Genomic DNA, 461,373 nt, shown 5'->3' with positions numbered 1-461,373 from the left:
TCTCGATAATATTACTGATGCGACCGGTGACGTCTTCATGGGAATGAGTATGGGGTGTGCACGTTGCCATGATCATAAATTTGATCCGATTCCGCATCAGGATTATTACCGATTACAGGCATTTTTTGCACCTCTGATGCCTCGCGATGATGTGCCTTTTGTCACACCGCAAGAGCTGGCAGAGTACAACCGTAAGCTCAATATCTGGGAAGAAAAGACAGCCGAGATTCGTGCCAAGATTGAGAAACTGACGCAAGCGTCAGTGGAAAAAGCGGCAAAAAATCAAATTAAAATGTTTCCTGCTGACATTCAGGAAATCATGCAAAAACCGGAATTCGAACGCACTGCTCTGGAACACCAATTAGCGGATCTTGTTCTCAGACAAGTCAAAGGCAAGCAGGAAGCTGCACTTGCTGCGCTCAAGAAAAGTAAAAAAGACAATGGTGAAACATACCGTACACTGCTCAAAGAATTGGCGGCATTTGAGGATTTAAAACCAAAACCATTACCCATGGGAATGAGTGTGACCGATTCACGGGGAGCAGTACCGGTTACAACAATCCCTGACGATCCGCAACATACACCGATTGTTCCCGGATTTCTCTCTCTCCTGAAGCCTGGCAAAGCAGAAATTATACCGGTTTCGACGGCTCCTCAGTCATCGGGGCGTCGTACCGCTTTGGCAAACTGGATGGTCAATCCCCAAAATCGATTGACAACGCGTGTCATTACCAATCGTGTATGGCAGTATCATTTTGGTACGGGACTTGTTTCTACCTCAAATGACTTTGGTCATATGGGAGAGTCTCCCAGCCATCCGGAATTACTGGATTGGCTGACCACTTATTTTGTGGAACATGGTTGGAGTATCAAAAATCTGCATCGGTTAATTATGAATTCGTCGACATACCGTCTTTCTGCTTTTCATCCTGCTGCTGAAAAAGCAAAACTCAAAGATCCTCAAAATCGGCTGTATTGGCGTGGCAACATTCGTAGATTGAATGCGGAAGATATCCGGGACTCTGCACTGTTCATTTCTGGTGAGCTCGATCCCAAATTGGGAGGACCCAGCGTAAAAGGGACCCAGCCTCGTCGCAGTATCTACACCATCATGAAGCGAAATGTGCAAGACCCTGTCCTGGGAGCGTTCGATCTTCCTGGGGGAATCAAAAGTGTTGCACAACGAGATGTCACGACAACAGCTAATCAGGCTTTGATGATGATCAATGGTGATTGGTTTCTCAAGCGATCCAATGCACTCGCGCGGATATTGAAGACGAAGTCATTTAGCAATGATCGCGAAATGATCGCTTATCTACATCAAATGGTTTATGGCAAAAAACCTGAAAAGGCAGACGTTGACTTATTGTCAGATTTCCTGAAAACACAAGAAAAACGAATTCAGGCAGAAGCTCAACAGCAACAACAGACCTTTATTGGCCAAATCGCACAAACTTCTAACGAGTCGGTCAAACTCGGTAAAGGGTCTACGTTGATGACTCTGAATGTTCCCTTTTCGAAATCATTTCCCGATCAAGACTTCACGATTGAAGCCTCGATCCAATTAGAGTCGATCTATGAAAACGTGGCCGTGAATACGATTGCCTCTCAATGGACGGGGAATACAAAGCATCAAGGTTGGTCGTTAGGCGTCACCAGCCAGAAGTCAGCCTACAAACCACGGAATCTCATCTTACAGTTGGTTGGCAAAAACCCTGAGGGCAAACTGACATATGAGGCCATTCCTTCGAATGTTCATTTGGAACTTAATCAGCCTTATTATGTGGCTGTGTCAGTGAAGATTTCTGAAACGGGTGAATCGGGAATTCAGTTTTATGTAAAGGAGCTTTTCTCCGAAAAACCATTAGAGCGCGTCTCTGTGAAACACAATGTCGTTAGTGACTACCGTCCTACAAATAATCTTGTCTTTGGAGGTCGTGATAAGTCTTCTGGAAGTAGATGGAACGGCCTTTTAGATAATATCAGGCTATCCCGTTCTGCTTTGAGTCAGGACGAGTTGCTGATCCATCAACCTGCCAAAAAGCTTGCGTCGGTGGTTGGTTTCTGGCAATTCAATCATCAAACGGGACTTTTGAAAAACAGTATAGCGAATAGGCTGCATATCGCTCCCCCTGCTCAAACATCTCTGGGACCTAGTGATGCACGTCAACAGGCTTTAGCAGATTTATGTCATGTGCTATTTAATTCCAATCAATTTCTCTATCTGGATTAATAAATCATGACCAATGAAATCCATTGCGGAAAGATAATCGTATGAGTATTGAACACTCGCAAGCACTTCCTGAATCGGTGGTCAATCGACGGGAGCTCTTGTTTCAAGCTGGTGCAGGTTTTGGTGGCATTGCTTTAAACGCGCTGTTAGCTCAGCAAGCGAATGCAGCTGTAAAATCTAGCGCCAAACCGTTCTCGCCTTTAACATCTAAGCAAACGCACTTTCCGGCTACCGCCAAGAGTGTTATCTTCCTCTTCATGGAAGGCGGCCCCAGTCATATTGACCTGTTCGATCCCAAGCCGGAATTACAAAAAATGGCGGGGAAGAAATTACCTGATAGTTTCAAACGTCCTATAACGGCAATGGGTGAAGTAAACTCACCTCTGCTTGCTTCCCAACGAAAATGGAAGCAACATGGCGAAGCAGGAACCTGGGTTTCCGATTGGTTGCCACATACTGCAACGTGCGTTGATGATATTGCTGTGTTACGAGGGTGTTGGACGAACGGCATCAATCATGCTGGCGGTGTCTGCCAAATGAATACATGCATTCCTCTCGCCGGGCGTCCCTCTTTAGGGAGTTGGGTTACCTATGGTCTGGGAACAGAAAATGAAAGTCTGCCAGCCTTCGTTGTGATTCAGGACAATAACGGCACTGTCGTGAATGGGCCACGAAATTGGGGAACGGCCTTCATTCCTGCTGTCTATCAGGGGACTCGTTTAAATACGGGGAAAGAACCAATTTCGAATTTATACCGACCCTCTGAAATCTTTCCTTCTCAAGAGGCAGGTAAGTTAGATTTACTGGCGACTCTCAATCAACAGCATGCAAAAACTCGAAAACAGCAGTCTGAACTTGATGCCAGAATCGAGTCTTATGAACTCGCATTTCGTATGCAGGCGTCTGCTCCTGAAGCCGTCGATTTGACCCAGGAAACCAAAGCAACTTACGAATTGTATGGCATGGATCAAAAAGAAACGAAAGTTTACGGCACCAATTGTTTATTAGCACGTCGACTGGTGGAGCGTGGCGTGCGTTTCGTTCAGCTTTACAATGGTGCTGGCAGCAAATGGGATTCACATTCTGGCATTGAAAAACGCCATGCGGCGCTCTGCCAGGGTATGGATAAATGTGTTGCCGGCCTCTTGAAAGATCTCAAACAGCGCGGCTTGTTGGATTCGACCCTGGTGGTTTGGGGGGGAGAGTTTGGAAGAACGCCCATGAGCGAAAAGGGGGATGGTCGAGATCATAACCCAACCGGATTCACGATGTGGATGGCCGGAGGTGGTGTCAAAGGCGGTCAAACGATTGGCGGAACCGATGAGATGGGACTGTACGCCGTCGAAGATCGAATGCACGTTCGCGACATTCATACCAGCATTTATCATTTGCTGGGGCTCAGTAACATGAAACTGGAATACCGTCACAAAGGGAGCCCGGAGCGACCCACTTTGAACGAGGGCGAATTCATGGAAAAACTGGTGACGGGCTAAGCGTTTTGTGTGTAACTCATTTTAGATAAAGAGTTTATGGCAATAGGTCGAAAGCGGGTTCATTCGAGTTCATTGAATCGCTATTTTTTACCTGACAAGTAATTTTGTATTCTTTTCCGTGAAAAATGCTTGTTTGAAATTCCTCTCTTGCACTTCAGCTTAAAAGCGGTACGATAATAATATATAAGTAACTCTTAGTATTACTTAAACTATTGAGTGCTTTGACCCTCCGTAAATGCAATCCAGAAGACTGGATCGCCCTCGCCAAACCTATTTCCAAGAGAGTCTTCTTCTATGAACGAGCGACTTTTCCTGGTGTGTCTATTATTTGTTTCCTGTTGTCTGAGTGTTGCTCAAGCCGAAGACTCTGCGAGCAAAAAAACTCCACTCTCTTTCGAAAACGATGTGCGCAAAATTCTGAAGGTTCACTGCCTGCACTGCCATGGTGAGAATGGTGAAAAAGAGGGAAATCTTGATCTGCGTCTCAAGCGTTTTATGGTGAAAGGCGGTGATAGTGGGGCTGCCATCGTTCCCGGCAAAAGTGATCAAAGTGAGTTAATCGCCCGTGTTGTTGCGCAGGAAATGCCACCTGAAGGCAAACACATGCCTGAAGCAGAGATCGAGATTCTAAAGCACTGGATTGATCAAGGGGCTCATACTCTCCGACCAGAACCGGAAAAAATTGACGCTGATTATATTGCTCCCGATGATCTGGCCTTCTGGTCTTTTCAACCCGTCAAGAATTCTCCTGTTCCACAGGTAAAACAGCCTAAGCTGGTGCGTCAGCCGGTCGATGCGTTTCTATTGGCAAAGCTGGAAGAAAAGAAACTTTCTTTTTCTTCACAGGCTTCGAAAACCTCATTAGCACGTCGTGCATTTTACGATTTGATTGGCCTGCCTCCTCAACCTGAAGAGTTGAAGCAATTCCTCGAAGATAAAAGCCCCGATGCTTATGAAAGACTGATCGACCGACTTTTAGCTTCAAAGCATTATGGAGAACGTTGGGGACGTCACTGGCTGGATGTGGCCGGCTATGCCGACTCGGAAGGCTACAACAACAAAGACCGGGAACGTCTTTGGGCTTTTCGTTATCGTGATTATGTCATCCGTGCGTTCAATGAAGACAAGCCCTACGATCAATTCCTCCGCGAACAATTAGCGGGAGATGAAATGATCAAGCCGCCTTACAAAAACTTGAGTCCTGAAGATCTGGAAAAACTGGTTGCTACCGGATTTTTACGCATGGCCCCCGATGGAACCGGGAGTAACCCGGCAGAAAAAGAAGTAGCAAAGAACCAGGTAGTCACTGATACGATCGATATCGTTTCTTCTTCAGTCCTGGGAATGACGGTCGCCTGTGCACAGTGCCATGATCACAAATACGACCCGATTCCACAAAACGATTATTATCGTTTCCGTGCTATTTTCGAACCTGCGTTGGACTGGAAAAGCTGGCGAACTCCGGCTTCCCGGCGTATTTCTATCATGTCAGATGCGGATCGCAAAATTGCCAATGAACTGGAAGCCGAAGCGAAGAAAGTCCTGGAAGAACGAACGGCCCTCGTCAATCAATTCATTGATCGTACATTGGAACGGGAACTCCTCGACGTGCCGGAAGACAAGCGTGACTTGACTCGAACTGCCTATAAAACAACTGGTAAAAAACGAACCAAGGAACAGGTGGCACTCCTCAAAAATTACCCGCGTATCAATCGTTTATCAGCAGGTTCTCTGTACCTTTATGATCGAACCCTGCATGAACAATCTGGTAAAGCCGCTACGAAAGCAAAGCAACTTGCGAAAGAGCTGGTCGAAAAAATCAGTAAAGAAACGTGGAGTCAGATTCCTGAAGCACAAAAGAAAATCGCGTTAGCAGCCAAGAAAACGGCTGAGAAAAAGAGAACGCCAGAACAGAAAAAACTGATTGCAGAATTTCCTGGATTGTTAGTTTCTGTTTCGAATCTCGAGAAATTTGATCCCAAAGGGGCCGCTCAAGTACAGCATTTTAAAGACGAAGCCAAGCGGTTGACTGAACTCAAGACTCAGGGCATTTTGAATAAGTTGAACGATAAAGTAGCTAAGATCAGAGAGAAAAAACCGAAAGAAGAGTTTGTACGTGTACTAACGGAAGTTCCCGGTAAAGTGCCGAAGACTTTTTTCTTTAATCGCGGAGACTTCGAGCAACCCAAACATGAACTCCTTCCCGCTGGGTTGTCTGTAGTGAAGAGCAATCTGAAAAAACCGGTTGAAATTCCAGCTCAAAACAAAGATTTGCAAACATCCGGGCGGCGTTTAGCTTATGCCAAATATATCACTAATGGAGAGCATCCTCTAACGGCGCGTGTCTTTGTGAACCGCGTCTGGCTACATCACTTTGGTAAAGGGATCGTGGCATCTCCCACTGATTTTGGCAAGTTGGGAATTCCACCGACTCATATAGAATTGCTGGACTGGTTGGCACATGATTTCGTCTCAAATGGTTGGAAAATCAAGCGTCTGCATAAAATGCTGATGACTTCAACGGCTTACATGCAAAGTTCTCAACGATCAGCCGACTATGATGTGGTCGATCCAGACAATCTGCTCTATGGTCGCATGCCAGTCCGTCGACTGGAAGCAGAGACTATCCGTGATTCGGTGATCGCCGTCACTGGAAAACTGAAAACAGACCTGTATGGCGAACCGGTCCCAGTGAAAGAAGACGAAGTAGGGCAAATTGTGGTGGGCATTGCGAATGTTGATTCAGCCGGTCGCCAGAAAAAAGCAATCAGAATGGATGATCGCAAGTTCCGCCGAAGTGTTTATATCACTGTCAGCCGAAGTAAACCGCTGGCGGTTCTCGATATGTTTGATGCTCCTAAAATGGAGCCAAATTGCGAAAAACGTTCTTCTTCGACTGTAGCGCCTCAATCACTGTTGATGATGAATAGCGGTTTTATGGTAGAACATTCCACATATTTTGCGGAACGGTTACAAAAAACTCACGCTGGAAATAAGCCGGAGCAGGTCAAGCTCGCCTGGATGCTTGCTTTTGGCAAAGTTCCTACAGCAGACGAAGTCAAACAATCCGTGGAATTTATCGACTCTCAAATTCCTCAATTTAATACAACAAAAGCGAGCTCCGGGAAAACTCCTGAGCAACTGGCTTTAGCAACGTTTTGTCAGGCCCTTTTGAGTAGTAACGAATTTCTTTACGTTGATTAAAACGGTATCAAATTATGAATTATAAAGCACCCGATTCAACGGATCATTCCAGACGCCATTTTCTGGCCGCAAGTTCCATGGGAATTGGCTCTCTTGCGCTGTCTTGGATGTTGAATCAGGATCAAGCCCTGGCCAAGAATCCAGCGATTCGACCTGAATTGCTGAAAAAACATTTTGACCTGAAGTTAAAGCCGACACATCACCCTCCCCGTGCGAAAGCCATGATCTCAATGTTCATGCAGGGAGGTCCCAGTCATCTGGATATGTTCGACCCCAAACCAATGCTTCAGAAGTACGATGGTAAGAAATTTCCCGGAGATATTAAATACGACAATGCGGCACAGGCGAGTTCAAAAGTGCTGGGTTCACCCTGGAAATTCAGTAAGCATGGTGAATGCGGTACTGAGTTATCAGAATTACTGCCGGGTTTGAGCGAAGTGGTTGACGATATCACTCTGATCCGTTCCATGCACACCGGTGTGAATAACCATGGACAGTCGATTTATGCCATGCACAGTGGTCGTATTCTTCCCGGACGGCCAACACTGGGAAGCTGGTTAACTTATGGTTTAGGTAGTGAATCAGAAAATTTGCCTGCCTACATCGCGATGGTCGATCCAGGCGGTGCACCCGTATTGGGCGTTGATAACTGGACCAATGGCTGGCTCCCATCCTTATATCAGGGGACTGTGATCCGACCTAAAGAACCGAGAATCCTTAATTTGAATGCCCCTCCTCACCTCAGCGGGAAAGCGCAGGAAAAGTATCTCGATTTCCTGGGAAAACTGAATCAGAGACACCTCAACCAGCACCCGGGAGAAGACGATCTTTCTGCTCGAATCGCCAGCTATGAACTGGCTGCTAAAATGCAGACCGCGGCGACAGAAGCATTGGACTTGAGTAAGGAGACCAAAGCGACTCAAGCCATGTATGGCATTGATCGTTCCGAATCAGCCGAGTTTGGCAAGCGTTGTCTCATTGCACGTCGACTTATTGAACGAGGTGTGCGTTTTGTACAAATCATGACGGGGAATCAGCATTGGGATCATCATACCAGCATGCGGACTTCTTTGCCGCGCACCTGTAAACGAGTGGATGTGCCTTCAGCAGGTCTTGTGAAAGACCTCAAAATGAGAGGACTGTTAGATGAGACGCTCGTGCACTGGGGAGGCGAAATGGGACGCCTGCCCGTAATTCAGAATGATGCCGGCGTGGCAAAGCAGGGACGAGATCATAATACGTATGGCTTTAGCATGTGGTTGGCCGGTGGTGGACTCAAAGGTGGTATGGCCTATGGTGAAACAGATGATTTTGGTCATCATGCTGTTGAAAACAAAGTCAGTCATAGTGACTATCATCAAACACTACTCTATTTGTTCGGACTCGATCCAGAACGACTGACATTCACTCGCAATGGTGCAGAACAGACATTAATCGACAAGCAGCCTTCTCGTATCGTGCATGATATTATTGCATAGGTTGTATTCGAGTTTGCAACTTCACCTCAGAATCAAAAAACGCCCTGTAAGTACAGGGCGTTTTTGTTTCCAACAGTGGGTGAAGACAACAAACTCACTTTGAGGGTATCGCAATCATATCAATCACCAGGGTGCGGTTCGGAAACCCTACGCTTTTGACAGTCGCTTTGGATGCGGCAGGGGGGCGTTTAGGGTTATAATATTCTGTGCGAATTTTTCCGAAAGGACCGCTGACTGCGTTATCTGAAACATAATATGTGGCTTTTGCCAGATGATTTAAGTCACTGCCTGCCTTTTCGACAATAGTTCTTAATTGATTGAACACACTTCGGATTTGCTGGTCATTATTTTTGTTCTCTTTAGCGAGAATTCCCGAAACATAAATCCGGTCACTGACTTCAGCAATCGCAACCCGACTATAAACAGGAGACGCTTTCATGCCGGTCGGAGTTTGATAGATCACTGTTTCAGCAGGTCGAACAGTCGCTTTATTTTCAGGCATGGCAACAATCATCTCGATTTCAATGGGTAACGATGAAAACCATTCCACAAGAGAGACAGGTGGTTGCCTCTCCTCAGGGAAAAAGCTGTCAATCACCAACTCGACATCATTGGCTTCTTTCATTGGTGTCATAAACGCTTTAACGTGTATCACATTTGAAGGGGATGTACCAATGTATTTCAGGGTTTGATGGAGCTCTTCCATGGTTTTGCGTGTTGCTTCCGTTAACGTATCTGCTTTCACCGCTTGTCCCGAAATATATGCAGTTCGTCCTGCCGGTAAGAGTGAAGCACTAAATCCTGAAACTTCATCATTATAAATTTGAACCTTCGCTAATTGCTTTGAGGAATTGGTTGCAGCGACCGCATCCATGGCGACCAGAGCATTCGGACCAGGAAGTTTTGTGACCACATACGTGCAGGCTGGTTGTGCGATGACTTCCAGTTCTTCTTTTATTCGTTGTTGTACTTGCTGTACCAGATCTTCACGGGCGACATAGATATTCAGTTTGACCAGTCGATTCAGATTACTGTCTACTTTTTTCAGCAAGTAATTCAGGTTCTTAAGCACGAGTGCAGTCTGATCACTGGCGTTGGCAGAAGGAATCTGGCCTCCTTTGAGGTTGAGGGGCAAAATCTGAGAAGTGTGGACTAACACCGTATCTTTCACAACCACGCAGAGAGACGACTCTGATTGGGGAGTACTTTTTAAGTAAGAGACTTCCGCAGTAACAGCATCTGTAACTACCAGCAATAAAACAGCGATCAGTAAATTCATTAAGTATTTCATAGGAGGATCAACAATTCTTAGAGGATCAATTTTTGATTCTTCCCAAAGTATCAGGGACTTTGGAACCATACGACTTTATTTTAACTGCCATTGCTCGCCAAAGAAATCAGCATCGACTACTTTTCCGGGATATTGACTGCCTGCCGGTGTGCGTAAATCGATGATGGCCCAGTCGGGCAGCATGGGAACCTGCCTGGCATTATTTAAATACGCATATTCACGGTAGGTAAAGCCGCTGTTTAAAACAACGTATTTCGAGGGATTCAACGGGTTTGGAAAAATCAGAATCGGTGCATGATGCGCGGCTGGAAAGTGTTTTTGACCGACAACGATTTCTTCGCGATTCCATTGAATGGGTAATTTGTTGATAATCTTTTTGATGAGTTGATTACTCTCAGGATCTCCCCACAACACAAGATTACTGGAAGCAATTTCCTGATCGGTAATCTGAGTATCTTTCATCACTCTGGCATCACCACGGAATTGTTGCCGCCAATGAACAATCGCATGTTTCATCTCTGACTGAACCCATTTTTCGACTGTTGCCGAAGCGCTTTTTCCGGTTGGGGAAACGAAAATGAAGGAATCCATAAAGGCATCATCAATAGGGCCCTGCAGGTTATGTCGTTTGACCAATTGCCCAGGTTTCAGAATCGCTGCTCCTACATGCCATGAACCATTTGTTTTATGAAAGGAGACTTCCCAGGAACGGTCGGAGAGCGGACCGGGAACCTGGTAGTCAGTTCCATCCAGCTGAATCATAACCGGGCGGGTCATATCAAATGGTGATTCACCCGCATGCATCTTCAATGTGAAACCCGTGACATTTTGGGTTTTGATTTTGACACGATTGTTCGGCACTAAACGGGCATCGATTTGGCCCTGTTTCCATTCTTCTCCCATCGAATCCAGCGTCATCCAGTTCATGCGGTTGTACTTTAAAGTGTATGCTACCAGATGTACGGTATGTGGTACGGTCTGACGTCCCACTTTGGCGAGCGAATCCATTTTGGCTTCAATAATGCGTTTGGAATCGGCGTGAATGCGATGCCCCATCTTAGGCCCAATAATGTGCACCATGTCAATGCCGACTCTCTTGAGAGCCTCTTCCATCACATCGGCAGCCTGTTTTTGACTGTCGAGTTCGCCGCTATAAGCGATGGTCGGGCACTGATACAGATTCAATGCGTAACCGGGACAGTCATAAAGTTGCCATAATTTTTTCTCATACCAGGTCGGTTTGAGCGTTTCTTTCTGGAAGACTTTCAGAAACAAAGGGGTTTCGGAAAAGCCGGCTCCCGGATTGGCGGCAAACCAGCGGTCGGCATAATGCACTGCAAATTGCCAGCACGCAGCACCTCCCATCGAAAACCCGCGTACGGAAATACGATTATCGTCGATACGATAGCGTTGTTTCGTCGATTCCAGTGCTTCCAGTACGTCCACTTCGCCGGCAAACTTGAAGGCATTGGAATAGCGGCCATAGGGGTGTAGCACAATCGTGTCAGCAGGAGTATATTGCCCGCGAGATCGCTGTTGTTGACTGATAAAATTGACTTCACTCAGACGTTCTCCTCTTCCATGAAACCAGAGGTCACAACGATAACGGCTTTTACCCGAAAACGTATAACTATCGGGAATGACCAGACCGTATGGTTGTACTGTATTGTCGATCTTTGAGACATACCCGCGTACGACTAATCCTGTCTGGCGTGTCCAGGGGGCCTCTCCTTTCAACAACTGATCAGCCCGTCGTTGCCCCTGTTTTAATAATTCCAGTCCTTTACCAATTTCGCGTTCGTGAAAAAATTCCTGATATTCGAGTGCACAGCGCACGGCACGATGATAGATTTCCACGTCTGGAATCAATGCTTGTACCCGCGAGTCTTTACTCTTTTTTAATTGATCAAGAGAAGTTTGAAGTTTTGCCAGTCCTTGCTTGAGATGTTGTTTCTGCTCATCAGGGACTTCGACTCCCAACATGGGGATCCGGCGAACCTGATCGGGCAGGTTATCAGCAGGCCCATCTGCTGGCAGCAGAGCAAGGAAGAAGACCGTATTCAGAAGCAGCAGAATAGAAAGTTTGATAAAAAGTTTTTGTTGTAAAAGCATAAGAGCATTCTCGCAGGAAGGTGTAGATCAGATGTCGTAACTTCATTATCAATAACAGCTAACATTTCACTTACTATCATGCCGCAATTTGAGCGAATTGAAAACAGTCTCGACAAAGTTATTCTTGGATCAATCAAAGTGATTGATTCTTCGGCAATTGGTATGGACTACTAAAGAACTGATTGTTAGAACACTTCTACCTGCCAAAACACAAACGGATTTCTTTTCGATGAAATATGGAGAAAATCGATGTTCTTTAAAACAAGTTCAATCTGCCTGATTTCACTCGCTTCTTTTTGTCTTGCAGTGACTGTTTATGCGGACGATGAAAAAACGGTTGCCGCAACAAAAGCCCCTGCAGAGGTCCATACTCTCACATTGGGAAACTTAGAACTCCAAGCTGAAGAAATCGACTTTCAAATTCAGCGTGATGGCAAACATGTGATCAAGTTGGCAGGTCAGGCTGGAATTGATTGTGCTGGCATACGTGTATCTGCTGATAGTATAGAGGCTGACTATATTAAGCAGAAAGAGTTGATCATGAAATTAGCAGGGAATGTCAAAATAGTCAGCGAACACGACCGACTTATTGCAGCCGCTCTCGAAGTAAAGTTTGACTTTGAATCAAAATTTCTCACCCTCAAGGCGGGCAATGGAAATAAGATGACAATTACCAGGGACAATAGTTCGAGCTTAACCAAAATCGAATCCGGTCAAATTCAGATTCAATATCAAGATCAGGCCAGGGCATTGCTTAAAGTTCTGGATGTAGTTTCGTTAAAAAAAAATAAAGTGCAATCTAATAATAGATTTTCAAACCGATCAGGCTTAAATTTCAACTCACCTACTCCTTTTGGTCCCTCTTCTTTCGAAGTGAACCCTCAATCAAAAAAGAAGCGGCAATCTCATGGCTTTGATCCTCTTTTTCGCCCTACTCCCAGTAAGTCAACTACACCAACGTTCAATTAGACTACACGGCGAATTTGGGTCCTCGTTGAGATCCACTGTATTTCAGCTTAAAGATGCTCAGATGAGAAAAAAGTTGACATCTGAGGTTAGGGTCTTTACGATTAAACTATCATCATCTTATTCATTTATGCTCAATAATTCACAATTTTAGTTATTTTCCTCTCTCATTTCATTCGGAAAATTGCGTCTTTCATTTTTTTGATAAAGCTGTTGTGGGCAGCGATTTGTCTTTTCTGAAGCACAAATCTATCTTACTTGAGCGCATTCATTTCTTTGTAGTTCTTCTATCAATGACTGACAGAAAAATATTTTTACTGCTAGTCTTTCTATAGAGAGAAAATTCAATTCGATTTCAACTAAAGTGACAAAACTCACACACTGAATAGATCAGAGCTGAATCTTAATTCGGAGATAATCATGAAAAACAAGATGACAAACATGAATCCAATCTTAAGTTCAAAATTGATGATAGTAGCAATTTGTTCTCTGGCTGCAGGCTGGTTTGTCATGGCTGCCAACGCAGAAGTCAAGCAGAGTACCAAACAAGCTCAAGCGAACAAACTGATTAGTAAAACTTCATTTCAGGCTGAACCAGCAGTAACTGCATTGCAGCCTAAAGAGATCATGCAACCATTTTATCCGGCACTGACAAAACGTACCCAGGAAATGCAAAAGGCACTTAGTGCGGACACGAAATGTGATTTTCCGAATGTTCCGCTCTCTGAGGTACTTCAATTTTTTCAGGCGCAGCATGGCATCAATATTTTCCTTGATGCACAGGCCCTTGAACAAGAAGGCTTAACAGCTGACGAGCCAATCAATGTTTCTCTGAATGGCGTTTCTCTCAAATCTGCATTGAATATCATATTGAATCCATTGGGTTTAGATTATGTGATTGATCACGAAGTGCTCAAGATTACCTCTCAAGAAGAGGCAAACCAAACATTGATAGTACGTATTTATCCTGTCGCAGACCTTTGCGATACACCAGATGATTATCAGGCATTAGAAAATGTAATTCGAAATACATGCCTGGACCTCAGAAAGAAAAACTGGTCTGCAGCTGGCTTGGTGATCGGAAGTCCAAACACGCAACCGATTCCCCAAAGAAATTCAACGATTTCTATCGTTCCCAAATGTAAGGCGATTGTGGTGAATGAAACAGATCGCGTACACAATAAAATTACAGATTTATTAAGCCAGCTAAGACAGGTCCGTAAAGATCAGGAGGACCTGTCAACTGAAAAGAAGTAATAGTAATACCAGTCGGACGGAGGTTCGCCCGCTGTAGATGTTAAGATTTCACAGAAAATAGGAGTCGATCATGAGTGGGTTTTTGAAGCGAAGATTCGTTGTTTTAACGATATTTTGTCTGGCTGCTGGCTGGATCACGATCGTGGCGAGCGGGCAAGAGAAGCGGAATTCCAAAGCTTCGCAAGCACACAAGCCAACGGTCAAAGATGCGGCACCACTAGCAGCTCTGGCGGGTGACGCTCAGAAGAACGGAGAATTACAGCAAACATTTTTTCCGGTTTTGACAAAACAGGAACAGAAGATTCAGGCAGCACTCAATGCAGAGACTGAATGTGATTTTATTGACAATCCACTCTCTGAGGTGATAAATACTTTTGCGGATCAGCATGGTCTTACAATTCTGATTTTGAGTAACGATTTGGGTGAAGAAGGATTAACATCTGATGAACCCGTTAATATCAGCCTGCATGGCATTTCACTGAAGAACGCACTCGAACTCATTTTGCAACCGATAGGATTAACCTATGTCGTTGATCGAGATGTGGTTCAGATTACCACGAAATACAAGGCAGAAGAGATGCTGAAAACGCGTGTCTATCCTGTGGGTGATTTATGTAAGAATCCTGATGACTATCAGGCACTGGAGTCAGCAATCATCAATGCCAGCCTGGGAGAATGGCGAGTTAGAGTCTCTTCTTCTAAACCGAGTCAACCCGTTCAAGCAGGTGGTTTTGGTGGAGCAGGAGGTGGACTGGGGGGCGGCTTAGGCGGAGGTAGTGGTGGCAGTGGTTTCTTTCAAGTCACAAATGACTCAGGATTCGGATCACAGGTTTACGAAGAAGGAACTGGTGGCACAATTTCTGTTGTACCGCAAAGTAGATCGTTGGTGATCAGTCAAACCTACCATGCGCACAACGCGATTGTTGATTTGTTGACTCAACTCAGACAAGCACGAGTCGGAAACTGATATACTATCTGCATTCAGTGCCAGAGCAAATGCGGATTATTAAAGATATCGAAACTCAAAATCGAATCAGGAGTGAACCATGAAATATAAAGTACAAAGTGGAAATCGCAGGTATCTGATGATTGTCCTTTGTCTATTCGTTATGAACTGTCTTATAATTCAATCTTATGCAGATGAGAAGCAAGTTACTAAAAATGACCAATCGAGTAAATCGGTTAAAACCAAAAAGGTCCGGCAGTTATTTTATCCTGCATTAACTGAACGCGAGGAGACATTGCAGAACGCTTTAGATTCAGAAGCCGAAGCGAATTTTCCTGATGTACCGCTGGAAGAAGTTGCGAACTATTTTTCCGAAATGCATAAAGTACCAATTAAAATTCAGTCAAAAGCTCTGGAAAATTTAGGTATCTCAGCTGAGGAGCCTGTTGATGTCGAACTCTCCAAAATCAGTTTAAAAAATGCTTTGTTACAAATTTTAGATCCCTTAGAGCTGACTTTTGTTGTGGACCGGGAAATGATTCTAATCACTTCAAAAGAGTATGCATCTGAGATGATGAAAACACGAGTTTATCCCGTAGGCGATTTTTGCAGTACTCCGGATGACTACAATGCTCTGGAGGCCGTTATTCGAAATGCTCGTTTGGCAGAGGCTGAATGGAAACCGAGTGGAATCTCTGGACTCAGCCCTGCGATTACGACCTATGGGAGTGCTGTGAAAGTGGATGCCTACAAATATGATGGGGGCACAATTTCGATTCTTCCGCAAAGTAAATCACTGGTGATCAGCCAAACCTACCATGCCCAAAACGCGATTGTGGATTTATTAACGCAGCTCAGACAAGCGCGGGCTGACCAGCAGAAAACTTCAGGGCAAGACCTATAGACTTACGATTAAGTAAAAAACGCAGGCTGGTGAGGGTTCCAGCCTGCCATCTATTTCCCACGATTGGGCGTACGACTCATTAAGTAAGCGAACAGGTCTTGAACCTCTTTGTCACTGAGGTTTTTGGTTAACCCATCGGGCATTAATGAGAGATCCAATGCTTTGAGGAGTTCGATCTCATCTTTATTGATGAGGACAGACTGACCTTTCACATCTTTCAACGTGAGGGTTTTCGTGGTCTGTTCATCAATCAGCCCTGTCACTGTACGACCATCGTCAGTCACCACCAGAAAGTTAGTGAACTCTTCACGAATGGCAGCACTCGGGTCAACGACTGCGAGAAGCATGAAGTCCACATTATCGCGTTCATAACCGGTTAGCTTAGGTCCTGCCTTACCACCTTCACCAAAGAGTGTGTGGCAGACGGCACAGGTTTTTTTAAACAGCAGCTTACCAGATGCTAAATCGCCTTCTTTTGATTTGATCAATTTCGCGACGCGCGACATCTCTTGCTTTTTCTCAGCAGGTGTGGATCCACGCACTTTACCCCAGTGTTTTTTGATACTGGCTTTGATCTCCGGGTCATCGTGTAATGCCATCTGTTGGACAACATCAAGAGGAATAGTATTGGCTTTGATTCGCCAGGAATTCACTTCATTCAGAAATTGCTTACTCCAGGCTTTGCGGCTCGCCAGCACACGCTGGGCAGTGCTGCGAACATCGTGCTCATCGAGCAACGTACTGTGATAACGTGCCAGGATATTTTTGCCGATGGAGGGGTTATCAAAATTCATCAATGCTTGTAACGCGACCCGTTTTAAAGAATGAGTATCAGCCCCATTTGATGAGAGAATCGCCGTCAAAGGGCCAATCGCCTGTTTTGTTTTTAGCTGTCCAAAAATTTCCATATAAGTTAAACGTGTAGGGCGGTCTGCATTTTTGTCAGCGATGATTTTCAAAGCGCGAGTTGTGGCCGCTTTGTCTCCCAGACGTAATGCCAGTGCAAGATCCGATTCGCCCAATGTCTTTTGATACTCGGCCAGACCCTTGCTAAGTTCTTTTGGGAGATTATCAATTTTCTGCCCCCGGAATGCTTCTAGCATGCCTACCATCAATTTTTGTTTATGCCCGGCTGATGGGGCCAGCTTGAGCAGCTTAGCACACATGTCATAATTTTCCGGACCGCCGGCCATGGCATAGCGTTGCATGATCCGTTCCAGAATGTAATCTTGTACCATTTTCACCTGCCAGAAATCTGGTTTAGAAAATAGGGTAAGAACGGCACTTCGGTCGGAAGTGGCTTTACTCTCGATTGCCCACCACAGAAGCAGCGGAATATGCAAGTCGGCCTGGTCTTCTTCTCGTCTTAATAGTTGATAGGTAATCTCTAGGCCCGCTTCCGCAGGAAAACGCTTAGCGGAAGAAGCCAGTTGAGAGCGTACTTCGGCATATGGTTCGATCTTGGCCTGTTCAACTAATGCTTTCGTAAGTCTTTGAGAGATCTGATGCGAATCACCAAGCAGACGGATGGTCCAGCGTCGGACATGCTGATCACGGTGTCCCAATAATTCCAGAGCGAGATGTTCATTGAAGGCGCCAAGTAAATTCAATGCCCAGAGCGCTTCCAGCGCGCGTTCATCCTGTTCACTTTTCGCAATTTTTGTCAGTGTGGGAATCATCGACTGATCTCCGCGTTCGCCAATCACTTGAACCGCTTTTTGACGGAACCATTTATTCGGATGCCCCATTGTTTTGATGAGTTCCGCGTTTGTTTGTTTCGCAAGATCAAATGGTTTGATTGGTTGGAAATTCGTTGGTTTGAGTCGATAAATACGGCCACTGGTTTTGTGCCAATTATCACGTGGGTCGACGTGAGTCAGACGACTGTCATACCAGTCAGCCAGATACACACAACCATCAGGCCCCACTTTGATGTCGACAGGACGGAACCAGCGATCTTGTGTTAACACGATAGGCGGCATGTCTTCCGTGCGGTAAGTAGAGGTATCAGGAATCAACTGGCTGGCCATCACGCGATTATGTAGTGAGTTGGCAGCAAAGACGGCGCCGTTGTATTTAGCGGGAAATATGCCCCCTTCGTAAATCGAAAAGGTCTGGCTGAATCTCTCCTGATATCCTTTATGACGCATATGCTCATAAAAACCGAAGGCATAGGGATTTGTCAGTGGCCCATGTTTCCCCCAGTTCTTTTTGGCATAGCCACCTTGAGCGTAATGCATACCACGAGTGCCACCATTGTTGGTTCCAGAAAAGACACGCCCTTTGGAATCGATCTCGACGCTAAATGTGTTGCCGCCCCCTTCCGCAAAAATTTCGAAGATTTTACTTTCAGGGTGGTAGCGCCAGATCATCTGCCCTTTGAAGTGCACACGTTTGGTCACTTCAGAACTGACTGTTCCTGTAGTCGTACTTCCGTTGGCCCCATAGAGCCATCCATCCGGTCCCCATTTCAGGCTGTTAGCCACAGAGTGAGTATCTTCCAACCCAAAACCTGAAAGATGAACTTCCGGGTCGCCATCGGGAATATCATCACCGTTTGCATCGGGATAAAACAAAAGGTAAGGAGGGTTCAATACCCAGATACCACCCCGGCCCACTGTGACAGCAGAGACAATATTCAAGCTGGTAATCACGTCCTTAATTTTGTCAAATGTACCATCCCCATTGGTGTCTTCCAGTACCGAAATTTTGTCAGCCCCTTTGAAATGATTTGGGGGCGGTGGAGGAACTTTGTCGAAGACAGCGCGTAAATACTGGTCATACTTGACCACTTTCAATCCAGCAGGAAACGGATACTGTAGATATTGCACGACCCACATCCGCCCCCGATGGTCGAAGCTCATATAGAGTGGCTGCATCACTTCCGGTTCTGCCGCGATACTTTCCATCACAAAGTCTTTGTGAACCTGAAACAGTTTCACCGCTTCTTCGGGTGGGGTCGGATCAGATTCATCACCAACTTCGCCGCGGCCTTTAAATGATTTCATGACTTTGTCTACTTGCTCATTGCCAGCCAGATCTTTTTTGAATCGATCTCGACTGATTTTTCCGGCAACATCGACTTGTGGAGGCTCTTTTTTCAAACACCAGTAGACGGCATTGATGAGTGTATGCGTAAAGGTATTGATTTTGAAATCACCCGGATGGCCCAGTGATGTGTAAAAAATACGTGATTTCTTATACATGTTCGTCCAGGCAACCGGCATCTGTACGGGTTGTCCTTCGACGCGAGAGAGCCCACGCAGTAACACTTTCGTTGAACTCTTGAGGTTAATGCTTTTATACATCGAGCCTTTGCTGCGAAAGTACTTATTGCGAACTGTGGCCATGATGGGGTTCTGTTCTGCTCGTAATTGCGTCGTCACATCAGTCGGAGTTTTGTTATTGAAGTCACCTGCATATTCACCACCCAGGACCTCCTTATCAAATTCTTTCCATTCCACATATCCTTTTGCTGGTTCATCTTTACTAAGCGCAAATCCATGGCTCGACGTTCGTAACGCCATCAGGGGCTTTCCTGCAGCAAGATAATCTCGAATTAATTTCATCTGAGCTGTAGGTAGTGTTTTCCGGCGGACACTCAGAAACAGTAAATCAGCTTCTTTAATGACATCCAGCCCCGGGAAGGAATTCGAATCTTTTTTATCTGCAAAGACAAACTCGGTACGAAATCCCAGAGGCTGTAAGTGCGCTTTCGCAAAGGCGGGTAAACTTTCAGATGTCTTGTACCCTTTCTCTCCAATCATAAATACAATCAAAGGTTGATCCGCGGGGGTTTGAGCTTTCGAAGGAGGCTGTTTTTCTTCGCCCGTCACCGATAGAAATGAAAGTCCACAGACACAGGTGAATGCGAACAGGGAGAGCGTGTGCTTCAGAAAAGTTCTGTTGAGCATTGTGATAAACTTCTTGGTAGATAAAACTAAAGGAAATTAACAAAAGGTTGGTTCTTCATCATAACAACCCACTTAAGGCCCTGTCATCCGACAAAAGTGACTTTTATGCAGTCTATATAAACGGATTCGATATCTTGCGATTTTTTTGTTTTTAAGTGTTTGTTATATAATAGTTTATGTGCTTCGTTTGCAGGGTGACTTTTAGTGAGAACTCTAACAATGAATCGATTTTACCAGATCCTGTTTTGCCTTTCTTTAGCGTTGATTTCCTGGCTGGCGATGATGGGCATTCATGAATTGGGACACGTGATCGGTGCCATTTTAACCGGCGGCTCAGTTTCTCAAGTGGTTTTGCATCCATTAGCAATTTCTCGCACTGATCTGACTGAAAATCCTTGTCCGGCAATTGTAGTCTGGGCGGGGCCACTTCTAGGGGTTTTGATTCCTTTAACATTGCATTTCGTTGTGCGCGGACTTGGTTGGTCTCAATTCGGGATCTTTCAATTTTTTGCAGGCTTCTGCTTGATTGCCAATGGTGCATATATTGCCGGCGGTTCATGGGAAGGAATTGGCGATTGTGGGGTGATGCTCCATTCTGGCACACCGCTCTGGGTGATGTGGTTGTTTGGTTTATTGACCATCTCTGCCGGTTTTTTCTTGTGGCATCAATTAGGCTCTTTTCAAGAATGGATTCAAAAACCGGAACGTATTTCTGCCCAGTCGGCCTGGACGATTTTTGTATTGTTGATCTCTCTCATCGTACTAATGGAACTCTTTTCCGCGCGATAATACAATAATATTTGCTTCTAAGAGGTCTTCTCTGATATTGTTTAATCAGACTTAGATCTTTTCATCAGGAGAATGCGAAACATGCTGTCAAATATGAACCGCCGAGAGATGTTGGGAGTCTGTGCCGCTGGTGCGTCAGCTTTCTGTTTGCCTTCAATGCTTACTGCCAGGCAGCCTAAAACAAAAGTCAAAACATTTACTTATAAGATGGTAGGCGATTTGGAAATCAAGGCGGACGTACATCGGGCCGATGATAATAAAACCCGACCTGTGATGGTCTGGTTTCATGGCGGTGCCCTCATCGTTGGACATCGAGGTGGTGTGAGTGGTCGTGTCTTAAAAGATATGTTGAACGCCGGATATGCAGTTGTTTCGTTTGATTATCGCCTGGCCCCTGAAACTAAGCTGCCGGAAATTATCGCTGATCTGGAAGATGGGTTCACCTGGCTGCATCGAAAGGGCCCTGAGTTGTTCAATGTTGATACGAGCAAAGTCGCAGTTTCTGGCGGGTCGGCAGGTGGCTGCCTGACCATGATTGCCGGCTATCGTGCGAAGCCGCGACCAACCGTACTCGTTCCTTTCTGGGGCTATGGCGATCTGATCGGCGACTGGATTGGAAAGCCGAGTCCCCATGGTCGTCATCAAACCAAATTTACAAAAACAGAAGCCTATCAACAGGTCAGCGGTCCACCGATTGCAGATTCCCGGGACAGCAAAAAAAATCGTGGTGCTTTTTATCAATACTGTAGGCAACACGGCATCTGGCCGAAAGAAGTCGCCGGTTGGGATCACCACCGCGAGCCCGAAAAATTCTATCCATATATGACGTTGAAGAATGTAACCAAAGATTATCCTCCAACGCTCATGATACACGGCACCAAAGACACTGATGTTCCTTATAAACAATCCACGTTAATGGCAGAACAATTAAAGCAGCACGGTGTCGAACACGAACTGGTCACAATTCCGAACGGCGAACATGGTCTGGCAGGCGGAGATCCAAAACTGATTGTCGCTGCCTATCAACAGGCGTTTGAATTCATGCATGATCGTATGCGGTGATTTGCTTTTCTTGCGAGCGTCTTACATCGATTTTGGAAATTATGAGTCACCGACTTGCTGAGAAATTTCGAAACTTTGCCGAGCGGGAGTGCAAAGAAACCTCCCCACTCTACTACAGCTTGTCGCGTTCGATTGCACAGGACAACGATGTTCTGGAGATTGCCGGGCAAGCTCAGGAGGGACAGCCAGTTCCGAATTTGTTTTTTGCAGCCGTGCATTATCTTTTGGTTTCCGGTATTTCGCATCCGCTGGCTGTGTTTTATGCATCTTGCACAACTGAAGTAGAAACTTCTTCGGATGCCTGGTCGGAATTCAAAGACTTTGTACACGCTCATCGTCAGAAAATTGTTTCCCTGTTGCAATCACGGTTCGTGCAAACCAATGAAGTGAGACGATGTGCTTTTCTTTTTCCGGCGTTTTTATTTGCGGCCAGCCAATTCGAGCCTCAACCTCTGGCTTTGGTCGAAATCGGGACCAGCGCGGGATTGAACCTTTTCTGGGATCAATACCAGTATTCCTATGATGGTTCCAGCACATATGGGGACACCTCGTCTCCCGTTTTCATCCGTTCTGCATTTCGCGGAAACAAGCCTTCCGTTCTCTCTGAGCCACTGCCAGAGATTTCCCACCGCATTGGCGTAGATTTAAACTTCATTGATTTATCACATCCCGACGAAGTCGCCTGGCTGCGTGCACTTGTGTGGCCCGAACATCATGAGAGAAGAGATCTCATGGATGCTGCTTTGAAAAAACGTGGCGAGATGCAGCCTGATCTCGATCTAAGGACGGGAGACGGATTTGCCATGCTCGACGAGATTGCAGAAGAAATTCCCACCGAATCTCTATTATGCGTCTATCACACTCATGTCGCAAATCAAATTTCAAAAACGGAGCAGGAGGCCTTTTTGAATTCCATCGAACGACTTGGTAAACAGCGCGATATAGTCCACCTGTTTAATAATATTGCACGACCTCACCTGCATCTGACAGCGTATCGCGATAGTCAGTTGCTTGATCTGCCCCTTGCGAAAACGGATGGCCATGCCCGCTGGATTGAGTGGTTGTAGAATCATACAATCCAATTTCATCGTGGTGATGATTCGTTAATTTCAGCTAAAGGAGTTTTTTATATGAATGAAATGACATCATTCATTGCCAAAATGATGGCATTGTATCTGCTTGTGACAGGGATTGGTTTTTTCTTGTCGAAAGAATTCTATTTACGGATGTTGAATGACGCTGAATCAGAACATCCGATATCCATTAACTTGTCAGGCATGGTTCATTTTTTTATCGGTATGGCCGTTATTTTGAATCACTTCCTTTGGAAGACTCACTTGGAGATCGCCGTTTCATTGATCGGCATGGCGTTTTTGCTCAAAGGATGTCTGTTAATTATGGTTCCAGGTACAATTCTGAAGTCCAACCAATTCAGTATGAAGATTTTGCCTCTCAGTGGAATCGGTTTTATTGCCGTCGGTTTATATCTGATTTGGGCACTCTATGTTTGATAAGTTGTATTGCGATAGGAAAAGCTTGTACTAATTGCTCACAGCAAAAGCCGAATAAAAATAAGTTCAAAATACACAAGATTAACTCAGAACGAAGAAAACCAGGATAGAACATCATGAACCGTATCGTGATCACTGGGGTAACGGGCTTTCTTGGATTGAACCTCGCATGCGTTGTCGTGTCATATTCTGTAACATGAAATTCCAGATACTTTTACGCTCGAGACGAGGTTGACTACCTCTGATCTAATATGTTTCCTAGAAGGTTTCGCTTGGCTCAATGATTGGCACTGTCACCATTCAAAACAGGTTGAATTGACATGCAAACAGAAACATTTCCAGCCCGAGTTCATATTCTGATTGCCAGAAACAGTTCTGATGCGGTTGTGATTCGACGAGGACCGGCCAAAAAGACTTGTATCATTGGTTGGGACCGAAAGCAGAATACGTTCCATGTGGGTCAGTGGCTGAAAGGTCGCATATATGAAAGGCGTTCAGATATTGCGCCTTCAGGAAAACACTGGATCTATTTTGCCATGAACGGAAAATGGAATTCCGAAACGAAAGGCTCCTGGACTGCCATTGCTAAGACACCCTGGCTCAAGGCCGTTGATTTGATGGGAAAAGGCAATACTTATCACGGTGGCGGGTTATTTATCGATGACCATACCTACTGGCTGAATGGGGGACATCAAACTCTGCATACGTCGGGTGAATTCAAGCAGGGAACTCCCGATGTTAATTTACGCTATTATGGTAGTGAATGTCTTTCTGTGTATTATCCCCGTCTGGAACGTGATGGTTGGACCATGCGGAGTACCACAGTGGCAGAAACGAAGTATGAGGGTACGCTGTTTGAAAAGGAACTTTCTGAGGATTGGAAGCTGATCAAAGTATGCCATTCGGGAACGAACACACCTGTAGGCAAAGGCTGCTACTGGGACGAACATATTCTGACGAGTGCGGACGGAGCGATCATCGCGAAACCGGATTGGGAGTGGGCGGAATGGGTCGATAATACAATTGCTTATGTAGAACAGGGGTGTTTGTATCAGATTAAAATTGTGAATTCGAACAAGCTCAGTGAAGCGAAAATGCTGCATGATTTTAATGACTACCAGTTTGAGACTAAGATGGCACCTTATTGACATTTACTGAGCTCATCTAAGGCTACTTTTTTATCAAAAAACAGTGAGAGAACATCATGAGCCCTATTGTGATCGCCGGGGGAACGGGGTTTCTCGGTTTGAACCTCGCACACCAGTTGAGTGAGTCAGGCAGTGAAGTCGTCTTGTTGTCACGTCGGCGTCCTGCTGCAGATTCTCGGTGGTGGTGCCTTACAGCGACTGGCAAAACTGGCCCGCTGGGGATTGGGTGGAACAGTGGGAAGTGGACGGCAGGGAATGAGTTGGATTCACGTGCAGGATATGAATCGGCTATTTACCCGAGCGATCACCGATGATACTATGCAGGGATCCTATCTGGTAACCGCTCCCGAACCGGTTTCAAATGCCGAATTCATGCGCGAACTAAGACGCGCAGTTCGCATGCCCATCGGCTTGCCGGCTGCCAATTGGATGGTGCGGGTCGGCGCGCCATTAGTTTTGCGCACGGATCCGGAACTCGCGCTTTACGGTCGCTATTGCATCTCGCGTCGTTTAAAAGTCGTTTAAAAGAAGAAGGTTTTGAATTTTCGTTTTCGAATCTGGCATCGGCGTTTCAAGAAATTTACCAATGAAAAGGATACGTTCAATGCAATACCAAGTACTGACATTCATTTTACTAATTTTTGTTTTTGGTTGTGAAACTTCGACCAAGCCCAAACCAACAAACAAGACAGCGAAAACGGCGTCCCAAACGGAAAAAACGAATTCTGATCCCGTCAGCTTACCACCGAAGTATAAACCAGTCATTGTATCAATGAATAATCACAAAAGTGGAAGCGGAAGCACTAGCACATTTACACCTCAGCAAAATTCGCCTAATGTTAATGTGAAATATGGTATGACATCCGGGCAAGATGGTGCCGTTTCTAAATTGAATTGGGAATATCTAAGTACGGACGAAAAGGGTGACCATTACCGTTTTGAAAGAAGCTTTCCACACGACCAGCCCAATCAAGTGGTGACGACGAAAGAAGTGATTTATCAAGGCAAGGAAATAATAATTTTTGAAGACGATACGCAGCGAATTAGTATGTTTCCTCTACAAGTTGATAAAGAACCAAACAGTAAATGACCGGTCGTTTTTATTCAAATTGAATCATTTCAGAAATTTTCCTGGAACGCGTCACATTCGAAAGCACTCAATCGTCATATCCTCGAACACCTCATTAACATGAAAGGATAAGACACTTGAGTGAACGTGATTATTTAAATGAACTTGCCGAATTTGAAGCACATTATCAGTACGACACAACCTATATGCGGGAACTTTTAGAACACTCCCCTCTGGCGTATGCGAAATTTGCCGATTTTATGCCTCTGGCAAGTCATCGAGAGAACTTGAACCCTGAAACGTACTGGATTGCCAAATTGGCTGCCATGCAGGTTGAAGATTGTGGCGCATGTTTACAACTCTGTGTGCGTATGGCTCTGGAAAATGAGGTCTCCCGGCAGCTAATCGAGTCTGTGCTGGAAGGTGGTAGTGGGTTGCCAGATGACGCGCGCGATTTGTATGATTTCTCTGTAAACGTTGCCAGCGCAACCTCCGTTGAGCAAGCGTTAGAAGATCGCATTCAAGCTCGTTTTGATAAAGCAGCACTGTTGGAATTGGGGCTGTGTATTGCATCAGCGAAAGTGTTTCCCACCATTAAACGTGCCTTGGGTTATGCCAAAAGTTGCAATCTGATTGAGATCAAAGTCTGAGAGGGAATTATACGAACAGGCAGCATTCTAAGCTGTCATCCCACAATGATATTTGAAGAGAATGGTTGTCAGTGAAATCAGCATCAGGCTTGGATATATTTGAATTCCATCGTTCAGAATTGGTCGGTCTGGCGTACCGGATTACCGGTTCTCGTACCGAGGCGGAAGATATTGTACAGGAAACGTTCTTGAAGTGGATGCACGCCGATCAGAGTTCCATCGTTTCAGTTCGAGCATGGCTCATGAAAGTCGCAACGCGGTTGTCACTCGATTATCTCAAAAGTGCCAAAGTCAAACGCATGTCTTATATTGGCCCCTGGCTGCCCGAGCCATTTATTACCGACGAGCAAACACCCGCGAGTGAACTGGAAATGGATGAATCGATCTCGATGGCGCTGTTGGTCCTTTTGGAGCAACTTTCTCCCGCGGAGAGAGCCAGCTTCATTCTACACGATCTGTTTCAATACCGTTTTGATGAAATCGGAGACATCCTCGAACGGACGGAAAGTTCCTGTCGCAAGCTGGCCAGTCGCGCCCGCGCGAAAATTGGCCGAGACACTTTAGAGCCAACACAAGACAAAGCACAGTACGTTCAGATGCTGACCACATTTTCTGACGCTGTCAAGAAGGGCGACATGACTGAGCTTGTCGCTCTATTAAAGGATGATGCGACATTCCATTCAGACGGAGGAGGTAAAGCCGCTGCATCCCGTAAAGTGTTGCATGGATCAGAAGTGATTGCCAAATTCTTCTTGAAAGTTGTCAGACCCGACTGGCTTTCAAAGAAAGCAAGCGAGATGACGATCAGCACAACCTGGTTCAACGGTGCGCCCGGCATGATCGTACGGCAGGCAGGCCGGCCAATCACCGCGTTCAATTTTGAACTGGATAAGGGCGTAATCAAAAGCATCCACGCCCTGCGCAATCCGGACAAGCTGCGTTTGTTTGGACCTTATTAAGACGAGTTCAATGACTGAGCAGCTTTAAAAAAGTTTCAACACTGTGTTGTCCTGCAGTGATGAATGAGTCCTCATATCCTCGATTCCACTGGCTTTATGTAGTTTTGCAAAATATCAAACTGAGTGTTATTCTGCAGAATAAGTAAGGCCAAAAATGGGTAAGCAATAAAAGAGGATATTCAATGCAAAAAATTAAACAAATCGTTGAAGATTCTGACACAAAATCAGGTAAGACCTTTGCCCTCTTCATACAAGCCCTGATTATTTTGTCACTCGTTTGTTTTTCCATAGAAACACTTCCAGATTTATCACCGGAATCTAAAGAATTGTTACGAGGCATGGAGATCTTCATCGTAATCATCTTTACGTTTGAATATATTGCCAGAGTTATGGTTGCTACAAATAAACCAGCTTTCATTTTCTCATTTTTTGGTGTAGTTGATTTATTAGCTATCCTACCCTTTTATCTCACTACAGGTCTTGATTTACGGTCACTTAGGTCGTTTCGACTTCTTCGTCTGATTCGAATTTTTAAATTAGCGCGATACAGTGCCGCTGCTAGAAGGTTTCATCGTGCTTTCATTATCGCAAAAGAAGAGCTTGCGCTATTTCTCTTTTCAGCAATGATTATTCTCTATTTGGCAGGCGTTGGAATTTATCATTTTGAATATCCTGCACAACCCGACGCCTTCAGCTCAGTTTTCCATAGCTTATGGTGGGCCGTTGCCACATTAACGACTGTCGGTTATGGCGATATCTATCCTATTACCACTGGTGGTAAGATATTTACTTTTTTCATTCTCATTGTTGGCTTAGGAATCGTTTCAATTCCCGCTGGTTTAGTTGCGTCAGCACTTTCAAAGGCCAGAGAAATGGAAGAATAATCCTAGTGGGGAAGCGAATCAAACGAGAGACACTGGGGATCGATTAAACTGAGCATTTTACCAGATACCGCTTCAACATCGATTCATCAATGTCAACGCCCAGGCCTGGTTTTGTAGGCACTTTGATCCGTCCCGCGTTGATCTCAAAACGCTGTGTGATGATATCGTTTTCAAGGCTGTAATAGGTGCAGTCGTTGGCCAGGGGGAAATTGGGTGATGAAGCCGCCATGTGCAGCATGGTGGCGGTGCGCAAGCCCAGATCGTGGGAGCAGTGGAAGATACAAGGTACTTTGGCCGAGGCGGCCACTTCACCAACAAGTTTTACGGCCCAGATGCCGCCACACTGATAGGTGTCGGGCAACAGGTAATCGGCTGCGTTCAATTCCAGAATCTTGCGCACATGTTCCATTGTGGTGACCGATTCGTTGAGCGCGAGTGGGGTTTTAGTCTGTTGTCTGATGTCGGCCGATTCTTGCAACAGATCTTTATGCATCGGCTGTTCGAAGTATTGCAATTCGTACGGTTCCAGAACACGTGCCAGTTGCAGGGCAACTTCTGGTGTGTAGCCCATGTTGGGATCGATGCGGAGATTCAGTTTGTCTCCCACGGATTCCCGAATAGCGCGGACCATTGCCAGATCTTCTTCCGGAGAGCGACCCGCTTTGGTTTTGAGCGTCGAGAATCCCAGGTCCACATAGTGTTTGGAAATGGTAGCTGCCTCTTCTGGACCGCGGATACCCATGCAGCAGGTCACTTCGACTTCCTCTCGATACAGGCCTCCCAGTAGACGATGCAAAGGTTGCCCACTCTGTTTACCAAGAATATCCCAGCAGGCCATCTCAACCAGACTCTGCAGATATGGTTCTTCCATTTCCCAGTCTGCGTAAAGTGCAGAGATGTCAGTCGGGTCTTTACCAAGGAGAATGGGTCTGAAATAGTTGGCTTCCTCTCCTGTAAAGGAAGTTGCATTTTGAAACGAGAGCCGTTGTGGTGTTTCTCCCCAGCCTGTGATACCTGCGTCGGTTTCAATCCGAATCAACAGGGCGCCAGTAGTCGAAGATGAAATATAGCGTGATTGATAGGGAGAGACTGGTTTGAGCAGTGGTACATCAACCAGGAAGGTATCAACGGCTGTGATTTTCATAGAACTCTCCGTTCAAAGGTGGGATCAGTCGCAGAGACTATTTATGCTACCAGTTGTTAACTTGAGCGGCAAGCAGGTGCATAATTCCGGAGATTGAGGACAGGCTTGTTGTTATGAGAATGCTAACGTAAAGTAGAAGTTGCCCGATACTAGACAGGAGAAGTAACGATGGTTCCTGAGATTATCAATCTGTTTGCTCCACTTAAGACACCACCCACAACGGAAGTGTTTGAGGAACTGTTTCGTGGTTCCTCATTTCGTGTCGAAAAGATCGTGTCGACAGGACAGGCGACTCCTGCAGGGGAGTGGTATGATCAGGAACAGGCAGAATGGGTGGTTTTACTGTCGGGCTCTGCGGTATTACGATTTGAAGGAGAATCTGAATCAGGCCGGACGCTGGTTCCCGGTGATGCAGTGAACATTCCCGCGCATTGTCGGCACCGAGTCGAAGCAACGGCTGCAGATCAGGAAACCGTTTGGCTTGCAATCCACTATGAGCCTGCCGAGAATAGATAAATCGTAAAGCGATTTCAGCAATTTACCATTTTAAAATAGATTTCAGGAAAGAAGTTCAGACTGATGAAAAAGAATCCGGTCAAGGCGTCGTTAAGTGAAGGAAAACCTCAGGTGGGAACATGGCTCTCATCAGGGGATGTGATGATGACCCGTTTGATGGCACGCGTAGGATTTCCCTGGCTCACGGTTGATATGGAACATTCTCCCATTGACTGGTCACAGGCAGGATTATTATTCGGTGCCATTGCGGATGCAGGCTGTGTGCCTTTAGCACGAGTTCCCTTAGGAAAATATGAATTGATTAAACGGGCTCTGGACGCTGGTGCTCACGGAATCATTGCACCCATGATTAACACTGTTGAACAAGCAAAGACTGTCATCGATGCAGTGAAGTATCCGCCTGAAGGGAATCGCTCTGTCGGTGGCGTATTACACGCGATGAATTTCAACGCGACTGCCGGCGATTATTATAAACACGCCAACGATGAAATTCTGGTGATTCTACAAACGGAATCGCCAGAAGGAGTGGAAAACGCCGAAGCGATTTACAGTTTGCCTGGCGTTGACGCAATTTTTGTTGGTCCCAATGATCTGACTTTTCAGATGAGCAAAAAGACGGGCGTGAATCCTTCACCGGATGAACTGGAAGAGCAATTACAGAAAATCCTGGCTACAGGTAAGAAAACGGGTACACCGGTTGGCTTACATGTGCAGACCATCGAAGCGGTCGAACAGCGGATTGAAGAAGGTTGGCGCTTTATCGCCTGCGGTAGTGAAGTCAAATTCATGGTGAATGAGGCTCAACGGATTGTCAGCGGCTTGAACTTAAAAGCAGAAACCGCCGATCTGGCTCGGTATTAAGCATCATAGAGACTGTATTAATGAATGAGGACATTCAGAATTGAGTGGCCTTTTTTCATGTCGACTACTCATCGCCGATTTGAATGATCGTTCGTTCCTGGTGGCTACCTTCAAGCAGACTGGCAACGGTTTCTTGAATTTGATCGAGTGTAATCATTTTGGCGCGCGATTCGAGGTCAGGCAGTTTCCAGTCGGTTGCGAGTTTCTGCCAGAGTGCGGTTCGTTTTGCGATGGGGTACCAGGAAGAGTCAATGCCGTCGAGTGTCACACCCCGCAGGATGAACGGGAACACGGTTAGGTCAAGTTCCGTGCCACCAGCATTTCCGCAAGTGGCGACACAACCTTGATGTTCTATCGAACGGATGAGATGGCTCAAGAGGGAACCACCGACTGTATCAATGGCAGCCGGCCATTGGGTTTTGAGTAGTGGTTTACTGGAACCTATGTCGATGGCACCGCGATCAATGACCTGTTTCGCACCAAGCTCAATCAGACGATCATGCATCGATGCTTTGCCTGAGACGGCTGTTACCTGATAGCCGAGTCGATTCAGTAAGGAAATCGCGAAGGAACCGACGCCTCCCGATGCTCCAGTGACGAGGACGTTACCCGAATCAACGCTGATTTCATGCTGCAGGATGCTGCTGACGCACATGGCTGCGGTCAGACCAGCCGTACCTAGAATCATCGATTCTTTGAGCATGAGTTCTTCAGGCAGAGGGACAATCCATTCGGGTTGAACGCATATGAATTCAGACCAGCCTCCCCAGCGGTCTACGCCGAGTTCATAGCTAGTCACAACAACAGGCTGACCGACTGCAAACTGATCAGAGTCCGATTGCTCCACGATGCCAGCTGCATCAATTCCGGGGACATGAGGAAATTTTCTGACGACTCCCGGATGTCCGGTAGCCGCCAGTGCGTCTTTATAATTGATTGAGGAATAGACGACGCGAATCGTTACGCTACCGGAGGGTAGGCTGTCACTGGAGACTGATTCGACACAGGATGTGATGTCCTGTTGATCGTTTTTTTTAACTTGATAGCAGCGAAAGGATTTTTGCATGGTACGTTCGATCGTGAATGCAATGGTTTATGATTAAATGTGATGTTACCAGGGACCGTCGGGAGTTTCCATTTCCAGACAGCGCCAACAGTACCAACTGGCGACCGTACGGTAAGGTTGCCAGCGTTCGGCAATTTCAATACAGGTTTGCTTGTCGGGACGTGCCTTGAGGTCATAAATCATCTGAATGCCATTTTGGATTCCCAGATCATCGTGCGGGAAGATATCAGGGCGACAGAGACCAAACATCAAAAACATCTGTGCGGTCCAGTTACCGATTCCTTTGACTTGAATCAATTCCTCAGTGACTTCCGCATCAGACATGAGATGCATTTTGTGCAGACGCACATTGTTTTCCAATACCATTTCTGCGAGATGATGCACGTAGGTGGCTTTCTGGTTGGACAAACCGACTGATCGTAATTCCTCATGAGAAAGGCGAATGATTTTTTCTGCCGTCGGTTGCCCTTTTCCTGAGAGTGCCTGCAGACGTTTATAGATGGTGCGGGCTGCCGATGTCGAAATTTGTTGCGAGACAATCGAGCGCAGCAGTAATGCAAAACGATAGCGATACGGTTTGAGCGAGCAGGGGCCGATCGACTCAATCACCGTCTTCAGACGCGGGTCTGCTTTTTTCAAGTGCGTTGAGGCTTTTTTGAAAGTCGCTACGTGATCGTTCATTCTAAATTACCAGCGGGAGTGTGTGTGGCTAAATCCGAAATCATATCATGAGTGGCTGCTTCAACTGCCTGCTCCCATTCTGTTGGTGAGAATTTTTCTGAGTAGGGAGATTTACGGATCGCGAAGTTAATACCACGGGAACTGTTAATAATCGCTCCAAGCCCTCCCTCGTCAAAGGCCCCCGCCACATCACCGGCTCCTGCGCCCTGACTTCCATAACCGGGAACCAAAAGAGGTGTGTGTGGCATGAGAGCGCGGAGCTGGCTTAATTCTTCAGGATAAGTCGCACCGACGACGGCACCGATGGCACCATAATTACCTGCTCCCTTTGTCTTCAAGGCGAGTTCTTCGACGACCCCCGCGACACATTCATAAAGGTTTGTTCCATCCGTTTTTCGATCCTGAAACGTTCCTGCACCAGGATTACTGGTACGGACCAGCACATAGATTCCGGCCCCGCGTTCGGTGGCGACATTCACAAACGGTTCTAATGTGTCACTGCCGAGATAAGGATTGACGGTCAGACAGTCGGCAGCCCAGATGGCGCTCTCTGGGTTCTCTCCAGCGAGATAACCTCGGGCATACGCTTCCGCGGTTGAGCCGATGTCGCCTCGTTTGGCGTCACAAATGACGACTAATCCTGCACTGCGCGCTTTCTTGATAATTCGTTGCAGGGCCGCACAACCCGCGGGGCCCCATTCCTCGAAGAATGCCGCCTGTGGTTTCACTGCGGGAACCACAGGCGCGACAACATCGATGATGCGGAAACAGAATTCTTCAAACGCGCCAGCCACGATTTCTGCTTTCGTAGTATGTCGGGATTCTGCAGAACGGACAATTTCGGCGGGAAGCCAGTCAAAGCGGGGGTCAAGACCGACGAGTGCCGGTGTTTTTTTATTCTGGATGGCTGCATTTAATCGATCGGAAAAGTGGTGCATTTGCTAACTGCTTTCAGGATTTCGATTTAAGTGTCGGAGTAGCTTGAACGTGATTTCTGCGTTCAATCATACACGAATCAGCTCACAATGGAATGAAACCGGTTTTTGAATTGGGTTCGATGAGAGGGTTTTCCATTTTCCGTATAAAATCGAAAAGTTTTTTTCATATGTGGGAGTGAGAATCATCGGGACAAAAATGGTATTGACCAGATCTTTACCATGAACTAAGCTCCCGCTCCACAATTATCTCTCTCAACTCATATCTCAATTTCTCTTCAGGTTTTCTGCTTTGTCAGTTCTGGCAATGTTTGATCACTCAATTTATTTTCAGTCGTTCAACTGAAAAGGGCAGGTTTTACATTAATTCCTGGCCGTTTGATGATCGAATGCTGTCCGAAGAAGATTTCAGTAGAAAAGCTGCCATTCGAAAATGACTATTTCTCTCACTAACGGGGTAGTGCTGTGAAAAGCTCTGTCAACTTGTTCGTAATCGTACTCGTGGTAGCAGCCGGGATTTCCGGTTGTCAAAAACTCAATTTGAGTCCATCAGACTGGCTGCATCCTGCCAGCCTGCGCTCGCAGAGCCCTGATGAGGAAACCTCTGAGATAGAAGACTTTGTTGAGACCAAAGTGGAGACTCCCTTCATCGGAGATTACACACAAATTACCGGTAAAAACCTGATTGCCCTGGAAGGGGTTGGTCTGGTCACTGGATTGAAAGGGACAGGCGGTAATCCTCCTCCTTCGGTTCATCGTGAAGCATTACTTAGAGAAATGCGTCGTCGGAATGTGAAAAATCCAAACCACATCTTGCGAAGTCCTTCGACGGCACTCGTTATCGTGAAAGCATATTTACCTCCTTTGATTCGAAAAGGAGAAAAGTTTGATGTCGAAGTTTATCTGCCTGGAAATAGTGAAGCAACCAGTCTGGAAGGGGGCTGGTTAATGGAATCCTATCTGGCAGAACAGGCGATGATTCAAGGCCGTGGTCTTTTGAAAGGTCACATTCTTGCCAAGGCGCGGGGTTCTATTTTAATTCCTCCGATCTCAAATGAAGACCGTAAAAAAGCGGTCGCTGGGATCTTGCGCCGTGGTCGCATCCTCGCAGGGGGAGTATCGGTCACAGAAGACCGAAATCTGGCTTTATACCTGCGTAATGACTTCAAGAGTATTCGAAATGCCATGCGTATTGCCGATCGAATTGGAGGACGTTTTCACCACTTTGATCGATACGGAATTGAGGAACCTCTGGCCGAAGCGAAGACTGATAAAAAAGTGGTGCTGAAACTGAAACCTCGTTACAAGCACAATGATTCACGATATTTGCAAGTCGTACGAAAAATTGCATTTCGGGAAACGGACGTAGCACAACGGGTGCGGATGCAAAGGCTCACAGAAGAAATCAAAATTCCGGAGCTGTCGGAAAGAGCCGCGATTCAATTGGAAGCGATTGGTAAAAAATCGATTCCCATTCTCAAAGCTGCGTTAAAAAGCCCCTTGTTAGAAGTTCGTTTTCATGCGGCTGTCGCCTTGGCCTACCTGGATGATGGATCAGGCCTTAAAGATCTGGCAGAGGCTGCCAGAGAGGAACCTGCGTTTCGTGTGTATGCGTTAGCAGCAATGTCTGCTATTGATGAACCAGAGGCACACATTTATTTACGTGAATTGATGAGTATGACCAGCGCAGAAACCCGTTATGGCGCATTTCGCGCGCTCTGGACACTGGATAAAAATGATCCATTCATTCGCGGAGAAGACATGAATGGGCAATTCATGTTGCATGTTTTACAAACGGAATTAGAGACGCCGTCTCAAGACGATCCAAATCAAAAAGAGGGGGCTCCGAAGAATGGTGGTCCCATGGTTCATATCACTCATCGAAAACATCCCGAAGTCGTACTCTTTGGTTCTCAACAGGAGTTTCGAGTTCCTATCGCTGTACGAGCGGGTGACGTGTTAATTACAGGTGCTCCTGGTGTCGATCAATTGATTGTTAGTAAGTACGCTGTTGGTGAGAAAGACCAACGGAAGAAAGTATCTAAAAACATTGCCGTTGTGATTCGTACAGCAGTAGAAATGGGAGCTAGTTATCCCGATATTGCTCAAATGATCTTACAGGCGCATCAACAGGGGAATATCGAAGGGCAAGTCGAAATTGATGCTTTACCGGAAGGTGGTCGCCTCTATTATCGTCCCGTTGAAGAAAATGCTCTCATGGCTTTGAAGTCAGGTGAAATGAAATCTTCAAAATCTAAAAAGAAAAAGAGCGCCCGCGTAGGTAACGAGAATATGGTTCCCAACATATTTCATTCTGGAGCCCCTCGGAAAAAGACAAGCTCGAAATCATCTTCTGACTCTTCAGAAATAGGAGAAGTGACTTTGTCTGATTCACGAAAGTCCAAGTCTTCAGACGATGACGGAAAATTCATCAAACAGAGTGCATTTAAAGACTGGTTTCGGTATTTCAACAAATAATCTCTTTGAGAACTCAATTCAAGATCTGTTACTTTTGATTCCTGTTTGTCGATTCGAAGTCAGGCACCCATCGTCTGTTTTTACGTGTAAGGTTAAGTGATGCTGAAGTCATTGGAACTGTTCGGCTTTAAGAGTTTTGCCGACCGGACCATATTTGAATTTTCGGATGGCATCACTTGCGTTGTTGGTCCTAACGGGAGTGGTAAGAGCAATGTTGTAGATGGTATTAAGTGGGTTCTGGGAGACCAGAGTCCCAAAAGCCTGCGCGGCAAGGACATGACCGATGTCATCTTTAATGGTTCAAAAGGTCGTAAGGCGAATGCCTATGCGGAAGCCACTTTGACCTTTCACAACCAAGATGGTTTTCTGGATATTGATGCGCAGGAAGTGCATATCGGCCGCAGGTTATGGAAAAACGGCGATTCAGAATATCTGCTTAATCGAAATCCGGTACGACTCAAAGATATCCGTGATTTATTCATGGGGACCGGTGCGGCGACGTCTGCTTACAGTATTATTGAACAGGGGCGTGTTGATCAGATTTTACAAGCAAACGCGGCAACGCGCCGTGTTGTATTTGAAGAAGCTGCCGGCATCAGTCGCTATAAATCGAGAAAGATTGACGCTGAACGAAAGTTGGAACGAGTTGGCCAGAATATACTCAGGCTCACAGATATTGTCGATGAGGTAGAAGCACAGCTGAACTCAACTCGAAGCCAGGCTTCAAAAGCAGCGAAATACCGCGAAGCTTCCACCGAGCTTCGCAAGTTATGGATGGGGATGGCAGCAGATGACTGGCGACACCTGACTACAAAGCAATCTTCCATTCAGGAAAGAATCGATGAGAATCAAAAACGTCTCGATGAACTGAACGTCGAATATCAAACGTACGAAGACAAACTGTCTGCGATAGATTTAGAGATTGCAGAAATTGAAGATCAAGTAAGAACGGTTGAGAAAAAACTTGCTTCACATCGAGAAGGGATTGCAGGAAATCAAACATCGATAGAACACCAACTCGAACGTAAACAGGAATTTGAAGCCGAAATAATTCGGTTACGTAAACAGAGAATCCTGATGGCGAAAAGAACATCGGAGATTCAAAATGATCTGGAAGCCGTTACGAATGAAAAAAACAAGTCTGAATCTGAGTTTCAGCTTCAACGTCAGAATCTGGAAGAAATTCATGCAAAAATCATAGCTGTGACCGAAGAATTGGATGCGGCCAATGAACAAGTTCAACAAAAACAACAGCTTGTTCATGAGCTGACCAAGCAGTCTCTGGCTTTGGATAACAAACTCTTTTCTGTAAAGACACAACTGGAGACATTCAATACTTCAAGCCTGAAGTCAAATGAGAAACGCTTGCAACTGGAAGCCAAAATTCAGGAAGCACAATCTGAGGTTGAGCAATGCGAGGTTCAATTTCGAATTGCTGGAGAAAAAGTCGCTGAGTTTGCACAATGCCTGTCAGAAGTAGATGAAAAACAACAGTCTTTCTTAAGCGAGCAAGATCAAAAAACACAACAACTCTCAGATCTTCGTGAAAAGCGTAGTGCGTATCAGGCACGCAGGAGTGTCTTAGAAGACCTTGAACGTCGGCAAGAGGGAATCAGTATCGGTGTCAAGGAAATTTTGAATCGTGCACAGACTTCAAACCATTCGCCGTGGAACACGATTCTTGGCAGCGTTGCTGATCTTTTGGATGTAGATTTGGAACAAGCGGCTCTCTTGGAAGTTGCCTTGGGAATTCGGTCTCAATTATTAGTGATCAAAGAGTTTGAGCCACTCTACCAGTTTTTGAAAGAAGGGAAATATTCTATTTCTGGCCGGGTTGGGTTTATTACCCAGCCTTCTCTAAAAAATGAGAATGATCAGCCAATGTCAGCTGTGAATGGGTTTTCTATAGAAGGAAATGCCACAAATACCGAGTCTTTTCATACGGAACCAAATCAGTTCATTTCAGATTTATCATCACATCGTGGTGTGATTTATCGTGCCGATCAGTTAGTTAATCTCACAGAAGAAAACAAATTACTTGCCCAGATACTGTTGGCTGATACGTGGATTGTTGACTCATTAGAAACAGCGGTAAATCTGTCACGAACTGAAGGGCACAATTGCCGGTTTGTCACACTTCAAGGTGAATTGATCGAAGAAAATCAATCTGTTTTTGTTGGCGCAGTACGTAGCGAGTCGGCGCTATTCACTCGTAGGAGCGAATTGCGAAAACTGAAAAACGATTTGATTCGAATTGATCGGACGCTAAGCGATAATGAGTCTGCTCTCAAAAAATTAGATGAGTTACTGTCGACCGTTGATTCAGAACGAAGTTCCTGGCAAGAAAAAATGCAAGAAGCGTCAGAAACGCTCTCTACGGAAAAGGCGGCGAAAGCAGCAGCCACACATAATCTGGCGCAGTTAAACGAGGAGTTAATGACTGTTCGAAATGATCTGGAAGACCTGAAAAGCCACACTCTGAAGTTACATTCCGAATCAGAAGCAGTGTTATTTGAGAAGCAAACGACAGAAGAAAAACTGGAAAATTTGAACTCATTGATTCAGCAGGATGAATCCCTTTTACTAAATAAGCAGTGCGAAGTTCAGGAGCTCAAAGAACAGCAAAATTCAAGACAGTTGGAATTAGCAACGCATGAAGAACGGTTAACCGGGTTGGAGCAACGTTTTGGTCGTTTAAGGTTGGAGTTTGAACAACGACAACAACAACAGGAAGAATCCAATCGTCGTTATGAATTATCACTGGAAAAAAACTCACAAATTAAACTGCATATTTTAAATACTCGTGCTAATTTGGATGAACAGTTTTTATTACAGGATGTATTACAAGAGCAGGCGAGTAATCTCATCTCACTACGTGAGCAAAAACGACAACTCAAAAAGCAGTTAAGTTCTGAAGAAGCAACAGTTCGCAAAGAGCGGCGTGAACTGAGTGAAAAGAAACACGAAGAAGAAATCAAGACCCGAGATATCGAACATCAAATCAGTTCTCTAAGTGACCGAATCGAAGAAGAATATCAACTCTCATTAGAAGAGATCGTTACTTCGGGAGAGTCAGTTCTAAAGCAATACCTGGAAGAGGAAACCGAGAAAAATACAAAGCAGAGTGATTCTATACCCGAACTTGACAATCAGTCTGAACCTCTTGCTTTGCAAAGTGAGGTCGAGCAACAGTCGAGTGCTGATGAAATCAATGAACAGGTCGAGATTGAACTCGTTGAACAGGAGAGAGAATCTATTCAACTCGGTTTTAATATCGATCTCTATCTCGAAATTCGACCGGAAATCGAAACGCAGGTTAATCGTCTCCGACGCAAAATAAAAATGATGGGTAGTATTAACTCAGATAGCCTTAAAGATCTGGATGAACTGGAATGCCGTTTTGACTACATGAAGTCACAGCTGGATGATTTGGACGAAGCAAAGTCTTCTTTAGAAGAAATTATTCGTCGAATCAATGCGGAAAGCAGGCGTTTATTCGTAGATACTTTTGAAGTAATTCGTGTCCATTTTCAAGAAATCTTTCGCAAGCTGTTTGGAGGAGGCGAAGCCGATATCATTCTGGAAGATCCGGAAGATATTCTGGAGTGTGGAATTGAAATCGTAGCTCGCCCTCCGGGAAAAGAGTTACGAGGGTTGACATTGCTGAGTGGTGGTGAAAAAACATTAACGGCAGTCGCGCTTTTAATGTCGATTTTCCGTAGTCGTCCCAGTCCATTCTGTATTTTGGACGAAGTGGACGCTGCTTTGGATGAAGCGAATGTCGAGCGTTATGCCGGGCTGATTGACGACTTCAAAGAAACAACGCAGTTCATTATGATCACGCATAATAAGCGGTCTATGACTGTTGGAAATGTTCTCTATGGAGTTACAATGGAGCAATCGGGAGTTTCCAAGCGGATGTCAGTACGATTTGACGACATCACTGAAGATGGAAACTTCAAGCAGTCAAATTCGTCTGATAGTGATTCAGAGGCGGCTTGAGGAACGTAAATCTGAAAGCCTGCCTGTCGTTGGAAGACCGAATTTTCACCAGAGATTCAGTTGAGGTTTCGATGTCTGATTTTACCCATTTCGATGAAGATGGTGCCAGCCGGATGGTAGACGTCGGTGCCAAAGCAATCACCGCTCGTATGGCTGTTGCAGAATCCTTTGTCACAATGAAACCTGAAACACAAAAGCGTATTTTGGACCGACGGGTTTCTAAAGGAGATGTGCTGGAAATTGCCCGGATTGCAGGAATTATGGCAACTAAAAAAACGGCAGACCTGATTCCTTTGTGTCACCCCCTGAGTATTAACAGTGTGTGTCTTGATTTTGAAGCTCTGAATGAAACAACAATTCGTATTGAATCCACTGTGAAAATTGATGGTAAAACCGGTGTGGAAATGGAAGCATTGACCGCAGTCAGCGTGGCGGCATTAACAGTTTACGATATGTGCAAAGCCATCGATCGTGCCATGAGCTTGGGCCCCACTCAACTTGTTGAAAAATCAGGTGGAAAAAGCGGTCACTATATCAGGAAAAAAGGCTGATTTTCTGGGGCCATACAGGTCTGGTTTCCTCTATTTAATATGGATACCAGCTGATTTGTTCCCAGAATTCAAGAAAGATTGATTTCGACTTATGAAATCATACAGGTGGCGCCCTGTTTGCATTCCTATCTGCCGGTAGAATGCTTACAATGACTCGGCTTAGTGATCTGATCTTACAGTTCATATGTTCCGTGTTTTTTAAAAATAACCGAGTTCCAGTTTAAAGCTGGGATATCGATTCGAGATTGTGGTGAGGCTGTAATGGGGGACCATCTTACGACGCATGACCTGTTGGCACGTGTCGAAGAATTAATAGGCGATGAGCTGGAACAGGCAGAACGCGTTTTTTTAAACGAAGTCAATTCGAAGCACCCCTATGTCCATGATGTTTTACAGCACATTACTCGTTTTCAGGGAAAGCGACTACGCCCGATTTTGTTGCTGCTTTCTGCTGCCGCTTCAGGGGGAATCAAAGAGAGCCACTTTGTACTTGCCTCTGTAGTAGAAATGATTCATTTGGCAACTCTGGTGCATGATGATGTACTGGACGACGCATTGATCCGCCGTCATGTCGCAACTGTCAATGCGCGTTGGAACAATGAGACGAGCGTACTGGTCGGTGATTTTCTCTTCACACACGCGTTTCACCTTACTGCCAGCCTGGGAGATGCTCGTGCGTGTCGTTTGATTGGTCGAGCTACCAATCTGGTTTGTGAAGGCGAATTAGCGCAGATTTACGAACGTGGCAACCTGGATCTTTCAGAATCGCAATATTTGGAAATCATCAATGGGAAAACGGCCGAGCTTTGTGCGATTAGTACTCAACTAGGAGCCATGTATTCTGACGCCGATGAAAAAATGATTCAGGCAATGGATGACTACGGTCGTGCGTTAGGAGTTGCTTTCCAGATCACCGATGATTTACTGGATTTACTCGGTACGGAAGAACAAATGGGCAAGTCTCTCGGGTCGGATTTACAAAAGGAAAAACTCACGCTTCCCTTAATTCGGCTCCTGAGTCAAAGTCGTCAAGAGGATCAAATTGCAATTCAGGAAATTCTCTCTCAACCAGATCAACAAACTAAATCAAAGCTCGATCAATTTATTAAAAATAGTGATGCCATCGAGTATGCAGCAAATCGTGCCCGCGATTTCGCAATCAAGGCCAGGGAATCTCTCAAAGGGTGTCCCCCTTCACAAGCCAAACAGATTCTTGAAGAACTAACAGAATTTGCTATCCAGAGATCGATTTAATATCATCGAAGTAACTACACTTCAGGATCGACTTGATCGCTGGTGAACAGCAGGGTGTTATTAAGAGAACAGCTTTATTATGAATCGGATTAAGAGGCTAGAGAACATTGTTTAGCAATCCAATATTTATTCGGGAAGCATTGACTTCTCCTCGCCAGCTTCGTCATTACCTGATTCGTTCTGGATATGTCGCAGCCGTGTTCATCTTGATTTTCACAGCGGGTCAAACGATCTTGGGAACTCAGCAAATTCAAACCGTTACTATTGGAGAATTTGCGCGCCTGGGAAATTTGATTTTCCAAATAATCGCATTTCTCCAATTACTACTCGTTCTGTTTTTTACGCTATTATTTTCGGCAGGAAGTATTGCGCAGGAAAAAGACCGCGGCACACTCATTCTATTGTTAATGACTGAGCTCAAAGACCGTGAGCTTGTGAGTGGAAAAATCCAGTCCAGTCTGCTCATTGTTTATGTGTTGCTTGCTGCCTCTATACCGGTCTGTATTTTCTTGTATTTGATGGGAGGGGTTGAGTTATCACAGATCATCTGGATGGAACTGTTATGTTTGATGACTGTTTTTGCGACCGGTAGTTGGGCTGGATTGGTAGCATTTTGGAGAGAAAAAACATTCCAGACCTTGGCAATCAGTGTGTTAGGCATGGTCGTTTTTTTGGGAGTCGTGGAACTGGTCGTCAGTTTGATTGGTCCGCAATTTGGAGGACGCGCCTGGATTGCCGGATTGAACCCATTTCGTTCTCTCTATGAAATCTTGAACCCTCTTTCTCTCAATTCTGGATTGCAAGTGATCACAGTCAGTGCCTGGCCATCATTCGTCAGTTTATTTGTGTTGGGTATTGCTCTGAAGGCTTATACAATTCTTCGTTTGCGTGTTTGGAACCCTTCACGTTCGGTGTATAAGTCAACGGCTAAGGAGGAGACGGAAGAAGCAGTCATCATAAAAGAAAAGTCGCGTTCCATCTGGTCAAATCCAGTGATTTGGCGGGAAATCATGACGAAAGCTTATGGTAGAAAAGTTTTCGTGATTAAATTGGCATATGTTCTTCTCGCTGGATTCACTCTCTGGTCTGCCTCAACTTCGAATGCTGCTGCGGAGGGAGTTCTCTATTTGGGCGTGATTCCTCCACAGGGACTTGCTTTTGCTGGGATTGCCTGGTTGAGCCTGATGCTCATGAATACTCAGGCGGTCACCTCGATTACTTCAGAAAAAGACAGTAAGACATTAGAACTGTTATTGGTTACGGATATCTCTGCCAAAGAGTTTGTGTTAGGGAAGTTAGGTGGGATTTTCTATAACAGTAAAGAAATTATCTTCATTCCAACACTCATTTTATTATATCTGGTCTTTCAAGGCGTTTTTTCGTTGGAAGGATTTCTATGCACGCTCCTGGGCTTTTTCGCGTTGATGGTTTTTGCGATTGTACTTGGTTTACATATGGGGCTTACTTATGATAATAGCCGTTCTGCTATCGGCGGTAGTTTGGGGACTCTGTTTTTCCTATTTGTTGGAATCGCTATTTTTATGATTCTCCTGGTTCAAGCGCGTTCTTCATTTGCTCTACAGCTTCAGAGTTTTTTGGTCTTTATCGTGGTTGGAAGTGCGGCGTTGCATTCCGTTATGACTCATAGAAACCCATCCCACGCATTAGCGATTTCAGCCTGGCTGCTTCCCTTCCTGACTTTTTATGCGATTACTTCATTTTTACTGGGGGGGACTCTGGGAGTTCTGATCACGATTCTATTTGCGTACGGGCTTCCCGTTCTTTCCATGTATATTCCGGCAGTTTCTGAATTTGATGTTGCCTTGGGAAAAACCACTTTTGATAAGGGTTAGAGTGGTCACTCCTGAATCATGATGATCGCATTTATTGATACCGTCGCAATCTGGTTTCCAGGATCATTAGCGTTATTCGCTTTGATATGTGCTTCCGGTTTTTTTTCTGGGAGTGAGACGGCGATCTTTTATCTTTCGCGAGATGAACTCAGACAGTTCAGCAGAGGTAAGCCTAGTGAGCAGATTGTCGCGACATTGGCCTCTGATGCAGACCGGTTATTGACAGCTGTCCTGTTTTGGAATCTATTGATCAATCTGTCATATTTTGCGGTCGCAGGTGTGATTGCCAAAAGGCTGGCCGATGCTGGAATGACGGCAGCCGCAGGTTTTTTCAGCGTGGGCAGTCTACTGGCAATTATTCTGTTTGGTGAAGTGCTTCCCAAAAGCCTTTCGATTGTCTTTCGTAAAAGAATTGCAGTCAGCGTAAGCTGGCCTTTAGCCATTTCAGTTCGACTACTCGACCCAGTAATTCCCTTATTACAAAATATTAGCAAATTAGTGCGGCGAACCTTTTGGCCAAAAATCGAGAAAGAGCCCTATTTACATTCTGACGATTTGGAACGTGCCGTGGATGCTTCAGGAGCCAGCGAAGAAGTGATCCGCCATGAACGACAAATTCTGCACAACATTTTAGATCTTTCAGAAATGTTAGTAGAAGAAGCGATGCGTCCCAGAGGAACCTATTTCACGTTTAATGCCCCTCTGAAACTGGATGACTTGAGGAAAATTACACCCAATACAGATTACATTATTTTACGAAAAAGCGAGAACGATTCGGATGAAATTGATCGCATTATTTCTCTTTCCGACTTATCTTCGTTTACAGAAAAGACGCTGAATCAGAATTCACAAAAGATCATACATGTGCCCTGGTGTGCAAATCTTTCTGATGTCTTTTCAAGATTTCAGACGGAAAACTGTCGCTTTGCTTCAGTCGTTGATGAATACGGAGAGACGATTGGCATCGTGACTTTCGAAGATATTATTGACACGATTGTCTCACCAGAACCAAGCCGGGCAAAACGAATTTTGCAACGTGAGCCAGTTCGTGAAGTGCAACCGGGGGTTTTTCATATCGAGGGAATCACAACGCTGCGCTACCTTTGTCGTAAATTACAACAGGATTACGAAATCGCTGACGATGGATTATTAACGGTTGCTGGAATGTTTCATGAGAAACTGGAACGCATTCCGGAGGTTGGAGATCTTTGTGATTGGCAGGGGTTCCAGTTGGAAGTGATTGAAGTTCGTAAACTGGGGCATTTGATTGCCGAACTCAAAGAGGCAGAGCCAGTCAATGAAAATATAGTAGAAGAGTAGTGTTGTTTTATTTTCGGTGTTGAGTGAGCAGGGGATTCAATAGACTCTCCGCAGTCTCAAACACTTTCATGTTGGCCACGGCCTCATGTTTGGGCTGTGGTAGATCGATAATTCCACTCTTGAGCAATTGGTTGCTTTCTCCCGCTTCGCTTTCAATACCAGCGGCAACATTGCCTGCAATTTGTTCCATGCGCTGACCGATACGATCAATGCCTGATAAAGCAGTATGCATCGCAGATGTGACAGAAGAAATTGCCATCAAGGCACTCCGGGTTTTTGACAGCTTCAGATAGAATCGAATTAAGCTGATCTATAGAGAAGATTCCAACTATTACCAGCCTTCTTCCTTATATATAGCTTTTCATCGGAAGCTTGACGGCAGGCAAACAGGTAAGAGCGAATCAAAAGGAAGAAGGCCTCAAATTCGGTAAGTTGAGAGAGGTTATCCCGTATATTCTGGAAATAACAATAAAACCGATTTTACTTTTTCCACATGCCGGACCATAAATAAAAGGCGATGAAGGGCACACTGATTGTCGCTAACATAAAATTCCAAGGCCATGTTTGCGGGAAAACATTATTTTTCAAAACAAATTGGTCGATTAAGATCGCACCACAAAAGGCCCAGCCACAAAAAATGAACGCTAGCTGTTTCTTCTCTTTTAGTTCTTCCGGAGATAATTCAGGCTTGCCTCGAGAGGGCTTAGACGGTTTCGTTTTTTTCTCTGGCTTTGGTTTTGAAGAAGATTTCTTCACTGGTTCATCGACAGAGTCCGCTTTGGTTTCCTGATTTCTGTCATCTACTTGCGCTGCCGCTGCATAATATTCAGCAATTCCCTGGCTGATTGATCGAGGAGTCGCCAAAACCCAGCGAGATGGAACCTGGTACCGTAAACGCAGTTCGTCTTCTAAGTCATGCGTAGGCTGATCAGCACAGGCTACCAGTAAGACATCGTCGTCAATGAATAATGGCAGAATGGTATTTCGTTTTGCGACCTGTTGTGGTAACTGATCCAGAATTGTTTCGTCAGGAATGGTTTCTTCTAAATCAATATAAGGTACGCCTTGTGAACGTGCGAGTGCCTGTGTTGCCACTTCTGCATTGACAAAGCGCATTTGGACAGCCGCATCACGAACTGACAAACCACGTTTCTCTGCAAATTCGACTAACTCATTCGCTTGCGCTTTATCGATGTGGCCTTGTTCTACGAGGATCTTTTCAACCAGTAGAGGGCCCGTTGATTCCTCCTCATCAAATTCACGTCCCAGACTTTCGTCATACTCTCTTTTGCGTTCCGGGTCTGTCAGACAGAGCATGGCCTTGGCTAGCTCATTCAGCAATTCTTGAGATTCGTTTGAATATTTTCCTGAAGCATATTTTCGTACGTGCGAATTTAACTTTTTATAGTGTGCACGAATTTTTTCTTCATCATCTTCAAATTTGACTAATCGCAGTAAATCATAATGATGTGGAGGTCGGTCCCCTTCTGGTATGCCCAGCCAATCCTTATAAACATCAATTGCCACCTGAGAGAACTCCTTGCTCTTGGATCAAGAACTATTTTATAGAACAACCAACAAATCCTGATGTCTTTTTTTAGATGCGATCAATCGCCAATCAATGTGGTATTATTCGACCATGTAGTCTTTGGCCAGAATTTCGAATCGGTCAACGCCTTCTTTATCCAGTCCGGAATCTCGAACAATTTCGGTGGCAGCTTCGTTATTCCCCGTCAGTTCCCTAGCTGAGGCATGAATTCGTCCATTGGCATCATATCGATACGTCACTTCCACAGGAGATCCCTTGGGAAGATTAGCGGGCAGATTTAAGATACGGAAATCGCCAATAGTAGAACAGGCATCAGGATCACTGGCATCTCCTTCGAGAATGACGACATGAATCCGTTGCTGATTTTCTGATGTCGTTACGAATTTCTGGCTGACACTTGTGGGAATCTCGGTATTGCGTTTAATCATTATATGATTGATTTTACGAGTCCGATCGTTGGGATCTGTAATTTTTACGCCCAGTGAATGTGAGTTAACATCAGCCGTGCTGACATTGCGCAATCGTTTAATAACCGTTTGTGCCATGCGGCTCTCACCACCGGTTGCCCGCGCTTCAAGAATTGCAGCGTGTATCGCTGCACCCTGAGCAACGGCTTCTTCCGGGTTCATACTGCGTGAAGGCTCTCTACCACACACATTTTTCAACATTTCTTCCACAACAGGCATCAGTGTAGAACCACCCACAAGCACAACATCGTCCAGTTGTCCTTTTTCAACTCCCGCCTGTTGCATCACCAGCTCCGTAGTGTCACGGGTTCTCTGTAGCAAATCTGCTGTCATCCGTTCAAAGTCACCACGCGTTAATGCAACCGTTAAAGTGTTGCCTTTGTGATAAATCGATACAGGAGTTTGCGCTTTTTGGCTTAATTCACGTTTTGCGTCTTCACATTCCTGGACACAGGTCCGCATCGTAACCGGATCTTCTCGAGGGTCACTGTCAAATTTCTTTTTGAACTGCTCAGCGACATGATCAACAATGCGCTGGCTCCAATCGAGCCCCCCGAGCATCACATCACCATCAGTTGCCAGAACACGGAATTGAGTTGGTGAGTAACGCACAATTGTCACATCAAACGTACCACCACCCAAGTCATACACCAGAATAGTTCGCTCACCCGATGGCATCGCATCGGGATTTCCTAATTCATCTCGTTTCCACGCATAAGCCAGTGTTGCCGCAGTAGGCTCATTGATAATATCAATCACGTTCAAGCCAGCAATTCGTCCAGCGTCCTGAGTTGCTTTACGTCGAACATCGTTAAAGTAATAGGGAACTGTGATGACAGCATTAGCGATCGGGCCGATTTCTTTCTCTGCATCCTGCTTCATCTTCTTCAGAATCAAGGCAGAAAGAAACTCAGCTGTCAGCTTCTTTTCCTGGTAGACGACATAAAAGTTATCATCTCCCATATGCCTTTTAACAGCTTCGATAATGCGGGATGGGTCATCTTCAATAGCGGTTCGTTCAAATGAAGGACCAACCACAACACGGCCTTCCTCGCCCAGCAAAACCACAGAAGGCGTAATCGATCGTCCATCGGTGTTTTTTAAGGAGATGGGCTGCCCTTCACTGTCAAGTTGGGCAATGGCTGAATACGTCGTTCCCAAATCAACGCCAACAGTAAGACCTTCAACAAACTTCATAGTATTACCTTAATTTCATTGACCTAGCAGGTTCATCATGGATCAGGACACGAGAGCGGAACAGAGGAAATCAGTAAAAAAGACAGGAGAATTCCTTTCCATTTCACGTGACTCCAAAATTAAACTTCGGATTACCGACTCATTGGTAACCGGCTTAATTCACCTATTCTGCCACTGATGTGATGGGGAATCAAGGACTTGGTTGGTGGGAAACTGAAAACTGACAAAGTCTTAATGATTTCAGCCTTCTTGAAGTGGTTCTATTCTGGGCATAAATTCAGTGTCGCATGGGGGCATTATATTCAGAACAATTGCTACATTCTTACTAAACTTAGTAAGAGATAAGAGGCCATAATGGTTTAAAACGTGCTTAGCCAAATAAAATAGCTTGGCGTTCTGATCCCTGCTTTTGAGGGCTTCATTGCTTCAGTAGCCAGAAATCGTGTGAGGGTTGGCTCTCAGACTATTTCACTCTACAATCTTATGCCATTATGAGAGTTTTGTTTCTCAGCAAAACCTAGTTCTGTTTTATGCCAACTCAACTGAGCTGGGGTAAATGACAGGTAAATACATGCTTATTGCGTTTTATCTGTTTTGAATGGAAGAGTTGACGAATTTCAGTCTATAAACACAAACCAAAACAAGTTCAGCAAATTTTAAACCGGAAATAACCCTCGGATGAATCAACCATCTCCAACAATAGATGTCCAAGAGGCAATCAAAACGACTCATGCTGCTGTTGCCGAAAAACAGCTTTCTGAGTCTGCTTTTACAAACTTACAACGCTGGCTTACTGAACCTCAGTATGCTTCTTATTTGCCATCCCTTCTCAGGCTGATTGAAGCAGAAGACTTTGGTACTTTGGATACTTACTTTTGGGAAGTGATTCCGTTTGGGACCGGAGGCCGACGTGGATTGATGAGCGATCTGGGCTCAGCCACGATAAACGAAAGAACCATCGCTGAATCGGCTCACGGGTTGGCGGCTTACTTCAAGAATTATTCGGGTTCCGATACGGGTAACGCAGCCATTGCTCATGATTCTCGTATCAACTCAGAACGATTTGCTCGAATCGCTGCGAGTGTGATCGCAGCCCATGGTTTGACAGTTCACTTTTTCAAAACACCTCGTTCTACACCAGAGCTTTCGTTTGCGGTCAGACACCTCAGCTGTGATGTCGGGGCGATGATTACCGCATCGCATAATCCCCCTTCTGATAATGGATTTAAAGCTTACTGGTCAACAGGAGCACAAGTTCTACCCCCACACGATCAAGGTATTATTGATGAAGTGTATCAAGCGACCAAAATCCCGATCATTGACTTCGATCAAGCCGTGGAGCAAGGTTTAATCAAGATTATTGATGAAGATGTTGCCAGCGAATATCGAAACGCCGTGATTTCACACAGTCACTCGACTTCGAGAGACCTTCAAGGGCTATTTACTCCGCTGCATGGAGTGGGGGAAACGTCTGTATTTCAGGTGTTACAACAGGCAGGCTTTGAAAAAATTACGCGCTTTGAGTCCCAGTGCGAGCAAAACGGCAATTTTCCCAATGTTCCCGACCAATTGCCTAACCCGGAACGGACTGAGGTCTATCAACCGGCGATCGAACTAGCCGGACAAATCGATTCAGAAATCATTCTAGCCAGTGACCCCGATGCCGATCGGTTGGGAGTATGTGCTAAAAATAATGCTGGGGAATTCATTCATCTGACGGGAAATCAAATCGGTGCTTTACTGGCCGATTATATTCTCCGAAAGCGTCAGGAAAAACAAACACTCACACCTGAGCATTTTGTCGTAGAAACAATCGTCACGACCCCCTTAATTGCGGCCATTACACGAAAAGCAAATGTTCGTATCATCAATAACCTGCTGGTTGGATTTAAGTACATTGCCCAAACGATGGATGAAGAAGGTCCAGAGGGATTCGTCTTTGGTACGGAAGAGTCTCTGGGATATCTGGCTGGGGAGTATTGCAGGGACAAAGATGCAGCGATCGCGGCACTTTGGGTTTGCGAGCTGCTGGCAGAATTGAAAAGCAAGTCAAAGACTTTATTTGACCGCCTGGATGAGCTGTATATTGAACATGGATACCATCTGGAAGGACAGGTTTCGAAGACATGTAAAGGATCAGAGGGAAATCAACAAATCAAAGAATTGATGAAAGCATTTCGGCAGACTCCTCCGCAAAAACTGGGAAATCTTACATTTACTCGTGTAAGAGACTATCAAAACCTTGAAATTCGCTCATTGCCGGAAAATACCCCCTCTGAGACCTTTTCTAAACCAGAGGGAAATGTTCTGATGTTTGAAGCGAAAGGCGAAGGATTGCCTCTAACTGTACAACTGGGTGTGCGCCCTTCGGGTACGGAGCCTAAGATTAAATTCTATTATTTTGCACAGGTAGAGGTGTCGGATCCTGATCAGCTCGCAAAAACAAAAAGCGAGGCTTTATCAACCATTGAATCTTTTAAAGAGGCTTTGATGGGCTGGATCGACAAGACTCTGGAAACTAGTTAGTAAATTTACCAGATACTATCGAAGGAATTTTTTCGGCCGAATCACTATTCTTAGATTGTGACGAGTCGAGATGAAACTAAAATGATAAATATGGTTGATTTCGTTGTATGAGAACGAGATTAGTCAGTTTTCCTCACAGAAATAATCATCAAGTGAAAGCAGCAATGCACTCTGACCAACTCAAAGTTGAGCAGTTTTATATCTGTCTGCTCCCACCTACCTCTATATCATCAGTGATAACAATTGAATCTAGTATTATCAGTTTTCAGGCAACATCATGACGAAACAGCGTATCGGGATTTGGATCATTGGAGCATGGGGTGGTGTCTCAACAACCGCCGCCGTTGGTTTATCAGCACTTCAGAAAGGTACAACAGGTGCGAGTGGGCTCGTCTCAGAAAACCCTTTTTTTGAGAAGTTGAATTTGGCAAAATGGGATCAGTTTGTCATTGGCGGTCATGAAATTCGTGACACATCTTTTGTTGACGCTGCCAAACATTTCAGCGAAACATCCGGTGTATTTCATCCTGCTTTATTGCAGTCAGTCGAATCAGAATTGAAGGCATTCGATCAAAATGTAAAACCAGGAACACTCATCCATGTCGGGGATACGATTAGATCCCTGGCCGGTAATTCGGTGAAACAGTACGATCAGGAAACTTTGCAAGACACGATTTCACGTTTGTCAGCTGATATTTCTGAATTCCAGCAAAAGCACGATCTGGCACATGTCATTGTTGTCAATCTGGCTTCGACAGAACCTCCCGTCGAGGAGTCTGCAAAGACACTCAGTCTGGATGAATTAAAACAAGCACTGGCGTCGGCAGAAACGTCTCCGGTTCCCGCCAGCACGCTTTATGCCATCGCTGCGATGCATGCTGGCTGTTCACATATCAACTTCACACCTTCAGCAGGCACCGACTTGCCAGCTTTGGTTGAATTGGCTGAAGAGAAGAATGTGTTGCATGCGGGACGCGATGGAAAGACGGGAGAAACATTGATGAAAAGTGTTCTCGCGCCGATGTTTGCACACCGTAATTTGAACGTGATGAGTTGGGTGGGGCACAATATTTTCGGAAATCTGGATGGCAAAGTCCTTGATGATCCAGTCAATAAATCAAACAAAGTTCACTCCAAAGATCATCTATTGACAGAAATTCTTGGTTATAAACCACAGACACTGGTGTCGATTGAATATATCGAATCCATGGGAGACTGGAAAACTGCCTGGGATCATATTCACTTTCAAGGATTCCTGGATACTAAAATGTCGCTGCAATTTACCTGGCAAGGAACAGATTCAATTCTCGCAGCGCCTTTAGTGCTCGATTTAGTACGGTTTACTGAGCGTGAATGGCGTCGCGGAGATCGATCTGGGGTCATGTCACATTTAAGTTCGTTCTTTAAAAGCCCCATGCAGGCAACCACACCAGAATTCGAACGTCAATACCAGCAACTTGAGGAATGGGCTAACAAAGTTTCCGAAGAATCTCAATCATCATGAAAAAGTGGCTTACGTATTTTCAACTGATGCGGCTACCCGCTGTATTTACAGCGATGTCCGATATTCTTCTTGGCTACCTACTGACACATAACTCATTTGAGCTTCCCATTCAATTTGCCTTGTTGGTTGTCGCTTCAGCCAGCTTGTATCTGTCAGGTATGGTCTTCAACGATGTGTTCGATCGCAAAGTCGATACAGAAGAAAGACCTTCACGCCCTATTCCTTCTGGACGGATTTCGACACAGCATGCGGCAGTTCTGGGAGGGTTGCTGATGTTGGCGGGGGTCGGAGCTGCACAGACGGTAGGGAAACAGAGCCTGATTGTTGCCAGCCTGTTGGTTGTCGCCATTCTGGGCTACGATAGCATATTGAAACGAACAATCCTCGGTCCACTCGTGATGGGACTTTGTCGATTTCTAAATGTCATGTTAGGCGCCAGTGCTGTTGCGCGAGAGATTAATCTCTGGGTCAAACCTCAATTGCGAATCGCCGCCATTTTAGGATTATACGTTGTCGGCCTTACCTGGTTTGCAAGAATGGAAGCAAAAAACAGTCATCGCGGGCACTTGCTCGGTGGTACACTGGTTATTAATTCGGGGCTGGCAGCACTGGTGTGGATGATTGCAACTTATCCCTGGCCACGTGAACTTAATTTGACAATGCTACTGACAGCGGTGGGAGTGGTTGTGTTGACAATCAATCGTCGTCTGATACAAGCAATATTGAGTCCAGTTCCTCAAAATGTTCAAATCGCTGTCAAGACGATGCTCTATTCTTACGTGATGTTGAACGCAATCATTGTTTTTGTCTGGACTGCCAATCCACAGTACGCAATTCTCACGGCTGCATTGCTGATTCCTACGATCGTACTTTCTCGATGGATGTCAGTCACTTAGCCCGACTGCCAGTGAATTACATGGCAGGTTGAAAGCCCATAACCTGATAGCGTGCTAGTTCCAATGTGTCCGCGAGCTTGATAGCGCTGATCGCTTCGTATGAAAGCATGACTTTTCGTGCGCCGAGAGAGTCTGGCTTATCGCGTTCAAATAACACAATTCCACTTGAAAGTAAAAAATTCTGAAAAGGAATCGATTCTTGGAACGTAGTCACAACGATTCCCTGTTTGGGGATACTTTCCGGCCAATTCTCCAATATGGAACGCCAACCTTCTGCACTTTGCATTTGATCTCTCTTTAATTTGTGGTTGATGATAGAACAGCTTCTCAACGCGAAAGATAAGGTTTCGTCATTAATTGAGCAAGAGGAACCTTTAAAGAACTTGAGTGTCTTTAGTTTTTAGAGAGAGCCTGTATGATTCAACAGCATGCGCCGTGCATGTGTTTTGACATGGATGAGACTTTTTCAGAAAATCATTTTCCTTGAACGACAAACTTAAAACAGCGGCATTACCATTTGGCGAATTTGTGGCAATGATGGCACTGATGCAGTCGTTGGTGGCTTTGTCAATTGATGCGATGCTGCCTGCATTAACCGAAATTGGTCAGGACCTGGGTGCAAAAGAAGTCAATGATAGTCAGTTGATTGTCACAATTTTGTTTTTGGGATTGGCTTTTGGGCAGGGAATTTATGGGCCTTCGTCGGATACAACGGGTCGAAAGCCAGCAATTTATTTGGGCTTCAGTCTGTTTCTGACAGGATGTTTGTGCTCTCTATTTTCAACAGACCTCATAGTCATGCTCAGTGGACGGTTTCTACAGGGGCTGGGGCTGGCAGCACCAAGATGTGTGATTGTGGCAATTGTCCGCGACCAATATGAAGGCCCGGCAATGGCCCGGGTGCTCTCGTTTGTGATGACGATTTTTATTTTTGTGCCTGCGATTGCACCGGCTTTGGGACAAGGGATTTTATTCGTGGCACACTGGCGGGCTATCTTTGCTGCATTGTTATCTTGTGGAATTCTGACATTGATCTGGTTCGCATCAAGGTTGCCAGAGACCCTGGCAGTCGATCGTCAGATCCCATTTACCTTTGCGCGAATCAAACAAGGAATTTTTGAAGTCTGTTCTCATCGAGTTTCTTTGGGATATACGATCTCGCTGGGTTTGATTTCCAGTGCGTTTCTGGGGTATTTGAGTTCGGCTCAACTGATTTTTCAAAAGCAATATCAATTAGGGACGATGTTTCCACTTTATTTTGCGATTCTAGCTCTCTGCATCGGCAGTGCCTCCTTTCTAAATGGAAGACTTGTCATGCGTTTTGGGATGCAGAACCTGTCGCGTTGGTCTAAGCGTTTTTCCACGACAATCTCTCTGGTCTTTTTTCTATATGTCATTTCTATGGCAGGGCATCCTCCGCTATGGTCACTTATGCTCTACATGATGATAATTCTGTTTTGCTTTGGTATTATGTATGGAAATTTAAATGCAATGGCTATGGAACCTCTTGGGCATATTGCCGGAATGGGAGCCGCTGTGACAGGAGCAATCTCAACTTTAATTTCCGTACCCTGCGGTATACTCATCGGACACAGTTATAATGGTACCGTGATCCCTGTCATTAGTGGGTTTGCCATCTCGGGCGTACTCATTGTGTGCGTGATGCACTGGGTAGAATCAACAACGCATTCATGAGATTTTTTCTATTGATTCTGTCCTAATAATTTTAAAATGCGGATTTTGTAATGGGATACCAATTCAAGCAAGAGGAATCTCTGGCGAGTGGAGTTCAACGGATTGCACAAGAGCAACTAAGCCAGGCCATTTGTGAGTTACAGAACCCCAAACGGGACCGACATCAAGCCATTCATGAGGTTCGAAAACAGTTTAAGAAACTGCGTGGGTTGATTCGCCTTGTTTGTTCAGGATTAGGTGATGACTTTTCCCGCCTCAATATCTGGTATAGTGCTGCTGGCCGCAGACTGTCTCGTGTGAGAGATGCGGAATCAATGTTAGAATCGCTTAAAAAACTAAGTAAGCGTTTTAGTGATTCTGGACATGAAGCGTTGTTCTCTGAGTTCGAAAGGAAGTTGCTAATCCGCAGGCAAAATATTGTTGAAGAATGGATTGATCTGGATCGAGAGTTAGAAAAACTGTCGGAGCAACTTGAAGAAGCTCGAGACTCAGTTGGAAACTGGAAGATCGAAGGAGCGGTGGAGAAAATCATCTCACATGGTTTGAAACAAACATACCAACAAGGCGCGAAAGCTTTAAAAAAAATCCATCGCCATCCGAATGATGAACTGTTACACGATTGTCGCAAGGCAAGCAAAAATCATCTTTATCATATGAGGCTCATAGTCGATTTCTGGCAACCGGTGATTTCAGCTCGTATCGTTGAGTTGGATCGATTAAACGATCTGTTGGGAGACGACCATGATTTAGCAGTCATGACTCAACTTGTACAAAATGAAGAAAGAGTACTTGAAACTTCTACTGATATCGATCTGCTTCTAAAAATGATCAAACAGCAGCGAGAAGAACTGCAATCCGCGGCTTTCGAAATCGCAGACCGTGTCTATGCAGAAAAGCCAAAGGCATTTGCCCGTCGTATGCGAACTTACTGGAATCTTTGGCAAAATCAACGCTCCCGTTAGTTTGCGCTAGATGTACTCAAGCTTTATTTTCCTATTCTTGTATTCAGACAGATTTCTGAGTAGAGTAAATTGAGTCGTTTTATTTATGTTTGATAACAATGTTATTCTTTAACTGCTGTATTCTGTGATTAAGTTTTTGAGGGTCATGATGAATTCGAAGGAACATGAAGAAATAGAAGAAACTCCTCCTCAATCAGATCCAGTAACAAATTCAAGTCGAACGCCGTTAACGGTCAGAGCACTGGTAATTGTGTTACTGATTGTTGTATGCATAGGAGTTTATTTAGAGCAAACTCGTCAGCCAGATCAGAACGAAAGTGCTCTCAAAGGCGAGTTACAAATATTGGGTCTGGCTTATCATGAATTTCACCGAGTGCGTGAACAATCTCCACCAAACCTCGATGCATTAATCGATTTCATGAACAATCCACCGCCACCACCCAAGCAAACAAGCATTGTTCCTCCTGATTCCGTTTCTGTTGTTGAGATTCCGCCATCAATACAGGAAATGGTTCGAAAGGGGCAGCTCGTTGTGATCTGGGATGCATATTTAACAAACTCCGGTCAGGAAAATGATAAATATCTGCTTGCCTATGAGAAGGATTCCGCAACGAATGGTGGTTTCGTGCTTACTGCAGCAGGCCGCGCCTTCGAACTTGCAGCAGACGCATTTAAAGCGTACCCACTGGTCACAACCAAAGCAAAAAGTGAAGACCAAATAGAAATCAAGCCAGGTGATTCCAATAAAGAGGAGAGCGAGTAAATTCCCACTTTTATTCCACTTGTGGAATTCGCAGAAGTGAAATCAATAGCCCGCGTTTCTGTCCGTGGACTTCAGCGATTTCGGGCAGGTGGCCACAAACTTCAAAACCGAACTTTTTGTTTAAGTGCTTGGTACCTTCGTTATGGTCGAAATGCATGCCAACCAGTGTTGTGATTCCCAGGTCAGGGCAGGCATCAATCATCTTTTGTAACAGAAACGAACCAAGTCCCTGTTTCTGGTGTGAGTTGGCGAGATAAAGACTGACTTCTGCTGTTTTGTCATACGCGGGACGACCGGCATAAAAAGAAGTCAGATAAATACAGCCCACGATTTGGCTTGCTTCATTCTCAGCGACCCAGATCGGACGTTTTTGGGGTGAGAATTGCTCAAACCATTGTACGCGGTCAGCGACCTCGATGGGTTTTGTATCCGCCGTTGCTGTACCGGCGGGAATCGATTGATTATAAATATCGACGATCGCTGGAAGATCTGCTGTACTCGCATCGCGTGTCTTAATCATGATTCATTCCGATTTACTTTAATTGTCCCAGCATTTTTCGCGCTGCCTGTCCTAACATGACTGTATCAACGCCGACTGTGATCAGTGTGAACCCTTTTTCAATATAGGGCTTTATGGCATCTACGGTGACTCCAAAAATCCCCAGTGGCATGTTTTGTTTTTGGCAAACTTCGGTCACATGCTGAATGGCATTCACCACATCCGGGTGATCGATCTCGCCGATTTTTTTGAGGCTGGCAGAGAGATCGTAAGGACCGATCAAAACGGCGTCGACTCCAGAAACATTTACAATCTGTTCGATGTTATTCACTGCGTCAATATGTTCGGCCTGCACAACCACAGTTGTATTGTCATTAGCAGAACTGAGATAGTCATCGAAAGCAAAGCCATAACCGTGTGCACGACCCAGTCCGACACCCCTAGTTCCCTGAGGAGAGTACTTTGCGTATGAAACTATTTTTTCCGCTAATTCAGGAGTATTCACTTGAGGGGCAATGATCCCGGCTGCACCGAGATCCAGGGCTTTTTTGATGAGCACTTCATCTGGTGCAGCGAGCCTGACGAGACAGGGTAAGGTATGTGCCACACGTCCTATGATTGTCTGCAAATCAGATGCGGCATACGTACTATGTTCAGCATCGAAAAATAACCAGTCATAGCCTGCTTCAGACAGGATCTCTGCAGTTTCTGGACAAGATAGCGTGACCATTGGTGATATCAGTAGTTCACCTTGTTTTAGTTTCGAGCGAAAATTGTGCGACACGATAAGATCCTCAATTAAGATGAAGCAGACTTTTATTGATTAATATTCCGTTGACACGATTCTTGATAGAACCGGTTTGAAAAGAATTTTGCAGCCGAGATTGTTACGACTGGACACTCGCGGTATTCTGAAATGAAGAGTAATTAATCGTCTTGTTAATGATAAAGATTGAATTCAGGAAACACTTCATGTCCACACAAATTCAGCATTTGCGGTTATATCTTTTGTTTTGCATATGCACTAGCTGCATCGTAACTCCAATTTGGGGTAATGACAAGAAATCAGAACCGACAAATGCCAGGGAAGCGGCTACGAAAAAAGCAAAACAAACTGCCGAATTGAACAAAAAATTTGCGTCTTGGAAAATCACTTTATCACCTGAGCAGCAAGCCTGGGAAACGGTACTGGAAGAGAATCTGGGTTCCTTTTATCTGCCAATTTATAAAAAACAAAAACTAGCGGGAAGAGTGACCGCTTGGGATTATGTTGCCGATGATCCCCAGCTCCCTTGTATCTTATTGATTGGCGATTCTGTTTCACGAGGTTACACGTTGGCCGCACGAAAAGCACTTGCAGGCAAAGCAAACGTGCATCGCGCACCGGCCAATTGTGGACCGACGGCAACAGGCTTGAAAAAACTCGATGTCTGGCTTGGCAAGGGGAATTGGGATGTGATTCACTTCAACTTCGGTATTCACGATCGACGCACACCACCGGCTGATTATGAATCACGTCTGGAAACAATTGTAGAACGTTTACAGAAAACAGGAGCCAAATTGATCTGGGCCAGCAGTACACCGATTCCCGCTGATTGGAAAGAGGGGCCAGCGATGAAAATTGCACTCGAAGAAAAGAACGCGATCGCAGCGCGTGTGATGAAAAAACAGGGTGTTGAGATTGACGATTTGTTTACCTTTATCACTCCTCATTTATCTGAGACGCAGAATCCCAAGGACGTCCATTTTAACAGCAAAGGATACGATATGTTAGGTAAGCAGGTGGCAAAACAGATAGCGGCTAGTTTAACATCGAAATAAATTTCTCGGCATCGATTCAATACTTTCCAGGGAAATTACTTCGACAGCAGCCAATAGCCGATCCCACCAATCAGGCAAACACCTGCCAGGACAGAAGCAGCGATGAGCATGTTTTTGTGTTTGCCATTGGAGGGACTTTGATTGGGATCCGCGAATTCGAAGTAGTATGTAGCAGCAATCGTGAGCGTATCACCGGGAAATAGGATTTGTTCCTGAACCCGAGAGCCTCCGACTTCAATCCCGTTTTTGCTGTTTAAGTCCGTCACAACCCAATTACTGTTCTCAAAGCGGAATTCACAATGTTCCCCCGAAACGCCGGGACGATCCAGGTGAATGTCACAGTTCGCATTCCGTCCTAGCACGAGCCGTTTCTGGGCAAGGGTGAAGCGCTGTTGGTCATCGAGGGAAACGAGTTCTGCTGTATCAATCTGATCATTCATAGCTGCAGTGGTTTGTTGCGCCATCAAGTCTGTGGATGTGATCGGCATCGCTTGACGTAGCAGTCCACTCTTCGAGAATTCTGAATCGCCACCCCTCATGCGTTCGAGCCCCACCGTTTTTTCGTGTGCCTGTTCAGCAACACGACTGGCTGTTGCAATTTGCGAGGAAAGTTGGGGACTGGCAATACTCGACTGAGCGATTGCATTTCGCGCTTTCGCTTCACGCACGCGCTGTGAGACAACTTTGTTAAACCGAAACTCGACTGGTTTTCGTTTGGCAAATGGTTTTAATGCGGCAGCTAATTCAGCCATCGATTGAAAACGGTCATCTGGCTTTTTCGCCATCATTTTTTCTACAATCGCGACAACTTCCTTTGGAACTTTCGGTGCGATTTCAGCAATTGACCTCGGTGATTGCTCACGATGTCCTTGAATCTTCTGAGAAGCGGTTCCTTTAGGGAACGGAAGTTTTCCAGTCAGCAGAAAATACATCGTACTGCCAAGACCGTAGACATCAGCGCGGGCATCTACAGACTGCCCGTCTCTGGATTGTTCGGGCGCGATATAATCGGGTGTGCCTACGCAGCCATGTCCAAAGATCATCGCCAGCGAGAACTCTGCCTCGGGGTTATCCTTCAGAAGAGCCAGACCAAAATCCAGAACTTTTACGAATCCTTCCGCGTCGATAATCAAATTTTCCGGTTTCAGATCGCGATGCACAATCCCTGCCTGATGAGCGTTTTCAAGGCCCAATGCCGCTTGATAGATGACATCACAAACCTGCGGAGTTGGCAGCGATCTCTGTTTGAGTAAAACCAACTCAAGCAAGCTGATTCCTTTGATAAACTCCATCGCGATGTAACAGATGGCGCCCGTATCATCAAAATCAATTGTATGTACCACATGCGGATGTTGTAAACGTTTACCGGCAGTGGCTTCGAGTTTCAGCCGAGTGAGCATTCCCGTATCGTTGCGACATTTTTCATTCAGCACTTTCAATGCGACTGGCACTGACGTTTCCACATCTTCAGCTAAATACAGGCTACCCATTCCCCCGAATCCGAGGATTTCCAAGACTTTATAGTTATGAATAAAAAAGCCACGGGTCCGTCCTGAAAGCAGACGCTCACCTTGATAGCGGGTCAATACGTTCTCGGTCACCAGTTTTTGAGCTGCTTCTTTGGGAGTAGCAAAGCTTTCCAGCCTCAATTCGTCAATGGCAGCGCGAACTTCATCCTCTGAGAGAAGCTTACTCTTCCTTAATAACTCGAGAAAAGAATTGATATCGTGAGGTTTAGACATAACACATAAGCGCGAGAAATGGTTTTTATATTACAGCTATTATATACATAAACATAGAGCGATGGTAGCTATTTCAAAATCGAGAATGAACGAGAGCAGATTAGGAACTGTTTGTTATTAAAAGACAATTTCTGTAGTAGATGCGGTTTACATGGTCGAGAAACGTTATCATTTACTTTCCGATTTGAATCTTTCTCCACTCAACTTGAAACGGCCTCACAGGTTTTTCTTGACAAAGGACTTTTATAATCTCTATATTGGATAAAAATATCCAAAATTGTCTGAAAGATCAACAGGAGAGTAGGCATCCATGAAGTTAAATTTCAGTCCATTGCGATTTCTACTACTGGTAGGGGTGATTGCAGGGGGCTTTTCGATAGTTGGATTTGCTGCTGAAAAAGCGACAAAAGAAAAAATCTGTGTTGAGAAAACTGCTTCACCTCACAAGCAAAACGGTGAGCAGAAACTGACGACCTTAAAAGAGGCGCGAGAGCAGGCGCGGCTCTTGCACGAAGCCCTGCATTCGACACTTTTGATTGTACATCGCAAATATTACCGTGAAGATGAAAAGCTACCGATTCCTTCCAGCGTATTGGATGACGTGTTTGAGGAAATGCAACGTAAGCGGAAGATCCAGTTTCGCTGGATTTCAGTCAATGCCGAAGCAATGAATATTGATCACGAACCCAAAACCGAGTTTGAAAAACGGGCAGCTGATGTACTTTCCTCTGGTAAAAAAGAATTCGAACAAGTTGAAAAAGGAACCTATCACCATGCAGGAGTGATCTGCCTGCCTTCCCAGTGCCTCAAATGCCACATGCCCAACCGCCGCAGTTCTGCTACCCGTTTTGCGGGTCTGATTATCTCACTTCCGGTTCAGAAATAACAATAATGTAGTCGAGGAGTTGACTTGACCTTAGTTCGACGTCATTGAATATTCCAATGTAAATTGGTGTCGATCACGGTTCGGAACAATTTTGGTTTTCTCGCATAACTTTTGAGTGACGGGATTCCAGGTACGGACTTCAATCCGGTTTTGATCGGGAATAAATCTCATCAGCCGAAAGCCATGGACTCCGTAATCTGAAAGAAGTTCATGGACCGGGTTATCCTGTGCACCTTTCACAGTCTGATGTAGAGCTTGAGTGCGACTTTGGTCGCCACAGCAGATGAGGAAGAGATTTTTGTGTTTCCGAAAACACTTCTCCCACATTTGTTGAGATGTATTGCCCTGGGCACCATGACATTTTTTCCATTTCATGCGTCCTTTGGGAGCATCAAAATAATCGCGTGAATTTTGAGGGCGATTGAGTGGTCCCAGGTCCATATGGGTGGTGATCATGGCTCTTCGGTTGGAGTTTTGTTCCAAAATCTGGTCTACCCAGGCCAGTACGGGATCGGGTGCGTTACATTCCAGATGGACTATAATGAAATCCATGCCGGAAACAGAAAACAATTGAAAGCTGTTGGCATTATTACCCGAAATTTTGGTTTCCCCCATGAGGGGTTCATAACAACCACCGTACCAGTCGAACTGAGTGAAACGCGATTTGGGAAAGTATTTTTGAAACAGAGAAGAATCGCCGTTTTTTGTGATCATGTCATGATTGCCCACACTGATTCCATAGGGAACCTTGCCATGTAACTTATTCATACATTTCCAGGCAACCGCCCATTGTTCGTCATTGTTGATATCGACAATGTCACCGACATGACTGACAAAAACGATGCGTTGTCGATCTTTTTCTTTGATAATGCAGTCTGTGATTGATTCAAAAAACGGATTGGCTGTGGGAGACTGAGTTTGAGTTTTACGCCCAGTTCCTTTGCCTGTGTAATGTTGTGTATCTGGGATGATGGCAATGCTGAACGTTCCTTCTTTTGCAGGGGGGAGTTGCTCTGCGTAAACGGGAAGGACAAATGCTGTAATGGCGAGGATCGTAGCGAATCTCTTTAAGAATTTCATCTCTGTTTATTTCCAGGTGAAGGCGGTCATAGTGACTAGTAGACTTGGGATAGGCAAGCGTGTATCACGCTTTTGCTAATCGTACAGTTTGATTCTCAGTCTTTAATTAATGGCGGATCAGCAAGTGCTGTCTGTTTGAGTTTACTCAAACTTTCTAAGGATGCAATCAATTCAGAGAGCGTTTCATCTGATAATTTTATAGCATATCGTTTTCAATGGTCATTCAATCTGACTATGAAAAGATAAGGTGGTTTTAGATAGAATTGATGAAAATTTTGATATCATTCTTATTCCATAACTGTATCATGAATTCGAATAAAGTCTCTGGATGTGGTCCGTTTTTTCCAGTTTGGTATTAGAAATGATTTTATGAGTGGAATTATTGGCCATACAATGTATGCGATCCTGGCAGGCAAAGCGGCAACTCAAAAGAAGTTGCCGATTGTACCTGTCATTTACAGGAACTATGCCAGTTACCTTGCTGGTTCATATTTGGGTTGTGATATTCAAATTATGCCGGAAGCGGTTTGTATTGATACCGGACAGGAGGTCGGCTTTGGAACCGCGCCTTTGAACCAAAGTCCGTTGACAGGTGGTGAGGTCAAACCGTGGTCGTTAAAATTTGAAGCCCGGGAGTATCGTCCCCGTGCGATTCATCGTCTGTTTTATGGCCGTGTACATCTAGTGTTTGGTTGGACGCCAGCAGAGCGAAAAAACACGGTTCCCTGGGATCATTTGCCTGACTATGCAGCAATGGTCTTTCAGGATGCCAAAGACCTGTATGGTCCTGGCGAACGTAAATTGGCTTATTTGTTTGGCTGGCTGGCCCATATTGTAGGAGACAGTCTGATCAAATCAGTCCGGTCTGGTATTACGCTTGATATGTTGGGAGGAAAGTACACACCAGCCAATCGCCCGATTCAGGATCTGGTGACATTTCATGAAGTCGGACGTAAAGAACTACGCCTTGACTGGTCCAATCTCCTGACCGATCTAGCGGAGACACCGATTGAACCGGTACAGTTACATTACATGCGTGTGGGGCAGCCGCGGGGCATGTTGGCAGCAGACTTTCCTGATGCCTGGGCACCTCAATATGAACCACTTTTATTGCGTGTCCTGGAAGAGAATCGCCGTTATCAAAAAATACGTAATCTGCGACTCATTAAAAAATATGCGCTGGTACAGTCGGGAACAAGCTGGAAGTGTGATGAGGAACTCAGTCGCAAGACAGGAGGGCTCACCTATAAAGAAATGGTTGAAGCGGCAGAAAGAGCACAATTTCGTCATGCCTTGTGGGAAATGGGAGAAGCAATTGTTGTATTATTTGAGCAAGTCATAGAACGAGTACCGTACTTGCAAACCCTTCCCAATGCAACAAAACCTACCTGGGATGAAATCACCGCACGCTGGAAAAAGAGTAAATCTTCGAAATAGTACAGACGTGTTTGAAGATGATGACAAATATCGATCAATTAACTTATTGTGTCTTGGTTTCTTTTTTGTTGGCTTCATATTTGGCAATCCATTTTTCAGGGTCGGCGTCGAAGGCTTTGCGGCAGCCACTACAGCAAACCCAATAGGATTTACCTTGATATGTGACTTGCGATGTTCCAAGGCCACCAGAAATCACGCAGGTTTTGTCACCATAATCAGAGTCGCTTTTTGCGAAAGACGTTCCTTTGCGTCGTGTATTGATCGTATCAAAGCGAGTGTAACTCTCCCCTCGTAAATCGTATAGTTCAAACATGTAGCGGTCGTTATTCTGCTGATTGAAAATGATTTGTGCATATTTCTTTTCATCAGCGGGCTCGACCAGTGAGAGACTCAACTTAAACGTCGAGTGCATAACATTAGGATTGTCGTCTCCGGGTACTTTTTTAAGTGGGACGGAGAAGTCGCCTTCATAAACTCGTTTCTGCCCTGCTTTATTTGTGAGTATCAACTGGTACTTTTGTTTGCCTGTCAGATAGGTCAAGCGCGCGTTTTTGTAGTAGCGGCTTTTGTCTGCCTTCATTACCAGCGCTGGTTGAGCCGGGTCTGTTTGTAAATCCCAAACCCAATCCAATGTTTCCACCGAACTGAATCCACCAATTTTTTTAAAAGTAGTGCCACCCCAGTCACCTAGCATAATTTGAAGTGGTTTGAGTGCTTCGAGTACATTATCAAATTTCTGTTCGTCGGGAACTTCAGTTTTTGTAACAGTAGATTTCGAATTATTACCTAAGGTAATCGGCTGAAAACGTCTTGTCGGTTTTTCTTCGTTTGCCAGATCGCCTTCCATTTCAAGAGAACTCGCAGAACCCAAATCAACTCCACTCCCTCCCAGGTCGACGGTGACTTCCTCTGGTACATTTTGCGGTGCTTCCGAAGAGCTACAACTGACACAGAAGACTAAAGCCAATGCCCAAACAAGTGCAGGAAAAGTGTGACGCCGCGACATTTCAGATTGCTCCCAAAGATGGACCAGGTTTGCGATTCAAATCGCATTTGGTTTTACTGGTAAAACAGGAATGTTTTATTGATGAAATAGTATAACAGTCTGTTCACGTTTTTGTCACTGGGAATTCAGTTCTAATAAAATTTCTGCATTCCTGCAGAGGTCCTTTGTGTATCATCTGGTTCGAGAGTACAATCGTTCGCTTAACAGTTATCGATGACTATTTCGTTTAGAAGTGAGGGCCGTATCATGAGTACCACACCATCGGACGACACAGAGTCAATGGAAGTTGATCCTGTCTTTTTAAACGCGAAGCGTGAAGCCTGGATTATCCTGGGTTTATGGGTGGTCGCGTTACTCTGGTCTGTTCCTTATTGTTATCTGAATGGGTTTCAATCAGGTCTGAATCCCGAGACAGTCGAAACCACGCTGGGAATTCCCAGTTGGGTTTTCTGGGGAATTGCCTTTCCCTGGGTCGTCGCTGACGTGTTTACAATCTGGTTTTGTCTCTTTTACATGAAAGAAGACGACCTTGGAGTCGCTCATGAAGGTGAAGATCTCGCCGAAGAGATTGCAGAAATGCATGCAGCAAAAAATGACGCCACTGCCGGGGAGAATCAGTCTTGAGCTTTCTATTCAATACCAATACCAGTTTTCCGGTCGTGTTCGCCGAATCTGGTTCTGATGCGGCACTCGTTGCTTTTTTGATTTATACCGCTGCCGTGTTTGTATTGGCTGCGTTATCAAATCGTTTACTGAAGAGTAAAAGCTTTATCAGTGAATACTTTCTGGGAAGTCGTGGGCTAGGCGTCTGGGCATTTGCGTTGACGTTTGCTGCAACCAGTAGTTCTGGTGGAAGCTTTACTGGATTTCCGTCGAAAATCTACTCACATGGTTGGATCCTCGCGCTCTGGATTGGGAGTTATATGGTAGTGCCAATCTGTACGATGGGTTTCATCGGCAAGCGGCTCAATCAGGTAGCACGCCGTTCCGGGTCCATCACAGTGCCTGATGTCATTCGTGACCGATTTCAAAGTCCGGCCTTTGGACTGATGGCGGTCTCATTAATTGTCTTTTTTATGTCGTTTAATCTGGTCGCGCAATTTAAAGCCGGTAGCTTAATCTTACAAACGCTGCTGGATGGTGTGTCACTGTTTGAAAGCACTGCAGATGGATTAGCGAATGCCGTTGCAGGTCTGCCGCTTCTTTCTTCTGCAGAGAGTCCTGAGTATCTTTTGTGTTTGTTAGTCTTTGGAATCGCAGTCGTCCTCTATACCACCTATGGTGGTTTTCATGCTGTGGTATGGACCGATGTCATGCAGGGGATTGTGATGGTTATTGGCGTGATCATCATGCTGCCATTGGCAATTTCACAGGCAGGGGGTTTAGAAAATACCACCAGACTGATGGCTAAAATGACACCACCGCGTGTCTCAGATCCAGATAAAGGGGGAATTACTCTCACACTGAATCAACCCAGCCAGGAGATTGTCAATATTGATGCCGGTGCCTGGATTACTGATAAGCCAATTCCTGGTTCAAAGGTGCCACTTTTATTTCGTGTCATTCGCGCGACAGAAATCCCGGCAGGCGAGACTACCGTGAATGAAGTTAAGGTACTTCAACTGACCACACTTGATGATATTGAACGCATACTGAGCCGTAGAGACAAAGAAAATTTTCTGGATGATGTGAGTGTTTCAAATATTGACTTGAAAGCCTACGCTTATGGTGAAGAGGGTAGTCAACAGGGGGCGTATGTGGTAGGTCCTGGACCAAGCCAAAATCGTTCCAGTGGTTTTTTGCCTTTGAGTCTGGCGATTTCCTTTTTCTTCATGTGGGCGATCTCCGGTACGGGACAACCGGCGAACATGGTCCGGTTGATGGCCTTTAATAATACAAAAACGCTACAGCGATCGATTTGTACGGTCGCCATTTATTACACACTGATTTATTTTCCGCTCGTGATCATCTTCTGTTGTGCTCGTGTTCTGTTGCCGGGTATGGAAGGCCAGTCAGACCGCATTATGCCGGCAATGGCAGTTTTCTTGACAGAGAATATCGGTATGGGCTGGTTGGCAGGTCTGTTGGTGGCTGCCCCCTTCGCAGCTGTGATGTCAACGGTCGACAGTTTTCTGCTTCTGATCTCTTCGGCCTGGGTTCGCGATGTGTATCAGCGGAATATCAATCCTGAAGCCAGTGAGAAGACTATTAAGCTTTTGAGTTATCTTGCCACATTTGTGATCGGAACAGCAGCGATGGTCGTGGCGATTAATCCGCCGAAATTTTTGCAGGATATTATTGTTTATGTAGGCAGCGGTTTAGCAGCCAGTTTTCTGGCACCAATTGTCTATGGCTTATACTGGCGACGAGTCAATGCGGCGGGGGCGATGGGGGCGATGATCGGTGGGTTTTCCGTGCATCTTGCCATGTATGTCACCGGATATTTTGTGAATGGGAGTTTCTTCCGTCCTTATCAATTGTTTAACTTCGATCCCATTATCATTGGACTATTTGTGTCTTTCGTTTCTGGATTTATCGTAACGAAACTGACCGCACCACCTCCGGATCAATTAGTACAAAAATATTTTTACACAACCAAGACCAGTTCCTGATTTGAGTTGTTCGATTCGATTTACATCAGAGGATCATACTATGGAATATATTGACGCACATTCGCACGTTTGGACTCCTGACGTTAAAAAATATCCTTTGGCGCCAGGGCGAAAAGTTTCTGAAATGCGGCCCCCCAGCTTCACAGCAGAGCAACTGCAGGCAGAGATGATGGCGGTTGGGGTGAATCGGGTTGTTCTGATTCAGATGTCGTTCTATGGATTCGATAACAGTTATATGTTGGATTCGATGGCCAAATATCCGGGGATGTTTTCAGGTGTCGCTGTCATCAATCAGAACGGCGAAAATCCGACACCAGATATGCTGGCACTAAAAAAGAAAGGTGTGCGTGGATTCCGAATTGCTCCTAAAACCAAAAAGGTTGATGAGTGGCTGGATGGGGAATGTATGGAGCAAATGTGGAAAACGGGTGCCAAAGAAGGTCTGGCGATGTGCTGTCTGATGGATGCCGTGGGTTTGCCCGCTTTGGATAAAATGTGTCAGAAACACCGCGATACAACAGTGGTCATCGATCATCTTTCTCGAATCGGAGTTACAGGTGAAATTGATCCTCAAGAGGTCGATATGTTATGTAAGATGGCGAAGCATCCCAATGTCTATGTGAAAACTTCGGCGTTTTACGCACTGGGAAAAAAGAAGACGCCATATCACGACTTGGCTCCCATGATTAAGAAAGTGTATCAGGCATTTGGTGCGAATCGCTTAATGTGGGCGACTGACTGTCCTTACCAGGTTCAAGGCGATCATACTTATAAAGCATCCATTGATTTGATTCAGAATGGTTTGCCGTTTCTTTCTCAAAATGATAAAAAATGGATTTTGGAACAGACAGCGGAAAACGTTTTCTTTCAGGGTATTTAATTTTTAGAAATGAGATCCGATTCTCTCATGGATGCATGCTATCAGATTGACGACACAAGTCAGATTATTTCTCCGGGCTTGATTATCTTTAAGGATTTAGTCGAAGATAATTTGCAGAAGATGGTTGAAATTGTAGGAGATCCCACCCGCTTACGTCCGCATTGTAAAACACATAAAATGCGAGAAATTATTGCGCTGGAACTTTCGATGGGGATTGAAAAGCATAAGGCGGCGACGTTTCCCGAAGCGGAAATGCTGGCGGATACGGGAGTCAAAAATATCAGTCTGGCGTATAATCTGGTGGGACCTAATATCACTCGAGCAGTTGAATTTCGTAAGCGCTGGCCCGATGTTTCACTTCAAGTGACAGCAGATCATCCTAGACCGATTGTGCAATTGGGCGAAGCAATGACGGCCGCAGGTACTGAGATTGAAGTACTTCTCGATTTGAATACCGGGCAGAATCGAACAGGGCTCGAACCGGGAGAAACGGCCGTTGAATTGTATCAAATGATTGCAAATACACCGGGATTAATTGCCGCTGGATTGCACGTGTATGACGGGCAGAACCATCAGATCGATTTTCAGGAACGCGAAGCAGCCGTCAAAGCAGTCTGGAATAATGTGAGTCGATTACGAGATCAATTGATCACGGAAGGCTTAGCAGTACCTCGCATCGTGGCAGGTGCCACAGGATCATTTCCGATTTTCGCGAGTATAGATGATCCGGATATCGAAGTCTGTCCAGGAACCTGTGTGTTACATGATGTGGGTTATGGGGAATTATTTCCCGACCTGAAATTTACTCCTGCAGGTTTGGTTTTAACACGTGTGATCAGTCGTCCTGGTTCGGATCGGATTACGTTGGATTTAGGATATAAGGCGGTTGCCTCTGACCCGGCTATGGAAAATCGTTGCCAGTTTCCTGACCTTCCAGACGCGAAAGCTGTGCTGCAAAATGAAGAACATCTGGTGGTTATGAGCGCGCGTGCCAATGAATTTCAGCCGGGTGATGAACTACTGGCAATACCTCGGCACATTTGTCCGACTTCGGCGTTACATAAATCAGTAACGGTTGTCAGTGAAGGCCAGGTGGTAGATCATTGGAATGTAGCGGCCCGAGATCGTTTTCTTTCTGTTTGATTTCTGATCAATGATCACCTATTGAGATAGCAAATATAAGGCGTGGATTGTCTGTCCGCGAGATTACTAAATATGCCAAAGCCGCGACAACAAACGGGAATTCCGCAACTGGATGACATGCTGGCGGGGGGCCTTCTACCTGGTAAATTAACCGTCGTGTTGGGAGCGACGGGTATCGGCAAAACCCAGTTGGGCCTTCAATATGCGCGGACAGGACTCTCGCAGGAAGGGCAAATTGGAATTTTATTCGATATGGCAACCCGAGGTGATTCTCAAAGCCATAGTGAATATGCAGAGCGGCTTTTTCAATGGAATCTTACTGAGCAGAGCGTCGATACGCCTTTCAATATAGAAACGATCTGGGATGAGAAGCAGGCGCGGAAAGATTACCAACATCTGTTTCGTCAAAGTGGTCGTAGGGTCACAAGACGTGATATGGAATTGGATGAGTGGAAAGAGTGGAAGCTGGAATTTGTCAAAAAGCTGGATGCCGCGATCGCTTACTTTTATTCCAATTTCGTGCATGGTGTGAGGAGAACGGTAATCGATGGAATCGAGCCTACAGAGCGTCCCAGTGAATCCTTTCAATTCCATGCATTTGAATATGTGTACCATCAGATTTTAAGAAAAGAATACGACTGGGTTGCCCGCGACCTGTTTCGAGCCCAGTTCCGCCACAATCAAGAGCAGGTCGAACATCACCGCTATGATTTTCAGGATATCGGTTGCCTCTTGTTGTTAACCACGCATGAGGTCATGCTGGATGATTTGATCCAGCGTCCCATCGAAAGTGGCGACGTGTTATCAAACGCGAATACCATCATCCTGATGGGAAAAATTCGCGAAGGAAATCAGATGAGTCGTGCATTACATATCGCAAAGCACCGTGGCAGTGCTGTTGATGAATCGCTTGTGCCGTATGAGATTCAGGAATCAGGTATTCAGCTTCTCAGATAAAGTAGAAAGAGAAGGGGAGGTATATCCTTCGTCTCGATTTTACTTTTTTATCGCTATAACTGCCCTGACCGTTACTTCTGGAACTGATGAATCAGAGAATCGAGAATTCCGTTTTCGAACTTCAATTTAAGTCTCTTCCCTCTTTTTCTTAAAGATAGATTCTCAATATATCACCGCCTCACTTGGGTTCAGTGATATTTAATCGGGCTTTCTAGCTGGCAAAATAGTAATAATGAAAAGAGGATGGTCATGTTAGTCGAAAACGATACTGATTCTGTTGATCTTGCTGATAAATTCGTACAACGTTTGGATCGATTACACTCGGCTCCTAAGGTAGCCCAACAAATCTTAAAGTTGACACGCGATCCAGGAAGTGTGATTGATGATATTGTAAAATGTATTGAGCATGATCCGGGTCTCGCCGCGAAGATTCTGCAGGTCGTGAATTCAGCCAAATATGGAGTTGCGAGGCAAATTACAAGTATCAAACATGCCGTTTCCTACCTTGGAAAAGATACGATTCGCATGCTGACAATCAGCTTTTCAATGGTTGAGTCACTGACTAAAGGAAGTAAGGGACGTATCTTCGCTGACTATTGGCAGCGTGCCTTAACAACGGCTTCCATTGCTTCGTTTCTAGCCGATCATCACAAGTGTTTGAAAAAAGATGAAGCTTACACGGCTGGCTTATTAGCAGATGTAGGAATCCTGGTTTTGTCACAAGTGGAGCGTGAACAGTACAGCCTGATCTATGAGAGCTATCCTCATGGAGATGCTCTCATAAAAGGCGAACAGCAATATTTTGGTTTTGATCATGCTTTGTTGGGAGCCCGTTTGCTTCATCATTGGGATATTCCACAAGAGGTTGTGACAGCCGTTGAAAATCATCATGGGACGGCACAGCATGGATGTCCGCTAGGAATTGCCTTGCGGACAGGTAGTCTGCTTGCTGGTTCATTATGGAACTTCTCTTCAGTCGAGTATCTGGAAGCGGAAGAGATTCTGGATTCGTTTTTCAAACTCGATCCAGAGCAAATCGAAACAATGATCGAAGCGTGCAAACAGGATGTGGCCGAAAGTGCGGAGCTATTTGGTGTGAACCTGGAAGGGTAATCAGAATTTAGTTCTTCCGTTTGTTCTGTTGAGTCGCTTTGACATAAGCTTTTTGGAGCACCTGGACCAATTGGGCTTCGGTGTAGATACGACGTGTGGGGGCATTAAATCCTTTACCAGTTTTTGTTTGAGACAGGTACTTACCAAGGTTTTTGCCTCCCTTTGTCGTTGTCATATATTCAATCATCAAATTACCGCCGGGAGAATTGATGAATTCCTTGATGCGCCGTTTCCCATAGGGCATTACCAGGATATGGTCCAACCGATCATAACCTCCTGGCAGTCTTGAAATCTTTCTCATAAATTTGATTCCCTTGGGCGTCCTCAATTGTGTGGCCAGAAAATCATTGTCTGCATGTACGCGGTTCAGGATTTCTTTCTGTTCTTTCACGTCCCAACCCGCTTTCTGAAGTTGCTTGAATATCGGTCTGACCTGATTACGGGTAATCAAATCGCCTGCCTGGTAATATTTTAAGCCAGCGAACTGACCCTGTATGATTTTCGTGACTTCACCGAGAGGGGGAAGTTTTTTAGGACTTTGAGTCCCGGGAATGATTTCAGGTAGCTGATTCGTAGCTTTGGGATCGGCAGAATACATGGATCCTGTCAAAATGAGACTGCCTAAAAGTATCCCGCTGAAAAATAGCTTGTGAAATAATCGCATCAGTGGGTGAACTCCTTATCAATGGCGATGAAGCTTGAGTGTTTGTATTTTATCTATCTTGCGTACTATGATTCTTTATCGGTTGGATGGTTCAGTGATCACAAGCCAATACTGCTTAATGGTTTGGTCTATTGTTCCAGTATAATTCTAACCCACTGTTGCAAAATGCGCCGTTTTTTTCGAACAAAAGTGTATGATGCTGCGTTATCTGGAGTTCTAATGTGAAAATAGGTGGTTTTGTTGTTATGTGTGAGAGAAATGGAAATTTCATGAAGCTTTATGGGTTATGATAAATTTTCTAAAAAATCTGATTTTTCTATCAAACGGAACCCTGTTTGCTGCGTATACTGTGTATGACAATTGGACTTGTCAGAGTGAAGGTTGAAAACAGATAGATATTTCAAAGGAATGTACCTCAGAAGAAAGGAGTCCAGCTATGTTAGTGCTCACTAGACGTAAGGATGAAGAGATTGTTATCAATGGTAACATCTCCATCAAAGTGCTATCTGTAAAGGGAAACCGAGTACGGTTGGGAGTAGAGGCACCTGATGATGTGCAGGTGAATCGAGCCGAAATTTCTAAGCTTGTTAAGCAGTTTGAAGTAGAATGTCCCGCAGTCCCAAGTTGTGGCTTTTGATCCCTTTGTTGGGAACTCTGTAGATCAGTCGACAGTCTTACATCTTTACAGAGTCAGTGAAGTAGCCTGCTAATTTTTCATTTCAAACCAGCAGGTTATGAGTTTTAACCCAATTACTTCTATGACTCTAAGCAGCAAAACACATCTCTATTCATTGTTTTTGGTGTTGCCACGTCGTTTAACTGTTCCCTTATGATATAAGTATTTCGGTTCTATCTTTAAATTTGTGAATTTAGAGGAAGTACATTATATTTACCGATTAAATTAAAGATATCTGTTGTAGCGATCCGATAGAACGAGTGGGGGAATGTCTATCGGAACTCATTGTTCTCGTTGTGCAAAGATTATGAAATCTGGTTGCAGCAGTTCAAGACAGGTATCAAGATGATTTACGGCATGTACCTCTCAGCACAGGGAGCTGATTCCAATTCGGTTCGGCTTGATGTGTTATCAAACAATATGGCGAATGCCAATTCGACCTCGTTTAAGCGTGATATTCCTATCTTTCGTATGAACCCTCCACATGATGCGAAAGAGGGACCCTTAAACGGCTTGCCCGGTGATTTGGAGAATCATACGGGAGGTATTACTCTCGAAGGGATTCGCACCAACTTCGAGAACGGCTCATTCATTGCCACAGAAGCTGAGTTGGATCTTGCACTCAAAGGTCCGGGTTTCTTCGAGGTGGAACGCGATAATGAGACCTTACTAACGCGCAATGGCTCACTTTCGTTGAATGCTGATCGCCAACTCGTCACAGCTGACCATGGTTTACCGATTTTGGATGAGCGGGGAACCGAAATCGAGATTCCAGTAGAGGCGGTTCGCATCGAAATTTCCTCTGATGGTGTCGTGACTCCCTACGATCAGCTCGGTCAGTCATTAGGTTCTGTAGGGCAGTTGGCTGTTGTAATGCCAACTTCGCTCGAAGAATTAGTCAAAATCGGTCAAGGCTTGTATGCGACGGAAGGTCGCGTGAATCCGATGGAGGGGCCAGTGAATATTCAGCAGGGTTTTCTAGAAGCTTCGGGCACAAACTCCATTGAAGAGATGATGGAATTGGTGTCTGCCTCAAGATTGTTTGAATCAAACATTAATATGATCAAGTTACAAGATGACTCTTTAGGGCGCTTATTGCAAAGTATGCCTCGTCGTTAGGAAATGATTTTACAACAAGTGATTTTGCTGTAAGCAATTACAGATACTATGAGTGTAAGGAGACTAGTTATGGCAATCAGAGCTCTGTATACAGGTGCCACGGGCATGGGAGCCAATGCTTTCAATCTCGATATCATTGCTAATAATTTGGCGAATGCTGGTACGACTGCTTACAAACAAAGTCGAGCCAATTTCGAAGATATCTTCTATGAACATTTCAAGTTACCCGGCGTTCAAGACAATGCCGGAAATATTACACCGACTGGTATTAGTCTTGGTTTGGGAACCCGCGTTCAAAGTACAGAAGGCGACTTTAACCAAGGTTCGATTATACCTACGACCGGTGATTTTGATATGGCAATCGTGGGTGAAGGTTTTTTTCAGGTCAATGATGGAGTTCAAACTTTATATACTCGTGCAGGAAATTTCACGCTCAATGCCAATGGCGACGTTGTTATGGCATCTGCAGACAAAGGTTATCTGCTTGAACCCACGATCTCGATTCCTCAGGATGCCATTAACATTTCCATTTCTGGGGATGGGGTTGTGAGCTATCAACAACAGGGTTCCAATCAAATTCAGACTGCTGGCAATATTCAAATAGCCAGATTCATCAATAATCAGGGATTACTACGCCAGGGTGACAACCTATTTACCGAAACCACCGGTTCCGGTAGTCCACAAGTGGGAGATCCTGGCACAGAAGGCCGAGGCCAAATACGTCAAGGTTTTCTTGAACAATCCAATGTGGAACCGGTAAGAGAATTAGTGGCCTTGATTCAAACACAGAGAAACTTTGAATTGAATAGTCAGGTTGTTCAAGCGGCCGATCAGACTTTGCAGACCGTTGCCAACATGCGTCGTTTCTAATCTAAAAAAACAGTTCTTCATTTAATAAAGTTGTCTTTGATGTCTCGTTTTTGGATCAGTTCGATTTTGGGAGTATTGCTGGTCTTCTCCTGTTTGAGCAGAGGAGGCGAGGTACATGCGGAAATACTCCGGCTGAAGGCAACTGCTGTTGTTGACACGCCGGTTGTTCATTTAGGAGATATCGCGGACGTGTTAAATGCTGATATGGAGCAGATTGCACGCATGAAAGCGATGGCATTACAACCTGCGCCTCCACAAGGGCGAACGCAGGTGATTACGATTTCTCAGATTCGAAGTCGCTTACAAGCATTAGGAGTGGATCTTAGCCAACTTGAACTCACAGGCAAAAGTCAAGTCCGTGTTAGCTTGAAACAAGTAGATCGACCTGCACACCGAGTGCCTCTCGCAACCCAGCAGGAGATGAAAAAAGCAGAAGAAAAAGTTCAAAGAGTATTAGCAGATTGGTTAAAGAAAATTTTTAGAGATGCGAATCGCTTTTCTGTTACGATTCGGATCCCGCACGATGACGTGCAGATGATTCGTACAAGTAACCCCGCTTCTTATCGTTTTTCCAAGATCGACAGAATATTAGGCATCGAGCAGGAATTGACTTTGGACTTAATTGATTCCAAAGGAGCGGTCCGTCAGACACGCGTGTTTTGTCAACTCCAAAATATTCCTGAAATCTTGGCCGCAAAATATACCTTGAATAAAGGGACGGTAATCCGTGCCGATGATCTCATCTGGGTAAAACCTGAAAAAAATCAAACGGGAATCACTGATCCTCAACTTGTCATTAGCAGAGAATTAACACGCACAGTACATCAATCGCATGCAATACGCAGCCAGGATTTGATAGAAGTGCCTTTAATTCGCGATGGTGCCATCGTGACTGTATCCGCACGTCGTGGAGGGATTACGGTTAAAAGAGAAATGAGAGCCCGCGGCAATGGTGGTTTGGGAGATCCGATTACACTGATCGCATTGGAAGGCCGCGATCGATTGACGGCGACGGTATCTGGTTATAACCAGGCTGAAGTCAATTATCGGCCTGCAAATGAAATCCAACGCGATTCTAGAGTTCAATTTATTTCTGGTGCAACAGGATCAAGGGGTTCTATCAATCGCGGTGGAGTGCGTCGAAACCCTGCTCAATCAGTGATTCGAAGAGTAGGGGGGACTCGATGAAAAAAACGAATATGAGAAACTGGCCAAATCTGAGGGGGAACCAGAGAAATAGTGAGCAAATCTGCCAACGCGATTGGATGTTGGCAATATTACGGGAGGCGATTTCTCTGGGATGTATCGTATTGTTATGTACTTCGGTTGTGCAGGCACAGTCTCCAGCAGTGCAGGCAAACTCGGCCACAACAATACGATCGTCCCAGGGTACTTCCACATCTGGTACTGAGAAAGAAAAGCAGCCATCTCAACGCAGACGATTAAGAAAAACGGAAAGGATTGCCGCTCAAATAGATGATTTCGGTGCTGTGTCTGAATCAGTTCAAGTGACAGAGTCGCTGGCGAATACATTTGGCCAAGGAGATTTATATACGTATTCCCCCAAACCTCCACTGATTAAGGATTATTCGTTGATTTATGTTCCACCCTTGGAACCTATCGTAGTGAAGGTCCACGATATCATCACTATCTTGGTTGATGAAAAGTCGAGTGTGACTGTTGATTCCCGTTTTAATCGAAATCGAACTGAAATATTGAAAGCTGAGTTGAAAGAATTTTTACGAATTGATCAGAAAGGAAATTTGGCCCCTGCTGCCTTGAATAGTCCCAAGATCGATGCTCAGCTGCAAGGACGTTTGCAAAGTACAGGGCAGTTGGCGGATCGTGAAGGAATTCAATATCGAATTGCGGCGATTGTGGTTGATATTCGTCCGAATGGAAATCTGATTCTGGAAGCGCGAAAAAGTATTCGAACAAATCGTGATGTCTGGGAATATCGTTTAACAGGTGAAATTCGCAGTAAAGATGTGAATCGTGACAACACGGCATTAAGCGAGAATATTGCCAATTTGGATATTGTCAAACATCAGAGAGGTAAAGTCTATCAGAGCACGAAAAGACCATGGGGGGTTGTTTTGTACGATTGGTTCTTTCCTTTTTAATCCCAGTACCTTTTGTTGATCAATCACGAGAAGATATTATGCGAGCCCGGTTATTCAAATCAGTTGCTTTCTTGATTGTTTCCATGGTCACCCTGCAGTGTTCTATTGCAGATTTGTGGGCACGTACACGCGTCGAAAATATTTGTAGCGTTTATGGAATGAAGGAAATCAAACTCACAGGCATGGGTCTGATTGTTGGTTTGGACGGAACGGGTGATGGAGGAAAAAATCTTCCTGCGATACGAAGTTTGGCGGCAGCTTTGAAACATTTAAATAACCCTGTCGTTGATTTAAAAGACCTATATGCAGCCAACAATGTGGCACTCGTTATGATTGAAGCCACGATTCCAGCCAGTGGCATCCGTAAAGGCCAAAAACTGGACTGCTTTGTCAGTTCGATGTTGGGGGCCAAAAGCTTGCGAGGCGGACGTTTATTAGTTGCACCAGTTGCTACTCCTGAAATCGGTAACGGAGTGGGAGCTGGGCTTTGTTCGGGAGCTGTCATTTTGGAGGATGAAACCTCGCTCGCGACGGGGAAGATTATTAATGGTCTGGTTATGGAACGGGATTTCGAACTTCCCTTTATTGACCGTAAAACGCGTTCTATTACTTTACTCATCGATAAGCGACACGCAGGTTTTCATACCGCCAGTGAAGTCTCACGTGTGATTAACTCTGAGTTTAGTTTCGAAGCCGGAAATCGACAGTTGGCGATTGCACAAGGGCCAGGTAGGGTCTTTATTAGAATTCCAAAACAATACACAGAATCTCCAGTCGAATTTATTGCGGCAGTAATGGAAGTGGGGATTGACCGCCCTCATCAACAGGCCCGTGTGGTCGTCAATCCAAAATCACAAACCGTGGTCGTTACCGGTGAAGTTGAAATCAGTCCGGTAGTGATTTCGCATAAGAATCTTACTGTGGGTGTTGGTAATGCGGCGGAGGGGGGGATACCAGGAGGCTTTGTACCCATTGTTGGTCAGCAAGGTCAACAGAGTACACAACGTTTGCAGCAATTAGTTGAGGCGTTAAATCAATTGCGAGTTCCCACAGAGGATGTGATTAGTATTATTCGTGAGTTGCATCGATCAGGAAAACTACACGCTGAGTACGATGAGCATTAATCTTAACGACGGAATTTTGTGCTATTTGTTTTTTATTTTTAAAAGGGAAAACCAGTCATGTCCCCCGTGTCTGCAATTCAACCAGCAATCAAGCAAACATCGCTTACTAAAAACGAGGCAAATGCGCCCACGCAGTTAACTCAGACAAAGAAAAATTCTTCTGAGTTGAAAGATGCATTTCAGGATTTTGTAGCGGGGACTTTTTACAAGCAAATGTTCAAAGCTTTAAGGTCTGGACAAAATAAGCCCGCATATTTTCATGGTGGACAAGCTGAAGAGCTGTTTCAGTCTCACATGGATCAACAAATCTCCGAAGATCTGGCCAAGCAACACGGCAGTGCCTTGTCGGATACCCTCTTCACCTCATTTGCGCGGCAAATGAATGCAATCTCTGTCGAATCGTTGAATCTTTCTTCTAGCACAACGTCATAAAAAATAAGAGTTTGCGCATCTTTGAAAAATTCTGACTAAATCAGACGCGAGAGATGGTCCGATTATGTCGATTATAACGATAGGCGATTTTCACCGCTCGCGAGGGCGAATTATGTAATCAGGGAGAAAGGGGGCTCCCATGCATGCAGAACAGACTGCGTCTACGCAGACCACTCAGCGGCAGTTATTAGGACAAACAGTTGGGATTCTAAATGATTTAGAACCGATTCAAAAACAACTGCTTAATCTCTATCAGGAAAAATCGAAAGCACTCAAGCAGGTCGATGTGGCATTGATCGAACAGTTGGGAGTTCTTGAAGAACAGCTGACTCGTGACCTTCAATTTGTGTTACTCAGACGGCAGCAACTGCTACAGGCAGCAGAACAGCAGGGGCTCCCTGCCGATTCGATGCAGAATTTACTCTCCGGGTTAGGTGTAGAAGAATCGAATCCTATTTTTCAACGCATTTATGATGCGCAAGAGCGCTCACAGGCTTTAAGGCATGAAAGCTGGGTGCAGTGGATCGTCTCGCAGCGATCCTACCACCATTATTCTCAGATTTTGGAACTGATTGCCCACGCGGGGAAAAAAGTACCTACTTACTCTCGCGGTCAAAATGAAAACAATACAGGGGGAGCGATTTTTGACGCATCAGCTTAACTCAGTTTTATAAAGAGCTGAATTTGATGTGTTAAATTCGCGTAATTTTTTACGGGATTGTTGACATGGGACTTAATGCAACGCTAGCAATGGCCAAGCAGTCGCTTGAGATGTTTGGAACTGGTATTCAAGTTGCCGGTCAGAATATCTCAAATGCGGGGACTCCCGGTTATATCCGCGAAGAAATGGTGGTTAACGCCGCTGATCCGTTTCGACAGGGTGCGCTTGTTCTGGGGACCGGAGCAGAAATCTCTGGAATTCAGCAACAGATCGATTTGTTCCTGGAAACGCGTATTCATTCAGCCAATACGGAATATTCCTCAATTCAAGAACGGAATCTGATTTATAAACAACTGGAGAGCGAATTACGAGAATTATCAGAGGGAGATCTTTCAACTGGACTGAATGATTTTTTGGCGACAATCAATAATGTTGTGAATCAACCTGGTTCGATTCCCGATCGTGAGTTTGTGATCAACGAAGCTGAAAAGTTCGCTGCGGAAATTAATTCACTCCGTTTAAGAGTGAATGAACTGAGAGAAGTACAATCGGTTAACGTTGAAAATCTGGTGAAAGAAGCCAACGAACTGATCGATACAATCATTGATCTGAACCCAAAGATCTCCAGGTTGGAAGCTTCCGGTTTATTACAAAGTGATGCGGGTGGTTTGAGAACGCAACGTTATACAGCGTTGAATCGTTTATCAGAGTTGGTTCCCGTTCGCTACCGAGAACGAAATGACGGTGCAATTGATGTTTTTACCGGCTCCGATTTTCTGATATTAGCAGGAACTTCTCAACAACTGACATTGCAAACTGACACAGATCGAGGTGTCGTTGTACACGAAGTGTCACTCTCACAGACCAAAAGTACGATCTCACGTACAGGTGGAGAACTAAAGGGGATTATCGAAGGGCGGGATGATATTCTCGGTGGGTTTGTGGATGATCTCGATACGTATGCATCCAACTTGATTTTTGAGTTCAATAAAATTCATGCCTCAGGTCAGGGTACCGCTGGTTTCGAGCAATTAACTTCTGCATCCCGCGCGCTTGATCCTACTGCGACGCTCAATTCCTCTCAGTCAGGCCTGCCTTTTCAGCCTACGCATGGCAGTTTTCAAATTAAAGTCACTAATAAAACAACCGGGCTTACTAATACTTCAACGATCAATGTTGACTTGGACGGAATTGGCGCGGATACCACATTAAACAGTTTGTCAGCAGCCATTGGAGGTGTTGCCAATTTGAGTTCCTCAGTGACAACTGATGGACATCTCACAATTACTGCCAGTTCTGACTTTGAGTTTCAATTTGCCAATGATACGAGTGGTGCTTTGGCTACGATCGGGATCAATACTTTATTTACAGGTAGTAATTCCAACGACATCCAAATTAATTCTGTAATCAAACAGAACCAACAATTTTTAGCAACAGGTCAGGGGGGAGGCCCTTCTGACGGTAGCAATGCGGTTTTATTGGCTGCGTTTGCTGAGAATCCCATCGATGCTTTGGGAGGCATTAATCTGGATGGCTACTACGAAAAAGTCGTAGCAAATGTCGCACAGTCTTCTGCTTCGGAAGCAGCACTCTCTGAAGGAGCACAAGCCTTTAGAGAGTCTTTGTTTGGACAACGTGAGCAGTTTTCCGGAGTCAGTATCGACGAAGAAACCATTAAGGTCTTAACATTTCAGCGGGCGTTTCAATCTGCTGCCCGACTGGTTAGTACAGTCGATGAACTATTTACGATTCTACTTAATATCTGATTAGAGCAACGTTTTTCAAATTTGTTTCAAGTTCCTTTTGGTGTAATGAACAATGAGTATTGGTCCTATACTGCCAGGCCGTCTGCCTTCTACAATGCTCTCTGAAAGGTTGAAGGTTTCGCTGAATGACAATGCATTAGAATTAGCGAAACTTCAGCAACAGGTCTCGACAGGGCAGAAATATACTTTAGCCAGTGAATCGCCTGGAGCGGCGTTACGTACAATTATCTTACAGAGCACGTTTGAACGCCAGCAACAATATCAGACGAATATCAACACTAGTGCCAGTTTATTGACGGCGAGTGAGGCGGCTTTGCTTGGTGTGGGGGATGCATTGAATCAGGCAAAATCTCTCTCGCTGACAGGCATCGGTAATACAGTGACGGATGCTGAGCGACTTGCTTTAGCCGACGAGATTGTCTCTTTACGAACTCAGGTTCTTAACATCGGTAATACAGAGTTTCGTGGTCAATATCTTTTTTCAGGTAGTCAAACAGGAGTGGCTCCGTTTGAAGAACTGGCGAACGGCCAGATTGTTTATCGTGGTGACACTCACGAAATTGAATCATATATTGGTTCACAAGTATTACTGCCAAATAACTTTGACGGGATTACGGCGTTTTCAGCAAGCACACCTGAAGTGGGTGACGATATTAATCCTGCGTTGACTCTCCAAACCAAAATTTCTGATTTACACAGTGGGAGAGGTTTGAGTCAGGGTTCGCTCACAGTGACGTTGGATAATGGAACTCCTCAGACACAAACGGTGGATCTTTCCGGCGCGGAAACAGTCCAGGATCTCAAGACACTTTTAGAAGATGCATTTGCAGCAGGGCCATTGACTTTAACTGTCGATATTGACCCCGCGAGTCAAAATGGACTCCGTTTGACCCCTTCGGCTGGTACAGTCGCTGTATCGAATTTGGCAGGTTCCACTTTGGCGACCGATTTGGGAATTGCCAGTGCCGCGGTGGCGCAAGTAAACGGGACTGATCTTGATCCGGGTATCACATTGCAAACGACATTGGCTTCGCTCAATGGTGGCACAGGAATTGGCACGACTCTCGGTAAAGGACTGGTGATCAATAACGGTGGCAAAACGGAAACGATTGATCTTTCTACCGCGAACACGATTGAAGATGTGTTCAACCTGATCCGCACACTCGATCCAAATTTGAACCTTGGGATAAATAAAAGTCAGAATGGTTTAGCGATTTCCAGTCGCATCAGTGGCGCCGACTTCTCAATTGGCGAGAATGACAGTGGAACCAATGCTGCCGGTTTGGGAATTGCAACTTTTTCAGCAAGTACTCCACTTTCCGAATTGAATTATGGGAGGGGCGTTGATGTTGATTCTTCCAATCAACTCCAAATCATTCGCCGTGATGGATCGACGATCGATATTGATCTTAGTGGTTCAGTCACGGTTCAAGATGTGATAGACAAGATAAATGATTTCGAGACGTTTGATGGGACTACGTTGCTGGCGGACTTGAATCTGGGACAGGGGGTTCCCGTTGGTGCAACAACTTTGGACATTACTCGTAGAGATGCTTCGGTTGTAAATGTCAACTTGGCTGGTGATACTACCGTTCAAGACGTATTGGATTCGATTAACGCCGTTGATCCAGGCAATCTGGTTGCCAGTATTGATCCAACAACAAATGCCATCCAGATCACTGACAATTCTGGTGCGGGACCATTAAGCATTGCCAGTAATGTGGTTTCGGAGGCCTTGGGACTGGCTGTCACTGAACCGGGAACAAACAATGCGATTCCATTACAAGGGAATTTTATTCCTATTCAGCTCCAGGCAACACTGAATACAACAGGCAATGGCCTTACCATTTTTGATGGATCAGGAACGGGACAATTGGAAATTCCTCCGATTGAAATTGCTTTCGCACTAGGTATTGCGGGTGTGGAAGCTGGCAATGACCCATTGGTCGGGCTGGTAGGTAAAGAGCCCAACCCATTGGAATCCAAAGGAGTTTTGAGCCTGCTTTCTCGATTGGAAACCGGTTTGAGAAATGGCAATGATCAGGAAATTGAGCGGATCGGCGTTTTGATTGAGAACGAAATTGGTCGAATGACTCGCCTCCGAGGTGATATTGGTTCGCGCCTCAAGGTCCTGCAAGAGGCTGATAACCGACTCAAAGATCAAGAAGTGGAACTCAAGGATTCAATTTCGAAGGAATTTGAAGCAGACCTGACTGAAGTGATTGTTGAAATTACACAACGGCAAACGGCTTTCGAGGCGAATCTACAGGTTACCTCTCAGGCTTTACAATTGACATTACTGTCGTTTCTCTGATCTCGTTCGTTGAAGTATTCCTGAGACGCAACTAAACCTGAGCGAAAAAGTGGCTTTTCTGAGCTTTTTTGCAGTCCAGCTCAAATTTTCCGTCTCACATAAGTTGAAGATGTGCGTTAAAAAGGTTACTGTTATCCGCTCCCCTGCGGTTGGTATGCGCTCATTTTGCAGGCGTTTTCTAGTCAATTGGCAGGAGTTTGACTACAATCTAACATGCCTTTTAGAAGTGCATTTTGATATAAGTCTTTAACATTGAATCGTTTACGTTTGAGGAAATACTGGTGTCTACGACTAAAACCTATATGGCGAATGCAAAAACAATCGATCCTCAATGGTTCGTTGTGGATGCAGATAACATGATTGTGGGGCGGCTCGCTACGAAGCTTGCTACTGTTTTAATGGGTAAGCATAAGCCAAGTTATACCCCTCACGTTGATACCGGGGACTACGTAATCGTTGTAAACTGTGACAAGGTAAGGTTTTCTGGCAAATCACTTGCTCATGAAACTCATCCCTATTTCTCGAAGAAGATGTTACAGAAGACCTACTCCTCATATAGTGGTTATCCCAGTGGTTTGAAACTCGTATCCGCAGAAAAGAAGCTGGAGCGTGGTCAATCGACTCAGGTCCTTTCTGAGGCCGTTCGGCGGATGCTCCCCAAAAATAAGCTGGGCCGCCAAATGTTGAAAAAACTGAAATTATACGCAGGACCTACTCACGAACATCAATCACAAAAGCCTCAAGACATGCCAGACTACCTGCTGCCGTAGTGCTTTATGTTACGTGAATGAAACTAAAAACTTCTCTACTTATCCTTTTTTCAGAATTAAAAAGTAGTTAACTGTTATGGAAAATGAGACTCCGGAAGAAGACACAACACAAGAAACGCCAGAAGTAGGAGCTGCTGAGCAAGCAGCGGATCTAACAACAGAGGAAACTGTTGATTCAGGTGTTCCGGAATTGACCCTGGGTTCTACTCTGGCTTCAGATGTTGAAGAAGAAGACGACGTTGTAAAACCAGAACCGATTATTCGAGGAAAACTGGATAAGCACGGCGTCGCGATGGGAACAGGTCGTCGTAAAACCGCAGTGGCACGAGTTCGTATTAAGGCAGGTTCCGGAAGCCTGACGATCAATGGGGTTTCTCTGGATGACTACCTCAAAGTTGAGCGCGACCGGCAAATGGTGGAAGCTCCTCTCAAAGCAACTGAGACATTTGGTAAAGTCGATGTCTGGGTACGTGTAAATGGGGGAGGAACAACAGGGCAGACGGGGGCCATCGTTTTGGGGATTGCTCGTGCTCTCGAAGCCTACAATAGTCAGTTCCACGAAACTTTGAGTGCCGGACGATTCCTGACACGTGATAGTCGTATGGTGGAACGTAAGAAATTTGGTTACAAGAAAGCACGTAAGAGTTTTCAGTTCTCCAAGCGATGATCTACATGTCGTTATTTTCAGACGACGCTCAAGTTTGTTGTCTGTATGAAGTCATCGACACCCTGACTGGTGACCTATTCCAGTGAGGGTGTTTTTTTATCGCAATTTTCTGCTGATTTGTATCTGGTGATCATATTCGTTGAATTTTCAACATCTTGAAAGAAAGGGGCATGAATAATGTATGGGCGATTATTGCTTCCGGAACTTCAAGTACTATTGGACGAAAATGATACTGCAGGAATCAAGGAATTTTGCGATGCCCTTTATCCTGCAGTGACGTCAGAGATTCTGGAAGAACTTGAGAGTCAGGATGTCTGGCGTGTGCTCTCTTGTTGTGAGCCTGAGAAGCAGGCTGAGATATTTCAGTTCCTGGCCTTACCACAACAGATTGAAATTGTGGACGTGATTGAGCGTGGCCCGCTTTCGAAACTGATTGAAGAGATGGCTCCCGATGACCGCGTCGATTTATTATCACGGATGGATGATGAGCGTGTCGAGGAACTCTTGCCTTTGATAGCACAAGCGGAGCGGAGCGATATTCGTAAACTGCTTTCTTACCCGGAAGATAGTGCCGGCGCCATCATGACGACGGAGTATGCTTCACTACCAGAAAATATTTCTGTGGCACAGGCACTGGAAAAACTGAGATTGCAGGCACCGGACAGCGAAATTATTTCCTATATTTATATCGTTGATGAAGGGCGTCGCCTACAGGGAATTGTGTCTTTGCGCGAATTAATTTTTGCCCGTCCGACTCGCCCTTTGTCAGAATTGACCAATCGGGATGTGATCTCTGTGCGTGTAGATGATGACCAGGAATTTGTAGCCCAGCAAATGGCAAAGTATGACTTTGTCGCAATTCCTGTCGTTGATCACCAGAACCAACTAGTGGGAATTGTGACGCACGATGATGCCATCGACATTATGCAGGAAGAAGCGACCGAGGATACTTATCGATTGGCGGCTGTCGAACCGTTGGAAGACAGTTATCTCTCCACATCGTTACGGACTGTCGTTCAGAAACGAATTGGCTGGTTAATTTTTCTCCTGGTTCCTTCATTTTTGGCTGCGAAGGTGTTGCAACATTATGAAGGGTTATCGGACAAGTATGAATGGCTGGTTTTATTTATCCCACTCATTCTCGCCAGTGGTGGTAATGCCGGTTCTCAGTCAGCAACTTTGATCATTCGGGCCATGGCACTGGAGTCGAATATCCCGCAAGGTGATTTGACTGCGCTATTGCGTAAAGAAATCCAACTGGGGCTGATGTTGGGAGGGGTTCTTGCTTCAATCAGTTTTATCATTGCCTGGGCTTTTACCGCGTACCTCATTCAGGCAACTGTAGTGGGATTGGCTGTTTTTTTAGTCGTATTGATGGGGATCTCAGCGGGTGGCATGTTGCCAATGGGATTCCGTCGGTTGGGTATGGATCCGGCGCTGATGTCGAATCCCTTTATCACGGCACTGGTCGATATCTTGGGATTGGTGATCTACTTCCAGGTAGCCATTTATCTGGTAAGTTAAGATTCTTATTGTTTTAGTGCCGAACTGAAGTGGTTTCAGACTTTTTTTTGATCGGATTCAGTACTCAGCGCCTTCAGTTCAATCCCCATCATTTTCATCAATTCCAGAGCATTGCTGTGTTCGACGATTCCAGGCCGCATGCGATAATCAAAAGTCATTTCGCCATCAATGAGCTGGTCTTCAAAATGAACGTTCTTTGCCTGATTTCCGAATTGGGTCGTAATTTCTGTCAGTGCCAGATCGTGAGTTGTGACGATTCCAATTCCCCCTCGTTCAATCAGAGTTTCAATCACACTTTGCGCACCTATGCGGCGATCATGGGAATTGGTGCCTTGCAAGATTTCATCGAGTAAAAATAGAACAGGCATCGGATCGTCCGCCAAATGGACGACAGCCGAAAGTCGTGCAACCGATTGATAGAACAGCGAGGCTCCCTGTTGTAGCGAATCTTGAACTCGCATCGCAGTTCCTGCCTGCATTGGCGAAACAGTGAACTTAGCAGCGCGTACTGGCGCCCCGATCATTGCAAGCACGAAGTTTGTACCTACTGTTCGCATCAGTGTGCTTTTGCCTGACATATTCGAGCCACTAATCATGAGCAATCGATTGTCTGCATTCAATGTCACATCGTTGCGAACGACCTCTTTGAGTGGGATTAAGGGGTGTCCCAGCTCAGTTGCTTCCAGACATGGTCCGACTTCTGATTCAATAATTTCAGGAAAAGGATCTTCGGGATGTTCGTAAGCGTACCCGGCGAGTGAACACAAGGCTTCGAATTCTCCAACGGCTGACAACCAATCGGGGCAATGTGGTCCTATGTGAATGATCCAACGCTGGATGGCGTAAACGTAGTGAAAAGGAATCCCCAATAAGATGGCTAATGGAGCAGAAAACTGATTACGAAAACAGTTATTCAATCCCTGAATCTGTCGGCGTAGTTGAGCAATACTTTGTGATGGAGGAATCCCGTCTGTTTCTAATGCTGAAACGATGGCTTTTAAATGAGGGGCTTCAAATTGTCTTTGTTCTATCAGTGACAATACATCCGAGAGTACCGCTAAGCCGTTACGGACTTCATCAGTCTGGTTCAGTAATTCGCGGATTCGAGGTCCGATAAAAAATAATAAGCAGACCTGAATGATAATTGCGACACAAATGGGGGCGATGCCGGTATAGGAAAGCATCCAACTGATGACAGTACAGGCAGCAAAGATGCCCATAATTACCGATGCCCATTGTAACGGAGCGGGAATTGTTGTCAGCGGTTGTTGCACCCACTCTGATAAATGTGTTTGCTCGATATCGTTGTGGACTTCCGCTTCCAGCAATTCAAGTTCTTCGCGAAAATCTAACTCGTTTCGAAGTTCTTCAACGGCTTGTTGGCGTTCTTTGATTTCCTTTGTTGAAGCAGGAGAAAGTAACCAGCGTGCCAGTGTCTCTTCACCCAGTTTGGTTCGCGCGCTGCACATGAGCTGAAAGAGTGATCCTCGCCCGAGGAGATCGAGGTCACCGGCATACATATGCTGTGGATCAAAAAATTCCTCACCCGTCGGACGGACATCGACCCATTGATCGTTCAGACGATCAAGTGAAGTTCGGTAATACGCTTCTGCAAGTCGAGCTTGTCTCAAACGACGAACACAGCGTGCGTGTAAAATAATGAGCAAAATAAACGTCAAAATGGGAAGCCAGATCAACTGTAAGCTGAAAAGTCCCCAGATTGTAGATGCCATTAAGATTGCCACCGCGGCTAGAAATACGAAACCTCGCAGATTTGAATAGAGGTCGCTTTGTTTTGTGAGTGCTCGTACCTTGCTCGCACGACTCTCGAGCCGTTGTTCGTATTCTAATTGGGGGGATTGCTTAATTGGGGAAGGTTGCATGGAGTTAATATTTTATCGAGAACGCCCATCTGGAAAAGCTCACTTCTAACCTATTGGAGGTTTCATTGCCAGCGTAAACAAAGAGGAATTCTTGTTTGCAAAGACTCTCCGTACAGTGTAAAAAAAGTGGATACTTACTTTTTTATAGGAAGAATGCTCAGCATGGAACAGATATCAGTCATAGATACCCACCAGCATCTCTGGGATTTGGACTTGTTTCAGCTTCCCTGGCTTGAACTCCCGGGCATCTCGTCTTTACGACGTAGTTTTCTAATGTCTGATTATCTCGAAGCAACACAGAATTGCGGCATCGCACAAACTGTGTATATGGAAGTGAATGTTCATCCGGATCTTCAGCGGCAGGAGGCAAGGCACGTATTGGAATTATGCAGTCAGGCAGAAAATCCCATGTCGGGGGCTGTGATTGGTGGGATGCCGGGAGAATCAGGCTTTGGTCAATATCTCGAAGAATTTGCTGAGAATCCATTTCTGAAAGGAGTCAGGACGGTTTTACATGATCCAGACCGACCACAAGGTATGTGCCTCAAACTACAATTCAAGGAAAATATCAAACTGCTTGGAGAAATGGGCTTGAGTTTTGACTTGTGTATGCGACCAGGAGAAATTAAGGATGCAGTTGAATTGGTTGATGCCTGTCCGTCAACCCGTTTTATTGTCGATCATTGCGGCAATATGAGTGTGCAGCCTCATGAGCAGGACAGTCGTCCTGAGTGGGAACAGGGAATGCGATTACTGGCTGAACGTGAGCAGGTCATGTGCAAGATTTCGGGAATCGTGGTGACGGCCACACCTGGAGTATGGCAACCCATTGATTTAAAAGAGAATATTGATTTCTGCCTGGACACATTTGGAGAAGACCGTGTATTTTTTGGAGGCGATTGGCCCGTCTGTACGCTGAGTGCAACATATGATTCCTGGTTCAACGCATTGAAGTGGATTGTTCGGGAACGTTCTTCCACATTTCAGCAGAAGTTATTTCACGATAATGCACAGGCCTTTTATGGCCTCAATTCTCTATAATTTTTCTTGTGAAAAATCTTCCAGGAATTCATCACTTTCGATCATATCCAGGCTGGGACCGGTCTCTTCCTTGAGGTCTTTGGATCGATAGTAAAGTTTAACGGGGATCTCTTTGAAAGGAAGTTGCTCACGTAAAACACCGCTCAGGTAACGTTTCCAGGATTCGGTGAAGAGTTTAGAGTCGTTGCACTTCAGTACGATTGTCGGTGGTTCGGTAGCCACTTGTGTGGCATAAAATATTTTGGGGCGTCGATTTTTTGAGTAGGGTGGTTGATTATTATGGATTGCTGCGCGAACGATTTTATTCAAGCGTCCCGTCGAAATTCGGAGGCGTGATTGTTTATAAATAGTTTGTGCCAGATTAATAACTTGTTTGATGTTTCGCGAATCACGGGCGGTCACAAAAGCTACAGGAGCATGTCGCATTGTACGAAACTCCGAGGTTAAATACTCATCCCACTTTTCCGACGTCATTTGACTTTCGCGTCCCAGATCCCATTTATTAATCACAAAAATACAAGGCTTGTAGTTTTCGTCGATTTCGGCGACCAGTTGTTTGTCGACTTTGGAAATCGTTTCCTGGGAATCAAAAAACATCAACACTACGTTGGCACGCCGGATACTGCGTTTGGCACGTGCCAAGCCATAGTATTCGATATCGTTGGCCAGGCTTTTTCGTTTGCGGACTCCAGGGGTATCTATGGCGAGGAAGGATTTATCGTCAAATTCAAAACGAATATCGACACTATCCCGGGTTGTGCCGGCAACTTCACTGACAATCATTCTTTCTGATTCTGCCAGTGCATTAATAAAGGTACTCTTGCCTACATTGCGTCGCCCTACTATGGCAATTTTCAGTTCCGGCTCGGCTGAAAGCGCTTCTCCCTCTGTTTCTTCGAATTCTTCAGCAGGTGGCAGGTGATCGAGGAGGGCTTTAACAAGTTCTTTGCGGTTCCGATTTCCTTTGACGCTGGTTAAGACGACCGGTGCATTGGTCAGGCGAAAGAATTGTGCCGCTTCATCATCTGTTTTTGTTGAATCACATTTATTGATACAGAGGATTTTTGGTTTTTCTATTGACCGTAATCGTTGAGCGACCTCTTCATCCAAATGGGCTACTCCCATTGTGCCGTCGACCACAAACAGAATCAGGTCTGCTTCGTCAATTCCCACTTGAATCTGGCGTTCGATATCTTCTGATAAATCATCACTGTCAGTAATGCCAATTCCACCTGTATCAACCAGCTCGAAGTAACGATCTTGTTCGTTCACCAGATACGTCACACGATCCCGGGTGACACCTGCCGTGGGGTCGACGATGGCAACACGATGGCCGGCAAGCCAGTTGAAAATTGAACTTTTGCCAACATTGGGACGTCCCACAATGGCAATTTTGGGTACAGCCATGATTTACACGTTTTCTAAAGAATGCGTTCTTGCGTTTGAAATCAGACAGGATCGGTTTTGCTCTCTTGATTTCCCAACACAAGGCTTGTATTCCAGAGTGTGTTGGTATCAGAATTAGATAGAGCGTCCGTCGATTCAGTTTTTTGGTATTATATGCTAATTCACTCGTCAGTGCTCATGTTGGGCCGCAGTTTATAGAACCCTGCTGGCCATTTTGACGGTCGTAGCAATTTCATCGACAAAGTCAGATTTCTATAGGTTATCCAGTTGGCAGCGGTTTGTTAATCTACTGGAGTGATACGTTTGGGAACTTCCAGTGAAATGACAGCATTTGAACAAGAATTGGCTATTTGGGGGCCTAAATCCAGCTATTTTCAGGGAACGGATGCTCTTGTCGGTTTGCAGCAGGCTCAGGCCTACTGTCGGAAAATCGCTTTGGGACATTACGAAAATTTTCCCGTTGTTTCCTGTGCCTTACCACGTTATTTGCGGCAGCACTTTTTTAACGTGTATGCGTTTTGTCGTTGGGCTGACGACTTGGGTGACGAAGTTCAGGAAGCAGAGGCTTCCCTGGCTCTGCTCGCCTGGTGGCGGTCACAATTAACCAGCTGCTATCAGGTGCTTTCTGGTTCTTCTGAGGATGGTCAACACTCTGTACCCCGCCTGCATCCTGTGTTCGTTGCTTTGGCTCCTACAATTCAGGAATTTGAACTGCCTCAACAAGCGTTTGATGATCTGATTCAGGCATTTGAGCAAGATCAGCATGTTGTAGAATATCAGTCGTTTGAGCAACTGCTGGCCTATTGTCAAAAGAGTGCCAATCCTGTGGGGCGACTTGTGCTCCATCTTTGTCGCACTGTCTCACCAACTCATTTGGAGTGGTCTGATTCCATCTGCACCGGGTTGCAACTCGCAAACTTCTGGCAAGATGTTGCTCGCGATTTTGCTATCGGACGAATTTACCTACCTGTAGAAGACCGTGAGCGATTTGGCTATACCAGAGCACAATTAGAACAAAACGAGTACAATCAGCAATTCCAGCAACTCATGGATTTCGAAGTCCAGCGCGCGCGGCAGTTTCTTTTAGATGGCCTGCCGTTGATATCACATCTGCCCGGACGATTACAAATTGATATTGATCTGTTTGCGCGAGGTGGTCTGAAAATTCTGGATCGTATCGAACGTTTGCAGTTTAATGTTTGGCAACAGAGGCCCGTTCTAACACGCTTCGATTTTGTAGTGTTGTTACTAAAAAGTTCGTTCAGGCAGTTTGGGGGTATGCGGCGTTAAACAACAAGGCTTCACACATTTTTAATCCTTTTCTGTTCTGGGATTTGCAAAGTATATTTTGTTTCAAACCATCTTTGCTCGCTCTCAATATAGCGTCTTCTTGCAAGCTGAACGGGCTTTTTAAACTTTGACGATTAGCAAGTTGAGAAAAAAATCTTTTGCATTTTTTCATCACCTGTCGATTGGATTTGCATGAAAATTGTGTGTAGTTTCTACAAATAAAGGGTTTTCTTGAGTCTCGTTAATGATTCTTGACATCTTTGGACGATGTCCAATATTTAGTATTGACTACTGGAATATACACACTATATTGGGTATTGTGAGTGAGTGACTCAGACAAAACAATGTACAAAAAGTGATGTCTGAGTCGAAATGAACGTTGGTTTTATCGAACCTCGTGATAGTGGTTTTTTGAATAGATTCGGCCTGCTTTGAGTCTCTGATAAGAGCGCCCGCAGTGCCTATTTTTTAATTGAAAAACGAATCTTTCACAGTTCGATGGACTAGTGGCTCTCACATTTTCAGATGGTATTCAGAAATCGAATTTCAGATCAGTGAGGGTTCGTAAGAGCAAAGGGAGTTGCCAGTTCATGTATGAATCTGTCTACGCGCCCCTTTCTCTTCATGTTTCCCATCTTGTCTGTGACACCATTTCTGATTATCTGATCTGAGAGCACCATTTGTGGGAGCACTGATTGATGACAGTGTTCCTGTATGAATGTAATTAAAGCTGCTGTCGGCATGGACGCAGCCAGATTTTTAGTATTCCATTTTAAGGAGGCAATCGAATGATTCGAGCGCAAACAGAATGGATCGTCACGAAGCGTGGAGGTAGAAAAGCCTCATTTGATGCTTCACTGATCGGTCGGGCAATTTCCAACGCGTTCCGCGCGGAACTGAATCTTGCAGAAAATCAGCCACTTGATGATGAGATCCGGATGGAGATTCCGGAAATGGTTGAGTCGGTTGCCAATGAAATAGCATCAGCAGCCAGTAGTGAATCTGGTATTGAAGTCGAAAAAATTCAAGATGTTGTCGAGATGACACTGATGCGACAGGGGCACTATCGAATTGCCCGTCGTTACATCGTTTACCGTGCAGAACGCGCCAAGTTGCGTGCATTACGGGCTACAGATGATCTGGTAGAAGAGTCGGAAACAATCAAGTCGGCGACTCCCCGATTTCATGTTGTTCTCATGGATGGCTCAAAGGTCGCCTTTGATGAATCACGTATTTTGGCTCGTCTTTCAGAAGCTTGTCGCGGTTTGGGAGATATCTGCTCGGCTGAGGAATTGCTGGAAGAGGTGATGCGTTCTATTTTCGATGGGATTTCTGTCGGAGAATTGTATCGCGCCATGATTTTGGCTGCCCGGACGCGCATCGAGTGTGACCCTGCTTACGATACCGTAGCCTCGCGATTGATGTTGAAGATTATCTATAACGACGCTTTGGGAAATGCGCCCGCTGACGTCGATGAATTAAATCAACTGTACGTGGATCGTTTCGAACAGTTTCTGAGTGATGGAATTGAAGCAAAGCGACTGACTCCCGATCTGAATAAATTCGATTTAAAACGGATCAGCGACGCTCTGAAACCAGAACGGGATCACCTGTTTCAATACTTGGGGCTACAGGCGATTTTTGATCGTTATTTATTGCACATTGATGGGCGACGTATTGAAACCCCTCAATATTTCTGGATGCGTGTTTCGATGGGACTTGCTATTCAGGAGTCAGAAGATGCGACTGGACGCGCGATTGAGTTTTATAATATTCTCTCCACGTTCCGATTCACATCGGCAACGCCGACACTGTTTAACTCTGCTACGTTGCACCCCCAGTTGAGTTCCTGTTATCTCTCCACAGTCAATGATGATCTGGATCACATTTTCAAATGTGTCGCCGACAATGCCAAGCTGTCTAAGTGGGCCGGCGGTCTGGGTAATGACTGGACTCAAATCCGGGCAACAAATTCGCACATTAATGGTACGAATGGGCAAAGTCAGGGAGTGATTCCATTCCTGAAGGTCGTCAACGATACAGCTGTTGCCGTTAACCAGGGAGGCAAGCGCAAAGGCGCTGTTTGTTCCTATCTGGAAACATGGCACATGGATGTCGAAGAGTTTCTCGACCTGCGTAAGAATACAGGTGATGATCGACGACGTACCCATGACATGCATACTGCTAACTGGATTCCCGACCTGTTTATGCGTCGTGTACGTGAAGATGGCGATTGGACTTTATTTAGCCCTGACAGTGTGCCTGATCTGCATGATCTTTATGGTCATGCGTTCGAAGAGCGTTATGTCGAATATGAAAAAATGACAGAGACCGGTGAAATCGATTTCTTCCGTCGCGTTTCGGCTGTGGAACTGTGGCGTAAGATGCTGACCCGTCTGTTCGAAACAGGTCATCCCTGGATTACCTGGAAAGATCCTTCTAACCTGCGTTCGCCTCAGGATCATGTGGGGGTTGTTCACAGCAGTAACCTGTGTACTGAGATTCTGTTGAATACATCACGGGATGAAACCGCGGTTTGTAACCTGGGTTCGGTAAACCTGAAGTTGCATATTGTGGATGGTCAGCTTGATCTGGGAATGTTGGAAGAGACCGTTCGTACTGCGATGCGGATGCTCGATAATGTGATTGATATCAATTACTATCCGACTCCGGAAGCACGGAATTCTAATACCAGCCATCGTCCAGTTGGGCTGGGAGTGATGGGCTTCCAGGATGCTCTTCTCGCGCAGGGAATTAGTTATGCCAGCATGCAGGCTGTTGAGTTTGCCGATGCCAGTATGGAAGCGATTTCTTACTTTGCAATTCTGGCTTCTTCCGAATTGGCGGGAGAACGTGGTAGCTATGGGTCTTATACCGGTTCTAAATGGGATCGTGGCCTGCTGCCGATTGATACGCTTGATCTACATGAAAAAGAACGAGGATATCCAATTGAAGTGGATCGACAGACCCGCCTGGACTGGCAGGTTGTCCGGGATGCCATTGCTCAAAAGGGGATGCGTAACAGTAACGTGATGGCAATTGCTCCCACAGCCACCATCTCAACGATCATTGGTGTTTCTCAATCGATCGAACCTTCCTACAAACATTTGTATGTGAAGAGTAACTTGTCTGGAGAGTTTACTCAGGTTAATCGTCAACTGGTTGATGATTTGAAAGAGCGTGGACTCTGGGACCCAGACATGTTGGAAGCACTCAAGTATTATGATGGCTCAGTTTCAGAAATTGATCGTATTCCCGATGATCTGAAAGCCCGTTATCTGACGGCATTTGAAGTCGATCCTAAGTGGGTTATTGAGTGTGCCGCCCATCGCCAGAAATGGATTGATATGGGACAGTCACTGAATTTGTATTTAGCAGAACCCTCCGGCAAAAAGCTAAATGAAATGTATATGCTGGCTTGGGAACGTGGGTTGAAGACGACCTACTATCTGCGAACGCTGGCAGCCACTCAAGTTGAGAAATCAACTGTGGATGTTAATAAGTTTGGAATTCAGCCTCGCTGGATGAAAAGCACAAGTGCATCAGGCGATATTCAGGTTGATCGAGAGGCGGCAGCAACGCTGGTGACTCCTGGTGAATCCTGTAATCTTGATGGCGATTGCGAAGCGTGTCAGTAATCGTAAATTTTGATCCTCAATTCAATTGTGCTCACTTTAAATTTAATAATGGATTTTAAAGAGGTGTTATGATGACAATTCTCAATGCAAATACAGCTTCTTCAACATCGGTTCCTCCTGTAGGCGATACTCCGCAGGGCCGTTTCAAAGCAGATAATAAACGACTGATTAATTGCTCTCAGGTCGACGTCAATCAATTGATGCCTTTAAAGTATCATTGGGCCTGGGAACATTATCTCAATGGTTGTGCCAATCACTGGATGCCCACCGAGGTCGGAATGACCAAAGACATTGAGATGTGGCGTTCCAATAAACTCAGTGAGGGCGAGCGGTTCGTCATCATGCGAAACTTAGGTTTCTTTGCGACAGCTGAGAGCCTGGTAGCAAACAATATCGTGCTGGCTATCTTTAAGCATGTCACTAATGCCGAATGTCGCCAATACTTACTACGTCAGGCTTTTGAAGAAGCCGTGCACTCTCATACGTTTCTGTATGTTGTAGAGAGCCTTGGACTCAATGAGTCTGAAGTCTTCAACATGTATCATGAAGTTCCCGCGATCGCCAAAAAAGATCAGTTGGAAATGGAATTGACTTCTGAAATTCTCGATCCCGAATTTACGACTGATTCTTTTGAAGGGACACAGGCCTTTTTGAAGAATCTGATCGGTTATTATCTGGTCATGGAAGGACTTTTCTTCTATACCGGTTTTGTGATGGTCCTTTCATTCCATCGCCGTAACATGATGACCGGCATTGGCGAACAGTTTCAATATATCCTTCGGGATGAAACGATTCACTTGAACTTCGGCATCGATCTGATCAACGGAATTAAACAGGAAAACCCTGAAGTCTGGACTCCTGAATTCCAGCAAACCATTATTGACCGCATCAAGTATGCTGCTGAGTTGGAAATTGAATACGCCAAGGATTGCCTCCCAACCGGAATTCTCGGGTTGAACGGCGATCTGTTCCGTGAATACGTGCAGCACATTGCTGACCGTCGACTGGAGCGTATTGGCCTCCCTCCCCAGTACGGTTCTTCGAATCCTTTCCCCTGGATGAGCGAAACAATGGACCTTTCTAAAGAGAAGAACTTCTTTGAAACCAGAGTAACGGAATATCAAAGTTCTGGTTCTTTAAGCTGGGACTGATTCAGCAGTTATAAGCATCATGGGCTCACTGGGATGGTGAGCCCATGATGACGAGAGAAGGGGCTACTCCGGGTGGTCCCTTTTTTGTTTGTAGAAAGATCAAATAAATTATTGAATGCTCAGGTTGACGTAATACAGCGTCCTTGTTAACCTCATCCCACTTGAAGCTGCTGGGGTGCCTTGCCGGTAAGCCCGCTTCTACTCGCCTTTTCGTTTTCACAGGAAAACAGGTATGATTCTTTACATGCAGCGCATTCATTGGTGCGATCGACTGTATGTCTCACCCGAATATAGACGGGTTGGAGACGCAGACGAGTCAGAATCTGACCATTGCTCGGTCTAAAACGACACCTCCTTTGCGCGCATAGTGCTCTTGAGATAATCTGTCTCAAATCTCTTTGATTGTAGTGCCAATCGAGCCTGGTTTTGAGAAGTATGTCTTATAAGAGTTGCTAAACCATGTCTGTTCCTGCGCGTTACGGATAAGAACCTGGTAACCAATTTGAACCGGGTATTGTCTAAAAGGTGGTGCAATACTCTGCCATAGTTTATCTGCTTTGGTCAGAGTCTCTTTATATTTTTTATCACGGTCTGTGAAAACAGCGATCGTCTCTGCGCGTCGTGCGCTAAGCTCGTTGCAAAAAAATCACAGACTCGTTCACGCTACCGGTGCGCGAATTCCAAAGTGAACTGTATCGGTAACTTCGTTTCAAGAAATCATCAATCAAAAATAAAGGAGCCAACGCATGGCTATTGCAACAAATCTTGGATTTCCCCGTATTGGAGCCCATCGCGAGTTAAAGCGGGCTATTGAAAAATTCTGGTCCGGTAAAATTGAAGGCGCAGAGTTACTAGAAGTTTGTCGCGAACTGCGGGCTGCAAACTGGAAACTACAGCAGGCCGCAGGCATTGAACATATTCCATCGAATGATTTTTCGATGTACGATCAGGTGCTTGATACGTCGGCGATGGTGGGAGCTGTTCCGAAACGCTATCAATGGTCAGGTGAAACTGTCGATTCTTCGACTTACTTTGCGATGGCCCGTGGTGGAAAAGGAGGAAAATCGGTTGCGGCATCAACTGAAGGTGTTTCCGCGTTAGAAATGACCAAGTGGTTTGATACAAACTACCATTACCTCGTTCCCGAATTTGAGGCACATCAGGAATTCAAGCTATCATCCACCAAGCCCGTGGACGAATACCTGGAAGCCAAAGCATTGGGTATTGAAACAAGACCCGTATTACTGGGACCTGTTTCATTTCTGTTACTCGGCAAGACCTGGGAAGAACAGATTGATCCCTTGAGTCTGTTGGATCGTCTGTTACCCGTCTATGAAGAGGTGCTTTCGCAACTGAAAGAAGCTGGTGCAGAGTGGGTACAGATTGATGAACCTTGTCTGGTGCTCGATCTAACAGAAGCCCAGCGTAAAGCTTTTCAGCAGACGTATGATCGTCTGTGCAAAATAGCTGGTGGCTTAAAAATTGCTCTGGCCACTTATTTTGGTCATTTGCGAGATAACCTGAAGACAGCAGTCTCACTTCCGGTTGCTGCACTCCACATTGATCTGGTACGTGCGCCAGAACAATTAGATGAAGTTTTAGACCAGTTGCCTGCAGAAACATTACTTTCAATTGGCGTGATTGACGGTCGCAACATTTGGAAAAATGATTTCGAAAAGTCATTATTCCTTATTGAAAAAACGATCAACCGGATTGGCTCCGAACGAACTTTGATTGGTCCCTCGTGTTCTTTATTACACAGTCCCGTTGATCTCGACAATGAAACGGATCTGGATGTAGAGATCAAACAATGGTTGGCGTACGCCAAGCAAAAGCTGCAGGAAATTGGAGTACTGACTCAATGTGTCAATCAAGGCAATGAGAGTGTTGCCAATGCTTTGGCTGAGAACCATGCTGCGATGGAAGCCCGCCGTACTTCTCCCAAAGTTCATCGGCAGGATGTGAAGGAGCGTTGTGCTTCGGTGACGGAATCAATCCTGAAACGCCAAAGTCCTTATGTTGATCGATATAAAAAACAGGTGAAAACATTGGGACTTCCACTCTTTCCTACCACCACAATCGGATCGTTTCCTCAGACAAATGAAATTCGTAAGGCACGTGCCGCTCACAAAAAAGGGGAACTTTCGGATGCAGATTATGAAGAGTTTCTGAAAACGTGTATTGCCAGAGACATCAAATACCAGGAAGAGGCAGGGCTTGATGTGCTCGTGCATGGTGAAGCCGAACGAAATGACATGGTTGAATATTTCGGGGAGCAACTGGAAGGATTTCTGGCCACACAGAATGGCTGGGTGCAAAGTTATGGTTCCCGTTGTGTGAAGCCACCGATCATCTTTGGTGACATATGCCGCAAAGGGCCAATGACCATTAAGTGGTCGCAATATGCTCAATCTTGTACAAATAAGTTGATGAAAGGAATGCTGACTGGTCCTGTAACAATTCTACAATGGTCATTTGTACGAGATGATCAGCCTCGAAGCGAAACCTGTCAACAAATCGGACTTGCCATTCGAGATGAGGTGCAGGGATTGGAAGCAAGCGGGATTCGGATCATTCAAATCGATGAGCCAGCTGTACGTGAGGGGTTGCCTTTGCGTCGCACCGATTGGGATGCCTATTTGAAATGGGCCGTCGATTGTTTTCGTCTGGCTTCAGCGGGAGTAAGGGACGAGACACAGATTCATACGCATATGTGTTACTCTGAATTCAATGATATTATTGAAGCCATTGCTGCCCTGGATGCAGACGTGATTTCCATAGAAACATCACGTAGTAATATGGAATTACTGGATGCATTTGTGCAATACAAATATCCCAATGAAATTGGACCTGGAGTATACGATATTCATTCACCACGTGTTCCGACGGTCAAATGGATGGAAGATCTGCTTGAAAAAGCGTTAGATGTTCTGGAGCCTCAGCAGATTTGGGTCAACCCAGACTGCGGTCTAAAGACTCGCAAGTGGGAGGAAGTAGAACCATCATTGAAAAACATGGTGGAAGCTGCCAAATCTCTACGCGAAAAAGTGGCTACGGCTCACTGATATCATTTTTAGGAATTTAAAGCCTGTCGCGGTCATCAGACCCGGAATGCTCATTGTGAGGCATTCCGGGCTGATGTTACAATGAATGGCTGATTTCACCTTTTTCTCGTTGAGATAATACCGATAGATTCATGAAAAAAATCAATTCCAAACTGATCTTGATTCTGCTGGCACTCTTAGGGAGTGCAAGTTGCGATTACCGGACGGCACAACAAAACTCAGCCGTTGATGAAACCGCACCTGCATCAACAGAACTGCAGATTGTCTCAAAGTTTCCTGTGACAGTGAAGGATTCCGAAGGGATAGAAACGAGCATCGCTCAAGAACCGGTACGGATTATCTCTCTGCTTCCTTCACATACTGAAATACTATTTGCCATCGGTGCGGGTGAGCAAATGGCAGGTTGCACTACAAACTGTGACTATCCTGAGGAAACTCAGAATTTAAAAAAGGTAAGCCTTTCGAATCCGGGAAGTATAAATCTGGAAACTCTGGTTGCGTTAAAGCCGGATCTGGTCTTATTGGGGGGAGACTACCATCAGCGCATCCGCGAACAACTATCAAAACTGAAGATTCCTGTGTTATCATTTGAATCACAATCGATGGCTGAGATTGAACGTTCGATTCGTGGTCTGTCCCGTTCTACTGGGCACGTCGATGCAGGAGAGAAATTAATTCAGAAGCTTCAGCAGGAAGTCGCATCTATACAGCAGAAAGTAAAACCCTATCAGAAAGAAGGTCGGCCGCGTGTGTTCTATCAAGTCTGGGATCAGCCCCTCATGACAGCCGGACCAACGTCATTCATTGGTGAGATTATTAAACTGGCCGGAGGAGACAATATTTTTGATGATGTCGATCTTCCTTACCCTCAAGTGAGTGAAGAAATTCTGATTCAGCGGAATCCGGATGTGATTCTTTTACCACGCTCGAAAAAAGACCACTCCGATGCCACGGAGATCGTAAAAAAATTGAGCCAGCAACCGGGATGGAAGCAAATGAATGCAGTCAAAAATCAACGGATTTATCTTATTGAGGAAGATTTTATTTCGAGACCTGGTCCACGTGTGGTACAAGGATTACAGAAAGTGGCTCAGGCGTTGTACCCTGAAGCATTTCAGAAATAGTTAAATTGAGTGGATGTTTCAGGTCATGAAATCGCGGCAACCTTTTCTAGTCTGGAGGATGATACCGCTCATCGGTCTTTTGTTTGCCGCATTGTTGCTGGGTATGCATTGGGGGGCAGTGTCATTTTCCCTACGTGAAATTTGGGACGCATTATGGAATCCGACAGACGATTCCTATGTCAACACGATCCTCTGGCAAATTCGTATGCCGCGTGTAATTCTGGCTGCCTGTGTCGGGGGAGGTTTGGCGGTGGCAGGTGCAGCATTTCAGGGAGTGTTTCGTAATCCTCTCGCAGATCCCTTTATCATTGGTGCTTCGAGTGGTGCTGCTTTAGGGGCCACCCTGGCGCTGACTTTCATTGCGGGTAGCACGATCACCGTGACTGCGACCTGGCAAATTCCCTGGTTGATTCTCTCTGCTTTTGCTGGAGCGGTTGTTATCGTAGGGGCCGTATTTATTATCGCTGCTTTGAGCAAAGCGGGGCGAAATTCTTACTTACTCACTCTGATATTAGCAGGGATGGCATTAAGCAGTTTTACTGGTGCTTTGGTTTCCCTAATAATGTTTTTAAATCACGAAATGTTGTCTACCATTTTTAATTGGCTTCTGGGCAGTTTTTCCGGTCGGCACTGGAATGAAATCATGATCGCGGGCCCCGTCATTTTTTTCAGTGGGGGAGTACTCTGGTTATTATCGCGGCCTTTGGATTTGCTCTCTTTTGGTGATGAGACGGCATTGACGCTGGGGCTGCCTATTGGAAAATTTCGCTTCATGATTTTGTTAGCGGCTACATTGTGTACGGCTGCTTGTGTGGCAGTTTCCGGAGTCATCGGGTTCTTAGGATTAATGGCCCCACATATGATGCGAATCCTTATCGGACCCCGGCATCGATTGTTGATTCCAGGGAGTTGTTTGCTGGGAGCCGCCTTAATGGTCTTGGCAGATACGTTGGCGAGAACAGTCATTGCACCAGCGGAAATGCCGGTCGGAATTGTGACGGCTATGATGGGGTGTCCGTTTTTTCTGTTTCTGTTAGTCAGTCGTGGGCAGCAATCAAAGCTCTAAAAGGCAACTGTCATGAATCAAATCGAAATGGAACATGTTTCCTGTGGTTACGCAGAACGCGAAGTATTAAAACAGGTTTCCCTTGGCATTCAGGCAGGAACGGTGCTTGTATTACTGGGGCCAAATGGTTCGGGAAAAACGACCTTGTTACGTTCGTTGTTCAATTTGATTGCGTTGAAAGAAGGGAAAATTCTGGTTGAAGGCCTGGCCGTTGATCAACTCTCACGCAAACAGGTTGCACAAAGACTGGCGCTTTCGCCACAGATGGAAGAACCGCATTGGCCCATGACCATTGAAGAAACGGTTCAGTTAGGACGCAGTTCCCATCGTGGTTGGGTTCAACCCTTTCAGGCAGATGATGCGGACTACGTTGATACAGCACTTCGACAAACAGGGTTGGTGGAACTTCGTCAGAGGAAAATAACCGAGATTTCAGGAGGCGAGTGGCGTCGCACTTTAATTGCCCGTGCATTGGCTCAACAGACAAAAGTCCTCTGTCTGGATGAACCAACGACGGGATTGGATCTGAAATACCAGGTCGAAATTCTTACTTTAATTCGAGACCTGGCGCACGAGCGAGACCTGACTGTGATTCTGACACTACATGATTTGAATTTGGCCAGTAGCTTTGCCGACCAAATCGTATTATTGAATCAAGGACGAATTGAGGCTGCGGGAACCGGACAGGAAGTCTTAACTGAAGATCGTATTTCTGCCGTTTATCAAACGACCGTTAAGGTGCTACCGCATCCGGAGTATCAGACACCTTTTGTGATTCCCGTTCTCTGATTTAAAACATTCGTTCTTTGTTAGCTACGTACATAGCTGTCAAAGACACGGACCTGAGCCCACTTTGCTTTATTTTCCTCAATAAATTCAAGATGGTCTGCCGCAACCTGATATTTATCGTGGGAATCTTTGTTATCAAAGACCACGTTTAAAGCCACATGATATTGTTGGTCGTTGACATCACGCTCAAATTCAGCACCGCGGACACCTGCGGAAAAATAAAGTACGCCCGGGTGATCTTTTAGGTATTTATGGCAGGCTTCCACCATCGCTTCTGAAGCTTCAGGAGATGTGTCTTTGAGGGTGAAGTAAACCATATGAGCTAATTGCGAGTCTGCCATTTCTATTTTCCCTTAGTTTATTCTGGATCGAATTAAGTTGTTACGAATTATTATGTTAGAGGGATTCTCTGATATAACCATATTTAAGCATAGAGTTCCTATTTTCTCAGAAGAAGCGTTAAAAGTCACTCGAATGAGGGGGGAAGGAATTCCATAAATTACAAAATTTAAGATGAAGAGACTTTAACGATTATGCCGATAAATGAAGAAAGTGGGTTATTCGTTTCAGCCGGGATTTTGAGGCGTAGCTTTCAACTCTGAAAGACAGAAACGAAACAAGATCGTGCCAGGAAGCACATAAAATAAAAAGGAGTTTTTCGATGTCCCTCTGGGTTCGAAATGGTATTGTTATAGCATCATTGTTCTTGATTTTTTCCAGCGAGGCTGACGCACATTTATTTCGAAGACTCTTCGATCAATGTGGTACCAGATGCTACTATCCGCAGCATAAGCGATGTGGACATCGCTGTCGAAAGTTAGCCCGGCGTTTTTTCCGACGATGTGCACCGGTCACTTCATGTTGCCCGGGAGTTTGTATGCCGCCTCCTCCCAAGATTTGTTATCAGGACATTATTTGTACTGAATATAGAATGGTTCCTCAAACTCGAACCGTTCCTGTGACCACCTATCAACAGGTGACTGTTGACGAAGGTTGCTGGCAGCGAGTCTGGGTTCCACGTATGGTGACAAAACAAATCCCACGCACTGAGTACCGTCAGGAGACGAGCTATGTACGAACACCTTACCAGGTTAGGCGTCGTGTGCCAGTGATGTCTCCGCAACCGAGTTGCCCAGGCTGTCTGGGAACACAACCTTCTATCATGAATTCAACTCCGACGTTGCAGCCTCAGATCGTGCCGTCGACTCCTTCCACAACTCCTGCTCCTTTAACGGTTCCCAATCCCACGCCGATGTCTTCAACTTCGTTGAATTTAGGAACGACTCCGACGCTCGCTCCCACGTTGGCTGCACGACAGACAGCAGTCTGGGGAGGAAATCCCAATTCTGTTTCTGTGAGTGCCGGTCCTGCCTTACCACCAAATCCCGCCGTGCTTCAGATACCACAGGCTGCTCAGACAAATTCAGAATGGCAGGTGATCCAGTCACAAAATGCGTATTTGAAAACACAATCGACTGTGACACCACAGACGGCCGCGTATGATGAGTATTCACCAAAACCTTCAGCGAGTGCGAAAGGAGCCTTTGTTCCAGCTCCCTCAGCTGCAACAGTCTGGAATACACCGCGCCGGAGAAAACTGCATTAGATCATGATTGTCATTACATAATGATCAGTCATTCAAGCCAGGATCTACATTGGGCACGTGTGGGTTCTGGCTGTTTTCATTTTCAAGCAGTGCTTCCTGTTCACGTCGATTCATTTTATAGAATACGATTCCGAAACCGGAGAAGAGAATCGCAGGCATCGCCAGCATAAATGTGATGCTGTACATGTAGGCCTGTGGTTTGTTGTCGTCCGTTTCATTCAACTGTTTACACATGGGGCATGCAGATGCCTGATTGATGACTGGGGGAAAAGAAAACAAACCCAGCATCAAGACAACAAGTAAACAGGTTCGAATAGAGGAAAAACGTTTCAACATGATTAAAACTCTGGTAAGGAACTGTGATAGTTAAACTAAACGATATCAAATTTCAGAGAAAATTCAAGATGACTCAGGCCGCTCCCGGTAAATGGTAAAGCATGAAATAGATAATAACGCCCGTAATTGAGACATATAGCCAGATCGGAAATGTGATTTTGGCAATACGGCGATGTGCTTCCCACTGTTTTTTTAGTCCACGTCGAATGGTGATCCAGGCCAGTAGCGGTACAGATGCTGCCAGAATGACATGCGTAATCAAAATAAAGTAATAAACGGGTCTGATCGGGCCTTCCCCTTCAAATTTGCGTGAAGCATTTCCCGTGTAGCTTTGTAACGCAAAGTGGTACAGTAGATAGAAAACCAGAAACAAAATCGAAGTTCCAAACGCGGTGAGCATCGTTTTTTTGTGTTTTTCTTTTTCACCTTTGCGAATGAAAGTGTAACCGACGATCAACAAAATTGTTGCCAACCCGTTGAGTACGGCATTCACAGTGGGGAGCTGCAGAACCCAGTCAGGGGCCTGTTTTGCTTCGACTTGATTTTCCTCCACCGCTGCTGCTGACTCTTCAGCCTCTGGTTCTGTTTGACTCAGGAATAGCGCAGACAATCGGTCCGAGATCTGATGAGTCAACAAAGGAGTGAGCGAAATCATACCAGCTTTAGGAGGAGTGGCTTGTTTTGGCTTAGCTTCCTGCATTTCTTTTTTTTTAGCATCCGAATCAACTTGTTCACGAACGGCTTTTCTCAATGCAGCCATCTCGGCGTCGTTCACTGCGTTATATTTTCCTAAGACGCGACCGTCTTTATCAACCAGCATCACGTTTGTGGTGTGGATCACTTCAAAGCCGGGTTTTCTGGCAGGCCCCGTGTTTTCCTGAACGGGCATTAGAAAACTTTTCTCGATCAGATGAAAAATGTCTTTTTGATCTCCCGTCAGAAAGAGCCACTTTTCCGGATCAGCGCCCACTGATTCCGCATAACGGGATAATACTTCAGGTGTATCGTTTTTGGGATCAACAGTAATTGTTACCAGTTTGAAGTCTGTATCTTTTAAGTCCTTTTGTAGCTGATAAAACTGGCCGGAGACACGCGGGCAGGGGCCAGCACAACGCGTAAACACAAAACAGGCTACCCATGGCTTTCCCAAAAGGTCTTTCTTTGTCACCTTGCGGCCGCTTCGCTCCGTCAGTGAAAAATCTTCGATTCCCTCTTCAGGCCAGATGTGACCTTTCGAAACTTTTTCCGTATTATTATCTATACCGTTCGGGGCTTTGTCTGGATCTGACTTTGAAGCCGCCGCTTTTTCTGATTCGATTTTTTTCAATGCCAGATCACTTTGGGATTTCAGCTTCCAGGTAGCAATCGCACTGATGGCGACCAGTACCCATAGCATCAAAATTAAAATTCGAGGTATGCGCCGAATTGATTGATTTTCATTCATACTGAATATCTTTAATTTCTAAGAGTGTAACTTTGCCAGGTTAACGGGCATTTCTGGTTGATCGTTTTTGTGTCATCCAGATGGCAAGAGCTATATAAATTATACACACCACGCTTGTGACGGTCAGGCAGATTATCATCGAAGGATTTCCCGGTGTACTGGACAGACCTGGTTCGGGAGTTAATATACGTCGCAATCCGGTCACTCCATAGGTTAACGGGTTGGCTCGGATGATCCACGAGAGCCATCCCGAATTTCCCGCCGGGAAAAAAGAGCCGGACAGCAACCACATCGGCATCAGAAAGACTGACATGATCGCATGAAAGCCTTGTGTGGATTCCATGGGCCAGGCAATGACAAAGCCGAGAGCTGTCAGGCTGAAGCCAAGCAGAAACAGAAACAGGATCAGTGGTATGAAACTGGCTAGCGTAACACCCGTTTGAAAATCAGGGGCGAGTCCTACAATTTTTAATAGCGGCCCTAGCAAAATAAACAGGACAGCTTGTAAAACCGCCAGGATTGTGCCGCCGAGCAGCTTTCCCAGAACAATGGAAGTACGAGGTACAGGAGAGACTAATACTCCTTGCAGGAATCCCTCTTTCCGATCCTCGATGATCGAGATTGTAGAGAAAATGGCAGTGAACATCAAAATCATGACGGTCACACCTGGGAAGAAGTATTCCTGGTAGGTCATGCCTGATGCCGCCCACTCAGGAGGCTTGAATGAACCTCGCAGGCCGGCACCAAATAGAATCCAGAACAAAATCGGTTGGATCAATGCACCGATCACGCGAGTTCGTTGACGTAGGAATCGAACAACTTCTCGTTGGGCAAGTGTCAGGACTGGTAACAAAAACTGTTTTGCAGGTCCGGCCGTCGGTATATAGAAGATCTGGTTCATACAGTCTCCTTCGCCTGCCAGAATTGATGTCCGGTCTCGTGGATGAAGACGTCTTCCAGTGTCGGCTTTCCGAGTGATACGGACGTCACGAGTTGCGGGAAGGCATCAATCAGTTCTTTGAGGAATTCGTGTCCTCTTGGGTGTTCTAATCTCAAACTGTGGTTCACGATTTGCGGGACAACACTGAATTTTTCAGTGATTTTTGTTTGCAGTTCGTCGAGATATTCTGAATGGATGGTCAAGCAGTCGCCGCCGACCGAGGCACGTAATTTATCAGGAGTTCCCAATGCGACTAATTCTCCCTGATGGAGGATTCCCAGTCGGTCACATTGTTCTGCTTCTTCCATTAAATGCGTGGTAATGAGTATGGTCACGCCATCCTCGCGCTGTAACTGTTTCAGATATTTCCAAAGATCGTGCCGCGCACCCGGGTCGAGACCTGTGCTTGGTTCATCGAGTAGTAAGACTTGTGGTGCGTGTAATAAGCCTTTGGCGATTTCAACACGTCGTTTCAATCCACCAGATAACGAGTCGGCAAGGCCGTGCTTGCGATCGGTGAGCCCTAAATGTTTAAGTGCATTTTCAATACGCTCGCGCATCAATGCACCGGAAATGCCGTAAAGGTGCGCCTGGTGTTTCAGATTTTCCTGAACAGTCAATTTGCCATCCAGACTGGGAGATTGAAAAGTCACGCCTATGAGATTGCGGATTCGTTGTGACTCTGTTGCCAGGTCGAGACCGGCGATGTTTGCTGTACCAGATTGGAGCGGCAGTAAAGTGGAGAGCAAGCGAAAGAGTGTTGTCTTGCCACCACCGTTTGGCCCCAGCAATCCAAAGATTTCAGAAGGATGCACTTCAAAGCTGAGCTGATTGAGGGCAAGCCGATCACCGTAGCGGTGTGATATTTCAAAAACACCGATACTTGATGCGGATGTTGTTTCCTGAATTAGTGTATTACTCAACATGACTGTTTTCGGCATGATCGGCAGATCCACTTTCCAAAGCGGCCCGCTCTGCCTGTTTGAGATAGTCTACTTGAGGAGATTCATTTGTGTAATAATGAATGCCAATGTCGGGAGTCATTGCAATGGTAAGGCCCATCGCCAATATGATTGTGGGGCTTAGCAGAACATACTTCCATTTTCCTTCAAATTTTAAGTGCATGAAATAAATCATGACAAACAGCGCCTTGGCACAGGCAATTGCCAGCACGATGAGCGTCAGTAAGATTACCCCATTCAAGCCCAGCAGATTTTTTTCCCGCAAATCGATGATATCAAATATGATTGACAGCACGGTGCAAATACAAAGTGCGATGAAGATTGAGGAATATTTGACATAAGAGTGAGATTGTTGATCGGACATGATATGAATTACTCTCAGGCGGTACGCTTGGCTAAATAATATAGATCAAAGGAAACAGGAAGATCCAAACCAGATCAACAAAATGCCAATACAGGCCAATGTTTTCGACATAGTCACTCCACTTCTCACAGAGACGTTTGCCCTGGATCAAAACAATAATAAATAGCAGCATACCGATGACAACATGCAGGGCATGAAAGCCTGTGAGCAGAAAATAAACTGAGGCAAACAAGTTTCCGTAAATAATGGGCTGCAGGTGGTGGACTGGTGCGAGGAACGCCCCGTATTGTGGGTCTTTCTTGAGGGTCGCCAGCTCCTCATTCATTTCTGGTAATGTGATCGATTCATCGAGTGCTCTTTGATTTAATTCCCGGTACTTGGAATCGAGGGCGAATAAAGCGGTCAGTTCTTTTTTTCGTTTTTCAGAAGTATCAGGTGAGTCTAATTCTGTTTGTAGCAGTTGTCGCAATTCCTCAATGGGAGTCTCGAGTTCTTTGGTCTCTGCTCCTCCAGTCTCTGGTAAGACAACAGTTTCTTCCGGCTTGGCAAGATCCAGCTTTTCAGGAGGTTTTACGTCAGATAAAGCGATTACGCGACCATCAACAACTTGCTTCATTTCTGTCATGGCTTTTGTGATTGCCATGCGCGGTGTTTCGGGAATGTGTCCCGGCAAAATATCATGAGAGAATTTACCGGAATACTCGTAAGCTTTGATTCCGAGAAACACGCAGGCCAGCAGTAACGTCAGTCCGAGGTAGCGACGCGCTTTGGCGAAGTTTTCCGCTTTCATGCCTTCCAGTGCAAGTACCACAAAATAACTGGATAAAATCAAAACAAATGTATTTAGTCCGCCTGCCCAAACGCGAATATGTGTGACCTCGGCATCGGTAGGCCAACCGGGAGAGCCAGCACGCAGGACGATGTAGGCTCCAATAAAGGCAGAAAAAAACATAATTTCTGTCGCCAGGAACAGCCACATCCCTAACTTGGAGTGTGGTATGGGAAGTCCCATTCGATATTGTGGCGAATGACTCTCGTGACTCATTGTACTCTTTCACTTCACATCACAAGCAAACAACGAACCATTGATTCCTGATTCCGATCTCTTGTTGAATCATCAATTGAATAGTTGCAGGCGATCCCAGGTGAGGGTTAATAACAGTACGGGAAGATAAATTAATGAAAACCAAATTAATTCACGGGCTGTTTTGGGGGTCTCATTGCGTAAAAATCGAATCGAAAACAGTAAGTAGCCAATACCGATTATGAAAGCGACCACTGAATAAAAGGTTCCTGCGAGCGAAACAAATTGGGGTAGTAAGCTCACTGGAATCAAAAGAATTGCATAAATGACACACATCCAGCCTACAATTCCGCGAGCAGGATCTGCCGTTGGAAGCATCTTCAGTCCGGCCTGATAGTATTGATGTCGGTATAACCAGGCGATGGCCAGAAAGTGAGGAAATTGCCAGAGGAACATGATGGCAAAGATTGTAAAGGATGACGTATTTAAATTTCCTCCTGCAGCCGTCCAGCCCAGGATGGGAGGCATGGCACCGGGAATTGCACCGATTGTTGTACAAAATGAGGTGTAGCGTTTCAGAGGTGTGTAAACGACCACATATAAAACCAGAGTCAGCATTGATAAAAAGGCGGTCAATAAATTCACCATGATCGCTAGATAGAAGATGCCCGACAGTGCAGCCACGACACCAAAAATTAAGACTTCCGAAACCGAAATTCTCCCGGAAGGCAGTGGTCGACTGGCTGTGCGAGACATGAGAGCATCGCTCTTGACTTCCAGCAGTTGGTTCAGAGAGTTACACCCAACGGCAACAAAACCAATTCCTAACAAGGCATGGATCAGAGGGATCACCGACCAGGAATGTGCGCTAGCCAGTGTGTAGCCTAACGCAACGGAAATCAAAGCCATCGTCGAAATACGGGGTTTGATTAATTCGAGATAATCACCGAATCGTGCCAAACTGACCGGTTTGGCAGCAGGTTTTGATTCTTCGACAGCGATATAAGATTGTTGTGTTGTAGACATTTCAAGCGTTACCTTCAGCATTCGGTAAAGTATCAGTCGGTGACAGATTTTGCCCCGCGTCTATGACATTGTTTTTATTCAATTGGTGAAGTCGAAACACCCTGGCGGAGTATAAAATAGTCGTCATCAGGAACAGGATTCCGGTAATCAGATGCGCGGTGCGCGAAAGAGATTGTTCCCATGAACCGGCAGTCGCGACAAATCCTGCTGCGGGAAGACCAAATTTGGTAATCCAGGCTGCGAAACCCAGGAGAATCTGGAAGATGCCAATATGCAGCATGCCCATCGCGGGACGCTTCAGCCATTTAATCCCAGATTTACGTGCGCTGCGAAATTCGATAATCACAAAAATTAACGCCACAAAAGCAAAGCTCATGTGAGGATGTAGTCCGACGTTAAAGTGTCTGAGACAGCCCCCCAGGAAGTATTGGAAGAGGACCACTAAGGGAACGGTAATCGCCAAACGACGTCCATAGCCGGGTGTCAATTGGGGGGGATCGTTACTGATTTCGATCCAGCGTTTTCCGGTGACCATTGTTAGAAATGCCATCAGAGTAAACACACAGGCACCAAAGATCCCATGCGCCATAGCTAATGCTTTGCTGTTTTCAGTGACCCGCGTACCTCCCAGAACACCCTGGACGATAACACATGCCAGGACCAGGAGGCAGGTATTTCGGATCCATTTTTTCTCTTCGACTTTGAAGGCGATGATGACCAGGGCAATTGATAAGAATCCGACGAGCATCCCCAGTAAACGGTGTCCGTGTTCATAAAACTTGTCTGAGGCTTCGTGCAACCAGGAGTAGGTCAGCATGTTTTCCCCATCGGATGTTGGCCAATCGGGAAATGCCATGCCGTAGCCTTCTGTGGTAACATGACCACCAACAATCATCAGTGGCAGCGTGGCGATGGTGGTTGCCAGTGCGATCTTGAAAAGCCAGGGATGATATTGTTGCTTGTTCATAACGATTGCTTTCAATATGCCTCGAACAGTTGCTTAGGTTTCGTCTAAAGTATTTGTAGCGACAGTTTCGTTGGAGGGAAGACATTCTTTTTCTGTTTGCATCAGAAAATCTTTGTCTCCATTCACGACGGCATATTCATTAGGTCCATGGTAGACCATGGGGATAAAATCGAAGTTTCCATGTCCAGGGGGGGAAGGTGTTGTCCACTCCAGAGTGGTGGCATTCCAGGGGTTCCGTCCCGCTTTGGGACCGAAAAACATACTGTAGAAAATATTGATGAATAACAGAATTTGTGCAAATCCCATTACAATCGCAGAGATTGTCATAAACTGGTTCATGGGCAGCAGGTGCTCCAGATATCCATGCAGGTAGGGGTCTGCATAACGTCGGGGCATGCCCTGCATCCCCAGAAAGTGCATCGGGAAGAAGGTCCCATTGGCACCGATAAAGGTCAGCACGAAGTGTGTTTTGCCCAGCTTTTCATTCATCATGCGACCAAACATTTTGGGAAACCAGAAATGAATGGCGGCAAAAACACCAAACAGAGTTGCACCAAACAACACGTAATGGAAGTGGGCAACAATGAAATAAGTATCGTGAAAATAAACGTCGACAGGAACAGCGGCCATGAAAATCCCACTGAGTCCCCCCACGATGAACATCGATAAAAAGGCGATACAATTTAAAGTAACGGTATTAAATTCTACTTTTCCACCCCAGATCGTGGCGGTCCAGTTGAACGTTTTCACCGCGGAAGGGAGCGCGATCATCATGGTGGCCACCATGAATGCCATACCGACAGCGGGATTCATTCCACTTGTATACATGTGGTGGCCCCAGACGATGAATCCCAGACTGGCAATTGCCGACATGGAGATGACCATCGGTTTATAACCAAACAACGGTTTGCGGCACATGCAGCTCAACATGTCAGAGACCATGCCCATCACAGGCAGCAGCATGATATATACGGCGGGATGGGAATAGAACCAGAATAAGTGTTGCCACAACAGTGCCTGACCACCGCCAACTGTGGGAGCCGCGTTATTGATCACGAGGCCGGATGGATAAAAAAAGCAGGTTCCCAGCAAACGATCGGTAACTTGCATGAAGCCTCCGGCGGTCAGCACGGGTAGCGCAAATGCCTGTAGGATTGCGGTGATGAACAGTCCCCAAATGGTCATGGGGAGGCGAAAAAATGTCATGCCTGGCGCACGCATATTGATGATGGTTGTCATGTAATTGATCGAACCCATCATTGATGAGAAACCAATGAAAGTTACGCCCAGAAGCCAGAGAGTTTGAGCGGTTCCAGAACCGGGAGCCGCTTGCGCCAGGTCTGCCAGTATCGGATAGGAAGTCCAGCCTGCAGCAGGGCCGCCAGCGTATGCGAAGCTCATTCCAAAGCAGGCAATAGCGGGCCACATAAACCAGTAGCTCAACATATTGAGCCTGGGAAATGCCATATCATCCGCACCGATCATTAGTGGAATCAGTAAGTTGCCGAATGTTCCTGCCAAAATGGGGATGATGACAAGGAAGATCATCACCGTGGCGTGCATTGTAAACAGCATCGTATAGAATTCGGGAGAAATCTGCCCCCCCTCAGCTGCGAATAACCAGGGTCCGACAATGGGCATCGATTCCCAGGGGAACGCCAACTGCCAGCGTACCGCGAGTGCGAGCACACCACCGACAATCATCATCAGTAACGTTGTGAACATAAACTGGATCGCGATGATTTTATGATCGGTGGAGAAGATGTATTTTGTAATAAAGTTTCCAGGGGCGTGGTGCGCCTGTGGATTCAGAATCGGTTGCAGCCCGGTTGGTGAGGGATTCAATGTGGTCATTACTCTACGGCCTCACTCTCTGTGCCGGTCTCCTTGGCGGCGATTTTTCCTAAGCCATCATAAAACTGTTTTTGAGTCAGGTTTTTCAGATAGGCCTGATATTCGTCTTCCGATTGCACAATCACATGGGCTTTCATTTTATAGTGACCCCAGCCACAAAGTTCGGCACAGACCAGATCATAAGTTCCCGGTTTATTTGCTTCAAACCAGACCGGAATCTGTAGGCCGGGCAGGGCATCCTGTTTAATTCTTAAAGCCGGTAGAAAGAATGAATGTTGTACATCGTCGCTACGCAACTGAATCATGACCGGTTTTCCGAACGGGACATGCAGCTCATTCACAGAATAAAGATCATCTGGCTGTGGTTTTTGTTGCAGTTTTTTACCAATGGCAGGATAGCGAAAACGCCATTCAAACTGGCGGGCCGTCACTTCAGCGAGCGGGTCTTTGACTGCCGCTTCGGGATAGTATTTCTTGATTCTGAAATCGGCCCAGATATTCATTTGGTAGATTGCCAGAAAGAGCAAAATGGCACCAGGGATGATTGACCAGATCAATTCCAGTTTGTGGTTTCCATGGACATTGGTAGCGCGTTCTTCACGATTATTGGCACCTCGCCATAGAGCGTAAACCAGGACAGCCTGTGTGCCGACAAATACGATGGCGGTGACGATCAGGATGATATAGAACAAGTCATCAATGCGAATGCCAAGGTTACTGGCAGCTTGCGCATTGTCGTAGGGAAATGACCAACCCACGAAGGGAGCCATCGCGCAGGATACGACTGCAGCTACAGGCCAGAACAGAAAAAATAAACACCACCCTTTACCCACTACAGGTCTCCTGTTTGCTTTTCATGTTGAGGATGCAATTCGTTTTCATTGATTTAATCGTCTTAAAATCAGCGATTCCCATCATAAGGCAAGCTCATGACATAATTGACCATGTCCCATAATTCTTCATCCGTCAGAGAACCGCCAAACGCAGGCATCGGGGTCCCTTTAATTCCAGAGTAGAGACGCCGGTAGGTATCGATGGGTCTGCGACCACCTCGATAAATTCCACGGTGTAAATTTCTTGGTGGGAGTAGATTTCCCCAGATATCGTGTAAGCCCCGCTCCGAGTATTTTTCATTCGTTGCAGGATTCGTCCAGAAATCCTGAGTTGCTGTTCCATTGCCGCGGCCTTGCGGACCATGGCAGGAAGCACATTTGGTTTTTTGACTCAAATAGAGTTTGCGTCCTCGCTCGCGCGATTCAGGGGTATCGGCGACACGTGGGGTTTGTGGTGTGACTATTGCGTCTTCCAGATTGGCTTCTTCCCAAGCTTCTGCCACACTCGATGTGGCAAATTCGAGTGTATCGGGAAAGTCCAGTTCCATATACTCTTTTAATTCTTCAAGCACCTCTTCACGTGTTTCGCCGCCATCTTCACTCGTTCTTTCCGCCAACGCAGTCTCGGAATAATCGAGGAAAAGTTCGTCAACCAGTTTCTTTTCCGTTTCTCCGCGAATTGAAAGCCAGATCACATAGTTCACGATGGCGGAGACTTCGTCATCTGTCAGCAACTTGAAGGACGGCATGTAGGTACCTGCAATACCCTCTTTGACAGTACGTGCGAGGTCAGCCTCTTGTGCTTTACTGGTTGGCTTGGTCGACGTGTATTTATAAATTCCCAGGCGGAAGTCGCGGGGAGGCGGATTCAGATAGCGTGAAGTCGGGCCGGTTCCTTCCCCACTCATGCCGTGGCAGTGCATGCAGTGACGATTGTAAAGATCGCGACCAAACTGCAGGCGAACACATTCTACCAGAAATGTATCACCCGACTGAGGATCTATTTCTGGAGATTTTTCAACGGCGATGGTACCTGTCTCAAAATCATATTCTTTGATCCGTGAAATGTGTCCTTGTCCTTTGCCGGACGTCCATTCCAGAGGGAGACCTAATAATTTATCGTAAGCATTTTCGAGCCCTGTTGCCTGAAATCGGATCAAGGGCTGGTCTTTTCCGGAAGACTCGACCGATTTTACCGTTCCCTGGACATCGCCAAAGTCAGTAGGAAGACCCTCAAATTGGGTGAGTTCAAAAGGGTTGCCAAACTGTCTGACCAGTGCCTCTTTGACGGGCTTGGCAGCTTCAGGGATGAGTTCATTGGTCTTTTGTGAGAACACAAACTTGACTTGCGGCTGTTCGCAACCCGTGAAACTGATCAGCGGGATGAGCGACAACAAAATAAGACGACGAAACCCAAATCTCACAGAAGTGAATCCTCAATTTTATAAATACGGTAGATGAACAAATCTGAATGAGATGGAAACGGCTCCATCTGGGGATCCTGGGTCACCACGGGCTTAATTCTAATCCCGTCTACCCACATGCGCTACGGCAACGCCAACTATTTCATTACTAAAAGAAAAATACCGTGGCTGATCTGCTCAAATCCGCAATAGTTTTCTGAAAGGTTTGCTGTGCGGGGCGGGAGGCTCTCCAGCCTAAAATACCCAGGTAATTTTGGCAATGCTCAGGCGTTATGACAACCAGCGTTTCCCTTAAGAGTACCTTTTCTCACAAGCAGGAAGGTTCAAATGTTGATTGGTCCCAATAGCGGGAATCAAACATAATAATATCGTATTTTCTTTGTCATGCTTTTTCAATCGGCATAGCCTGTTGTTTCGCTCAGAACCTGACTAAACTGATCAAAAATAGAGTTCTTTTTGCATTTTCAGATTCCATTCTTGTTTGGCTTTGACAAATCGGAGGTGCAAGGTTCTCACTATATCCTGATAATTCACATGTTCGTCGAAGTGAATGGTCCTGAATGGACAGCACACAAATAGACACAATCCGAGAGTTTGACCGTCTCATTCGCAGAGATCCGGGAAAGCGAGGACTAATTAGCTCGGAATCTGAGTTTGGACCTCTCTGTCGCGACCATTTACTCAATTCTGCGAATCACCTGTTTCAGAACGCTTCACAAGTCGTCATTACTACAGGTTTTTATGTTCCCTCTGCAGTGATTCCCTCAGCAGAAACTGATGGTCCGCCAGGCGCCATTTTGCTGGCTTCGCTGTTGGAAGAATGTGGAATCAATACATCAGTCGTGACTGATGAGTTGTGTGCTCCCGTGGTTGCAGCAACCATGGAGGCTTTTTCGTACCCCGCTTCGAAAATGAACGTTTTGTCAACTGAGAACGAAGAATGGATAGAATCATTTTTCCATCAACAGACTATCAGCCATTTAATCTCCGTCGAGCGTGTGGGACCCAGCCATACAATAGACTCTTTCACACAACAATCGGGTCAAGCAGAGACCGCATATGCTGATTTTCAAAGTAAGGTGACTCCAGCTCATTTCGATCGCTGTCACAATATGCGGGGCGAAATAATCGATCAGTATACCGCTCCGCTACATCTCTTGTTTGAACGACTTTCTGAATTTTTCCCGGAAGCGAAAACGATTGGCATTGGTGATGGTGGAAATGAAATTGGAATGGGGATCATCCTCTGGGAAGAGTTGGATCGCAGAATTGCTTCAGATTGTTCCGGTTTGATTCCCTGCCGCATTGCCACCGATTGGAATATTGTAGCGGGAACCAGTAATTGGGGAGCCTCTGCTCTGGCTGCTGCTGTGGCATTATTTAAGGGACAATCTGACGTTCTTTTTCAGTGGCAACGAGCCGAACAACAACAGGTTCTGGAATCAATCGTTCATGAGGCAAACGCCGTCGATGGTGTGACAAAACAACGTGAACCCACCGTTGATGGACTTCCATTCTTGACATATATGCAGCCCTGGGAAGGAATCCTGAAATTTCTTGCCCGCTAAAACAGGCCTTTCTACGTAAGACATCAAAGGGGAAAGTCTGACTGTTAATAGAAATCACTTGCAATTTCCCGTGTAAATCTGGTTAGAATAGGCCTTTAGTTCCTTTTTATTTCTGAAATCATTTTTCAAACGTATACCGCAAACGAGCAAACAGTGACGAACTTCATGAAAAAAAAACCTATTCAACGTGATCGATTCTTGTCCATTGTCGCATCTGTTTCTATTGCGTTGTTCTCCTTCACCGGCTCTGTTGTTTTTGGTCAGGTTGTCAATAACAACAAGTTCAAACAGCAGGATAAATTCCGGCAGTTAGAAGAAGTCTTGCCGACTCCCAACGAATACCGAACCGCTTCGGGAGCGCCCGGCAAAGAATACTGGCAGCAGCAAGCCGATTATGAAATCGACGTAGAACTTGATGATGAACTGCAAAAAATTATCGGCTCGGAAAAGATCACGTATACGAATCGCTCTCCTGATTCGTTGAGTTATCTCTGGTTACAGCTTGATACCAATATTCTTTCTTTTGATTCAGACGCGCATCGTTCGGGGACAAGTTCTCCTTTGGGTAAAGTAGGCTTTAAATCGATGAAGCAATTACTGGCAAAAGAGACGTTCGATGGCAGTATGAAAATTCAAGCGGTTCGCGATGCGAAAGGAGAGCCACTTCCCTACACAGTCATCAAGACGATGTTGCGCATTGATTTACCTCAACCGCTGAAGACAGATGAAAGTACACAGTTTTCAGTGGACTGGAGCTATTTGATCAACGATTCCAAAAGCAGGCCTGCGCGAACCGGTTTTGAATATTTCGAAGACGACAAGAATTTTCTCTACGAAATTGCACACTGGTATCCTCGCATGGCAGCTTACACAGACAATACCGGCTGGCAGCACAAGCAATTTTTAGGACGTGGCGAGTTCACGCTTGAGTTTGGTAATTTTTTAACACGGATTACTGTACCCGATGATCACATCGTTGCGGCTTCGGGACTTTTACAAAACCCTAAAGAGGTGCTCACTGCCGAACAGCAGAAACGTCTCAAGCAGGCGGAAACGGCGAAAAAGCCGATGTTTGTGGTGACGCCCGAAGAAGCCAAACAGAACGAATCTTCAAAGCCGAAAGGTAAGAAGACCTGGATTTTTAAGGCTGATAACGTTCGTGATTTTGCGTTCGCCAGTTCCCGAAAATTCATTTGGGATGCTCAAGGGCATCAGGTGGAAGGCAAACCGGACCAGCCGGTCATGGCTATGTCCTTTTATCCGAACGAAGGGGAACCATTATGGAGTAAATATTCAACCCACGCCATCATTCATACGCTGAATGTGTTTTCAAAGTATACGTTTCCTTATCCCTATCCCGTTGCAATTTCTGTAAACGGTCCTGTGTATGGTATGGAATATCCTATGATTTGTTTCAACGGGCCAAGACCGGAAAAAGATGGGACGTATTCGAAGCGAACCAAATACGGTTTAATTTCCGTGATCATTCACGAAGTGGGTCACAACTATTTTCCCATGATCGTGAATAGTGACGAGCGGCAATGGACCTGGATGGATGAAGGTATTACGACGTTTTTGCAATTTTTGACAGAACAGGAGTGGGAACCCGATTATCCCTCGCGACGTGGAGAGCCGCGTGCGATTGTGGGCTATATGAAAAGTAATTATCAGGTTCCCATCATGACCAATTCGGAATCGATTTTACAGTTTGGGAATAATGCCTATGGTAAACCTGCAACGGCCCTGAATGTTTTGCGTGAAACCGTATTGGGGAGGGAATTGTTCGATTATGCATTCAAAGAATATTCCCGGCGATGGATGTTCAAGCGACCGACACCAGCAGACTTTTTCCGCACGATGGAAGATGCATCCGGAGTTGATTTAGACTGGTTCTGGCGGGGTTGGTTTTACACCACCGATCATACTGATATTGCTATTGAAAATGTTAAGCAGTATTCGCTGGAAACAGGCGACCCTTATGTAGACAAAGTCCGACGCAAAAAAGAAAGAGATGCAGAACCCGAATCACTCTCCAAGATACGTAATAAAAAACTTCCCAAGCGAACCGATCAATATCCGGAATTGAAGGATTTTTATAACGAATTTGATGATTTAGATGTGACTGACGCCGATCGGAAAAAGTTTGAAGCTCTTATAAAGCAATTGAATGCGGAAGAAAAGAAGCTCCTGGAAACAGAGAAATACTTTTATCTGATCGACCTCAAAAACAACGGTGGTCTTGTGATGCCGGTGATTTTAAAACTGACGTTAGAAGATGATTCGGCTCAGATGATCCGGATTCCCGCAGAAATCTGGCGTTTGAATAATGAAAGTGTGTCCAAATTGATTTTGACTGACAAACCTCTGAAAAGTCTGACTTTGGACCCACATCGGGAGACTGCCGATACTCAGCTTTCGAACAACGAATTTCCCAGAACAATTGGAAAATCCTATTTCCAACTACAAAAATCGAAAAAATCAAAAAACCAAATGCAGAAACAAAAGCAGCAGACGAAACAAACCAAGGAAAAACCGACGAAGAAAAAGTAATCGGTTTGAGTGGCAGAACGTCGTCCCTCTCTATTCCGAAGGAGGGCAATCGGTCTGAAGGTCGTAAGCGGTTTCGATTTTAGCAATCTCGATAGTATAGTCCTGATACCATTGCTGTTTTCCAAGTTGTTGTGCAGTCAGATGTTCTGGATTTTCTTTCCAGGCACGAATGGCGTTCAAATCTTTCCAGTACGAAATCGTGACGCCCTTTTTATCTAGTGAACGAAAAGACTCTATGCCAAGAAATCCGGTTTGATTGCTGGCAAGTTTTTCCATATGGGCAGACATTTCCGCATATCCATCCAAATCATCAGTTTGGGTGGATGTGAATATGACAGCGTAATACGGAGGTCGTCGTTTCGGGGCCATTTGAAAGCTCACTTTTTTAAAACCTGGATTCAGTGTACCAAAATCGGGACATCTGCTGTTTAAGACCCGTTTTTTAGGCTTGCCACAATTTCTGGTTTCATAAATAATTTACCTAAGTCGCTCATCTGATTTTGATTGTATTTTTGATAAGGGAGGAGATTCAAGTGACGGGGTATACGGTCCACACAGGTTCGACCGAAGATTTCTCAAATGGCTGGGACCGAATTTTTAGTGATAAGTCCGTCAATAAAGAGAAAAAAAAGAAGAAATCCAAGAAAAAAACAACTGCAAAAAAAGATTCGAAAAAGAAAAAGAAGTCGTGAGTGCTTTTACTTCTTTTCTGATTAGAGTGAGTTGAAAATTTGATCTGGTAGGCGAACTGCGGATAATTATAATTTGTTGATTCGTCTGGTAATTTTTGCACAGGGCAGTGCTAATGCTTTAAGCTTGGAAAACCGATAATAAAATTCGTGCTTTTCGTGCTTATGGTTATCAAACACAGGACAGGGAGGTAACAATGTCAGAACAAAACGAAGAACAGTTCGAAGAAATCACCAGTGAAGAAGTGGACCGTGTGGTCGCACAACTGGAAAATTTGATTGAGACTACCAATAGTGAAAATATTCGCTCTTACCTCGAAGAAGCGATGAATGAGATTTATTATCTCGTTTATGAAGAAGAGGCTGAAGAAGCGATGGGTGAAGAAGAATGGGATACAGAAATTGAAGCTTGTGCTGAAGATGACGAAGACGTCTCAGAAGCTGCTTAATTTTCCCAGAAAAGTTTGAATGCTTGCTGCGCAAACCAGCAAAAATGTAAGGCCACTTCCCGTGAACTAGGGAAGTGGCCTTTTTGAATTTATTGAATTAAATTCGTAATTTATTCGTTGACCTGTACGTCAATGGTATTTGTTTCTAGATCAACCTTGGTAACCTTGCCAAATTTGATTTTTTGCTTTAACTCTTTCACGAACTTTTCTATGTCCTCCATTGGTGAAATTCGTATAATCGTGATATTATTTTGACTACTGGGAAGGACTCTTTTCCCTCCAGCATTTTTGGCAATGGGACCTATTTCTTCAATAATTGGGTCTTGTTCTTCAAATGTTAATTTCCTGGAAAAAACGATAGTTGCCATATTAATCTTGGATGGAGAGGCAGTTGTTTTAGGAGCAGGGGTGGTTTTCCCAAGACCTTGAGGTCCTCCCAGGGTCATTGGTCCTCCCTGGGGAGTTCCCATCATGGATTGTCCCATTTGCATCATGAGCATCGGTGCAAACATGGCCACGGGAGCAACAATCGGAGTCAGAGTTTGGTTGAATTCTTCCTCTGTTTTCGCGTTTTCCAACTGAGCCAAAACCTCGTTCATTTTTTTGAGTCCAGCCAGCGTTTGTTCCTTCTGAGCGGTCACTTTTTCTGGTGTGAGTTCGGCCAGTTTCTGATGCGCTTCTTCCATTTTGGATTTCCAATTGTCTGCCAAATTTTTGGGAATCCACTTGCCTTCGACTTTGACCATTGTTTCTTCTTTTGGCTCTTCACCCGGGGCTTCAATTTTAATTGTGGCCGTATCACCCTCGGTGGAGACAACAGTGACTTTGGTCTGCTTCATTTTCTCAGAAAAGCTGGGCTCATTTTCTTTGGTAGGGATTAGATCAGAAATCGAAATGACAGACTTCGCCAATTGATTGCCGGTCGTGGATAAGAATTTTCCACCGTCGAAGTCTTTCAGTTTATCCAGATTGGAAATGTCACTTTGAACAATGGTATTCAACAAGTTAATCGTTGGATCCCAGAATTGATCGACTTTATCTGGTGGTACAGGCAGTCCCTTAATGGTCTGATTTTCGAGGATATATGCTTTTTTGTCCTTGAGCAGCTTAGTCAGGCGTTGGGCTGTCTGGAACGTGCCATTATACATTTCCGGATCCATCTTGGTGGCAAACTCTTTTACCAGGCCATTGACGTCTGTCTGATAACTGGCGGGAAGGAACTCCCAGACGGCTTCCATTTTTTGGTTACTGACACCATCTATCATAACCGTCATCGACTCGGCAGGTCCTAATGGCTTCGCTGACGATTGACCTGATTGTTCTTTTGATTTTCCACAGCCGGAGAGAAGGGGAAGCGTTCCGACTAAGAAAAGTAGAGTCAAAAAAGTGCTTAATTTCTTCATCAGAGTTCCTTTTCAGATTGAAAGATAAAGTGAAGATGGGTGTATTCTTAAGTGCATTCCCTTACAGCAGGAAATGCTGATCTTATCTTTGATTGGGGGACTTGAGTAGGTTTGCAGACATGATTGTGCTTTAGTATTCAAAAATTCCAATCCCAGTAAATCTGTTACCTTGATGTTCGCTTTCCTGGCTAGACATCGGGCGAAAGTCAGTCATCGGGAGACCCCATTTTCCATCAATAACATAATACAACCAACGCGAATCAGAGATGTCTGGATTAAGAAAAGTGATTGTGAGTAACGAAAATCGATAAATTTGAACGATAAAAGGTGCTTCGTTCGTTTTGCAGAAGCAACACGACCAACGCTTCTATAAATTTGAATACAGGCCGGATTGTATTAATATTCTGTGTACTTCGGCCATAAGGGGAAGAAGTTTAAGACAGATCGATGATTGCTGATCTTTTTAAGTGCTTTCTTTATAAGTGTTTTGAAAGAAAAGTTTTGGGGAAATCACGTTTTTCCTAAGGTTAAGAAGGACTTTCGAAAGGAAATGCGTGCGCTTGACTTCTCGAAGGTTTGAAGCCTACACTGTCTCGTATTCGAAATTGAAATACTTAGGGCCGGTTATTATTAGTATTCCTTATAAATGGGGTTGGTTTAACTTCCATGCACCTGCGTAATGCTGAACTTTTTTGCGACGTTGTGATTCACGGTAGCTTTTCCAAAGCTGCCGAGGTTCGACGTGTGTCTCAGTCAGCCGCCAGTCAGGCAGTACATACATTAGAAAAGCGATTAGGTACTCAGTTGATTGATCGCTCCAAACGGCCTTTTGAGCTCACTCCTGCTGGCGAGATTTATTTCGATGGTTGTCAGCAGTTGTTGCAGTCGTTTGAAGATGTCGAAGAACAAGTGCGAAGTGCCGTGGGCAAAACCAAAAACAGAGTTAGAATTGCCGCCATCTACTCGGTAGGGCTGGCTCAGATGCATGAATACGTGGAACAGTTCCAGGAACTCTATCCAGATGTGTCAGTAAGTCTGGACTATTTACATCCCGACGAAGTTTATCAGAGGATCTGTGAAAACCAGGCAGATTTGGGACTGGTTTCGTTTCCGAAGGAAGACAAAGAACTCACAAGTATTTTATGGCAGGAACAGCCTCTTGTACTCGTAGTGCCTCCTGATCATCGTTTGTCTGATCGGGTAAGTTGCTCGGTCAGTGAAATTGAAGACGAACCTTTTGTGGCATTTACCGCTGAATTAGTCGTTCGACAAAAGATTGATCGCTGGTTGAAAAAAGCCGGCGTCCATCCGCAAGTGGTTCACGAATTTGACAACATTGAGAATATCAAACGCGCTGTCGAGGCAGAAGCAGGTATTGCAATTCTGCCTTTACCTACTGTTGATAAGGAAGTTCAGGATCAGTCATTGAATGTGGTGCACCTGGAGCAAATCGAGTGGTCTCGTCCAATTGGAATCATTCAAAGAAAGCAGAAGTCGACACCCGATGCGGTTTCGAAATTTATAGAACTCTTACACGAAGACCCCGCTAATTTCTCTATCGCTCGCAGAGAATCGACCGAGGTATCAGCCTCAAAAAGCGAAAACTCTCCCGATAATGATGCATTTTCGTTCGGTCCTCTGATAGCGCGTGAGTAATCTGGTTGTTTCTCGATAAGTGTTTTTCTGCGTTGGTGGGATCCAGCGATTGAAAGTAGTGGGAGAAATCCCGACCAGGGAGCCATCATTCTGATGGAGGCAAAGTGCCGATCCCGAAAGAGTGCGAAGTTCATTCGCAAAAACCAAAATGCCATTCGGCATTGATTTTGTTAAACATTAGTTTAAATGGTGAAGTAAGATGACAAGTCGAACTGTTCGGCGTGGAACTGATTCCGAAAACAATAATCGAAACTCCATTTTTCAAGTGGGGCGTCTGCCGGAAGCACACGGACTTTATGATCCGGAATTCGAGCACGATAGCTGTGGTGTCGGATTTGTCGCTCATATCAAAGGCAAACGTTCGCATCAAATTGTGCTCGATGCCGACGAGATGCTGCGTCATATGACACATCGAGGCGCGTGTGGTTGCGAAGAAAACACCGGTGATGGTGCCGGAATTTTAGTTTCGATTCCTCACGATTTTCTGACCAGAGTTGTCAAGCAGGACCTGGATCTAGACTTACCTCAGCAGAACAACTACGGGATGGGAGTGGTATTTTTACCGACCGATGTTGCGCAGCGTGAGCATTGCAAAAAAGTCGTTGAAGAAATCACCCAGGATCAGGGACTCGTTGTTTTGGGATGGCGTGAACTACCGGTTAATCCGGATAAAGCCGACATCGGTCCCTCCGCGCGACGAGCGATGCCTCAGATGGAGCAGGTTTTTATCTCGACTCCCAACGGAAAAATTGCGGATCAGGATGATCTGGAACGACAACTCTATATTATATTGAAGTCATCCAGCCGACAGTTACGTGAAGGGAGCCTACCTCAGGGCTTGATGTTCTACTTCTGTTCGCTGTCCAGCAAAGTTGTGGTCTACAAAGGGATGTTAACTCCCGATCAGGTCATGCCGTTCTACCCGGATTTGCAGGCTGAGGATTTTACCAGTCACCTGGCGATGGTCCACTCGCGTTTCTCTACCAACACCTTTCCCAGTTGGGATCGTGCTCAGCCGTGTCGATTTATGGCACACAACGGAGAAATCAACACCCTGCGTGGTAATGCAAACTGGATGTATGCCCGACAAGGGATGATGTCCAGTGACCTGTTTGGTGCCGACCTCAAGAAGTTGTTCCCGATCATTGAGCCTCACTGTTCCGATTCTGGTAACTTTGACAATGCACTGGAATTATTGTTGATGTCCGGTCGTCCGTTACCAGAAGTCATGATGATGATGATTCCGGAAGCCTGGCAGAATCACCATTCTATTTCTGTCGCGAAGCGTGCGTTTTATGAATATCATTCTGCGCTTCAGGAACCATGGGACGGACCAGCTTCGGTTTCCTTTACTGACGGTCAGTGTATTGGGGCCGTATTGGACCGGAATGGTTTACGCCCCAGTCGTTACTATGTCACCCACGATGATCGTGTCATCATGGCCAGTGAAGTCGGTGTGCTGGAAGTCGATCCCAAAATCGTCAAAGAAAAGGGGCGTTTGCAGCCAGGAAAAATGTTCCTGGTTGACTTTGAAGAAGGTCGTCTGATTCCTGATGAAGAACTCAAAGAAAAATATTCCACTGAGCGACCTTATCATGAATGGTTGCAAAATCAGCGTATTCATTTGCACGATATTCCCCCCGCTGATGAAGTAGAGGATGTTCCTACAACTGAATTGCTGTCGCGAATGCAGGCTTTCGGATTTACATTTGAAACTTTGAAGTTCATGTTGATTCCGCTGATCAAAGCCAAGAAAGATCCCATTGGCTCGATGGGTAATGATGCGGCTCTGGCCTGCCTCAGCGATCAGTCTCGGTTACTGTATGATTACTTCCACCAGCTCTTTGCCCAGGTGACGAACCCGGCCATCGATTCGATTCGTGAAGAAGTGATCATGACACTCGAATGTTATATCGGTCCGGAAGGTAACTTATTAGATTCAACTGAAGAGCAGTGTCATCGTTTATTGATCCCTGAGCCAATCATTACGAATGAAGAGATGGCTGCGATTAAAGTGATGGACTATCGTGGCTGGAAAAATAAAACGATTGATGTCACTTATCCTAAATCGGAGGGCGAAGCGGGATTCCGAGTTGCTTTAGATCGGATTCGAGAAGAAGCGTCACAGGCGATTGCCGATGGTTTTAGTTTGATTACCTTATCTGACCGGGCTGTGAATGCGGAACGAGTTGGTTTGCCGACACTCATTTCTTGTGGTGCCATTCATCATCACTTAGTACGAAATGAGCAACGCACTCAAATCGGGATTGTCCTGGAAACGGGTGAAGCCCGCGAAGTTCATCACCACTGTCTGCTATTTGGTTATGGTGCCGACGCGATCAATCCTTACATGGCGTTTGAATCGTTATGGCATTCTCTCGAAGCTGGCGAACTGGACGCGACAGAATGGACTCGGGATTCCATCGTTGCCGCTTACCGTAAAGGGGTTGGTAAGGGGATGTTAAAAGTGATGGCCAAAATGGGCATCTCGACGCTACAAAGTTACAAAGGCGCACAGATTTTTGAAGCCGTCGGCCTGAATCAGGAAATCATCGATACCTGTTTTGCGGGCACCGCCAGCCGAATTAAGGGAATCGGCTTTGATGTCGTAGCCCAAGAAAGCGAAATGCGGCACGACATCGGCTATCCTCACAGGGATCAGGTTCGGGTATCCAGTCTGACCAATCCCGGAGTCTATCATTGGCGCGCGAATGGAGAAAAGCATTCGTGGTCACCAGAAAACATTGCCAACCTGCAGGCTGCCGCGACTTCCAGAGATAAAAATGCCTACAAGCAGTTTGCGAAAGCCGTTAACGAACAGACAACTCGCGAATGTCATTTGCGGGGTCTATTGAAATTCAAAAAAAGAGAATCGATTTCTCTGGATGAAGTCGAACCCGTTACGGAAATCGTCAAACGCTTCTGTACCGGTGCGATGAGTTATGGTTCGATTTCTGCTGAATCTCATGAAGCGCTGGCTGTTGCCATGAACCGTTTGGGCGGGAAAAGTAATACGGGAGAAGGAGGAGAAGACTATTCGCGGTTCAAACCTCTGGAAAGTGGAGATTCCAAGCGATCCGCAATCAAGCAAATTGCCTCAGGTCGGTTTGGTGTGACCAGCTGGTATTTAACCAATGCGGATGAGTTACAGATCAAGATTTCTCAAGGTGCGAAACCAGGAGAGGGTGGTGAATTACCCGGGCACAAGGTCAATAAGATTATTGCTTCGGTGCGTCATTCGACTCCCGGTGTTGGATTGATCAGTCCACCCCCGCATCATGACATTTATTCGATTGAAGACTTGTCACAGTTGATCTACGACTTGAAAAATACGAATCCTTCCGCCCGGATCAGCGTCAAGCTGGTTTCTGAAGTGGGTGTGGGAACGATTGCCTCAGGTGTCGCGAAAGGGCACGCAGATAATATTCTGATCTCGGGCGCCTCAGGCGGTACCGGTGCTTCTCCGCTGACCAGCGTGAAGCATGCTGGTCTGCCCTGGGAGTTGGGGATTTCTGAAACCCATCAGACACTTGTCATGAATGACCTGCGCAGCCGCGTGCGATTACAAACGGATGGCCAATTAAAAACTGGTCGAGATATCGTGGTTGCCAGTTTGCTGGGCGCCGAAGAATTTGGGTTCTCAACCGCGCCGCTGATTACCATGGGTTGTATTATGATGCGTAAGTGCCATCTCAATACGTGTCCTGTGGGTATCGCAACACAGAATCCGGAACTTCGTAAGAAATTCGCCGGTCAGCCCGAACACGTGGTGAATTACTTCTTCCTCCTGGCAGAAGAAGCGCGTGAGCTCATGGCTGAACTCGGTTTCCGCACGATGGATGAAATGGTCGGTCGTAGTGATGTTCTGGAATTGGATGAAGGAATTGCTCACTGGAAGGCAAAGCATCTGGATCTGACACCCATTCTGAAGCTTGCTGAGAAGCCACATCCCAACGTGGGGACCTATTGTACTCGAGATCAGGAGCATGGCCTGGAAGTGGTCATCGATAACATTCTCATCGATCAATGTCAGCCCGCGATTCAAAATGGCGAGCCGGTGGTGGTCGATGTGAAAGTCAAAAACACTGATCGAACTTTCGGCACAATGTTGAGTCATGAAGTTTCCAAACATCATGGTGCTGATGGATTGCCCGATGAAACGATTCACATCAACAGCAAAGGATCTGCCGGACAAAGTCTGGGAGCCTGGCTGGCATATGGGATTACGATTGAGCATGAAGGCGATGCGAACGACTATGTCGGTAAAGGTCTAAGTGGTGGAAGAATTGTGATCTATCCACCAGAGGATTCCACATTTTCTCCTGAGGAAAACATTATTGTTGGTAACGTAAATCTTTACGGAGCCACTGAAGGAGAAGTGTATATTCGCGGTCAGGCCGCCGAACGCTTCTGTGTCAGAAATTCAGGTGCCAGGGCGGTGGTCGAAGGCATCGGCGATCATGGTTGTGAATACATGACCGGCGGTCGTGCTGTGATTCTCGGTGAGACCGGTCGAAATTTTGCTGCCGGCATGTCGGGTGGAGTCGCGTATGTCTACGATCCTCATGGGCTGTTGTTGCAAAACTGCAATCTGGAAACAATTGAACTGGAACAAGTAGAAGATGCTGATGATATCGCAGAATTGAAAACACTGATTGATAATCATCGGAAATTTACTGGTTCGACTGTTGCCAGGTCGATCATCGATAACTGGGAGGCGGAACTTGAGCTATTCAAGAAGGTCATGCCCATTGATTACAAACGAGCTTTGCTGGAGATGGCGGCGGAAGAGGCTGAGGCAGCAGCCAGCGTCTAAAACGCCTTGGGCCGACGCTCCTGTTGAATTGAAGCACAAACAGGAGCGTCTCCAGAAACATTTCCTTCTCTATAAGAAGAGCGAACACATTTTTTAGAGTGAGATAGAATTATGGGTAAGCCAACAGGCTTCATGGAGTTTCCACGAGAACTGGGTGCAGACAGAAAACCTGAATTGCGTATTCTGGACTGGAACGAGTTTCACGAGCATCTGACTGAAGAAGAACTCGCAAACCAGGGCGCGCGTTGTATGGATTGCGGTATCCCTTTTTGTCATACCGGGACAACACTGGCAGGAATGGCGTCCGGCTGCCCGATCAATAACTTGATTCCGGAGTGGAACGATCATGTCTATCACGGTCGTTGGCAGGATGCGATTGAGAGTCTACATAAGACGAATAACTTCCCTGAGTTTACCGGTCGCGTTTGCCCGGCTCCCTGTGAGGGCTCGTGTGTGCTGGGAATACACGAACCGGCTGTGACAATTAAGAACATTGAAAACTCGATTATCGATCACGCTTTCGATCAGGGCTGGGTTGTTGCGAATCCTCCCAAAGTGCGTACCGGCAAGAAAGTGGCTGTGATTGGTTCCGGTCCCGCAGGATTGTCGGCGGCCGCTCAACTCAATAGCGCGGGCCACAGCGTCACCGTTTATGAGAGAGCCGATCGCATCGGCGGGCTCTTGATGTATGGTATACCTAACATGAAGCTGGAAAAGTGGATTGTACAGCGACGTGTCGATTTACTGGCCGACGAGGGAGTCGAATTTGTCACCAATACTTCAATTGGTGTCGACATTAAGGCCGATCAATTGATGAAGGACTTCGATGCCGTCGTCATTTGTACTGGCGCAACAAAGCCTCGCGATCTGCCCATTCCCGGACGCGATCTCAAGGGAGTCCATTTTGCAATGGAATACCTGACTGCGAATACGCAGAGCCTGCTGGAATCGGGTCTGGAAAATACACACTATCAGAATTCGCCTGTGGAAAACTTCATCAATGCCGAAGGCAAGAAAGTTGTAGTGATCGGCGGTGGTGATACCGGTACCGATTGTCTGGGAACCGCAATGCGACAGAAATGCGAAAGCCTGATTAACCTCGAAATTGTTCCGCAGCCACCCGCTGAGCGGGCTGCGAATAACCCCTGGCCTCAATGGCCTAAAATTTTCCGCGTGGATTATGGTCATGAAGAAGCGGCTGCCGTCTTTGGTAAAGATCCGCGTCTGTTCCAGATGTCGACGGTCGAGTTTACCGGTGATGAGCAGGGTAATCTAACCGGACTTACGATCTGCGAAGTCGACTGGTCCAAACCGGTCGAGAACGGTCCTCCCTTCAGTGTTGTTCCTGGTTCGGAAAAAGTCCTGGAATGCGATCTGGTCTTCCTGGCACTGGGCTTTTTAGGCCCCGAGCATCTCATCAGTGAGCAGCTCAATCTGGAAACCGATGCCCGTTCGAACTTCAAAGCCGAGCATGAGCAGTACACGACCAACATCGAAGGTGTGTTCGCTGCCGGCGACTGTCGACGCGGCCAGAGCCTGATTGTCTGGGCCATTAACGAAGGCCGCGGCGCGGCCCGAGAATGCGATCGCTACCTGATGGGCGCAACTGAGCTGCCGTAAGTCTTCGGTTATACAACAGTTTAACCTGTTAATGAGGATGAGCTTGCGCGCCGGAAAAGCGTCTTTTCTGATTGGCCGAACTTCGAACGTTAATCTGGTGTCATCTCTGAACTATAAGTCTTAGATTTAAGTTCATTGCTGCATCAACTGGATGGAACGTTTCCATGTCAACAGGTATCTCTCACAAAAAAAACGCCTGCAGATTAAACTAGCTGCGACTGATCAGGCACTCGTTCAGGCATGGCAGCGCTGGTGTGGTGATCTACCCTTCGTAAGTGTTCACGAGGGATCAATTTTCGATCAAGCGAGTGATGCCATCGTCAGTCCTGCTAATAGCTTTGGGTTTATGGATGGTGGTATTGATCGGCTTTACTTGGAACGATTCGGCCACTCACTGCAAGATCGCGTACAGACACAGATTAGGCAGGATCATGCCGGCGAACTACTTGTTGGGGCTGCTACACTCGTTGAAACACAGGACGAAACGTTTCCGTTTCTGATCGCCGCACCGACAATGCGAGTTCCTGTGACCTTGGATTCAACAATCAATCCTTTTCTCGCGGCTCGAGCGATCTTTCTACTCATTCGTGATGGAATAATTCCATCAGGCATATATACTGGCGAACCCGTTCGTAATCATGTGAAGTCAGTATCGTTACCGGGGCTTGGTACAGGAGTCGGCCGAGTCCATCCAGAACAATGTTCCAAGCAGGTACGTGCCGCGATCGAAGACGTGATTATGGGCAAATTTATCTTTCCACAAACCACATCACAAATACGAAAACGACACGATCGGTTAATCGGAAAATGAATGTCATAGTCAGCTGATAGAATTTGTATTGAACTTACCCTTCGCATTAACTTAGGATACAACAATACTTGAACGAACCAACTCCCGAAATGATCGTGTTTTATGAACGCCGGACTAATGAGCACACCTGTCGGATTTAAAATATATGTGAGATAAGTAAAATCCATTGTCCTTCATTTTTTTCTTTTCAGTCATATCAAAATAACTGTGAGCAAAGAAAATGAACCAGAGTGCTACCGTTGCCGCTTGTCAGTTGCTTGATGTCCAGGATGATATCGAACAGTCCTTGAACAAGATGATTGACTACGCTGATCGTGCGTCAGAGCAGGGGGCACAGTTAGTCTGCTTTCCGGAGAGTTATCTGCAAGGATATGTGGCTGAAGAACAGCAAGCCCAGCAGCGCGCGGTCGATGTGTCTTCCGATTCGTTTGCCGACATTCTCAAAAGGCTTGCAAAGGTTCAACCGATACTCGTTATCGGCATGATCGAGAAAGAGGGAGACAAACTCTATATTTCGGCGATTGTCGTAAAACAGGGCGAGTTACTGGGCTGTTATCGCAAGACAAAACTGGCCCCAGGTGAATCAATTTTTGAGCTGGGAGAAAAGGTTCCCATCTTTGAAGTCGAAGGACTGAGGTTTGGAATCAATATTTGTTATGATACTAACTTTTCAGAATGTGCCGCGGCAATCGCGAATCAGAACGCACACTTGATGGTCTGTCCCTGTTATAACATGCTGAGCTACAATAATGCGGAAAATTGGAAATTCAAACACAATACAATCCGGGCAGAAAGGACTATCGAAACGGGGCTGTGGTTAATCTCTGCTGACGTTACAGGTGAGAGGGACGGACAGATTTCCTATGGTCCCACCGCTTTGATTGATCCACATGGTTCAGTCGTAACTCAAGTCCCCTTGCTGGAAGAAGGCATGATCGTGCAGGAGATTACTTTTTGATATTGTAATCTTTAAGGAATATAGAATTAATCGTGGGTATTGCTGGCGGCATCTTCTATCAATGTGGTTATGCAGAAAAACAGCAAATGATGTATCTCAAGCGAATCTGGTGATCTATGCAGCCGAAGTACAGTGAGTTAGAAATAGAACGTTGCTGGTTGGTGGATGAAACATTGTTGCCAGAACTCGACTCATTACCAATGCAGCTCATCACTGATAAGTATCTCGACAACTCACGACTAAGACTGAGAAAAGTAGAATATCGGGGGGAATTGCAGTACAAGCTCTGTAAAAAATACGGAAAGACGAGCAAAATCTCAGAGCCGATTACCAATCTTTACCTCAGCAGAGAAGAATATCATGCCCTTGCTCACATCCCCGGACAGGAGCTTATCAGGGAGCGGTATTCTTATTCCTGTCAGGGAGTCGATTTCAGCATCAATGTTGTCGTTGGGAAAAAGGCGCCGGTCATCGTTGAGGCCGAGTTTGAAAGCGAAGCCGATGCTTACGAGTGCGAGCCGCCTCCATTTTGCATTCAGGAAGTCAGTTCCGACAGTAGTTATGAAGCGGTCAGATTTGTTGCCTACAGAACCGAAAACTAATCGAAATCCTCTGTTATGAGCTAGTGGAATTATTCTAAATGCATTTACGCAAAGCCGGTCTTTCAGATTTAGCACTCTTGCAGCACTGGGATCAACAACCGCATGTGATTGCCTGCGATCCTGATAGTGATTGGAATTGGGAACAGGAACTTGATCGAGACCCCGTATGGAGAAAACAGCTGATCGCCGTAGTTGACGAACGGCCGATCGGAGTTCTGCAAATTATTGATCCTGCCATAGAGGAGACCCACTATTGGGGCGATATTCAGAAAGGTTTTCGAGCGATTGACATTTGGATTGGAGAGTCAAGTGATCTGGGAAAGGGATATGGAACAACGATGATGCGGTTGGCCCTTGACCAGTGTTTTTCAAATTCCGAAGTCAAAGCCGTACTCGTAGATCCACTGGCTCGGAATACCCGCGCACATCGATTTTACGAACGGCTCGGTTTTCAGTTTTCAGAACGACGCCGTTTCGGTGACGAAGATTGTTTTGTCTATTGTCTGAGGCGTGATGAATACGAGAAAACTGTCTGCTAACGTGTTATATTCAGATAGACTATTTTTTTGATTATAAGACAGATGCATGGATGATCGAGCTTAGCCAGTCTCATTTCTGTGATGTGATGATCTACTATGAAAGCAATTTGAAGTCAAAGTCACGCTCCTCATGAAATATGGATTATTTTTTCTTATCGTCGCCGTTCTGCTGACAGCCGTTGCTGTAATTTACCGTGGATGGTGGTACCTGTTGCTTTGGCCGGCTCTTAGCTTTGGCGTTGTTGCGCTGGGATATCTCTTACTGGGGGCACGCGTATTTGGTAAGTCGGAACGTGGTTTACTTTCTCCCATCAATCAACTCGTATTGCTGCCGTATTTAGTTTATCTCTGGTCGATATGGTGTTTACTCCGTCTTGTAAGACGCGAACCTCCTGTCAATCAACTGACTGAGAAGCTTTTCATTGGTCGTAGATTGTTCTCTACCGAACGACCGAACAATGTTGATTATGTGATTGATCTGACCTGCGAATTCAATGAACCTAAAGGATTGCGATCAGGAGGATATTTCTCATATCCAATTCTTGATGGCTTGGTCCCTCCACTGGAACAGCTCAACCAATGGATCGAACAAACTGCTGCCCTTGATGGTACGATATTGATTCACTGCGCTGAAGGTCACGGCCGGACTGGTCTGTTTGCAGCTATGCTACTCGTTTACTTAGATCATTCGCAAACAACGGATGCTGCACTGCAGTTGATTCAAACAAAACGACCGTTAGTTAGGCTCAATTCACAGCAACTGCGAATGCTACAGGAAATCAATTCGAGCAGGTAATTTGAGAATCTGCTTGTGATTGTGAAGAGCGAATTGCCATAATAGGCTTTTGGCAGCTGCATGTTTAGGAAAAATTGTGTGGTGATTAAATGAGTGAACTGTGGCAGTTCTGTTAACCGAGAGACACAACTTAATCTTTGAGGAAAGGAATGGGCCATGAGTAATGAAGAGAATATCGTGATGTATCAAGGTGATGACCCGGAGATGGTCGCTACCAGTAAACGGGCACGAAAATCATTCCGTTATTTCTGGCGGGAGCTGTCGTGGGAATACCGTCGCATCGTTCCGGGACTGGATTTGGCTGCAGTGAAATTTGCCTTTCACGATCCTGATGTCGCTCCCGGCGATACAGATACCGAGCATATGTGGGTCAGCGATATTCAATGTGACGGCAAGGAATTCACGGGCACACTGCTCAATTCGCCTGCATGGTTGACGAATATGAGTGCCGGAGATCCCGTCTGTGAGCCCCTGTCTGAAATCACCGACTGGATGTTTGCGATTCAGGGAAAAGTTTATGGTGCTTATACTGTGAACCTGCTTCGCTCGCGGATGTCGCCTCGAGAGAGAAAAGAACATGATCAGGCCTGGGGCCTGGATTTTGGCGATCCGGAGGAGATCGAAGTGGTTTATGTACAGCCAGAGCAGAAATCAGGTTTCCTGGGTCTGTTTGGCAAAAAGTCCGTCGTTGACCCGGAAAAGCAACGGCGGGCCATGATCGAACATCCGATGAGTATTAACATGGGGGAATCACTGAAGGAATCCCTGCGCGAATCGAAGGAGCCGTTACACGCGACCGACGAAGATGGCTGGACGATGCTACACCGCGATGCTCTGGCAGGGAATGCCACGATTGTCAAAATTCTACTGAAGCATGGCGCTGATAAAAACTTAAAAACACCGGACGGTGATACCGCCCTGGATTTGGCCCGCATCTTTGGCTGGAAACATGTGATTTCGCTGTTGTCGAAATGATTTGATCATAGGTTTCGGCAAAGAGATTTTATTATCAATTTTCAAGTCACTCAAAGCGAATGGTTATGTCGTTATCTATGTTGCCGTTGTGATATCAGAGCTATATTATAAAACGAACTTTCCCTTTTTTGTCTGGATACAACATGTATCAATAACAGTGTGTGATGTTGCTATCAGTCAGACAACACAACACGAGGAAATGATATGGGAGTAGCATATTTCATAGTCTTAGAACGCGAAATTGAGGGGGTCGATTCTTTCATGGATGGGAAATGTCTGGCCCGTGCTACTGATTCACTTGATCAAGTGGCACGCGATCTTGGAGTGTGTCCCCTTTCCGATTTTTTCAGTATTGATCCCGAACACGCCGCAGATTTTTTAGCAGATGAAGGAGTGGACTCAGATAATATTGAGTTACCAGCACTTCAACAGTTTTCAGCTGAAGAAGGCCTAACTACAGTTCGAGCATTACTAGGGCATTCTGCAGGGCAAACAGAGGGGATCACAGACGACTTACAAGAGTGTGAAAGACTCCTAAATTTAGCGGCAAAGCATGGTATTAAATGGCACTTTGAGGTTGATTATTGAGCATGGCTCGACTGCGCAACCAGGTACTGAATTAAAGTAATTGCCTTATGCTTTTGGTTCAGAATCATCTGATGAAATTCAATATAATGTATGTCTGCGAAGACAAAAAAATGAATCAGTGTGTCGGTATCTTTGCTCAAGTATCCTTATTAAAAGAAGGCATGATCGTTTAGGAGAAAACGCTCTGAGGTTGTGTTCTCTACAAACTGAAAAAAAACTTCCTCAGCTCAAGGATTTCGAATGAGTGACATCAGTGTTGATTTGAATGGCTATCGAATTAATTTGCGGGTGGCGGCGATTGTGACGCACGGGGCAGATGTGCTGTTATGCCGTTTCCGGGGGCAGGACTGGTGGTTTCTTCCGGGGGGACGGATTAAAACGAATGAAGACTCTCACTCAGCGTTGTGGCGGGAATTGACCGAGGAAATTGGTGTGGGGTTCGAGGTGATTCGGCCTGCAGTCATCGTCGAGAATTTTTTTGATCTGGATGGCATACACTTTCATGAGATATGCACCATTTATGAGGTCGAGTGGATTTCAGATGAGATTCATAGTAAAGAGAAAAGTAGCAGTGAAATATTTGAGTGGATACCGCGAGCTAAGCTCTGTGATGTTGTACTCAAACCGGACTTGATCAAAGATTCGATACTCAATCCCAAACCGGGCTTTGAGTTAGTAGTACATAGAGAAAACGAATAATTGTACACACGATATGCGGAGGCTCGACGAATTACCCGAGTTCCTAAATAAGTCTTTAAGTAGCCATGTAGAGAACTAGAGTGGAAAAATGGTATATCCTTTAATATTTTCGGGGCGAACTGTATCATATGCGGGTGTGTCAAGCTGGTAAATGTGTTATATGGATTTGGTTCCGGCTTGGGTTTTCAATAATTAGAGCACAAAACAATGTCTTCACCATCACGATCCCTCACAAATGATCTATTAACGTCAGAAGAAGTTGAAAAATTCGAGAATGACGGATACCTGATTCTGCGGAATCTTTGCCCCGAGTCACTCAGGCAAGAAATGCTGGCGGCGACGAAAGAGGGGCTGGCCAATGTGGTCGAACCGGTAGAGTATGAGGCCGATGTGGAATACCCGGGCTCACCTCCTTCTCGGAATGTGATGGGCGGGGAAACAGTGCGTCGATTGAAGCAGGCACACAGCCGGGGCATGTGTTTTACGGAACTGGTGAACCATCCTGTATTGGTAGGACGGCTGGCTCAGTTATTGGGGCCAGACTATGTAATGCCGTTGGCTCATCATAATTGTATTATGACCAAGCAGCCCGAATTCAGCAGCGATACGATGTGGCATCAGGATATCCGCTTCTGGTCTTTTGAACGGAAAGAATTGATCAGCGTCTGGGTTGCTCTGGGAGAGGAAACTCTGGACAACGGATGTTTGAAGGTCATTCCCGGAACCCACCGGATGGAATTTGAACAACATCGCCTGGATGATCGTATTTTCCTGAGACCTGATGCTCCAGAGAATCAGGAATTGATAAAGACGGGTATTTCTGCGGAATTACATCCGGGGGATGTCTTGTTCTTCCACTGTCGCACATTTCATGCAGCCACCCGCAATTATACCGATCAACCTAAATTCTCTGCCGTCTTCACGTTTCGTCCTGCCGATAATCCACCAGTCAGTGGTTCTCGATCAGCTGCGTTGCCCGAGTTGATTATTCATACACCTCGCTGAGTGGAATGATCCTGTTCCGGTTCGTTATTTGACATGTGTCGAATCGAGTTCGGGTTGAGGCTTTGCTTCCAGAAACTGGGCAGCGCCTAGATATTTCCCCCAGGAACCGAAGTAGCCGCGATAGAGCATGATGAGGTACGCGGGCACAATGATTGGCCGGATGATAAACGTATCGAGCAACACTCCAAACGCGAGTGCAAAACCGAGTTGCTGCATTCCAACCAGGGTACCTGCCATGAGCGATGAGAAGGTACCCGCCATAATGATTCCGCAACTGGAGATGATGCCGCCCGTCTTCTTGAGAGCAGAGATCACACCTTCAACAGGACCTTTGGTTTTTTGCTCTTCATCAATACGCGTAATGAGATAGATATTATAGTCTTCACCGACAGCGATCAGAATCGTGAAGAGAAACATGGGGACTTTCCAGTCCAGCCCGGCAAAGTTTTCCGGGTCAAGCGCCCAAAAGACAGTAAATGTCACTCCCAGAGTGACCAGATAACTGAAAAAGACACTCACGATCAGATAGGCAGAAATCGCAGGGCGTCTTAACAAGATCACCAGAATGAGAAATACACTACCCAGTACGAGTATATCGATGCGGGCCTGGTCTTCGTCTGTTACTTCTTTCAGGTCGCTGATGCTCGCGGTGGCACCGATATAAAAGAGCTTCGTGTCATTGCGCAGATCTTTGGGAAGGGATTTACTGACGGCAGCCTTCACACGTTCGAGTTGCATCATACTGTCGTGTGAAAAGGGATCCTTCTCGAGCACAAGGTCCATGCGTGTCACATGATTTTCGAGATCAGGTTCTAAGCTGACATAATAGTTTTTAATGACCTTAATACGGCTGATGGCCTTTATTTTTGCTAGTCCTCGCAAATCTTTGGCCTTTTCCATTTCATCTTCCGCATCAATGCCAAACGGCTTGATCATATTGCGAATGTCTGCGATGCCCAGAGCTTCTTTTTGGCTCAGTAATGCCTCAGTGAGCGTTTCGATTGCTTCGCGACCCTGGGAATTTGAAAAATCAATATTCGGGTTTTGGAATAATAAAGTCAGAGGTCCGGTTGCGCCAGCGGGGTAATGTCCTTGTACTGCCTTGGTTCCCACAACACTGGGGTCTTCACTGGGAAGTTCTGAAAGCAGGCCATAACTCAAATTCCCATAACAGGCGATACTGATCAGTGCAAACGGAAACAGGACCAGAAATGTTGACAGCCAGATTTTACCCGGACTTTTAAGTAAAGCGTTCGAGACTGATTCCCAAAGAGAACCGGCCCAATTGCGTTGCATGAGTCGCGCCATGACGCTGGAGGGAGTCAGCCAGCCTGCGGAGATCGCAACTCGTTCATTGAACGATTGTGGCCAGTAAGCAAATCGTCCAGCCAGACAGAGTAGCGCAGGGCTCAGTGTCAACGAAGCCATCAATACAAAAAACAGACTCAACGACATCGCAATGCCAGCCTGTTGGAATTTACCAAACTGTGCGAAAACCATCATCCCGATTCCACACATGGTGGTCCCTGCACTGGCGGCCAGCGCGGCTCCCACCGTGGCGATGGAGTTGGAAATCGCCTCCTTGAAAGTACATTCCTTATCGAGTTCTTCACGGTGACGGGCAATCAGGAACAGGCAATAATCCACTCCCGCTCCGTAGAGTATGACTGTCACGTAGACCTCAATCCCGGAAAAGAGTCCGACATACCCCCAGTCTCCCAGGATCGCCAGAACCGAAAGGGCAATCTTCACAGAAACAAAAACCGTGAATAATGGTATTAACGCCAGGATCGGAGCACGGTAAATGATGATCAGTAACAGTACGACCAGTAAAACAGTCCAGAGTTCGGTTGCTTCCGCACTTTGATTTGCAGCGCGCATCATATCGCGACCGACCGTAGCAATGCCGCTGAGTGTGATGTCTAAACCTGGCTCGATTTCTTTTTTGAATTCATCGTCGTGTTGAATTAAGTGCTCAATATTCGCGACCGTTTTTGCATTGCTTTGGTCAAGAAATTCTGTCGAGAGCTCAACAATCACCAGCGAAGCTTTGTTATCTTCGCTTTGTAATAAATCTCCTATCGATTTGTCTGTGAACGTCCGAATGCGTGAGATATTAGACGTTTTTTCGGGAGGCCCCGTACCATCATTTTCGGTTGCGTAGCCTCCCTCACGTTCTGCAATCTCTTCAAGTCGTGGTTTGAGATCTTCCTCGATAAACTTGAGGTCTTTTTCAGTTAGACCCTGATCACCATGTTCACGGCGAACAACGATCACAATACTACTGGCGAGTAGATCATCTGGGAAAGCGCGCTTAAACAATTTTTCTCCCAAGAGACTGGGAGAGTCCCCCGGCAGAAACGCGAACTCACCATTTTGTACTACTGTTGACCATTCGGGGGCAGCATACGAAATTCCTACTAATGCCAAAATCCAGCCAGTAAGAAAAATTTGCCAATACCGGACAACAGTGTTGCCTAAGACTCGGAACATAAAGACTACTAACAAAGATCGAATGAAAAGACGTAAAATCCACGTGTGAAGATACTAACGATTCCCGCAGCATTTCCTGAAACCGGAGAGAAACACATGAGGTATTTACAGTTACTGCGGGTCTTCAAGCCGTAATCTTCACACATTCAGGTGGACTATTTCAAGTCTATGAGCATCTGATTTATGATGCGAGTCTGAAATGTGTTTTTATGTTCATTTTTTGTTGACAACAGGAAGAATTGATTTTGTAACTTTCTGCTGATTTGTCATAATAAGGGTCTTGTCTGAAATCAACTCATTTTCCATTTTCAATGATGGTTCTGAAAAGTGAAAAGGATCTTCGTATGTTTCGTACCCCGCGCCAATTCTCAGGTTTATGCTCATTAGTACTACTGGCTGTGGTCTTGTTTTCGTCTGTCACGGCTTCTGCTGAGAGTAAGACGATTGCACGCTGTGGTGAGGGATGGTTGGAGAAGGTTGATGGCTATCTGGTGCTCCATCTTAAAGGAACTCATTATGAAATGGGGTATCAACAGGGAGTCCTTCTTAAAGAGAGTATTCGCAAGAATATGTATACTCTCTTAAATGATAAGGGAGACACGACACTCGTAGATTTGGGGCTTGTAAAATTAAAACCACGGCAGGCGATTGAAACGATTGTTCAAATTCAAAAGCCTTACACTCCTCAAAAGTATGTTGAGGAAATGAAAGGTTTGGCAGCAGGTGCAGAGATTGCTTTCGAAGATGTGCGGGCCACGAATTTTATTCCGGAGATGTTTCATTGTAGTGGGTTTTCGATTGCGAATTCTGCTACGAAAGATGGAACTCTCTATCACGGACGTGTTCTGGACTATGCCTGTGACTGGGGTTTACAGGATCATGCGGTATTAGTCGTCGCAGAACCAAAGGGCGGCATCCCGTTTGTGAACGTTTCGTATGCCGGATTCATCGGATCTGTGACCGGGATGAACATGAAATCCGTTTCCATTGGAGAAATGGGAGGAAGAGGTTTAGGGCATTGGTCTGGTGTGCCGATGGCGTTTCTCGTGCGTGAAGTTTTAGAAACTGCCAAAGATCTGGATGAGGCGATTGCCGTGTTTCGCGATAACTATCGTACTTGTGAGTATTATTATGTGATTGCCGACGGCAAAACCAATCGAGCGGTTGGTATGGCGACTTCCTGGGAGAAGATGGAACTGATTCAGCCCGGGGAAGCTCATCCCCTGTTACCGAACGCAGTGAAGGATGCCGCTTTACTCTCAGCCGGAGATCGCTATCAAGAGCTTTCCAAGCGAGTCAAACAAGGGCATGGCTCGTTCACCGCCGAATCTGCGATCAAGCTGATGAGCCGTCCTGTCGCGATGAAATCGAATTTACATAATGTGTTATTCGAGCCAAAATCAACGAAATTATGGGTAGCCAATGCGAGCAGTGATGGCAGCCCTGCTGCGAATCAGAAATATTATGGGTTTCAACTCTCCGAACTATTGAAACGAACGCCGGATGCGAATGCACCTGTATATCCCATGCCAGCCAATCAGTCCGTAACGCAAAAAACAAAGTAAGCGGATCAAGACGATTTACAGGCGGTAACACTGTAGATGCTTCGTCAATTTTGACTTTGAAGTAATTCTAACCAGGCTTCAGGCAGGTAGTCGGGAAGATCAGAGGCGATCAGGGCAGGCTGCGATAGTTGTTGTGCGGCGAGATCTCCTGCTCGTCCATGCAAGTGTGCGGCCAGTTGCGCGGCTTCAAAAGCTTCCAGTCCTTGACCGGCCAGTGAAGTGATTAATCCGGTAAGTACATCACCGCTACCACCAGTAGCCAAACCACTGTTGCCCGTTGTATTGACGGCGATCCGAGTGCCGTCTGTAATGAGTGAGTGTGACCCTTTCAGTAACAACACAACTTGATGTTGTTTTGCAAACGCAATGGAAAGCTCCTCTCGTTGTTGGGCAATTTCAGTGGTTGACAGATTGATCAAACGTGAAAACTCACCCGGGTGCGGAGTCAGAATCCGGGGGCCTGTTGCTTTTGGTAACGGTCTACCTGAAGTGGCGATCGCATTCAGACCATCTGCATCAACAATCAATGTCTGCTTGAGTTCTGTGTAAAGCTTGAGCGTCACTTCCTGGACCCATGTGTGTTGCCCACAACCGGGACCGATAGCAACGGCGTCAAAATCATGAAGTTGGTTGAATAAATGTGTTTTGGATGACTCAGATAGATTGCCTTGTTGATCGTTCTGTAACGGAATGGTCAAATAACAGGCATTCACAGTAGCGACAATCGATTGGATCGATTCAGGAATGGCCAGAAAAACCAGCCCCGATCCGCCACGTAATGCACCCATGCCAGAGAGGCAGGCAGCGCCACTCATACCGGAACTGCCAGCGATAATCAGTACTTTACCGAACGTTCCCTTATGAGAGTTTTCCGGACGGACAGGTGGTGAAGGTAGATCGGAAACTCGCTGAATATTCATCGCAAAAACTTCTTTCAAATTCAAACAACGTCACTAAAATGAGGTATCATTTTGGACGCTGAACAGGAGATATCAACAGATTATTATTTTAGTATAACCTGTTTTTCTGTTGTACTTGGGAAGTCTATGGAATTTTTAGAGCTAGCATAGGATGGATGGGATAACTGGGATGGAGGGAATAATGGGAAGTTCGATTTAACATACTGAATCGGTGACCAATAAGACTCCCCGTTTTTGGGTGGTTAAGTATACTTTGAGTCCCTTTTTTGAATGAAACGTTTTTTCTATGATACGCTCAGTACTCACTTCTGCTGGTTCAACAAAGTTGTGAGAATGGAATGATCATTAACCACTGAAAGAATCTGTGGAAAAGCAGAACTGCATAAATCGTAATGGATTGGATGGATTTTTAATGTCTATAAAAAAAACAGTTTATGAGAAACTATGTGACTTGGCCGGGAATCTCTGGTGGAGTTGGCAGCCTGATGTGACGCAGATTTTTCATCTGATTGATCCGGAGAAATGGTCTGAACTCGATCATAATCCAGTTTTATTACTGAAAGAGTATTCTCCAGAACAACTGGAAGACAAACTTAGTAATCTCAGTTTGCATTCCCGTGTGAATGTTGCCTATCGCCGTTGGCAGGAATACATGGAGCGATCGGATACGTGGGGTTCAACGAATGCCACAATTCTGGGACACCGCTGTGCCGCCTATTTCTCGGCTGAGTTTGGGATTCACGAATCATTACACATTTATTCCGGCGGTTTAGGAGTGCTGGCGGGTGACCATCTGAAAAGTGCCTCTGACCTTGGTCTGCCTCTCGTGGCTGTCGGATTGTTTTATGGAGAAGGGTACTTCTCTCAGCATATCGATAAAGAGGGTTGGCAGCAGGAGTCTTATACCGAAGCAAAAACGAGTCACTTGCCAATTTCACCAGCCTTCACGCCAGAGGGGAAACCGGTTGTGATTTCAGTCGTCACACGCACCGGTGAAATCTTTGCCAAGGTGTGGCGGATTGATGTCGGACGCGTTGCCCTCTATTTACTCGATACTGACATTTCTGAAAATAGTGAAGAAGATCGACATTTGACCGCACGGTTGTATGGTGGCGATCAGCGAACGCGTATTCGCCAAGAGATCATGCTGGGAATCGGTGGTGTGAAGGCTCTGGAGGCCATCGGAATTGAGCCAAGCGTCATTCACATGAATGAAGGGCACTCGGCATTTGCTCCCTTGGAGCGTGTACGCAACCGAATGCATGAAGATGGATTCTCTTTTGATGATGCGTTACGCGATGTTGCTGCTGCCTGTGTCTTCACAACACACACTCCCGTTCCGGCAGGTCATGACCGGTTTGACCCGGGTCTGGTCGAAGAACATGTAGGACCGTTGGGGGATCAACTGGGCTTGGATCACCATGCGTTGATGAGCTTAGGCCGAGTCGATCCTCAGAATGAAGGAGAAACTTTTTGTATGACCGTGCTCGCCTTCAAATTGAGTCGTCTGGCGAACGCGGTATCAAACCTGCATGGAGTCGTGAGCCGTCGTATGTGGGCCTCTTTGTGGCCCTGGCGAAGTGAGGAAGAAATTCCGGTCGGTCACATTACAAATGGCGTTCATATGCCAACCTGGTTGGCTGCGCCGATGCGTGTGATCTACGACCGTGTATTGCCGACTCAATGGTATTACCATACAGGGGAGTCAAATGTCTGGTCTGGAATTGAAGAGATTTCCCCCGGAGATCTTTGGGAAACGCATCAGTCATTAAAAAATCGTCTGATTATTTATGCTCGTGAATCATTGGTCAAGCAGGCACATCGACGAGGTAATTCTGAGAGCGAAATCAGCCACTTGAAAACCGCTTTGAATCCAGATGCGTTGCTGATTGGTTTTGCGAGGCGTTTTGCCCCTTATAAACGTGCCGACCTTGTGATGAAGGATATGGATACATTTCTCAAGATTATTGAGGATTCAGATCGGCCGGTACAATTTATCTTTGCGGGTAAGGCACATCCTGCCGACGAACGAGGTAAGCAGATTGTGCAAAGAATATTCAAATTAACACAAGAGCCACCGTTCCGTGGAAAAATTGTGTTGCTTGAAAATTATGACATCAATCTGGGACGACATCTCGTTCAAGGGGTTGATGTCTGGCTGAACAACCCGCGTCGTCCACTTGAAGCATCCGGAACCAGTGGGCAGAAAGTGGTATTAAACGGTGGGCTCAACTGTTCTATTCTGGATGGATGGTGGGCAGAAGCCTTCGATGGTCAAAATGGTTTTGCCATTGGTAAAGGACGAACACACGTCAATCAGGAAATCCAGGATGATCGAGATGGTCTTAATCTGATGAAAGTGTTGAACGAAGAAGTCATTCCACTTTATTATGACCGAAATGAGGATGACCTTCCCCTTGGTTGGATTTCCCGAATGAAGCGAGCCATTCGAACTTTAGGCTGGCGGTTCAATGCAGACCGGATGGTGATGGATTATGCAGAAAAAATGTACCTGCCTGCAGCCGGCGGACTTTCAAGCCAAATCAAGGGAGACGCTTCGCTCTAAGATCGACGCGTAAAGAGTAGTTACGCGTTACAATCGTCATAACGGTTACAGGAGATGGATTTGTCATCTTTCCTGTGGCCGTTTTTTTTGTGTCATTTGCTCCAGAATGGAGTTGAGCAAGGGTTACTTGATGAATTCTAGAAACATCGGGATTCACTGCTCAAACTACGAGCTAACTTTTAAGCGTAATGACTTTAAAAGTAAACTCTGGTGAGTTTTAGACTTGTACTCTCGGCCCCGCAACAAAAGTTACCAGCAGTTTCAATCAATGGCTGATCAAAGCATTCTGTGTATGATATTTGCCTGTAGTGAATTCCACAAAACGCAGGTGGACAGATTGAGTTGATGTGAAGGGGCTTTTGATCACAGTTTGTTCGTTTCAGATGAAAGCGTTTTCCCAATGAGTTCAGCGACAGCAGGCCAATCGAGTATGCCCTTTAAAAGTGCGATCCCTCAGGGAGAGTTGTCGGATTTGGTCAAAGGGTACATGGATGTCGAAATATGGCGCTCAACAGGTTGGCTGACTCGGCTTGATCTGGATGAACCACGAGTCGACGTGCGTTGTTTATCTGAACGAACTCGACTTTGCAAACGAATACTCGATATCATAGTCTCTTCAATCATGCTGATAGTTCTTTCTCCCTTACTGTTGATTCTGGTGATTGTCGTCAAGCTCAGCTCTCCGGGACCTGCGATTTTCAAGCAGACCCGAGTCGGCTTAAATCTGAGAAATCAAACGAAAACTGATCGTCGCAAGGAACAACTTGATCTGTCTGAAGTCGGAATTGCCACTGATCGTCGAACGCATGCTGATCGTCGTGATGAAACAGGCTATGGGATGCCCTTTACTCTGTATAAATTTCGCACGATGACGGTAGATGCCGAAAAGAATGGTGCTCAGTTTGCTGTCCAGGGCGATCCACGAGTGACGCGGCTGGGACGCTTCATGCGAAAAACGCGATTGGATGAGCTTCCTCAACTTTGGAACGTACTCAAAGGGGAAATGACCTTAGTTGGTCCGCGTCCCGAACGTCCGGAATTCATCGAAGGTTTGAGCAAGGAAATTCCCAATTATCTCAATCGTCTTGGTTTGAAGCCGGGACTGACAGGAGTGGCTCAAATTGTGAACGGGTACGATAACAATGTGGAAGGCTTTCGCAGAAAAGTCTCGCTGGACTTGATGTACTTACAAAACTGCTGTTTTTGGAATGACTTGAAGATCCTGTTTCGAACGATCCGTGTCATCCTGACTGGTAGTGGTGCGTTATAAGAATTCGACGTTGAGTTACTGTCCTTCCTTTTGGATTGTCTAATTCATTTCTATTGCGATCTTGCAGTCAATTTTCGCTCCGATGATTTCTTTATTGCTTAGTGTATTTGAAGTCATTTCCAGGCGTTTCCTTGCTTTGCAGAGAGGTTCCTGATAGTCTTGAATCTGTGGAGAGCGAGTCAACAAAGGGTTTTTGCAGCGTCGAAGTCAGTCGGCGCGAGGTCCATTCATGTTTGTTTGGCTCGGATTAAAAAGGAACGTCAGCGTACGCAGGTTGGTTAGCCTGCTGGTACTGTTTGCTTTGTGCGCCTCATTCGTTCCCCTGCCAACCAGCTCGAAATCACCTCTTAAAAAAGACCAATCGACGCCTTATCCCTGCCAGAACCGACCTTGTGGCTGTCGCTCTGCGGAGCAGTGCTGGAAGAGTTGCTGCTGTTTCAGTAACAAGGAAAAAGTTGCTTGGTCTAAGGCAAATCGTGTCACACCTCCAACTTATGTGATTGCTGCAGCAGAGAAAGAGGCTACTGAATCTGTGTGTCAGACCGAGGGATGTTGCACGAAACAAAAAAAATCTTCCCAGCAGGAAATTGTCGTAGCGAGTTCAGAGAATTGCTGTACCTCTTCAGATGAACCAGAGAAAACAACTTCTTTTGAAGTTTCAGCTGAAGAGAATGAAACTTTTTTTGTCATTGGAGTATTCGCTCAGAAGTGTCAGGGACAGGGGCTTTTCTGGAACAGCCTGCCTTGGGCAATTTTGCCTGAAGTTCAAGCAATGGTCTCCTACTCTGATCTTGTGGTGTGGACGCGTCCCACTTCTACCACAGCTCCACGATCCGCGGCAGAACCACCTGAACCACCGCCTCGCCTGATGGTGAATTCCACCACTGTTGCCTGAATCCGCCCGGGCTCTAAATTCCAGTGCGCTGCTGCGCGCTGAGAACCAAGCTTTCGGATTGGCGTGCGGCTTGTGCTAGTACGCTTACGGTGGGACGCGGCTCGCTCTCCACAAAGATGGGTTAAGACCTGCTGTGAGCGTGCTACCACCGGCCGCATCGACCTCGCGGAGACAGACTGCTGACTACTTTTTAAAAGCTCTCGTTCACTTCTGCGCGAAAATGGCGCGCGGCTAGTTGGAACATACGAACTTTACTATTTGATATTTGCGAGGAACACAATGTTATTTCCTATGAGAGGTTTTCGGCGTGGGAGCCGAGGTTTCACTTTAATAGAACTGTTGGTGGTGATAGCCATCATTGCGATTTTGATTGCGTTATTGCTGCCTGCTGTGCAACAGGCGCGGGAAGCTGCCCGACGTGCTCAATGTAAGAATAATATGAAACAGATTGGGCTGGCGATTCATAATTATGAGAGTGCCTACACTGTGTTTCCCGGGCTGTCCTCAGCAAGCACGTATGGCTATTCGGTTCAAGCGCGGATTCTCCCTTTTGTTGATCAGGCAAACTTACAGAATTTGATCGATTTTGAAGTTCCACTGATGTTGGGATCGGGGGGCAGCCAGTCCCTGAACCCGGTGCATACTGTCGTCGCGGGCCAGGTATTACCATTATTTCTTTGTCCGAGTGAGCCGGAATCGCCCATTTTCCAAAATGCCAATACAGGAAATGCTCAGTTTGCCGGGACGAATTATGTGGTCTGTACTGGTGATGGAACAGACACAAATTACGACACACGCGCACAAACGAATGGAATGTTTTTTATGGGATCGGCCAGCCGATTTCGGGATCTGACTGACGGCTCAACGAATACATTGATCCTTTCAGAGTCACTGATGGGGAACAAGTTGGACGGCAGTGGTCTAGTCTCTGACCCTCAACGCCAGATGGCCCGATATCGAGGTGGCGGATTGGGAGCTCCCGGTGAAGGCTTCACGAGTGCGCCGGGACATAATCCGGATATTGCCGCAGCTGCCGCAGCCGCCGGGAACTTTGACGGTCGTGGACGCGGTTCCTGGATCTGGGGTCGCGAGCACATGACGACATTCAATACATATATGACGCCAAATCCTCAAACTCCCGATGTGCATCGTAATGGATACGGATGGTTTGCTGCACGCAGCATGCATGTGGGTGGTGTGCATATCGGCCTGGGTGATGCCTCGGTGCGATTTGTCAGTAACAATATCGATCTTAATCTCTGGCGTGCACTCGGCACCAAAAATGGTGGGGAAGTGATTGGTGAGTTTTAGCAGGTAAGATTAAACCTGTTATTCAAAAACCTAAGCAAGGTAATCTTAAATTCCATGTTTCCAGGAGAAACTGAAATGAATAGAAATTGTTTCAAACCGGGACTGACAAGTTGGCTAGTTACCATTCTGTCTGCCGGTATCGTATGTTTTGCTTGTGTACTCTGCATAGCAGAAGAGACACCATCTGAAGATTCAAAAATACAACGTTGGCCCGCCTTTCAGGGGGCAGGAGCGACCGCGATTGCCGCTGAATCCATACCGCTTATCTGGTCTCCCCAGGAAAATATTGCGTGGCAGACTGAGTTTCCCGGTAAAGGACAGTCGAGTCCGGTGATCTGGGGAGATCGTGTCTTTGTGACTTCGATTGAAGGGGCAATGAAAAACGACTGTCACGTTGTTGCCTTGGATCTTGCAACAGGGAAGTTGGTCTGGGACTTCAAAACAGCATCTTCACAACCGGTGCGTGCCAATTATTTTCAAAGCCGTTCTGCTCCGACTCCCGTAGTTGATGCGAGGCACATTTATGCTTTTTTTGAAACCGGAAACCTGGTGGCGCTGGATCATGCGGGCAAGAAAATCTGGTCTCGCTCGCTGACCGATGATTATGGTGAATTTGAAGTGCGGATCGGCTTGGCCGCTTCTTTGACACAGACTGCAGACACAGTTGTTGTATTGATTGATCACGAAGGCCCCTCCTATTTACTGGCTGTTGATAAACAGACTGGCAAAACGAAATGGAAAACCGAACGTTTCAGCCGACAGAGTTATGCATCGCCCACAGTATTAAAGGTCAATCAGGCAGATCAGATTGTCTGTAGTTCAAGTGGCAGCATTGATGGTTACGACCCGACAACTGGTAAGCAGTTGTGGACGTTTGAAGAAGTCGGCGGCAACAGGGCCTGCACGCCGACTTCTTTTGGTGATGGCAAGTTTCTCATCAGTGCCTCACCTGGCATGCATGATGAGCGGCTGGCTGATGCCAAGAAATCGAACTTCGCCATGCAGGTGAAACGGGTGGGAGAGGAGTATCAACAGAAGATACTCTGGAAAACGAATAAAGCGATGCCTTCATTCGGTTCGCCAATGGTACATCAGGGATTGGCATACTGGGTGAATAAAGTCGGTGTTGTTTATTGTTTTGATGTCGCCACAGGCAAGCAGGTTTACATTAAACGTTTACGTCAGCCTTGCTGGGCAACACCATTCGGACTTGGTGACCGTATCTATTTTCCTGGCAAGGATGGTTTAACAACGGTGATCGCTGCAGGACGTGAGTTTCAGGAACTTGCTCAAAATGAACTGTTTGATGGCGCTACTGCAGCCGGAGACGCTGATCTTAAACGGCGTGAGGAAGCAGCTCGCAAGCCGCGCTCAACACAGCGATCTGAACGAAACTCTGGAGGACGGCCGCGGACACGTAACGGATTGATTTTTGCTGACCCGGTCCAATACGGGTATGCTGCAGTGAATGGATCGCTTGTCATGCGGACAGGCAGCAAATTGTATTGCATTCGGAAACTGGTTTCCGTTGACCGTCAAGAAAAAACGGTGAAGGTCAGTTCCAGGGAAGGAGACTCTCAATGAGCGATCACCTGAGAATCATTGTGATGATGACTTTTATTATTGGTGTCAGGAGCAGCCTGTTGTGGGCTGCTCCTCCCCTCGATTTTGAAGCGGCACCGATCAACTACAGCGATGCGACTCCTCAGAATGTCATTACCGAATTACAGAAAGAATTGAATGCAAACCGAAAGACATGGAAGTTTGCTGACAATTTTGGGTATCTGCTTCCGTTACTCAAGGAGTTGAAAATTTCTGTCTCTTCACAGATGTTGACGTTTGGGAAAACCAGCATGCAACGTCCCTTAATTGGAAGGGAACGGCCACGGTCTATTTACTTTAATGATGAAGCCTATGTTGGCTATGTTCAGGATGGGCTGATTGAGATGATAGTTTCCGATGAAAAGCTGGGACTGGTGTTTTACACACTTGAACAAACTCCAGCAAAACCTCACTTTCAGCGACAGGTGGCGCGCTGTATGACCTGCCATTCTTCAACACGCACAAAGAATGTTCCGGGACTTTTAGTGCGATCGATGTTTGTTGATCCTGAAGGTTTGCCGGTTCTCTCAGCGGGAAGCTTTCGCACAGACCACTCCAGCCCCTTATCCAAACGCTGGGGAGGCTGGTATGTGACGGGAACACATGGCGAAACACCGCATATGGGAAATTTCCATCTGCCATCATCAAAGCGGCCCAAAAAACCTGTCGTCAACAGGACCGGTGTGAATGTTAAAGATCTGACAAAACTGACCAATGTGGCTGCTTATCCTGCTCCTCATAGTGATCTCATAGCATTGATGGTCTTTGAACATCAAATTGATTCCCAGAATTTTATGATTCGAACGAACTATGCATGGCAGATTGATAAGCACCGTGGTGAAGAGCTGAAAGAGGATGCGGTTTGGAAATCAGAGGCCGAGCAGCTTGTTAAGCACCTGTTGTTCGTGGGTGAAGCACAGCTCAAATTTCCGATTCAAGGCACATCGGCTTTTGCAAATGAGTTCACCGGACGCGGCCCTTTTGATTCACAAGGTCGGTCTCTGAGGCAGTTTGACTTACAGCAGCGACTGTTCGCGTTTCCGTGTAGCTATATGATTTATTCTGCGGCGTTTCAATCTTTACCATTACCGGTTCGTTCCCACGTGTATGAGCGACTGCACCAGGTTTTAAAGGGAACTGATCGGTCGAATGAGTACGCGGGTCTATCGCCTTTTGATCGTCAGAATTTGTTATCGATTCTTCCCGAAACAGTACCAGAATTAAAACAGGTGTGGGAACGTTTGCCTTTATTAGAACCAGAGAAGTAAGTTGCGATTCATGCTCGTTTACTAATGATAGATTTTCATCTCTATCGATCGCTTCAAGATCGAGTAAAATGGGACTTGAATCGTGTATGAGCCATTTGAAGTATCAGAGTTGTTTTACTGTTGAGTGATTTCAATGTGTGATCATCTTCAATGGCGTGAATGAGTCAAGCGTTGATCGGCACGCGATACGAGATGAAACACCGATGATGCTAACCTGAAATGTCGCGAAATGTCTGTGATGCGGTTCGATAGCAGCAAAAAAACGACTGATGATTTTGAACGTCTTTAATTTGTTCATTGTACAAAATGAAAAAACAACTGGTTTTTGATAGTGCTGAGATCAACAGGGGCAACCATTTTCACTGTCTGGAAAACATTCCCACGCGCGCGACGCAAATCGCGCAGTTTAAGGAGGTGCAGGAGTAAGTCAAGAAATAAAAAAACGACCTGAATACAGGTCGTTTTCGTGAATTTCAATATTCCTGAATTTGTCAATCACAATTTAGGATGGGAATCATCGCGAGACTGACACGTGTTTGATCAGGAATCGTTCTCGGGATAGTGGCTGAGGTTCAGTGTGTTAGCGGGAACCATTTTTTCTTGTTTGGTATCCCAGCCCATCATGTGACCGGATCTCCAGGACTCATTTGCCATGTTGACAGCGACAACACCTGCTAACCCTAATTCACTGGGGCAATTCAATTTTTCACCGTTGCGTAAGTGATTTTGCAGATTCGTATGATGCAGCTTCGTATCTTCTGCACCAGACTTTTTATGCTCTGCCAGAACCTTACCATCTTTATCTTTGGCGACCCAGCCAGATGAAGTGAAGTAGAGTGTGCCACGATAGCCTCGAATGAGGTGGTCGATGCCGACACGGTTACTCATCGTCCCGAGAACATAGACCGTCATGCCGCGTGGGTACTCACAAATCATTTCAAAGTTGTCTGGCAGGTTGCGATCATCGCGCCATTGCCAGATACCTCCCATACCCACAACACGACGTGGATAAAGCAAATTACAGGCTTTCATAATACGCGTGATGCGGTGGATGAAGAGGTCAGTACAAATCCCACCCGAATATTGAGAGTAGTTTCGCCACTCATAATAATGATGTGGATTCCAGTCTGTTTTCGGAGCCTTTCCGAGCCAGGCATTCCAGTTCAAATCGGCAGGCTTCGGTTCATCATCCTTCAGACCGGGACGACGCCACGGGCCCTGTGATCCATAACGCCGAACGTACTCTATTTGCGCTTGAACGACCTGGCCAATAACACCTTGTTCGATTGCTTTCGCGGCAGAGCTGTAGGAATCATCAGACATGCCTTGTACGCCGACCTGAATCGGGAGCTTGGTCGCTTTCTGTTTTTTGATGACCGCCTGTGCTTCTGGAATACTGTGCGTCATTGGTTTTTCACAATAGACGGCTTTACCAGAATCCAAAGCATCGATTGTCATCTGCGCGTGCCAATGTTCCGGAGTCGCAATCGTGACATAGTCGATGTCTTTGATTTCCAAAACTTTTTGATAATCAGAAAAAGCATGTTTGGCTCCCGTTTTTTCTTTGCCTTCGTCAGCGCGCTTTTTCCAGCAGTCAGCGACTGCGATAGCTTCCAGATTATTCTTTTCGCGAATCGCATTGAACGTATTCATGTGGGCATTTGCCATTCCTCCAGCGCCAAGGAAACCGATGCGAATCCGGTCATTGGCGCCGAGAATACTTCCATAGCTTTGTGCTGTCCAAGCCAGGCCGGCAGCAGCGGTACTACCAGCTTGGAGAAAAGTTCGACGAGTCACTTCAGAGGAAGTCTTTTTCTTTTCAGAACTCATAAGTACCAATCCTGTTTCTATATCTAATTAGAATAATGGGAGCAAATTAGGGAAGCTCTTTGATGCGCATGTTTTTAAACTCAATTTTGGCACCATGACCACACAGACAAATATGTCCTTTGTCTCGTTTCAAACCGGGGTGCTCCTTGCCATCAATCGTACCGTTTTTCTTAGCATCGGCCATATCGAAATCGACAATGGTCGTTCCGTTCAAAACCACTTTCAGCTTATTTCCATCAACCATAATTTCCTGGGAATTCCATTCACCCACTGGTTTGAGGTGCCCTCGCTTCGCTGGTGCGGTTCCATATAATGAGCCATGATACTGATAATTTTGTAACTTGGCATATTTTTTCGCGGTATCGTCGAGGATTTGAATTTCTTTACCTGCATAGGCGGGGCTGGTTTTAGGTTTGAGAGGAACATGAAATCCAATACCATTATTGGCTCCGGGTTCCAGTTTGAAATCAAATCGCAGAATAAAGTTTTTGTATTCTTTGTTGGTAAATAAATTACCACCACTTTCCTTTTTACTGATGAGCATACCGTCTTTGGCGTAATAACCATTAGTGGCACCTTGCCAGCCATCTAATGATTTTCCATTGAAGATACTTACAAAATCGCTATCACAATGCTCTTCAGCAATCAGATCAGCGGGTTGAGTGACACAGAAACAGGCACTCATAAATAAACAGAGTGTAGTGAAACTTTTAACAGAAAGTTGAAACATGGCATTGATTCCTTGATATACAGCAATTGAAAGTGACTCAGGTAGGAAACCCTGTGATATTTAGGGATCTTAAATAAGGTGTGTCAGCTTGAGCATACCAAAGGGAGATTACCAGAATCAATGGAAAACAGAGTGAAAGCAGTGGGTTTTTTGTTTGAGCTGATTTTGATTAAAATCAGCATCATACATCAAATTTGATTTTAGGATTTGTATTACAGGGAAGATGAACGGTTATGAAAATTGAAAATGAAACAGGGGCTGATGTTGCAACACTGCGCTGGATCGGTGGAACAGATGGATATCTTCAGATGATCGACCAGACCTTACTTCCAACTGAGTTTCGAGAGATTGAATGCCGCACCGTTGAGACCGTTTGGGAAGCAATTAAAAAGCTTCGAGTTCGCGGAGCGCCCGCAATTGGAATCGCCGCTGCTTACGGAGTGATATTGGGACTGCAGACCGTTGCTGGTTCAGACCGTGGCCGCTTTGATCAGAGATTGAAAGAGGTTTCGGAATACTTAGCGGGAAGTCGACCCACGGCTGTCAACCTGTTCTGGGCACTCGAACGATTGCAAAAACTGGCCGATCTTTCTCCAGAACTTTCCGGCGGTGAAATGCATCAGCGTTTGTTGGATGACGCACTGAAGATTGAGCAGGAAGATTTACAGATGTGCCATAAAATTGGTGAAGTGGGAGCCAGATTGCTGGCAAAAGGGGATGGTGTTCTCACACACTGCAATGCAGGGGGGCTGGCAACTTCAGGAGGTGGTACTGCGCTCTCTGTTTTCTTTGAAGCGGCGCGACAGGGAAAAGAAATTCACGTGTATGCAGATGAAACCAGACCGTTGCTACAAGGAGCACGCCTGACAACCTGGGAGCTCATGCAACGCGAGATACCGGTTACTTTAATTAGTGATTCCATGGCTGGTTGGGTGATGCAGGAAAAGAAAATCCAGGCAGTAGTTACCGGTGCAGATCGTATCGCCGCCAATGGAGACGCTGCGAATAAAATTGGAACTTACTCGGTAGCCTTATTGGCGCATGCGCATGGAATTCCTTTTTATATCGCTGCACCTTCCAGCACATTTGACCTGAGTTTAGAGAGTGGCAATCAAATTCCGATCGAAGAACGTCTTGCTGAAGAGATTACGAATGGATTTGGCAAACAGACAGCCCCCGAAGGTGTCGATGTTTACAATCCTGCCTTTGATGTGACCCCTGCGAAGTATATCAAGGGAATCATCACAGAACAGGGTTTGATTCAGCCGGTTACGAAAGAGGAAGTTTCTCGCGTGCTTTCTACTGCTGACGCTTGATTCTGCCAACGCTGAGTATCACCGATGATTAATATCTCGGAGCTTGACTGAGTTCTGGGCTTTGGATCTGGATCGGCTGTTGCTGAAACTGTTGTTGTGGTTGAAACTGCTGCTGGTATTGAACGGGGACCATCACAGGTTGTTGTTGATAGTAGGAAGTCTGCCGCTTGAGGGCTTCCTTTCGTTGCTGAATTCGTTCCAGATCCTTCTCTCGCCGAGGAAGTGCATAGTTCTTCCAGGCAGCTTGTTCCTGGTATCGATTCCAGAAATGTTGTGAATAAGTAAGTTGTGGGGTGATTCCCCATCCCGCAGCCACCTGACTTTGTGAGAGAACGTGTCGGTAATTATAGGGCCTGAAAAAATGATAGCCGCTATAAGGTGAAATTTCCTGAAAATATCCATGCTGCCAGGGGTGTTGTGAATCGAAGGGATATAACTCGTCTCCAAAGATTCCACCAGTGACTCCGCCGCTCGTAACGGGGCCATCTGTCGTTGGATAATAAGCTCCGCCAGGAATCTCGGTGGCACCATAATAGGCCCCATTAGAAATCGCAGGATCTCCACCGAGGGCAGCTGTAATGGCAATCGCAAAAAAAGTCGTAGACATATCCGAAATTCCTCTACGTCACTCAACAGTGACTATTTCTGTTTTGTGAATCGTAACAATGATTAATTTTCGTGGGCTGAGTCATTTCTCGCATAACTTATTTATCGGATAATCAAATACCCGTTCCTTCAGGTTCATCATAAAAATCGTAAGATGTAAATCACATAAGCGCGCTATAACCTGAATATTTTTAAATCGGGTTAGATCATCCAGTCAAAATGGAACGGCAATATCTGCCGAATCCGGTAGAGGAGCGAATCCTTTTTTACGGATTTCATCTCGACTTACCTAAAAATGGTGTAGGTTTAATAGTAGACGCGAGAAGTGACTGGTAGTTCTGTGAGCGGATTGATCGCTCATGTGGTTCAGATAATTCAAAAGTCGACCCGGTTCAGATATCCAGACAGTAATCGCGATCATTGATAGATTCAGCATGGATTCACAATAAAAGCTATTCAAAATTGTGATTGATGCGTTTTTTGGTCATCGTTTGATGATATTCTGAAATTCTTACACGAGATGTAAGGGACTAACCATGCCACAAATTAAAATTATAATAACGATATTATTGATCGGTGTTGCTCCTCTATACGCTGATGATCCCGTGATACCAGGGGCTGATTTAGGGAAATCATCGACATTACCTCCTCCACCAAGCTCAGTTTCACCCAGTCCAGATCCCGCTGCGAACGTCGCACCTCAAAATGCTCCGCAGAATCAAAATCCTGATGCGATTACACGTCCTGTCCCTGGTTATCAGGGGGGGCCTTATGTGCGGGGTGGAAATCAATATTGGTTACCCAACAATATTGCACCCCAAGTGGGAACACCTTATTACTATAGCGCTACTCAAGGCCCAGGAAGTACTTATGGAATGACTGGACCTAGCGTGGGTATGCATGCGGGACAGACTTGGTATGGTGGTTATCATAGTGCGAATACAGGAATGCAAGACCAGGCTCTGTCATCTGATCCTTATACAAGGCACTTTGGACCCGGGTTTTATCGGTCGCACGAGTATGGGCATTTCCGTTTCCCCTCATACAGTTACAGGCGGCCTTGGTATAATCCAGGGGCTCCTACTTATAATCGTGACACAAACTATCGCTGGTGATTCACTAATAAAATGAACAGTTTTTAAGGCTGATTTGACTGAATCCCATCGCCCAGGCTTTAAGCCTGGGTTTTTTTATTGCTACTAAAATAGCGGCGTAAAAGGTGTGACGTTCCGTAGAAGAGGAAAAATAAGTCGATCCATTCTAATCCTCTTTTCATGATTAGCCGATACAAACAATACAATGTGGTATGTATTTACCCAAATTGCGTTCATTGGATTTGAGGTTCGGAACAACTTCGTCGAGATCCAAGTCGATTGGGGCATTTTGAATCATACACTGAAATGATTGATATACAGCAAGTTAAGGAAAATTTGCTGACATTTGATAAACGTTATTTTTGATTCTAAGTCATGTTCTATGAGCCCTCTGGTTGTTCTCTAACATGAAACAAGGACTCAATGATAACGCAAATTGCCATTTTCCTCTGAGTAGGTAATTGGGGAGCGACTGCGGATGTTCAAACAGAACTGCCACGGACGGGCACTTCGAAATTTTGAAAAGAATCGATTTCAAGATCTCACAAAGCTGATTGCTATTGTACTGGCAAATGTCGTTTGTGCGCAGTTGGTACTCGCTCAGGGCCCATCGATGATCCAATTGCCTCAGCCTGTTCCAAGGGGAGATCAGTATGTACCAGCACAAGTTCAAGTTCCCTCAAATAACTCTGGACAATTTCAGCAAAGTCCCTATGTTCAGCAACCTCAGGGAGTAATGCCAGTACAGAACGGAATTGTACCGATTCCGAATGGGCAAGTACCTGCGCATGGTCCAAGCATTCGTATGGTTCAGGATACAGGACGTATTACCAGAAAACCACTACCTTCACAGATCCGTTCAACTCCCGGAATCTTTGATGAAATGGAAATCATTATTCGCCGTAGTCAGTTGGTGATTACGAATTCCCGAATTCGGCGATATGCGATTGCGGATCCTTCGATCATTGAATTTGTTACTTACTCGCCTACGGAAGTGGCCATTGTTGGTTTGGAACTGGGAACAACCACTCTTACGCTCTGGTTTGAAGGCGATGAAACTCCCATTACCTATCTTGTCCATACCATACAGGACCCTGACTACGGTGATCAGAGACGAATCGACTACGGCAAACTGGAACGAAAATTAGCAGTCTTATTTCCTAACAGCAAAGTATACTTGATCCCGCTTTCACGGAAAATCATTGTCAAAGGGGAAGCTGCTGATGCAACAGAGGCCGCCCATATTCTTTCTGTCATTCGGGGAGAAGTGATCAGTCTGGATGGAAATCTTGGTGGGCCACAGCCTTATTCAACTGGTTTTGGATATGGGGGGGCTGGCATTGACTCTACATATGGTGGCGTTGATCTTGATTATGCGTCCTCATTAATTGTTAATATGCTTGAGATTCCTGGAGAATTTCAAGTGATGATTCATGTGACAATTGCGCAACTGAACCGAACGATGTTGAGACAACTGGGTGTGGATTTAAGTGTTCTGTTTGACAATGGTCGACATTTTATTGGTTCAACGATGGGTGGCGTTCCTTCGACTTTGACCGGTATTTTTGAAGCAGGTGAAGTGAATGTACTCATTAATGCATTGGCTCAGAATGGTACAACAAAAATTATGGCTCGGCCGACTTTAACCGTATTAAGTGGGCACTCAGCGAGTTTTCTGGCCGGTGGTGAATTTGCGGTACCTACGATTGTGGGGGTAGGGGGAGCCCAGGGAACATCAACCACGTTCCGAGGTTTTGGTACCTCAATCGTAGTGACACCAATTGTGATTGACAAAGATTTGATTCGTATGCGAATCGTTCCGGAATATAGCCAAATCAACGACAATAACGCAGTCTCCGGTATTCCGGGTTTGGATTCCAGAAGAGCCCAGACAACTGTCGAGTTACGCGAAGGCCAGACAATCGTGCTAGCAGGTTTGTTCGGGCATGATACAACGACTGGAGTGACACGTATTCCCTGGTTAGGAGAACTTCCTCTCGTTGGCGGTTATTTATTCAGCTCGAAACAATCGAGTCAGGGGGAATCGGAATTACTGATTACAGTGACTCCTCAACTAGTCAGGCCTATGGAAGAAGATGAAGTGCCACCTTATCCAGGTTTCGAGGTGACAGTGCCTCATGATAAAGAATTATACAAGTACAATATGACTGAAGGGGCACCGGATACCGGGGTTTACCAACTGCAACCGTATGGACGAGGAGCGGGCCGCGGTGTGGAAGTCGGTTATCAGCCATTTAATCCAGCACCCGCTTCACCTTACTATCCTCCAGTGAGTACGGGAACTTATCAGAACGGTGCAGCAGCACAGCCTATTCCTCCCAGTCGTCCGTTTCCGAGTCAAACGAGGCCGGTAAGACCACCGAGGCCGGTTCATTCAAATCAGCCGCCATCACTTCCACCACCCGCACCGGCAGCAAGTGGACCTCAGGCTCAGAATTTGAATCGAGGAAATCTATCACAACAAAATCAGCCGCGCTTTACCCAGATGATCAAAGATAGATTCCAGAACACGAAGACTGGTAGAAACAACAATAATTGGGTCCAACCAGCAGGTTATGTGGATCCTAAAAAACGAATTGATTCTTCTGAATCACCAAAGAGTCAATCAAAATTTCCCTGGATCGGTCGAGGGAAGTAACTCTCGAAGTACGAGAACTAAATATTTATTGTTCAATGGGTTTTCAGCTCATGGAACGTGAATCATAGAATTGATACTGAAATACGATTTGTCTGAATCTTATAACTGAATTTCGTGTTTTGAAAATCAATATAAGATAAAACATCGTATAAAATAACAATTGAGGGACATGATGGCCCGATTACCAATAATACAAAAACTGGTTCTTGCTTCGTTCTGCATACTGCTGGTAGCAGGTTGCTGTGGTTGGGGCGGTGGTGGCCAGTGGGGATTACACAAACGCTCATTAGCAATTCCTGAAGTCTATCCACTGGGTAGTGTGAATCGAGCGCATTATCACACAATGGAGTCCAATGCCGAGGCGGTCGATTTTATTATCAACCGAAATGAATTTGTCGAGAATAGTGCCGAACTTACCACAAACGGAAAAGATCACATTCTCGAAATCGGAGCACGGATGAGAAGTGCTCCTTATCCGGTAATTGTTGAACGCAGTGATAATAATTATGCCCCGGAACTTGATGCATTTCGACGTCAACTGGTTGCTCGGATTTTAACAGATCTGGGAAACCAGGATGCTGACCAGCGCACCTTTGTTGCAACCCCTTATGGGCGGTCATTGAATTCCCGAGAAGCGGAAATCGACTACTACCGATTCCTCTTTACTCGTGGTGGATTTGGTGGCGGCTTTGGTGGTGGTTTCGGCGGTGGCGGTTTCGGCGGTGGTGGCTTTGGTGGTGGTGGATTTGGCGGTGGTGGATTTTAAATTCGCCTGAATTAGCTATCTTCACAAGATCTGTCACAGGCTTTCCAAGTAGGACAATCAAAACGTCACAAGAGAATCATTTCTCCTGTGGCGTTTTTTAAATTCATATTTGACAGGAATTTAAGAAGAATTGTTCTTGTAGATTTTGTTCAAACAGCGGTCAGATCTCGGGATGTCGATCGAATATTGTCTTTCAATTTATTTTCAAAACTCGTATCGACACGATTTGGGAATCAGCTTAAAATCCTCGCCTCACATTAAATCAATTCTCTCTCAAAGTCCCTCAATCCACAAATATACTTTTCTTGCTGACAATCCAGTAAAAGAAGCAAAATCAATATTCAATCTAATGCAGGCCGAGACTGGAATCCGTCTAAAAATATGTGATTTCATTAGTGCACTTGGAATTGAGTCGATTGTGCTTCATCCAGATTGCTGGCTTTAAACAAATCATAAATTTAAATGAAGCAGCACGATCTGTATTCGCTGAGTTAAGGTTGATACCCGATGAAAACTCGTATGTTTCAACATGTTGTATTCCTGTCATTGCTTTCCATCTTAATATATGGATGCCAGTCTGGTCCTTTCGCCAGAAATTCTCAATTATCGGATTCATTTGCCCAAGATTCATCTGAAATGAAGAATGAGTCTGAAATACAGAAAAGTTTAAGAGAAGCGATGGCTGTTGAGAGACAGAAAGGACAATCTGAGAGAAATCGGCGGAATTCCCAACCAGATCCGTCGGCCAGCCTGGCAGAACTTTCGACACCCAACCAAAATCAGAACCATCTTACTCGTCCAACGGAATCCAAAATTTTACCTATCAGTTCCACAGAACCAGCTCCCTTGGAGTCAAACGATACCACAGTGATTCGTGAATTAAATCTGGCTTATGATGCCGACCGCAGTGGAAATATTGAGAAAGCGCAAGGGTACTATCAGCGTGTTCTCACACTTGACCCTGACAATTTTGGGGCCTTGCATCGACTCGCAATTATTGAAGATAAAAAGAACAACTTTCCTACGGCTGAAGCTTATTATCTGAAAGCATTAAAACTAGATCCCTCGAATGCTGATCTTCTCAGTGATATTGGCTATTCCTATATGTTACAGGGACGTGATGATTATGGTGAGAAATACTTGCATGAAGCACTCAAATATCAACCAGGTCACAGACGCTCTCTCGATCATCTCGGTTGGTACTATGGACGAATGGGACAATATGATCAGGCGTTGTCTCTGTTTCGTATGACGGGGGGAGAGGCTCAAGCGCAGTTGAAATTTGCCCAACTCTTCCCGGGCGTTGAACCGAATCCTACTTTGGCCCAAGGAGGCGCAAAGCCGCATAACGTACAAATGGTAGGACCGGAAAATACAATGGGGGGAATTCAAACTGCGGGTCAATTTCAGACAGACTATGATCAGAATATCCAACATGTGGGTGGCGGAGGCAGTGGACAATCCTCATCCCTTCAAATGGTGAATCCATCAGGAAACAATCCTACATTGCAGATCGCAGAAATGATGAAGCGGGAAAGAGACCGTGCTATTCAGGCGCGAGGTGATCAGCAGTTGCCTTCAATCAGTCCGAATCAACTGATGACAAAGCAAGTCACTGGTTACCCCAATCAAGCGACCGGGAATGTTCAGGATACTCCGCCTTTAATGGTGAATCCCTCAGAAACCGCTCCTACATCTGGAGCCAAAGCACCTCAAATTCAAGCTTGGCCACCGGCAGGTGATCCAGGCATCACCCAGGCAGTTGAAGCTTCGAATTATTGGGCATCGAAAGCACAGCAACAACAAAAACAACAGCAGCAGATTCAAAACCGAACAGCGCGTCCACTTTCTCCATCACAGATCCAACAGCAGCAATACAGGAACCCTGTGGTTCAAGGGAGGCAGTCCATGCAGCAGAGACAACCTCGAAACATGACTCCGCGACAACAACAGCAGATGCGAAGGCAGCAAATGGCACCTGCGAATGTTCCGCGTGCAGGCCAACCGATGTACGGCAGACAGTATCAGTCTCCCGGGCAATTTCCTAACTATCAAATCAATTCAACCCAGTCTCCACCACAGCAGCAGAGATCGCATTCTGAAAACATTCAGCAGAATCATGAGCAGCAGTTGGTCAAGGAAGCTGTCCGTACTGGTATGAACATGGGACCCGGCCAAATGTTTCCGGTTGCCGAAGGTAAGTCGAATCATCCAAATAGTTCACCCCTAATGTCTTCACAAATTCCGACAAGCAATCCAATACCTGCATCGGCACAAGTTCCTCAACAGAATGTTTATCAAACAGGTGGTCAAAGCATTCGCCAGGTCGGCACAGGGCAGCCAACCTATCAGCAGCAGATATCTCGTGGAATTAGTCAGGCTGGTTACGAGTTTTCAAATCAACAAACTTTGCAGATGAATGGTTTCAATTCAGCTACGCAGAATCGGAATCTTGGAAGAATTCATGAAATTCCTTCATCAGTACCTCAGTCTGCAATGTATTCTAATAACCCTGCGTTTGCTCCAGCGAATGTCCGTTCTCATAACCCGGAACCAAACCAGCAAATATCCTCTCCCGTTCAATGGGGAGCACAACAACAAGCATCACCTTACCACTTTCCAGCGCAGCAAGGTCAGTATTGATCAGAGCTCACGACCAGGTTGAGGAATTTAGCTGGCTAAGAGCTGTTGTTCGAGAGATTCGATGATTTCTTCCATAGGCCATTCTTGTAAGGCAACTTGAATCGAAGATCGATTTTCAAGCCATTTTCTGACCTGTTTTTCTGCGAACATCACAGTGCTGTGATTACGACCTCCAAAGAACTCTCCAATTTCACTATATGCCGCTTGCGTTAATTTTCTTCCAAGAAACATAGCCAGCATTCGAGGTTGGCTGATATTCCTGGCTCTGCGCGATGATTTCAAATCTGCTTCAGAGATGCCGAAGGTAGAACATACGATTTGTTTAATATCGTCGAGTTTAACAATTCGGATACAATCACGTTCCAGATCAGCCAGAATCTGACGTGCCATTGAAGTCGTGATTTTCTGCTTCGTCATGACGTGATACGTTTGCAGACAGTTCATGGCGCCTTCCAGTTCCCGGACATTATTGGTAAATCGTCTGGAAACATATTCCAAAGCACCCATTGTGATGGGAGTCTTTAATTTCAAAGCGCGTTGTCGTGCAATCTCGAGTCTCAACTCGATTTCAGGTGATTCCACACGACAGACTAGTCCTGAGAGAAACCGAGTCGTAAGTTCCTCACTCATTTTCGTTAGCAGGCGTGGGTGTCTGTCTGACGAAAAAACGAGTTGTCGGCCATGGCTTTCCAAATGTTTGATCGTGTGTAAGAGCTCTTCCTGAAAGATCCGTTTGGATTCAAAAAAATCAACATCATCGATGATGAGCACATCAACATTTCGGAATCGCTGACGAAAACTGGGAACAGACCTTTCTTGTAATGCTTTCGAGAAGTAGTTTCCGAATGATTCTGATGTAAGAAAAACGACTTGCAATGAAGGATAGAGTTGACGGACTTTGCGATAGAATCCTTCTAAAAGGTGAGTTTTACCTACACCGACTCCACCGTGAATAAAGAGTGGGTTGTAAAGCACTCCCGGCTGATCACTGGCTTGAAGCGTTGCCGTATACGCCAGTTGGTTTGACTTGCCAGTTACAAATGTTGAAAGGTTCGAAAAGAGCCTGCCTTTGTAACGCGATACTTCTTTTTTTAAATTCTTTTGATCACTTCGCTTGTGCTCACCTGATGTGTTTTTTGAACTCAAAGAAGAGGGATTTGTTTCTAAAGTTACAGTAGTCGAGTGAGTTGGCTCTCTATTTGAGGTTTTGTTATTTGAAACTTGAACCAGATCAGGATTCACTTCGAACCGATATTCCGCTGAGGAACCAATACAGGCAAGAGCCGTCGCGTAGATTTGGGAAGAAAACTTTTTTTGCATCCAGCTCAGCAAAAATGGACTGGCAACGCCTATGGTGAGAAGATTGCCTTCTATTTTGAAGCTGACTTTTCCTGCAAACCAGTTCTGGAAGCTGCGTTCACCGACCTGCTGCGCGAGCAATTGCGTAATCGATTGCTCACTTGTTTCGGTATTTACAGGCCCCAGCTTGGCTTCCGTTGGTTGCTTTTGTGTTGACCCACAAAGCGTACCCTCCACTGCCAAAGACTTGGGTTGCATCTTGCACCCTCCCCTTGCGCGCACAATCCCTCTACTATAACATAAGAAAAGCGAAATCCTGCTCTTCTGTAAAAATCATAGTCGTGAAATTTATAGGGAAATGATGCGCTAAAAAGCTCCATTGTGAACAGCATCAGGAAGATCTCAGGCAATTGTCTTCCAGCCCGCTGCGTTAACTCATTCAGTGCTTCTGATACTAGCTTGATTTAACAAAGAGTCAAACAGAAACGGAGAGGATTTTCTTCAGATTTTTGAGACCGAAATCAAAAGCTGTTTTACCAGTAGAAAATGACAAATTTCGCAGAAAAAAATTCACAGAAAGAGAACGCTTGTTTGTTCAAAACCTGTTTATTGATTTGTTGTTTTTTTTTCGGGAAAACGAGAACAGATCCGCGCATGAACACTCAAAGTGTATTGACTCACAAATCCCAATTCTTCATAAATCTTTATCGCATAGGAATTTTTGTAATCAACGGCGAGTATGACAGCCGTCTGGCTGTGGGTCTGGGCTTCCAGTAATCCATGTTGAATCAAAGTAGCACCGTACCCGTTTCCCCGATATTCTGGAGCCACTCCCATGTAGACGACTTCCCAGACATTATCTTTTTTGTGTTCAGTCATCAGTAGTACGCCTAGATCGACTCCATTTCGATGACACAGATACCAGTGATTCTGGTCAGAATCTCCTGAACTCCGGTGAGATTCTAATGATTCTTCAGCAGTTCGAGATTGATTCAGTGCGGGGCAATCATGAGAAGACTGATGTGTTAGCTCCAGCAAATCCAGGAATCGTTTGCGGTTTTTGTGTTCATCAAATTTGATCCACTGCAAATGCTCATCATTTAAAGTGGCTTGACTCAGTTTGGTCAGAGGATGTCTCATGAACATCAGGTTGGTTAAATGAGGAAATCCATTACGGCTCAGCAACCGTCGATGATTCATCTGTCCTGGTTCCAGCAAGGATTGACCGATACTGGCTTTGGATTGGTCGATACGTATAGCCATTTCCTGTAGAATTGCTTCTGCACAGTCGTCACGTTTCGTAAACGGAGGCCATAAGAATGCCGTTGTTAAATCTGTGAATATCAGAACTCCTACTCCAATCAGCGCACCTGAATCTCTCGCGATCAGAATTTGAGTTTTATCGATTTCTCCTGAAGAAATCGATTTCATGAAATCCTGAGTCTGTGACTCTCGCTCAGCTTCTGCTGCGTCCGCAAAGATAAAAGCCGAAGCCTCTGATTTTTCGGCTTTGGTTGCTAAAGAGATGGTAATCGACATGAGTAGTTATACATTCCCGTGTCACATGATTTACATCAGGTTGGTGGTGAAAGGCGCTCTACTGCTCACCATCATAAAAAAAAGGCTGGTCGATTGACCAGCCTTAGTTTGGAAAGATGCAGGTATCTTAAAATTTAACGGAATGTAAGTCGTTCAAATTTGTTGAATCGTGCCTTAAACGAGGCAGATTATATCCGTAAGGATTCGTGTCGATTGCGGGTGATGTTTCAGGTAATCCCCACTGTCTTTCCGGAAATTTACGAATCACATTATCAACGGGACTCAGATTCTGATCACCGATGAAAACGGGATGATAAGATTTCGTTGGAGTAGGGAAAGTTTGTTGTACAGGGTTAGGCGAATTTGTCACCAGAAGCAAAGCCAGACAGCAGGCAACCGTCGTCAAGGTAGGCAACAAGAAGTTGAACCTGGTAGGACGATTTTTTCGGCGTTGTGCAGCAATCTTAGCTGAGACTTTAGGCCAGACACTGTCTTGTAAGGAAGGCACAGGTGCACTGTCCAACTGTTTCTGAAGTGCGTCATAGCTTTTTTGCAACTCTTCGTATTGAGAGCGGCATTGATCACAGTTCTTGAGTTGTTTTTCTAAAAGTTCAAGTTCTGAACCAGATAAGTCGTTACCAACTGCGAGGGCGACCCGTGATTTCAAACCATTGCATTGTGCGCAGTGCATGTCTCTTTATTCCTTGCTCGACATGGAGGTTTCAACATTTTGTCGGCTAGACCATAGTTTTTGGAAACGATTTCTTGCTTCAGCCAGTCGCCATCGAATTGTAGCTTCTTTTCGATCCAGAATGGCGGCTATTTCAGAAGTAGAAAAGTTTTCCAGATCTCGAAGCACAAGCACAGTTCGGTACTTTTCAGGAATCTCTTCCAGAATGGCTTGCACTTCTTGATTAATATCAATTTTGGCCCTCGGATCCGGAACAGCCGGGTCAAAGGGAGAATCGGAGGGGCTATCACTAAATAATAACCACCAACCTCTTCTTTTTTGTTTACGAAGATAATCTAACGCATGATTGACCCCAATTCGAAATAACCAGGGACCGAACCGTCTGGATGTATCGAATTGATCGAGCCGCTCATAACTTTTCAGGAAAGTGTCCTGCGCCAGATCTTCAGCTAACTCCGGGCTTTTGACAAACTGAATGATCACACGAATAAGTCGTCTCTCATAGCGAAGGACTAACTCACCGAATGCACTGTCATCACCCTTGCGAGCTGCCTCTACCAAACGTGCGTCACTGGTTACGCCGCCAGATGATAGAGATTCTTTTTCTTCTATTTTTTTATCGACCATTTTTAACTGCATGTCTACCTCCCCTCTCCGCGTTAATGACACGCTATATTTCCATTACGCAAAAGAGAGGAGAAATGATGGAAAATTGCTGAAGTTTTTGATGTCTCAACTAAAATTTCTGCTTCTTTGATTCACCTACTCTCAATTATAGCTAGTAAAACATTGGTTTTGATGTAGTTTTGGGTGTCATTTTTATATTCGCTTAAGTGATTAGCATATAGTTGTTTAAGTCAATTATTAGTCCATAATCTTCAAATTTTAAAGAATGGATAGTGTCCATATGAATGCATGAGATAGATGTGGTCAATAAGGTTATGACAATTTGACGTTAGAAGTCAAAATTGTGAAATCAGTTATGAAAGTAAAGTCAACTGCCACAAATGGGGGCGAATGCGTTCGGTTTCCATGCCGAGTAAACCCAGTGATGTGTACTTTGCTGAACTGACTTGGATTCATCAGAATGAGAGATTGCTGTTCGCATTTGAAAAAAACGTACCGTATTGAAAAAGTAATGTTCTCGACCATAGATGGCTTATTAATACAAATTTTGTTTCTGGATTACATTTGTTGTTGGATTTGTTATTCTGGTTTGATGCAGGTCGAGGATTGAGTCTATCAATGGCACTGGCTTTCAAGAAGAGGATACTTTGATGAATCGCTGGAAACGATGTACTTGTTTGTTAGGTCTATTAATCGTGCTCGCTGGTTGTTCACAGGAACAACCGCAAACTACAGAGTCTATCGAGCCTGCTCCAGAGAAGGATACTGAGATGAATACAGAAAGTGAATTTCAATTGGCAGTTCAAAGCGAACCGTATGGAACAACCGCTGATGGCCAGGAGATTACTCAGTTTCTACTTTCAAATGAGAAAGGGGTGAGCGTTAATATCATCAACTACGGCGCCATTGTTACCGCCGTTTACGTACCAGATCGTGAGGGAAAGACTGAAAACGTGACCCTTGGATTTAATACTTTAGCAGAGTATGAAAAAAAGGGGCCTTATTTCGGTGCGATTTGTGGTCGATATGCGAATCGAATCGCTGAGGGAAAATTTACTCTGGATGGAAAAGAATATCAGCTCGCCCAGAATAATCCTCCCAGTCATTTGCATGGAGGCGAACAGGGCTTTGATAAGAAAGTGTGGGCTGCTGAGAGTTTTTCCGATCCTGATGAAGTTGGAGTTCGTTTAAGTTATGTGAGTCCAGATGGTGAGGAAGGGTATCCGGGAAAACTGACATTAAAAGTGGTTTACTCCCTCAATAATGAGAATGAATTCAAAATCGATTATACGGCGACCAGTGATCAGGCAACGCCGATAAATGTTACAAACCATTGTTATTGGAATCTGGCCGGGAAAGAGAATATTCTGGATCATGAGTTGATTTTGAATTGCAATCGCTATCTCCCCGTTTCAGAGGTTGCTATTCCTACAGGAGAGCTGGCAATTGTGAAAGACACCCCGATGGACTTTACCACAGCACATAAAATTGGCGAACGTATCGAGCAGGTGGAAGGGGGATATGATCATTGCTGGGTGATCAATCCATTAGAAAAACAGCCTGCCTTCTGTGCGCGGGTCAAAGATCCACAATCTGGCAGAGTCATGGAAATTTTTACTACCGAACCCGGCGTTCAATTTTATACAGGAAATTTCCTGGATGGAACCGAAGCCAGTGGTGGGTATCAGAAACATGGTGGGTTCTGCCTGGAGACACAGCATTTTCCTGACTCGCCAAATCAACCGGAATTTCCGAACACGATTCTTAAACCCGGAAAAGTCTACGAGCAGACGACAGTTCATAAATTCTCAGTCGAATAGTTATCTGAAACTAAATAGCAGTTCCGAATGGTTGCTCGAAAACTGAACCAAAGGTGTAGCGAATGGCTTCTATTTGTCGAATTTCATTCTGCCTGATATTAACTCTGGTCCCCTGTCATATAGTCTGGGCGGCTCAACAACAGGCTGTTTTTGAAGAAGTGGAAGGGCAGCCACTCGGAGCCAATGTGAAACGGCTCATCAATGCATTGAATTATTTGGGTTCACCACTTTCAAAACCGTTGACTCAAAAACTGAGATCCGCCTGTGAGCAACGCGATTCCAAGACAATTCAGCAATTACTTGATTCAGAGGTTCTCTGTATTGTTTCTTTGAATCCCGAAGTACGCACTAAAGTAGCCCGAGGACCCGCGCAGGCAAATCTACAGCAGGGAGGGTTCACACCTTTTATAATCAAGATCATTAACCACAGCACTGTCACACGACAGTTACAGATTTCCAGTCCTCAAGCAGGCCCCGTTTATTCGGGAGCCGCATTAAACAGTTTGAAGCGGCAGGCACAAACCGAATTAAATCGGAACCAGAATATTAACAGCAAAAAGGATCGTTTTCTGGAAGTGGAAATGTTTCAGGCGAGCCCTATGACAGTCAAGTTAAGTGGTCTCGAGGTGGAATATGCGATTGCTTTAATTTATGGCCATGAATCTGGTAAACGGGAAGCGACTTTAGGGTTCGATGTGGGTGCGGGAACTCAGGATATTGGCTTTCGCGGAGAAGTACCTGTTTTGTTTCATGTTCAACCAGCTGTGCCCGTGAAACTTTCGATCAAAGATTATGACGGTCAACCCTCGGCAGCACGGCTGGAGTTTCGCGATCCACAAGGACGAGTTTATCCTTTACAGGCAAAGCGGCTGGCTCCCGATTTCTTTTTTCAACCACAAATCTATCGACAAGACGGCGACACCGTTTTACTCCCTTCAGGAGTTTTAGATCTGGAATTTAGCCGAGGGCCGGAATATCAGAGATTGACCAAAAAAGTGACTGTATCAAAAGATGCTCCTAAGACAATTGAGATTCAATTGAAACGTTGGGTTAATCCTCGCAAATTCGGATTTTACTCTGGAGATCACCATATCCACGCAGCCGGTTGTGCGCACTATGATAATCCGACGAAAGGAGTCACTCCTCGCGATATGTTCAACCAGGTTAAGGGTGAGGGTTTGAATGTAGGATGCGTGTTAACCTGGGGACCTTGTTTTGAGGCACAGCGACAGTTCTTTGGTTCTACCGCCGATCGTGTGAGCGAGCCGCTGACTTTGTTGAAATATGATTTGGAAATCAGTGGTTTTGGTTCAGCTGCATTGGGACATGTTTGTTTACTCAACTTACAGAATCAAACCTATCCCGGCACGTTGGGGACAACCAGGGGGTGGCCAAGCTGGACTGTACCTGTCATGCGCTGGTGTCAGGAACAAGGGGGCGTAACCGGCTTTCCGCATTCCGCTCTGCGAGTCAATCCGCCGCAGGCAGCACAGAGACTGATACAGAATCTTGACCAAAACCAGTCACAAACGTTGAATTCTGCTGAAGCAGCTAAGGGGCTACTGCCTAAGCCATTCACTGATATTGATAACGATAAGAACGCCGAATTGAATGTGCAAGAATTAACGATTGCTTTGGAACAGGCGGCTGATGAATTACCGAATCTGGCAGTACCGGAGATGAATGGAGGTGGTGCCATGGAAATTTGTGTGAGCACTGCGGAAGGCGTTTGTGACTTCGTCAGCGCGATGGATACGGAACGTATTCCAGAGTGGAACACATGGTACCATATATTAAACTGTGGCTATCCGCTCAAAGTCAGTGGTGAAACGGATTTTCCTTGTATGAGTAGTCGTCGCGTGGGGCAGGGGAGAGTTTACGTACAATTGGGAGAGATAGACGAAATTGATTTCAGCCAATGGTGCCTGGGAATCAAACAGGGACGTTCATATGTGTCCGATGGTTTTGCTCATGCTTTGAATTTTCAGGTGAATGGTCAGTCCCCGGGTTTTGAAGATGTTGCACTTCAAGTGCCGACAACAGTAGAAATCAATGCAACAGTTTCTTTTGCTCCAGAGACTCCTAAAGCAGTTGCCTACGGATTATTAAATCCCCCCGAGGGTCGCCGCGCACAGGGAGATACGCGTATTTTGCATGCACCACGAAATTCCGATTATGTAACGGGGGGACAAAGATTGGTAGAGATTGTTTGCAATGGCGAAGTCGTGGCCAAAAAATCTGTTCCCGCTGATGGACAAATTCATCAACTCAAATTCACTGTTCCTGTAACACAAAGCAGTTGGATTGCATTACGGCAATTTCCACAACTGCATACTAACCCGGTGAATGTTATCGTGAAAGAACGTCCCATTCGTGCCTCGCGCGAGAGCGCGCTATGGTGTGCAGAATCCATCAAGCTGTTATGGAAAAATCGTCATCAAAAAATTGCCGCGCATGAACGAGGCGAAGCAGAGCAAACATATCAACGGGCGATTCGCACTTATCTTCAACGTGCTGAGGAAGCTGCCGAAATCAATTGAATCAATTACTTCTCTTTTTCGATTTCGCGGGAAATGATCACTGCCTGTTGACGATTGCGAGAACGTTGCATAAATTTTCTCCCTGTCACGAACAGGAGAACAACCACTCCTATTGCGGCAACCGGCATGAAGTGAACCGGTTCGGTCAGATAATGCAGAAGCCCATGGGGATTATTGGCGACTTCATTTCCATGTCCGGGATGGGCAAAGAGCTGTGAAGAACTGACCAGGGTAATGAGAGAAACTAAAGCGAGATTGAATCGGATCATTTCGAAAGAACTTTCTGAAGTCAAATATGGCAGGCTTTAATGTCGTTCCTGCTCGATTGCTCTATTTTAGGCAATAAGTCTCTGAGACTCAAGACACCGATTTAACGGTATTTACGGTGATTCGATTTGACCAGTAAGTTTCTCAATTCCATCTGAGTAAACATCTAAAACATGGGCGCGTTCCAGGTCATCAGCAAACCGGAATTGTTTCGTAATTTTCTCTCGATTTTGTTTCATCTCTTCCAGAAACATTTGAGCCTGATTCTGATCAAATATCGAACGACCTTCCCATTCGAGATAAATCGGGCTTGTATGCGAAAATAATTCACGACCATACTCATTGAGTGGTGTCATCTGCTTTCGTTTGGGATCCTTAGGAACGGAGGGAGATGGTGTTCTTAAAGCAATCCAGCCGGGTTGGTCGATTTCTAACTTCAGGTCGATTTGTGCTTCAAAATGGTTCTTTAGCGGTGAGGTTTTCTGCGTGGCTATGACCTTGCCGTTATGTATTAGCTCCAGTTTTTCAAAATCAATCCGTCCTGTCCCGGTAGCGCGAATTGTGATTTGATTCTTTTCCGTTGAAAGTTTTAACTGGTCTCCGATTGTTTTGTGATTGATTCGCAGATCCAGTAATGGGCCGTTTGTGATGAAGGTTCGTCCTGCTTTTAAGCTTTCCAGCCAGGTTGAAGTTGATAAAGGAGATTTTACAGCTGCATAGACCCGGGAAAAGTCGTACTGAAACCAATCGGTTCCGGTTGAAAACGGAGTTTTATAACCTGCGTTCAGATATTTGTAAAAACTGTCTTCATAGGAGCTGCGGGTTCCGCCATCGAAGATATTCAAGGCGTGAACTTTACCTTGAACGATGTTAGGAGTCGATTCCATTCCCCAGGCATTATGGCACCAGATGACAGTGGCCTGATCTTGAAGCGCGGTTTTAATTCCCCGTGATAAGGGAATACCATCGGTTCCCTGTTTCATGATACCAGGACCAATACTCACCGGTTGAATCAGTTTTTTAATATCCAGCAGCATAACATGACCATAACCTTCATCATATCCTGAACTATTATGTCGATGTTCTTCACCCCAGCCAAATAGAACGCCTGATGCCTTCGATAATGCGTTCAGATCTGCCATCGAGTACCGATTGGTAATGTAAGTTTTATCTGCGACAGCGCGTTCCAGATATGAGATGAATACAAGATCAAGTCGATCCGCGAAAGGAATTTGTGCTAAGTATTCATTACATTCCGGTTTGGTAAGCCGCATCAAATGGAGATGTGTATTTGCCGTTTTATAGTCTGGACTCAGGTTAGAAAAGCGGTTGAGATTGAGTGTAACGTCTTCCGATATTTTATCAGTGAGGTCGATGGTTTTCTGAGTGAGCTCTGTTTCCAGACCGGAAAACGCCTGTAAGATCAATTTGGCTTTTAGCAGTTTCAGTTGTACTTCCTCAGGAACGACATACCAACTGTGTATACCTCCTTGTTTTGAAGTCGACTTTTTACTGATTCCCGTCCCACGTTTAAGTAATTCGGGTAAGGTGAGAGGCTTTCCGTTTGTGTCCAAGATACGGAGCATCCCCGGAATATTTTGTTTACTACCATTCTGATTTTGTTCCACCAGACGTAGCGTCAGAGTACACTGTGGAACGGAGGTTGTTTGATTTTTTACGGGAGCCTGTAACAAAGCCAGATCTGCAGCAACTCTGCCAGACGGGAAAACAAAACTACATGTGACAAGCAAAACAAAAAACAATTGAAGCGTGTGTTTTGGGTTCCATATCATGTTGATCACGAGATCCCCTTGGAAATAGAAAAGACAACGGTCACAGTCTACTTCTAGGTTATCCGGCTATTAAGTGCCTGCAAAGCCTGTTTGTGATCTTCTGGAAATAAAAAACGACCAGACATTACAAAATGTCTGGTCGCCTCGCACAGCACCTTCAATTACACGTGGTTGTTCATATCATGTTCTGATCTTAGTCGAAATCCGTGACTTCTCCGCCTCTGATACTTGAGAGAGCCCGATAGACTCCCAAATCAATGTTCTCAGAAATGAATCGGACGCGTCCATCTCCGAAGACAAACTGGGCACCACCTGTGTGGTTACTGCTGAAGTCATCGAAGTGAGAAGCGGGATCGTTAGGAGTATGGTCTGTTGCCCCCAGGACGCGAGCAAACGTTTCTTCGCCTTCAGGGACGGCTCCCACCCAGGTAGTATACCAGCCGAAATTCGGATCTGTTTTTCGTTCACCTACAAACAGTGTTTGTGAGAGGCCGTCAGTAATATCACGAAAGCGTGTGTTACTGTTATGAAAGAAAAGCCCGGTACTTTGACAGGCTGAGCCTGCGGGAACAATCTCACAGTCATCTAATTCATCGCTTCCAAAGACTCCAATGTAATTAGCGAGCGCCAGTACCGCTAAAACATTTCCTGGATTTCCCTCTTCTTCTAGTTCAAACGTGTTAGGGGCAGGATCAGAAGGGCAACGGAACGCTGGTAAAATTTGATCGATTAAACCAGCAGTCTGAGCAGGATCATTTATATCGAGATTAAAGTCGATTTGATTGTAGAGAGGTGCTTGATCAAGATAAGGGAGAGCCATGGTTCCCCAACCCCAGCCGCTACCAAACTCAACATTGGATCCTACCCCGGGTTCAACGCCAATCCAACCTGAAGGTAAGATATTGTGGGTCTCATTATAATTATGAAGTGCCAGCCCTATTTGTTTTAAATTATTCTTGCAGGTGCTGCGGCGAGCTGCTTCACGTGCCTGTTGTACGGCTGGTAACAGCAACGCAATCAGAATCGCGATGATTGCAATCACCACCAGAAGCTCAATCAAAGTAAAGCCACGCTGAGTTTTCTTGAGTCTCTTCATCTCTAAACTCCGGGACGTTAGTCGGTATAAAGATATAAAATTCTGTAACAATGCAATCATTATTGCAAATGGTTTGCGGAAGTCAATCTCTAATGCAAATTAATTGCAACAGTTTCTGGGGGCGTGGTTATGCCGTGCCTGAACGGTCGTATTTTTCAAGATTTTCGAGTGGTTTTTACATCCTGCTACATCAAGAGAGTGAGTCGGCAAAAACGCTTTTTTGTCTATGTTTTAGGGCGAATGATGTAAAATCAACGTAGAAATTCTGTTTTCACCCCTGTTATTCCTTCGGATGGAGCGTCGATAAAATCTACGAGCAAAAATTCTGTTTCAGGGGTTGAATTCTTTTTTATTTTTAATGAATCAAGAGACGCTACTTGAAAACAAACGGATTTTCATTTGAGAGTTCTCTGGTTATCATGGTTGACGTCTGTTAGATATCCTGCACCTTATTCGACGACCCGATAGATTCGATGACCGCGCTCTCTCTTTCTCATTCTTATGCGTACTGCCAGCATCTGGCAAAACAGACAGCAGGGAATTTCTACTATTCATTTCTTGCTTTGCGTAAAGAACAGTTCCGGGCGATGTGCGTCCTGTATGCCTATATGAGAAACGTTGATGATTTGGGTGATGATCCACAACGTTCGTTTGAGGAACGTCTTGCATCATTAAGGGAGTGGCGATCAGAACTCCAGCAGGCGTTAGCAAGTGGAAAGCAATTCTCAGATGAATTTTATCATCCCTGCTTTCCCGCGCTACTCGATATCATTCAACGTTATGAAATTCCGGAACACTATTTTTTTGATGTGATTTCGGGGGTCGAGTCCGATTTGCAACCTGTTTCTTATCAGACATTTGATGAATTAGCAGAATATTGTTATCACGTTGCAGGCGTTGTGGGGTTGTGTTGTATCCACATTTGGGGGTTTCATGATGACCGTGCATTCGATGCGGGAATCGAATGTGGACTGGCGTTCCAAATGACAAACATCCTCCGCGATCTGACAGAGGATGTCGATCAGGGACGAGTGTATTTGCCTGTGGAGGATTTAGAGCAGTTCCATTACTCACGTTCCGATATCCAGGCACAGATTTATGATGAACGCTTTAAAAATTTAATGCAGTTTGAGGTGCAAAGGACGCGAGCATTTTACCAGAAGTCGGAACGTCTGATTGATTATATCTCACCCGCCGGACAAGGAATCTTAAGAGCCATGTACCGAATTTATGGTGGTATTCTTAATCAAATTGAACGTGTGGATTACGATGTTTACTCATCCCGGGCAGGATTACCTCGCTGGCGGAAATTATTGATCGCAGGCGAAGCAATCGTTTCTTCGCGTTGGTTTTCTGTTCGCTCTGCCAGGTGAAACAAAATGAGCTTTGGGGTTCAAAAAGAAAGCTCCCGATAATTGCATTAATTATCGGGAGCCATCTAGGAGCAGCAGGAACAAAGCTCACAAATTATTCGACACCAACATAGAGAGCCGGCGTTTTCATAAATAGATCCATATTAGTTTTGGTACTGAACAAGTAGAGTCTGCCTTTGTACCAGGATGCAAAATCCAAAGTCCCTTCTTTGTCATCCTGATGATCAACTAACAGGACAATGTCACTGCCTCCGGCAGCGGGAGCATATTTTGCAGGTTCACGGTCGAACTTCACTTTGTTCTCCAGTGAAGCAAACTGATAGTTCATGGATTTAAAGGAAGAGCTGAATTCAGGTCGTGCGTCGACCAAAAGTCGATTCTCTCGTAAGGCAACGGGGCAGAATCCCTTTAAACCTTTAATATTGCCGCGACTGGCAATGAGTGCTAATTTCTTTTCAATCGGATCACGATAGTCGCTGGTCGCAATCTTACTGGCGGGAATTGGTGCCGGTTGAGTCTTCTTTTTTTGTTCTGGTTGTGGTTTGAATGGATTCTCTTTAGGTAGTTCCAGCTCTTTTTTGACTACTTTTTTACCAGAATCCGTTTCCTTTTTAGGTTCAACTACTGGATCGGTTTGAGGTTCAAAGGGATTAAATTCTTTTTTGGACTCTTCCTTAGCAATCTGAGGAGTCGCTTCCTTCTCAGGAGTTGTCGTTTTTGTTTTTTGTTTTTCATCAGACTTCTTCAAGCCTTCTTCTTCAAGCACCAAACCACTGAAGGGAGTTTTGACTGCTTCCTTCTCTTTCTTTTCGGCCTTGGGTTTGACTAAATTATCGGCAGCTTCTTCAGACATATCTGGAAACAGATTCTTAAATTCATCTTCGAGAACTACGTTTTCAGGACTGGTTTCTGTTATTTTTTCTTCGGTAAACTGAGTTTCATCGGTTTCCTTCGTTTCAGCTATTTTTTGTTCTTCAAGTCCTTTGGCTGCTTCTTCCTGTTCTTCATCACTCAGTTTCTCAGTCGATGGAGCTACAGTATTCGCAACGGACGCTTCATTTTCGACTGGTTTTTGCGGAGTCGTTACAACTGTTTGAGTTTCAGGAGCTGGTGCAGTTGGTAATTGAGGCTGAGCCGACGAAACTGGTTTTTTGGTTGCAGGCGAGCTGAGTGGTGCTTTTTTGACATATTGATTTGATTGTTGAAGTCGTTTGGGAGTTTGGTTTGCTTTTCTTGGTAAGAACTTTTCATACCATTTTCTTTTTACATTTGGTTGTTGCAAACCATTTTGAGAGGGCGTTCTCACAATATTTTGAGGAGCTGGCTGGGCGTTTGAAGGTTGAGGCCGATTGACTACACCCCGTCCGCTGGCAGAATTTGCTCCGGCTGTTTGTGGCAAAGCGTTGAGCTGCATGGGAGGCATTGCCCGGCCATCGCGACGGTATAATGCCTCCAACTGGCGTTGAATCTCACTTTGGCCTGACCTTGCATTAGGTCGTGGAACGGCAGTCTGATATTGCGGAGTTGCAGCAGTTGATTTTTGACCACCACGAACGATGACTGGGCGTTTCTGTTCTGGTTTCTTTTGTGCAGAACCAGTACTTCTTTTTTGAAATAATGATTTTGGATTCAAAGTCAAACCGACTTGTTGTATCTGTGTATTTTTCTTTTCCTGTTTTGGAAAAATGGCACGTGGTTTTGTGCCACTGCGTGCTGAATGCATTTCACGTTGAATGGCATCTAATAACGTACTTTGTGGGTTCCGCGCTGGTTTTTTGCTTTGTATTTTCTTTGAACTCACTTTAACGGAAGATGGATCCGCCGACAGTAAGTTCAAATTCGTGAGCATTAAGCCAGAAATCGCGCTGAAAATTAAAACGCGAGCGGAGAAGCTTGTTCCTGCCTTCATCTCCTGAAATCTCCTGCTTCCTAAGTCTTGAGCCTTAACCAAATGGAATCCATGAGGAAGCACTCAATAAAGTTGCATTCTGAATGTTTTCTCGAATTGACGAGTCTTCATTTATTCGGAATATTGCTTTCAAATGATTAGTTCCGCATAATCGACATAACCATGCAGAACAGCCCTGCTGCGTTTTCTATCGTCGTGAATCTGGTCACATTTTGATGCCTATGTCGATTGTAGGAGTAGATTCCGCCGGGATCTTTGAAATAACCCGAACGACCGTTTTTATTGATAATCTTGCTGTAGGATTGCTATCGTTTGTAATCTTCCTATTTTAAACTCGGTGGAGTCTGTACTATTTCAGGTTGGATTCAGTGAATATAGCCGTTTCCTCAATAGGAAGTACCTTAAGATTAGAGAGTTACTTATATGGATGATTCTCAGCAGAAACCCGTTTCAAAGAGCATGACCACCACTCATCAGAGTGAGAAACAAGGTCCTCCCAGACGTCGTTGGCTGGTACGTGGATTGGTTTTACTCTTATTGATCTCGTTAATTGTCAATTTGAGTTTTTATGCCTTATATCAAGAATATTTTATGTCTAGTGGTGGCCCCACTGAGCAATTTGAGGCAGGTGATCGATATGCGACAGAAAAGATTGCCATAATTTCTGTCACAGGGACAATTATGCCTCCCTTCACTGAGCGAATTTTGAAATCGATCAAAAAAGCAAAGGAAGATGATCAGGTCAGAGGTATCTTGCTGGAAATTGACAGTCCAGGAGGTTTTGTGGCTGATAGTCAACAAATCTATCACCGTCTGTCTGAACTGAGTAAGAAGAAACCGATTTTCGTTTATATGAAGCGGATGGCAGCTTCGGGAGGATATTACATAGCGATGGGTTCTGGTGAGGACGGAGTCATCTTTGCAGAACCGACAACATGGACCGGTTCCTTAGGAGTGATTATTCCCCGTTTTGATATGAGTGGGCTGGCTGAAAAAGTAGGTGTGGTATCAGATCCATTAAAGACGGGAGAATTCAAAGATGCGTTGAATCCGTTTCGAAATCTCACCAAACGGGAACGCGCCATCTGGGATCATATTCTGGATGAGTCTTATCAACGCTTTTTAAATGTCATCACAGACAATCGAAAGAATCTTGATTATGAACAGGTAAAAAAATTAGCAACAGGGCAGATCTATCCTGCTATCGATGCAAAAGAGAACGGTTTGATAGACGAGATCGGTTATCAAGAAGATGCCATAGCTGGTTTACAAGAAAAGATCGGACTCAAAAAAGTTCGCGTGATCAAGTATAATCATCCTGCATCCCTGGCTGATATATTGCTGGGATCTGCAGAAGCAAGTCAGGTGGAGAACCGCAAGCAGGCACTTTTAGAATCCACAGTTCCAAGGGCGATGTATCTCGCTTCATGGATGGGAGATTTGCCTGGCTGGCAATAAGTTGAATTAGGCCCGTATGTCTACCAGATGTAAAGCGAGCATATGTTTGCGCAAGAAGAACCTTCAGTTCCTCCTTCAAATCCTTATCTGAATGATTCCTATTCTTATGGTGCGCCGTCGCCTGTGATGGGATTTGTTTGGGACGCCTTCTGGTTTCTTTATTTTATATTTATGATCTGGATGCTGGTCGATTGTGTCCGCAAAGATCCGGATCGTTTTTTATGGTTTTGGGTGATTCTGGTATTCCAGCCTTTTGGAGCGTTCATTTATTTCTTTATTCGCTGGTTGCCTACCAATCAATTTCAGCTTCCAGAATTTGCTAGACCCTTATTTCATCAGCGTCGCATCAATGAACTGGAGACAGCGGCGTTACAAATTGGTAATGCCTACCAGTTTGTGCGTTGGGGAGATGCCTTGAAAGAGGCTGGTATTCAGCAGAAAAGTTTAGATGCCTATCTTCAAGCATTGAATAAAGAACCGGATAACCTGCAAGCGTTGTGGGGGGCCGCACAAATTGAAATGCAGCTTAAGAAATATGAGAGCGCAAAAACCCGTTGTCACCTCATTCTGGAAGCCGATCCCGAATACAAGTTTGGCGACGTTTCGCTGTTGTATTGTAAAACGATCTGTCAATTAGATACATCAGAAAAAGCCAGAGAGCATCTGACAAAACATACAAAACGTTGGCGACAACCTGAGGCCATGTTTATGCTGGCAACATTGGAAGCAGAAGCAGGTGACCACCAGGCCGCGCGTAAAACTTTGCAAGGCATGTTGCTTGATATTAACGGAAGTCCGCGGGGAATCGCGCGCAAGTTCATTCGTTGGAAAAGTAAAGCGCGGCGATTACTTAAGCATCTACCAAAGTCCTAGATAATCCCATGTAAGGGACCACCCGGCGCACCAAGTTGATCGACTCGTTTGGTAATTTCAGGATCTTCAATTAAAGGAGGCGCATGGTGTGGCTTGATGCGTGCATCAATCACCAGCGAACCCTGGCAGCCCCAATGTTTGTTTTCTATAAATGCTTTTATGCCATCAATATCACTGGCGGGATTGGAGCGGGTGAAAACCGTCCACAGAAAATTATTCAGAGTGGCGGCGGTGAAGGGGCTGTCATCGACGAGTACAGTCAGCGGGAATTCATTGATGGGATGAGCTAACGGCAGTTCGTTACAAAAACGAGGGAGGTCTTGATTGTTTTCCTCAAATGCTGGTGCCCTGATAGCCAGAATACCAGGGTGGCAGAGTTTCGGATCAGAAAATCCAGCTGGTAGTGAGAAATTATCAGGAATGGATGTCGGTAGGGCACGTTTTTTCGGACCAGCGGCCGCCATCACGACTTTAGAGCCAGAATTAAAGCCTGTTCCCGAATAATCAAGCGTATCCATTGTTGTGCAGGTTTGAAAATGCAAGTCTCGTTTCCAATCGATACGCTCCAGTAAATGTGTCAAAAATGCTCCGATATCTTCTGCATCCAATTCAGGGGCATCTTCATGGGCCACAATCATCAGATATTTAGCCAGGCTTAATTGGCCCTGTCCCAGAATGGCATTTGCGTTGGTTAAAATTTCCTGTGGTTTACGCTCTTTATCGTAAGGAGTGTAACGTTCGCTCCCCACTGCCAGTAGTAAGGGATGGACGCCCGCAGCATCGACGGCATGTACCTGATGCACGCCTGGAATGACCGAGGGAATCGCAGGTCCTGTGATCTCATGGATGATGGCTCCAAAAGCGGTATCTTCCTGAGGAGGTCTGCCGACGACAGTGAATGGCCAGATGGCATCATTGCGGTGGTAGACGGATTCCACATTCATCACAGGAAAGGGGTGAGCCAGACTGTAGTAACCCAGATGATCGCCAAAAGGTCCTTCGGGAAGTAATTGTTCCGGATCGACCCAGCCTGTAATACAAAAGTCGGCATCAGCGTAAATCGGCAGGCCGTTTTTATTCCGAATCATACGAATGGCGCGTTTGCTCAAAGCACCGGCAAAAGTGAGTTCCGAAAGTCCTTCCGGCAATGGCATCACAGCAGAGAGCGTCATCGCAGGAGCGCCACCAACAAAAATATTGACTTTCAGAGGCTCTCCTTTTTCAATTGCTTCGGCATGATGAACACCAATGCTACGGTGAATCTGGTAATGCAGTCCGATCTGTTGATTCGGTTGATACTCATTTCCAGCCAGTTGAATTCGGTACATCCCCAGATTAGAGTTCATTAAGCCGCCACGTTTGGGCGATTCTGTATAGACTTGAGGCAGAGTGACAAAAGGGCCACCGTCATCAGGCCAACTTCGGAGTTGGGGCAGGTCCTGAAGCTGAATTTGATTTTCAATAACGGCACCACGGGAGCGAGAACGCGGCAGCATGTGTAACAAAGAGAAAGGAACATCGAGATAGCGCAGGGGGTGCTTCCAGAATTGGGAAGGATCTACTTTTAATTCCACGAGATGATTCACAGCCGCTAAGGCATCGCGAAAAATATATTGCGTGCGTTCGAGTGTACCAAACAGATTACTGACCATCGGGAATCTGCAATTTCGCACATTAGCAAAATAAATGGCAGGGCCGCCTGCCTGATAGACACGGCGTTGGATTTCCGCCGCCTCTAAATTGGCATCGATCTCTTGTTCAATTCGGATTAACTGGTTCGTCCGTTCCAGGTCGTTGACACACTCACGCAGTCCTCGGTATCCCATCGGGGCCCTGTTCCATTCATGCAAAATTAATTATTCGTTGTCGCCATGAGCAGATTAACGGTTGCTGAAGAATTATACCACGCAGAAGTCCAGTGAACACTGGATTGCTGTTCCGTTTATGTTTGCATTCCAGCATCGATCTTCTATGATTCGCCTGCAGTCGTATTTTTTTCTTATCTTAAGATCTATTTTCAGCGAATTATGTAAAGATCATTATGGAAGCAATAGCCAATGGATTGATATTGCTGGTGCTATCAGTCGGCCATGCTGAGCTCTGGATCGTGGTCATCAATCGCACACACGCTCTGCCGATACACGATGTCCGCCTTAAGAGACTGAGGCATGTGCTGGAGCTATTAATGGTTCTATTTCCCATAGTGCTTTTTCTCTCTGTGGGCCTGTATACTCCAGGGGTTCTGGTAGGTGGGGACTGGAATCAACTCCCTTTTTGGTGGAAGCCTGTCCTATTCGTGTGTGCCTTGGGATTTCTGGGCTTCTTGTATTCCGGGTTTCGCCATCTGCTTTACAAACCACCACGACAACAGACCGAACACCAGTCTGAGCTGATCCACATCCGCCAGCGACTCAATCAGGATCTGATCGGAGAGGGGCCCTATCATTATCTGGCCGGTCTTCCCTTTAACCAGATTTTTAGTGTGGAATTCACGGAGAAAAAATTCGAACTTCCCCGACTACCGGCGAACTGGGAAGGTCTGAGAATCTTGCATTTGAGCGACTTACATTTTTCTGGTACTTTGAAACGTGAGTATTTTATCGAGCTATGTCGGATTGCTCAGGAAACAGAGCCTGATCTGATTATCTTCGCTGGTGACCTCATAGACGAAATGAAATGTCTCGACTGGCTGGACGACACACTGAGCCCGATGCAAGCACCTTTGGGGTGTTTTTTTATACTAGGTAATCATGACTGGCATCAGGATAGTCTTCAGATTCGAGAGACTTTGATGAAAGCAGGTTGGATCGATCTGACTACTGAGCCATTTCTTTTGGAGTATGAAGGACACACGCTGCTACTGGCGGGAACCGAAGTCCCCTGGATGGGAGCGCATCCGGAACTCAAGCAACCAGCTATAGAGGAAGGTAGTGGAGCAGAGTCTGACTTCCTCTTGCTCGTCAGTCACACCCCCGATAATTTTCATTGGGCTGTTCGACAGGGGTATGACCTGGTACTTGCCGGTCACACTCATGGCGGGCAGGTCCGCTTCCCTTTGATTGGCCCGGTCTTTACGCCGAGTTTACACGGGACGCGTTATGCAAGTGGGACGTTTGCCCGTGGTTCGACTGTGTTGCACGTCAGCCGTGGTGTGTCAGGGATTCATCCGTTACGCTTGTTCTGCCGTCCGGAAATCAGTCTATTGACATTACATACAACCGATTCAGAAGATCGATGAATTCAGGTTGTTTTCAGCGTGTTTCAGATTGCCTTGCCGAGGCTTGACGCGCAAATCCATTTTCCGAAACATGAAATTCTGCCCAGACCGGTAAATGATCGGAAACGACCAGGGCTTCTTTTTCAGTTAACCCAAAGCGTGTTTTGAAATCATAAATGCCAGACTTTCCGGTGAATTCCTGCGAACGGTGACGGCTGAACAAGATATTGTCATATTGTTTTGATTTTCGGGTATTCGTGGGGGTTTTGGAGACGGTCCACATGAGATCGGGGACCATTCCCAGCTCTCCCAGATTCCGATCATTAACATTCAAATCGCCAAGCAAGATGACATCGTCTTCCTGGCTGCCATCGTTGGAAACGACTCGGTAAACATCGTCCAGAACATTCAGTTCTTGTTTCGTTTCATCCGGGTCGGTGTGAATATTGATTAAAGAAAACGTAAACGGCTGCTTGCTGGAAGAGCTCAATGTCTGAAAATGAGCAATGTAAGGGGGGCGATGCAACTTGTCGTATTTGTCGATCACCGTATAAGTCCATTTGTCGTTTACAGCAATTCGTTCGGTATTATAGAAGTAGGCGTACTGTTCCTTGCTGGCAGTTCTTCCCAATCTGGGACCAATCAGGTAGGCATAACGGTGGTTTCCAGAGTTAACAATGCTCAAGAATTCGTCCATAAATGATTGATCCTGCGAACGAATTTCCTGTACAGCGACTACATCAAACTGCTGGATAATACGTGCCAGAATTTGAGGTACTTGTGGTTTTTTCATTTTGCTTTGACCAAACACCTGAATATTAAATGTAGCGATCCGAATAGTATTTTCAGATTGCGGCAGGTCAATTTCGGTGGAATCCCAGTCTGATGGCGTCGAACTGGAAATCGTAGAAGAGACGAAATCAGTAATCCAGTTTGTGACCTGCTTCGGTTTGATTCCAAAATGAAACATTCCTCCACCAAGCAGACTGACCAGTAATAAAGTCAGCCCACGTGATTTCCATGATCTGAGGAACGGAAGTTTGAATTTGGGTATCAGGGCCATAGTACCATCCGTGGTAATGTGTATGACGGAAAAGAAGTAGGAATCTGTGGAAAACTATGCCAGTCCATCTGGAGATGAGAGACCGAAGAATGGAGCCGAAATGTAACAGATTTTCGAATGATCGTGTAGAGCAAATTTTAAAGAGGAAGTTTCACTGGAACGTTTCCCCCTTGCCGATCTACCTCAGATCCGATACGCTTAATTCCGTGGACCGTGTACATATTTCGCTGTTGTATCTCTTATTCTGACAACAGCTTACATGAAGGGCATCGAATACTTTGTCTCGAAGACTGACGATTACGGTTCCTTCTCTCAGCTTCGGCGGTGCAGAAGGTGTTGCCACCATGATGGCAAACCACTGGGCGCACGTCGGGGATTCGGTCACTCTCATTACCTTGGATTCTGCGAAAACTGATACGTTTACGCTTTCAGAATCAGTCCAGCGGTATGCTTTAGGTGTGATGCAGGACTCGAAGCATCTGATTCAAGCAGTGTTTAATAACAGGCTGCGTGTCAGACGATTGCGGGAAATGGTTACGGAGTCTCGACCCGATGTTGTCATCAGTCTTACTGATCGCATGAACGTTTTGACGTTGCTGGCAGCGCGAAAAGCGAACTGGCCTGTTCTGATCTCAGAACGTTCTGACCCGCGGCATCATCCGATCGGGCGACTGTGGTCTTTTTTGCGAAAACGAACCTATCCACGAGCGATCAAATTGATTGTTCAAACTCAAGGAGTTGCTGAATTTTTCAAATCCTGGATGCGACCCTTACAAATCGAAGTCATTCCGAATGCCGTTCCCATTCCTCGTTCAGCACAAGTTCCGATTGTCACAGAACAATCGCTTAACTCACGGCCGGAGTCGAATGTGATTTTTGGTATGGGTCGGCTTTCTTATGAAAAGGGTTTTGATTTATTAATCGATGCGTTTACTTTACTGGCGGCTGAATTTCCCGAATGGAAGTTATGCATTTTAGGAGAGGGGCCGTTACGTGAATCATTACAAGCGACTATTGATGAACGTGGATTACAAAACCAGATCGAATTGAAGGGTTGGGTGGAAGATCCTGAACTCATTCTGGACCAGGGAAAGCTGTTTGTACTTCCATCGAGATATGAAGGGTTTCCTAATGCACTGTTACAGGCGATGTCACGTGGTTTGGCCTGTATCAGTCTTGATTGTGATAGTGGACCGGCAGAGATCATTCGCTCCGGAATCGATGGGTTATTGATACCACCGGGAAATGTTACTGAAATGGCTAATACTCTCAAGCATTTAATGAGTGATAAAACACTACGAAAGAAATTTGCCGTCAATGCGTTAGAAGTGACGCAACGGTTTTCCGTGACACAATATTTTCAGCACTGGGATCAACTCATCAATCAATCGATTTCCTGAAGAGTTATTTTATGAGACAATTTGTCATACTTCGCCATGACCATCCTCAATTGCATTGGGACCTGATGTTGGAAGAAGAAAGCGTGCTTAAAACCTGGCGTCTCAATGAGCCACCAGCCATTGATCCGACATCGGATGAATCGTCAATCGATCTGGTTGCCGAAGTGCTGCCCGATCATCGGCTGGTTTATCTGGATTACGAGGGACCAGTCTCTGGAGATCGTGGTGAGGTTCAGCAGTGGGACCGCGGTACGTTTTCACTTCTGGAACGGAGCGATGATTCAATTGTGGCATTGTTAACAGGAGAAGAACTGGCGGGACGGGTCACACTCAAAAAAACGGACCAGGAAAACCAGTGGTCGTTCAATTACACCGCGTTTTTTTAATGTGGTTTATTGGTTTTCAGCAACTGCTTTTCCGGCAATGCGAAACAGACCAGGTTGAACTTCCAAGGCCGTCAAGTCGGGCAATTCATTTTTGCCATGATCCAGGTTCACGATTAACGCGTCGTTGCCATTATTTTGCCCCCATTCAATATGCCAGCCATCCTTACGTGCTTCCTGGATCAAATCTGCGATTGCTTCTTCAATTGGAATAGGGAGTAACCCAGCCCGCGCGTTTTCCAGCTCAAGAACAAGGCGATTTTTTTTCAGTAACCAGGGCTTGAATTTCAGACTGATGATGCCCGACCATTTTTTCAATGACAAACGGAATCCCAATTCGACCTGATCGTTTCCAAACTTGATTCTTGGATCAGAAATTCCTTTTGGTACCCACTCGTTGTATTTTTGATGCAATTCTTCTGCCAGCCATGCATTAATCTGTTGTTCGCTAAATTCCTGTGACCATTGTGGTTCATGATTGTGTACATCATTCACCAGTTGCATCGAACGTTGAACGAACTGTTTGGCTTTTTGCTGCCGGACTTCCGGTTTCGATTCGGCCTGAAGTGCTGCCTGATAAAATTCAGGAACCTGAGCAGAAGACCAATAAAGGCCTCCTGTGACTCCTCCCAGCAGGAGCAGTAGTACAAAGAGAAGTAGTAAAAAACGTTTCATAAGGAAATGCTAGGTCGCATCAAGAGGAGCGTCAAGACCGGTACGTTGAGAGAGAATTTGCGGAAAACGCAGTATTGCGCTAAGTTGAATCCTTAAAGATACTTGTCGAACGCTCGAAGGTCTTTTATGATCGGTCGTCCCGATCCTGATTACCGTGCGAAACTTTCTAGTATCGTACGTTTGAGATTTCAGGAATCCTCTCGTTTTTGGCAGCCAAGAGAAATAATAAGAGCATTTTTATGAGTACCGTTCGAACCCGTTTTGCCCCTAGTCCAACAGGCTACATGCATATTGGAGGTATGCGGACTGCTTTATTTAACTGGCTCTGGGCACGGCACAACGGTGGGCAATTTATTCTTCGCATCGACGACACTGATCAGGAACGCAATCTGTCGGAAGCGCTCGATCCCATTCTACAAGCATTTAAATGGTTGGGACTGAATTGGGATGAAGGACCCGAAGTGGGAGGCGACAACGGTCCTTACTTTCAGTCCGAGCGAAATGACCTTTATCGGTCCGCCGTCGATCAACTATTGACGGAAGGCAAAGCCTATCGGTGTTATGTTCCGACTGGAGAGATCCCATTAGATCGGGATGAAAAACTCGGATTCATGCGACAAAGACCCTCATTGAAGTTGTCACAGAATGAACTAGATCAATATGTTGCAGAAGAACGACCCTTTGTCGTGAGACTGATGGTTCCCCACGATCAAAAAGTACAAATCGAAGATGCCGTTCGTGGGTATGTGGAATTTGATACTAATCTGATGATCGATCCCGTCATTATGCGGGCCAATGGGACGCCTCTTTATAATCTGGCGAGTGTGATTGACGACGCGCAAATGAAGATCACACATGTGATTCGTGCGGAAGAACATCTTTCAAACACACCAGTGCAGGTTTTGATTTTCCAGGCATTGGGTTATGAATTGCCACAGTTTGCTCATATTCCGTTTGTGGCAGCACCCGGTGGAAAAGAAAAACTGAGTAAACGAAAGCTCGATAAATATCGTAAGAGTCCCCAGTTCAAAAAGATGTTTGATAAAGCAGAAGCTGTCTTTCCACGGATTGGTCTGGAAAATGCCGGAGGCCTTGATCCTGTGATGGTCGAATATTATGAGAAGATTGGCTATCTTCCCGAAGCAATCTTAAATGCGCTCTCCCGATTGGGCTGGTCTTTAGACGATAAGACCGAAATTATGTCGATGGACACGATTATCGAGAACTTTACCCTCGATCGCATTGTCAAATCTGCTGCAGGCCTTGATCCGGACAAACTGCTCAGTTTTCAATCACATTGGATGAATCAATTATCCATGGATGAAAAAGTAGAGCGCTGCAGTCCTTTTCTGGAAAAAGCAGGTTTGGTTCAAGACGCGAGTGCTCCCGAAACCAAACAAAGGATCAGCCAGGTGATTATCGGGATGGAAGATCGTTTGAAAATCGCCAGTGACATTCTGGACTTCGATGAATTTTTTGTTGCCGACGATCAACTGGTGTATGATGCAAAAGCGTTCAAAAAACGAATTAAAAAATCAGCAGAAGCAGTTACTCTGTTAGAAAAACTGAAAGAAAAGTTAGCCCAGGCCAGCGACTTTAATGCGGAGGCATTAGACCAACTGTTGCACGACTTCGTGGAACAGGAAGGGGTTGGTATGGGGCAGATTATTCATGCGTTACGTGTGGCCGTCAGTGGAAAAGGGACGGGAATCGGCATGTTTGATTGTCTGGCAATTCTAGGGAAAGAGAGTTGCATTCAGCGAATTGATCGTGCGATTTCTCTCAGTCAGAGTGAGTAATTAAGCAGTAGAATCGAGACAGGCTGGTCCTGTGATTGATGAAATCATTTAAGGAGTAGGGGATGTCGACTCCCGAAGAAAAAACACCAACCGATTTTATTCGGACAATTATCGAGGAAGATAATCAATCAGGCAAACATGAGGGGCGTGTGCATACACGTTTTCCGCCTGAGCCGAATGGTTATCTGCATATCGGGCATGCCAAATCAATCTGTATCAATTTTGGTATTGCCGGTGAGAATCCAGGTGGCCTTTGCAATCTGCGATTCGATGATACCAATCCTGAAAAAGAGGACGTGGAATACGTCGATTCGATCAAAGAAGATGTTCGCTGGCTGGGGTTTGACTGGGCGGATCGTGAGTATTTTGCTTCTGACTATTTCGATCAGCTTTATGAATTCGCGATTGCACTGATCAAAAAAGGAAAAGCGTACGCCTGCGATTTGCCAGCAGATAAAATGCGCGAATATCGAGGAACTGCAACCGAACCAGGTAAACCAAGTCCGGGTCGTTCCCGGTCGGTCGAAGAAAACCTGGAACTCTTTGAACGCATGAAAAATGGTGACTTTAAGGAAGGCGAATTTGTCTTACGTGCCAAAATCGATCTGGCTTCACCAAACTTCCATATGCGCGATCCTGTGATCTATCGTGTGCGACACGTACATCATCATCGCACGGGAGACAAATGGTGTATCTATCCAATGTATGACTACACGCACTGTATTTCAGACTCGATCGAAAAGATCACTCATTCCATTTGCACACTCGAATTTGAAGACCATCGGCCACTTTATGACTGGATTCTGGATGAGCTGGAAATTTTTCATCCTCAGCAAATTGAGTTTGCACGCTTAAACATGACTTACACTGTCATGAGTAAACGGAAACTATTGGAACTGGTCCAGGGTAACTACGTTTCTGGCTGGGATGATCCACGCATGCCGACGATCTGTGGAATGCGACGCCGGGGCGTGACACCAGAATCAATACGTGAATTTTGTAAGACCATTGGGGTGACGAAATTTAATTCCATGACGGATAAGGTCGTACTGGAAAATGCCATACGCGAACACTTGAATCAGGTTGCTCCGCGGGTGATGGGGGTATTAAATCCTTTACGTGTGGTGATCGATAATTATCCCGAGGATACGACCGAAGAACTAGATGCGATAAACAATCCCAACGACGAATCTGCGGGCACCCGTAAAGTACCTTTCTCAAAAGTCATTTACATCGAGAAAGAAGATTTTATGGAAGATCCACCAAAGAAGTTCTTCCGACTTTCTCCCGGCAAAGAGGTTCGATTACGTTATGCGTATTTTGTGACCTGTGTCGATGTGATCAAGGATGATTCAGGTGAAGTGGTCGAATTGCGTTGTACTTACGATCCTGAGACGAAGGGGGGAAATGCCCCCGATGGTCGAAAAGTCAAGGCAACAATTCACTGGGTTTCGGAATCACATGCCGTCGATGCGGAAGTCCGACTCTACGATCACCTTTTCAAGACTCCCGATCCTGAAGATTTGCCCGAAGGAGTTGATTATAAAACGAATCTCAACCCAGATTCGTTGCAGGTTTTAACGGGTTGCAAGCTGGAGCCGAGCCTGAGAGAGGCCGAGCCGGGCAGCCGCTTTCAGTTCGAACGTCTGGGATACTTTTGTGTGGATTGTCACGATTCCTCACCTGAGAAGCCTGTATTCAATCGAACTGTGACATTGCGGGATGCCTGGGCCAAGGTCGAAAAGCAGCTTCAGAACCAACCCAAAAAGAAGTGAGAAAAACATAGGGATTCTGAGCTATTAATAGTCAATCCTGAAGAGCGCATAAAAAAACACTCGTCGGATTGAGATCCGACGAGTGAGCCCATGCACTTCAAAGTGCTCATGTTTTCAAACTTTGAATTATGGTGTTCGCTGAGCTACCGAAAAATCACTGTTGGATCTAGCGGGAGCTGATTGCTCAGAGCGTGGAACACGACGAGTCCAGCCACTGGCACGAACGATTGAAGGTAGTGAGTTTCCTGAAGACTTCGGCTTATAACCGGCTCGGCGTGTGGGGGGGAATGCCGACTCGGTTGATTCCTGATAAGACGAACGTCGGAATGCAGGATCATCATCTAAGCTGGATCTCCGTGGATCAGAAGCAGGATCTCGTTTGTATTGGTCGCCGTTTGCATCAAACGTGTCATCTTTCTTTTTGTTTAATGCAGATCGTTGACGAATTGGCTCCGGGGCTCCCGCTGAAGTATAAGGTTCAGGCGTGGGAAGTAAGGCTGTGGCTGTTCCACCAAATCCACCATTAGATGGATAGACATAAGCAGTACGGGTGGTGGGAATCGTCCGCATTACAGTGACCGGCTTCATGGCAGTGACTGTTGTCTTCACATATCGTGTGGAGTTAACCGCAACTTTGCGAGTCGTTGTATAAGGAACCATTTTAGCGACGTTGTATGTCACCTTCCGAGTTTGATGTACGGCAACCTGACGTGTGACAGGCACGTTTTGTGTCACAACGTTGGGAACGTAGTGTCTGGTAGTGCGATATTGTGGCGTGAATGCCATTCTCATCGAGTAACCGGTTCGATTCATCCATCCCAGCAGAGTGGGACGGTTATCGTAGTCACAAGGAGACACACGTGGGATGCAATGACGTTGTGCTACCCAGCGACCCATGTCTCTTTGAACCTGCCGACACTCCGTCACATTCTGATATGACGTGTATGGCACATCAACGGTTCTGGGCTCAAGTACCTGCCGGTACTCAGTCACCTGCTGATCAACATATTTGGTTTCCGTAACCGGCCTCATCACTGTCTGATTGACAGGTCGGTATTCCGTTACCGGTACCTGTCGATAAGTTGTTTGAGTTACCGGAATCGGACACTGTACCACTGGCTGTGGACAGCAGTTTTGAATTACGGGTGGTGGTGCACAGGTATTACAGTTGTCAAAGGGCCGCCACTGAGCCTGGGCAGTACCAGCAGCCAACGAGAACAAAGTAATCCCCACTACGGGAATTGAACGAATGACGCATTTTAACATGAGCATGTCCTACAAAGAGAGTCTTTGAGAGGGGTATTTGAAAGAGTAATGTGAAGTGTGCAAGGTTTAGAAGCTAAGGCTCGCTGCAAAACCATTGCGATGGGGCACGGTTTTTATGAAAATTTGAAAAAGGGGTCAAGTCGTATTCGGCAAAATGCCGATAAGGTGCTGCCTGAGTTTTGCAAAAATGGATTTAATTATTGATTTTCAATAGAGTTAGCGGAATTGAATCTTTTTGAGAGTTTGCTGAACGAGGAAAAAATAAAGACAGGTTTGTGTGGATTACGAGAGAAAGCTGATCTCTGGAATGCGAAATTGCCGATGAAATCCCTGTTATCGGGCAAAGTAATTCCTTCTTTTTCGGAGATTCCTCCTCGATAACACCGTATTCACGAAATGACATCATCTGGATTTATCTGACGTGTATTAAAGATTTAGTTTTAATAGACTTACATCTTCAATACAGATAAGATTCCTGTTGCTGGCAATATGGATATTGCTATAAGATCTGTCGTTTCATAATACAGTAATCATCTCATTTGCTCGATCCCTTCACTCCTGCCCGGTTGTTAAGATCGAATGAGAGACCAATTAAGTAGCAACATGGAAGTTGTTCTGTGGACAATCTCTCTCCAGACAATCAGGAACGCTCATTCCTCGGCGAGACGTTATGCGCGATGACCCAGTTTGTGGTCACTCACTCTAAGTTTAGTCTGGCATTTGCGCTCATCATTTCCATTGGTTGTGTGTTACTAACGGTCTTCCGTTTGGAATTCAAAACAGATCGTGCTGATCTAATTGATCCTACAGCCGCCTTTCATAAAAAATGGATCAATTATACAGAGAGTTTTGGTAGTTCTTCTGATCTTGTGTGCGTCGTAGAGTCGGATACTCCCGAAGCGATTAAGTATGTATTACGCGTTCTGGGAAAGCGGATTGAACAACATCCAGAGTTGTTTGAAAATCCGTTGTATCAAATTGATCCTGGGGATCTTCCGTCGAAGGGATTGCAATATTTGACACCCCAGCAGTTACAGACGGGATTAGATCGGTTAGATGAATACGGTCCGATCTACCGTGGTGGACGTTGGGATCTAACACAGGTTGATTTGCTTTATGATCGGCTACGATATCAGATTCAGTCGCGATCCACGAGCTATCGTGGGGTAGAACGCGAGCAACATCTGGAGCCTCTCTTCAACCACGCTGCGATTCTATCGAACAGCATGTCGCGTTATCTGGCGAATCAGAGTGATTTTCAGTCTCCCTGGCCTTCAATTGTTCCCGTGAATGAACGAATGCGAGAGCGATCACGAGAAGTGATCTATCTATTGAACCAAAGTGGGACGATGGGATTTCTCAAAGTATTCCCCGTTCATCAGGAAAACGGGTTTGATGGTGCGACCAATGCGATTGAAAAAATGCGCAGTATCATAGGAGAAGTCGCTGCCGAAAACCCGGAGGCAAAGATAAGCCTGACTGGAATTCCGGTACTTGAGAACGATGAGATGCGCAAATCACAGTCGGATATGATTAATGCATCAATCATCTCCTGTCTCGGCGTGGGTCTCTTGCTATTTATCGGGTTTCGAGGTTTTAGACATCCCATCCTAGCGTTGATCATGCTGTCGGCAGGCATGGCGTGGGCGTTTGGATATACGACGTTAACCATTGGTCACTTAAATATTCTTTCGGTTTCTTTCGCTGTGATTCTGATCGGGCTCGGAATCGATTTTGGAATACATTACCTGGCTCGGTACATTGAACTGCGTCATCATGGCGAAAGTCTGGAACCGGCACTCATTAAGACATCGGGTACCGTAGGAACCGGCATTGTCACAGCGGCATTGACGACAGCGTTGGCCTTTTACTGTGCTGGGTTGACACCTTTTCTGGGAATTGCCGAGTTAGGATTCATCGCCGGTGGTGGAATTCTACTCTGTGCAGTTGCGACATTCATCGTTTTGCCTGCACTGTTATCACGGGCTGATCGGAATATCGAAGTCAAGCAGATGCCAACTCCATTTCAGGGGAAATGGTTACAGAAAATTATCATCCGATTTCCACGGAGTGTGGCTTTGTGCTCTTTGGGTGTGGTTGCTTTCTGTGCGGTTCAGATGCTGCAAAAAACAGACGACGGTTGGAAGTCTCGTGTGGTTTATGATTATAACCTGCTAAACTTGCAAGCTTCCGGTCTGGAATCGGTGGAAGTTCAAAAACGCATTTTTAATGATGCTCAAAATTCTCTTTTGTTCGCGGTTTCGGTGGCAGATAGCGTCGACGAAGCCCATGCGCTCCGCAGGAAGTTTGAAGCATTGCCTACCGTACATCATGTTGAAGAGCTGGCTTCGCGCGTTCCCGCTCATTCGCCACGTGAGACAAATCTGCTCGTTCAATCGTTTCGGGCTCAGTTAGAGCAATTGCCCGATACTGTTCCCTATGTTAACAGATTGAATCCTCTCATTATTGGACGAAAACTGGAACAGTTCTATGTGCTCTTATCTCGCTATAACCACCCGAAAGCTCAGGCGACGGCACGTGTGCTCGATCAATTTCTGAATCGATTTGAGTCGATGACACTGTCTCAGCAATCACGGTTTCTTGATGAATTTCAATATCGCACAACGGCTTCTCTGTTAGGTCAATTTAAAGCATTACGTGGAGCTTCCGACCCGGCTCCTGTTCGTTTTTCAGATCTTCCTCGGTCTTTGACTTCTCGCTTTGTGAGTGCAGAGGGGAAATGGTTGATTCAAGTCTATCCCCGCGATCATATCTGGGAGATTGGTCCTCTGGAAGAATTTGTAAAAGAGGTTCGCTCCGTTGACCCCGATGTCACTGGAACGCCATTACAAAATTATGAGGCTTCGCAACAGATCAAAGTCAGTTACAAAACAGCTTCCGTTTATGCTCTGGCTATTATTTGCATCGTTTTATTGTTCGACTATTTAAGCCGTCGACACGCTGCCATGTCGATGATTCCTGCGTTGGTTCTTGCAACTTGCACCTGGTTTATTCTCTTCAATCGAGGAACGCCCATCAGTATTGAAGCTGCGATAGGCATGTTTCTGGTGATGTGCATCGGAGTCGCGTTTGTTTTAGATCGACAAAGTCTTTATGACGTTTTTTTGACAATGCTGCCTCCCGTCATTGGTGGTATTGTCATGTTTGGAATTCTGGCAATGATGTCGATCAATCTTAATCCAGCAAATTTAATTGTGTTGCCCTTGATTTTAGGAATTGGCGTCGATGACGGCGTGCATGTCGTTCATGATTATCGGATGAAAAAAGGCGCCTATAAAACATCTCCGAGTACCATTAATGCCATCGTTTTGACCTCGCTTACTTCCATGATCGGTTTTGGAAGTATGATGATCGCAACGCATCGGGGGCTCTATAGTGTTGGTCTGGTGCTGGTGATTGGTGTTGCTTGTTGCCTGTTCGTTTCCCTTGTCACCTTACCAGCTCTCTTGACCTGGATTTCTAATCGCGAACAAGAGACAGATTCGGTAAGTGTCAATAGTGGAGATGACAGGCAAAACAAGCATGGTAAGAAGCGGCGAAACCGCAACGAAATGGAAGCCGCCGCCTGATTAGGTGCTTACATGATCCAGCCGCCGCCAAGCACTCGGTCCTGATCATAAAGTACCACCGCTTGACCTGGTGCAACACCATATTCCGGATTATCAAACGAAACACGGAAGCGATCTTCGTCTAGAATTTCAACGGTGCAGTCTGCTTCCTTGTGCTGATACCTGATTTGAGCCTGACAGCGTATTTCAGAACCGGGACTGTCAATTAGCCAGTTGCTACGATTGGCTTCTAACGTTTTTCGAGCCAGATCCTCGCGCGTTCCGATTACCACGCGCTTTGATTCTGGTTCAATTTTGATGACAAACCGAGGTGTTCCAAAGGCAACACCCAGCCGTTTGCGCTGGCCGATGGTATAATTTTCGAAACCATTGTGGTGGCCGACGACGTTACCCTGAGTATCAACCATTTCACCAGCGGTTTCCTGCTCACCACGATAGCGATTGAGAAAGCCAAAATAATCATTGTCGGGTATAAAACAGATCTCCTGGCTATCTGGTTTGTTAGCTGTTCGCAAGCCGGCTTCTCCCGCCAGTTCGCGAATTTCCGGTTTGACGAATCCTCCCACTGGGAACATGATTTTATCGAGCAAACCGCGATTGATACCAAAGAGAACGTAGGACTGATCCTTTGATCGATCAAGACCGCGTACCAGTGCCGGCTGACTTTCTCCGGGAACAGAATTCAATTGTGCATAGTGACCGGTTGAGATATAGGAAGCGCCGACTTGTTCTGCGAACTCCCAGAGCTTGCCGAACTTCAGCCAGTTGTTACACATGACACAAGGGTTGGGTGTGCGACCGGCAAGATATTCATCGGCGAAGTAGTCTTTGATACGTCCGAAGGCGTCTTTAAAGTTGAGTGCATGAAAGGGGATGTCCAGCATATCAGCGACACGGCGGGCATCAGCGGCATCACTGGCCGAGCAGCAACCTTGCTTGTGAGATTTGGAATTGAGTATGGGCAATGTATTTTTATCGTCCGTTGCGCAGACTGTTTCTTCTGTCGCACCCGACCGCATGAACAGCCCGATCACTTCGTAACCCTGCTCCAGTAATAAATGGGCGGCTGCGGAACTATCGACCCCGCCACTCATCGCCAATACAACACGCGTAGACATATCTAAGAAAACTCAACTCGATTTGCTGAAGAATCAAAACTGCCAGAGACAATATTTTATTATAGACGGCTCTGAAGCTGATCACAGGGATTAAGGATTGAGAAACTTCTGATTTCAAATGAAATCAGGGACATCAGTTGGCTTCCAGGTCAAGATGCTGTGCTTTGGGAATTTGCCTTTGAATCTCTTCCTCGATTTTATCGATCTCTTCCGTCAGAGTATCAAGTAGATCCTTTGTATAATTCTGACAAAATTCCTCGAATTCTTGTTCATTTTTTATATCTGGATAAGCGGCAAGCGCTTTTTTCTTAAGTCGTTTCGACAGTTCTGCAGGATTAAAACTGAGGTCTGCTTTAATTCGATAATTATCGATGGAAAGCACGCGAGATCTGAGATCGATGACATCGTCAATCAGGGGATTATTTTTCAAAATCTGAACGACTTGTTGTTTTTCTTCACGTGGAATACTGGGGCCAACCAGCAATTCCTGATTACGAATGATGAGCCAGACCGCAATCCCACCCAGCAAAACTCCAATACCGATCGAACCGATAGCGTCCCAATAGTGATGTCCTGTTATTTGAGTGAGCAAAATTGCAGCGAGTGCAATAATCACACCCAGACAGGCAGCACCATCTTCAAGAATGACGGCAACCGCAGCCGGATCAGCTTCATATCGAAGATAATTATGAAAGGGTTTATTGTAACGAACCGCGTTTTTCCATTCCCCTTTGATCGCCAGGTAAAAAACGATTGCATCAATAACGAGCGCAAACAACAGTGCCCCGATGGCCCAGTTCATTTCTCCCATCGCTAATTCCGGAGGATGAAAGAGTGATTGCACGCCGTGATAGATGGTCACGCCACAGCCCAGAAAGAAGATTCCAACAGCGGAGATTAAAGCCCATACATAGCGTTCCCCCGCATAACCATATTCAAATCGTTGATCAGGCTCCTGATCGGCACGTACTAATCCGATGAGCAATAGAATTTGATTGAAGAGATCTGCAATCGAATGAATTGTTTCCGAAAGCATAGCTCCTGAACCAGTGATGAGAAATGTGGCTCCTTTGGCGATCGTAATCATCGCATTACCTACTAAAGCAGCAACGACTGCGAATCGGGAATTGCTTTGAGCCATATCTGATTTACCTCTGGATGACTGATTTTCTCCGTATTGAACCGAGGAATAAAATAGCAAAATGCCAATGTAAGTGCTATTCAAAGTAGGGAGAGCTGGCTGAAACGGGGGGCATCCTGCCAGGCAACATTAGACTTATTAAACCCGTCAAGATTTGAAGGAATCGATAAAAGCGGTATTGATACAAGCTTTAATCTATTATTAACTACAAAAAAAGTCCCTCAAACAGCTAGCTGATTGCTTGAGGGACTTGGTCGTGAGTATGGGGGTTCACTTATTTTGAAGCACTCGCTTGGGTTTCATTGAATTTCTTGGCGAATTCAATTTCAGCCTGCCAGCGTTTGACTTGATTTTGAGACGCGGTGAAAGCACTTGCAGCTGCATTGGCCGCGTTTTGTGAAGCGGTTGCTTTATCGGTTGCGGGCTTCAGAGCTTTCTGTAATCCGGCCAGTTTAGCTTTTGCGGCATTCAGAGCAGCAGTCATCTGTTTGATTTGTGGTGTGTATTGTGCAATTTTTTGTTGATTGGCTTTGACTGTAGCCTGATGGGTAGCCAGATTTTTCTGCTCGGCTGTATTTGCTGCCACTCTTTTATCCAGTGCCGCTTTCAGCTTTGCTGCTGCTTCGGCCAGATCTTTATCTCCGGCTACTTTTTTACTGATGGTATTCGCTTTGGCATGTGCCTCTTTGATGGCTGCTAAAGGTGCATTGATTGCAGCGATCTTTTTGGTTGAATTTGCAGCATTGCCTTGAGCACCTGTTAATGCTTTTTGACTGGCCGCTAAATTTGCATTCAACGCGTTCAACTTGTTTTGCAGATCGGTTTGTTGTTTCTGTGCAGCGACAATGTCAGCATTTACTTTTGCGACCGCCGCTTTATCAGCCTGAGCGACAGCTAAGAGCTTTTGATGATTCGCCTGAGTGGATTTCAGTGCGGCTGTTGCTGCCGTGAGACGCTGCGACAACTGTGGTGGGTTTGCCGTTAATTCGCCTGCTTCTTTTCCATCGGCTGCGTTCCAGACTTTAATTTTTCCCGTCCAGTCGCCGGCGATCACACGGTTGGTTTCATCACAAATGGTGACGCTGACAGCAAGATCTGCGAAAGCAGGCAAAGCGCGGAGTTGTTTTCCAGCCTGATCCCAGATCTTTGTCACGCGATCTCGACCACAGGTCACGATCCGACCATCACGGGCAAATTCAATACTTGAGGTTCCGGGGTTATGTGCATTCCAGGATTTGACGTTCCCGCCGTTTTCCAATTCCCAGAGTTTGACTGACTGGTCTTCACTACTTGTGGCAACGATATTGGAATCAGAACGCCAGGAAATTCCTGTGATTCCGCCTTTATGTCCTTTCAGAGTCAGGTATTCGCTACCTGTGGCCGCTTCCCAGACAAAGGCGCCGCCATTACGGTCACCAGAACAAAGCAAAACGGAATCCGGGCTGAAGGCCAGTGAGGTCATCCAGTCTGTATGCTTTCGAATTTCATAAGCGAGTTCTCCCGTGCTCGTGGAATAGACGCGAATGACTCGACTGGGACTACCCAGGGCGATAAATCTTTGGTCCGAACTGATATCAGCACACAGAACCGAATCGAGTTCATCGCCGACTGTAAAGAGGCGTTTTCCTGTTTTCACATCCCAGACGACCACTCGTCCACTTGCACCAGCGCGACCTCCACCAGCCAGCAATAAACTGCCATTACGGCTGAATTTCAAGACCTGTGGAAAACCTTCCGGGAAGGGAAGTACGCCTAACAGTTCCAGTGTTTTAGTATTGTAAAGCAAAATCTGTTTTTGACCTGCTACAGCGGCTAAAGGAGACCAGGGATTGGTAGCTAAGGCAGTCACAGCCGTCCCCAGACTGGTATGGACAACAGGTTCCAGACTCATACGGGGAGGCATGGGAGGCGGTCCCTGTGGCTTACCTGAAGACGCACCTTTGAGTGCAAAATCGAACTTTGGTTTCTTGATGACGACTTTACTGCCTGCGTTTTCAGGGGCACCACCATCGATCCATGCTTTAATTAAGGCGAGATCTTTGTCGGGGAGTTTATCTGATTTAGGAGGCATGAATGGTTCAGATTCATGCGTGACCAGCATGTATAAATAGCTGCCGTCAGCATCACCAGGTTCAAGTGACTCTCCAGCCGCTCCCCCTTGCATCAATCCGGTGTAGTTAGTCAGATCCAGGCCAGACGCTTTTTTGTCCGTGTTATGACAGGCAAAACATTTCGCACGAAAAATGGGCTTGATGTGTTCGTCAAAAGTGATTTTTACTTTTTTCTTGGGCGCGGGCTTTTTATCCTCAGCATGCAGTCCTGTAGATAGCAGGGAGACAAACAAACCGGCGACAATGAACCGTTTGCCAAGTTGACGGCACCAATGATCAGAGAGTGAGTTTTTCATAGTCATACCATATTAAAAGCGAGCTTCCAGTTGAAACTCTTAAGTTGCTTAGCCGAGTTCTCATTTAATGATTGAATAGAAACTCTCGAGAGTTCAATAATGACCAGAATACATCGTTTAAGGTATTCGCTTGATCTTTTTTGTTTGCATCAAGTACTTGAACCAGTGAAGAATATTCTTTATCAGTTGGTTTACGTGAGATACAGGAAATATACATTTCATCAACGATTTCCAGAGGCTTCTTGCCAGCTTTGAGTCTGGAGTCAACAAATTTGCCCTGGACGATTTTGTTGTTGACGGTATCACCATTCAGCAGGTGCAATGCTTGTGAAAGGCTGGGTTCCATACGTACTTCACAGGAACAGACGGTATCACGTTTGGCACGACCAAATGTAGTCAGGAAGTAAGTTGAAGTATTTCCGTCGGCAATCTGAACTGCACGAGCCCCCAGAGGCAAGCCACGAAACTTATTAGGTGCATTGGTAACTTGACTGATGCAATCGAGTAACACCTCAGCACGCATGCGTCTGGGTAATGCATGTGAGAAATTTGTCAAATCCTTCTCATTGGAGGTATTTGTCTGGGTCGAAAGCTGATAGGTTCGCGAAGTGCAAATATCGCGTACCAGTTTCTTAAAGTCATAGTTGTAGTCGGTGAAACGTTTTGCAAGCTCATTGAGCAATTCAGGATTCACTGGTGGATTACTGACACGGACATCATCGACTTCATTGATGATTCCTTTACCAAAAAAGTGAGCCCAGACAATATTACTCAGGTTAGTGGCAAAGTAAGGATTCTCTTTCGAAGCTAACCATTGTGAAACAACGACACGACGATCTTTACCGCGGGTATCAGGTTCAATACCGCCTAGAAACTTTGGTTTCATGACGCGTTTATCAACGAGGTGCCGAACTTCTCCGCTACCGCGATTATAAATAATAGACTCACGAGGATCTTCACTTCTTTTACGGCCAATTTGGGAGAAGAAAGAAGCAAAGCTGTAGTAATCATCCATCGTCCAGCGATCGAAAGGATGATTATGACATTGAGCACATTGAATTCGCATACCCATGAAAACCTGTGCTACATTCTCGGAAACTTTTAATGTGTCGCGTTCATTTTCATAGTAGTTGGTTGCTGCATTGGCGAATGTACCACCGGTAGAACCAAGAAGTTCCTGAATCATCACGTTAATAGGAACATTGGAAGCGATCCGTTCCTGTAACCAATTGTAATAGAGCAAGGCTGATTTATAGCTGATACGGTTATTTACCGTTCGAATTTGCAGTAATTCCGACCATTTCATGACCCACATTTCTACAAACTCTTTGCGGTTCAGTAATTTATCAACAAGTTTGTCCCGTTTTTTCGGGTCTTTATCAGCGACAAACTGATTGAACTCTTCGATTGTGGGAAGGATCCCACAGATATCGAGACTGGCACGACGCAGAAATTCAGCATCAGAGCAGAGCTCGGAAGGAATGACTCGTAACTTCTTTAATTTGTTGTGAATGAGTGTGTCGACATAATTCGATTCGGGGACATTGGGCCATTCAAAACTAAGTCCCTTAGGCAGGACGACAAAGTGCGATCCCACAGTGTGTGTATCGAAGCGGGCCATAATAAATGCTTCACCACGATTGTTGGCGGTAATCAGTCCTTTTTTCGTAATCGTCGCTGAATTGTCATTATTAGAGGAGAATGATGCCAGGGAAGTTACGTCACGTGTCGTTCCATCGGAATAGGTAGCCACAGCAGAAACCTGTTGTTTGGTTCCTTTTCCATCCATGACTCCACCTTTAGGGTAAATTTCCACTTTGGTGACAGTCGGAATGACGCCCGCATCGTAGGGGGCACCAGCTTGTAACCAGCGAAGCACGGCTGTGTAATGTTCTGAACCTTTTTCATAAAGCTTCCCACCTGTATGTGGTACAGCACCGATGGCTTTTTCGATCAGGAGACTTTCCTGTGGCAGGCTGAGGTTAATACGCCGTCCACTGAGTTCGCGTGTTAAACGGTGATGATCACCTTTAGGGTCGAATCCGAATAGTGACAAACGGAATCCATCTTTTCCTCGGGCGGCACCGTGGCAGCTTCCTGTATTACAACCCGCCCGCATGAACGTGGGCATAACGTCCAGGTTAAAGCTGATGGGGCGATCTTCTTTCGCTTTCACAACTTTTGCGTGCAGTTTTACATTCGTACCACCAAAGCTGGCAATTAAATCTGTTTCACCATCAGCGGCTGGGTAAAGTACGGTTTTGTCGAGACGCACAATGCCAGGTTTTACAGGTTTCAATTGTAATTGTGCTGTGACATCCTGAGTGAGGCCATTGTCATACACGACCTGGGCGATGATTGATTGACGATCACGACTGGTAGTCAGTTGAATATTTTGTGGATAGACATTTAATTTGACCAACTTAGGTGCTGGCTTAGGAGCAACGGGCTTTGCCGGTGCAGGTTTGGCCGGTGCAGGTTTGGCCGGTGCAGGTTTGGCCGGAGCAGGTTTGGCCGGTGCAGGTTTGGCCGGAGCAGGTTTGGCCGGTGCAGGTTTGGCCGGAGCAGGTTTGGCCGGAGCAGGTTTGGCCGGAGCAGGTTTGGCCGGAGCAGGTTTGGCCGGAGCAGGTTTGGCCGGTGCAGGTTTGGCTGGAGCAGGTTTAGCTGGAGTAGGTTTAGCCGGAGTAGGTTTAGCCGGAGTAGGTTTCGCTTTATCATCAGCCGTGGAGAGAGAGAGTCCACTACCGATAAATACCAGAGACAAAAAGCTGCGAAATACTAATTGGTGACGCCACATAATCAAAAACCTTTTTTCGTCAACAGAATTTCGTTGAGGAAAGTGATATTAAGTTTGAGTTTTACTCATTCGGAATTGAGCGAACTATTTTAAATCTACGTTATTTTGAACCAGATTCCAGACGTTTCTGGGCTTCTAATCGGAGTTTTTCCAGTCGAGTCAGCCGCTTCGGAGGCGCTTCTTTTTTGGGTTGCGCTTTTTTCGCGACTGGTTTCGGTTTGGGCGGTTCATTCTTTTTGGGTGGGGCAGGTTTGTCGATTCGAAGTTCAGTACGGCCCGTTGTATGCACAACGGTTTCGCCATTCATAGGAATTTCCACCTGGCAGAAAAGGCTCTTATGCCGTCCCTGTGGTGATGCGGGATCCGTTTTCACTTTGAATACAACCTCTTTACTCTCTTTATTAAACGAAATATCTGTCGTGGTGACTTTGGGGGGTAGTCCTACCAGTTTGATTTTTGCATCACCCTCAAATGGGTTTTTCATGCTGACAGTGCAGAGAATTTCTGTTTCTTTTCCCTGTTCCACAGCGGAACGTGCCAGTTTGAGATCCACAAACGAGTCGGCAACTTCCAATGAAGCCAACTGAGATGAAACCCAGGCGGCGCCACCAACATCAGCAGAACCAATCACAAAAACCTTCCATTTTTTAATTTGTGCATTTCCATTAGCATTGAGAGGATAGAACGCTTCATTCTTTCCTTTCGGGATGGTGACGCGACTGGAAGCGCCCACTCCCGGTGGTCGGAAGGGAAATTGTAAAGTGATCGGTTTATCGAAACCTTCTTTTCGAGTGACAACTACTTTGAGTTGCATCGAACCGCTACGTGTGAGTGGAACCTTAGGTTCTACAATATCTAACTTAAAGGGAAGCTCTTCTACAACAGCTACAGGTATTTGAGCCACATCTTTCAACCAGAGCAATTGGTTATTACGAACTCGAACCAGGTCAGCCCGGTTTTTAAAGACACCTTCAATTTTTTGTTTTGGATCGGCATGTCGACCTTTGAGCGCAATCAGCTCGCCTTCTACAGGAGCATCGGCGGCAGCTTCAAACACAACCGGCATGGTGGTTAAATTCGCGGCCATGGGCTCTGCAATCATTTTGATTCCTTTGGGAATGTTACTGGGATCAAGAACAATTTCACCCCCAAAATTTTTCCGAGCGACACTAATGACAGCGGCGAAGCGATTTCCTCGGGCAACAACAATTCGTTGACGTTCCTGAGAGTAGCGTGCATTTCTGGGAATACCCAGATCTAATGAGGCAGTCACAGGCAGCATCTCAACTCGATAGATAAAATCTTCACCTCCACGGGCGAGGTGGTCAGTAATTGATAGATAATATTCACCATCCGCAGGAAACTTATAACGGAAGTAGCTGTCAGGACCGCGTGAATCGTCGTTGGCGGCCAGTCTTTGAAATTTGGCATTATAAAGGGCCATCACGGGATCAAGGGGGGATCGGATCCGACGTGAGTAACACTCAATTTCTAATGTCTGGTTTTTCTTTCCCTGGAATTTAAAGTAGTCAATGTCACCAGCTTTCTCGATAATGCCATTAAAAGCATTTGGGAGAGTCGCTACTGATGCTTGTTTAAATTCGTTGTTGGGTTCCTTCTCGAATGAGTTACCATGCGGGAACAAGCGGAAGACATTACCAGAGGGAGCACTGCCTCCTGCATCAGAAGCAAAGAGACGGAAATCATCATCTGGTTTATTGGGAAGCTGAAATTCCTGAACCAGATTATTGACTGTATTGCCTTTGAAAGTGACTTTCTGCTTTGTTCCTAACTGACCACCGGCCGGATAAACGGCTGTAGGGCGAGGATAGGTTCCCACATGCAGGCGATAGAAGGCGGCGCCATTTCCACGATATGAACTATCGCGAACAAGAATCGTGTATTTTCCATCTGCGGGAGCAACGACGGAAACAGCTGTATCATTTCTCAACAGAGGCAGATCATCTTCTGCTTTCAGTTCAAATCGTTTTTCATCAAGAATTGCGACATAAGGGTCGAGTAGAGTGGTTGCCAGACGAACGCCTTCAATTTCGGCTGATATACGCTGGCCTTTTTTCGCGTTTACTACAAAATAGTCAACATCTTCATTTTGAATGACACCGGTTACTGTATGGTTTAACTCGATGGCCTGGGGGGTTTCGAATTTACTGTTGGGCTCTTTTTCGGCGACTTCGGGAAACTGTCCAACCCAGAATGTTTTGTAGTCGGAAACACCACTTTTTGTGCGGACCTGGAAAGTATGCTCACCCAAAGCACAGTCTGGTGCAATTTTTACGATTGCGGTACAGACATTCGCGTTCTTGGGGTTACCTTTGATTTCTTTAAATTCGAACCCTTTTTTATAGGAAAGAATTTCAACGGCATCAGATAATCGAGCCCCAATGAACGTCAGGCTGACTTCCGTGCCACGTTGTCCACCCCGAGGACGAACATAATTTAAGCCAGGGCTTGCTGCCTCGGATAGATCCACGAGTAACAAGCTAAATGCGATTGCCAAAACTCCGGTGCAGACAGAGCTGGTATACTTCTGCAGCATCACAGTTCCCCCCCTTGGAAAAGTAGATGTTCGAATATCTGTTTTTTATTTCGCCTGAATTGAAATGTTAGCACGAGAGAAGCTCTCACGTGCTAACATTTCGGTTTCAAATTATATAATGCTTGCTTAAGCAAGAAGGTCCTTAATGACTTTACCACCATTGACAATTTCAATGGGTCGGTCACCAGGTGCCATGAGTTCTTTATCAGAAACGATTCCCATACAATGGTAGATCGTTGTTGCCCAATCCATAACAGAAAGTGGGTTGTCTTCTGGTTCACTGGCAATGGCGTCAGATGCACCATAGATGTTTCCACCCTTAATGCCTCCGCCAGCCATTACGACACTGAAAACTTTAGGCCAGTGGTCTCGTCCGGATGTCGCGTTAATTTTTGGAGTTCGACCGAATTCACTACAGACACACACTAAAGTGCTCTTGAGCAGTCCACGTGTGCTAAGATCTGAGATCAAAGTAGCGAAAGCTTGATCAAATGAAGGCACGTTTCTGTTGATTCCATCTTGAATACGATCATGCATATCCCAGCCGCCGTATGTCATGGTTACGAAGCGGGCACCCGCTTCAACAAGACGTCGTGAAAGCAGCATACGAGCTCCTGCGGAATTACGACCATAAGCGTCACGAGTTTTGGCATCTTCTTTGTTGAGATCAAATGCTTCCTGCGAAGCTTTGGAAGAAACCATGTCGTAGGCTTGCTTATAGAAGGTGTCAACGGCATCTAGTGCATCCGATTTTTCTTTAGACACAAAGTGATCGTTAACGGCTCCCAATATCGAGCGACGACGTGTGAATCGGTTGGTATCAACACCGCCGGGTAGATTCAGGTCACGTACTTTGAAACCGTTGGATGCAGGGTCTGAACCAACACTGAATGGTGCAAAGGAAGAGCTAAGGTATCCTGTACCTGCAAATGTGTTGGGCTGATTAGGAATGCACACATATTGTGGCATGTTGTTCTTAGGACCGAATTCGTGTGTGACTACACTTCCCATACTGGGGAATTGCAGAGCAGGGCTGGGACGATATCCGGTGAACATATTGTGTGTGCCCCGTTCATGAGCCGCTTCACCGTGTGACATGGAGCGGCAGATCGTCAACTTGTCCATAACCTGTGCCGTTTTTACCATCTTCTCATTCAATCGAACTCCCGAAACATTTGTGTCGATCGAATTCATGGGCCCGCGGTATTCAACAGGTGCATAAGGCTTGGGATCCCATGTTTCCTGATGAGCGGCTCCCCCTGGAAGGTAAATGAAGATGACCGATTTCGCGACACCTTCTTTACTTTCGTAATGTTTCAGTTCCGCTTGCGCACTTTTCATTCGCAGGAACTGTGGCAAAGTCAGTCCGATACCACCTGCAAAGCCAACATGCAAAAAGTCACGACGTGATTGTTTCAAGCTCATAGTGAAATCTCCATTTTCGTTCGTGGGGATAAGCGGTGTTTTGTTAAGGGCTCTTGTTTGTCAGAGTATTAACTTATTGTCTGGTTTGAGCACAAATCTTTTCAGGTTGGATAAAAGCTGAGTAACTCAGCGGATGGCTCTAAAATTCGTATAAAATAGTAGAGTTTAATTGCAGGTGATTCTGGTAGTGCTTTTTAACTGTAACACATAAATCCAGTTGGGGTAGGAATCGTTGAAAAACCACCTGTTACGTATTATGCCAAATCTGCTCTTCGTTTTTCAAGACAAATTTAAAACTATCTACTCAGAGCTTTCTTTAACAACGCATATATCAAACATGGTTGATGCGATTTTGTCAAGGATTTCTTTCCTATTTCCAGGATCTCACTGGAAATATTAACATTGGTAAAACGTCTGGTTTTATTTCTCAACAAGTCCTTTTTGCTCTGAAATCTGATACAACCGGTCCGATTCGAGGTTATCCCATGTCGAGATGTTTCCAGATGGCCACATAACCGAGACAGAGATGATTTCGCTGTCATTACCTAACCCAAAGGTAATCGGTGACTCAGTTTGGGATAAGTAACTACGGGTGGGTATCACGGTGCGGCTTTGTAACCCTGATTTGGTTTTGATTTGAATTCGGGCGCCCACCGCATCTCGGCTGGAAACCAGAGCATTCTCCGTGCTTCCATTATTCGGATCTCCCGTGAGCCGGAAACGTGCCCAATGATGACCCGTTTGTTGATCATTACGTAAGAGTCTGGGTCTGTCTCCGGTTGTCATTATTAGTATATCCAAATCTCCGTCTGCATCGATATCACCAAATGTGGCGCCACGGCCCACCAGAGGTCGCACGAAGTCAGAGCCAACAAGAGATTCATCTAAGGGCAGAAACTCTGTGGCATGTTCGGGGCCGCAATTCCAGAATAATTGCGGCGCTTGTTTGTAGTGCTGCCGTTGCTGCACAATGTTGATGTCTTCTTCAAGATGACCATTCGCAGAGAACAAATCGAGGCGACCATCAAGATCGGCATCAAAAAAGAAGACGCCGAATGTCAAAGCCAACCGTGTTTGCGGACCCAGTCCGTTTGAGACCGCTTCATCAATGAACTGCATTTCTTTTCCGGGAGAGGTATAGAGGGCTGTCATCTCATTGGCAAAGTTTCCAATGGCGATACCGATGGTGTCATCGTTACGAAATGAAGCGATGTCAATGCCCATTGCACCGCGCGCGTTGCCATCCATGTCAAACGCAACGCCAGAGATTGCCGCCATTTCTGAAAAAGTACCATTTTGTTGATTATGAAACAGAAAATTTTGAACGGTATCATTGGTGATGAAGATATCAAGATAGCCATCTTGATCAAAATCATAAAAATTCAAACCCAGTGATTTTCCTAATGGGACTCCTGTGCCTGCACTGAAAATTTTCAAACCGGCTTGCTCAGACACTTCAATGAATTTTCCATTTCCCTGATTCTGATAGAGCAGGGGATGTACGCCATTAAAATTTTGTGGTCGACCGTAAGCGCGAATGCCACCTTTCAGAGTAAAATTCTGCGCGCGATCAAAATTGCGGGACCATTCCACATAGTTGCAGACTAAGAGATCCAGATCGCCATCACGGTCATAATCAAACCAGCCGCAACTAGTGCTCCAAAGCTCTGATGGGCCGCCGATACCTGCTTGACTCGTGACTTCATTGAAACGATTCCCTTCATTTTTGAAGAGACGATTGGTTCCCAAGGCGGAAATAAACAGATCGACGCGTCCATCGTTGTCATAATCTCCACAGGCGACTCCCATTCCATAGAGCGAAACATTCAAGCCCATTTCGGCAGTCACATCTTTAAAATGGCCTGTGCCATCATTCTGATACAAGGTCAATGAAGATCCCGAACTTGGAATTTCCTGTTTTTGATCCCACGGCCAATTTTGCGCGCCGACCAGCAGTAAGTCCTGATCACCATCATTATCATAATCAAAAAATGCAGCGCCACCTCCCATCGTTTCAGGAAGCAGTTTTTCTCCCGCAGCGCCATTGTTGTGAACGAAATCGATGCCTGCCTCTTTTGTAATGTCAGTAAAGGGAATCCTGGGGAGAATGATTTCTTCAACATCACGTTCTTTGGGTAAGGTTAATGGGGTTTCCTTTACTATTTCTTGAGGCTGACGTTGTTGTGTAATGAAAAAAATTGCCCCTCCAACAAGCGCGACGACAGCCATCACGATCAGGGAATACCAAAAGGCACGACCAATGGATTCGTCGTTTTGTTGTGTTTCTTCTTCCAGATTGGCGTCGTTTGGTTTTGCCATCGAATGACCTTTGTTAATTCTCGTTCAAAGACTCTGCTGTATTAGAGAAGTGAAAACTGTTGCGTTATGGTTTTATCGTTCGATTGAGTGAATAAATCACTGGGTGTTCGGCCGCGTGGTTGGCTGCCGGGTACTTCTCACGGGCCTTTCGTTCGGAAAGCCCTCTTGCCGTATCATCGATTTTGTATTTCTGATGTAGTTTTCGATGTTTGGTTGCTAGTTCTGCTTCTTCCCGTTGCTCATAGATTAATGAGAGGTTGTAATGCGCGGTCACATTTTCCGGATCCAGTTCCAGTGTCTTTAAGAACTGCGCCTTTGCCTGATCCAGAAGTTGATCGCGCTGGTCTTGCTGGGCTTTGGTACGGAATCGCTTGGCCTGATCGAACAAGTTTTGCCCCAGGTCATTGATGACGACATAATCTTTACTGAAGTCAAATCCGCGGCGGATTCGCTCTTCGGTCTGATCTTCCAGCACACTGCGAAAATTTCGTTCTGCTTCTTCCAGATGTCCCAACTGCTGGTTTACCTTGCCGCTTAGCCAGGCGAGCGTCCAGGCAGGGGCGGGGGGATCAGTAAATGTGGTGGCTTTTTTCAGAATATCTACAGCGTCCAATAATCGTCCTTCACGAAAGTAAACACGCGCGAGATTCAAGGAGCCATCATAGCGGCCTAGTTGATCGACTCGTTCGAATGCTTCAGTCGCCTGTCTTAATTCTGCTTTGCCTTTGAGAAAGAGTCCGATGCCATAATCGTTCCAACGTTCCCACTCTGGAATCTCAACTGGCTTGTTTGTGACCTTGGTTGTAACTCCTTCTACGGGAAACGTAATCGTATCAGAGGCAATTGTGGTAATTGGCAATGTATTCACATAAGGAACGCCCGGCTGCTTTCCAGGGAGTTTCTGCCCTTTGGATTCGAGCGACGATGCGATGAACTGCATATAGTGTGTATCAAATTTTCGATACTGCAATTTCGCTTCAACAGTGACCGGCGCTGCTAGATCATTGGGAAGCTTGAGCTCATAATGAATAGTTTGCCCGGCGCCGGGGGGAATCTGATTGTTATACAGGGCGACAAAAATGTCCTCTGCGTTACGACGCGCGATACGATTGCCTTCGCGGTCGATCACAAACGCATTCACAAAATGCGACCAGGGGTCAACGGTCCCATCTTCTTCCCGAGAACCGCTGCGGCCGATGATGCGGTCACCGCTTTTGACAACGATGTCTAGCCAGACCTCATTCGAGTCGGCAGTGCCTTGGGTGAAATGGTGTCCCACTTTCAGGGTACGGAGTACTGTCTCTAACAGATATGTTTTACCCGGTTTTAAGACAGGGACCGCGGGACGTAAGGGGGCAATCAATTTTCCGTCGATGGTTCCCTCTTCCCGGACGCCGAATAAATCGACACGCAGATTGTCTTTGAGAAAATCCTGATGTGCCTTTACTGTGCTCGAATCATTGCGCAGGGCGGCAATCGCTGTATTGGCGGAGGGAAACAAATGGTTGTGGACACTGAGTTCTTTAGAATCGTAAAAGTGTCTGGCTGCAAAATCGTCAGAGGCTTTTGCAGGCATGTGGCATTTGTTGCAATTTTCTTCTGCTTGCGGCGGATAATAAAAACTCCGCGCGCCATGACCAGACACACCACTCAGTAAAAAAGAGTCATAATGGTTTTGCCCGCGTAGAAATTTATATTGATTCAGTTCTTCGGGTAAATGCACCTTGTGACAAGAGCCACAGAACTTAGTTGATTTGTGTAAATCTTTTAAAAATGTTTTTTTATGAAATGCAGGCTTTGCTTTTACCAACTGGTTATTGACCCATTGTAAAAACGGGTTGTCACTAAAAGCGAAGGGGTAGTGGATTGGTTCTTCTATTGTGAAGTCACTATTACCTCGCACACTGTTGACGTGAGTGATGGCATGGCAAGAAGTGCAGGTAATGCCTGCCTGAGCTGTGGGATGATTGATATCGTCAAAGTTGGGATCATCAAAGGCGCCACTGAAGAAAGGGACCGGATCATGGCAACCTGCGCAGAAGCGGGCTGCTTGTAAGTTGCCATCACGTTCAAAAGCCACTTTGCGTGTTTCACGAACTGATGCCAGATAAGCGGGATTATTAAATGAGCTGAGGTGATGCACACTGTTTTTCCAGTCGGCATGGGTATCAGGGTGACACTTTTGACAATAGTCATCCATCATCAATGCTTTTGCCGGAATGAAGTCACCGGTTGCCGTACGAGCCAGTGAAGGAAAGAAGTATTTCTCACCTTCCTGGGGACCTGCGACATTCCATTTTCGAGGATCAGCCGAATGGAACATTAACATGCCAACCACCATGACGGAAATGAAACCCATGTATGTGATGCCAACTTTCCAGCGGATTTTGGGGCCTACCAGCCGATGCAGCCAATACAGCCAGATGGCAAATAGTGGAGAGATTACGTGGCACCAATAAGTGATCGACCGTGCGGTCGGGTTTTTTAAGTCAAATGAGCCAATCCGTAATAAGAGGATTCCGGAGATCAATAACAGGCAGGAAGTGATGAACAGCGCATAGCCCACACGCACCGCGCGGCGATTGAGACGGTTCTTCGTATTAAAGATATGCACAACGCCAAACAGAACAAAGGGAGCCAGTAGTAATAGTCCCAGGATCAAATGTCCTAGAAACATATATTGATAAAACCAGTTCTCCAGAGTTTCACCACTCAACCAGTCGTAAACAGTGATACTGACCAGGTAAATGGAATTGGCGCCCAGTAACGCGACCAGAAACAAAACCAGATATAATACCTTGCGCAATTTCGGACCGATGGCGCGGCGAACAACGCGGCGTGGCTGTGATTCAACCACTGATGAATCGGAGGATGTCATAGTGACGATAGATCCTGCAAAAAATGGCTGCAATCGAAACTCGTCTCATCAATGACTCAATGATCGGCGTTAGACCATCTCTGAAATGAGAATGGCTGCGCACTGACAAGTTTCATGAAACGACAGAAACAATGTTTCTGTGACAAATGCGTTTCAAGAGGCCAAAGCCTGTGGAGGACGATCAACACGTCTTCCATGGCTCTCAGGTAGAATCAATGTTTCATAATACATTGATTCACTCCGAAGTGTGTGGGCAGGAACTGTCTCTGAAAAGAGAGAGCAAGCGGGCTTTAAGATAGTAATCGTAATCGCAGGCGTTTGCGGTTGCGGATCAGATTGTTGATTGCCACATTCCGGACCCGAACAGGGAGGGGATTGTGGTCTTTGATCTGGTGCATGCAACAGGATCATTGGATTCTCATTTTGCTGACCAGCGTGGGAAAGATAATCACCACACGTGGCATTCGCCGATTCACTCGTTAGCAAAGTGAATGCGCACACCGTGACTGCAGTCAGTAGAACTTGCATTGCAGATTGTTGATGTGATCGGTGCAACATACTCATTACTACGAAATGAAGCTGAGAAAACGTGATAGAATCAGTCAGAAATAGATCTCTTGCTATAAGTATATACATAAATATATACAAAAACGGTTTTAAATCCGAGAAAAAAAGTAATCGCTCAGGCGAATTTGGTCGTTTTATTGTCTGACACTGTGATCACTAATGTGTCTCAAAAGCCAAAAATTGAGTCAAATCATATGTTGAGATGGAAGGAGTATCACAATGAGCCAGTCTGATAATCGTGAATTGTTAAGTGATGTAGGAAGAATTTGCTTCAAGTGCTTCTTAATGACCATGGGAGTGCTCCTGGTCTGGTTTGCCGCTTTTACTCAAGCTGGAGATTGGGCCTGGGAATTTCAATCGCAATGGTTTAACGAGTTAAGTAAGCCAGAGTTTATCCAAATCAATTTTTACGGGATGACCTTCTTGAAGCTTTGTGCCTTCCTGTTTTTTCTCTTCCCTTGTCTGGCCATCAAATGGCAGTTGAAGAGAAATCAGCCGGTGAATTCAGCATAATGGAATTGGGGGTTGACGAAAATTCGGATTCCGAAGACACTTTCACGACTTTAGTCTGCATCGTCGGACAAAGTCGTGAAAGTAAAGCAGGGAAGCTTGAGGAATCGGTAGTATGATCAATTGGCGAATGGCAAGGTACCGTTTGGAATATCTGATCTTCCGCACGTTAGTTTGCATCGTGCGGTGTCTACCCGTTCGAGAATCAGTTGCACTCGCGAAATGCCTTGCATTCTTTATCCACTATTGTCTGCCTCGCAAGCTGACGCGTTATCAGGTCGCCTCCGAAAATTTGCGAACCGCCTTTGGTGAGGAACTATCTGAAAAAGAAATTGAACAGACCATCTTTCAAATGTGGGTGCATCTGTTTCGAATGGTCGTTGAAATTATTCAGTTACCACGTAAGTTACATCGTGGGAATATCTATGAAGTGATGAAGTTTGATTATCCACCAGAATTAATTACCGCTTTGTGTTCTGGTAGACCCGTGATCTTGTTAAGTGGTCATTATGGTAACTGGGAGATGGCGGTTTCCGTATTTGGCTTGTTTGGATTTCCGATGGGCGTCGTCGCCCGAGAGTTAGATAATCCCTTTTTGAACAACTGGTTTGAAAAATTTCGGCAATCTACCGGACATCGCGCCATGGCAAAAAGTGGAGGCTATGATGACATGATTGCCACCATCGAGCGCCGAGGGCATCTGGCGTTACTTGGTGATCAGGATGCGGGAAAACGGGGATTATTCGTCGACTTTTTTGGCAAGCCGGCATCCACGTTTAAGTCAATCGCTTTATTAGCCCTTGAGTATCGGGCCTATATATGTGTTGGTTACTCTCGTCGGCTTCCCGATCACTTCGAGAATCGTCAATGGGTGCATTTCGAATTGGGTTGTGAACAACTGATCGATTCCACTCAATGTGTCTCGAATGATCCCGTGGGTGAGATCACTCAACAGTTTACGACCGCCTTGGAAAGAGCGATCCGAAAATCACCAGAACAGTATTTCTGGGTTCATCGCCGCTGGAAAAGTCAGCCGCGTGTCTGTGCAAAAAAGAAGCGTCTGTCCGAGTCTCTTCCGGAAAAAAAGGCTGCTTGAATTGATTCAGGCGCATAAGTCTACTACAACCTCTCTCAGAGCCTGATTTCTAAAGATGCGCGTCGAGTCGTTACTGTCTTATTTCATTGGCCGTCTTTTCGAACGACTATTGAATGGATCGCTTTGACAACAAGATCCTGCTTACCTTGGTCATTGGCTCGTGTCTGGACTTTTGAGGAAGTGGATCGGAGGGGCAAATGGGTAAAAAGGTACGGATTGCAGCTGAAGATGAAGTTCCCACAGGATCAGCGGGAGAGTTTGTTGTCGAAGATCAAGTCATCGCGTTATTTCATGTGGATCAGCAGTATTATGCGATGGATGGAGTCTGTCCGCATGCGGGGGGGCCGTTGGGTGAGGGAACGTTAAATGGAACGATTGTCACCTGTCCCTGGCATGGATGGCAGTTTGATGTGACTTCCGGACAGCATTGCCTGAATCAGCGTTTGTGTCATCCCACGTTTCCCGTCTTTGTGGAAGATGATGGTATTTATATTGAATTACCCGAGTAACTAGCCAGCAAAGAGGCGAATTGAGCGAAATGAACTGTAAAGCTGTGATTTTTGATTGCGATGGAGTGCTGGTTGACAGTGAAACCCTGGGAAATCGTGTCTTGGCGGAGATGATTACTCAAATGGGTTATCCACTCTCACCCGAGCAGGCAGTTCAGCAATTTAAAGGTGGCAAACTGGCAGACTGCATTGCAGTCGTCGAAGAGCAAATGGGGAAAAAATTACCGGATGATTTTGCTACTCAAGTGCGCGCGCAGATGGCAGAAGTATTTCAAGCGGAACTAGAGGCAATTCAAGGAGTTCGCGAAGCCCTGGAGTCGATTCCCGTTACAAAGTGTGTCGCCTCGAACGGTCCGGAAGAAAAGATGGCGCTCACATTGGGAATCACGGATTTGCTTCATTTCTTTGAAGGACGAGTTTATTCTGCCTACACTCTGGGAGTCTGGAAACCAGAACCGGATCTTTATCTCTATGCGGCCTCACAAATGGGAGTCCATCCGGAAGAATGTGTGGTTGTGGAAGATAGTCATCTGGGAGTCAAGGCAGCGGTCGCTGCGGGGATTCCGGTACTTGGTTATGCCGACCATAGTTCACCAACAGAACTGGAAGCATTCGGCGCGAAATCCTTTCGTTCCATGCGCGAACTTCCGGCCTTGCTCGGTTTTGAATGAGGTCATTCCTGAATCTTTTCAAAGCGAGTGGCATCTCTACCCGGCAAAGATTGCTGTTTGAAAAATCCACGATCAATTTCAATGCGCGAAATTCGCCGATCGACTGGTAAATTTTACAGACTCAATTTCATACTGAGTAAAATGAGTAGATCTTACAGCCGATAAAATCAAAAAAAACCGAACTTTTCGGTCAAGATGCCAAATTGGTTAAGCCGATACTTAATATTACGCCAGGTCGGATTCTGGCTTTTAGTATGTTCAGTGCTTATTGGATGATTTTTGTGTGCAGGGAAATACCTCTGCTTGGCTATAGAATTAACCTCGCAAAAATTGACTAGTTCAATATAGGGAAGGATCCTCAAATGCAACATCGACTTCGAATTTTCACCGGTGAGGAAGAAACACCAGAACAGGCAGACTCTTTGGTCAATGTCCGTTTTGGGGAAATTGCAGACGCTTTAGCAGAAGCGGTTTACTATCGTCGTACCTGGGTCTCTGACTTTTCCGATGACGAAGTGAAAATTCCCTCTGATTTATATGCCATTCTTTCAGCCTACAGTCATCTTCGCCCGGGCGCCTAATGGTCAAACGGCCGCTGTCTCAAAAGTTTCTGATTATCGCGCTCATCGCCATGGGCCTCTTTTTGGTCGTTTGGGGTGCACAGCGGTTTTATGATCGTTATAAGGTGAAGCAGGTTGCGCTAGAGTTTGTGAAGGCTTTAGAAACAGGAAATGAAAATCGAATTCGCGCCCTGCTGACACCCGAGAAAGCAGAACTGGCTGCAAAATTAAAACAAGATTCACAGGAGAGTCTTGAAAACCTCGATTATCGTTTTCTTCAAGTTCGATTGACGGGAAAGACCGCTGAGGCTCGAATTCAAATTCAGAAGACCGGATATGCCATTAAGCCGGAAATCCATCTTATTAAAAGCTCGACAGGTGTCTGGAAAGTGAGCTCCATTTCCCAGGCCAAGGTTGATCCTCTGTGGTATGATCAAGAAGATCGACATTATCGGGAAGAATTAATCAAAGAAGGTATTCCTCCGGCTGAGGCAGAAGACCGTGTCCTTGCAAAAAAGCTCGCGCGTGCTTTAAATACAACCGTTACAGAATCTTCTTCGGGGCAAGTAGATCCATAACGGTTTTATATTCTTCGAGTGCATGCTTTTTTCTTCCGAGGTCTCTATGTCTGAAACTCCTTCAATTACTGAACGTGCATTACAGATCTGGCATGCAGGAGTCAAGGCAGTCGATTCAGAAGCACTTGTCCGCAATGCCATCCAGGTTACAGACAACGAACTTACCATTTGTGGTCACTCCATACCGATACATGACCAGAAAAAGTTACTTGTTGTTGGAGCCGGTAAAGCAGGTAGCGGTATGGCCGCTGGTGTGGAAGCGGCTGTCAAAGGTTCTCTTCTCGAAAAGCAGCTTTTGGGCTGGGTGAACGTACCCGCTGATTGTGTGCGTCCTCTGGAACGAATCCATCTGCACGCAGCGCGACCTGCCAGTTTAAATGAACCGACGGCCAAAGGGGTGTTTGGTTCAAAGCAAATTCTTCAGCAGATTTCCAGCTTATCACCTGATGACATTTGTCTGGTACTTATCTCGGGGGGAGGCAGTGCGTTATTACCGGCTCCTCTCCCTCCCGTGACGCTGGAAGACAAACAGGCTGTAACCCGGTTGCTGATGTCGTCGGGCGCCAGTATTCAGGAGCTGAATTGTGTTCGTAAACAAATTTCCGAAGTCAAGGGAGGCCGTTTAGCTGAGGCCGCCACTTGCGGGACTTTAATTGCACTGGTGATTTCAGACGTTGTTGGCGATCCATTGGAGTTCATTGCTTCCGGGCCAACTGTTGCTGACACTTCAACACCGGATGAAGCAGCAGAAATATTAAAACGGCTTGTAAAAGATCCACAACAAGTGCCTGCCACTGTTTGGGAAGTGCTGGAGAATAATCGGAAACCATCTTCTGAACTGAAAAAATCTTATCAGACAAGAGTCATCAATCAGATTATTGGCAGCAACGCGACTGCATTAGCAGCAGCAAAACAAACAGCGCTGGAGTTAGGCTACGAAATCTACTCGATGGGTTCTGAGAACGAAGGTATTGCTGCTGAAATTGGGGTCGAACTGGCAGAAGTTTGCCTCGAGTTTTATGCGGGCAGAGGACCTATTATGAGACCAGCTTGTGTCTTGAGTGGAGGCGAACCTATAGTCGATTTGTCTTCCACGCAGAATCCGGGTAAAGGTGGGCGGAATCAGGAAGTCGTGTTGGCTGCAATGCAGCGTCTTTGGAATGAGGAAATTTCTAATGTCTGCATACTATCTGGAGGAACTGATGGAGAAGATGGCCCCACCGATGCAGCAGGTGGCATCCTTGATACTACCATTCTCCAACAGGCGTATACACTTCAGTTAGATCCTGATGCTTTTTTGAAAGAACACAATTCTTATCCCTGTCTTGCAGCCTGTAATGGTTTATTGAAGACAGGTGCCACGCAGACCAATGTCATGGATTTAAGAGTGGCTCTAGTGCAATAATCAGTTCAAGGGCTTACTTGTATCGTGAGTTAACTGGGAACTCAAGCCATTTGTAGTTCTTGTTCAGATACAGCACGAACGACATGCACGTCGTCATAATCCAGGAGATTCGTCAATTGATGGAGACCATCTTGTTCTAGGATTTCAACAATCGGATTATCGTAATAGGTTCGGTTTGTCCGGATCACAATAGCCTGTTTTCCGTTGTTAAGTTCAACGAGAGAGCCGACCGGGTACAGAGAAATGGATTGCAATAAGGCGCGAACGGAGTTGCAGTCATATTTTCCCAACGAAGCTTCATAGACGAGTTTTTCAGCAGCTTGATAAGGTAGTAGCCCGAGTTTGTTGGGACGCGATGACACAAGGTCAATAAATTCGTCTGCCACACTGGCAATTTTTGCAAGAGGATGAATTTGGTGCCCTTTTTGGCCTCTGGGATAGCCTGATCCATCACAGCGTTCGTGGATTTGATATGCGATGAGCTTCGAGATCGTGGGAACTTCAGTGACTTGATTTAATAAATCATAAGTGATCGTGGGATGTTTTTTTAGCTCGAGAATCTCAATCGGATTGAGTGGTTTCGTTTTCCAGAGTGCCTGTGAATTCACGCGATCCATCCCTGTATCATGCAATAGACAACCAATGGAAAGCTTTATCAAATTCTCACGACTTAATCCGAGTTGCGTGCCAATTGCCATAGCGAGACTCGACATTTGCAGCCCATGTCTACAGAAATTGCCGACATCAATTGGCGTCATTCCTTCCAAGACAAAAAGATCCATGTCCTCTGCCATTTGCACGAATGAAATATTAGTGATGTCATAGATCTGTCGCATGCTGATTTGCTTTGTTGAAAGCAGTTGCTTGTAAACGTTATTCGTAATTTTAGTTAAGGCAGTAAACTGTTCCCGATACTGATTTTTCATTTCAGTAGAATAACTACTGTTTTGAACCGGTTTGATTTCATGCAAGAAAGAACTGGTTTGAATGTGCCAGGGAGAATCTGTGCGTTGAGTATTCATCTCCTGTTTTTGCGAAGCGGCCTGCACAGATTGGAGCCGAATTTTCTGCCGTCGCTTGTTCTGATTCGATTTCGGTTCGGAATTTTGACTCTCGCCAGGAGCCAGCATCAAATTCTGCAGGTCGCGTTCGTGGACTCGCACGCTACGAATGCCGCGCTTTTTCAGGTTCTCAATCGTACCTTTTGTGATTGTTTTACCGCTGGCCAGCAGCAAGATATTTTTTTCACTGTCGGCGTCAAAAATCGGAGCCTGTAATTTGACTCCCATCCGAAGTCGGTCAATATCCAAAGAAGTGTATTGACTGGCTTTATTTTTGACCGATTGAGCAACCATAAAATTAACGCCGTAGTTCTTTGTTTTTGTTCAGTTTATGCAACATCAATTTATTTTAAAACGACATGCGCTGAGCCGGTTCAATCCAATTCTTGTGAACCGCGCAGGAAGAGAGCAGGATTGTTAAAATTTAGTTTAGATATGGCACCAGAACAGACGGTAAACCTTTTTAGACGCTTTACAAAGAACTTCTGAGTGAAGACATAACCGATCTATCGGTTATAGTGATTGTAGCAGAAATGAATTTACACCTGTTTCCGGCTATTATCCGCGTTCCTGTTGATAGAGTGCCGTCAAGAAGTCTTCGATGTTTTTGAATTTTTTCCCTTCGGAAGCGATGGTTTCCACTTTTGTGCGGGCTTCTGTTGCCGAATATCCTAAGCTCAGTAGTGCTTCATATGCTTCTCCAAACACATCCGGGCTCTGTTCATCGGCGGGAAACTCTTTTGCTATAATCAGTGCGAATTTCGTCATTTTACGCCTGAGCTTCGCAACAATTCGCTCGGCAACCGCGGGACCAATGCCAGGCAGGGTTGTGAGTTGCTTGAGATCATTTTCTTCGATGGCCGTCGCGACTTCTTTTACAGGTCGTACCATCGCACGCAAGGTTTTCTTAACACCCACTCCATCGACCGAGCAGACGAGTTCAAAGAACTCTTTCTCTGCATGGTTCATAAAGCCGATCAAGCGAGGTGTGAGCCTGCCTTTTTGTGGATTGCCTTCAATGTACTGGATCGTTTTAAGACTGACTTCCTGACCAATGAGCGATTGTAACTGGCGGCGAACAAATTCAGGAATAAAAACCTGATAATCAAACGCGCCAACTGAGATAATTGCTTCAGTAAGATTGAGTTCAACAAGTTCGCCGCGAATATTGGTAATCATAGTTGCTCGATTGAGTGATGATTTGTGAATTCACCTGTCAGATGCAGGCGATGCGTATCGTATGGTAATGGCACAAAGCTGCCGCAAATGCATCAGCGACATCATTGGGTTCCAGAATTGTTTTCAGACCGAGTTCTGTTTTGATGGCATGTTGCATTTGTTCTTTAGATGCCCGACCACTGCCAGTAATGAGTCTTTTAATTTGAGTTGGTGTATAATGCACGACAGGAACAGTTGCTTCGTGGGCTACATAGATGATTGCGCCGCGGGCATGGGCCATGATGATCGAACTTTTGGGAAATTTGGGCGTCGTAAAAACCTGTTCAATGACCATTACATCTGGTCGATATTCGTCAATGACTTCCCGAATTCCTGATGCGATTTCATGCACGCGGTTTGCCAGATTCGATTCCTGAGTAGAACGAATGATTCCTCCTTCACAGAGCACCGGGCCTTTTAACGAATGTTCCAGTAATGCGTAGCCTGTCCGGTTGAGACCGGGGTCGATTCCCAGGAACCGCGTGGGATTTCTTAACTCTTCATCATCCGTTGTCGAGTTTAAATTCATGTTTGACTCGATCGATCAGTGCATTGATCTAACAATTACAATTCTAGCCACGACGCCAGAGACTACCCTCAGGACGATCTTCGACAGTAATTTGACAAGCAGCCAGTCCATCACGAATTTTGTCAGCGATGTCCCAGTTTTTACTGGCACGCGCCTCCTCTCGGATTTCCAATACCAATTCCATCAACTGATTGGCGAGTCCATCATCGGCCTCTGCTTCTTTTTCAGGTGCTTTGCGGAATACACCCAATAGATTCGACAATTCTTTCAGCAGGCAGGCTCCCGATTTCAATGCCTCAATCATAGGCTGGTTCTGTTTTCCTTCACCATCCAGTTTTTCTTCATGGATTAATGCGTTCAATGTAGAACGTAACTCGAATAGTACACCGATCGCTCCCCCGGTATTAAAGTCGTCATCCATTGCTTCCAGAAATCGTTGACGCAATTCTGATAGCTGCTGGAAGTATTCCGCAGGCGTTCCTTCCAGAGAAACCGAATGTTCTCGTTTTTCTGACGCAGGAAGATTGTAAAAGCTTTCTCCTGTGATCCGCTCATACGTCTCAAAGAAGCGGTAGAATCCTTCGACACCTTTCCCGGTTTCTTGAATATTTTCGTCGCTGAAGGCGATGGGGCTACGGTAATGAGTCGACAGTAAAAACAAACGGACAAGCTCAGGGGGATGAATGGCGAACAGCTCTTTCACCGAAGCTGCACCTTTGGAGCCCGAGAGCTTATCGGCTTCCTGCGCCTCCTGGTCCACAACCACATCTCCGTGACGGTCGTGTTGTCCTCCCACTTTCCCGGGAGCATCACTGGCCTGCATTAATCCATTGTGGACCCAGTAACGCACGTAATTTTTTCCCGTACAGCATTCTGACTGTGCGCGTTCATTTTCATGATGTGGGAACATTAAATCGAGGCCACCACCATGGATGTCAAACGAATCCCCAAGTAATTTGCGGCTCATAGCCGAACATTCAATGTGCCAACCAGGACGACCTGGTCCCCAGGGACTGTCCCAGGCAGGTTCTCCCTCGCGCGATCGTTTCCAAAGTGCGAAGTCAGCAGGGTTCTTCTTTTTATCATTGGCTTCCACACGAGTGCCCGCAATCATTTCTTCAATTTTGCGGCCGCTGAGAGAACCATAATTAGGATCTGACTCCGCCGAAAAATAGACGTCCCCATCGAGAGGATACGCATTGCCTTTCTCGATCAACGATTGAATGATCTCCAGCATTTCCGGGATGTAATCGGTTGCTTTGGGGAAATCAGTAATCGTATCGACGCCCATTGTTTCCAGGTTTTCAAAGTAATCCTGGGTCATCTCAGTCGCCAACTTGTCCACCGTGGTACTCAGTTCGGCGGCTCTGTTGATCAGCTTGTCGTCGATGTCTGTGATATTGTTGACGAATTTGACTTCATAGTTGTTGTACTTTAAATAGCGTGCGATGGTATCGATAATCACCGGTCCCACCATGTGGCCGATGTGAGCATGTTTATAAACTGTGGGGCCACAGAGATAGATACCCACTTTCCCTGGTTTGAGAGTTTGAAAGTCTTCTTTTTTTCGACTCAGAGTATTGTAAATTCTTAGTGTCATTGTCCCAAATACCTGAATTACTTTCTGTTATCAATTAAGGGTTCGCTTGCTGAAGCAAGCACAGGTTGTCATTCATTTATTTTTCACGTGTTAAAAGCACGATAGCATCTGCCGTCATCGCTTCTTGTCTTCCCACCGGACCCACACGTTCTCCTGTTTTGGCTTTGATGTTAATTTGCTGCTCGTGAATGTTGAGTGTCGTGGCGATTGATTTTCGAATTAATGGTTTGTAAGCAGCTAGTTTAGGTCGTTCAGCCGAAATTGTGCAATCCAGGTTTACTATTTGCCAATCTGCCTTCTGAACCTTCTGGTAGGCTGCGATCAGTAAATCTCGTGAGTCGGCATCTTTCCAGCGCTCTTCCGTGTTAGGAAACATCTCGCCGATATCACCCAGACCGGCTGCTCCCAGGAGAGCATCCGTTATCGCATGCAGCAGGACGTCCGCATCACTATGTCCAACAAGTCCCATTTCAAACTCAATGGGGACTCCTCCTATAATGAGCTGGTAGCCGGATGCGAGCCGGTGGCAGTCCTGGCCAGAACCAATGCGTATTTCAGGTAAATTGTCAGATAATGGTTGTGATGCCATGAGTTTTGATCATCGTAATTGTGAAATCTTGATCCAACGACAAGAATAAAACTATTCATGTGAATATATAATTGCGTGGGGTAGACCAAAGCACGGAGATCATAGCCGGACTGGGATAACTTGGCAATATGAGCCAATGTTCGGAAGTCCTGCCTGATTCTGGAGTAGCGGAAAATTGACAGATGAACCCTCTGGATCTCAGAAGAAACCATGGTCACAATTCGAAATTGACATAAATTCTGATGTCCGTTAGACTGCCCACCCCTTCCGATTTACAAAGCGATGTCACATCGTCATAGTTCCTCTCCGAATGTTTCTCTCACCCAATTCACACATGAAGTTACTTCACCACAAATCATGGTTTCTGGTTGTGGCTCTGGTTTTTCTAGTAGTCAAGGTGACGGGGTGCGCACTGATCGAAGAAGGGGCTGTGTTGGGTCTGCACAAGCACGCCACGAAAAAAACAGTTAATAAATTACCGGCGATTCCCATATCTCAAGATGCGATGCAGGTAGAGATTGTTTTTATTGAGCGTCCTGTCACAGATCCGCTGCTCGGGTCAACGCTTTGGAATGAAGTTGATGAAATCGGTGCCGTCGAATTGATGGACCAGAAGAATCTGAAGCTGAACGGGTTTCGAGTCGGACATGTTAGCTCTGTTCCTCCAATGGCACTACAGACTTTACTCGGTTTGAAGTCTCATCTGGGGGGAGTGGAAAATGAAGATGAATCTTTATTGCTTTCTGGACGACGATTGATGTTGCGATCCGGAGTACCCACTGACATTCAAACCAGTGGATTCTATGAGCAATGCAGTCTTGATTTATTTGAAGATGAAGCACAAGTAGAAACAAAAGAATTTGAGCAGGCACGCTGTGTAATGCGGGTAAAGGCTCACAAAGTCCAAGATGGCTGGGCACGCCTCGAATTTACTCCCGAAGTTCATTACGGTGCGCAACAATTAAGACGCACACCCACGAATATCGGTTGGCAACTTGAAAACCGGCAGAACACAACACCGTTTTATAAGCAGAAGTTTGAAGTGACCCTCAATGTAGGAGAGATGACAATCATCACTGCTACAGATGATCCGGAACCCAATTCAGCCGGTCATCATTTCTTCCGTGGAACCGGTCAAAAATCCGACGTTCAAAAAATTCTGGTTGTGCGTTTGGCTAACATGTCAAAAATGGATGTCGTTCGTTCTAAATAAAAAAGAAGGCAACTCCCGGCGGAAGTGCCTTCTTATCTTTTCATCACGAATCGTGGCAGGTCTAAACCTTGCCGAAGATTGTCTTTCCTGTGGAATAGAGGTCATCACAAGCTTCGCCCATACGGGTTGCGACACCTTGTTCTGCCGCTTTCAGATAGCTTCGGGGGTCGTAAACTTTTTTGTTGCCAACTTCTCCTTCAATTTTTAAAACGCCATCGTAGTTCTTCATCATATGATCTACTACAGGACGAGTGAAGGCATACTGTGTGTCAGTATCAATATTCATCTTCACGACACCATATTCCAGTGTCTCACGCAGTTGATCTTCAGGGGTACCAGAGCCACCATGAAAGACGAGATCGAACGCTGCCTCTTTACCATATTTGGCAACTACTGCTTCCTGGCCGAGCTTGAGAATTTCTGGTCGCAGCTTGACCGAACCCGGTTTGTAACTGCCATGTACATTTCCGAAAGTTGCCGCGAACATATAACGGCCCAGACCATTCAGTGCTTCATAGACGGCAACCATATCTTCGGGGGAAGTATAAAGTTTGTCGGCAGGCTGATCCGAGTTGTCAACTCCATCCTCTTCACCACCTACAACACCGGCTTCTACTTCCAGAATGATTTCATTTGCTGCACATAGCCTTAAAAGTTCGACAGACAATTCCAGATTTTCTTTTAAAGGCAATTCCGATGCATCCAACATATGTGACTGGAATAAGTTCGGAAGTCCGGCCTCACGACGTCGGGTTGTTTCGGCAATTAATGGTTTCAGGAATGAATCGACTTTTCCGGGTTGGCAATGATCGGTATGCAGGGCAATCAGCACATCATAGCGTTCTGCTAATCGGTGAGTTGCTTCTGCTAAAATGATTGACCCCAAGACGGCGTCTTTCTGTTCCAGGCCGGAGGCAAATTGGCCACCGCCAGTGGAAACCTGAATGATTCCATCTGATTTTTTTTCTGCAAATGCTTTTAAAGCACCATTGATTGTGACCAGAGAAGTCACGTTCATTGCGGGATAGGCATAATTACCTTCTTGAGCGGCATCCAGCATCGCTGCGTATTGAGCTGGGGTTGCAATCGGCATTGGTTTTTCCTGTTCAGTTTAAAAGTAGTTGAAAATATTATCGTTCTGAATACTTAAAGTCAGAATGACAGCGTACATCTTACTCATTCAGGGCTGTTACTCAGAGGTCTGAAGTGTCGTTTCTTTCATCACTGAAAGCGAGCAGCAGGGAACCGGATATGGTTATTTCAGAGAGCACAATTGTAAGGCTCCCGCCTTTTCGAACTCATGGCTGAGAGCATTCGAACTTTGAGTCCACCTTTTTACGCTGCTTTTATACAGTTTATTAGCAAGTTCCGGCCCGTCATTCAAGTGTGAAGCGATCCCGGAAATATGGATGCAGGGTAGCTCAACTGCTAAAATGCCTATTTTTTCAAAGGAAATGGAGGCAGTTTCGGCAATTTTTTCAACAGATTGAATCGGTATGGCTCTGAGGGAGTCTTTTCTGGATCAGGGGAGAGGGTGGCATTGGTGTGTTCGTAGAGTTTCGGCTCAGGTGTATAGGCGATAACGCGTAAATCATCAAGCAGGATGGAACCCAGTCCATTGAGTGACATTGTGAGGACCAAATTCCCAGTTTGCGAAATTTCGCGTATGAGGTCAAATTTTTGCCAATCACTCTTTTCGCTCCAGTGAAGTGCACCACCTGGCCCCATAATACTGTCCTGCAGAGTAGCACCCTGCTGGTTACCGGTAATGGAAGTCGTCACTTTAATCCAACCGGTAATATGTACAATTTGACCACTGCGAACCGCAAGGGGAGGCGTCGTAACTTTGACTAGCGGCCCCTTGATATTTGAAGGAATTTCATTGCGTTTCAAAGGGGCCGCCAATAATCGTAGACTGAAGTTACCAGACTTTTTATCTCGCGGATACAACTCGGCAATCGCTTCGGTTCCCTCAATCGAGTTCTGTTCGTGTTTCCAACGTTCAACGACCATTGTATCAATATCTTCAAAGTCACCAGAACGTAACATGTTGGGTTCGATGTTCTTTGAACTGCGTCCAATTCGTTCGATCATCTTCCAATGGTCAGGCAGCGTGCTATAAGAAATCGTAAACGGGCTTGTCAGAGCAGAGGAAAATGTGCGCGTCGCTTCATGCCATTGGGTTCTTTGCAAAATACGGAGCATTTGCATGGAATCACGAGCACGCATATGCGCGGTACGATAGTCCCGACTGGCTAATGCAGTTTCCGCCTCACTTGCCAACTGTTGTGAACGTTTGAGAATCGCCGGTCCATCCATGCGTGCAATCTGGCTCACGCCTAAATGAACGAGTTCCGCATTTGTTTTTTGACAGCGTTCCAGTTTAGCCTGACATAATTGCACACTGGTTTCAGCAGAAAGTTGGCTAAGTGAAGCGACTTTTTTTCTCAGCTTTTCAATGAGACCCTGATCCGAGGTCATAATGATAATTGAGGTCATATCAAATTTGGGAATCGTAATCTGTACGCCCCCATTCACACGCTTCCGCTCTAAATTTCGGATTTTTGTCGTACTTAATTCCCAGACTGAGGCAGAGACATTTCCACCCGGTACAATAATTGTGGCTTCATTACCGGCCATCTGATCGGGAACATACTGAGCATTATTACGATACCAGACTGGTAGAATGAGAATGCCATATTCAGAATGAATGATGGCTGCCTGCAACTCCTGTTCGATTTGTTCTTCTTGTTGAATTTGTATTTCCCGCTCTGCCAGAAGTTCATCACGCAGAAGTCGTTTCGAACCAGAATTTTTGAAGGCAGCGCCTAATTGCCTGATGTGTGGAGTCGCGCGTTGTCTCAAGCTAAAGGGAATGTGGGAGGTGACCGTTCCCCTTGCCAGCCAGGGTTCGATCAGCTCAATTTCCATGTTTAACTGTCGAATGGCCAGTTTTCGTTCTAAGGCACCCGGAGTGGTGGTATCATCAAGTCGATTTGTTGTCCAATAGCCGGTAGCACGGCAACCTGCGGAGAGCGCCGCATAAGTTTGTAAGCGAATCTGCTCGGGCTCGATCACAATGGGTGTTTTGTTGGATCCACTTCTCCAGCGTTTGTTTGCAGATGTAGGTTCCGTTTGAATCCAGGTCCAGAGAAAGCGACCCGGCGCAATCCGACTTTTGTCGATCAGGGTATTTCGATACTGCAGCAAACTGACATCGCTATTCAGTATATGAGGGCTAGAGCCGATCATTGAAACTTCACGTGCGATTTGTCGTTCATTCCCCAGAACGTCTGCCATAATCGGCCGCTTGAATTGCCGGTCAGCACTTTGAATTTGTCCGACCCGACTGAGTAGTTCGACCCCCTGTTTGCCTGGAATGCGTGTTCCCAGATTCCAGAAAATGATGGGGGCTGTCTGATCCTCGAAGGGAATCAGTGTCGCATCTCGTGACGGGAGGAATGAGCCATGTTCATCTTGAGGACGAGGAGGCGTTGCCATGGCCCATAGACCCTGGTTTTGTAATTGCGCGAGAAACTCATAATCATCGAATTGAGGTGCCCAGACTACGTTCAGGCCGGTCTGTTTGAGTTCGACCAGATTCTCTCCATGAAAGCGGGTCATCCGGGGAAACATTGGTTTTCCCTGTACCTGGATTCGATCAAGCAGAAATTCCACAATCGGCTTCGATCTTTTTTTATGCATCGCAGCCGCTGAAGCCATTACTGATTGGCTGGGTTTTACAATCGGTGACAGTTTTAAGTCGTCCAGAAGAAATTCCACTTGATCTGATGAGGATCGCGTCACAATCAGAACTCGTTCCACATACATATCTCGTGTATCGACTTGACGGAGTTTGCTCCGTCCTCGTAATAATCCAATGGATTGATTTACGAGTCCTTCGGAGGTAGTACAACGAAGCTGCTGCCACTTTTCTTCGTCGGTATAAGTATCACCAATCAAATAGATTCTGGCCATCGTCCCCGTTTCCGGATCGATTTGATGTGGCAGTACCGCCTCGAGACCAATTCGAGTACCGCGTCTGTTGGACTTTAACCAGAGTGAAACCGTCAACTCATTAATAATACGACTGGAAGGTAACTGGTGTGACAGTTCAATGATGGAACCGACATTGCCAGTGACGATTTGCAAATGTTCGGCGGCCGTTCCTTCATGGGGTGTCGTCGTATTTCGGACATGCCACTTTTTTTGTGCTTGAGAAGGATCAATGCGAACCTGCCAACTGACTTTTGACGTATCATCAAAATTAGCATGATAGGTTTCGGCGCGCAAGAGCGACGCGATGCACAGTTCCAGAATCAGAACCGCCAGCAGACCAATTCGTCCTTGAATTAACTCACAAATTTTGTGTGGCATCAATGCCCAAACTCTGGCCCATCCTGGGGTAGAAAACGCTGTGGAAATGTCACAATCTAGACTAATTTACATACTAAAGTCTGGAGGGTTTTTAAAAGTGATCAACTACTGCTGGGCTTATATGTTTCCCAGTTTCTTTAAACCGAACATCGTTCAGCATTCTTTACAAATTGTTGATTACAAACGGTTTTCGTTTCACTTGATCAACGTCAGCGTTGCTTTTTCTCAACCAAGCGTTGAAGTAGCTAAAAACAGCTTGAATCGCTGGAGATTTTAGAAGAATCTTCAAATTGAGCCAAGACGAAGCCTTCCATTTTTGCGAAACTGGTTAAAGGGACGTCTGTGTGAAAATGTTTTATAAGTTGTTTATTAGATAAGACTTACATTTAATTCTTTTTTAAAGTTTTATAATCGGCACAAAATCTGTTCTATTAGTTACGAAGTTTTCCATGTGGATTCATGGATATGGAGAAGGCACAGGCGCAAACTGAGAAATGATACATTATGAATACGCGACTTTCCGACGAATCAGATAGTGCAAGTTTACCCCGTGAAGTAATCGATCTGGGTAAGAAAATCGCAGAGCTTCCACCAGAGCTTCAGTCGCAGTTGGAAGTTTCCTATTCACGAGTTGTGGAATCTGTGAAACGCCGCCGTCGTATTCTGGGTCTGATTCAAGAAGCATTGGCTCAGCTACGTCTGGATGTCAAATATCTGATGTTCGATTTGGATGCTACCAAAAAAGAACGTGACGAATTGAAAGCGCGCCTCGAAGAAACCTAATCAATTACGTTGAGAACATTCTCTCGCTTTGATCTTCTGCTGTTTCTTTTCGCTCTTGTTTCCGTGACCAGACTTGCGCCAGGATGGTTCCCGTCAACATACAACCAAACATATAAAGGGCGGGCGGAAGTGCAATCAATTCTTTGCCCGGAAACAAATCACTCGCCAGGACTGCTCCCAAACCAGCATTCTGCATGCCCACTTCGAGTGTTAGTGCTCTTCGTTTTGCTTCATCGAGTCTGACGACCGTACCGGCGAGATACCCAAACAGATATCCCAAAATGTTAATCACCAGTAAAGTCGCTGCAAGAGACAAAAACACCTGCTGCAGACGATTCTGATTCAAACTGATAATGGTCGCAATGATCCATAAGATCGAAAGATTAGCGAACGTCGGTCCAATTAACTGCATGAATCGACTGAATCGTTGATTTTTGCGAGCGAGCAGATGCCCGGCAATCACGGGAATGACAACTTGCAGCAGTAATTTCACAAATGTGTCGATCGCGAGTTGTACTGCGTTAATATCAGTACCCGCAACTGCGAGATATAAGAATAGCGGGACGATCAAGGGTGAGAGCAGGGTCGCTGTTGTGGTCAGACAGACCGAATAACTGACGTTCCCTCGTGCAGCCAGGGTTAATACATTCGAGGCCATGGCACCGGGAACACAGCCTACCAGAATAATACCAATGCGCAGCTCTGGATTGTTTAAAAAGAACAGGCTCATCAGATAAGCCAATCCAGGCATGACAGTATATTGCACAAATGTGCCACTTAATACGGTATGCCAACGGCGGAAGACCTCCTGTACTTCATCGGCGGGAAGCAATGCGCCGATAACGAACATCGTCAAAGCAAATAAATACGAAAGATAAGGCTTCGAAGCATGAAAGGGGTGGAAATCGAAGGGAATGAGTTGATCCCAGAAGACAGCGACAGCAGATAATAGAACCAGCCAGAATAGCAGAAAGCGTTGCAGCATGATTGATAAGTCCGGAAGATTCAAAGGTCTGTGTTGTTTTGGGATCCCAATATTCTGAGAGGATCACTGCTGCGATCATTTGTGGGATGTTCTAAATCGGTTATGATTCCTGAATGTAATCGAATTGTTCCCGAATTTCTATGAATAACACCATAATGATGAATGCGGACCATCTGGCCGATTTTGTAACAGACTTCGAAGAATCGGGGCAGGTAAAACGCATCTCTGCTCCCGTGGAATCGGAGTTGGAACTCGCCGCGATTACAGAATATGTCATCAAGTCGAACCAGAACGATACTGCACCAGCCCTGTTGTTCGATAACGTGATCGGGCATAAAATCCCTGTGCTCACAAACTTGTATGGTAGTCTGCCGCGGATGCTGCAGATTTTGCGTACTGGTTCTCTCGATACAATTGCCGATCGAGTAACGGGGTTGTTACAGCCTGACCTTCCGGAAGGCTGGCTCGATTCTTTGCAGATGATTCCACAGTTTTCGCAGTTGCTCAATATCAAACCGCGAGTTGTCAAAACAGCCAGTTGCCAACAGGTAGTCAAATTAGGTCGGGATGTCAACCTCAGAGAATTTCCTCTCCTAAAGTGTTGGCCGGATGAAGAATATTCGACAATCACGGCGGCACAAATTGTGACCTTTGATCCCGATACCAATACCCGATTTGTCAATACACGTCCGATTCAAGTCATTTCAGATCAGCAATTGGCCATTCGCTGGAGCCAGCATGACGCGGGTCACCAGCTCTTGCAGAAATATCAGTCTCGCGCGCAGCAAATGCCGGTGGCGGTAGTATTAGGAGGTGACCCGGTTTGCCTCTATACAGCTCACGCACCACTTCCAACGCCAACGGATCCTTATGCCTTCAGCGGTTTTCTCCGCAATCGCGCTTTGGAACTGGTCAAAGGTCGCACCATCGATCTTGATGTTCCCGCACAGGCAGAAATTGTAATGGAAGGCTTCATTGATACCACAACAGAACCACAGGAAGTGAGTGTGGTCGCCAACCCTACAGGTTATTACAGTGCAGCGGAAATGGTGTTGCCATTACATTTGTCTGCCGTCACGCATCGCGCGAATCCGATTTGGCCGGCTTTGATTCCTGCCGCACCGCCCGCGGAAGAGGGTATCTTTTCTCAGGCAAACGAACGAATCTTTCTGCCCTTGTTGAAATTAATGGTACCGGAAATCGTAGATGTTCATTTTCCCTCAGCAGGAGTGGGACGCTATTTGATGTTCGTGAGTATCCAGAAATCTTATCCGCAGCAGGCACGCCGCGTCGTGAATGCATTGTGGAGTCTGGAACGCTTACTCTCATTAAAGATGATTGTTGTCGTGGATCAGGATGTGAACGTGCATGATGAGCAGGAAATCTGGTATCATGTCAGTACTAATGTGGATCCCGGACGTGATTTGATTGACTCGGAAGGTCCCGGCGATGTGTATGATCACAGTTCAAATGTGATGGGTATCGGCCATAAGCTGGGATTCGATGCGACCCGGAAATCAATGGCAGAAGGCCATTCCCGCGAATGGCCCGCTGCGCTCAAAATGACATCAGACATAGAACAGCGCGTACGTAGCCGATTAGATGAACTAGGCCTTTCCTGAAAAAATAAAGCAGATATTCCAGCTATGAATGTAGACAAAACCGGCTCACGTGTGCAGCAGATGTTTGGCGAGATCGCGCCCCGCTATGACTTTATGAATCATTTTCTTTCGGGAGGTGTAGATTATTATTGGCGATGGCGAACGGTGCGGAAAGTGGCACCGGCGGGAGAAGCACCGATTTTGGATGTCTGCACAGGAACCGGTGATCTTGCTATTTCGTATCTCAAAAGGACCGGCGGCAAAACACAAGTCATTGGTGCCGACTTCACGCATGATATGCTGAAGCTGGCTCTGAAGAAAAACAACAGTGAGGCCCTGAATTTTCTTGAAGCAGATACGCAGCAGTTACCGTTTGCCGATAATCAGTTTCAGATCGTCTCTGTTTCATTTGGATTGAGAAATGTATCCGATACCAGACAGGGGCTCAAAGAAATGATTCGCGTTTGTCAGCCTGGGGGTCAGGTTGCCGTACTGGAATTTTCGATGCCCACCAATCCATTACTGCGTGCCGGCTATCAATTTTATTTTCGACATATTTTGCCAAAAATGGGACAATTATTGGCCCGTAACAGACAGTCAGCCTATAACTATCTGCCGGAGTCGGTCTCTGAGTTTCCGTATGGGAAGGAGTTGGCCGATTTGATGGATGAGTGTGGATTACAGAGAACGCGCTGGTATCCGCTCACATTCGGAATTGCCACGCTGTATGTCGGTACGAAACCGGAACTCTCAAATGAGGGGGAGAATTCGGTTTCAGAATGAATTCAGAAGTAGAAGATAAGGTGCATCCGCATGTCTAACGTTGTCGTTGCAATCACAGGGGCCAGTGGTTCCATTTATGCTGTCCGATTGGTCGAAGTTCTGATGGCAGCCGGACGTACCGTCCACCTTACAATGAGCCCGGCTGCGACTTATGTGTTAAAGCAGGAACTCGGACTCAAGATCGACTTAGAAGAATTCGACCCCAAGCAACTTCTTCCCGATCCTTCGAACCTTCCGGAAGATAGCGCGATCAGCAAAATGAAGAACGCGTCCAACGAAGATTTTGCGCTGAGTTCTGTGCTGGGGGAATCCGATGTGAAACAGGGAGAACTGATTTATCATCATTACCAGGATTTTATGTCGGGTATTGCCAGCGGGTCTTTTTTGACTGCGGGCATGGTGATCTGTCCCTGTTCGATGGGAACCCTGGGAAGTATCGCCTCAGGGGCTTGTAACAACCTGATTCATCGGGCTGCCGATGTGCATTTGAAAGAGCGACGCAAGCTGATTTTGGTAGCCCGCGAAACGCCACTCGGTTTGATTCCGCTGGAGAATATGGTTCGTTTGACGCAAGCCGGTGCGACGATCATGCCGGCTGCGCCTGGCTTTTACCATAATCCGGTTACGATTCATGACTTGGTCGATTTCATTTCAGGGCGGATTTGCGATCATCTGGGAATCAAGCACGACATTCATCAACGCTGGGGCAGCTAGGAATCAGCGCGTTTTGATTTGATCACCAGATGTGTTCCGTCTACTGACTTCTGAGAGCAGGTTTCATTGCGATTCTCTCGTCAAGCGGTTAAAAAGAACGGTAGAGACAAACAAACCCAACTCATCAGTCGGACTGATCTATAAATGGAACGGAAGGCCTCCGTGGAATCGATTTCCCGCATTCATCAACTCGATACCAGTGTGATTAACAAGATCGCCGCGGGGGAAGTCATCGAGCGTCCAGCCAGTGCTGTGAAAGAGTTGCTCGATAACAGTGTCGATGCACTGGCTACCCGCATCGAAGTCGACATCATGAATGGGGGGGCCGACCTGATTCGCGTCGTCGATAACGGCGAAGGCATTCACCCTGACGATTTATTGCTCGCCGTTTCCAGCCATGCTACCAGTAAAATTACTTCAGCCGATGATCTCTTCAGCGTGCAGACCATGGGCTTTCGCGGCGAGGCACTGGCTTCGATTTCCGAAGTCAGCCAGTTTCGCATTCGCACACGCACCGCCGATCAATCTCAGGGCCTCGAATTTGAAGTCAACACCGGAGCCGCCGGTAAACCACAGCCTTGTGGCTGCCCTTTAGGAACGTCGATTGAAATCAGGCAGCTCTTTGCCAATACACCAGTGCGACGTAAATTCCTGAAAACGACCAAAACCGAGTTTGGTCATATCAGCGAGCAGTTTACCCGCGCGGCACTCGCACATCCTCGACTCTACATGGTGTTACGCCACAATAGTAAAGTCATCTTTGATCTGCCCCCTTCAGATAATCTGATCGATCGCCTGCGTCTGTTTTATGGAAAGAAACTGGCCGATCACTTGATCTGGGTTGAGTCGGAAGTGGATGACATTCGCATTTGGGGATATGTGTCTCATCCCAGTCAAAATAAATCGACTCGCAAAGGACAGTACCTGTTTTTGAATGGTCGCTGGATTCAAGATCGCACGCTGCAGCATGCGTTGACCGAAGCCTATCGAGGACTACTCATGGTGGGGCGACAACCGATCTCGTTCCTCTATCTTGATATGCCGGCTTCGATGGTTGATGTAAATGTGCATCCGACGAAATCGGAAGTGCGGTTTCGGGATGGCCAGAATCTGTATCGTCAGTTACTTTCTACGTTGCGCAGTCAGTTTCTAAGTATGGACTTGCAAACGCAGATGTCACTGACGAAAAAAGGTGACATTGATCCTGGTTCAATTGCATCACCTGAAATACCCCAGCAAAAACAAACACAAATGGACCTGACCAGTTGGGCGAAGGAACAATTGGGACAGGCGATCGAAGAGCGTCCTTCGATACAAGTGAGCTCTACACCGCGTTCAATTTCCAGCAGACCCGAACCGGCCAGACCACTTAGCAGTCAGAGTACGACGGACCGTGAGAGCACAACGCTTGCCAAGTTTCAGGAAGCCGCCGAACGTTCGTTGTCACAATCTGAAGAGGTCAGTACAGAGCCTGTTCTGATTCCGGAAAGTGATCGGCAGGAAGATCAATTTGCGGAAGTCGCGACCGCAGATTTGAGACCGATTCAAGTGTTGAACTGCTACATCGTCGTTGAGATCAAAGGGGCGCTCACAATCATCGATCAGCATGCACTCCATGAACGAATTATGTATGAATATTTCCGGAAGCGTGTGTTGGCCCAGTCTGTCGAGTCGCAAAAGTTACTCGTCCCTTTGACGATTGAGATGAGTCCCAAGGAGACGGCTCTCATTCTGGACCATGCGGAGATGCTCAACAGCTTTGGTCTAGGCATTGAAGAATTCGGCGGCAACACTCTATTGGTAAACAGCTATCCTGTGATGTTACAGCGGGTGAATCTGGAACAGTTAGTGCGTGATATTGCGGATAACCTCGATCAATCCAAACAACCTTCCCGGCGTGACCTGCTGGATGATTTAATCACGATGATGTCGTGTAAAGCCGCCATCAAAGCAGGCCAACGTTTGACGCAGGAAGAAATCTTCAGTCTGCTTGAGCAACGTCATCTCATCGACGACGCCCATCATTGTCCGCATGGAAGACCCTCGGCATTAGTACTCAGCCATGCCGAACTCGATCGACAATTCGGTCGTATGGGGTAGGTTCAAAGTTTTCAGTTCCGCATTTTCATTGTGAGGTGAAAATCTGGAACAGGAAACGATCTTGACTCTTTCACAACGCTTGAAACGTCATTTTCTCCTTCATTTCATGTGAACTATTTTAACTTGACACAGCCTTGCCTTTCTCGAAACTCCGTGATCTGCATCGCGCGCGCGAGGCAAGAATTTTTTGTTAGTAAATACTTCCGCACCTGCCGAAGAGAGCATTATAAAACCTCCTATGTTTGGCGAGAGTTCGCAATCTTTATCAACAGTAGTTCCGTTTGAGCACCATGATTCAGGTCCCTTCAACCCTCTTTGGGTTGCATAATGATACACATTACTGCGTCGATTGTCACAAACCGAGACAATAAGGCGCATAAGTCTTTGCTTGACCTCTTCACGCCGTTGGCGATGATGGTTCGAAGTCACAAGACAATCCTTGAGAGAAGTCAGACAATACATATACCAGAACATCATGGTCGATAGATTCCAATGAAGAACAAACAAAACAAGACTTAACAGGTCGATAGAAAAAACTGATTTTTCACTAGCTCAATTTAGTCCGTGAGCTCGCATTCTACTTGATCGCAGTGATCTACTCAGAGATGAAAATTCGGCAGTGTCATTCGATCCTAGTATCTTGCTACGAGCACCATTGAACTGGGCTTACAGGATTGATGTGGCTGGCACCTTTTTCTACGCGAAGGAGGGTTTCGTTATTTCGTCGTTTGAGTTGCGGAGGTGAAACTATGCAAGGTTTCCAAATGTTTATTTTGTTAACAATTGCTATAGGAATTCTTTTGTCTAGTGGTATGATTTCGGACCCTACCCTCCAAAAGTGCTGAATGAATACCTCGGAGGTATTGGTGTTAAACACTGACATTGTATATGGATATGATTCTTCAAATCATTGGATACATAAAAAAGAGCGACTCGAAACAGACTTGCCAATATGCTGCGTAGATACTGCATACCTCTTCTTATCTAATGTACGAAGATTTCTTAACGGAATCATAATTGACGCTGTTAACTTAGATCAGCGTTTAGAGCACCTTCTACTTTTTGCTCGTGCTCCCCCCAAATACTGTCAGATGATGGAATCTTTATGCGTCTTTATCCGATGTTAACAAAAAACCCGACAGGAAGTGTGAGTTCCTGTCGGGCATTGTCAGCATCGAAATTTAGCCACCTTTTTTAGGAAAAGGTTTTCCAATGACTGACACCAATACAAGCCATGATACTGAAATCGGATCAATTGATAAGGGTATTTCTTACCAAAATAGTGACCAGGAGAATTTTAAGCCAAGATGGCAATTGCCAGAATCAGGGATTTATGCAGTGTCTTACTGGGCTAAAATGTATGATGTTACTGAAAAAACGATTTGCGAATGGATCGTAAAACATAAGATTCCATTCATTGGGTCAGCGGCAAAAAATTCATTCATTGATGCACATGATTTTTTGACATATATGCGAAGGGAATATAAAGAAAACGATGAGTAACTGTGAAACTCAGTCACATTCGCTGACCCCTTTAAGCTTCACTCGCAAGAAAAAATTGTGTCCCTGCATTCTACTGGATATGATCAAATAGCCCGAAAGTGATCTTCACGAGGTTAAATAGTACATATCTGGGTGGTACGATAGTTGTCACCGTATTTGAAATACACACTCATTCAAACAGTGCGAGTGACCATGTCTAATAACAATTTATTTTTCAAATCTGGATATGGCTTGCTAGTCATAATCGTATTACTCGTTTTATTGTTGAATATGAATGAACTCAGATCAAATGCTTTCAGTTTCGCTGACTTTCCACCTGAGGAAATGCTAGGTTCAAGCTATCTACCTGAAGATGATTCCGAATGGATTACCAGCCTGCCAAAAGAACAAAGGCGTGCCTATACTGAAAAACCTTATTTTTTGCCTCAGGGTCTCAGTAACTGGGAGCGATTAGGGCATTTAGAAGAACACAAAATCGAGTCAATTCGTATCTTCATACCGAGTGGTAGGATACCTGGTAAGATTGGTGATGATGATGTTTATGCTGATGTGACGATCAAAGATCCGAAAGTATGTAGAATGTTTTCTATTGCACTACAACCCAGGTATATTTTACGAAAACTCGCCTCTGACTGTGGTAGAAGCCAAGGAGGTTATGGTGCAGGAGCCTCGTTAGGTGTGATGAAGGTGCGGTATAAAGGTGTTAAGAAACCGCTCATTATTGGTATTGCAAAAATTGGTTTTTATCTGGATGTCTAGTATGGAAATGATAGGCAGGTTTTTTATTCTAAAGCCCTTTCTGTTGCCGTTGATCATGCGTTAAGAAAGTACGCAAAATACCAAATTCCTGCTAAATATCTTGCAGAACAATCCGGGAGTGTTTTTTTAACTCTCCCCGATGAGTTGAAGGATTTGGACAAAAAGTAACAGCTCATCTTTTAACTAGCGTCTGAAAAATGAGCCAAAAAATGAAATCGTGTAATTAAGACGTAAAACTGAATTTTTCAGCTATGGAACGACAGAGAAAGGGCCTGGCCCCTTACGAGTTTCTTTTTTATAGAGGCATGTAACTGATGAAACCACATTATTTTAGCGTTCTTACTTGTTTGAGTATATTCCTCTCACTACCTCAGACTGCTGATTCCCAGACACCCGGAAACTGGCAATCAATCAGTGTTGATGGTCTTGATGAATGGAGCGATCCAGGCAAATGGTGGTCATCAGAAAAGGGAGTCATCGTCGCTGAGTCGGTTGGCGGGAAATCGCTACCGAAAATTCACCATTTGATTTGGGACGGCAAGCTAAAAGATAATTTCGAATTCCGACTGGAATATCGAATCATAAGTAGTGCGCCACAGGATGCTGGAGTCTATTTTCTTGTGGATCGAAGTCGAAAGGTTAATAAGAAGGGGAATCTAGCCGGATATCAGGCCGAATTAGATACCGCCAATCTTTATAGCACCAATCGATGGCAACGCGAGGGCAAGTTATTCGGTCACATTTTTGATGGAAAGCGACACCGAATGTTTAAACGTGGCAACCGAGTCAGAATCGAGGCAAATGGAACGGAAAAGATAAAGCCTCTTCCACAGTCATTTCAAGCGACTAAGGTTTTTCGGAAGCCACCTGAGTGGAATAATTGTCTGGTCCGAGTCAAAGGCGATATGGTTCAACTTTATTTGAATGGAAATCTGGCCAACGAAATCGTCGATCGTGTTGTCGCGAAACGGCCATCTGGCGATGCAATTGCACTACAATTTCGACCCAACGGTGCCTATCGATTTGAAGTCAGAAGACTGAAGTTCAGAACGCTTGACTAGTCACACCGTCTTACCTTTTTGTCTGCATATCAAAAAGGCCCATCATAAAAGGGCCAGAGACAGAAAAAATCAGGTTCTCACTATCTCCTGACCTATGAATTCTTTATTAGGCTCGAAACAGCCTTTTCTACTGTTGTCGGCTCGTCTTACGCGCTGCAGGCGAACTTTTTAGAAGGGAATGTGTCTGTCTGAGAGAAAGCAATTTTTCTCAGGATACTCTGGTTCTTGGTACGAAATAGAAAGCAAATTCATGAGAATCTATCTGGACGATGTACGACCGGCGCCGCCGGGCTGGCGGCAGGTACGCTGGCCTGAGCAAGCGATAACACTTTTAGAGACAGGCAACGTCAGAGAAATCAGTCTGGACGATGATCTGGGCGATGATACACGCGGGACGGGTTACGATGTGCTGCTGTGGATTGAAGAAGCCGTCGCCACGCGCGACTTCGATCCTCCGGTGATTCACGTGCACACCGCCAATCCCCCGGCCCGCAACCGGATGCTTTCAGCCCTTGTTTCAATCCAGCGACTGACCGAGTGTTACTGCGGTGCGGATTGATTAACTTCAGACATACGCCTTGGATGACCTGATTTTGAAACTACTACTTCGCCAACTTGGGATGAATGCGACGAGATAGTTCGATCAGCTTCTTGATCAGTTTTGGTGAGGCACCGACCTCGGCGTGTGAGACGGTGAGCCATGTTTCATATCCGCCCAGTTCATGCTGGCGGGGCGATGGTAAATAGCCGAGATCTCCATTGGCCAGGCCAAATACGAATGTCTCTTTGAAGGGGCTTTGCATTTGTATGTCGAAACCGATTTCGACAAACACTTCAAAGGGGAGTGCGGCCAGGCACAGATCACCAATGCGTAAAACCTGGACGAAAGCGTCTTCCGTTTCCGGCCATTCTGAGGCTTCAATGGCCCGGCGGGCAAAGGTAACGCGTCGTGAGAACTGACGATCCTGTTGGGCTTCAAGAGTGGCGTTCTTGAGCAATTCCTTTGCGCGCCGCACCTGCGTCTCTGTGGGACGGCGACGCTTCAGAGTCACCCTCTCTGCGGCCGCATCTAAGGGAACCCAGTTCTGATATGTAATGGATTTTTCGACGCGAAGCACTTCCCGGGCGACGTCGTCCGCAACCTCGCGCATTTTTTCATAACGCGCGTAACGTTTCTTGCCAGGCTTGTTGTAATTTGCATAGTCATTATTATTCACGTCTCCGCTGGCACCATTGCTGAGCATGCCAACAAATGGAGGATCTTGTCCTGGCTCGGCATGCAGCCGCGTGAGCTGTCGGGCAAACATGCCAAAGTAATCGGCTGAAATATGACCTTTGCCGACGCCACCGACATAGTGCAGCCAGTAGTTGGCCAGCAGGGCAATCGGACGGCCCGAAGTCGATTCAACAGACAGCACATAGACTGTGGGATTAACGGGGCCCGCTGGCTTGTCGAGGACTTTCAGGTAGCCGCCAGGATTCATGACAGCAAGCTCTACCTCACCAAACGGACTGGAACCCGTCTGCCGATCTTTCAGAAGCCAGCGGCGGTTAAACACATGCTGAGGCACTTTCCCTTTGCCCCAGCCGATGCGGGCCGGTTCCAGATTATGAAACGCCCGCTGCACACCATCCGCAATCCGGCGAATGACAAATTTCTGGTAGTCATCCAGTGGTTCGTTGAGCTTAAGATAACTAGTCCCCCGCAGGCTCGGTGCCGAGTGCGTATGCGTGGCCGCGATCAGCACATTTTCGGGAGCAAGGCCCGTTGTTTGCTGGATGAGTTTCTTCGTCGGATCGTGGAGCTCGGTGGGAAATTTGACATTATCGATGATGACAATCACCAGTTGCGTCTTCCCATCATCAAGGACAAGGCACCGCGCATGCAGTTCATCATGGATATGAACTGAGCCACGAGGATGAAAGCCACCAATCAGATCGGTTCCCAGAAAGGGGGTGATATTACTGGTCGCTGCGCCAGCACGAAAGACTTTTGGTGGATTCGGTTGTGCCATGGCAACCACAGGCAGAAATAACGCCACGATCAGAATTCGATAAATCATGTTTTTACCGTTTAATAAAAGGGAGTAGTGATTTCTGTTTCTTCAGGACGCAGGTGTTGTCAGTATTCGCAAGATCATAGGGGGGCAAGTCCATCTTTATCGATACAAGATCTTTTAGCAATGTCCTACACCTTACCGATCTCGGCCCCTTCAATTTGAAAGTCTCTTATTTAGGATTTAACTAACGATGTTATCTAAAACGAGATAAACTTTGCGATCTAAGTACTTATTTAAATCTGGAATAATTGAATTTTAAAAGATTCAAAGTGGTTTCCATTTTTATATTATTCATTATGGCTTGCCGAAATGAATAATATGATGATACTATTCAGTCCGTTCAGCGCTATTCAAAGGTCTTGCATTTCTGGGCGATATTCTATTTTAAATTGCCGTTTAGTATAGAAGACATATTGATTCACATTTTTGTTTATTGTTTGAGGCCTGCTGCAAGTGAGGATTGAAAAAGAGTTGATTTGTGTAGATGTGGAGAAATGTTCCGAGCTCTCTCAGTACTTATTATCTGTCAAAGTCCCAGCTGATAGAGAAGAATCAGTGCTCCCCAGACTCAATCCTAAGCTGATCGGTAATTTCTACCTATTCCTAGTTGCTATCTGCCACCAAACATCACCACTAAATAAGCTTCCACTCAAGGGTTTAGTAAATGGAACTGAGCATAAAGGGTGGGATTTCCTCTTCAAAAAACTAGAACATCAAGCGTCTTGTAATCCTAAGATCCTGCATGTAGATTCATGGGCTTCCTTATCCCAAAATATGTTAGAAACTCTTTATTATGACAAAAAGTTTGGCAGTAGGCTTTCAGATCTTCCAGGTAGAACGTTGCTAATTAATGACCTAGGGCAAGTGATGAAGACGAATGGATGGAAATGGCTTGAAGATATTTATTTCAAATGTAATGGAAAGGTTGCAACAGGCACTCCAAATCTACTTGGCCAACTTGCATATTTTGAGGCATTTCGTGACCCTGTCAAAAAAAAGTCTTTTTTCCTTCTTTCCCTTATGCGTAATAGCGGACTATGGAATTATACCGATGAATTTAATCTCGGTCCCCCTGTTGACTATCATGAAGTTAGAGGTCACCTTCGAATTGGAACTGTGAAAATCCTCGATCAAGACTTACATCAAAAACTTATATGCCAAGTTCCCGTTACTGAAGATGAAGATATACTCATTCGTAAGGCAGTTGTAGATGCAATCATGCAAGTATCGAACCAAACTGATATGAGTCCCAGCCAACTACATTATTTATTTTGGAATATCTTTCGTTCCTGTTGCACACGCGAAGATCCGCATTGCAGAAAATGTCCGCCTAAAGCTCATCTCCCATTAAGATATCAACATCTAACAGAACATATCGATCGTACGTATTGCCCTTTCGCAAATTTATGTGAAAGTGCATTCAAGCCCCAAAAGTACATTGAACACATATTTGAGACTGACTTCTATTAGGACTCCAGAGAATGAATGATGGAACCCAATCTGAGCATCCGCTTGATTCTAAAGTTGGAACCTCACTTCACTCTGAGTTCGTTGGGATGCTTTTCGCCCTTGCCACCGCACAAGTTGCAGTTGAATCAGCTGATTTAGTCAACCATAAGTTTTTTGTATCAAAATCTACGCTAGAAATCCTACCAGCATACTCACATTTGTTTTTAGCAATGACCATCATTGGATCGAGTTGGGTTGGATGGAAATCATCCACATCAAGCATGAGCAAAATAGAAAATATCTTCAGCATTGATTGCCTTGAATTACTAATTGATTTCTTTCTCGTAGTTTGCTACTTCATAATCGTAAGGTCTGTCGAATCGATCTCTCTCTTTGGAAACTTTGAACCATCGGCCAAGCCTGAGGTATTTTGGACTACAGTTATACTGATCACTTACTTTTTTTGGGATCTATTAACCAAGCTAATAAAAAATGTAGAACATGATACTAATCGGGATGATTCACTCAATCATCAGAATAATCTTACAGCAAATAAGATCAAAGCTACTAATCCCCTTAATAAGATCTGGTTCTGGATTACAACTAGAGATTTGGCAACTTTCTTAAGTCGTGGCTGGGCCTCTTTTACCTGTGCAATTTTGTCTTTAATCGCATATAGTCTATTACCGACTTCAACGACAGAACCAATGACTATTGTTATAATTGATCTCACTCTATTCGTTTTGATACTCACTTTCAGAGCAATGAAACTTGAGGACTTTAAACAGCTTTCCAATAAGCAACACGCCTTGTGGATTATTCTTTTGGGGTCCTTTTTATGTCTAATGCTTATCCTGGTTATAATGAATACTTCGCCACACTCAAATTCATTTTTCGATTAACTGATAAGGTATAATCTTTAAATCTAACATACTTGTAAACGTTTTTTTCACATTCTCTTAATTGAAGAAGTTGTCAACCGCACAATAATTTTTACCGTGTAGGATAGTTCATGGGACGCAGATTAACTATTTATATTTCCGACAGTTCTGCTATTGGTCCCAAAACAACCAAAGATGAAATCAAAAATTCTCTCTTCTTGGCAGTATTTAAGACAGTCGTTGCCCCCATTATCACCCTCTCTCCACTTTGGAGAGAGGGGCAAAATAAAACGAAAACAAAACCGTCTTTCATCACTCCTCATCAACTGGAGATCCCTCTAGTGAGTGTGGAGGGGAATCTTCTTCCGGCTGAGTTCCTTTCCTAGTGGATAACCAGGCATACTCCGGGAGCCAGCGGGCTTTGTGAGCGCTGATGAGAAACGCGATCAATAAGGCACCCGCCGACCAGACAAATGCGGTGACCGCCTCGCGACTGAGCGATTGCGTTGCCAGTCGAAATCCAAAAGTGGCACACGCATAAAATAAAATGCTCAGCGTACCTGCAAAGGAATACAAAAACCAGCGCTGGGACCAGAAGCGGGCGATCAATAAACAGGCAATGGCCCACACGCTCACATAAGCAAGCCGCCAGATCAGCGGGATCTCGGCCGCGCGTTCATTGACGATCAAGATAATCGATACCAAAGGGACCAGCAGAGCACTGATACAAAGTAGTACCCGGCTGAAATCATCATTCAAAGTCAGTCCCAATACCAGCGCGGAAATCCACAACATGTGAAAACAGGTCGTAAAGCGATACTGGAACAGGATCGTCTCCGGTACCACAATCCAGATCCCCAGTGTCGCCGCCAAAATCCCTGCCGTACAGATTCCTGAAGAACGCTTGTGAATTCCCAATCCTAAAAGTACGATTCCATCAACGAGCAACGGCCAGGGGGTGGGCTCGATGAGCGTCCGCGAGCCAAGCGTTTCAGTCCCGACGATTGAAAAGAGCGCGCATGCTCCCAGCGCGCCCCAGACTGCGCCTGGCACTCGACGAACCATCGCCCAGAGATAAAAGCCCAGCAGCAACCAGAGTGTGATCCAAATGGGAGAGCCCATCACATCCGTCACTTTGAAAAGAAAACCATTGTGAACGGGACCGGTTCCCGCAGGCATTGCCAGTAAGAGTAACAACGGAGAAAAGCGGATCACGCCTGCCTGAAAGACTTTGTTTTTCGTAACCAGCCCTCCCTCCAGCAGTAACAGCAGTAAGACGAACCCGAGCGGAATTAAAAAATAGAATCCCCACAAGGTATCAAAGGAAATCAACGGGGGCCCACTCACGCTTTTGATCCACATCGGCCCCGCAGGCCCGAATGTGAGGCAGAGTGCGAACGATCTTAAACTGACGCAAGCGGCAATCACGCCGAACGCAATCCAGGGAAACCAGGGCCAACCCCAGGGAGTTCCGTTCCTTTTGACATAAGCAACGCCGCCACGAACTGCAGGCAGCAGGCACAAAAACAGGAGGGAGGCGGCGACTGGGAATAGAAATAGCATCCATTCCAGCGAAGCAGACGAACGCGGATGCATCTCTGGAGAACACCACCAGGGAGCCACATAAAACAGTGCCAGAAACAGATGATAAGGAACGCGATAACGTAACCCCAGACGAATGCCGGTCCCCCACAAGACGGCTTCGGAAACAATCACCGAAAAGAGAAAGCCGGCGATCATCAGAGTCATTCCCTGATCAGGAGTAATGCGGGAAAACAGATCATCCATACTGACCGAGACCCCGAGAAACAGCAGCAGCAAGAGCAGCAGAATCGATCGCGCATCTTCCCAGACCTTGCCCCAACGTACAATCAGTACGCCGATCCCTGCTAAGAGCAGGGTGTACCCGGCCAACACTCCCATCATGATCCAACAGTTGATGGTCCCAATCTCAATGGTTCCGTAAGCAGACCGCACGGCAAACAACATCAACACCGCACTAATGACATAGAACGGATTGTGGTTGTAGAGATAGCTCAAGACCGAGCGGTGAGAAGTAGAAGCAGTCATATCAGCCTCCTCTCAGAAATGAAATAAAATATAAGACCCCAAGAACAGGGGAAAAAAGACGGGTTCACTTCTATTGAAATGTCATTATACCAAAATTGTTTAAGCAGTTTGATAAAATTTTGATTGACAATCAGAATTTGAAAAAAAGTATGAAAGCCGTTTATGCATGGGGTTGTTCGTCTCTGATATCTTTTTTTGCTTTAAGAAACATGAAAACGATAAGCTGCAGTCTGAGGCCTTCAGTCTTGTTTAGAAATTACTTTTCTCAAAATACTTCAAGCATCTGTTGAGCTAGTTGTTTTTCCTGGGGGGTGAAAGTTTTTTTCATACGAAACACTGTTCTGTCATCGGAATCGTCTGTCATTTTTTTAGGAAAAGGCTCTGTAGCTAGCATCATTATATTGGCTCTTAAAACAGATTTGTTCTTTGGATCGTTAGGGGCTTTTGCGGCATCCTGAAGAATGGCTAAAGCCTGTTCCCTTTCTCCTGACTCGAATAGGTTTTTGACCATCATTTTTAGATAAAATACGTTATGTTCCTGGGGCTGAATACTTTGAACCAATTCCAGAGCATGCTCGTATTTACCTGCTTTGCTAGCAGCCGAAGCAAATTCATTGATAGCAGATGCATGCGCATCCACGTCCACTATCTGTCGAACTACATCCAGAGCTTGTTTCTCTTTTCCCATCTTCACCAGCGCGGAAACCACTTTTGTGAGTGCGGCACCTTGAATATTCCGTTGTGTCATTTTCTGAGTGACTTCCAGTGCTTGCTGGATCTCACCTTCTTCAGCCAGCGTTTTCGTGATTTCGCTGAGATAAAATTCCTTTGGGTTCAAATCCTTAAATTTATTTGCTACTAATAAAGCGCTTTTGAGATCTCCCACCTTAACAAATGCTTTGGCGAGATTTCTTGGAAATGAAGTGCGTTCATTAAACATATCAATCTGCACTAGAATTTCGAGTGCTTGTTTACTCTTTCCCGCCTTCACCAGCCCAAGAATAATACTTTCAAGCGCCGTCGTTTTTTTACTGGGGCTCGAGATCTCTTGTGCTATAGCCAGCGCTTGATCAAATTGACCTGCTTTCACCAGTGCCTCAGCAATGCTTGAAAGATGATCTCCATTGAACTGCAGATTTTCAATTTTCTCAGCCAACTTTATCGCTTGTTCTGTGTCACCTGTCTGAGCCAGAGTTGACACGACTTCACTTAGCAGCATTTGTTGCAGATTTTCATGCTCAACTGTTTGAATGAGATCTAGGGCTTGCTTTACTTCTCCCAGCTTTACTTGAAATTTTATTATTACATCATAAAGCATTATTTTTTTACGTGGATCCTGAATCGCAGGCAGGATCTCGATTGATTCTTTTAGAAGGGGTAAAGCTGCTGACTTGTCTCCTTTCTCAGCCAGTGCTGAACCGATGGTGGCACGGAACAACGCTTTATTGTCCTTTTCTAAAACTGTCTCAGTGATTTCAAGAGCCTGTTTTGATTGCCCTTTTTTTGCCAGTTGCTCGGCGACATATTTCAGTGCATCGACTTTGTCTCTTTGGTCTTTCATTTCCTGAATCACTGCCAGGGCCTGCTTGCCGTCTTCTGCATTTACCAAAGAAAACGCTATGCGTTTCAATGTATAGTCCACATTGGAATCACTCTTTGGCTTCTTAAGAAGTTCCAGAGCTCTTTTCACCTCGCCCATTTTTGTCAGTGAATCTACAAGATCTCTGAGAGTCTTGCTTTTCTGGCTTGCATTCTCAATTGTTTGAACCAGCTCGATTCCTTGATTCAAAGTAGATAAAGCCTCTTTCTTGCTACCTGCTTCAATCTGAGCTAAAGCGATCATGTTCAAAGTCTGGGCGCGACGGTATGGGGCTTTAATTTTTTGCGCCATCAACAAAACCCATTGACCAGGTGTATCCGACTCGTCAGGTACAGCAAGGTCCTTTGGCGCAATCTGTTTATTCTCAGGCGGAGTCGCCGGTTTACTGATGACAGATTCGCTACCAGAGTCAACTTTGGTCGAATCTGATTTTTTGTTGCATCCATTGAATATGGCAACGGTAACTACTAGAGCGAAGAAAATCATTAAGTTAAGAACAGTACGTTTTGTTTTCGATGGGATATCGCCAATATGACTTTTCATTATAGAACCCAGTTATATCATCCTTACTGAAAAATTTAAGTAAAGTGCTTTGCTGAATGTGTCTCTTACGCTTAAATGTAGCCACAATTCTGCTGAATCATCCTCAGGATATATAGTGGTCGATTGGATCAGTTCAAAGCAAGCTCAAACCTGAAACTGATCCGCGTTTATGACTAGAAATACGGGGTAGAAAAAGGTGTCAACGGCGAATGGCATTTACGCAGGAAGAATTGTAACCGAAGAAAAATCCTAAGCAAAGAAATTGGCGTTATTAATCCGATCTGCTCGTCTTGCTCATCATTTACTTGTAGAAGGAGTAATGCAGTCGCTGACACCTGTTTCAGTGGTCACTCCTGTTTGAAGAGTGCGTGCACATTCATGCGTTGTAGCTTGTCAGCCAACTCACAAGCGTGATTACGAAACAGGATCATGCCGATGTCAGGACGGGTGTGAACGAGTTGCTGGAGTGAGTCTCTGGAAAAGAGCATCGCTTGACCGTGGCTCTTTACGCGCGCCAAGACGCGATGAGAGGGTTCCGAGACCGAGGCCAGATCGCCCAGCGATTCATCAGGCCCGATGGTACCGACGGTCTTTGCGTGACAATTCTGAATCTCAATTTCTCCGGAAATGATCACGCGGATTTTGTCAGCAGGATCCTCCGGGCGAAACAAGACACGCCCTTCTGGCAGCGTTTCCAGTTCTGCTGAAGCGGCGACATACTGTTGTTGTTCTTCCGACAACCCTGCAAACAAAGGGGCTGTTTTCACGGCCTGAATCAGTTTGGGAAGTGCCGTTCTCAACCTGAGTGATTGATCCACCAGGTCTGCAATGGGTTTCCCCGGTTCAAACACTTGTAATGCATCCCCATTCCAGGTCGTCAGGAGGCAGACCATACGCACGATATCCAAACGCTCGACATCGTGAAATACCATTGCCGGAATATAGGCGGCAGGCAGAAATCCGTTCTCCAACAGTGTCTGTTGCATTTGAGTTGAGAATGCGCTGACGTCTACTTCCAGATAGTCAATACCGTATTCTTCCCGGCAGCGCCTGACAAGTTCGGAGACCAGATAGTAAATGGGTGAATCATCGAGAGAAACCAGTTCAAAGATTTTTCCGGTTCGTTCATGTTCATCAATCATGAATCCAATGGCACCCACCATCACACCATCACGATACGCGAGCAGGTATTGTCCCTGACTGACACGTAATTGAAACAGACCATAGTGCAGTCGCATCCGTCCGAAGATTTCCCGATGTTTGATCCGGCCCCGTTCAAAGCGGAGTAGTACCGGATATAGTTCCGACTCCATCTCCTGGATCTGAAACTGTTTGACATGCGGATAAGCCCGTGGCTCTGCCTCGATAATGGCATCACAATTCAGCTGGCAGTTCTCCAGCGCGAGTTTGGCCAGCGGATAGATTTCTGGAATGAGATGTGGATGGTTACGTCGAAGTTCGAGTGCATGTCCGAAGTGACAGACATATAAGGCCGCTGATTCCCGATCGCCGAGTTGAAATTTGTTGGGCAGCAAGCCGACTGGATGAAAACCATGTTGGTGTGAGATGCGTTGGGAAAACTCATGGGCGCTCCGATTCTCGACAATCCCCACATGCAATCGGTCTTGAACGAATTCCACACGTGCCTTCATCAATTTTCCGCCAATCCCCTGACCGCGGCCTTGAGGATGGACAACCAGACGACCGAATTCGGCAAGGAGATCGGCATGTGCGCCGACCTCCAACAGGACAGATGCTGTTCCAAGAACCGCACCCGTATCAGACTCCTCTGCGACCAGAAACAGCGTGTCGTCACTCAAGATCATTCGTTTGAGCGATTGGATGTCATAATACTGGGGGTAGAAATAATCGTCGCCATAGGCAATCTGAAACATTTCGCTGATTGCTTCGACATCGGACTCACAGGCTCTTCGAATCACGATCATGGTTTCATTCTCCCTCTTCAAGGAGTCGGCGGCCAGCGGCGAGCGCGATAGCGTGAAAATACGTTGCGCCCACATTCAGAGCCTGCTCGTCAAAGTCAAAGCGGCTGGAATGGGCCGGATATCCTTCTTTCCCTGCCAGCACGCTTCCGAATCTCACATAGCAGCCAGGTACTTCCTCCATGTAATACGCGAAATCTTCTCCCCCCATATTGGCGATTTCGAGTTTACGCAGGGTCGCTTCTCCCAGTGATTCCCGTACTGCTTCCCGGGCCAGTTCAGCAATGTCCGGTGGATTGGAGAGAGGTGGTGTCCCCAGGTCAATCGTGACTTCGATGTTCGCATTATGTAAATCTCCAATCGATCGCGCGATGCGTTCAATCGAGCGTTGAAGATCTTCGCGAACAGACTGCTCCTGTGCACGAATTGAGCCATCGAGCTGGGCACTCGAGGCGATAACATTGGAAGCCGAGCCTGCTTGAAAATGACCGACTGTCACCACCGACGGATGCGCCGGGTTGACTTCCCGGGAAACAATCGTTTGTAACGCCATCACCAACAGCGAACCGACGACCACCGAATCAATGGCTTCGTGAGGACGGGCGGCATGTCCACCCGCACCTTGGATTTTGATGTGAAATTGATCGCTGGATGCATTCACGGGACCATCGGTGACTGCCACGGTCCCCGCCGGAAAATGTCGATCTAAATGGCCACCGAAAATCAGGGCGACATTTTCGAGGACGCCGGCTTCGATCATCGCTTTTGCCCCTTTTCCGGTTTCTTCGGCGGGTTGGAAAAGGAATCGAATCGGCGCCGGTCGGTGTTTTTCTTGTACTAATAACGCGGCCGCTCCGAGCAACATACTTGTGTGGCCATCGTGTCCGCAGGCATGCATCACTCCTGGAACCTGAGAGGCAAAAGGTAATCCGGTTTCTTCCTGAATCGGCAGCGCATCCATATCGGCACGCAACGCGACAAAGGGAAGATCATGCTCTCCGGGGAGTTCTGCCACAATCCCGGTACCAGCGACGCCGCGTTTGTAAGGAATTTCCAACTCATCTAGAAACGCTGCGATACGATCAGAAGTTTTATACTCATGCCAGCTCAACTCGGGCTCAGCATGTATCGCGCGTCGAAATGACACAATTTGCTCAAACAGTTTCGAATCGAGTCCCGTCATGGTTACACCTCTGCTGACTTGTGTCATTGCCCGGAACCATCGCCCATGATGTTTGGGTCCGGTACTCATTAAATTCATCTCTTCACATTCTTGATTGTACCAAATCGGAGCACAAAATTCACGTTTTGAATCGAGCGATTTCATTGCTTATTGAGATGTGTTATCCCGCAAACAATTAAAGAGGGAGTAGGACTCACTGATGCGTCCTGTTCCCCTTTTTATTTTCTCAATCGATGATTGCCAGTCGAATCTATGGTGAAACAGAAGACGTTTTTTGGGCCACCTGATCTTCCCGTTCGAGATCCATGTGACGTTTGGCTGTCTCAGTCAAGGCTCGCGTCGCGATGGCAATTGTGAGCCCCACCACGACCATCCCGATCAGACCGATGCAGACGCTAATCAGTTTACCCAGAGGCGTCTCTGGCGTAATATCGCCATAGCCAATCGTAAGCCCGGTGACCAACGTAAAATAGATTGCGTCTCCAAAGTCGATATCCTCAAATCTCCAGATCAGAAAAGCGCCCAGTAATAGAGTTAACAAAAGTGCCACGAAGACCTCGCTCACATAAGAGGCATAACGTACGAAGGCACTGAAGAATTCAACAAAAAGAGGAAGGCGTTTGCGAAGTAAGTGCTTTAACATGAGATCTCTCTCTGATGAAGGAATGAGAAATGAAGTCAGGCTTGAGAGATAGGATGCAGATACGTTAACCGGAGTCAGCTCTCGTCTTATTCGATGTGATGAATGTTACCGTTTTCTAAGTGCGATGAACAGATTAATCTTCATGCGTTACGTGCCCTCCGGTAGAAAGAAAGCAGGCGCAGATACTTTTCACTGTCACCTTTCCCGTTTGAATTCAAACCATAGTAAAGCTGCTTGATTCGTCCTGTTCCACATGTTACTTTTGAATGAGACAGAATCTGTGTCGTTTCGAAACACGTCGTTCAATTCCTCGGTTGACCTGAACGGTGTCTGATACAGCCTGTCGTCCCTGTGCGACGAATATACTTCTCCTTCCGTCCAATGATACCCCGCCAAGCCAAGGAGCCATAAATGACCTCTGCTTTCAAGAAAACGTTCATCACCGCGATGATTCTACCCGCATTCGTCTCGGTCTCTGTTTATGCTCAGAAGCAACCGGTTCGACTCAACCCCGATAATCTGCTCCTGTACCGGGATCAAGCTGGTAAGGTCAATCAGGTCCAGACAAAAGCCGACTGGGAACAGCGGCGGAAAGAAATCATTCGCGGGATGGAAACAGTCATGGGACCGTTCCCCGGAGAGGACCAGCGGGTTGCTCTGGATGTAAAAATCCTCGAAGAGGTCAAGCTCGATAAATACACGCGCCAACTGATAACCTATCAGTCGTCGCCCGGTTCCAGAACGCCGGCCTACCTTTGTATTCCCCATACTGCTAAAGCGGGAACGAAAGTTCCCGCGGTCCTTTGTCTGCATCCCACTGATAACAGGGTAGGCCATAAAGTCGTTGTGGGACTGGGGGGACGTGCAGGCAGGCAGTACGCCGCCGAACTGGCGGAGCGGGGCTATGTGACCATTGCACCTGCCTACCCCCATCTGGCAAATTACTGGCCTAATCTCGGAAAGCTGGGATTTGTGAGCGGAACGATGAAAGCGATCTGGGACAACTCTCGAGCCATTGACCTGCTCGCATCACTGGACTATGTGGATTTGAAGCAGGGAGTCGGCGCCATCGGCCATTCTCTGGGCGGTCATAATTCGATCTACACGGCTGTCTTTGATCCCCGCGTTTCCGCCATCGTCAGCAGTTGCGGCTTTGATTCCTATCGGGATTATTACGACGGAGCCGAACGTGTCTGGTACTTCGGCAAAGGCTGGTGCCAGATCCGTTATATGCCCCGCATGTCAAACTACCGCGGAAAACTGGACGAAATCCCTTTTGATTTTCCCGAACTGCTCGGTGTCCTGGCACCACGTCCTCTCTATGTCAACGCACCGCTGCACGATTCCAATTTTCGTTGGAACAGTGTCGACAAGTGTGCTGAGATCGCCAAGCCGGTGTATGAGATGCTGGGAGCGAAAGAAAAGCTGGTCATCGATCATCCCGACAGCGATCACAACTTTCCGCAGGAACAACGCGATCGTGCCTACCAGCTGTTCGACTCCGTGTTGAAAAACTAAATCAAAGGGCGCCAGTTTTGTTCCAGCGACCTGTATTCCTCGTGAGCAATGCTTATTTAAGATAGTCTTTCAGTTTGAAGTGCACGAAGGGGCGTTGATAGGCTTCCTTCTGCTTTTTGGCGTAAGAGACCCAGAGTTCCAGCGCAGTCGCATCATAAACCACGTCGAGAACGTTTCCGCCTTTAATGGGAATCTGGCAGGCGATGTCAATCATTTCCGGGGCGCCGATTTTGCCATACACTTTTTGCAGTGGCTGAAACGCGCCGCGGCCTTCGTCCTGGTAGACCAGGTTTTTCATGACTTGAGGCGCCAGCTCGTCTTTGGGATCATTATCACTCCAGATTACGAGATTGGGAGCGTGGGCCAGCATCTTCACGGCACGTAGATTGGCGCCGTCGCCCACGACATAGTGATACTTTTTCATCCGTTTCGCACTTTTAAAAATGTCGATCGCCTGTTCCAGGCTATGGGCGTCGTACATAACGTGTCGAAAGAGAGTCGTGAAATGCACGCCATTCATATCGAACGGATAATCTTTACCAGGAGAGTCTCCCATCTCCGAAAGGACAATTCCCTTCGCGTTCATACCGGTGTTCGCGCCGATGAATCCTGCGAAGGTGACATTCACGTGTGGAACGCCCTCCTTGGGAATGTAAACGCAAATGCAGGGATAGTCTTGCACGCCTAGACTCATTGTCCAGTCCAGGTTTCTCGTTTGATAGAGATGTCCATCCTTAGTGGCGGCACCCCAGGCTGCAATACTGCTGCAGGAATAGTCCATCACCACTGGCATCGCATGCGCCCGTTGCAGCATTTTCAACGACATGCCTGTTCCTTCGGCAAAGCCGCGGAGTTCCTCTTTAAAACGGGGATCTGTATGTGGTGCGATCGATTTCCAGGCTGCGTCCAGATGCGCATTCGAGCAACGTTCCGGAGCAGCAGTTTGCACCTTTTTCATTAGAGAGTGAATCATTTGAGAGGCGTCTTGTTTGATCAGCTCTCCCTGTTTCTTGCCCATTTCATAAGGTGTGCCTTTCACCACAACAACAGGAATCTGATTGGCACCTTTGCCGATCGAAGTCAGATAGCCTTCTGCCTGTACATGTCCAGAAAAACTGAAACAGGCAATGGTAAAGGCGATGATAACCTGGCAGTATCTGATCATTGTGGAGTTTCCCAACAGAGATTATGTTTAAAGAACAGTTCACAAAAAAGTCGCGTCTTTAGAAATTATTTGATCTCGATCAGATAGGAGCCTTCGATGATTTGCACTCCCGCGGTTGTAATGATGGCTGCCTGGGGTGGTTTGTCTTTCCGGGCACGGATTGCCGCACAGCCGGCTTCTCCTGATTTATTGATGGCAACAATTTTATCATTGAAGTCAACCTTGTTCGCGCCCCCGTTGATCTTCACGATCCGTTGGCACAATGCCTCGCAAGCTTCGCGGGGACTCTTTCCCGCACGCATCTGTTCCACTACAAAAAAACTGCCACAGGTGCGCAAGATTTCCTCACCCCGTCCTGTCGCACCCGCTGCACCGACTTCGTTGTCGACATAGAGCCCCGCGCCGATGATGGGAGAATCGCCGATTCGACCGGGCAGTTTACCGAACAATCCCGAGGTAGTCGTGCATCCTGCGAGATCGCCCTTTGTATCCAGGGCCAGAATATTGATAGTACCCGTCGGTCGCTTGTCCAGTTTGTAATCTCCGTCTTTGGGGGGGAACCGGTCGTCTTTGTCACTCAGGTTTTCCTTCCAGCGGAGCCACATCTTTCTCGATTTGTCTGTGAGCAGGTTCTCCTCCTTAAATCCGTGTGCTCTGGCAAACTCTCGGGCGCCTTCTCCGACAAGATGAATATGATCGGTACGTTCCATGACGAGTCGGGCCACGGAGGAGGGCGTTTTAATGTTCTCCAGCGCACCCACTGATCCGCAATTGTGCGTCCTGCCATCCATGAAGGAAGCGTCGAGCTGCACGACTCCGTTTTCATTTGGCAACCCTCCGTATCCCACGGACTGGTCTTCCGGGTCCAGCTCGGTCACCTGCGCGGATTTCTCCACCGCGTCGAGAATATCGCCGCCCGCTTCCAATACGTTCCAGCCGGGGCGGAGCACTTTTTCAGCCCACTCTTCTCCGCGGCTGCAGAGAATCAGCGGTCGGCGAGGTGCGCGTTTCTCTTTCGCACGTCCCGGTAGAGTTGTGAACAGTGACAGCGAAGCTCCCAGCCCCGCTACGTTTTTCATGAAAGTTCTTCGATTTGACATAAACCGATTATAGAGAGATTTGATTTAGGATTTCAAACATTTTCCAAGTTCTTAAATTTTTTGGTTCATCCTAGTCGGTCAATAGAATCTAGATGGAGCAGGTCACCTGCTTTACCCTGTCTCGACACAGATATTCCGCTGTTCGCACCAGGCTTTTATATCGTCCAGCTTCTGTTTCGTAGAATCATTTCTGATAATGTGTAGCGAATCATCTATGACATCACCTTCAGGCAACCTCGAAGCGATGTTAACAATCTGCGACGATTTTGACTCTGAGATCTGAATGTTTACGATGTCTTCAACTCTGACGGAGCGTTCACCAATCACAACCTTGCATTTTTCGAAAGAGACCCGTGGGGGGATCAACATTCCGAAATAAATGAACAGAGACCATAAAATTGAAAGACACACGATCGAAAGGAGCACTGTTTCCCATGGAATGTCTTGTATTAAAATGCCACCCGTTAAGATCGCAATGAGGACTCCAAGAATGCCAACACATAACACAAAATTAAGGGGAAAATCATACACGCATTGAATAAAAAATATATGGAACCCCCAGTAGATCGCTTTCGGCAGTCCTTCGAACGCAATCCTCAGGCTCATTTGATCTTTCCAGCAGAAGTTCACTGCCACATGATCCGAGTCAGTCATTTTTATCCCTGTTGAAATTTCAGAAAAGTTATCCGGAACCGATTACGATCCTAATATATTTTCGTGTATTTCGTGCCTTTTGTGGTAAATCAAAAAAGCAACAGGCTTCACTCCTTCGTTTTCCGCTTCTTATTTTTCACTTTGCGCTTTCCTGAAGTGCCTGGCTTCTTGTCCCATTTTTGTGGTGGGTTTTTGTCGTAAATGGGAGCTCCGTCTTTTTCAGGAAAACTAGCCGCGATCGCGCTCAGTTGTTTCAGTGCCGCCTTAGAAGCAGGGTTTTTCGAGTTAATCAGATTCCGCTCTTCCCAACGATCTGAGCTGATTCGAAACAGCTTAATCGGTTTTCGCTCCGAGTCGATCCACAGCTTGTAATTCTTATCACGGATCACACGGTCGTCGTAAACCAGTTTGGGCACCACGCGACCTTCACGCAATGCCGCAGGTCCGCCCCCCATGGACAGAATCCACTCGCGCGGCCCGTCTTTGGCCTTGCCGAGAATCAGCGGCGCAAACGACTTTCCATCTACGACGCGACCGGCTGGCAAAGTGCCGCCACCCAGTTCTGCGAACGTCGGGAGAATGTCCGTGAAGTCGACAAGCGCGTTGGTTTCGGTACCGGAAGGTACTGTGCCAGGGCAGTTGACAATGAATGGCATGGCGGTCCCGTTCTGTTCGGACATTTTCGCCTTTCCACCCCGCACGATATGGCCCATGCGTTTATTGCTCTGGCCACCGGTGCCGTTGTCTGTGGTAAAGATGATGATTGTGTTCTCGCGGATGCCGGCCTCATCCAGTGCCGCAACCAGTTTTCCAACAAGCTTGTCGGTGTAACGCACCATAGGATCAAACAGACGCCGCTTGTCTGTTTCGTCCTTGTTTTCAGGGGTCGTGGTCAGAGGGCCGTGTGTCAGCACCATCGGGTAGTACAACAACATCGGCTTGTTTTTGTGTTTACCGATGAAGTTGATGAGGTAATCGCAAAAGATATCGGGACCGAACTGACTGATGTAGGCTTTGCTGCCTTTCCCTTTGATGTTGATGTAAGCGTTCCAGTAGCGATTGGCACTGGGTGGGTTGTGTGCTTCGTATCCGGTCCACATGCACCACTCATCAAAGCCGGCTTCCTGCATTGCGTGGGGCTCAACGCGGAAATCGTCAATTTGCCACTTGCCCGCGGCGCAAGTGGCGTAGCCTGCTTCACGTAGCACGTTAGCATAAGTCGTGTTCTTGGTAGGGTCGAAATGGGCACCGGCGCCCCAGCGGGGCACATCCCAGTGATTCGTCCAGCCATGTCGAAACGGGTATTGCCCGGTCAGTAGTGTCACGCGGGTTGGCGTGCATTGAGGCATGCACCACGCATTGTTGAATTTCATCCCGGTTGCCGCGAGCTTGTCGATGGCGGGAGTCTGAACCCACTCAGCGGCGTAGCAACCCATCCATTCCTTACCCAGATCATCGACCAGGATGAATAAGATGTTCGGCTGTTTGAGCTCTGCGGAAACAGCAGGCTGTACCAGTAACAAGGTGGCGGTCAGTGACAGAAGAGCGCGAAGCATGGCAGAATCCTCTTTGCATTATTGAAGCCATTTGTTGAGATGTGTAGTCTGATTCTAGCTCGGATCGTGGACCATCGCAACGAACTTTTAGCTGACGCCTGAACTACACAATCAATGTCATTGCACTCTGAATCAGGTGTTCCACCTCTTTTTTATTTTATGGGAATAAGCAGTGCAACACCGCCAGTTACAAGCCCCATTATCGGAGTGACAAAAACGATCAGAACAAAGGGGAGGAGTAAGGGGGTACCACAAATCGCGGAGTCGGGGGGCAGGGTTGCAGTGTAAGCTGAGAACTGCGAAATAAAATAACCAGCCAGCAATAGCGGAAGAGAGCCGCCAATCGTCATGCCTATGAAAAACCGTAGAAGTTTGGAATTGAGAGGAGTAGGTGACTCTGATGAGTGATCATCGATTGGAGAATGTGGTGAGGTATCATTCATCGCATTTCTACTCGATTTAAAAGGAGAACCGAACCTTTAATGCCCAACGCCTCTCTCCTGATTCTAACTCGTCTGCCGAGGTATCACAACAACCCATAAACCACACGTTGCAATCTGTCGCCTTGAATGATAATGTGAAGAAAATGCCCGATCTGCACAAACATTACATCGGACACTGACTCGGATGACTCATCTCAAAGTGATTGATACCAATGGAACGAGACAAATGAAAAACATACAGGCATACTTCATATTCAGCATACTACTCACTCTCGTAGTAACGTCTACCGTCACAGCAGATGACTGGGTGATCGATTCTCAAGGTGATTGGAAGGCTGCCACGGCGAAGCAATCCAAACTGGATGTCAAAGAGGGCACAGCGATCCCGATTGACAAGGTTGCTACCTTCACCAGCAAAGTAAAACGCTTTGACAAGAAACGACAGGCTCAGTCAATCGTCATTGATCAGTCACCCCTCTGGCAGAACTGGGAACCAGTTGCCAATCTCGGGCCGGCGAATCTGCAGGACGCGCCGGTCTTTCTGACGATCGGGCCGAAGAACTATTGGGTGTTTGGACGCTATGGCGGCAGCAAACGAAAGAAGAAATTCCAACCGAAGCCTGCGACACTCGACGGTTTTGACATCAAGTTGCAAACGACACCCTGGCCGAATCAATATAATGCGCCGGGCGGATTGAAAAAAGGACTCGGCGGATATCATGCGTGGCAAAGTCGCGATATGGTTAACTGGGTTCATCATGGACCGGTTACCGAAGGTTTTTCTCGCTGGGTGACCAGTGCCGAATACAAAGACGGCAAAGTCTATATCTATTACGACTACCCCAACGACCAGGACCCGCATGTCTATATCGACGAAGATCTGACCGATGGCAAGCCCGGCAAGAATATGGGGCTGGCGGTCAAAGACCCCTCGCACGGCTCCGACGCCGGATTCATCCGTGACAAAGAAGGGCGGTTCCATGTGATCCTTGAGGACTGGAGTCCGATCAATGCCAGCAAACGATCCTGGGATTCACCGCTCGCCGCACACGCGGTCAGCGAAGATGGTGTCAAAGATTGGAAGTTCCTTGCGCCTCCTGTCGACAACCGCACCAAAGATACCGGCAAGGTTGCTGAATACAAACACCCGCATTGGTTACAACATCCGGACTGGAAGACGAATATCGGCAAATACAATGTCCATGAACCGGAGCAGGAAGCATACGGTGACTGGGCGGCGATCTGTGTCGGCTCACAATACTACCTGTTCGGCGACTACGATCCTGCGGGCGGTGGTCACATGAGCGTCGGCTGGTTTACCAGTCCCCATATCGATGGGCCTTTCACCTGGTGCGACAAGATCGGGAACGGACACCCCGACCCCGACATCGGATTCGCGGAAGGTCGTTTCTATCTGTTCACACAACAAAAGACCGATTACGTCAGCACGGGGCCGTGGGTCGAAAAGGTCGAAGTGCGTGTAGGCGTCGATACAAATAACGACGGCAAGCTCGATAAGTGGACCGACTGGACGGAGGTAAAAGAGACCTACGATTACACTCCCGGTTTATCGAAACATGTAAAAAAAACGCCCGCCAAGCTCAGCCTGAAAGACTTGCCTGCCGGTACCGGTTTTGGATTCGAACTGCGAATGACCGACACGACTGCGAATAAGTCGAAGCCGATGTTGGATCGCGTGAGTTTGACGTTTGATTAATAAATAAGTGTCGCCTTTCATATCATGATTGCAATCCTGTTGTGGAAATGAGGATTTAATTGTTCGGCTACAAAGTAGAAAAGAGTAGATTATGTTGAATCGACATGGATTTTTAGCAGCAATGGGAGCAATATTTTGCTTGTCCGCTACCGGAATATCCTTTGCGGCAAATCCGGAAAACTCTGGTAAGCCCAACATCATTCTTGTGATGGCTGATGACCAGGGCTGGGGAGATACCGGTTATAATGGTCACCCGTTTGTGCAGACGCCCACACTCGATGCCATGGCAAAAGAGGGGTTCGTATTTGATCGGTTCTATGCCGGTGCGCCGGTCTGTTCTCCGACCCGCGCCAGCGTGATGACCGGCCGCAACCCGATACGGACAAAAGTCACCAACCATGGCCGCTACATGCGCCCGCATGAGCAGACCATCGCCGAAACGCTAAAAGCCAACGGATACGTCACCGGAATCTTCGGCAAAGTACACCTGGGTTCGGGACAACCCGACTCGCCCTGCAATCCCACTGGCATGGGATTCGATGAATGGGTGATCGGCCTCAACTTTTTTGACAACAATCCCTACTTGAGCCGAAAAGGAAAAATCGAGCATCGCAAAGGTAAGGGGTCGGTCATCCTGATGGATGATGCGCTCGCCTTCCTCAAGAAGCATAAGGACAGTGATCGTCCGATATTCACGGTCGTCTGGTTCCCTTCTCCGCACGACCCACACGCGGAAGTGCCGGAAGGTCCGAGCCTTTACGAGGGCAAACCACATGCAGGGTACTACCGCGAGATTACACTGCTTGATCAGCAAGTCGGACGTTTGCGAGGTGCGATCAGGGAAATGGGCATCGCGGATAATACCATCGTCTGGTACTGCAGTGATAACGGCGGGCTGGTCAGGGAGACTTCCGGTGGCCGCGAGAGGAAGGGCAGCATCTATGAAGGTGGCCTGCGCGTTCCGGGAGTCATCGAATGGCCCGCACGTAAGCTCAAAGGCAGAACTTCAGTACCGGTGACGACCTGTGATATTTATCCGACCCTCCTGGCGATGGCTGGCATAGAATTGCATGCGCCGCATCCGCTCGATGGAATGGATGTAAGCGGCATCATTGCGGGAACAGTTGCAGAACGGAGTAAGCCGATGGGATTCTGGCACAAAATCCAGGGCGGGCAAGGAACCTGGAGCGACCGGATTCAGAAAGCGATCATGGAAAAGCAGCATGCCGGCGCACCGTTACCGCATGATCCACCAAGAATGCGCAAAGACGTCGACGAATTCCCGCAGTTTCCGGAACACACTTCAACCGGGCATGCCGCCTGGACCGATTGGCCGTGGAAGCTGCATCGTATCGGCGGCACCAGATTCGAACTATACAAGCTGACCGACGACCCTATGGAAAAAACCGATCTTTCCAAAGACCCCCAACACACCCAACGACGCGAACAGATGCAGCAAGAGCTGGATACATGGATGCGATCTGTTATCCGAAGCCTCAACGGAAAAGATTATCAACAGAAATAGACGAACAGCAGTAAAAGCGAGACCTGACCCTTAAACGTTCTTTTAGAAAACAGATCGTTCTATAAAATGTGATAAGAGGAGTGCTTTCATTAATAGAAAAACTGGATTATTGAGCAGCGTTGTTTTAGTTCTTTGTCTATTTATCTTCCTGTGTGGTATATGGGCGACATTCTATTACATAAAAATTTCTGAGCCATTAATTTACAGTGGTCATGTTTACTCAGTCTACTGGGAAGGACGTGAACATGCTGTTGAAGGGTATTCGTCAGTCAAAAAAAATGTACCAGCAACGAAAGAAGGTATGTCAGTAACTACTCCCCAGCCCAAGCCAATAGCATGGGTAAAAGTTTATAATGATTGGGTAGAAATAAAACTTCTCAATAGCTTACGATCACCAATATTGATACCACGAGACAAAATAATAAGTATGAATTTGGCAACAGATTTCGAAACATCACAATTAAGTCGAAGTTTGTGAGGATTAAATTGTGTCGTAATGTGAGGCGATTTCTTGAAAGTATCTTGACCTCAAAGATATGAGGTCTCAACGCCGGTCTTATCTTGGCATTAATCAGCGTCCGACGATTATGTTTTGCATCACCACTAAATAACATCTCAAAGCATGAAATCTGGAGAAGAAAGTACATTGAAGAGTGTACTAAAACCATCGACAAAGAAATCGATCTATGTCAGCGGGGCGTGGTGGATGTTGCTGCTTGTCTGCCTTGTGCTCGCTTTCACAGCATTTGCACCACTACTGCCGGTTGACTGGTGGTGGGTCCGCATTGGAGATTTTCCGAGAGTTCAATTACTTGTCAGTTACATGATTGTGCTACTGGGAATGATCCCATTCCGACGTAGAGTCACAGCCAAAGTAATGGCATCCGTTTTATTGATAAGTATTGGTATTCAATTATTCTGGATTTTTCCCTACTTGCCAATTGCTCCATACGAAGTGGAATGGTCTCAGTCACAGGACAAACAGTGGCGGCTACGAATCCTGACAGCAAATGTGCTTCAGGAAAATAATAACGCATCGGCTTTATTGAATTTAATCAAGCAGGAAGATCCAGATGTTGTCGTTTTGTGTGAGGTTAACGATCGTTGGATCGCAGATTTGGCACCACTCGAAGAATGGTTCGCATTTCATCTTACTTATCCACTCGACAATACATACGGAATCGCACTATACACGAAACTTGAAGTACATACGGCTGAAGTGCGGGGAGTCATTAAAAAGGAGATCCCTTCAATCGATGCGCGCCTCAGCATTCCTTCTGGCCAGGAGGTCCGTCTGTTTGCAATCCATCCCAATCCTCCCCGACCAGGAGAAGACACGACCAAGCGTGATGGAGAACTTGTGCTCGTGGGCCGGGAAGTCCAGAATGATCAAAGCACAATCGTGCTGGGTGATTTAAACGATGTTGGGTGGTCGCGCACGACGAACTTGTTTCAGGAGGTGAGTGGATTACTCGACCCCCGTAAGGGCCGCGGGTTGTTTCCCACCTACAATGCAAAGTCACTGATTTGGCGATACCCATTGGATTACCTGTTTCATTCCGAAGATTTCCGTGTTGTCAAACTACGTACGCTGCCAAACATTGGCTCAGACCACTTTCCACTTTTGGTGGAACTCAGCTATGAACCATCAGCGGTTGCCACTCAGGAAGCTCCGGATTTGGATGCCGGAGACCGTGAAGACGCTGATGATGCCGTCGAAGCTGCCAAAAAAACGAACAAGGCTCAATGAGAACTCATTTACAAAATATAGAATGGGTCATATACTCAAGAAACTAGATGTGATGTGAATTCAAGATAAGTTCTCATAACTGTGTCACTAAATATTCTATGTCTGATTCAGAATACTGATCGTAAACCGCGCAGGCTGACCGGTCAGAGACCAGTTCTTTTTGCAACCATAAACTACGATAGTCAAAGAGACTCATTTGTTGAAGACGATTAGAGTAGAGACGACTTTGTTTGATCTTAGTTTCTTTGGTATACCGTTTGCGTATTATTCAGATACCAATAAATTGAGTCACATGGAACTAATTGACTCGCGAGATTACTGGAGAGTGTGATGGTCTTAGAACTAGAAAAGGGTCTGAAATTCGAATGACGGAAAACTATCAGAAGCGTTCCGCCATTACGATCGCACAGGCGATGATCGCTTTAGTTGTAGTTGTCATTATGGCATCCATACTTGTTGTCGCCTCGGAAATCGTCATTACATTATTTTTTGCGATCTTGTTTAGTGTGTTTCTGACTTTTACCGGTAACAATCTGAGCAAATACTTGTCTATATCCTACCAGTGGACCTTAGCAATACTGGTGCTGACTCTGGTTTCTACTTCAATTGGGACGATCACTTTTTTCTTTGTGCAGATTGATCAGCAGATTGAGAAGGCAAATCAAAGCATTGACGAAGGGGCGAAAAAAATCCAAGCATTCGCAGAGAAATATACTTCGGTGAGTTCAGCAATCAAATCAACACCCTTCCTTTCTCAGATTCTTAAGCAACCACAGAAACAACAACCTGAAAACCAATCTTCAAAAGACGTACAGACTAAAGAGACGCCAAAAACTGATGAAAAAAATAGTGAGAAGCAATCCAATGCACAAGTATCGAAATCCGAACCGAATTTAAATTCTTTACCGCAACCAGCCAAACAGGCTGTTTCGTTTATCGGGCAGGCATTTAAAACGACCTTTGGGCTTGTGATTAACAGTATCATGATTTTCTTTGTTGGACTATTCCTGGCAGTGGCTCCCCAGACCTATCGAGATGGAACGACAAAACTGGTCCCGCCTGATAAAAGAAACCGTGCAACGGAATTGATGAATCAACTTGGTGAAACTCTTTGGCGTTGGCTGCTTGGTCGATTTGCCTCCATGTTGGTCACTGGCGTGGGAGCATGGATCATCCTTTCACTCATCGGCGTTCCTCTGGCGGGAAGTCTGGGAATCATGACAGGCTTACTGACATTTATCCCGAATATTGGTGCCGTGATTGCATTCTTGCTAGCGATCTTGGTTGCTTTACCTCAAGGATCAACCACTGCAGCGATGGTTGTGCCTGCATACATCATTTTACAGTTGATTGAAAGCTATGTGGTCACTCCATTGATTCAACAACGGCAGGTTTCGTTGCCGCCTGCTATGCTGATTTCGTTTCAGGCGATTATGGGCGTACTATTTGGTTTTCTGGGAGCGGCTGTCGCTTCTCCCTTGTTGGCAGTTAGTAAAGTGGTCATACAGGAATTGTATGTGAAAGATTTTCTGGAATGTCACCCGTCCTCAGAAGATGATAGCAGTAATGAGCCTATTGAATAAAAAAGACCAGGTTCAAAAGAGTGCGGTACGTAGATTGAGGTGCGGACGAAAAAGGGTGGTGACTCTCTTTTCTTGGCGTCCGTCGATTCAGTGAAATAAATTCTTTCTCACTCATTTTAAGCACTCTGAGAGATGACGCTTGGAGATTTTTCTCGATGTCCTCTGGCACTAGCAGAGCAACAGCTTGGTTGGTTTGACCGGCTATTTGTAGTGCCATTGCCGCATCAAGGGGAACAGGGGCGCTTGCCTGTTGACAACCAAACGGAAGTAAAGTAAAGCCAGAAAGATCAGAGGAGTGCTTTGGGAACATAAACGGTGGTACTTTAACATCATTGTTTCCTAAAAAAGAGATGCAGCGAACCGGCGAATTTGTGTTGAATGGCACGTGGTCGAACAGTGAGAACACTGCCGAATATTCAGAAGTATACCACGTATATCGAACTCGATAGGATCATGGCCATCAGTGGTGCCACGGTATGAGAACCGAACATGACAACGGATTATAACAAGATTGCTAAACAGTATCGCGAAGTCAAAGGGCGACCGTGGCGATCACTGGTTGAAGAATATTCAATGCTGAAACTGATCGGCGCTCTTGAGGGCAAAAAGGTAATTGATCTCGCCTGTGGGGAAGGTTTTTTCACGCGCAAGCTCAAGCTGAATGGTGCTGCGACCGTTGTGGGGACCGATCTCTCCCAGGAGATGATTGCGCTGGCAATCGACAGGGAACAAGCGGAGTCTCTTGGAATCAACTACTTTGTCGAGGACGTGCGGGCGAAGGGCCCTCAGTTGGATTATGATCTTGCCATCGCAGCATGGCTTTTGGTCTATGCACACGACCGAGAGGAGTTGGCTGCCATTTGTCGGGGGCTGTCTCGGCAACTCAGACCAGGAGGGCGGTTAGTGACTCTTACGACCAATCCTCAGCTCTATTTCTTCGATCATTTTGATTACCAGAAATATGGATTCCATATTCAGCTTGAAGATCATGTTCGAGAAGGGGCTTTGATCCGATGGAGTGGTCGTTTAAAAGATTCCTCCCTTCTCGAAGTCGACAACTACTACTTGCCGGAAGAAGCATACGCCTCGGCTTTGGAAGACGCAGGTTTTCGTGATGTTGTGTTTCATCCCTTAAGTCTTTCTCCTGAAGCAGCCGACGAAGCGGATTACTGGGCGGATATGATCAACAAGCCACCGGCGATCATGATTGAAGCGATCAAAACATAGAAATCGAAATTTGGTCTTGAAGACGCCATCTGACTTGATACTGACGTAACAGAGAGAAGTCACTAGAATACGTTCCCATAGAGTTTAACGATCGAAGTTCCATTCACTCTTGGGAAACTCTGATATGTTGACAACCATTGCCACTGTCTCATTAGTTCTGGCTGTTTTCTGTGCACTCTGGCTACTGATTGATGTCATTAGACATCCCCAGCATATGGCGATCATGAATGTAGTCTGGCCTTTGACGGCCCTTTACGCGGGACCGCTGGCGTTGCTGATTTATTACTGGTTCGGACGGATGAGCGTGCACGATTCGATGCACGAGGGTCATGGCATGCACGACCAACAAAGTATGCACCAGGACCACAGTATGCATGGTGAGCACGACATGCATGGCGCGCAGCACGCAGATGAGATGCCGTCCATGGGAGGTCATACGATGTCTTCGATGCCGGAAAAACCGTTCTGGCAAAGCGTGGTTGTCGGGTCGACCCACTGCGGCAGTGGTTGCACGGTGGGCGACATTATCGCGGAAGGGGGCATGCATTTTCTGGTGCCGACCGTGATCAGTCTGACGGGAGTCTCGCTTGTATTCACCGCCTGGGGCATCGACTATGTACTGGCGCTGCTGTTTGGTGTCGCCTTCCAGTATTTCAGTATCGTTCCCATGCGGCAGCTTGCATTCAAAGAAGGACTTGTGACGGCATTCAAGGTCGATTTTCTCTCGTTGACTTTCTGGCAGATCGGCATGTATGGCTGGATGGGGATCTGTCTGTTTGTGATATTCGGCATCGAGAGTATTGAGATGGCAAAAACCAGTCCGGTCTTTTGGTTCATGATGCAGATCGCCATGCTGTGCGGCTTTTTGACTACTTTTCCAATGAACTGGTGGTTGATTCGCGCGGGCATCAAAGAAAAGATGTAGTGGGTTTCGATCTCATAGATTAGCTGACCGAAGTTGCAAGGGAATTGGCGGATGAAGCCATCACGACTGCCGTCGACCTCGGAGGAGACCCCGACGAAATCGACGAAGCGCTCGAACTCCTGGACGAAGGTGACGCACTACGTTTACTCGGCGAATTTAAGGATGCCGTTAGTGCTTACAAGGATGTCTTGGCGAAAGCTGAAGGTGTGTTGTAAAAACGTATCGGGAATTAATAATTCGATTAAAAAGAGAAAAATGGGGCAGGTCGATTTGCGATTCGACCTGCTCTTTTATGTTTACATCTCGGTAAGAGGGCGATCTACATTCAGAGCATTTTCGATCCAGTCAGTTGCCTTTTTGATAATGGATTCCAAAGGGAAATCCTCTGGACGATCACAGGGAGGGAGTTCAATTCCAACATCGATCAATAATCCACACACATGATGTATTAAAATTGTTCGATCTTGTTTTGATAATGTTTGATGCGATTCGATCAAATGATGAAGAGCATTAAGACCAGTTGGATTCTTCAAAATACACAGAGCACGCACAGCACCGATTTTTACTAAAAAACTTTTGTTCTCAAAAGAATCAAGTAAAAGTGGCAGTCCCGCATCTGAATGTAAATATGCGAGTCTTTCTGCAGCTTCGCTTCGCAGTTTGGGGTTTGGGTCTTGTTGTAGGACTTTCAAGAGCAGTTCGATCGCATCCTCATCTGGTAAGAAATAGAGAATTTGCATCGCTGCACCGCGAATATTAATATCAGTCTCTTCAAAATAATGTGCATAGTCCTCCCGGGACTGAAATCCTCCCAGCCCGCCGATTGCACAAAAAATGGCAGCTAAAGTTGTTGGGAACGTTTCAGTTTTCAACCGCTCGAAAAGAGGGCTTAACCAACTGGGATCATCGCTCTTTCTGATTTCATGAAAAGCGGTTACCTGTATCAGATTGTTTTCACTATCACAACCTGACCAAAGAAACTCGTTCCATTTCTCACTCCCTTTTTCAAACGATGATAGTTCCGCATGAAATGCCTGAGTTTTTTGATTGGCATTATCACAAAACGAAAGTAAGTCATATGCATTGGAGCCAGAGTGATTCATTTCCGTCTCTTTCTGTCAGATTTTATTGTAGAGCAGACCTGGCTTCTTACGTCTTTCCAGTTTTGTGTTGTTCGTTTTTGTTTTTCCCATTTCTTCCTTGGCGTTGTAATCCGTGAAGCACCCATTGGAACACGGGAGTTAGAAAGGCGCCAATGACTGCGGCAAACAGAATCACGCCCAGAATCGCGTAGAGTGTCACGAACAGTTTACCTTCTGCGGACTCAGGGTGATGCAGGGGCCCATTACCGGTCATCACTAAGGAAGCATTGAGACTGGCATCTAACCAGTCAAGTCCTTCAAAATAGTGAAAACCAAATGCCCCCATCCCTAATGCAATGGCATCGACAATCATGGCAACGACTGTGAAGACGATTAACCGCACAAGAAATCGCCTACGAGGCGATCGCCGTTTATGAGGCTCACTCATCATTTTTTAATACTTCCTTGAATTCGTTCAGTTTCGTCATGTTGAAACTGGATCAGAATATTCTGCCGACAGAGGGGCAACAGTCCGATCGAGCACGCAGTACTTGCGTAGTTTAACGCGGTCGGTCAACAGGAACCAGACCAGAGCGTAAACTCAGGCGAACCATTCCTAACCAAAGGGGAGTAGATCAAATAAACCTGTCTGGTTACAGATGTGCGGCTGCGTTGACCAGAGGCGGTCACTTCATCGAGCAACCTGCATAGCTCCTACTTGTTGATAAAGTGAGAGTATTTTATGATGCAGTATGAGCGGCTGAATAATAATGGTGCTGGTACCAAATCAAAAGCTACTGCCTGGCATTAACTCAAGACGGTAAAATTTATGAATTTTGTATTAGTTCATGGCGCTTGTCACGGTGGTTGGTGCTGGGAGCCTGTTGAAAAATTATTGCGGTCTCGAGGTCATGAAGTCTATAGTCCAACATTGACCGGCATGGGTGATCGCGCTCATTTGTTAATCCCTGATATTACTGCGCAAACCCATATCGATGATATTTCCAATCTCATTCAAATCGAAGGTTTAAACGAGGTTGTTTTGGTAGGGCATAGTTATGCCGGTTTAGTGATTGCAGGCGCTACTGAGTCTGTCGCGCAACAGATAAAGCAATTAGTGTTTTTAGATGCGTATATCCCCCAAAACGGTAAAACTGGTTTCGAAATTATTGGCGAACCTTTTGTGACTGACTGGACACAAGCAGCTGATCAATATGGTGATGGTTGGCTAAACCATGCAGATGAACGTTCTTTAGATTCATGGGGTGTTAAAGATCGACATTTACGAAAAATGATGTTACCCAAGCTGACCGACTTTTCGATTAATTTCTTAAAGGCGCCAATAAAATTGTCGGAAGCTTTTGATCATGCTGAGAAAACATTTATTCATTGTAGCGAAAAGACCTATTGTTATGATTTAATGTTCCCTTTCTACCAATACGCGAAAGACAATCATTGGCCAACGTTTGTGATTGAGACTGGCCATGATCCAATGCTGACTAAGCCTCAAGAACTGGTAGAGATATTACTATCTTCTTCGTGAAATATTGCAGGGAACTCCGTAGTCAAAGCCAGACGGGCCGTCGGATGTTACGTTAGGGGCATTGTTTACATCATATCCTTAAACTCTACTAAGGTCGACTTGCAGTTTGTGGCCATTAAGCCAGAGCTGCTCAATCCACGCCAGGCTTTCTGTTACGGTTGGATGCGGGTCGCCCAGCACGATCTGCCAATGTTCCACAGCCGGCACCATGACGATGTAGTTGAGAATGGTGTGCAGCAAAATCATGTCTCCCACCGTATCTAACTGTTCGCCATCGAGTGTGTATTCGTCACGGTAGCCCTGTACTACCATCGCCAGAACATGTCCGGCCAACTCGCTGGCATGCGGCACTCGGAGACTGGGGTAATAGTAGCTCGAGAAGAGCAGCACGGCCAGGTCCATCGTTCGCCAGCCGTAACAGCCAAGGTCGAAATCGATAATCTCTACCTTACCATCCTCAACAAGAAAATTCCCCTCATGAAGATCTCGATGAACCAGTCCATAGTGACGAGACGGTGTGGGTCGCCTGCGCAATTCGTCTATAAAGACGCGCATTGTGTCCACGACTTGCGGGTTGAAGGTTTCAGGAAGCGGATCTGGAAACTGTGTAAGCTTACTTTCATACCAGGGCCTACGGTCATGGTCGGCAGGTAATTGCAGCTTGTCCGAAGCGCGGTGGATGCGGCCGATCTCGCGACCCAGTTTCAGAAAGAGTTCGTCATTCCAATCTGCATCGGTTGCCGGGTCGAGTTGCCGACCTCCGAATCGTTCGAAGCAGGAAACGTGCATTGTGTCCGCGTCCAGTTCGATGGTCTCGAGCAGGTCTCCACCGCGTGAAGGAACTGGAGTCGTGACCGTGCAACCATGGCGGATCAGGTGATCCAGCCAGAGCAATTCTCCTAAGATCTCATCTCGTCCGCGCAGCGCACCATCACTGATACGGATAATGACCGGAGCACCGTTCTCGAACTCTGTGGCAAATACATGATTGACGCCATCGCGGACTAACTCCGTCTTCTCGGGAACGAGTCCCCAGTGATCAATACATTGTGCGAGTGCATCGTGATAGGGCAAAGAGTCATCTACCGGTAAGAGATTCGGATTCACATCTGGTTCCCCAAGTTTCCTGTTTAAGTGTTTCTTGTTCTGATGACGATTATAGATTAATGCAGCCGATTCTTGAAGACCGTGTCGATGTACTTTGGCTTTTCAGCATACTGCAATTCACTTAACTGGTTTCATTCTCAAATCATTGAGTCATCGAATCATCAGCGGGGTAACTCATAACATTTTGAACACGCCAAGAATGGGATGATTCGCGTCGGACTCAAAGCTCCACTCGTAGGTCTCTACTTCAAAGCGAACAATCTTCTCGTTTGATGCGTCATGGTTCGCGAGCTTTAGGGGTACGCCGCAATGTTGATAACCCTACCGAAATGAGAATCGTTTGGATCGGTGAGGAAGTTCCATTGATAGATCTCGACATCGAAACGAATAATTTTTCCCTGTTGAGAATCGCGATTAGCGATTGTTAATATTTCATCGAAAAATGCTCGTTGGGCTTTTGGGTCTTTTCCTAAAACGAACCTGTATCGTGAGTCGGCAACGGCGCCGATCCACTTTTCGAGGCGCGCTTCTTCTTTGTGCCCATCTTCATAAACTGCCCAAACTTTTTTATAGATAATCGAGCCATCTGTCTGCGTGTTGCTATACATTTGCATTGCTGTTGCGGGGTAGAACTCGATTCGTGCTAGCCAACAGATACTAAGCCCCAACATCATGAACAGAAACACGCTGAAGTATTTTTGGTGCAGGCTGCGTTGTTGAGTGTCGCTCAGTGGACCTTGATTTACGATAGCTTTCCGGCGCCATGTTTGCGGGACCCACTCACTGAGGTTGTAAAATACAGCCTGCATTAGAATGAGGTCGAAGAACAAAATGCCTTGAAAAAACAATATTCCCAGATGCATTCCAGCTGTGAGCAGCGGTATGATGAATCGAGCGCGTTTTGAGAAAAGAACCAGTCCGTAAAGTGACTCTGCCAAGACAGCAGAAATGCCCAGGGCTGAAAAGACGAAGATCGGCAAGCTGGCAATTTCGTGTTCGAGCCCCCACTCGAAGTGCATTGGGTTGAGCGTATCTGTCATAACGATTCTTTTCAAGTTGGCGCCGTGCCACCACCAAAATCCACCGTTGCGGATTTTACTGATGCCTGCCATGACATACGCACTGGCGATGACGACCCAGCATAAGTATCGGGACCAACCATAAACGGCCAAAGGTAATATCGCGTCCGTCGTTTTTTTTCTGAAAAGGTATTGATCAGCCGATAGCCCATGTCCGCAGGGCATGAATGACAATGCGATGCCAACCAGTATCGGTACCAGGCCTGTGTGATAATAATTAAAATGTTCTCGCAAAATTCCTGCGTGGATTAAGACAAGAATCGTGGCACACGGGACGCTTAACCGTGTCTTGAAACCGAGCATTGCAAAAACGAGGAAGGTGAGGGTGGCAATTTTCAGAACGAGAAGTTTAGTGTAGCTGGTGTAGACAGAGCCCCACTCCGGTATCATGTGAAGCAAAGACATGATCCCCATTTTAGTCCGCAGTTGCGCAGGAAGATGGGACACGCTCGGCAAGTCTTCCCAAGCGACGTTCATAGCGAGTATCATAAATACCCAAAATCGGATTGCGCCAAGGGCTTCAGGGCTTGCCTCACCCACAAAGTGATCAAAATAAGAAACGCCCAAACGTTTCGCCATCACTATGATTGCATAGGCCACAATCAGTTGAATTGACACGAGAATGAGGATGCTAATTGAGGGCAATCTTTGTTTCCTCAAAGAGAGAGCTGATTGATGAGGTCTGTGGTCTATTATTGATGCAGAGTGTTCCTAGTTTGGAAAACTCTCACTTCGAATCTCAAGCCTCAGCCCACCTATTTATCCGCAGCCAGCAACAAGATCTTTTTAGCCGGGATTTCCCATTTGGGTTAAGCTTGGAGCCATTCCAGGTTCTAATCACGGTCCATGCTAACTGCACACCTTTGCAGAGTCAAACTTCCAAAGATTTTCTCGACCTTTCGGGAACGGCATTCAGCTTTGCGCCTCGGATGTTGTGTATCAGACGGTTTTTTTCAATCGGTTTTTGGGTACGTAGGTTCCCCTTGAAGCCTTGTCAGCGACCAGTGCCGCACTGGTTTCGGCATAGCCAGCCCGTCGCAGAAAGTTGCCTATGTTGTATGTTAACACGAACGATTACAAACGGATCTGATTGTCTTTGCAGATCCATCGGAGGAGCAGGTAAAAAGAAAACGGCTATCCAAACAATTCCATGATCGGTTTGCCCGTTGTCAGTTCGCGTAAAATGCCGGTGGGGTCTTGGGGATCGTTGATCGGAATGTCGAGCGCGTGGTAGATGGTCGCAGCTAACTCCTCGGGGCGGACGGGGTTTTTGGTGGGATACTGGCCGTACTTGTTGGACTTGCCGTATACGTTTCCGCCTGCGATGCCCGCGCCAGCGATGATCGAGGAGAAACACCGTGGCCAGTGCTGTCGTCCTGGCGGATCCTGTTTCAGAACGTGGGGAGTGCGGCCAAACTCGCCGGTCACAACAACCAGTGTGTTCTCCAGCATGCCGCTCTTTTTGAGATCAGAAAGCAGTGCTGAAAGCGCCTGATCCAGACGAGGCAAACAGAATCCCATGCCATAAGAACCGTTGCCGAAGGCGTTGCCCATGCCCATATTTCCGCCATGCATGTCCCAACTGCTGCTCGGGGGGCCTTTCTTGTCATGTTCTGCCTGTCCGGTCCAGCCGTTGACTGTCACAAAGCGAACACCCGATTGCACCATGCGCCGGGCGAGCAGCAGATTCTGCCCGAGGGGATGCATACCATATCGTTCGCGGACTTTGACGGGCTCAGAATCCATCTCAAACGCCTTGCGACCTTCGGCGCGCGTCAGGGCTTCGTAGGTCTTCTCGCGGAGGTCAGACCAGTCCTTTACACTCTGGTCCTTATCCAGGCTGCTGGATTCCAGGCCACGGAGCAGAGATTTGCGTTCTTCAAATCGTTGCTCATCATAGGGATTGTAGATTTCTGGCGGCTTGAAGCCTTTCATCGCCGGATGATTGTTGGCCGAGCCGACAAACACGGGAGCATAAGCCGAACCGAGATAGCCGCCGATGCCAATATTGGGCGCGCAAAAGACAGGCGGACCCACGCATTTGATGAGCCATGCGTTGGAAACAAAATTGCGTTTGCTCGGTTTGTGTTTGGCGACGTACGAACCCAGGTAGGGTTGTTCGTTTGGCAAACCCTGCTGCACACGTTTATTTGATTGACCACTCAGCAGATTATGCATCGCGTCGAAGTGATTACTGATCGCTCCCGGATGCGACATGGAATTGATGAGCGTGAATTGGTCGGTCAGCTTCGCCAGCTCGGTATGCATCTCGTTGATTTGCATACCCGGCACTTTGGTTGCAATGGGCATGTATGGTCCGCGGTATTCCACGGGCGCTTCGGGTTTCATATCCCAGGTATCAAGGTGGCTCGGTCCACCACAGAGCAGGACAAAGATGCAAGACTTTTCCGAGGCAACAGCATTGCCCGAGGCATCCACTTTGTCGCTTCCCATCACCATTCCCGGCATACCAAGACTCAGCGTACCTAAGCCACTCGCAATCAGGGCCTGCCGTCGGTTCATTTCAAATTCGTTCATGCGCAAACTCGCTCTACATCGTATAAACTAGTATTGATGTTTGGATTATATCATTTTCTCTAGAGTTGCAACACAATTTTAAAGTTATCTGAGAATGATCCTTTTCTTTTCTACCACGAACGACACGAAAAGCGCGAAAATGAAACCGATTCCACAGATTGTTATATCTTTCAAATTTTCGGGGTAGAATAAAAAACGAGAATTAGATCGGATTTAAGGTTTCACGTATTTTCCCCATAAGAGCAGTAGTGGTGACGGGATGCAGGAAACTGTAGCGTTAGGACTGAATCATTGATTCGGTTACTCAGAGAGATAACTCCTGAAACGTGTCCATTGATAATTCTACACCGACACCAAATGGGGCGGCGTTTACCGACGTGAGATCCAGTTCGCCGTCGGTGATGTTGATTCGCGCGAAGTCATCGTCCATCGCTGTGTATAAGTCCCTGTGCTGTTTGAGCATCGATTGACTCAGCGACTTAGGAAACGCTGACAGGCCGTGGTAGTAGTGGTGACCATTTCGTTCAACTGTCGCATTGCCCAGCGCTGCCTGAGCCGCAAGGTCCTGCAGTAAAGCGACCGGACCAATATTCACCAGGTCTTCGCCACTCATCTGATAGCGACTGGTGTTTTCCATCGCGTTGCGATGGTTGATCAGACAGCGATGGGCGGCTGCCTTCAGCACGCCTTTGCAATTCTTATGACTCGTACCCGCGTAACCCAGTTCGAGTGCCTGCTCCAGCGCGCCGATCTCAGCGTCAGATTCATCAATGATTACAGGGGGACCGTTTTCCCAGTCGGCAATCTTTGCGATCGCAGGATCGAGGGCCACATCACGATACAGGGGCTGTTCAATGAAAATCAGTCGTTCAAAGAAAGAGTTCAGCGACGCGTCGTCCTGAATACGGTCCCACAGCTCGACAAACTTGGGGAACTCACGATACTGCTCGTTGCCGTCCAGAGTGAACGCGTAGTTATTTCCACAATGCTGGCTCACAACTTTTGCCACGGATTGCAATCGATCAAGGTCACATTCGACATCTCCCTGTACCTTCAACTTGAAATGCTGAAGCCCGTAGAAGCGAATGCAGTCTTCCAGAGTTTGAGGAAGCCCATCGTCGATCTTGTTCTCAGGCGTCAGGTCAGCTGCCGTTAACGGATCTGAGAGTCCCACCGTGTGGCGCGCGATTACTTTTGTCAGAGGTTGTTTTGGAAGAAACTCGTTTGGCGCGCGGTCGGCGAGTTCTTGATGAATCGCACCTAAATCAATCCCGACACGATTCTCTCGCAGCAATGTCGACAGATTGCAGTTCTCTGCGCGGGCCAACGCGTCAAGCATCGTACGTTCGACCATACTGACTCCAAATTGCGCCAAAAGCGGTGGCAGTTTCTGTTCAACGGCCCATGACATTTGAGCGTCATCGATTTGTCGCCAGAGATCAAACACAGATGCGGACGACGACTGTCGAGCAAACTTGACGGCCTGACGAATGACAAGCAGCATCTCGTCGATTTCCTGAGCGGCAGGTTTGTCAGGCGACTTGTCGAACCACTTCGGCAGCAGGCCTTCCGCTGCAATTCCGGTGACAATTTTGCCACCAATTTCGTAACAGCACTGCAGGAACACGTGCGGGGCTTCGGTCATCACAGCGATACCAAAACGAAATGGCATTCGTGTCTGTGTTTCCGTTCGGTGGAGTGTGGCGTCGACAAGTTTCAATTGAGAAGTCATGGTTTCTGTATCCAGTGGTTGGTTTCGCGTGAATTGTTGCGAGTTTCGCTTTGACAGTGTATGCTGCGTATTATGACTGTTTCTCGTCTAAAAACGCAAAATATAGCACTCAATACGCAGGGTTTCGATCTTCAACCGGGAATATCTCGGTTGAATCTAAATCCTGAATTCCCACTGAACGTGTACCTTGATGGCCATCGTGATGATACACCGGTGACTGAGTTGCACGTACATGACGGGCTGGAACTCGGATATTGTACCGCTGGCTCAGGCACGTTCTATGTCGGCAACAAGATCTTGCCATTTCACGCCGGTGACATGACGGTCATCACGTCTCACGAATATCATCGCTGTCACAGCACACCGGGCACGACCAGTCAATGGGTCTGGTTTTTTCTCGACCCGATTCGTTTACTGGTTCCCCATGCCGCATGCGAATTCGTTTGGGAATCAGAACGATTCTGTGGCGCGCCGTTCGTGAATGTCATTCCAAACGGCGAGAACTCTTTGCTGCATGACTTGATGAAAATGCTGATTGACGAAGCGAAGCAAGAGGACGAATATCGAAACAGCAACCTTCGCTCGCTCCTGTTTCTGTTGATCAACGAACTTCATCGCCGCTTTCCTCGTCGCGGCACTGATGATCAGACAACTCCCAACGCCACCGGACTTTCACGGATCGTACCGGCACTGAACCTGATAGCACAACATTTTCATGAACCACTGACGGTGACGGAACTCGCTGCCGCATGTGATCTGAGTGTCCGTAGTCTCCAGGCACACTTTGCCACACAAATGGGAATGACGCCACAACGGTATCTGATGAAAAGTCGAGTACAGGCAGCGGCAGCTATGCTTCATAATCACCAAAATCGTATCACCGAAGTTGCCCTGAGCAGCGGCTTCAACTCCCTTTCAGCCTTCAACCGTGCCTTTCGAAAAATCTACTCAATGAATCCCCGTGAGTACCGAAAGCAGCAACGAACATAAATCGACCTGCTCGCGGGCAGAATGATATTTTGATCCATAAAAGGACGAATAACGTTTGTCAGGCAGTTTTTATCCTAATGGCTTCAGCACATTGTATGATTATGTTGCATATGGATCGGGAGGCAGGATGCCCATTTGTTCGGCTTTGGATATCGAAAGTGGTTCAAGTTGTTTCAAAGACGGAACTGACATCCGTTTGACTAAGTCCTCCTTATAGCCAATGTATCCCAGTACTCCGTTGTTGATGATCCAACGGTCTTCGATTTCTACAAATTGTGGTGGCCATTTCGGGCCGAACGCACAGGCATAGGTGTCGTGTTTCTCGGTGTAGACCAGAATGGCCGTATTATCGAGCCAGGCAAAGAAGCCAACATCGCAGCCGAAGAACGGATTGTAAGATTTGATATCAACGGACGAGTCCTTACCGCTAGGGTCAAGCAAGTGAATTTTGATTGAGACATCGACGAGAGATGACCACCGGCGTTTTTTTGCGCGTGATTGAACGTACGCCACACGATTGGTAGGCGAATGAATGGCCGCAGCAATTAGATCACATTCATAGCCACGCTTATCAACAAAGAACGGTTCACGTTCAAGGATTGAAGCAGCACGTTCTATGGCGTCTCTATCGGGTTCAATCCCACACGTGGCGCGAAGCGAAAATCCATAGCGTTCTGGATTGCGGTTTCCTCGAATAAATGTGCGGTCAGATTCGTCCATTGTAAGTTCCTGAGAACTGAGTGACAGAACGCTTAAACTATTGGGTAGTGGTGAGTGTCTTTCATTGGCAAATTGCGGATGACTCATTACGCCAATGTGATTTTTATGCTGTTTTATCGTGATCGAGCATCGTCTGAATCTGGCGGCCGCGTTCGATTGTCGTAGCAGTGCCCGCAGGCGTTTGTCCGAATTCCATCTTTTGTCGCATATGTCCGATTTGTTTTTCTGTAATCACCCCTTTGAGTATGTGGACCACAGATCCATTCCAATGTTCGATCGTCCAGACACCAGAAGTGTACTCTGATATTTTAGTTATGCCATCCAGAAACAGATACCACCGTTCGTTTCCGATCATGACACCGAGACCGTTGTCCTCGATTGTGATATCCATTTCCCGTCGTGCTAGCACGACAACGTCAATCAGTCCGGTGATGAGACCACGAAAGAGCAGTAACAGGCCAAACGCCAAGAAGCCGAATGTAAGAATCCCAAGCCATTCGAGTGTGACCATCGCAACGATGAATCGTACGATGAAGAAGGATTCTAGTAAAACGAAGAATGGGACGAATGCCGGTCCCCAAATCTTGAGGTGCGGGATCAGCCGTTGGCGTCGAGTCAGCGAATATCGAATTGGCTGTTCGCTTTCCATTGGTGCGTATTCTTGTATCTCGTTACAGATGAGAATTTAAAAAATGTCAGGAATCGTTTTCTGGGCCTGCCACTTAATTTTTTGAGGAATCAGCGTCTTTGTCTGGGTCGGTTTTTTGTTCGTTTTCAGTTGATTCGTTCTCACCAACGAATGTATCTATAATTTTGCCCTGTAATGGACGTGGCGCATTGTTAGCGGCGATCACCCCCACAGTCCCCCCTGCGACACGTGCCGCAGAAACTCCAGGTAGTGATAATCCAAATGCGACTAATGCGCCGAGGCAAGCGATCACAATGGATTGGGTCGTTCCAGCATTGAAGAACCAGATTGTTCCCGGTGCTGCACCGATGACCGTAAACACGACTGATTTTGCGATTTGTTTTCCAGTGATTTTGGCCATGAGTTCCCCAGTTGCATTAACACGTAGACTTGCCGATTCAAAATAATTTTTTACTCACTTGTACGATACTATATATGATATCCATGAGGTATTAAAACGTGTAAAAAATTATTTATTATTCAATCATGATGCCAAAAGCGACGCTAGAAATTTTATACAGGTCACTGCAAGAGACATAAAAATCGTACCAAACTGAAACTGTCAGTCAACAGGAAGAACAAATTGTATGTGGGGCTGACCCTTATTCGCTCTTAGTGGGAGACTGAGCCTGCCATTGGTCCTCGGAATCAAGCAGTTCGCGGCATTGTTTTCCCTGCAACCATTTGCTGGCATCCTGATTCTGGCGAAGGTATGTGTCCCAGAAGGCAGTGGTCACTGCCAGGATTCTCGGATGATGTTGGGGATTCCGGCGGGGTTTTCCGAAACGTTCTGGTCCATCAGTAAACGCAGAGTGCTGAGCACCAAATAGAACCAGTTCATATTTGTCGATGGAATCGGGTAAGGCGCGATACACTTTACGGCGATCCTCCACAGTGGTGTCATTTATGACTGATGTATCTTTTGTGCCTGTCAGCGTCATCCAGGGAATGGAAACCTGACCAAATGATTGTTTGAGATCCGACCGTCCCCGATAGCTGGGGCTGAACATGACTGCTGCTTTGACACGAGGATCGGTATAACGCTTTCCTACAAGTGGTAATGACTGTCCGCTGACGCCCTGTGTCGTGACCGCGCCATACGAATGGCCCGACATGCCGATGCGTTGCATGTCAAACTTTTTGTGAAACTGATGTTTGGCGTCGGCATTCCAACGGGCCAGCTGATCCAACACGGCACTCACGTCCTGATAACGGTCCAGCGTATTTTGCACATTCGCGGCTGTTCTCAATGCCTTGAGTCGTTCTCGCCGCGCCACTGTTTTCCAGACCGCTTCATCACTGCCGGCATGTTGTAGAAAAACGACAACATAACCACGATTCGACCAGTGCTTTCCCAGGTAACTGCAGCCGTTTCTGGAACCTCCCAGTCCGTGGCTGAAGAGGATCACGGGAGCGGCCTCCTTCTGGTCGGGTAAAAAAATCCGCAGGGGAATGTCTCGTTTTCGTTTCTGATCCTGCATGGTAATGTCAACCGGCTGTTGCGCACGGTTGTCACTTTTTTCCAGAGGATTGTACTTTTCGACCTGAGCAGAACTGCGTTCGGAAAAGAGCAGACAGACACTTAGAAACAGACCGAGTTGCAGAAGCTTCATCATTTCCTCTTTCTCAACACAGCCGCCATCAAAGTCGCTGTGACGTCAGTATTGATTAAATTATGCAGAGATCTAAGCACTGATGTATGGGAATCGCCAGACATAGATTCAACACCTCGAACGGGGTACGGGTGTCGCTTGATTATAGGGATTCTGATCTGTTTTTCTCGGAAATTAAGAAGGATTGGCATGAGGGACTGCACCCTTTACCAACCGCTTACTTTGGTCGAGTGATTGGAATTCTTAATTCCTGCTCATCCGGGTGATCGAGATGTAATGTAATCGCACTGGGAAGCATTGCGAGATGCTCTTGGGAGACTGAAATTTTCAAACTGCAAATTGTCGGATTGTCTTCTTTAACCTCAAGCGAAACCCCTTCAGGACAATCGTATTTGAGTACCTTCACTGGTTTGTCACTCAGAGAAGAAACGCGCATTTTGTATTCTCCGGCTCCTGAGCGAACAACGAGCTTCGAAGGTATCGTTTTGAAGTCGCTTTTGATTTGAGCTAAGACGGGAATCTTGACATCCTGAATATCATCGTTGTCGAAAGTGAGTATGATATTGGCCGATAACAGACCTGCCGACAGGTGATCACCGAGCGTTACATTAAATAACAGTAAATCTGCTGAAGACTCTTCGCGCTTAACAACGACACCACTATGGTCCGTAGACACTGACTGAAAGGTTTTAAGCACTCCCGGTTCTCGTTCAATCACAGTCAACTGTTTAGACACATCTGGTTTGGTAGAAAGATTGCCAAACATGATTCGCTGTGGGATCGGGGAGACCAAACCCCGCACATCGGCATTCAGCAATAACGTGATTTTGCGGAATTCTGGATCTTTCGAATCGGTAGTCAGATAAAAGGTGCGTAATAATCTCTGGTCTTTAGAGTTTTTCTCAATGGGTACTTCTACTTTGGCCTCTGCAAATTCTCCTGGTTTTACCAGGAGGGGCATTCCACCTAACAGGGTGTTAGTGCAAGTGCATGAACCAACAAAGTCCGTGTATCGAACGGGTTCATTCTGAGTATTAACGACTTTGAACGTGTGGTAAATGGTAGTTCCCGGTCTGACTTCGCCTTTATCAACATGATAAGGATTCTCGTTTGGTGCTTCTGCAGCACAGCCACAAAGCAAAAGCAGCAGGGAAGCTGTAGCCAGGACACGACTTTTATTTCGCTTTGGCCGCCATCCTATCCAGATTAGAGCACTCGAAGCAAAGACAAGTGTGAAGAGTTCAGGAAGCCATGACGACCAGATGGAACCGGGCTTGAATGCCTGCTCAAAAGAACCAATGGGCTCGTTTGAAACGATTAAACCTGCTCCGGAAAAACGATCTGAAATCCATTCTTCTGTCACATTGATATACTTTGATGGCGGATCAAACACTGCGAATTGTCCTTTCGTTTCATTCCAGCCATGAACGACGACAAAGTGGGTTGTAGGCACGGTTCCTGGCTTGGGAGTTAAATCACGCGCATTGAGATGGATAATGGCAGGCCACTTTAAACGCTTCAAATTCTCCGTGTTCGATTCAAATCCCAGAGTGTAATAACCAAGCTGCTCGGCTACTTCTGATAGTTTAGACAGATTCGTTCCACCGGGACCGGGTGGGCTCTGTTTTGCGATCTCAGTATACGAGCTTGTCCCCCCGTAATATTTGTCAAGAAACGACAGGCAGAGAGGACCACAGGCACGACGTGTGTCCAGCCAGTAGGGGGCAGAATCTAAAACGTCTCCGGTATTAGAGGCCGCGCATAGTACAATCAAGGGGATGAGACCGGACATAAATTCGATCCTGCTAAGTTTTCTTTGTGCGACGACTAAATACGAAGAATACTACCACAGCCAGAACGCCAACGTTCACCAATATTAACCACATCAGTCTCGATGTTTTTGGAGTCTTAGCAATTGGTGTCTGAGCCAGCCCTAATTCCTCGGCCAACTTGGCTTCTTCCGCAAGTTGAGCCAGATCATCGTCAAACACCTTTTCCTGACCAACACGGTAATTGACGCTATACCGTAGGTCAGATACGGCTGTTTTGGGAAGCAGAACAATGTCGAAGACCGACTCGTCGAAATCTTCATCATTCAATGCCACTTTCTGGACAGTGAAATGGGTTTCAACCGACGGTTTCTTTTCGCCTTTCGTCCAGCTTTGCTCTACTCCGCTTTTTGCAGCCCATAATCCATTCTTGAGTTGAGAGTATTCTGTTTCTCGTTTGTATAGGACTTCATCATCCGTATCACCCAGCCCCAGAATACGAGTGACAATCCAACCACGGCTGGCATCAATTAAGACTTTAAATCGTTTTACAACCGAGTTATCGGGTGGTTCATATATGAATTCGAACAGCTTTCCCTCATCGTCAAGAGAAACCACTTTCCCTTTCGCTTTCCCATCCTCAACTTCTTTCATCCAGTCCAGACAGGATCCAAAACCATAAAACAAAGCATTGCGAATCGTGCGTGGACCTACTTTTGGTGGCCACATCCCTTCAAAGATTTGGGCTGTGCGGTAACCAAGATCATCCTGGGGTACTTCTTTTTCTGTTTTAAAACCGGTGGCTGTCACACGACCTGGATAGTAATCGAGAGAGACGGTTTTTTCGCCATCAAACAGCAGCTCATTAGACTTCTTTTCAGGAGCAACTCGTTCGCCTGATTCGTTTGAGATCGCGATGTGTGAGACAATCGCTCGCATGCGACCTAACTCGTCCCTGTAATGAGTCACGACATCTTCGAATTGGAAACGTCCTTGTTTGTGTTTTTCCCATTTTGTTTCAGAGTGCAGGTTTTCGATTGATTTCTCGTAACTCTGAATATTAGCCAATAGCTCTTTCAGAGAAGGAACATCTGCCGCCAGACTAAAAGCTGGAGCAACAGTAATCATAGCCAAAACAAGAAAGCAGGATCGAAAACGATGAAGCCAGATTTCATTCGTCATCAGAATAAGAACCTTTTAACGAGTTTAGATCAAAGTAATTTTGGTTCTCGAAAAACATCCAGCTTCGACAGCCACCGGAATTTAAAGCTGTAGCAGTCATGTCATTCACACAACTACTATCTTGATTAACTAGCCGGACAAAGATCACTGTCTACTAAGAGACACTTTGTGTTAACATCTGTCGAAGTTGAAGTCGTCTCACAGTTAACACACGAGCCGTTGACTTTGTCACAGTCTGACCACTGTGTAAAACAGGTATCTGGAGTATTCGCCTCATAATCAACTCTACCAGAAGCCTGCCCCGTATTTACATGTTTCTCATCTTGGCCCGTCCATACAACTTTTGAATACTTTTGCGAAGTAGGAGTTTCTTTTTTACAAGTTGTAAGATTTGCCGTTTTGCAAGTTGTAGTTCTAACTGTACATGTTTCACAATCACCACCACCAGTAATGGCATGCAGTTGCTCAAATGAAAGCGGCTGCGGTTGACCGCTCGCTAATTGTGTACTGATAGTCATAGCCAGCACTACCAGTGCGGCACCACTTACAACATTAAACAGATTAAAGTTCCAGTTTCGAATGTTCATTTTTTGTTCCTGTTTAGACTAAATGAAAATGCAAATGTCCTTCAGCTATTCTCAACTTGCTGGGCATGCTGTAGGGTCATTAGCATGGCAGTTTGAATTAACTGTTGAACTTGTTGAAGTTGTTTCACAGTTGACACACGAGCCGTTAACTTTGTCGCAACCCGTCCATTTTTCATTACAGTCTTCTGGCGTGTTTGCTACGGCATCCTCAATACCTGAATCTTTATCCGTCACCTCTACTTGTGCGTCTTGACCAGTGTATACAATTTTTTGAAACTTACCTGCGGTACTTGCAGGAGTACACGTTTCGTCATTCGCATTTCTGCATACTGTTTCGTTAGACTTACAACCCTCACAGTCACCGCCTCCAGTGACCGCCTGTAATTGGTCAAGTGAAAGAGGCTGGGGCTGACCATTCACCATTTGAGCAGTTATTGCAATGGTGCCTACAACCATTGCCGTGCCTAAAGACTTGAACAGATTTGAACTCAAAGTTTGTGCTCTCATTCTTTACTCCTTTTTTAAGTGAGTTTAAAATACAAAAAACCCCTACTTTGATATGAATATCCACTACGTATATAGCAAACCGACATTATGATTATTTGTCAACATAATTATTCACAAAATAACAGTATGACCGAAAAGATACTATGTGAAGTGTATAGATATTGTGATGCGATTTAGAATGGTCAATGCTAAAATGAATTGCAGTACTGACTTACAAATTATGCTCTCCACCATCGGCATCATATGCTTCGCGCTCGAATGGATTATCGCGATAGAAACGCCGACCGATTAGCCACATGTAGAGTGACGAAAGAAAATAGGCAGGCAAAAGAAAGGGTCCCCAACGCTCATACTGCAGGATGTGGACGGTTTCATGTTTGCGTGAAATGTCCAGAGAGGCTTCCGTTTGACCAAGGATTGTATGGCCGAGTGTCAGCGCGAGTGTGAATTGGCCGTGCGGTAGTCGTTGTACGAACCACTTTGTGCCGCCGCCGTAAAACTCGATCGCGCGACCACAAATTCGCGCCCGTCCGCCGAAACACATTCCAACGCCACCGATGACCAGACCGAGAAGCGTATTCGGTGACGCCCATAATACCCGAGCTAGAAAAACAATGCGATTCATCGGTTGCACCCTCATCGGTTATGGATCACTTTTCATTCGACTGCATAGTGTTGTTTATATTTGCTGCCGAAAAAACTCATCAGACAGTTAGTATAGAATCTGCACTCTTTCTCATTCGTGACATGATTATTTGTGGTCTTGGATTACGGCAAAGACTCGTACACTGTAAAAATCATTGGAAGCAGGCCAATCAATGTCAGATATCGTCTCAATTATCGGGACCCAGTCATTGTTGTCTAGTAACACCTCTATCGCAGATGGCTTGTTATCAAACTGCGCGTAGTAGCAGCGAAACCAGTGTGTACCGCTGGAGAGGTCAGAAGCCTCAATGGTACGCTTGACGATGGGTAACCAGTGAGTTGGTGGGTCAAATGGAGCATCCAAAAACTTCCCAACTCCCATCCTGAACAGACTGTATGGGGGTCTGACCCCTTTTTAGTCCTCCCACACAACAAATGTTAGCAACCAACTGGCTGCTGTGTGCGGTGGTCGGCGCGACCAAGAACTGGCAACATTAGGACAACAGATCCCCTGTAGCGAACGCGCAGGACATCGCAAGGGATGAGTCGAACGCAGAGCCAATAAACGCCGACCCACAATAACGATACTCATGAAAATGCCCAGGTACCATTACCATAAAGAACGAAAGGCGGTCGTATGAACGGAAATCCTTACCATACAAACGGCAGTGACATTCGTCGCTGACACCTTTTTGTCTGAACCTTTATTTTTTTAATAAAATAAGTATTAATATTATTATTTTACAAAATTGTTGTTTTGTATCTATTGTACATTTTTTTATTTATTATAATGATGTCATTAGTCACATATATTTACATGTGCTATTTGTCACCCCACCTAGTTGAGTTTTTTTGTCAACTTTATAACTGGTGTGGTTATAAATAAGGGGGCAATATGACCAAGCATACCTTTATGTATATTATCGGTTTAGCCAGTGTGGTTGCAGTTGCAAACTTTGCAGTGTATCGGTTAACCCCTCCTCCTAGTACTAGAGTTTCCGTGTCACCAGAATTGCTAGATGTCGGGGAAGTAACCCAAGCTCCATTTACTGGAGATTTTAGCATTACTAATCAAAGTAACCTCGAAGTGACACTGCTTGAACCCAAGACCTCTTGCACCTGTACTAAAGTCGTAATACCACAGCAAGTTCTGCCTCCAGGTGGAAGCGTGCAAGCGACGGCTGAGTTTAAAGGTGGAAGTAATGGTGGGGATCTACAGACATTAGTGTTAATCCCCTATAAATACTCAGGTGGCACTGGCGAGATTTCATTGTCAACGCGTGCTAAGGTGTTGCCACATATTTCACTAAGCCCAAAGTCTATCACCATCGATATGGATGAAGAAAAACCTGTGGAGATTGTCTGTCAATCAAACTACGATCCAGAAGTTTCTGTGACGCAAGTGAACTGTACAAGCTCGTTAATCGACATCAGTATTTCGAAGGAAACCGGTTCACGCACAAAAATTATTTTAACCCCAAAATCGATTGTGGGGAAAGCGGACAGTTTGTTGTCTGAACCTGCATATGTTTCTGTTTCAACAACCAGCAAATGGATGCCACACGTACGCGTGCCACTGTTGCTTAAGATGCCTGTGGCGCGTAATTCTGTTTCTTTATCCGTTCACACTAAAGGGAAATGAAAATGTTGAAGACCAAAAACTTTTTCGTTAGTTTCACTTGTGCCATCGTGATAATGGCTCTTACTACATCGTTTGTCAGCAGTGCTCCGATCTGCAACAATAAAGAAGTCAAGGCAGCGGCGGGGGATTGCGGAAGTCCCACGGGGTGTCCAGCATGGAGTGGTCCTGGATCATGTACTGGTTTTATGCAAGTGTCACAACCACGTAAGGCATACTGTGGGGCTGGTTCTAGTAGCACTTATTGCGTTCAAAACGGAGCTACATATACTTGTACCAAACAGTATCGATGCATTTTTGCTCCCATCCCAAACCCAAACCACGACCCCAACGATCCAGATTCACCGCACACGCTGGATGCTTGTGGACAAGGTGCCTATCATAGTGTTGCATCAACAAGTAAGGTTGCGACAACTCAAACTTGCGAAGAACCCAGCTGATTATCCATGCTAAATTCTTAGACATATGCATGAAATACTACTTATCCATTGCCTAAGCCATTCACTCGCAGGTATGACTGCGAGTGAATGGAGTGCTGGAACCTGTAATATATTGTTTGCAATGAGACCAAGTTGTTGTGGTTCATAGTATGGTATTTCATACTTTTGACAGAGATACTCGGCCGTATTCTACAGAGGCTATTCTAATTAAAATGAAGCTTGTACCGGGCAGGTGACAGGGCTTGTATTTTACGATTATCTTAACTGATGGAGAATCATTTCCTCATGTTCAATAATTGTGTACCGGGTTTTATTAAACTGTTTTTACTTTTAGTTATTCTCTATTTGGCATCTTTTCCAGGAAAAGATGCCACTGCTGGAAATGAAGCTATTGAAGCCGAAGCAGACGCGATAGAGAAAAGAGCGTACGAAGCTCTAACCTCAAGTTATCCCGGTGCAACATACGAAGCCTTCATAGTGTATGAAACGCCCGAGACCGGGTTCAAAACTGAAATTGAATATTCAGCATATTTTGACCATAAACGACTGAGATTAAAAAAAAGGTTCCGCCACGCTACCTCAGAAAAAGATAGTATTAGTACTTCTGATTTCAGTGATGATAAAGGCTGGACTAAACCAGACTACGTCATAATTAAAGACGATGTTATTATCATCAGAAACTCAGAATATGAGCAAGGCACATACAAGGACAAACAAAGTATGGAAGGAGACTTTTACGCAAACAAACAAGCATTCTGGCCTCAATTTATTGGTACTGCATTAGCTCCCGTCTGGAGGATGCCACAATTAAGTCCAAGAGGTTTTTTAAACCGCGAAGACCATACTGCTACTAAAATCACAGAAGAGGATTACAATCAACTTAAAACAATAAGAGTTGACTATACAGTACAAGGAAAAGGAAACTTTTCAATTTGGTACTGTCCAGCCCAGAATGGCTTGATGGTAAAAATAGAGGGTCGTACAAAAACGAATACCCGGTTACTCGAAACCCATGTTGAAATCATTAATAAACAGTGGGCTCCAAGTATCTGGTTTCCGAAACAAATTAAATACTCGTGGGGGTCTAAGGGGCACGAGATCGAAAAAGAAACAACAGAGATCCAATCATTTGAAGTTGTCGAACCTAATGACGAAGAGTTTGGTTACAAAGGTGTGGAATTGCCTATTGGAGCTCCAATTCAAGACCTAACTGTTGCGTCATCAGAACAGCTTCAGATCTGGACAAAAGACGGCGCTCGCTTGATGACGAAAGAAGAAGAGGCTGTTGGATTCCCGGTCGCAAAGGAGTCCTTACCAAAAAAACTTGAAAACGTCAAAGATAAGAGTGGCTCTAGATTCACAGCATTAATCGTATTAAATCTTGTTGTAATTGCGATTGTAGCAGTATTGTTCTTATTCTTGAGAAAACGAACGTAATCGCTTTTCTTAAGGATGATTGCTGCGTATATAACATGACCACTAATAATACTTCAATCCTCTAATTGAGTAAGCTTATCTTTCTAATAAGTGAATCCCCAAAAACACCCTAATTAACCTCGTAAAAGTGTAGTGTTGGAGACCATTTCATTGGACGACAATAAGGGCTCAGGGACAGACAAACGACTCCTGACCCGAATGGCACTGTCATCTTCCAGTTTCTGCTTACGTTGAGACCGTATGGGGGTCTGACCCCTTTTTAGTCCTCTTTTTAGTCCTCCAAAATACCCGAGTTATAAAAACAATGCGATTAATCGGTTGCGCCCTCATCAGTTATGGATCGCTTTTCATTCGATTGTATAGTGTTGGACAGACTGTATGGGGGTCTGACCCCTTTTTAGTCTTCTGACCCCTTTTTAGTCTTCTTTGTATATATTTGATGCTGATATGAAACAAATTCAGCAAAATGACCAATTGTTCTTTAGCATTGATGCCCTACTAGCTTCAGATCACAAGTGGATGCTTTATATGATGTCAGTATGATATCGGGCACGAATCACATTTCAAGGTGTCATTTCATTAGGATTGGATCGTTACAGCAAGCTATTTGCAGATATAAAAAAATACACAAACACAGACAGTAAGATGGTTGTCCCCTTAAGTTCCTCGAAAAAAATAACATGAATCAACTATCAATTTCAGATCTAAAATCCTTGAGCAAATCTTCTAGATACCAGGACCGGTTGCGCGCCCTGAAGTTCATGAGAAAAAATGTCTATGAAGGTGTTCCGAAATCATATTTAAAAATCGCTGCATCCATGATTTCTGATCGATCTGAATCGTGTCGCTGGCAGTCAGCAATTGTTGTGTCAGAATATCTCGATTATTCCGAAGAGCTCGTGTGGTCTATAGTAGATCGGTTCATCAAAGAAGGAACAAACAGGGGTGTTGATTCAGTATCTACAGTGTTAGTCGAACATCTATTAGAACGGAACTTTGATAAGTATTTTCGAAGATTAAAATCTCATTGGTTGTCTGGGAACTCACTAATAGTGGAAATATTAACATATTGCTGGGCTTTTGGTGATGCTGAGGCACATTGGGGAGAAGTAGAAGAGTTTTTGGAGAGCGCACGTTCTAGATCCAGTTAGGAGAAATTAATAGGACAGGTTTCGTTTTTTCTAGTCCAGCTATTCTTCTAATTCTATAAATCATGCTCCCCACCGTCGGCATCATATGCTTCGCGCTCGAATGGATTATCGCGATAGAAACGCCGACCGATTAGCCACATGTAGAGAGACGAAAGAAAATAGGCAGGCAAAAGAAAGGGTCCCCAACGCTCATACTGCAGGATATGGACGGTTTCATGTTTGCGTGAAATGTCCAGAGAGGCGTCCGTTTGACCAAGGATTGTGTGGCCGAGCGTCAGCGCGAGGGTGAATTGGCCGTGCGGTAGTCGTTGTACGAACCACTTTGTGCCGCCGTCGTAAAACTCGATCGCGCGACCACAAATTCGCGCACGTCCGCCGAAACACATTCCAACGCCGCCGATGATCAGACCGAGAATCGTATTCGGTGACGCCCAAAATACCCGAGTTATAAAAACAATGCGATTAATCGGTTGCGCCCTCATCAGTTACGGATCACTTTTCATTCGACTGCATAGTGTTGGACAGACCGTATGGGGGTCTGACCCCTTTTTAGTCCTCCTTTTTAGTCCTTCATAATTAATGATTCGAAAATGAGAGGGCTTTTCCAACGGCACTAATCATTTTTTTCTGAATAGTTCACGCTGAAATTGACTTCTGTCACAACTGTCGCCAGTTGTTTGAATGCAGGCTTTGTGATTTTAGTATTTTGCAGTTGAACAATCGCCAGATTCTTAAGCTGCCCCATCATCTTGAGTGCTGGAATTGCTGAATCGCTGAGTGTTGTTTCTTTCAGCGACAAACCTCTTAATTTTGGCGTCGTTTCTGTCAGAACAGACATCAATTGGGGAATCAATTTGTCATTAATGGTACTGTTACCTAGATAGAGTAATTCCAGGTTCGGAAATTGACGTACCGATTCGACGAGAGTTTCATCTACTTCTGTCCCATTTAAATCAAGATGAGTGAGATTTGACATCTCTCCAAGTGACTGCAGTCCAATCCCAGTGAGTTTTGTACCACTTAGATAAAGAACTTCCATTTTTTTGAGTGGTTCCAGATTTTTAATTCCTGTATCAGTTACATTTGTTTTACTGACATTGAGCATTTTTAGCTCAACAAGTTGGCCGACTGCTAACATTCCGTCATCGCCGATACTGCAGTTGGCTAGTGATAACTCTTGCAGTCGATCATTCTTTTTAAGATGCATCAATCCTGTATCGGATACGGCTGTTTCATCAAGAAAAATAGCTTCCAAGTGATTCAAACTCGAAATGTATTTTAGTGAAGCATCAGAAATGACACTACGTTCTAGATGTAGTCGTTGTAATTCAGGAAGTTCTTTCAAGTAGGTTGCAGCCACATCATTCATTGTTGAATCTGTGGCAAATATTTCAACAACGTGTCCTTCTTCATTTAACTTGAAACGAATGGGCGTGATCTCTTTCATCGAATCGAGAGCAGCCTGTTCTGATGCCGGTGTGAAAAAAAAGAGATCGCTGTTGAATGAAAAGAGGATGAATAACAAAGTAATTACAGCCAGTCCAAACCAGAGCATAAATTCTTTAATTCGGAAGGAAGTTTGTTTCATCACGGTCCCTATCATTCTTGTCTTTGATTAAGCAAATTAAATGTCGATTGCAGAGAATCATACGTTTCAAATCAGTCTCTACATAGTTCCCTTTAAATATCAATGGATCTTCTTCTGATAGAGAATAAGAAATTTGCACTGAGTCCCCCAGGACAAAACCTGAAATTCATCGGTGTAATGTTCAGGTTTCATATTACCTTTGCCAAGATTTCACAATTCCTCTTTAGAATCCGGTCCATAGTTTCATTTACTTAGAAAATGAAAAATCTGTGAGCTACTTTTCTCTCGTCACTGATCTCTCAATAAAGAAAGACTGAAAATGCCACGGTTACTAAAGAGTCAAAAAGGATTCACTCTGATTGAGCTATTGGTAGTCATCGCGATTATCGCGATTCTCATTGCATTGCTGTTACCTGCTGTCCAACAAGCACGCGAAGCTGCACGACGTTCGACCTGCAAAAACAATCTGAAACAACTCGGTATCGCATTACATAACTATCACGATGTGGCCCGTTCCTTTCCTCCTGGTTCCTTGTATGGCGACGATGAATACGGATGGGCCTGCATGATTCTACCTTACATTGAACAAACTAATATTTACAATCAGTTGGACTTCACCGGACAAGGACCTGATATCACTATTCCACTTCAGGCTGGCGTAACCGATCAGGTAATTCCTGTTTATCTGTGCCCTTCAAATTCGATGTCCCTTACAAAGAGTCCGCTTCGTGCGGGGGCTGGCCATAATGGTGCCGACGTTGGTGGCCATGGGAGAAATGACTATAGCGGAAGTGTGGGAACTGGTGGTGGCTCCGTCACAGGTATGTTCGGCAAGATTAAAGATACGCTCTCACCTACAAAAATTCGAGACGTGACTGACGGTTCAAGTAATACAATTGCCGTTGGCGAAGCATACACTGAGTTTATGCGTGCCATAGATGGCCCAACACATGCTAATGTTCATGACTTTAAAGTATGGGTTGGCACAAATAATCAACACCAGAACATTATAGCAGAAGCAGGTACAGCCCATGTACTCAATGGAACACGCGACGATTCCTTTGCCAGCCAACATGTTGGTGGTGCTCAGTTTTTGTTTGCTGATGGATCCGTTAGTTTTCTCTCAGAAAATATCGATATGGTCACTTTTGGAAAACTGGCTGACAAAGCAGATGGTGCTGTAGTAGAACGACCATAATCTCACATGGTTCTTGGTGCTACCAGTTTCCCTCGCCGTGGCGATTTTATAATAAATGTTGGGATGTTTTGGGCATCCTAAACTGATCCAGAGAGTGATTCTTTCCATCCAGGGAGAATCACTCCTCTCTTAAACACAAGACGATTTAAAGGAATCAGATGCAAACGATTCTAAATAACCGAGTTTTCTTACTTGCTTTTTCTATATTCTCGCCAATCTTCTGCCTGGGATGTGGCGAAGACTTTCAAAAGACAGTCGTCCCCGTTTCAGGTTTTGTTCGAGTTGACGGGGACCTGGTGACTGAAGGTTATATCGTGTTGACTCCTGTTCCCGCCGGCGATGCAGATCCATTAGATTCCGGAAAGTCTGCCAGTGGTACTTTTACTCCTAATGGTACTTTTGAATTGACTACATACGAGAAAGGAGATGGGGCTCTAGTGGGAAAGCATATTGCCCACTTTTTTAAGCCTGATCCTGAGGATGATGAACAGATTGTCGAAGAAAAGTATTTCCCGGGAGGGCAGGAAGTAGAGCTTGAAGTGATTGATGGTATCAACCGCTTTGATATCCATCTACATGCCGAGGGTGAGCCTGAAGTCATTCGAAAAGATTCCTGAAAACAATTCCTATCATGTAGAGAATCGCTGGCATAACCGTACACGATATAGATAGCCATGAATTCGGCTCCAGGATTAAAATTAAAACTGAAAAAGAGATGAAAGAAAAGCAATTCTTTAAATTATCGAATAAGCTAGAGGCACTTTGCCGATGGTCGTTTCGTCCGATTGATATCGCACCGCTGGTCTTCTTCCGCATCTTCTACGGCCTGATCATGTTGTATCACATCTGGTCGATGACAAGAGACCGTTGGGTTCAGTTTTTTTATATTGATCCCGACTTTCATTTCTCATATCCCGGTTGGAGTTGGATACAACCCTGGCCTGGAATTGGAATGCATATACACTTTGCAGTTCTCATCATTGCGACAGTGGGAATTTCGCTGGGGCTATTTTATCGACTCAGTGCACTTACTTTCTTTCTGGGGTATTCCTTCGTCTTCTTACTCGAAAAGTCGCTTTACCAGAATCATTGTTATTTGATTTGTCTGATTAGCGGGATCATGGTATTTCTGCCCGCTCATCGTGCCTTTTCACTCGATCGATTGTTCTGGGGAATCAGAGGGACTCAAGTCGTACCACAGTGGACACTGTGGTTACTGCGTCTACAGCTTGCAATTCCCTATTTCTATGGTGGACTTGCAAAATTAAACTACGATTGGCTTTTGACACAGCCAATTAGTATGTGGATCAAACGGCGTACCGATGCGCCTTTGCTTGGTCCGTATCTGGCGGGAGACTGGATGCCTTGGATATTTGCTTACGGGGGACTGATTTTCGATCTTCTGATTGTTCCCGCACTGTTATGGCGTCGTACTCGAATTTTTGCTTACATTGTCTCAGTCACATTTCATTTGACGAACGCGCTCTTGTGGGAAATTGGTGTTTTCCCCTGGATGATGATCGGTGCCACTCTGATTTTTTTCCCTCCCGAAAGTTTTCGCAAAGTAGCTCATCTTAAAAAACTACAGATTCCTTTACAGCTTAAACAAGATCGATTTACCTGGGGACAACAAATGACTGTTGTCACGCTTTGTGTCTATATTTCCTGGCAACTGATCTTTCCTTTCCGTCACTTTCTGTATCCAGGTAATGTCAGCTGGAATGAAGAAGGCCATCATTTTGCCTGGCACATGATGTTACGAGAAAAAAATGTGGGTATTCGTTTTTATGCCTATAATCCTGCAACGAACCAGCACGGTCTGATCAAAGTGGAAGAATTTCTAAACTCTCGCCAACTCAGCCGTATGGGTAAAGACCCAGATATGGTTTTAGAATTCGTCCATTATGTGCGTGATCATTATCGTGAATATCAAAACACAGAGTTGGAAATTTATGTGTTAAACATCGCCTCACTTAACGGTCGAAAACCTCAACTTTTAATGGACCCCAAGTTGAATTACGCTGCCGTTGATCGAGTCTGGACATCTCAACCCTGGGTAATACCTCTTAAGGAAAGACTACCTGAAACCGTTTGGAACGAACCACTTGATCGATGGGAAAGAATGCTTGACCTTGATATCCCTCCTGGAATGCGATTGACTTCAATCCAACGAACTCCTGAAAGAAGTCATTAATCATTGATGTTGCATTTTTAAAAACGTATAACGAGCTATCATGCTAAATAAATGAAAAAATGCTGTTTGCTGAAAATAATTCAAACCAATTAGTTAATACAAAACTCAACATTCGGGGAATTAATCTGTGCAAAATTTCTTAAACATTTGTTGTATCTTGTCTCTAGTCTGTTTCTCATCTTCAACGTTTGCTCAAGGTCAGAACAAAACCACATTTGGACATAAACGTTCTTATGAAGGGATGGTTGTGGAGCCGACATTATCTGTTGCAACCGATGTCCCTGATCGAATCCTGGCCTCATGGAAGGGAGATCCTTCCACATCTTTTTCAGTTACCTGGCGAACAAAGTCGGGAGCAGATGCCGTGGCAGAGGTTGCGATTGCAGATTCTGGTCCAAAATTTGTCTTGAATGCAAAATTGTTTAAAGGAGAAACTTCACCGTTGAAGACGAACCTCGGAACGGTTCATATGCACGCAGTGACATTCAAAGGACTACAACCAGGAACGTTGTATGCTTACCGAGTTGGAAGTCGAAGAACAACGGAACTCTCTAAAGAAGATCGATCCAGTGTTGAAACTGCTACTACAGATTATGCATGGAGTGAATGGATCCATTTTCGTACTGCTCAAAAGTCTCAGGGGAAGGTTGTAAAACCAGTTCGGTTTGTTTATGTCGGAGACGCTCAAAATGATATTAAGAGTCATTGGTCACGTCTCATACGGGAATCATTTCGTGATGCCCCAAGAATGACGTTCATGTTACACGCAGGGGACTTGGTGAATCGAGGAAACAACGATCACGAATGGGGTGAATGGTTTCATGCAGGGAGTTGGATATTTTCAACAATCCCTCAGCTTGCGATTCCCGGTAATCATGAATATGACCGAGATCGAATTTCGGCAGGAGCTGGAGTTGAATATCGCGATATACCCAAAACACTCAGTAGAAGATGGAGCCAGCGATTTGAATTTCCTGAAAATGGCCCCAAAGGATCGACAGAAAATGTATATTATGTTGACGTTCAAGGTGTGCGGATTATCGGACTCGATTCCAATTTGGAACCGAATACTCAAACAGAATGGCTGGAGAAAGTTCTGAAAGACAACCCAAATCGTTGGACAATTCTAACACATCATCATCCAATCTACTCTTCGAGTAAAAGACGTGACAATCCTGAACTCAGAGATACCTGGCAACTGCTTTATCAAAAATACAATGTTGATCTGGTTCTCCAGGGACACGACCATAGCTATGGTCGTTCCGGGCCGATTGACCTTCAGCTGAGTCGGAAACTTGTGACAGAAGAGAATGTAGCAACTGGGTTGCGTGTGGCCGATCAATCTGGCGGGCCAGTTTATGTTGTCTCCGTCAGCGGTCCTAAGATGTATGATTTAAAACAATATCCCGAAGAGACCCTGAAGTCGAATCCACACCGACGACGTGCCAAAAATACGCAACTGTATCAGGTAATCACAATTGAGCAGGATCGATTGATTTATCAGGCTAAAACGGCAACAGGAGAACTCTACGACCAATTTACGATCAACAAAGATAAATCTGGAAAAAATTTATTTCATGACCAGGCGCCTTCTTCAAAGGTCACTCAAAAAGATAACTAAGATTTTTCCTGGTAGATTCGTATCGAACAGTCTCTATTTTGTACCTGCTCAATACCAGATTCGTTTTCTTTGGCCATGCTGAGACAAGTGTGATGAGACTTGGGATAGGGGCTTGACCACTTTACTAACCCTTAGGGGGTAGATCCTTTACTGTCATCTTCATTGGATCTTTGTTTCGATGATCTAATCAGATAAGTTCGGTGAAGATTCGCGAAGGTGTTTGATTCCCGCTTCGGTGATCTGTGTTTCATTGTACTCAATAGTAAATAGATTTGTGAGACCTTGCAGGTGCCTCAACCCGGCATCACTGACCCCCGTGTTCTCGATGGCAAGCCATTGTAGTTCTGAAAGCCCCTGTAAGTGGACCAGTCCGGCATCGGTAATCCGTGTGTTGTTGAGATAGAGATTTTCAATGTTTTTCAGATTTTGTAAATGAACGATCCCTGCATCACCTACCCGGGTATGATCTAAATTCAGCCAGTAAAGTTCTTTCAATCCTTCCAGATAAACCATGCCGGCATCAGTGATTTGGGTATCGTTTAAAAAGAGGCTGAGTATGCTTTTTAATTCTCGTACATGGAACAGGCCGGCGTCCGTAATTTTTGTACCAGACAAATCGAGGTATTGCAATTTCGTAAGCCCCTGCAAGTAAGCCAAACCCGCATCACTCACTTGAGTATTACCAAGACCAAGATTTTTCAGTGAAACAAATTGTTTGAGGAGAACCAGACCCTGATCGCTCACTCCGGTATTTACCAGGTAGAGTGAATTCAACTGCTTCATTTTTTTTAAGTGAATCAATCCCGTGTTGCTGACTTCTGTTCCAGAAAGATTAAGTTCAATGAAATTCGTAAGTTCTTGGAGATGAACCAAACCAGCGTCTGAGACTTTGGTATCAGCAAGACGAAGCTCCTTTAGGTTTGAAAGTCCTTTGAGCTTGATCAGCCCGACATCACTGATTTCTGTTTCTCCAAGATCGAGAGCCTCCAGGTCTTTAAATTCACACAACAAGTCAAGATCGTCATCAGTGATTTTGGTAGAACTACAATTAATTTCTGTCACAATTTGAAATGGAATGAGTCGTTGATATCCCACAGTCTCCGAAATTCGGGAACACCACATTCTGGGGATCAGTGCCAGTAGCATGCCAGGCTTGGTCGAGTAGCGAATCGACCCATCAATCGCTTCCAGTTTCTGAATCGCCCGCGAATTCATGAAAACTGAAATGGAATATACAACCAGACACAGCAAGACCATCAGCACGCTGAATCGTCGGATCCAGCGAAATCGGCTGACTGGCTTTTGAGTTGGTTTTTGTTGAATCATCTTTGACGTTCCGAATTTGGAAAGACAAAAAGGGTAGGGACCGAAAAAAATTATTGAGCTTTTAATCAATTAGAGGCCATGACCGAGGATGTTCAATACTTCAGCCCGAATGTCTTTAATCCTCAGGCCACGGTCCTCTAAAATTTTGATTGCCAAACCTTCTTCTACCCGCAAAAGCCCCAAGAGTAAATGCTCAGTTCCCACGTAATTGTGGCTAAGAAGTTGAGCTTCTTCCCACGCGTTTTCGATTGCTTTTTTCGCATGCGCTGTTTGAGGCAGCTCGCTCATCGTGACTAATTCAGGCGCCGATGGTACTTTTTTTTTCACATCCAGATGGATACGACGAAAACTAAGATTAAAACAGTGTTCAAGAACGTTGGCAGCGACTCCTCCCCCCTCTTTACTCAAGCCTAACAAAAGGTGCTCGGTACCAAGGTGTTCGTGATTGAACAGTTTGCCTTCCTGGATCGCTAAGTTTATCACTTTTTTTGCTCGGTTGGTAAATCGTTCATACACAGTTCATCTCCGCTTTAATGGTTCACTCGAGGATCGATTCAGGTTTAGATCAAAGATCGGTTTGAGTCAGTATCGATCCGCTTCCTGTTTGTAAGTTGACAGACATTATGGGGGTCTGACCCCTTTTTAGTTATTATAGTTATTCAACCGAGAATCGGCCATCGTCCGCCGCTTTTGATATATTGTAGCATTTCGTCACATCTTTGCTGACAATTTTGGGTCAGGGGATGGCGATGGCCCGGACAAAGTACCTCGATATCCATGGACAGGCATCGAATCATTGAATCGCGTGCAGCTTCATGATCTGGTGTAACTGGACGTGCCATGAATCGGACACGCTCACCAATCACGGCGAGTGCATCACCAGCGAAGAGCACCTTTTCAGGGGCGTAATAGAAGCTGATGTGGCCGGGAGTATGTCCGGGAGTTTCGATAACCGTGAAGTCTTCGAGAATTGTGTCACGGTCACATACAACTTCTGGTGACTCAACTGCTCTGGGCACCGCTTCGCCAAGTAGTCCAATGAACAAGACGAAGATACCCCACTCTGGAATGTGATTGGCGAGCCATCCACGGAAACCGTTGTGGGAAGTCACTCGCGTGAAATTTGGTTTGTCGAGTACGTGGCAATAGACTGGGGCTCCGGAACGGGCTTGTATTTCTGCCGCGCCAGCAGCATGATCGTTGTGCCAATGTGTGAGAAGAATCGCACGAATGTCAGAATGAGACAGATTCAGTTTGGCAAGTGCGAGGTCAATATCTCGACCGTCTGATGCCATTCCGGCGTCGATGAGCACTGGCCCTTTTGACGTCAGGACGAGATACGAGCAGTTTTGGTATGATGGTCGACGAATACACCAAATCGCATCGGTAACCTGGAATATCTGAGTGCCAATTATTTGAGCCTTTTGTCTTATAGAGTCTTCAGTCACCAGGCTGCTCCCAGCGAGGTTGGTTTCAAATTCAGCCTGATTGACATCTCCGATCCGTTTTGTTGCATGAATCAAACTTCCGCCTCGATAGACTTGAGCATGTTGCAATACTTCAGTGTCATGATTTGGGACAAGTCTTGGGAAATTATCAATCGCAAGATCTTCTCGCAGTCCAAGGTTGCCATCCAACAAGGCTGTAGAAACTTCTGCAGACGACCTGATTGATTGCATTATGCCTGCGATCTCGTCCGCGCAAGTCTGTGGGGCACAAATTTCTATTCCGATTAGATTCATTGAGTCTGTGGCTTCCTCGAACATATCGATAGCAATGAACGAATTGTCGTCTGTATCACTGACGAAAATGAGGACGTCCCCACGACCGCATCGAGCGTTAGGATCACCATTGTACCGAGCGGCTGAATAGTCATAGAACGAGTCGTAATTATTCAGCAGTGAAGTTTTGAGCGGAGTCACCGAAAGAATGGTGAAGAGTGTTCTTATCAAGGGAGAATCACAATCATCATCAGAAATGTCCCAGATAGGCACTCCCAGCTTGAATTCGCGGTATGCTAACAGATCGCTCATTACGTTTCTTCTCTGTAAAAAATACTTATTATTCGCCTGCTCATCTTTGTTTGTATATGATGTTGCTATGGGACACAATATACAAACTGATCAGATACCATTTAGATTTGATATCAGCAAATTTTGTATGATATTTGGTGGAAATCACATTAAAAAAATAAAAATTGCATTGGGATAGAATCGTTATAGCAAGTCATCTGCAGATATGAAAAAACAGAAAATTTATCAAGATAAACAGTGTGCCGGGATGGTCCCTTTGACAACTGCATACAATGAATGCAATCACAAATCCGATTTTGATCGTATCCTCTCATTTTGTCTGAAACGAACGACTCTCAACAATTCTGAACTTCTCGAATTTCAAATCGCTTCCCAAAACGAATGGCATCAACTCAGAACTCGCTACCTATGTCATGATGAAGAATCACGAAAAGTGATTTTCGAGTTAAGCAGACTTGGACAACGCGCAATACAAAACACGGCAGAATTGCTTGATCCCCACCTCAAAAAACTGGCATCTGAGTATGCAAGTCGTTCCCATGACAGACGACATGAAATCTGTGACCAACTTTATCAATCTTTATTAACTCAGACACAGCCTGTTCGTTCTCAAAAAGAATTACTGGAACACATTTGGGACGACCTTTCGAATCAATCCTGTAACCGAATTTTCGCGCGGCAATTCACTAAACATGGAAATCCCAATTGTCTGGGGCGTGCTTTGATGATGCTTGCTTTTGCTAGACTCGCTAATGCAACTGTTTTGGGAGCAACTCCGTTGGTTCCCAGTTCAGAAATTGCAATCAAGCACGATGGTCGCGTAGCAAGATCTATTCTCAGGCACGCCGAGAGACACAACGTCAAACTGAAACCAGAACTGATTTCTTTCTTACAATTTATTGTTTCACGTCCTGAAATTGATCGTGTACGGCCTCCTATGTTTCATATGGGATTACTGTTTCAAATCAGTCCTGCTCGCTGGGCATTAATCGATCCTCACGCCAAAGTTTTTGGCACATATCAAAATACAGCAATAATTTCTCAGATTGAGAAAGAGAGTCAAGATAGACGACAGGGAATTTTCAGCGCTGATTTTCGCTCTGAAACAAAGATCAAACGTGTGAACCAACTCAGGCAACTGAAATCCTTAACCACATTTCTCCATCAAATTCAAACGCTCAGTACCTCAAGCGAATGCCATCTCGGCGAAGCCCTGATTGCAATGATCAATTCAAAAATTTTTGATTTTATCCTTAGTGATGAATGGAACATTCCCAAAGAACAGAAAGAAAAAATTGCCTTACAATTGCGAGGGGAGCAATCACCAATTGTCGATGACCTTTATCTTGAACCATTGTTGGGAATGAGGTGCTCTGCGTCTACTTTGTGCCGTATCCAAGCGTTCTTGGCTTATGTTTTGTTGCTGGATTGCGGAAAAGAATTTATAGGCCTGCTTTCATTTAACGTTTCTAATGACACTCAAACGCTACGCCAGGAGATGTTGAAACGCTCTTTTCAAGATCTCCTGGCGGAACTCATCGCAAGATTTCATGGATTTCTGTTTAATAAATCTTCGCTGGGACAGGATCAACAGCTGTTACACCCCGTGATTGAGCTGTATCAACCGGAATTTCGAGTTGGCGTCGAATTAATCTCTCATGTCAACGCAGTCACTCTCTGTTCTGAGAATGTCACGCAGAAGTTATCGCATATATGTAGTGGTCAATCTGTGCAAATCTCTGCTGCGACTGAGATCCTGCGCAATCAAAAAGAGGCAATTCGTCTTTCATCAAAACGAGCTTTTGATAAATTATATTCAGCAGAAATACAATCGGACCGACTTCAAGAAATTTTGAAACGGATTTCCAGAACATTATCACACACATCCGGGAGAATGAACGATCATGATGCATAGTGAAAACGACTTTGTCGAAGGCGAAGCAGGACAGATTAGAGTCAGATTGAAAAAAACGCTTGGTGATATTCAGGGGTGCCGGAACCACTATATGCTACAGGCAATTCCTGGAATGATGCCCGTCGTAGAGAAGGTCATCAACGAATTTATTGATGAAACGAAAAACAGTGTGGAATTTGCCAACGCGCAGGAAGAATTACAACACGCGAATTATGATCAGGACGAATTAACCAGGTTGGTGAGTTCATATGAAACTCAACCCTCAATGCAGATTGCCCTGCATGTCGCTTACGAGATCTGGAAAAACGATCCAAGTGCTGAAGAAACCTTACGACAGATCGTTGATCGTGCTGATAGTCTTTCACCCAGTGGAAGCAAATCCATTTCTAACTCACAAGCACCAACATAACAGGCACCAACTTGTGTTTAAAAAAGCAGACCTCTTTTTCTATTCCGTTATGGCGAAGTAGTATATTACGATGAAACTAAAATTAATCGCCATGATAGTCATTACAGTTTTCGTCGGATTCATCGGTTACTTCATCGGCGCATTACAACAGAGTACACCTCCTATCCCCGATTCTCACGGCTCATACCTAAATACTATCGCCAAATTACCTGCAGAATCAAAATCACATCTTCCAGCATCGACCTTAGACCTTCCGGAAGAAATCAAACTGCGATCACAAAACGGAATGGCTGTGATGCTGGCTGAGACTGAAAAATCAACGGATATCCTGTTCCTTTTCTATGGTGAAAAACATGTTTCGGGCGCTGTCCGCCTGTCGCGCATTCTCATGCGGTTTCCATATCGCGGCGATGTTTACAGCACATCGACGGCTTCAGCAATTTACTATGACAACGCGCTCGTTCCAGACAAAACCCTTGATTGTCTAAATGGCTACATCGTGTTGGATCGTGATCAGTCAAAACTGGAAGTCGATTTCGTCGTCAAAGACAAGACCGCATGGCATCGTTTCGGCTGGAATGGAATCTGGAATATTGATACCAAATCATCCTTTGAAGTCGATGAGATTATGCGTAATATGGAAGTTGCCAATTAGCCATGGATGATCTATGGGCTACCCCCTGTAGCAAACCTCAATTTTTTCTATTTGCTCTCTTTATCTCTTTAGCCTCTTGCCAGTTCTAAATTAAAAGATCACTATTTCACTTTCGCGAACTGTTTTTGGAAGAATTCCAGCATTTCGCGGTTAGGGTCGCGGTCTTTGGGTTTGTAGACGAACACGTTTTCGATTTGTAGTTCATTCATTTTTTTGACCAGATCGCGGCCGAAGTTGGGGTGATGAATACCCTGGCCGGGCCGTGCGTTCTCGGGCAGGGGGCCATCGGCTTCATTATAGACCATGTACAATGGCGGATCCTCTTTTGTCAGGTGGGTGATCGCTGAGGACTCATCGTACCGTTTCTGTTTTTCCGGTGTGGGGTGCAATGCCTCTTCTGCGGTCTCGACGCCGTAGGCTTTGAAGATTGAGGGATGTTCCCAGGCCCGTCCGCCGATCAGCGCTTTGATCTTGATCGGATCATAGGTGCTTTGGCCGCCAAAGGTGCCGATAGCCTGAATACGCGTCGATTCGCGTTCGACGGGATCGTCACTTTTTGGATCGGCGAGGTCATCATGAAAACCAATCCACATCGAAATCCCGGCCCCGGCAGAACCGCCGTAACAGGCAACCCGTTTAGGATCGATGTTCCATTCCTTCGCTTTGCTGCGCAGAAACTGAACGGCCCGCGCTCCGTCGCGCTGCGGCTCCGGAAGCAAAATATCTTTACCATTAATAAAGCGGTAGTGAATCGCGGCAACACTGATGCCGGCATCCAGGAACAGCTGAAGCTGTCGGGGATTCACTCGTTTGCTGCCGCCTACAAAACCGCCGCCATGAATGTAGATCACCAGCGGTGTCGGCTGGTCGGACTTCGCTTGATAGAAGTCGAGCACGTTCCGCGCGTGATCGCCGTATTTCACATCTCCCAACGTCGGCTTGACCCCATTGGCCTGCGCGCCTCTGATCTTGTTGCGGTATTCTATCGCTTCGGCGCGCGTGAGGATGCCATCTTTGTTTTTGTCGGCCCCCGGAAATCGCTTCAATAATTTCTGCAGACGTTCGCCGGCCTGCGGTTTTTCATCTGCAGCCCACACAGGTTGAAACAGCAATACTGCACTACATAAAACGAGGATTCGTAAGCCAAACGGAACAGTGGGAATGTGCATCATTTCTATGACTCGTTTTCTGTTTTGAGATTTGTGTCATCATTGAACTTGATTATTTTCCGCAACATGATTCTATTTCAGATAGATACCCCGAATCAAGGATGAAGTTTTTTCCAGAAACCGCTCATGATTTGTGAACCAGTTCGAATGGGGGCAAACGACGGATTGCAGACTGAAAAGGGGTTTAGTTTGAGTGGTACTCTCATTTTGGGCTTAATCACAATTTTTACAGCAAGGGAAACATCATGGGCTCGCATCCGTATTGGTACTTTGAAAAATACGAAGGTGATGTTGATGACGCACTTCAGACCCTCCGAGAACGTGAATTTAATGCCGGACGTTACAATCCAGTGATTCCATTTCCGAATTTCCCGCCCGGACCAAATTCGCCATCGCCGGGTGCGCAGCACTTATCCATCGACGAGATTATGGAAGACGCAGCTGAAGATGGTACTCGTTCCATTCTCGATCTCGATCATGTCTCTGATTATCCTGATTTCTGCGCTGTCGCGCCGCTTGATGATGATGTGCTTCAAAATCTATACGGTACGACTCAACCGACACGTGCAATGATTGAACAGAATATGGATTTCCTGGAAGACGTCGAACGTGGCCAGGGCGTCTACATCATCCTTTATGAGGATGGTCAACCCAATGAAGTTTTCTTTGCCGGATATTCGTTTGATTGACTCGACTCAATACACGGCATCAAAAGCACATGCTCACTGCCAACTTGTCTCAAGCTTCATTTTTCAAATCGTCCGGATTTGTAATAGTCAATCTTAATGTTAAGCTCTTTGACTGCGGCCTCCAACTCGGTAACCGCGGTTTTCGCCGCGTCGAACTTTGCTGCAGATATGATGCTTTTTTCGAATAAATGCTTCTGACGTTCAAGCTCTTGTTGTGCTTGTTCAAGTTTCGCTGTTGCCGCTTTGAGTCGCGCAGACAGGACCTCGATGGTTGCCAGCCGTTCCTTATTGGTTTTTGGCCGAATCAGCACATCGTTGTTGTCTAGCACCGCCTCCCATGGGGCGTTTTGCTGAGCGTTGGTCTTACCAAAGCGCCCGTAATATTCGAGTAGTGCTTCGAGCTGATGGACTTCCGCTGCAACACTCGCCACAGCCTGCTCTGCTTTGAGAACATCGTCGACTATCGCGTTACCTTGTTCAAAACGATGTTTCGTACGTTTGTTCTGTTCGGACTGGAAGTGGTGACGTTTCTTTGCCGCCTCGACTTGCAATTTAAGGATCTCAAGGAGAGTGATTCTCTCGTTCTCGGCTGTGGAAAGGTCTTCCTTTTCCAGGTTCGTGTAGTAATTGAGCAGTACCTCCAATTGGCGGATTTCTACTGCAGTTGTCGCCTCAGCCTGTTCGGCCTTCGGAAGGTCGCCGGGCTCTGAAAACCCTTGCTGGACGCGATGTTTCAGCATACTGGTCAGGTCGGTCTGCGAACTGTGGAGTTTTTTAGCTGCTTCAATTTGTGTCTTGAGGATCGCGATGGCAGTAGCGCTCTCAGCCTCGGCTGCGTTTAAGTTCTCTTTGAGATTGGCGATAGAGGCTTTCAGCTCATTCGACTTCGACTGCAGTGTGCCGAGCGCCTCCCGCTTTGCCAATACAGATTGCTCAAGCTTCCGAACCGCGTTTGGATCATCCGTTTTGGTCTTCGAAAGTTGCATCTCTCTGTCAGCCAACTCTTTCTCTGCAGTTTTTATGCGTGTCTGCAATGCTGCCAGATTTTTCTCTGCAGTCTGTAGGCTGGTTCGGGTCTCACGGAAACGCCGTCTGAGAGCAGAGGCAGGTCCAAACGTTTCTGTGATAAGCCTGCCCGGCAGCCCTGAAAATTTTGAAATCCCAGCGACACTGTCAGGCCGGAAAAGGGAGGATAACGAGGATCGTTGCTCTGCAGGAACTACGTCGGCGGAACTGTCTTCTATCACTCTTGCTGCCTGTTGAACTCTGTTCGGCCACATCACGCATATCACGTCGCCTTCTTTTAACAGTGTATTGCTGGTAATATGGGTTACGAATCCATCAAACGGTGCGTAGATCATCTGCTTCGTTTCTCTCGACAATTTGGTCTTCAAATCAAGAGTTGCCTTCTGAGCCTTCGCCAATTCTATCTTTGCTTTTGCAACCTCACTTTCAGCGTTCACCACTTCGCCTTGTGCCTTTTTCAGTTGTGAAGTCACTTGGACGACATCGACTTGTGCTTTTGACTCCTTTACATTCCGATCATTCTGTCTTGTAACCAAGTCGTTTTCCGCTGATTGAACCTGAGCCGTCGTTTGTTCGACCTTTGTATTCGCTACATTGAGCTTTCGCTTTACCTCCTCGAATTTCAATTGCGAGATAGTTTTTTGATCGAATAATTTTTTCTGTCGATTAAATTCAGACTGAGCCTCCTTCAGCGCTGCCTCGAATTTGGTAAGCTCCGCTTTTTTTGCTTCAACTTTGTCTTTTGCGAAATCAATGGCCGCGTCCGCCGCTGCTAGAAGCTGAAGTTTTACCTTCTCATAGGCCTTCAATTGCGATTCGAGCGCATCAACGTTGATATTCGCAGTCTCCAGGTTTCGTTCGTTCGCCTGCACTAAGGCTTGAGCGGCGTCCGTTTGCAGTCTTGACGCAGCCATCTGTTCTTTAATCCGATCAAGATATTTCGGGTCGCTGTTTGCAATTTCTGCAATGAGAGCTCCCTTCTTAACGCGAGCGTTTTCATAGATGCCATTACCCCAACGGACGATACGGCCTTTGATAGGTGATTCAATGGATGTGGGCCGCCCCGGCAGCTTTTCCACGCGCGGTGAGTCTTCAGCTCTCACCGTTCCAGCAGGAACACGCTGCCACGAAAACTCGCGCAAGCGAGGCAAGTTCGAAGCAACTTTTGAGTCGGGATCGACCGAAACAGCTCCCCGAAGTTTGCCACCACGGACTCGCAGCGTAATTGAACCCGCCTGTTCGTTGCCCACTTTCCAGCGACCGTTGTAGCGACTTTGCAGGCGGGACCACTCAAGCTGTAACGCGCCGCGACGGCCCTTCGTATCCGTAAACGATCCAGTGTACCAGTCATTTGCCTCTTCCACCGCTGACAAGGACACGTTCTTCCAGTTCTCTCCAGTCCAATCTCCAGCAATTTCCGCCGGTTCCGTCAGTTGTAAGGCAACGAATCCCAGTCCACCGAGCACCATTAAAGAGACTAATAGCCAAACTCCGGTGCGTTGAATTCGTAACGAACGCGGTTGAGCCGCTCCATTGCTTTGTCGTGCTCGTCCTTTGTTTTGCTGAAAGACAGTTTCGTCCGGTCGCTTCGGCAACGCGACACATTGGGGAAGCTCAACTTGAGTTGGCTGCTGCAAGTGGGCCAAACAACCTTCGAGCAATTCAGCCACTTCTCCCGCATTTTGGAAACGATCAGCTGGATGTTTCGCCATGAGTCGTTCAATGACGCGGCATAACCATTCCGGGATGTCCGGATTGAGTTCACGAATTGGTCGCGGGTCCGTGTCTGTAATTCGACGGAGAATGCCATAAGCCGCTTCTGAGCGAAACGGCGGCCGCCCGGTGCAAGCGGTGTAGAGAACGCTGCCCATGCTGAATAAGTCACTCCGATAATCAACAGATTCACCACGTGCTTGTTCAGGAGACATGTACTGCGGCGTTCCAGCAATGACGCCGGTCTGGGTCATTGACGCATCATCCATTGCGTGGGCCACGCCGAAATCAGTAATCCAAAGCCGCTCAATTCCCTCGTTCAGCAGAATATTTGCCGGCTTGATATCTCGATGGACCAGGCCCTGTTCGTGAGCCGCCGCCAATCCAGACGCGATTTGGCGTCCGATCCTGACGATCTCAAGTACGGTTAGCGGGCCACTTTCGTCAATTCGCTTTTGCAACGATGGGCCGCGCGCGAAGGGCATCACCAGATATGGTAAGCCATTTGCTTCCGATACTCCATAAGTATCAATCACATTGTTGTGAGTGATCGCCGCTGCCGCCCTTGCTTCGCGTTGGAATCGCGCTCGAGCCGAACCGCTGTCGGCCAGGTGCGGAGCCATCACTTTGATGGCCACCACGCGGCGTAACGACTTGTCGAACCCCTTGAGAACAGTTCCCATGCCGCCGACCCCCACCACGCCACTAATTTCGTAATCACCGATGCGACCGAGCATTTCCGGTTCGTCGGTCGGCATCAGCGAGTCGAGGATGCTGAGGACATGCCGCTTCCGTTGACCATCGCTTCGCTCTTCATCAGTGCAATAAGCTGATACATTACTACCGTTCCCCAGCAGCGCGACAGCGTCACGCCAGACTTCCGGTTCAGCCGCACGTTCTTGAAGTTCGCTCTGGCACCAGTTGCAATCGCTAAGATGTTCTTCGAACTTGACCAGGGCCGAATCGCTCAGTCGTTCCTCAAGGTAGTCATCGATACGGTCAGTGTCACAGGTTTGCTCAGTCTTATTCATGGAATGACTCCTCTTCTGGTTCTGACTCTTCCAACCGCAGGACCGCATTTCGAATGCGCCGCATCACACGACTGCGCGCCGCGTAGACACTACCGGTTGAGACCGCGAGCGCCTTGGCTACGCGGTCAATGGGTGTTTCCTGCAGAGCTGTAAGCTCGAACGCAAGCCATGTCGACTCTTGTACTTCACAACGGACTTGCTCGGCTGCATGCTGAAATAATTCGCGGCGGTACTCAAGATTGATCAATGCATCGGTTTCGTTATCTGCTGCAGGCACTTCTGACAGAACGTCCAGAATGTTAGAGCCGCCAGCCGCGCGGTCGGTTGGACGCCGCGAGAGTGCCTTTAGGATCGCGTTCCGTGTAATTCGGCTGAGCCAGTTCCGAAACCGCACTCCACCGTTTTGCTTCTCAAATCGATCGATTGCTGAGGCAACGGATATCAGCACCTGTTGAACCAGATCGAGCGCATCAGCATGCTGAAGCCCTTTCGCACGTGCAATTCGAAAGATGACTGGCCGATAGAGCTGTTCAAACTGGTCCCACGCCGCTCGATTCGAGGGATCTCGAACCCGAACAATCAGGCTATCAATGGTTTCTGGAAACTTCGACACAACAACCTCCCTTTATGGCTATTATATCTAATCCACTTCTTCGTAGAATCTGACACCGATTTTAGCAAAATCTACAAAGAATCCATCACTGCATGCCTGTGAACTCTCAAACTGATCGCGGATGGACAAACTTCGGTGGCGAATCAGTCTTCAACTCCATCAGTGTTCGCTACGCTCTCAGAGCGCTCGCAACGTCTTGTAAATAACATCAGAAAATGTTACCTATGTATCCAAACGGTTGTGTCTCATGTCTCTGGCCTAAATACTTGCCCGACAGTAGCACCCGGTCATGACCGGTCAATATATTGTTATAAATATCAACACCCCATTTAGTAGTATCGGGCAGACAGTATGGATTTCAGACTCCTTTTCGTTGCCCCAAATGATCTACTGAGGACGAGTATGCGTGTTGCCTTTGTTTTACTGATGCTGCTGCTTGTCCGACCTGCGCTGGCACAAGAAATTCAGCAGGTCGAGATCCGTCCCGATTTCGGCGTTTACACGGTGAGCAAATGGAAGCGAGATTGGCCCGGTTGTCAGTACGAAGATGGTGTCCGCGAGGGACATCTTTCGATTGTGAAGTTCAATGGGGCAGCCGCGTATCGGGTGGATTATGTAGTAGGCGAAATTGGCCCTGAGAAGGGAGGGGTCGGGTGGCGTTCGCCGATTCAGCCGTCGGAAGTCGTGGAACTGAATTACAAGGTTCAATTCAGCAAGGATTTCGACTGGGTCAAAGGTGGCAAGTTACCCGGATTATGTGGAGGCCCCAAGTCTGTGACCGGTGGTAATCGGGCAAATGGAACGAATGGATTTTCCGCCAGGCTCATGTGGCGTGCGAATGGTCGCGGCGAAGCGTATATTTATCACATGAACCAACCAGGGAAATATGGGGAGAGTTTTCCTTTTCCCTCTGACGTTCATTTTCAGCGAGGGAAGTCCGTGCTGGTGCGGCTCAGAGTCGGCATGAATACGCCCGGTCACGCCAATGGAACATTGGACGTCTGGATTGGTGATCCCGCAACCCGCAAATTCCGACATGTCGTCAATCGCACTGACATGGAGTGGCGGGCAACGAGAGAGATTCTTGTTGACAGTCTGCGCTTTGAGACATTTTATGGAGGCAGCAACAAATCGTGGGCTCCACGGCGCCCCAGCTTTACACTGTTGAGTGACATCTCGATGCAAAGTATTGATTCGAAACAACGTTCAGATAAATAACAATCGTCTGTATTGGCTTGATTCATGTTGTTTTTGCCTGGATAATGCCCGGTAGTTAGTATGAAGGGCTAACTTTTTGAGCTTTCCTTTGGACCAAAGTAGTAATGTAGTAATACGGTAAAAAATAATTGATTGGATTTAACGCAATGACGGAAGAGAAAGAAAGTAGTCGCCATGATCCGAAAGATTCGGCTTTGAATAAGCAAATGTCACCGATTACAGGCGGTGCGTTGCTGGGAATCATTGCTTTTGGATTTATCTTGTATCGTTCACATGATTTTGTTCGAGCATTGATTGTTGGTGTTGTTGTTTTTTTCGGAATATTTGGGGTCATGTGGGCTGGACAATACCTGGAGCGACGCAACAAGAAAAAGAGCGATAGCTGAAATGAGTAACACAACTAACAGGTGATGCTAGTAGCGATGGTGCTAGGAAAGCGGGGTGGAGATGCTTTTCGAGTGGCAATCAAAAACAGTCGTGTCAGAAGCAAACCACCGGGGGATAATAAATGTGTCAGACACTTTTATTTGTGCTATGTAACGATCCAAGCTGGCGCGATTCTTAAGAAAGAATCGTTGGAGATTCTGAAACAGTTAGAGAATGAAGAATAGAGAAATGGTATGGGGGGGGAGGGTGACCCCTTTTCAGCTGGTTTCATTGGTTGTTGTTATAGCCGGCTGGTTTCTGGCAGTTAGGATTTTCAAAGTGGTAAGGTTCGAATGGCTGATTGCGTTTGTTGTCCGGGTTGGAATCTTCCACGTATTTTCGATGTTTGACGTCGATGACGGTGAAGGGGGCATCGAGCTTGCTGCCCCAAGTGATGCGGTAGACTTCATCAGCCTCTTCTTTAACTGTGGGATTTGTTGTGACGTCGATGTTTAGAGGACCGAGTGTGCGAGTTTCATATCTCTGAAATGGATTATCCGCAAAGAGTCCGTAGAAGTATTCACCTTCGGAAGTGGAGCCATATAGATGGAGATAGTAGCGTGAGTCAGGAAGATCGATTTTTGGACCCATTGGAATGGCTATACCACCGGTTGGACAACCTGTTAACAGCAGAAGTGTCACTATCATTACAATGCAGGAGATGCGGGACATGGAATTCTTCCTCCCGGTAGGTGCTGTTGGGACTGACTTGATGTTTCAACTACGAATGACACGAAATTGCCTGTAAGTAAGTCACTATTATTAAGAGTGCTTCTCAAGCCGATTTATTCCGCATGATTTAAAAAATAATCGGGATAATAAAAGTGTCAGACACCTTTATTTGCGCATAGAAGCTCACTTCTCCGTTAATCGCATTTCCGTACCTTCTAGATTTTTTAAACCCCAATTCGCGATCGCTTCTATGACGGGCCGCAGTGACTTGCCTTTTTTTGTGAGCCGATACGCGTCCTTTCCTGAAACTGACGGCGAAGGAAATTTTTCGGCGAGGCCATGTTTGACAAGCTTGGTGAGCCGATCCGTCAAAATATTGGTGGCAATTTTTTCCGGAGAACTCACGAATTCCTTGAAATGTGATCGTCCTAACAAGAGGTCTCGAACAATCAGCAGCGTCCACTTGTCACCAATCAGGTCAAGCGAACAGGCAACGGGACAGCAAGACCTTTTCTCTTTCATGATTTCCCCTTTGTCTCGAAAAATTCTCTGAAGCTCTATTGACTATAATCTGTATACTTGCATAATGCAACTATTAATACTTGCAAATTGCAAGTGTCAAGTCGAGTCATATTGGGGGGGAGTTGCCATGTCTTCAAGAAACAATTCGCTACACGTTTACGGACCATGGGCTGTTATCACAGGTGCCTCGTCGGGAATTGGACGAGCCATGGCAGTCTGCCTGGCTGAAGCAGGTCTGAATCTTGTGCTTGTTGCCCGACAAGAGTCGATCCTGTCGAAGATGTGTCGTGACCTCGAGAATGAATTTAAGATCGAGGTTCGTTTTATCGCCACCGATCTATCCGATCCGGAATCGTTTCAGCGCCTCATAGCACAAACACAAGACTTGGAAGTGGGGCTGTTTGTTGCCGCCGCGGGTTTTGGGACTTCGGGGAAGTTTATCGAGTCTCACCTAGACGAAGAATTGAACATGGCTGACGTCAACTGTCTGGCAGTCTTGAAACAGGTTCATCATTTCGCGATCCGATTTCAAGAGCGCACTAAGAGCGGCATCATCCTGTTCAGCTCAATTGTTGGATTTCAAGGGACACCAAACGCGGCACACTATTCGGCAACGAAGGCATACATTCAAAATTTGGGGGAAGCGTTAAGCGTTGAATTAAGCCCGCACGGAATCGATGTCTTGACTACCGCTCCCGGCCCCACCTCAAGCGGGTTTGCCGATCGCGCGAAAATGAAAATGGGAATGGCAATGACTGCGGAATCAGTGGCCATCAACACGCTTAGGAAACTTGGTCGGCGGCACACCGTATTGCCTGGTTTTCTTTCAAAACTTCTGGTCTATATCATGACCGGTTTGCCGAGGTGGGCAAAAGTAAAGATCATGGGCCATGTGATGCATGGCATGGCCAGCACGATTGCCAATACGAAAACGAAATCGGAGCCAATTGCTGATGATGTCACTTAGCACACACCATAGCCTTAAGAGCTACGGCAACGCGAATCGCGTTAAAATAATCGTTGACAAAAAGTCTAGAGTAGGCGGTTCACCAATTGACTTGCCATTCGGATTTGACGTGTACCTTAAAATCATCGGTGATCTTGATGATGAATCCTTTGGGGTGAACCTGACTTGGTATGGTCGAACTTGATTGGACTAATATGTTTCCTTCATCATCCTTTGCCAGGTACTCAATGCTTGCTGAGTCATTCACATCAGGTGCCGTGTATTTGCCTTTCGAAATGATTCCCGTTGAATCACTGACAATAATCTGCTGATCTTGATACATAAAATCTAAGGGGGCGGACGTCTGTCGAGAGGAATCAGATCCGATATCCTCAAACTCGCAAGTCGTATTTCCTTGCACTCCAATAAGTTCAATCTGTTCAATCGCAACGTCAGACTGGTTGATAATTTGAATCGGAAGATTCAACTTGACAGGAGATTGAGGAGAAAAAATTCTCCAGCCTACGAGTATGAAGCCAAACAAGGCCATCGCCAGGCAGGTTAACAGAGTATATCGGGTTCGGCTCATACTATTTTTGCTCACAAAACTCTTATCGCTTCCATGAGTTTTTACCGGATATAATCAATAATACACAAGGGCTTTGTGTTTTGAAATGTTCAACAGCATTCGGAAACAGGATGGGCTGACCCCTTTACTGTCCTTACGATTCTTATTGCGCTTCGTGAATTTCCTTGTCTAGTTCCTGAATCCTTGAAATGATTTCAACAAGCGATTCACCTGTTTTGGTGAGAACATATTCAGTTCTTGGAGGAACTTCAGCAAAAGCATGTTTGTCCAACAAACCATAGGCAGTCAATTTACGAAGTCGTTCTGAAAGAATTTTTGCGGAAATTCCTTCAATACTTCTTTCCAGTGCTCCAGGTCGATTGATGCCCATCCGAATTGCTTCTAAGACGGAAACAGACCATTTGCAGCCGATCACCTGCTCAAGCCGCTCATAAGACTCTCTAGATTTTTTGAGAATTTTTTTACTCATGATAACCTGCAATTTACACCATTTTGTGCCTACCCCACCAAAAAGTGCCTGCTTTTCATCGCCTGCAAGGAACCATATCTTGCCAGTGTTCCAGTTGGGTGGTCCACTGGAATAAAATTTATCATGAGAAAAGGAACATTACAATGAGTACTGCATTATTCTACCACGCCGGATGTCCTGTTTGTGTCGAAGCCGAGCAAAAAGTAGCGGACGCCATTGATCAATCCAGGTACACTGTTGAGGTTGTTCATCTTGGAGAGAACAAAGACCAAATCAGCAGTGCAGAAAAGGCAGGAGTTAAGTCTGTACCCGCTCTTGTCCTTGACGGGATTCCGTTCCATATAAATTTTGGTGCTGATCTTAATGCACTGAAATAGTGATTAATACCGGTCAGAAAATGTAGCTCGGTACCGAAGAGGACAAAAAGGGGGCAGGGACAGAAAATCGATTCCTGCCCCCTTTAATCAATTACCATTGGGGGATCACCTGACAGACCATCAAAAGAATGGCATCATCGGGACCGGAATCGAGTAGTTGTGTCAGTCCTCCCCGGATGATAACCTTGTAGCCGGGTTTGAAGACTTCCACTTCTTTATTAGTTGGAAGTAGGAAACCACAGATGATCTCGTGCTTGTAGGAATTCTTAAAGTAAACGGACCAGCCTCCCTCTTCTTTGACTGCTTTCTCGATCACACCTTCAATTTGAAGCTCGTTCGTTGATTCCGAATAGAGGTCTGCAAGAGTTAACTTTTCCTTACGGGGTTTTCCCAGATTTCGATAACGGTAGATGAACTGGCGTGGATTAGATCGATAGGCTTCAACCAGACGGTCGGGGGAAAAATGAGGAACTCTGCCATACATCTTGGTCGGTGACAGATCCCCGTCAGGCCACTGGGGGGTAATGAGCATAACCTCTTTCAACTCAGGTAGCTCATCGTCTGAACGGTCGGTGACATATTCTCCCAGAACTTTGATTTTCTGTCCCGGCTTGAGATGTGCGAAATCATTTGTGAATTCTGACCGGAGTAAGGCTGAGGTTTTTTGGTCCGTTCCCAATTCGATGCGACTGTTTTCCAGATCGAGGTCTTTGATGGTCCCCAACAGATAGATCAGTTTACCTTCGTGCTTTTCATCTACCTGTTGAGGTTTCGTTGACAGTGCTTTTGACAGTTGCTCCGCAGAAATGTAATCTGGTTTCATCTCACCGGTGACCTCAATGATCCGACACTCTTGTAATTCAGGACCGAACGAAAAATATTTCGGGAAGATCCCCTGGACGATGACCTGCTGGCCAATCACTGCCCGAGTCCAGGGATTGCGCTCCAGTTCGTGCATGTCCAACTTGACCCGCTTTGAATTTGATCCACTGGAGAGGCCATCTAAAAACATCAGACCTCCTCCCGTAAACGCGCGGTGAAATGAGTTCACTTTACCCGTGAGGCGAATTTGCTTACCCGCATATTTTTTCGTTGTTGTTTCTTTGTCGGTCTGGTATTCCTGGGAAAAGTCGGCAGCAGTGAGTGTAAATTCCGGGGCCTGGGAGGCTGTTTCACGCGACTTCGCCTGCGATACCGCATCAGAGGTCACCGATTTTGAACTCGCTGTTTTCGTAATGACAGTTTCCTGCTTCGACTCACTGCTTGAGGAATCAGCATTCTTTTCAGAGCTGCAGCCAGCTAGAACTATCAACACGGGAAATGCAAAGCCGCAGAGACTTTTTTGCAGCAGAGTAGGCATCAGAGCATCCTTTTTCAATAGTACATTATTAGTCAAAACGGTATGGGGTCTGACCCCTTTAATTACTTTGTTGGACCTCGGCAGAGTCATCATCGTCAGCAATGTTGCCATGCAATCTATCCGGGGCGAGCGATTGAAATTCTGGGTCCTTGAAAACCACCGGTCGGCGGGGGCCTCGGTTCAGCAGTAGCTGCGTGACATCGGCACGCGCGTAATGGCCGGCCGGGTCGTTTGCCATCTTGGCGGCAGGAATTTTCGACATTTCGCAATCGGCGATGAGGATTCCCTCTTCGTTATCACCCAGCGGACCTACAATCGTTTCTCCGTTGGGATCGATCACCTGAGAGATCCCTCCGCCGACGCGCAGCAGCCTGCGTTTCTCATCGTCGTCGGCGAGCAGGTCGAGCGTCGCCTGATCACATAGCCCGCCCACATGAATCACAAACGTCTGCGTTTCCAATGCGTAGCTGCGCGAGATAGCAACGCTGGCTTCGCCGCTAAACGAGTACAAGCTTCCTGTATAAAGACAGAAGGCGGGCCAGGCGGCGATGTGGATTTGCTCGTTGAAGCAGTTCATCGCGTACCGAGTGAGTGGCTGCAAGTGCTCCCAGCAATTCAGCGAGCCAACCTGGCCCAGGTCCGTGGGCAAGACGAACAGATCGCTGCCATCACCCTCTCCCCAGATGGTACGCTCCGCATGCGTCGGCTTCAGCTTTCTGCGGTGGCCGATCAATTCTCCCGACGGTGCAATGGTGATCTGGGCCAGGTAGAGACTCCCGCCGGAGAGTTCGGTCAGACCCATCACGACGTAAATCTGATTCTCGCGGGCAGCGTCGCACAATTGCGTGATCGTGTTGCTCGGAATCTTCACTGCGTTGGCATAGAGCTGCTGTGTAAATGGGGCTGAATACATGGGTGATCCCAGATAGATCCACCATGGATAGCCAGGTAACCAGGCCTCGCCGAATGCAATGAGTTGCGCCTTCTGTTGAGCTGCCTCGGCAATGAGGGCCACGGCCTTCTCAGTGGACCGCTCACGGTCTAAGAAAACCGGTGAAGCCTGCGCTGCAGCCAAACGCACCGTCGGATAATGATCACCCATCGAGAGTCCTCCACACGCCGCTACAGCGATAGTTTATGTTGCACCCGCAAATTCTACATCCGAGATCTCGCAAGTTTCAGTAAGACATAACCAGACATAATCAAGAATATACAAACGCATGGAGTTCTGAAAGGTTCAACTGAATGTAGAAATTGTATGGGTTAACTGAATCCTTTAGACCTTTAAGGTCTACAATAATCAATAAGTCAGAAGAGATTCAATAATATAGAATGACTCTACTCAACAATCTGAATAAAATCTTTTGGTTTGAGCCTTGGTTTATGACTTCTGGCAAATCGAACCCCCAAACCTGAATATGATTTTATGCGAGAAATGAAAGTTCGTTTACGAGGATCTCGCAATTCTTTGGTGATACCAAATTCACCTTTAATTACCTCATAACTTCCACCTCGAACAATACCATGAGGTAGTTCAAAAACTTTAACTACATTATTAATCGATTGAAAAGTTTGATACGGATAGGGAAAAGATTTAGGAGAGCCGGGTACTTGGCTGATAGTCCATTCCGCTACGTTGGAACAGAGGCCAAAAACAGGGGGTGTCGTTGAGAGCTGATCAACGCTTGGTTGACCCACTGGATGAAACATTTTTAGGCTAGCTTGCTCCTGATCAGTCAGGTTGATATCCCATGGGAATTCTTTAGCTCTCCTATAAGTAGCCGCATATTCAAATTCATATTCCGAAAGTAATCGCTTTCCCGCCTTTTCAGCGAGATGAACCGCCATATCAAAAGTTAGAACAGCAGGCATTTGTGGGTCGTTACTTTTACGAATCGGATGGAGAGGCTTTGTGTCTGAAAGATAAAGATAGTCCTTTTCAGTCAACTCAGCCGTATCAATCCAAAAATCAGGTATCTTTCGATAATGGAAGTGTTTGTCAGTGAGATTACCTACTGGAAATCGATCATTTCCTTTGAGAAATGCCATTCCAGCCCATGCCATTCCACTGTCAACAGTTTTATTAGGTATTTCAATTTCAATAAGTCTTATACGGTTTGGGTCTATTCTATCTCTCTCATAATAAAGGTGGTTATATTTTCTAAGTCCTGGAAGCCATTTCTTACTTGATTCAGGGACGTGTCGGTATACCTCTTGAAAGCGATTTTGGTCAAGATAAGCAACTACTAGATAATCACCAGGTTCTAGCGGCAGCATTACAGGTGAGGTCATCTTTGCATGAATGATTTGTTCGGGCAGAGGCTGCCCCGTTTTTTTACTAAGAGGTATAAAAGCAACCTTAGCACCTTCAGGTTTAGTATTTATGGTCACAAGAGGAAGCTTTGCTAAAACAGGCTCTGGAGAAATAAGTTGTAAAACGGAGGGTGTTAAAAGAAACAGAATGCAACTAGCTAAAGCAGCAACTAGTGGTCTCTGTTTGATTTTTCGCCAGAGTCGTCCTAACACAGAAACACGCCGCGACTGAATCGGTTCATTATCGAGAAAGCGTTTCAAATCCGCGGCCATCTCACTCGCGGTTTGATAGCGATCTCGTTTTTGTTTGGAAATGGCTTTGAGACAGATGGTCTCCAGATCGTGGGGAATGGATGCTTCAATCTTTCGGGGAGCAACCGGTTCCTTATTCAGAATTTGCTGCAGGACTTCATGTGGTTCTCCCTCAAAGGGGATCTGCCTTGTCAAGATGCGGTAAAGAATGGCACCCAGCGAGTAGATATCAGAATGCCCTTCGATTTCAGAAGATTTTCCTCTAGCCTGTTCGGGGCTCATATAAGCCAAAGTTCCGAGGACGGTGCCGGAATGAGCCAGGCTGGCGGTGATGTCGATGCGCTTCGCCAATCCAAAATCGGTAATATGTGGTTGGCCCGCTTCATCAATCAGAATATTGCTTGGTTTGAGGTCGCGATGAACGACTCCTTGTTGATGGGCGTGTTCCAGTCCCTCTGCTAATGCCAGGCAGATTTGGGCTGCTTGTTCGAAGGTCGGAGTCTGTTTGTTTAAAAGTACGCGTAGAGTCTCTCCTTTAATAAACTTGAAAACAATATAGCCGCGACCCTCAATTTGCCCGGAACTATAGACGGGAACAATATTCGGATGATGTAGCTTCGCAGCCGCCTGTGCTTCGTGGAGAAACAGTTCAATCTGCTGTTTCCCCTCCAATCTGTTGGAAGGCAGTTTCACGGCGACCTGGCGTTTCAGTTCCAGATCCCAGGCTTTCCAGACCGTACCAAAAGCACCGAACCCCACTCGTTCGAGTAATTCGATATCGCCGATTTTCGAGGGGACTTCTGCAAAGTCCTTTCCTATAGAAGAAAAATCATTCACGTGTGTTAATAGCACATCGGAGTAATCGGGGAATAACGAAACGTATTCCTCCGCAGAGGGTGTTTCTCCCTGGTTTAACCGGTAAGCACAATCGAGCCGCACCAACTCAACAAGCAGCGCTGAGCGGGACTGTTCTTCCATCCGAGATAAATAATCAGCGATTTTCGGATGGCCCTCTGATTTCCAGGCAGACTCAAACTCATCACAAATCAAATCAATCTGATTTGCTGTAAACGAATCCTCATCTGGTGGCCAGCCTGAATCGGGAGAATTCATTACGCCAACTCTTTCGACCATGCAGCGCGGATCAGCCGCAATTTTCGCGTGACAGTCGGAATAGAAATCTCCAACTGTTCGCTGATTTCCTGACTTGTATATCCTTCTAATCTAAGAACCGCAATTTCGCGTAATCGATCATCACGTAATATGGATAATAAATGTTCGTATTCTTCCTGAAGAATCGCCAGATACTCAGGAGTCGGCTCTTCAGAGATTAATTGTTCAAAAGTGTAACCAGAGTCCTCATCATTATTTATCGACTTTGGAGTACTGTTGCCACCTCGTTTGAGGGCGGTTTCTCTACGAATATGACTGGCAACTTTTTGTTTTGTGAGTGCTAAAAAAAGCCACCACAGTGCGCTTCGATCATGCAAATTCTGGAAGCGACCTTCCTGGGCACCACGCCAGAGACTTTCAAAGACAGAAACCGCAATGTCTTCCGCTTCAAGGCTCCCTGGTGGGCAATTTCGAATCCGCGCCTCGGCTTGATCTACGAGCTTGGTAAAGTACCGCTTCCAGAGTTTCTGAGCGGCATCAGCCTCCCCTTTTTTCAAAGCTTTGATCCAAGCTGTGACAGATAAGGATTCCTGTTCTTCCATCATGATGGCCCGTCTGATGTCAATTGAAGTTAAATCATTGAAGCAACTTACACTCGCAAGTCTCCTATCCTACCCGAGTTTTGAAGGCAATTTCCAGCTTTATCACGAAATGACACGAGGTTTTCTACGAGCTTTAGGAGCCGTCTATTGGAAGAACTTTTGAAAAAAAGAAATTGAACTGTTTTCCCTCAAGTTTGTGATTCAGAAGCAGCTTCAATTGCGGTTCACCTGATAAGTGGTGAATGCAACCATTTCCAAAGAGATAAGACTTTGACTTTTTTTACTCTGAGTATTGTTCTGTTCCAGGAGGTTTACTAATGAAGTTTACTCGTATCTGTACCTTGTTTGCTGTAGCAGCATTAATGTGTACTCCTTTGGGATCTACACCGACTTATGCTCAAGAAAACCTTGAGACACAAACTAAAGTCGACAAATTTTACAATCTTTATAAAAAAGAAGAGCAAGTTTTATGTGGTTATCAACCGGGTAGGGCGGAACAGGCTCGTGCAGCGATTCCCCAAAACTGGGAAATAATTGAAGACTATACTGATGGGAATTTTTTCGTCTGTAAGCGTCCAGCAGAGATGAAGCGTGAATCGATTGCAAATCTTGTTAGCACTCCTTCGATTCGTTATGTAGAACCGAACGCGATTATTTCTCTAGATCCTCCTGACGCAGAAAAACAGGCAGCGCAATCTAAACAGGGAGCTCATCACCCTTATCACAAACCTTATCAGTGTAAGCCCAACGATCCTAAAATGGACCAGCTCTGGGGTATGAAAAATATCCACGCACCACAAGCATGGTGCTGTGTTCAAAATTCAAATGTCATTGTTGCTGTCATTGATACAGGAGTCGATTACAAGCACGAAGATCTCGCCAAAAATATTTGGACCAATACCGGTGAAATTCCCGGCGATGGAATCGACAATGACAATAATGGATTTATTGACGATGTGCACGGATATGACTTCGTTAATAATGACGGTGATCCAATGGATGACAATGACCATGGGACTCATGTAGCAGGGACTATCGGGGCCGTTGGTAACAACGGCAAAGGTGTTGTTGGTGTCAATTGGTGTGCCCAGATCATGGCAGTGAAATTTCTAAATAAGAATGGGTCAGGTTTTCTTTCCGATGCAATTAAAGCCATCGCTTATGCGCGAGAAAATGGAGCTTGGGTTTTAAACAACAGTTGGGGAGGCGGCGGCTATTATCAAGCAATGGCAGATGAAATCACCAGAGTTGAAAAAGCACATTTGCTATTTGTAGCAGCCGCAGGTAACTGGGGACTCAACACCGATCGGTTTCGACATTTTCCTTCTTCTTACTTGCACCCAAACATCATTTCAGTTGCTTCGATTAATCGCTGGGATAGATTGTCATATTTCAGCAACTACGGTAAATATTCAGTCGATATCGCTGCTCCCGGTAGTTCTATTCTGAGTACATTACCAGGGAACAGATATGGCCGACTAAGTGGAACTTCGATGGCAACTCCTCATGTTGCTGGAGCTGCTGCGTTACTGTGGTGTCACCCTGATTATCGCTGTTCATCCTGGAAAGTCATCAAGAAAAAACTGATGTGTAATGCGCGTCCACTTGACTCTTTAAAAGGCAAATGTCTGACAGAGGGGACTCTGGATATTAGTTTTCTCTGTCCGCCTTGCCATTGCTCATGTCATCAACACTATCACTGGAATTGTCACAAGCACTACCACTGCCATGACTACGATTGTTACCATCAGAATCACGGGCACCATTTGTGTCGGTAGCGAATCATCATATAGTTGATATGACGGACAAGTATCGAAAAGAATATTTTTTATCTGAGTAAATGCTCTCCGTCTTTCAACTGTTAATAAAAGTACTGTGAGACCAACATCGTCCGCCGTCTGAAAATGTCAGATTTGAATAATTGTTATCTACACCTAAAAGTTAAGGGCAGAATCTTTCTTCAGGAGTTCCGAAGAATGAATTTATTCATCTTATGTGGGGCAATCGTCTCATTTCATTGTCAGGATATTACTGAAAAGCAAAATTATATCAGGATTGAAATGGTAGGACAGATTTCTAAGAAAAACCAGCTTTACGTTTTCAAGTCGAATGGACTTGACTGGCCGCTACGGGTTCAATCTACCAAATTAAAGATGCTCATCACTCAATTCGAAAAAATGCCGGTTCAGGTTGTGGTGGAATTAAAATCTTCACAACATCCTCACAACAAACACAAAGGTCATTCATCGGATTCCTCCAATCAAAAAGACAATAAAACAGTTCAAGTCCCAGAAACATGGCAATGCACTCTCATTTCTCTCAAGAAGACTTCGAATCAGTTTGATTCGAAAAAAAACAAAGTTGAGGTTTTGGGAATTTTGCAAACAGGAGTCGTTGCCATTGGTGGTGAAACAACGGGTGTGCTGATAAAAGCAAATGGAATTTTCTGGGAAGTTGATCCGGGCAGCAACATAAAACTTGCAAAACAAATGTCCCTGTTCAACCAGAAACGAGTTCTGGTGAAAGGTAGCTTGACATCCAGGCAATCTCTTGAAAAAGGAACGCGTTGGATCTGTCAGGCAACCAGTATTGTACTATTCCACAAAAATAAGAAATCTTTACCCCCTAATGGTGGACTAGACAACTAAAGCGTATGAGTGATAATCGAATATGGTTTCAACTGACCGAGATGACGCGCAGGCGAAATAGATCTATTGCTTAAATAGTTCGTAAAACGTACGGGAAAACGGTTCAGTTCGATTGCTTCGGTATCTGTTAGTGCAATACTAAAGTCATCGAACACTAAATCATGTTATTGGTGTCATCAATGAGGTTGGTGCGATCGCTGCCAGTGCGAGATGAAGCCCAAACTCTGTAAAGCCCCTGCTCCAAAATAGGGGCGTTGTAGAAATCTTAACCCTGAAGTGGTGATAGCGTACGTTTATTTGGTCCGTACCAAAACGCGTAGTCGTTTTACGTCATACTGCGATGCGTTTGAGGTGAAGGTCCAGTCGCGTGTTCTGCCGGTACTGTTGCCGATGCCGATGTCTGCATTGGGGCCTCTTTTCCATTGATTAATGGCGAAGATCGTTTGCTTTGCTTCATAATTGTGGACCTGCATACAACCATAGCCATTAACGGGTGGGCCTGTTTCATCGCCGAAGTCCCAGAGGCGGGAACTGGCGTTGGGAATGCTCATCGAATTGTTGGGGCCATAGTTGTTAGGCCAGAATTCAATGTTGCCGCCTGTCAAACCAGTGCCTGTCTTGATGCCGCTTACATTGGAGATAATATTTAAGTTGTCCACCTTTGTTTGAAAATTTGCTTTGCTGCTGAAAGTGGGGATACCAATTTTGGTAACATCATCGGTGAAGGCATCCATTGAGACATAGACGTACTGCGTCTCCTTGCCGATTTTTTGCAGCTCCAGAAAGTAGGCAATCCTGTCGAACGGACTCTTGAAGTCCTGGCTTGCATCATGAGTGTACTTGATCTGCTGACCTAGGTTTTTCAAATCGAGGTCGTAAAGCAGTTTGTACTCCTTTGCTTCATCGACCTTGAGAGATAACCAATCGCGCTCCGGCACCTTGCCTGCACGGAACGGAACAGCCGGCAAACCTTCCTTGTTCGCTAAGTTGGGTTCAGCCAGTTTGTGCCAGGCGAATCGCATTGCAGCTGCTTTTTTGACTTTGGGTGAGGAAAGAACGACGGAGTCGCCGTCAATGACCGCTTTGGCCGGGACGAAGTCGGTGTTTTCACCAATGATCTCGAACAAACTAAGCGGTTTATTATCGCGAGACTCAAGTCCGCTACCCACATGATCGAAGGTCACACGTAGTTTCGCACCTTCTTTCTTCAACGACTTAAATACCGGTCCTGAATGGACCACGTCTTTGTGGCCATACGTCTTGGCGAGCGCGATCAACGCAAGGCGTTTCCCGACATCCTGTTTGTTTTTGGGATGGATATCCTGCAGGTTACCGATGTCATGAATGACCGCTTGACCTGTGTTCGGAATCTCAAGTGCTTTATTTTGCGCCTCCCAGAAGACAGGGAGGATGCTGGGCGATTCGCTTCCATATTGAAACGGTGCAATTTGAACATAGAGGAAAGGGAATTCGCCCTGATTCCAGACTTCGCGCCAACCACCGATCAATGCTTTCATTTTATCGTAGTAAAGCATTCCCTCGCGATGGTTCGATTCCCCCTGATACCAGATAGCGCCTCGCATTGCGAAGGGAACCAGGGGATGAATCATGCCGTTATAAAGTGTGGTTGGGGAGCCGGGACTAGTCAGTGGCTGAATGGCGGTGGGATACTTAGGAGGAGGGGTTAATGGCGTCTTATCTTTGAGTGCCGTGTTTGCTTGTGCCAGCCATTTTTCGAGACCTTGAAGATAAGTACTTAGCGTTGATTGATACGAGGCGTTGGCCGGGTCCGTCAATTGTACCTGTTTCAGGATGTCGCTGAGGTTGGGCACAGCCGCAAAACCGCAGGGGGGTGTCCAGGGTTCGATTCGCGTCCCACCCCAGGAAGAGTTGATCAGTCCAATGGGGACATCAAGATCTTTGTGTAACTTGCGACCAAAGAAATAGCCCACTGCGGTGTAGTTGCCCACCGTATCTGGCGAACAAACGGTCCATTCGGCTTCAACATCATTTTGAGGGAAGCCGTTGGGACGTTTGGGAATTTTGATGTGACGAATTTTTCCATATTTGGCTGTTGCTTTTTCTTTTTCGAAGTCATTCGATCTGGAGACCGTCCATTCCATATTCGACTGACCCGAGCAAAGCCACACTTCACCAATCAGCACATCGGAAAGCGTGATCGTATTCATTCCTTTGACATTTAAGGTGACCGGATCACCGACTTTCTGTGTGGGGAGTTTGACCATCCACTTCCCTTTGTCATCGGCGATTGCGGAACTGATAGAACCACCCAGTTCCACTGTAACCATTTCACCCGGATCAGCCCAACCCCAGACAGGAATGGGTTGATCGCGTTGCAAGACCATGTGATTGCCAAAAATATGTGGCAGACGGACTTCCGCCTGGCTCATCGTTGTGATGCAGAACAGGGTCAAGCAGGTAACAGCGAGCAGGGAGACTCGTTTCAATTTCATGGTGTTCTCTTTTGGTTTAGAGGATTTTGAGATTGGGCAACAACAGGCAACTAAAAAGGAATGATCACGATCCTATAGCACCATGATTCACAAGTACCTTGCACTACGCAAGAGAAACAAGAAGTAACCGTAAATTTTTTTTGTGACATAAAACGAGCAGTCAAATAAAAAACTTGTCCGTTCTACAAAATCGATTAATATGGAAGCATCAGCATGATTAAATCGCATGTTAACGATGCTTAAATTTCTTAAATGGGAGTGATAAATATGAATAGTGAAGCGTCACCCCAGGACAACACAACTCAACCACGCTTTCGCTGGAAACGCCTCATTCCGATCCTACTGATCCTGGTATTACTGGGACTCAGTATTGTATGGAAGTATGACTTACTTTCCTCATCAAAACCTGGTGCGCGGGAAAACGCAATCATGGTGATCGCACCCTATCGGTATCAGGGAACATGGGTGTTTGATGACGCTTCCGTTGGCCTGGCACGTGAACCGTTTGTGGCCGGTGTCCCAGAAATGATTGATGTAATTGTCAAAGATATTCCGAGTGCCGATGATGGTTTTCGACTTTTATTTTCCGCGAAAGCGTTTCCCGGCTATCAGAAAAAATTAGTCTGGTTACGTGGAGATTCTGGCGGGAACTATTATCGGTTCGAAGATGATCCTATGGAAGGGTGGATCTGCCCGGCGATGTTCAAGTACTATTCCACCGCACCGAAAGAACTCTACGTTAAAGCAGAGTCGAAAAGCTGACTGTTTTCTTGGTTTACTGCTTTGGTTAGAAAACAAGACAATTACGCAATGATTTTGTCAATGACCTTACCATGCACGTCGGTCAGTCGGAAGTCACGGCCCGCAAATCGATAAGTCAAACGTTCATGATCGATACCAAGCAGGTGCAGCATCGTGGCGTGCAGATCGTGTGCAGAGACCGGGTTTTCGACAGCGCGGAATCCAAAGTCATCAGTGGCACCGTAGATCGTACCTCCTTTGATGCCACCACCGGCAAGCCACAGAGAAAAGCCCCAGTGATTATGGTCGCGGCCTTGTGCTGCCCCAGAACCATTCGTACCCATTTCCACCGAGGGGGTTCGACCAAATTCTCCCGTACAGAGAATGAGTGTTTCGTCGAGGAGTCCTCGTTGTTTAAGGTCGATAATTAAGGCAGCCAGACCTTGATCGCATTCGCCGGCCACTTTGCGATGGCTGGCATTGATATTCGAGTGACTGTCCCACGGTTGCATGTTGCCGTGCCAGGTTTGTACGAAGCGCACGCCACGTTCAATTAGTCGTCGCGCCATCAGCAATTGGCGATTCTGTGGGCCCTCTCCATAGAGCTCAAGAACGTGTTTGGGTTCCTGCTGGACATCAAAGGCGTCTGTCGCTTCAATTTGCATGCGATATGCGAGTTCAAAAGACCGAATACGGGCTTCCAGCGCCACTTCATTGGGACGATTCGCGAGATGACGATCGTTCATTTTTTGTAATAAGTCGAATTGAGATTTCTGTTCTTGTGGCGTAAGACGATCGTTGTGCACGTATTCAATCAGTTGCTTTGGATCGGTTTTCGAAGTATCGACATAAGTGCCTTGATAAACGCCAGGCAGAAATGCCGAACGCCAGTTACCGGCACCACCGACGGGAAGCCCTCCGGGACAGAGCGCGATGAATCCCGGTAAATTCTGATTCTCCGAACCCATGCCCCAGGTCAGCCACGAGCCGAAGCTCGGACGTACCAGACGTTGGTCGCCCGTATTCATCAGCATGAGAGACATCTCATGATTAGGCAGTTCAACGTGCATCGATCTAATCACAGCCATTTCATCTACGCATTTCGATAGATGAGGGAAGATCTCGCTGATGGGAATCCCACTTTTTCCATGCTGTTTAAATTGAAACGGGGAAGGCAGGGCAACACCAGTTTTTCGTTCGGTTTGCAGATTGTCAAAAGGCAGCATCTGTCCGCCACGCTTTGTCAGTTCCGGTTTCGGGTCCAGTGTGTCAACTTGCGACATGCCGCCATTGAGAAAAACATGAATTACATGTTTGGCTTTACCGACAAAATGCGGTGCTGAACCAGCAGCAAGACTATCTCGACCGAGGAGATGAGCCAGTGCCAAAGAGCCGATTCCCATTCCGCTACGTTGCAAAAATTGACGACGGGAAAAGTGTTGTTGATCGTACATAGGATTAATCCACGAAAACAAATTCGTTGGCAGCGAGCAAAACATGTGCCAGTCTTTGCCACGGGTTGGTTTTTGACTTTTCTTTTTGAGATCGAATGTAATTGAGTGCGAGTTCTACTTCCTGCGGTTCCGGGGATCGGGAGTAAGTGCGCTGATAGAGTAATCGTACTCGTTTCTCGTCAGTTTTTGTGGATACGATTTCCTTTAGAGAGGCGAGCGCCACAGCACGGTCTTGAATAAAACTGGAATTCAGTGCGAACAATGTTTGCTGAGGAACGTTCGTTTCCGGACGCTTGGCAGTACACGCATTAGGATTCGCTCCGTCGAAGGTGCTCGCCATGCTGGATACAATATCGCGGTTTACGAATGCGTAGACACTGCGACGCGGAACCACTGGTTTGGAGAGCAAGTTGAAGGGGCGGCCACCTCTTTGGGTATCGAGTTCGCCAGATACCAGTAACATTGAATCCCGCATGGCTTCCATCTCAAGCCTGCGTCGAGGCATTCTCCAGAGTAGTTTGTTTTCGGGGTCTTTGATGCGGGCTTCACTATTTTCAATGGCCGCTTGTTGATATACGGCAGTCAGCATGATCTGTCGATGTAGTTTTTTTATTGACCAGCCCTCTTCCAGAAATTTTGTCGCCAGATAATCCAGTAGTTGAGGGTGCGTAGGTTGCTGACCGCGCGTGCCAAAGTCATCGGGTGTGCGTACGAGGCCACGGCCAAAATGATGTTGCCAGACCCAATTCACGATTACGCGTCGCGTTAACGGATTAGCCGGATCTACTATCGATTGGGCCAGTCCGAGTCTCTGCTTCCCTGGGAGAAATGGATTAGAATTCGGTGCCGATAATGCACTCAGGAATCGTGCCTGAACCGGATTTCCCCGATCGATAGGATTTCCCCTGCGAAATACATAAAACTCGTCAGTGAGTTTTTTCTCACGGAGTGTCATTGCTCGCGGCGGTGAACCGGGAGATGTCAGATGCAGGTTATCAATGGCGCCTTTGCGTCCTCTCACGTTGTCTCGAATTGGTCGATTGAGAAGAGTCATTGCAATTTCATCTGTCATTGCTGTTGGAGTATTTGGTGCGTATAAGTGTTTTCTTAGTTGTCGGTTGACCGGACTGTTCGCAGTGAGGTGACGAGGATCTTCATCGGGAACAACTTTAGCACCAGTGCTTGCTTCAAGCGAAGTTCCTGTTAATACTTTTAACCATTGCTGATGTACCTCAGCGAAGAGTTTGCCATACACGTCGGCAACTTCGAGCAGAGACTCTGGTTTCTGTCTGGTAACAGAATCTAACACGCGCGGATTCCAGCGGGGGGCGTTCGCAGTGAGTTTCTGCATGGCCGGTTGTTTAGCCGGATCCCCATTCTCTTTAGAAAGTGACTCAATCAATGCCAAGCATTGATCACGGAAGTTTTTTGAATCAAGACGCGATAACCGATGCCATGGCCCAAACACAGGATCATTTTCGGCCAGTTTTTCCAGGTAGTTTCGCCAGCGATTCAACACAAGTGGTCGCAGGTCATCGGTACGGTATGAGAGAAAAACCGCCGATAAGTCTTGCTCGGGAGTTTGTTTTGCGAGCTCACGAAGATAGAGACCGACCTGCATTCGTAGTCGGCCGCGCATAATGGTACTTTGCTCGCGAACCATATCATCATGCTGTTCCTGACGTTGAGACAGTGCAGCTTGGTAACCACGATATGCTTTCGTATCGGGTGCCTGACCAATGATCGGCTGCCTTTGTGGCAAACGACTGCTGCCCAATGTGGCATAGAGCGAATAATAATCGTCTGTGGGAATCGAATCGTATTTGTGGTCATGACATCGCGCGCAGGCAACCGTCAGACCCAGCAGCCCGCGTGTCACAACGTCGATCTGATCATCAATTGTGTCATGCGGGTTCCGGAACTGCATGCCCACTGTCAGAAACCCGAGTGCTGCCAAAGCCGGATCATTTTCTTTCAGGCCTAACTGGTCAGCGGCAAGCTGCTCTGTCACAAAGCGGTTATAGGGAATGTCTGCGTTCAACGCACGAATCACATAGTCACGATAAGTATAGGAAAAGGGGAACTTCTTAAATCCAATGGCGCTTCCGCCGTATGTATCAGCATATCGTGCAATATCGAGCCAGTGTCGACCCCATCGTTCACCATATTGGGGAGAGTCAAGCAGCCGGTCGATAACTTTTTCAAACGCCTGTGGAGACTTGTCATTCACGAAGGCTGTCACTTCGTCCCATGTTGGTGGAAGTCCTATGAGGTCAAACGTGGCGCGGCGAATCAGTTGCCGTCGGTTGATGGGGGGGGACAATTCCAGTCCCTGAGCTTTCAACCGCACCAGAATGAAACGATCAATGTCTGTGATCGTTCTGTTGTCGGCTTGCGGAAGTTTTGGCTTTTTAATGGGCTCAAACGCCCAGTGATCCTGGAAGGGAGCCCCTTCCTGAATCCATTGTTCCACAAGTTTGATCTGCGCAGCACTCAACGATTTGCCTGTCTCAGTCGGTGGCATACGCAGGTCGGGGTCCTTTGAGATTATACGCTGGAACAGTTCACTTTCATGAGGCTTCTCTGGGACGATCGCGGACTCCTTTGCGGCTGATTCCCTATCCAGTCGCAAATCAGCTTGACGATCACCGGCATCTGGTCCATGACAGTGCAAACAGTATTCGGCCAAAATGGGGCGAATGTGTTCATTGAACCGCACCTCTGTAGCAAAACAGATGCATGTCTGAAAGAAGAGGACCAGTGTTAAAGAGCTGATGAGTACAGTGAATGACAGTCTGCGTTGATTCAGCATGGCAACCCTTCTTTCTCAGCGTCTGTCTGGATGAATTCATCTTCCGTTTCCGAGTCTAGTGAAAAGTATGCTTGCAGCCCGCTGGTATGCTGGCGCATCACCTGTTCCGCATGGTCAGGGTCACTAGATTGTAAAGCAGCAAGCAGCAGTCGGTGACCATCGGTCGTTACTTCAGATGTCTGCGCAGTGATGGCGCTGTGTCGACGATGCATGCCTGCGAGCCATAGCTCCAATTGCGGGCGTAGTGTATGCCAGGCTGCCATCAAACGGGAATTGCAAGCAGCCCGGATGATCTCTTCATGAAAGGCAATGTCGAGATGTGTCAGTTTTAATAAGTCGCTCTCTTGCTCGGTTTGACGAATGTTCTCTTCAATGGCGGCAACGGCTTCTTCTGTGAGACGCAGACAAGCCAATCTGATTGCAGCCAATTCGAGTGCTTGTCGAAATTCGAGAATTTCATGCGCATCGGCCAGGGTCAGCTTCCGAACAATGGCCGTACCTCGGTCGTCGAATTCAAGCAGCCCTTCACCTGCTAATTGGAATTTTGCCTTACGCACAGAGGCACGGCTGACGCCAAGTTGTGTTGCCACTTGTGCCTCAGCCAATGCCGCTCCTGGCGCTAATGTGCCTGACAAGATCGCCTCTCGCAGTTGCTTTTCGACATCGTCGCTAATCAACTGTTTTTGGATCTTGCGAAGGGGGATTTCGGTATTTGATGGGGGGGATTGTTGATTTAGCATATTTTTAGATTAAATAGTCGACGGTCGACCGTCAACTAATAAACAAATAATTGTTTGTTTATGTTATGATTTAAGAGTCCCATACGATTACTGTGCCTGGTAGTGGTTAAGAATGATTCATTTCCAAGGAGTTAACTAAGTTATGATCAAAAAAGTAATTTTGCTTGGCAGAAAGGGATGAAGTTGGCTCGATTTTTTGTTCTGAGCTGAGAGAACTCTTTTAAAGCCTCGAGAGTATCTGCTTGTCCCTTCGAATAGACTGGTACGATCAAGACGAAATCGAACAGGTCATTCTTTAATGATTATTTGGATTATGATAGCAGTGATTCTCCTATGATTTCCTCTTACTGTTTGACATGAAACGGGTCAGGTTGCTTGTTTTAAGGGGTCTTTATAGGCAACAGCTATAGAGCGCGGTAACGCAATTCGTAAATAAGGACTAAGTGCCTGTTGTGCTTGATTTTATTGGAGAAACTCCCCTGTTTCACTTGGTTTTCGAGTGGGAATTGGCTTAGAATCTCTCACTAAGTAAGTCAAACGGGTAGAGCGTGCGCGCAATTTGTGTGTTCGAACTCTTTCGTAACCTAAATATTAGACACCCTGAATTTGAAACTGAAGCACTAAGTTGACGATAGTTTGTGTTGAGGTAACAGCAGGGTAACAGGCATTGCAAACGCAGCTTGAGAATATGAAATAAGGTAGGGCAATGGCAAAAAACGAGGTCCCGAAAGGCGAGCCTTTCGATCTGGAAAAACTTCAATCTCTGTTTGAAATGATGGAAAAACATGGGCTGACTGAAGTCAATCTGAAGCGTGGCGATGAAAACTGGAAACTACGTCGCGGTCCGCAGGAGACAATTTCAATGGTTCCTGCCGCAGCAATGCAACATCAGATTCCTCAACAACCAATTGCGGCGCCCGCACCGGCTGCTCCATCAGCTCCGCAGGCCCAACCTCAGCCACAGGAAGCAACTCCTTCTGCTGAATCAGGACCTGTGATTAAGAGTCCGACCGTGGGAACATTCTATGCATCGCCTACTCCCGATGATCCCGCTTTTGTAAGCATTGGATCAAAGGTAAATGCAGAGACGATTGTCTGTATTGTGGAAGCGATGAAAGTGTTTAATCAAATTCCAGCAGAGATGAATGGGACCATTACTGAGATTTTGGTGAAGGATGGGGAAGCCGTCGAATTCGGCCAGCCTCTATTCCGAGTCTCTCAAGGCTGATGCCTGTTTTATCAAATGGTTGTAATGTCGTTGTCAAAAATGATGACACATCGAAAATCAGAAGTAGAGTCCTTTTACCAAGTCATAAAACATGTTTCAAAGAATACTGGTAGCCAACCGAGGAGAGATCGCACTCAGGGTCATTCGTGCCTGTCGCGAGATGGGTATTGAGACTGTCGCGGTTTTTAGTGAAGCAGATCGGGATGCCCACTATCTTTCCCTTGCGGATGAAGCGATTTGCATAGGCCCTCCTGCCGCAACAGACAGTTATCTGATGATTAATCGAATTATCAGTGCCGCTGAAATTGGTAACGTTCAGGCAATTCATCCCGGATATGGTTTTTTAGCAGAGAATGCGCACTTTGCTGAAGTCTGTCGTAGTTGCAACATTGAATTTATTGGCCCGCCTCATGAAGCCATGGCGAAGCTGGGAGATAAAGTTTCTGCCCGGGAAATTGCAAAAGCGGCCAACGTGCATTTATCGCCGGGAACGGAAGGGCTGGTGACCGATGAATCCGAAGCGCTTCAAGTCGCAAAGGAAATCGGTTATCCGGTGTTGATCAAGGCGACTGCTGGCGGTGGTGGTAAAGGGATGCGGGTAGCCCGCAATGATATTTCTTTGAAAGCGGGCTTGAAAGCAGCGGCAGCTGAAGCAGAAGCGGCTTTCAAAAATGGCGGCGTTTACATCGAAAAATATATCGAGAATCCCAGGCACGTCGAAGTGCAGATTATGGCGGACAACCATGGGAATGTCGTCCACATCTGGGAGCGTGATTGCAGTTTACAACGGCGTCACCAAAAGCTGGTAGAAGAGAGCCCCGCTCCCAACTTACCGCATTCGGTGCGTGAAGACATTTGTAAAGCTGCCTGTCGTTTGATTGAGTCAGCCGGATATACCAATGCGGGTACTGTTGAGTTTCTCGTTGGTCCTGATAATCAGTTTTATTTTATTGAAGTCAATGCCCGGATTCAGGTTGAGCATCCAGTCAGTGAATTGATTTCTGGTGTCGACTTAATTCAACAGCAGATTCGTGTTGCCGCCGGTGAAAAACTCGATCTCAAACAGAAGAACATTTCGTGTAATGGTTCGGCCATTGAATTGCGTATTAATGCAGAAGATCCTGATAATGATTTTCGCGGGTCACCCGGAAAAATTACAAAGCTGCGAGTGCCGGCTGGGCCAGGTGTCCGGTTTGACTCACATATTTATGAGGGGTACACTGTCGGCCCTTATTATGATTCTCTGGTTGGAAAACTCATTGTACATCGACCGACTCGCGAAGAGTCTTTAGCGTGTATGAGGCGTTGTCTGGATGAGTTCGTCATTGAAGGAATCAAAACGACGATCCCCCTGGCGAAAAAAATCTTTAATCACTCGGCCTTTATTGAAGGTAAAGTCGATACTACGTTTATCGAACGTACCTGGTAAAAAATGTCGAATGATGAAAGCGATATAAAAACCAATCGTTTTGTATTGTAACAGGCTCTCAAGATCTGACGTTCGCGGGTCTGAATCGAGCCCCCTGCCGGCAAAACAAATTGGTTCCAAAGGCGAAAGTTCGCTCATTTCAATGTTGTGTTGTAAGGTACATTTTATAAGCCATTCCCTTAAGAAGCGGCTTTACTTTTTAACGAAACAGGTACAGGTAGACTAATGAAAGTAGGTATTTTAACAGGTGGCGGAGACTGTCCCGGATTGAATCCCGTGATCCGTGGCGCGGTACGCGTAATCTGCAATGCAGGTGGCGAAGTGTACGGCTTACTGGAAGGCTGGCGGGGTGCCATTGAAGGAAACTACATCGAACTCACTTCAGAAAATACAGATGACATCATCTTCAAAGGGGGAACGATTCTGGGGTCCTCCCGCACCAATCCTTACAAAAATGCGGAAGTTGATGTTCCCAAAGTGAGAGCGACTTTTGAGAACCTGGGGCTCGATTGTCTGATTGCCATCGGGGGCGATGACACGTTGGGCGTCGCCAGCAAGCTTTGGAGTGAACACAAACTGCCCGTGATTGGCTGTCCAAAGACCATCGATAACGACCTCAGTTCAACCGATGTGACGTTCGGTTTTGATACTTCGATCAATATTGTGATGGAAGCAGTTGACCGTTTGCGTACAACTGCAGAATCACATCGACGTGTCATGGTGGTAGAAACTATGGGACGCCATGCCGGCTGGATCGCTCTGTTCTCTGGCTTGGCAACAGCCGCTGACTATACTCTGGTCCCGGAAGTCGAAATCGACATGGACCGTATGATTGAAGTTTTGAAAAGACGTCGTGCCAACGGAAAAATGTATGGCATCGTGATTGTCAGTGAAGGTGCACAGTTTAGTGCCGAAGAAGGTGTCACCACACAGGATGGTGAAGTCGATGATTTCGGTCATGTGAAACTGGGAGGCATTGGCGAAACCGTTGCCAAGCTGATCGAAGAACGGACCGGTTTCGAAACCCGTCATGTGACACTGGGACACCTGCAACGTGGTGGTTCACCCAGTGCCTATGACCGTGTGCTTGGAACACGCTGTGGTGTGCACGCGGGCTGGCTGGCATTGAAGCATCATTTCGGTTACATGGTTGCTTTGCGCGGGACTCAGGTTGTGCCCGTTGCACTGGCAGACGCAGTCGGCGAAATGCGCGCTCTGGAACCGAATTTCCTCGAAGAAGCAGAAGTCTTCCTGCAATAATCGTTTCGGTTCGATACAAATCAAAGAAACTAATGGAGTGTCATTTTTGAATTTTGGGGTGATGGAGATCACGGGAGTGCGACAACGGAGCACGTAACCAACACTCCCAGCCCTCAATTTCAAGCTTGACAAAGCACCCGGCGCTGGAAACAGCGCCTTTTTTTATGTCATATTCAGAGTGCTCTGAACAACAAAGGTTGAACTGTCATTCCCGCATCCGCAGAATGAATTACTAAACAATGTTATCTATTGGGCATTCTCGGTTTTCACGCTGGATAATCATCCCTGACCCTGTTTAAGATAGTAAGACTGACACATACCTGCATAATTGCTTTCGCCTACCAAATTGAGATCCCACGGTTCTCAATGATTTCAATTTTCTTCCCGGAGGGACTAATGACATCACCGCGCTTGCTCCACATTCAAACCTCATTTTTTTTGTCTCTGTTCTGTCTCAGTTTCTTTTTAACTTTTCAAACAACAGAAGCAGGTGACAAAGGGTTTAAGCCAATTTTTGATGGTAAGACACTCAAAAACTGGGACGGTGATCCTCGTTTCTGGTCGGTAGAAGATGGTGCTATCACGGGCAGAACCACTAAAGAAAATCCTACCAAAGGCAATACGTTTATTATCTGGCAAGGAGGAAAGCCCGCCGATTTTGAGTTGAAGCTGCAATATAAAATCATCGATGGCAATTCAGGAATCCAATACCGTAGTTTCTCGGTTCCTGGTGCCGACAAATGGCGTGTGGGTGGTTACCAGGCTGACTTCGAAGCCGGCGATAAATATTCAGGCATTTTATATGGTGAAAGATTTCGTGGAATTTTAGGCTTACGCGGAGAGAAAACTGTCATCGGCAAGAATCACAAACCCAAGGTGGTTGGTTCAGTTGGTGATACAAATGAGATACAGAAAAAAATCAAAAAGGAAGATTGGAACGACTATCATATTATCGCTCGCGGGAATCACTTCGTTCATAAAATCAATGGCGTAACAACCGTTGATGTTACTGACAATGATGTGGAAAAGCGACGTGCCGATGGAATTATCGCACTACAACTTCATCAGGGACCTCCGATGGTAGTGCAGTTTCGCGACATTCAATTAAAAGAACTCCCGAAAGCAAGCGAAACCTCTTCGACCGAAGGCGCTAAAAAAAAAGTAGTTCTGATCGCCGGTAAAAAGAGCCATGGCTATGGTTCACACGAACATCGAGCCGGTTGCATCATTTTGGCGGACGCATTGAATAACAGTGGTCTGGGCATTGAAGCCACTGTGGTGACAGAGGGCTGGCCTCAGGATTCCAGGGTGCTGCATGAAGCCGACTCGATTGTCATCTATTGTGATGGGGGAACACGTCATCCTTATAATCAGCATCTGGAAGAATTAAACAAGCTGGCCGAGCAGGGTGTCGGTATGGTCAATATCCATTACGGTGTTGAAGTGCCCAAGGGAGATTCAGGCGACGCGTTTTTGCGGTGGATCGGTGGTTATTTTGAAGCGTGGTGGTCTGTGAATCCCCATTGGACCGCCGATTACAAAAGCCTGCCCGATCACCCGATCTCCAATGGAGTCGAACCGTTTGCCATCAACGATGAATGGTATTATCACATGCGTTTTCAGCCTGAAATGAAAAACGTACAACCCATTTTGACGGCGGTGCCTCCCAAATCAACACTCAGCCGTCCCGATGGTGCTCACAGTGGGAATCCCGCAGTGCGTAAAACCGTGGGGCAGCCACAACATATGGCGTGGGCTTATGAGCGCCCCAATGGCGGGCGTGGCTTTGGTTTCACTGGTGGTCACTTTCACTGGAACTGGGGACATAATGACTTTCGCAAGCTGGTATTGAATGCCATTGCCTGGTCTGCGAATGTGGATGTACCGCCTCAAGGAGTGACATCAAAACCATTAACCATTGAGGATCTCGAAGCCAACCAGGACTATCCCAAATCGAATAAACACAATCCCGCCCGTATCAAAGCATTGTTGGCAGAGTGGAATCAATAAGCGTCAATCGATTAGAATGAGTTAGATCACTTGCGACATCAATTCAACATCAGAAGGAAACCGACTCAATGAAGTATCGTTGTCTTGTTCTCATACCAGCTCTGTTGCTCAACGTGACTTTCGATATCTCAACGCTGGCCGCTCAGACGGAACGTGACCCCAAAGAGGCGGTGACCAATTTAACGGTGGCGCCCGGTTTAAAGGCAACTCTGTTTGCTTCGGAACCCAGTATCAGCAGTCCCTCCAGTATGGACGTCGATTCACAGGGCCGAGTCTGGATTTGCGAAATTGTTAACTACCGTGCGAAAATGCGTCCGATTCCGACGCGCAAAGCCGGCGATCGCATCTTGGTTCTGGAAGATACAAACAAAGATGGTCGGGCCGATAAAACGACAGTCTTTTATCAGGGACCTGAACTGGATGGTTCACAGGGAATTTGTGTCCTGGGGAATAAAGTGATTGTTGCCGCTCCGCCAAATGTGTTTCTCTTTACTGATGACAACAACGATGGCAAAGCAGACGAGAAAGAACTGCTCTTCAAAGTAACTGGTGGCGAGCACGACCATTCAGCACATGCGGCGATCTTTGGTCCTGATGGCAAACTATACTGGAACTTTGGGAATTCGGGCAAACAAGTCTTCGACAAAAATGGCAAACCGATTCTCGAAAGAAATGGTAAACCAGTACTCGATAATGGCAAGCCGTATTGGGGTGGAATGGTCTTCCGCTGTAATCTGGACGGAAGCGACTTTGAAGTCTTGGGACACAATTTTCGAAACAACTATGAAGTTACCGTTGATTCCTTCGGCACACTTTGGCAATCAGATAACGACGATGATGGTAACCGTGGCGTGCGCATCAATTATGTGATGGAGTATGGCAATTACGGTTACCTGGATCAATTGACGGGTGCACGTTGGAGGACACCTCGCACAGGTATGCACGACGAAATTCCGCTCAGACACTGGCACCTTAGAGATCCGGGTGTTGTGCCGAACTTGCTCCAGACTGGTGCCGGTTCTCCTACGGGAATTCTGGTTTATGAAGGTTCGTTGTTACCTGAAAAATATTGGGGTGAAGTGATTCACGCTGATGCCGGTCCGAATGTGGTTCGTGCTTATCCTGTTGAGAAGGACGGAGCAGGGTATCAAGCTGAAATTGCAAATATCATTACGAGCGAAAAAGATAAATGGTTTCGTCCGTCTGACGTCTGTATCGCACCTGATGGTTCTTTGTTTGTGGCTGACTGGTATGACCCCGGAGTTGGCGGTCACCGTATTGGTGATCAGAAACGGGGACGTATTTTCCGTATCGCACCACCCAATGCAAACAAGTATCAGTTCAACAAACTCGATCTGAGTTCGGTGGAAGGAGCCATAGCCGGAATCAAAAACCCCAATCTGGCCACACGTTATTTAGCATGGGAAAAACTGCATGCCCTGCAGGAACAGGCACTTCCTCAGTTAGAGGAATTATATCAATCTGACAACCAGAGGTTTCGCGCTCGCGCCCTCTGGCTGTTGGCAGGCATCAAGGGTAAGACCAAGCACTATGTTTCACACGCCCTCAAAGATTCCAATCCCGATATTCGCATCACCGGCTTGCGTGCCGCACGTCGTTATAAGTTGGATGTCATTCCTTATGTAAAACAGCTGGTACACGATTCCTCACCGCAGGTCCGCCGTGAATGTTTGATTGCCTTGCATCACAATCAATCACCACAAGCAGCCGGGTTGTGGGTGACGCTGGCCGATCAATACGATGGTAAAGATCGTTGGTATCTGGAAGCCCTGGGTATTGGCATGGATGGGCAGGAACAAGAATTTATGTCGGCTTGGCTCAAGCAAGCAGGTGACAAATGGGATACTGCCGTTGGTCGTGATCTCCTCTGGCGATCGAAAATTCCGCTGACAGTTCCTTATCTGGTAAAAATCATTGAAAATCCTGAAACAAAATTGGATGCACTGCCGCGCTATTTCCGTGCTTTAGATTTCATTCCCGGGAAGGAAAAAAATGCTGCTGTTGCAGAATTGGCTTTGATCAAAGAGCCGGGAGATAAAAAACGCGAAACCTACATTATTGCAGAAGCCATTTCGCGGATGCCTGCGAATGTTGTCATGAAAGATCAAAAATATCAGCATGCACTCGCACAAGTTATTAACAGTAGTCGAGGTACGCCGGAGTTCACGAAGCTTGTTGAAAAATTTCACGCTTCTGCCTACTACCCTGAGTTGATTGCCATTGCTGGTCAATCGGGTAAATCGCAGACCGCCGTTGATGCAATTCGCGCTGCCTTAAGTTTGAAACAAAAAGTATTGATTCAGAAAACCTTGAAAAAGAAAGGTGGTTCTGAGAAAGAACGACATCAGAAACTCGATTTGATTTGGGCACTGGGCACTTCCGGTCACAAGGGAGCCAACGCACTCCTGCTCAATATCATTAAGGATGATCAGGAACCTTTGGTCGATCGACGTGAAGCGGTAAGGGCTATTGCCAAGTCCCGATCGGGTGCCCATGCGTTGTTGGATCTTGCAGAAAAAGCGAATTTCCATTCGCAGCTGAAGCCGACAGCCGCAGCCGCTATGTCGTCAACGATCATGAAAGATGTGAAAGAGCGGGCAGCCAAACTATTCCCAGCGCCTCCGACTAAAGATAATAAGCCTCTGCCTCCGATTAACGTCTTGGCCAGTATGAAAGGGGATATCCTCGATGGCCGTGTCATGTTTAACACCAAAGGGACATGCGCCAAATGCCATGTGATCAATGGCATGGGAAAAGAGGTCGGTCCGGATCTGTCAGAAATCGGTAAAAAGCTGAGCCGCGAAGCACTGTTTGAGTCCATTCTCTACCCCAGTGCCGGCATCAGTCATAACTTTGAGTCGTACACGATCATTTTAGCTTCGGGGAATGTCGTCAATGGTCTTATGGTCAACAAGACCGATGATGCAATCACGATTAAAGATGCCGAAGCGATCTCAAGGACGTTCAAGATGGATGACATCGAAGAAATCATTCCTCAAAAGATCTCATTAATGCCGGCCGACTTACAAAAAGTGTTGACGCAAGAGGAACTAGTCAACATTGTCGAGTACATGACCACGCTCAAAAAAGCCAAGAAAATAGAAAAGGCGAGCCGGTAACTCGAAGGTGTGGTTTGAATCGTATCTTCTAAGGAGCATTCGTTGCGCGCTACGAACTTTGTCGGTTGGCTTGGCGTGGTACTTGTCACTCTTGCTGGCAGTTTCTGGGCTTTCTGGGGAATCATTGAAGCCTTTCACGAAGGCTGGTGCAAGCCACTGTTGTGGATGCGACTACTTCAGACAGCAGCCTATCTAAGTCCGGCAATGTTTTTCTGTGGATTCGCCGTCATCGGTATTCGTTGGCCTCGCGCGGGAGCTGTGTTATTTACATTGCTCGGAATTACCATTGCGACCCTCATTGTGATCGATCAGTCGCGCATTTCACTTGCGATTGTGTTGTGTCTGACTGCCCTGCCGATACTAGTGGGGTGCCTGTTTTTATGGGGTCGACCCAAACCTAAAAAAGCTGCCTATCTCGTCGCTTTGGGAATTCCGGTTCTGACACTAATCGTATCTGGTGCGGAGCCCGTGATCCGAGTGAGCACTCGTATTGATGACGGCGATCGAGGTGAACGTATTGTGAAGGGGCAGGGTGTGACTTTGCTGTGGGCACCAGCCGGACCCGGGTGGAGTCGAGAGGGAGGTGTGAGTTGGAGCGATGCTAAAGATCGGGTACGATATTTAACCAAAGATGGGATGTCATTGGCAAAAGAGCCTCAGGGTTTCTGGCGACTTCCAACGCGCGAAGAAGTTGTTTGTTCTCTGACTCGGGGCAATCGTAACGCAGGCGGAAAATGGGACAAAGCACTTGAGCAGCCTCGCTACGAACGCAAACCGGATAAGGAATCGCCGTTGTGGGATTCCTTGGCACCGCTGATTTATCTTTGGACGGCAGAGGAAGCAGACGAGAAACAGGCTTGGATTGTCATGTATCATGGCGGCGTCTATGCCAAGCCCAAAGCCATTGGCTCTCCCAGTTTTGGTTTTCGCGCCGTTCGCGAATAATCTGTGCTTAACCTAAACGAAAGGTATTTTGGGTCACTAAGTCAGTTTGAAAACGCGACCTATGCGCTCCAGAAGCCATATTTGATTCGATAACAAAGAGCCCACTTAGATTTGAATTTCCGCGAGTTCTCTGTGTTTTTGTTGCGAAGTGTATTGATCGACTAAGGCGATGAGTTGTTCTCGATCTACCGGTTTGGTCGTGTAATCATCACAGCCGGCATCGATACATTTTTTGCGATCATGACTCATCGCATGTGCTGTGAGTGCAATAATGGGGCCGGTATATTCCGCTTCCCGTAGCTTCGTTGATGCGCTATAGCCATCCAGCACGGGCATTTGCATGTCCATGAGAATGACATCGAAGGGATTGCCCTCATCACGTGCTTGCAAAGCAAGCTCCAGAGCGACTTTTCCATTATCCGCAGTGGTGACTTGAGCACCTGATTTTTTCAAAATGAAAGAGATCAGCCGTTGGTTATCAGGGCCATCTTCTGCCAGCAGTACGTGGCAATTGAGTTGATTTGTTTTTTGTTCCTGCTTTTCTTCCGAACGATTCACAGGGAATTCTGCCTCAGAAACTTCCGTAACGAGTTCGACATCCTGGAGGGATCCCGTTGAAATACTAAGCGAGAATGTACTCCCTTTTTCTGGAATACTACTGACTTCGATGTTCCCACCCATCATTTTTGCAAGCCGCTTACTGATAGTGAGCCCCAGCCCTGTTCCTCCAAATTTGCGTGTCGTGGATGTATCGGCTTGGACAAAGGGTTGGAAAAGATGGCTCATTTGATCTTTCGTCATCCCGATACCGGTGTCGATGACATCAAACTGCATTTGAGGATCGTTAGTCTCAATATCTTTTAGCCGCGCCACGACACGAATTTTACCGATTTCAGTGAACTTGGTGGCGTTCCCAATCAGATTGATGAGAATCTGGCGGATCCGTGTGGGGTCTGATTGAATCTGTTTCGGAACTGGACCATCATATTCAAGCTCCAGTTGAAGTCCTTTCGCATTTGTGGGCACTCGCATGAGTGAAGTGACTTCCGAGAGAATCTGACAAGGTGAGCATTGGATCTGTTCCACTTCCAGTTTACCCGATTCTACTTTGGAGAGATCAAGAATGTTATTGATGATTTGCAGCAGATATTTTCCATTACGGCGAATGGTTTTTAAGCCTTCAACATGTTCGGGGTCTTCAATCGTCCCTAGCAGAATTTCCGAGAATCCTAAGATTGCCGTCATGGGTGTGCGAATTTCATGGCTCATGTTGGCGAGAAATTCGCTTTTGGACTGGTTCGCGGCTTCTGCTGCTTCTTTCGCCTGAAGTAATGCTTGTTCCGCCTGTTTGCGCGATGTGATATCAGTCCCATAGAGATTAACATAGTTCTCTTTGACAACGGGAGCTAGATTTAGCGAGTAGCATAATTGACTTGTGTCGACTTCGATGCCTACAGAATCGCCAAGATCCAGTGCCTGTTGACAAGCCTCACTGATCTCATAAGGAAGTGAATCATTCACTCGAATTCCCCAATGAGTGAGTAATTCTTTACTGGCAGGGTTAGCATAAAGCAGTTCACCCTCGCCTGAGACGCGCAGAACAGGATTATTATTTTCCTCAGGAATGCGTGAAATCATCTCAATTTTCTGAGATGCACGTTGTTGTTCGGTAATATCAAGAATAACGGCAACAAAAACCGCTCTTTCCTCCAGTGTTGATAGTTCCAGGTTGACTGTCACAGGATATTCGGAACCATCTTTTCGGCGGTGCACGGTCGTAAATTCAAGATTACTTTGAAGACCTTCCACAAGCGGCGCAACAATTTCTTGAAAAGATTGCTGTGTGTGTTCTGGTTTAATTTCGACGGGTGTGAGTTCGCGAAGCTCTTCCATGCTATAGCCAATATTGCGGCAGGCGCCTTTACTGACATGCACAAATTTCAGCGTCTCCTGATCAAATATGTAAATTTCATTCTGGGATCGATCAAGAATTTGGCCAAAGGCACTCAGTTGTTCAGCCTTTCGGTTCGCTACTACCAGATCTTTTGCCTGTCTTCGCAGTTCATCTGTTTGGTGCTCCAGTTTGTGATTGGCGTCCAAAATCATCTGGTTGGCGCTATGCAAATCTCGAGTTCGACTTTTTACTTGAGATTCTACAGACTCATTTGTTGCTTCCAGTTCGGCCTGCTGTTGAGCCATCGCACGCATTTCTCTAAGGCTTTGATGAATGGCAATGAATAAGAAGACATCTTCAAAAACAACCCAGGCACCATGCTCTACCACCCGCCAGGGACTTGCCGTGAGCACACCAAAGATGGCTTGCGGATAAAACAGGCCAAAGGCTAAATGGTCGACTACCACCACTACTGTCGCTGAAATGAGCACACGCCAGTCTCGATAAAAGGCCAAAAACGCCAGGGAACCAAAGATGTGAAAATGCGTTTCAATCCGTCCGCCACTCAAGTGTATTAAGAGAGAGGCCATCAACATTTGGCTGATAGCAACAACATGCCGGGTGAGTGTGGATCCTGAGCGCGTTATCGCCAGATAAATGGGAAAGAAGGAGATCAAGCCACCCAAGAGAATTGAGGCCCAGATATGAAGGTGTATTTCACTTTCCGTTCCCGCCCAGGTACGGGGAGAAAGCCAGAACATGGCAATAATACTGGCAATCCACTGTAAGACCATCAGGCAGGCAAACAAGCGGTCGGTACGCTTAAAGATCTCTAAACGATTCTTCTGAAAGAGTGTTTCTGCTCGTTCCGAAATGGCATCATCATGAATGATAGATTCTATTGTGGTCGACATTATTGATGCTCCTTATCGCAAGTGTCTTTTTTTCCCAATAAGGGGCAGCCGAAAGTGAAAGTCTGACCGGCTCCTGACGCACCACTTATCAAGATCGACTCAATTGCACTCCTGCCAACATTTTCGCCAGCATGTCCGCGTGATCCTGTAATACCGCCACGGAACAACAGTTGCCCCTCTGAGTCAAACAACAGCGTGTACCCTGATGTCTTTGCATGAAATCGCTTTGCTTCAGAACCATCGCGATCACCAAAAACTTTGACGTCGGGTATGTCCTCTGCGGAAAACCAGAGGTCTGTCTGCTCCCAATTTTTGGGGAAGTCAGTTGGCTTAAAGAACAGTACCCTAGCATCTAACTTTCCAGCACAATGTGCCATGATCAGTGCCAGCTCATTAATGCTGGCCCGAGTACAGGGGCAGTGAGGATGAGCAAACATCACGAGGGTTGCGCGATTTGTGTTTCGCTCAATTTGACTATTGGCAGGCCATTGTCGTGGAGGTTGAGTGAATTCGCCTGGAGTCGTCTGATATTTCCACATGGCTGACATACCGATTCCCACCAGACCAAGCCAGAGGGCTGTCAGAGCGGGTAAGGTAAACCATCGAAGCTTCCGTCTATGATTACGGATGACTTGATCGTCGCCGTTGGATGTACTTGTCCCTAGTGGATTCATTGTCTTTACCGTAAATAGTCTGAGGAGTTTGTTTTTTGGACCATTTATTAAATCTGTTTGTCGATCAATGATTGTTTGAAAAAAGCGAGCGCACTGCAAATTCGATTTTGGATATCCCCGTTCCTCTCAAGTTAAGAGACTTACAAACATGATGTTCACTGTGAAGAAAACATAAGTTGCGTTTGTACAACGCGGTGGCGAATTATTTGCAAAAAAGCGCGATTCAGGTGTGAATCAAGAACGGAACGTGGAGAGGCTTCATAACCGGTAAAAGTAAAAGAAACTGAGGAGGTTTTCCTATGAACCGCATAAAAACCTCCCTCAATCCAGGCGAAACACCATAAATAAAATGAATGCTGAGAGTTTCGTTCTTAGAATAGAGAGTGAAATCGCCGAATAACCGATGGTTGAGTTGTATCCCTGTAATTGTCTCTGGATGAGAATTCAACCAGATTTACCTCCCATTTGGAATCGCTGAAAACCTCCTGGAATTGCGAGAGTAAAAACGGCGCAGATCCCATTGATGAACTTCGTATTTAGTTCGTTAGGCAGAGTTTGATGATGAACGGTTTTCGTTTATCTCGTGTAGTTCAACATGCAGCTAGCTGTCATCTTTTAATGAGGATGGTAAACGTTTTAATCTTCTTTGTAGGACATCGCTCCATAGGACACAGAAAAATATGATGAACCTTTCATTCAGCACAGAGGTCTAATCTGTGAGAGGCCACTTCTCGATAATCCGAAACTCATTGAGTCTAAACCATGCCAGATGTAGTTCCCCATATTCGACGCGCTCAACCACAAGAATGTACAACGATCAGCGCCTTAGGCATACGATCTAAATCCCACTGGAATTATTCGTCACAAATGATGGCAACGTTTCGCAGCGAACTTACCCTGTTAGCCGAAGATATCCAGAAGCGACGCGTTTATGTGGTAACAATCGACAATACTATTGTTGGCTACTATTCACTGCGTGAGATCGACTCGAAAGCCATTGAGCTCGAACACTTGTTCGTCGACCCTGATTACTTGAAACGTGGTTATGGTTCGCAGATGTTTCATCACGCGATGGAGGTAATTAAATCCAAGGGGTTTTCTCGCTTAGTGATTCAAAGTGATCCTAACGCTTCCGGTTTTTACGAAAAATTGGGTATTCCATTGGTGAAAAAAATTTCTTCAAGCATACCAGGCCGCTCGATTCCTTGTTTTGAAAAGATCCTCCAGACAGATTAACGTGAAACTTCGACAACTTCAGTTTTTACTCTCATGAAAGAACCACACAGCCATGTCTCAAGATGAAAATATTTCACATGCTGTGAAGCAGCAGCTCATAGATTACTTCGAGTATCTCGCAAACCGCATCGAACGCTTAACGAGAGTGCTTCCGCCTGAGAAATTCTGGATCAATCCATTTCCATTTGGTAATAGTATCGGTCACATCATCGTACATCTCACCGGGAGTGTCCGCCACTTCATTGGAGTTCGCTGTGCGGGAATCGAATACGAACGCGATCGTGATGGAGAATTTAACGATAAGTCAGGAAGAAACGTTGACGAAGTTTTGTCGCAATTTCAAGAGGCAATTGACATGGTTATTCAGACGCTTCACTATCCGGAAAAGATTGATTTAGGTGCACCTGTCACATTTGGCGGAGAACCAGTCAGAAACCAATTTGGACTTTTCCTCGTTTCCGCAGCACATATGAATAATCATGTCGGTCAAATTGTCTATCTGCTACATGCACATGGAATTCATCTAGATGATCAATCATGGTGATTGCTAGTCATTCGTAGGATTTAATGCAATCCTCGTGAGTCGGTGGATAAATGGCGTCCCAGTTGGCAGATGTTGATATTGTTTCGATCATAATGTGATTATTAAAGTTTTCTCACCCGAACAGAACTACTGTTTCCTCTTGAGTGTATCACGAAGAAAGAAATCTCAGGAGCTTGAAATTGATATGCTACTTTTAATCGACTTTGCAGGAAGAATGTTTTTCAGGGTTGACGTAGACATAACCGATTTCCAGAGTTAAAATCAGATCAATAAAATATTCTTACCCTCGCTCTATATTTTCCCCATATACATCGTTGTCAAACGTTGTAGATCTGCCACCCTGGAATCGATTATGCTGAATATTTTTGATCAGTCTGCCAGCAAATTCTGTAATCAAATATCGCGTCGGAATTTCATTAAAGTAGGGGCACTTGGTCTGGGCGGTCTTAGCTTGCCTCAGGTACTCAAAGCTGAGAAGCAGTCGGGCAAAAGCAGCTCTCACAAATCCATCATCATGATCTATCTGCCAGGTGGGCCGCCGCATCAGGATATGTATGATCTCAAAACGGATGCACCTGCTGAAGTGCGTGGCGAATTCAAAGCTATTTCGACCAATGTACCTGACATTCGCATTTGTGAACATCTTCCCAGGCTGGCCCGGATTGCGGACCAATGTGTGTTTGTGAATTCGCTCGTCGGTTCGGTAGGTCAGCACGCATCGTTCCAATGTATGACCGGACACAACTCGGTCAACCAACCCGCGGGCGGTTGGCCTGAATTGGGGTCCGCGTTGTCACACTTGAAAGGGAATCCTCGGGCGATTTCACCCGCTTATGTCAATCTTTCGCCTCGGATGCAGCACACTCCTTACAACTTTGGGAAGAATAGTTTCCTGGGCATGGCTCACACCCCCTTCAATCCGAACGGCGAAATGAAAGGCGACATGACACTCAACGGCATTACATTAGATCGTTTGCATGACCGGAAAAGTCTGCTAAATAGTTTTGATCAGTTTCGGCGTGATGCCGACAGTAGCGGGGTGATGCAGGGGCTTGATTCGTTCAACGAGCAGGCTTTCGGTGTTCTCACTTCAGGAGGCCTGGTTGATGCGCTCGATCTTTCGAAAGAAGACCCGGCAGTTCGTGAACGCTACGGTACAGGAACGGAAAAAAAGCAAGGGGACGCCGCACCACGACTGAACGAACAATTTCTTCTTGCGCGGCGTCTTGTCGAAGCCGGGGCGCGCGTTGTGACTCTGAGTTACAGTTTCTGGGACTGGCATAGTCGTAACTTCAAACGGGCGAAAGAAAATTTTCCTGACTTCGATCAGGCCATGACCGCCCTCATCGAGGACTTGCACCAACGTGGCATGGCTGAAGACACGACAGTCATCGCCTGGGGCGAGTTTGGACGTACTCCCATGATTAACAAACAGGGGGGCCGTGATCACTGGCCGCGCGTTTGCAATGCGTTGCTCGCCGGTGGTGGGATGAAAACAGGTCAGGTCATTGGCACCACAGATCGCCTGGGTGGCGAAGCGAAAGATCGTCCCGTACATTTTCAGGAAGTCTTCGCGACACTCTATCACAATATGGGAATCGACGTGCAGCAATTAACATTACCTGATCACGCCGGGCGACCTCAATATCTGGTCGACAGCGGTTATCTACCGCTGGCCGAAGTCATTTGACACTCTCTGGTCGCTTCTTGCTTTGGGGCCATTGGCTTCAGGTTGCTTTTACCTGCCGTTGTTCTCAATCTAATCAACGCGCCGTAGTACACAACCTTTCGTGGTCGATTTTAGCTCCGCGCGTCTTGCTCTTATTAGAATTGTTTGGTTCGCAGCTTACTACCAAGGGTTCCATTACTCGAATACCATAGTTGCCGAAATTCTTCAGGCGTCGTCTGGTGTGTTTGTCAACGATATGATTCGATGAAACGAGAATGGCACCATCTGAAGCAACGACATGCTCTTTAAAGATCATGCCATCTACTAGCTCTTTAATCATGACACGTCGGGTAGTATCACTGACAGACTCAACGATAGCTCGTTCCAGTTCATCGATAATGAAGGAAGCAAATGTCTCTGGTTCTCTACGCAAGTGCTCCAGGGGCAAATGATTCGAGGAGTGGACATTTTCGAGAAATTTGTATTGACGTACGATTCTGATTAGATTTGCGGCAAGTGCGAGTGACTCGTTTCGAATATTGCCTTTGATTAAGGGCACAAGGTCACTCTGCTTGTCGTAATGATTGATTATCGTGGAAACCGTTTCCAAATTACAGATCTTATTAATGAGATCTGTGATTGCCCTGTGTTCTTGGTCATCATTTGTGGAAATGATATCACGAGCTTCAATCAGTATGGCTGCCGTTTCACAGTCTTTGATATGTTCAGGACTTAGTATTTGTGCTAAATCGCAAACTAACTGGACAACATGTTCCGAGCGTGGACAGACAGATCTGACAAGTCGATTGAGTAAATAGAGATATTTGCTATTTGACCTGGCAAACCGGTCCCGCTGTGAAGCGGTGAGAATTGCCAGTGAAAGCAAGCCAGCGATTTCATTGAACAACGCAAGGTGGGCTTCGGAGTATGCATCAATCTCGATACTCGAAAAAAACAAGAACCCAACACTATGTCCTTCGACAGTCAGTGGAAATGTGAACGAAGACCGAATACCTTCATTTACTATCAAACGTGTTGATTCAGAGTGGGGGTGTTTTTGAAGGTACTCTTCAAGATTATTTAGTATTCTAGGCCGTTTCTGCTCCAAAACAAATTGAAGTGAAGATCCTTTGAGTGGAGCACTAAAATTTTTGCCGAGCATCACGTTACTATCGGAGCGGCACCAACGTGAAACGACGAGTTCTCCCGTTTCGTCGAGCAGAGCACAACCAATTCGATTGAATGGCAATACAGGCTGGAAACTTTCGTAAATGGAATTCAACACTGCATCCAGCGATTCCCCTTGCAAGACTTGTTCTGTTAACCCGGAAAACAAGTTTGCGAGCATATCTTTTGAAGGTTCATCTAAATTAGATATTGATTCAGTTTCAGTCATCGTTCGCTCTTTCCTATTTTAAACACCGGATCAGAGAGAGGTGATGTTTCATCACATGCATGTGCTTGGCATAGCTCGTCACCAACTCCATCAGCTTTTTGATGGAAGGCTTTTGGCGGTCTCGTTATGGCACCCCGGATCGAGGCTTTTCTGGCGATCTGTTCCTATTTTTTAATAGATTTAATCTATATTAAAAATAGGTTGCATTCTGGTAACGTGCGTGGAGGTATAACTCTGGAATAGGTGAAAATGAGGAAAGTAAAGAAGGTATCAGCGGCCGGCGTTTCATTTGTCAATTAGTTCTAGTGAATAAAATAGTTGCTTTTTGGATATGTCAGAACAGAGTCGTTTATTAACGATCACTCATACTGGCCATCGCTCCACTTATACTTGTGTCCTGAATTAACCCCTCCGTCTGATCTCTATAAACGAAAAACGACTCAGAGCATTTTGCTTTGAGTCGTTTGATATCAAAATGCCCAAGAGAGGACTCGAACCTCCACAGCGGCAAAAAATGAAAGAAAATTCGCTAGTAGTTAGACACGGAGGGGCGCGTTGTTATACGGCAAGGATTGCGAACCTGGATCAGTTCCAGGCTCAACCCAAATGGGAAATCCCAGATAACAGCATTCTTCGATGAACATGAGTGTGTCTTGTCAAACATTCTCACCAAAATCAGGCCGAAACTATAATCACAATTTGAACTTACTGCTGAATCGCTTCATCCTATACTTGCAGGAGACCACATCATAGCTAGTGGGTGTAGCCGTCTCCTCGGGCGTTTAATCCGCTCTGGTCTTTCAGCTGGAAATGTTCTATATTGGGCTCGCTCGACGAAATGGACTTTGTCACTCGAACAGAAAGGTCCCGGCATGAATCGCTGTCTTTCGCTCCTCATTCTGACCCAACTCGTTTTCAGTATAGCTGCTAGTTCCACTACTGAAGCTGCAGAAACACAGCCTCTTACAATTAAAGAGATCAACCAAACCTGGCAACAGCGCCGCGAACGTCTGCAGGCAATGCGGGTCGAGCTGTCTCTAGAAATAGCGACCAGTAAGCTGCTCTTTTATCCTGAAGAAGAAGAACCCATCAATCCCCCCAGCACCTATTCTCCTCTGACTAAAGCAGATATGGAGAGTCTCAAAAAAGAACTGGTGATCAATCATGCCAGGTACTCAATACTGCTTGATTCCCCCAGGATTCATTACCGCCACTGGGGACGTTTTCCTTCTGACCGCCTGAAAGAGACCATCTCATTTGATAATAACTGCTTCAGCAATGGGCTGACAGTGACCAGACTGCAGCAGTCACAAGGAACACCCTGGATCCATATATTCAAAAAAACTGAGACGAGTGATGTGTTTTCTGCCCTATCACAACTTCCACTCCGCTGGGCACTCCTGGCAGGAGATCGCGACTTGGGAGAAACCCTGGAGGGTTTTACAGTCCGAAGCGAAACGGAACCCATTTTGGATCTCGACTGTACCGTTTTGGAACGAACAGATACAGAGGGTACAGCTCGTCTCTGGGTCGCTCCCAAATCACACGATTGTACGGTGCTGAAATATGAGTATCATAATGCAGATAAGTTATTGGTCTCGAGTCAAATTCAATACAAAATTGATAAAGACTGGGGGCAGGTCCCCACGACTTGCGATCTGAAATCTTTTTACGGAAATGAAGATTTACTGCGAAACAGCTACAAATATTTTTTCGATATCCTACATGCCAAAGCAAGCATTCCAGCAGAAGAGTTTCAGGTAAAGTTTCCCCAGGGAGCCCGTGTCTGGGATTCCCGTAAACGGGATGCCGACGGCAAAGTTATAACTTATACGGTGAATAAAATTACCATTCCTCGATAAAAATTAGACACTCGCGCTTCTCGTGTTTGCAAACAGAGAAAGACCATCACAGACTCCCTTAGTCGTTACTGATTTCACGGAAAAGAAATCACAACCCCAAAGTGTTTCACCGTGCCTCTTGAGAAATTCATTCCACGAATCGGAGGTGCGATCTGGACCAGGTTCAATACGTTCTTCCTTCAATATATTCTGTGCAGTCTGTCGGCTAATCTTTTTGATACCCAATTTCCGAAGCTCTCCAATAAAGCGGGTGTAACCGAAACCAGTTTCAATGGCGATTTTGATGACTAACTCACGAATCTGCTGAGGTTTCCGTTTACCACCTTTAGGATTTTTGGGCTTGGACCTGCCATTCTTCTCGTCACTAGCCCATCGGGTAAAGGTCGCTGGACTGACTATCGAAATCAGTTCCTCGATGGCTCGACCAAGAATCTTTCCATATTTCAACAGAGTTTGGCGTTCTTCATAAGTTGTATGGATTTGCTTCGGGAGTCTTGAACGCAGAATCGCATTCTCATGTTTGAGGTATTCGACATATTTAGCCAATTCATTATGGGTAGCTAAGGCAATAAAGACAGTAGTTGGTGGAAAATTCGGCTCATGGGTATATTGTCAGTATGCGATAATTGTGGAAGCCGATACACATTTGTTTTACCCTGCTGGGCAGCTGAAAGAAAACAAAAAATCAATGTGAGATTTGAAACCACTTCTAGATGACCTGTTCAAATACCATAGATTGCCTGGTCAGATTTTTGGGAACCATTCAAACCCTCGAACCTTTAGTCAGTCCGCTTGTGAATTCCCCCTACTTATCCCCCCCCCCCCCACTAATACACGCTATCCGAGCAAAAGCAAAGCATGGTTAAAGCTACTACGGTCTTCGGAACCGGGGTAACACCAGCGCTGTATTTATCATTTTATATGCAGAACAGAATTAGCTGTGGCTTTCAATATTAGCTAAAGCTGTCAATCAATGATCGATTGTAATTTGTTTTGATGATTCTAATTACAAGTCAACTCAATGAATTGACCATGCGGGCCAAGTAACACAAACAAAATATATCACCAGCTGGCGATGGCTCGTATTATGAATGACTGCTCATAACCTCCGGAAAATGTTCCCAAGCCAAGCCCGGATTGAACTTGCAACGATTCAGTCAAGTCATAATGTATCTGGGGTACAACGATGAAGCTAGACTCTCCATTGAGTTTTGAGGTGCCGTTAGTTTCCACACCCAGTTTTGTATTTGGGGCCACGTCTGCAAAAAGTGAGATATTCAGAATTCGTTCAAATGTTTGTGAGTTTTGAGCTCCCTCTAGATCCATGCGGCCTCCGATCATAAAGAGTGCACTCCAGGTTTCATTGAATCGAATACCACCCAGGTACAATAATGTGGTATTCCATTGCTCCCAGGCCACCGTTGGCTCAACGAGCATCTGAATACCATGGATATAGTGATTGTCAAAAGCAGTTCCTATTGTCCACTGAAGACCCAGCTTATATTCCTCCAGTGATGAATTTTCGAAAGGAAATTCAAACTCGATTGCAAAATTATCAACGATGGCATATTCCAATTCCGGTGCCCACTCAATCCCTTTTTTGTCAAGTGTTGTTGGACCGGGGCCAAAAGGGTCGTCATTTTCTGGCTGGGTATTTGATTGTGCCCATGGAAAGATAGAAAGTGTATTGATCTCCACTTCGCCTTTACGAGCCCCTAATGGCCGGACTAAATCAAACAGTAGTGGCTCCGGAACCTCTACATGAGCTATATCATGTTCATGTACTTCAGGTGCTGCGTATCCTCCTAAAGCTAGTGAATCTTTCAAGAGCGGAACTGTATCCGCAAGGTAGTCCGGGTTAGTCGGTCTAAAATCATTCAAATTCAGATCGGACCCACAGACTGGTTTGCTGTCCATGATTCCGGCTAGAAAGATACCACAACTTACTAGCCATGCGAGTCTGATAAATCGTTCGTTTATCATATAGATTTCCAGTTTCCTTTTCGTAATTAGCGTCTGAAGAAGCAGCTTCCATTGGTTACAAAGCTACAGATTTCTCCGAAAGTTTTGTGATTCCATAGATTGATTAATAGAAGTGTTAGATCTCACATCAGTCAGTAAGTCAATTTATTAAACTTTGTAGGTTGCAATCGGGGATAACTCACTACTACATTCAATTTGCGAAGCGATGAATTCAAATTTAGGTTCGCATTATTTCCTCCTCTGCGAATAAAGTGAATTTAAGAAGCTGCTAGTGAGTATTCTGCGGTATAGGATTGTCTAACAATACTTTGGTCGAGCTACTTCCTTCCTGCAAAAAGGATTGAGTTCGATAGCCTGCCTGGTTTCACAGTAAACGATTGGTGAAACTCAAATAGATTGGCTCCTAAGAAATAAATAGAGAGTCCGCATTGAATCCGGCATCTTCATAATAGGCAATCATAATCAAATCATATTCTTCTGATTCATGCTTTAGCAGCGCTTCATGAAATTTTCGAAATCGCTTGATGAGTTTTGTATAAATAATTCCATTGACTTGTAAATGCATACTCTCTTCAGCCTGATCTGCAATCGCGTTGATTTCTAAATACAGTTCTACGTGTTGTTCATTCAAACGCTTTGCTTCCTTACAGAGCACAGGAATGATTTGTAAAGGGTCGTCAAAATATCCCAGTGTGTCCTCAAGCGTGAAATGCATTTCTAGTATGTCTCGTAATTTGTTAATCAATTCGCTAAACCGCGCAGGCTCAAGGTTTCTTTTGTCTTCGACTGAGCAGAGTTTCCAAAGAGTTTTCAATAATTCAACGAGTCGTAAATTATTATCCTTAATTTCCTGAAGAAAAGCGGCGTTGATTGTGATATTAGATCCGTTGATGCTCATGTTCTCGTGTCCTTCTGAGTCGAACAAACGATTTTAAAATTTCTTTTTGGATCCCATACAAAAAAATGATCTGTACGTGGGATCCAGAATGGGATTCCACTTCACTTGTTTCCTTTAGTCGAAATGGGGAAGAGCTAGGAAGAGTTCCGATCTGTTTTCCCAGGCACAATAGTCCCTACTAACCTAGATGATCGTGAAAACCATTTGAATCTCAGCCAGCACACTACTTTCACAATTTTGATAGACGAGAACTGGCATGGTTATTATGCAGACGATAATTTATGTAACACAATCAAATAATGGTGTTCTGTTGATTTCACAGTAACTGCGACCAAACAAAAACTGAGGAAGTAAGACAAGCTCCGATGAGCATCATCAACAAGTTATGAATGAGGCGATCTGCCTTCGTGTCTATGCCAGTTATCTGAAGTTGATCTGGCATATCAAATTGTCTTTCCTTGCTCTGCATTGAGAATTTTGCGATTCCAGACAAATCACATGTTCGCTGAGAACTTCGTAAGACAATCTGTTGATTGACGGTATTTCCATTAGACTCTGGGGCAATCATACTAGTGACTCCGAACATGACGCGTTTTGATTAGATGACTCTCATGCTTGCAAATGCAAAGCGTGTGCCGAATTCCATGTTCCCGTGAATCGCTCAATACATTGAGAACTTAAGCGTCATTTTTGAGGTAAGTTATGTTTTGGCTTTCTTGAGATTTTTTAATCAGGATCCCTTTGTTTTCTGATTCCAACCTATTCACTGTTTAATATTCAGCCAAACTGCGAAATAATCGCCAACAAATAGACTTCTCAATCTTGCAGAATAGAGCCAATAAGTGTTCCCACTGCAATATCTTCGAAATTGCTTTTTGCCGCAGTGTTTGTGCGATGGTTCCAAGTGATAAGTCAGCTCCCAGCAATACGAAAGCATCTGCTAACGAATTTTACGTTTCTCAGCAAATATGATCAGAGAATCAGGTTGTGAAAACATGCATAGAAGATCAATCATCGCTAGCTAACTCATAGTGTTTGACAACATCTTTGGAAACATGATCGTAATTGAAATTCCAGGGCATGGAGTTTGCTAGTTATCCACTTCTAGAGGAAGACTTAGAGAAATGTTCGAAATCTTTGCGATAAGGTTGTCGAAAATCAGCCATCCTGGCGAGTTCTAGACAGGCCTCGATACTGTTTTACTGAAATATACAGTCAGACAACGTGGCTTGGCGAGCGCTTCTCAGTTCGGATTAACCCTTCATTCTTTCAATGTTGCTTGACTAAAAGATGAATTAAATCATGAATCGGCAAAAGCTGAAGCGAGAAACAGTAGGCCATGATGTAAAAGCTAGTCTGGTTCTGTTTCTGGTAACCTTACCCCTTTGCTTAGGAATCGCGCTGGCCTCGAATGCCCCTCTCGTTTCAGGAATCATTTCGGGAATTGTGGGTGGTATCGTAGTGGGGGTGCTTAGTCATTCACACTCAAGTGTAACTGGGCCAGCATTTGGCTTAACCGTTATCGTGGCGGCACAGATCGCTCATTTTGGCTCGTTTGAAGCCTTTTTGCTGGTGGTCATTATTGCCGGTCTGGTTCAGGTAGCTATTGGCCTTTGCCGGGCAGGATTTATTGCAATGTTTATCCCCACGATTGTGGTAAAAGCGTTTTTGACGGCAATCGGTGTGATTCTCATACTGAATCAACTTCCACATCTTCTTGGGCATGATACTAATCCAGAAGGCAAAGTATCTTTTGTGCAGACTGACAGTCAAAAACTATTTTCAGAGTTGCTCATGCTGTTTGAGGGACAATGGCATCTGGGTGCAGCAATGATTGGATTGCTCTCAATCATGCTTTTAATTTTATGGGAGCAAATATCTTTTTTGAAACGTTCATCCATCCCAGCACCATTGATCGTAGTTATTCTAGGAACCGCGCTGAGTCAGTTTTTTGAACGCCTTGGAGGCGACTGGTCCATACAAACATCGCATCTGGTTCAGGTTCCGGTAGCGAACGGCCTCCAAGGATTCCAGCAATTTCTCGTATTTCCGGATTTCTCGCTATGGTCTAACCCGCAAATCTATACGGCAGCTTTATTGATTGCCATGGTCAGTTCATTGGAAACGCTGTTCAGCCTGGAAGCAGCAGACCGAATTGATCCACAGCAGAGACAATCGCCTCCTAATCGTGAACTCTTTGCGCAGGGAATCGGCAATATCGTTGCCGGCATGTTTGGAGGACTTCCAGTTGCTTCTACTATTGTTCGCAGTTCAGTTAATATCAATGCAAGTGGGCAAACAAAGCTTTCAACAATATTAAATGGTTTTCTGTTATTCAGCTGTTTCTTGCTGGTGCCCCAAATATTGAATCTGATTCCACTTTCCTGCATAGCAGGGATTCTGCTGATTGCCGGCTTTAAACTTGCCAGTCCAACCTTGATAAAAAAAACATACCGTGAGGGACCGTATCAGTTCGCGCCTTATATCATTACGGTAATAGCCATTGTTTTTATAGATGTCGTGGTAGGTCTCTTAATTGGCATCGTTATCAGCACCATTTTCATTTTGTATAACAATATGAAACGCCCACTCTCTCGCATTTGGGAAAAGCACATCGGTGGCAAAGTTATGAAAATTGAACTTGCCAACCAAATCTGTTTTCTTAATCGTGCTGTGATCAAGCAGGCATTACAGGAAATCCCAAGAGGTAGTTTTGCTCTGATCGACGGCCGTAACACTTTCTACATTGATCCAGATGTTCTCAGCATGTTACGTGAATTCGAAAGTACCACGGCTCCTGCTCGTGGTATCAACTTAAGTCTTCGTGGGTTTAGCGAGAAATATCAACTGAATTATCAATTGAAGAATGAAATACAGTATGTCGATTACTCGGCACGAGACCTACAAGAACAACTCACACCGCAGAAGGTTTTGAGTCTACTTCGTGAAGGGAATGAGAGGTTTCGTACAGGCTCAATACTCAGACGTGATCTGAAACAGCAGCTTAATACCACAATCAATACCCACCCTCCATTAGCTGTGGTACTCAGCTGTATTGATCCTCGTGCCTCGGTTGAGTTAATTTTTGACCTCGATTTGGGCGATGCATTCAGTGTTCGAATTTCAGGAAACGCAATAACTCCCGAGGTTCTGGCAAGCCTTGAATATGGTTGTGTTATTGAGGGTGCTCCGTTGCTTGTCATAATGGGACACACACGGTGCGGAGCGATTAGTGCGACAATTGATAGTATCTGTTCAAATAGTCCAGCGAACAACAATTGTGACTGTGCACATCTCAAACAAGTTGTTGACAAAATCGCACAGTCGCTCAACCCAGGTTATTGTCATGCTTCCCAAATCTCATCAGACAGAGATCGATACGAATTCGTTGATGCGGTCAGTCACCAAAATGTGCTGCTATCCGTAGAATCTGTACTGCAATCAAGTAAGGCAATCAGAGAACGAGTCCATTCAGGAAAACTAGCGATCGTCGGTGCAATGTATGATACGACTACAGGCTGTATCAATTTTTTAGAAGAACACCGCCGTATCAATGGCTCTCCACGTAATAATTCCAAGTCAAGATTTCAGAGATAGCCCAGATACACTATTGCTTTAAGGATTATCGAACTTTCATATCATTCGACATTCATAATATAATATCTCAGCACTTAGTCTCAGAGGGATAAGAACTGATACTGGTAAGATTCCAGTCACCAAAATAGAATGAACTCCTGACATATTTATTTTGAAGGATCAGATTTGAGCATTCGTATTGAGATATTCTGCCTACATTTATTTTAGGAAAATCGGTTGAAATTCAGGACAACTATCCGAATCGCAGCTCCTATTATTTGCATCAGTTTGCTACTGCTGATTGTTGGTGTGTCGGGAGCATGGTACGTACAGAGATTACAGCGACAAACTTCTAAAGTCTTGAACCAGAATGTTGCCAGCATTCGTGCGGCAGAAGAACTGAATTTGTATTTATTGCAGGTCCGTTTTGAATTAAATCAATTTCTGATCGAGGGTAAATACCACAGAATAGGTCACGCTAAGGAAATAAAACCTAAAATCAACGAATGGCTTAGCAAAGCTAGTGAGTTGGCAAATTCGTCTGAAGAACAGGAATCACTTGCAGCAATCAGAGAGGGTCTGATGCGACTATTCGCGAAATTGAACCAACTCTCTCAATCATCTGATTCACAAGAGCTTAGAAAAGAGGTCGAATTTCTTGTTGAAGAAGAGTTGTCAAAGAATATCTTGCCTTCTGCAACAAATTATCTCAATATTAATGAGCAAAAGTTGGAAGCAAGCAATCGTGAAAATCAAGAGTTTGCTGATCGTCTAGTCCTGGCACTACTTCTATTAGGAACATGTGGTGCCATTGCCGGGCTGGTTACCGGCTATGGCGTGGCAAGTACTATCAGTCGATCCATTGTAAAACTCAGTTTGCCATTGAAGGATGTTGCAGGCCAATTGAACGAAGTTGTTGGACCAGTGACTATGTCCGCCAATCCGGAGATCGAAGATCTTGAAAATGCACTTAATACTGTATCTGATGAAGTTGCATCAGTAATTCAGCAATTGCAAGACCGGCAGAGTGAAGTGATTCGTGCTGATCAATTAGCAGCCTTGGGTCAGCTGTCAGCTGGCTTGGCGCACGAACTGAGAAATCCTTTGATGTGTATGACGGTACTCGTGCAATCGGCATTAACTGATCAAACTCGAACATTGGATGAGAGTGACCTGCACGTACTCAACGATGAAATGCAGAGACTCGATCGACTCCTACAAGAGTTTCTAAACTTTGCGCGTCCTGCAAAAATGGAATTTTCAAGAATTGACCTCCGTAAACTTGCAGAACAAACAGCCGACTTTCTGCTGGCAAAAGCGACTCAGGTCGGCATTGAGATCAAAGTAATCACTACGAATGCTCCTGTTAACGTTCTGGCCGATGACAAACAATTACGGCAACTGATTCTCAATCTGTTACTCAATTCAATTGATGCTACCTTCACGCAAGGTACTATCGAATTGGATTTATCAATCGATCCTCATGATGAACGATACTGTCTGCTCATCATACGAGATGAAGGAAACGGTTTAGGACCGGAAGCACTCAATCGCGCGTTTGAGCCGTTTTTTAGTACCAAGAATGAGGGACTCGGAATGGGGCTCGTTACTTGTAAACGAATTGTTGAAGCACACCAGGGAGAGCTGACTATTGCTAATGGACTCGAGAAAGGGGCAATTATAACTGTTCGTTTACCTATAATGACTAATGATAGAATCTCCGTAGGAGAGGATCGACCCGAACTTGATAAATTGATTACGAATGGAAAATGAATCGTGGCAAGGCTACTCATTATTGATGATGAACCAAATCTACTTTACTCGTTGCAGAAGACTTTACAGAGTGAAGAGCTTGAAATCATCACTGCAGAAACAGGTTGTGCTGGAATTGATTTAGTTAAAGAATTCCAGCCAGATGCCGTCATTTTGGATGTTCGTCTGCCTGATATGTCGGGGCTCGATGTTTTTAATGAAATTCGAGGAATTGATACCAAGTTACCAGTAATCATATTCACAGCACACTCTACAACTGAGACTGCTATTGAAGCTACAAAACGCGGAGCGTATGAATATTTACTCAAGCCAGTTCAATTCGATCAGCTACAGGATATTATTAATCGTGCCATCAAAATCAGTCGCATGAGCCATTTTCCAACCACCTTTGGCGAAGTTGATTATGATTCAACTACAGATACCATCATCGGTCGCTCACCAGCGATGCAAAAAGTGTATAAAGCAATTGGACGCGCAGCTCCCCAAGATGTCGCTGTGCTCATTCAAGGAGAAAGTGGAACAGGAAAAGAAATGGTAGCCAAGGCAATCTATCACCATAGCCAGCGCAAAGATGGGCCTTTTATGGCTATCAATTGTGCATCGATTCCAGATTCATTATTAGAAAGCGAACTATTTGGCCATGAACGCGGCGCATACACTGGTGCGGATCGGCAACGTATAGGAAAGTATGAGCAAGTCGATGGTGGGACGCTGTTTCTAGATGAAATCGGAGACATGTCTCCCTCCACACAAGCTAAAGTCTTACGGTTGCTTCAAGATGGAAGCTTTGAGCGTGTTGGTAGCAATGAAACAATACGAGCTGATGTGCGAATCATCTCTGCGACCAATCGTGATCTTGATGAGATGGTTGAATCAGGCGAGTTTCGCCAGGATCTCTACTATCGATTAAATGTGTTCTCAATCGAATTACCTCCGCTCAGGAAACGGATTGAAGATATACCTGCTCTGGTCGAACATTTTATTAAAACGGCAGGTAATCACGTTGTGAACTCCGTTCGCGGGATAAGTGATGATGCTTTAGCAGCGCTGATTCAACATGATTGGCCTGGAAATGTGCGAGAACTTCAAAGTGTCATTAAACATTGTCTCATACAAACTGTGGGAGAATTAATCACACGAGAAAGTCTCCCCTCAAGCTGCTTGAATAACCTGGTAAATGAGGCTGAGAAGGCAAATAGTGAATTGACTTCTAAGTCTCTTTCAGAGATCCATCAGCATGTTGAAGAACTTCTATCATCCGGTGAAGAGGATCTGCACCGAAAAGTACATGCCGGAATCGATCGTATACTACTCCCGAGTGTTCTAAATTACGTTGATGGTAGCCAGGTTCAAGCGGCACAGATCCTGGGTATTGCACGAAGCACATTACGTAGTAGGATCGAAGATTTGGGAATTAGTATTGAAAAGCGAATACGCACTGAAGAAGAGTAAAACAAAACTCAATCTGAATTGGGATGTTCGGTAGATTGAGTGACGGTTGCTTCCCGTGTTTTCAAGCACAGAAACACTATTACATACAAGTTACGGATGCCTTTGGTTGTCAACGATTTGACTGAACTGAAATCGTGACCCCAGAGTATCTCACCTTGTCGTTTGAGATACTCGCTCAAGAAAGCAGAAGTGCGATCTGGGCCAGATTCAACAACTAACCTGTTCGAGAATTCCCGCCCCACTAACATGCGTTTTGCAAGCAAAAGCAAAGCTAGGTTACCGCAACTACGGTCTTCAGAACTGGGGAGGATGACCTTACTTTCACCAATTATATTACAGCGTCAAAATTACGCTGACTTCTCCCGAGTTGCTCATTTGCTTTGTCACTTTCGAAAGAATTGTTATCGTGCGTGATAAAAGATAAAACGCGCACAATCTCTTTAGCAATGACTGTAACAATCTGGTGTAAGAGAGCATAAACATTAGCTAACGCTGAACTAATTGGACCAAACTGTCACAATTTTTGTACTTCACCCAGTTTAGATATGTTTTTTGTTCACATTAGTGGCTTACGAAAATGGTAGCCGCGTGGATACTGCACACCTTGAATTACGAGTTTCCTCTTTAGAATTGGTTTAATATCTCTTTCAGTTTAAATTCCCCATACATCCTATTTTTAATAATTCCATGTTGATTTTTGCGCAAAAATCTGGTTAGAGTAAATACACATGTGCACAAACGATTTAAACGTGGACAAGTCCTATCTTGAATAGTGATAATTTACACCTTCTTTGGGAGAGTGAGCCAATGAAACACCAACGTTTTTTAAAGCCATTGATCACTGGTCTAGCCAGTCTACTGCTGCTGTTTAGTATGTTACCAAATTATGTACATGCTAAGAAGCACAGGAAGTTAAGAGCAGTAGAAAAAAACATTGCAGAAGAAGATACAGTAAGATCTCAAATCAAAAATCGCTTGAAATTCGAAACGCTCACCGGCGGACAATGGGTGCCCCTCCATTCATCAGGTTCCATTATAGAGTCAACAAATCAACCGTTAAAAATCTCTTATATATCCCTAAAACGACCAATAAAACGAGTGGCAATAACACTGCAGCTTGAGAAATATCTTGATAACTTAGTCCTCAAAAGTGAGAACATAAAAAGTAGAGCTTCTGCTTTTAAGCCTAAACAATATGATCTCCCCAAGACGAGTTACAAATTGAACGACCTCTCTTCCGTTGTAATCCCCAGGTTAAATTCTGGCGTATACTCTATTCAAATTAAAGAGTTGAATGGTGAAAACAGTTTAATGTGGCTCAAAGTCTCTGCATCCTCACCAGAGCCACCGATTCTATGCTCGATTGATGAACGTCTTGCTAAAGAGGACGGAATTTTAAGTTTAAAATTTAAAAATGTGGTTGTCAGGGATCAGATCAAACTCTTTGTGAATGGCCAGCCAGCAGGTCAAAAAGTCATTGCAAAAGAATTGGACCTCAATTCAGTTCATCGATTTGGCAAAGTACTTCCCCCCGGTAAATCAACTATTACCGCTTACTTGTCGCGTAATAAAAAAATAAGTGGTTATTCCAGCCCAATCGAAGCTGTCTCTCGCACAACAGTATTGCTACATAGAACGGTCGATTTTAATCGAGACGAGTTCACAAATAACACAACAACCACTTCAGAAAACTCACAAAGAAAGCTAGATAACAAATTTGATTTTTTGAACAACACAGGATCTGCTCCTACTTCCTCGACTGAATTTACCTCGGTTGAAGCTGAACTAAAAAAAATAAAAAAGTGTCTTCAGTTTCAAAACTCAGGTTGGGATAAAGCTCCCACTTTTGTTTGGCCAAATAAAGAAACGGTAGCAGCATCGCACAAGCTGATCACACCTAAATCTCCCATTATTGATGTGGGAATGAAAGTTTTTCCAAAAAAAATCAGCGATAAAATTGTAGAGGACTTTAATAAGTCACAAGAATTTACACTGGATATCACATTTCAGGCGATGGATCCAGCAAAAGCTACAACTCAACTAAGAAGAATTATTTCATTGTCTAAGAGCACTGGTGAGCGTAATTTTACGCTGGGGCAATTTGACACCCATCTGGTGTTTCGTTTCAGGGCTGCTAATAATCACCCCCAGAATAATAACGGAATGAGCGTTACACATAATGGAAACCAAGGAATTCACTTTTATGACGCGTTAAAAAAAGATGAAATATATAATGTTGTCATCAGTTATGAGGGTCAAAAACTACGCTTTTGGGTCAACCATAAAGAAGTTCCAGTCCCGAAAGCGAAGTACGCTCCTAAATCCATAATATGGTCAAAAGACTGTCATTTGATTCTAGGTAACGAACTGGGACAACCCTATGGGCAAAATGACCGACTATGGAAGGGCAAACTCCACTCCTTCTCAATTCGTGATACAGGAGTAACCTTACCTAAACCTGATTCGGAATGTATGGAATTTTTATCTACGATACAAACTACGTCTACGCCGTCTGCTGCAAAAGCAGGTAGTGCTGCTACAGTAGCAGCAAGTCAAAATACAACAAGTAAGCCGTCTCAGAATCCAACAAGTGATTCAGAGAGTAAAATCTCCATCAAAGAGTTTGCGTTTCCCCACCCTGCTTCATTTCCGATTTCTCGTTTTCATCCGTCAGGAAATACAATTGAAACGGAAGGAGTCGTTTTGGATCAAATGCATTTGGCAATTGCCAAAGATGGAAGATTCAAACTCAATTTTGAAGCCCAGACCACGATGCGTGCCGAGATCAACCTGCAGTTAATGGTAAAGCTGGATGGTGAAGGTTGGTTTCCAATCACCTTGCCCAAACAAACGATTACTCCCTCAGAGAGGAATCGGTTTAATCTCACTTCGATTACTAGTACAAAACCACATGCTTTTACAGTAACCGGGTACTCAGCCATTTTTGTGAATCGGCGAGATGATATCACCGAAATTCGCCGGCGTGGTAGTGCTGTATTTGGGACACGCCCTTATTAATATTCTTGAAACAAGATAAGCTAATTCAGTACATTTTGTATGAAAATAAGGCCATCTATTCAGTCGATTCAGATTGAGGAAATAGCTTTTCTTTTTCAGCATGTTCACATATATGTACAAACCGGCCTAAAATCTTCCCATAATTCCCATTTTAAATAACCGGACCTCAAATCAACGGGATAATCATTATTACCGGAAAAATCGGAACAACTAATGGGTGAAAATTTGGCACTAGTCGATAAACAAGCGTGTAGAACGATTCTACCTCAGGCATAGTGTATTTGTAACCACATGTAAACACTGTCTTTTCGCTCAATACATGGATGTATCATGAAAAAATTACTCGGCTTGCTCCTGAACTGCACTGCCCTCTGTCTCTGCTCTGCCATCGGCATCGGAGCCGGTATGTACTGGATACAAACTACACAAGGCACAAATTCTTCACCTGCTCCTATCATTCAGCAAGTCGAAGGAACCGGTACCCAGTCTGTTCAGCAAACACCTGATTTAATCAATCCACCAGTAAATCATCTGACACCGACTACACCAAAGGTCGCCCTACCAGTTACAGAAATCGCAGCAGAAATTAAGCAAGTGTCTCTTCTACAGTCAACGAATGAACCATCTATTAAAAAAGTTGAAATCAGCAAAGATGATTTACCAAATGACTATGACACTATCACTAGTGATGCCACCATCGAACGCAAAGGCCCCCGTGTAAAACTCAAAGTTACAATAAATGAAGATGTTCCGAATGGATATTCACTCAAATTCGGATCTGGTAGTGAAAAATTAGATTTAATACAGAGTGGATCAAATTCGAATGTATATCAATCTGTTATTAAAAAAACAGGGGATTATAAAATTGTTTTAAGTAAAGATGAAAACTCTCAAGAACTACAAAGATTTAACTTTAAGATTAATAAGCTTACTCAAGGTCAACCTGAATACCCTGTGATTACATCGCTCACCGATACAGCATCCCCCAATATTCTCTATTCACCGCTTAGCTCGATATCGTCAAATACAACAGTCAATGGAATTTCCAGTTTTCTGCTTCGGAGTTCGAGTTTGAAGTTCACGATCTCAAAAAGTAAAGATAGAACCACACTTCTTCAATTTCAAAAAATTGGCACAATCCCATCAACTTCCAATAACTTCAAAGATCTTTCAAACATAACTCCAGTGAATCTTTCGGATACAAGTGAATCATTCTCTCTAACTGGTCTCGCAGATGGTATTTATCAATTCAGGTTTAAAGATAGTTGGTTATCTGAGCAAGGAGAAGGTTTGTCGAAAACAGTCACTATAATTATCCCAAAACCTGAGAGTTCCAATCCCTTAAAGCCATCTATCTTGTCTTATCAAAACCACAAATATGCGAAACCAAATACAAATGTCAAATCTACAATAGCTATCTTTGGTGGGAATTTAAAATTATCTGGAACTAACGCTAATCCTAAGCAGTCTTTAAAATTCATGCTCTTCAATAATGTGAATGGCCACCTCACACTCGCGCCTTCAGATCAATTAGAGGTAACATCCTATCAAGCAGATCAAAATGGTGAATGGAATGCTACTTTAAAAATCAGCAGCCAAGATCTTAACAGTACGATCTATGCTCTAAGAATAGATGATGAAACTCAATTTGCTTTTTCAGCGCCGATCAATATTCAAAAAGCAACTAGCACATTAGCTAACAATTCAAATAATATTCCATTAAATCAATTCAAAATAGGTTCTACAATAAAAACGCCTACCCCCATCGATAAAGATACTCCTGTTTTCCTAAATACTAATACTCCAATCTTTGAGACCATAAAAGGTAACTTAGATAATATTCAATATGTCATCTTTACACACACATCAAATACTCCGTTAGGTTATGGAGACTTTACTAACAATAAAAGAGCTAAACTCCTTGCTCCAATCCCTAACGGACAACATAAGCTATATATCAAGTATGCGCAGGGAAATCAGCTATCCGAAAAACAATCTGATACATTCAATCTTAACATTCAAAAAAATGGTTTAGAAGTGATTGACATCCAGCCCCCTAATTTTGGCACTGCCCCAGGAGTTGTAAAACTAAAGATCAAATTCTCAGTCAAGAATCAACTTAAAACAGCTAATACACTCAGTCCTACGCTCTATAACGCATTCCAACTTATTCCGAGCAAGGGAACTGGTATTTTTCTTTCTAGCACAGCGATACCGGCCACTGGTGGTGTTTATCTAGAACATGACAATTCTGTTGTACTTACATTTCCTACTTTACCTGCTGATATCTATCAACTAATCATTACTGGGAATAAAGTGTCGGATATATTTGGTAATTTCCTCGAGGGTACCAAAGGTGAACCAGGCACTAACTATGTACGTGTTCTCAACAAACCAGATGCAGGTTCTTCAGGCTCAATCCCTCCTGAAGTCGGCGTCAGTGATTTTGTTGAATATCGCGATTATGAAAAGCGTGAGCCAACGCCCCCGGGATTTAATCCGTCTGACAGAGTGGTCACCCGTGTCGCACGGTTGTATTACTACCGAGACGCCCATCGTGTGGCTCAGATTCTGAATTCAGAAGTGCAGTCTCTGAATCACAAAGGATATCATCAGGCACAAATCCTGGCAGATAAAGCCCGTAACACTTACGAAACGACCGTCAAACAACGACGCATTCAAGAAGAGAAATCGATACGTGCTGCGAAAGATCTGCGTGAAAAAGAAAACGATTATCGCAATCAGCAGCAAATTCTTGGCGGCTTGGTGCGAGAGCGCGCTATACTGAAAGAAGATGACAGCACAGGCAAGAAAGATCAACTGGACAATGCCATTACAGCGGCTCAAGGACAATTGACAAGTCTCCGGACTGATATCAGTCGTCTATCAGGAATCATGAATACGGAAGATGACAAACTGAAGTCACTCAAGTTGGAGGAAGACCAATTAAGTGCCACACTGTTTCAGCGTGAGGTACAAGCGGAAAAAACCGATCTCTATACGATCGCCAATGGTCACCCTGATTCTTACGACGCAGTTCGACAGGTCACGATTAAAGTCATCGGTGAAGGTCTCATTCATCTACGTGGTCCGATCAAAGGGGTGAACATCATCCGCACCATGATCAACCAGATTGATTCTCCCGTGGGGCAGGTACGTATCGCGATGCATACAATCCAAATCAATGGTGAAGATGGCAAACGCATGGAAAACGTCGCTGATCGTATTCAAAAATCAATCGATCAAAGTCGCTTTTTAACCGTACAATCAGCCCAGATGTTGAGAAAGGCAGTCATCTCTGTCGCTTCTGAAGTTGCGATTTCCACTTGTCAGGACGAAGGAATTGGGTTTACTCAGGAGCAGCGAGACCAGAAATACTTATACGCCTTTTTCGGACGAGACTTCATCCAAGCCCTGGAAGACATGGATTCCGAGTTCCTGCAGTCGGGAAACAAAATGCTGTCAATTCATTCCATGGATACGACGAGTCTGTCGTCTGCCCTGTTCGTGTTAGCGCTGGCCAAGAATGAAATTCGACAACAAATCCTGGCACAATTTTATGCTTCGATTGAAACGGAGTTACCCAACGCGGAATACCAGTTTCTCTATCAAGGCGGCCCCACAAAAGCAACCAAACATAAGGTAAAACTGTTATCTCAGTTCGCCCACTTCCAATCCTTCAAAGGTTTCTTCGACCATAATGTCATCGGCACCGACACCATGACGCCCATCCAGCGTGAATTTGTACGACTGGCTCAGATCTTCAAAGCCAAACTTACCACAGAGCGCGAACTCAGGCTACACGTCATGGAGCGCGCGGTGATCGAACAAACAATGGATGATAATCAGCAAGAACTGCTTGATGCCAAAGCCAAAGAAAAAGCGGCAGAAGAAAAACTGAAAAATGTACAGGAATCTATCCAAAAGAGTCAGCTGGATGTCATTAAAGCCAGCACTGGATTACAGGCCAGCGTTTCTCAAATTATTAATGAATACCAGAAAATCAGTACGGAATTCGATTCATTTCAAAAGGCTTTTGATGAGATTATTACAGCAGTTCTCAATGCAGCTTATCCAGAGATTAATATTGATCTCTCAAAATTAACATCTAAAGAAAGGAGATCACTTTTAAATAAATTTTTTCCTCCAGGTAACGACGACACAATATTTGACGTTCAACTTCTCAATCTTCTTAAGAAATTGTTTGAGTCAGAAATCAACGACCATCGAATGCGATCTGGTATGAGTGGGCAACGTAACAACGATGAATTATTTGATGCTTTAAAAAAAGCTAATGGTAGTTTTGTATATGGAGGTCAAACTTTTAAATTCAAAATAGAAGGTAACAAATTCGTTTTAGCCGACCAATCTGAATATGCACTTTTCGATCAAATTACGAATCAATATATAAATCAAGCAAATGAGGCGATTAAGAAACTTGAGCTATTTAATCTGACCCCTAACATGAAATCGAATCTAAACAATTCGACAAAATACCAGAAATATATTAATCCTGATCAACCGACTCCATTAAGGGACATTCATCGCGTGGCCTACTCATTTTTCAGCATCCAAGAGGTAAGCCAAAACATCGCTGAGGAATTCCAAAAGATTGCATGGAATGTTCAAGAAGTCATTGAAGTACTAAGCAAAGTGGGAATAGATTCAAAAGAGATTCAAGCTGCGATTATAAAGTGGAGAGAAGTAAGTAATAAACTATTTTCATTATTGAAGTCTGCTAATCCAATCTATAAAAAAACGAAAGAACATTTTCAATCTGTAGATAGTTCCTTCAACACACTGGCCGGATCTGCTCTCCAACTTCGATTTGCAAAACAAAATGCACTAGACTCCCGTCAGGATCTCGACCACAAAAAGTTTCTCGATATGCAAATCGACCAGACCGAGGATCGCTATATCGAACTGGTTGAAGGTACCAGATCTCATACTGCGAATATTGATAATTACCTACAACGCATTGCAACCGCGCTCGAAGATGACTTTAACACTCAGTTCTACACTCCTGCGTTCCGTGCGGCGCGTGATGCCAGCCGGTATTGGAATGTCTCGTTTGGGTCAATAGAAACTTCCAGTATTCTGACCAATAATCGTTCGCTCGGTAAAGTCGCTCCCAAGGCGACAATGGAGTTCGACTTACCGAAACGGCAGTTGGCAATTATTGAAGGCATGAATATCGCGCAAGCCGCAGTGAAAGAATACGGCGCACTTGTGAATGACCCTACATTCCTGGCAATCACATCCATGAATGGAGGGGAAAATGTCCAGGGTGGATTTACTATTCCCCCTGATTCATTAGAAAAACAGGTCTTAGGCCAACCGGGATCACAGGGACAAACATTTGGTTCTGCGTTTGAAAATCTGATCCCCGACCCGGCTGTCTTCAAATTTGAAACCGGTACCGGATTCACTGTACGACCTGTCATTCAGCCCGATGGTCAATCTGTAATCTTTGATTTAAATTACCTTTATCGTACCAATGTACGAGAGCCAGTTCGCGCTGATGAAAAACACCTCGGACGCATCAAAGAACACTTTATTGATACCGATGTGCAATTAGGAAATTATGAATTACGCGAAATCAGCCGCTTTGTGATCTCTCTGAAAGCAACTCGTACCGGAAATGGGGTTCCATTACTTTCGGATGTACCAGGTGTGGGAGTCCTGTTCCGACCTACTCCTAGTGCTGAAAGTTCATTACAACAAAGTCAAATCATGAGTCAGGCGGTGATTTTTCCGACACTGTTTGACCTGATGGGTTTACGCTGGGCCCCCGCAGTTGCCGATGTCGGACCGCTGCAATTAATGAATCGTGAGTTTATCTCGAAAGGCCGTGATCGTTACTTGAAAAATCGTGTTTATGATTATGCCGGTTCAAAAGTCGATGAATTTTTACGAATTCAGGAAACGGAGAGAAGATCAGACTTATATCGTACACAGCAAACCATTCCGGACGTACATCCCAATGGATATATGGGACCTGGCTTAAATCTTAAGCGGAGCAGAATTCAGGAAAACTATGATGCCGAGTGGCAAAATCCACCTGAAAAATATGCTCCTGAGTCGATTCGCAATGGAGTGACCGATCCAAATCATGCCGTACCTGTGATTCCTTCATCACCTCGTTTCAAGCCACTACCTGAAATCCCACCAACTGTGCCCCCCAGTTCCGCTCTTCCGATGAAAGACTTAAACCTCAAACCGGCTTCCTGGAGTCCCACAGAACCGAAATCGTTGCCAGCGACAAAAGGAAGAAGTTCGCAATATCTCAAAACAAACGGGATTTCCTCACCTAGACGAATCCCTTCAAAGGCGAATGAAGTAAAAGCAATCATTAATACTAAGAATAGACAGCAACCACCTGCCCCAAAACGATCCAGTTTCTATAAGAGATCTGCATCCCGAATCAAATCGTATTTCAAGAAAAAATGATTCGGCTCATGTATCGCTTCGAATCCAAGCAATCCTTCTATCCTTAATGAAAAAAATAAGAGATCACAATGGAAGTCAAAACGAATTTAAAGAAGCTATTCTTAGCTGTCTGCTTTCTCGGAACAGCAGCTATCATTACGGGAACGGCTTTCAGCGAATTGTTCCCTAAACGGGTTCCGACTCGTACCTGTGGATTCCCAAAGAATTACGATTATCAAACGCGATCATATTCCGCAATCAGTGTTGTTGAACTCACGGAACAGGAAGTGATTGAAACAGATGAACTCAATGAAGCAAAAAATGGGATTAAACAGAAAGGAAACATTCGTTTTTTTCATCGGTCAGATCAAATGCCCTTGGTCATCCCGGCAGTGTTGACAGAAACCGATTTTCGCTTTCAGAAATCGGGTGCCTGGAATGTGTCTCTCAATGCTCACATTAACCCCAAGCGAGGGGAAGCATTGACTGCGATTCAGCAAGCATTGGGCAATCAAAGAAATAACTTACAATATTTAAAGGGAAGTCGATTTCATGTCAGCATCAATTGTTATGTACGTGATTCAAAAAACCAAAAACGAAAGTCTTTATTGGCCTCGCATTCACTTCCAGTATTCTGGGTTAAAAGTGGAAAACCTCTCAGCAAACAATTCGATGAAACGAGGAACAGGAATTCAAAATTCCAACAAAACCTTTACCAATTTTATGACCAAATCAATTTAGTAGAAATTGAATTTTTCTACGAGGAATAGCCGCTGTTAGATCCAATATGAACTACTTCTTATACATAGATCGAGGAAAAAGGATGTTTCTTAAGCTCAAGTTCACTCATAGCATGAAATTAAATCTGATTTTGACAACGGCCTTCCTCTTGACAATATGCCTTGCGACAACTTTGGCATACGCAGAAAAAAAGGCAGTTGTACCAGCAACGCAGGAAATTGAGGTCATTCTTCCTGGTGTCAGTACAGATGGGATCCCTGCAGTCCTAGTACAGCCGGAGGGTGAGACCACCAACATCGAAATCCCTCCTACAGTGCTTGTCCATAGGTACTATTATACTGGAAACAGAAAATTTCAAGGACCTTACCTACCGGGTGGCCCCTCGATTATTGTAGCGAATCATCCCAAAACGAAATGCCGAGTTTATGTTGATGTCCAACTTTTACCTGGTGCTCCTGAAGTTCACTACTGGGCCAGTATGATTGAATACCGTTATGGTAAAAGTCGGATCCTGATTTCGTTTGCCCATGATGGAGGGGCAAAGGTCGCTTATAAAAACCATTTACCCATTGGAGCTACTTTTAAAAATGTAACTGCTGGTACTACTAAAGCAACCGTAGGTCTCATAAGTAAAACAGGCGTGCCTAAAGCAACTTCACGAGTGGCAAGAACATTCGGTGGATATACTTATGATGCAGGAAAGTTTGTCGTAGATAAATCAAAACAACTGCTCGCGAATACCCCCCTTTCTGGCTTGATTGCTAAGGACGAATCAGAGTTGGATTTAAAAGCAAGAAACAGGAAATTACAGAAAGCAGTTGAACGAAACATAGGTGCGAACGCTTCTCTCCCAACGAATCGATAGAGGCTGGATATCACCAATATCATTGCTGAGTTAGGATGCCCGGTCCTTAGCGCATAAGTCTCTAGAAATTTTCGTTTATATTCTTTGGAACTTCCGTTTGCCATTCTGTTTGCCACGACACCATCGGGAAGGTGTTGTTAGACTGATAACCGAAATTTATTCTTTAATCGCTCGACTCAATACTTTGCCAAATTTCAATAGGGTCGGTCGTTCTTCGTGAGTCGTAAGGAATTGCCTCAGCAGTCTCGTGTTTCAGATATTCGACATATTTTGCCAGTTCGTTATCAGTAGTAAGAGCAGTTACACATTAGTTTTACTCCGCTGGGCAGCTGGCAAAAAAAGTCGACCTGTGAATGTGAAATTTAAACCACTTCCAGATGACCTGTTCAAATACCATAGATTGCCTGACTAGAACTTTGGAGGAGCCTTCGAACCTTTAGTCAGTCCGCTCGAGAATTCCCCCTACTTATCCCCCCACTAATACGCGTTATCAAAGCAAAAGCAAAGCGTGGTTAAAGCTACTACGGTCTTCGGAACCGGAGGGTTAGCGCAGTTTTACTTCAAGGAGCTAAATCGATTACCCATAGTAAGAGCCGCGAATTCTTTTGCGAAAATAGGTAAAGTTAAAATAGGATGATTGCGAATTTTTTAAATGCAATCACTATTTCAAGCTTGAAAATTGATCTTACGCTAATCAGAACGTATTGATCTCTTTGTAATAACAGTAGTAAACAGATTAATACGATAGTGGTAGACAAAATACTAATCTTACTTACTAGTGAATTACGGTGACTCAATTACATTCCATTTCTTTTACTAACGATTGGCTTCAAACCGTCTTGCTTTGACACAGCTGGACTTGGACATTCATTTAGTAATCGTTTTGTTGAACTTAATTGGGGAGATACCTATGGTATTATGGGGCAAACATCCTGAAAGCAAAATGGGGACTACAAGAAAAAAGTTTGAGGCTGCTTTTCGACTGCTCTTAGATGCCTCTTATTATTCGTCGACTACGAAACGACCCATCTGGGATTATGCCGTCGAATTGTCCTGTTTGCAAAAGGCGGGATTAACGTACAACGACCTTCGTTGGCTCTCATGCCAGGGCTATTTGAAACATGCCAAAGAAGTCACTATTCAGGAAGACGATGGACGTGATTTTCGTCCATCCGGGAACATGACGTTCGGTCGGCGTACTTGTTTTGTATTGACTGACGAAGGTCTGGAGTTCGCTGAGAATTTGCAAATTCCGCAAAACGCTTCTGAGGAAGCATTCTCTAGACCATTGGATGAGCTTCATCGCACGGAAATCAAACCAATATGGCATGATATTCGGCGAGAGTTATGGTTCGGTCAATCACTCGTCAAACGCTTCAAATGGCCAGCCATTAATCAGGAAATGATTCTGATGGTTTTTCACGAAGAAGGGTGGCCAACCCGAATTGACGACCCGCTACCTCCCAAAGAAGAAGTTGATACGAAACGACGATTAAACGATACCATCAAGAGCTTGAACCGTAACCAAGCTGCTCCGCTAATCAGATTTCGTGGTGACGGTACGGGGGAAGGTATCATCTGGGAAGTTCCGACTTCCTGAAACGTTCGTTCTTTTGCAGACAAAAATGCGTTTCGTTCTCTTTAACACATGCTTTCAGAATACTGTTCTGTCCACAATAAGTATTTGTCTTCTTTACAAAGATTCCGTAAGTGACCCTTTGTCTTCAGCAAAAGACTTATCTTGTGCTCTTTAATCCATGTTTTGTTCCAGTTTACTACTAGTTTACATCACTACAGATTCCGTAGTGTTCTGATTGTCAGTTCATAGAATCGATTCAGTAACAAGCACAAGTCTGAACGAGTGTTTTCATCTATGTCTTAGATCAGGAGAATGACGATGCCGATTGAGTACCTGGGATACGATCCACTTCCACACATTAGCAAACAACCAGTACAGAACCTCATGGGTTCTCCACAAACAACTGCCTCCGCGCCTTCTCCGCAATTCGGATCTACAGGTGGTAGTAATATTCCTTTGGGGGCGGCAACCGACTTAAGTGGCTGTGTTAGTCTGATTGGTCCCCTTCAGGTTTGCTGGGAATTATCAACATCCAACATGCAAGCTACAGTCATGCTGAAAATACTCGGTGCAACAATCGCGACTGGAACAATCTCGAAAGAACATCCATGCGTGATGTTATCCGGAGGCAACGATATGGCCAAAGCTGAGTTGAAATTGTGCTTGGTAGATCTCTCAAAAATTGTTCTATCAGGGAAAGCATGTGCGTTTGAGACTTGCAAAAGTTTTGAAATCGTTTTGGTGAGTTGGTAGATCGTCTGAGCTCCTCGAGACCATCACAAAGTAGCCTTCTTCAGAATTCACTTCAGGCAGATTTTACATAAATGATGGTCTCGACTCTTCCATCAGAAACCGTTCCACGAGCGTGGAGGAGCTTTAGATTGAAAGTGTTTTCTTTATAAGTCAATTCTGTTTTCGAATTTTTCCTGTTGTCCATTTTTTATGGAGCGCACTTTGCCCTTGTTGGTAACCACGACTGTGATGTTTTGTCTTTTGAAACACATTTTTTTGAATTAGAAGTGGTTGCTGATTTCTCACCATATCTATAAGGAGGAGACTGATGCCAAACGACACAGCACTAGGATGGATTCCTGAAGACGATTCCACTCATGCAACGGATGAATCCAGTAGTTCCACGCCGCAAGTTCCGTTTATGATGCAGGGACTCGGTTGGGTTCCTGACATATCCAGTAAGAGCGATGCGACTCCTGAGACAAATTCAGTCAAGCAGATGCTTGGTAAAGCGGGCATCAAATATACTAAACCCAGTGGTCTGGATTCCTCTGACCTCCCAAATCAGGTCGATCTTCGCCAACATTTCCCACCAGTTTATAATCAACTCAAGACGAATTCCTGCACGGCCAATGCCGCCTGTGGACTGGTGATGTACTTCGAAAAGAAATCGTATAATAAGATTGTCTCTCCATCGCGTTTGTTTCTTTATAAGGCAAGCAGAAATTTACTTTTCCAGCCTGAAGATAAAGGTGCCTACAATAGAACGACATTTCAGGCTTTGACTTTTTTCGGTGTGCCCCCTGAGCAATATTGGCCGTTCAACACGGAACTGGTGAATGCAGAACCGAATGCGTTCTGTTACTCCTTTGCAACGACTTATCAGGCGGTGGCTTTCTATCGGTATGACCCGCCAGGACGAAGTCAGGCTGATGTCTTACAACTGATCAAATCACAGCTATTCGCCCAGTTACCTGCGATGTTTGGATTTCATGTTCATAGCAGTATTTCTCAAGCGTTCAAAGACGGAAAAATTCCTTTTCCTGGTCCAGATAGCACCGATCCGATCGCCGGTGGACATGCCATCGTGGCTGCTGGATATGACGATCAGATGCAAATCACAAACACTGCAACTGGTGAGACAACAACCGGAGCCATCCTGATTCGGAATTCTTGGGGAAACCAGTGGGGAGAGAACGGCTATGGATGGCTTCCTTACAAATACATCCTGAGCGGAATCGCTACTGACTGGTGGTCTCTCCTCAGCATGAACTTTGTCGATACCGGGCAATTTGGCTTTGGGAAAGACCAGGTTTCTGGGAATACCACGTCGGCTGTGGATGATGTGGTGAAAAATTCGGAAACTAAAACTTCAAAGAAAATGGAAAAATAAAATCCGGCTTTACCGGCTTTCCTTTGTTTTGCTGAATCGTTCAGCAAGAGATTATCTGTATTTGATCGAAAGGAGTATTGTATGTGTTCTCAACCGACGCCTGCTGAGTTGATCTCGAATCAACTCAGAGCAAATTATGAGGCGACCCAAGTAACGGGTGCTTCATATCCACCTGCATGTGCTCACGGTGGTCCTCCTGTGAGTACCGTGCAATGTAATGCTGGTGTTCCAGGATCGAGTGTTTCTCCCATTTGTCCTATCGGAGTTGAGCTTGAAGGAGGTCAGGGACCTTCTCCGGGCTGTCACATTTCTTCATGTTTGTTTAACAGTGGATGTCACCAAGGCCAAAGCTGTCTGGTTGCCAGTCATAACAATCCAAACACATGCACCGGAATAAGTTGTTTAGCATACAGTGGTAACGGTGCTCAGGCAACTGCACCACCGGTCTGTGCCACGCAACCTGCGCATGCACTGGGAGCACCTTGTATCGGTCTCTTTAGCTGTATCGCCGTCAGTGGCAATGGCGCTCAGGCAACTCCACCACCCGTCACTACCCCCGCAGATTGTGGCGTAAGCTGGAACTGTCCGCCTCCCGTTACACACGTTACCGATTGTGGTGTGAGCTGGAACTGTCAAAAGCCAGCAGCAGCCGGAGGTGCACTGGGCGGACACTGTATTGGGGTCTTTAGTTGTATCGCCGTTAGTGGCAATGGCGCTCAGGCAACCGCACCACCAGTCTGTACCACGCAACCTGCACAACCACTGGGTGGACACTGCATTGGGGTCTTTAGCTGTATCGCCGTTAGTGGCAATGGCGCTCAGGCAACCGCACCACCAGTCTGTACCACGCAACCTGCACAACCACTGGGTGGACACTGCATTGGGGTCTTTAGCTGTATCGCCGTCAGTAATAACGGCGCTCAGGCAACCGCACCACCAGTCTGTACCACACAACCTGCGCAACCACTGGGCGGACACTGCATTGGGGTCTTTAGCTGTATCGCCGTCAGTAACAACGGCGCTCAGGCAACCGCACCACCAGTCTGTACCACGCAACCTGCGCAACCACTGGGCGGACACTGCATTGGGGTCTTTAGCTGTATCGCCGTCAGTAATAACGGTGTTCAGGCAACCGCACCACCAGTCTGTACCACGCAACCTGCACAACCTGTGGGCGTCAATGCCAGCCATCCACCTGTCTGTCCGTCGCCGACGGTACAACCAGGTCAATGCCCTTCGTGGCCTCCTGCGTGTCCTGATGCCAACCAAAATGTTGCTTTATAAGGAATCTACTACGGGATTACATGTATGGTTGCCACTATTTTCGGCTCTCCAGTTTGTATTCCCTGATTCGTGATGAATGAGTTCTTAAGCGACCACTCCGGTGTGAGTGTCATGCCGGAGTGTTATTTAACTTTTGTTTCAGGTGATTAACAAAATTGAAGGGAATTATAGATGCGTGCACACAAAAATTACTTGCTTAATCTCGATTCGGCACCAACAACCATGCCTCAGAATGGTTCACAATCAACGATCTATGACTGGTCGGGAGGCGAAAGTTTTCAAGTTGTGAATGTAGTAACCACCAAATCCGACTGGCATCCGGCGGCTCATGTTTTAGCAATCTTTGACAATTCCTACGTAGCCGGAAACCTCGCAGGTTCCAGACTTCGTTATCGAGATAACGGCAACACATTGGAAACCCGAGAGATCGTAGGCATTACGCCCCTCGACTAATTTTTTTAACGCGGTGGATGGAATTGATCTCAGCATGGTAAATCTGTCGCATTTAATCTGTTCATAGAATATGAGCGCATCTCTTACCCTCCTTAATCAGGACGATCAACCAACATGACTGAAACAATTTCACGACGATATATGGACTATATGATGACAAGCGGCCTCGTGACCAACGAGCAGATTGTTAACGATGAACTGACCCTGAGTGTCGATCAAACTCGTAATTTGCTCTGCATTCTCTCTTCGGAGACTGGTCCCCGATATTTCAGTAAAAATATCGTTCCCGGTCGACCATATGCGATCGAAACTCTCGCCCAGGAGGCATACTTTTATGAAGTGGCTCAAAGTGATTCCCGATTTGAGCCACTCGGTCCGATTCTTCCCAAGTGTTTGCATTACGATCCTCGGAATCACGTTCTGGTACTTGAGTACTATGAAGACTCGGACAACTTGTCTCGTTACTACTCACATCATCACGAATTAAATCCTGTTCTGACAAAAAAATTTGGAGAAGCTTTAGCTCGCTGTCATACCACTACTCATCTGAATCATCTTTCGGAACAACCGACTTTTCAAGAACAGCTTCCCTGGGTGATTTCGGTTACGGAAGATGGACCGCCGACGGGGTTCCAGACTCTCAGTGGAGGGAATGCACAACTGATTGCCTTGATTCAGCAAAATCCGGAAATTGCCAAAGGCTTTACCATGCTACGTGACGATTGGAAAACGTCCTGCCTGATTCACGGAGACATGAAGTGGGACAACTGTCTGTTATATCCGCGAGATGCCCCCGATGCGGAGAAGCAGATCAAAATTGTCGATTGGGAAATCGTCGGTTATGGCGATCCCATGTGGGACTTTGGTTCATTTATTCACTCCTATCTTATCATGTGGATCCTGACTTTAGACAAGGTCGATTCCCAGGCAAATAGAGGTTTGGAGGGAATCAATGAAACACTCTGGAAAATGCAGCCATCGATTAAAGAATTTTGTGATTCCTATCTGACACATAACAGTCAAGTTTCGGAGCAAGACTTTCTGAAAGCTTTCCAGTTTTGTGCCGCCCGGCTGGTTCAATCGGCTTTCGAGATGTTACTTCAATCTCAAGAAGTTTATCCGGCGGCCCGAACAGCATTGGATCTGAGTAGTCAAATTTTCACGGACACCGCTTCCAGCCGGAAAACCCTACTAGGATTTTGAAATTCTCTCGATCAGAAAGGTGAAATAAATGTCTACAGTGGCTCTTATGAAATCGCTGGAAACGATTCTCGAACAAATCGAGGTAGTTTCTCCATTTGAATACCGGTTCGGTCGCCATCATTTAAAAGTCACTCCGGAACTTGCCAATCAAATGGCAGGAATGATGGGAAATCCGCAAGTACAAGAACAACAATCGGAAAACTATATCGACCTCCATATGCAAATGTTTCTTTATGCACATACCTATTGCCGACCTTTTACTGGTGAAATCATCGATTTTCCAACAATGGAAAAGATCGCGTCTGATCTTCTCCACAATTTTTCACAACAAAATTCTTCGAAGGAACGTTGGGACATCGACTGGAAAATCATTGCTGTTGAATCCAACGGTTCCATTCAAGTCGAACGCGATGGAGTCATTCAGCGCGTGCAGGCAGGTCAATATGTGTCAGACGGTGATCAGGTTTCACCGGCCCGAGAAGGTAATCTCGTTAAGGTCTATCATCCGCGCGAATCACTCGCTTATCAACCCGGGTATTATTATGTTTTTGGTGAGGCTGTTCAGAACGCATCGGATGATGATTCTCTTGTCCGATTTTACTTTAATGTGAATCCTGAGACTGCTGTAGAGTTAGTCAAGATTCTTTCGGAACAACTGAATCGTTTTCAAGTTCCGTTTCATCTTAAGCTACCAATTCACAAAGAAGCCTATTGCCGCGTCGATGCCGGGGTGATGTATCTGGCTCGTCGTTACTATGATTTCGTCGTTAAACTGCTGACGAGAAATTGGTCTAACCTGGAGCCCTTGCTGGAAGCCCCCGTCCCGTTATTTTCCTACAACATAGCTCCGGGTATCGGGTTTGCAGAGGATCCCGGGAGTGCCAACGACAGCTTTGGATTGAACCGTTGTCGCCTTATGGCCAAGGGGGTATGGCAGGCTTTTCGCGAGAATGTCAACCACGTACAAGGACGCACCAAATCCGTACTCATTGAGTTTGAAAAAGCTGGAGTAAGGATGGACCGTCCTTATCTGAATCCCGGCACGCGCAGAACATATTTACCATTGTTTGCTGAAATTAGTAATTAGCTGCATCACGATATTTTTATAATGACAGATAACAAAATATGAAACGAATAGGAGATAACTATGACTGATCGATATCTGGAAACCGCAAGCAGAATTGGCTATTCCATCTGTCGTGATGCAATCTGGAGTCGTGATCAATGTAACTGGCTTGGAATGAGTGTGGAGCCATATGCTGGAAACTTTAGCAATGTTCTGAAATCGTTGTCTCACGATGTTTATGGAGGGACAGCAGGAATTGCTTTATTCTTGACTCGACTCTATGAACAGTCCAAAGAGCCGTTTTTCATGGAAACAGCTGAAGGAGCAATGAAGCATGCGATTGCTCATGCGGAATCGACTCCTGTATCGCGCATTTGTGGATTCTACTCGGGGTTGACCGGAATCGCATATGTAGCCGATGTTTGTGGAAAGACATTCCAACATCCGGAATGGGAACAATGGGGGCAGGCACAATTAAAACACGCAGCTGATTTTGGAATTCAGCAAGATACATCGCTGGATGTTGTGAGCGGATTGGCTGGAATGATTCCCGCACTGTTGGCCACTGGAGAAAAATATCGAGAAGAATCGGTGGACCTGGGAAATAAGTTGATTGCTCTGGCAGACCACGATCACGAAGGTAGTTCCTGGAAAATGGGCCCTGACCACCCTCAAGGCCAGAAAAACCTAACTGGGTTTTCTCACGGAACGGCTGGTTTTGCATGGGCTTTATTAGAGTTATACTCAGCCACACATGAACCACGATTCCGTGAAACTGCCTTATCAGCCATCAGTTATGAAAATTGCCACTTCTCACAAGAGGCCCGCAATTGGCCCGATTTTCGGCAACCAATCGAACAGAATGAGAATGTGAAATACAGTTACGGTTCTGCGTGGTGCCATGGTGCGCCCGGAATTGGATTGTCTCGGATCAGGGCATTTGAAATCGAACCTGAGAACGTGAGTCAGGAAGACATACAATCTGCGTTAGCCACAACATATTCCTCGTTCTCGACAACCTCAGGGAATGGTACCTATTGCCTGTGTCATGGACATGGTGGAAACGCCGAACTATTTCTGGAGGCTGGACGACGTATGAATCACACGGAAAGCTGGAACATTGCCAAGGCAATCGGAGACCAGGGAATAGAAAGGTATGCTAAACACAATCGTCCCTGGCAGTCCGGCTCTCCAGCAGGTTCTAATCCCAGTCTGCTCGTGGGAGACAGCGGTGTTGGCTACTTCTATTTACGGCTCCATGACAGTGAAAATGTCCCTTCAGTCTTGTTACTGAATCCCGCAGCGTAATCTCTGTAGTCATCAGGAATTAAAAATAGCCATGATTTGAAAGACAACAAGCCTATATAGGTAACCACTTGATTTATTGTTCTCTAGCTCGTCAAATACTCACGCAACGATCGTTCGGTTCAAAAAATGTCCTGATATAAAAGCCATTTTGGAGAAGCGTTCGAATCTTTATACAGTCCGCTCAAGAATTCCTCCCAGCTATCCCTCCCACTAATACGCGTTATTTAAGCATAAGCAAAGCTAGGTTAAAGCTACTAAGGCCTTCGGAACCGGGTGAGGCCGACGCTTACTCAATGAAAATGAAAAATGAAAACGGATGATTGTGGACAAAGAGTTTGAACAACTTCTGATATAGTTGGGTAACTATTATTCGCTTTAGATTTTCTCTAATCATGCTAAGAAATTTCTGCACAAAAGAGCTACTGACATGCATCGTCTGACAATAGAGAACACCAACCAGGTAATAACAATGCAAAGCCACACCCCAATGCAACTCCACGGTTGCCCCTTTTACTGAAGCAAAAAAAGACTTAGGGCTCAATAACCCTAAGTCCTTATCTATCAAAGTGCCCAAGAGAGGACTCGGACCTCCACGGGGATTACCCCCACTAGCCCCTTAAGCTAGTCATATACTCATTTTTCAAACAAAGATCGATCAATTGAATTGACTTCTGATCTGTGTGGGTGCGACTAGGAGAGCTAGCGAAAAATGAACGCTACCCACTCTCTTCATATTCTCAGAGAGTGGGCTTTTTCAACGCGCCCAGTTATTTACCGGTCGCTTTTTATGCGCGGCTGGGAGAAGCTGTTATCCGAGTAACGAATATTGCCTAGTCATTGTTTTTTATTGAGTTCTCAGTCGTATTAGAAACCTACTGCTTTAATGAGTTAAGCGAATTTGATTCTCATGTGAATGAAAAATTCATCCCGAGAATCAAATTCCGGTAATCTTTAGCGTTAATGTAAGCTCTTAGAAAACGAACGTTTTTGGGACTTCTAATCCGCTCCAGTAGAGAAACAGAACGTCAGTTGATACAGCAAAGGGTCAAGTCTTGTGACTGGTATAAGTCATGGGGCGAGTCATAGCTGAATTCTGGCGAATGAATTTCAAGTAACAGGCTTTATCACCTTGAATACTCTGGATATGATGAGACAACTCAAATCACATCAGACACGTTCACTATCTGTTTTGAGATACAATGCATCAGGATAATGATATGTCACCATCCAGTCAGGAAGGCACGAAAAAATAATGACGGAACCTTAGGGGAAAATCAGGCAACTCTAAATCATCTTAACTCTCCTTCGTGATCTGGAGTCTTGTTGGTGAAAATCATTCTTCAATGATTCACAATCTAACGATTTCCGTTGAGTAAGGGGTCAAGCAGTCCTCTGCACCAGTACAAAATATGGATGCGATTCAAACTACAGTTGTTCAATTATCTACACCTCTCAGCCTGATGCTGATTTTTGTGGGAACATCGCTTGGTATCTTCGTGGGTGCGATTCCCGGGTTAACCGGCGCCATGTTGATTGCACTCACGTTGCCGTTGACGTTTACGCTCGATCCTCAACTGGCGATGACATTGTTAGTGAGTATGTATGTGGGATCAATCAGCGGTGGCTTGATAACCGGCACACTCTTGCGAATGCCCGGCACGCCCGCCTCTGTAATGACAACGCTTGATGGTTACCCCATGTCGCAACAAGGTCAGCCCGGTCGTGCGCTGGGGCTGGGAATGTATGCGTCCCTGGTGGGTGGTTTAATATCCTGTCTGTTTTTAGTCACCTTGTCTGCCCCGATTGCCCGCTGGTCAACACAATTGGGGCCCTTTGAATATTTCTCGCTGGTAATGATGGCTTTGGTGTTAATCGCGACAATTGATGGCGCATCGCTGACGCGCTCACTCTTTTCAGGAACGTTGGGGATTTTGGCAGCCATGCCGGGAATTTCCGCAGCCACAGGCGAAGTGAGACTCACAATGGGACTCACTCCTCTCAATGGTGGTTTCAAGTTGCTACCGGTTTTAATTGGCATGTTTGCGATCAATCAGGTGCTGCGCGATATTGCGAATATTCACCAGAAAATTCCGCGTGTCTCGGTAACACACAGTGGGTTGTGGCTTACCTTAGTAGATTGGAAAAATCAATGGGTTAATATGTTGCGGTCTTCTTTGATTGGAACATTTATTGGAATACTTCCCGGCATTGGTGCTAACATCGGCTCGATAGCCGCTTATTCAGCTGCCAAAAACAGTTCCAAAACTCCGCAGAAATTTGGTTCCGGTTCTGCTGAGGGAATTGTTGCTTCTGAATCAGCCAATAATGCGACTGTAGGAGGAGCTTTAATTCCACTCGTGGCGATGGGTATTCCCGGCAGTGTGATCGATGCCATTTTGCTCGGCGCATTAGTTTTGCATGGTTTGCAACCGGGGCCGCGGTTGTTCAGCGATCATCCCGAACTCGTGCATACCATTATGGGAACCTATTTTCTGGCAAACCTGGTCATGTTTGCGGTGATGATTGCATCAGTCGGTTTTCTCGCAAAACTGGTTCGGTTTCCACGTCCGTTTTTGTTGCCCATTATTCTCACCTTTTGCATTGCCGGAGCATTTGCGTTGTCGAACCGGATGTTCGATGTCTGGGTGATGCTCGGTTTCGGGCTGCTGGGACTGGTCTTAGAGCGAAACCGAATCCCATTGGCACCCTTTGTCATTGGTTTTGTCTTAGGTCCGATTGCTGAAGAAAATTTGTGCGCCGGGCTAATGTCATCGCATGGTAGCTGGTTACCGATCATCACCCGACCAATTTCTTTACTCTTTGTCGTCATCTCTGCATTATTGTTGATTGTGCCGCTTGTGCGTCAGTTTCGAAAAAAATGGGACAGTAAAAAAAAGACGATGAACGGTGATGATGCCAAAGAGATGAGTATCATCCCTCAGTCAGAAACATTGAGTGAGAATGGGGAGCAGAATTCTCACACATTTTGGAGTCGATACGGCTTACCTGTATGGCATACTGTTGCAGTGATGACTATTGTTGGCATGATTGTCTTCCAGTTTTCGGGATTCTTCGCGAATCAATCTAAGCTGACGCAATTTCCTCAACAACCCGTTCAGGTTGTCGTGCCGTTTTCCGCGGGAGGCGGAACAGACCTGTTTGCCAGAATCGTTCAAAAGTCAATCACCGAAAACAAACTGTTGAAACAACCGGTCGTCATCCTTATTCAGGCGGGGGGCAGTGGTACGATTGGGAGCCGAAATGTCAAACAGGCGCGGGCCGATGGTCACAAAATACTCTGCACCCATGAGGGGCTTATTACTTCGAAATACTCAGGCAAAGTGAACTATGGTCCGGAAGCTTTTGAACCGATTGCCCAAACGGGAGAGATCAATCTGGTGGTAGTCGTGCATCAAAATGCCCGACACAAAAATCTGGCTGAGCTGTTGCAGTATGCCGAGAACCATCCTGGTGAACTTCAATTTGGAACCAATTTTGGAGCACTCGCCCATTTCGCTGCCAAAAAAATAGAACAGGCTTATGGTGGTGAATATTTTAATTATGTGCAATCGGGAGATGGGCAAAAGCGATACACGCTGCTCATTGGTGGGCATGTTGATGCCACCATTTTTTCGCTGGCAGAATTTCTGGCCTATCGAGGAGATGGGCAGATTCGCGCTTTGGCAGTATTGTCTAAAGAAAGGAATTCCGCCCTGCCGGACATTGCGACGGCTCGTGAACAGGGTATCGATGCCGTAGTTGGTAACTCGTTATACTGGTTTGCACCCAAAGGAACTCCACAAGAGCGGATTGATCTGCTGGCAGATGCACTGGAACAGGCGATGCAATCTGATTCTGTAAGGAATAGTTTACGGGCATTGTCTATTGCACCTGTATTTTATCGGGGCGAGAAATTAAATGAGAATATCAGTCAGAGTGAGAAAATATTCAGCGAACTGGTTCCCGGCTCAACAGTTCAACTTCCTGATTTTCCTTTCTATATTATCATTGCAACTCTCTCATTGATGAGCATTGTTGTTGTACAGGAAATATTTCTCAGTCGAACCCCGTCAACAAATCGATTTTCAAGCTGCAAGCCGCGCATCTGGCTGGCCGTTTGTTGTTTTGTACTGCTTTGCTGTTATGTGCTGGTGTTAGAACAGGGCTGGCTCAGTTACTGGCTGGCAACGGCATTCATGGTTGCAGTCACTGGCGGAGCTATGGCAAAATGGCAACCGAGGTATTTGTTAATTCTTATTGAACTCTCTTTGTTGACTGGTTTGGGTACAGAAATTGTTTTCACATCAGTATTTTCTGTTGTACTGCCCTAACTGGTTTATTCCAGTACAGAAAATTAACCTCAGACAGAGGTTGCAGAGTGTTTTCAGCCACAAAATCTTTATAATACGAAGGCTATTCCATGACCCGCCCTAATATTTTATGGTATTGCACCGACCAGCAACGGTTTGACACCATTGGTGCGTTGGGGAACGCGTATGTGAAAACGCCTGTGGTTGATTCGCTCGTTAAAGAAGGTGTGGCCTTTACACATACGTATTGCCAAAGTCCAATCTGTACCCCCAGCAGGGCGAGTTTTATGAGCGGGTTGTATCCTTCGCGCTTACACAATACCAGAAATGGCAACGATACCTTTCCTGATTGGCCACCTCTCATTAGCAGGTTGATCGCAGAGAGTGGTTACCTGTGCGGGTTGATTGGAAAATTTCATTTAGTCAGTGCCGGCCATCGCGCGGAACCTCGGCTTGATGACGGGTTCACACTCTGGCAGCACAGCCATGCGCCGCGCGATGATTGGCCTGAAGGAACACATGATTATGCCGACTGGGTCCGCGCTCAAGGGAAAAGCCTTGATGAGATGCGAAACAGCAAAGAGCGTGTTGACCCCGAATATCATCAGACAAAGTGGGCATCTGATCGGGCGATCGAATTTATTGAGCAGGATCATCAACAACCCTGGTTGCTGAATATCAATATCTACGACCCGCACCCTCCGTTTATTCCTCCTGAAAAATATGCGAATCTGTTCGACCCTGCCGCGATGCCCGGCCCACATTTTGAGGAGTCTGATAAGGCGACTCAAGAACTGCTTTCCCAGGTTGATTTTCAGCCTGTCACGATCTCAACGGAAACAAGTGAGCTGAAAAAAGTTCAGGCACTTTATTATGCGATGATTGCTCAAATTGACGATCAGTTTGCGCGCATACTCAAAGCATTAGAATCAACAGGACAGAGAGACAATACGGCCATCATTTTCACTTCAGACCATGGTGAAACGTTGGGAGATCATGGGCTGATACAAAAGGGATGTCGGTTTTATGAAGGATTGGTACGAGTACCGTTGATTTTCTCCTGGCCGGGACATTTTGTGGTCAATCAGCGTGCCACCGGGCTTGTGGAATTACTCGATCTTTCTGCCACATTACTCGATTTAACAGGTATTCCCATCCCTGACTATCATCAGGGGCAGAGTCTGCTTCCGGTACTTACAGGCGAACAAACTGGCTCACAACTGCGCGATAGTGTTCGCTGTGAATACTTTGACGCACTCGATCCGTTTTTCACGGGTGGGGAGGGCAGTTTTGCGACCATGTATCGCGACGACCGGTACAAATTATCTCTGTATCACGACAAGGAGCTGGGAGAGCTTTACGATTTGCAAACGGACCCTTGGGAACACAATAACTTGTGGGATGACCCGAAACATCAGGCTGCCAAACAGCAGTTGATATTAGCGAGCTTTAATAGCCATGTCGTCTTAACAACCGATGTCGGCTCCAAACGGATTGCCCCAATGTGATAAGGCTATGGGGAGGTGGATGCTTGTTCGGATTGTAGGCAAAAGGGGTTGAGACGACAGTTATTTAACATTCTTCATTCGTGAAAACGCTCTATGCCATGTTAAAAGATTCTGAGTCCACCCGACATATCATACCGGAGAGCAAAAGGCCATTCGTGATTGAGACTCTCGCAAAATTTCTAAATCAGAGCGTCCTCATCACAATTTGTTTGAAAGTTTAGTTGTAATAGCTTCCTAAGGCGGATAAAATATTCGCATAAACTCAGGCATCTACCTACAAATTCTTCCCACTGTTCCTGATATCGCCTCGCAATCGCCTTCCACTGTTATCTCCACTGACTACTGTGGAATAAGTGATCCATATATAGTCACAGAAGTTAAGCGTCAATCTTTTTGAAAGGTCAATCATGCTCAACCGTAGAAACATGCTCCGAACAATGGCTGCTGGCGTCGGTGCCGCATGTACCTCTTCGCTTCTTCCTCAACATCTCTTAGCATCGCCCACCAGTAAGACGACTCCAAAACGTGTGATCTTCTTCATGCAAAACCAGGGCTTTGATCCGAAGACCTGTATTCCGGAGGGGATGAGCAGCAGTAGCTCGCTAGCGAAAGCGAAACTTCCTGAGCCCATTAAAGCCCTCGAACCTTATAAGGAGCGACTGCACATTATCAATGGCCTGCATGGTTTGCACACCAGTCCTTCGCACAGCGCATTTTTCGGCGCGCTCGGTGGCTATCGCGGCAGTGACGGTGTGCCGCCCAGTGCTTCGACAATTGATTATGAACTTAGCAAGGTCCTGCCGAAGACGCTTCTACCCCATCTGTGCATCGGAATGGACTCCATTGAGAACATGACAACCAAGCCCACTATTGCGACGCTATCGGCCAGCGGCGCTGGGCAGCCAATCTTCATGCATTCAAATCCAAATCATCTTTATCAAATGTTATATGGTGGCATCTCAACAGGCGATATTCGACTCCAGCACGAAGCCAAATCGAATATGTTGAATCAGATTGAAAAGTTGGCAGCCGCAAAGGGACAATCTCTACCGACCGCAGATCGACAGCGCTACAACCAATACGTTCGGGGATTCGAGAATGTCAACGGTCTGCGCGATCGGCTTGACACGGTTTCCGATCACCTTCGCAAGTTTGCACCGAAGGTAGATGAGCGATACACCAAGCCAGAGTTCGAAACCGATTGGCACGATGTTCTACTGGACCTCGGCATTTCAGCGCTCACATCGGGTATCACAAATACGCTTACCATCGGGTCAGGTCGTGGCGAAATCTTTGGTGCATGGAAAGGGCTGGGTATTGAGCAACAAGGACATAACCTTGGACACATGGAGCAGCCAGATAATCCGATCTGGATCAAGATTCGTCAGTACAACAGTCGTATGCTGGTGAGGATTATGGAAGCGCTCGAGAGCGTGCCTGAAGGCAGTGGTACTATGATGGACAATACCGTAATCGTTTACACAAGTAACAACGCGGATAAACAGCACACCAACGGTGCCAACTGGCCGGTCATGTTACTAGGAAATTTCGACGGCACATTGAAGACCGGTTGCTTCACCCAACTGAACCACAAGCGCCCCATCAACGCGTTGTACACGTCGCTCCTGCGTGCCGCCGGCCAGAACGTTGATCGTTTCAACATGAACGACAAACTGGCCAGGAAATACGACACCGCTACCGGCCCGCTGAAAGAAATAATGACATGAACAAGATCACGAGCCTTCTGGCACTAATGCTTTCGTTGAGCGTATTGCCTGTTGCGATTGCCGAGACTTACTCACCAGGTCAGAAGGTCAACAAAAATTTCACTCAGTTTGCTAAACCGTTTTTTACCACTCACTGTGTGGCCTGTCATGACGAGACAGAACCTGAGGGCAATCTGTCGCTCCATAACCTCGGTCCTGTTGATGAAGTAAATGCTGGCACTTGGCAAGCCGTGTGGGCACAGGTCACCTTGAAGGAGATGCCGCCCAAAGATGAGGACCAGCCCAAGGTCGTGGAGCGATTGCAGTTTTCAGACTGGATCGTCGGTGAACTGTCTCGAGTCATGCGCGACAAGGGTGGGTTCCATGCCCATCTCGATCCGAACAAGGGCAACTTTGTCGATCATGATCTGTTATTCGGTAAGCTGCCAGACAATATCAAACTTACACCGACATCATCTCCGGCACGCATCTGGCGTGTGACACCACAAGAACACATTACGCGTCTGAACGAATTGATCAACAGCGAACCGGAATTCAATCCATCAAAGCCTGGCCTGCGAACTCACGGCGATTCTGTTCCAACCAACCACGGCGGTGAACTCAAGCTCTACTTCGGTACGGATCGTATCATCCGTTGGCAGGGCGGAACGGTTGCCTATGCCACAGCGGTGAAAAGTGTACCAGTCGTTCTGTCGTCGGCCCGCGATCATGGGTTAGAAAATTATCCCGACTTTTACACAGTCAACAGTGCTGAATCCACACAAATATTGGGGATTGCCGCGGACATCATTCGCTACATGGCCGATGGTCCGCTGAGCATTGCCAAGCCGTATCAGATCACAGACGATCCCAGATCAATTGCGGACAAGATGAAGGGTGACATACGCGGACTGCCCACTAGTCTGGTCTACAGCACAAAGGTCATGCGACCATTGACGCCGGTCTACGACCTCATGCATGAAGAGGGCGTCACCGACGAGCGTTTGCGGGCTGCGGTGGACTACCTTTTCGAAGCGCTCACTTTCCGGCCGCCTAGCAAAAAGGAATCGAACGAATACCTGACGGTCGTCAAACAATCCATTGAAAAACTCGGCAAGAAAAATGGTGCAGTCCTCGGTCTGTCATCCATCTTCCTCGATCGCGATGCTCTCTTCAGACCGGAACTAGTTGAGAACGGCAAACCGGATCAGCAGGGTCGTGTCATGCTCCAGGACTGGGAACTGGGTCTGGCGGTCAATCATACACTGCGATACATCAAGCCGGACAAAGAACTGCGAAAGGCAATCGTCGAAGGTCGTATGCGGTCCAAGGCCGATGTCAAACGCGAAATCGAGCGTATGCTGGCCGACGACAGCATACGAAAGCCACGCATTCTGCGCTTCTTCCGCGAATACTTCGACTACGACAGTGGTGGTTACATCTGCAAGGACTCGAAAGCGCTGGCGGATACGGGAGTGAGCAACAGGGGAACATCCCACTACCGCGCCATGTTTGACGCCACTGCGAGCACTGATCGTCTCATCGAACTCATCCTGCAGGAAGATCGAGACGTATTTAAGCAGTTGCTGACGACGGACAAAGTTGTCGCCACTAGGTCTGACAATGTCTATTTCGGAAAGCGGCGATCAAAGGAAGAGGTTGCAGCATCCGTGGCGGCTGCGAAGAAGGCGGCAGCCGAGGCAGCAAAGAAAAAGGCGGCCGAACTGGAAGCCTGGAAGAAGGCCAACCCGGGAAAGAAACCACCGAAGTCAAAGAAACAGAAGAAGAGGAGACAACCAAACGTCAACCACAAAGTAAGCCAGGTAAAACTGGAAGGGCCAAAGATCTATGCACGTGTGAGTCGCCGCAGCTTCGGCAATGGGTCCATGAAACCAGAACGTATCCTGGCTAAGGTGCCAGAAGGGCAACGCCTGGGCATCCTGTCCCATCCTAGCTGGCTCGTTTCACACTCCGATGCGATGGACAATCACGCCATCCTGCGTGGCAGATGGATTCGTGAACGATTACTGGGCGGCGGAATTCCCGATGTACCAATTACCGTTGATGCGATGTTACCAGATGAACCACAGAATACGCTGCGTGATCGTATGCGGGTCACCAAGAAAACCTATTGCTGGACGTGTCATCAAAAGATGGATCCGCTCGGCCTGCCGTTTGAAATGTACAACCACGCGGGTCTGTATCGGGAATTGGAACTCAACAAACCCGTCAACACCACGGGTGAGATCATCGATTCCGGCGATCCCACACTTGATGGAAAAGTCGCCAACGCCGTTGAAATGATTCGGAAAATCGCGGAAAGCAAACGCGCCGAACAGGTCTTCGTCCGCCATGCATTCCGTTTCTGGATGGGCCGCAACGAAACCCTCAATGATGCGCCTGTTCTCCAGGATGCATATCACGTCTACAAGGACAGCGGCGGCAGCATGAAAGCAATGCTCGTTTCACTACTCACCTCCGATGCGTTTCTCTACCGCACACGGAAAAATCCGGCGCTGTTCGAAGAGAACTGAAAGTGGATTGCAACCTGAACTGAAGGCCGTAGGGTCAAAAAACTCAGCAGACCTGAATTTGCAGAACTATTCGGTACTTAAGCGACTTCCGATTGTCACTACTCAGCCGCTTACTATTCCACAAACTCATACCTTTTCCGGTATCGCGAAGATGACCGTTTTAAAAGATACCCTTTCGAATAGTGACCGAGTAATGAGCCAGCTTATTGATAAACGGGGGATGTTCCACGAAACCATAATTAGCTCGACCGGAGCCGCGTGCTTCTTTGGGGCCTGCTTTAGCAAAACAGGTGTTGAGCATTTTAATTTCATTGTTGAGAGAAACGTTTTTGATGGGTTTTCCGCGCCAGGTATCTTTTTTGCGTAACCACAAATATTCTTCGAGGTCGTAGTCAGTGATCTCACTTAATCTTTTTGTGGCACATTGACAGTATCTGGTAAATCGCTCCAGTGTGCGGCGAGTATTGTGAAAATGCACATCGGAACTGTTTCGAGGTTCCAATGTCTGCAGATACATGTCCTAATATATACGGACCAGAAAAGTTCTTCGTTTTGAAAATGCTGCATGGCTTCTCCTCTTCGAAAAGCAATTGCAGCGATGAATCAGTCTCCAACGCTTAGCCACACTCCGTCGCTAGTCATCGTTGTGACCAACCGGGCTCAAATGATCGGGCAAGCAGAAAAGAGGGGCGCGCAAAACTGCCCTTGGTGAGAATCCACCTCTCACCAAGGGCAGCCAGATATATACGCGCATCAGAGCCATATCATTTCAATTGACGTAACTCGTTACGACTTCAAATGCCCAAGAGAGGACTCGAACCTCCACGGGAGTAACTCCCACTAGCCCCTCAAGCTAGCGCGTCTGCCAATTCCGCCACTTGGGCCTGGTTTTGAGTGAGAGCGGATGACCTATACAGATGGCCGAAAACGGTCTCAAAGTTGAGGATTTCCCAGTATAACAATCCCAGAATGCCCATCAAGGGAAGGGGATGGCATTCTGAGGGTTAAAAACCCGGGATTTTGTGAAAATGGACCTGCAATGGGTTTAAACTTCCCCTCCCGTAAAATCTGCATTTTTGTAAACTACCGACCGCTTTTTATAGCTGATTCCAGCAAATCTCAGTCTGGGACTGAGGATGGGTCATCTGTATCGCGTTGAATCTATTCGAACAAGGATGTCCGATGCCGTTTTCTACCCGAATCAACAAGAAAACTCCGCTGCGTTCAACTCTCATCATAACTATATTCGTTGCGAGTCTTTTCTTCTGTTCACAGTCCTTATTGGCTGACACAGGATCGCCGTCTACAGGTTCGCCTCTGCTTGATGATGCCAACTTGAATGCCGTACAGTTTCTGGGAACGAAAACGGGTTGGGCTGTCGGCGATCTAGGAGTCATTCGGAAAACCGAAGATGGCGGACGAACCTGGCAATTCGTTACCAGTCCCGTACAATGTCCTCTCACACATATCTGTTTCCTCACAAATCAGATTGGCTGGATCGCCGGTGGTGGCACGGCCACCTATGGGCATTTGAATCAGGGTGTGTTGCTATTTACTAAGGATGGTGGCAAAACCTGGAAGGAACTGGTTCAGAAACGCTTGCCGCGCTTGCACTATGTTCGATTCTTCGGAATGCATGAGGGAATCGTCGTCGGCGACACTTCTATTCAACATGCAAGTGGGGTCTTTAAGACCACAGACGGCGGTAAGAGTTGGGAAGATGTCACTGGTTACGAATCGATCGGTTATCGCACTGCGGCATTTTTTGATGTGAATACAGGAGTCGTCGCAGGCACTCAGGGACGATTGACATTAGTGGGTGGTGGTGCGGTTTTGCCACCTCGATTTCCGCCTCAAGGTTTAAGAGGCATTCATGATGTGAAGCTCCCGATGACGGCAGCCGGCTGGATGGTCGGTGATGGGGCGCTGCTGCGAAAAAGTGAGAACCGGGGTTTGGTCTGGGAAATGCCCGAGACCGCTTTGCCTGATCAGCTCAAAGATTTTGTTGATTTTCGTGCTGTGGAGGTCCGGGGAAATCAGGTCTGGGTGGTCGGCGATCCGGGGACGGTGATCTGGCATTCTGCTGACAAAGGAAAAACGTGGCAGCAACAATGGACAAATCAGAGCGCGCCGCTGACAGCGATTCATTTTGTGGATGATCAAAACGGCTGTGCCGTTGGGACGCTCGGAACAATTTTATCAACAAACGATGGTGGTTTGACATGGCGTTCTAATCATGCAAGCCCGCGCCGTGTGGCTCTGATGTGTGTGCACGCACAGCCCCAGCAAATTTCTTTTAACATGCTCAGCAAATACGCGGGGGATCAGGGGTATCGTAGTTTGGTCGTACTGCCCGTTCGTCGGGATTTGGGGCCCGATGGCCAACCACACCAGGATCTGGATTTGCGATTAAATGAATCCGTCACCAGTGTCGGCGGTTCGATGGGAAAGCAGGACTGGCGGTTTCCCGTTCAGATTCCCGAACTCGAACAGAACGCAGACCGTTTGATTGAAGAATGGAACCGACATACGGAAGGTCGTTTGGCCTCTGTTACCTTAAGTCGGTTTGTCGCACAACTACGAACCTGGCGGCCCGATGTTTTAATCATTGATCAACCTCAGGGGAAAGACGCAGCATCGACTCTGGTGAAAGATGCCGTGTTGCAAGCCGTGCGCTATGCCGCTGATTCGACCCGGTATATCGAGCACCGCGAGCAAGCGGGTCTTGCACCCTGGAAGGTCAAAAAAGTTTACCTGCGATTACCACCGGGAAGTTCCGGTCAGACTTCCGTCGAAGCGGATGAATATCTCGCTCGACTCGGGGTGACCGTTTCCACGGCTGCTTCCTCTGGTAAACAGATTCTCGGCAAAGGGATCGCCTCTGAGGAAGAACGCAGTGTCTACCGTTTGATTGATGTGGAATCGGCTGATGACAAAACTAAAAAAATGGCGATTATCGGAGGAACTTTGTTTGCAGGAATCGGGATCGCCCCTGGTTCCGATGCACGCAGGCAACTGCTCCCGATTAATGGAGCCGATGAGGAACGAAATCGAAAGCTGGCCGAACGACAACGGAATATCAAAGCGTTCGCTGTGAAGTTAATCAGCGATCCGATCTTTTCTGCACAGCTGATGTCGCATTTAAAGATGATCACACAAGGTCTTACCCGGCGACAGGCTGCGTTGCAGTTAGAGCAACTGGCACAACAGTATGTCGCCAATCATGATCTACAGAAAGCGGAATCGACGTATCAGGAACTGGTGGAACAATACCCGAAAGAGCCAGAAGCAGTACGTGCCATGTTATGGTTGTTTCAGCTTTGGTCGAGCGAAGAAGTCGCCTGGCAAAGAAGCCGCCAGGTGCCTGTAGAACGTTCTCGATCAACGAGCTCTCCTAACCAGAAATCCAATCAGGTTACGAATGCGGCTCGGTTTTCGGAGAAATTACCTTCCCCTTTATTGAGTACTGTGAAGCAAGTAGGACAACTCAATACAGGGGCGCCTCAGAATTGGCGTACTCAAACCGCAGAGAATTGGAAGAAGCAAGCACTCGCAGCCGAGCGTTGGTTTAAAAAACAGGCACCGGAATTTTATGAATCACCGGAAGTTCAGGTTCCCTTGGCGTCCCTGTATCGTTTAATCGGCTCGCATGGTAAGGCCGATGATATCTTTCGTGCGTTCCATAATCCTGCCGCCAATGCGACATGGAAAAATATCGCGAGGGCAGAAAACTGGTTGCTGCATCCGGCAAGCAGCCCACCCCGTCCGGTTTACCTGTGTCGCTTTACGAAGTCGCGTCCGGTCTTGGATGGACTCCTCTCTGATGAATGCTGGCAGGAAGCAGATGAAATTCGTCTTTCAGCCAAGCCGTTGTCGAATCAAGAGAATCAGGCCGTATCAGATCGTGATCGTCTGAGCCAGCCTTTTGTGTTATTGTCTTACGATAAGGAGAATCTTTATATTGCCGCCAGCCTTCCACTCAAAACAGGTTTGGATTACCCGGAACCTCCCGACTCGGGGCGGATCTATGATGCTGATTTGAAATTACAAGATCGTCTCTCATTCGCGTTTGACATCGACCGAGATTACACAACCTATTATCAGCTGGAAGTTGATCATCGGGGCTGGACCAGTGATCGTTGCTGGGTCGATCGAAGCTGGAATCCGCGTTGGTTTGTGTATCGTGAAAAAGACAAACAGTATTGGAGAACAGAAATCGCAATCCCTTTACAGGAGCTAGTTCCCTCTGCAAAATTGAAGCGGAAAACCTGGGGGTTTTCAGTGGTGCGAATTCTACCTGCAGTGGGCTTGCAGGGATGGAGTCATCCGCTTTCATCAGAACCTCGCCCCGACACATTCGGGCTGATGCGCTTTGAATGATCGTTGACTTGGCTCCATTTCAACAGCTTTCTTGATTTCAGAGGCCACATTCATTTCCCTGACTGATCGGTTCTCTTATTATGGCTGCATCATAGCCTCTGATTGTCTGCGCGAATTGAATTCATTACGCGTGGTCTGGAATCAGACGGGGGCAATTGTTTTAGAGCGAAATCAATCGAAATTTTCACAGGCAAATTATGGGTTTTATAATCGGCATGGACGAAGCAGGTTACGGACCCAATTTGGGTCCGCTTGTAATCACGGCCAGTTTATGGAAAGTGCCGGGAGATCCGCGCGACTTTGATTTCTGGCAGTCTTTGCAGTCAGTCGTGTCTCAAACAAAACCAGCCAAAAATTCTGAGTTGCTACACGTGGCTGATTCGAAAGAGGTACATTCTTCATCAGCCGGACTCGCTCCATTGGAAAAGTCGATCTTTCCTTTTTTGCAACTGCTTAGTGGGGAAGAAAGAATTACTTCGCTGGATGGTCTGTGGCGGTTATTGGTTACTTCCACAACTCATCTCGATGAAATTCAAAATCAACCTTGGAATCACAATAGCGATTTTTCGGTTCCAATAAGTGTTGATTTGGAAACGATTCAGCAATCTCATCAAAATTTGAAACAGGCATTCGATGCTGCGGGAATTGAGTTACAGGCATTTTGTTCTGAGATCGTCCTGCCGGAACGTTTTAATCGTTGCTGTCGGGAATATGGTAGTAAAGGTGTATTGCTCACGCGATTGTGCATGGATTTGCTGACGCGCGTTTGGGACAGGGAATCAGCCGAACCAACCTTGATCATCGGTGACAAGCACGGCGGTCGGAATCGGTATGATGAATATCTGGATGAAGTGCTCGATGGCGAGCTGATTTTTCGGGTTGAAGAGTCAACAGCGAAAAGTGTTTATAAAATCGGAAGTACGGAAATTCGTTTTCAAACAAAAGCAGAAGCGCATTTTCCTGTAGCTGTCTCTTCGATGGTTTGCAAATATTCGCGAGAAGTGATGATGGAATTGTTCAACCAATTCTGGTTGCAGCATGTTCCAGATCTCAAGCCAACGAAGGGCTATCCCGTGGATGCCCGTCGCTTTAAAAGCGAGATTGCGGATACACAAGAGCGCCTGGAGATCTCCGATCAAATCCTTTGGCGCGGACAGTAAAAATTGCTGAAAAATGAGACCGTTGGTATTTTATTCTTCGACGGCTGTTTGTATCTCAGGTAGAAATCGGCTGGCTCCGATCCCGACAATAAAAACTGTTGTTGCGCCGATTAGCGTGTACCAGGGCCAGGCAACTTGTGTTTTCATCTCGAAAGCGACATACAAAACAACGATCAGACCGACCAAAAAACCGAGCAATGCTGAAACCTGCGAAGCTTGTTTGCTGAATGTAGCGAGAAAGAAAATTCCCAGGATTAATCCAGTCGAGATTGCTGCGATCGAGAATACATTCCCGACCACGCTATCCGAGATCGATTGGCTGGCAATGCCGACGGTGATTTGTGCAACTCCAAACAGGGCAGTGAAAAGACGGCTGGTTTGAACTAATTCTTCTGGTTGCTTTTGGCTTGAGTTTAAGGGCAAATAAAAGTCGTTGACCAGCGCACTCGTAGTGGAACTGAGAGAACTGGAAAGTGTCGACATCGCGGCTGCGAAGACCGCCGCCAATGTAAGCCCCTTAATTCCTATTGGAAGATGATCAATGATGAACGAAGCGAAGACTTCATCCGATTTTCCGAACGGTGTTTGTGGTGGAAAGTTTGTATAAAAGGCGGCCAACGCGATTCCCAATAAGAGAAACAGAGCAAATTGCGCGAAGACGACGAAACCACTGATTCCCAGCGCTTTCGCGGCATCGCGCTGGCTGCGCGATCCCAAATAGCGTTGAATCATCAACTGGTCAGCGCCATGGGTGGCCATCGAAAGAAAGAGACCGCCGACCAGCCCGGCCCAGAAGGTGTACTTGTTGGCCAGATCCCAACTGAAATCGAACATCGTCAATTTATGATGTGTGATTGCGAATTGCTGATAATCACTCCAGCCGTTTGGCAGTGATTCAATAATTACGGCAAATGCAAAAATCGCACCAGCGATATAGATCACAAATTGCAGGCAGTCGTTCCAGACAACGGATTTCATCCCACCCAGGCAGGTATAAATGATCGTGCCGATTCCAATGATGACAATACAGGTTGATAAAGGAATGCCGACGACTTTTTCCAGTACCAGTGCTGTCAGATAGAGTCGCAAGCCATCGGCGAGTGTACGCATTACGATAAAGGCAAGGGAGCTTACACGTTCGGTCGTTCCGCCGAATCGTTTCTTTAAGACTTCATAGGCAGAATAAATTTCTCCGCGAAAATAAAGGGGGAGCAAAAACACGATCACCAGAAATCTTCCTACAATAAAACCGAGTGCGAGTTGCAGGAATTGTAGATTTCCACCCGGTTCATAAGTGATTCCCGGAACACTGAGGAATGTGACTGTGCTGGTTTCGGTAGCAACAATGGATCCGAGGATGGCCCACCAGGGAAGTGTTTTCCCACCAAGCAAATAATCAGACAGATTTTTTTGTTTGCCTCCGACCCAGGAACCGAACAGGACCACACCGACCAGGTAAAGGCCTAAGATAATCAGGTCGGTGGTTCCGATGGCTATATTCACAGTGGCCTTACCTGTTCAGATTCAGTAAGAAGTAGGCTTAGAGGAGATATCTAAAAATCAATGCAAGATTCGTGTGACACATGCTTATCGTGAAACAAAATCTTGGATATTATACTAGCTGGCAGATAGAACTTTTGACAGGCCATTAAATATGTTAGATCGATTAACAACGGAACAAAGTAACCCGCATTCGGATCAGATTGATTCTATGAACAGTCTGGAAATTGTTCAGTTAATGAATGCAGAAGATGCGAAAATCACAGCAGCTGTTGAGAAAGAAGCAAAGACGATTGCAACTGCGATTGATCTGATTGCAAATGCCTTTCTCAAAGGGGGCCGTCTGATTTATATGGGAGCGGGCACTTCCGGTCGGCTTGGTGTGCTGGATGCCAGTGAGTGCCCGCCCACATTTAATAGTCCTCCTGAACTCGTAGTGGGGTTGATTGCCGGTGGTGAATCGGCATTGACGAGTGCAATTGAAGGTGCCGAAGATCATCCCGAATTTGCGATCGCAGACCTGAATCAAATCGATTTCCATCAGAATGATGTCTTGGTAGGGATTGCGACCAGTGGGCGGACCCCTTATGTGATCGCTGGTTTAAAGTATGCACAGGAACAGGGAGCCCAGACAATTGCAATAACGTGCAATCAGGAAAATCAACTGGCAGAGATTGCGAACTTAACCATCTGCCCGATAGTGGGGCCGGAAGTGATTACAGGCTCAACACGCTTGAAAGCGGGGACAGCTACTAAGATGGTGTTAAACATGTTAACGACGGGTGCGATGGTTCGTATCGGTAAAACGTATGGGAATTTGATGGTTGATTTGCGTGCGACGAATGAAAAGCTCGTAGATCGGTCGATCCGCATACTGATGGCATTTACCAATTTGTCACGAGAAGAAGCGGAGCCGGTGCTTGCATCCTGTAAGGGAGAGTTAAAAACGGCGATTGTGCATGTGATGCGTAGGGTTTCACCAGAAACCGCGAGGGAGCTGCTCAAGCAGACCCAAGGTCATCTGCGGCAAGTACTGGAAGAAACGGCTTAATTGATACGGAGCTTAGCAGGTTCCTCTTTCTCAGTAGAAAGCAACAAGTCATGACTTTGCAATCGAAACGACTGATTCTGGGGATTGATGGAGGTGGTTCCAAGACGCTGGCTTCTTTGGCAGTTTTTTCTTCCAGGAATGAATTTCAGGTTGTGGGGCAGGGAAGAGCCGGTGCTTCCAATCTGAATGCAGTGGGCCTCAAATCGGCGACGACTGAACTGGAACTGGCAATTGAGCGCGCGTTTGAATCTGCTAAAGTTTCACCTCGGTGCGTTTCATACTTGTGTATGGGAATGTCGGGAGCAGGGCGAATCGAAGAAAAGGAAGCCTGGACAAGTTGGAATCAGGAAAACAGAATCGGTGACCGGATCAAGATTGTAACGGATGCCGAAACGGTATTAGCGGCAGGTACACCAGGGGGAGTTGGCATCAGTCTGATTGCGGGAACCGGTTCTCTGGCTTATGGGAAAAGTCAAATTGGAGATATTGCCCGTTCAGGAGGCTGGGGGTATCTTCTGGGAGATGAAGGTGGTGGATACCGGATTGCCATGACGGCGATCAACGCGATTTTAAAAGCCGTTGATGGGCGGGGATCAGAAACCGCGTTACAGGGTTCATTTCTGCAAACACTGGGATTGCCTGATCCGCAATCTTTGATCGGATTTGTGTATCGATCTGAAAACAATCGCAGCGAAATCGCCGCACTCTCAAAACTGGTCTTTGAGGCATCAGAAGCAGGAGATCCTGTTGCGCGTGCGATTTTGGATCAAGCGGTCGATGATCTGGCGCAACTCGTAAGCGCTGTGGTCTTTCGTCTCAATTTTTCAAGCGGTGGTTATACACTGGCGCTGACCGGAGGCACTTTGCTCCATCAGGAGAGTTATCGCGATTCATTATTGGAGCGATTGGCTCAATTCAATGTTGAGCCTATGTCTGTGGAATGTGTAGACGATCCCAGCCTGGGTGCCATTCGAATTGCTGCCGAGTTGTTAAATGGCTCTACGTGAGCCTCGTATCAGAACTTATTCTGCCGGGAATTCGTGGGGGAATTGCAGGTGTTTGATTGAGTAAGGCGAGCATTGCTGCTTCCAGCCGCCATCGACGGTGATTGAAGTTCCTGTCAGATAGCTGGCATCTTCGCTGGCCAACATGGCAATGGTTTGCGCTATTTCACAAGGCTGTGCCCAGCGCCTTAACGGGATCATATCTTCTGAGACCTGGCGAATTTTAGCACCGGTTGTTTGTTGATCATCAGTGGCAATGTCTTTTCCCATCGCGGTATCAATGGCTCCCGGATTGACACTGAGTGCGCGAATGCCTGAGGGGCCATACAATGTCGCGAGTTCATAAGTGAGAGAATCGAGGGCTCCTTTAGCGGCGACATATGCAGGGCTGATGCCAGCTGCCATTTGTGATTGAATGCTCGATACGTTAATGATGACTCCGCGTCCTGCCGGTTCCATATGAACGGCGCACCACTTTGCCAGGAACGCAGGGGCAGTCAGACAGACTCTCAATGTTTTTTCCCAACTGGCCAGTTCAATGTTTCTGAGTGTCGTGATTTCGCGCCAGGCAGCATTATTAACGAGCACATCGATGCGGCCCCAGGTACTGATACACTGATCAACGGTAGATTGTGCATATTCAAGATCCGATAGGTCACCGAGACAAGATAGGAACTCTCCTCCCCTTTTCTGAATCCGATTAGTGATCGGTTCTAATTCATCTGTGGGGAGTGCCAGCAACACACAATCGTAGCCTCGCTCGGCAAAGCAGACCGCTGTTTCTCCACCGATTCCTCCTGCTGCACCCGTAATCATGGCAACCGGTCGTTCATTCATTATTTGCCCTCGCTTGTTCCGTCTCAAGAATGACCGCCAGCCATTCGTCTTTTTCGACATAAGGCAGCGTACGAAGTCCGAGAATGACTCCTGTTTGATTCGTAATGACGCTTGTCTTTTCCTCACCCATGACAGAACAAATTGATCCCAGCACATCGCCGACTTGAACTTGATCCATCAATTGCACCGCAGGTTCAAAGAAGCCTGCGACCGGTGCATGATTTTGAAGCTGCAGGTGACCACTCTCTTCGCGATCGTCTTCGATGTGATACAGAATTGGTTTTTGTTCAACAGGAATATCTAACATTCCCAGCGCTGACAAGACAGAGAGGCAGCCTGTGGCATAACCTTTGACTGCTTTAGGATCACAGCCACTGCCCCCTCCCCATTCAGCGTAGATAGCGGGAACACCATGATCGCGGGCAGCAGACAAAGAGCGACCATCCAGATGTGCTGAAGTACCCCATACTACGGGCAGATTAAATGCACGCGCCATGTGACGCTGTATTTCCAGGATAGCCGGATCAGGGTGTAGCGTGTACCCGGAAAACGGCGCTAAATTTGAATACAGGCCTCCTGTATGCAGATCGATCAGATAGTCCGCGGCTTGAATCAACTGAGTGACTTCGTGAGCAATTTGCTGGGTGATCGATCCTTCTGGTGAGCCAGGAAACGTACGTGCCAGATCGAGATCATCCGGGCCGCGCCGATTGATGCGCTCATAGGCGGGTTGGTTGACGACCGGAACCAGTGTCACGCGGCCCGAGAGTTTCTCAGACGAAATTTGTGTTCGCAGTCGTCTGACCGCAGCCATCGGCTCATATTCATCACCGTGAATGCCTCCGAGAATCAGGACATGTTTTCCCGGTTGACTCCCTTCAATGGTGAACGACTCAAACAGTTTCTGATTCAACATTCAAGTTGATTCCTCAATGGTGATGGACGAGTTAAGTATTGAAAAGGTGCTCTATTTCGGGGAATTTGCATTCCATTCGATTTTGGCGGAACTGCGTAATTTCTGAATCGTCTTGTTCCAGAGTGCTCGGGAGAGAAGTTGGAATATTTCGCCTCGTACATCTTCCAGGCTGAATTGACCAGAGTGTTTTTTATTAAGCGTCACGATGTGAACACCGAAAGGAGTCTGGAAGGGAACGCTTATGTTACCTTCTTTCAATGCGAATACCTGCTGTGTTAAAGCCAGTGGCATTTTGCCGCGATAAGCAGAAGTCACCAATTTTCCACCCTCATTTTTACTTGGTGCCTCAGAGTGTTGAGCGGCTGCTTCCGCAAACGTGATTTTTTCAGCCAGGATTTTTTCGCGGAGGTCTGACAGTTTTTGTTTGGCTTGTTGGATCGTTTCCGGCTTCGCATTTGGCGGTAACTTTAACAGGATATGGCTGGCTTCAACGCGTGTTCCATCCAGTTCTTCCCGATGTTGGTCGAAGTATTCCTGAATTTTGGCAGGTGTGATTTCGCGTTTTGCGTAAATATTCCATGACAGAGGAAGGGCAATCGCGGCGCGCAGTTTTTCAGGTGTGAACCCCATCTTGGTGAGAACCTGTTCGGGATTATCCCCTTTTTTATGAATCAATTTTTGTACCTTTAAAACACTTTCATCAAGCTGCTTTGGTGGGACCGTGATTTTTTGTTGAGCGAGAAAGTCTTGAATCAGACGTTGATCGACCAGACTTTCTAAAACTTGTTTTTTTGCAGATCGAGTACCACCGGCTATACCTCGGGAAAGATAAGCAAAATCCAGATCGGCCTGAGTAATCGCATGGCCGTTAACCGTGACGAGCACTTTCTGGGAACCGTTTGTCTGTTTTTTCTTCTCGTCTGCAAACAGCGAAATGCTAGTGAGAGATGTGAACCACATAGCAATAATGCTGATATTCAGTATGATGCGAAGACGAATTGGCATTGTGATTGCTTCCTGCAATTAAGAATGAAACAAAGGATCAAATCGAGTGGTTTTTTGGGTAGAAGACGTTCATTGTAATTTGTCGAGATTACGATGTGGAGATATTATGGCATTTCCTTCCCATACTGTCAGTGTGAATCAGCCTTGGAAAATAATGAATTTCAAAGTTGGTCTTACATGGGAAACTCTCTAGAATCGTGCCATTCGAGTACCAGGGCATTCACGAGGTGATCGAAATCAGCATTTTACTATTCCCATTTTCTCATTTTCGAGTTCTATGAAGGGGACCAATCAATGTGGTCAACATTATTTGCACAAGAGAAGGACGTTATTGCTCCCGTAGATACCATGACGAGAGTCAATAATGTCTGGAAACAAGTTAACGAATTTCTGACTACCCAAGGTTTAAATCTAGCTCTCAATATTTTTGTGGCATTGCTGATTTTTTTCGTGGGGAAGTGGATTGCCGGTCTGTTGACCCGTTTTTGTAGTCGGTTGATGCGGCAGGCAAAAGTGGACGAAACGTTAGCGCGATTTATGGCGAATATCATTAATGCCATTTTGCTCGTTGTGGTGATTCTGGCAGCACTTTCTCAATTGGGTATCAACACGACGTCATTGGCGGCAATACTGGCTGCAGCAGGCTTTGCTGTGGGAATGGCATTGCAGGGAACGCTAGGTAGCTTTGCCTCTGGGGTGATGTTGATTCTCTTCAAACCATTTAAATTCGGTGATTTCATCGAAGCGGGTGGTACTTCTGGGGTTGTGGAAGAAATTCAAATTTTTTCGACGCATTTGCGGACTGTTGACAATATTGCGATTGTGGTTCCGAATGCCGAAATTACTAAGGGTATCATCAAGAACTATTCTAAAAAAGAAACCCGACGCATTGATCTGGTCATTGGTTGCGGATATGACGATGACTTGAAAACAGTGAAATCATTTTTAGAGGAAGTCATACGTAATGAGGTACGAGTTTTAACTGATCCAGAACCAGTTGTTGCCGTGAATGAATTAGGAGACAGCAGCGTCAATTTTGTGGTGCGTCCCTGGGTTAAGAATGCGGACTACTGGGATACCCGCTGGGATTTGATTGAGGCAATCAAACTGGGCTTTGACGAACGTGGATTTAATATTCCTTATCCAACACGCGATCTCCATCTTTACAACGAAGCATCAGCTGCGAGTTCCTAATTTTGAAGCTCTGACAATTAAAACAGGTAAAAACCTCGGGACGGGAGTTTCGAGGTTTTTTACATGATGTTACCAGTTTGATTCCATGATCAACTGACAGAATCAAGTGGGCTTTTTCACTGATTGTCGTTTTAAAAAAATGTGTCTTAAAATCTGTCAGGTATCGACTTTCGAGCAACTACAGCAGGTTCTGATGAGTCCTAATCATTATAATCTTCATAAACTGTTCACTGTTCTGTTCTACTTCATCTTTTGCTTTGCACCCATTAATATCTAATATCACCTCCCTCAGATGGAGTCTGATTCGTATTAAGGGGACTCGGTTTTTCTAAGTTTTAGTTGATCTGCGACAGAAAATCCGTTTCATAGTGATAATTCATATTCAATCTGAATTTGCCATAGAGAAGCCAAGTTTAGGAACCCGAGTTTCCGGTTTAAAATGACTCGATTTTCAATTATATACCTCCACGCATGTTCTCTAGGTGTGACCTATAGTTAAAAGGAATTCAATTCAAGATACATTGTTTTTTTAATTATTTTCGTCTTAACTGGTTATCCTCTAAAGTTTTAATTTGTGCGACATATACCCGGTTGATCAATAAAGGTAGTTGCCAACTCAAGCAGGCCCGAGTTGTCTTCTATTTGGTCAACCGGGTCTATTCATTGGGAGCATAGGCATATTTCCCTTTCGGGTTTCATATATGAGACACATGGGTAATTTTATCAAAGATGAAAAAATGAATACTATAAACTGCCAGAGCGTTTGTAATTACACGAAAAATGCGTATTATATGAAATAACAATGACAGACTGGTACGGGCCTGAATTCGCTTTCGAGATGAAGTTCCATTGCTTTTTGGACTCATATAGCGATCTGCCGTTGTTCATTTCCTTTCTTTCAAATACGTAGAGCGACCATGCAATCCCCACACAGACCAAGCCTATTGAGAAAAATGAATGTTCGTAAGGTTTTGGAAGTTATCCAAAGTCAGGGAACATTAACACGTGCCGATGTAATGCGATGTTCTGGAATCAGTGCTCCCACGGTCTCCAAAGCCGTCAGTGCACTTCTTGATGCCGGACTACTGGAGGAACGGGAGACGGCAGAGTTTTCTGTTGGTCGTCCTGGAAAACTACTACAGCTTCCTCGTTTTAGTGCCCAGGTCATTGGTGTAGTGTTGGAATGGGATTACTGCTCGGTGGTTGCTTCCGGCTTGGACGGCCATTTGCATGAGGAGAAACTAGATCGTTTCAAGACACCGAAAACTTATGAGGAATTGATCGAAACGATTTCGAACAAAATCCTCAATCTGGTCGAAAAGCAAGAGATCCCAGCTTTAGGAGTGGGAATCACTGTTCCCGGTCTGGTCAACAGTAATGATGGTCGGATCTTTCTGGCATCAAACCTGCACATTGTGGACGGGCAGGCGCCTGCTGCTGATATCGCCAGTCGTACTAAAATGGAATGTGTTCTCGTTCAGAAATCAACATCGTTGTGTCTTTCTGAAAAAACATACGGTGCGGGGCAGGATGTCGACGATTTTATCAATCTGGATGTGACCTCCGGTTTCGGGATGGGAGTTTTCACTGGAGGACAGTTACTGGCTGGTCAGCATGGTCTGGCTGGTGAAATTGCACATATCACAGTCGAACCCGATGGTGGGCGCGTTTGTGGTTGTGGAAATGTGGGTTGCCTGGAGACAGTCGCGACTGATTTAGCCTTGACACATTATGTTTCAAAACGAGTTGGTAAGGACTTGGATTTTGATGCGATTGAAGAACTGGTAAAGCAGGGCGAACTTGATATCACACCCGAATTGGATCGGACGATTGAATTCCTGGCGATTGGTGTCGCAGCAGCGATTAACATCTTTAATCCTTCTAATATCTTTGTCACGTCTCGGTTGTTTGACCTTGATGAAGATGCGTTCAACAAGTTAATTGAGAAAGCAAAGAATCGGGCATTGAAACCTTCATCGAATTCTTGCGAAATTGAGCGTTCCAAAGGCAATAAATATCTGGGAGCCGTAGCCGGAATTATTAACCATCTGGCGAACGGATTGGGGCCACGCCTGACTTAGCGCAGAAAAGAGAGCAGAAACATGCCACCTTCTGCAGATGAGATTGCTCGTGAATTCTTTCAGGAGTCAATTCATTTACTTCAACAGTCGCTCCACAAAATTCATCATTGTTTGGACCAGCTTAATTTCGATCAGCTCTGGTGGCGTCCTGAGCCGGAACTCAACAGTATTGGCAATTTGATGCTCCACCTATGTGGAAACTTAAATCAATGGGCCGTATGTGGAACCACCAATTCAAAAGATGAGCGTCAGCGCGAGCAGGAATTCAGTGCGGATACCAAAATCTCGCTGGAGGAGATCAGGGCGAAGCTGGATCAAACGGTAGCCCAGGCTTGTGAGGCCATGCAGTCTCTCTCTGCTACTGCTTTGCTGGAGCGTCGCACCATTCAGGGATTTTCTGTGACGGTGATTGGTGCGATTTCACACACCGTTCCCCATTTTGTTGGCCACACGCATCAGATTATCTTCTTGACACGACTGCAAAAAGGGACAGAGTATCAGTTCGACTGGTCGCCTGATTCGCGCCGGGAAGGTGTTCCCATCTAGAACGCGTCCACCTTTACTGGAGTGGCTTCTACCTATTATACTCGTCTCAACCATTGGCTCCTGGAGACAGGCTGGCGAAATATGTAGACGTACTGCTGTTGATAGAAGACATTAGACCAGAGGTGTTAGTGACATGTCCCGCAAGGCCAGGAGGTCTGATAAAAAATCTCACAGAGGGGCCTCTACTTCACAGAAGGAAGTAAAGACGCAGTTCGCTGCGAGTTCTACTCAGCCTGGCTCAGATTCGTTCGAATTGGGCAGCAAGCGCATTTCAACTTCCGAACTCTTTTTTTTAACCGTTTTAGTTCTGTGGTCTTTTTTAGTCTCCTGTTTCCCACTGAGAAATATGGACATCTGGTGGCATTTGCGGACCGGTGAGTTAATTTTAGAGCGTGGCACAGTCCCGTATTATGACTGGTTTACTTTTGTTGATTTTGATCGACCTTGGATTGATCTGCATTGGGGTTTTCAGCTTTTAGTGACCTGGCTCTATCGCTGGGGAGGCGTTGATTTATTAATTTTGACCAAGGCCTTCTGTTTAGCTTTGACGATTGGAATCGCCTGGTTCGCTTCAGGTAAATTCATCCCCTCCTGGTTGAAAGCCCTGCTGTGGATCTTACCTGTGATTTGTATTTCCGGTCGTTCGCTGGTTCGTCCGGAGATGTTATCGTTAGTCTATCTCTCCTTTTGGATGTATGTCCTCAGTCGCGCTGCTGCTCAACCGAAACTAATCTGGCTGATACCCCTGATCACTTTATTCTGGGTCAACAGTCACGCGCTCTTTGTGTTGGGATTGGTAATTAGCGTCTTGTTTGTCGTCGATCATTTGGTTCGTACTTGGGCGCAGGGTCGTTGGGGGTTGGATCTGCCGAATACTTCGATTTCAGGAATGACCTTTGTCAGAGTCGGTGTATTTACGATTCTCGCCTGTTTTCTGAATCCCTATCTGGAACAAGGTATTTTATTTCCCTTAACGCTGTATGAAAAGTTTTCCATCGATCAGGCATTTTATTCCGTTCGCGTTGGGGAATTTCAACCGCCCCTCGATTTCATCAGGAAAAATGGTTTGCGAAATCTATATCTGATTTCACAAGTCGTTTTAGCCTTATTGACACTGGCCAGCTTTTTTCCGTTGTTGGTAAAAAAGCGAGTGAATCTCTTCCGCATTCTGTTATTCATCGCGTTTACACATCTGGCATGGAAGGCGTCGCGAAATACAGGTGTGTTTTCATTGATTTCCGGTATTATTCTAGCCGACAACATCTCTGATTGGATCCGTTTGTCTCTTGCTCAATCTTCTGTTACGAAGACCGAAGCTGCCAGTCATGCTACTGCAAACAATCGGAGACTTTCACTAGGCAAGGCGCGTTGGCAGATCGTGTCAATTTGCACGTTTCTCTTTCTGATTGGCAGTTTATGCTTGGGTTACTGGAATCGTTGGGGAGGCGAGGGAAGAGTTCTGGGTTTAGGTGAACAGGAAGCATGGTATGCGCACGCCGCTTCAAAATTTGCAGGACAACCTGGGATGCCCCAGCGCGCTTTTATTTCGAATATGGGACAAGCGGCCGTCTATATTTTTCATAATGGTCCGGAGAAGAAAGTCTTTTTCGATGGACGTCTCGAAGTGAATACCAAAGAGACCTTTCAATTATACGAAGAAATCAAGCAGCTGATGTCTGCAGGAAAGGCTGACTGGGCGTATTTACTGATGGATGAAGAAGGACAACTTCCGATCGTCATTCTGGATAGTCGTTATTCACGAAACGAAATTCGAGGCATGGGCGCGAATCCTGGATGGCGTCTGGTATTTGCCGATCCGGCTGCCGCTGTGTTTCTTGATCATAAGACGGCAACTCGTTTAAAGTTACCGGAGGCCGATCCCACACCTCTATTTCAGCCACCTGGAATGCAGATCCGTCAATGAGTTTTTCTATTGTCCGTTTGCTGGTTCCCAAATCAGTCTAAATTAGGACTCCAGAGAGAGCTTTCACTTGCAAAATCGTAACCTGCAGTGGACAGTAGAGAAACTCGATTTGAGTTCCTCTGTCTGTTGCTGATTGTGGCAGACAATTTTTTTTCTATATTCGAACGAAGGGAAACACCATGAGTTATTCTCTGATCAGAAAAAAACTGGTCTGTGTGGTGGCATTGATTTTGTTTTCACAAGCCTTCAATGTAGCACAGGCGCAGGAAGCACAACAACAGGTACATAAGACGCCACTTGCAAAGTTAGATTTGAAGTCTGGAGATTCCATTGTCTTTTTGGGAGACAGTATCACACATCAATGTCTCTATACTCAGTATGTGGAAGACTTTTTCTATACACGATATCCCCATATGCGTTTGAAGTTTCATAACGCCGGAGTGGGAGGAGCCAAAGCCTGGGATGCGCTAGCTCGGTTCGATCGTGATGTGGCTGCCTACAAACCAAAGTATGTGACTATTTTACTGGGAATGAATGACGGTCAGTATCAACCTTTCAATGAGGCGATCTTCCAGACCTATTACAAAGATATGAAGGAGCTGATCACAAAAATCGAATCGATTGGTGCGCAGCCGATTTTGATGACTCCCACCATGTTTGATGCACGGGCCGCGCGACTGGAGAAAAGAAAGCGGAATCCGGCAAGTGTCGAATTATATAACTCTGTATTAGCCTATTATGGAACCTGGTTGCGCGAGGTAGCAGCCGAATCGGGCTTTGGTTTTGTTGACATGTATAGCCCGCTGAATAACATCACGTTGATAGCGCGCCAGAAGGACCCCACGTTTACAATCATTGAAGACGCCGTGCATCCCGATCCCCCGGGACAGGTTGTGATGGCTTATGCTCTGCTGTCAGACATGAACGTTCAACGACAGGTGTCTCGAATTAACATCAGTAAAAAAGCCAATGGTGAGCCAACAGCCACTGCCAGAGGTGGCAAACTCACCGATCTGAAGTTTAACGAAGATGGTGTCTCCTTCACCTGGCTGTCGAAGAGCCTACCCTGGGTTGTTCCAGCAGAGGCGCAACTGGGTGCCGAGTTAACGAAGCTCGGCCATCGGATGAGCCAGGAATCATTATCGATTCATAATCTCCCGGCGGGCCGTTATGAGCTTTCGATTGATGGTCAAGTAGTGGGGCAGTATTCGAACATCGCATTAGCACGTCATATCGAGTTGCAAAGTAACGCGAAAACACCACAGTACCAACAGGCAATGGAAGTGGCGTTGTTGAATAAAGAACGAAACGATGGTCCTGTTAAGAACAAACGCAACAGTTGGCGCGCGTTTCAGACGTATGCACGTATCAAGCGAGAACTGGATGCGCAGACCGGTCAGAAGGATGAGCAGAAAGCAGCTCGACTGAAAAAACTGGAAATGCAGCTTAAAAGTCAAGAAAAAACGATTCAAGAAAGCGAGGCTGCCAGTCTGGCATTAGAGGATAAAATCTTCAAGGCCAATCAGCCGGTCGCTCGCAAGTATGTCTTGAAAAAAGTGGTCGCTCAAAAGAAGAAAAAATGATTCTGATGGGGACCAAGCTACAGATACTTTAAGAAAGCGATCACAGCCTGAAGTCGATACACTTCAGGCTGTTTTTTATTGGTGCAATTTCGTAAACTGACCTCTTGCACGCGGCAACGTTGCGACTCTGAGCGGTTGCTTTCTGACCAGTGAGATCAGACCAGGAATATGAAGGTTAGAGCCACTGAGAGTGGCAGCAAAACCGCACAGCTATAGGCCATAAATCCAAAGAAGCTGGGCATGCGAATGTTATTCTTTTCGGCAATGGCTTTGACCATGAAGTTGGGGCCATTGCCAATGTAAGTCATCGCTCCCATAAAGACAGCTCCCAAACTGATGGCAACCAGTGAGATCTCATTGACTCCCGCAACAGCTGCACCATTTGTACCGGCGGCTTTCGCTGTTTCAAAGAAGACGACATAGGTGGGGGCATTATCGAGAAAGCTGGAGAGAATGCCAGTTGCCCAATAAAATTTCCAGGGAGAATCAATTCCCAATGAAGCACCATTGACATTCAAGATCTGTACGGGAGCCTGCATACAAATAAAGATACCGACAAACAGGGCTGCGACTTCCAAAATCGCATCGTAGTTGAAGGAGTTTTGTTCGCGTATACTTTTTGAAGTCGTTACGAGTGAAACTCCTGCAAGCACAAACATGCAGACTTCGCGAAAGAAATGCGGAGCGTGCCACTCTGTGCCGGGGACAGGCTTGGAGGGATCAAACAGCGCGACACAGAAGATCACCAGGAGCAACCAGAGGAAGTTAATACCTCCTCTGAGTGAAAATGATTCAATTGTTTCAGGTGGCGCTTCGACTTTTTCCTTGTTTTCTTTTTTGTAGCGCACTGTATCGAACAGAAAATAAATCACCAGTAGAGCAAGGTTCATCGCCAGCCACATGGGCCAGAGAGAAAGTGTCCAGGTAAAGGGAACACCTCTGAGAAAACCTAAAAATAATGGTGGATCGCCAATGGGCAGCAAACAGCCGCCCGTATTACAAACCACAAAAATAAAGAAGATTACCGTATGCGCAACGTAATCGCGTTTTTCATTTGCTTTTAAGAGTGGGCGAATGAGTAACATCGCAGCGCCCGTGGTTCCAATAAAACTGGCAATGGCGCCACCGATGGCGATGATACCTGTATTCAAGGCAGGGCGGCCGACAAGATGGCCGTTAAAGGCAATCCCTCCACTGATGACATACAGACTAAACAAGAGTGCAATAAACGGAACGTACTCGACCAATAAAGCATTTTTAAGAACAACGATGGCTGCGGGAATTCCAGGCTCAGATAGTTCATGCGTCCCGTGGTCAACCACTCCATGACCGTACAGGAACGTATAGTAGAGTAAAGTGACCAGCCCCAGACTGACGGCAACCAGCAGACGGTTTTTATTATGTTCCCACCATTCTTCCGTTTTATGAATTAAGGGGAGAAAGGCAATACATAACAGCAGAGCAGCAAAGGGAATCACGCTGTAAAAGGCAGGTGGTTCTGCGGTTGCATGATGATCGTCGTGTGGCGCTTCCGTTGTTGATACCAGATATGTGGCTTCCAGTTGCGCGTGTGTACCAGCGATTAAGTTCATCTCAATCGCCCTCCGTATTTTAAGGGGATTATTGTTATCAGTTTAAAATCCGAAATCCGTTTCCGGCTTGTATTATGTGAATAAGATTCAGTCTTATTCATAGTCGTTTAATAAAATCGTGGATTATGGCATGATCAGTGGCAGTGTACAATCTCTAGGTCGGCGTGATTTTAGATTGTGCTTATGATTTTACAGGTTCCTGGTGACGTTCTTCAATCGGGGCCGCGCTGTCCTTCGTCTCTGCGAGGTACTGTTTAACCAATTCGGCAGTATGAGTGCTCTCCAGAAGCTCCAGTGTGATTAAGGTTTTGCCCAGAGCGATTGGTGGTTCGATCTGTAAAGCAAGGATATAGGCAACCTGTTCTTGAGTGAGCAATTTCTGCTGAATCGCAATTTCGCCAAATCGTTGGCCATTTTCTTTTTGAAGATTCAGAATTTGGGAGACTTCTTCAGCCGTGAGTAACTTTTCTGCAATGGCAAGTTCACCAAGCTTAACGAGTGGTCCTTGTTTAGGGCATTTCAGAAGTGCTTTGGAAATCGTAGGAATATCGAAAATCTTCTTGGTGACCAGCCAGCGACTAAATCGGGAACGTTTGACCAATTGCTGAAGTTCCCGATCTGCTTTTCTAATGATAGAGCGGACATGTACCTGGTTTCTTCCGTTTGCTTTGGATTCGTACATCGCTTCGTCTGCTTCAGCGATCAGTCGTTCTGCCAAGCCTGCTGTGTTACGAGTTGGAATGCCGACGACTGCACCCAAACTGGCTGTGATTGGTACTTGTTTTCCTTCAAATTCGATCACTTCGTTTTCAATCAGAGTACGTATTCTTTCTGCTAATTCCCGAATACCATTTTCTGTAGGATTGCTGACCATCACAACGAATTCTTCACCACCATAACGGCAAAAGACGTCAGAACGGCGTGTCGACTCATCGGCAACTTTAGCAACGCGCTGCAATACCAGGTCACCAAACTGGTGGCCATAAGTGTCATTTAATTGTTTAAAATGATCAATATCCGCAAACACAATTCCGATCGGTGTTGCTGTGCGTGCACAATTATAAATTTCCTTTTCGAACGCTTCATTGAAAAAGCTTCGATTATAGACTTTTGTCAGAGGGTCATGAACGGCTTTACTCTGTAACTGTTTATTTTCTGTTTCCAGTTGTACCTTTTGTTCTTCGATCACTGCTTGACGCGCAGAAGCCTGGGTAGAATCAACCTGAGCTTTCATAGTCAATCGGACTAATTGTTCGTTGGCGGTGGCCATAATTTCGTAAGGTGATCCGATATCATCCATGTTGACCTGGAACACCTGAGCGGCTTCTTCGAACCGTGCCTGGACGCTTTCAAGGAAACCGTGCAGATCATTGTGGGGCATCTCAAAGAATTCAGTAGTCAGATCTTGAAGACGCTGCAAGGCGAGACCACTGTTGGGAGAACAGAAATAGTCTCCGATGGCAGCTGATGTGGCGATCGTAATAATCGCATTAAATTCGGGATCGGATTTGAGTGCCTGCAGTTCTTCAACGGTATCATGATGATGTCGAATCGCTGTTTTGAACTGTTCTGACATCTGCCAGCGTTCCATCATTTTCACACCGACTTCAGCATGATTGATGCCCAGCATCTCTGTTTCAAGTTCTGCGGTGTCTCTTTGTTGTTCTTCGGCCTGTTCCAAGACCTTCACAAGCTCATCGGGAATGGATCTCAGCATAGCGAGATGGCCAATGTCCTGAAGCAAACCAATCAGGAAGCTGTCATGTTGTAATTCATTTCCCAGTTTTGCGGCTAGTAATTCTGCTGCCGCTGATTGGACTATAGACTGCTTCCAATAGGAATCGAACCGCGATTTGAGTGGACCTTCAGTGATTGCCGATTCCGAGAGAGAAAAGCTCAACGCGAGCGAGGTGACAACCATTGTTCCCAAGAGAGGAACAGCGCGCTCAATACCTTTGCATTCGGATCTTAAACTAAAGAACGAAGAATTACTGGCTTTCAAAATTTTTGCAGTGATTGCTGGATCGGCTTTGATCGTCTCAATCACATCTTTGATATCGGTATCAGAATCTTTCGAAAGTTCCAATAATTTTACAGCGACTGCAGGTAAGGTCGGTAATTGATCTGAAGACCAAATTTTTTCAGGAGAAATCATTATCTAAAACCTTTTTGGCAATGCAATTCAATGAAAAATGTGGTCGTTTTCAGAACAAGAATCTTTCTAGCTGGCTCTGGATTACTTCGAGCAGATTAGAAGTGATACTACGTCTGATCAATCACTGCATCCCTGAACTACACTATGCGTTTGATGTAACCCAGCGTTCCAACTTACTTTTCAAACTGTCTGGTGTAAACGGTTTGACAAGATAGTCAGAAACACCAGCCTGAATCGCGGTGACAACGCGTGCACGTTCTGCTTCGGTTGTAATCATGATCACAGGAATGTCTTTGTTACGCTGGCGAATTTCTTTCAGGAGTTGAAGTCCGTCCATATTCGGCATGTTCCAGTCGCTGAGTACGATATCGAATGTGGCGGCTTCAAAGCATTCTAATGCTTGAACTCCATCTTCTGCTTCTGTCACATCTTCAATGTTCAATTTCAACAAGCAACGCTTTTGGATCGTTCTCATTGTCCCAGAGTCATCAACAAGTAAAACTTTCATTGGAATGGCCTTTATTTTTTAAGTCAGTAAGTCGTTCAAAACAAGTTAGAGTAAAATCAGTGTTTTATTTATCAGAAAACCCTGCTTCAATTGTGAATGTTCCAATCTCGGAATCGAATGCAATACAAATTGGAATTACGTTAGAAGGGTAATGTACCGTGTGTCCTATTCCGGTGATAATATTGGGGATACTGATTGATGCTTCCAGATGCTCAAGTTGAGCTTTTGCTGACCCTGCAATCATGTTTGCTAATTCGCAAACTGCATCGCAGACCTCATCGTTAATTTCGTCTGTTGAAATTCCAACGAGTCGATCTAATACTCCAATGCCAACACTTTTAGATAAACTCAGAACAAGAGTTCCGGCTGCTTTTCCCGAAATTCCAATGACTGCGCTTAGTTCATGTTGGGGGATATGATCTGCCTTTAAACTCAATCCTGTCCGTTTTGGCGTGCATTCCAGCATCATCTCAAAAACAGAAACTGTTGAGCTGATGATGGGATTCACAAATTCAGCAGTGAGTTCCGATTTACCTGTAGCAGTTGATGTCATTATCGCGTTCCTGTTTCCTGAGAATCATTTAAATTCTATAAATCGATTCTTGTTCGGTATTTCGAGAATATTATGTTCACTTTTTCAACTCTGATGTTGATGACTGAAATCAACACCTTCATTTGAAAAGCGGAAAATGCGTTTTCAAATTGTTGTGCATTTAGAACATAGATCACGAAAAATTGGATGTGACAAAATATCAACACGATACTGGTAAGAAAAATTACTCCCTAGCCGGAAGATTGCCATGTATTCCGAATTTGAGGAATATGCTGGAGGTATTACTCTTCAGGGATAGTAAGAAATGCCTCCGACATGACAATAACTATTATGCAGAAGTGAATGATTGTCTGCTGGAAGAAATGAGTGTTAAACCTCCACTTTGTTCTTAAAAAAGAGAGATCGCTGTGTTCTTGATGAGAAGTTTTGAAACAAGATAATCAGCTCTGAATATCGAGATATGCACTTTTCATTTTAATTACCCTTTTGAGCCAGTGGCGCTATAGTCTTAGAGAAAATCGAATTTGACATTAATCAAAACTTGCTGTTGAGTAATTGAATCCAGATCGTTTACTATTGGTATACGTGAGTTATAGGTAATGATTCATTTTTACAGTTTTGCACCTCTGCTTTTAATCTATCTGGAAACACATTTGTCCTTTCATGCTGAACGATTCAACATTTCTCATCATGAAGTCAGAGGATTACGTTCAGTCTGATAGTAATTCATGCTGATATAATTAGTAGTTTCACCTTATCAAAAAAATATGAATTGAAAACCTATGACGCAAACACATCGAGAGGATGACTTTGAGTTTGCACAAGAGGTTAGGAAGACTTGTCATCAGTTAAATAATTTTTTGACAGTATTGCGGTGTCAGCATGATTACATGGGGGTATTACCCTCAGAAGAAATCAAAGCTGAACTGGCTAGTGTATTAAAAGATCTAGATCCTTTAGTGGAAGCGGCAGCAAATCAAATTCGAGAACTTTCTACGAAATGTAACACTCTTTTAGAAGGAACTCAGAAACAATAAAAAGCGGAATGTAGATTGAACCATTAGTTAATTGATGTCTATAAATTCTCAGTACTATTTTTATCGGGGGCCACTATGCTTACTTCGACTGATCTGATACGCGTTGTTTTGGTAGATGACCATCTAATGCTTGTAGATTCGTTGGCTTCACGCTTTCAGAAAGACTCAGGAATTGAAGTCGTAGGATCGGCAGCGAATGCTGATGAGGGACTTGCTCTGGTTCTCGAAACTCAACCTGATGTTGTCATCTTGGATGTTGAGTTGCCAGGTCGTGGATCATTTGATATTGCCGAAGAAATTTCGACAAGATTAAAAAACACAAAAATGATTTTCCTGACAGGCTATCTCTCTGATATTTTCATTGACCTGGCTTTAAGAGTCAACGCGGTTGGCTATCTATTAAAAGGGGAACCGATTGAGTCTTTGATTCACGCAATCAGGAAAGCCGCTCGAGGCGAATATTGCTTTTCGCAGCCAGTTCAGGAACGACTGATCTTTGACCACAAAAAGAATTGCTACTCAATTCAGTCCGAGAGTATGCTCACATCCTTGACATCCCGTCAGATCGAAGTGCTCAGACATTTGGCGCGAGGGAAAAGTGTCAAAGAAGTCGCTCGCTCCATGCATCTCTCTGAGAAATCCATTGATAGCCACAAATATCGCATTATGCATAAGTTGGGAATTCATGATCGAGTGGAATTAGCCCGTTATTCGATTCGAGAAGGTTTAACACTTCCATAACTCCATGAAAGCACGATTCATTATTAGGAATGAATCGTGCCACGTTGTTTAATCAAACGGTCAATGGATTCGATTTGTAAAGGTGACAGCTCAAAGTTCATTGCTTGTGCGTTTTCTTCGATTTGCTCAGGTCGTTTTGCGCCACATAACGCACACGTGATGCCCGTCTGTTGAATCGTCCAACTGATCACAATTTGAGCGATTGTGCGTTGTAACTCTTCTGCTAATATTCGCAATTGATCGATAAAGTCCTGATTTTTTTCCCACTCTGCTCCATGAAACATGGGATATTTTTGTCTGCCATCTTCCGGTGCGAACTGATGATCGCGTGGAAGTTTACCGGCCAGTAATCCTTTCATGAGAGGCCAATAAACCATGACAGAAACATCGTTCTCGATGCACCACGGCAAACGGTCTTGTTCAATATCGCGTTGCAGCATGTTGTACCGCGGTTGATAAGCCGAGATCGGACAGACCGCCGCGAATTCCTGAAGCTGTTCCAGCGTAAAATTTGAAACCCCAACAGACAGAATTTTTCCGGCATCCAGTAATTCTTTGAAGGCGCCCGCTGATTCACTTACGGGAATTTCAGGATCGGGACCATGTAAATAGTAAAGTTCCACTCGGTCTGTCTGCAGTCTCTTCAGACTTTCATCACATTCCTGTTTGATTCGTGCTGGTGATGCATCTCGTATTTGTTTTGTACCAGCCCAATGGATGCCACCTTTAGTAGCGATTACAATCTGGTCTCGTTTCTCTCCTAGTGCTTTTGCTATCAAGCGTTCGCTTTCACCATCATAGCCATAGCAATAAGCGGTATCAAAAAAATTGATGCCGGAATCAAGAGCTGCATTTAACGTCGCCAGACTTGCCTGTTCGGTGACATCAACACTTGTGACTCCGGAAATCGGCCAGCATCCCATCGCGATGGGTGTAATTTGAATCTCCGTCGTTCCAATATTTCGCAAGGGGGGCATTCCATACATTCCTGTAAAAGTTCAAACGTGAGAGTGATGTCTGATGACTGTGGGATGGTGATTCAGTTTGAAATCAATTAAACTGTTTTGCGTTCATTTCAAAGAACATCATAGAGTTTACACAAGACAAGAGAAGGCAAATTGAGAGTATGTGTGCACGATTTTTCTTATTTTCGCCTGATGAAGAGATCATGAGATTGTTCCAAATGGTACGATTTCCTCGGATCTCTCCTCGTTTTAACATTGCTCCTTCACAGCCTGTCTTAGCAATCACAAATAGCCGGGATGGTTTTCAAGTAAATCATTTTCAGTGGGGTTTGATTCCCGGCTGGTCTAAAGATCCCGCTTCGGGACAGGCGATGATTAATGCACGTTCGGAAACCGCTGCTACAAAACCGAGTTTCAAAGGCGCGTTTCGCTATCGCAGATGTCTAATTCCCGCGAATGGCTTTTACGAATGGAAGAGCGCGGGAAATCGTTCGAAACAGGCGATGTGTGTACGTTTGAAAGAGGCACCGTTGTTCGCGATGGCCGGATTATGGGAGCAATGGCAGGGGCCCGATGGTACTGAATTAGAGACTTGCTCTGTGTTAACGACTACGGCAAATGCGTTGTTAGAATCAATTCATCCCCGCATGCCCGTGATTCTGGAGCCAAATCAATTTAATCGTTGGCTGAGTTCGGAACGCACGCCCATTCCGCAGTTGGAGAGTTTGCTGCAGACTTTTCCAGCAGAGGAAATGGAGGCGTTTCCAGTCAGTTCCTATGTGAATAAAGTGGCCCATGATTCTCCTGAATGTATTGCGCCCATCCAGGAACAGAAAACGCTGTTTTAGTTTTTGTTTTCTGGTGGAGGGAAGAGCGAGAGAACGGGTTCGATCTCTTCAAGATGGGCAAACAGGTAGTCCGGCTCGCAATCTCTGAGTTCCTCCAGAGAATAAACGCCCGTGGCGACAGCGATGACATTCGCCCCAATTGCGCGGGCACAGTGGATATCGCTGGGAGTATCTCCGATGACCCAAATCGAAGCGGCTTCGAGTAATTCCGGAGCATGACGTTCTTGAATCTGGTTCAATGCTACATGAGCGACGTCGTTTCGGTCTGAATGATGATCACCATAGGCACCAAACTCAAAAAAGTGGTCCAGATCGTAGTGTTCCAGCTTTTGACGAGCTCCATGTTCAAAATTGCCAGTAAGCAGACCCAGGTCGACATGTGCGTGTTGGGAGAGCGCTTCCAGGATGGATTTGATTCCTGGCAGCACACGGCCTTGTTTCTCTTTTAGTTTTTCTGCAAGCAGATTCAGATATCCTGTTTCAAATCGTTTTCGATTCTCGCTGGTATTGGGAATCTCAAAATACTTGAACAGATCCGTCATGATGGCATGATCGGTTCTGCCTGCGGTGGGAATCCCTTCAACGGGAGCGGAGACCTGAAACTCTTCTTCCAGCATATGCAAGATCGAGCGTTGGCCGGCTCCACCGGTATCGATCAATGTTCCATCAATATCAAACAAGCATATGTGCATTTCGTATCGTCTTCTAAGGTGAGGGGAGTGACTGTGAGTAACACTCTATTCTATACACCTTGCATGACTTCGGAAATGCGGTTTGTGGATGTAGGAGCACCTTTTATTTCAAGGTTTGCACTTTTGATCACATCTGAGTCTATATGTTCCAGACTTTGCTCATATCCTGCCAGGAGTGCCAGATCACAAATCTGATTGATTTTTTGTGGCGTTCCTGCTGTCGTTTTCTGAATTTCTTCGAATGCGTCATCAGTAAATACAGACTTTGAACAACCTGATTGACTCAGACGATGAACGATATAGTTTTGGGTCATTTCCAGGTCGAATGGCGCGAGTTCGATGGCGAGATCTGATAAATGAGATACGTTGGATGCCTGTCCGGAGTTCAAATTTTCAAAGGTCGTCACAATGGATAACGAAGGGTACTGCTGGTTTCCGGAATACAGTAAACGTTCAATCGACTTGAGACACTCAGCATGACTTTTATCCACATGATCCAGGAGCAAGATGACGCGGCTTTGAGTCAATTGGAGACCAGTGAGATAATCGGCCAGGGATCGCCAGAGTTGAGGCAGCGCGGTTGTGTGAGCTGGCCCGAGACGTAACTGAGCACAGACCTGCCATAGAAATTCCTCTTCTGTTAAGCCAAGGAGATCAATGTATTCACAGCGATGCGGGCTGCGTTTCAATAAATACTGGAGTACTTTCAAAGTGAGTGTTTTGCCTGTACCCGAAGGACCTGTAAAGACAGCGCCTTTTTTTTGTTCTTCAGCGACAAATAAAAGTCGCGCGAGTGCCTCTTCGTGGAGTTCGCTTTCGAAAAAATATTCGAGATCTAGTCGTTGATTGAAGGGAGCTTGTGTGAAATTCCAGAAATCGCAATACATAATATTTTTTGACCTGTTGAATTTTGGGTGAGAATCGATCTGTCCAGATTCTCTTTTCCTTGCAGAACCTACAGGGATCGAGATACCATCCAATGAAAGAGACGCCATGTTCAGAGGGCTAGATGAATAGCCTGCTCTGAGTGTGAAGTTTCCCTGATTGTTAAAATCGGTCATTCAATACCATCGGCATGACTGAGCACCGCCTGGCTATTCTATGTTTGTCCAACTTACGTATTTTAAAGAGCTTAAAGTTTTTCTAGAGCGCGTCCCATTTAACTAGAGCGGCTTCAACACGATTTTTTCTTGGTGCAAATAGACTTGCAGACGTTGCAATTAACCTGGATTCAGTCTGGTTGAACCCATTCCGAGAGCATTTATGCCACACCGATTTTATTTTGAAGGTTCTTTGGACCCCGATCAGTTGCTTTTGGAAGGTGGCGAAGCACATCACGGGCTTCACGTCTTACGGCTGCAGATCGGTGATTCCGTGCTGGTATTTAACGGAACGGGAGCTGAAGCAGAGGGTGTCATTACAAAAACCTCTCGCAAAATCATCGAAATTAAGGTGAGCGGGCGACGCGAAACCCCTGTTGAGACACAGGTTCCCTTGATTTTAGCCACTGCAGTCCCGAAAGGAGATCGCTTTCGCTGGTTGGTTGAGAAGGCAGCGGAGTTAGGTGTCAGTAAGTTGGTGCCCCTGATTACCGAACGTAGTAGTGTTGATCCAGGCGAGAACCGTTTGAAAAAATTACAACAGACGATCGTCGCGGCAGCGAAGCAGTCAGGTCAAACCCGCATGATGGAATTGGCGGCCGTGCAGAAGTGGGATGATTTTTTAGAAGAAACCTCTCGCTCTGAGTGTCAGATGTTTGTTGCGGATCCACAGGGAACAGGGCTCGATGTTTTGAACACGATTTCAACAAACGCTTCGTCCGGCGCTTTGGTATTACTGATTGGGCCAGAAGGAGGTTTTTCTCCTGAAGAGCTCGACTCGGCATTGGAACAAGGCGCAAAGCCGATCAAGTTGAGTAAGGGGATATTACGAATTGAAACGGCGGCGATTTTATTTGCCGGACTGATTCGCCTGGCTAGCGACCAGAGGGACTGATCGGTAGAGAAGGGGCAGACTCATTAGCCAAACAGGTACCCCGACCGAATAAAGAGCGCGACACTATAGATCACAACTCCCGCTACAACCAACGAGCCGAAGTTCAATAAGTTGCGTCCTGTGTTGAACTTTTTCCTAGCAACGATTTGTGCAATTATCGTCACGACCGCAACCAGTCCAAATTTAAAATAGACCATTCCTTTGATTCCCCAACTGGCGAGAAAGAAGTTCGCGATCTGGTTTGACTCTCTGAAATTACCTGTCACCAGCAGGATATAAGTCATGAAGACATCCAGCGCATTCACCAGGATGAAGATACAGGTTTCACGCTCCAACGGTAGCTGATGAGTCCAGATAGGCCCCTTGTTTTTTTCTTCGGGAGGTTCAGAATGAGTTTCTTCCATGATCAAAGCTCACTAGAACAAAAAAGGTAACGTTAATTTACAATTAAACCAGTTTACGCAGTTCGTTGATGTAACCAGGGATCGCTTCTTTGGGTTCTTCTTTTGCTTCGTATTCTAGCACAATAAAATTCTTATAGTGCGCATCTTTTAAAATTTTAATAATACGTGGAATATCGGCGGGAACCTCTTTGCCGCGCATTCCCATTTCCACTTTGATCTGAGCATTAATTGCCAATGGAGCGATTTTTTTAAGATCAGCGTAAGGATCTTCTGTTCGGAAATTTCCACTATCAAAATTAATTCCAAAATTAGGTGCCTTGTTGACACCATCAATGATTCTCATCATCTGCTCAGGCGTAGAAGTAATCCCTCCATGATTTTCGAGTGCCAGACTCACTCCTTTTTGCTCAGCATATTTGAGGGATTCATTAATGCCTTTCTGACACATTTTGATCGCCTCGGCCTCATTGCCTCCTTTGGGAACGCGGCCTGCAAAAATTCGGATGACGGGAGCCCCGAGAGCGGCCGAATAGTCGATCCACTGACGTGTCATTTTGAGTTGGGCATCACGGGCTGCACCTTTGGGAAGACAGAAATCGTTGCCGATTGCAGTGCCAGAGACTTCCAGCCCCAGTGAACCGGCCAAGTCTTTTGTCTGCCTGAGATAATCATTGCTGACAGGATTTGGAAAATAGTAGCTGGTCAATTCGCAACCATCGAGTTTCAGTTCCCCGCAGTAGCGAACAAAATCCATGATGTTCATCGTCACTGGGGTTTTCTTCGGTCGTGGCTTGGGCCAGCTTTGTTTCATATAACGATGGAATGAATAGGCGGCCAGACTCAGTTTGTTTTTTTCTGGAGCAGCTTTCTTCTGAACTCCCGCTGACAATTGTGTGTCTGAAATCAGTGAGCCTGCAGTCAGTGCTCCGAATCCCAAAAGGGAAGAGCTTTTCAAAAAGTGACGTCTACTGGTTTCTTGCTCGATCTGAGTTTGCAAATCAACTGCCATTATGTTTACTCCAGGAGTGGGGCTAATAAAATGTACGGACTTATTTAAGTAGTGACTATGTCTGGAAAATCAGCTCGTTCATTTTGACAAATGTCGGACCGTAAAGAAACCCTCGATCTGAAAAACAGGCAGAATTGCAAAGTTTCCAAGGATGGCTAAACTTACTCTATTACTGTAGATATCACTGACAGTGTACCTGTTTGTTTGCTACGATATGCGACCAGGGAAATCGCCCTGTCACGTTTTAAACCAAACTTAGACCGGGCCATGATGCCCATCACAAAATAGGAAGACCGGACACAATGCCTCGTTATGACGCCAAGCGGATCGAAACCAAATGGCAGGAATATTGGGATCAAAAGGAAACATTCAAGGTCGGAGATTTTGTTGAAGGCAAAGATAAGCTCTACGTGCTTGATATGTTTCCCTACCCGTCTGGTGATGGCTTACACGTAGGGCATCCGGAGGGATATACGGCAACGGATATTGTCTGCCGTCATGCCCGTATGCAAGGCAAGCAGGTTTTACATCCTATGGGCTGGGACGCCTTTGGCTTACCCGCCGAACAGCATGCTATTAAAACAGGCACGAACCCTCGTGTCACCACTCAAAAGAACATCGATACGTTTCGTCGTCAGTTGAAAATGTTGGGTTTTAGTTATGACTGGAGCCGCGAATTTTCCACGACAGATCCTGATTACTTCCGCTGGACCCAGTGGATCTTTCTCCAATTGTTCGAGTCCTGGTTTGATAGTGAGTGTGAGTGGACAGGTCCGGATGGTAAAAAACGTGTCGGTCGCGCGAAACCGATTAGCGAGTTGCCCATCCCTGAGAAGGTGAAGTCGGCCGGCGAGGACGCGATCCGCCATTATCAAAACCGTCATCGACTGGCTTATCAGCATGAGGCGCCAGTTAACTGGTGTCCTGCTTTGGGAACGGTTTTGGCAAACGAGGAAATCATCGATGGCAAAAGCGAACGGGGTGGCCATCCCGTCGAACGAATTCCCTTACGTCAGTGGATGCTGCGGATCACCAAATATGGAGATCGGTTGATCGACGGTTTAGAAGGGCTCGATTGGTCTGAATCGATCAAGTCGTTGCAAAAAAACTGGATCGGTCGTAGTGAAGGCGCGGAAGTTGATTTCTTTGTCGGTGCCGAACACGAAAGTGATTCTTTGGAACAGGCTTTCAAAATCTGGAACGCTTCGCGCGGAGAAACAGGATTTCCGGAAGAGCCTGATGCGGATGTCTTACGGATTTATACAACGCGTCCCGACACATTATATGGTGCCACTTATATGGTGTTGGCGCCGGAACATCCATTTGTTGACCGCTTGACGACGGCTGATCAGAAACAAGCGGTGGAAACCTATCGCCATCAGGCAGCACTCAAAAGCGACCTTGATCGAACAGATTTGGCTAAGGAAAAAACGGGTGTTTTTACGGGAAGCTATGCGGTGAATCCAGTGAATGGTGCACAAATTCCGGTTTGGATCGCCGATTACGTTTTGATCAGCTACGGCACCGGTGCCATCATGGCGGTCCCTGCACATGATTTGCGTGACTGGGAATTTGCCGTCGAATTTAATTTACCCATTATTCCTGTAGTGGAACCCCCCGCCGGCTATGAACCTTCGAAAGAAGAGTCGGCTTTAGAAGCAGAAATCGAGGGAGCAAAACGGACTCCGTTTTCCGGTTTGGGAACGGCCATTCATTCTGGAGAATTTGACGGTATGAAGACCGCCGAATTCAAAAAGAAAATTACCGCCAATCTTGTTGAGCAGGGGCTTGGAAAAGGAGCTGTAAACTATCGTTTGCGCGATTGGCTCTTCAGTCGACAGCATTTCTGGGGCGAACCCTTTCCCATCTGGCACGAACTCGACGCCGAGGGAAAGATCACCGGTTTAATGCGTCCCGATCCAGAAGAGAGCTTGCCTGTCGAGTTACCCGAATTGAAAGAGTACAAGCCGGCAGGAACTCCGGATCCTCCGCTTTCCGCGGCACCGGATGAGTGGTTATTTAAAACCGACTCCGATGGGACCCGATTATTGCGTGAAGTGAACAGCATGCCTCAATGGGCGGGCTCTTGCTGGTATTATTTGCGGTTTGCCGACCCCAAAAACAATGAGCACTTTGTCGATCCGGAAAATGAAAAGAACTGGTTACCCGTCGATCTCTATATTGGTGGTGGCGAGCACGCAGTCTTGCATTTACTTTATGCGCGATTCTGGCATCAGGTTTTATTCGATCGTGGTCACGTGACCTGCGCGGAACCATTCCAAAAGTTGGTCAACCAGGGCATGATTTTAGGCGATGTTGAATTGACCGGTTTCCAGAGAACCGATGGTAGCTGGATTTCTTCAAAGGCTGTTGAAGAATCAGATGAGTCTGAAACCAAGTGGATTGAGAAAACAACTAAAAATCCGATTACAGCCGTGAAGTTACAGTCCGATCAGGTGCAAAAGCAAGGAGAAGATTTCACACTGGTCGAAGACCCTACGATTTATGTGAGCAGCCGCGCTTATAAGATGTCGAAGTCACGCGGGAATGTGATCAACCCTGATTTTGTTGTCGAGCAGTATGGTGCCGATGCATTACGTATGTATGAAATGTTTATGGGGCCTTTAGAAGCGACAAAGCCCTGGAGCATGAGCGGCGTGGATGGCGTCTCTCGTTTCCTCGGGCGTGTCTGGCGATTGATGGTAGAAGAACGCGCGGAAGCTGTCACTTTAACTGATGTCGTTTCCGATGATGAACCTTCCGAAGACCAGCTTCGTATTTTGCATAAAACGATCAAAGCGGTCACGGAAGACATTCAGAAATTGTCGTTCAACACGGCCATCAGTCGTATGATGGAATTCACGAATGCAATGGGACAGGAGAAGGTGCGTTCCAAGGCCGTCTTGTCTGACTTCGTTTTAATTCTTTCACCGTTTGCACCGCATATCGCGGAAGAACTCTGGAGTGTTCTCGGTCATACTGATTCATTGGCTTATCAGCCGTGGCCGAACTATGATGAATCGTTATTGCAGGAATCAGTTGTCGAAATTCCAGTACAGGTCAACGGAAAATTACGCGCGAAGATTTCAGTTGCCGTTGATGCGGATCAAGCAACCATGCAACAGGCGGCCGAACAAGACGAAACCGTAGTACGGTTCTTGGAAGGGAAAACGGTTGTTAAGACCATCGTCGTGCCGGGTAGAATGGTGAACTTCGTTGTGAAATAAAACCAGGTGTCCGGAACCAAAAACATTTAAAGAAGCACGATTCTTGTAGGGTCGGACCCATGTGTCCGACCGAGTTTGTTGATGAGTTGTTGTAAAATGATCAATGATTGGGAGTCTATTTGTACTTTGTTTTTAAGATTTGGACGCTGGATCACAGCGGGCGAACACATGGGTTCGCCCCTACCTGGGGTCACTCATGCCTCAAACTAGTCAATACCCAACATTGTGATTTTGTTGCAAGAGACTGATCATATCGATTTGAAAAACGATGACAGGGTTGTATTCCGTGATGATGTGAAAGCGAAATCCTCTCGCAGATTTTACTCTTCATCCAATCGTCGGGTGTCACTGTCGGCTTGTCCGACAGTGCATTTCAGTTGACTAGTACCAAGTAAGGCAGCTTACAAATGCTCTGTTTGTTCTTAGAAAACAACTAGATCGCGTTCAATATAACCATAGCAGCTTCAGCCTCTTATACTCGATCCAAATGACCCTGGAGACGCTACAACAAACTTGGGTACAGGCTAATACGAGCATAATACATTTTCACTGTCGGCAAGCCGACAGTGCCACCCAATTGCGCTGAATCGTAGTCTGAAATTGCGATCTCCTGCTCGCTATGCTCGGCCCGAATTGTATTTAGGCCCATTCAGTTTGTATGTGATTGTAACAACGCGAATTTCGAATTATGCTAACATAGACTCTACTCTTCATCCAATCGATAAAGTGGTTGGCTGATTCCCGTAGCATCGACGGACCAGGGAAGCCAGATAAACGAGACTTCGTTCACCATTAAGTCGGACTTGCGTGGGCGGACGGGATATTCTTCGATCTCGAAATCTTCAGGATGAATGGGTTCTTCCAGCTCATCTAATTCCTGCTGAAATGTTTCTTCGAGGTCGGCGTATTTTTGTTGTTGTACTTCCAATGCTTCTTTGGCGCGTCCGATATCGCCATGTTCTTTGGCCGCTCTTCCCATATTTCGGGCGGCTGTGGAGGCTTTCCGAACATTCGTGGCACTGGCGATCTTTCTACCCATGAGGGCTCCGAAAATGGTGGTTCCAATTGAAAGAAACGTACTCATTTTTTTGTCACTATATTGTGCTTCTTCTCGTGCCACGCGTTCCTCAGCCGTTCGGATTCGGTTTTTGATGGTTTCGAATTTGGATGCATATTTGGTGCGCAATTTCTCAATTTGTAAATCGCGTTTTTCACGCATCAGTTGTTTGAGTCGTGCACGAAATGACGCTTCATCTTCGTTTGGTTCGGAATACAGTTTTGGGCTGGCGCTAAACCACAGCTTGAGTGGATGTTCCTGATAGAGCCAGGTCTTCAGCTTCTTACTCCATGTACGATACTGTGCGGGTTTTGTCATCTCGCTGGCAACTTCAGCGAACTGGGCCTGTTTTGCGGTTTCGTCGTCGTATTCCAGATTGCCGGGAGGAATCAGAGTTGCCTCATCCCAAAGTGATTCCGGCAGGTCGCCCGTGATCGCAGCCAGCATCGCGACATCTTGCCAGAGATCGACTTTCGATTTGGCGTCGGCATAGCGTAGCTTTGCCACACCAATAATTCCCGGTCGATAAACGAGGCGACTTCCTTTGGTCAACATGGTCGACGGGGTAAAGATGCGTTGTTTGATTTCAGCAGGAATCGGCGGAGGCTGGCTCGGATCGCTTTCCGGCGTGGCAGCAATGGTTGGTGCAGTAGCACTAGTATTGGCTCTTGCTTCAGCGGTTGCGATCTTGCGGGGTTCCATCAGTGTTTTAATCTGGTTGCGTGTCAACGGGCCGCGCAGATAGGAGAGTGCCCATCTCGTGTGGAATATGACGGGAGCGTCTTCATGTACGTTGTGTAACAGGAAGACCCGGCTTCCCAGATCAGATAAAATCGATTCCATTTGCTGACGATCAAATTGACTGCCTGCGGTGCCTGAAGCGCTTTCCAATCCGTCCAATACGCGAGCTTTGTCGCGTTCGGTTTGCAGACGACCTATAAACCAGGTGCCTGTGTTCGAAAGGCCTTTGTAATCCAGATCGACCGGGTTTTGTGTGGAGAGGACCACTCCCAATCCAAAGGCACGGGCCTGTTTTAACAAAGTCAACATTGGTGTTTTGGAGGGTGGGTTGGCAGTGGGAGGAAAGTAACCGTAGACCTCGTCCATATACAGGATGGCACGCAAACTCGATGTGCCCGATTGACTGCGCACCCAGGCGAGTACTTCATTGAGGAGAACCGTCACAAAAAACATGCGTTCTGATTCGGAAAGATGTGCAATCGAAAGCACGGAGATGCGTGGCTTACCTTGTTTTGTCATTAACAGACGTTCTACATTCAATGCGTCTCCCTGCATCCAGGCTTCAAATCCCGGAGAGGCGAGCAGATTGTTCAGTTGCATCGAGAGTTTCATGCGATCTTTGGAAGGATAAAACGTGTCCAAGTCCAGAAAGCCAATCTTTTCGAAAGGGGGGGCCTGAATTTCCTGAATCAGACTGGCAACGGAGACGTTACGTTTTTCTTTCCAGGCATTGCTGAGAATATTCGAGAGTAGAATGTGTTCACGGCTATTAATGGGATCGGCATCAATTTTCAATAAAGCCAGTAAACCAGAGACTGCCGACATGATGCGATCTCGGAACGCATCACTATCATTCAACACAGCCTCGCTGGGGGCATCAAATGATTTTAGAACAGAAATTGGCAAACCGGCATTACTGCCGGGCGTATAGATGGCCATATCGACGGCAGACCGCAGACGTTCGATGCGGGAGGCATCCTGCTGCCAGTCGGCAAGGCCTTGTTTCCAGAGTTCGGCAGTCCAACGCGCGAATTCGTCGGGAGTTTTTCCTTTGCGGACGGCTTCACTTTCTTCAACCCAGGGGCGAAAGTCAGCCGGTTTCAAATCGGGAAAGGTAAGCAACAGGTTTCCCAGATCTCCTTTGGGGTCGATGGCGATGACGGGAATATCATCGATGGCGGCTTCTTCCAGCAATGATAAACAGAGCCCAGTCTTGCCGCTGCCGGTCATACCGACACAAACCGCATGTGTGGTCAGATCTTTGCTGTCGTACAATACCAAATCGTCTTTGGTTGTATCGTTTTCCAGATCATGTTCTCGACCTAGATAGAATGCGCCCAGCTTTTCATAGGATTGATCAGTCATTGCTCACCATGAAACGTATGAAATTATTGCCAGAAAATGAAATTGGCCTTTGATCAGAATCAAAACTTAAACAGATGTGTTTTGGGATGATTTCTAAAAAAGAATTGTCCATCATCGCGTTAGAGATAGACTACCATGAGAGACTGCACATTTCACGTTTTGAACGAAGATCTTCGCTCATATTTTTTAATCTTGAATCAGTTGCTGCGAACCATTAGCGGGGTTCTTCCTGTTCGGGAATCACAGCGAAACACGCGAGTACTTCTTCCGGTATGCGCCGTGGAGTCAGATTTTCATAATTCACGAATGCCCAGTTTGTTTCGGCTTTCACCAGAAGCTCAGAATCAAGGGGCCGTACGATTTGATATTTCCGTAGAGATTTGACCTTTTGAAGTGTGGAAATCCATGTTTGTACGATAATTTCCTGACCCACAAACGCCGGTTGTAAATACTCAATATAGTGACTTCGGGCGACCCAGCCGATTTTCAGTTCGCGGTAGCGACGGGCTGACCAGCCATTGGCGGTGGAGTGTGCTACCGCAGCGTCCTGTAGCCATTTTAGGTAAACCACATTGTTGACGTGTCCGAGCCCGTCAATTTCCTCCTCGGTGACTAAATGGCGGTATTCATAAATGCGATGCATGGAATTTCTATCCTGGATTATGTTATGGTATCACGCGAGATAATTGTGTGCTGTGTTGAATTTCACAATACAATCATCTGTTTTGAAATAGTGTTCCTAAATGAAATTGTAATTGAATTAGAGTTCTATGAATAATGTAACGTCTCTTCCAGTGGTAATCGGTTTAGGTGAATTGCTGTGGGACTGTTTTGGTGATGAAAGGCGACCTGGCGGCGCGCCGGCGAATGTCGCGTTTCAGGCAAATCAACTGGCCTGTCAGGGAATCGTCGTCTCGCGTGTGGGGCAAGATCCATTGGGAACCGAATTGCTGGATTTCTTGAAACAGCAAAATCTTGCTACAAAGTACGTGCAGATTGATACGACATTTCCCACTGGCACCGTGACGGTTGAGTTTTCTGACGCCAATGATCCACAATACACGATTCACGAACGGGTTGCCTGGGATCACTTAGAGTTTAATCAACCATTGGCCGAACTAATGAATCAGGCCAAGGCGGTCTGTTTTGGTACTTTGGCTCAGCGAGAGAAAACCTCCCGAGAATCAATTTATCAGTGTCTTGCGGCGACGAACGCTGATTGTCTGGTTGTGTACGACATCAACTTGCGGCAGGAATACTTTGATCGGAGTTGGATCGAGCGTTCTTTGTCTTTAGCAAAAATCGTCAAATTAAACCTGGATGAAGTAGAGGTACTGGCGGGGCTGCTAGAAATCTCTGTCGGTGATACAGGTTGGTTTATCGAACACATTCAGAAAGAGTATACTGTGGACGCGGTCTGTATTACGCGCGGGGCTGAAGGATGTTTGATTTATGCCGACGATCAACAATATGATATTCCCGGCACTCCGGTTGAGGTCGTTGATGCGGTGGGAGCCGGCGATTCATTTACCGCGGCTTTGATTTCGCGTCGTTTATTAGGCTGGTCCTGGGACAAGGCGGCTTTGTTTGCCAATCGTGTGGGAGGCCTGGTTGCCAGCCATGCAGGAGCAATGCCTGTGTTACGTGCCGAGTTTGAGCGGCTTGGCGAGGAAATTCAGACTCGTTAAGATCTTGTAAGTTCTTTCGATTTTAAACCTTTCATTAGAGTGAGGATGGATATGATGTCACGTTTTACCCCGTGGATTCTGTGTCTGGCTGTTTCTTGTTTAGCAGGCTGTCCCGGAGAAACCCCTACAGCCAGTGATCCTGAGGTTCCCCAAGCGACTTCCCAAAAACAGTTGGAAACACTTCCTGCCGGCGGAGACTTTCAGGTTTTACTGGAAACGACAAAAGGAAATATTGTATTGGACGTGCATCCTGAATGGTCACCCAAAGGGGCCGCACGCTTCAAGGAACTGGTGGAAGAGGGCTTCTATAATGATACTGCATTCTTTCGCGTGATTGATGGGTTTATGGCACAAATCGGTATTAATGGAGATCCTGCCGTACACGCCAAATGGAAAGATAACAACATTATGGATGAGCCTGTGGTCGAGTCGAATAAACGGGGCTATGTCTCTTTCGCAAAATCAGGTTTGCCTAACTCGCGTTCAACACAATTTTTTATCAACTTTGGTGATAACTCAAATTTAGATGGCATGGGATTTTCTCCTTTTGCGCAAGTCATCGAAGGGATGGATGTGGTCGACGATCTATACGACGGTTATGGTGAAGGGGCACCAAACGGGCGCGGACCCCATCAGGGAAAACTGGTCGAAGGTGGAAACGCTTATTTGAAAAAAGAGTTTCCGATGTTGGACTACATCAAAAAAGCGACCATTGTTGATGGATCTGCGAAAGAGGGAGCGAAACCAGAGGCGGCGGCTCCTGATGCAAAAGCAGACAAGAAGCCAGCAGAGCCTGAGAAAAAAGAAGAAGCGAAGCCAGAAAAAGCAGCACCTGAAAAAACGCCTGCCAAGAAAGACGAATAGTCTTTCGATCAATCATTCACCGGCATGCGCACAAAGGGAGCCCGGATGCAATCCAACGCATCCAGCTCCCTGCTGGCTGCCTGAAATTGGCCTTCGGTTGTGCGGTGCGTCATAATAACCAGGGGAACGATGGGGTAGTTTTCCGTCTCATCGACTTCGGGTGCTTCATGCTGCACCAGACTGGCGATACTGATTTCGTGATTTCCCAGCACGTTCGTAATGTCTGCCAGTACGTGAGGGCGGTCTTCTACGTTTAAACGCAGGAAGTACCGCCGCGAAATGTCTTCGCGTGGCAGGATTTGAATATTTTGACTGGAGTTCCAGAGATTCAATCTCGGGAACGTAATGGCGGCCCGACCGACGGCGACATCGATTAAGTTAGCAACGACGGCAGACGCTGTCGCCATTTGCCCGGCTCCCATACCCGAGAGCCAGACTTTTCCCACAGCATCACCTTCCAAAGCGATTTTGTTATAAGCGTCTTCCACGTGTGCTAACGGGTTATCATTACGAATCAGCGTCGGTTGCGCGTGCATTTCCAGTTGACCGTCCAGTAATTTGGCGACCGCCAACAGTTTGACGGTGTAACCCAGTTCGTCAGCATATTGTAAGTCAGCCAGTGAAAGCGAATCGATTCCCTGTCGCAGGAATTGATCAAGATTGACTTTCACTCCCAATGCCAGTTGCACAAGGATTCCTAATTTCTGTGCGGCATCAGTGCCATCTACGTCCATGGCGGGATCGGCTTCTGCATACCCAATTTCCTGGGCAGTCCTCACAGCGTCTGCATAGCTTGTATTGTGGGAAAACATTTCGGTCAGAATATAATTACTGGTTCCATTCAGGATGGCTTCAATCGAAATAATTTGATTCGCAGTCATGGCTTGCGTAACTGTTTCGATTAAAGGGACTCCCCCTGCGACTGCTGCTTCGAAACAGATGCAGCGACCCAACTCTTTTGCGCGCTGGAATACGAGCTCTCCTTTTTCACAGAGGAGTGCTTTGTTGGCGGTGATAACATCTTTGCCACTTTCCAGGACGCGCAACATAATGTCATAGGCGGGATCGATTCCGCCGACCAGTTGAAGTACCACCTCAATCGTAGAATCATTGATGACGGATTCGACATCATCGGTCAGTACTCCAGCAGGAAGGTTGATGTCACGTGTTCGTGAAAGATCTCTTACGACGGCCCGTTTGAGGTGTATGGGGCGGCCTGCCCGCGCGGTCATTTGTTCGGCGCGATTGAGCAGAATTTTTGCGACACCACTGCCTACGGTACCCATACCGATAATGGCCACATTTAAAGGAGAAGACGACATTCCAGATTCCTGAATTATAAAACGATGAATGGTAGCGAGGGGGACTTGATTTCCGCATCGTACTATAGACGGTTCCCCAGGCAAGTGGAACCAATGCCGTCAAAATCAGTTGGTTTCAGGATGAGAATCGCGTTGGATGTGTCGATTTTGCCGGTCAATTCCGAAGAAGACAGCAAATGCTGATAGCATAGCCTGTGAGAGACCATGAAATGAAAGAAGCGCATTTTCACCGCTCGCTGTTATTCACAGGCGAGTAATTCCTTCGTGCTCACAAAGTTTCGCCAGCATGCGTATTTCTCATGCTTGACCTGTTGCAGCAACACGGGGTTACGACTGGGCTTTGCCGGTTTTTGCAGCAGCTTCATCCCGGCTTGCGAAGGTGTGCGGCCTCCTTTTTTCGTATTACAGCGACGACAGGCGCTGACAATATTTTCCCAGCTCATGCCTCCGCCGTGAGAACGGGGGACGACGTGATCCAGACTAAGTTGCTTCACGCCGAATTTTTTGTGGCAGTATTGGCATCGATAACTGTCTCGAATAAAGATATTGCGGCGGTTGAATTTAATCGTATTGTTGGGGATGCGATTATAGTGCAACAGGCGAACAACACGGGGAACCTGGATTTCAAAATTCACGGAAAAGATCCAGTCTTCCAATTCCGTTCGTTCATTGAATTCAGATCTCAGCTCACTGATTTCAATCCAGGAACTGAAGTCATAGTTCATAAAGCTGCCATCTTCAACACTGATGACTTCCGCAATGTCTTTACTGAGCAGACAAAAAGCGCGTTTGGCAGAGATCACGTGAACCGGCGAATAAGTCTTATTCAGCGCCAGAACACTCGCCTGCATGGCGCTAGACTGTGTCTTCCCGGTAGTTGCAGATATCATACGCCGCCCACCCTCCAGATCACTTAGCAAGGTTATGGCAATATCAAGGTGCAGTTTAAATCAAAACGACCCCAAAAAACAAACATTGGAATTGCCGGGCATGATACCGTAACTGATGCACCTGTCAATTCATTTTTTCCGATTCCGTCTTTAATGAGGCGCGCACCCTCACCGTGTTTATTTTACCTTTGAGAGGGGGGGCTCATCAACCGTTTTACAAAAATGAGCTCAAAGTACGCTGAAAACTGCTTCAGTCGCTTCATTAAAGAAGATTTAATGAAGCGACTGTTAAGCAAAGAGACTATTGTAACCAGGGAAGCGGGGCAGTCGCGGGCGGCATTTTGACTAGTTTCACACAGGAAACGTCTTTGTGTTCGGAGACTTCTGCCAGAGCCGCTTCCGGAACTTCTCCATCGACATTCAGAACCGCAATCGCTTCACCACCAGGCTGGTTTTGAAGTCGCCCCAGGGCCATGTGGGCAATGTTGACTTTGTGATTTCCCAAAACCGTGCCGATATAACCGATGAGTCCTGGTACATCATGATGGCGGTAGATCAACAGATTACCATCGAGGTATGCATCGAGATAGAACTCATCCAGTTTGGTAAGCCGTAAGAAGTCCTGGCCGAAAATGGTACCGGCTGCCGAGTACTGACCTTCGTCTGTTTCGATCGTTGCAGAGATCAGTGTAGAAAGTGTACCAGCTTCACTGGATTTCGATTCAGAAATCCCAATGCCACGCTCTTTTGCGAATACCGTAGCGTTCACAATATTGACGTCTGCCTCAAAGGCATTGGAGAGTAACCCCGCCGCAAAACTGGATGTGATCAGTTTCGTTTGTTTCTCTGCCACTTCACCACGATACTGTATCTGAACGTTTTTGAGACTGCCTTCTGTCTGGTGAGACAGGAACAAACCCAGACGATGTCCCAACTCAACATGTGGTTTCAGGTCTGCCATTTCTGCTCCCGAAACGGGAATCATATTGATGGCGTGGCGAATTTCGTTGCGGGTGAGATAATCGGTAATAATCTCTGCGGCTTCCAAAGCAACCATTTCCTGTGCTTCATCTGTGGAAGCACCAAGGTGGGGAGTCGATAACATATTAGGCGCATCGATCAATCGTCGGTTTTCTGGTGGTTCCTGAGTAAACACGTCACAAGCGGCTCCCGCGACTTTACCCGATTCAAGTGCATCCGCCAGATCGTCTTCGTTGATAATACCACCCCGGGCACAGTTGATGATCCTGACTCCGGGACGCATCGTGGCGATTCGCTCGGCGTTGATAAGGTCACGCGTTTCATCTGTCAGAGGAGTGTGCACGCTGAGGAAGTCGCAGTGTTTAACGATTTCATCAACTTCCTTATAGAGTTCGATACCATATTCGGCTGCCTTCTCTGCAGAGAGAAAGGGATCATAACCGATGACTTTCATTTCGAGGCCTTGTGCCCGTTGCGCGACGGAAAGACCGATACGTCCCAGTCCCACGACGGCCAGTGTTTTCCCGGCGACCTGGGTCCCCGTTAATTTTTTACGCTCCCACTTGCCTTCTTTCATTGTTGAGTAAGCAGGTCCAATATTACGAGCCAGTCCCATCATGAGGGCAATGGTTTGCTCAGCCGTACTGGTGGTATTTCCAGCGGGCGTATTCATCACGACAATACCTTCGCGCGTGGCGGCCACGCGATCGATATTATCAACGCCGACACCTGCCCGGACAATGGCCTTTAATCTGGGTTGCCCTTTCAGGACTTCGTCCGTGAGTTTGGTCGCGCTGCGAATGATGATCCCATCTGCCGACTTGAGTGCTTCCCGTACTTCTTCCGGCGAAAGACCGGACCGAACATCGACTTCGATTTCCGGGTTATCTTCGAGAATTTTAAGGCCGGCTGGCGAAAGATTGTCCGTGATCAGGACTCGGTACATGGAACTCACTCGCTTTTCAAAACAGGGGAAATTAGTGACTGAAAGCTTACAATGGCTTCCTATGATACAGAGGTATCGCCCCTTAGCATAGTTCGCCAAAAAATCGCGCCAAGGGTAACAGCTGTGCAAACTGGGGAAATCTAAAAACAGTTTGATACCCCTGGAGTTCAGACTCGTTATTCATATGGAAACAGTCGAATTCTGGCTGAAAAGAAGATAAATTCAGCGAAATTGACTATGATATTCTGTGCACATTCTGCTGGAATCATCGGAGATTATTATTTTTGAGAATTTATCAATGAAGGTGGATATGAAGCGTACTCTGTTCAAAATTCTGGTTGTCAGCTTGCTGGTTTCCTTGCCTGTCATCCTGCATTTCACCTATCAGTGGATGACGGCGTTGCCCAGTCAGATCACGATTGCCGCCGGTCATCCAGAAGGGCGCTATCACGGAATGGCCGTGCAACTCAAAGCGATGTTGGAGCAACGGTTGCCCATCGATGTTGAGATTCTGGAGACGAAAGGCTCGTTGGAAAACCTGGATTTATTACGTAGCGGAAAAGCGGATCTGGGTTTTTATCAACCAGGTACGGAGTTTGCGCTGGCATCGCTCAAACCTGTTGAGGCGGCTAAGCCGAAACCGCAAATTCACACAATGCCGCATATCTGTTTCATTGCCAACCTATATTCACAGGTAGTGCATATTATTGTGCCCGCTGAGTCTGATATTAAGAGTGTGAACGACCTGAAAGGCCGCCGTATTGCGATTGGCGAACAAAGCTCGGGTGACCTGGCTGCCAGTGTACCGCTCTTGCAGCATTTTCAACTGACTTTGGACGAAATTGAACCCGCGTATCTTTCCTATGAAGAGATCGAAAAGCAGTTCGGAGACAATACGTTAGACGCGGCAATCGTGACCGTGGGGGTTCAAGCACCAGTGCTCCATAATTTGCTGGAGACTGGTCACTATCGCATTTTGGAAATCCCCTATATTGGCGCACTGACGCGCAAGGAATCTCATTTTTATGAATATGAAATTCCGGCAGGCATGTATCGCAGGGCAGAGCCGACAGTTCCCGTCCAAAATTTGCAGACGGTGGCTTGTGGTGCGCATCTGCTTACAAGGGAGGCCGTGTCTGCCGGTCTCATTGCCGAAGTGACGTCCATCATTCTGCACCAAAATTTTTCGCGACAGATGCGTTTGAATGAGCTGTTTGCACAAGGCAATACATTCGCCCGGGACAATCAGGGATTCCCGGTTCATCTTGGTGCGGATCATGCATATAATCCCGAATTGAAACCCTTCCTGAATTCGGAGTTTGTTGAAGCAACGGAGGGGATGCGATCGTTTATCGTGTCGATCCTGATCGCCGCCTATCTGTTGTTTCGATGGGTTCAGAATCGGCGCTCAAAAGCGAAGGAACATAAACTGGACCGTTATATTCGACAATTGGTGGAAATCGAAAACAAGCAAATGCAACTGGACGGAAATAATCGCGAGGACGGAGTTGTGTTACATCAGTTACTTGATGATGTGACTTGTTTACGTCAGGAAACACTGAAACAGTTTTCAGCCCATGAATTGAATGAAGATCGTGCCACCGATGTTTTTCTGGAAATGTGTCATGCCTTGAGTGACAAAATTAACGCCAAGCTGTTAGGCTGGAAAATCGATCGTCTGGGTGAGACAATCGATAAATCCTGAAGTGTTCTTTTACCAGAAAAAGCGGCTCGCTTTCAAAACGTAACTTCATCCGGATGCGGATCATGCTGGCTAATGTCAATCTCTTTAATTGTATCTTGATCGTGGTAGGAATGGGCGTTGGTTATCTGTTTATCCTGATTCCGATCCTGATTTACTATGCCATTCAGCATATGCGATCACCCCAGTTGATTCTGTTGCCTGAAGCGGATTGGAATGAATACTACGAACATAAATGTCAGGTTGAATCTGATTGGGCCGAATCAAATCAATTCAAACCAGTTGGTATTTATCGATTACAGCAGAATTTTATCCTGGTTTGGGAGCATCTTGAAAGCGCCACTTTTTTTCAAGTTACACTTTCACCTTACGGTCGGTTCCACAGTTTCACGACGGTTTTCGAAGATGACTACTCTCTGATTACGGCCAATGATCGAGAATCGCTTGTGTTCCCTTCGCCACCCAAGCAATTCGTTCAGTCGTTTGGGATCGAGGCTTTCGATCTCTTGGTCGAAAAACACCAGTTAACGCTGGTGGATTTAATCAAAGTCAAGCACTTGGAGTTACCAGAGCAAGTACCCGACTTTGAGGAAACTTATCTGAATCAGATACGCCAGCAGCATGAGCATGTTCGGTCGGTTCCGCTCTATCCGATTCGAGGTATCTGGTGGTATCACATCGGTCGGCGGGCCAAGTTCAATCAACCCATTGACTTGCAACAGGCTGTCTTAGAGCATTTATAAATGCATAGTACAGTTGCATGATCATGAAGCGACTATTACTGCGAGTGCTTTATTATAGCAGTTCCCAGAGTCCGCGGTGGATTTTCCAACCTTCGTTTCGTTTTTTTCTTTCGAAGCTGGTTTGAAAATCCATTTCATGCTCGGGACGCTTTTCTTCGGGAGCGTCCCGATGTGCAAATTGACTGGCGTGATCCATCAAATTTTTGACCCGTTCAAAATACTCTTCGACGTCGGTCCAGAAGTGAAGTTCACCTCCCTGCTTGAGCGCCGTCGTAACCTGTCTGACGAATACATCCGTGAAAATCCGGCGTTTATGATGTCGTTTTTTCCACCAGGGATCAGGAAAGTAAACATGCACTTCGGAAATGGATGATTCAGGGATAAATTTGTCAAAGGCAATTCGTGCATCCCCACCCAAAACACGGGCATTAGGTCGGTCGGCTTTAAGAAGTCGTGTGGCCGCCCGACGTCCTTCACGATAGTCGATTTCCAGACCGAGATAATTTTTATCCGGATTTGCTCCGCTGGAATTAAACAGGAATAAACCGCGACCTGCTCCAACATCTAATACGACGGGGTTGTCATTCCCGAAAAAGTTGTTCCAGTTGAAAGGCCCTTCCAGATCCTCCAGGGTTTGAAAGTAGGGTTTGAGGTCTGTTGTAGGCTTCGAACGCGACATGATTTGAAAAAACGATATTTTTTAGATTGGAAGAGAAAATAATTATTAAGACGCACACACTGTAGAATAGAGAGCGTGGCGTGTAAATTATCAAGAGAGAACCGCAGGTTGTTTTTTGGAGATCCTCATGTTACCCGATTTTTTGTTGCAAGCTGCGAAAGAAGTTCAAGCGGCTCTGAGAACACATGATGAAAAGCTGGTGCTGGCTGAAAGTTGCACCGGTGGTCTGGTGGCGACCTTAATGACCAGCCTGCCGGGAATTTCTGATTATTTTTGTGGTTCCGCCATCGTTTACCGCTGGGATACGAAAATGAAATGGTTGGGCGTGCAGCCGGAGACTCTGGAAAAATATACGGATGTGAGTCGTGAAACAGCCAGAGAGTTGGCACTTGGAGTCTTAAAGCAGACTCCCGAAGCAACCTGGGCTGCATCAATTACAGGTCATCTGGGTCCGAATGCGCCCTCGCATCAAGATGGACTGATTTGTATCGGCATAGCACATCGAAGTTCGAACGATTTCAACAGTCCGCCAGAAATACAGACGATCGAATCCTTCCAGTGTGATGCTTTAATCGCTGAGTTTCCATTCAAAGCCGATTCGACACCAGAACTCTCACTGAGACAACAGAGACAGCTTGCTGCCGCCCGTCAAATGCTGAAGCTGATTTCAGCTGCTTTAGAACGCTAACCCGTTGTATTCCGAGCATTTTTGACAGCATCATGAATGAGCTTGAGGTGCCTGCTACCGTTGAGGGCAGTATATTCCGAATAATCGTCAAACTTTATCTGTCTGGAAACGTTTGCTTCGTTTTTCCACGTGTTGCAACCCGTTCTTCCGGCACGATCTTCGTTGCGAAAGTGATATTCTGTCTTTCCCTTTGCATCAGCACAACATGAATAACCGAATTATTCACTAAGCCACAAGTGTTCGTTTAATACATTCTATTTGGCATGACCCATGTTAATGGAATGACCTCCGGTAGAGTGATTTCGCCGGAATCAGGGTGGAATTGATGCTTAGAAGTACTCACAAGATCAATTCTACATAACGGCTATTAAGACTAATCCCTCTCGACTCCATCTTTTTAGAGGATTTCATAATGAAGCGCTGCAGTATTTGGGCCGCAGTTCTTTCAGCGTCTGTCGCTGTTCCGTTCGCAGGTTGTTCTCATATGCCCACAGCCATGCTTCCTTCGTCTGCGAAGGAAAAAGTTCTGGATAGCAAAATGGTCGTTGCTCAGGATCTGGAAAGCAAAAAAGAATTTGAAAAGGCTAAAAAAGCTTATGAATTGATTCATAAGGCAGATCCCAAGCATGCGCGTGCCTGTCATCGACTTGCCATTGTCAGTTATCGATTAGGTGATCGGGAGAAAGCACTGGAGTATTTCAAGAAAGGGCAGGAACTCACGCCAGAAAATCCTGAGCTTCTGAGCGACTATGGCTATGCCCTTTATAAGATGAAGCAGTACGAAGAGGCAGAAGGAATACTGAAGAAATCAGTAAAGCTTGATCCGAAAAGTGAGCGCGCGATTACTCGGTTGGCTACCGTGTATGGTATCCAGGGGAAAATGAAAGAGAGCTACACCGAACTCCGCAAAATCAGCGGTCCTGCAGAAGCACATGAAATTGTTGCACACTTGCACTCCCAGCGTGGAGAAAAACAACTGGCCTTAAGCCATTACCAGAAATCGCTGGCGATCAGCAAAAGAGAAGCCAGTGGTAGGGGAGATTTGAAAAAGGGTTCCAAAGCATACGAGCTGAATCAGGAATTATTGAAGCGTGTCGAACAGAATGTTGCCCACCTTTCTAGCGATCCTACTCTGAAATCCGCGCAATCAAAAATGCAAATGGTCAATCATTCTCAGCAGAAGAAACGAGAGTTGACTGCATCTGGAAGAGAAAAAGACCTCTTCCGAAAACCAGTCGAAAAAACGTTTAATAAAACGACCAAGAAAAAGCAGGCACCAGAAATCGAAATTGCTGAAACGAAGAATTCACCGTTCCGGGTCATTCGAGAACGCATTGTGAAACCGAAGGCAAAGCAGAAAGTAGAGAATCCGTTTTTGGCGGATCCTAAGTTAGCAGAATCTGCTTTTGAAAAACCAGAAATGGAAGTCGCCGAGAAGAAGCAGGACACTAAAACAAAAGCGGAACAGCAGATTGCGGAGCTGGATCAGCTTCTTGCTCGAACAAAACCACGTCCTGAGGTAAAAGAAGAAGTCACATTCAGAAGGCTGACTGATGAAGACGTGCAAAAAGTAGAACGATCTCTTAAAGCAGAAAAACAGACAGCGCAAGTGACCAGAGACATACAGGTCGCTCGCGATGAAACCAAACCAGTTAAGAAAAATGTAAAACAGAAACGCTCTGCCTTTGAGTTAATGCGTGAATTGCAATATGAGCTGATTGCAGATTTCACACCTCCGGAAGAGGAACTAGTCATAGAAGAGCAACCTGAATTCCAATTGGTTGAACGGACTGAACCTCAGACTGACTTTATACCACAGAGGGAGGTAGAGAATCCTTTTGTGAATCAGACCCGTCAGATGGCGGTTCAATCTCCCTTTGAAGGACGCACAGTTCAACTTGGAAAATGGAAGCCCATTGAACCTGGCATGAAAGCTCCAGAAAAAACTCAGGTGAGTACTGTCTCACGTCAAGTTGAGGTCCAACCTGTCCTAAAGAGCAAAAAAACTTTTGTGCAAAACGCGATTGTAAGCCGACCCAAGCCAGAAACAGCTCAGCCGATGACGGCCGTCGATATGTGCCCTGCTGCGACCGGAGAAGTATTGAAGCTGGTCAAGCAACTTGATGCATATGATGTACCAACGTTGAAACAGGCTGTTCAACGTCTGGGTGCGATGGAATCCGAGGCAATAGCAGCGACACCCGCTCTCCGATCGTTAACGCTGCATGAAAACATGGGAGTTCGTATTCAGTGTGCGTTTTCATTGTGGAAAATTGAAGGGAACACCGATGATTCGATTCCTACTTTGATTGAAGCCATGAACTCATTTGTTGAGAGCGATCGTTCCTTTGCCGCAGCCGTATTGTCGCAGATGGGTACGCAATCTCAGGAGTTAACACCCATTCTGGTTCGTTCATTATCGGACACGAATGAGTATGTCCGCTTACATACGGCAGAACTACTGGCGCGTAATCCAGAGTGGCAATCTCAGGCAAATAAAACTCTGGCCGATTGTGTTGTCTCCAAAGATGTCAACATCCGTTGGTTGGCGACTTACAGTCTGGCCGATCTGAAATCTCAGGATGATCGAGTCGTTGCTGCACTTTCCATTGCCTTGCAAGACAAAGCCAGTCAGGTTCGTGCAGGAGCCGCTTATGCCCTGGGAGAAATCGGCCCTTATGCCCACAAGTCGATTCCTGAATTACAAAAGGCACGCTTTGATACCAACTCTGAAGTGAGAGTGGCTGCGAAGAATGCTCTGAGTCGTGTGAGGCGAGTCAGTCCACCTGCCGCTAACTAATTTAGATTCAGGCCCAAATAGTATTTTTCAAAAAAGCTATTTGGGCCGAGTTGAATCGATTCCAACGAAAAATGCTTTTTGGTGAGCCTATCTCACCCTCTCCTTTGTCAATTCCAGGCTGAGATTCTTTCGTACTCTCTCTCTTTTTTTAAAACCGGTTGCGAGACGCTAAGGGTTGCTTATTGACGGTCTGGTATTGACTGTTCTGATCGGGGCTGTTTGATGTCAAATGTTGAGACAAGCTGATTTTAGGACCCTGGGAGACAAGGTGACGTTCAAGACGCCCTTCCAGAGCCACTTCTTTTTTCTCCAGAAGTTGTTCTCGTTTTTTTCGTTCTCTGCGCGTTGCCAGTGCGCCGAGTCCAAAATAAGAGATCAAGCCGAAGACCCCCATCATCAGATACATGCTGTTAGTGGGCAATGATGATATCTTTCCGGTTGCCATGCCCAGCACAAAGATACTGATAATCAGGATCGAAGTGTGACTTAGTAAAGGCCCTTTGCCTGTTTCTGTAGATGATCTTTTTCTAGAATGTGTCATAAGAGGTCTCAGCCCTGGAAAATTCGAGATGGGAAATCGATAGAACATGGGCTTTAACGATGGCCCAGTTCGTTTGAGAGACAGGGATCTGCTCATTGAAACCTAGTTTGAGACTTTTGGTCGGTCAAAAAAAAAGACCACTTTTCGTAACGTTTTTTATAAGTACAGTAAAATCTGCACTTATTTTTAGCGAATTTTGGTATTACAGATAGATTGGTCGGTAAAATTGATACAACGATCAGGATGGCAACGGCTTTCATCTGTGTGAGATCAAGTAAACATTCAATCAGAGTTCTGGCGTGTGAAGTCAGCATTGCGAGCAATTGCAAAATTAAGATGAATCAACGACGACAGTTTCAGGAGTAAAGAGCGTCTGTGAAAATTGCCTTGGCACAACTCAATCCGACAGTAGGCGATCTACGTGGAAATTGTCAGCGAATTCTGGAAACAGTACAGCGGGGAGAACAAGCGGGCGCGAACCTGATTCTTTTTTCCGAATTGGTGGTGTGTGGGTATCCTCCCAAAGACATCCTGTTGCGCGAAGGATTTATCGAGGCTTGTGATCGCGCCGTCGCGCATCTGGCGGGACAGATTCCATCGGAGATCGGTGTGATTGTGGGGCACCCTACCGGGCAAAAGCTTCCACCGGGACGGATTGCCAATGCTGCCAGTCTACTATATGAGGGACAGGTCTCAGCGTGCGTCCATAAATTGCTACTGCCGACTTATGACGTGTTTGATGAGCATCGCTATTTTCGTTCTGCGGAATTGAGCAGTATTCAACCCGTTTTATTTCAAGGGCTCAAACTGGGGCTTCATATTTGTGAAGATGCCTGGTGGGGGCAGCCGGACACGTTTTATCATAATCAGCCTGTGGAGCTACCCGATCCTGTGCAGATTCTGGCGGAAGCCGGTTCTGATTTGCTGATCAACATCTCTGCGAGCCCTTTTGAAATTGAAAAGCGAGAACGTCGGCATCAAATTGTCAGTTCGCATGTGGATCGTTTTTCCATTCCCTACCTGTTTGTAAATCAAGTGGGCGGTAACGATGATTTGGTTTTCGATGGGCATAGTTTTGTAACAGATCAGCATAATCGAATTGCACTCCAGATGCCCGGGTTTAAAGAGGATCTGAGCTACTTCGATACAGAACACCCTTTGGATGTGGAAGCAAACAAAGTCGAAGCGAGTTCTCGTGAGGAGCAACTTTTTGAGGCTCTGGTACTGGGGCTGCGTGATTACATGCAGAAGTGCGGATTCACCGATTGTGTACTGGGTTTATCGGGGGGGATTGATAGTGCGCTGGCGTGTACCATTGCCGCTGAAGCCATCGGGGCTGAGCACGTACATGCCTTATTACTACCCAGCCGTTACAGCAGCGAGCACAGCATTTCTGATTCTTTGGAACTGGTAAAAAATCTGGGACTTGACTATGAAATCATTCCCATCGATGAAGTGCATCGCGCATTCGAAAATCTGCCTGTGATCGGAGACGATTTGAAAGGGCAGCCTGCAGGACTGGCAGACCAGAATCTACAGGCGCGTATTCGTGGTGCGAATGTCATGGTCCGCAGTAATCGGCATGGCTGGCTGGCGCTGGCAACGGGAAACAAGAGTGAATTGGCGGTGGGATATTGCACACTTTATGGTGATATGGCGGGAGGATTTGCTGTACTGAGCGACGTATTCAAACGCGACGTTTATCTGGTATCCCGTCATGTGAATCAAAGAGCGGGACGGACAATCATACCTGAACATATTCTGGAAAAGCCGCCAAGTGCAGAATTGGCTCCGAATCAGGTCGACCAGGATACCTTGCCACCGTATGATTTATTGGATGAGATTCTTAAAGGTTTAATTGAAGACGAGCTGTCTGTTCAGAGCCTGTCGAAACAGTTTCCCGCCGAAACCGTTCGCTGGGTTGCCAGGAAACTGGATCAGAATGAATTCAAACGTCGACAAATGCCTCCGGGAATCAAACTCTCCGGGCGTGCTTTTGGTTCAGGTCGTCGTATGCCGATGGCAGCACGGTTTCAATGGGAAGCAGAGTAATCCGTTCCACCAGCATCATGATTCAACCCAAATTTAGTAGTGGGAACATTCGATGAAGTGTCATTCTTTGATGGCTATCTGTTGTCTCTTTCTCTTTATCGATTTACCGAGCGCTGTTGCCGCGGATCCACCTCGGCTACCACGGGTAAAACCGAAAGCGGTTGGCATGGATGCCAGGCGGTTAGCGATGATTGATTTTGTCGTTCAGCGTGGGCTGGATCGAAAATCAATGCCTGGCGCGGTCGTGCTGGTGGGGTATCAGGGAAAGGTTGTGTTTTTGAAAGCGTACGGTGATCGTCAACTGCAACCAGAAAGAGTGCCGATGACGACTGATACCGTATTTGATATGGCATCGCTGACCAAACCGATTGCCACTGCCACGAGTGTGATGCAACTGGTAGAGCAGGGAAAGATAAAGCTGACCGATCCTGTTTCCAAATACATTCCCGAATTTGCCGTGAATGGAAAACAGGACATTACTGTGTATCAACTATTGACTCATCAAGGGGGATTGATACCGGATAACTCCATTAAAGACTACCGGGATGGCGCCAAAAAAGCGATGGAGCGAATTTATGCTTTAAAACTTTATTACAAGCCAGGGACGCGATTTGTCTATACCGATGTCGGTTTTATCTTATTAGCCGATATTATAAAACGCGTCACAGGTCAATCAGTTCATGAGTATTCCAGTAAAAACGTATTTCAGCCGTTGGGGATGAATGAAACAGGTTACCTGCCCGGGCCAAAATTAAAAAAACGTGCCGCTACAACACAACAGCGTGAAGATCGTTGGATGCAGGGGGAAGTGCACGACCCACGGGCCTACCGACTGGGAGGGGTTGCCGGGCACGCAGGCTTATTTTCAACGGCGGAAGATTTAGCTGTTTATGCTCAGGCGATGCTCAAAGGGGGTTCCTATGCAGGAGCTCAAATTTTAAAACCAGAGACTGTAAAAATGATGACCCGCGGTTATCCCGTGGATGATGTTAAACGTGGTCTCGGCTGGGATGTGCTTTCGCGTTATTCTTCGAATCGGGGTGATTTCCTTTCAAAGCAGGCGTTTGGGCATGGCGGGTTTACAGGAACCTCGATTTGGATTGATCCCGCTCAGGATTTATTTGTAATCTTTCTCAGCAATCGGGTGCACCCCGACGGGAAAGGTTCGGTTAATTCGTTAGCAGGGCGTATCGGAACTATCGCTGCCGCAGCAATAGACCAGCGATCCATTCAGCAATCAACGCCGGCGGTCGCCGCCAGTGATGCTTTGTCGGTGCTGACTGGCATTGATGTGTTACGAGAGAACCAGTTCAAATCACTGAAAGGATTGAAGATTGGTTTGATTACCAACCACACCGGTTTAAGCCGTGATGGTAAGAGTACGGTGGAAATTCTGCATGAAGCGTCCGATGTCCACCTTAGGACCTTGTTCAGCCCCGAGCACGGTTTTGCCGGTAAGTTAGATGTTTCAAAAATCGGTGATTCCACTGATCAGAAAACCGGATTGAAAATATTCAGTCTTTATGGAAAAACAAGAACTCCTACGCCTGAGAGCTTGCGGGGACTGGATGCGATTGTGTTCGACATTCAGGATATCGGTGCGCGATTTTATACCTATATTTCCACAATGGGAAATGCGATGCAGGCCGCACAAAAACAGGGACTCAAATTTATTGTCCTGGATCGTCCCAACCCGATTAACGGCGTCGACTTTGCAGGTCCGGTTCTGGATGACGGAGCACAATCATTTGTGGGTTACCACCGGATTCCGGTTCGTCATGGAATGACTGTCGGCGAATTGGCGCGGATGTTTAACAGCGAAATGAAGATCAACGTCGACTTACAGGTCATTCCATTACAAAACTGGAAACGGGAGATGTACTTTGATGAGACCGGTCTGACCTGGGTCAATCCCTCTCCCAATATGCGAAATCTGAACGAAGCCGTTTTTTATCCCGGCATTGGTTTGTTAGAAACAACCAATCTGTCGGTGGGGCGCGGGACCGATACCCCCTTTGAATGGATCGGTGCACCCTGGTTGGATGGTATGAAACTGGCGCGGCAGCTAAACCAAGCGGGGCTGCCTGGGGTGCGTTTTGTTCCCGTTCAATTCACTCCAAGTTCCAGTAAATATTCGGGTGAGTTGTGTGGTGGTGTGAATTTCATCATCACAGATCGGCGCGTGTTTCAATCAGTGAGAACCGGGCTGGAAGTGGCACATCAGCTACGTTTGCTGTTTCCCGATCAATGGGAGACGAAGCACTTTAACCGCTTGTTAGGAAACCAACGCGTGTTTGATGCTGTCGTGGCAGGCAAAACTGTGCCGCAGATTCAAGCGTTGTACCAGGAGAATCTTGCTGAGTTTACCGTTCGGCGGGCGAAGTATTTGTTATATTGATCCTGTGTAACCATCGCAATGAGCGCTCACCACTTGCTGGTGTCGTACATCATTTCTTTAGAGCCGATGATTTTAGGATCAAAACTTCCAACGATATTTTCGTCTTTGTTGGGGTAATCAATATGACTCAGAATATAACTTAAACAGCTCAAACGAGCGCGTTTTTTATCATCAGAATGAATCACGATCCACGGGCTGGCCTTCGTATCTGTGGCCATCAGCATGGCATTTTGTGCTTCCGTGTACTCGTCCCAGAGCCCCAGACTTTTAATATCAATGGGACTTAATTTCCATTGTCTTAGTTTGTCCGTCTCACGCGCTTTGAAGCGGCGGAATTGTTCTTCACGACTTACAGAGAACCAAAGCTTAAACAGCCGCACTCCGGAATTCACCAGCATATTTTCCACCTGTGGGGCTTCACGGAGAAAAGTATGGTGTTCGCTCGGGCGACAAAAACCCATGACAGGCTCGACCACTCCCCGGTTATACCAGGAGCGATCGAATAAGACGATTTCGCCTCTGGTTGGTAAGTGCTCGATGTAACGTTGAAAGTACCACTGGCCTTGTTCGGTTTCAGTCGGTTTTGGTAAAGCGACAATTCGAGCACCACGAGGGTTGAGGTGTTCCCTGAAGCGTTTGATCGTGCCTCCTTTGCCGGCGGCATCGCGTCCTTCGAACAAGAGTACGATTCGCTCTCCTTTCTGCTGGACCCACCTTTGCAGTTTTAATAGCTCAATCTGTAACAGTTTTAAATCCTCTGTGTATTTTTTGCGCTTCATCTTGGTGCGATAGGGATATGAGTCGCAGAGGATGTCTTGCTTTGAGGCAGATTTGACTTTCTCTTGAATTTCTTCGGGAACCAGATCGTGCGGGATTTCTAACTGATGGGTGATGGGCAGCAGAGTGGTGTCTTCTTGGGGGGTTGCTTTTGTTCCGGATTTTGAATCCATGTGTCACCCTAGTTTGCTCTGTTTGTGAAGGAAAATCGGTTTTCGAAATGTTGAGAGAGGAACTTTATTATGAAGTTCTGATGAGGAAATAGAAACCTGATCATCCATTGAGTGAGAGAATTATGGAAATTACAAAAATTGAAAAATCGATAAGATGCTGTATAGTAATGATTTAAGTGTTTTGTTTGATGTTGAGGAGAGTGAATCAGATTCGAAAGGCACTCCCTAATCTTTCCCTGTTAGTGAAAAGTTCCTCTTGCAGCAAAATCACCTTTTTTTTAGGCTCTGCCTCTCATCTCTCGTTTCTTACCTCATTTTCTTCTGTGATTACTCCTCAACAGCGACTGGCTCCATTCACAAATACCTTATGAATGCGACGGTGGTTCGCAAAATTTATCTCAGGAAAGTAAAGCCGTTATGTGGAGATCATTGTTCGCCATTGGCATGTTTAGCGTTGTGAATGTAATGGGTGTCAATTTAAGCGTGGCCCAGGAATTCCGCATTCGTACGACCGTATATCAGCATCAAAAAAATGTGGACGCTAAAATTGTTTCTCGTAGTGTTTCGATCTTTCACGCAGAAAAAGTGTACGATCATGTGGATGGTTTAGGAGAGGTGACCATCTTCGACCCCGCACAGAATCGACTGATTATCCTGAGTGAATCGCGGATGATTAAAGCAATTATCGATTTTGATGAAATCAAGAACTTGTTGGTCGTGGCGCGGCATCAGACACAGGAATATATTCACGATCAAATCAAGCGACAGGAATCGACGGGCAAAGTTATCGCCGAGCAATTGAAGTTCCAACTCGATCCGACATTTGACATTCAATTCGATGAGAGCAAAAATCAACTCACGTTGGATAGCCAGTTGATTAACTACCGTGTGCAGTGTGCTGCTTCCGACCAGAAATCGGCCGCTGAAACCTATTTACGATTTGCAGACTGGATGGCGCGTTTCAATTATGTGTTGCATCCTTACACATTGCCCCCCGGTTCGCGGATTGTTTTAAACGAGGAACTCAGAACGCGGGGATTGATTCCAACAGAAGTGGAGTTACAGACACGATTCGAAGAAAAGCTGCACTTACGTGCGGAACATAAAATCCGCTGGAAATTAGATCATAAAGATCGTGGGCTGATTCATCACTGGGAAATGCTACGTAAGAACAAAGATGTCAAATCGATCACGATTCAGGAATATCTGCGAAATCAAGTTGCAAGCCTGCGGAAATGATTGTAGAACAAGCAACCTTTATTTGCCGATGACCGGGATCTTCGCCGGCGGTTCGTACCAATCAATTTTCTGCTCCAATAGTTTGGAGAGCGTAGCCAGGTTTTGATTGAGGTAATCGAGCAGCGCCTGATCTTTGTGTGGTTTCCAATCGTATTGTAATAATTCCTGGTAGGCTTCATCGGGTGTTTTTTTCTGAACCAGCATGCGATAAGCGGCTACAACACCACCCGTTCTCTGGGCGCCAGCGGCACAATGAACAAGCACTGGTTTTCCTGCTTTTTCACAGCGCATTATTTCTGCGACCGCTTCGGCATAGTCTTCCACATCGCCGGTGCCATCACCAATTAAGTGTAAGACTTGATGATCAATATTCAGCTTTTGAGCGGTTTCTACCTCAGTTTTGAGGTAGGGCTTTTTTAAGTCGCTCCCATTCAAAGCGATGACTTTTTCGATCTTGTTTTCAATCAACATCGGCTCGATTAAATGACTGGAGATTTGGCCGCTACGATAAATTTTACCCGGCTCAACGACACCCCAGCGTTTGGCAACCAGTCGGTCTTCCAGAAACTCTTCCCAGATTAAGACACTCGCACCAATGATCACACAGACGACCAAAAAAGGTTTGAGGAAGTTTTTCTTTTTTGTTTGACTGGCCGCTGGTTCGGCATCGGTTTCCCTGTCAGGGGTATGCATATTAATCCTCTATGGTTTTAAAACAGATGCATTCATCATTTATTTCCGCAAGAGCTAAGCTCTCAGAGTCGGGCATTGTAATGAAAGTCATCAAACCATGAACAGAGGAAAATAATCCCTTGTAATAAGCTGGAATCAAGCAGTTTCAAAAGGGCTGGCATTGGCATTGGGGAAAAATTTACACATGAGAATCCCTAATTCATACAGAAAGATCAGAGGCAGCATCATCAACAACATGCTCATCGGGTCTGCAGGGGTCATCAACATGGAAATAATCGCAATGATCAAAATCGCCATACGTCGCTTTTCATGATAATCTTCCACTGTAAAGATGGAGATGCGTTCCAGGAACAACATAATCAGCGGCAATTGGAAGCTAAGTCCAAACATCACGGGCAGGGTGATCGCGAAGCTGATCCATTCTGAGAGTCGAATCTGAGGATTGACACCGAGTAGCTTGTTAAAGCCCAGCAGAAAGTTGAGCACGAAGGGAAACACAGCATAAAAACAAAACAGGGCACCTCCCAGAAACAGAAAGATACTGATCGGAAGATAAATATAGACGTACTTTCGTTCGTGTGGATAAAGACCGGCTGCCACAAACAGCCAGATTTGATAAATCACCCAGGGGCTGGCAAAGACCAATCCTGCAACGAATGAAACTTTCAAATAGATCGTGGTAAACGCTTCTTGAACCGCCAGGGTAACGGGTTCTGCCATCGTTTCTTCGATATTGTTTAAGCGGTATTGATAGTCTGTTAGAATTTTCTGCAGCGTTTTTGTCTCGGGGGTTTGTTCTTTCTCACTGCTGAGGCTGGCAATCATTTCTTCGATGGTTGCTTTCTGGTCTGCCGTTTTTTGTTCCGGATCGAGAACAGGATCATCCGGATGAGGGAGCTTGTCGAGGTTGTATTCCTTTAAAGCAGAGTCAATGGGAGCACGCACCACGGCGACAATTTTATGGCCAATGAATAACGCGCCCACCACACAAATCGCCAGGCCAATTAATGCTTTCCATAAATGAACGCGAAGGGTTTCGAGGTGATCCCCGAAACTCATGGTGGATTCATCAAATAGATCGTGAGACTGTGGTTTCATGGAAATATCATTCTGGAGAGACCAATACCGAACAGAATCACCACTGTTTACACTTCACGGAGTGAATTGCAAGTTGCATCAGTTGGACGAGTGGGTACTGTTCAGAACAAATGGAATATTATCATTGGCTCCCGATGATATCACGTCATTTCAGCAGAGTGAATCAGGAGTACCCACTCCATTTGCCCGCTGGATGAGCAGGAGGGAAGAGCGGTGGAAACTTTCTCTATTGTAAACAACTAGACAGGGCTGTCAACCAGAGGCTATTTGTTCGAACAGAATTAGGGTGCAGCCTGATCTGCGGGCACATCAGCTGGGTCAGCGGGGGCTTCGACTGCTGGTAATTCCTCTATGGCTTTCGCGACAGCATGATAGGCTACTCCAAGTTGCATCATCGTGCTGACAATAATACATAATGTCCAAACCATCATCGTGCCGCCCATGTCTTTGTCAGATTTTGCGTAAACCCAACCCATGATATAAGCATAAAGTGAGATGAAAAAGCCTAGAATTGCCAGTCCCAGTCCCTCTTCGCTGTTAATTTTGGCCAAAGTAGCGAAGAAACAGCCAATTTGCGTGAATGCGACAATGAAAAGCAAGACGTATAAAAGCATCATGGGCAAGATTGGTATCAGGAAGAAAAAACCGGTTCCAATCACCAGACCAACGCCGATTCCGGCCAATGCGAGTTTCCAACGTGCCGTCGGTGGACCGGTCTCTTTCTGTACGGCTTTGGAGACATACTTGGTCTCTTGAATTTTTGTGATCAGTTGCAGGTCCGGTTTGCTGTGCAGTGCCATTAAGCCATTAACGCGGGCATTAAAGATCATCGCAGGTGCATAAAATAGACAAGCGAAGAACCACAAGATCGACGGTACGATGAGGACTTTGGGATCTAGTGTACGTGGTTCTTTACCCACAAATTCACCGGGCTGGAAGTCTTTAATTTTGTTTTCTTCTGCTTCGGTCTTTGCCTGCTCATCTGCCGCGATCAACGAATTGTAACGTACGTTCGAGAAAAATTGATCCAGATCATTCCCATACATGACACCAATTCCCACCAGACAACCAATGGCAGGCAGGTTGGTAATCAGGAAAACGATGCACCAGAAAATGGCTGGTTTCGCCAGATTTAAAAATACCTTTCCCAGCTTGTGCATCATCCAGGCGGGGGAAGAATCTGTCATCGTCATATGTGGCATCGCCAGTGGGAACATGAGGAAGGTCGGAATAAAGCCGACAGCAATCATGATGGCCCCCACGGGAATATTGTCGTTTGTGATGTAATAATAACCCATGGCTCCGAATACAGCCTGCATTGGCAGACTGAACAGGATCACCCAGAATATAAATTTAATGCCTAAAGCAGAGCATAAGAAAAAGTCAAAGGTGATCCGTTTCAGTTTTGCTTTTTTCTGTAGAGCGAAGCGAACCACTTCTGTCTGGATAAACCAGATCCAGCCCGGAATCGCCATGATGGAAACAAAGGCAATAAAGCCCCAGAAGGCACGCGGTGGAGTCCGATGACACCACATCATCATAAAGATCGCGCCAAAAAATAACGAACTGGCGATGAAACTATAGAGAAACGTTTTGAATGCCAAGCCTTTGTGGTTGCCCAGAAAGGTGTAAGCGTCCCCCCAGGATTTCCCGTAAAACTCTTCAACGGCAGGCCCCTTACGTCGGCGTTTTTTACGAGTCGCTTCTGACATGCGACCCGTACTTAAATCGACTCCGCAATTGGCACACTCGATGTCTTCATCATCGACATCGTATCCACAACGGGGGCAAATCTTTGAGTCTTTGTCTTCGATCTTATCGATATCAAAACTGGCTAGAAAATCATCGGTATCTGAAGATTCGCCACGCGAAGGTCGCTTCTTTTTTTTCTGTCTCGCAGAAACTTTGATCGGAGTGCCACAGCCTTTACAGCGGACGCGTTTCCCTTCAGCTTCGTCTTTGACAGAAAAAGTGGTGTCACATTCTTTGCAGCGAACCTTAATGGGCATGAATGACCTTTGAGATGTCTTGGGATATCGCTCGTACTCACTTTGAGTCGACAACCTCCCTGAATGGAGTATTCCCGTTCCTGACCAGGGTTTGGAAAAATTAGTCAACTCATCCTTTGTACTAATTATCAACAGACAAGGGGGCAATTAGCAAGTGGACAGTGAATGAAAATTGTAGGGTCAGCTCTTTCTCTCCACATATAGAACCTTGTTAATTCAGGAGGGGATCCTGTTCCCGAACCAAAAGTAAACGTTGCATTTCGTGCAAACGGGTGTACGCCTTTTGTTCTTCAGCAGTGTGATGACTCTGGAAATAATATTTCACCGAACGTCTTAAGCAGTGAATCGCGCGATGCAAGCGGCCTGCATTCCAGAAAAGTTCTGCAAGATGGGCCAGGTCTTGACCCATTGCAGACAGATTCATCGTCTTTTGGTGAAGTTGATAAGCTTTCCAAAGATAGGAGATGGCTTTGGCATGGTTTCCCTGCAAACCCTGGATGATTCCTAAATTTCCCCAGTCTGTTGCTTGATCATCAAAGCTTCCGTAAAGAATTTCTCGGGACAAGGAAATGTTCAGTAATTGTTCGGCAAGTTGGAAGTCTTTTTGAATGATGGCATCATTGGCACGCCCGGTGAGATCACAGGCGGCATCATCAGTGAGTTGTGCGATCTCCTGTTCCAGAGTCTGATGGTTTGCTGAACGCAGATCTCCCCATGAGATAGAGTATTGTTGAAATTGAGCCGCCAATTCAAAATAACCCAAGTGACGATAGGCGACTGCCAGATTGTGACAGACGACGGACCGCAGAGGGGTGTTTTCGCTCTGATGGGCGAAGTCAAGTACGACTGAGAGTTGTTCAATCGCCTCCGAAGCTTGTCCCGTTTCCAGCAAAAACTGTCCAAGATGCAGGCAGCGCTCCCAGTGAGTCGTTTCGACAGTGGGATCGTGGAACAAGGCACGCGCTTCTGCCATGTTCCCCTTTGAATAAAGTTCGTATGCGCGTTGCATGAGTTGTGGAAATATGGACTGCGGTTGGGGTGGGGAAGTGGAATCACAGGGCTCGGACACTTCAAACTCCTCTCTTTATCTCAAATTGGTGTCACTAATGACGAATGAACTAAGAGAGAGTGAGTGTGTCGAGAATCGCTAAAATTCCGATGAGAAACGCTTGCCCCGGACGAGAGATGCCAGGGCGTTCGTTGATGTTTATTTATAACGATATTACCTATTTTAACATTTGTGTCAATTCGGATTCCTCAGGTTTTTAAGAGATCATGCTGGAATTTGACGCAATTACTGATTTTCGGGTTAGGAAGAGACGTTGTATTGAGACCATGAATTGCTGCCATATTGGCAGCAGGATGAATGTTTGAAAAGGGTGTCCGGCAGGAATCGACATAAGTTCCAATTATGTGTATGAGTTGTAAGTCTATTAAATTAAATGTCTTATGGATTATTCTGGAAATAGGCACGGCGTTCGCAATTAGGGATCGTCACGCTAAGGTCTCGACTAGCTACCTTAGTTGTCAGTTGCGTTGTTGTGGAGAGGCTTACTTGCCACCACAGATCATAAAAAATCAATCTGAAGACATTTGAGTCGGAAACCAAAGAAAATTTAGGAGATCCTAATGGCGAAGAAGGCTGCCAAAAAAGCAAGTAAAGGCGCCCGGATTGTCCCTCTTGGTGACAAAGTCGTTTTGAAAAGAGAAGTCGCAGAAACAACCACCGCAGGGGGAATTGTTTTGCCAGACAGTGCGCAAGACAAGCCACAACGAGGCGAAGTCGTCGCCGTGGGAGACGGTCATGTCAAAGCCGATGGAACAAAGTTGCCTTTGACCGTCAAAGAGGGGGACAAAGTCATTTTTAGCCCTTATGGTGGAGACGAAATTAAGATTGGCGGAGAAGAATATCTGTTGCTGCGAGAAAGCGACATTCTGGCAACGTTTTAAGCTCTCGTATTTTGTATTTAGCAGTAACAGCTTCGGTTGAATCGGGATTGTTACTCTTACCTTTCAAACATATTTAAAACTGCGTACATGGAGATATAGTGAAATGGCAAAGATGATTGCCTTCGATCAAGAAGCTCAGGAAGCAATGCGACGCGGCATCAGCAAGCTGGCAAAAGCGGTTCGTGTGACGCTGGGACCCAAAGGTCGTAACGTAATTCTTGAAAAGAGCTTTGGCTCGCCCACCGTCACCAAAGACGGTGTTTCCGTTGCCCGTGAAATTGAACTGTCTGACAAATTTGAAGACATGGGTGCTCGCATGGTTCGCGAAGTTGCTAGTAAGACCTCTGATATTGCCGGTGATGGAACCACCACCGCAACGATCATGGCGGAAGCGATTTACAATGAAGGTCTGAAGTCAGTTGTGGCTGGCGTCAGCCCGATTGCTATGAAGCGGGGTATGGATAAAGCCGTCGATGATATTGTGGATAAACTTCACAAAATGTCCATCGAATGTAAAAACAAGAAAGCCATTTCTCAGGTAGGTAAAGTTGCCTCCAATGGCGATGAAGAAATTGGAAAAATTCTGGCAGACGCGATGGAGCAGGTCGGCAAAGATGGTGTGATTACCGTCGAAGAAGGTCAAAGCCTGCAGACTACTTTTGAGGTCGTTGAAGGGATGCAGTTTGATCGTGGCTATCTCTCACCTTACTTCGTGAGCGATCCTCAAAGCATGGCTTGCGACCTGGAAGATGCTTATGTTCTGATTCACGAAAAGAAGATCTCTAACATTAAGGATCTGGTTCCTGTACTGGAAAAAGTCGTTGGTGCAGGCAAACCATTGTTGATTATTGCAGAAGACATTGAAGGCGAAGCCCTTTCAACGCTCGTGATCAATAAGTTGCGTGGCACCTTCCGTTGCTGTGCTGTGAAAGCACCCGGTTATGGTGATCGTCGTAAAGCAATGTTACAAGACATCGCCATTATGGTCGGTGGTCAGGCCATTTTTGAAGATCTCGGAATTCAGTTGGAAAATCTTCAACTTTCTGATCTGGGAACTGCCAAGAAAGTTTCTGTCGATAAAGACAATACCACGATTATCGAAGGTGGTGGTAAAGGCGGGGAAATCAAAGCCCGAATCGAACAGATTCGTCGTGAATTAGAAAATTCAACCAGCGATTACGATAAAGAAAAGCTGGAAGAACGCATCGCGAAACTTTCCGGTGGTGTTGCTCAGATCAATGTGGGTGCCGCTACGGAAAGTGAAATGAAAGAAAAGAAGGCACGTGTTGAAGATGCACTGCACGCGATTCGGGCTGCTGTTGCAGAAGGGATTCTACCCGGTGGTGGAGTTGCCTTGCTTCGCTGTTCAGCAGACTGCAAGCCTAAAGGTCTTTCTGAAGAGGAAAAAATTGGCTACGAAATTATTTTACGAGCCTGCCGTGCACCATTGACTTCCATCGCGAATAACGCGGGAGATGATGGCAGTGTGGTTTGTGAAAAAGTTTCTGAGCTGGAAGGAAATACGGGTTACAATGCAGCCACTTCGAAATACGAAGATCTGGTCAAAACCGGGATTATTGACCCGACACGCGTAACACGGTCTGCACTGCAAAACTCAGCCAGTGTTTCTACTCTGCTTTTGACCAGCGATGCCCTGATTGCTGAAAAGGGTAAGGATGATAATGGTGGCGACGACCTGCACTAAGATCAGGTTCCGTACTATTTTCTAATAGATTTTGAAAGCACCCGACGGTTTTCTGTTGGGTGCTTTTTATTTCCCCTCTGTTCAGGTAGGTCTAAGAAAGCGCCTTCTGGACCATTTGTATCAAATATCATTGCAGTAGAGCCGCTCTGATGAAATTGGACGTGCTCTCAAACGTGCGTATTGCGGAGAAGCACTGATAATAGTACCATTTGCATGATTCAGAGATTCCGTCAACTGAAAAGATTCATTCCTTCAATTCCATAAGATTGGTAGATTTTCGTGGCAAGAGAAAAAGTAGTTTTGGCATACAGTGGTGGTCTGGATACTTCGGTGGCCGTCAAATGGATCAATGAGAAATACAATATGGACGTGATCACTTATACTTGTGATCTCGGCCAGGGTCGCGATGTGGACGGAATCAAAGAAAAAGCGATCAAAACAGGCGCTGTAGAAGCAGTCGTTGAAGATACTAAAAACATGTTTGTCGACTTCTTCGTCTGGCCATCGCTGATGGCGGGAACGATGTATGAAGGCAAGTATCCGCTGGCGACTGCATTGGGGCGACCATTGATAGCACACCGCATGGTGGAAGTCGCGAAGGAACATGGTGCCACCGCCGTTTCACATGGTTGTACGGGTAAAGGAAACGATCAGGTACGGTTTGATGTGTCGTTTCAAACTCTGGCACCTCAGTTGAAAATCATTGCTCCCGTACGTGAATGGAAGTGGACGCGTACCGAAGAGTTACAATATGCCAAAGACCACGGCATTGAAGTCGAAGCAACCAAAGAAAGCATTTTCAGTATCGACCAGAATCTCTGGGGACGTTCTGTTGAAGCCGGGATTCTGGAAGATCCCTGGGTGGCCCCTCCTAAAGAGGCCTACAAATGGACGGTTTCGCCTGAAGATGCTCCTAACCAACCCCTGGAAATCACAATCGAGTTCGATCAGGGGCGTCCCATTTCCATCGATGGCAAGGAAATGGATGGTGCCGAATTAATTCTGCATTTGAACAAAATCGGGGGAGAGAATGGAGTCGGCCGCATTGACCATGTGGAAAATCGTCTGGTAGGGATTAAGAGCCGTGAAATTTATGAAGCACCTGCAGCCATGATTCTGCATAATGCCCACAAGGAACTCGAATACCTGACCTTGAGTCGACAGGCTCTGCGATTCAAAACATTTATCAGCCAGACCTGTAGTGATATTATTTATGATGGTCTCTGGTATAGTTCGTTCCATCAGGATCTGATGGGCTTTGTCGAAAAGAACCAGCGTTTTGTTTCAGGGACTGTGCGTGTTTCCCTTTATAAAGGCAACCATACGGTAACCGGCTTGAAAAGTGATCACAGTCTTTACAGCCCCGAACTGGCAACGTACGAAGAAGGCGACGAATTCCCACATGAAACGGCGCTGGGTTTCATTCGAATACACGGATTGGCACAACAGACACAGGCACGTCAACAGCTATTGAAGGGAGAACCGAGTTCGAAACCGACTCGAATCATGCCTCCCAGTCAATCAGACAAGCCCTGATGCAGACAATTTTTCCTCGATTTAAATTGGTCGTATGATGGAGCAATCGACACAAACAGGGCGAACCATTGTCATCGGTGATATTCATGGTTGCGATGTGGCATTAGGGACGATTCTGTATCATCTGGAACTCACCCGGAATGATACCTTTATCTGCCTCGGAGATGTCGTCGACCGCGGTCCTGGCACAAAGCATGTGGTCGAGATGTTACTGGATGTAAAGGCCAGTTGCAGGTTCGTGATGATCAAAGGCAATCACGAAGAGATGATGCTCGATGGTCTGAATGGCGGCCATTGGGAATCGACCTGGTTACAACATGGCGGAAAAGAAGCCTTGGATTCTTACGGCGGCCGTTATGACCTGGTTCCTGAAGAGCACCGAATCTTTTTAGCGAACGCCCTCGATTACTATGAAACGGAAACCGACATTTTTGTGCATGCGAAGGCGGTTCCCGGAGTTCCTTTAGAAGACCTGACGACTCAAGAGTTGCGTTGGGACCGTCTTAAAGGGAATGAGGATCCTGATCCTTCAGGACGACGTATTATTTGTGGACACACCGCTCAGAAGTCTGGCAAACCGTTGGTATTTGAAGGCTGGGTTTGTCTCGATACTGCCGCCTATCGCGGAAATTATTTAACGGCCATTGACGTGCACACTAATGAAATGTTTCAGGCCAAGCAGTCCGGTAAATATAGTTCGGGTAAAACATTGGAACGGTATCTGGTGAAGTAGCCGCTTCTCTAAGTTGATCGTGCCTGGCACTCAGCGAACGTTTCGATCTGTGATGATTTCTACCACGAAAAACACGAAAAGCACGAAATTTTTTGAGAAGCTGAGAGCATAATTTACTGTTTGAAACATGTAGGGGCGAACCCATGTGTTCGCCCGCTGCTATCCAGCATTCCCAATGCCTAAAAATAAAGCACAGAATATTCGCCAACAAAAGATAAAATTACAACGGATCATAAACAACCGCGGTCGGACACGCGGGTTCGACCCTACTATGATACGTTCTTTGGTGGGTGAGGTTAGGGTTCGATCATCTTGATAATTTCAGGCCAGCCTTGTCGGCAGCGTTACTCCATTTTGTGCTTTTCGTGTCTTTCGTGGTAGTACAGATTTTTGTTTAGACGAAAGTCCTGCGATGCTCTTTTTGCACTTCCTGATTTTCAGTTAGGCTTGCACGTCTCTATTGCTTATGATCTCAGGTAATTGTGCTCGGCAGATTCTTTCGTCAGTTTCTGGCAGGTGGCTTCTCTTGCTTCGTCAGACAGGTTTTGATGTCGTTTGAGATCAAATTAAACCGCAAGATGCTATCTTTCTGAATTTGTTACCTGTTGATTTTTCTAGGCTGCTTTTTTTGTTTTAAGAGGTGAGAGTCGCCATGTTCGTATCCCCTTTATTTCAACGTGGGCTCGTTTTGTTGCAATGGTTTTATCATGTTGAACGGCACACAGCGGTCAAGAGGAACTTATGCGCCTTAATGTCTCAGAAGTGGTACAAAAATGCGTTTTGGTTTCCCTTGAGGCTTTGGAAAGCATGCTCAAACGGAGTGACTCGATACGAGGCATTCGGAACCGGTTCCCGTTTTTCAGGTGAAAATGTGGAAAAATCAGCCCGTGTTCAAGTGAAGAAACTGAAGTGGTACGCGGTGTTCAGCCATCGGAAAAAAGCGCCTCGCGCGCGCGACGCAGAATCAGGGAGTTTCGAGAACGGCGCGTTGGTGTCAAGTGCGAAAATATCAACTGGAAATAAGGAGATAACGATCTGCGAAGATTACCGGAAATGTCAACCGACGTTTCTTTTTCCGTTTGGTTTATCATTGGATCGTATCAGATGATGAGTGTGCTAATCTGCCAGGTGCATCACGACCATTTTTTCTTCACTCATTTCGTGAATAGCATACTTGGGGCCTTCTTTGCCGGTTCCACTATGTTTCAGACCGCCGTAGGGCATCGCATCGGCCCGCCATTGGCTGGACCAGTTGATATGAATATTTCCGCTGTCGACTTGACGGGCGAACTTCATGGCCCGGTCAACGTCTTGAGTAAAGATACCAGCAGCGAGTCCGTAAGTGGTATCATTGGCCATGGTGATCGCTTCATTGACGTCATCAAAGTAAGACAACGCGACAGCAGGGCCAAAAATTTCATCTTTGACGACCAGCATTTCAGGACGAGTTTCATCCAGAATCGTAGGAGTATAGATGGCACCTTGTCGTTCACCGCCAGATACCAGGCGAGCACCCTGGCTGATCGCTTCATTCACCCACTCCTCGACTCGGGCGGCATCCGTTTCGCGCACCATCGGTCCGATTTTGGTCGATTCGTCAAGTTGATTTCCGGTCGTCAGAGATTCGACTTTGGATTTGAGCAGATCGACAAAATCTGTTTTGATCGCAGAAGAGGTCAAAATACGTTGCGCAGAAATACAGACCTGACCGGCGTTCGCATAGCCAGCCATCGTAATCGCGGTCGCCGCCTTTTCGAGATCGGCATCATCCATGATGACCACGGGACTGTTGCTACCCAGTTCCATTGTGACCCGTTTCATCCCCGCCATTTCACAGATTTTCGCGCCTACTTCATAGCTGCCGGTGAAACTGATTTTACGAATGCGCGGTTCCGTACAAATGGCTTGTCCGATTTCTCCTCCAGGACCGGTGATGCAGGCAATCGCTTCTGGAGGCAGGCCTGCTTCCAGCAAAATTTCCGTCAGTTTCAAAGCGGACAGCGGTGTGTCACTGGCGGGTTTCAGCAGAATGGCATTCCCTGCAGCGATAGCCGGTCCGACTTTGTGACAGACAAGATTCAAAGGGAAGTTGAAGGGAGTGATCGCCGCTACGATGCCACAAGGTACGCGGAGTGTGAAACCAAGTTTGTTTTTACCGCCAGCGTTTCCTTCCAGGGGAATCATTTCGCCTGTCATGCGGCGGGCTTCTTCGCCGGAAAGCCGAATCACTTCGGCGCTACGCATGGTTTCAACCTGGCTTTCCGCCAACACTTTTCCTTCTTCCAGACTGATCGTGCGGGCAAGATCCTCACTGCGTTCCAACATCAACTCGGAGACTTTTTGCAAGATCAGGCTGCGGTCGTAGGGAGTCATGGCTTTCATGATTCGTGCTCCCTGTTCCAGAACCGTTACAGCGTTTGTGACATCTTCACTGCTACCCCTGGGGATGGTGTCAATGATCGATTGATCAAATGAGTTCGTCACGTTGATAGTTTGTGTGGTATCTTGCCATTGGCCAGCGCAAAACATTTTCATGTTGATGGAAACCTTGTGGATAGAGTTTGCTGATCGAGAAGAATATCATCAGTCATTTGCAGAATAGACATGAGCAGAGAATCTGACAAGCCAGCCAAATCCTGGATTTTCATTTTGTTGCAGAATATGTGATCTAAAATCTCTGTAATTATAGAGTTAAGTAAGTATTTCGCAGGTGAAAATTGCTCTTGGCACATTTGCGACGATTTGCTAAAAACCACTCTCATCTCGGGCGACAACTCCGTTATCTGAATCTCCTCTCTCAAGTCATTTGCTGTATCAAACGATGTGGTGCAGTTTAAGTGCTCTCACTTCTATTTTTACCTTCAAAATCAGGCGGGTATGATCATGGCCAACTCTCGATGTTTGGTGACATGGATGGTATGTAGCATTGCGGTTTTCGCTCTCAGCTCAGGGTGTGAGACCATGCCAGACTGGGAATCTAACGCAGCGATGTCGGGTAGACATCGAACAGAAAAAAAAGTCGATAAAGCGGAAGCCTATCGCACGCGATATTTAACAAAACGAGATTCCAAGGCTCTGGATTGGATCCTCAAAAATCGTTTGTATTCTGGTATGTCACGTGCCACTGTCGCGAAAGAATTTGGCGAAGATGGTCAGTATCAGGAATCATCCAAGTGGCTCAAAGCGACGGGTGGAACGTTTCGTACTACTGACGAAGCTTATAAGTGGGGACCTGATGAAAATGGGCGTAGCGTCTATCTGATATTCCGAGATGATGTTCTTGTGAATTTTGATCCCAAGGACTTTGAGTTAGGCAAGTGATTCTCAGTTAGATTTACTGAATCTGGACGACGTCTTTTTCTTTCTCACGGTTTAATCGCAGTTGGCCACAGGCCGCATCAATATCGTCCCCTTTGCGTTTTCGAACAGTCACGTTGACGCCTCCTTTGGCGAGTGCCATAAAGAAGCGGTCTACATTTTCTGTGGAAGGGCTTTGGTAGCCTGTTTCTTCCACTCCATTCGCGGGGATTAAATTGACATGGGCATTACGATGCTTGAGCAGGTTAGCCAACTCTCGCGCATGAGCAGGACTGTCGTTGACACCGGCTAATAAAATATATTCAAAGGTGACACGCCTGCCTGTCGTGACATAATAGTAGTCTGTGGCGTCCATGATTTTTTGAATGCCGATTTTATCATTCGTGGGAACGATTTGATTGCGTAACGCATCGTTGGGTGCATGTAGAGAAACGGCGAGAATATACGACTTGTTGACATCAGCCAGTTCGCGAATTTTGGCGGGAAGCCCTACCGTGGAGACGGTAATTTTTCGCGCACCAATTCCCATGCCGCCTTTG

357 protein-coding genes, 1 tRNA gene and 2 pseudogenes (2 of these 360 cut by a window edge) are annotated in these 461,373 nt (G+C 46.0%); 210 read left to right on the top strand and 150 right to left on the bottom strand.

Translation table 11 applies throughout. The features are described 5' to 3' along the window. The 4 genes from V202x_RS11305 to V202x_RS11290 form a co-directional block, all read left to right on the top strand. Positions 1 to 2,233 carry the 3' portion of a DUF1549 domain-containing protein gene (locus V202x_RS11305; RefSeq protein WP_145174459.1) on the top strand. Its footprint begins 998 nt before the window's first position, so only the last 2,233 of its 3,231 coding nucleotides appear in the window; its start codon lies beyond the left edge, outside the window; the stop codon is at positions 2,231 to 2,233. Between the two features lie 41 nt (positions 2,234 to 2,274). Further along, a complete protein-coding gene (locus V202x_RS11300; RefSeq protein ID WP_145174457.1) occupies positions 2,275 to 3,726 on the top strand; it encodes a DUF1501 domain-containing protein in 1,452 nt (483 codons plus the stop codon). A 294-nt stretch (positions 3,727 to 4,020) separates the two neighbouring features. Further along, on the top strand, positions 4,021 to 6,930 hold the full coding sequence (locus V202x_RS11295; RefSeq protein WP_145174454.1) for a PSD1 and planctomycete cytochrome C domain-containing protein: 2,910 nt from the start codon (positions 4,021 to 4,023) through the stop codon (positions 6,928 to 6,930). A 14-nt stretch (positions 6,931 to 6,944) separates the two neighbouring features. Next, positions 6,945 to 8,408, top strand: a complete 1,464-nt coding sequence (locus tag V202x_RS11290; protein WP_145174447.1) for a DUF1501 domain-containing protein — start codon at positions 6,945 to 6,947, stop codon at positions 8,406 to 8,408. Between the two features lie 94 nt (positions 8,409 to 8,502). Here the strand turns inward: V202x_RS11290 and V202x_RS11285 are convergent, their stop codons facing one another. Both V202x_RS11285 and V202x_RS11280 read right to left on the bottom strand, forming a co-directional pair. After that, positions 8,503 to 9,687, bottom strand: coding sequence for a RidA family protein (locus V202x_RS11285; protein ID WP_197993340.1), 1,185 nt, complete (start codon positions 9,685 to 9,687; stop codon positions 8,503 to 8,505). A gap of 87 nt (positions 9,688 to 9,774) precedes the next feature. Continuing rightward, the gene (locus V202x_RS11280; protein WP_145174441.1) at positions 9,775 to 11,811 is read right to left on the bottom strand and encodes a prolyl oligopeptidase family serine peptidase; all 2,037 of its coding nucleotides are present in this window, start codon (positions 11,809 to 11,811) and stop codon (positions 9,775 to 9,777) included. A gap of 249 nt (positions 11,812 to 12,060) precedes the next feature. Between V202x_RS11280 and V202x_RS11275 the strand changes: the two genes are divergently transcribed. The 4 genes from V202x_RS11275 to V202x_RS11260 all read left to right on the top strand — a co-directional run bounded on the left by V202x_RS11275 (position 12,061) and on the right by V202x_RS11260 (position 15,884). Then, a complete protein-coding gene (locus tag V202x_RS11275; RefSeq protein WP_145174438.1) occupies positions 12,061 to 12,780 on the top strand; it encodes a hypothetical protein in 720 nt (239 codons plus the stop codon). Between the two features lie 438 nt (positions 12,781 to 13,218). Next, positions 13,219 to 14,034 carry a hypothetical protein gene (locus tag V202x_RS11270; RefSeq protein ID WP_145174435.1) on the top strand — a complete coding sequence of 272 codons (816 nt, stop codon included), beginning with the start codon at positions 13,219 to 13,221 and terminating at the stop codon, positions 14,032 to 14,034. A 70-nt stretch (positions 14,035 to 14,104) separates the two neighbouring features. Beyond that, positions 14,105 to 15,001 (top strand): hypothetical protein, encoded by an 897-nt coding sequence (locus tag V202x_RS11265; protein ID WP_145174432.1) that lies wholly within the window; start codon positions 14,105 to 14,107, stop codon positions 14,999 to 15,001. Positions 15,002 to 15,080: 79 nt separating this feature from the next. Continuing rightward, on the top strand, positions 15,081 to 15,884 hold the full coding sequence (locus V202x_RS11260) for a hypothetical protein (protein WP_145174429.1): 804 nt from the start codon (positions 15,081 to 15,083) through the stop codon (positions 15,882 to 15,884). A 50-nt stretch (positions 15,885 to 15,934) separates the two neighbouring features. Here V202x_RS11260 and V202x_RS11255 read toward each other — a convergent pair whose 3' ends face one another. Then, positions 15,935 to 19,798 carry a PVC-type heme-binding CxxCH protein gene (locus V202x_RS11255; RefSeq protein ID WP_145174426.1) on the bottom strand — a complete coding sequence of 1,288 codons (3,864 nt, stop codon included), beginning with the start codon at positions 19,796 to 19,798 and terminating at the stop codon, positions 15,935 to 15,937. A 219-nt stretch (positions 19,799 to 20,017) separates the two neighbouring features. Between V202x_RS11255 and V202x_RS11250 the strand changes: the two genes are divergently transcribed. The 11 genes and pseudogenes from V202x_RS11250 (at position 20,018) to V202x_RS11200 (ending at position 27,870) form a co-directional block, all read left to right on the top strand. After that, positions 20,018 to 20,587, top strand: a complete 570-nt coding sequence (locus V202x_RS11250) for a M50 family metallopeptidase (protein WP_145174423.1) — start codon at positions 20,018 to 20,020, stop codon at positions 20,585 to 20,587. Positions 20,588 to 20,668: 81 nt separating this feature from the next. Continuing rightward, positions 20,669 to 21,649 (top strand): alpha/beta hydrolase, encoded by a 981-nt coding sequence (locus V202x_RS11245; RefSeq protein ID WP_197993339.1) that lies wholly within the window; start codon positions 20,669 to 20,671, stop codon positions 21,647 to 21,649. 41 nt (positions 21,650 to 21,690) lie between these two features. Further along, entirely contained in the window at positions 21,691 to 22,716 is a 1,026-nt protein-coding gene (locus V202x_RS11240; protein WP_145174418.1) for a DUF2332 domain-containing protein, read from the top strand. A gap of 63 nt (positions 22,717 to 22,779) precedes the next feature. Beyond that, the gene (locus V202x_RS11235) at positions 22,780 to 23,160 is read left to right on the top strand and encodes a hypothetical protein (RefSeq protein WP_145174415.1); all 381 of its coding nucleotides are present in this window, start codon (positions 22,780 to 22,782) and stop codon (positions 23,158 to 23,160) included. Positions 23,161 to 23,480: 320 nt separating this feature from the next. After that, positions 23,481 to 24,308, top strand: coding sequence for a hypothetical protein (locus V202x_RS11230; RefSeq protein ID WP_145174412.1), 828 nt, complete (start codon positions 23,481 to 23,483; stop codon positions 24,306 to 24,308). Between the two features lie 56 nt (positions 24,309 to 24,364). Beyond that, positions 24,365 to 24,436, top strand: a pseudogene (locus tag V202x_RS28120) (hypothetical protein); the annotation flags it as partial. Positions 24,437 to 24,440: 4 nt separating this feature from the next. Next, entirely contained in the window at positions 24,441 to 24,833 is a 393-nt protein-coding gene (locus tag V202x_RS11220; protein ID WP_232098946.1) for a hypothetical protein, read from the top strand. A gap of 79 nt (positions 24,834 to 24,912) precedes the next feature. After that, the gene (locus V202x_RS11215) at positions 24,913 to 25,398 is read left to right on the top strand and encodes a hypothetical protein (protein WP_145174406.1); all 486 of its coding nucleotides are present in this window, start codon (positions 24,913 to 24,915) and stop codon (positions 25,396 to 25,398) included. Between the two features lie 116 nt (positions 25,399 to 25,514). Next, the gene (locus tag V202x_RS11210) at positions 25,515 to 26,027 is read left to right on the top strand and encodes a carboxymuconolactone decarboxylase family protein (RefSeq protein WP_145174403.1); all 513 of its coding nucleotides are present in this window, start codon (positions 25,515 to 25,517) and stop codon (positions 26,025 to 26,027) included. Between the two features lie 71 nt (positions 26,028 to 26,098). Then, entirely contained in the window at positions 26,099 to 26,986 is an 888-nt protein-coding gene (sigJ, locus tag V202x_RS11205; protein WP_197993337.1) for an RNA polymerase sigma factor SigJ, read from the top strand. Positions 26,987 to 27,168: 182 nt separating this feature from the next. Next, complete coding sequence (locus V202x_RS11200; protein ID WP_145174397.1) at positions 27,169 to 27,870, top strand: ion transporter; 702 nt, start codon at positions 27,169 to 27,171, stop codon at positions 27,868 to 27,870. 43 nt (positions 27,871 to 27,913) lie between these two features. Here V202x_RS11200 and V202x_RS11195 read toward each other — a convergent pair whose 3' ends face one another. Further along, on the bottom strand, positions 27,914 to 29,014 hold the full coding sequence (locus tag V202x_RS11195; protein WP_145174395.1) for a mandelate racemase/muconate lactonizing enzyme family protein: 1,101 nt from the start codon (positions 29,012 to 29,014) through the stop codon (positions 27,914 to 27,916). A 168-nt stretch (positions 29,015 to 29,182) separates the two neighbouring features. Here V202x_RS11195 and V202x_RS11190 point away from each other — a divergent pair, with 168 nt between their 5' ends. Together V202x_RS11190 and V202x_RS11185 are read left to right on the top strand one after the other, a co-directional pair. Then, a complete protein-coding gene (locus tag V202x_RS11190; RefSeq protein WP_145174392.1) occupies positions 29,183 to 29,530 on the top strand; it encodes a cupin domain-containing protein in 348 nt (115 codons plus the stop codon). Between the two features lie 63 nt (positions 29,531 to 29,593). Then, a complete protein-coding gene (locus tag V202x_RS11185; RefSeq protein ID WP_145174389.1) occupies positions 29,594 to 30,391 on the top strand; it encodes an HpcH/HpaI aldolase family protein in 798 nt (265 codons plus the stop codon). A gap of 64 nt (positions 30,392 to 30,455) precedes the next feature. Here the strand turns inward: V202x_RS11185 and V202x_RS11180 are convergent, their stop codons facing one another. From V202x_RS11180 to pyrF, 3 genes are read right to left on the bottom strand one after another with little or no spacing between them, the layout of a single operon-like run. Next, entirely contained in the window at positions 30,456 to 31,457 is a 1,002-nt protein-coding gene (locus V202x_RS11180; RefSeq protein WP_145174386.1) for a YhdH/YhfP family quinone oxidoreductase, read from the bottom strand. Between the two features lie 45 nt (positions 31,458 to 31,502). Then, on the bottom strand, positions 31,503 to 32,138 hold the full coding sequence (locus V202x_RS11175) for a DNA-3-methyladenine glycosylase family protein (RefSeq protein WP_145174383.1): 636 nt from the start codon (positions 32,136 to 32,138) through the stop codon (positions 31,503 to 31,505). After that, positions 32,135 to 33,076: an orotidine-5'-phosphate decarboxylase gene (gene pyrF, locus V202x_RS11170; protein ID WP_145174380.1), complete on the bottom strand. Its 942-nt coding sequence runs from the start codon at positions 33,074 to 33,076 to the stop codon at positions 32,135 to 32,137. The genes V202x_RS11175 and pyrF overlap by 4 nt, the downstream gene beginning before the upstream one ends. Before the next feature lie 462 nt (positions 33,077 to 33,538). Here pyrF and V202x_RS11165 point away from each other — a divergent pair, with 462 nt between their 5' ends. From V202x_RS11165 to V202x_RS11140, 6 genes are all read left to right on the top strand, one after another. Continuing rightward, positions 33,539 to 35,551 (top strand): flagellar basal body P-ring protein FlgI, encoded by a 2,013-nt coding sequence (locus V202x_RS11165; RefSeq protein WP_145174377.1) that lies wholly within the window; start codon positions 33,539 to 33,541, stop codon positions 35,549 to 35,551. Between the two features lie 99 nt (positions 35,552 to 35,650). Beyond that, the gene (smc, locus tag V202x_RS11160; RefSeq protein ID WP_145174374.1) at positions 35,651 to 39,553 is read left to right on the top strand and encodes a chromosome segregation protein SMC; all 3,903 of its coding nucleotides are present in this window, start codon (positions 35,651 to 35,653) and stop codon (positions 39,551 to 39,553) included. 71 nt (positions 39,554 to 39,624) lie between these two features. Next, positions 39,625 to 40,104 (top strand): cyclic pyranopterin monophosphate synthase MoaC, encoded by a 480-nt coding sequence (gene moaC, locus V202x_RS11155; protein WP_145174371.1) that lies wholly within the window; start codon positions 39,625 to 39,627, stop codon positions 40,102 to 40,104. 261 nt (positions 40,105 to 40,365) lie between these two features. Next, entirely contained in the window at positions 40,366 to 41,358 is a 993-nt protein-coding gene (locus tag V202x_RS11150) for a polyprenyl synthetase family protein (protein WP_144989034.1), read from the top strand. A 107-nt stretch (positions 41,359 to 41,465) separates the two neighbouring features. After that, entirely contained in the window at positions 41,466 to 43,211 is a 1,746-nt protein-coding gene (locus V202x_RS11145; protein WP_145174368.1) for an ABC transporter permease, read from the top strand. Between the two features lie 18 nt (positions 43,212 to 43,229). Continuing rightward, positions 43,230 to 44,531 carry a hemolysin family protein gene (locus V202x_RS11140; RefSeq protein ID WP_145174365.1) on the top strand — a complete coding sequence of 434 codons (1,302 nt, stop codon included), beginning with the start codon at positions 43,230 to 43,232 and terminating at the stop codon, positions 44,529 to 44,531. Positions 44,532 to 44,538: 7 nt separating this feature from the next. On the opposite strand, the gene V202x_RS11135 is transcribed toward V202x_RS11140, so the two are convergent. From V202x_RS11135 to V202x_RS11125, 3 genes are all read right to left on the bottom strand, one after another. Continuing rightward, positions 44,539 to 44,790 (bottom strand): hypothetical protein, encoded by a 252-nt coding sequence (locus tag V202x_RS11135; RefSeq protein WP_145174362.1) that lies wholly within the window; start codon positions 44,788 to 44,790, stop codon positions 44,539 to 44,541. 221 nt (positions 44,791 to 45,011) lie between these two features. Beyond that, a complete protein-coding gene (locus V202x_RS11130) occupies positions 45,012 to 46,058 on the bottom strand; it encodes a general secretion pathway protein GspE (protein ID WP_145174359.1) in 1,047 nt (348 codons plus the stop codon). Positions 46,059 to 46,160: 102 nt separating this feature from the next. Next, on the bottom strand, positions 46,161 to 47,744 hold the full coding sequence (locus V202x_RS11125; RefSeq protein ID WP_145174356.1) for an Hsp70 family protein: 1,584 nt from the start codon (positions 47,742 to 47,744) through the stop codon (positions 46,161 to 46,163). A 678-nt stretch (positions 47,745 to 48,422) separates the two neighbouring features. Between V202x_RS11125 and V202x_RS11120 the strand changes: the two genes are divergently transcribed. The 3 genes from V202x_RS11120 to V202x_RS11110 all read left to right on the top strand — a co-directional run bounded on the left by V202x_RS11120 (position 48,423) and on the right by V202x_RS11110 (position 52,670). Then, a complete protein-coding gene (locus V202x_RS11120; RefSeq protein WP_145174353.1) occupies positions 48,423 to 50,270 on the top strand; it encodes a phospho-sugar mutase in 1,848 nt (615 codons plus the stop codon). A 277-nt stretch (positions 50,271 to 50,547) separates the two neighbouring features. Continuing rightward, on the top strand, positions 50,548 to 51,774 hold the full coding sequence (locus V202x_RS11115; protein ID WP_145174350.1) for an inositol-3-phosphate synthase: 1,227 nt from the start codon (positions 50,548 to 50,550) through the stop codon (positions 51,772 to 51,774). Next, entirely contained in the window at positions 51,771 to 52,670 is a 900-nt protein-coding gene (locus V202x_RS11110; RefSeq protein ID WP_145174347.1) for a UbiA family prenyltransferase, read from the top strand. The genes V202x_RS11115 and V202x_RS11110 overlap by 4 nt, the downstream gene beginning before the upstream one ends. A 16-nt stretch (positions 52,671 to 52,686) precedes the next feature. On the opposite strand, the gene V202x_RS11105 is transcribed toward V202x_RS11110, so the two are convergent. Then, complete coding sequence (locus V202x_RS11105) at positions 52,687 to 52,956, bottom strand: hypothetical protein (RefSeq protein WP_145174344.1); 270 nt, start codon at positions 52,954 to 52,956, stop codon at positions 52,687 to 52,689. Between the two features lie 248 nt (positions 52,957 to 53,204). On the opposite strand from V202x_RS11105, the gene V202x_RS11100 reads away from it, so the two are divergent. The 3 genes from V202x_RS11100 to V202x_RS11090 all read left to right on the top strand — a co-directional run bounded on the left by V202x_RS11100 (position 53,205) and on the right by V202x_RS11090 (position 56,090). Next, on the top strand, positions 53,205 to 54,365 hold the full coding sequence (locus V202x_RS11100) for a multidrug effflux MFS transporter (protein WP_145180538.1): 1,161 nt from the start codon (positions 53,205 to 53,207) through the stop codon (positions 54,363 to 54,365). A 50-nt stretch (positions 54,366 to 54,415) separates the two neighbouring features. Further along, complete coding sequence (locus tag V202x_RS11095; RefSeq protein ID WP_145174341.1) at positions 54,416 to 55,327, top strand: CHAD domain-containing protein; 912 nt, start codon at positions 54,416 to 54,418, stop codon at positions 55,325 to 55,327. Between the two features lie 145 nt (positions 55,328 to 55,472). Further along, positions 55,473 to 56,090, top strand: coding sequence for a hypothetical protein (locus tag V202x_RS11090; RefSeq protein WP_145174338.1), 618 nt, complete (start codon positions 55,473 to 55,475; stop codon positions 56,088 to 56,090). A gap of 10 nt (positions 56,091 to 56,100) precedes the next feature. Here V202x_RS11090 and V202x_RS11085 read toward each other — a convergent pair whose 3' ends face one another. Both V202x_RS11085 and V202x_RS11080 read right to left on the bottom strand, forming a co-directional pair. Then, positions 56,101 to 56,610 carry a GNAT family N-acetyltransferase gene (locus V202x_RS11085; RefSeq protein WP_197993336.1) on the bottom strand — a complete coding sequence of 170 codons (510 nt, stop codon included), beginning with the start codon at positions 56,608 to 56,610 and terminating at the stop codon, positions 56,101 to 56,103. Positions 56,611 to 56,623: 13 nt separating this feature from the next. Next, positions 56,624 to 57,373, bottom strand: a complete 750-nt coding sequence (locus tag V202x_RS11080) for an HpcH/HpaI aldolase family protein (protein WP_145174335.1) — start codon at positions 57,371 to 57,373, stop codon at positions 56,624 to 56,626. A gap of 188 nt (positions 57,374 to 57,561) precedes the next feature. Here V202x_RS11080 and V202x_RS11075 point away from each other — a divergent pair, with 188 nt between their 5' ends. Further along, positions 57,562 to 58,410, top strand: coding sequence for an SGNH/GDSL hydrolase family protein (locus V202x_RS11075; RefSeq protein ID WP_145174332.1), 849 nt, complete (start codon positions 57,562 to 57,564; stop codon positions 58,408 to 58,410). Between the two features lie 35 nt (positions 58,411 to 58,445). Here the strand turns inward: V202x_RS11075 and V202x_RS11070 are convergent, their stop codons facing one another. Then, entirely contained in the window at positions 58,446 to 60,152 is a 1,707-nt protein-coding gene (locus tag V202x_RS11070) for an FHA domain-containing serine/threonine-protein kinase (RefSeq protein ID WP_145174329.1), read from the bottom strand. A 310-nt stretch (positions 60,153 to 60,462) separates the two neighbouring features. On the opposite strand from V202x_RS11070, the gene V202x_RS11065 reads away from it, so the two are divergent. Then, a complete protein-coding gene (locus V202x_RS11065) occupies positions 60,463 to 61,038 on the top strand; it encodes a DUF3365 domain-containing protein (RefSeq protein ID WP_145174326.1) in 576 nt (191 codons plus the stop codon). Positions 61,039 to 61,068: 30 nt separating this feature from the next. Here the strand turns inward: V202x_RS11065 and V202x_RS11060 are convergent, their stop codons facing one another. Then, complete coding sequence (locus V202x_RS11060; RefSeq protein WP_145174323.1) at positions 61,069 to 62,118, bottom strand: metallophosphoesterase; 1,050 nt, start codon at positions 62,116 to 62,118, stop codon at positions 61,069 to 61,071. Positions 62,119 to 62,487: 369 nt separating this feature from the next. Here V202x_RS11060 and V202x_RS11055 point away from each other — a divergent pair, with 369 nt between their 5' ends. Next, positions 62,488 to 63,555 (top strand): hypothetical protein, encoded by a 1,068-nt coding sequence (locus V202x_RS11055; RefSeq protein ID WP_145174321.1) that lies wholly within the window; start codon positions 62,488 to 62,490, stop codon positions 63,553 to 63,555. Between the two features lie 43 nt (positions 63,556 to 63,598). Here V202x_RS11055 and V202x_RS11050 read toward each other — a convergent pair whose 3' ends face one another. Then, positions 63,599 to 64,561 (bottom strand): hypothetical protein, encoded by a 963-nt coding sequence (locus tag V202x_RS11050; RefSeq protein ID WP_145174318.1) that lies wholly within the window; start codon positions 64,559 to 64,561, stop codon positions 63,599 to 63,601. Between the two features lie 246 nt (positions 64,562 to 64,807). On the opposite strand from V202x_RS11050, the gene V202x_RS11045 reads away from it, so the two are divergent. The 6 genes from V202x_RS11045 to V202x_RS11020 all read left to right on the top strand — a co-directional run bounded on the left by V202x_RS11045 (position 64,808) and on the right by V202x_RS11020 (position 71,266). Beyond that, positions 64,808 to 65,185, top strand: a complete 378-nt coding sequence (locus V202x_RS11045; RefSeq protein ID WP_144988990.1) for a hypothetical protein — start codon at positions 64,808 to 64,810, stop codon at positions 65,183 to 65,185. Continuing rightward, on the top strand, positions 65,182 to 67,173 hold the full coding sequence (locus tag V202x_RS11040) for a sodium:solute symporter family transporter (RefSeq protein ID WP_145174315.1): 1,992 nt from the start codon (positions 65,182 to 65,184) through the stop codon (positions 67,171 to 67,173). Before V202x_RS11045 ends, V202x_RS11040 begins: the two co-directional genes overlap by 4 nt. Positions 67,174 to 67,213: 40 nt before the next feature. After that, on the top strand, positions 67,214 to 68,053 hold the full coding sequence (locus tag V202x_RS11035; protein ID WP_145174312.1) for an amidohydrolase family protein: 840 nt from the start codon (positions 67,214 to 67,216) through the stop codon (positions 68,051 to 68,053). Between the two features lie 27 nt (positions 68,054 to 68,080). Next, positions 68,081 to 69,196 carry a D-TA family PLP-dependent enzyme gene (locus tag V202x_RS11030; protein WP_145174310.1) on the top strand — a complete coding sequence of 372 codons (1,116 nt, stop codon included), beginning with the start codon at positions 68,081 to 68,083 and terminating at the stop codon, positions 69,194 to 69,196. A 72-nt stretch (positions 69,197 to 69,268) separates the two neighbouring features. After that, positions 69,269 to 70,153, top strand: a complete 885-nt coding sequence (locus tag V202x_RS11025; protein WP_145174307.1) for an RAD55 family ATPase — start codon at positions 69,269 to 69,271, stop codon at positions 70,151 to 70,153. Between the two features lie 249 nt (positions 70,154 to 70,402). After that, a complete protein-coding gene (locus V202x_RS11020) occupies positions 70,403 to 71,266 on the top strand; it encodes an HDOD domain-containing protein (RefSeq protein ID WP_197993335.1) in 864 nt (287 codons plus the stop codon). A gap of 7 nt (positions 71,267 to 71,273) precedes the next feature. Here V202x_RS11020 and V202x_RS11015 read toward each other — a convergent pair whose 3' ends face one another. Next, a complete protein-coding gene (locus V202x_RS11015; RefSeq protein ID WP_145174301.1) occupies positions 71,274 to 71,930 on the bottom strand; it encodes a hypothetical protein in 657 nt (218 codons plus the stop codon). A gap of 436 nt (positions 71,931 to 72,366) precedes the next feature. On the opposite strand from V202x_RS11015, the gene csrA reads away from it, so the two are divergent. The 13 genes from csrA to mgtE all read left to right on the top strand — a co-directional run bounded on the left by csrA (position 72,367) and on the right by mgtE (position 85,976). After that, complete coding sequence (gene csrA / locus V202x_RS11010) at positions 72,367 to 72,567, top strand: carbon storage regulator CsrA (RefSeq protein ID WP_145174298.1); 201 nt, start codon at positions 72,367 to 72,369, stop codon at positions 72,565 to 72,567. A gap of 384 nt (positions 72,568 to 72,951) precedes the next feature. Then, positions 72,952 to 73,725 carry a flagellar hook-basal body protein gene (locus V202x_RS11005; RefSeq protein ID WP_145174295.1) on the top strand — a complete coding sequence of 258 codons (774 nt, stop codon included), beginning with the start codon at positions 72,952 to 72,954 and terminating at the stop codon, positions 73,723 to 73,725. A 69-nt stretch (positions 73,726 to 73,794) separates the two neighbouring features. After that, positions 73,795 to 74,595: a flagellar basal-body rod protein FlgG gene (gene flgG, locus V202x_RS11000; protein ID WP_145174292.1), complete on the top strand. Its 801-nt coding sequence runs from the start codon at positions 73,795 to 73,797 to the stop codon at positions 74,593 to 74,595. A 39-nt stretch (positions 74,596 to 74,634) separates the two neighbouring features. Beyond that, complete coding sequence (flgA, locus tag V202x_RS10995; protein ID WP_145174289.1) at positions 74,635 to 75,783, top strand: flagellar basal body P-ring formation chaperone FlgA; 1,149 nt, start codon at positions 74,635 to 74,637, stop codon at positions 75,781 to 75,783. Continuing rightward, entirely contained in the window at positions 75,780 to 76,718 is a 939-nt protein-coding gene (locus V202x_RS10990) for a flagellar basal body L-ring protein FlgH (protein ID WP_145174286.1), read from the top strand. Before flgA ends, V202x_RS10990 begins: the two co-directional genes overlap by 4 nt. Before the next feature lie 38 nt (positions 76,719 to 76,756). Beyond that, positions 76,757 to 77,842 carry a flagellar basal body P-ring protein FlgI gene (locus V202x_RS10985; protein WP_145174283.1) on the top strand — a complete coding sequence of 362 codons (1,086 nt, stop codon included), beginning with the start codon at positions 76,757 to 76,759 and terminating at the stop codon, positions 77,840 to 77,842. 57 nt (positions 77,843 to 77,899) lie between these two features. After that, on the top strand, positions 77,900 to 78,274 hold the full coding sequence (locus V202x_RS10980; RefSeq protein WP_145174280.1) for a rod-binding protein: 375 nt from the start codon (positions 77,900 to 77,902) through the stop codon (positions 78,272 to 78,274). 139 nt (positions 78,275 to 78,413) lie between these two features. Further along, complete coding sequence (locus V202x_RS10975) at positions 78,414 to 78,935, top strand: hypothetical protein (protein ID WP_145174278.1); 522 nt, start codon at positions 78,414 to 78,416, stop codon at positions 78,933 to 78,935. Between the two features lie 65 nt (positions 78,936 to 79,000). Then, complete coding sequence (gene flgK, locus V202x_RS10970; RefSeq protein ID WP_232098944.1) at positions 79,001 to 80,701, top strand: flagellar hook-associated protein FlgK; 1,701 nt, start codon at positions 79,001 to 79,003, stop codon at positions 80,699 to 80,701. A gap of 52 nt (positions 80,702 to 80,753) precedes the next feature. After that, positions 80,754 to 83,015 carry a flagellar hook-associated protein FlgL gene (gene flgL / locus V202x_RS10965; RefSeq protein ID WP_145174276.1) on the top strand — a complete coding sequence of 754 codons (2,262 nt, stop codon included), beginning with the start codon at positions 80,754 to 80,756 and terminating at the stop codon, positions 83,013 to 83,015. Positions 83,016 to 83,317: 302 nt separating this feature from the next. Then, positions 83,318 to 83,785, top strand: a complete 468-nt coding sequence (rplM, locus tag V202x_RS10960) for a 50S ribosomal protein L13 (RefSeq protein WP_145180532.1) — start codon at positions 83,318 to 83,320, stop codon at positions 83,783 to 83,785. A 76-nt stretch (positions 83,786 to 83,861) separates the two neighbouring features. Then, positions 83,862 to 84,452: a 30S ribosomal protein S9 gene (gene rpsI / locus V202x_RS28115; RefSeq protein ID WP_409996675.1), complete on the top strand. Its 591-nt coding sequence runs from the start codon at positions 83,862 to 83,864 to the stop codon at positions 84,450 to 84,452. A gap of 177 nt (positions 84,453 to 84,629) precedes the next feature. Next, a complete protein-coding gene (mgtE, locus tag V202x_RS10950) occupies positions 84,630 to 85,976 on the top strand; it encodes a magnesium transporter (protein ID WP_145174273.1) in 1,347 nt (448 codons plus the stop codon). Between the two features lie 35 nt (positions 85,977 to 86,011). On the opposite strand, the gene V202x_RS10945 is transcribed toward mgtE, so the two are convergent. Then, entirely contained in the window at positions 86,012 to 87,859 is a 1,848-nt protein-coding gene (locus tag V202x_RS10945) for a MutS-related protein (RefSeq protein WP_145174271.1), read from the bottom strand. 162 nt (positions 87,860 to 88,021) lie between these two features. On the opposite strand from V202x_RS10945, the gene V202x_RS10940 reads away from it, so the two are divergent. Further along, the gene (locus V202x_RS10940; protein ID WP_145174269.1) at positions 88,022 to 88,900 is read left to right on the top strand and encodes an amidohydrolase family protein; all 879 of its coding nucleotides are present in this window, start codon (positions 88,022 to 88,024) and stop codon (positions 88,898 to 88,900) included. Here the strand turns inward: V202x_RS10940 and der are convergent. After that, positions 88,895 to 90,307, bottom strand: a complete 1,413-nt coding sequence (gene der / locus V202x_RS10935; RefSeq protein ID WP_145174268.1) for a ribosome biogenesis GTPase Der — start codon at positions 90,305 to 90,307, stop codon at positions 88,895 to 88,897. The two genes, V202x_RS10940 and der, sit on opposite strands and share 6 nt — an antisense overlap. A gap of 321 nt (positions 90,308 to 90,628) precedes the next feature. Here der and hpnC point away from each other — a divergent pair, with 321 nt between their 5' ends. The 7 genes from hpnC (at position 90,629) to V202x_RS10900 (ending at position 102,430) form a co-directional block, all read left to right on the top strand. After that, entirely contained in the window at positions 90,629 to 91,597 is a 969-nt protein-coding gene (hpnC, locus tag V202x_RS10930; protein WP_145174266.1) for a squalene synthase HpnC, read from the top strand. Positions 91,598 to 92,385: 788 nt separating this feature from the next. Continuing rightward, a complete protein-coding gene (locus V202x_RS10925; protein WP_145174264.1) occupies positions 92,386 to 95,235 on the top strand; it encodes a ribonucleoside-diphosphate reductase subunit alpha in 2,850 nt (949 codons plus the stop codon). 71 nt (positions 95,236 to 95,306) lie between these two features. Then, entirely contained in the window at positions 95,307 to 96,386 is a 1,080-nt protein-coding gene (locus V202x_RS10920) for a ribonucleotide-diphosphate reductase subunit beta (protein WP_144991115.1), read from the top strand. Positions 96,387 to 97,132: 746 nt separating this feature from the next. Beyond that, entirely contained in the window at positions 97,133 to 99,451 is a 2,319-nt protein-coding gene (metE, locus tag V202x_RS10915) for a 5-methyltetrahydropteroyltriglutamate--homocysteine S-methyltransferase (RefSeq protein ID WP_145174262.1), read from the top strand. A gap of 131 nt (positions 99,452 to 99,582) precedes the next feature. Then, positions 99,583 to 100,575, top strand: a complete 993-nt coding sequence (locus tag V202x_RS10910) for an ABC transporter substrate-binding protein (RefSeq protein WP_145174261.1) — start codon at positions 99,583 to 99,585, stop codon at positions 100,573 to 100,575. A 25-nt stretch (positions 100,576 to 100,600) separates the two neighbouring features. After that, positions 100,601 to 101,641, top strand: coding sequence for a FecCD family ABC transporter permease (locus tag V202x_RS10905; RefSeq protein ID WP_197993334.1), 1,041 nt, complete (start codon positions 100,601 to 100,603; stop codon positions 101,639 to 101,641). Between the two features lie 12 nt (positions 101,642 to 101,653). After that, positions 101,654 to 102,430 carry an ABC transporter ATP-binding protein gene (locus V202x_RS10900; RefSeq protein ID WP_145174257.1) on the top strand — a complete coding sequence of 259 codons (777 nt, stop codon included), beginning with the start codon at positions 101,654 to 101,656 and terminating at the stop codon, positions 102,428 to 102,430. Between the two features lie 20 nt (positions 102,431 to 102,450). Here the strand turns inward: V202x_RS10900 and V202x_RS10895 are convergent, their stop codons facing one another. Beyond that, the gene (locus tag V202x_RS10895; protein WP_145174255.1) at positions 102,451 to 102,771 is read right to left on the bottom strand and encodes a Dabb family protein; all 321 of its coding nucleotides are present in this window, start codon (positions 102,769 to 102,771) and stop codon (positions 102,451 to 102,453) included. 320 nt (positions 102,772 to 103,091) lie between these two features. Here V202x_RS10895 and V202x_RS10890 point away from each other — a divergent pair, with 320 nt between their 5' ends. Next, positions 103,092 to 104,036: a hypothetical protein gene (locus V202x_RS10890; RefSeq protein ID WP_145174253.1), complete on the top strand. Its 945-nt coding sequence runs from the start codon at positions 103,092 to 103,094 to the stop codon at positions 104,034 to 104,036. A gap of 24 nt (positions 104,037 to 104,060) precedes the next feature. Here the strand turns inward: V202x_RS10890 and V202x_RS10885 are convergent, their stop codons facing one another. From V202x_RS10885 to V202x_RS10835, 11 genes are all read right to left on the bottom strand, one after another. After that, on the bottom strand, positions 104,061 to 104,372 hold the full coding sequence (locus V202x_RS10885) for a hypothetical protein (RefSeq protein WP_145174251.1): 312 nt from the start codon (positions 104,370 to 104,372) through the stop codon (positions 104,061 to 104,063). Between the two features lie 73 nt (positions 104,373 to 104,445). After that, the gene (locus tag V202x_RS10880) at positions 104,446 to 105,816 is read right to left on the bottom strand and encodes a DUF420 domain-containing protein (protein WP_145174249.1); all 1,371 of its coding nucleotides are present in this window, start codon (positions 105,814 to 105,816) and stop codon (positions 104,446 to 104,448) included. A 40-nt stretch (positions 105,817 to 105,856) separates the two neighbouring features. Further along, positions 105,857 to 106,717 carry an ABC transporter permease gene (locus V202x_RS10875; RefSeq protein ID WP_145174247.1) on the bottom strand — a complete coding sequence of 287 codons (861 nt, stop codon included), beginning with the start codon at positions 106,715 to 106,717 and terminating at the stop codon, positions 105,857 to 105,859. Continuing rightward, the gene (locus tag V202x_RS10870) at positions 106,714 to 107,697 is read right to left on the bottom strand and encodes an ATP-binding cassette domain-containing protein (RefSeq protein WP_232098941.1); all 984 of its coding nucleotides are present in this window, start codon (positions 107,695 to 107,697) and stop codon (positions 106,714 to 106,716) included. The genes V202x_RS10875 and V202x_RS10870 overlap by 4 nt, the downstream gene beginning before the upstream one ends. Continuing rightward, complete coding sequence (locus V202x_RS10865; RefSeq protein WP_144988900.1) at positions 107,672 to 108,082, bottom strand: cytochrome C oxidase subunit IV family protein; 411 nt, start codon at positions 108,080 to 108,082, stop codon at positions 107,672 to 107,674. Before V202x_RS10865 ends, V202x_RS10870 begins: the two co-directional genes overlap by 26 nt. Before the next feature lie 31 nt (positions 108,083 to 108,113). Next, entirely contained in the window at positions 108,114 to 109,127 is a 1,014-nt protein-coding gene (locus V202x_RS10860; RefSeq protein WP_232098940.1) for a heme-copper oxidase subunit III, read from the bottom strand. 72 nt (positions 109,128 to 109,199) lie between these two features. Further along, complete coding sequence (gene cyoE / locus V202x_RS10855) at positions 109,200 to 110,132, bottom strand: heme o synthase (RefSeq protein WP_145174245.1); 933 nt, start codon at positions 110,130 to 110,132, stop codon at positions 109,200 to 109,202. Position 110,133: 1 nt separating this feature from the next. Further along, complete coding sequence (locus tag V202x_RS10850; protein ID WP_145174243.1) at positions 110,134 to 111,099, bottom strand: COX15/CtaA family protein; 966 nt, start codon at positions 111,097 to 111,099, stop codon at positions 110,134 to 110,136. 33 nt (positions 111,100 to 111,132) lie between these two features. Further along, a complete protein-coding gene (locus V202x_RS10845; protein ID WP_145174241.1) occupies positions 111,133 to 112,953 on the bottom strand; it encodes a cbb3-type cytochrome c oxidase subunit I in 1,821 nt (606 codons plus the stop codon). Beyond that, positions 112,953 to 113,786 carry a cytochrome c oxidase subunit II gene (gene coxB, locus V202x_RS10840; RefSeq protein ID WP_145174239.1) on the bottom strand — a complete coding sequence of 278 codons (834 nt, stop codon included), beginning with the start codon at positions 113,784 to 113,786 and terminating at the stop codon, positions 112,953 to 112,955. Before coxB ends, V202x_RS10845 begins: the two co-directional genes overlap by 1 nt. 68 nt (positions 113,787 to 113,854) lie before the next feature. Then, a complete protein-coding gene (locus tag V202x_RS10835) occupies positions 113,855 to 115,210 on the bottom strand; it encodes a c-type cytochrome (RefSeq protein WP_145174237.1) in 1,356 nt (451 codons plus the stop codon). A gap of 560 nt (positions 115,211 to 115,770) precedes the next feature. Between V202x_RS10835 and V202x_RS10830 the strand changes: the two genes are divergently transcribed. Both V202x_RS10830 and V202x_RS10825 read left to right on the top strand, forming a co-directional pair. After that, entirely contained in the window at positions 115,771 to 116,778 is a 1,008-nt protein-coding gene (locus V202x_RS10830; RefSeq protein ID WP_145174234.1) for a glutamate cyclase domain-containing protein, read from the top strand. A 165-nt stretch (positions 116,779 to 116,943) separates the two neighbouring features. Then, the gene (locus tag V202x_RS10825) at positions 116,944 to 119,328 is read left to right on the top strand and encodes a M1 family metallopeptidase (protein WP_145174231.1); all 2,385 of its coding nucleotides are present in this window, start codon (positions 116,944 to 116,946) and stop codon (positions 119,326 to 119,328) included. Positions 119,329 to 119,358: 30 nt separating this feature from the next. Here V202x_RS10825 and V202x_RS10820 read toward each other — a convergent pair whose 3' ends face one another. Then, a complete protein-coding gene (locus V202x_RS10820) occupies positions 119,359 to 119,697 on the bottom strand; it encodes an antibiotic biosynthesis monooxygenase family protein (protein ID WP_145174228.1) in 339 nt (112 codons plus the stop codon). A 164-nt stretch (positions 119,698 to 119,861) separates the two neighbouring features. On the opposite strand from V202x_RS10820, the gene V202x_RS27450 reads away from it, so the two are divergent. Beyond that, entirely contained in the window at positions 119,862 to 120,020 is a 159-nt protein-coding gene (locus V202x_RS27450; protein ID WP_197993333.1) for a hypothetical protein, read from the top strand. A gap of 194 nt (positions 120,021 to 120,214) precedes the next feature. Then, positions 120,215 to 120,466 carry a hypothetical protein gene (locus V202x_RS10815; protein WP_144988878.1) on the top strand — a complete coding sequence of 84 codons (252 nt, stop codon included), beginning with the start codon at positions 120,215 to 120,217 and terminating at the stop codon, positions 120,464 to 120,466. Between the two features lie 110 nt (positions 120,467 to 120,576). On the opposite strand, the gene V202x_RS10810 is transcribed toward V202x_RS10815, so the two are convergent. Next, entirely contained in the window at positions 120,577 to 121,869 is a 1,293-nt protein-coding gene (locus V202x_RS10810; protein WP_145174225.1) for a hypothetical protein, read from the bottom strand. 666 nt (positions 121,870 to 122,535) lie between these two features. On the opposite strand from V202x_RS10810, the gene V202x_RS10805 reads away from it, so the two are divergent. From V202x_RS10805 to V202x_RS10750, 12 genes are all read left to right on the top strand, one after another. Then, positions 122,536 to 123,525 (top strand): LysR family transcriptional regulator, encoded by a 990-nt coding sequence (locus tag V202x_RS10805; RefSeq protein WP_145174222.1) that lies wholly within the window; start codon positions 122,536 to 122,538, stop codon positions 123,523 to 123,525. A gap of 199 nt (positions 123,526 to 123,724) precedes the next feature. Further along, positions 123,725 to 128,341: a glutamate synthase large subunit gene (gltB, locus tag V202x_RS10800; protein WP_197993332.1), complete on the top strand. Its 4,617-nt coding sequence runs from the start codon at positions 123,725 to 123,727 to the stop codon at positions 128,339 to 128,341. Positions 128,342 to 128,452: 111 nt separating this feature from the next. After that, on the top strand, positions 128,453 to 129,961 hold the full coding sequence (locus V202x_RS10795) for a glutamate synthase subunit beta (protein WP_145174219.1): 1,509 nt from the start codon (positions 128,453 to 128,455) through the stop codon (positions 129,959 to 129,961). Between the two features lie 151 nt (positions 129,962 to 130,112). Next, entirely contained in the window at positions 130,113 to 130,772 is a 660-nt protein-coding gene (locus V202x_RS10790) for a macro domain-containing protein (protein WP_145174216.1), read from the top strand. Positions 130,773 to 130,992: 220 nt separating this feature from the next. Beyond that, the gene (locus V202x_RS10785) at positions 130,993 to 131,730 is read left to right on the top strand and encodes a carbon-nitrogen hydrolase family protein (protein WP_145174213.1); all 738 of its coding nucleotides are present in this window, start codon (positions 130,993 to 130,995) and stop codon (positions 131,728 to 131,730) included. 116 nt (positions 131,731 to 131,846) lie between these two features. Then, entirely contained in the window at positions 131,847 to 132,332 is a 486-nt protein-coding gene (locus V202x_RS10780; protein WP_145174211.1) for a hypothetical protein, read from the top strand. Positions 132,333 to 132,370: 38 nt separating this feature from the next. Then, positions 132,371 to 132,871, top strand: coding sequence for a GNAT family N-acetyltransferase (locus V202x_RS10775; RefSeq protein WP_145174208.1), 501 nt, complete (start codon positions 132,371 to 132,373; stop codon positions 132,869 to 132,871). A gap of 130 nt (positions 132,872 to 133,001) precedes the next feature. Next, positions 133,002 to 133,667, top strand: a complete 666-nt coding sequence (locus tag V202x_RS10770) for a dual specificity protein phosphatase family protein (protein ID WP_145174205.1) — start codon at positions 133,002 to 133,004, stop codon at positions 133,665 to 133,667. A 156-nt stretch (positions 133,668 to 133,823) separates the two neighbouring features. Further along, positions 133,824 to 134,642 carry a DUF2314 domain-containing protein gene (locus tag V202x_RS10765; protein ID WP_197993331.1) on the top strand — a complete coding sequence of 273 codons (819 nt, stop codon included), beginning with the start codon at positions 133,824 to 133,826 and terminating at the stop codon, positions 134,640 to 134,642. Between the two features lie 204 nt (positions 134,643 to 134,846). Beyond that, positions 134,847 to 135,230: a hypothetical protein gene (locus V202x_RS10760; protein ID WP_145174202.1), complete on the top strand. Its 384-nt coding sequence runs from the start codon at positions 134,847 to 134,849 to the stop codon at positions 135,228 to 135,230. Between the two features lie 240 nt (positions 135,231 to 135,470). Beyond that, positions 135,471 to 135,929, top strand: a complete 459-nt coding sequence (locus V202x_RS10755; RefSeq protein ID WP_145174198.1) for an NUDIX hydrolase — start codon at positions 135,471 to 135,473, stop codon at positions 135,927 to 135,929. Positions 135,930 to 136,136: 207 nt separating this feature from the next. After that, complete coding sequence (locus tag V202x_RS10750; RefSeq protein WP_145174195.1) at positions 136,137 to 136,934, top strand: phytanoyl-CoA dioxygenase family protein; 798 nt, start codon at positions 136,137 to 136,139, stop codon at positions 136,932 to 136,934. 24 nt (positions 136,935 to 136,958) lie between these two features. On the opposite strand, the gene V202x_RS10745 is transcribed toward V202x_RS10750, so the two are convergent. Further along, positions 136,959 to 139,427 carry an MMPL family transporter gene (locus tag V202x_RS10745; protein WP_145174192.1) on the bottom strand — a complete coding sequence of 823 codons (2,469 nt, stop codon included), beginning with the start codon at positions 139,425 to 139,427 and terminating at the stop codon, positions 136,959 to 136,961. A gap of 344 nt (positions 139,428 to 139,771) precedes the next feature. On the opposite strand from V202x_RS10745, the gene V202x_RS10740 reads away from it, so the two are divergent. Further along, the gene (locus V202x_RS10740; protein WP_232098939.1) at positions 139,772 to 140,992 is read left to right on the top strand and encodes a C45 family autoproteolytic acyltransferase/hydolase; all 1,221 of its coding nucleotides are present in this window, start codon (positions 139,772 to 139,774) and stop codon (positions 140,990 to 140,992) included. Between the two features lie 44 nt (positions 140,993 to 141,036). Here the strand turns inward: V202x_RS10740 and V202x_RS10735 are convergent, their stop codons facing one another. After that, on the bottom strand, positions 141,037 to 141,912 hold the full coding sequence (locus tag V202x_RS10735) for an NAD(P)H-hydrate dehydratase (RefSeq protein ID WP_232098938.1): 876 nt from the start codon (positions 141,910 to 141,912) through the stop codon (positions 141,037 to 141,039). A 412-nt stretch (positions 141,913 to 142,324) separates the two neighbouring features. On the opposite strand from V202x_RS10735, the gene glgP reads away from it, so the two are divergent. From glgP to V202x_RS10705, 6 genes are all read left to right on the top strand, one after another. Next, complete coding sequence (gene glgP / locus V202x_RS10730; RefSeq protein WP_145174189.1) at positions 142,325 to 144,478, top strand: alpha-glucan family phosphorylase; 2,154 nt, start codon at positions 142,325 to 142,327, stop codon at positions 144,476 to 144,478. A 400-nt stretch (positions 144,479 to 144,878) separates the two neighbouring features. Beyond that, positions 144,879 to 145,748 carry a sugar transferase gene (locus V202x_RS10725; RefSeq protein WP_145174186.1) on the top strand — a complete coding sequence of 290 codons (870 nt, stop codon included), beginning with the start codon at positions 144,879 to 144,881 and terminating at the stop codon, positions 145,746 to 145,748. Between the two features lie 229 nt (positions 145,749 to 145,977). Further along, entirely contained in the window at positions 145,978 to 146,643 is a 666-nt protein-coding gene (locus V202x_RS10720) for a hypothetical protein (protein WP_145174183.1), read from the top strand. A gap of 279 nt (positions 146,644 to 146,922) precedes the next feature. Next, positions 146,923 to 147,954, top strand: a complete 1,032-nt coding sequence (locus V202x_RS10715) for a DUF1559 domain-containing protein (RefSeq protein ID WP_232098937.1) — start codon at positions 146,923 to 146,925, stop codon at positions 147,952 to 147,954. A gap of 75 nt (positions 147,955 to 148,029) precedes the next feature. Beyond that, the gene (locus V202x_RS10710; protein WP_145174180.1) at positions 148,030 to 149,538 is read left to right on the top strand and encodes a PQQ-like beta-propeller repeat protein; all 1,509 of its coding nucleotides are present in this window, start codon (positions 148,030 to 148,032) and stop codon (positions 149,536 to 149,538) included. Then, the gene (locus V202x_RS10705) at positions 149,535 to 150,824 is read left to right on the top strand and encodes a hypothetical protein (RefSeq protein WP_145174177.1); all 1,290 of its coding nucleotides are present in this window, start codon (positions 149,535 to 149,537) and stop codon (positions 150,822 to 150,824) included. The genes V202x_RS10710 and V202x_RS10705 overlap by 4 nt, the downstream gene beginning before the upstream one ends. Before the next feature lie 540 nt (positions 150,825 to 151,364). Here V202x_RS10705 and V202x_RS10700 read toward each other — a convergent pair. Together V202x_RS10700 and V202x_RS10695 are read right to left on the bottom strand one after the other, a co-directional pair. After that, on the bottom strand, positions 151,365 to 152,654 hold the full coding sequence (locus V202x_RS10700; RefSeq protein WP_145174174.1) for a Gfo/Idh/MocA family protein: 1,290 nt from the start codon (positions 152,652 to 152,654) through the stop codon (positions 151,365 to 151,367). Positions 152,655 to 152,700: 46 nt separating this feature from the next. Beyond that, positions 152,701 to 153,384 (bottom strand): DUF1080 domain-containing protein, encoded by a 684-nt coding sequence (locus V202x_RS10695; protein ID WP_232098936.1) that lies wholly within the window; start codon positions 153,382 to 153,384, stop codon positions 152,701 to 152,703. A 233-nt stretch (positions 153,385 to 153,617) separates the two neighbouring features. Here V202x_RS10695 and mtnA point away from each other — a divergent pair, with 233 nt between their 5' ends. Continuing rightward, complete coding sequence (gene mtnA, locus V202x_RS10690; RefSeq protein WP_145174171.1) at positions 153,618 to 154,700, top strand: S-methyl-5-thioribose-1-phosphate isomerase; 1,083 nt, start codon at positions 153,618 to 153,620, stop codon at positions 154,698 to 154,700. Positions 154,701 to 154,728: 28 nt separating this feature from the next. On the opposite strand, the gene V202x_RS10685 is transcribed toward mtnA, so the two are convergent. Next, positions 154,729 to 155,307, bottom strand: coding sequence for a hypothetical protein (locus tag V202x_RS10685; protein WP_145174168.1), 579 nt, complete (start codon positions 155,305 to 155,307; stop codon positions 154,729 to 154,731). Positions 155,308 to 155,842: 535 nt separating this feature from the next. Here V202x_RS10685 and V202x_RS10680 point away from each other — a divergent pair. The 4 genes from V202x_RS10680 (at position 155,843) to V202x_RS10665 (ending at position 162,468) form a co-directional block, all read left to right on the top strand. Continuing rightward, positions 155,843 to 156,421, top strand: a complete 579-nt coding sequence (locus V202x_RS10680) for a hypothetical protein (protein WP_145174165.1) — start codon at positions 155,843 to 155,845, stop codon at positions 156,419 to 156,421. 457 nt (positions 156,422 to 156,878) lie between these two features. Beyond that, a complete protein-coding gene (locus tag V202x_RS10675) occupies positions 156,879 to 159,059 on the top strand; it encodes a type II and III secretion system protein family protein (protein ID WP_145174162.1) in 2,181 nt (726 codons plus the stop codon). A gap of 169 nt (positions 159,060 to 159,228) precedes the next feature. Continuing rightward, entirely contained in the window at positions 159,229 to 159,825 is a 597-nt protein-coding gene (locus V202x_RS10670) for a hypothetical protein (protein WP_145174159.1), read from the top strand. Positions 159,826 to 160,461: 636 nt separating this feature from the next. Next, a complete protein-coding gene (locus V202x_RS10665) occupies positions 160,462 to 162,468 on the top strand; it encodes a tetratricopeptide repeat protein (protein ID WP_197993330.1) in 2,007 nt (668 codons plus the stop codon). A gap of 27 nt (positions 162,469 to 162,495) precedes the next feature. On the opposite strand, the gene dnaA is transcribed toward V202x_RS10665, so the two are convergent. From dnaA to V202x_RS10645, 4 genes are all read right to left on the bottom strand, one after another. Continuing rightward, a complete protein-coding gene (gene dnaA / locus V202x_RS10660) occupies positions 162,496 to 164,025 on the bottom strand; it encodes a chromosomal replication initiator protein DnaA (RefSeq protein WP_145174153.1) in 1,530 nt (509 codons plus the stop codon). A gap of 348 nt (positions 164,026 to 164,373) precedes the next feature. Continuing rightward, a complete protein-coding gene (locus V202x_RS10655; protein WP_145174150.1) occupies positions 164,374 to 165,306 on the bottom strand; it encodes a GNAT family N-acetyltransferase in 933 nt (310 codons plus the stop codon). A gap of 127 nt (positions 165,307 to 165,433) precedes the next feature. After that, the gene (locus V202x_RS10650) at positions 165,434 to 165,997 is read right to left on the bottom strand and encodes an anti-sigma factor family protein (protein ID WP_145174147.1); all 564 of its coding nucleotides are present in this window, start codon (positions 165,995 to 165,997) and stop codon (positions 165,434 to 165,436) included. A 6-nt stretch (positions 165,998 to 166,003) separates the two neighbouring features. Continuing rightward, complete coding sequence (locus V202x_RS10645; protein ID WP_145174144.1) at positions 166,004 to 166,636, bottom strand: RNA polymerase sigma factor; 633 nt, start codon at positions 166,634 to 166,636, stop codon at positions 166,004 to 166,006. Between the two features lie 638 nt (positions 166,637 to 167,274). On the opposite strand from V202x_RS10645, the gene V202x_RS10640 reads away from it, so the two are divergent. Together V202x_RS10640 and V202x_RS10635 are read left to right on the top strand one after the other, a co-directional pair. Continuing rightward, on the top strand, positions 167,275 to 168,444 hold the full coding sequence (locus V202x_RS10640) for an aldose epimerase family protein (RefSeq protein WP_145174141.1): 1,170 nt from the start codon (positions 167,275 to 167,277) through the stop codon (positions 168,442 to 168,444). A gap of 62 nt (positions 168,445 to 168,506) precedes the next feature. Further along, a complete protein-coding gene (locus V202x_RS10635) occupies positions 168,507 to 170,984 on the top strand; it encodes a CehA/McbA family metallohydrolase (RefSeq protein ID WP_145174138.1) in 2,478 nt (825 codons plus the stop codon). Between the two features lie 5 nt (positions 170,985 to 170,989). Here V202x_RS10635 and V202x_RS10630 read toward each other — a convergent pair whose 3' ends face one another. The 3 genes from V202x_RS10630 to V202x_RS10620 all read right to left on the bottom strand — a co-directional run bounded on the left by V202x_RS10630 (position 170,990) and on the right by V202x_RS10620 (position 174,140). Beyond that, entirely contained in the window at positions 170,990 to 171,253 is a 264-nt protein-coding gene (locus tag V202x_RS10630) for a hypothetical protein (protein WP_145174135.1), read from the bottom strand. A gap of 111 nt (positions 171,254 to 171,364) precedes the next feature. Then, positions 171,365 to 173,044, bottom strand: a complete 1,680-nt coding sequence (locus V202x_RS10625; protein WP_232099003.1) for a CehA/McbA family metallohydrolase — start codon at positions 173,042 to 173,044, stop codon at positions 171,365 to 171,367. Between the two features lie 193 nt (positions 173,045 to 173,237). Beyond that, positions 173,238 to 174,140 (bottom strand): DUF1559 domain-containing protein, encoded by a 903-nt coding sequence (locus V202x_RS10620; protein WP_145174129.1) that lies wholly within the window; start codon positions 174,138 to 174,140, stop codon positions 173,238 to 173,240. A 473-nt stretch (positions 174,141 to 174,613) separates the two neighbouring features. Between V202x_RS10620 and V202x_RS10615 the strand changes: the two genes are divergently transcribed. Next, positions 174,614 to 175,513 carry a phytoene/squalene synthase family protein gene (locus tag V202x_RS10615; RefSeq protein ID WP_145174126.1) on the top strand — a complete coding sequence of 300 codons (900 nt, stop codon included), beginning with the start codon at positions 174,614 to 174,616 and terminating at the stop codon, positions 175,511 to 175,513. A gap of 94 nt (positions 175,514 to 175,607) precedes the next feature. On the opposite strand, the gene V202x_RS10610 is transcribed toward V202x_RS10615, so the two are convergent. Beyond that, positions 175,608 to 177,422, bottom strand: a complete 1,815-nt coding sequence (locus V202x_RS10610; protein WP_145174123.1) for a hypothetical protein — start codon at positions 177,420 to 177,422, stop codon at positions 175,608 to 175,610. A 423-nt stretch (positions 177,423 to 177,845) separates the two neighbouring features. Here V202x_RS10610 and sppA point away from each other — a divergent pair, with 423 nt between their 5' ends. Together sppA and V202x_RS10600 are read left to right on the top strand one after the other, a co-directional pair. After that, a complete protein-coding gene (sppA, locus tag V202x_RS10605) occupies positions 177,846 to 178,880 on the top strand; it encodes a signal peptide peptidase SppA (protein WP_232098935.1) in 1,035 nt (344 codons plus the stop codon). A 42-nt stretch (positions 178,881 to 178,922) separates the two neighbouring features. Further along, positions 178,923 to 179,753, top strand: a complete 831-nt coding sequence (locus V202x_RS10600) for a tetratricopeptide repeat protein (protein WP_145174120.1) — start codon at positions 178,923 to 178,925, stop codon at positions 179,751 to 179,753. Here the strand turns inward: V202x_RS10600 and V202x_RS10595 are convergent. Beyond that, complete coding sequence (locus tag V202x_RS10595) at positions 179,750 to 181,579, bottom strand: UbiD family decarboxylase (RefSeq protein ID WP_145174118.1); 1,830 nt, start codon at positions 181,577 to 181,579, stop codon at positions 179,750 to 179,752. The genes V202x_RS10600 and V202x_RS10595 overlap by 4 nt on opposite strands. Positions 181,580 to 181,794: 215 nt before the next feature. Between V202x_RS10595 and V202x_RS10590 the strand changes: the two genes are divergently transcribed. Then, entirely contained in the window at positions 181,795 to 182,991 is a 1,197-nt protein-coding gene (locus tag V202x_RS10590) for a metallophosphoesterase (RefSeq protein ID WP_145174116.1), read from the top strand. Between the two features lie 13 nt (positions 182,992 to 183,004). Here the strand turns inward: V202x_RS10590 and V202x_RS10585 are convergent, their stop codons facing one another. After that, complete coding sequence (locus V202x_RS10585) at positions 183,005 to 184,033, bottom strand: exonuclease/endonuclease/phosphatase family protein (RefSeq protein WP_145174114.1); 1,029 nt, start codon at positions 184,031 to 184,033, stop codon at positions 183,005 to 183,007. 278 nt (positions 184,034 to 184,311) lie between these two features. On the opposite strand from V202x_RS10585, the gene V202x_RS10580 reads away from it, so the two are divergent. Further along, positions 184,312 to 185,433 carry a glycosyltransferase family 4 protein gene (locus tag V202x_RS10580; RefSeq protein ID WP_145174112.1) on the top strand — a complete coding sequence of 374 codons (1,122 nt, stop codon included), beginning with the start codon at positions 184,312 to 184,314 and terminating at the stop codon, positions 185,431 to 185,433. Between the two features lie 11 nt (positions 185,434 to 185,444). Then, positions 185,445 to 185,819, top strand: coding sequence for a DNA polymerase ligase N-terminal domain-containing protein (locus V202x_RS10575; protein ID WP_145174109.1), 375 nt, complete (start codon positions 185,445 to 185,447; stop codon positions 185,817 to 185,819). A gap of 6 nt (positions 185,820 to 185,825) precedes the next feature. Here V202x_RS10575 and V202x_RS10570 read toward each other — a convergent pair whose 3' ends face one another. Further along, positions 185,826 to 186,491, bottom strand: coding sequence for a hypothetical protein (locus V202x_RS10570; protein ID WP_145174106.1), 666 nt, complete (start codon positions 186,489 to 186,491; stop codon positions 185,826 to 185,828). 239 nt (positions 186,492 to 186,730) lie between these two features. Here V202x_RS10570 and gltX point away from each other — a divergent pair, with 239 nt between their 5' ends. Both gltX and V202x_RS10560 read left to right on the top strand, forming a co-directional pair. After that, positions 186,731 to 188,290: a glutamate--tRNA ligase gene (gene gltX, locus V202x_RS10565; RefSeq protein ID WP_145174103.1), complete on the top strand. Its 1,560-nt coding sequence runs from the start codon at positions 186,731 to 186,733 to the stop codon at positions 188,288 to 188,290. Positions 188,291 to 188,352: 62 nt separating this feature from the next. After that, positions 188,353 to 190,065: a glutamine--tRNA ligase/YqeY domain fusion protein gene (locus V202x_RS10560; RefSeq protein WP_145174100.1), complete on the top strand. Its 1,713-nt coding sequence runs from the start codon at positions 188,353 to 188,355 to the stop codon at positions 190,063 to 190,065. 126 nt (positions 190,066 to 190,191) lie between these two features. On the opposite strand, the gene V202x_RS10555 is transcribed toward V202x_RS10560, so the two are convergent. Next, positions 190,192 to 191,331, bottom strand: coding sequence for a hypothetical protein (locus V202x_RS10555; protein WP_145174098.1), 1,140 nt, complete (start codon positions 191,329 to 191,331; stop codon positions 190,192 to 190,194). 617 nt (positions 191,332 to 191,948) lie between these two features. Between V202x_RS10555 and V202x_RS10550 the strand changes: the two genes are divergently transcribed. Continuing rightward, on the top strand, positions 191,949 to 194,921 hold the full coding sequence (locus V202x_RS10550; protein ID WP_145174095.1) for an MMPL family transporter: 2,973 nt from the start codon (positions 191,949 to 191,951) through the stop codon (positions 194,919 to 194,921). An 8-nt stretch (positions 194,922 to 194,929) separates the two neighbouring features. Here V202x_RS10550 and mnmA read toward each other — a convergent pair whose 3' ends face one another. From mnmA to V202x_RS10530, 4 genes are all read right to left on the bottom strand, one after another. Continuing rightward, positions 194,930 to 196,039: a tRNA 2-thiouridine(34) synthase MnmA gene (gene mnmA, locus V202x_RS10545; protein ID WP_145174092.1), complete on the bottom strand. Its 1,110-nt coding sequence runs from the start codon at positions 196,037 to 196,039 to the stop codon at positions 194,930 to 194,932. A 133-nt stretch (positions 196,040 to 196,172) separates the two neighbouring features. After that, complete coding sequence (locus V202x_RS10540; protein ID WP_145174089.1) at positions 196,173 to 197,180, bottom strand: cation diffusion facilitator family transporter; 1,008 nt, start codon at positions 197,178 to 197,180, stop codon at positions 196,173 to 196,175. A gap of 274 nt (positions 197,181 to 197,454) precedes the next feature. Beyond that, positions 197,455 to 199,587 (bottom strand): c-type cytochrome domain-containing protein, encoded by a 2,133-nt coding sequence (locus V202x_RS10535; RefSeq protein ID WP_145174086.1) that lies wholly within the window; start codon positions 199,585 to 199,587, stop codon positions 197,455 to 197,457. Positions 199,588 to 199,651: 64 nt separating this feature from the next. Then, positions 199,652 to 202,009, bottom strand: coding sequence for a DUF1549 domain-containing protein (locus V202x_RS10530; RefSeq protein WP_409996681.1), 2,358 nt, complete (start codon positions 202,007 to 202,009; stop codon positions 199,652 to 199,654). A gap of 96 nt (positions 202,010 to 202,105) precedes the next feature. Here V202x_RS10530 and V202x_RS28110 point away from each other — a divergent pair. Further along, a pseudogene (locus V202x_RS28110) lies at positions 202,106 to 202,369 on the top strand (pentapeptide repeat-containing protein); the annotation flags it as partial. A 115-nt stretch (positions 202,370 to 202,484) separates the two neighbouring features. Here the strand turns inward: V202x_RS28110 and V202x_RS10525 are convergent. The 5 genes from V202x_RS10525 to V202x_RS10505 form a co-directional block, all read right to left on the bottom strand. Continuing rightward, positions 202,485 to 204,941 carry a PPC domain-containing protein gene (locus V202x_RS10525; RefSeq protein WP_145174080.1) on the bottom strand — a complete coding sequence of 819 codons (2,457 nt, stop codon included), beginning with the start codon at positions 204,939 to 204,941 and terminating at the stop codon, positions 202,485 to 202,487. Positions 204,942 to 205,067: 126 nt separating this feature from the next. After that, a complete protein-coding gene (locus V202x_RS10520; protein WP_145174077.1) occupies positions 205,068 to 206,366 on the bottom strand; it encodes a DUF1501 domain-containing protein in 1,299 nt (432 codons plus the stop codon). A 420-nt stretch (positions 206,367 to 206,786) separates the two neighbouring features. Next, positions 206,787 to 208,685: a CRTAC1 family protein gene (locus tag V202x_RS10515; protein ID WP_145174074.1), complete on the bottom strand. Its 1,899-nt coding sequence runs from the start codon at positions 208,683 to 208,685 to the stop codon at positions 206,787 to 206,789. Between the two features lie 64 nt (positions 208,686 to 208,749). Then, positions 208,750 to 211,563: a multiheme c-type cytochrome gene (locus V202x_RS10510; RefSeq protein WP_145174071.1), complete on the bottom strand. Its 2,814-nt coding sequence runs from the start codon at positions 211,561 to 211,563 to the stop codon at positions 208,750 to 208,752. A 153-nt stretch (positions 211,564 to 211,716) separates the two neighbouring features. Then, positions 211,717 to 212,121: a hypothetical protein gene (locus tag V202x_RS10505; protein WP_145174067.1), complete on the bottom strand. Its 405-nt coding sequence runs from the start codon at positions 212,119 to 212,121 to the stop codon at positions 211,717 to 211,719. A gap of 228 nt (positions 212,122 to 212,349) precedes the next feature. On the opposite strand from V202x_RS10505, the gene V202x_RS10500 reads away from it, so the two are divergent. The 7 genes from V202x_RS10500 to V202x_RS10470 all read left to right on the top strand — a co-directional run bounded on the left by V202x_RS10500 (position 212,350) and on the right by V202x_RS10470 (position 217,459). Further along, on the top strand, positions 212,350 to 212,643 hold the full coding sequence (locus tag V202x_RS10500; protein ID WP_145174064.1) for a DUF6868 family protein: 294 nt from the start codon (positions 212,350 to 212,352) through the stop codon (positions 212,641 to 212,643). Positions 212,644 to 212,755: 112 nt separating this feature from the next. Further along, positions 212,756 to 213,736, top strand: a complete 981-nt coding sequence (locus tag V202x_RS10495; protein WP_145174061.1) for a lysophospholipid acyltransferase family protein — start codon at positions 212,756 to 212,758, stop codon at positions 213,734 to 213,736. 197 nt (positions 213,737 to 213,933) lie between these two features. Further along, positions 213,934 to 214,245, top strand: a complete 312-nt coding sequence (locus V202x_RS10490) for a Rieske (2Fe-2S) protein (RefSeq protein ID WP_145174058.1) — start codon at positions 213,934 to 213,936, stop codon at positions 214,243 to 214,245. A gap of 29 nt (positions 214,246 to 214,274) precedes the next feature. Continuing rightward, a complete protein-coding gene (locus V202x_RS10485) occupies positions 214,275 to 214,916 on the top strand; it encodes an HAD-IA family hydrolase (RefSeq protein WP_145174056.1) in 642 nt (213 codons plus the stop codon). Positions 214,917 to 215,278: 362 nt separating this feature from the next. Next, a complete protein-coding gene (locus V202x_RS10480) occupies positions 215,279 to 215,497 on the top strand; it encodes a hypothetical protein (RefSeq protein ID WP_144988733.1) in 219 nt (72 codons plus the stop codon). Continuing rightward, positions 215,497 to 216,054: a hypothetical protein gene (locus V202x_RS10475; protein ID WP_145174052.1), complete on the top strand. Its 558-nt coding sequence runs from the start codon at positions 215,497 to 215,499 to the stop codon at positions 216,052 to 216,054. Before V202x_RS10480 ends, V202x_RS10475 begins: the two co-directional genes overlap by 1 nt. A gap of 46 nt (positions 216,055 to 216,100) precedes the next feature. After that, positions 216,101 to 217,459, top strand: a complete 1,359-nt coding sequence (locus V202x_RS10470) for a glycerate kinase (RefSeq protein WP_197993329.1) — start codon at positions 216,101 to 216,103, stop codon at positions 217,457 to 217,459. A 41-nt stretch (positions 217,460 to 217,500) separates the two neighbouring features. Here V202x_RS10470 and V202x_RS10465 read toward each other — a convergent pair whose 3' ends face one another. The 5 genes from V202x_RS10465 to ispF all read right to left on the bottom strand — a co-directional run bounded on the left by V202x_RS10465 (position 217,501) and on the right by ispF (position 222,456). Beyond that, complete coding sequence (locus V202x_RS10465) at positions 217,501 to 218,814, bottom strand: HD-GYP domain-containing protein (RefSeq protein ID WP_145174046.1); 1,314 nt, start codon at positions 218,812 to 218,814, stop codon at positions 217,501 to 217,503. Positions 218,815 to 219,078: 264 nt separating this feature from the next. Continuing rightward, positions 219,079 to 219,699 carry a Holliday junction branch migration protein RuvA gene (gene ruvA / locus V202x_RS10460; protein WP_145174043.1) on the bottom strand — a complete coding sequence of 207 codons (621 nt, stop codon included), beginning with the start codon at positions 219,697 to 219,699 and terminating at the stop codon, positions 219,079 to 219,081. A 37-nt stretch (positions 219,700 to 219,736) separates the two neighbouring features. After that, on the bottom strand, positions 219,737 to 220,267 hold the full coding sequence (ruvC, locus tag V202x_RS10455) for a crossover junction endodeoxyribonuclease RuvC (RefSeq protein WP_145174040.1): 531 nt from the start codon (positions 220,265 to 220,267) through the stop codon (positions 219,737 to 219,739). A gap of 43 nt (positions 220,268 to 220,310) precedes the next feature. Then, complete coding sequence (cysS, locus tag V202x_RS10450) at positions 220,311 to 221,867, bottom strand: cysteine--tRNA ligase (protein WP_145174037.1); 1,557 nt, start codon at positions 221,865 to 221,867, stop codon at positions 220,311 to 220,313. Positions 221,868 to 221,943: 76 nt separating this feature from the next. Next, positions 221,944 to 222,456: a 2-C-methyl-D-erythritol 2,4-cyclodiphosphate synthase gene (gene ispF, locus V202x_RS10445; protein WP_145174034.1), complete on the bottom strand. Its 513-nt coding sequence runs from the start codon at positions 222,454 to 222,456 to the stop codon at positions 221,944 to 221,946. 334 nt (positions 222,457 to 222,790) lie between these two features. Between ispF and V202x_RS10440 the strand changes: the two genes are divergently transcribed. Beyond that, positions 222,791 to 223,669 carry a hypothetical protein gene (locus V202x_RS10440; protein WP_144988719.1) on the top strand — a complete coding sequence of 293 codons (879 nt, stop codon included), beginning with the start codon at positions 222,791 to 222,793 and terminating at the stop codon, positions 223,667 to 223,669. 61 nt (positions 223,670 to 223,730) lie between these two features. On the opposite strand, the gene fbaA is transcribed toward V202x_RS10440, so the two are convergent. Continuing rightward, a complete protein-coding gene (gene fbaA / locus V202x_RS10435; RefSeq protein WP_145174030.1) occupies positions 223,731 to 224,762 on the bottom strand; it encodes a class II fructose-bisphosphate aldolase in 1,032 nt (343 codons plus the stop codon). A 344-nt stretch (positions 224,763 to 225,106) separates the two neighbouring features. Continuing rightward, positions 225,107 to 228,046, bottom strand: a complete 2,940-nt coding sequence (locus tag V202x_RS10430; protein ID WP_145174028.1) for a hypothetical protein — start codon at positions 228,044 to 228,046, stop codon at positions 225,107 to 225,109. Between the two features lie 504 nt (positions 228,047 to 228,550). Between V202x_RS10430 and V202x_RS10425 the strand changes: the two genes are divergently transcribed. Beyond that, entirely contained in the window at positions 228,551 to 228,829 is a 279-nt protein-coding gene (locus V202x_RS10425; RefSeq protein ID WP_144988713.1) for a transcriptional regulator, read from the top strand. Between the two features lie 4 nt (positions 228,830 to 228,833). On the opposite strand, the gene V202x_RS10420 is transcribed toward V202x_RS10425, so the two are convergent. Then, positions 228,834 to 229,814, bottom strand: a complete 981-nt coding sequence (locus V202x_RS10420; RefSeq protein ID WP_145174025.1) for a bile acid:sodium symporter family protein — start codon at positions 229,812 to 229,814, stop codon at positions 228,834 to 228,836. Between the two features lie 140 nt (positions 229,815 to 229,954). Between V202x_RS10420 and V202x_RS10415 the strand changes: the two genes are divergently transcribed. The 8 genes from V202x_RS10415 (at position 229,955) to V202x_RS10380 (ending at position 238,894) form a co-directional block, all read left to right on the top strand. Then, positions 229,955 to 231,436 carry a UbiD family decarboxylase gene (locus V202x_RS10415; RefSeq protein WP_145174021.1) on the top strand — a complete coding sequence of 494 codons (1,482 nt, stop codon included), beginning with the start codon at positions 229,955 to 229,957 and terminating at the stop codon, positions 231,434 to 231,436. Between the two features lie 24 nt (positions 231,437 to 231,460). Then, positions 231,461 to 232,198 (top strand): bifunctional demethylmenaquinone methyltransferase/2-methoxy-6-polyprenyl-1,4-benzoquinol methylase UbiE, encoded by a 738-nt coding sequence (gene ubiE / locus V202x_RS10410; RefSeq protein ID WP_145174018.1) that lies wholly within the window; start codon positions 231,461 to 231,463, stop codon positions 232,196 to 232,198. 30 nt (positions 232,199 to 232,228) lie between these two features. Further along, positions 232,229 to 232,912, top strand: coding sequence for a UbiX family flavin prenyltransferase (locus tag V202x_RS10405; protein ID WP_144988705.1), 684 nt, complete (start codon positions 232,229 to 232,231; stop codon positions 232,910 to 232,912). A gap of 162 nt (positions 232,913 to 233,074) precedes the next feature. Continuing rightward, positions 233,075 to 235,012: a DNA mismatch repair endonuclease MutL gene (gene mutL, locus V202x_RS10400; RefSeq protein WP_232098934.1), complete on the top strand. Its 1,938-nt coding sequence runs from the start codon at positions 233,075 to 233,077 to the stop codon at positions 235,010 to 235,012. Between the two features lie 1,212 nt (positions 235,013 to 236,224). Then, entirely contained in the window at positions 236,225 to 236,515 is a 291-nt protein-coding gene (locus V202x_RS10395; RefSeq protein ID WP_145174013.1) for a hypothetical protein, read from the top strand. 192 nt (positions 236,516 to 236,707) lie between these two features. Further along, the gene (locus V202x_RS10390) at positions 236,708 to 237,274 is read left to right on the top strand and encodes a hypothetical protein (RefSeq protein ID WP_145174010.1); all 567 of its coding nucleotides are present in this window, start codon (positions 236,708 to 236,710) and stop codon (positions 237,272 to 237,274) included. Between the two features lie 314 nt (positions 237,275 to 237,588). After that, a complete protein-coding gene (locus tag V202x_RS10385; RefSeq protein WP_145174007.1) occupies positions 237,589 to 238,335 on the top strand; it encodes a DUF1080 domain-containing protein in 747 nt (248 codons plus the stop codon). A 250-nt stretch (positions 238,336 to 238,585) separates the two neighbouring features. Further along, a complete protein-coding gene (locus V202x_RS10380) occupies positions 238,586 to 238,894 on the top strand; it encodes a cyclic-phosphate processing receiver domain-containing protein (protein ID WP_145174004.1) in 309 nt (102 codons plus the stop codon). Between the two features lie 43 nt (positions 238,895 to 238,937). Here the strand turns inward: V202x_RS10380 and V202x_RS10375 are convergent, their stop codons facing one another. Continuing rightward, the gene (locus tag V202x_RS10375) at positions 238,938 to 240,398 is read right to left on the bottom strand and encodes a neutral/alkaline non-lysosomal ceramidase N-terminal domain-containing protein (RefSeq protein ID WP_145174001.1); all 1,461 of its coding nucleotides are present in this window, start codon (positions 240,396 to 240,398) and stop codon (positions 238,938 to 238,940) included. A 450-nt stretch (positions 240,399 to 240,848) separates the two neighbouring features. Between V202x_RS10375 and V202x_RS10370 the strand changes: the two genes are divergently transcribed. Both V202x_RS10370 and V202x_RS10365 read left to right on the top strand, forming a co-directional pair. After that, positions 240,849 to 241,865, top strand: coding sequence for a hypothetical protein (locus V202x_RS10370; protein ID WP_145173998.1), 1,017 nt, complete (start codon positions 240,849 to 240,851; stop codon positions 241,863 to 241,865). Between the two features lie 11 nt (positions 241,866 to 241,876). Then, complete coding sequence (locus tag V202x_RS10365; protein ID WP_145173995.1) at positions 241,877 to 242,746, top strand: hypothetical protein; 870 nt, start codon at positions 241,877 to 241,879, stop codon at positions 242,744 to 242,746. A 291-nt stretch (positions 242,747 to 243,037) separates the two neighbouring features. Here V202x_RS10365 and V202x_RS10360 read toward each other — a convergent pair whose 3' ends face one another. The 5 genes from V202x_RS10360 to V202x_RS10340 form a co-directional block, all read right to left on the bottom strand. Beyond that, entirely contained in the window at positions 243,038 to 244,795 is a 1,758-nt protein-coding gene (locus V202x_RS10360) for a hypothetical protein (RefSeq protein WP_145173992.1), read from the bottom strand. Positions 244,796 to 245,060: 265 nt separating this feature from the next. Beyond that, positions 245,061 to 246,368 carry a tetratricopeptide repeat protein gene (locus tag V202x_RS10355; RefSeq protein ID WP_145173989.1) on the bottom strand — a complete coding sequence of 436 codons (1,308 nt, stop codon included), beginning with the start codon at positions 246,366 to 246,368 and terminating at the stop codon, positions 245,061 to 245,063. Between the two features lie 917 nt (positions 246,369 to 247,285). Further along, positions 247,286 to 248,884, bottom strand: a complete 1,599-nt coding sequence (locus tag V202x_RS10350) for a GNAT family N-acetyltransferase (protein ID WP_197993328.1) — start codon at positions 248,882 to 248,884, stop codon at positions 247,286 to 247,288. A gap of 4 nt (positions 248,885 to 248,888) precedes the next feature. Continuing rightward, a complete protein-coding gene (locus tag V202x_RS10345; RefSeq protein WP_197993327.1) occupies positions 248,889 to 250,133 on the bottom strand; it encodes a M20 family metallopeptidase in 1,245 nt (414 codons plus the stop codon). Positions 250,134 to 250,314: 181 nt separating this feature from the next. After that, complete coding sequence (locus V202x_RS10340) at positions 250,315 to 250,707, bottom strand: potassium channel family protein (protein WP_145173983.1); 393 nt, start codon at positions 250,705 to 250,707, stop codon at positions 250,315 to 250,317. Between the two features lie 411 nt (positions 250,708 to 251,118). On the opposite strand from V202x_RS10340, the gene V202x_RS10335 reads away from it, so the two are divergent. Continuing rightward, positions 251,119 to 252,225 (top strand): alpha/beta hydrolase, encoded by a 1,107-nt coding sequence (locus V202x_RS10335; RefSeq protein ID WP_145173981.1) that lies wholly within the window; start codon positions 251,119 to 251,121, stop codon positions 252,223 to 252,225. Between the two features lie 52 nt (positions 252,226 to 252,277). On the opposite strand, the gene V202x_RS10330 is transcribed toward V202x_RS10335, so the two are convergent. The 5 genes from V202x_RS10330 to V202x_RS10310 all read right to left on the bottom strand — a co-directional run bounded on the left by V202x_RS10330 (position 252,278) and on the right by V202x_RS10310 (position 257,143). After that, positions 252,278 to 253,390, bottom strand: a complete 1,113-nt coding sequence (locus V202x_RS10330; RefSeq protein ID WP_145173978.1) for a C45 family autoproteolytic acyltransferase/hydolase — start codon at positions 253,388 to 253,390, stop codon at positions 252,278 to 252,280. Positions 253,391 to 253,455: 65 nt separating this feature from the next. Further along, entirely contained in the window at positions 253,456 to 254,469 is a 1,014-nt protein-coding gene (locus V202x_RS10325) for a N(4)-(beta-N-acetylglucosaminyl)-L-asparaginase (RefSeq protein ID WP_145173975.1), read from the bottom strand. Between the two features lie 132 nt (positions 254,470 to 254,601). After that, positions 254,602 to 255,144 carry a hypothetical protein gene (locus V202x_RS10320; protein WP_145173972.1) on the bottom strand — a complete coding sequence of 181 codons (543 nt, stop codon included), beginning with the start codon at positions 255,142 to 255,144 and terminating at the stop codon, positions 254,602 to 254,604. Positions 255,145 to 255,251: 107 nt separating this feature from the next. Further along, positions 255,252 to 256,700, bottom strand: coding sequence for a sulfatase-like hydrolase/transferase (locus V202x_RS10315; RefSeq protein WP_145173969.1), 1,449 nt, complete (start codon positions 256,698 to 256,700; stop codon positions 255,252 to 255,254). 152 nt (positions 256,701 to 256,852) lie between these two features. Continuing rightward, a complete protein-coding gene (locus tag V202x_RS10310) occupies positions 256,853 to 257,143 on the bottom strand; it encodes a hypothetical protein (protein WP_145173966.1) in 291 nt (96 codons plus the stop codon). Positions 257,144 to 257,369: 226 nt separating this feature from the next. Here V202x_RS10310 and V202x_RS10305 point away from each other — a divergent pair, with 226 nt between their 5' ends. From V202x_RS10305 to V202x_RS27445, 7 genes are all read left to right on the top strand, one after another. Then, positions 257,370 to 258,860, top strand: coding sequence for a hypothetical protein (locus V202x_RS10305; protein WP_145173963.1), 1,491 nt, complete (start codon positions 257,370 to 257,372; stop codon positions 258,858 to 258,860). A gap of 91 nt (positions 258,861 to 258,951) precedes the next feature. After that, a complete protein-coding gene (locus tag V202x_RS10300; protein ID WP_145173960.1) occupies positions 258,952 to 260,385 on the top strand; it encodes a sulfatase in 1,434 nt (477 codons plus the stop codon). A 622-nt stretch (positions 260,386 to 261,007) separates the two neighbouring features. Beyond that, positions 261,008 to 262,135 (top strand): endonuclease/exonuclease/phosphatase family protein, encoded by a 1,128-nt coding sequence (locus V202x_RS10295; RefSeq protein ID WP_232098933.1) that lies wholly within the window; start codon positions 261,008 to 261,010, stop codon positions 262,133 to 262,135. A gap of 365 nt (positions 262,136 to 262,500) precedes the next feature. Continuing rightward, a complete protein-coding gene (locus V202x_RS10290) occupies positions 262,501 to 263,718 on the top strand; it encodes an AI-2E family transporter (protein ID WP_145173957.1) in 1,218 nt (405 codons plus the stop codon). Between the two features lie 489 nt (positions 263,719 to 264,207). Then, positions 264,208 to 264,945 (top strand): class I SAM-dependent methyltransferase, encoded by a 738-nt coding sequence (locus V202x_RS10285; RefSeq protein ID WP_145173954.1) that lies wholly within the window; start codon positions 264,208 to 264,210, stop codon positions 264,943 to 264,945. A gap of 124 nt (positions 264,946 to 265,069) precedes the next feature. Beyond that, on the top strand, positions 265,070 to 265,870 hold the full coding sequence (locus V202x_RS10280) for a DUF4396 domain-containing protein (RefSeq protein ID WP_145173951.1): 801 nt from the start codon (positions 265,070 to 265,072) through the stop codon (positions 265,868 to 265,870). Positions 265,871 to 265,914: 44 nt separating this feature from the next. Continuing rightward, positions 265,915 to 266,085: a hypothetical protein gene (locus V202x_RS27445; protein WP_197993326.1), complete on the top strand. Its 171-nt coding sequence runs from the start codon at positions 265,915 to 265,917 to the stop codon at positions 266,083 to 266,085. 81 nt (positions 266,086 to 266,166) lie between these two features. On the opposite strand, the gene V202x_RS10275 is transcribed toward V202x_RS27445, so the two are convergent. Together V202x_RS10275 and V202x_RS10270 are read right to left on the bottom strand one after the other, a co-directional pair. Continuing rightward, positions 266,167 to 266,973 (bottom strand): HEAT repeat domain-containing protein, encoded by an 807-nt coding sequence (locus V202x_RS10275; protein ID WP_145173948.1) that lies wholly within the window; start codon positions 266,971 to 266,973, stop codon positions 266,167 to 266,169. Between the two features lie 46 nt (positions 266,974 to 267,019). Beyond that, entirely contained in the window at positions 267,020 to 267,403 is a 384-nt protein-coding gene (locus tag V202x_RS10270) for a two pore domain potassium channel family protein (protein ID WP_145173945.1), read from the bottom strand. A 378-nt stretch (positions 267,404 to 267,781) separates the two neighbouring features. Between V202x_RS10270 and V202x_RS10265 the strand changes: the two genes are divergently transcribed. Beyond that, positions 267,782 to 268,495, top strand: a complete 714-nt coding sequence (locus tag V202x_RS10265; RefSeq protein ID WP_145173942.1) for an alpha/beta fold hydrolase — start codon at positions 267,782 to 267,784, stop codon at positions 268,493 to 268,495. A 78-nt stretch (positions 268,496 to 268,573) separates the two neighbouring features. Here the strand turns inward: V202x_RS10265 and V202x_RS10260 are convergent, their stop codons facing one another. The 4 genes from V202x_RS10260 to V202x_RS10245 form a co-directional block, all read right to left on the bottom strand. Next, positions 268,574 to 269,602, bottom strand: a complete 1,029-nt coding sequence (locus V202x_RS10260; protein WP_197993325.1) for a phosphotransferase enzyme family protein — start codon at positions 269,600 to 269,602, stop codon at positions 268,574 to 268,576. Positions 269,603 to 269,895: 293 nt separating this feature from the next. Then, positions 269,896 to 271,326 carry a hypothetical protein gene (locus V202x_RS10255; protein ID WP_145173936.1) on the bottom strand — a complete coding sequence of 477 codons (1,431 nt, stop codon included), beginning with the start codon at positions 271,324 to 271,326 and terminating at the stop codon, positions 269,896 to 269,898. A gap of 489 nt (positions 271,327 to 271,815) precedes the next feature. Beyond that, positions 271,816 to 273,219 carry a DUF1501 domain-containing protein gene (locus V202x_RS10250; RefSeq protein WP_145173933.1) on the bottom strand — a complete coding sequence of 468 codons (1,404 nt, stop codon included), beginning with the start codon at positions 273,217 to 273,219 and terminating at the stop codon, positions 271,816 to 271,818. A 304-nt stretch (positions 273,220 to 273,523) separates the two neighbouring features. Beyond that, a complete protein-coding gene (locus tag V202x_RS10245; RefSeq protein ID WP_145173931.1) occupies positions 273,524 to 274,951 on the bottom strand; it encodes a hypothetical protein in 1,428 nt (475 codons plus the stop codon). A 150-nt stretch (positions 274,952 to 275,101) separates the two neighbouring features. Between V202x_RS10245 and V202x_RS10240 the strand changes: the two genes are divergently transcribed. Then, a complete protein-coding gene (locus V202x_RS10240) occupies positions 275,102 to 275,941 on the top strand; it encodes a helix-turn-helix domain-containing protein (RefSeq protein ID WP_197993324.1) in 840 nt (279 codons plus the stop codon). A gap of 99 nt (positions 275,942 to 276,040) precedes the next feature. Here the strand turns inward: V202x_RS10240 and V202x_RS10235 are convergent, their stop codons facing one another. The 11 genes from V202x_RS10235 to V202x_RS27440 form a co-directional block, all read right to left on the bottom strand. Next, positions 276,041 to 276,661 (bottom strand): hypothetical protein, encoded by a 621-nt coding sequence (locus V202x_RS10235; RefSeq protein WP_145173925.1) that lies wholly within the window; start codon positions 276,659 to 276,661, stop codon positions 276,041 to 276,043. Between the two features lie 103 nt (positions 276,662 to 276,764). Further along, complete coding sequence (locus V202x_RS10230) at positions 276,765 to 277,310, bottom strand: hypothetical protein (protein ID WP_145173922.1); 546 nt, start codon at positions 277,308 to 277,310, stop codon at positions 276,765 to 276,767. Positions 277,311 to 277,383: 73 nt separating this feature from the next. Further along, positions 277,384 to 277,710 carry a hypothetical protein gene (locus V202x_RS10225; protein ID WP_145173919.1) on the bottom strand — a complete coding sequence of 109 codons (327 nt, stop codon included), beginning with the start codon at positions 277,708 to 277,710 and terminating at the stop codon, positions 277,384 to 277,386. Positions 277,711 to 277,951: 241 nt separating this feature from the next. Next, positions 277,952 to 278,965 (bottom strand): alpha/beta hydrolase family protein, encoded by a 1,014-nt coding sequence (locus tag V202x_RS10220; RefSeq protein WP_232098932.1) that lies wholly within the window; start codon positions 278,963 to 278,965, stop codon positions 277,952 to 277,954. A gap of 214 nt (positions 278,966 to 279,179) precedes the next feature. Then, positions 279,180 to 280,754, bottom strand: a complete 1,575-nt coding sequence (locus V202x_RS10215; protein ID WP_145173916.1) for a cysteine peptidase family C39 domain-containing protein — start codon at positions 280,752 to 280,754, stop codon at positions 279,180 to 279,182. Between the two features lie 13 nt (positions 280,755 to 280,767). Further along, the gene (locus V202x_RS10210; protein WP_145173913.1) at positions 280,768 to 281,913 is read right to left on the bottom strand and encodes a hypothetical protein; all 1,146 of its coding nucleotides are present in this window, start codon (positions 281,911 to 281,913) and stop codon (positions 280,768 to 280,770) included. 125 nt (positions 281,914 to 282,038) lie between these two features. Beyond that, positions 282,039 to 282,500 (bottom strand): hypothetical protein, encoded by a 462-nt coding sequence (locus tag V202x_RS10205; protein WP_145173910.1) that lies wholly within the window; start codon positions 282,498 to 282,500, stop codon positions 282,039 to 282,041. A 51-nt stretch (positions 282,501 to 282,551) separates the two neighbouring features. Next, entirely contained in the window at positions 282,552 to 283,007 is a 456-nt protein-coding gene (locus tag V202x_RS10200) for a hypothetical protein (RefSeq protein ID WP_145173907.1), read from the bottom strand. 211 nt (positions 283,008 to 283,218) lie between these two features. Then, positions 283,219 to 283,632: a hypothetical protein gene (locus V202x_RS10195; protein ID WP_232098931.1), complete on the bottom strand. Its 414-nt coding sequence runs from the start codon at positions 283,630 to 283,632 to the stop codon at positions 283,219 to 283,221. A 126-nt stretch (positions 283,633 to 283,758) separates the two neighbouring features. Further along, positions 283,759 to 284,016, bottom strand: coding sequence for a DUF6348 family protein (locus V202x_RS10190; RefSeq protein ID WP_145173904.1), 258 nt, complete (start codon positions 284,014 to 284,016; stop codon positions 283,759 to 283,761). Between the two features lie 51 nt (positions 284,017 to 284,067). After that, a complete protein-coding gene (locus tag V202x_RS27440) occupies positions 284,068 to 284,244 on the bottom strand; it encodes a hypothetical protein (protein WP_197993323.1) in 177 nt (58 codons plus the stop codon). A 303-nt stretch (positions 284,245 to 284,547) separates the two neighbouring features. Between V202x_RS27440 and V202x_RS10185 the strand changes: the two genes are divergently transcribed. The 3 genes from V202x_RS10185 (at position 284,548) to V202x_RS10175 (ending at position 287,168) form a co-directional block, all read left to right on the top strand. After that, a complete protein-coding gene (locus V202x_RS10185; protein ID WP_145173901.1) occupies positions 284,548 to 285,294 on the top strand; it encodes a DUF1573 domain-containing protein in 747 nt (248 codons plus the stop codon). A 2-nt stretch (positions 285,295 to 285,296) separates the two neighbouring features. After that, positions 285,297 to 285,731: a hypothetical protein gene (locus V202x_RS10180; RefSeq protein ID WP_145173898.1), complete on the top strand. Its 435-nt coding sequence runs from the start codon at positions 285,297 to 285,299 to the stop codon at positions 285,729 to 285,731. A 285-nt stretch (positions 285,732 to 286,016) separates the two neighbouring features. Beyond that, positions 286,017 to 287,168, top strand: coding sequence for a hypothetical protein (locus tag V202x_RS10175; RefSeq protein ID WP_145173895.1), 1,152 nt, complete (start codon positions 286,017 to 286,019; stop codon positions 287,166 to 287,168). A gap of 1,204 nt (positions 287,169 to 288,372) precedes the next feature. Here the strand turns inward: V202x_RS10175 and V202x_RS10170 are convergent. Beyond that, positions 288,373 to 288,801 carry a hypothetical protein gene (locus tag V202x_RS10170; RefSeq protein WP_232098930.1) on the bottom strand — a complete coding sequence of 143 codons (429 nt, stop codon included), beginning with the start codon at positions 288,799 to 288,801 and terminating at the stop codon, positions 288,373 to 288,375. A gap of 131 nt (positions 288,802 to 288,932) precedes the next feature. Then, positions 288,933 to 289,907 carry a leucine-rich repeat domain-containing protein gene (locus tag V202x_RS10165; RefSeq protein ID WP_197993322.1) on the bottom strand — a complete coding sequence of 325 codons (975 nt, stop codon included), beginning with the start codon at positions 289,905 to 289,907 and terminating at the stop codon, positions 288,933 to 288,935. Between the two features lie 319 nt (positions 289,908 to 290,226). On the opposite strand from V202x_RS10165, the gene V202x_RS10160 reads away from it, so the two are divergent. The 4 genes from V202x_RS10160 to V202x_RS10145 all read left to right on the top strand — a co-directional run bounded on the left by V202x_RS10160 (position 290,227) and on the right by V202x_RS10145 (position 294,920). Further along, positions 290,227 to 291,105 (top strand): DUF1559 domain-containing protein, encoded by an 879-nt coding sequence (locus V202x_RS10160; protein ID WP_145173889.1) that lies wholly within the window; start codon positions 290,227 to 290,229, stop codon positions 291,103 to 291,105. Positions 291,106 to 291,263: 158 nt separating this feature from the next. After that, complete coding sequence (locus V202x_RS10155) at positions 291,264 to 291,722, top strand: hypothetical protein (RefSeq protein ID WP_145173886.1); 459 nt, start codon at positions 291,264 to 291,266, stop codon at positions 291,720 to 291,722. Between the two features lie 98 nt (positions 291,723 to 291,820). Beyond that, positions 291,821 to 293,299 carry an HTTM domain-containing protein gene (locus tag V202x_RS10150; protein WP_145173883.1) on the top strand — a complete coding sequence of 493 codons (1,479 nt, stop codon included), beginning with the start codon at positions 291,821 to 291,823 and terminating at the stop codon, positions 293,297 to 293,299. A 127-nt stretch (positions 293,300 to 293,426) separates the two neighbouring features. Further along, a complete protein-coding gene (locus V202x_RS10145; RefSeq protein WP_232098929.1) occupies positions 293,427 to 294,920 on the top strand; it encodes a purple acid phosphatase family protein in 1,494 nt (497 codons plus the stop codon). 183 nt (positions 294,921 to 295,103) lie between these two features. Here the strand turns inward: V202x_RS10145 and V202x_RS10140 are convergent, their stop codons facing one another. The 3 genes from V202x_RS10140 to V202x_RS10130 form a co-directional block, all read right to left on the bottom strand. Then, complete coding sequence (locus V202x_RS10140; RefSeq protein ID WP_145173880.1) at positions 295,104 to 296,246, bottom strand: leucine-rich repeat domain-containing protein; 1,143 nt, start codon at positions 296,244 to 296,246, stop codon at positions 295,104 to 295,106. 69 nt (positions 296,247 to 296,315) lie between these two features. After that, on the bottom strand, positions 296,316 to 296,762 hold the full coding sequence (locus tag V202x_RS10135; RefSeq protein ID WP_145173877.1) for a Clp protease N-terminal domain-containing protein: 447 nt from the start codon (positions 296,760 to 296,762) through the stop codon (positions 296,316 to 296,318). A 143-nt stretch (positions 296,763 to 296,905) separates the two neighbouring features. Continuing rightward, the gene (locus V202x_RS10130) at positions 296,906 to 298,279 is read right to left on the bottom strand and encodes an MBL fold metallo-hydrolase (protein WP_145173874.1); all 1,374 of its coding nucleotides are present in this window, start codon (positions 298,277 to 298,279) and stop codon (positions 296,906 to 296,908) included. A gap of 205 nt (positions 298,280 to 298,484) precedes the next feature. Here V202x_RS10130 and V202x_RS10125 point away from each other — a divergent pair, with 205 nt between their 5' ends. The 3 genes from V202x_RS10125 (at position 298,485) to V202x_RS10115 (ending at position 301,258) form a co-directional block, all read left to right on the top strand. Next, positions 298,485 to 300,194, top strand: coding sequence for a hypothetical protein (locus tag V202x_RS10125; RefSeq protein WP_145173871.1), 1,710 nt, complete (start codon positions 298,485 to 298,487; stop codon positions 300,192 to 300,194). Then, entirely contained in the window at positions 300,184 to 300,603 is a 420-nt protein-coding gene (locus V202x_RS10120; protein WP_145173868.1) for a hypothetical protein, read from the top strand. Before V202x_RS10125 ends, V202x_RS10120 begins: the two co-directional genes overlap by 11 nt. A 70-nt stretch (positions 300,604 to 300,673) precedes the next feature. Beyond that, entirely contained in the window at positions 300,674 to 301,258 is a 585-nt protein-coding gene (locus V202x_RS10115; RefSeq protein ID WP_145173865.1) for a hypothetical protein, read from the top strand. Between the two features lie 101 nt (positions 301,259 to 301,359). Here the strand turns inward: V202x_RS10115 and V202x_RS10110 are convergent, their stop codons facing one another. Next, positions 301,360 to 302,430 (bottom strand): alpha/beta hydrolase, encoded by a 1,071-nt coding sequence (locus tag V202x_RS10110; protein ID WP_145173862.1) that lies wholly within the window; start codon positions 302,428 to 302,430, stop codon positions 301,360 to 301,362. A 242-nt stretch (positions 302,431 to 302,672) separates the two neighbouring features. On the opposite strand from V202x_RS10110, the gene V202x_RS10105 reads away from it, so the two are divergent. Beyond that, complete coding sequence (locus V202x_RS10105; RefSeq protein ID WP_145173859.1) at positions 302,673 to 303,116, top strand: hypothetical protein; 444 nt, start codon at positions 302,673 to 302,675, stop codon at positions 303,114 to 303,116. Positions 303,117 to 303,172: 56 nt separating this feature from the next. Here V202x_RS10105 and V202x_RS10100 read toward each other — a convergent pair whose 3' ends face one another. Next, the gene (locus tag V202x_RS10100; RefSeq protein WP_197993321.1) at positions 303,173 to 306,886 is read right to left on the bottom strand and encodes a protein kinase domain-containing protein; all 3,714 of its coding nucleotides are present in this window, start codon (positions 306,884 to 306,886) and stop codon (positions 303,173 to 303,175) included. After that, positions 306,879 to 307,499, bottom strand: coding sequence for a sigma-70 family RNA polymerase sigma factor (locus V202x_RS10095; RefSeq protein ID WP_145173851.1), 621 nt, complete (start codon positions 307,497 to 307,499; stop codon positions 306,879 to 306,881). Before V202x_RS10095 ends, V202x_RS10100 begins: the two co-directional genes overlap by 8 nt. 402 nt (positions 307,500 to 307,901) lie before the next feature. Between V202x_RS10095 and V202x_RS10090 the strand changes: the two genes are divergently transcribed. Then, positions 307,902 to 308,717 carry a polysaccharide lyase gene (locus tag V202x_RS10090; protein ID WP_145173848.1) on the top strand — a complete coding sequence of 272 codons (816 nt, stop codon included), beginning with the start codon at positions 307,902 to 307,904 and terminating at the stop codon, positions 308,715 to 308,717. Between the two features lie 146 nt (positions 308,718 to 308,863). After that, entirely contained in the window at positions 308,864 to 309,103 is a 240-nt protein-coding gene (locus V202x_RS10085; protein WP_145173845.1) for a hypothetical protein, read from the top strand. A gap of 268 nt (positions 309,104 to 309,371) precedes the next feature. Here V202x_RS10085 and V202x_RS10080 read toward each other — a convergent pair whose 3' ends face one another. Together V202x_RS10080 and V202x_RS10075 are read right to left on the bottom strand one after the other, a co-directional pair. Beyond that, entirely contained in the window at positions 309,372 to 309,815 is a 444-nt protein-coding gene (locus V202x_RS10080) for a hypothetical protein (protein WP_145173842.1), read from the bottom strand. 183 nt (positions 309,816 to 309,998) lie between these two features. Next, positions 309,999 to 310,337 carry a winged helix-turn-helix transcriptional regulator gene (locus V202x_RS10075; RefSeq protein ID WP_145173839.1) on the bottom strand — a complete coding sequence of 113 codons (339 nt, stop codon included), beginning with the start codon at positions 310,335 to 310,337 and terminating at the stop codon, positions 309,999 to 310,001. Between the two features lie 127 nt (positions 310,338 to 310,464). On the opposite strand from V202x_RS10075, the gene V202x_RS10070 reads away from it, so the two are divergent. Then, entirely contained in the window at positions 310,465 to 311,304 is an 840-nt protein-coding gene (locus V202x_RS10070; protein ID WP_145173836.1) for an SDR family NAD(P)-dependent oxidoreductase, read from the top strand. Between the two features lie 79 nt (positions 311,305 to 311,383). Here the strand turns inward: V202x_RS10070 and V202x_RS10065 are convergent, their stop codons facing one another. Together V202x_RS10065 and V202x_RS10060 are read right to left on the bottom strand one after the other, a co-directional pair. Continuing rightward, complete coding sequence (locus V202x_RS10065; protein WP_145173833.1) at positions 311,384 to 311,872, bottom strand: hypothetical protein; 489 nt, start codon at positions 311,870 to 311,872, stop codon at positions 311,384 to 311,386. A 142-nt stretch (positions 311,873 to 312,014) separates the two neighbouring features. Continuing rightward, positions 312,015 to 312,341, bottom strand: coding sequence for a winged helix-turn-helix transcriptional regulator (locus tag V202x_RS10060; protein ID WP_145173830.1), 327 nt, complete (start codon positions 312,339 to 312,341; stop codon positions 312,015 to 312,017). 143 nt (positions 312,342 to 312,484) lie between these two features. On the opposite strand from V202x_RS10060, the gene V202x_RS10055 reads away from it, so the two are divergent. After that, positions 312,485 to 312,718, top strand: a complete 234-nt coding sequence (locus tag V202x_RS10055) for a thioredoxin family protein (protein ID WP_145173827.1) — start codon at positions 312,485 to 312,487, stop codon at positions 312,716 to 312,718. Between the two features lie 91 nt (positions 312,719 to 312,809). Here the strand turns inward: V202x_RS10055 and V202x_RS10050 are convergent, their stop codons facing one another. The 4 genes from V202x_RS10050 to V202x_RS10035 form a co-directional block, all read right to left on the bottom strand. Continuing rightward, complete coding sequence (locus tag V202x_RS10050) at positions 312,810 to 314,078, bottom strand: OB-fold protein (protein ID WP_197993320.1); 1,269 nt, start codon at positions 314,076 to 314,078, stop codon at positions 312,810 to 312,812. A gap of 58 nt (positions 314,079 to 314,136) precedes the next feature. Then, positions 314,137 to 315,180 (bottom strand): carbon-nitrogen hydrolase family protein, encoded by a 1,044-nt coding sequence (locus V202x_RS10045; RefSeq protein WP_145173821.1) that lies wholly within the window; start codon positions 315,178 to 315,180, stop codon positions 314,137 to 314,139. Positions 315,181 to 315,416: 236 nt separating this feature from the next. Continuing rightward, positions 315,417 to 317,756: a bifunctional serine/threonine-protein kinase/formylglycine-generating enzyme family protein gene (locus tag V202x_RS10040; RefSeq protein ID WP_197993319.1), complete on the bottom strand. Its 2,340-nt coding sequence runs from the start codon at positions 317,754 to 317,756 to the stop codon at positions 315,417 to 315,419. After that, positions 317,756 to 318,361, bottom strand: coding sequence for an ECF-type sigma factor (locus tag V202x_RS10035; RefSeq protein WP_145173815.1), 606 nt, complete (start codon positions 318,359 to 318,361; stop codon positions 317,756 to 317,758). Before V202x_RS10035 ends, V202x_RS10040 begins: the two co-directional genes overlap by 1 nt. A 314-nt stretch (positions 318,362 to 318,675) precedes the next feature. On the opposite strand from V202x_RS10035, the gene V202x_RS10030 reads away from it, so the two are divergent. Beyond that, a complete protein-coding gene (locus V202x_RS10030) occupies positions 318,676 to 320,136 on the top strand; it encodes a S8 family peptidase (protein WP_145173812.1) in 1,461 nt (486 codons plus the stop codon). 198 nt (positions 320,137 to 320,334) lie between these two features. Then, positions 320,335 to 321,006 (top strand): hypothetical protein, encoded by a 672-nt coding sequence (locus tag V202x_RS10025; RefSeq protein WP_145173809.1) that lies wholly within the window; start codon positions 320,335 to 320,337, stop codon positions 321,004 to 321,006. Between the two features lie 293 nt (positions 321,007 to 321,299). Here the strand turns inward: V202x_RS10025 and V202x_RS10020 are convergent, their stop codons facing one another. Next, entirely contained in the window at positions 321,300 to 323,480 is a 2,181-nt protein-coding gene (locus tag V202x_RS10020; protein WP_145173805.1) for a sialate O-acetylesterase, read from the bottom strand. 267 nt (positions 323,481 to 323,747) lie between these two features. On the opposite strand from V202x_RS10020, the gene V202x_RS10015 reads away from it, so the two are divergent. Continuing rightward, a complete protein-coding gene (locus tag V202x_RS10015) occupies positions 323,748 to 324,242 on the top strand; it encodes a DUF6717 family protein (RefSeq protein ID WP_197993318.1) in 495 nt (164 codons plus the stop codon). A gap of 41 nt (positions 324,243 to 324,283) precedes the next feature. Here the strand turns inward: V202x_RS10015 and V202x_RS10010 are convergent, their stop codons facing one another. The 3 genes from V202x_RS10010 to V202x_RS10000 are packed head-to-tail and all read right to left on the bottom strand — an operon-like array spanning position 324,284 to position 329,227. Then, positions 324,284 to 325,675, bottom strand: coding sequence for a DUF1501 domain-containing protein (locus V202x_RS10010; protein WP_145173802.1), 1,392 nt, complete (start codon positions 325,673 to 325,675; stop codon positions 324,284 to 324,286). A 4-nt stretch (positions 325,676 to 325,679) separates the two neighbouring features. After that, positions 325,680 to 328,487 (bottom strand): PSD1 and planctomycete cytochrome C domain-containing protein, encoded by a 2,808-nt coding sequence (locus tag V202x_RS10005; protein ID WP_145173800.1) that lies wholly within the window; start codon positions 328,485 to 328,487, stop codon positions 325,680 to 325,682. Then, positions 328,481 to 329,227 (bottom strand): GntR family transcriptional regulator, encoded by a 747-nt coding sequence (locus tag V202x_RS10000; protein ID WP_145173797.1) that lies wholly within the window; start codon positions 329,225 to 329,227, stop codon positions 328,481 to 328,483. The genes V202x_RS10005 and V202x_RS10000 overlap by 7 nt, the downstream gene beginning before the upstream one ends. 706 nt (positions 329,228 to 329,933) lie before the next feature. Here V202x_RS10000 and accB point away from each other — a divergent pair. The 6 genes from accB to V202x_RS09970 all read left to right on the top strand — a co-directional run bounded on the left by accB (position 329,934) and on the right by V202x_RS09970 (position 339,239). Next, a complete protein-coding gene (gene accB / locus V202x_RS09995; RefSeq protein WP_145173794.1) occupies positions 329,934 to 330,455 on the top strand; it encodes an acetyl-CoA carboxylase biotin carboxyl carrier protein in 522 nt (173 codons plus the stop codon). Between the two features lie 91 nt (positions 330,456 to 330,546). Then, positions 330,547 to 331,884 (top strand): acetyl-CoA carboxylase biotin carboxylase subunit, encoded by a 1,338-nt coding sequence (accC, locus tag V202x_RS09990; protein ID WP_145173791.1) that lies wholly within the window; start codon positions 330,547 to 330,549, stop codon positions 331,882 to 331,884. A gap of 225 nt (positions 331,885 to 332,109) precedes the next feature. Next, a complete protein-coding gene (locus V202x_RS09985) occupies positions 332,110 to 333,144 on the top strand; it encodes a 6-phosphofructokinase (RefSeq protein ID WP_145173788.1) in 1,035 nt (344 codons plus the stop codon). Positions 333,145 to 333,540: 396 nt separating this feature from the next. After that, positions 333,541 to 335,154, top strand: a complete 1,614-nt coding sequence (locus tag V202x_RS09980) for a DUF1080 domain-containing protein (protein WP_145173784.1) — start codon at positions 333,541 to 333,543, stop codon at positions 335,152 to 335,154. A 68-nt stretch (positions 335,155 to 335,222) separates the two neighbouring features. Beyond that, the gene (locus V202x_RS09975; protein WP_145173781.1) at positions 335,223 to 338,294 is read left to right on the top strand and encodes a PVC-type heme-binding CxxCH protein; all 3,072 of its coding nucleotides are present in this window, start codon (positions 335,223 to 335,225) and stop codon (positions 338,292 to 338,294) included. Positions 338,295 to 338,336: 42 nt separating this feature from the next. Then, entirely contained in the window at positions 338,337 to 339,239 is a 903-nt protein-coding gene (locus V202x_RS09970; protein ID WP_145173778.1) for a DUF1566 domain-containing protein, read from the top strand. Between the two features lie 105 nt (positions 339,240 to 339,344). Here the strand turns inward: V202x_RS09970 and V202x_RS09965 are convergent, their stop codons facing one another. Next, positions 339,345 to 342,047, bottom strand: coding sequence for an ATP-binding protein (locus V202x_RS09965; protein WP_145173775.1), 2,703 nt, complete (start codon positions 342,045 to 342,047; stop codon positions 339,345 to 339,347). Continuing rightward, on the bottom strand, positions 342,047 to 342,721 hold the full coding sequence (locus V202x_RS09960; protein ID WP_197993317.1) for a hypothetical protein: 675 nt from the start codon (positions 342,719 to 342,721) through the stop codon (positions 342,047 to 342,049). Before V202x_RS09960 ends, V202x_RS09965 begins: the two co-directional genes overlap by 1 nt. 762 nt (positions 342,722 to 343,483) lie before the next feature. Here V202x_RS09960 and V202x_RS09955 point away from each other — a divergent pair. From V202x_RS09955 to V202x_RS09945, 3 genes are all read left to right on the top strand, one after another. Beyond that, positions 343,484 to 343,957 (top strand): GNAT family N-acetyltransferase, encoded by a 474-nt coding sequence (locus tag V202x_RS09955; protein WP_145173773.1) that lies wholly within the window; start codon positions 343,484 to 343,486, stop codon positions 343,955 to 343,957. Positions 343,958 to 344,009: 52 nt separating this feature from the next. Next, complete coding sequence (locus tag V202x_RS09950; protein ID WP_145173770.1) at positions 344,010 to 344,501, top strand: DinB family protein; 492 nt, start codon at positions 344,010 to 344,012, stop codon at positions 344,499 to 344,501. A 352-nt stretch (positions 344,502 to 344,853) separates the two neighbouring features. Beyond that, entirely contained in the window at positions 344,854 to 346,191 is a 1,338-nt protein-coding gene (locus tag V202x_RS09945) for a DUF1501 domain-containing protein (RefSeq protein WP_145173767.1), read from the top strand. 73 nt (positions 346,192 to 346,264) lie between these two features. Here the strand turns inward: V202x_RS09945 and V202x_RS09940 are convergent, their stop codons facing one another. Beyond that, positions 346,265 to 347,566: a GAF domain-containing protein gene (locus tag V202x_RS09940; protein ID WP_145173764.1), complete on the bottom strand. Its 1,302-nt coding sequence runs from the start codon at positions 347,564 to 347,566 to the stop codon at positions 346,265 to 346,267. An 872-nt stretch (positions 347,567 to 348,438) separates the two neighbouring features. Between V202x_RS09940 and V202x_RS09935 the strand changes: the two genes are divergently transcribed. Beyond that, positions 348,439 to 349,428 carry a hypothetical protein gene (locus tag V202x_RS09935; protein ID WP_145173761.1) on the top strand — a complete coding sequence of 330 codons (990 nt, stop codon included), beginning with the start codon at positions 348,439 to 348,441 and terminating at the stop codon, positions 349,426 to 349,428. A 3-nt stretch (positions 349,429 to 349,431) separates the two neighbouring features. Here V202x_RS09935 and V202x_RS09930 read toward each other — a convergent pair whose 3' ends face one another. The 3 genes from V202x_RS09930 to V202x_RS09920 all read right to left on the bottom strand — a co-directional run bounded on the left by V202x_RS09930 (position 349,432) and on the right by V202x_RS09920 (position 352,309). After that, the gene (locus V202x_RS09930) at positions 349,432 to 349,974 is read right to left on the bottom strand and encodes a hypothetical protein (protein ID WP_145173758.1); all 543 of its coding nucleotides are present in this window, start codon (positions 349,972 to 349,974) and stop codon (positions 349,432 to 349,434) included. 516 nt (positions 349,975 to 350,490) lie between these two features. Further along, entirely contained in the window at positions 350,491 to 351,411 is a 921-nt protein-coding gene (locus V202x_RS09925; RefSeq protein WP_145173754.1) for a hypothetical protein, read from the bottom strand. Between the two features lie 403 nt (positions 351,412 to 351,814). After that, positions 351,815 to 352,309 carry a hypothetical protein gene (locus V202x_RS09920; protein ID WP_145173751.1) on the bottom strand — a complete coding sequence of 165 codons (495 nt, stop codon included), beginning with the start codon at positions 352,307 to 352,309 and terminating at the stop codon, positions 351,815 to 351,817. A gap of 1,302 nt (positions 352,310 to 353,611) precedes the next feature. On the opposite strand from V202x_RS09920, the gene V202x_RS09915 reads away from it, so the two are divergent. The 19 genes from V202x_RS09915 to V202x_RS09825 all read left to right on the top strand — a co-directional run bounded on the left by V202x_RS09915 (position 353,612) and on the right by V202x_RS09825 (position 389,239). Then, complete coding sequence (locus V202x_RS09915; RefSeq protein WP_145173748.1) at positions 353,612 to 355,906, top strand: bifunctional SulP family inorganic anion transporter/carbonic anhydrase; 2,295 nt, start codon at positions 353,612 to 353,614, stop codon at positions 355,904 to 355,906. Between the two features lie 216 nt (positions 355,907 to 356,122). After that, a complete protein-coding gene (locus V202x_RS09910) occupies positions 356,123 to 357,658 on the top strand; it encodes a sensor histidine kinase (RefSeq protein ID WP_145173745.1) in 1,536 nt (511 codons plus the stop codon). Positions 357,659 to 357,661: 3 nt separating this feature from the next. Beyond that, positions 357,662 to 359,110, top strand: a complete 1,449-nt coding sequence (locus V202x_RS09905) for a sigma-54-dependent transcriptional regulator (protein ID WP_145173742.1) — start codon at positions 357,662 to 357,664, stop codon at positions 359,108 to 359,110. Positions 359,111 to 359,917: 807 nt separating this feature from the next. After that, entirely contained in the window at positions 359,918 to 362,128 is a 2,211-nt protein-coding gene (locus tag V202x_RS09900) for a hypothetical protein (RefSeq protein WP_145173739.1), read from the top strand. 330 nt (positions 362,129 to 362,458) lie between these two features. After that, positions 362,459 to 368,578 carry a hypothetical protein gene (locus V202x_RS09895; protein WP_145173736.1) on the top strand — a complete coding sequence of 2,040 codons (6,120 nt, stop codon included), beginning with the start codon at positions 362,459 to 362,461 and terminating at the stop codon, positions 368,576 to 368,578. Between the two features lie 68 nt (positions 368,579 to 368,646). Continuing rightward, positions 368,647 to 369,327: a hypothetical protein gene (locus V202x_RS09890; protein ID WP_145173733.1), complete on the top strand. Its 681-nt coding sequence runs from the start codon at positions 368,647 to 368,649 to the stop codon at positions 369,325 to 369,327. A 53-nt stretch (positions 369,328 to 369,380) separates the two neighbouring features. After that, positions 369,381 to 370,163 (top strand): hypothetical protein, encoded by a 783-nt coding sequence (locus V202x_RS09885; RefSeq protein ID WP_145173730.1) that lies wholly within the window; start codon positions 369,381 to 369,383, stop codon positions 370,161 to 370,163. A 910-nt stretch (positions 370,164 to 371,073) separates the two neighbouring features. Beyond that, on the top strand, positions 371,074 to 371,763 hold the full coding sequence (locus V202x_RS09880) for a hypothetical protein (protein WP_145173727.1): 690 nt from the start codon (positions 371,074 to 371,076) through the stop codon (positions 371,761 to 371,763). A 297-nt stretch (positions 371,764 to 372,060) separates the two neighbouring features. Next, complete coding sequence (locus tag V202x_RS09875) at positions 372,061 to 372,495, top strand: hypothetical protein (RefSeq protein ID WP_145173724.1); 435 nt, start codon at positions 372,061 to 372,063, stop codon at positions 372,493 to 372,495. Positions 372,496 to 372,895: 400 nt separating this feature from the next. Then, positions 372,896 to 373,867: a C1 family peptidase gene (locus V202x_RS09870; RefSeq protein ID WP_409996680.1), complete on the top strand. Its 972-nt coding sequence runs from the start codon at positions 372,896 to 372,898 to the stop codon at positions 373,865 to 373,867. A gap of 81 nt (positions 373,868 to 373,948) precedes the next feature. Continuing rightward, a complete protein-coding gene (locus V202x_RS09865; protein WP_145173718.1) occupies positions 373,949 to 375,151 on the top strand; it encodes a hypothetical protein in 1,203 nt (400 codons plus the stop codon). Positions 375,152 to 375,322: 171 nt separating this feature from the next. Then, positions 375,323 to 375,604 (top strand): hypothetical protein, encoded by a 282-nt coding sequence (locus tag V202x_RS09860; RefSeq protein ID WP_145173715.1) that lies wholly within the window; start codon positions 375,323 to 375,325, stop codon positions 375,602 to 375,604. Positions 375,605 to 375,718: 114 nt separating this feature from the next. Beyond that, entirely contained in the window at positions 375,719 to 376,807 is a 1,089-nt protein-coding gene (locus tag V202x_RS09855; protein ID WP_145173712.1) for a phosphotransferase, read from the top strand. Between the two features lie 28 nt (positions 376,808 to 376,835). Next, positions 376,836 to 377,894, top strand: a complete 1,059-nt coding sequence (locus tag V202x_RS09850; RefSeq protein ID WP_145173710.1) for a T3SS effector HopA1 family protein — start codon at positions 376,836 to 376,838, stop codon at positions 377,892 to 377,894. A 60-nt stretch (positions 377,895 to 377,954) separates the two neighbouring features. Next, positions 377,955 to 379,181 carry a lanthionine synthetase LanC family protein gene (locus tag V202x_RS09845; RefSeq protein WP_145173707.1) on the top strand — a complete coding sequence of 409 codons (1,227 nt, stop codon included), beginning with the start codon at positions 377,955 to 377,957 and terminating at the stop codon, positions 379,179 to 379,181. Between the two features lie 1,409 nt (positions 379,182 to 380,590). Continuing rightward, positions 380,591 to 383,512: a tripartite tricarboxylate transporter substrate-binding protein gene (locus V202x_RS09840; RefSeq protein WP_145173704.1), complete on the top strand. Its 2,922-nt coding sequence runs from the start codon at positions 380,591 to 380,593 to the stop codon at positions 383,510 to 383,512. An 89-nt stretch (positions 383,513 to 383,601) separates the two neighbouring features. Continuing rightward, positions 383,602 to 384,999: a sulfatase gene (locus V202x_RS09835; protein WP_145173701.1), complete on the top strand. Its 1,398-nt coding sequence runs from the start codon at positions 383,602 to 383,604 to the stop codon at positions 384,997 to 384,999. A 407-nt stretch (positions 385,000 to 385,406) separates the two neighbouring features. Continuing rightward, positions 385,407 to 386,726: a DUF1552 domain-containing protein gene (locus V202x_RS09830; RefSeq protein ID WP_145173698.1), complete on the top strand. Its 1,320-nt coding sequence runs from the start codon at positions 385,407 to 385,409 to the stop codon at positions 386,724 to 386,726. Then, on the top strand, positions 386,723 to 389,239 hold the full coding sequence (locus V202x_RS09825; protein WP_197993316.1) for a DUF1588 domain-containing protein: 2,517 nt from the start codon (positions 386,723 to 386,725) through the stop codon (positions 389,237 to 389,239). Before V202x_RS09830 ends, V202x_RS09825 begins: the two co-directional genes overlap by 4 nt. A gap of 160 nt (positions 389,240 to 389,399) precedes the next feature. On the opposite strand, the gene V202x_RS09820 is transcribed toward V202x_RS09825, so the two are convergent. After that, the gene (locus tag V202x_RS09820; RefSeq protein WP_145173695.1) at positions 389,400 to 389,756 is read right to left on the bottom strand and encodes a phage integrase SAM-like domain-containing protein; all 357 of its coding nucleotides are present in this window, start codon (positions 389,754 to 389,756) and stop codon (positions 389,400 to 389,402) included. 48 nt (positions 389,757 to 389,804) lie between these two features. Here V202x_RS09820 and V202x_RS27435 point away from each other — a divergent pair, with 48 nt between their 5' ends. Then, a complete protein-coding gene (locus tag V202x_RS27435; protein ID WP_197993315.1) occupies positions 389,805 to 389,951 on the top strand; it encodes a hypothetical protein in 147 nt (48 codons plus the stop codon). An 87-nt stretch (positions 389,952 to 390,038) separates the two neighbouring features. On the opposite strand, the gene V202x_RS09815 is transcribed toward V202x_RS27435, so the two are convergent. Further along, positions 390,039 to 390,123: transfer RNA gene (locus V202x_RS09815), tRNA-Leu, on the bottom strand. Positions 390,124 to 390,421: 298 nt separating this feature from the next. Between V202x_RS09815 and V202x_RS09810 the strand changes: the two genes are divergently transcribed. Beyond that, positions 390,422 to 393,619 (top strand): YCF48-related protein, encoded by a 3,198-nt coding sequence (locus tag V202x_RS09810; protein WP_145173692.1) that lies wholly within the window; start codon positions 390,422 to 390,424, stop codon positions 393,617 to 393,619. A 197-nt stretch (positions 393,620 to 393,816) separates the two neighbouring features. Continuing rightward, complete coding sequence (locus V202x_RS09805) at positions 393,817 to 394,779, top strand: hypothetical protein (RefSeq protein WP_145173689.1); 963 nt, start codon at positions 393,817 to 393,819, stop codon at positions 394,777 to 394,779. Between the two features lie 30 nt (positions 394,780 to 394,809). Here the strand turns inward: V202x_RS09805 and V202x_RS09800 are convergent, their stop codons facing one another. Beyond that, complete coding sequence (locus V202x_RS09800) at positions 394,810 to 396,282, bottom strand: sodium:solute symporter (protein ID WP_197993314.1); 1,473 nt, start codon at positions 396,280 to 396,282, stop codon at positions 394,810 to 394,812. 151 nt (positions 396,283 to 396,433) lie between these two features. Between V202x_RS09800 and murQ the strand changes: the two genes are divergently transcribed. Together murQ and V202x_RS09790 are read left to right on the top strand one after the other, a co-directional pair. Then, on the top strand, positions 396,434 to 397,330 hold the full coding sequence (gene murQ, locus V202x_RS09795; protein WP_145173686.1) for an N-acetylmuramic acid 6-phosphate etherase: 897 nt from the start codon (positions 396,434 to 396,436) through the stop codon (positions 397,328 to 397,330). A gap of 50 nt (positions 397,331 to 397,380) precedes the next feature. Continuing rightward, a complete protein-coding gene (locus tag V202x_RS09790; protein WP_145173683.1) occupies positions 397,381 to 398,337 on the top strand; it encodes an N-acetylglucosamine kinase in 957 nt (318 codons plus the stop codon). A 15-nt stretch (positions 398,338 to 398,352) separates the two neighbouring features. Here V202x_RS09790 and V202x_RS09785 read toward each other — a convergent pair whose 3' ends face one another. Genes V202x_RS09785 through V202x_RS09775 form a run of 3 tightly spaced genes read right to left on the bottom strand, consistent with a single transcriptional unit; the run spans position 398,353 to position 401,092 of the window. After that, a complete protein-coding gene (locus tag V202x_RS09785; RefSeq protein ID WP_232098927.1) occupies positions 398,353 to 399,171 on the bottom strand; it encodes an SDR family NAD(P)-dependent oxidoreductase in 819 nt (272 codons plus the stop codon). Continuing rightward, complete coding sequence (locus V202x_RS09780; RefSeq protein ID WP_145173677.1) at positions 399,164 to 400,087, bottom strand: succinylglutamate desuccinylase/aspartoacylase family protein; 924 nt, start codon at positions 400,085 to 400,087, stop codon at positions 399,164 to 399,166. The genes V202x_RS09785 and V202x_RS09780 overlap by 8 nt, the downstream gene beginning before the upstream one ends. Before the next feature lie 51 nt (positions 400,088 to 400,138). After that, positions 400,139 to 401,092, bottom strand: a complete 954-nt coding sequence (locus tag V202x_RS09775) for a peptidylprolyl isomerase (RefSeq protein WP_145173673.1) — start codon at positions 401,090 to 401,092, stop codon at positions 400,139 to 400,141. Between the two features lie 294 nt (positions 401,093 to 401,386). Here V202x_RS09775 and V202x_RS09770 point away from each other — a divergent pair, with 294 nt between their 5' ends. The 5 genes from V202x_RS09770 to V202x_RS09750 all read left to right on the top strand — a co-directional run bounded on the left by V202x_RS09770 (position 401,387) and on the right by V202x_RS09750 (position 408,420). Beyond that, the gene (locus V202x_RS09770; RefSeq protein ID WP_145173670.1) at positions 401,387 to 402,286 is read left to right on the top strand and encodes a mechanosensitive ion channel family protein; all 900 of its coding nucleotides are present in this window, start codon (positions 401,387 to 401,389) and stop codon (positions 402,284 to 402,286) included. Between the two features lie 953 nt (positions 402,287 to 403,239). Continuing rightward, positions 403,240 to 404,367: an ROK family transcriptional regulator gene (locus V202x_RS09765; protein ID WP_197993313.1), complete on the top strand. Its 1,128-nt coding sequence runs from the start codon at positions 403,240 to 403,242 to the stop codon at positions 404,365 to 404,367. 21 nt (positions 404,368 to 404,388) lie between these two features. Beyond that, positions 404,389 to 404,913 carry a DUF1572 family protein gene (locus tag V202x_RS09760; protein WP_145173664.1) on the top strand — a complete coding sequence of 175 codons (525 nt, stop codon included), beginning with the start codon at positions 404,389 to 404,391 and terminating at the stop codon, positions 404,911 to 404,913. A gap of 346 nt (positions 404,914 to 405,259) precedes the next feature. Further along, complete coding sequence (locus V202x_RS09755) at positions 405,260 to 406,837, top strand: hypothetical protein (protein ID WP_145173660.1); 1,578 nt, start codon at positions 405,260 to 405,262, stop codon at positions 406,835 to 406,837. A gap of 179 nt (positions 406,838 to 407,016) precedes the next feature. Further along, positions 407,017 to 408,420, top strand: coding sequence for an SGNH/GDSL hydrolase family protein (locus V202x_RS09750; protein WP_145173657.1), 1,404 nt, complete (start codon positions 407,017 to 407,019; stop codon positions 408,418 to 408,420). Positions 408,421 to 408,575: 155 nt separating this feature from the next. Here V202x_RS09750 and V202x_RS09745 read toward each other — a convergent pair whose 3' ends face one another. The 4 genes from V202x_RS09745 to V202x_RS09730 all read right to left on the bottom strand — a co-directional run bounded on the left by V202x_RS09745 (position 408,576) and on the right by V202x_RS09730 (position 413,228). Beyond that, the gene (locus V202x_RS09745; RefSeq protein ID WP_145173654.1) at positions 408,576 to 410,012 is read right to left on the bottom strand and encodes a sodium:proton antiporter; all 1,437 of its coding nucleotides are present in this window, start codon (positions 410,010 to 410,012) and stop codon (positions 408,576 to 408,578) included. Positions 410,013 to 410,193: 181 nt separating this feature from the next. Then, a complete protein-coding gene (locus V202x_RS09740; protein ID WP_145173651.1) occupies positions 410,194 to 412,167 on the bottom strand; it encodes a GGDEF domain-containing protein in 1,974 nt (657 codons plus the stop codon). A gap of 142 nt (positions 412,168 to 412,309) precedes the next feature. Further along, a complete protein-coding gene (locus tag V202x_RS09735; RefSeq protein WP_145173648.1) occupies positions 412,310 to 412,675 on the bottom strand; it encodes a response regulator in 366 nt (121 codons plus the stop codon). 64 nt (positions 412,676 to 412,739) lie between these two features. Further along, positions 412,740 to 413,228 (bottom strand): chemotaxis protein CheX, encoded by a 489-nt coding sequence (locus tag V202x_RS09730; protein ID WP_144989718.1) that lies wholly within the window; start codon positions 413,226 to 413,228, stop codon positions 412,740 to 412,742. A gap of 782 nt (positions 413,229 to 414,010) precedes the next feature. On the opposite strand from V202x_RS09730, the gene V202x_RS09725 reads away from it, so the two are divergent. Beyond that, the gene (locus V202x_RS09725; RefSeq protein ID WP_145173645.1) at positions 414,011 to 414,265 is read left to right on the top strand and encodes a hypothetical protein; all 255 of its coding nucleotides are present in this window, start codon (positions 414,011 to 414,013) and stop codon (positions 414,263 to 414,265) included. A 75-nt stretch (positions 414,266 to 414,340) separates the two neighbouring features. Then, on the top strand, positions 414,341 to 415,006 hold the full coding sequence (locus tag V202x_RS09720) for a response regulator transcription factor (protein WP_145173642.1): 666 nt from the start codon (positions 414,341 to 414,343) through the stop codon (positions 415,004 to 415,006). A 23-nt stretch (positions 415,007 to 415,029) separates the two neighbouring features. Here V202x_RS09720 and V202x_RS09715 read toward each other — a convergent pair whose 3' ends face one another. Further along, on the bottom strand, positions 415,030 to 415,983 hold the full coding sequence (locus V202x_RS09715) for an aldo/keto reductase (RefSeq protein ID WP_145173639.1): 954 nt from the start codon (positions 415,981 to 415,983) through the stop codon (positions 415,030 to 415,032). A gap of 149 nt (positions 415,984 to 416,132) precedes the next feature. Here V202x_RS09715 and V202x_RS09710 point away from each other — a divergent pair, with 149 nt between their 5' ends. Further along, the gene (locus V202x_RS09710; RefSeq protein ID WP_261343764.1) at positions 416,133 to 416,819 is read left to right on the top strand and encodes an SOS response-associated peptidase; all 687 of its coding nucleotides are present in this window, start codon (positions 416,133 to 416,135) and stop codon (positions 416,817 to 416,819) included. On the opposite strand, the gene V202x_RS09705 is transcribed toward V202x_RS09710, so the two are convergent. Then, positions 416,816 to 417,511, bottom strand: a complete 696-nt coding sequence (locus tag V202x_RS09705; protein ID WP_145173633.1) for an HAD family hydrolase — start codon at positions 417,509 to 417,511, stop codon at positions 416,816 to 416,818. The genes V202x_RS09710 and V202x_RS09705 overlap by 4 nt on opposite strands. A 50-nt stretch (positions 417,512 to 417,561) precedes the next feature. Further along, the gene (locus V202x_RS09700) at positions 417,562 to 418,398 is read right to left on the bottom strand and encodes an ExeA family protein (RefSeq protein WP_197993312.1); all 837 of its coding nucleotides are present in this window, start codon (positions 418,396 to 418,398) and stop codon (positions 417,562 to 417,564) included. A 376-nt stretch (positions 418,399 to 418,774) separates the two neighbouring features. Here V202x_RS09700 and V202x_RS09695 point away from each other — a divergent pair, with 376 nt between their 5' ends. Beyond that, complete coding sequence (locus V202x_RS09695; RefSeq protein WP_145173627.1) at positions 418,775 to 419,506, top strand: RsmE family RNA methyltransferase; 732 nt, start codon at positions 418,775 to 418,777, stop codon at positions 419,504 to 419,506. A gap of 23 nt (positions 419,507 to 419,529) precedes the next feature. Here V202x_RS09695 and V202x_RS09690 read toward each other — a convergent pair whose 3' ends face one another. Then, a complete protein-coding gene (locus V202x_RS09690) occupies positions 419,530 to 419,910 on the bottom strand; it encodes a DUF5658 family protein (protein WP_145173624.1) in 381 nt (126 codons plus the stop codon). Between the two features lie 43 nt (positions 419,911 to 419,953). Continuing rightward, entirely contained in the window at positions 419,954 to 420,919 is a 966-nt protein-coding gene (locus V202x_RS09685; RefSeq protein ID WP_145173621.1) for a sugar phosphate isomerase/epimerase family protein, read from the bottom strand. Between the two features lie 302 nt (positions 420,920 to 421,221). Between V202x_RS09685 and leuS the strand changes: the two genes are divergently transcribed. After that, complete coding sequence (gene leuS, locus V202x_RS09680) at positions 421,222 to 424,146, top strand: leucine--tRNA ligase (protein ID WP_145173619.1); 2,925 nt, start codon at positions 421,222 to 421,224, stop codon at positions 424,144 to 424,146. A 703-nt stretch (positions 424,147 to 424,849) separates the two neighbouring features. Here leuS and V202x_RS09675 read toward each other — a convergent pair. Next, positions 424,850 to 427,309, bottom strand: coding sequence for a helicase HerA domain-containing protein (locus tag V202x_RS09675; protein WP_145173616.1), 2,460 nt, complete (start codon positions 427,307 to 427,309; stop codon positions 424,850 to 424,852). 214 nt (positions 427,310 to 427,523) lie between these two features. Then, complete coding sequence (locus V202x_RS09670; RefSeq protein WP_145173612.1) at positions 427,524 to 427,952, bottom strand: acyl-CoA thioesterase; 429 nt, start codon at positions 427,950 to 427,952, stop codon at positions 427,524 to 427,526. Positions 427,953 to 428,079: 127 nt separating this feature from the next. Between V202x_RS09670 and V202x_RS09665 the strand changes: the two genes are divergently transcribed. Next, entirely contained in the window at positions 428,080 to 428,997 is a 918-nt protein-coding gene (locus V202x_RS09665) for a carbohydrate kinase family protein (RefSeq protein ID WP_145173609.1), read from the top strand. A 51-nt stretch (positions 428,998 to 429,048) separates the two neighbouring features. Further along, a complete protein-coding gene (locus V202x_RS09660) occupies positions 429,049 to 429,861 on the top strand; it encodes a peptidylprolyl isomerase (RefSeq protein ID WP_232098925.1) in 813 nt (270 codons plus the stop codon). 8 nt (positions 429,862 to 429,869) lie between these two features. Here V202x_RS09660 and V202x_RS09655 read toward each other — a convergent pair whose 3' ends face one another. The 3 genes from V202x_RS09655 to serA all read right to left on the bottom strand — a co-directional run bounded on the left by V202x_RS09655 (position 429,870) and on the right by serA (position 434,000). After that, complete coding sequence (locus V202x_RS09655) at positions 429,870 to 431,183, bottom strand: homoserine dehydrogenase (RefSeq protein ID WP_145173606.1); 1,314 nt, start codon at positions 431,181 to 431,183, stop codon at positions 429,870 to 429,872. 239 nt (positions 431,184 to 431,422) lie between these two features. Then, the gene (locus tag V202x_RS09650; RefSeq protein WP_144989689.1) at positions 431,423 to 432,073 is read right to left on the bottom strand and encodes an HNH endonuclease; all 651 of its coding nucleotides are present in this window, start codon (positions 432,071 to 432,073) and stop codon (positions 431,423 to 431,425) included. 301 nt (positions 432,074 to 432,374) lie between these two features. Further along, positions 432,375 to 434,000 carry a phosphoglycerate dehydrogenase gene (serA, locus tag V202x_RS09645; protein WP_145173603.1) on the bottom strand — a complete coding sequence of 542 codons (1,626 nt, stop codon included), beginning with the start codon at positions 433,998 to 434,000 and terminating at the stop codon, positions 432,375 to 432,377. A gap of 310 nt (positions 434,001 to 434,310) precedes the next feature. Between serA and V202x_RS09640 the strand changes: the two genes are divergently transcribed. After that, positions 434,311 to 435,705 carry a TAXI family TRAP transporter solute-binding subunit gene (locus V202x_RS09640; RefSeq protein WP_197993311.1) on the top strand — a complete coding sequence of 465 codons (1,395 nt, stop codon included), beginning with the start codon at positions 434,311 to 434,313 and terminating at the stop codon, positions 435,703 to 435,705. A gap of 62 nt (positions 435,706 to 435,767) precedes the next feature. Then, positions 435,768 to 436,445, top strand: a complete 678-nt coding sequence (locus V202x_RS09635) for a hypothetical protein (RefSeq protein WP_145173597.1) — start codon at positions 435,768 to 435,770, stop codon at positions 436,443 to 436,445. A 52-nt stretch (positions 436,446 to 436,497) separates the two neighbouring features. Here the strand turns inward: V202x_RS09635 and trmB are convergent, their stop codons facing one another. Further along, the gene (trmB, locus tag V202x_RS09630) at positions 436,498 to 437,124 is read right to left on the bottom strand and encodes a tRNA (guanosine(46)-N7)-methyltransferase TrmB (RefSeq protein WP_145173594.1); all 627 of its coding nucleotides are present in this window, start codon (positions 437,122 to 437,124) and stop codon (positions 436,498 to 436,500) included. A gap of 127 nt (positions 437,125 to 437,251) precedes the next feature. Here trmB and V202x_RS09625 point away from each other — a divergent pair, with 127 nt between their 5' ends. Both V202x_RS09625 and V202x_RS09620 read left to right on the top strand, forming a co-directional pair. Further along, complete coding sequence (locus V202x_RS09625) at positions 437,252 to 437,812, top strand: CinA family protein (protein ID WP_145173589.1); 561 nt, start codon at positions 437,252 to 437,254, stop codon at positions 437,810 to 437,812. 412 nt (positions 437,813 to 438,224) lie between these two features. Beyond that, positions 438,225 to 440,612: a HEAT repeat domain-containing protein gene (locus V202x_RS09620; RefSeq protein WP_145173586.1), complete on the top strand. Its 2,388-nt coding sequence runs from the start codon at positions 438,225 to 438,227 to the stop codon at positions 440,610 to 440,612. A 148-nt stretch (positions 440,613 to 440,760) separates the two neighbouring features. Here V202x_RS09620 and V202x_RS09615 read toward each other — a convergent pair whose 3' ends face one another. Beyond that, entirely contained in the window at positions 440,761 to 441,153 is a 393-nt protein-coding gene (locus tag V202x_RS09615; protein ID WP_145173583.1) for a hypothetical protein, read from the bottom strand. A gap of 375 nt (positions 441,154 to 441,528) precedes the next feature. On the opposite strand from V202x_RS09615, the gene V202x_RS09610 reads away from it, so the two are divergent. Both V202x_RS09610 and V202x_RS09605 read left to right on the top strand, forming a co-directional pair. Beyond that, positions 441,529 to 443,205 carry an NAD+ synthase gene (locus V202x_RS09610; RefSeq protein WP_145173580.1) on the top strand — a complete coding sequence of 559 codons (1,677 nt, stop codon included), beginning with the start codon at positions 441,529 to 441,531 and terminating at the stop codon, positions 443,203 to 443,205. Between the two features lie 52 nt (positions 443,206 to 443,257). Further along, entirely contained in the window at positions 443,258 to 445,603 is a 2,346-nt protein-coding gene (locus tag V202x_RS09605; RefSeq protein ID WP_145173577.1) for an exo-beta-N-acetylmuramidase NamZ domain-containing protein, read from the top strand. A gap of 26 nt (positions 445,604 to 445,629) precedes the next feature. Here V202x_RS09605 and ppk2 read toward each other — a convergent pair whose 3' ends face one another. Continuing rightward, on the bottom strand, positions 445,630 to 446,553 hold the full coding sequence (gene ppk2, locus V202x_RS09600; RefSeq protein WP_145173574.1) for a polyphosphate kinase 2: 924 nt from the start codon (positions 446,551 to 446,553) through the stop codon (positions 445,630 to 445,632). A 417-nt stretch (positions 446,554 to 446,970) separates the two neighbouring features. On the opposite strand from ppk2, the gene V202x_RS09595 reads away from it, so the two are divergent. Next, a complete protein-coding gene (locus V202x_RS09595) occupies positions 446,971 to 447,792 on the top strand; it encodes a hypothetical protein (protein WP_145173571.1) in 822 nt (273 codons plus the stop codon). 18 nt (positions 447,793 to 447,810) lie between these two features. Here the strand turns inward: V202x_RS09595 and V202x_RS09590 are convergent, their stop codons facing one another. From V202x_RS09590 to V202x_RS09575, 4 genes are all read right to left on the bottom strand, one after another. Further along, on the bottom strand, positions 447,811 to 448,485 hold the full coding sequence (locus tag V202x_RS09590) for a dual specificity protein phosphatase family protein (protein ID WP_145173568.1): 675 nt from the start codon (positions 448,483 to 448,485) through the stop codon (positions 447,811 to 447,813). 135 nt (positions 448,486 to 448,620) lie between these two features. After that, a complete protein-coding gene (gene tatC, locus V202x_RS09585; RefSeq protein WP_145173564.1) occupies positions 448,621 to 449,583 on the bottom strand; it encodes a twin-arginine translocase subunit TatC in 963 nt (320 codons plus the stop codon). Positions 449,584 to 449,864: 281 nt separating this feature from the next. Further along, positions 449,865 to 451,592: an MJ0042-type zinc finger domain-containing protein gene (locus tag V202x_RS09580; RefSeq protein ID WP_145173561.1), complete on the bottom strand. Its 1,728-nt coding sequence runs from the start codon at positions 451,590 to 451,592 to the stop codon at positions 449,865 to 449,867. A gap of 211 nt (positions 451,593 to 451,803) precedes the next feature. Then, positions 451,804 to 452,661 carry a tetratricopeptide repeat protein gene (locus V202x_RS09575; protein ID WP_145173558.1) on the bottom strand — a complete coding sequence of 286 codons (858 nt, stop codon included), beginning with the start codon at positions 452,659 to 452,661 and terminating at the stop codon, positions 451,804 to 451,806. Between the two features lie 560 nt (positions 452,662 to 453,221). On the opposite strand from V202x_RS09575, the gene groES reads away from it, so the two are divergent. From groES to V202x_RS09550, 5 genes are all read left to right on the top strand, one after another. After that, positions 453,222 to 453,542, top strand: coding sequence for a co-chaperone GroES (groES, locus tag V202x_RS09570; RefSeq protein ID WP_145173555.1), 321 nt, complete (start codon positions 453,222 to 453,224; stop codon positions 453,540 to 453,542). Between the two features lie 103 nt (positions 453,543 to 453,645). Continuing rightward, on the top strand, positions 453,646 to 455,247 hold the full coding sequence (gene groL, locus V202x_RS09565) for a chaperonin GroEL (protein ID WP_145173552.1): 1,602 nt from the start codon (positions 453,646 to 453,648) through the stop codon (positions 455,245 to 455,247). 279 nt (positions 455,248 to 455,526) lie between these two features. Continuing rightward, a complete protein-coding gene (locus V202x_RS09560) occupies positions 455,527 to 456,783 on the top strand; it encodes an argininosuccinate synthase (RefSeq protein WP_145173549.1) in 1,257 nt (418 codons plus the stop codon). A 34-nt stretch (positions 456,784 to 456,817) separates the two neighbouring features. After that, on the top strand, positions 456,818 to 457,516 hold the full coding sequence (locus V202x_RS09555; RefSeq protein WP_145173546.1) for a metallophosphoesterase family protein: 699 nt from the start codon (positions 456,818 to 456,820) through the stop codon (positions 457,514 to 457,516). A gap of 751 nt (positions 457,517 to 458,267) precedes the next feature. After that, the gene (locus tag V202x_RS09550) at positions 458,268 to 458,624 is read left to right on the top strand and encodes a hypothetical protein (protein WP_145173543.1); all 357 of its coding nucleotides are present in this window, start codon (positions 458,268 to 458,270) and stop codon (positions 458,622 to 458,624) included. An 8-nt stretch (positions 458,625 to 458,632) separates the two neighbouring features. On the opposite strand, the gene V202x_RS09545 is transcribed toward V202x_RS09550, so the two are convergent. Next, entirely contained in the window at positions 458,633 to 460,051 is a 1,419-nt protein-coding gene (locus V202x_RS09545) for an aldehyde dehydrogenase family protein (RefSeq protein ID WP_145173540.1), read from the bottom strand. Positions 460,052 to 460,477: 426 nt separating this feature from the next. On the opposite strand from V202x_RS09545, the gene V202x_RS09540 reads away from it, so the two are divergent. Further along, on the top strand, positions 460,478 to 460,837 hold the full coding sequence (locus V202x_RS09540) for a hypothetical protein (protein WP_144989645.1): 360 nt from the start codon (positions 460,478 to 460,480) through the stop codon (positions 460,835 to 460,837). A 13-nt stretch (positions 460,838 to 460,850) separates the two neighbouring features. On the opposite strand, the gene rlmN is transcribed toward V202x_RS09540, so the two are convergent. After that, positions 460,851 to 461,373 carry the 3' end of a 23S rRNA (adenine(2503)-C(2))-methyltransferase RlmN gene (gene rlmN / locus V202x_RS09535; RefSeq protein ID WP_145173537.1) on the bottom strand. 584 nt of this gene lie beyond the right edge of the window, so only the last 523 of its 1,107 coding nucleotides appear in the window; the start codon falls outside the window, past its right edge — the gene reads right to left on this strand; it ends in the stop codon at positions 460,851 to 460,853.

Source organism: Gimesia aquarii (assembly GCF_007748175.1).
Taxonomy (GTDB): Bacteria; Planctomycetota; Planctomycetia; order Planctomycetales; family Planctomycetaceae; genus Gimesia; species Gimesia aquarii_A.
Note: the sequence above shows the minus strand (reverse complement) of the source record. Positions and strands in the feature narration are given on the sequence as shown.

Bases quoted from the DNA above. Each gene is read 5' to 3' on its own strand.
- V202x_RS11300 (WP_145174457.1), top strand. From the start codon at position 2,275: ATGAGTATTGAACACTCGCAAGCACTTCCTGAATCGGTGGTCAATCGA.
- V202x_RS11295 (WP_145174454.1), top strand. From the start codon at position 4,021: ATGAACGAGCGACTTTTCCTGGTGTGTCTATTATTTGTTTCCTGTTGT.
- V202x_RS11290 (WP_145174447.1), top strand. From the start codon at position 6,945: ATGAATTATAAAGCACCCGATTCAACGGATCATTCCAGACGCCATTTT.
- V202x_RS11285 (WP_197993340.1), bottom strand. From the start codon at position 9,687: ATGAATTTACTGATCGCTGTTTTATTGCTGGTAGTTACAGATGCTGTT.
- V202x_RS11280 (WP_145174441.1), bottom strand. From the start codon at position 11,811: ATGCTTTTACAACAAAAACTTTTTATCAAACTTTCTATTCTGCTGCTT.
- V202x_RS11275 (WP_145174438.1), top strand. From the start codon at position 12,061: ATGTTCTTTAAAACAAGTTCAATCTGCCTGATTTCACTCGCTTCTTTT.
- V202x_RS11270 (WP_145174435.1), top strand. From the start codon at position 13,219: ATGAATCCAATCTTAAGTTCAAAATTGATGATAGTAGCAATTTGTTCT.
- V202x_RS11265 (WP_145174432.1), top strand. From the start codon at position 14,105: ATGAGTGGGTTTTTGAAGCGAAGATTCGTTGTTTTAACGATATTTTGT.
- V202x_RS11260 (WP_145174429.1), top strand. From the start codon at position 15,081: ATGAAATATAAAGTACAAAGTGGAAATCGCAGGTATCTGATGATTGTC.
- V202x_RS11255 (WP_145174426.1), bottom strand. From the start codon at position 19,798: ATGCTCAACAGAACTTTTCTGAAGCACACGCTCTCCCTGTTCGCATTC.
- V202x_RS11250 (WP_145174423.1), top strand. From the start codon at position 20,018: ATGAATCGATTTTACCAGATCCTGTTTTGCCTTTCTTTAGCGTTGATT.
- V202x_RS11245 (WP_197993339.1), top strand. From the start codon at position 20,669: ATGCTGTCAAATATGAACCGCCGAGAGATGTTGGGAGTCTGTGCCGCT.
- V202x_RS11240 (WP_145174418.1), top strand. From the start codon at position 21,691: ATGAGTCACCGACTTGCTGAGAAATTTCGAAACTTTGCCGAGCGGGAG.
- V202x_RS11235 (WP_145174415.1), top strand. From the start codon at position 22,780: ATGAATGAAATGACATCATTCATTGCCAAAATGATGGCATTGTATCTG.
- V202x_RS11230 (WP_145174412.1), top strand. From the start codon at position 23,481: ATGCAAACAGAAACATTTCCAGCCCGAGTTCATATTCTGATTGCCAGA.
- V202x_RS11215 (WP_145174406.1), top strand. From the start codon at position 24,913: ATGCAATACCAAGTACTGACATTCATTTTACTAATTTTTGTTTTTGGT.
- V202x_RS11200 (WP_145174397.1), top strand. From the start codon at position 27,169: ATGCAAAAAATTAAACAAATCGTTGAAGATTCTGACACAAAATCAGGT.
- V202x_RS11195 (WP_145174395.1), bottom strand. From the start codon at position 29,014: ATGAAAATCACAGCCGTTGATACCTTCCTGGTTGATGTACCACTGCTC.
- V202x_RS11190 (WP_145174392.1), top strand. From the start codon at position 29,183: ATGGTTCCTGAGATTATCAATCTGTTTGCTCCACTTAAGACACCACCC.
- V202x_RS11185 (WP_145174389.1), top strand. From the start codon at position 29,594: ATGAAAAAGAATCCGGTCAAGGCGTCGTTAAGTGAAGGAAAACCTCAG.
- V202x_RS11180 (WP_145174386.1), bottom strand. From the start codon at position 31,457: ATGCAAAAATCCTTTCGCTGCTATCAAGTTAAAAAAAACGATCAACAG.
- V202x_RS11175 (WP_145174383.1), bottom strand. From the start codon at position 32,138: ATGAACGATCACGTAGCGACTTTCAAAAAAGCCTCAACGCACTTGAAA.
- pyrF (WP_145174380.1), bottom strand. From the start codon at position 33,076: ATGCACCACTTTTCCGATCGATTAAATGCAGCCATCCAGAATAAAAAA.
- smc (WP_145174374.1), top strand. From the start codon at position 35,651: ATGCTGAAGTCATTGGAACTGTTCGGCTTTAAGAGTTTTGCCGACCGG.
- moaC (WP_145174371.1), top strand. From the start codon at position 39,625: ATGTCTGATTTTACCCATTTCGATGAAGATGGTGCCAGCCGGATGGTA.
- V202x_RS11150 (WP_144989034.1), top strand. From the start codon at position 40,366: ATGGGGGACCATCTTACGACGCATGACCTGTTGGCACGTGTCGAAGAA.
- V202x_RS11140 (WP_145174365.1), top strand. From the start codon at position 43,230: ATGATGATCGCATTTATTGATACCGTCGCAATCTGGTTTCCAGGATCA.
- V202x_RS11135 (WP_145174362.1), bottom strand. From the start codon at position 44,790: ATGGCAATTTCTTCTGTCACATCTGCGATGCATACTGCTTTATCAGGC.
- V202x_RS11125 (WP_145174356.1), bottom strand. From the start codon at position 47,744: ATGAAGTTTGTTGAAGGTCTTACTGTTGGCGTTGATTTGGGAACGACG.
- V202x_RS11120 (WP_145174353.1), top strand. From the start codon at position 48,423: ATGAATCAACCATCTCCAACAATAGATGTCCAAGAGGCAATCAAAACG.
- V202x_RS11115 (WP_145174350.1), top strand. From the start codon at position 50,548: ATGACGAAACAGCGTATCGGGATTTGGATCATTGGAGCATGGGGTGGT.
- V202x_RS11110 (WP_145174347.1), top strand. From the start codon at position 51,771: ATGAAAAAGTGGCTTACGTATTTTCAACTGATGCGGCTACCCGCTGTA.
- V202x_RS11105 (WP_145174344.1), bottom strand. From the start codon at position 52,956: ATGCAAAGTGCAGAAGGTTGGCGTTCCATATTGGAGAATTGGCCGGAA.
- V202x_RS11100 (WP_145180538.1), top strand. From the start codon at position 53,205: ATGATGGCACTGATGCAGTCGTTGGTGGCTTTGTCAATTGATGCGATG.
- V202x_RS11095 (WP_145174341.1), top strand. From the start codon at position 54,416: ATGGGATACCAATTCAAGCAAGAGGAATCTCTGGCGAGTGGAGTTCAA.
- V202x_RS11090 (WP_145174338.1), top strand. From the start codon at position 55,473: ATGATGAATTCGAAGGAACATGAAGAAATAGAAGAAACTCCTCCTCAA.
- V202x_RS11085 (WP_197993336.1), bottom strand. From the start codon at position 56,610: ATGATTAAGACACGCGATGCGAGTACAGCAGATCTTCCAGCGATCGTC.
- V202x_RS11075 (WP_145174332.1), top strand. From the start codon at position 57,562: ATGTCCACACAAATTCAGCATTTGCGGTTATATCTTTTGTTTTGCATA.
- V202x_RS11070 (WP_145174329.1), bottom strand. From the start codon at position 60,152: ATGTCTAAACCTCACGATATCAATTCTTTTCTCGAGTTATTAAGGAAG.
- V202x_RS11065 (WP_145174326.1), top strand. From the start codon at position 60,463: ATGAAGTTAAATTTCAGTCCATTGCGATTTCTACTACTGGTAGGGGTG.
- V202x_RS11060 (WP_145174323.1), bottom strand. From the start codon at position 62,118: ATGAAATTCTTAAAGAGATTCGCTACGATCCTCGCCATTACAGCATTT.
- V202x_RS11055 (WP_145174321.1), top strand. From the start codon at position 62,488: ATGAGTGGAATTATTGGCCATACAATGTATGCGATCCTGGCAGGCAAA.
- V202x_RS11050 (WP_145174318.1), bottom strand. From the start codon at position 64,561: ATGTCGCGGCGTCACACTTTTCCTGCACTTGTTTGGGCATTGGCTTTA.
- V202x_RS11045 (WP_144988990.1), top strand. From the start codon at position 64,808: ATGAGTACCACACCATCGGACGACACAGAGTCAATGGAAGTTGATCCT.
- V202x_RS11035 (WP_145174312.1), top strand. From the start codon at position 67,214: ATGGAATATATTGACGCACATTCGCACGTTTGGACTCCTGACGTTAAA.
- V202x_RS11030 (WP_145174310.1), top strand. From the start codon at position 68,081: ATGGATGCATGCTATCAGATTGACGACACAAGTCAGATTATTTCTCCG.
- V202x_RS11025 (WP_145174307.1), top strand. From the start codon at position 69,269: ATGCCAAAGCCGCGACAACAAACGGGAATTCCGCAACTGGATGACATG.
- V202x_RS11020 (WP_197993335.1), top strand. From the start codon at position 70,403: ATGTTAGTCGAAAACGATACTGATTCTGTTGATCTTGCTGATAAATTC.
- V202x_RS11015 (WP_145174301.1), bottom strand. From the start codon at position 71,930: ATGCGATTATTTCACAAGCTATTTTTCAGCGGGATACTTTTAGGCAGT.
- csrA (WP_145174298.1), top strand. From the start codon at position 72,367: ATGTTAGTGCTCACTAGACGTAAGGATGAAGAGATTGTTATCAATGGT.
- V202x_RS11005 (WP_145174295.1), top strand. From the start codon at position 72,952: ATGATTTACGGCATGTACCTCTCAGCACAGGGAGCTGATTCCAATTCG.
- flgG (WP_145174292.1), top strand. From the start codon at position 73,795: ATGGCAATCAGAGCTCTGTATACAGGTGCCACGGGCATGGGAGCCAAT.
- flgA (WP_145174289.1), top strand. From the start codon at position 74,635: ATGTCTCGTTTTTGGATCAGTTCGATTTTGGGAGTATTGCTGGTCTTC.
- V202x_RS10990 (WP_145174286.1), top strand. From the start codon at position 75,780: ATGAAAAAAACGAATATGAGAAACTGGCCAAATCTGAGGGGGAACCAG.
- V202x_RS10985 (WP_145174283.1), top strand. From the start codon at position 76,757: ATGCGAGCCCGGTTATTCAAATCAGTTGCTTTCTTGATTGTTTCCATG.
- V202x_RS10980 (WP_145174280.1), top strand. From the start codon at position 77,900: ATGTCCCCCGTGTCTGCAATTCAACCAGCAATCAAGCAAACATCGCTT.
- V202x_RS10975 (WP_145174278.1), top strand. From the start codon at position 78,414: ATGCATGCAGAACAGACTGCGTCTACGCAGACCACTCAGCGGCAGTTA.
- flgK (WP_232098944.1), top strand. From the start codon at position 79,001: ATGGGACTTAATGCAACGCTAGCAATGGCCAAGCAGTCGCTTGAGATG.
- flgL (WP_145174276.1), top strand. From the start codon at position 80,754: ATGAGTATTGGTCCTATACTGCCAGGCCGTCTGCCTTCTACAATGCTC.
- rplM (WP_145180532.1), top strand. From the start codon at position 83,318: ATGGCGAATGCAAAAACAATCGATCCTCAATGGTTCGTTGTGGATGCA.
- rpsI (WP_409996675.1), top strand. From the start codon at position 83,862: ATGGAAAATGAGACTCCGGAAGAAGACACAACACAAGAAACGCCAGAA.
- mgtE (WP_145174273.1), top strand. From the start codon at position 84,630: ATGTATGGGCGATTATTGCTTCCGGAACTTCAAGTACTATTGGACGAA.
- V202x_RS10945 (WP_145174271.1), bottom strand. From the start codon at position 87,859: ATGCAACCTTCCCCAATTAAGCAATCCCCCCAATTAGAATACGAACAA.
- V202x_RS10940 (WP_145174269.1), top strand. From the start codon at position 88,022: ATGGAACAGATATCAGTCATAGATACCCACCAGCATCTCTGGGATTTG.
- der (WP_145174268.1), bottom strand. From the start codon at position 90,307: ATGGCTGTACCCAAAATTGCCATTGTGGGACGTCCCAATGTTGGCAAA.
- hpnC (WP_145174266.1), top strand. From the start codon at position 90,629: ATGACAGCATTTGAACAAGAATTGGCTATTTGGGGGCCTAAATCCAGC.
- V202x_RS10925 (WP_145174264.1), top strand. From the start codon at position 92,386: ATGATTCGAGCGCAAACAGAATGGATCGTCACGAAGCGTGGAGGTAGA.
- V202x_RS10920 (WP_144991115.1), top strand. From the start codon at position 95,307: ATGACAATTCTCAATGCAAATACAGCTTCTTCAACATCGGTTCCTCCT.
- metE (WP_145174262.1), top strand. From the start codon at position 97,133: ATGGCTATTGCAACAAATCTTGGATTTCCCCGTATTGGAGCCCATCGC.
- V202x_RS10910 (WP_145174261.1), top strand. From the start codon at position 99,583: ATGAAAAAAATCAATTCCAAACTGATCTTGATTCTGCTGGCACTCTTA.
- V202x_RS10905 (WP_197993334.1), top strand. From the start codon at position 100,601: ATGAAATCGCGGCAACCTTTTCTAGTCTGGAGGATGATACCGCTCATC.
- V202x_RS10900 (WP_145174257.1), top strand. From the start codon at position 101,654: ATGAATCAAATCGAAATGGAACATGTTTCCTGTGGTTACGCAGAACGC.
- V202x_RS10895 (WP_145174255.1), bottom strand. From the start codon at position 102,771: ATGGCAGACTCGCAATTAGCTCATATGGTTTACTTCACCCTCAAAGAC.
- V202x_RS10890 (WP_145174253.1), top strand. From the start codon at position 103,092: ATGTCCCTCTGGGTTCGAAATGGTATTGTTATAGCATCATTGTTCTTG.
- V202x_RS10885 (WP_145174251.1), bottom strand. From the start codon at position 104,372: ATGTTGAAACGTTTTTCCTCTATTCGAACCTGTTTACTTGTTGTCTTG.
- V202x_RS10880 (WP_145174249.1), bottom strand. From the start codon at position 105,816: ATGAATGAAAATCAATCAATTCGGCGCATACCTCGAATTTTAATTTTG.
- V202x_RS10875 (WP_145174247.1), bottom strand. From the start codon at position 106,717: ATGAACCAGATCTTCTATATACCGACGGCCGGACCTGCAAAACAGTTT.
- V202x_RS10870 (WP_232098941.1), bottom strand. From the start codon at position 107,697: ATGCCGAAAACAGTCATGTTGAGTAATACACTAATTCAGGAAACAACA.
- V202x_RS10865 (WP_144988900.1), bottom strand. From the start codon at position 108,082: ATGTCCGATCAACAATCTCACTCTTATGTCAAATATTCCTCAATCTTC.
- V202x_RS10860 (WP_232098940.1), bottom strand. From the start codon at position 109,127: ATGAGTCACGAGAGTCATTCGCCACAATATCGAATGGGACTTCCCATA.
- cyoE (WP_145174245.1), bottom strand. From the start codon at position 110,132: ATGTCTACAACACAACAATCTTATATCGCTGTCGAAGAATCAAAACCT.
- V202x_RS10850 (WP_145174243.1), bottom strand. From the start codon at position 111,099: ATGAACAAGCAACAATATCATCCCTGGCTTTTCAAGATCGCACTGGCA.
- V202x_RS10845 (WP_145174241.1), bottom strand. From the start codon at position 112,953: ATGACCACATTGAATCCCTCACCAACCGGGCTGCAACCGATTCTGAAT.
- V202x_RS10830 (WP_145174234.1), top strand. From the start codon at position 115,771: ATGGACAGCACACAAATAGACACAATCCGAGAGTTTGACCGTCTCATT.
- V202x_RS10825 (WP_145174231.1), top strand. From the start codon at position 116,944: ATGAAAAAAAAACCTATTCAACGTGATCGATTCTTGTCCATTGTCGCA.
- V202x_RS10820 (WP_145174228.1), bottom strand. From the start codon at position 119,697: ATGGCCCCGAAACGACGACCTCCGTATTACGCTGTCATATTCACATCC.
- V202x_RS10815 (WP_144988878.1), top strand. From the start codon at position 120,215: ATGTCAGAACAAAACGAAGAACAGTTCGAAGAAATCACCAGTGAAGAA.
- V202x_RS10810 (WP_145174225.1), bottom strand. From the start codon at position 121,869: ATGAAGAAATTAAGCACTTTTTTGACTCTACTTTTCTTAGTCGGAACG.
- V202x_RS10805 (WP_145174222.1), top strand. From the start codon at position 122,536: ATGCACCTGCGTAATGCTGAACTTTTTTGCGACGTTGTGATTCACGGT.
- gltB (WP_197993332.1), top strand. From the start codon at position 123,725: ATGACAAGTCGAACTGTTCGGCGTGGAACTGATTCCGAAAACAATAAT.
- V202x_RS10795 (WP_145174219.1), top strand. From the start codon at position 128,453: ATGGGTAAGCCAACAGGCTTCATGGAGTTTCCACGAGAACTGGGTGCA.
- V202x_RS10790 (WP_145174216.1), top strand. From the start codon at position 130,113: ATGGAACGTTTCCATGTCAACAGGTATCTCTCACAAAAAAAACGCCTG.
- V202x_RS10785 (WP_145174213.1), top strand. From the start codon at position 130,993: ATGAACCAGAGTGCTACCGTTGCCGCTTGTCAGTTGCTTGATGTCCAG.
- V202x_RS10780 (WP_145174211.1), top strand. From the start codon at position 131,847: ATGCAGCCGAAGTACAGTGAGTTAGAAATAGAACGTTGCTGGTTGGTG.
- V202x_RS10775 (WP_145174208.1), top strand. From the start codon at position 132,371: ATGCATTTACGCAAAGCCGGTCTTTCAGATTTAGCACTCTTGCAGCAC.
- V202x_RS10770 (WP_145174205.1), top strand. From the start codon at position 133,002: ATGAAATATGGATTATTTTTTCTTATCGTCGCCGTTCTGCTGACAGCC.
- V202x_RS10765 (WP_197993331.1), top strand. From the start codon at position 133,824: ATGAGTAATGAAGAGAATATCGTGATGTATCAAGGTGATGACCCGGAG.
- V202x_RS10760 (WP_145174202.1), top strand. From the start codon at position 134,847: ATGGGAGTAGCATATTTCATAGTCTTAGAACGCGAAATTGAGGGGGTC.
- V202x_RS10755 (WP_145174198.1), top strand. From the start codon at position 135,471: ATGAGTGACATCAGTGTTGATTTGAATGGCTATCGAATTAATTTGCGG.
- V202x_RS10750 (WP_145174195.1), top strand. From the start codon at position 136,137: ATGTCTTCACCATCACGATCCCTCACAAATGATCTATTAACGTCAGAA.
- V202x_RS10745 (WP_145174192.1), bottom strand. From the start codon at position 139,427: ATGTTCCGAGTCTTAGGCAACACTGTTGTCCGGTATTGGCAAATTTTT.
- V202x_RS10740 (WP_232098939.1), top strand. From the start codon at position 139,772: ATGTTTCGTACCCCGCGCCAATTCTCAGGTTTATGCTCATTAGTACTA.
- V202x_RS10735 (WP_232098938.1), bottom strand. From the start codon at position 141,912: ATGAATATTCAGCGAGTTTCCGATCTACCTTCACCACCTGTCCGTCCG.
- glgP (WP_145174189.1), top strand. From the start codon at position 142,325: ATGTCTATAAAAAAAACAGTTTATGAGAAACTATGTGACTTGGCCGGG.
- V202x_RS10725 (WP_145174186.1), top strand. From the start codon at position 144,879: ATGAGTTCAGCGACAGCAGGCCAATCGAGTATGCCCTTTAAAAGTGCG.
- V202x_RS10720 (WP_145174183.1), top strand. From the start codon at position 145,978: ATGTTTGTTTGGCTCGGATTAAAAAGGAACGTCAGCGTACGCAGGTTG.
- V202x_RS10715 (WP_232098937.1), top strand. From the start codon at position 146,923: ATGTTATTTCCTATGAGAGGTTTTCGGCGTGGGAGCCGAGGTTTCACT.
- V202x_RS10710 (WP_145174180.1), top strand. From the start codon at position 148,030: ATGAATAGAAATTGTTTCAAACCGGGACTGACAAGTTGGCTAGTTACC.
- V202x_RS10705 (WP_145174177.1), top strand. From the start codon at position 149,535: ATGAGCGATCACCTGAGAATCATTGTGATGATGACTTTTATTATTGGT.
- V202x_RS10700 (WP_145174174.1), bottom strand. From the start codon at position 152,654: ATGAGTTCTGAAAAGAAAAAGACTTCCTCTGAAGTGACTCGTCGAACT.
- V202x_RS10695 (WP_232098936.1), bottom strand. From the start codon at position 153,384: ATGTTTCAACTTTCTGTTAAAAGTTTCACTACACTCTGTTTATTTATG.
- mtnA (WP_145174171.1), top strand. From the start codon at position 153,618: ATGAAAATTGAAAATGAAACAGGGGCTGATGTTGCAACACTGCGCTGG.
- V202x_RS10685 (WP_145174168.1), bottom strand. From the start codon at position 155,307: ATGTCTACGACTTTTTTTGCGATTGCCATTACAGCTGCCCTCGGTGGA.
- V202x_RS10680 (WP_145174165.1), top strand. From the start codon at position 155,843: ATGCCACAAATTAAAATTATAATAACGATATTATTGATCGGTGTTGCT.
- V202x_RS10675 (WP_145174162.1), top strand. From the start codon at position 156,879: ATGTTCAAACAGAACTGCCACGGACGGGCACTTCGAAATTTTGAAAAG.
- V202x_RS10670 (WP_145174159.1), top strand. From the start codon at position 159,229: ATGATGGCCCGATTACCAATAATACAAAAACTGGTTCTTGCTTCGTTC.
- V202x_RS10665 (WP_197993330.1), top strand. From the start codon at position 160,462: ATGAAGAATGAGTCTGAAATACAGAAAAGTTTAAGAGAAGCGATGGCT.
- dnaA (WP_145174153.1), bottom strand. From the start codon at position 164,025: ATGCAACCCAAGTCTTTGGCAGTGGAGGGTACGCTTTGTGGGTCAACA.
- V202x_RS10655 (WP_145174150.1), bottom strand. From the start codon at position 165,306: ATGTCGATTACCATCTCTTTAGCAACCAAAGCCGAAAAATCAGAGGCT.
- V202x_RS10650 (WP_145174147.1), bottom strand. From the start codon at position 165,997: ATGCACTGCGCACAATGCAATGGTTTGAAATCACGGGTCGCCCTCGCA.
- V202x_RS10645 (WP_145174144.1), bottom strand. From the start codon at position 166,636: ATGCAGTTAAAAATGGTCGATAAAAAAATAGAAGAAAAAGAATCTCTA.
- V202x_RS10640 (WP_145174141.1), top strand. From the start codon at position 167,275: ATGAATCGCTGGAAACGATGTACTTGTTTGTTAGGTCTATTAATCGTG.
- V202x_RS10635 (WP_145174138.1), top strand. From the start codon at position 168,507: ATGGCTTCTATTTGTCGAATTTCATTCTGCCTGATATTAACTCTGGTC.
- V202x_RS10630 (WP_145174135.1), bottom strand. From the start codon at position 171,253: ATGATCCGATTCAATCTCGCTTTAGTTTCTCTCATTACCCTGGTCAGT.
- V202x_RS10625 (WP_232099003.1), bottom strand. From the start codon at position 173,044: ATGATATGGAACCCAAAACACACGCTTCAATTGTTTTTTGTTTTGCTT.
- V202x_RS10620 (WP_145174129.1), bottom strand. From the start codon at position 174,140: ATGAAGAGACTCAAGAAAACTCAGCGTGGCTTTACTTTGATTGAGCTT.
- V202x_RS10615 (WP_145174126.1), top strand. From the start codon at position 174,614: ATGACCGCGCTCTCTCTTTCTCATTCTTATGCGTACTGCCAGCATCTG.
- V202x_RS10610 (WP_145174123.1), bottom strand. From the start codon at position 177,422: ATGAAGGCAGGAACAAGCTTCTCCGCTCGCGTTTTAATTTTCAGCGCG.
- sppA (WP_232098935.1), top strand. From the start codon at position 177,846: ATGGATGATTCTCAGCAGAAACCCGTTTCAAAGAGCATGACCACCACT.
- V202x_RS10600 (WP_145174120.1), top strand. From the start codon at position 178,923: ATGTTTGCGCAAGAAGAACCTTCAGTTCCTCCTTCAAATCCTTATCTG.
- V202x_RS10595 (WP_145174118.1), bottom strand. From the start codon at position 181,579: ATGGGATACCGAGGACTGCGTGAGTGTGTCAACGACCTGGAACGGACG.
- V202x_RS10590 (WP_145174116.1), top strand. From the start codon at position 181,795: ATGGAAGCAATAGCCAATGGATTGATATTGCTGGTGCTATCAGTCGGC.
- V202x_RS10585 (WP_145174114.1), bottom strand. From the start codon at position 184,033: ATGGCCCTGATACCCAAATTCAAACTTCCGTTCCTCAGATCATGGAAA.
- V202x_RS10575 (WP_145174109.1), top strand. From the start codon at position 185,445: ATGAGACAATTTGTCATACTTCGCCATGACCATCCTCAATTGCATTGG.
- V202x_RS10570 (WP_145174106.1), bottom strand. From the start codon at position 186,491: ATGAAACGTTTTTTACTACTTCTCTTTGTACTACTGCTCCTGCTGGGA.
- gltX (WP_145174103.1), top strand. From the start codon at position 186,731: ATGAGTACCGTTCGAACCCGTTTTGCCCCTAGTCCAACAGGCTACATG.
- V202x_RS10560 (WP_145174100.1), top strand. From the start codon at position 188,353: ATGTCGACTCCCGAAGAAAAAACACCAACCGATTTTATTCGGACAATT.
- V202x_RS10555 (WP_145174098.1), bottom strand. From the start codon at position 191,331: ATGTTAAAATGCGTCATTCGTTCAATTCCCGTAGTGGGGATTACTTTG.
- mnmA (WP_145174092.1), bottom strand. From the start codon at position 196,039: ATGTCTACGCGTGTTGTATTGGCGATGAGTGGCGGGGTCGATAGTTCC.
- V202x_RS10540 (WP_145174089.1), bottom strand. From the start codon at position 197,180: ATGGCTCAAAGCAATTCCCGATTCGCAGTCGTTGCTGCTTTAGTAGGT.
- V202x_RS10535 (WP_145174086.1), bottom strand. From the start codon at position 199,587: ATGAAAAACTCACTCTCTGATCATTGGTGCCGTCAACTTGGCAAACGG.
- V202x_RS10525 (WP_145174080.1), bottom strand. From the start codon at position 204,941: ATGCTGCAGAAGTATACCAGCTCTGTCTGCACCGGAGTTTTGGCAATC.
- V202x_RS10520 (WP_145174077.1), bottom strand. From the start codon at position 206,366: ATGAGCTTGAAACAATCACGTCGTGACTTTTTGCATGTTGGCTTTGCA.
- V202x_RS10515 (WP_145174074.1), bottom strand. From the start codon at position 208,685: ATGGCAAAACCAAACGACGCCAATCTGGAAGAAGAAACACAACAAAAC.
- V202x_RS10510 (WP_145174071.1), bottom strand. From the start codon at position 211,563: ATGACATCCTCCGATTCATCAGTGGTTGAATCACAGCCACGCCGCGTT.
- V202x_RS10505 (WP_145174067.1), bottom strand. From the start codon at position 212,121: ATGTTGCACCGATCACATCAACAATCTGCAATGCAAGTTCTACTGACT.
- V202x_RS10500 (WP_145174064.1), top strand. From the start codon at position 212,350: ATGAGCCAGTCTGATAATCGTGAATTGTTAAGTGATGTAGGAAGAATT.
- V202x_RS10495 (WP_145174061.1), top strand. From the start codon at position 212,756: ATGATCAATTGGCGAATGGCAAGGTACCGTTTGGAATATCTGATCTTC.
- V202x_RS10490 (WP_145174058.1), top strand. From the start codon at position 213,934: ATGGGTAAAAAGGTACGGATTGCAGCTGAAGATGAAGTTCCCACAGGA.
- V202x_RS10485 (WP_145174056.1), top strand. From the start codon at position 214,275: ATGAACTGTAAAGCTGTGATTTTTGATTGCGATGGAGTGCTGGTTGAC.
- V202x_RS10480 (WP_144988733.1), top strand. From the start codon at position 215,279: ATGCAACATCGACTTCGAATTTTCACCGGTGAGGAAGAAACACCAGAA.
- V202x_RS10475 (WP_145174052.1), top strand. From the start codon at position 215,497: ATGGTCAAACGGCCGCTGTCTCAAAAGTTTCTGATTATCGCGCTCATC.
- V202x_RS10470 (WP_197993329.1), top strand. From the start codon at position 216,101: ATGTCTGAAACTCCTTCAATTACTGAACGTGCATTACAGATCTGGCAT.
- V202x_RS10465 (WP_145174046.1), bottom strand. From the start codon at position 218,814: ATGGTTGCTCAATCGGTCAAAAATAAAGCCAGTCAATACACTTCTTTG.
- ruvA (WP_145174043.1), bottom strand. From the start codon at position 219,699: ATGATTACCAATATTCGCGGCGAACTTGTTGAACTCAATCTTACTGAA.
- ruvC (WP_145174040.1), bottom strand. From the start codon at position 220,267: ATGAATTTAAACTCGACAACGGATGATGAAGAGTTAAGAAATCCCACG.
- cysS (WP_145174037.1), bottom strand. From the start codon at position 221,867: ATGACACTAAGAATTTACAATACTCTGAGTCGAAAAAAAGAAGACTTT.
- ispF (WP_145174034.1), bottom strand. From the start codon at position 222,456: ATGGCATCACAACCATTATCTGACAATTTACCTGAAATACGCATTGGT.
- V202x_RS10440 (WP_144988719.1), top strand. From the start codon at position 222,791: ATGAAGTTACTTCACCACAAATCATGGTTTCTGGTTGTGGCTCTGGTT.
- fbaA (WP_145174030.1), bottom strand. From the start codon at position 224,762: ATGCCGATTGCAACCCCAGCTCAATACGCAGCGATGCTGGATGCCGCT.
- V202x_RS10430 (WP_145174028.1), bottom strand. From the start codon at position 228,046: ATGCCACACAAAATTTGTGAGTTAATTCAAGGACGAATTGGTCTGCTG.
- V202x_RS10425 (WP_144988713.1), top strand. From the start codon at position 228,551: ATGAATACGCGACTTTCCGACGAATCAGATAGTGCAAGTTTACCCCGT.
- V202x_RS10420 (WP_145174025.1), bottom strand. From the start codon at position 229,814: ATGCTGCAACGCTTTCTGCTATTCTGGCTGGTTCTATTATCTGCTGTC.
- V202x_RS10415 (WP_145174021.1), top strand. From the start codon at position 229,955: ATGAATAACACCATAATGATGAATGCGGACCATCTGGCCGATTTTGTA.
- ubiE (WP_145174018.1), top strand. From the start codon at position 231,461: ATGAATGTAGACAAAACCGGCTCACGTGTGCAGCAGATGTTTGGCGAG.
- V202x_RS10405 (WP_144988705.1), top strand. From the start codon at position 232,229: ATGTCTAACGTTGTCGTTGCAATCACAGGGGCCAGTGGTTCCATTTAT.
- V202x_RS10395 (WP_145174013.1), top strand. From the start codon at position 236,225: ATGACTGACACCAATACAAGCCATGATACTGAAATCGGATCAATTGAT.
- V202x_RS10390 (WP_145174010.1), top strand. From the start codon at position 236,708: ATGTCTAATAACAATTTATTTTTCAAATCTGGATATGGCTTGCTAGTC.
- V202x_RS10385 (WP_145174007.1), top strand. From the start codon at position 237,589: ATGAAACCACATTATTTTAGCGTTCTTACTTGTTTGAGTATATTCCTC.
- V202x_RS10380 (WP_145174004.1), top strand. From the start codon at position 238,586: ATGAGAATCTATCTGGACGATGTACGACCGGCGCCGCCGGGCTGGCGG.
- V202x_RS10375 (WP_145174001.1), bottom strand. From the start codon at position 240,398: ATGATTTATCGAATTCTGATCGTGGCGTTATTTCTGCCTGTGGTTGCC.
- V202x_RS10365 (WP_145173995.1), top strand. From the start codon at position 241,877: ATGAATGATGGAACCCAATCTGAGCATCCGCTTGATTCTAAAGTTGGA.
- V202x_RS10360 (WP_145173992.1), bottom strand. From the start codon at position 244,795: ATGACTGCTTCTACTTCTCACCGCTCGGTCTTGAGCTATCTCTACAAC.
- V202x_RS10350 (WP_197993328.1), bottom strand. From the start codon at position 248,884: ATGATCGTGATTCGAAGAGCCTGTGAGTCCGATGTCGAAGCAATCAGC.
- V202x_RS10345 (WP_197993327.1), bottom strand. From the start codon at position 250,133: ATGAGTACCGGACCCAAACATCATGGGCGATGGTTCCGGGCAATGACA.
- V202x_RS10340 (WP_145173983.1), bottom strand. From the start codon at position 250,707: ATGTTAAAGCACTTACTTCGCAAACGCCTTCCTCTTTTTGTTGAATTC.
- V202x_RS10335 (WP_145173981.1), top strand. From the start codon at position 251,119: ATGACCTCTGCTTTCAAGAAAACGTTCATCACCGCGATGATTCTACCC.
- V202x_RS10330 (WP_145173978.1), bottom strand. From the start codon at position 253,390: ATGATCAGATACTGCCAGGTTATCATCGCCTTTACCATTGCCTGTTTC.
- V202x_RS10325 (WP_145173975.1), bottom strand. From the start codon at position 254,469: ATGAAAAACGTAGCGGGGCTGGGAGCTTCGCTGTCACTGTTCACAACT.
- V202x_RS10320 (WP_145173972.1), bottom strand. From the start codon at position 255,144: ATGACTGACTCGGATCATGTGGCAGTGAACTTCTGCTGGAAAGATCAA.
- V202x_RS10315 (WP_145173969.1), bottom strand. From the start codon at position 256,700: ATGCTTCGCGCTCTTCTGTCACTGACCGCCACCTTGTTACTGGTACAG.
- V202x_RS10310 (WP_145173966.1), bottom strand. From the start codon at position 257,143: ATGAATGATACCTCACCACATTCTCCAATCGATGATCACTCATCAGAG.
- V202x_RS10305 (WP_145173963.1), top strand. From the start codon at position 257,370: ATGAAAAACATACAGGCATACTTCATATTCAGCATACTACTCACTCTC.
- V202x_RS10300 (WP_145173960.1), top strand. From the start codon at position 258,952: ATGTTGAATCGACATGGATTTTTAGCAGCAATGGGAGCAATATTTTGC.
- V202x_RS10295 (WP_232098933.1), top strand. From the start codon at position 261,008: ATGAAATCTGGAGAAGAAAGTACATTGAAGAGTGTACTAAAACCATCG.
- V202x_RS10290 (WP_145173957.1), top strand. From the start codon at position 262,501: ATGACGGAAAACTATCAGAAGCGTTCCGCCATTACGATCGCACAGGCG.
- V202x_RS10285 (WP_145173954.1), top strand. From the start codon at position 264,208: ATGACAACGGATTATAACAAGATTGCTAAACAGTATCGCGAAGTCAAA.
- V202x_RS10280 (WP_145173951.1), top strand. From the start codon at position 265,070: ATGTTGACAACCATTGCCACTGTCTCATTAGTTCTGGCTGTTTTCTGT.
- V202x_RS10275 (WP_145173948.1), bottom strand. From the start codon at position 266,973: ATGAATCACTCTGGCTCCAATGCATATGACTTACTTTCGTTTTGTGAT.
- V202x_RS10270 (WP_145173945.1), bottom strand. From the start codon at position 267,403: ATGATGAGTGAGCCTCATAAACGGCGATCGCCTCGTAGGCGATTTCTT.
- V202x_RS10265 (WP_145173942.1), top strand. From the start codon at position 267,782: ATGAATTTTGTATTAGTTCATGGCGCTTGTCACGGTGGTTGGTGCTGG.
- V202x_RS10250 (WP_145173933.1), bottom strand. From the start codon at position 273,219: ATGAACGAATTTGAAATGAACCGACGGCAGGCCCTGATTGCGAGTGGC.
- V202x_RS10245 (WP_145173931.1), bottom strand. From the start codon at position 274,951: ATGACTTCTCAATTGAAACTTGTCGACGCCACACTCCACCGAACGGAA.
- V202x_RS10235 (WP_145173925.1), bottom strand. From the start codon at position 276,661: ATGGACGAATCTGACCGCACATTTATTCGAGGAAACCGCAATCCAGAA.
- V202x_RS10230 (WP_145173922.1), bottom strand. From the start codon at position 277,310: ATGGAAAGCGAACAGCCAATTCGATATTCGCTGACTCGACGCCAACGG.
- V202x_RS10225 (WP_145173919.1), bottom strand. From the start codon at position 277,710: ATGGCCAAAATCACTGGAAAACAAATCGCAAAATCAGTCGTGTTTACG.
- V202x_RS10220 (WP_232098932.1), bottom strand. From the start codon at position 278,965: ATGATGAAGCTTCTGCAACTCGGTCTGTTTCTAAGTGTCTGTCTGCTC.
- V202x_RS10215 (WP_145173916.1), bottom strand. From the start codon at position 280,754: ATGTCCGGTCTCATCCCCTTGATTGTACTATGCGCGGCCTCTAATACC.
- V202x_RS10210 (WP_145173913.1), bottom strand. From the start codon at position 281,913: ATGACGAATGAAATCTGGCTTCATCGTTTTCGATCCTGCTTTCTTGTT.
- V202x_RS10205 (WP_145173910.1), bottom strand. From the start codon at position 282,500: ATGAACATTCGAAACTGGAACTTTAATCTGTTTAATGTTGTAAGTGGT.
- V202x_RS10200 (WP_145173907.1), bottom strand. From the start codon at position 283,007: ATGAGAGCACAAACTTTGAGTTCAAATCTGTTCAAGTCTTTAGGCACG.
- V202x_RS10195 (WP_232098931.1), bottom strand. From the start codon at position 283,632: ATGAATCGCATTGTTTTTCTAGCTCGGGTATTATGGGCGTCACCGAAT.
- V202x_RS27440 (WP_197993323.1), bottom strand. From the start codon at position 284,244: ATGAGTATCGTTATTGTGGGTCGGCGTTTATTGGCTCTGCGTTCGACT.
- V202x_RS10185 (WP_145173901.1), top strand. From the start codon at position 284,548: ATGACCAAGCATACCTTTATGTATATTATCGGTTTAGCCAGTGTGGTT.
- V202x_RS10180 (WP_145173898.1), top strand. From the start codon at position 285,297: ATGTTGAAGACCAAAAACTTTTTCGTTAGTTTCACTTGTGCCATCGTG.
- V202x_RS10175 (WP_145173895.1), top strand. From the start codon at position 286,017: ATGTTCAATAATTGTGTACCGGGTTTTATTAAACTGTTTTTACTTTTA.
- V202x_RS10170 (WP_232098930.1), bottom strand. From the start codon at position 288,801: ATGAGGGCGCAACCGATTAATCGCATTGTTTTTATAACTCGGGTATTT.
- V202x_RS10165 (WP_197993322.1), bottom strand. From the start codon at position 289,907: ATGAAACAAACTTCCTTCCGAATTAAAGAATTTATGCTCTGGTTTGGA.
- V202x_RS10160 (WP_145173889.1), top strand. From the start codon at position 290,227: ATGCCACGGTTACTAAAGAGTCAAAAAGGATTCACTCTGATTGAGCTA.
- V202x_RS10155 (WP_145173886.1), top strand. From the start codon at position 291,264: ATGCAAACGATTCTAAATAACCGAGTTTTCTTACTTGCTTTTTCTATA.
- V202x_RS10150 (WP_145173883.1), top strand. From the start codon at position 291,821: ATGAAAGAAAAGCAATTCTTTAAATTATCGAATAAGCTAGAGGCACTT.
- V202x_RS10140 (WP_145173880.1), bottom strand. From the start codon at position 296,246: ATGATTCAACAAAAACCAACTCAAAAGCCAGTCAGCCGATTTCGCTGG.
- V202x_RS10130 (WP_145173874.1), bottom strand. From the start codon at position 298,279: ATGAGCGATCTGTTAGCATACCGCGAATTCAAGCTGGGAGTGCCTATC.
- V202x_RS10125 (WP_145173871.1), top strand. From the start codon at position 298,485: ATGAAAAAACAGAAAATTTATCAAGATAAACAGTGTGCCGGGATGGTC.
- V202x_RS10120 (WP_145173868.1), top strand. From the start codon at position 300,184: ATGATGCATAGTGAAAACGACTTTGTCGAAGGCGAAGCAGGACAGATT.
- V202x_RS10115 (WP_145173865.1), top strand. From the start codon at position 300,674: ATGAAACTAAAATTAATCGCCATGATAGTCATTACAGTTTTCGTCGGA.
- V202x_RS10110 (WP_145173862.1), bottom strand. From the start codon at position 302,430: ATGATGCACATTCCCACTGTTCCGTTTGGCTTACGAATCCTCGTTTTA.
- V202x_RS10105 (WP_145173859.1), top strand. From the start codon at position 302,673: ATGGGCTCGCATCCGTATTGGTACTTTGAAAAATACGAAGGTGATGTT.
- V202x_RS10100 (WP_197993321.1), bottom strand. From the start codon at position 306,886: ATGAATAAGACTGAGCAAACCTGTGACACTGACCGTATCGATGACTAC.
- V202x_RS10090 (WP_145173848.1), top strand. From the start codon at position 307,902: ATGCGTGTTGCCTTTGTTTTACTGATGCTGCTGCTTGTCCGACCTGCG.
- V202x_RS10085 (WP_145173845.1), top strand. From the start codon at position 308,864: ATGACGGAAGAGAAAGAAAGTAGTCGCCATGATCCGAAAGATTCGGCT.
- V202x_RS10080 (WP_145173842.1), bottom strand. From the start codon at position 309,815: ATGTCCCGCATCTCCTGCATTGTAATGATAGTGACACTTCTGCTGTTA.
- V202x_RS10075 (WP_145173839.1), bottom strand. From the start codon at position 310,337: ATGAAAGAGAAAAGGTCTTGCTGTCCCGTTGCCTGTTCGCTTGACCTG.
- V202x_RS10070 (WP_145173836.1), top strand. From the start codon at position 310,465: ATGTCTTCAAGAAACAATTCGCTACACGTTTACGGACCATGGGCTGTT.
- V202x_RS10065 (WP_145173833.1), bottom strand. From the start codon at position 311,872: ATGAGCCGAACCCGATATACTCTGTTAACCTGCCTGGCGATGGCCTTG.
- V202x_RS10060 (WP_145173830.1), bottom strand. From the start codon at position 312,341: ATGAGTAAAAAAATTCTCAAAAAATCTAGAGAGTCTTATGAGCGGCTT.
- V202x_RS10055 (WP_145173827.1), top strand. From the start codon at position 312,485: ATGAGTACTGCATTATTCTACCACGCCGGATGTCCTGTTTGTGTCGAA.
- V202x_RS10050 (WP_197993320.1), bottom strand. From the start codon at position 314,078: ATGCCTACTCTGCTGCAAAAAAGTCTCTGCGGCTTTGCATTTCCCGTG.
- V202x_RS10045 (WP_145173821.1), bottom strand. From the start codon at position 315,180: ATGGGTGATCATTATCCGACGGTGCGTTTGGCTGCAGCGCAGGCTTCA.
- V202x_RS10040 (WP_197993319.1), bottom strand. From the start codon at position 317,756: ATGAATTCTCCCGATTCAGGCTGGCCACCAGATGAGGATTCGTTTACA.
- V202x_RS10035 (WP_145173815.1), bottom strand. From the start codon at position 318,361: ATGATGGAAGAACAGGAATCCTTATCTGTCACAGCTTGGATCAAAGCT.
- V202x_RS10030 (WP_145173812.1), top strand. From the start codon at position 318,676: ATGAAGTTTACTCGTATCTGTACCTTGTTTGCTGTAGCAGCATTAATG.
- V202x_RS10025 (WP_145173809.1), top strand. From the start codon at position 320,335: ATGAATTTATTCATCTTATGTGGGGCAATCGTCTCATTTCATTGTCAG.
- V202x_RS10020 (WP_145173805.1), bottom strand. From the start codon at position 323,480: ATGAAATTGAAACGAGTCTCCCTGCTCGCTGTTACCTGCTTGACCCTG.
- V202x_RS10015 (WP_197993318.1), top strand. From the start codon at position 323,748: ATGAATAGTGAAGCGTCACCCCAGGACAACACAACTCAACCACGCTTT.
- V202x_RS10010 (WP_145173802.1), bottom strand. From the start codon at position 325,675: ATGTACGATCAACAACACTTTTCCCGTCGTCAATTTTTGCAACGTAGC.
- V202x_RS10005 (WP_145173800.1), bottom strand. From the start codon at position 328,487: ATGCTGAATCAACGCAGACTGTCATTCACTGTACTCATCAGCTCTTTA.
- V202x_RS10000 (WP_145173797.1), bottom strand. From the start codon at position 329,227: ATGCTAAATCAACAATCCCCCCCATCAAATACCGAAATCCCCCTTCGC.
- accB (WP_145173794.1), top strand. From the start codon at position 329,934: ATGGCAAAAAACGAGGTCCCGAAAGGCGAGCCTTTCGATCTGGAAAAA.
- accC (WP_145173791.1), top strand. From the start codon at position 330,547: ATGTTTCAAAGAATACTGGTAGCCAACCGAGGAGAGATCGCACTCAGG.
- V202x_RS09985 (WP_145173788.1), top strand. From the start codon at position 332,110: ATGAAAGTAGGTATTTTAACAGGTGGCGGAGACTGTCCCGGATTGAAT.
- V202x_RS09980 (WP_145173784.1), top strand. From the start codon at position 333,541: ATGACATCACCGCGCTTGCTCCACATTCAAACCTCATTTTTTTTGTCT.
- V202x_RS09975 (WP_145173781.1), top strand. From the start codon at position 335,223: ATGAAGTATCGTTGTCTTGTTCTCATACCAGCTCTGTTGCTCAACGTG.
- V202x_RS09965 (WP_145173775.1), bottom strand. From the start codon at position 342,047: ATGTCGACCACAATAGAATCTATCATTCATGATGATGCCATTTCGGAA.
- V202x_RS09960 (WP_197993317.1), bottom strand. From the start codon at position 342,721: ATGAATCCACTAGGGACAAGTACATCCAACGGCGACGATCAAGTCATC.
- V202x_RS09955 (WP_145173773.1), top strand. From the start codon at position 343,484: ATGCCAGATGTAGTTCCCCATATTCGACGCGCTCAACCACAAGAATGT.
- V202x_RS09950 (WP_145173770.1), top strand. From the start codon at position 344,010: ATGTCTCAAGATGAAAATATTTCACATGCTGTGAAGCAGCAGCTCATA.
- V202x_RS09945 (WP_145173767.1), top strand. From the start codon at position 344,854: ATGCTGAATATTTTTGATCAGTCTGCCAGCAAATTCTGTAATCAAATA.
- V202x_RS09940 (WP_145173764.1), bottom strand. From the start codon at position 347,566: ATGACTGAAACTGAATCAATATCTAATTTAGATGAACCTTCAAAAGAT.
- V202x_RS09935 (WP_145173761.1), top strand. From the start codon at position 348,439: ATGAATCGCTGTCTTTCGCTCCTCATTCTGACCCAACTCGTTTTCAGT.
- V202x_RS09925 (WP_145173754.1), bottom strand. From the start codon at position 351,411: ATGATAAACGAACGATTTATCAGACTCGCATGGCTAGTAAGTTGTGGT.
- V202x_RS09920 (WP_145173751.1), bottom strand. From the start codon at position 352,309: ATGAGCATCAACGGATCTAATATCACAATCAACGCCGCTTTTCTTCAG.
- V202x_RS09915 (WP_145173748.1), top strand. From the start codon at position 353,612: ATGAATCGGCAAAAGCTGAAGCGAGAAACAGTAGGCCATGATGTAAAA.
- V202x_RS09900 (WP_145173739.1), top strand. From the start codon at position 359,918: ATGAAACACCAACGTTTTTTAAAGCCATTGATCACTGGTCTAGCCAGT.
- V202x_RS09895 (WP_145173736.1), top strand. From the start codon at position 362,459: ATGAAAAAATTACTCGGCTTGCTCCTGAACTGCACTGCCCTCTGTCTC.
- V202x_RS09890 (WP_145173733.1), top strand. From the start codon at position 368,647: ATGGAAGTCAAAACGAATTTAAAGAAGCTATTCTTAGCTGTCTGCTTT.
- V202x_RS09885 (WP_145173730.1), top strand. From the start codon at position 369,381: ATGTTTCTTAAGCTCAAGTTCACTCATAGCATGAAATTAAATCTGATT.
- V202x_RS09880 (WP_145173727.1), top strand. From the start codon at position 371,074: ATGGTATTATGGGGCAAACATCCTGAAAGCAAAATGGGGACTACAAGA.
- V202x_RS09875 (WP_145173724.1), top strand. From the start codon at position 372,061: ATGCCGATTGAGTACCTGGGATACGATCCACTTCCACACATTAGCAAA.
- V202x_RS09870 (WP_409996680.1), top strand. From the start codon at position 372,896: ATGATGCAGGGACTCGGTTGGGTTCCTGACATATCCAGTAAGAGCGAT.
- V202x_RS09865 (WP_145173718.1), top strand. From the start codon at position 373,949: ATGTGTTCTCAACCGACGCCTGCTGAGTTGATCTCGAATCAACTCAGA.
- V202x_RS09860 (WP_145173715.1), top strand. From the start codon at position 375,323: ATGCGTGCACACAAAAATTACTTGCTTAATCTCGATTCGGCACCAACA.
- V202x_RS09855 (WP_145173712.1), top strand. From the start codon at position 375,719: ATGACTGAAACAATTTCACGACGATATATGGACTATATGATGACAAGC.
- V202x_RS09850 (WP_145173710.1), top strand. From the start codon at position 376,836: ATGTCTACAGTGGCTCTTATGAAATCGCTGGAAACGATTCTCGAACAA.
- V202x_RS09845 (WP_145173707.1), top strand. From the start codon at position 377,955: ATGACTGATCGATATCTGGAAACCGCAAGCAGAATTGGCTATTCCATC.
- V202x_RS09840 (WP_145173704.1), top strand. From the start codon at position 380,591: ATGGATGCGATTCAAACTACAGTTGTTCAATTATCTACACCTCTCAGC.
- V202x_RS09835 (WP_145173701.1), top strand. From the start codon at position 383,602: ATGACCCGCCCTAATATTTTATGGTATTGCACCGACCAGCAACGGTTT.
- V202x_RS09830 (WP_145173698.1), top strand. From the start codon at position 385,407: ATGCTCAACCGTAGAAACATGCTCCGAACAATGGCTGCTGGCGTCGGT.
- V202x_RS09825 (WP_197993316.1), top strand. From the start codon at position 386,723: ATGAACAAGATCACGAGCCTTCTGGCACTAATGCTTTCGTTGAGCGTA.
- V202x_RS09820 (WP_145173695.1), bottom strand. From the start codon at position 389,756: ATGTATCTGCAGACATTGGAACCTCGAAACAGTTCCGATGTGCATTTT.
- V202x_RS27435 (WP_197993315.1), top strand. From the start codon at position 389,805: ATGGCTTCTCCTCTTCGAAAAGCAATTGCAGCGATGAATCAGTCTCCA.
- V202x_RS09810 (WP_145173692.1), top strand. From the start codon at position 390,422: ATGCCGTTTTCTACCCGAATCAACAAGAAAACTCCGCTGCGTTCAACT.
- V202x_RS09805 (WP_145173689.1), top strand. From the start codon at position 393,817: ATGGGTTTTATAATCGGCATGGACGAAGCAGGTTACGGACCCAATTTG.
- murQ (WP_145173686.1), top strand. From the start codon at position 396,434: ATGTTAGATCGATTAACAACGGAACAAAGTAACCCGCATTCGGATCAG.
- V202x_RS09790 (WP_145173683.1), top strand. From the start codon at position 397,381: ATGACTTTGCAATCGAAACGACTGATTCTGGGGATTGATGGAGGTGGT.
- V202x_RS09785 (WP_232098927.1), bottom strand. From the start codon at position 399,171: ATGAATGAACGACCGGTTGCCATGATTACGGGTGCAGCAGGAGGAATC.
- V202x_RS09780 (WP_145173677.1), bottom strand. From the start codon at position 400,087: ATGTTGAATCAGAAACTGTTTGAGTCGTTCACCATTGAAGGGAGTCAA.
- V202x_RS09775 (WP_145173673.1), bottom strand. From the start codon at position 401,092: ATGCCAATTCGTCTTCGCATCATACTGAATATCAGCATTATTGCTATG.
- V202x_RS09770 (WP_145173670.1), top strand. From the start codon at position 401,387: ATGTGGTCAACATTATTTGCACAAGAGAAGGACGTTATTGCTCCCGTA.
- V202x_RS09765 (WP_197993313.1), top strand. From the start codon at position 403,240: ATGAATGTTCGTAAGGTTTTGGAAGTTATCCAAAGTCAGGGAACATTA.
- V202x_RS09760 (WP_145173664.1), top strand. From the start codon at position 404,389: ATGCCACCTTCTGCAGATGAGATTGCTCGTGAATTCTTTCAGGAGTCA.
- V202x_RS09755 (WP_145173660.1), top strand. From the start codon at position 405,260: ATGGACATCTGGTGGCATTTGCGGACCGGTGAGTTAATTTTAGAGCGT.
- V202x_RS09750 (WP_145173657.1), top strand. From the start codon at position 407,017: ATGAGTTATTCTCTGATCAGAAAAAAACTGGTCTGTGTGGTGGCATTG.
- V202x_RS09745 (WP_145173654.1), bottom strand. From the start codon at position 410,012: ATGAACTTAATCGCTGGTACACACGCGCAACTGGAAGCCACATATCTG.
- V202x_RS09740 (WP_145173651.1), bottom strand. From the start codon at position 412,167: ATGATTTCTCCTGAAAAAATTTGGTCTTCAGATCAATTACCGACCTTA.
- V202x_RS09735 (WP_145173648.1), bottom strand. From the start codon at position 412,675: ATGAAAGTTTTACTTGTTGATGACTCTGGGACAATGAGAACGATCCAA.
- V202x_RS09730 (WP_144989718.1), bottom strand. From the start codon at position 413,228: ATGACATCAACTGCTACAGGTAAATCGGAACTCACTGCTGAATTTGTG.
- V202x_RS09725 (WP_145173645.1), top strand. From the start codon at position 414,011: ATGACGCAAACACATCGAGAGGATGACTTTGAGTTTGCACAAGAGGTT.
- V202x_RS09720 (WP_145173642.1), top strand. From the start codon at position 414,341: ATGCTTACTTCGACTGATCTGATACGCGTTGTTTTGGTAGATGACCAT.
- V202x_RS09715 (WP_145173639.1), bottom strand. From the start codon at position 415,983: ATGCCCCCCTTGCGAAATATTGGAACGACGGAGATTCAAATTACACCC.
- V202x_RS09710 (WP_261343764.1), top strand. From the start codon at position 416,133: ATGTGTGCACGATTTTTCTTATTTTCGCCTGATGAAGAGATCATGAGA.
- V202x_RS09705 (WP_145173633.1), bottom strand. From the start codon at position 417,511: ATGCACATATGCTTGTTTGATATTGATGGAACATTGATCGATACCGGT.
- V202x_RS09700 (WP_197993312.1), bottom strand. From the start codon at position 418,398: ATGTATTGCGATTTCTGGAATTTCACACAAGCTCCCTTCAATCAACGA.
- V202x_RS09695 (WP_145173627.1), top strand. From the start codon at position 418,775: ATGCCACACCGATTTTATTTTGAAGGTTCTTTGGACCCCGATCAGTTG.
- V202x_RS09690 (WP_145173624.1), bottom strand. From the start codon at position 419,910: ATGGAAGAAACTCATTCTGAACCTCCCGAAGAAAAAAACAAGGGGCCT.
- V202x_RS09685 (WP_145173621.1), bottom strand. From the start codon at position 420,919: ATGGCAGTTGATTTGCAAACTCAGATCGAGCAAGAAACCAGTAGACGT.
- leuS (WP_145173619.1), top strand. From the start codon at position 421,222: ATGCCTCGTTATGACGCCAAGCGGATCGAAACCAAATGGCAGGAATAT.
- V202x_RS09675 (WP_145173616.1), bottom strand. From the start codon at position 427,309: ATGACTGATCAATCCTATGAAAAGCTGGGCGCATTCTATCTAGGTCGA.
- V202x_RS09670 (WP_145173612.1), bottom strand. From the start codon at position 427,952: ATGCATCGCATTTATGAATACCGCCATTTAGTCACCGAGGAGGAAATT.
- V202x_RS09665 (WP_145173609.1), top strand. From the start codon at position 428,080: ATGAATAATGTAACGTCTCTTCCAGTGGTAATCGGTTTAGGTGAATTG.
- V202x_RS09660 (WP_232098925.1), top strand. From the start codon at position 429,049: ATGATGTCACGTTTTACCCCGTGGATTCTGTGTCTGGCTGTTTCTTGT.
- V202x_RS09655 (WP_145173606.1), bottom strand. From the start codon at position 431,183: ATGTCGTCTTCTCCTTTAAATGTGGCCATTATCGGTATGGGTACCGTA.
- V202x_RS09650 (WP_144989689.1), bottom strand. From the start codon at position 432,073: ATGATATCTGCAACTACCGGGAAGACACAGTCTAGCGCCATGCAGGCG.
- serA (WP_145173603.1), bottom strand. From the start codon at position 434,000: ATGTACCGAGTCCTGATCACGGACAATCTTTCGCCAGCCGGCCTTAAA.
- V202x_RS09640 (WP_197993311.1), top strand. From the start codon at position 434,311: ATGAAGCGTACTCTGTTCAAAATTCTGGTTGTCAGCTTGCTGGTTTCC.
- V202x_RS09635 (WP_145173597.1), top strand. From the start codon at position 435,768: ATGCTGGCTAATGTCAATCTCTTTAATTGTATCTTGATCGTGGTAGGA.
- trmB (WP_145173594.1), bottom strand. From the start codon at position 437,124: ATGTCGCGTTCGAAGCCTACAACAGACCTCAAACCCTACTTTCAAACC.
- V202x_RS09625 (WP_145173589.1), top strand. From the start codon at position 437,252: ATGTTACCCGATTTTTTGTTGCAAGCTGCGAAAGAAGTTCAAGCGGCT.
- V202x_RS09620 (WP_145173586.1), top strand. From the start codon at position 438,225: ATGAAGCGCTGCAGTATTTGGGCCGCAGTTCTTTCAGCGTCTGTCGCT.
- V202x_RS09615 (WP_145173583.1), bottom strand. From the start codon at position 441,153: ATGACACATTCTAGAAAAAGATCATCTACAGAAACAGGCAAAGGGCCT.
- V202x_RS09605 (WP_145173577.1), top strand. From the start codon at position 443,258: ATGAAGTGTCATTCTTTGATGGCTATCTGTTGTCTCTTTCTCTTTATC.
- ppk2 (WP_145173574.1), bottom strand. From the start codon at position 446,553: ATGGATTCAAAATCCGGAACAAAAGCAACCCCCCAAGAAGACACCACT.
- V202x_RS09595 (WP_145173571.1), top strand. From the start codon at position 446,971: ATGTGGAGATCATTGTTCGCCATTGGCATGTTTAGCGTTGTGAATGTA.
- V202x_RS09590 (WP_145173568.1), bottom strand. From the start codon at position 448,485: ATGCATACCCCTGACAGGGAAACCGATGCCGAACCAGCGGCCAGTCAA.
- tatC (WP_145173564.1), bottom strand. From the start codon at position 449,583: ATGAAACCACAGTCTCACGATCTATTTGATGAATCCACCATGAGTTTC.
- V202x_RS09580 (WP_145173561.1), bottom strand. From the start codon at position 451,592: ATGCCCATTAAGGTTCGCTGCAAAGAATGTGACACCACTTTTTCTGTC.
- groES (WP_145173555.1), top strand. From the start codon at position 453,222: ATGGCGAAGAAGGCTGCCAAAAAAGCAAGTAAAGGCGCCCGGATTGTC.
- groL (WP_145173552.1), top strand. From the start codon at position 453,646: ATGGCAAAGATGATTGCCTTCGATCAAGAAGCTCAGGAAGCAATGCGA.
- V202x_RS09555 (WP_145173546.1), top strand. From the start codon at position 456,818: ATGATGGAGCAATCGACACAAACAGGGCGAACCATTGTCATCGGTGAT.
- V202x_RS09550 (WP_145173543.1), top strand. From the start codon at position 458,268: ATGTCTCAGAAGTGGTACAAAAATGCGTTTTGGTTTCCCTTGAGGCTT.
- V202x_RS09545 (WP_145173540.1), bottom strand. From the start codon at position 460,051: ATGAAAATGTTTTGCGCTGGCCAATGGCAAGATACCACACAAACTATC.
- V202x_RS09540 (WP_144989645.1), top strand. From the start codon at position 460,478: ATGCCAGACTGGGAATCTAACGCAGCGATGTCGGGTAGACATCGAACA.